Genomic DNA, 461,373 nt, shown 5'->3' on the forward strand with positions numbered 1-461,373 from the left:
TCATAAAATGTAATAATTAGCTAACATCACGGTATAAACTTCTCAACCACACTATTGTCTTAATGAACCTCACGAAATCAACTCCCAAACCTGAGTCATCGGCTTGCCTGGCACTGCAGATGAACAACAGAGCAGTCATCGCACTGCGCACGCACTCCAAAAGGGAAGACCCCAAAGGAAATCCCGGCAGCACTAGCAAGACGGCACGGTTGCGGCCGCCATGCCACCATGCCGCCACGCAACGAGCTGCAGACCCTTTCACCAGTCGGGAACAATCTCAAGGACGCTGCAAGCAGAACACTTCCCCGATTATGCTCTGCGATGTCTGCATGGTTTTCATGTCACACCTTTGTCACACCTCTGTCACATAAAAGACACGGCTTGACGTGAGACGCACGCACACCACGCAGAGTATGCGTCAATGCACTGCGGAAAACATAGGCACACGACTGTCCCATCTATACATGCAACGCCAGGATTCTCTATCTTCTGAGTGGCCAAAAGTCAGAAGTCGCTCAGTTCTAAAATTATACATACCGTCCATCAGTATGCTATGCTACAAACCGTTGGACGGTTTGTATAGATTTAAAAGGAGCGTGCGATGCCACGTAAGAATGATGCGGCTGGAACCGCTGCGAGAATACTCGATGTTGCCTTTGCGCTGTTCATCAAGCAGGGCTTCGAACAGACCACGGTGGCTGACATCGTCCGCGAACTGGGTATGTCCAAGGGAGCTATCTTCTATCATTTCGAATCCAAGGAAGCCATTCTCAGTGCCGTGGTTTCTCGTCTGATTGATGAGATTGCCGACCGAGCGACCCTCATCGCTGATGATGAAGCCCTCACGGTGGACGAGAAGATGCGCGAGGCACTGCTGACACTGAACATTTCACAAGGCGCAGGAGACAAGGTCATCGATGAGCTGCGCGAACCATCGAATGCGAGGCTGTACCAGACGGCGTTGATTCAGATCATTCAGTCAATCGCGCCCCTATTGGCAAAAATCGTGCAACAGGGTGTATCCGAAGGAATCTACACGACAGCATACCCGCTCGAAACGATCGAGCTGCTGCTGGCAGCAGATCAGAACCTGTTCAACAGCGGTGCGTTCACCTGGACCCTTGACGAGCTGACCGCACGAGTCAGGGCATTCATCCGCATGATCGAGCTCACGCTCGGTGCCCAAGAAGGCAGCTTCGACATGATTCTGAACAACCTCGACGAGCAGTCCGAACGCATGTGCCGAGAGCACAAGGGCACAAACGAAAACACCGCAGAAACAAGGACCGAAGAACAAGCCGAAGGCGTGCAAGCCAAGAGAGACAGAACGTAATGAACGATACGCTCCGTGCGTCGCCCTCCCGTGTTTCCCCGCCACCACCACACAACTTCATCCTTCTGCTGATAGGGCAGACCGTCACCGTCTTTGGCTCATCGCTACTCCGTTTCGCACTTTCCCTCTACATTCTCGATCTCACCGGTCGCGCCGACCTGTTCGCCACGCTGTTTGCACTTTCGAGCATTCCTGTGCTGCTCTCGCCTATCGGCGGCGCAATATCCGACAGGGCAAGCAGAAAGATGCTGATGGTGGCCTACGACTTCACCTGCGCCGTCATCACCATCGCCTTCCTACTCGCACTGCTATCCCATCAAGCCTCGGTGCTCGTCATCGGAATCGTCATGATTGGACTCGGCTTCGTGGGCGCGATGGAAACCCCGAACGGAACGGCGTGCATACCTCTGCTGGTTTCAGAGGAAAGGCTGGCATCCGCAAACGGCTCCATCCAGGTCATTCAATCCCTGTCCGGCATCGTTGCACCGGTTATTGGTGGCATTGCCTATGGCACTCTGGGAGTGAACGCACTCGTTCTTGCTAGCGGCGTGGCATTCGCATTGGCCGCAATAATGGAGACATTCATTGCCATCCCCCACGAGCAGCGTGCCCGCACGCACAGCATGGTGCGAACCATAGCGGGGGGCATCTGCGAAGGATTCAGACATGTCAGTCAAGACACCACGATTGTGAAACTGCTCATAGTCGCGGCATTTCTGAACTTCGTTCTCGCTCCGTGTCTGATTGTCGCAGCACCACTCGTATTGCGCATGACACTGCATACCAGCGACACCGTCTACGGCATGAGCATGGGACTGATGGAGACCGCGATGATCATCGGAGCACTCACAGCTGGGTTCTTCACCAAGTCCATGCGCAACGACACAGCTTGGCGATACGTTCTCAGCATCGCAATCCTGTTTCTGCCCATGACACTTGCCACAACACCGATCCTAGTGAGCATCACTGTCACCATCACTGCCTGGGTACCCCTGACGATGTTCCTTATCAGCATCATGCTCGTCGCTGCGCTCACCTCGATTCTCAACATTTTCGCAATCGTGCAGATACAGACACGCACGCCAGAGAAGCATCTCGGAAAAGTCATGGCAATCGTGCTCATGGTCGCGCAGTGCGTCGCACCAATTGGCCAGATGCTTTACGGCGCGGCGTTCAAGCACCTGAGTGCGGGAGCATATCTTCCCCTGCTCATCGCGGGAGGGGCATTGCTCCTCGTCACATGTCTCACGAAATCGCTGTTCCCCCAGCACATCACTGTCCACAAACAAGGAGACCAGTAATGGGACCACTCATATCCACCCATGACCTGACGAAGACCTTCGACGGTCATGAAGTCGTCAACAAGTGCAGCATTCAGGTGAACCAAGGCGAAATATATGGTTTTCTCGGCGTCAACGGCGCAGGCAAGACGACCGTTTTGAAGCTCATGCTGGGACTGCTCAGACCAACCGCCGGCAGTGTCGAGATTCTCGGCCACGATGTCACCGCCGACAGATTGGCCATTGCCGCCAGCATCGGCAGCATCATCGAGGTCCCCATCTTCTACGAGCACCTCTCGGCATACGAAAACCTGAGCATACATCTTGCGTATCTAGGCATCACCGACACATCCACCATCGAGGGCACACTGAGTCGCGTCGGTCTGCCCAACACAGGAACTCAGAAGGTTTCCCAATTCTCCCTTGGCATGAGGCAACGTCTGGGCATCGCGCGAGCGATGATTCACAAGCCACGCATCATGCTGCTCGATGAGCCTATCAACGGACTCGACCCTGTCGCGATCCGAGACATGCGCGAACTGCTGCTCTCCCTTGCCAAAGACGATGGCATCACCATCATCATTTCCAGCCATATTCTGACGGAAATCGAACGGATAGCCGACCGCGTCGGTGTCATCGCCAACGGAACGATAATCGAGGAATTCTCCATGTCAAGCATGGAACGAAACCACCCTGAAGGAATGGAAGACTACGTCATCAATCTTATGAGCGGAAAGGCACGCTGAAATGACAACCTTGATACGACTCGAACTGAAGAAAAACAACATCCGCCCCTACATCATCAGTGCCGTCTGCATTACCCTTGCCATGTTTGGATTCGTCTACCTGTTCGCAGGAGTTAGCGACGAAGAGCTTGAAGACTATGCGCTGATCGTTGCGCTGGTCTCATGTCTTATCATGGCTAGCTACGCCATACTCGGCGGTGTCATGTTTGCCCGATTCGCAGTCGATGAGTACAAGGGCAAGCGTGCAATGCTCCTGTTTTCCTACCCCGTAAGCCGTTCACGGGTTCTGCTCGCCAAGACGCTGCTCGTCTGCGGATTCGTGTTCGCCAGTACGCTCGCAACCTCGTGCACCGTGTTCGCCAGCTTCCAGTTCAGCGAAACATTCGCACCGCTCGTACACGACAATGCAACGAACACGATTCTCTCCATCGCCATGACCATCGCAGTCATCAATGGCATTCAGGCTGTCACCATCAGCATGATCAGTCTGATGCTGGGACTATGGAAGGAATCAGAACCGACGACCATCGTCTCGACCGTCATCATCACCAGCCTGATGGCGAACTTCGTCAGCGAACTCATCCTCACTGGCACTATGAACAGCATCGCACAACAGGTTGCGCTGACTGTCGCATTCCTGCTCGTTGCAGCCGGTGCATTCGCGTTGTCTTCGAAGCGCGTCAACGCCATCGAAATCTGAATCATCGGGGATCACCATGCAAACCTCACAACGGCATCGGATGAGACCACGCGCCATCTGGATGAGCATCGTGGTGACGCTTGCCCTCATCGCCCTGTTCTTGCTGAATACCATGCGAGCCAGCGACAATTCAATGGAAGCAGGATACGAAATGATAGACAAGCAAGAGCCATTCATCGTGCAATTTCCCTTACGCGGCGAGTGGCACGCACCGAACACTCCAGGCAGCAAGATACCCTCTCATGGTTCGAATCTGCTCGGGACGCGATATGCCTTCGACTTCATTCAAGTTGATTGGGACAAGCCCGGATGGCCAGCCTATCGCGGCGGACTACTGAAATATCTGATATCTGGCATTCCCCTAGAGGACTATTACTGCTGGGGCAAGAAGGTTCATGCGCCTCATGATGGCACTGTCGTCAGGGTCGAGGATGGCCTTCCAGAACGACAGAGAACGAAGCTGTTCACGGACTTTTCCGGAGCCAGAAAAGCAGCCGTCGAATTCGATCCCGTGACCGACGATGCCCGTTCCGTGGCGGGAAACTTCGTCATCATCGAGCTGGCGAACGATGTATATGCTGCACTATGTCATCTGCAGACTGATTCCATCACCGTCAAGGTCGGACAGCACGTCACAGCCGGAGACGTCATTGGTAATGTCGGGCATTCAGGAAACTCCTTCGCACCACACCTGCACTTCCAGCTCATGAACAGCATGGGCATAGCGACAGCACAAGGAATCCCCTGCTCATTCGAGCGATACGAAACATTCAGAAACGACACATGGGTTGAAATCACCAACGGCATCCCGACCAGCACCGAACGAATCAGACATGCCGGATAGATCGGTGATGACCAACCAATGATATTGCAAGAACCCAGGCTCGCCCGTCCATTCACGATGTCGCATCGATGGAACTTCATTGCCCAGTCAAGAGAATGTATGGTTACAACCGTGCAATCGCTGAAGAAAGCGGCTGGGGCGAACAGCTTCAAAATAGAAGTCAGAATAACAGTATCGAGCGGCAGAACATATGTCAGAGTCAATTTCTGTATTTGAATGATGATGAGGGTAAATATTCTATTCTTGATCTAAACCATCCAAATTGCAATGCAAACCATACAGCAGCCAGGATCTTCCGATTTCCTATTGTTCTCGCATAGAATCATGTCACAAAATCATGGTAGATTACTCCTACAACCAGATAGGGAGTGATAGCAATGGCAGACCGAAAGAAAGATTCGCAATCGCGCAATCTCAATCCGGCGAAGCACCAACTCTCCCAAGAGAAACAATGGGAATCGTTGGAGCGGTCCTTCAACAAGGACTTCATCAAGAAAGTCAAGAAACAATACGATGGAGCCGGCAGACTGCAAATGGCGTGATGTTTCGCCTGACTATTATGGACGTTTACAGCAATTCGAATGCGCCAGAGGTGAACGATCATTTTCCCTCGGCGCAGTTCGTAAGCACGGTTTGTACTTCAAGGAATGGGAAATAGAAGTACAAAACACGATCAGAAGCTTTCACAAACCCAATCCCGAGAATCAATGGGCACACATTTGTGTGAAACCAAGCGATGGTCATGCCTTGGACGAAATATACGCATTCGTATGGTTTGGCATAGTCAACGGCAAGAAGAAGGATGCCGAAGGCACCTATATCATTGGATACATAGCCCGGTCACTCAAAGCGCATGAATGCCATTTCGGAGATTTCACACTCAAACACGCAATACACGTTATCAAGGAAGACAGCGAGAAAAGCGGCAGAGAACCCATCATTGGCACAAGAATAGACCCACGCAACCAAGCAAGTCAGAAACTATTCGCCCGGAACGGTTTCCAAGATACCGGCATTGACGATGAAGCGCCCGAATATCACCGTTGGGTGAGAATCGGTTTTTAAGTATCCGAAGAGTCTCGGAACCATTCGTCCAGAATCCAATCATTGCGTCACACGCTCACATCAAAATGTTCCCGTATGAATTTTTAACAGCATCAAGGGTCGAGCGCGTGGATTCTTTCATTGTCACAATTTTCAATAGGGAAGAAAGTAACTTGTATGACGTACCACTACTTGGTTGCATGTTGATTTCACTTTTGATTCAGTTATTGATTCAACTGATTCAACTATCTCTTTCATGATTTCTGTAACTGAAATCACAGATTCTTCTCATTGGCGATTTTCTTGATTGCCGCCTTAAAGCTCATCGCATTGTTGAAGATCATAATAATCCTCCGATGTATTTTTGCATTTCGATTTCGACCCCAAAATGTCGTGCGCAGCGAAACAGTTTGTTGACATCTTTGTCTCTGGATGCTGCGTACCGTTTGATTGCTGGAATGAACTGCTCAAAGTCTGCATTATATCTTGGCTTCAGCAAATCAACCAAGCTTCTTTCAATATCGTAAACGATTATCTTTGAACCACTGCGTTCAATTTCAATTTTCCCACGATCAAGGTCCTTGGATACGATGACCGGTTGCAATTCCCCTTTCATCCGAGTCGTTGATGTGCCGTATCTAAACGTCATGATGGGAAGGATCGGCGCTCTGTCTGAGAAACCGTGCAAATACAAAGCTGTCTCGTGTGAATAAATACCTTTGGGGAAACGAGCTTGCAGCAGATAGAAATCGTCCACGTAACCTTCATCCGTGACATAGATGCCCCGTTGAACGGGGCGGATAACCCCATCATCCACCAGTGGAATCAATGCAGCTCGGGGAATATGAGCTGCAGAGACGTGACTAGTCAGCAGAACCCCATTATTGCGGTGTGCTATCGCTAAAATCTTCTCTTTATTCGTCATCATTCCGCCAACTTTTATGCTAAATAATTGTTCATATTTTAGCACGAAAGTTAACACATGCAGGAGGATGCTAGTATCCCCGGGAAAACTAAAACTCTACAATCCCAACACGATTCTGCGCGAACAAGAGACTCACGAATAACTCATGCAAATAAGCTAACTCAAGAACCACTCTCCACGGTAAGCATGGCTGTGGTGATGCATTGTGCAGTGCTTCACCACAGAGATCATCACTACAATGCATCACCACAGATCATCTTCACTCGCATCACCACAGCAGAACATCAATGAAAGAGGTTACCGTATCAGCGAGCGCTCACCTCGATGATGATGGCCTTGAGCACGTCCAATGCCTCGTTCAGCTCTTCATCGCTGATGACCAGCGGGGGCAGCAGTCTGATGACGTTGCCGTAGATGCCGCATGTCAGCATAATCAGTCCTGCCTTCATGGCTTCGGCAACGATTGCGCTGACGAGTGGCTTGTTGGGTTCCATGCTGCCAGGCTTGACAAACTCAATTGCCTGCATGGCGCCCAGGCCACGTATCTGCGCAACCGTGTCGAGGCTGGTAAGCGTTTTCAGCGAAGCGTTGACCACTGATCCGATATGCTCGGCGCGAGCGCTGAGATCCTTGTCCTCCATCAATGAGACGGCTGCGAGCGCTGCGGCGCATGAGACTGGGTTGCCACCGTAGGTGCCTCCGATGCCTCCAGGCTGAACGCTGTCCATGATTTCAGCGCGTCCTGTCACTGCCGAGATGGGCATGCCGCCACCCAATGCCTTTGCAGTGGTGATGAGATCGGGAATCACACCGAAATGATCGGATGCGAACCATTCGCCGGTGCGGCAGAAGCCTGACTGGATTTCGTCAGAGATGTAAAGCACATCATGCTCGTGAGCCCATTCGGACAGCGTTTTGAGGAATCCTTCTGCTGGAACGATGAATCCACCTTCGCCTTGGAGTGGTTCAGCGATGATTGCCGCAACATTGTCGTGTCCGACCAGCAATTCGATTTTTTCAATGCTGGCCTTTGCGGCTGCCACGCCATCCTCACCGAAGGTGTCGCGCAATGGGTATGAGTAGGGAACGGGATAGATGTCTGGTGCGAAGGCACCGAATCCCTGCTTGTATGGCGATGCCTTCGTGGTCATGGCCATCGTCAGATTGGTTCTGCCGTGGAAGGCGTTTTCCATCACGATCACCGCTGAACGGCCCGTATATTTGCGAGCTATCTTCACGGCGTTCTCAACGGCTTCCGCACCGGAATTCAGCAGGACGCTTTTCTTCGGGAAGTCACCGGGCGTGTGCTCGGCAAGCTTTTCGCATACCTTGATGTAGCTTTCGTATGGTGTGGTTGCGAAATTGGTGTGCGTAAGCTTGGCGACCGCATGCTGCACGGCTTTCACGACTTCAGGAGCCGCATTGCCAACCCCGGTCACGGCGATGCCTGCGGCAAGGTCGATGAAACGGTTGCCGTCAACGTCGGTGATGGTCGACCCGGAGGCGCTTTCTGCGAAGATTGGCATGTATGCGCCTACGCCTGCGCTTACATACTGATGATGTCGTTCAGACAGTGCCTGTGATTTGGGTCCTGGAATGGCTGTAACGAGCTTCCGGGCTTTCTGTGGGACATCTGTAACTGTTGGCATTGTTGCTAACATTGTTGCCTTCTTTCAATTGCTGACTTGTTCGTTGCGAAAAGTTGATATGTATACAGAGGAGTGCCTGGCGGGAACCATCATGCTGGTGCATATGCCGCCCAAACTGTGACCATGACCATAACCGTGACCGTGACTGTAACCGTGTGAACGTAGCAGCATCTCACACATGCCATCCCTCATGTGGCATCATTCAAATGATGTTGCCACCGCGCTGATATCATCATGGGCGTGACCCTTGCCATCTGACTGGGCATACAGGTCCAGCACCAATGAGAGCAGGTCATCGCGGAATCCGACCGATTCCATAACCGATTTCATCAGGCCAAGATCCTTTTCCAATGCGGCGACCTCGAACTGGGGAGCGTAATCGTTGGCGATTGCCTTGCCGCCCTTGATATGCGCATAGGGTGAATCCGAGGTTCCGCCTGCTATGACATCAAGGAAAAGTTGCGGATTGACATGCTGCCGCTCCAGAACCTTCACCGACTGGCATGCGGCTGCGGTGATGCAGCCCAGCCAAAGATTGCAGGCTAGCTTGACCGCGGTTCCATCGCCAACCTTGGGGCCGCAGTGCACGAGTTTCTGTGAAATGGCTTCCACGAATGGTGCCGCTGCATCAAACAGGGCCTGCTCGCCACCGCCAATCAGGATAAGCTGTGACGAGTTGGCCTGATCCTTGCTGCCCATCATCATGGTTTCGACAAGACGCAGCTGGTGGGCGGACGCGAATTCGCTCACCCGTTTGGATCCTTCCGCACCGATGGTGGACATCTGTACCCATATGGCGTTGGCTGGCGCATGCTCGTATGACTTGCTCAGCACATCAAGCACGCTGTCAGCATCGAAAACCACAATGGCTATGATTTCGGCATTCGCCACTGCCTTGGTGAGATCAGCTTCGACATGCACGCCGTCAGCTTCCAACGGTTGTGCCCGTTCTATGGTGCGATTCCATGCGGTTACCGCGAAACCCTTGGAAGCCAGCACCCTTGCGATGCCACTTCCCATGATGCCCGTGCCTACAACCGTGATATTCATTATTGTCCTTCCATAACCTTCGTTAATGTGTGTCTGATGCAACCGGTGCCGAATGATTGCTGCCTTCTCAGTCAGCCTTGTATTCAGGCGGGTTTCGTTTGAATCCTTTGGTGAGGGCTGCAAGGATGACGATGCCAATCGCCAACCACGACAGTCCAAGAATCAGTGCCTGCTTGTCGAGATTGATCAGCAGGTAGGCGCAGAACAATGCTCCCAGAATCGGGCATATGACGTTGCGCAAAATTCCACCGCGCATCAGGGTGCTTCTGGTTTCGGGACTGGCTTTGAAATACGATGCGATGACGCTGACGTTGACCAGCGTGAATGCGGTGAACGCGCCAAAGTTGACAAAGGATGTCGATGTGGCGACATCAAGGAACATGGCGATCAGGCCGACAATGCCCACCAGCAGAATACTGAGTAGTGGAGTGTTGAATTTGGCACTGAGACGCCCGAAAACTCTCTTCGGCAGTACTCCATCACGGCCCATAACATAGAGCAGTCGCGAGGCGCTGGCCTGTGCGGCAATGCCCGATGTGAACTGTCCGAAGCACAGACCGGCGATGAAGATTGCGGTGAAAAGATTGCCGCCAATCTTCCCAGCGATTTCAAAAGCGGCAGATGACGAGTTGTCGAAGACACCTCCAGGATGCACCAGTTGTGTGGTGTATGCAACGATGATGAAGATCAGTCCGCCAACGGCTGCGACCAGCATGATGGCTTTCGGCATCGTTCTGCGAGGATCCTTGGTTTCCTCAGACAGCGTTGTGACAGCGTCGAATCCAAGGAATGAGTAGGCTGCTATTGCAGCGCCGGCAACGATTCCCGAAACTCCCGCACCGGAACCGATGAAAGGCTGCGCGCTGAATGTCGAAGCCACGCCACCGCCGGAAATAACGGTATGCAGGGATAGCACGACGAAGATGCCGATCACCAAGGCTTGGAAGCTCATCAGTGCGAAATTGACCTTATCGGCAACGTTGAGACCGAAAACGTTCAATGCAGTGGTGATGATGACGAATCCAAGAATCCAGATCCAGATGGGCACTCCTGGGAATTCCGCATTGAGATATGAGGCGCCGATAAGCCAGACGACCATCGGAAGGAACAGATAGTCGAGCAAAACCGCCCATCCGACCAGGAAGCCCAGTTTCGGATTGATGGATTTTCCAATGTATGTGTAGGCGGAGCCGGATTGGGGGTACATCACGGACATGCGGCCATAGCTGCCTGCGGTGAAGAGCATGGCGACCAGCGCAACCGTGTAGGACATCGCCGTGGCACCGTGGGACAGTTCAGCGATGACACCGAAGGTACCAAGCACGATGATTGGTGTCATATATGCCAATCCGAATATCATGACGGAGCGCAGGCCCATGGTGCGTTTCAGCTTGGGCTCTGCAACGCGCTCTGATGTGACAGCATGTGCATCGGTGACTGCAAGTTTTGTGGTCATGTCGATGCTCCTTTCTCAAATGCTTTCTCTACCGCTTTCTCTATTGCTTTCTTTGCGGTGGAATGAGTTGTGTAGTTAGCGTTGGTTCATGATTACTGTTGGTTACAGGGTGCTGCTATTCATAGGTGCCGTTTGTGGGTGCCAGCGTGAAGCTGTGATGTGTCCCTCATACAGCGGCAGAGGTATCTTGGGATCGCCAGGTTTGAACTGTTCCCAAAGCCTGTTGCTTCCCGCGGTTCCGATGCGTCTGACACTGTTGACGGCATCAAGATCGATGGTGTCAATGAGGAGTTGCTCACTGCTGTTGTCGCTGCCGTCGAGAATCTCCCCTTCGGGGTCAACGATCAACGATTGCCCCACACCTTCAGGTGCGGCCGCATTCACGCTGGCTACGAACACTTGGTTCATGATTGCCGTGGCGCGTGCAAGCACAAGTTCCTGTCGACGATCGGGTGTTGTGGTGCGCACCAGATTGACGATGATGTCGGCTCCCAGCCAGGCAAGCTGCCGTGCAATCTCAGGGAACCATGCGTCATAGCAGATTGTCAGGCCGAGGCGTCCTTTGCCTGGAATGTCAACCACGGTGAAGGAATTCCCAGGCGTGTAGCTTTCAAAGGGTCGCCACGGGCAGATTTTGCGATAGCTTGCGCACAGCCGACCCAAGGGAGAGAACACGGCTGCGGTGTTATACAGTCCCCCATCGGGATTGCGTTCACAGAACGTTCCGGGAATGAGCCAGATGCCAAGCTCCTTGGCAAGCTGAGCGCATTGCGCAAGCAAGGACCCAGACGGAAGGTCTGTCACTTCTTCAACGCCATGAGGAAAATCAACAGCGGCATCAAGCCGTGCCTGATTCGCCTGATCTTCGTCCGATGTTCCGGTACCGAAAAGATGCATTTCAGGAAAAGCTACAAGATCGGGATGCTTCCCGTCTGGCGAGGATTGTTTGCATATGGTTCTCACGGTGTGAGCGAAACGGTCGAACGCGCTTGCCTCGGCAAGCTGTAACTGCGCATATTGGGCCAGGACAATGGTCAGCGTGTGTTCGTCTGTCATCTCATGTCCTTTGATTCGAAGGTATGGGAATGTTTCATATGCTTCAATGCGAAGCGTTGATATAAAGCTAGAAGTACACGGACGCAAGATATATGGCCATATTGGATAAAATATGCCTAATATATATCCATATTGGCTGTGCTAGCGGTGATGACCGTTGCAAATGCTGCCCTTGGAGGGAATATGACGATCTCGTTACGAGGTTTGCTGAATCAGTCCGATCTTCATCTGAAGGTCGTTGTCTCAGGTCACCCCGACTCCGTGGATGCGCCAATTTCCTGGGTTCATTCCACCGAACTCGCTGATCCGACACCCTATCTTGAAGGGGGTGAGCTGATACTGCTCACCGGTTTGGCAATGAACGATCGTGAAGCTGACGAAGACCAGCGGCAGTATGCCAGAAGACTCGTGCAGACCGGTGTCAGGGGCATCGGTTTCGGCGTGGGAGTCAAGCACCAGCAGGTTCCCGAATGGCTTGTCGAACAGTGCGAGCGCTATGGTCTGCCATTGTTTTCCGTTCCTAGGCCCACACCGTTCATAGCCATTACCAAAGTGGTGTCGAGAAAGCTCACGGATGAACGGCAGCGTGGCTTTACCCGCTCATATCATGACCAGCGACAGCTCATGCGCGCTGTGCACAGCCTGTATCCGGTAAGTTCCATCGTCTCCAAGCTCGCGGAAATCGTCGGAGGGTGGGTTGCCTTGATTAATCCTGCGGGAACGGTGATTGAATCCTCTCACCGATTCCTGCCCGTGCAGATCAGCACGCTGGGCGACGCACTGACCTTCAGCGTTCTTGGTGAGGCGAAGTTCATGAACGTCAAGGGATACGACGTCGCCGTATTCCATATTGCATCCCCCATAGGCGACACATTGGGGTATTTGGTCGCGGGTCGCAAAGGACCCACCGGTTCGCTGAACCACACTCCCGTCGCGGCTGCGGTTTCGTTGCTGTCATTGGCAATCAGCCGCTCAACGGATGCGAATAGAGTACTTTCGAGGCTGAGGGCGGCAATGGTGCGGCGTTGTCTGGAAGGGCGAGCGAATCAGGTACGCCCATATGCCCATGATCTGTGGGATGGCATGCCTGCAGAACCCTTGCGCGTCATACGGCTGGTCGGCGATATGAGTGCTTTGGAAGCGGCGCAGCGCCTTGTGGAACCTTTTCGAAAATCATTGGTCAAGAATCTCAATCCTGTGGTGTTCGGCATGGTCGAAGATGATGCATGGGTTATCGTCTCACAGTCGAACGCGGCCGAGTGGGTGAACCAGCTGAGCAAGGACAGCGGTGTCGTTCTTGGCATCTCGTCGGGATCGACCTGGTCCGACATGGCCAGAGCCAGACATGAGGCGTATCAGGCCGCGGCCGAAGCAAAAACAACCGGTGTGGCGGCCTTGCAATATGGTCAGGGCGGCGCGGCAGGCGCTTTGGAAAATCTGGTCGAACCCTCTCTGCTCCGTGCATTCGCCGATCTCAGGCTTGCCCCACTGCGAAACGTGACCTTTAACCTGTCGACGGGGCCGCATGCCGACCGCATTGAGAGCAGCGATAGTGAAGGCAGCGGCGCAGACACAATGACCTTGAAAGCCATCGATGTGCTGCGCGCGTGGATCGATGCACGGGGAAAGATGGAGGAGGCCGCCCGCGCATTGGACATTCACCGCCATACGATGAGCAAATATGTGACGCATATTTCCCGTCTGCTCTCCGCAGATTTGAAGGATCCTGGAACGATTGCCGAATTATGGTTCGCATGCAGATATGCCCGGCCGGACCGGAACTAGCCGCAGTCTGCACCACCGATCTAAGAACTCAACGCGAATCCAACGCTGTATTTTCCTACGAAAGTAAAACGCGGTGAAGCGGCCATCCATGGCATGCCAGTTCCAGGCCAGGCTATCGGCAAGCCTCCTTGACAAACATGGTGATCCAACGGACAATTGCTGCAGACTGCACACCAATCAGCGCCAAAAAGAGCGTTATCCGTTCAACACCATGACTCGATCGTGATGCTAGGTATTACACGAAAGGTCAGCAATGACGGAGCCAGAACAGACACCGACGAATGCCCATGAGGTCATCGAAGCGTTCAAGAAGATAGTCGGATCGAAATACGTGCTGACATCGCTGCGCGCGACAACCCCCTATTCTCGGGGATACCGCTTCGGTGGAGGTCCGGTATTCGCCGTGGTTCGTCCAGATACCTTGGTTGACATGTGGAAAACCCTTCAGGTCTGCGCAGCAAACAATCTGATCGTCATTCCCCAGGCATCGAACACAGGACTGACCGGAGGCTCAGGACCATCGCCGGATCAGCAGTATGACCGTCCTGTCGTCATCGTCTCAACTCATCGCATCAATCAGGTGTTCCTCATCAACGATGCACGCGAAGCCATCTCACTCGCTGGAACCCCGTTGACGCATCTGACTGACGTGCTTGCACAGGCACACCGCGAACCGCACTCCGTCATCGGATCAACCTCAATCGGAGCTTCGGTCATCGGCGGCATTTCGAACAATTCAGGCGGGAGCCAGATTCGCAAAGGCCCGGCATTCACCCGAGAGGCCATATACGCTCGCGTCAATGAACAGGGCAAGGTTGAACTCGTCAACCATCTCGGCATCTCATTGGGAGACAATGCGGAAGACAATCCCGAGGACGCACTCGACCGCCTGCAGCATGGCGATTGGGAAGCAGCCGATGTCACGCCTCCCCCGGAAGATTCAAACGAAACCGAGTATGCCAAGCATCTTCGCGAGATTGTGCCTTCACCGGCTCGATATAACGCCAATCCGGAATACCTGTACGAGGCATCCGGCTCAGCGGGCAATCTGATGGTTTTCGCAGTTCGTACGCGCACATTCCCACTCGAAGTGAATCCAGCCATGTTCTACATTGGCACGAACAGTCCTCACGAACTTGAGGCGATTCGTCGCATGATGCTCAAATCCGACATGCCACTACCGATTTCCGGTGAGTACATGGGACGTTCTGCATTCGACATGGCAGAGCGATATGGCAAGGACACCTTTATATTCCTCAAATTCCTCAGCCCTAAAGTTCAGACAGTCATGTTCGCCTTCAAAACATGGGCGAATGGCTTGTTCGCCAAGATTCCTGGCATAGGTCCAACTTTTGCCGATACCGTCTCACAGGCGATTTTCAGCATTTTCCCGAAGCAACTGCCGCAGCGGATGATGCAATACCGCAACCGTTTCGAACATCACCTGCTGCTCACGGTGAGTGCCGGGCAGAAAGACCAATGCGAGCATATGCTCAGGGACTTTTTCGCCAAACCAGAGTATGGTGGCGACTTCTTCGTATGCACCCCAGACGAAGCGAAAAGTGCCAACTTGAATCGTTTCGGTGCCGCGAGCGCAGCGACCAGATACGCAGAGTTGAAGCGGCGTCATATCGCCGGTCTCATTCCTATCGACGTGGCGTTGAGACGCGACGATGAGGACTGGCTCGAAGTTCTGCCCAAGGAAATCGAGGATCAGCTCGAAGTCAAGGCATATTATGGTCATTTCTTCTGCCATGTCATGCATCAGGATTACGTGGCCAAGCAGGGCGTAGACACCAAGAAGCTACACGATCAGATTCAGCAGCTGCTCGAAGCGCGCGGTGCCAGACTGCCAGCGGAGCATAACTACGGTCGTCTCTATCATCTTCCACCGGAAATGGAGCAGCATTTCAAGGAACTTGACCCGACCAACACCTTCAACCCCGGATTAGGCGGCACCTCAACCCTGAAAAACTGGGCGTAACTCAACATTGCGTGAAGGATTGAGACCGTCTCGCTGGTCTTGAACGATTGTCGGCGGTGCAGGCATTGCACAAGTTCCCCTCTTTGGCAATATACGCGCTAGACGATGCTGCGGTCTGCTGCCCAGCGAGCCAGCTCGTTGCGATTGGAGAGCTGGAGCTTTCGTAGCACCTTGGAGACGTGCGTTTCTACGGTTTTGACGGATATGAACAGTTCGGCGGCGGTTTCCTTATAGGTATAACCACGCGCAATCAGACGCATGACCTCCTGCTCCCTGGCCGAAAGCGAGTTGAGCTCGTCATCGTCATCAATCCCCTTCGGGCTGCCCTGCTCAGTCTGGAATGTTGATAGGACGAAACCTGCCAGCTTCGGAGAAAAGACCGCATAACCCTCATGGACCTGACGGATGGCCGAAACCAGATCCTTCCCTGACACGGTTTTGGTCACATAGCCTTGAGCACCTGCGCGAATCACCGAGCCAACGTCCTGAGGCGAATCTGAAACCGAGAGTGCAAGGAACACGGAATGGGGAGAAAGACGTTGGGAGTTCATCAGAATTTCCGCTCCACCACCTCCTGCACCACCTGGCACATGAACATCAAGCAACACCACATCGGGCTTGCTTGCTTCGATCATTGCCACGGCACCTTCCACATCCGCAGCTTGAGCAACGATGTCGAAGAATGGGCGCAGAGTTGAGATAACGCCGATTCTGAACATCTCGTGATCGTCCACAACCGCTACTCGAATTCTTGCAGCATTCGCCGTCTGCACAGCATTTTCGCTCTGCACAGCATCATCAATCCTCCCGATGCCATTCACACCTTTGCCATTCACACCTTGATCAGATTCATCCATGCGGCGCTCATGCCGAGTGAGGTCAGGTCCATGTCCGTTCAATTGCTGTTCCCTCCTTCTCGGTTGGCTTCATGGGTGCCAGTGCCCTTCGAATTTCCATCATTGCCGCCAGTTGAACCGTTCTGTGCTTCGTTGACTGCTTCGTTGGTTGCTTCAAGTGGCATCCTCATGCGAACCTCCGTGCCCCAGCCCGGTCTGGAAACGATATCCACACTACCGCCTTTACGTTCCATTCTGCCCACTATGGACTCGCGAATGCCGAGTCTGTCGTGAGGAATCTCGTGCATGTCGAAACCGTCGCCATGATCACGAACAAAAACTTCCATGACATTGTCATGAGCTTCGCTGTACACCGAGATCGGTTCAGCGCCATGCATCGCAGCATTCAGCAGCGCCTGCCGAGTCGCATCAAGCAATGCTTCGCTGCATTCAGACGGCTGAGCGTCCGACACTGCCACGACATCGATTGTCTTGCCCTGTTCAAGCTCGATTTCGGCGGCAATATTGCGTATTCCAGTACTGACCGAGCGTTCTGCCGGCGTTCTATGGTGATAGAGCCATTCCCGCAACGACTCTTCCTGCGAGTGAGCAAGCGTTGAGACAACGCTCGGTTCGGTTGCATGGAGCTGAATCAGAGCAAGCGTCTGCAACACACCGTCATGTAGATGTGCCGTCATATCTGCTCGTTCTTCCTCACGTTCCTTCAGAGCATGTTCGGCACTGAGTTTCTCGACCATGGAATTCGCCCATGGAACGATGGCTACGCCTACTCCGGTGAGCAGCAGCACGGCAACGAACACAAGCTGTGCAGACTGCATGAAGGAATAGGTGCTGAAGGCATAGATCACCAGAGCTGCAACGATGAGCCCTATGCTGATGATCAGTCTGGTCAGCAATGAGGAGTCGTTGGTGACGCTGCCGTCACGATCATCGGCGCTGCTGCCCGCATCATCAATGTGCAGCCAGGAAATTCCCATACCGCATGCGGTCAGAAGTACTGGAACGATGACGTTTACCGGCAAACCCCCTACGCCAAGCAGCAGTCCGAAGCTCAGCAGCAAGACTCCTGAGCCAAGAATGATACGTGGGAGTGATGTGCGTTCCAGAATGCGCAGCAGACCTTCATTCGACTCTATGCTGCGCTTGGAGCTTGGCTGCTGAGGTGCATTCCCTTTGGCAAGTGGCTGATTTTGCACAGCATCGTCGATTGAATTCTGCCGCAGAGGGTCCCCAGCACGCACGCTGATGGTCAGCAGCACATAGGCGACGAAACCTGCACCGAAAAAGGGAATCAGTGCGAGCGCAATCAGCCGAACAACCCAGGTACGCATACCAAGATGCAGGGCGACCCCACGGCACACCCCGCTGATGAGTCTGCCCTGCTTCGGTCTCAGCAGTGGATATCGAGCAGGCAGGAGAGCTGTGTTGCCGTCTCTTGGCTCAGCAACGTGAGGTGAAGATGATGAAGCGTCCAGTGGTGATTCCGGTGTGACATGCATGATGCCATTATTGCCCGGAATGCAGTACCAGGCTGACTTTCAGAGCATGTTAGGCGAAGAATCAGGGATAAATCAGGGTGTTCCCCCATCTCTCTCACGCACCGCTACTGCTGTAATGGAATCATGAACAATGCACAGATGAATGAGCCTACACCGCCGAGTGCGGAGTCGAGGTTTTTTGCTTGGATACGAGACGCAGGCATCGAGCGTTCTGATGAACGATGGATTTCCGGCGTTGCTGGAGGCGTGGCGGCACGACTCGGATGGGATGTTGTGCTGATCCGTGTCCTCTTCGTTGCCTCTGTGCTCTGCTTCGGTTTGGGAGCGGCACTGTATGGTCTGCTGTGGTTTGTACTCCCCGATCATCGCAGCAATGTGATTCTGCTGGAAGCCCTGATTGAAGGGCGATGGGATTGGAGCTGCCTTGGCGTGTTTCTCTGCATCATCGTGGCTATAGCATTTCCGGGAGCGGGGCTGTTCGTCATAACGCTCGCCACTCTCGCAGTGTTCTTGCTGATGCTGTGGAGCAAGAACACACGCGAGCACACACGCGAGCATAACGGATATGCGTCTCATGCTTCTGCACAAGGCGGTTATACGCAGACCTCCCAAAGCCCTCAGCCATCTCAGAACGCGCAGGCATTTCAGAATGTGCAGCCACCCCAGACTTCTCAAGCATTCCAATCTTCCCAGACCTTTGCCAACCAAACGGGAGAGGAACAGCGTTCACCAAGCGCTGCAGAAACCGCAACTGCTAGTGACCAGGCCAGCGCTCCGTATTATCAGAATCCTTATCAGCATCAATATCAGTACAATCCACATCTGAGATACCTTCGCCGCAAACCAGCTGGACCTATCGTCGTGAGTGCGGCCGTCGGGCTGCTCTTTCTCTCGGCTGCAGGCATGTTGATATTCTCTGCTTTGGCAAGCGTGAATGCCCTAGAAACGTTGAGAGTCGCAACGCTGTGGTCAACCGTGAGCACGGTGGTATTGGGCATCATTCTGGTGATACTGGGTGGCTTAGGACGACGCTCCGGTGGGCTTACCCCATTTGCCCTCTTGAGCCTCATACTCACCATCATCTTGGTCTTTGCCTATACGAGTGCAACGTCAAGCGAACAGACACAGAACTTTGTGCGTATCTCGACATCTGAGAATACCGTGCTGGGCTCTTCCCCATCGCAGATGCGACGCTATGCACAGGGCGTGAAGCTCGATGGCAGTCAACAGCTATCGTCAGGTCTTGACTCTTCACACGCGCGCCGAGCACCTTTTGGATTCATAACCTCAGGCAAAGCAACGATAGATCTCAGCCAGTATGAACGCGATAACGGCAAACACTCGATTGCGAGGGCCGACGGAAGCACGGTCGAATCCTCATGCCCGACTGGGACAATCAAGTTCAGTCTCATCGCAACCAAGGCAACCATCATCATGCCGAAAGGCTGCGCGTACAGTCTCAATGAATCCGTAAGCACTTCGAGCTCATCGGCAAAGCTGGGTGGAACATTTTGGTATGTGAACAATTCTGAAGGTGTTGTGTCATTCGACCACTGGACCACCATGGACGATGATGGGCAAAATGCGACGCAACCCAAGGACTTCGCCAACGAGTCACTTCATATTGCTGTTCCTGCGATGATGGGCAGCGAGCTTTCCGTTGTCTATGCCTCATAGATTTTCCAAATAGACGACATCTGTGGAATCTCCACAAAAGGATGATATTCACACGATTTCGCACAAGAATACAACACTTACATGTGAGGATGCACGATGATGGACAAGCACGATACTCAAACCAATGGCAGCCAAGAGAATGACCGGTCTGACTCTCCTACCAAGGAATTTCCAACCGAGGAATATAAGAAAGACGAGCACCCGACCGATGAGCACCCGACCGACGACGCAGATCTCGGCCAGAATGCCCAAACACGCATCATGAACGACATACCGTTATATACCAAAACCGCATCAGATACACAAGAGCATGATGCATATGGCAACACGATCATTCGCAAGTCAGGATCGAGCACGCCAACCATCGTGTTAGGGTCAATTCTCATCGTATGCGGAGTCATCGCAACGCTTGCCGCCCTGTTTTGGACTCCCCTGAATCTGATAAGCGTTATGGACGTTGACTGGCGGGTGATGTTTGCCATCGCACTGGCTGCCATCGGCAGCATTCTGCTGCTCTCATCGCTCTTCTGGACAATCAGCACCCTCCTCCACCGCATGAAACAATGATGCTGAGGGCCTTTCCATGTCAAGATTGCGAGTTTTGCGGCAATTCTGAAGTATAAAGATTAAAAACAGACATTTTTCAACGTCTTTTCGACGTGTTTTCAACGATTCTGCACTCGTATACTTCAGAATTGCCGCAAAACTCGCAATCTCCCTCCTCGAAGCTGTTCTTTCGAGTTTTCAGCGAGCGCAGCGGGTCACCTATGGGCAGCAGCCTTGATGAACATGCGGCGATGCGGAGTATGTTCGATGGAGAATACTTCTCCATAGGCTGTGAAACCCTTCTTTTCATAAAAACCAATGACCGGAACCTGGGCATTGATGACGATGTCCGTGCCAGGCCAGCTGGCGGCGCAGACGGCGAGCACCGTATCAATCAGCTGAGCGCCATAGCCCTGCCCTCGAACGGACTGCGCCGTGGCCACCCTCCCAAAGGTAATGTGATCGTCTTCAGGAAATACCCGCGCATACGCCAACGCTTCATGACGGGCGTTGTCCATGAGAAACACGTGGTGAGCGTGGAGATCATGCTCGTCAAGGTCATGATATTCATGGCCTTGCTCCACGACAAAGGTATCGATGCGCAATCGTTCACATGAGAACAGCTCCATCGTCGTAAGCTCGCTAAACGTCTTATCGCTCCAATTCATATGCCCCCATCCGAAAACCGTCAAAACTGCTCATTTCACGCATGCTGTCTGCACTGGTTGTCTGCACTGTACCATCATCAAGCGAACGGGCATCATGAGTCTGTGCCTCAGTATTTTCCTTGCTCGCTCTTTCAAATCCCGAGCGCAGTCCATCTTCGCGAGTAGGGCCTACGTCAAGACATCGCCATGATTTACACGACAAGCATGTACAAACCTGCATCACTACACGCGTATAAATGACACTCTTTTTTGCCTTGTGTGTCTTTCTTCGTTACACTTCATTTCTGGTGCAAAACAACGTTGGGACTATTCTTGCGCTGATGGTATTCTGCGTGCGCGGAAATTCAAGTGTGGTGCCGGTAATTTCGCGCGCTCACTCATTACCAGTAATCTCTCAGCAAAATCGGCATCATGGTTGGCCACCAATCTGGCTCACCTATACAATCGCGAACAGCGAGAACAGCAATAGCGCCCTGGAACTGTGGTGTGCTGTGCAAGCAGCAGACGCCCAATTATGGTCGTTGCAGCAAGAGTGTAAGGAACATGATGAGGGACCCTGATGACTGGTACTGATAATCAAAACGGCGCTTGCCGTCATATAATCCTGATACCCACATTGCAGCCCCAATCTGGACTGCTAGACTATGTGGCGCAATTGCGCGAAGATGATGCCATCGCACAGGTTGTTATTGTCGATGATGGTTCAGGGCTGAGATACCGCCACATATTCAACGAACTTGAACGCGCAGGAAACCCCGTTCTCACCCATGAGCACAATCAGGGCAAGGGTGCGGCTCTGAAAACAGGTATGGCGTGGATCAAGGAGCATTATCCCCAACCATTCACCGTTATAACGGTTGATTCTGACGGTCAGCATCGCATCGAAGATGTGATTGCGATGGTCCGAGAGTCTGCAGGCTCTCTTAATTCGCTGATTCTGGGGTGCCGTGACTTTTCAACTCCCGGCACCCCTTGGAAGTCAGTGCTGGGCAACAAGTTCTCAACCTTACTGTTCACATGTCTGTATCAGGTGAAGCTCGCCGATACCCAAACCGGCATGAGATCGTTCGGTTCGGATCTGGTCCCAACCTTCCTGTCGCTTCCCGGCAACGGGTTTGAGTATGAGACACAGATGCTTGTCATCGCGGCGCAACGACATGTGCCCATCGTTTCAATGCCCATTGCCACAATCTACAATGACGGCAATCAAGGAACCCACTTCCACGCGATACGTGACAGCTTTATCATCATGAAAGCGCTGATGGGAGCATTCGTCTCTTTCTCACTGTCGTCACTGCTCTGCGCAATTGTCGACATCGCCTTGGCAGGATTATTCTTCAGCATTCCACTGGGAGGTTTGGGCGTTACCACCTATATGCATACCTTCGTAGCGACATGTCTCGCACGGGTCATGTCAATAGCGTTGAATTTCGCAATCAACCGCACACTCATTTTCAAGGATCTTAGCTCCCTACCATCGAGTCTGCTTCGCTACGTAAGTTTGAGCCTCATGCTGATCGTCCTCTCTGCCAGCGGAGTCTACGCATTGCATCAACTGTTCAACATCAGTCAGGTCACCGGAAAAATCATCTGTGATTGTATGCTCTATTTCCTCAGCTATTATGTTCAAAGCCGTTGGGTTTTCAACAATGATTCGAGAGCGCAATGAAATCAACGAAATTACAGCAATCATCGATAACCAAGCAAAATCTCATATTCGCCCTCGCGATTGTGCTTATGAGCATCTATCTGGTTTGGCGTCTGTTCTTCACACTTCCCATTCATGACGGCACGTTGAACATGGTTGTTGCGGTGATGCTCTACATTGCTGAGGCCATAACGATTTTTACAACATTCGACCTATTCTTCCAGCGCATGAGAGCGGATAGCTTCGTGATTGACCGTCCAAGCATCGAAGACCAGGATTTTCCAGATGTGGACGTGTTCGTTGCCACGCATAACGAAGCGGTGTCGTTGCTTTCCAAAACGGTGTATGCCTGCACCTGCATGGATTATCCAGACAAAGCAAAGCTTCATGTGTTCATCTGCGATGACGGCAACCGTGCCGAAGTCGCGCAGCTGGCGGATGAGCTGCATGTCGGCTATCTGGGACTTGCCGACAACACCCACGCAAAATCAGGAAACTACAACAATGCCCTTGCCCACACCCACTCCCCGCTCGTCGCCACCTTCGATGCGGACATGATTCCACGACATGACTTTCTGGTGAAAACCATCCCCTATTTTCTCGTCAGGGACTACATTCAGGAGCAGGGAGCTTGGCGAAAAAGAGACGCCGACGAACACACTTCGGACGAGAAACCCATTGGCCTCGTGCAGACGCCACAAAGCTTCTATAACCCAGATCTGTTCCAGTTCAACCTGTACGCCGAAAAGATCATTCCAAATGAGCAGGATTTCTTCTCACGTGAAATCAATATTTTACGGAACACCTCGAATTCCGTCGCGTACACGGGAAGCAACGCGATTCTTTCCCGCAAGGCACTTGAAGATATCGGAGGATTCCCCCTCAACACCATAACCGAAGATTTTGAGGTCAGTCTTCGAATGCAGCAGAACGGCTATATTACCTATGCGACGAACGAAGTCTTATCATCAGGTTTGGCAACCACAACCGTCAGCGCGATGATTCACCAGCGCACTCGCTGGGCGCGCGGAATCATTCAAAGCTTGCAGAACACCCACCCGTTCCGAACTCCTGGTCTGTCATTCCAAGGAAAGCTTGCCTATCTGTGGAATTTCCTCTACTGGTGGTCGTTCGTTAACCGCTTGATATTCATAACCTCACCGATTCTGTTTGCATTGTTCAATTTCAGAATCGTTGTGACTGGCTTGGGATCGTTGATACTCATCTGGCTGCCCGCATATATCTGCTATGCGTCGGCAATGCGCTTCCTCTCCGGATCCGTCAGAAACCAAAGGTGGAGTCAGGTCATTGACACCATATTGATGCCATACATGATTTTCCCCGTGTTGCTCGAAACCCTGCACATTCACCAACGCAGCTTCAAGGTCACTGATAAGCGCAACGTGGCCCTAGGAGCACGTGCCAAAAGTAACCTACTACTGGCTGTCCCAAATATCATACTGCTGCTCTTCACCCTCGCTGCACTCGTTCATTTTGTCTGGGGCAAATATGGCTGGTCGCTGTTCTTCGGCTCGGTCATCATATTCTGGCTGACATACAATCTGGTTTCTCTCACATACTCGTTGTTCTTCATGCTTGGGCGCCCCGCATACCGGCGCAGCGAACGTTTCACCGCGCACGAACAGCTAGACATCAACCTGGGAGGCCAGATTTACAAGGCTTACACCATTGACATTTCTGAGGAGGGCATGGGCATCCACTCCGACGTGTCCTTGTATTTTGACGAGTCTCAGGACGTTGCGCTGAGAATTCATACCGACCGTTATGAATCCGAGCTGCTTGGCCGCATGATCTATGCGCAGCAGGTGGACGATGGCTGGCGATACTCCCTTGTGGTCAGGGCCAAAACAATTGCGGATCAGCGCAAATTCTTCCAAATCATTTATGACCGACAGCATGCACTACCTCAGCAGATGGATTTCTGGGACACCGCCTACGACGATTTTGTCAGAAACGTAATGAAGCGATTGCAAAAGCCAAGCACCGCGTTCAATCGATTTTCAACAATGGTCGTTCGCGATTCGGTACGTTTCGATGATGGAACAATCTGCACTCGCGCATCCATAGGATATCGCAGCTGGACTGTGGCCCATCTGCAAGCAGCGACAGGAATGGACACGATACCATCACGGCTTTCATTCACCACGGAATCCGGAATGAGGATTGAGCTTATGCGGACAGGACAGATGCATGGCGATGAAGAGACATTGCAGGTTGCGAACCTGCATGAGCTGGCCTCGTCAGGAATGGTGAGCGGCGTGATTGAAAATATCGCAGCAACCGTCACTCACCCTGTGGACCACTGATTCTCATGATTTCACGATTCTCTGCTGCACAATCGACGCAAACCGTAAGCACACACTCTCAAGAAGCCTCAGCATGATTATTGTCACCACCATTGCAATGATTCTTTCGTACTTCGGATATGGAGCGGCTGCACGTATGCTCCATGTTCACAAGGAATTCATACCTATACTCGTTCTGTCGAGCATCGGCTGCGCCACATATATCTGTGGCATATTCAATCAGCTGGAAACTGGCTCATTCACCATTCTTGCCGTAGGACTGGCGCTGCTGCTCATCATCGTCGCATGGCGCTATGCTCGCCCGCTGACGCGTGGAAAGACCGACGGTCATGTTCGCAGAACCTCCAAGCCGTGGCTTCCATCATTATTTGATACCCTGTTCGTCATCGGAATCATCTGTTTTGTATTTCTGCTGCACTCCAGCAGGCTTGTACATTACGATAATTTCTCACACTGGGCCATCGCCCTCAAGGAAATGCTACTCACCAACGCATTCCCGACAGTGCATTCTGAACTCATCAGCTTTCTCAACTATCCGCTTGGCACGACCTCATTCCTGTATTATGTGTGCAGCTTTGCTGGCCATTCACAAGCCGTCATGATTCTCGGTCAAAGCATGCTGATCTTTGCGGCCTTCTACGCAGTGTTTGGCATCATCGAGCAGCAGAAACGATTCCTTCTCTACGCTTTCCTGGCGTGTGGGTGCTCAATACTTTCCATATTCAACATCACGATCAGAATCAACACCCTTCTTGTCGATTTCATTCTTCCTGTCTTAACGCTTGCCATTCTTGCAATCGCCTACCGGTATGGCGATCATCTCGTCACCGCTTCTGCAATCATCGCACCCATTGCCGCATTTCTGATGATTGTCAAGGTCACTGGCATAGTGTTTGCATCCATAGCGCTCCTGTATCTCCTGCAACGGCTGCTCACCAACAAACGCTGGAAAAGCTGGGCCAACTGTGTCGCAGTACTTGGGTTCTCTGCAGCATCGTTCTGTACCTACGCCCTATGGCAATGGCATCTCAAGATTACCGGCATTGCTGCGCTCTCTCAGAAATTCAGCAGTAATGCAACCGACGTTGCATCGGGAGGGTCCGCGAAAACCGGTGCGCAAATACACCACATCATCACCGCCTTCACCCAGGCTTCCCTAGATCTGAACACGCGAGCGGCTCAGGGAATATTGGCTGCCAATATCATAGCGATTGTGGTTTGTCTCATTGTTGCATTCACTCGCGCGTGGCGTTGGAATCTTTGGAAATGCCTCATTGCCACGGATATTGTTCTTGCACTGTATTATGTAGGAATTCTTGCCTTATACATATATTCCATGCCTCAGTCGGAGGCTCAGAACCTGGCAGGTTTTGACCGATATTCCAATAGCATCGTGGTGCTGTTCGTCGGAGCGTTGTTCATGTGTGCGACCATTGACATAGAGCGGAGCTTCCGTTTCCGTGTCGGTGAGGTTCCCGCATATCGCTCCTTCAAAACCTTTGCAACAAAGAATCTCTATCAGCAGGCAGTGGTGGCATGCACTGCCATCGCCCTATCAATTCTCTTATCTGAATACAATGGTCTCAGTTCAATCATCAAGGCTTATCCCACCACCTTGCCTGCCACGGTTTCACAGGTTACCGCAGACGCCTGGCCCAAGCATGGAGCTGTGGATACCACCAAATACCTCATCTATGGTCATGACACCGACGGTCAGGCCACCGATTATTACATGCAGTATGTGGTCAAATACTATCTCTATGCACCCCATGTGGATGCCATAGTCAAGTTCTATGAGCCCAATATGGACAATCTGCTCAGGAAATACCAATATCTCGTCGTTCTGCAAACGGACAGCACCGAAATGAGGCTGCTTCAGCGCCATTATGGAGTCAGCGGATCCACAGGCTTCTATCGGATAGTGAAATCACATAACGCCATCACGCTTGTTGCAGAGGGAATCAGATGATGGCAACTGCATGGCGACTTGTTGAGACACGTCAGCATGCATAGGCATAACGAGCACGATAGCTGTTATGACCACAATAACGGCCCCTCCAAGCTATTGTGGATACTAGAACCGATATGCTTACATGCTTGGCCATACTTGGTTTGGGAGCATTTCCAACCCTGAAATGTGCAATCGTATCCCTGTTTCCACGGCATCGATAGGATGCCCGTAGAGAAAGCCCTGAACCAGATGACCGCCAAGGCTGCTGATGAGCTGCTCCTGATGTTTGGTTTCCACGCCCTCGAAAACGATTTCCACATTCAATTGTTCGCACACGTTCAACAGTCCTCGCACCAAGGTCTGCGTTACGCTCTGCTCCAACTTGTCAACGATGCTTTTATCAATCTTGATGGCGGCAACAGGCAGCGATGAGAGAATTGAAAGCTCCGAATACACGGTTCCCGAGTCATCAAGTGAAATATCGATCCCGTTTGATCGAACAAAGGCACCTACCTCGTCCAAGGTCTTCCCATCAGCGTGCGACATCGATTCCTCGGTGATCTCAACGATGATTCTCAAATTCTGATATCGCTTCATCGCAGCGATGAGATGAGCCTCGAACAAGGGGTCAAGCATGTCGTTCAGCGTTGCATTGATGGCAATAATCTGCAAATCCGATTCGATCTTGTTGAAAACAGCCATATCAGCCGTAGAATGCAGCAGCATGGAATCAGACAATGCCGAGGTCAGCGATCTTCTGTCGGCAGTTTTGACAATATCTGCAACTGGTATATCGCCAAGCTTTGGATCGTGATATCGCACCAATGATTCAAGAGCATACACCGTTCTCGTTCGAAGATTGACGATGGGCTGGTAATATACCTGAATCACATCTTTTTCAATGGCGCGGGCAACAATCTCCTCGATTTCAGCTTGACTTGGCAATGAGCGCTCGCAGCGTCCTTGCTGAGTGTTCGCAGGATAACGCTCAGGCACGGTTGCAACGGTACCGTTTCCGCCGCGAAGGTCAGGCTGGATCGTACGACTCGTCACACCTCTTCGAGACTCATACATGCGCCGGTCAGCCTCTTCCATCAGCCTGCGATAATCCTTGCCGCTGTCGCCGATGGAAATGCCGAAGGATATCTTTATCGGCACCAGTCCCCCTGATGTGGGGACGACTTTGTTCACGTACCGTGCAACATGTTTAGCTAAAGTCTGCACTTCCTGAAAGTTGCCGATGCCACTAAGAATGATGACGAATTCATCGCCGCCAAGTCTGGCGACCATATGCTGCGCATCAACCGCCGAGCGCAACCGCCGAGCAATGATCTGAAGAACCTCGTTACCCACTTGATGTCCATACGAGTCGTTGATTCTCTTGAACTTGTCGACATCAATGAAAATCATTGAGCACACAGGATTGCCCGCACTCTCCTGCTGCTCGGAAAATGTGGCTTCAAAGGCGCGATAGTTTGCCAGACCTGTCAATGGATCGGTGTTTGCAGCCTTTTGCAGGCTGCTGGTCTCCATCCGAATTCTGTAGATGACACGCAGCATGGAGGCAATGAGGTTAACGACCAGATTATCAACTTCATCGAAGGACCGGTTCCAGACCGATCGCGTTATCGCAATATGTAATGGCCCATGGGTTGACGATATTGCACCGGAAACCACGGAACTCTCATAACCGTTGTCGCGCGGCGTCGCAGAGCTCACGCTCACCTTCATGTACGGATACATCTTCGACATCAGCTGCTTGGTGCTATACATGACATCTTTGGTTGAAAGCGACAGCGAACTGGAGGCGGCATCCAAATATTCCAGACGATGACGTTTGGAAAGACTGTTGATTCCCAAATTGCCCAATCGGAACAACGCTGAAAGCAGCACAAGCGACAGCAGAATGTTCGCGGCGGTGTCCCATTGCGGATCCGGCATTATTCTCGGAAACAGCCGCACCGAGAATATCAATGTCGTTATTCCACACAGCACAAAGGGCTTTACAATAACCAGTTTCCAATCAAGATGTTTCAGATTTCCCGGAAAGGTGCCTTCCCTCAATGCGGTGATCACACACGCGATGCCAATTCTGGACGTGGTGTAGCTGAGACAGAAAACAAGCAGGACATAGATCACGATATTGGGCAGGACGACGGTGGTGCGATACATGTCATCCACATATCGTCCAATTACTGCCGACGGCAGTACCGATACCATCGTTGACAGGATGGCGGCAAGCGCCCACGCTATTGATTCGGCCCAGATCATGTAGAGAACCGACAGCACGCACACGACGATTATCCCTATCGTCCAAGGCTGCGGCACAAGCATGGCGACGTTCAGCAGAACCAGATCGGGACCGAAACCAAGCAGCAGGTTGTCACCGGTGATGTGCGGACACAGCATGGCCGACACGAACAGCAGCGCAAACCAGAACATCCATAGAAGCGGGGTTGCCTGAAGAACTGAGATACCACTGAAAATTGCCAAAATAATGCTGGCAGCAGTGAAGAAAAGGATGCATAGAACGAAACGAACTTTTCGCTGGGCCAGATGACTCATAATCATACTTGTTGCACGCATGTAATCCATCCTCAAGTCTGACGCGTCGGCATAACATTTGGCATTCCTCATACTTTGCGTTCCACCAGCGAAAAGCACTGTGGGTTTCAGACATCATTGTACAAGTGTTGCAAATCATTCAGAAGCCCGTCAGCTGCCCAGCAGACAATAGCGCGCTTGCAATGGCGACATGAGGATGTCGAAAGACTACGACAAGCATATTCAAGATGCTATGCGTGCCCACGATATGGCATTTATGAGCATGAAACTGCGAAGAAGTCACCTCTCATACAACCGATGGAGCTATTTCGTGGAGACGGTATCGTGACCGGGGTCAGCGACCCTTGCCGAATGCCCGAAGGCGAACGCCGTTCCAATCGTGCGAAATTGTCAGAGGCATCGCCGCGTTCATGCCAGCTGTTTTGGCAGCGTTCTCTACTGTGCTGGCGCTTGGAGCACCGGTTCGGCCGGGTTTAGGGCAAAGAATCCACAAGGGACCATCATCACCCAGTACGGTATATGCATCGACGATGGTGTCTGCCAGATCATCCTCGGCATCACCATCCCGCCACCAAATCACAACGCCATCTACGGCCGAATCATAGTCCTCATCAACAAGGTCTTCGCCTGTAACGTTTTCGATCTGAGAGCGGATGCCGTCATCGACATCATCGTCCCATAACCACTCCTGGACTATGTTTCCAGGGTGGAATCCGAATTCTTCTGCTTTCTTGGTTGTCGCTTGAGCCACGCCCTAAGCATAACAAGATAGGCGAACAGAATGTAAACAATGAGCGTCAGATGTGGAAAAGAATTCAAAATATGAACACGGCTTAACTTTTCATGCAGCCCTGTAATTTCTGGAAGAACGGCAATTTTTCAAGGGCTGCACCGCTCTTTGCGGACTAGCCAGCATCCATGGATTGCGCCCTACTGCCGAGAAACCGTGCACTGTGGCAGCGTGTCACCCTTGCCTTGACCGATGGCGACAAGGGAAGAATACGCATCCGAAATCGTCGATACCTTCACCACATGCAACCCCGTTGGAATATGGCCGACGACTTCATCGCAGTTTGATGCCGGAGCAAGGAACCATGTTGCGCCATCGCGCAGAGCACCCAGCATCTTGAGCCGAATGCCGCCTATGGCGCCAACCTTGCCGGCAGCGTCCATGGTTCCGGTGCCCGCTATGGTTTTCCCACCGGATTCATTCTGTGGAGTGAGTAGATCAATCGCACCCAAGGTATACATCATTCCCGCTGAAGGCCCCCCGATATTGTCTACATGCATCGATATCGAATACTTTGACGTATCGATGCCCTTCGTCTTGAGGAAGGCGCGTGCCTGCGATTCCGCCGCTTTCTGGGAACCGCTCATCTCGGCCTTGTTTTCCTTCTGGTACTGGTCGAGCGTCTGGCCTGTCGGAACGATAACTTCGCGCGGAAGCACGTCGGCATGTCTGCTGAACCATGAAGCAAGCGCCTGTAGGTTAGTCACTGGGTATCCAGGAATCCCCTGAGCATTCACCGTCACGAGCAGCAGCGAACCCTTGTCCCTGTATGTCTTGCCACCAGTAATGCTCATCACTGACTGCTTGCCCGATTCGGCAAGCACATTTCGTGTGGGTCCTGGAGTCTCGATCACGTATGGCGAGGGCATCACCAGCATGATGACGGCAAGCACAAATCCAATGGTTCCCAAGAGATACGAGGGCGAACGGCGTGCAAAGAAGTCCCGGCCACGCCCACGCACCACCTTCAATGCGCCTTTGGCTGACATTGAAGCTTTCCACTGCTTAACGCTCATGACTCTAATACTATTGAAAACACAGACATGGATACTGACATGGATACTGACATGAACCAGATATGAACGCTTCGATGTTCCCAGATGACATTTCCCTAGGAGGAAGAGACACCGAGGGCTTTACAGCAATGTCGGATTCTCTGAAAGTTTTCTGGGAACACCATCCACCACAGACGTGTAATCTAGTCAGCACAGGGAATCACCAATCACTTCGATACGGACGGACGTTATGGACGAGAATGCAATTCACCAATGGCTTATACAATGCTTTGGGCCGGTGCAGGGAGAGGCCGCATGGGCTCAATTCTCTCAGCTGCCCGATGAGGTGCGTGACCAGATTCTCTCTCAAGGTGCACAAGGGCTGCCCAAGCCCGAAGAGGTGCAGTCCCTGATTAAGGCTTTCTCAGCAGGAGGTCTGAACACCACGGACGATGTGGAACGCACGATTGAAAAGGGGCCGGTCAACACTGACCTTGCCAAGTCAATTGCTTCAAGCACCATTGCCTCCGATGGAGCTGAAAGCACGGTCACGGCAGAGGAGGCGCAGACGGCTCGCGAGGCAATCAGCGCTTCAGGACTGTGGCTTGATGCCATCAGCGATTTCAATCCAGCACCTGGCGACATGCAGGTTCTGACTCGTGATGGCTGGCTTGAGAGCACGATTGCCGCATGGGCACAGTTCTCAGCGCCGGTCGTTCAATCAATGAACGATGCCCTCTCCGCAGTCTTCACCGAACGTTTTGGAGATTCCTTCGAAAGCCAGGTTTCAGGAATGTTTGCAGGGCCCGTCCCGATTCCGATTCCCGACAATCTCAAGGATCCAGGCACCCTGATGAAGCTTCTGGGCAACACGTCCTTCTCCATGCAGCTGGGACAGGGTGCTGGCAAGCTGGCCAAGGAAATACGCGGCAGCTTCGATCAGGGCATCGCATTGCAGTCAAATCCTGCGGGCGCTCTGATACCGCAGAACATCTACGAATATGCGCAGTCCCTTGAGCTTGACGTGCATGAGGTCATGAGCTTCCTTGCATTGCGCGAGCAGTCATATGCTCGTCTCTATGCTTCGGTGCCGTGGCTGATGCCACGTTTCGAAGCGCTGATCGGCAAGTATGCGCGCGGCATCACCATCGACCTCGATGCCATGGAAGATCAGCTCCGCGATGCCACCGACATGAATCCCGAATCGATCGCCGGTGCCGTGAACCTGACCAACGTCGGAGCCTCTGACACTCCCGAACAGCAAGAGGCTTTGCACAGTCTGGGCGATCTCCTCGCACTGGTCGAAGGATGGGTTGACTGCGTCGTGTGGCGGGCAGGCATGGCACACATTCCACATATTGAACAGCTTCGTGAGATGACTCGTCGTGAGCGTGCTGTCGGCGGACCTGCCGAACAGACCTTTGAATCGCTGATTGGCTTGGAACTGCGTCCCAAACGGCTGCGTGAGGCTTCACAGATCTGGGAGCAGCTCACTGCAGAAGGCGGTCAGGAACTTCGCGATTCGAAATGGAACCATCCAGATTTGCTCCCCACCTTGCCATCCGATCATGACTCCATCGAAGGAACTGAAGGCACGAAAGGTATCGCTGGCACAGCGGGCACTACTGGCTCGGATCAATCGGCATCGGGATCCACAGCTGCATCCGAAGCATCTTCGACCGGCCCCAGCAAGATTGACTGGGATGCGGAACTCAGCAAGCTACTGAATGACAATGACGCTGCTAGCGACGATGCTACTGACGGTAACGATAATGATAACGGCGATGCGGGTAATGATGCCGGTAATGGAACAGGCAAGGCCGCCGGCACAGGCAAAACGGGCACTGACAATTCTGACGGCACCGATACCCCTGACAACTCAGACAGCCCCGATAAGAACTGACTAATGACTGCTTCGTGGCCGTTATGCCGACGATTATGCCCGGCTGCGAAGCAGAAACCGACTTGGCTTGCGTTCGGTGTATCCGTTGCCGCGAGCGCTTCTGGCGAAAGAAAGCGTGAGCACATCCTCGGCTCTTGTGATGCCGACGTACATGAGCCGTCTCTCTTCTTCGAGATTGCCATCCTGCCCCGATCCGAACGGAATGAGTCCTTCTGAGCATCCAATGATGAACACGTGGGAGAACTCTAGGCCCTTGGCTGCATGAATGGTCGAAACCGTAACGGTTCGTAGCGCATTTCTCGCCGCCTGAGCCTCTTCCCCGTCAGCGGATGCGCCTTTCAAAGCGCGACTCAAGTCCTGAGCCTTGCCAGAGTCGACGGTCGAGCTCTGCCATCCTGAATCGGTGCGAACCTGATATCGGATGTTCCTCTCGCCCAACGCGGCGCACACCGCTCGCTGCTGGGCGTTCACACGAGTCAGAATGGCAATGGATCCAATGTCTTTGTCGGCTTTCATCATGCGTGAAATGCGCTGTGCGATGGCTCCGACTTCACTCGAATCATCGGGGAATACCACTGTGTTGACGCGTTTGCCTTGCTTGCGCGGTGATTTTAGTGAGAGATATGTCGCGCTTTCTGGACTCTTCGAAAGCACCATGTTCGCATAGTTCACGATCTGTGGCGTTGAGCGATAATCCGTATTGAGTTCGACATCGGCTGCAAGTGGTCCAAACTCCTCAGCGAAGTGACGCAGATAGTAGCTGCTTGCCCCGGCGAATGAGTATATCGTCTGCGCCGCGTCACCAACGACACAGACTGACTTGCCTTTGCCCATCCATAGCTGCAAGAGTCTGTGCTGGAGCGGGGAGACATCCTGATATTCGTCAACGGTCACATGTTTGGTGCGTTTTCGAATGCTCTCGGCCGCTTCGGGATGACGTTCAATGATGTTGCAGTCGATCAGCAGCATATCGTTGAAATCGATCTGATTGCGACTGGACTTCTCCTGTTCGAAGGCCGACATCACCGCTGCCATCGCCTGCGGGTCAAGATCTGCAGGCGGTACCCGATGCAAGGCAGAGCATACGCGCTCATAATCCTGAGGAGCGATCAGCGAGACCTTCATCCAAGCGATCTCAGCAAGAAGGTCTCGCATCTGCATGGCATCGATGTCGTCAGTGCCCGACACACGTTTCAGCGCGACGGCAAGCAAGGCTCTGGGATCTTGAATAATCTGCGGGAATGGCGCATCGCTGAGCTCATACCAGACGTTTCTGATCTGAGCCAATGCCGCAGCGTGGAAGGTTGCTGTCTGTATTGCCTCGCTTGCTCCCAGACTCATCAGCCGAGTTTTCATCTCTTCGGCTGCCTTGACGGAGAAGGTTACGGCCAATGTTTCACTGGGATTCCAGGCCCCTATCGAGCACGCATAGGCGATGCGGTGGGTTATGGTGCGGGTTTTTCCGGCACCTGCACCGGCGATGATGCGCACTGGACCCTCGACCGTCGATGCGGCTGCAAACTGGTCGTCGTCAAGCGACTTCAGGATCTCGCTATCATGGGGGTTTTCTGCGTGCAAAATTGTCACTCTTTCATTGTCTGAGGCATGGCAGACTTCAACTGGTGGTGTGCGTGTATTACTGTGGAAACGTGACCATTGAAAGCAACCTTACATTGGCGGCATTGGCATCAGCCACCATGCCGAACATCGCCGTGTCCGGAATCAGCGATGGTGAACAGCTCTCTGCCCAGGACATTGCCGCAGGGATACGCACTGCCGTTATTCGAGACACCTCGGGACGGCTCTATGATGTCATCGCTGCAGCCAAACCACAGGGCAAGAAATTGCTCAAATCGCAGGTTCAGGCAGCTCAAGCCTTGTCTCGAGCGCGGGAGACTGCAGGTCTAGGTTTTTCAATAGAACGCATCGTGTCCTACCAGGCTGGAGACAATCCTAACGCTTCGACGGGTTCTACCGCCGTCGTGATGGCAGCCCATTGCGAAGGTCATCCCCGCAAACTCGGCGCACTTACCATCGACGAGTGCATGGCAGTCGGCACCGCAATCGGGGCCATACATCGCATGCGACCCAACTTTCTGAAGGATGAATCCTATCCATGCTACGCCACCGAGCACATACACAAACAGCTCACTGGCTGGATTCGTACGTTGGCCAAGGCGGGTCACATCCCTCAAGAGATAACGTCCAGTTGGGCTCAGATCGTTGAGACAGAGGGTCTGTGGTCTTTCAACACATGTATGGTCCATGGTGGTTTCCACGATGGCGACATCATATTCAATGGCTCCAATCTCACCGGTATCCATCGCTGGCAGAACATGCAGATGAACGATCCGGCAAGGGACTTGGCGTGGATTTTCGCAAAGCTTGATGAAGAGCACCGCAATGCGCTGCTGTCGTCGTACGGACGCATGATGGGTTCCAGACTTGACTCCCTCATCATGCTGCGAGCCAATCTCTGGCTTCAGATGGAAAAGGTCAGCGACCTGATTCAGGCACTCGACAGTGCCAACAACGACGCCATCGTTACCTTCCGCGCCGAGGTGGAGCGCCTCGCCCATCAGATTGCGATGAAGAATGTCGACATGCCGAAGGCACCTGTCCATCGCAATCCAAATCCGGACGCACCATCAACCATCACCGTTGGCTCCCTACTTGCTTCTGAAAGCGGTTCCGACGCTTCGCATAACGATGCTGCAGCCGCATCGCAGTCCGTGCCGCAGTCCGTGTCACAGCCTGCCCCACATGCTTTGAACGCCGCCGAGCAGTTAGACAAGCGCAGCGATCTTAACTCGGACAATCATCCAGACGACCACCCAACAGAAGTGGTTCAGGCGGCGGAAGTTACCGATCGGCATCAGCAAGATCTCGAGACAATCGTCATTCCCGTTCAGGAACTTCACGATGCTGTCGGCGAACACAATCAGACGAAAGACAACAGTTAACCATAGAATGCCTGAGAGATGACTTGAACAATGACTTGAGAGTTCCACCTTGTAATGCAAAGGGTTGTAATGCAAAGGGTTGTAATGCAAAGGGTTGTGATTCAAACGGTTGGAATTCGAACGGTCAGCAGAGACATCGAGCAGCATCAATGATTCGGAGGAATACATGGAAATCGAAATTGGCATCAGAAACGTTGCACGAGCGCTCAACTTCAACGTTGATGCCACAGCGGACGACATTTCAAAGACTATCGATGATGCCGTTGCCGGCAACAAGCCCATCGATCTGACCGACAGCCGCGGTCGCCGCATCGTTATCCCGACCGATGCCCTCGGATATGTGGTGATCGGCTCGGATATTGCCCATCCAGTCGGTTTCGGAGCCCTCTAGCCTCGTTTCCACAGTGTGCTTAGCTTCATTGTGAACTCTTTAAAGTATAAAACCCTGTTTTTGGCCTGAATCACCTGTTTTTTTGCCGAAAACAGGGTTTTATACTTCTTGAAGTTCACAATGAACGCATTGTTCTCAGAGCAGGGGCAGAATTCCGCGTTCTGCGATTGCTGCAGCCACGATTCCGGGCGCAGTGTTTTCGCCGAGCAGGTTCGGTTTGCCCTTGCCATGCCAGTCCGAGCCGCCGGTCATGATCAGATGATGATCTCGTGCGATGCGCGACAAGCGCTGTCGCTGGGCCTGATCGTTATCGCGATGCCAGATTTCAAGACCGTCAAGCCCTTCAGCAATCAAGGTCTCTATCTGCGCATCCGACAGCAGTTCAGCATTGCGGGCGATAGCTCCGGCATGAGCGACCACCACGACTCCCCCGGCAGCATGCACGCATCGGATGACTTCATGAGTCGATGGTGAAGGCGTAGGAAGATAGTACTGACTCGAAGACGAGCAAATTCCATCGAAAGCCTGCGATCTGTTGCCGTAGACTCCGGCCTGAACGAGTGCATCAGCGATATGAGGACGGCCTACCGTCGTTTTCTCGCCCTCGCCGACCTGAGCGAGCACCGAATCCCAGGTTATCGGATAATCCTTGGCTATTGCCTCAACCATCTGCTGCGTTCTCTTCAACCGTGCCTGGCGAGTGGACGCAAACAGATCGATCATCACCTCGTTCTCAGGGTCGTAGAGATACGCAAGCATATGCACTGAGGTATGCATGTCATACGCGGTAATTTCACTGCCCCGAATCACGGGAAAGTCGTATTGCTTCGCAGCGTGTGCCACTTCATCCCAACCCGCATAGGTGTCATGGTCGGTGATGGCAACCCCCTGAAGGCCCAGTTCCTTCGCCTGCTTCACCAGTTCCGTAGGGGTATATGTGCCATCGGAAAACCGGGTATGGCAATGGAGATCCCACCGTGCGGCTGCAGACAATGCCTCGTTACTTTCAGTCATACGTACTATCGTAGGCTTAGAATCGAAAATACTGTTGTAGGGACAATCCTCGTTGTCTCACAGTGTCTTATACAAATGTCATATACAAGTGTCATATACAAAGGATTGTGAATGACCACACGTGCACATGGTTACGGCCCTGAAGATGGCAGTAACAGCTCCTCGCTTACACACAATGATTCCATCGAAAGCATCGACTCCCCTGATTCCAACGGCCCAGTCGGCAACAACCCATTCGACCGTCTGACCGGATGGCGTCACAGCGCAACATGGACCTATCTGGTGATGCTGGTAGCCTCGCTCGGCGCGCTGCTGGTCTCGTTCATTCTTTCGGGTGAGACACTGGAACTGGCCAGACATCCCAACGCCAAACTCGAATGTGATGTCAATGCGCTGGTCTCCTGCTCCACCGTCGCCCAATCTTGGCAGGCAGAAATAGTGCATGTTGGCAGTTTGAGCTTCCCGAATGCCTTCTTCGGCATTGCCGCTGAATCGATTTTCACCACTCTCGCCGTTCTTGGTCTGGCTCGTGCGCGCACGCCCCGCTGGTTTACCATCGCCACCTGGTGGGGTGGATTGGCTGCTTTCCTCTATGCTTACTGGCTGTTCTCCCAGTCCATGTTCGTCATCAATGCCCTATGCCCTTGGTGCCTCTGCCTGATGTTCGCCACGACGATTCAGTTCATGGCATTGAGCCATGCGACCGTCAGCGTGCATCGAATTCCCAGCTCGGAACGATTCGGCGCACTGGCCAGCGGTCTTGCAAGCTATTATCGGCTGCACTTCGATCTGATGGTCGATGTGCTGTGGATCGTGGCAGTCGCAGCCCTGATTCTGATTGACAAGGGTGCCGCTATTTTCTGAGTTCTATTCTGGCGACGATGCGTGCCGCTCCGGTGAGTAGAACCCTATCGGCTTCGACATCAACACGCAGCGTTCCGCCAGGTACGCCAATGGTCCAATGGCTGATCCCCGTGAAGCTGCGAAGCACTGCCGCACTTGCACACAGGCCCGTGCCGCAGGACAGCGTCTCGCCAACCCCGCGTTCGTTCACCCGCATGTTGGCCCTTCCCGCATCGGCATGCGCATCAGCGGAAAGGACTTCCAGGAATTCAACGTTTTGACCTGATTCCAGCACAGGCTCGATGATTGGCGCTTTCGTGAGATCCAACTGCGAGACCTTACCCAGATCGGATTGTGCGGCCTGCTGTCTCAGCGTCGTGTTCTCGCTCTGATTCTGTGCCACGACAACGATATGGGGATTGCCCAAGTCAGCATACGTTCCCACGGCCTGTCCTCTGGCGGCGGGCAAAGTCACCACATAGTCGTCCGGCGAGCCCACTGACCACGGGCCCATGTCTACCTGGAAGAGTTGGGTGCCCAACACCGGATCATCGGGAACTGCGTGGATTGTTTTTACTCCGGCACGCGTGCCAAGAATGAAGGCATGACTGGAATGGTCGGCAGACGCATCAGACACCGTAGTATCAGACACCATTGAGGCACCATTCTGCGCTTGGATACCGGCGTTATGGGCTTCTGCCTGTATCTGCGCTACAGTCTGAGCAAACAGCGCCGAGACTCTCGTTCCATTCCCACACATTTGCGCCAAGGAGCCGTCAGCGTTGCGGTAGTCCATGAACCATTGCACACCATCACCTTCGAGGGATGCGACGGTCGCCTCATCCAAATCCGAAACATTACGAGGATGGGTAAGTCTGATCAGACCATCGCCGCCGATGCCGAAATGTCTGTCGGTGATGCGGCGAACCTCTGCTGCAGTGGGTTCATACTGCCCTTCAGGGTCGGCATATATGACAAAATCATTGCCAGTGCCGTGGCCTTTGTACACTATGTCGGGAATGCTCATGTAAGTAGCCTATGGCGATGCGGCGACCGTTTTGGCCGTTGGCATGTGTAGGCTAAGGGACAAAGGAGGGGATCAGATGACTGGTACTGCAATCATTGACGTTGGCGGAGGATTCAGATCCATTTTTGGAGCGGGAATTCTTGATTATTGCGATGAGCGAGGCATCTCCTTTGACCATTGCTATGGAGTCTCCGCAGGAAGCGCCAACCTTGCATCCTTCCTGGCGCGGCAACCGGGTCGCACGCACCGCTTCTATACGCAATATGCCTTCCGGCGAGAGTATGCGAGCGCCACCAATTTCCTCAAGGATCACAACTTCGTCAACCTTGATTACGTATACAGCACATTGTCGAACCATGACGGTGAAGATCCGATGGACTTCGAGGCGCTGAAAAACAATCCAAGCAAGCTGACCGTGGTGGCGTGCAATGCCGAAACCGGCCAGGCCGTGTATTTTGACAAGTCAGAGATCACGCAGGATCACTACGATATCTTCAAGACATCGTCCGCTGTTCCTGTGGCCTGCGAACCCTATGTGTACAAAGATGTTCCCTATTTTGATGGCGGCATCGCGGATCCTGTGCCGGTGCAGCGTGCGATTGATGACGGCTATGACCGCATCGTGCTGGTACTCACACGGCTCAAGGATGTGCTGCGCGAACAGCATAAGGACATCATGCCCGCGAGAATTCTTCGACGAACGTATCCCAATTCGGCTGAACGGCTACTAAACCGTTACAAGACCTATAACGACGAGGTGGCATTGGCCAAGAACTACGAAGAGGAAGGCTCCGTGCTGATTCTCGCTCCTGACGATCTCTGCGGCCTCGATACGCTAAGCAAAAGCTATGAAGGACTCGAACGCATGTATCGCAAGGGTTATGCTGCTGCCGCTCACATCCAGTCATTCCTCACTCGCTGACTGACCAGCAGACTCAAAGCACACACTGACTAAGCGAATAGCTGCCTGAAGCCATTGTTGCTGAACATGAAACAGACATCCCCATGCACGCCATATCCGGTGCATGGGGATGTCTGTGTTTGTTCGAAACTGTTTGTTCGAAACTGTTTGTTCGAAGCTGTTTGTTCACAACTTGCTTGTGAAAGCAGTCCAGTGGAAGCTGCCTATTCTGGGCTCGCCTGTTGAGCCTTACTTCTCTGCGGTCAGCGTTGCCTGCGTAACCTGGTTGAAGAGCTCGTTGTATCCGCCTGGAGTCGATGCTGGAAGCACGACGGTCTTCGAGTTTGGCGATTCGGACAGCGAACGAACGACATCGAGATACTGGTTGAACAGCACCACATTGTTCACATCGTTGATTTCCATGCCAACACCCTGAAGGCTCTTAATCTGGTCGACAATGCCGTTTGCAATCTCTCGACGATAGTTGGCCTGACCTTCACCCTGCAACCTGGTACGCTCGGCCTCTGCAGCGGCCTGGGTTTCAATCTGAATCTGCTGAGCCTGTGCGCGTTCACGTGTCGCTTCCTTTTCACGCTGTGCGGCGTTGATGGAATCCATCGCGTTCTTGACCTGCTGGGAAGGATCGATTGCCGTAACCAAGGTCTTGATGACGGAGAAACCGAACTTGGACATTTCCTGACCAACGGTCTTCTGCACGTCGGATGCGACATCATCCTTGCGAGCAAAGGCATCATCGAGCTTCAGTCCAGGGATTGCGCTTCGCAGTGCATCCTCGATGTATGATCTGAGCTGGCCTGCGGGGTCGCGCAGCTCATAGTATGCGGTGGCAACGTTCTCTGGATTGACGCGGAACTGCGTGGACACCACCACGGTGACGAAGACGTTGTCAAGCGTCTTGGTTTCAAGCTTGACGCTGAGCTGGTTGACGCGCATGTTGGTCTTCATGGAAATGCGGTCGACAATCGGAATCTTGGCGTGCAGGCCCGCATACGTGACCTTCTTGAACTTGCCTAAACGCTCGACGATGTAAGCCTGCTGCTGCGGCACCACATACAGGGCACCAAACAGAAGCAGGGCAATAAGCACCAGCACGATAATTACGGTTATGAGGCTACCAGTCATCTTTTCTCCAGATTTGTATGAGTTTCAATGATGTCAATATCGTTATGAATATTGACTTTCTCCCTTGTCCAAGCATATCAGCATTCGCTGCGCGAGCCTAGAAAAGTTCCATGACAGCGTCCAACCGCTGCCGCTAATGGCTGAATTCACCGAGTGAGATTGCGCCGCTGGAATCACATCACTACAAATGGTTGATAGCGGTTTTCTATGTGAAAGGAGTCGCGCATGGCGACATTAGGCAACACTGGAACAGAAATCTATCCACTCGTTCTAGGAACCAACACCTTCGGATGGACCAGTTCGGAGCAGGATACACGCACGGTTCTGGACGATTTCGTCAGTGCAGGCGGCAATCTTATCGATACGGCAGATGTCTATTCAGCTTGGGCTCCAGGCCATTCCGGTGGTGAATCCGAAATCATTCTCGGACGCTGGCTGGCAACGAGCGGCAAGCGCAGCAAGGTGCTCATCGCAACCAAGGTTTCTCAGCATCCGCAATATTCCGGTCTTTCTGCAAACAATATCGAGGCAGCTGCCGATGAGTCGCTGCTTCGTCTGGGCACCGACGTGATCGATCTCTATTATGCGCATTTCGATGATGAGAAGACACCGCTGGAAGAGACCGTTGCCGCCTTCGACAAGCTCGTCAAGGAAGGCAAGATTCGTAACATCGGCATCTCGAACTATTCGGCGGAACGCGTCGAGGAATGGTTCCGCATTGCACGCGACAACAATCTCACTCTGCCGGTCGCCCTGGAACCTCATTACAATCTGGTGACGAGACGCAACTACGAGGAGCATCTGCTGCCCGTAGCCAAGAAGGAGAATCTGGCCGTGTTCCCCTATTTCGCGCTCGCTGCTGGCTTCCTTACCGGTAAGTATCGCAGTGAAGACGATCTGAAAGGCAAACAGCGCGGAGGCATGGTCAAGGGATACTTCTCCAAGGAAGGACTTGACGTGGTTTCGGCAATGGACGAGATTGCCAAGGCGCACGATGTTGCCATAGCGAGCATCGCACTGGCATGGCTGCGTCATCAGCCTCAGATTGCCGGGCCCATCGCTTCAGCACGCATTCCCGAGCAGCTTACGGCATTGCTGGCATCGACACAGATCGATCTGTCCGCCGACGAGCTTTCGACGCTGGACAAGGTCTCTGCCACCGTTCCTGAGCAGTAGTTTCGACTCGTTGCAGTCCAAACTGTTCGAACGCTGAGCGCTCAAAACTCAGCGCTCAGCACGTTGTTCCCACTGCTCTCTGGTGATTCGTCGGAGTTCTTCATTCCGATAGATGTCACCGGGGAGCATGTCCATATGTATATGTTCCATGATGCACACGTGCTCGAATCCAATCTTGTCTTGAGCACGACCGGATTTGATGTTGTTCACGTCGTGTCTGCACCAGATCGTATGGAGTTTCAGATCCTTGAATCCATGCTCCAATATGGCCCCCGATGCCTGCGGGATCAGCCCTCTCCCCCAGAATGGCTTGCCAATCCAGAACCCCAGCTCCATCGTGTTGCCCACGCTGTCCTGTCCAGCTAGGTCGAGCGCCTCAATGTAGTGCATGACTTGTGGCGGAACTGCTTGCAGGCTTATCGAACCGATGGGCTTGTCGATAAGATCTTCATCCTCTGGATGTTTCAGCACGACGGCATAGCTCTGCGCGTTGCAGAGCACCGTTCGAATAACTGCGGCACTTTCCTCGGCATCTGCATGCGCGCTCCAACCGGCAGAGGGTCCGACATCAGGATCCTGCGCATATCGGTATAACGATGCAGTTTCCGCATCATCATTCGCTCTCCATGCTCTCAGAATCAGGTCTTCGGTCGTCAACTCTCGCATTGAACACTGTGTCTCTCTCATACAGCACAGTGTAGTGCCCTCGCAAACAGTGAACCCCACAAGTAATCGACATGAACGCCTATGCGCCGATTCCTTGCGGGGTTGATTGCTTTCAGAGCGAGATTCTGACAGGCATATTCGTTTGCACGGCCCAGTGCTCAGTCATGTGCTGCCAGATTCGGCTACTTGAAGAGCTGACTGTGTCGCCTGATAAGCACCAGGCTTCCACCAATGAGCAGAACCAGTGCTCCGATTGCCGCTATCAGAGAGACGTTGGCACCGGTCGAGGCCAAGGGCTTCGAAGCGGTCTCACCGCCTGCGTTATTGATTTGCGTTGGAGTCTTCGAAGCGTTCGGCGTTCCACCGTTGCCGGAATTGGTCGGAGCCGGAGTTGGAGCCGAGCCGCCATTCGAACCACTGTTGGAACCGCCATTCGAGCCGCCGTTATCGGACACGTTCTGCACGCTCGGCACCGCAGCGCCAGGAATAACCTTGACGACGTTTCCCTTGCTGTCGAGTTGCACAGTTGAGCTCATCGCAGCGGCGAGATCAAGGTTGTAATACCCCTGCGATTCCGCCTGCAGCGGTTCGTCGGATACCGGCAGAGCGGTCATCGCCAGCACCTCTCGACGCTGAGCACTGCTCAATGTCGGGTAGGTCGTGATCAGCAGGTTTTCCGCACCGGTCGGAACGTTTGCCACACTGGTGGAAGCTGCCTTTTGCAAAGCGCTAACCCCAGTTCCAACCTGGCTGAAACCGTATGTCATTCGGTTTTCATAGACCTTGATTGCAGAAGCGCGGTCTGTCACGGCTTCTTTGGATACCACATCGACGAAATCATTGCTGTATCCGTTCGTGCCGTTTGCTTTGGTAGCGGTGATGCATGCGGCCAGCGTCGAACCTTCGCCGTTTGCTTTGCACTGGGCGGTGAGATAGTTGACCAGCTCAGCGCGTGCAGGCATCAGCTGATCCTTCACGAACTCCGGATCGGACCAACGTGCTGCATTGGCAGCGTCACCATCCATGCGACCTCCAATGATGTCAAGCGGGTAATGCACGCCGAGCACGATGCGGTTGTTGCCCGCTTCGGAGCCTCGTGCAAGGATTTCAGGAGCAAGCTCTGGCAGCAAGGTGGCAAGACCGACCGCACCCGATGTCGCGTATGTGGTATGTCCCGAAGGGAACGAACCAGAGGTCAGCATGCCATTGTAAGATGGATCATGCTCGTTTCCATCGGCGCTTGTCCATACTGGTGCTTTGACGATGGGCACCGATGTTTCAAGCCCGGCGGCAGGATATCCGCCCTTCGTCCGGTCAACGTATGGACGTGGATGGTTGTATGCCTTCTTAGGCTTTGATGTCGATACGTAATCCCCCAAGGTCGATACGCCATAGCCACTTGCATCCGTCTGCATAAACAGCTTGGTAAACAGCGGCAACTGATTCTTCGCAATGCCTTGGTTCAGATAGGTTCCCAGCACTGGTCCGAGAGAGTCAGGCAGTGTCTCGCCCAGCTCGTAATCGGAATCGACCAACGCACGCTGAACCTGCTTCGAAGGAGTCGAAGAGGTTGAACCCTCGGCTGCCTTGTTGTTGATCGCCTGGGTGAGATCGTCATTTTCTTTGAGGATTTGAGCATTCTTTACCACGCCGACACCGAATGTGGATGGATTCTTGGAATCGAAGGGATTCGAAGCCTGCCACAGTGAGCTGAATCCGCTCAGGATGCTCATGAGGTCCGGTTGATTGGTATCCGATTCATAAACGGCGGTATCCACGTTGAGATTCAATACGCGGGTGGTCTGGGTGGGATTGAAATTGTTGTCGCTGATAAGACTGACGTTGGCGATGTTGCCAGACTGCTTGGTGATGGCAAGGCCTTCGTAGTTGTCCATCAGCGGGTTCTTCTGCACTGCGCCCGGCTTGAGGGGTGCGTTAAGCGTGGAGCAGTTGACGAGATCGCCCAGGGTCGTGGCTGGCACGAAGTCTGAGGCTGGAGCAGAAGAGAGATTGGCGACATTGCTGACATCAGAGGCAGTCGTGATTGCGCTGATCTTCGAAAGAATGATGTCGTTGCCTGTCGTTTTGTTGTATGAACGTTGCAGCACGAGCGCGCTGTCGTCGGAAAGCAGCGCAATGTCGGACACACCCTTGGCACCGTCGGCAACATTGAATGCCACCTGCTTGGTGAGCTTCCATTGACCGGCCGCTCCAGCCTGATCGTCGCGATATACCAGGAAGCGTCGAATCAGCGACGTGCCCTGAACGCCGTCACCGGAAAGGCTTCCTTCCATGGATGCTATGACTTCGTGTCCGGCTGGCGAAACGCTCACGCCTTCGAGAGTCAGGTTGTCGGTCGCTTCGCCTGCCGGTGCAACGTCGAATCTGCTAGGAACGGCGAGCTCCTGCTGCTGAATTCCCTGACGGTTGTATATGCGGATTGACGGTTCCGTCTCCGAGCTGACCATGAAGTTTCCATCAGGCAGAACGGCGAGACCTTCATTGTCTGAATTCGTGCCATCATAAGGCGTTCCATCGGCATGCTTCAAGATGATCGGACTGCCGGTGATCTTGGGGCTGGCTAGATTGCCACCTATGAACCAGATTCTGGCTGACGTCTTGCCATTGTTGTCGAGTGAAGACACATACGAACCGCTGGTCTGATCCCATGCCAGCGATGAGAGTCCACCGACCTCTACGCCATCGGCCTGAACGCCATCGAGCGCATCCGAATAGCCTGAAAGACCGATATGTGCAGAGCAGGCATCCTGTGCTGTTGCCTGAACGTTTGTAGCTTCTGCTGCGGAAGCAGTAGGAGCCATGACAGCTGCCAGATTGGTGGCGGTCACGCACGTTGCGACAGCGACTGCCGCAAGCAGCCATCGCGACGCACGCATGTGTCGTTGCTTGTATACCATGTTTTCCCCTTATACCGTGCCCAAGTCCCTCTTCTTGCGTACTTCCAAATCATCATGCGCATTCGCGCCTATGGCTTGGGCTCCGCAGTACACCCTAGGGGTCGAATCTTGAGCGGTAGGCAACCGAGAGACAATGGCATGCTAACTTCAGGTGAATTTCAGGTATCACGCCTATTGCACAGACTGCAGATCGGATTGTGGTGTCGCTGAAAACACTGTGGGGGTTGAGCGGGAACAAGTCCCGTTCAACCCCCACAGTGTTCGTTATGGCGATGAGGCGTTATGCGCCTATATGCCTAACTGCCTATATGCCTCATGCAGTATGGCCTATGCGCGCTCGACTGAAACGCTCAGCTCCTGCGCCTGTTCATCGGAGTGAATCTCTACGCTAGTTGCAAGCGTCTCCTGAGCAATCAAATCGCGGAATTGCTCAACCTTCGCCGTGTCATCAGCCGGAACGTTCATCGTGAGCTTGATGCGATCGGAAATGTCAAAATCGGCTTCCTTTCGCGCATCCTGAACCACGCGAATGGCGTCGCGCGCATATCCCTCGGCAAGCAGATCAGCGTTTAGCTGCGTGTCGAGAATATCGAAGCCACCGGTCTGCAATGCAGTCGAAACGGAGTTTGCCTCTTCCTTGGCATCCTTCTCTTCGACCTGGTTCAGCACTTCGTATTCGCCCTCAACCAAAGGCAGCTCGCCGGAAGGCGTTTCCACGACAACCGAACCGTCTGGCTGCTGATGCCAGGCACCTGACTTTGATGCGCGAATCGCAAACTGTACCTGCTTGCCAAGTCGCGGACCTGCGGCACGAGCATTCACACGCAGTTCATGAAGAATCTTCAAACCCTTCGAAGACGCCTCTTCGAGAGTCGAGAACACAACCTTCTTCACGTTCAGTTCGCTTTTCAGCAGCTCTTCATACGGCTTCATGGCACGCACGTTCTCGACCACCACGGTCAGCTTGCTCAATGGTTGACGAACTCGAATCTGCTGCGCCTTGCGCAAGCTCAAGGTGCTGGAAACGACTTCGCGCACCTTCTCCATCGCTGAAACAAGCTTGTCGTTGGCAACGAGAACCCTGCCCAGCTCCGTGTCCTCGCCGCTCTGCTCGTCTACCACAAACGGCCAGTCCGCCAGATGCACCGACTCGCCACCGGTAAGACCACGCCATACTTCCTCGGCCTCCATAGGCGCAAGCGGAGCCAGAACACGAGAGAAGACTTCCAACGCCGTATACAGCGTGTTGAAAGCGTTCGGATCCTCCTCCCAGAAACGGTTACGCGTGTTGCGGATGTACCAGTTCGTCAGCACATCGATGAACTCGCCAACCGAAGCGCACGCGTCGGCGATGGCAAAGTCGTTCAACGAATGCTCAGTGTCAAGCACCATCTTGCGGGCGCGAGCCAGCAGATAGCGGTCCATGCGCGGCAGATCCTTGACCTCGTCGGCGGTAAGACGACGTGCGTTGAATCCCTTGCCGTTGTTGGCGGCGTTGGCATAGAGCGTGAAGAAGTAGTATGAACTCCACACCGGCAGCATGACCTGGCGCACGGTGTCACGGATGCCGTCTGAGGTCACCACGAGATTGCCGCCACGAAGCACGGTCGAGCTCATCAGGAACCAGCGCATGGCATCCGAGCCGAACTTGTTGAACACGCCGTTCACATCAGGGTAATTGCGCAGATGCTTGCTCATTTTCTGACCGTCTGAGCCGAGCACGATGCCGTGGCAGATGACGTTCTTGAATGCGGGCTTGTCAAAGAGTGCGGTTGCCATGACGTGCAGCAGATAGAACCAACCGCGCGTCTGACCGATGTATTCCACGATGTAATCGCAAGGGAAGTGCTGTTCGAAGTATTCCTTGTTTTCAAACGGGTAATGGAACTGTGCGAAGGGCATCGAACCCGAATCGAACCAGCAGTCAAGCACATCGGAAATGCGGTGCATCTGCGACTTGCCAGTCGGATCGTCAGGGTTCGGGCGCGTAAGGTCGTCGATCCAGGGGCGATGAAGGTTCACATTGCCTTTGTCGTCGGTCGGATAGCGGCCGAAGTCGTCCTTCAACTGTTCGAGTGAACCGTACACATCGACACGCGGATACTTTGGATCGTCCGAAACCCATACGGGAATTGGCGAACCCCAGAAACGATTGCGGCTGATGGACCAGTCACGCGCATTCTGCAACCACTTGCCGAACTGTCCATCCTGAACGTTCTCAGGAATCCAGTTGATCTGCTGATTGTTCTTCAACAGGCGATCCTTGAACTTCGTGACCGACACGAACCAGCTTGAGACAGGCTTGTAGATAAGCGGCTTGCCGCAGCGCCAGCAATGCGGGTAGCTGTGCACGTAGCTCTTCTCCTGGAAGAGGATTGCGCGACGCTCCTCAGGGATGCTTGCCAACGGACCGTCACCGGCACGCAGGTTGCGGATGATGGGCATGTTCGAGTCAAACACCTGCATGCCTTCATAATCGGGGCAAAGCGAGGTGAACACAGCTCCGGCGTCCAACACGTCAACCGACTTGATGCCTTTGGCGTTCAAGGTGTTCATATCGTCTTCACCATAGGGAGCCTGATGAACGAGTCCGGTTCCTTCAACGGTATCGACATAGTCGGCGGTGAAAATCTGGTAGGCGTTCGGGCCAGGAGCGCCGCCCTCACCCAGTGCCTTGTCATCGGAGAAATATGGGAATACCGGCCAATAGCGCCAGCCTTCCATGTCGGAGCCCTTCAGCGTGCGGACGAGCTGATAGTCCTCGCCAAGCTCCTTCTGATAATCCTCGACGCGTGCGGACGCGATATAGAACTTCTTGCCAGCATTCGTGCCGTTCACCGCAAGCAGCTCGCTGTATTCGATGTCCGGACCAACGACGATGGCAAAGTTGGTTGGCATGGTCCACGGCGTGGTCGTCCAGACGACCGCATAGGCGTCGTCTTCGTTCTTAAGCTTCACGGCCACCGAAATGGTGACATCCTGACGATCCTGATACACGTCTGCATCCATGCGCAGCTCGTGGTTCGAAAGCGGTGTCTGATCGTTCCAGCAGTATGGCAGCACACGATACCCCTGGTATGCAAGACCCTTGTCATAAAGCTGCTTGAACGCCCAGATAACCGATTCCATGTAGGTGGTGTTGAGCGTCTTGTAGCCATGGTCAAAATCAACCCAGCGGGCCTGACGGTGAACGTAGCCCTTCCATTCTTCTGTGTATTTCAGTACGGAAGAGCGGCAGGCATCGTTGAACTTGGCGATGCCCATCTTCTCGATCTGGTCAACGCTTTCGATGCCCAGCTCGCGCTGCGCTTCCAATTCAGCGGGCAAGCCGTGCGTGTCCCATCCGAAGACGCGATTGACCTTATGACCCTTCATGGTCTGATAACGCGGAATGACATCCTTGGCGTAGCCGGTCAGCAAATGGCCGTAATGTGGCAGACCATTGGCGAATGGAGGGCCATCGAAGAACACGAATTCGTTGTTGAAATGCTCGCCAGAGCTTCTGTGATCGATGGATTTCTTGAAAGTGTCGTCTGTATCCCAGTAGTTCAGAACCTGTTGTTCCAAATCGGGGAAGCTTGGATTTGGCGCCACTCGCGCGCTCTTTCCCGACGCACTTGCCTTGGGATATTGATTGGCTGAATCATGTGTGGCTGATTCTGTGGTATCGCTCACCGCAATCTCCTCGTGTCTAGGTTTTTCACCTTACGAGGACGATGTGCAACGACTGCTCGCTGCCACCGCGGTACCACCTCGCTTGCTGCGCATTCACGGCACATACATGCGCAACCGCTTGAATCAGGCTGTTCGGGCCATTCCGCCGGTTCTAATAATGCGAGTTGCCTGATTTCCATGAAGCTGCGGCTCTTTGCTGCAACCGCTCCTTGGAATCCACGCCTTGCATGTTCTTCCGGTGACTCCCCGCTGATAACGGATCAATGCCATACAGCCGCCATGATAACACCTGTTGCGGAGTCGCGTTGCACTTTGCTCGCAGCTTCGAGGCAGCGACGCTACGAGCCCTGCATCGCCTATGCCTGGAAAACGTCAGGATGATTGGGATCGCCGGGAATATCTGCAAGCAACCCTTCAAGGCCTAGGAATTCCTGCCAGAAATCCAGTGGCTGCCCATACGGTGTCGCTTCGGCACCGTTGGCCTGAATGTCTGATTTCGTCGCCTCAACGTCGAGCTGCGTGAGTCCATCAAAGTAGCTGGTGAGTCTGCCAAGGTTTTCAGTGTTGTAATAGAGCGAGAACATAATGTCGACAAGTCTGCGTGCACGGTCTTCAGGCAGTGAATCCCAATGACGGAATTCTAGGAAGTTCTTCATGCGAACATCGTTGAAATGCATGGAAAGAACATGGTTGATCTCGTATTGATTGAGCTCTCGGTCCGGATAGATTTCTGCTGCGTTCTCGTGCCACGCAATCACGTGACCATCTTGAACTGAATCCTTCTTTTCCGGGGTGTGGGTCAGATCGGCGAAGAGGAGTGGGGTGCTCAGTACATCGGTGGCGTACGTTTCCCACGAAAAGTCTGGGCTGAACAGACCTGGCATGATGCCGGTGCGCTGCGGATCCATGAGGTCCCACATTCGCTGGCGAAGCAGCGGATAGGGGTTGTCTTCGCCCTCGAAATACGGCGTATTGCGCAGGAACCATGCGATGATCGGTCCGATTGCCGTTCCCACTCGCATCTTCTGAATCGAATCACGTTCATCGGTGTAATCGATGCTCACCTGCGTTGAAGCGGAACAGCGCATCATCATCGGCCCGTAGGAACCGATCCGACCGAGATACTTGTTCATGGATTCATAGCGATATTTGGGGTTGAGAGGAATGTCATTGAACCTGCTCACCGGCTGGTATCCGTAATTGACGAGTCTGAACCCGAGTTCATTCGCAATGCGATCCACCTGGCCGCGGAAGGACTCGTAGGTGGCATTGAAATCGTCAGGCTTATGGAAAATGCCGATAGAGCATTCGATCTGTCCACCCGGTTCGAGCGAGACGTTCACCTTGTCTCTGTTCAAGCCTACGAGATGGCCGTTCTCCCAGTATTCTTCATCGGAGTTATAGAACCGGGCCAAACGCTTCAGTAGGGTTTCGACGCCGTTGGGTTCCCAGTAGGTGACGGCCGAATCGTCACTGTTATGAACCGGAAGATGCTCAATTTCAACGCCATAACCGTATTCGCTGGGCTGTACCTTACCGCTCTCAAAGAACCGCATCAGACTCGCCAGATGCTTGGGATTCGGCTTGGTGAGCAAGTGCGCATAGTTGACTCGAGTTGTGTTCATGACTCAAGCCTAAGCGAAGAAGTGAGAAAAGCGCGAACATACGCGCCAAAGAAGCTATACGAGTAATGAATAACCTGCATTCATGGAGCTTCACCGCACCAAAATTCCGACTGCAACATTCATTGTGAACTTGTCAAAGTATAAGCTCGTCAAAACCGTACTTTTCTGCCCGATTTTCGCCTAAATAGGCGTCAAAAATGCGCTTTATACTTTGGCGAGTTCACAATGAATCCATAACTCTTCAAAACTACTCAAGATTGGACTGCGTTCCGGCATTTTCGCCGGCACTTGCCTGCTGAGCCTGGGCTTCATCGAGCTTGCCGCGGACCTGATTGAGCAGATACTGAGCACGCTGGGCAAGAGCCTCACCGATTTCCCACTGACGCATCGATGCATCGAGATCCAGACCGCCTGTTTCGAGCGCTTGAACGGCCTGAATGAGCTGATCGCGCGCCTGCTCGTATGGCATCTTTGCGATGGCTTCGCGTTCCTTATCGCTCACATGAGTTTCGACATCGTTGGTCTTCGCTGCCTCTGCTGTGTCGCCCTGATTTTCCTCTATATCCTTCTTGGCCATTGTTCCTCCGTACCTTCCATACCTTGGCTGATTGATTCTCACGATTGGCTTTACTGGCTGATTTTACTAACTGGTTTACTTGACTGACTGCTATGAATCGAGGCTTATAGCGCCTGTGCCTGCAAGCTTCCTCGACGCAAGGTCAAGGTAAGCTTCTCCCCTGCCGACACTGCCTCTGGATCATCGATGACATGACCGTTGCTGGCTTGAACCACGGCGTAGCCACGGTTCAGAGTTGACTGCGGACTCATGGCCGTCAATGACGCATGAAGCTTTTCAACCGTGAGACTCGCGTCGTCAACGATTCGTCGCAATGCAATGTCAAGTCGCTGCTGAGAGTCATCAATGAAGCGCTGTGGTTTTTCAAGCATCGTCTGGGGGTTGGTAAGACTCGGCCGATTGGCATAACCGTCAACCAGTCTGGACTCGTTTTCCACCATGGAGCGAATGCGCTCACGGATTCTGCGCTGCCCTTCTTCAACAATCTGCATCTGCTCGACAACATCTGGAACGGCGCGTTTCGCTGCATCGGTAGGAGTCGATGCACGCAGGTCAGCGGCCAGATCAATCAGCGTCCAATCGTCCTCGTGCCCAATTGCCGAAACAATCGGCGTTTGGCAGGCAGCGGTCGCACGGACGACACCCTCGTCAGAAAATCCAAGCAAATCCTCGAAGCTGCCGCCTCCTCGAGCAACGATGATCACATCAACGGCTGGGTCCTTATCGAGTTTCTGAATAGCCTGAATTACATCGGGCGGGCATTGCGGCCCTTGGACATGAGCATGAACGATAGTGAACGCAATCGTAGGCCACCGCAAACGGGCGTTCGTGACAACATCGCCTTCTGCTCGTGCCTGAGGAGCGCAGATAAGGCCCAGTCTGGTCGGGAATTCAGGCAGGGTGACCTTGTTTTCAACGTCGAAAAGCCCTTCTCCCTTGAGTTTCTTGCGCAACTCTTCGATCTGAGCCTTCAGATCCCCCGTTCCCACGCGACGGATGTCGTCAGCCATGAAGCTCAATCGGGTCTGCTTTACCCACAGATCAGGTCTTCCATGGATTACCACGCGGTCCCCCTGACGAAAATCGCGAGCCATCACTGCAAAATTACGGAAGCCCATAACAGAAATCGAAATGTCCTCGACGCTGTCGCGAACCGTAAGATATGCCGAACCGCTTCGTCGCGTATTGATCTCTACTATCTGCCCTTCAATCCATGCGCTGGGCCAGCGGCTCACCGCATCATGGAACTTCTGACTCAGCACACTCACTGGCCAAGGATTCTCAGCAGTGGTTTCACGAGCCAGACGGGGCAGTTCCTGAGCATTCGGAAGAGCGACGGCATCGGTATGAATCGGCAAATACGGGCTTTGAATCATGGTATACACTCTCTGACGACTGCGGGACATAGCGCCGTAGGCATAGCATCGGCAAACGTAACCAAGCAGTCGAAAACTGGCGGTTCAACAAACCAGTCGCGCACAACAACGGTTGAGAACAACACCGTCTGAGAGAACCAGCCCGATGAAAAACCAGCTAGCTGTCAGAAACCGAGGGTGGTGCGCCCGAACTGGTCGAGCCAGCGCAGGATGGCACCTTCGCGCAATGCCCAAGGGCAGATTTCGACTTCTTCAACGTTTAGGGCCTTCATGATTTCATCGGCAATCACTCCGCCACCGGTGATCTGGAAGGATCGTTCCTTGGTGATGCCGGGAAGTGCAACTCGTTGATCGGGCGTGATCGCGGCAAGTCGAGGAATCCAGTCCTCAAGCTCTTCGCGAGTCATCACCATCGAGTCTTCTCGGCCTTTTTCCTTGCGCACAGTCCCTACAAGGCGAGCCAAGGATCTGAGAGTTTTGGAGGTGCCGACCGCGTGGTTCGGCTCCTTGGACGTGGGGAAAGCCTCCACCATCGGTTCGATGATCTTCTTGACCTCGCGATGGACAACTTCCAGCTGCTTGTCATCAGCCATGCCATCAGGAAGGAATTCATGGGTGACTCGCCCTGCTCCAGCCGGAACGCTGAGTGCGAGGCTCGGCTCTTCGTCTCGACCCATTGCCACTTCGAGCGATCCTCCGCCAATATCGATCATGAGCAGGCGTCCTGCATCCCAGCCATACCATCGCCGCGCTGCCAGAAAAGTCAGGCGAGCCTCGTCAGCTCCGGAAAGCACGGTGATTGGCTGACCGATATGATGCTCGAGCTTATGCAGGATCTTCGCGCCATTCGGCGCTTCCCGTATCGCGGAAGTAGCCATGGGAAGCAGTTGGGTGATGTCGTATTGCTTCGCGATTTCCATAGCCTTGTCTATTGCCTTGAGAATGACCTCGACCGCTGACTTCTTGATCGAACCGTCTTCCTTGATGTATTGCATCAGGCGAATCGTCGATTTGCAACTGGCTTCTGCAATGGGACGGGCACCGTGAGCGGCATCGACAATCAACATGTGTATGGTGTTGGATCCGATGTCGAGCACGCCAAGGCGTGTGGTTGTTGCGCGCAACGTTGTCATAATGGTTAACCTTAGCAATGGAGTCGAACGAACCCGCCGCGAATGCATCATCGCAACGGGTTTTGGACGCGCTCAACGAGTACTCACAGAACACTCACCGAGCAAAAAACTGCAAAGAAGCTACAAAAAACATGCGATTACCATGCACTGAGCGGCCACCGCACTATTCTACGGAAGGATTGATCTCGGCCTTGTCGATTGCTCCGCCCTGAACACCCCAATGCTTCAGGATCTTCCCGTAGGTGCCATCGTCGATGAACTTCTGAATCGTTTTCCGCACTGCCTCATCGAGCTTGCTGTCACCCTTCTTCGTCACGATACCCTGAGGAACCACGCCTTCACCCTCGCCGACGGTCTGGAGCTGACCTCCAGTCTGGGCAATGGCATATCCCGCAACAGGAGAATCGGCATAAAACACGTCGATTTTGCCAGTGAGCACAGCGGTCGTGGCATCGGTCTGCATCTTGAACGATTGCACGTTCATGGCTTTCTTTCCGTCAGCCTTGCACTTCTTGCTGTCGGTATCGGCCTGCTGCTCTTCGATGGTTCCGGTCTGGACGCCCAGGCTTACACCGCACATGTTGGAGGTATCAATCTTCTGTGGATTGCCCTTCTTCACTACATACGACATGCCGGCCTTGTAATACGAGATCATGTCGACCGTCTGCTCGCGTTCCTTCGTGATCGTGAAGCTGGAAATCCCCATATCATATTTGCTGCCTACTGCAGGAATGATTGAATCAAATGAGGCACTGGTCGGATTCGACTTCAATCCCCAGACACGCGCGATGGCGTTGGTCAGGTCGACATCATATCCGGTCGGTGTCTTGCCATCTGACTTCAAGAACTCCGCAGGAGCATACGAGGTTTCCATACCAACCGTCAGTTGATTGTCCTCGGTGACGCTCGACGGCACCAATGAGGCAATCTCAGCATCCTTCTTGATGTCATTGACGTTATAGGGCTGAATCGTTGCATTGGCCGAACCGCTCTTAGCTGCTGCAGAGCCCGCAGAACCCGCATCGGTCGTACCGCAAGCCACCGCTGTCAGCATCATGCCGGCACACATCAGCACGGCGGAAAGCTGCTTCACATTGTTCATCTTCACCTTGAAGTCCTCCAACTCAAAAATAACGGAACCAAGAATACAGCATCGCGTATATAAAACGTATATAAAAAGGTGGGCATGAGGAGCGCATGAGACGTGCCTGCGACACGGAGTGACACGCATTGAGATGCATCAGCCTAGAATTTTCAGCAACATTAATGTAAATGACCCTGTTAATTCACAGCGAATACTATGATTGAGAATTGTGATCAAATTTACGCAAACGGTATCACAATAGAAGGCATAGAGAGAGAAGAGGACATGGAAGAATCTTCGCTGTTGAGCGCCGATGGGGACCGGACTCATGCATCGCAACAATACGATGATTCGACACCACCGCCAAGCTTCGCTGCCCAGCAGCATGCAAAACCGTTCAATTTGGATGTTCCGTTTTCCAGTATTCGGCGCGGCGCACACAAGGTACAAATTCCCAGATGGCGTTATCTCTTCCTGACTGCGCTGGTTCTTGAAGACCTCGCCGTGTTTCTTTTTTCCCTGGTCATCTGCTTCACACTCAAGCCCGAATCGTATGTCTCACTCTCCGCAACCATGCCGACGTGGATATTCATGATATTGCAGTGCTTCGTCTGGCTGGCAGCTTTGACCGGCTGTGGCGCCTATCAACGGCATATCATGACCGACGGCTACCGAATCTATACCATAATACTGAATTCAGCCTTCATCACCATCGTTGGCAGCGGATATCTGGTTTACATGTTTGATCTCTCGCTACCACGAACCGCAGTAATCAAGGCTCCTGCTCTTGCAGCCTGCCTTGAGATTCTGATGCGCTGGTGCTTCAAACAATACATGCTTCGCACCCGCAACAACGGCCAATGCCTGTACAACACCGTCATCATCGGTTCACCCCAAGGAATCATTGATAACCTCAAGATGCTCGAATCCAGCAGCGTCTTGGGTTACCGTCCGATTGCTGTCTGCCCTGTTGTCAATGAAGGTGACGGATCGCACAACTTTATTGCCGCCATGCAAGATGAGCAATACTTCTCTGAATTCCCAGTGCATCAAATACCCTTCTCAAGCAACATCGCCAATGACTTGCATGCCATGCATACTCAGATTCTATTGGTCACCGACACCGTCTCACGCGACTCCGAACAGATGCGGGCGCTCTCTCTTCTTATGGAGTCACGAGGCATCGAGCTGGCATTCACCGTTTCGGTAGCCGACGTGGGCGGGCATAGACTGCATCTTCGCGACTCATCGCAGTTGCAAGTTCTCACAGCGTCGCTCCCCCAGTATTCATACCCTGCTGCGTTGCTGAAGCGCCTCTATGACATCATTGTCTCTGCAGCTGCGCTTGTAATTGCCGGTCCTCTGGTGATGCTGCCGATTGCGCTTGCCATCAAAGACGAAGACAAAGGACCAGTGTTTTACACTCAGGAACGAATCGGCAAGAATGGTAAGCCGTTCAAGTTCTACAAGTTCCGATCGATGGTCACCGATGCGGATCAGAAAGATAAGGAACTTGCTGAGAAATACGGTCAGGAATACGGTGCGCTTTTCAAGTTGCAGGATGATCCTCGCGTAACGACGGTTGGCAAAATAATCCGCAAGTTTTCGCTTGACGAAATTCCACAGTTCTATAACGTGCTCAAGGGTGACATGTCGATTGTTGGCCCGCGTCCTCAACGACAATACGAGGTCAACAACTACAGTTCCATCTACACGACCCGTCTGCTTGTGAAGCCGGGCATCACCGGACCCTGGCAGATATCCGGCCGATCGGACCTCAGCCAAGAACAGTCTGAGCAGTTGGATGTTTCCTACATCGAAAACTGGTCAATCACCAGCGACATCGTGATTACGCTTAAAACAGCTGTCGCCGTATTTAGAGCCGTCGGCGCTTACTGAAGTACACATCAAGACTGTGTTTCATTTGTGTTAGCAATCAATTATTGTTATGGTCTAATTTTTGACTGGTTGACTAATATACTGTACCTTGTTCATTGTATGTTGAATCCACTCATAGTGTTTGCAAAAGGGTTCAAAAATATGCATAAGGAGAAACCAATGAAGAAACAGTCAATCAGTTTACGCCATGCACTCACCGTTGTTGCAGTAGCAATCACCGCACTATTCGCACTAGCAATGCCACAAGCCGCCTTCGCAGCCGATTACGGCAGCGTCAACACCGACAAGATCACACAGGATCCAACCACCCATACCGTCACCATTCCAGTCACCGTTTCAGACGACCTATATGACGAGGGATATACTTCAGTCACTGTCACCGTAGATACCGACCAAGTATCAAACGTCGAGCAAGTTGCCAACAAGGCATATGGACCCTTCGCTCTTTCCACAACTTCACCACACGTAGCTAACCTCAAGTACACGCCAGTCGTAGGAGCAAAGGCTATCAGCTACACGATCACCTCATATGATCCTGTCACCAAGACATCCGGTCCCGTGGTAGCCAACGGCACATACCAGCTTCCGTATGTCGTCCCTACCAAGAGCACAACTGGCGCATCTACGCAAGAGCTTGGTAAAACCGGTATCGATATCGCTCCCTATGCTGTAGCCGTCGTGCTGCTAGCCGGCGCTGGTGCACTCTCACTCGTTGCCATAAGGCAAACAAAGAACAAGCAATAGTCCGTCATAAGAATCAAAATCTTACACAAGAACGGGACTCCGAGAATTCGGAGTCCCGTTTGCATATCCAATTCAATAGATCTCTCCAGCACTAACTCTCAGCTACACTCAACTCCTCAACTTCAGCGTTCAACTCCAGCTCACCAGCTTCAATTCCAGTGCAACTCCCCCAGTGCCCTCTACCGATTCAACGCTCCTCGGAGTTCCCCAGTGCTTTGCAGTGCTTCCACTACCAGCCCCATCACTCCTCAGCGGTGAGAGTAAGGGGCGTCTGCACCAATTCAGCTTCCGCCGCCACGGTGGACGAGGACTGAATGTAAGCAATCATCTCAAAGCTGTCCCCCGGATTGAGGATGACTTTCTTCAAGCCGACATGCAGACCGTTAAGCGCACTGGTTGAATCTATTTCCGAACCATCTGACATCAAGGTGCGCATAACGCTTCCAAACACCGGTGCACATACGAAAATGGCAGTATCAATCTGCCCGGGTTGCAAACCATTCTGCAGATCGCCCAACACATACGGTGGAGTTGACGCAATATCTTCTGATTTCATCAGATTCTTGAGACGAATACGCACCTTATACTCTTGAGAACCGTCCTCAGCCTGTGTCACATGCACTATGGAAACATCCCGCTTCAAATACCAGTCCATCTTCGACTGCGTCTGGTCCGAGAAGAATACACCTATCTGCGGTCGTTCCGCATCAGTCTCAAGGCTACCTGCGATGGTGGTGCCCTGTAGCAGTTGTTCCTCTGAATCATGTGCACTCCACAGCAGGATATGCCCTCCTGAAATGGCTTCAGAGAATGCTTGGGTCAGATCGAATACACTTCCCGAATACTGCATGATCTTTTCAAAGCTACGCACTGCAGCCTCGGAAAAGAACTCGTCCTGCTCGCTTACGGCCTTGTTCACATATGCATCGTGCAGAAGGGTTTGTTGCGTGTTCGCATCTGTCAGCTTGGTTCCGTCGCTCAACGCAACCTCGCCGACAATGCCGATAATTGATTGCAACGCAACTGGATCGATGGCCATGACGCCGTCAATCTGCTGTTGGAATCGTTGCTCCCACATTGCCTTCGCTATGGTTCCGGCTCTCGGAAAATCAGGCGTGAAATTCACATCCTGCCCCATCCGCCCCATTTTGTTGGTGAACAGAAACTCTTCGTTCAATGTGATCGGCACCACGGGTTCATCCAGCCATGGCAGCTCACTCACCGAGACAAAAGGCTGGATCTTCAACGCACCTTGTTCGACCTGAATCACACCCCATGAGCCGGGCATGCCTCCCCTCGCACGGAGCTCGGCATTCGTTTGCGACAGCACCAGATAATTCCGGGTACTTTGGCCATCGAGATCGAGCATTGGTGGTGCCAGCTGCGAAATCTGAGACAGCATAGCCAGTCCCTGCTCCACCGTTGAGAGCAAACTTGTGAACTGAGACAGAGCCGATTGCAACTCAGCGATTCTCACTGACGGCAGTGTCGCCACTGTGGAATTCGCCTGCACCAATCCATCATGAGCCTGGACGAGGTATGGCGATGCTTCCTGCAGCCCGGGCAGACTCACTTTGCCTTCCGAGAATGAGATGTCATCCAATGAGAAATGTTCGCACGCCTGTTCCAAAGGTGTGAACGAAGTCGTGGAGACTATCGAAAGCGCCTGGACCGTCAGTTGCACAGAGGTGATGTCATCCCTGAAATACGGCGTGTGCGCAGCAACATTCCACACGATCCCAGACGTCTCACGATGTGCGTTGTCAATATGGTCGGCAAGTGCACGCAAGCTTTCGTGCAACTCTTCGCTTTCACCACTGATCACATGGCCATAGAGCGTTCCAGACAACGCAACGGCATCCTTCAACTCACTCCTGACATGCATGGCACTCATCGCGAACACCACACCAAAAGCCAGAAGTGCCACGACACAACCAAGCCCAGAAAGACCGAGCACCCATGTGAATGTTGAATGGTTCAATCTGGAACGACCGGGCGTTTTCCGCCTACGCTTCCTACCATGGTGGCTCTCAGAATACGGTTCCATGGCATCGTTGCCATTACAGGACAATGGATCCTTGCTTGAGGAATGCTCAGAGCTGTGCACCTTCATCAGTGTTCGCCTTATCTGTACGCGGTAAGCAACCTGTCATATACTTGCCGAGGGAAAGAATGAGGTATTCATACTCTACGAAATAGTAACAGCATGTATACTTTTATTCGGGAAATACGTCCATTGGGGGGACAATGTCATTCGATGGCAATGCTGTTTCAGATGAGTATGAGCATTATGAGCAGAGGAGCGTTCATCACAGCGGTGGATATTCCAACCCTCACCATCATAGGAACCTTGGGCATCATTCTCACACTGCACGCAATGTCAGCCTGATTCTCGCCGCAATTGTGATCATCGTCATCGCGGTTGGTGCATGGCTGGGATTGAAGCTCTACAAGCAGGCTCAAGAGGTAAGTTCGGAGGAGTCACAGGCTCTGTCGCTTCTTTCAAACGTTCAAGATGTGAGCCAGCTCAATAATGCGAATGCGGTAAGTACAATCTTGCCCCAGCTTCAGGCTCATACGGCAAAGGCTGCGACCATTGCCAACGGCAGTCTTTGGAAGCTCGCCACCCACGTTCCGGTATATGGTGACGACATCACGACCGTTCAAGGGATGACCCAAAGTGTGAATTCCCTGTCAACCAAGGCACTCCCCCAACTGTCGAAAAGCTTGCAGACTTTGCTCGGCTCGCAGTTGAGCTCCGGTGACAGGAATATCAGCGTGCAACCGATCATCGATGCCCAAAGTGGTTTCAGCGAAGCCGATAAAGACCTACAGTCAGAGCTTGACCAGCTGAAATGGCTGCCGGAACCCCACCTGAAGCAGGTCAAGGAACCATATAATCTGGCCGTGCAAAAATTCACTTCCGTATCCGGTCAGATTGACCAGATCAACAATCTGATTCAAGTGATGCCTAAATTCCTTGGATCGGACGGGATGCGCACCTATGTGATTATGGCTCAGACGACGTCTGAAGCGCGCTCAGGCGGCGGACTGGTGGGATCATTGGGAAGCTTCACCGCCAACAGAGGGGCAATCAGCGTAGGTGAGTTCCATCCGAATGCTGAGTTCATCAAGCTGGGTGGTTCACATGCGAATGCCGATGAGCAAGCCGTGTTTCAATCACCATTGGGCTTTGCTTTCGATATTCGAGATCTTGCTACCTTCCCTGACTTCTCACGCACTGCAGAAACAGTGAAAGATGTGTGGCAGCTTTCGCCATACAAGAGCACGGTCGATGGCGTTATGGGAATCGACCCGGTCTTCGTTCAGGAAATGATCAAAATCAGCGGCAATGTCACGCTGCCCAATGGCATGGTGCTTACCGGAGATAATACGGCTCAATTCATGCTCAACGGCATATACAAGGACGTACCTGTCTCCGAACAGGACACATATTTCAGCTATGTAGCATCTGCGGCGATGAACAATGTGTTCAAGAACATGACTGCAACGAAGATGATTAAGATTGCGCAATCGTTCAGTTCGTTGACTGGCCAGCGACATCTGTATCTGTATTCGTTCCATGCCGATGATGCCAAGAATTTCCAAGATGCGGGTCTTGCAAAGAATGCCCCCAGCAGCGAGACCAATCCTGAAACGGGCATCTATCTCAACGAGAACAATCCTTCGAAACTGGATTGGTATCTGCATAGAAACACCGTAATAACACGTACCTCGTGTAATCAGGACGGCTCACAGACCTACCATGTTGCATTCACTGCCACGAACACGATTCCTGCCGCCGATTTGGCTAGCGGTAATGCTTACATTCTTGGAGGATTCAGCAGGATAGGAGCTCCCGGCACCCCTGTCGAACGTATCCTCTTCTACGCCCCGCAGGGAGGATCGATACGCAACTTCTCTGTGTCTGGCAATGGGGGAAATCCCACTCAGGTGAGCATGGATGGCAAGAAACCGTGGACCAGCGTGGCATCCATAGCTCCAGGAAAGTCAGTCACCTATAACTATGATGTGACGACATCCATCAATTCCCAGGCTGACTTGAGCTTGGACCAGACACCTATGGGATGGCTTGACCCTGGTGTGACCTATAACATGGGCGCGTGCAAGATCGGTTAGACTATAGTTTCTTAAGGCCTTCACCGTTTCCACAGGTTACCGCCGCTGAAAAATGCAATTGTGCTCGTCGAAGCAGATAAATGACGGTACACTTGCATAATCTGAAATCACAGGAGTTGGAGTCTCTATGCATGTCATGTTCGTATGCACTGGAAACATATGCCGTTCACCTATCGGTGAGCTGCTGATGAGGCATTATCTTGCCGGAACAAGCATCGTGGTTGACAGTGCGGGCACACATGGTCTTACGAATCATGCCATTGACCCGTTCAGCCGAGAACTCATGGATGAGGTTGGCATTGAGTCGCGTGACTTCCGCTCCCGTCGGCTCTCCGCTGACATGGCTCGTTCAGCCGACCTGATCCTCTGCTTTGAAAAGGAGCAGCTTGCCGACATCAAGGCACTCGCACCAACGATGGGTCGACGGGTGTTTCTGCTTCCAGACTTTGCCAATCTGGCATTGACGTGTGCAGAACGAGGTCTGGTGAAGGGCTTGACGGTGAGCAAACGTCTAGAATCCATCATCGCTCAGGCACCCAGGCTTATGGGTATTATCCCCTCGTCAGAGGATATTGAAGACCCTCACAGAAAGACATTCGACGTTTTCGAACGTGCATGCGAGCAGACGAACGCGGCCATCGTGACGATTCTTGATTCACTGCGCAAGCACTATGATGACGCACGCGACCACTATTACGGCTACCGCTCCTAGCACAATGCTTAATGTCTTGTTGCTGCTCTTTTTCGTAGCTTTGTGCGAGTGATGATACCGGGAATCCGGTTGCCGGTCGCTAAGGTTTTCTTCAGTTCCGGCAAGAATGCTTATGAATGAAGCATCGTTGAGATAACTTCGATGGTCTTGCACGGATTCTTGAGAAGCGCCTCCAGATTGAGGCGTCTCCTCCGTCTTATCGTTATCGGTGGTTCTGGTTGAATGTTGGCGTGCTGGCGGAAATGATGGTGGGGTGTCTGGAAAGAGCGGCGTGATGTCTTCCATCTGATGCGGATGATTCTCAGACCGTAAAATCTGTTGGGGCTCGGCATCTGGGATTGCCGTCTCCCGGGTGGGTCGTGCAGTTTCAGTCGCGAAGTTCAAAGGTTGAATCGACCAGCCTGTGTCGACAAGATCGTCACCTGTCAGACCGGCATTGTCAATATCTGCAAGATAAGTCTCAGGCTCAGAGCCGGATGCGGCATGTTGAGATTGCGACTCGCTTCCATTCCTCATACGTAATTCGGAGGAGTTTTGCTTTGACGTCTGACTATTCTGAAAGATAGCGTCGTCCGATGGAGACACGACGGGAAATATCAGACTAGGCGCATCGTCACTCTGCTTCACGATTCCCATTTTCCCCCTTGCTCCCCTATTTCCGGCGTCAGATGTCACGCATTGCGTGCATGACGCTCCTGCTTCTTTCCTTCGGAATCATAATAGTAGTAGTTGCCTTTTCTGCCCTTATGCTGCTCCGCAAAGTTAAAGACAGTTCCGATAATCGGCACATCGATGGTCTTGAGCTGGGCGACAGAGTCGGCAAGTTCCTTCTTATCGCACACGCCTCGGCCACCGACAAGGACGATTCCCTTGCTGATGCGACCGAACATACCGGCATCGGCAGCCACATCCAAAGGCGTTGTATCCACGATAACGTAGTCATATTGCTTGAGTGCCTGCTGAATCATCGCTTCCATAAGCGGCGAGTTCAGCAGCAGCGAAGCGTTCGGCGGCTTGGGACCTGCGGGCATGATGTGCAGGTCGTTCTTCCAATAGCGTTGAACAGCATCTGCTACATTGGCCTGGTTCGAAAGGACATGGGAAAGGCCGATAGAACCATCTATCTGAAGCTTTTTGCTGATGCTTGGATGACGCAGGTCGGCATCAATAAGAAGCACACGACTGCCATTCTCTGCAAAGGCTGCAGCAAGATTCGTCGATGTGGTGGTCTTGCCCTCGCTCGGCAGCGTTGAAGTGACAATGAGCAGTCGGGAATGAGTGCCTTCAATCGGCGCAATGAAGGAAAGGTTACCTCGAATTCGACGGTATTCCTCAGCCACCATCGAATTCGGTTCGCCAATCACGACAGGTCTTGACTTGTTCACAGCGTCGTTTGTAGGGATGGATCCAAGCAACGGGGCATCCGTGAGACGGCGGAGATCATGGATATTATTGAGCCTCGTGTCCATCATGTCGCGTAAAAGAGCCGCGAGTATACCCACAATGATGCCAAGAAGCACACCAATCAGCAGATTGAGTTTGATCTTCGGGGAACTCGGATGGCTCGGCAATGTCGCCTTTTGCACCACGGAAAGCTTCACTGGAGAATTAGTGGAGGAATAGAGCGATGACCTCACCGTCTTACTCAACGATTCAGCAACCGCGTTAGCGATCTGCTGGGACTGAGCCGGATTGTCTGTCTCCACGGAGATGTCGATAAGCATCGTATCAGTCGGGTTGCTGACAGCGATCAGCTTGCCAAGTTCAGAAACGCTCATATTGAGGTTGAGATCGCTGATAACCGGGTCAAGCACCGCCTGGGTCGTTGCCAAGGTTGGGTATGACTTGATCTGGGTGGAAATATATGATCCAGCGGTATTGATGTCCGAAATGCTTTGAGAGTTAGCAGCCGCATTGTCATATGTTGCATATAACTCTGATGAAGCCGTATATTGTGGTGTCGCCATCAGTGTGTAGACACCAACCAACACCAGAACGACAACGAAAGCGGGAATCGCTACAGCCCAACCCTTGCGAATCGCAACGAGTAAATCCATTATTGTCAGGCCAGAGTCTTGGCTGGATTCCAGATTTGGACGATCCGTCATAGCCGATTCTGATTCATTTTTTTCAGACACGACGCGTTTCTCCTTCGCGTATATTTAACATGGGAAGTCTATCGGAAGGGGTGGTCGTTTAACAGATTGCTAATTCCATACTCCGTTTACATTAACGAAATTTGGCACAGAAAATACCTAGTAATACGCTATTGTCTACTGCTAGATAAACCATTTGCAACTCTGAAGAGAGATCATCTTGACTTCGAAGCAAACCCCACCATCGTCCATTTCCATCGCGGTTGCTACTCATAAACCGTACAGAATGCCGACCGATCCAATATATCTACCAATTCATGTTGGTGCTGCGCTCCATCCTGATGTTTTACCAACCATGCTTGGTGACAACACTGGAGATAACATATCGGATCTGAATAACTATTATTCTGAATTGACTGCACTCTACTGGCTTTGGAAAAACAAGGACGCGGACTATAAAGGACTGGTCCATTACCGGCGCCATCTGGGCACTCAAAGATTTTCAAGATTTTTCATCAGAGACCGTTTTCAAAGAATAATTACTGAAAATGAACTCAAAGAACTTTTGACAATTCACGATGTCATTGTCGCAAAAAAACGCAATTACTACATTGAAACCGTATATTCACATTACTCTCATACCTTTGATTCCAATCAATTTGACTTATGTAGAGAAGTATTAGCGGAGTTGAAGCCAGACTTTGTACCTGCCTGGGATCATTTGATGAAGTCACGAAGCGCTCATATCTTCAATATGTTCATCATGAGTAGCTCTAAATTCGATGAGTATTGTGACTATATGTTCCCAGTACTGTTTGAGCTTGAACGCAGACTTGACCCCCGTAAGTATGACTCATTTAACGCGAGATATATTGGCCGTGTCAGTGAACGGTTATTGGACCCTTGGTTGGAGACGAATGGCTATGCCTATGCCGAACTGCCGGTATTAAACACGGAGGCGGTGAATTGGATCAATAAAGGAAGCTCATTCTTATTGGCTAAAGCCGGGATACGTAAGTACAGGAAGAGTTTTTAGCACTTCCCGTCACAGATAACGGCCGTTGATAAGCATGCTGAGGATTCTTGAAGTCACTGAAGCGGTACGATCGCGCTGTGTAAAGGTGATGAACAAATCTGACGCACGTATCATTACGTCAGTATTCGCTTAACATGCGTACCATATGAATATAAGTGAGACCAGTAACGTTACGCAATCTAATTGCCGAATGTATTTATTTTGGATGCGTTCAGGTTTGTTGCTGATTTTATCTAAAGTTGTTTCGGAGTGCGTCTTGTTACTCACTCCTCTGATAAGGAGCATTTATGGCTGGTACTGGACAGTTCCACTACTTGAGTCAAATCAGTAAAGTTCTTGGCACACGAGTGGCGTTCTATAAAATGTTGAACCATGTGAATCAGGACAGATTTGGTAAAGCTTATTACAGAACGCTGTGCCAAGCATTGGGGAGCAAAGTATACGACAATGTTGCATTTGATGAGCAAGCACTTCACAATGCACAATTGATTGAACCCACTTCACCGATTTGGATAATGTGGTGGGATGGCGAGAAGGAGTTCCCTCCACTGGTGAAATGTTGTGTTGATAGTGTCCGACGGAATGCCGGCACGCATCCCGTCATCATTATCTCGAAGAGTAACCTCTCTGAATACGTGCAAATCCCGTCTGTCATTCTTGGCAAAGTTCAAGATGGGACAATCTCAGTAACAGCATTCTCAGATATTGTTCGCTTTGCACTGCTACGCCGCTATGGTGGACTTTGGTTGGACGCAACTATTGTTCTCAGAGTCCCTGTCGGTAAATTGATTGACGGAAAGCAATTTTTCTCACTTAGACGCGGGAATTCCTATAAGCCAAAGATTGCTGTCTGGTCAGGCGAGTGGACTGTTTTTTGCATAGGAGGAGGGAAAGGTAATCCCGTCTTTGATTACATGTACAAGGCCTTAACCACATATTGGAACCGCACTAACGTTCTTGTGGATTATTTTTTAATCGATTGCACAATTAGCATAATGTATGATGCTTTCTTTGGTGTAAGGGAACAATTCGGACAGATTCCCAAAATTTCCTATAATCTGTACGAGTTGGAGGCTGACCTCAATAAAGATAACGATAGTAATGTCGTCAGTAATTTACACGGTGATATTTACAAACTCAACCGGAAAACCACGCATGTATTAAAGACAATTGACGGTCACGAGACTGTATACTCCCGCTTCTTACAGGTTGATTTGTAGGGAAGGGTGTTCCATCGGTTTTCCCATGGATTACGTAGCTACCATATAAAACGTTCCCGCTGCTCAGTTGTTAAGATCCGAACATACTGAATTGGTTCAAACAGCTAATTTTCGGTAGGAAAGAGCAATCATTAATCTACAGCTTGACCCATATACAACGGAGAACAATATCTGTCCGGATATATATCGAGAGTGTGTTGTCACAGACCTATACCAACATAAAGATAATTCTTGCCGGTGATGGTTCATCAGACTCATGTCCGAGTATATGCGACAGATTTGCGAGTCTTCCGATAAGCTACGGAAGCTTAATTGTTCTTATCAACATCTCTTTTGTAAAACCAATAACCTAACTGTCACCATTCAACAGTCGAGTGCCGCTGCGTCTAGAGGTTATGAGAATAATTGATGATATAAAGTGACTATATGTGTGATTTAGAGCAAAAACTCTGCAAATGGCAGTGCCGAAAGAGGTGTCAAAGTTGGGTAACGATCAACAGGAATCAGTTGTTGTCTCGGTAATTATTCCAGTCTTTAATGTTCTACAATTCCTCCCTCGTTTAGTGGCTGATTGCGAGAAGCAGCAAGTATCTGGAACTGAATTCATTTTTATCGATGACGGTTCAACCGACGGCTCATCAAATTTCTTAGATGGTTTGCAAACCAGAAGCAACTACATCATTATTCATCAAAACAATGCAGGAGTGGCAGTCGCAAGAAATGTTGGATTAAAGGCTGCTCATGGCGACTACGTCTGTTTTATCGACCCTGACGATTCTATCAGTGATGATTACATTGCAACGTTAGTTAATGCTGCCAAAACAAACGCTACGGACGTAGTGCTTTCAGACTGGGCTACAATCCAGGGATCATCAATTAGCTATCACCATATTTCGAAGACCTCAGTACCAGCAGAGATATCACAAGATGAAGTTTTTCGGACGGCTTTGGAAAGTGAGCGAATATTGTGTTCATTATGGGCAAAGCTTTTTTCAAAACACCTGTTTAATGATAATTCATTCCCAATACAACGAACCTGCTCAGATTTTGTGCCCTGTTTTACTGCACTTTCTAAGGCAGAATCTATCTGCTACGCGCCCGGTGCATATTATTATTACACTTCAGACAGGAACTCAAGCCTTCAAAATACACAAACTACAAACGATATTCAAGACTCTGTGATGGTGCATCAGCAGTTGGCCAGATTCATTCATGATCAAATACCCACTTTGAACGAATCAGCTATTCTTGACCTCGCTTACGCAAGGGTACAGGCATGTGTCCATATATGTAAATCTACAAAAGTTAGCAATAAACATCGTGAATTCAGACGTTATGCGAAACATCTGTATCAGCATCTCATACCAGTAATGCGTACACAGGGCTCACTTTCAGGAAAATGTCTTTACGTCATTACAACCTTGGGATACTTTACCACGCAGGCCTCTTTAACAATTCGCATGCTGTTACACAGAATTTAAGAGCTTCCTCGATAATGTTTGCGATGACTTTAGATACCGAATCCCGATTTATGAGTTAGCTACGTTACAGGGTATCCGGTGCTTGTCTTGTAGAGATATGTCATGTTCTTTCACTCAACATAACTCCATGTGACTGACTTGATTGGATGAAAATAAACTCGGAACTAGGTCATTTACCAATGAATATGCATTAATACCTTTCCGCCACAGCATTCACCGATAAATTTTCAATTATAGGCATGTATTTGTATTATCAAACAGGGGATTTTTCAAAAATTCGTGCATAACAAATTCCGGTGGGAGGAATGTAGATTTGGAAGAAAAACATGCGTATCTGATTATGGCTCATGCAAATCCGCGTCAGCTCTCCTTACTATTGAAGCTGATTGATGATCCAAGAAATGACATTTATCTCCATATAGATAAAGGAAGTTCTTCGGATTTCAAACTCCATTTTTCTCCGTCCTTGGCATATTCTCAGCTACACATAATTCCTTCAATTTCAATACATTGGGGCGGGTGGTCTCAAATTGAGTGTGAGATCAAGTTACTAGAGGCAGCAGCATCTTCGGCAACCACTTATAGCTATTATCATTTACTCTCCGGAATGGATTTGCCTATCAAAAATCAAGACACAATCCATGATTTTTTCCACAAGCATTCTGGAAAGGAATTCTTGGCGTGCTGGTTCACAGAGGAAAACAACACTTTTACAAATGACCTATATGAAAGACTCAGATTTTATTATCCGCTCCAAGATCTGACGCCACGCTTAGATACTATAAGCCCTCGCATCTCAAAGCTGCTTCAACGAATGCTCCATATAAATCGAATACGGGATAAGACTTTCAAACTTGCCAAAGGAGCCAACTGGTTTAGCATCACCAGTTCGTTCGCCGAGTATGTACTTGGGCATCAACAGTTCATTCGCAAATATTTCCGTTCAAGCCTTTGCGGTGATGAAATTTTTATGCAGACCCTTCTTGTTAATTCACCATATAGAGAATCATTGTGGCAAGATGTTCACAATCAGAATCTCAGATGTATTGATTGGGAAAGAGGCAAGCCATACACCTTCCGGGCAGACGATTTCATGATGCTCACTCAATCAAAAGCAATGTTTGCAAGGAAATTCGATGAACGCCTTGATAATACAATTATTGAAATGGTACAAGAGCATGTAGGTGAGTGAAAATCTCACGTTCAGAACGTTGGATAGCGTTCTGAACGGTTCAAACAAATGAGAAAAGATACTCATGGAATAGCGTTGTTTTGAAGATAACGTCCAGTTTCTCTGGTCTTTTCGTTCGGATCGATATAACAGACACGCCTTGATTTACATGGAAGAACACTTTTCTTCAATTTCTGAATCGAACTTATCAAGCAATATTTCGGAATCATCCGTCAATCCACCATCCGCAAAGAGTAGCTCAACAGTTCTCATTTCTTACCTATGAATCTTTTGAAAGATTCATTCTACACATTCGCATAAAAGAAATATCTAATCATCGCCGCAACTAGTGGATCAGTATACGTTCGTTAGACGTACTCATATGCCGGTTACATGATGTACGATCCCATATTCTGACGCCAAACATTGTACATAAAAACAATCAACACAATAATTATGATTACTAATGCAGTCATCTGCAAAACACCAAACTTTTTGGCCATCCAAAGTTTGTTATTTGTGTCAGATGACGTTAGCGTTTTATCAATATATGAGTAACTACTACTAACCGGCTTATAAAAAATTTGACTTATAACGATTGTAACTAGCGGAATCACATTGAAAACAAGCAGAGCAGCGTAACGCCTAAACGGAGTTCCACTAGTGATAGAACCAAGGCAGAAGCATACATAAGTGATGATGTAATTTATATACGGCTTTGGCAACACAAAATAGTCCGCATACGTGTTAATCTTCGTGTAAATTGAAATAGTCTTCTTTTCATTCTTAATATATATGAGAAGTGCAACTACGATTAAGAGGAATACGGAATACATCAAAACCATTCTGTTCACAGAAGAATACATATCGAATGATGATCCACTTATGAAATACCCATTCACTTTGCTATAAATGCCGGACCAAAAACTTTTACCTGGTAAGAATTTCATTGCCAGAGTAGCGCCAGTAATTGCAAACAATCCATAAAGAGCCAAAATGATGTTTATGCAAATTCGTATTTTTGTCTTTTTGATGCTAGAAAGTATAAACAAAATCAACTGCACCCACGCACCAACATGGAATAAGCCTGCTGCGACACAGCATAATAATGCTGGGACAATACCCTTCTTCTTGTTACGAAGTGTTATTGATAATATTGCAGCTGAGCTCAGTCCCATCGCGGGAAAATTACGGACTCCGCCAACCATCCCTGACAGACTAAAGGATGAAATCGCGAGCCAACATGTGACAAGAAATGGTAAAACTGGGAAACTCTGAGTTTTATAGGTTATAAAAATTATATAAGCAAGTGCAGCAAAAAAAAGAAATGCCGCAAATGACTGTAATATCGCTGAAGAGGCTGATGGGGACACAAAATACAGCAGGACCGCCGAACCGGGACTAGTCAGGTATTCCTTCAAAAGATATGAAAATCCATAAGTCTGAGCAGAAAGCATCTCATTATGCATTCTGACTATATCGGCATAACCCGAGAATTGAATTAGAGAAGCAACATATGTAAGGACGAGTACAAAAAGAATTAAACCTACTTGAATATATAGTCCCTGACTTCTTCCTTGGGCACGCATTGCGTACCCAACGCTGAGGATAAGCGCAAGCGCTGCTAACGAATAAATGAAAGCTACCATTAATAATTCTCCAAGATAATATGCATTAGCAATGCTAATTCAATTTCCACTGTAAAATCAATCTCCCTAATCTACGTTTTAAGATTCTACTAGAAGATTACAAGCAGAATTGTTAGACGGCGGTGATGTTCTGAAATTTACAGATATTGATTTCGCGTATTTAGCCCTTGAGAGTTATAAATTTGAAGCAAATAAATTGCTGTTTTCTATTTGCTCTTTTCAAGAAGTTGCTGCAAGAGTGGGGTCTGGTTCTTCAACGTCCATTTTGATCTTGCAAACAGCTCAGAGTCGGATTCTCTTTCTGTATTTTCGATTTTTTGGACGTGGTTTGCCCAACAAGAATCATTGGAGTCTAATGATAGATATTGTGTATGCTCGGTAACGATTGATTCTTGTGACACTGTGTTAGAGGCAATATAAGGAAGTCCGCAAGCTTGAGCCTCCAAAAGTACGATTGGAAGGCCTTCAAAAAGTGATGGTAGGAGCAACATGTCCATTGCATTGAGAATACTTTCAACAGCTCTTACGTTTCCAGTAAATATTACCGATGATTCGAGTCCAAGCTTTTGAACTTCTTTCTTCAACTCAGATTCAAGCTCACCAGAGCCCGTCAGTACCAATTTAGAATTTGAGTTCAAACTATGGAATGATCTAAATATGTCCAAGACCCTTCTTGGATTTTTTTGTTTTGTAAATCTACCGACGAATCCTACTAATAATTCATCGCTAATCCCCAAGCGATTTCTCATTGTTTGTCGAGCATTGGCGTTGAATGTGAAACGTTTCGTATCAATTGCGTTGGGAACGAGCGTAAAAGATTGTTGCGTTCCAAAAATAAATTCTGCCGCTTCCGTTGAACATGCCCACTTATCAGTTGAAAATCTATTCACCAGCTTGCGATTGACAAGGTTAAGTGGCATCTTTATAAATTTGCTTGGAGTACCAGCATTATGCGAATGAGCAATAATTCTTGATATCCCATTACGTCGGGCAGCGACTATTGGCAAAATATTGGCTGCTGAAAGCATGTTGTAATAAATCGCGTCATACGAAGTCTTTTCGAGAATCGCACAGATTTTTTTATAGTATGCCAACGGTTTCCTATGGAAATCGGGAACCTTGTAAACCGTAGAACCATTTTTACGGAATTCATCCTCATAACACATTGTCGGTGAAGAGGAAACAAAATCAAAATGAATATTATAGATGGTATTGAATACGTTGTAGAAATATGTTTCAACACCGCCTATTTTATCATGTACACCGAAAACCAATATATTTTCTGGCATCTATTTTAATCCTTCCGTTTCGGTTTCTCGGGATACTCACCCGGGGTTCTTGCCCAAATTGTTAGGGTTTGACGATTCCGGTGAACATGACCCGTGCCCCCGTGTGACATTTTCAGTCGCGGAACAAGAAAACCGCAATTGGAAAGCTGGAGATACGAAACCATGCACGGTAAAATCATACAAGTTACTCAGGCCATGCTCGAGACTCAACTGGATCGTATGGTTTCCGAGAAAGTCAACGAACTCTTCAATGAGACGCTGAGACCGATGATCTACTGGGTAAGGCTCGGCACGAGCGTTCCGAATCTGGGAAAGCGCATCATGCGCGTCAATGAGGGCGTAATGGGATCGCCAAGACCGGGAATATGACAACGTTGATATCCAAGCTTAATGGAACGGTCTTTGAGTAGGCTGTGATCTACCGTTACGCTAATACGTGGAGTCGGTCGAGGAGGAGTTCTAGCATGCTCGGTGGGTCACTGACGTGCTGAAGCTCGTGTTTCCTAAGAGCGTTTCCCAACGGCGGAAACTCATTGATGCTCAATTATTTGGTAAATAATACTTTCAACGTTTTCAACTGTCCAGTAAGCAGAAGAGCACAAACAGTCATGAGTATGTATACGGATGTGTAAAAGCTGAAGGAAATGAAATAATTATCCGTCAAGAATTCGAAATAATACTTGATGACCGCCAATGGCAGAAAACAAATTGTTGATGTAATGGCCGAAGGCAGGATAGGCTTGAAAAAATCGAACAGTTTATGAGAGAAAGTCTTTACCGTTGTGAAATAGGCAACAGTGATGGTCTGTAGAACAAAAGCTGCAGTAACCATTGCTGTTACCGTATACAAATTCTTAGATATTGCTCCTATAAGGACAAAAACAACCATTATTACAGTTGCAAAAATGCCTTGCGCAAATAAATAATCAGTTCGCCCGGCGCTCTGTAGAATACTACCGGTTATGTTGTTTACCATCTGAAAGGTGATACTTATGCTCAAGATCGTAAACAGTGGGACACATTGCATCCATTGACTTCCATACGCAAAATAGATGAGCTCTTTGTTACACAAAAGAAACAGAAAAGTTGCCATCGAGCCAATCATTGCCAGCACTGAAATCATTTTCGACTGGGCTTCATATAGTTTTTCTTTTTTATCTTGGTACATAGATAAAAAGGGTTGAATTATTGACCCTAATACCCCAGGTACAAATTGAATTGGATAGGTTGTTAGCTTATAAGCCTTGTCATAAAGTCCGAGAGGGGCTGATCCAGAAATCCGTCCAATAATCAAATGGTCGAGATTTCTTGAAAAATAATTAACCAAGCCAAAACCCGCTTGGTATGAAGAGTATCGTGCAACAATACGCATTGAATGTACTATGTGGATGTCAGAGAAACTTATTTGGCCCCTAACACTGATGAAATTCCAGAAGAAAACCAGAATTGAGATAATATTAATATTCCAAATCAATGACATTGCTCCGAAACCATTCAATGCCATAGTGACAGCAACTACGCCACCAATAATTGTGGTAACGATGAGTCTGAAACCAACGAGATCAAATCTTTTTTCCTTCAATAGGATCCCATTTGCAACCATGTCGATAGTGCTAAAGAATATCGATATGGCTGACCAGGCACAAAGATGCGTATAGGCAGCTACGCGGAAGAACCATGCTATGGGAAAGCCCAAACCGATAAATGCAAGAGTAAGAACAGATCCAAGGCCCAAGGAAAAAAGAAATATACTGCCATAATCGTTTTTTGTTAAATTCTTATACTGGATTATAGCGGGACCTAGACCCATGTCGGCGAGAATTCCAAAAAGGTTTGTAAAAATTGAAATACCAGCAATAATTCCATAGTCGTTGGGAGACAGTAAGCGAGCCAGTATAGCAGTCAGTATGAGTTGCAAAAACACATTTAAATATCTGGATCCAAATTGAATTGCTGCTGCACGGCGGAAGCTCATATTTCTGTTTGATTTCGATTCTTGCACGCGTTCATCATACCGTGTTTATCGAAAAGCACGTGAATTAATGTCAGCCAGCATCTGTTGCCATGTAGATACAACTGAATTGATTGAGAAGTCTTTGCTGCGCCGTAATGACAACGACGAGTATCTCTGTCTCTTCTCAAAACTCTGGATTAATGAATTGAGTTCCGAGGCAAACGAAGCAACGTTCCCATAGTCTGCAAGCAGACTGAAATGTCCATTATCCGTGGCTTCTCTCATTGCCGGAATGTCAAAAGCCACAATAGGTAATCCGCAACTCATTGCTTCAACTGCAACGAGGCTGAAGCCCTCCCAGCGACTGGGCATTACAAGAATGCTTGAAGATAGGTAATGATTCAAAAGATCGGTGCCATACAGCGGTCCTTTGAATTGGAGTTTGGCTAAAAGGTTCCGTTCCTTTGCCATAGCATTAATTTGTTCTTCATCCTGCCCTGATCCAGCCACAGAAATATACCAATCGTCCGGTATAAGCTCTGCGATTTGCAAGAGATAATCCAACCCCTTTTGCTGAATAACTAAGCGACCTGCAAATGCAATCTTTTTGCTGTTCAAATCAGCAACTTTGCCATCACTCTCGATTGTTGTTGGGTTGTGAATTAAATAACAATTCTTGTTAAAGGCTTTCCACTTTGAGAGTGTGTATCTTTCGAGGCAGATTATTCCATCCGCCTCCCGAGCTGCTGCACCGAGTTCCTTTTGTGAATCTGCAAAATATTTGTCCATATAAATGTCGAAATTATTGTGCATCCAAAGAAGTGTTCGAGTTCTGGGGTAAAGCTGTTTGATTCTAGCTGCCGCGGAGAAAAACCCTGGGTTAAGAATTATTACATCGAAAGAATGCTTTCTGAGAAATTGATATAACCTGTTTATACTCACATTGTTTATTGAAAGAAATGGGATTTTTCTTAATACATGACGTGAACCATCAAAAATAAAATTCTTAACATCACGGCGCGTTGTGTACGTATGACATGTCGAAGAATAAACTGCATCATTAGGTCTTGTTAGTAATAAACTAACGTCATACTCTGTTGAATTGAGTGCGCTGGCAATGGTTGAATTGACTCTCTGAATACCACCAAGATGCAAATCTTGTAGAACGAAAAGCACCCGCATCGGTTTATGGGCGTCTTCCACGTTCCGCTGTTGCTTTCCTGTATTGCTGCTCATATCCTGAACTTTCTTCGGCTCGGTAAACAAAATAACAATACCTCTGGATCATAGAGGCATTGTGCGATGTGGCTGGGATTCCTTCTCTGCGCTAGGGGTCAACCCTCTGTTTGGCGTTGCGTTGCTCTGCCCGCAGAGGCATGAGATGTGCGTTCGTTGTGGGCTTATCTCCCAACCTAGCATTATGCATTATGGTCATATTGTACGTTTTTAGGAATCGGCTGTTATCTCAGGGAAGGGAACAATATGGGATACCGGTATCTTTCCATTGAGGTTGACAGCAGACTTCCCGTAGATATGAGGATTTCATGTGACTCCGATTCATGGCTGAAAAAGTCCAGAGAACAGTACGCCAGAGAACAGCACTATGACCCAGGCGAATCAGTCAGGTACAGGGAACCTGACCTGCCAAAGATACGAGATATCCGCGGTGTGCTCAGTGATGAAACATACCATATCGACCTTAAGAACGAGTCCCCGTTCCCCAATGGAGGAACCATAACCTGCGTCTGCACGATTCCCATTCTGAAACCCGATGCACTGAACTTCACCTATGACGAAACCTCCGACGAGACATTCAATGCACGCTACTACGGCACACTGTACTTTCAGGAATTCAGACAAGTGACCTCGTGATGGTTCCGCTTTCTTTCCCCAGAACCTTGTCAATGCACTCAACCCGTCGCAATCACTAGCCATCACGCAAGATTGGAGCACTCTCATGGGATATCGATATTTCACCATTGTTGTTCACAGCGAATTTCCCGCTTCCGTCACGCTTGACTGGGAAGGCTCTCCCTTCACAAGACCGGCACGTGACTACGCAAGTCACATCAAGGTCGAGGACAACCCATTCATGAATAGAATGGTTGACTCCAGACGTCTCACCATCGATCTCAAGAAAGAAGGTCAACTCACTGGTACGGCGAGAGTCACCTGCACATGCCGTTTGATTCGCCCAGGAAATGCCACGGCATCCATCGAATTCGATTACGATGCATCATCGAACGACACGTTCAAATGCATTCTCAAGGATCACTGTAGCGGCATCAGCATTGAACAATTCTAGACGACTTGAGCTCCAGAGCGATTGAGAGCGAGTGCTCACAGCTTTCGACAGCAACGTTGGTGTTCATCAAATCCGATGGGTTTTCAAAGCGTCACGCGAACCGCCACTCAAGGTATCCCCCACGAAAATGCCACGCAGCAATCTGGCGTCAATCATTATCGATTATCTCGCTTCGCAGCAATTTCATTCCACTCGGTATGATTCTGATATTGCCCACCTTTGCCATGCCTCATGATTGGGATAGACTAATCACAGAATCAGGGGCTTCAATCATGAGCAGCCCGTGCTTGCATTGACTGGACTCCGCCAGCCGAGGAACATAGCGTCAAGAGTGTTGGAATATGAGTGTTGGAATATGAGTGTTGGAATATGAGTGTTGGAATATGAGTGTTGGAATAAAGGAACGATGAGCTGCATTTACAAGATTACTGAGGACATGTCGAGCTACACTGCCACGGAGAAAAAACTGGCAGACTACATTCTCCAACATCGCGAAGAGACCACGCTCAGCGCCACCAAGGAACTTGCAGCTCACGCAGGGGTGTCTCCCTCAGCCGTGGTCCGCTTCACCCAGCGCCTTGGATACAGCGGCTTCGTAGCGTTCAAGGTTGATCTTGCCAGTGACAGTGTCGATGAAATCGCCGATTTCGATGACATTCTCCTTGAAGAGGATTCCATCAGTGATGTCGTCAGAAAGTCAAAGGCGCTCAACACCAGACTTCAGGAAGAATCATATCGACTGCTGAACACCAACAGCCTGGCCAAAGCAGTTGAGGCCATGCAGCAGTGCCAGAATATATACCTCTACGGCATCAGCGCCTCTGGAATAGTCTGCATGGATTTGTGGGAAAAGCTTTCAAGAATCAATCGTCAAACCATCTATCATCAAGACTTTCATGATCAGCTTGCTGCCACCTCCCATATCGGTCCCAAAGATGTCGCATTGGCAGTCAGCTACAGTGGCAAGACGCACGAAGTGAACGCTGCCATGCGCTATGCGAAGGAGCAAGGCGCTGTAACCGTGGCAATCACGCAGTTCGAAAAGAGTCCATTGACGAGATTCTCTGACATTCTCTTACGCATACCGGCCACCGAACGAGAGATTCGATTGGGAGCCATCGCTTCCAGGAATGCATCGCTTATCGTCACTGACCTTATATATATGTGTCTGGCAAAGAATGACCTTGAAAAGACGAAGGAATATCTGGTCAAGACAAAGGAAGCGATTCAGCGTTTATATTGAGCCATGGAATTGAGCCAGAATCTAATCAGCTCCTAGACGATGGGATGACCACAATGAACATACGCATGATTGCCATGGATCTGGATGGCACGTTGCTCAGGAATGACCACAGCAGCGTATCGGAAGCATCGCTGCAGGCTATATCTGCCGCACACAGCAGCAACATCGTATGCGCCGTGGCGACTGGAAGAATCTTTTCAATCATTCCCGATCAGGTCCGTGCAATACCCGACATAGGCTGGTCGGTCACGTCCAATGGCGCGGTTCTGTACGACAACGCAATGCTCACAGATGGTACTTATGTCGACCCTCATGGGGCAGCTCGACTGTTGCACGGCATTCCCCAGAACACGTGGATAGAGATGTGGAGCTGTGGAAGGATCTATGTCGGGCGAAGGCAGTGGGAACAGATGGACGCTTACTCGCTGCGCCCGCTGCATGTTGAGGCATTGCAACGAATTGGAAAGGTCATCGACGATTTGCAGCAGCTCATCGATAACCAGATGCCCATCGAAAAGATCAACTTCCCTTCCATCGACAAGGCAACCCAGAACATGGTGATGAGCACCCTGCTCGACAACGAGTTCTATTCCTTCATACCCATGCACGAAGGTCTGGAAGTGATGGGCGCCACAGTGTCCAAGGAGCATGGCATTCAGCGACTCTGCTCGGTCCTGGGCATAGGGCTTGAAAATGTGCTGGCCATCGGAGACAGCGAGAATGATATCGAAATGCTGCAGGCTTGTGGCTTGGGCATCGCCATGGGAAACGCTTTGGATGAAGTCAAGGATGCAGCCGATGCCGTTACGCTGAGCAATGAAGAGAATGGTCTGGCACTGGCAATCGACCGATATGCGCTCACATAATAACAATGCAGGAATCCCAGTCATATAGTGACCGAGATTCCTGCATTGGGTTGCAGTCAGCACCAGGCAGTCAGCACATCATGCCTACTAGAGATTGTCCTTGAAGAAAGTCTCAAGTTCTTCAGCGGCCTTGTCTTCGTCCGCCCCGGAAATACTGACCTTCAACGGGTCACCCTTGGCAATGCCGAGAGACATGACTCCAAGAATGTGTTTTGCATTGGCGGTGTTTCCGTCATGATCCAAGGTGATGTCAGATTCAAACTGCTGCGCCATTTTCACGAGCTTTCCCGCTGGTCTGGCATGGATTCCCACAGGATCCGTGATAGTGTACGTAAATTCCTTGCTCATAGATGCTTCCCCCTTACTGTGCTTTGCCCGTTACAGAGAGAACCTTGGTCCCCACTTCAACATGCTGATTCGTGTAGGAGCCGAAGGAAGAAACAGCATCCATATTGGTGACGACAGTTATCACGGTGTCTTTCTTCCCAGCCTCGCGAATTTTTCCGAGATCCATCAAACCGAGCTGCTGGCCTGCCAGCACATGCTGTCCTACCTTGACATTGAAACTGAACGGTCCTCCCTCAAGTTCGACGGTATCGATGCCCAGATGAACCAGAATTTCAAGTCCAGAATCGCTGACCATCGTGAATGCGTGCTTGGTGTCGGAAATAGTGAAGATTTTCCCATCAACCGGAGCCACAACCGTCTGCATTTCAGGATTGATGGCGAAACCATCGCCAAGCAGCTTCTGCGAGAAGGTCTCATCATCGACTTCGCTGAGCTGAATCAGATGTCCTTCAACCGGCGCAACCATGTCGGTAGTAACTGCGATATGAGTGTCGGTCTGAGAGTTTAAACCAGCCATGGTGTGCTCCTGCTCGTATTCGAGCTCCTCCGGAGCGGCAGTATCCTGCGCGTTCGTACCTGCAGCAGCACCTTCGAGAATGGTACCGTCCTCTGCGGTTGCCACTGTCGCACTCTTCGGTGTGCCGAAGAAATAGGTGGCTAGGAATCCACCAAGATAGGCCGCAAGCAGACCGAAGACATATCCGAGCGCCTTGCCGAATCCTCCTGCAATCAGAGGAATGAGGGCGACACCGGAAGGACCGATGGAAGTTGCGCCGATTCCACCAATCGCGCCAACAACGGCACCGCCAATACCACCGCCGATGCATGCGGTGATGAACGGACGTCCAAGTGGCAGGGAAACACCATAGATCAGAGGTTCGCCAACGCCAAGAATACCGACTGGCAACGCGCCCTTGATCATGCGGGTCAGCTGCTTGTTCTTACGGCAGCGAATCCACAGGGCAATTGCCGCGCCCACCTGACCGGCACCTGCCATTGCGAGAATGGGAAGCAGCGGTGTCATGCCAAGGTCCTTGATCATCTCAAGATGGATTGGTGTAAGAATCTGATGCAGTCCAAGCATGACCATCGGTAGGAAGACCAGTCCGAGAACGAAGCCGGAGAATGCCCCGCCAACGTTCAAGACCCAGTTGATCGCGCCGACCAGAGAGTTTGAAACCCAGCCTGCGGCAGGCATCACCAGGAAGATCGTGAACAGTCCCATGACCAGAAGCGTCAGGAATGGAACGATGATGATATCGAGCGAATCCGGAATATGCTTATGGAACCACCGTTCGACATAGCTCATGATCCACACCGCAAACAGCACTCCGAGTACACCGCCGGAGCCTGCAACGAGATCCTTGCCGGTGAACACGTTCGGAAGGCTGAGTGGAGCGACGACGCCGGGCAGATAGATCAAGCCGGCGATGATGCCGCCCAATCCCTGCGTTGCGCCGAATTCCTTTGCTGCGTTGATGCCGATGTATACATTAAGGAAGGCAAACAGCCCCTGGTTGATGACTTTCATTGTCAGAATGAAGGTGCCCCAACCAGCTCCGATGGCCCCAACGGTCTGGAGGTTGCCAAGCACACCGGCGATACCTGAAATAAGACCTGCACCAACGAATGCCGGGATCAGTGGGATGAAAATCGAGCTGATGTGTTTCAGGGCTGCACGCCACCACGTTTGCTTCAACGCTGCCTTGTGCGCGGAGTGCACCTGCTCAGCCTTGGCCTCAACTTCCTCCTTTGCAGACTTATAGCCATTGCCCGAACTTGCCGTATGAGCCTTGACTCCCTGAGGGAATGGTGCACCCAGATCGACTCCTACCTCATCGACCATGCTCTGTGCAACCTTGCTGACGACTCCAGGCCCAAGAACAACCTGCAGCGTATCTTCCTGCACAACCCCCAATACGCCTGGAATTTTCTTAAGTCCGGCAACGTCAACCTTGTCTTCGTCACGAATCGTCATGCGAACGCGTGTCATGCAATTGATGAGCTTCTCGACATTCTGGGCTCCACCCACATTGTCATAGATGCTGTCACCTATTGTCTTGTATTTATCTTCCCCAGCCATTGCAATCCCTTTCACCCTTACTTCGTTGTGTTGTTATGAATCGTATGAACATGAAAAACACCTTCAACCCTGCCGTAGGCCGAGACCATGGCAGATTTGTTCTGTATCAGTCGTTGTTCTTGACCAATCTGGATATGAACCCACCTGCCTTCCTCAATTGAATCGAAGCGTCTTGCTTGGAAAGCCCCGTCAGAATCATGACGATGGCGAGTTTCACGTCATGCCCGGACGCAGCAAAATTGGTATCTGCAACCTCATCGTTGCAATGTGTCGCCTCTCGAATGATGCGTTTGGCTCGTTCGACGAGTTTTTCATTGGTCGGTTTTACATCAACCATCAGATTCTCATACACTTTGCCGATGCCGATCATCGCCCCTGTGGAAAGCATATTGAGCACAAGCTTCTGCGCAGTTCCTGCCTTGAGACGCGTTGAACCGGAAAGCACCTCGGGCCCGACAGGAACTTCGATGGCTATGCCCGCATGCTCGGATATCGCTGCATGCTCGTTGCATGCCAGGCTGACCGTCGCTGCTCCAAGCTGAGTTGCATAATCGAGTCCTCCGATAACATATGGCGTGCGCCCCGAAGCTGCTATGCCCACGACGGTGTCTGTGCTGTTCAACCCTCGTGCCTTCAAGTCATCGGCTCCAAGCTCCATGCTGTCTTCGGCACCTTCCACTGCAATGGTCATGGCCTTGATGCCGCCTGCAATCAGCCCTTGCACCATTTCTGCTTCGATGCCGAAGGTTGGCACGCATTCGGCGGCATCGAGCACACCGAGCCTGCCACTGGTTCCTGCTCCCATGTAGAACAGTCGACCACCTTGGTTGAAATGTTCGATGATGGTTGAAATCGCGGATTCTATTGCTGGCAAGGCGAGAGAGACACTGGTCGCGACGCTCTGATCCTCCTGGTTCATGACCGTAGCGAATTCATGAATGGACATTGAATCCAGTTTCATCGTCTTCGTGTTTCGTGCTTCCGTGGTCAAACTGGCAATATCCATAATTCATTCCCCCTGATTGAGTGTGATGCCTGTCCCGGCACCGATACATGGCAGCAATGATCGATCTGCGTCGATGACCCGACCCAAGACCTGCACCCTTGGATCAGGTGGCAAATCTCGTCGAGTAATCTGCAGTTCTCCTGCATAGCGGCCATAGTCTGTTGTGTCGAGCGTGAGGGTGCCTGTTGGACGAGCTTCGGCCTCGCCATCGTTGGGTTTGGTCGGCAGCACTTGCAGACGCCTGCTCTCCAAGAGACGGATGACATCGCGTGCCACGTCAGGTCGATTGTGCCAGACCCTTGCGGTAAGTGCGCTCGGCACTGAGTCCAATCGCAGCCCAATCGTGCCCGTTTCGGCATAGTGTGTGAAGGCGTTCAACGAGGAGTCGGTAATCGTGTTGTCGGCGATGTAGATGCGATCGGTCTGCAACCGCTCAAGGTCGAGAGCTGCTGCCAAGGGATTCCATTCACGGTGAATTTCCAGAGTGGGAAGATGCTGAAAGAGTGGACCGCGCAGTTCGCCATCACCGGACACGAATCCCATGGTCTTCAGCCCCAAACTGTGGAACCATTCGTTTTTTGCTCGATACCATTCACGGTCGAGACCGGTTTCAGGCCGGGGATAATAGTTATGCCATGCCTCAAGATGGTCAAAGTTGGCATCGTTCCTTCTGAGGATATCGATATCGTGCTGCGACATCGTACTTGCATTCAAAGCTACGGGCATCGCATGACTCAAGGTTGCTACCTCGGCAAGATCAATGCCATCATCGATGCGAAGCCCTGTGACCCCCGTGTCAAGTATCCGGGCAGGGTCTCTGAGTGTCCAGCCCATTCTGCGAAGGCCAGTATCGGAAACATCGGCAACCAGTTCAAGATCGCTCTGTGCACACCACCCCGCGAGCTGAGCCAGCCGCGACTGAAGAAGCTTCGGATTGTCTTCGGGTATGTGCAGCGAGGTGAATACGCCGGTGAAACCGGCATTCGCCATGCGAACGATATATTCGCGCGTTGCATCGCCTATCGGATTGCTTACATATATCGAAAATCCCCGCATATCAACTCCTTCATTGGAGCGAAATAGTAACATAAGAAAATTTTGTTTCAGTATATCGTTAATATACATGAAATATTGTTTCATGGCGATACGACACCTTCAGATGAGACTTCATATCTGTGTATCCTCTTTGTAGATTCAGGATCTTCGCCTACTTCTTTCATTCGGCTGCTTTATTCTCGTGTGCAAGGCTAAACATGTTTCCACCATGCAAGGCACCATGCATGGCACCGGCATGGCACCGGCGGTGGCTAACCAAAGATGTGAAGACCGGATTGAACAGAACGAATTGAAAGATTGAGGAGTGATAATAGATGACGAGGGCTTCGCATTCCTACCATGACGGCGATACCCAGGCCTTGCCGCTGGCAACAGGTGCGGCAGAACAAGCATCTGGCCGAATGAGCTACGCATCATCTGGCAATGGCAGCAATCAAGGCATGTGGGGCAGCAAGCAAGACCATCAGAAAAGCCCTCGGAAATCTCGCGAACGCAGGCGTGCAAGTCGCAGGCATACAAGTCATAGTTTCCTCAGTTTCCTGCTGTGGATCGCATCGGCATTCATCATCGCGGTTATGGTGATTCGCATCTTGCCTGCGAACATTGCCGACAGTGGGTTCATGCCGCTGATCGTATCCTTCGTGCCATGGCTTGGAATCGCTTCCGCTCTTATTCTGATTCTGGCACTTGTCTGGCGGCGCAAAGTCCTGGCTCTGGTGAGCGTAGCGTGCATTCTCGTACAGATTTTTTGGCATATCGGCTACATCAAGCCGACCACGACGATCTCCCAAGCCGCAAAAACCGCAGTTACGAGCGCCACCGTCAACACAAGCGACAAGTATGCGCGAATCATGACTTTCAACACGCACACTGGAACGGCTGATGTCAATGAAATCGTGCAGACCGTGAAAGACCAGCATGTCGAGGTGCTTGCTCTGCAAGAGATGACGCAGGGATTCATTCAGCGGCTCGAAGCAGCCGGAATCTCCAAGGTTCTCCCTTATTCGGTGATTGCAAGCACCAAGCATGGTGACAATGGCGGCGTCAACGGCTTGTGGACGGCAGCTGCGCAGAGCAATGTGAACTCGAATCTGATCCCGACCGACGCATCGAGCATTCCTGCCGCATCGATAACGCTGGGGACGACAACCGTCCGCTTTGGATCCGTTCACCCCAACTCTCCCACTCGCGGGCAGCAGAGCGTGTGGAGTGCGGGCCTCGACACCATCAGTTCTCTGAAGAACTATGACCATACATACGTGCTTATGGGTGATTTCAACTCGACCTGGGATCATCCGAGTTTCCGTTCGTTGCTGGGCTCGAAGTTCGTGGACTCGTCAGAGCAGGCAGGCGAAGGATTCCATATGACATATCCCGCGAACTCGAAGATTCCGCCGCTGATTGAGATCGACCATATCGTTCATACCAGCGGAGTTTCTGTCGGCGATTTGGAAACCGTCCAGATCGCTGACAGCGACCACCGCGCGCTGCTCGCCACAATCGAAGCCTAGAACACATTGTTTAGGACACAGCCTATAGAATCCAGTGTCTAGAGCACCAGGCGGTATCCCATCCCCGTCTCCGTGAGAAGATGGGTGGGTTCAGACGGATTCTCCTCGATTTTTTTCCTGAGCTGCGACATGTACAGACGCAGATACCCGCTGTCGCTGATATGTTCGCTCCCCCAAATGTGGGTCAGCATGTCCTGTCTGGTGACCAGTTTGCCACGGTTGCGCACCAGAATGTCAAGCATCTTCCATTCGGTTGGGGTGAGTTTGATGTCGATTTCCCTGCCCTGATGTGCCTTGTAGATGCTATGCGCGCCAAGATCCACCGTCACGTCTCCAATGCGGACAAGGGGTTCTTCGTTCTCACCGACACTGCTGTCTATGCGACGCCCCAAGGCACGGATGCGGGCGAGCAACTCCTCTATGGAAACCGGTTTGATGACATAGTCATCGGCGCCCGCATCAAGGGCTTCGACCTTCTCCCGCTCGCTTGCACGACCGGAAACCACCAAAATGGGAGCTGTAGTCCATCCACGAACCGCTTGGATAACTCTCATGCCGTCCATTCTGGGCATGCCCAAATCAAGAATCAGCATGTCCGGTGAGCTTTGCGCTGCGACGCGGATGCATTCTATGCCGTCGCGCGCGGACACGATGTCGTATCCCTGCGAGCGCAGAGTGATATGCAATGCCTTGAGGAATTGCGGATCATCGTCCGCTATCAATATTCTCATTATCCTTGGCACCTCCACTCATTTCTGCTAGGCTGCCCAGACCTTCTTCGCTTTCATGACTCTCATAGTCATCGTGATCGTGTTCACCATCATGTGATTCGAAGTATCTCCAGTCCGTCAAGGGAAATCCTATGCCAGGTTGCGATCCCTTGGCGCTTTTCGCCTTGGAAGAATGCGGCAGTGGTTGCCCGGCGCGCGCATCTTTGGGAGCATCATGCAGGGAGATCACCATGGTCAGCCCTCCCCCTGGCGTATCTTCGGCGCTTAAGACGCCGTCCATGCTCTCCACAAAGCCCTTGGCCAGAGCCAATCCCAAGCCGAGGCCGGTCGTATTATCCTTGTCTCCCAACCGTTGGAAGGGCACGAACATCGTGTTCTTCTTGTCTTCGGAGACACCGGGTCCATAATCTACAATCCGGATTTCCACTCTGTCTCTGAAGTGGCTGACGGAGATCACGATTCGCTTGTCTGGAGGGTTGAACCGTTTGGCATTCAGCAGCAGATTCGACAAGGCTCGACGCAGCAATGGCGGGTCGGCGCACACCAATGGCACACGATCCATATCCAACGAAATTTCACGCGGACCCATGTTGAGCTCGTCAAGCGAGGTCACGATGATGGATTCCGTGTCGGTTGCCTCAAGCGAAATGGGCAGGGCATCCTCGCGCAGTCGGCTGACATCCAGCAGGTCGGTGATGAGTTTCGCCAACTCCTGTAAGCCTGCCGAAGCGAGATGCAGCAATTCGTCACTTTCCTTCCGGTCGAGATTTCCATGAGTTTCGATCAGGCCGCTTACGGCGGCGGTTGCCGATGCCAACGGTCTGCGCAGATCGTGGCTCAAAGCGGTAAGCAGAGCGCTTCGAATCTTATCCGCCTCCGTCAGCGGCTCCACCTCGCTGGCCTTGCGTTCAAGGTCCTCCTGCTGCAGAACGGTGTCAATCTGCGTGAGCACGGTATTGAACAGCCGCTGATCCTTGGCATCAAGATCGCGGCCATACAGCATCAACTGTGCATCGCCATGATTGAGTTCGTACACCTTCGGATCCGTCTGCCAGTCATCCTCTACATCGGCAGGCTCATCGTCTACAGACTTGTCCTGCGGATCGTTCTGTGACATCTGGCTGGAAATGTCAGGCTCCTGCTTGCGTGAGAGTATGACGAGTCTCAGGCCGAAAGCCTCGCGCAAACGGTCAAGGAGTGCTTGCAGGGGATCGCGGCTTCTGAGCACACTCCCGGAGATTACCGACAGCAGTTCGGATTCCGCCCGTGATCTGGCCGCAGCATGGCTTCGGCGTTCGGCCTGATCGACCACTAGGCTCACCGTCAGAGCGATTATCACGTAGAGCAGCAGCGAGGTAAAGCCGAAGCGTTGATAGATGTTGAAAGTCTGCATCGGGTTGAGGAAGAAATAGTCGATTATCAGCCCTGAGGTGAGCGCAGCCACAATGGCTGGCACCATGCCTCCTATCGTGGCGGCGAGCACCACCAGAAGCTGGTAGGCAAGAATGTCACGCGGCAGACTTTCGGTGTTCCGTCCGGGCAGCAGGAGCAGGGTGAGCAACGGCAGGGTAACCGCGCAGAACACCAGTCCCATGATTTTCCGCTTCGGCGGCAGCGAGGACCTGACCTTGGGCAGAGCAAAGGTGAAGCTTTTGGCGATGTTGCCATGAGGAACAAGATGCACGTCAATGCTTCCTGAACGACTCAGAATGTTCTTCGAGACAGAGGGCCTGCCCAGCGATCTGCGAAGGGATCCTCTGCTGGACACGCCTATCACGATCTGAGTGGCATTCACCGCTTCGGCGAACTCGATCAGCGATTCGACGATATCCTCACCAACCACCTGATGGAACGAACCTCCCAGCTTTTCCACGAGAGAACGCTGCTCCGCCAAGGATTTGACCTTGCCTGAACGAAGACCGTCTGGGCTGGTCACATGAACCGCAATCAGTTGCCCTCCACCAGACCTGGCTGCCACACGCGCCCCGCGTCTGAGCAAGGTTTCGCCTTCATCGCCGCCAGAAAGCGCCACGACCACACGCTCCCTGGTTTCCCATTGGGAATGGATGCCCTGTTCTTCACGGTACTTCTTCAACGCTTCATCGACGTTGCCCGCCAACCACAGCAGGGTGAGCTCTCGCAACGCGGTGAGGTTTCCGACTCTGAAATAATTCGACAGCGCGGCATCCACCCGGTCTGGAGCATAGATCAGACCTTCGGAAAGTCGTTCACGCAGCATCTGTGGAGGCAGATCGACGACCTCGACCTGATCTGCCGAGCGTAGAAAAATGTCTGGAACTGTCTCTTGCTGAACGCTTCCGGTTATCGCACGAACCACGTCATTCAAAGATTCGATATGCTGCACGTTGATGGTGGTGATGACATCGATGCCGGCCTCAAGGATGTTCTGCACATCCTGCCACCGTTTCTCGAACAGTGACGATGGCGGATTCGAATGGGCCAGCTCGTCCACCAGCGCCACCTTGGGGTGACGCTGAAGGATGGCGAACACATCCATTTCCGTCAATGTCATGTTCCGATAGGTGCAGGTTCGTCTGGCAATGACTTCCAGCCCTTGAGCCTGCCTGGCAGTGGCTTCGCGTCCGTGGGTTTCTAGAAAGGCTACGACGACGTCAACGCCGCTTTCTTTCAGGCGCTGGCCTTCACGCAGCATGTCGTAAGTCTTACCAACGCCAGGTGCCGCACCTATCAGCACCTTCAGCTTCCCTCGTACCGACGCCATCGCCAAGCCTCCTCCACAACGTGGCTTCCGTTACATCAGCCCTTCACCATGTGATCCAACGCAAGATTGAGTTCGACCACATTCACGGCTCTTTCACCGATGAAGCCCAACGCCCTGTTTGTGGTGTACTGCTTCACCAGTATAGTGACCGCGGCCTTGCTCATGCCACGTTCCTTTGCGACTCTGTTCACCTGTATGCTCGCGTATTCAGGACTGATCTGATAGTCCAGACCCGATGCCGAGGCGGTGACCGCGTCGGCAGGAACATCCTGCAGCGATACATGCTCGCGCTGGGCAACCGCCTGCTTGCGTTCACGAATCAGCTTCAGAAGTTCGGGGCTCGTAGGACCGAGATTGGACCCAGAAGAGGAAGCAGCGTTATATGGCATGGGGTCACCATTGGAATTCGTTGTCGCAGAGGGCCGAGACTGGAAATACTGCGGCAGGGCATGGCCTTTCGCATCGGTGAAGGATTGCCCGATATATTTCGAAGCGATGACCTTGCCGCTGCCGTTCTCGATCAGGGAACCGTTCGACTGGCTGGGGAATGCGAGTTGTCCGATCAGGGTGAGAGCGCCGGTGTAGACCAGCGCTATCACAGCCGTGAGCACCAGCATGGCCCGGAATCCTGCGAAAAGACTCCTCAACTGCAATGAGATTGTCGACTTCATGTTGTTTCCTTTCCGCTCAGAAGCCCGGAATCATGCGCACGAACACATCGATAAGCCAAATGCCGATGAAGGGTGCGATGATGCCACCAAGACCATAGATCTTCAGATTGCGCGACAGAATCTTCTCACTGTCTTCCGCCCGATACTTCACTCCCCTCAGAGCCAGTGGTATCAGTGCCACGATGATGATGGCGTTGAAGATGATCGCGGACAGCACAGCCGAAAGCGACGAATGCAGACCCATGATGTTCAGCACACCCAATCCTGGGAAATTGCTCATGAACATGGCCGGTATGATGGCAAAATATTTGGCAAGATCATTCGCAATCGAGAATGTCGTCAACGCTCCTCGCGTAATCAGCAATTGCTTGCCGATGCGCACGATATCAATGAGCTTGGTTGGGTCGGAATCCAGATCAACCATGTTTCCCGCCTCTTTGGCGGCGGAAGTTCCAGAATTCATGGCCACGCCCACATCCGATTGGGCAAGCGCCGGGGCATCATTGGTGCCGTCTCCGGTCATTGCCACAAGCTTTCCCTTGGCCTGTTCCGCCGCAATGTAAGCGAGCTTGTCCTCCGGCTTGGCTTCGGCAATGAAATCATCGACGCCAGCTTCCTTGGCTATGGCCTTGGCAGTCAGCGGATTGTCACCCGTGACCATAACGGTGCGAATGCCCATCTTGCGCAGATCTGCAAAGCGTTCCTTCAAGCCGTTTTTGACGATGTCCTTCAGTTGAATGACGCCAAGGGCGACGATTGCTCCATCGGTGGTTCTTTCGGCAACTACGAGTGGCGTGCCACCTTCGGAGGAAATGGCTCGCACCCTGTCCTGAAGGGCATCGTGCGCCTCCTGTGCGATTCCTCCGCCTTCCTGTGCAATCCATGCCTCCACAGCTGAGGCGGCACCCTTGCGTATCTTCCTGCCGTCAGGAAGATCAAGACCTGACATTCTCGTTTCTGCAGTAAATGGCACCGGCGTCGCATCCGGCAGGGTACTGAGCGAAATGTCCTCTTTCGCCGCGAGTGCGACTATGGACTTCCCTTCGGCGGTGGAATCGCTCAGGGAGCTCAAGGCTGCGGCCTTCACCATCTCAGTATGGTCAACACCAGGCAAAGCGTGGAAATCAGAGGCCTGACGGTTGCCATAGGTGATGGTTCCCGTCTTGTCGAGCAGCAGGGTCGTCACGTCACCTGCCGCCTCGATGGCACGTCCGGAGGTGACGAGCACATTATGCTGCACCATCCGGTCCATTCCTGCTATGCCTATTGCCGAGAGGAGTGCTCCGATGGTCGTTGGTATCAGGCACACCAGCAAGGCGATCAGCACGGTGAGCGTCACCTGGGCATGCTGCAGCGAAGCCATAGGATTGAGGCAGAGCACGACCACCAGGAAGATGATGGTCAGCGAGCTCAGCAACACATTGAGTGCTATCTCATTGGGCGTTTTCTGACGGTTTGCACCTTCGACCAAGGCGATCATCTTTTCAATGAAACTTTCGCCAGGTTTCTGCGTGATGCGTACGATAATGCGGTCGGAAAGTACGGTAGTACCACCTGTTACAGCGCTGCGGTCACCTCCTGATTCGCGTATCACGGGTGCCGATTCGCCCGTTATGGCCGACTCATCGACCGATGCGATGCCTGAAACGATCTCGCCATCACCCGGTATCGTCTCACCTTCTTCCACAACCACCACGTCACCCTGCTGCAGTTCGGATGATTCCATGTCGATGGCAGGGGTGATCTTCACGTCCGGGTCACTCTCGGGCTTGTATCCATGAACACGATGGGCGGGAGTTGCCGTCCGAGTGTTGCGCAGGGCGGCTGCCTGAGCCTTGCCACGGCCTTCCGCGACGGCTTCCGCCAGATTCGCGAACAACACCGTTGCCCACAGCCATGCGGCTATGATCCATGTGAACGAGATGGGGATGCTGCTGCCGCCACGCAGCGAGGCATCATTCGGGAATAGACTTTGGAACACTCCGAGCACCGTAAGCAGCAGAGCGCCAACCCAGACAACGAACATAACCGGGTTATGCCACTCATAGCGCGGATCGAACTTGCGGAGTGCATCAGGTACAGATTTCAGCAGAAGTTTCGACAAGCCTTTGCCTTGCGCGTGATTGCCTTGCAACACGACTTTTTGTGAATCAGACATGTTACGCTACCAGTCCCTCTGCCAACGGTCCCAACGCAAGAGTCGGGAAGAACGTCAGCGCAGAAATAATGATGATGACAAAAACAAGAAGAAACACGAACAGGCTCCTATGCGTCTTCAAGGTGCCGGATGTCGTCGGAACCTTGTCCTGCTGGGCAAGCGATCCTGCGAGCGCCAGCACCAGCACGATGGGAACGAATCGTCCCAGCAGCATCGCCACGGCGAGTGCCGTGTTCATCCACGGAGTGTTTGCCGTGAGACCGGCGAATGCCGAACCGTTGTTGTTGGCTGCCGAAGTGAAGGCGTAGACCAGTTCGGAAAAACCATGCGAGCCGGAGTTGAGCAACGAGGTGTGCTCCACAGAGTTGCGTGCGGCAGGAATGGCCAAGGATATGGCCGTGCCAGCCAGCACGATGATCGGTGTGACCAGAAAATACAGCGAGGCCAGCTTCATCTGTCGCGGACCGATTTTCTTGCCAAGATATTCGGGTGTACGCCCGACCAGCAGACCTGCGATGAATACCGTGACAATCGCCATGACCAGAATGCTGTAAAGGCCTCCCCCGACGCCACCTGGCGAAACCTCGCCGAACATCATGTTCAGCATGAGCATCATGCCGCCCAAGGCGGTGTACGAGTCATACATCGAGCTGGCAGCGCCGGTCGACGTGCCGGTGGCAGTGCCGCCGAACAGAGAGGACCACACGATGCCAAAGCGTGTTTCCTTGCCTTCCATCGCCGCACCCGCAAGCTGGGTTGTGGCATGAGGCGAGAAGGATTCGAAGCTCACCAGAAGTATGAAGGACACCACCCAGAGCACGAACATCGCAGCCACAAGCGCATAGCCCTGTCTGAGATCCCCGACCATGCGGCCAAAGGTTCTGGTCATGCACACCGGAATGGCGAGCATGGCGATGATCTCCAGAAGATTCGTCCATAGATTCGGGTTTTCGAAGGGGTGTGCGGAGTTCGCGTTGAAGAATCCGCCACCATTCGTGCCCAGCATCTTGATGATCTCCTGCGATGCTACGGGTCCGCCGGGGATGCTTTGGCTTCCTCCTGCGATGGTGGAAATGTTCACGAATCCGTTGAAGTTCTGGATCACGCCCAAAGCCATCAGCAGCACTGCGCCAACGAATGAGATGGGCAGCAGAATGCGCCAGAGGCACCGAGTCAAATCGACCCAGAAGTTGCCGATCTCTTTGCGCTTTCGCCACATGAAACCTCGGACAAGCGCAATCGCGACAACCATGCCCACGGCTGCGGATACGAAATTCTGAACGCATAGACCGGCAAGTTGCACCGTATAACCCATCGTTGCTTCAGGCGAATACGACTGCCAGTCAGTGTTGCTAACAAAGGATACGGCCGTGTTGAACGCGAGGAACGGCGATACCGAGCCCAGCCCCAACGACCAGGGCAGATACTGCTGCAGCCTCTGCATGGCGTACAGCAGTAGAAGCCCCGCCAGAGAGAAGGCGAGCACCCCGCGCAGATACGATCTCCAAGGTTGCTCCTTGTCGGGATCTATTCCGACAAGCCTGTAGAAGAACCGTTCCGGCGCAAGATTCTTCGGGGACGTAAACACCCAAGCCATATAGTCGCCAAAAGGCCTGTAGATTGCCGCAAGAATAACAACGACAAGAAGGACCGCGGCGAATGCATAGAGATATGTCATCGAAACCTTTCACATGCTCTTGATCTGATACTCAGAACTTCTCAGGTCTCAAAAGCGAGACGGTCATATACAGGACTCCAACGATGCCGATTGCGGCGGCAACCATATTGAACACGTCAATCACAGCGCATCCACCGCCTTGGCAAGCCCATCGAAGAGTGCGAACACAATCAACGCACCCACCACAAAGCACACATCCAACATTTCAGCCTCATTTCCTAGAAGCATTGCAAGGCCCGTAAGGTATGTGTCCATGCATTCCAATTCCGCCACATGAACGCTACGAGGCCCTGCTGCCACGCCGGCTTCATTCCCGCCGAACGTACGATTCATCATAGAAAGCGGCCGATGCGCCAGAATGCTTCTTAACGGAATACATGCGGATTCAAAGCGTTTACTAACGCTTTCCTAACGGTCTCTGGGCGAGATGACAACGATGTTGTCTCGCTTTCTCCCGAATCGTTACAGTAGGATGTTGATAGCTCTCAGGGCGGCAACCATGACATTCTGCGCGTTGACGGTTTGATAATCCCCATACCGAGACATAACGAAGTACGCGAGAACACGACGCGTAAATATATAAGGAACTCGAAGTGAAATTTGGAGAGGGCTGGTGGAAATGAATTACCAAGTGAACGTTACTCGCGACGAGGATGCATGGATGGTCGATATTCCACAGATTCAGCGAGTAACCCTGGCGCTCAATCTCAAAGAGGTTGATGTCATGGCACGCGATCTGATTCACATCATGACCGACGAAAATCTGGAAACCATCAGCCTTGATGTGCGCGTAGAATTGCCCGACGACGTTCGCAGAATCGTCACGGAAGCGAAACGCCAGCGCGAAATCGCAGAGCAATCAGCACGCCTGGCAACTGCCGAAAGCCGTGCAGCGGCGAAACGACTGCGAGACATGGGAATAACTCTGCGAGACATCGGCACAATGCTAGGAATTTCATACCAGCGAGCCGGGCAACTCATCAATAATCATTGATGCCAAACAACGCCCGGCATAACGCCTGATACAAGGCCAAACGCAACGAAGTCACCGAGCTTCCGTCGCATCGACGGTCATTCCATGCTCACTGAATGCTGATGTGATTAATCATTGAGGAGCGAGTACCAGAATAGCTGACCGACGCTTCTTTCACGACAGACTTTGGTGCTGCGAGAAGCCGAACCACCATGACTACGAATGAACTTCGACGGTATCTGGTGCTGCCATCTGACAATGAATTGTGCCCCGGATGCGAATCGAACGCACGACACCTTCTTTAGGAGAGAAGTGCTCTATCCCCTGAGCTACCGGGGCAACGATGTTCTATCCTACACGCATCCCACGGCCATGCGATGCCGCTTTGAGAAATGCATGATTGAAACGAACACACCGTAATGAATTCTGGCCTAAAAAAGGGAAAACCCGGTGACGGGAATCACCGGGTGAAGAAGAAAGAGAGAAGAAATTCAGTTATAGGATTTGGGGGAAATCCATCGCCTTGCGACGACAACTCTTATATAACCAGCCCTTGCTTTGAAGAAGGATATGTTTCTCTGAAAGTTTTCTGTGAATTATTCTTCGTCCCCACCCTTAGCCTTCTGGAACGGCACAGCGCTCAACGGCAATCCCCACCTCACTCCAGATGCAGGCGAATCGGGTTGGAAAGGTCACGGCTGTTGCCTGCGACCCAGACCAGAAAATCACCGGGATCGCTACGCATCGAATCATCGAGATGAACATAGCGCACATCCTTCTCATCAAGTTCAAACTCAATCTCTCGCGTTTCACCGGCTGCGAGCGCAACCCGTTGGAATCCCTTGAGCTGCTTGACCGGACGAACGACCTCACCAACGAGGTCACGGACATAGAGCTGCGCGATCTCGACACCATCGACCTCGGAATCGTTCGTAATGCTCACCCTTATGATGGCGGGATGTTCGGCGCTGAAGCCGTTGCCCGACACTGACACTACTGGCGACCCATAGGAGAAGTGGCTGTAGCTCAGACCGAATCCAAACGGGTATGCCGCATAATTGGAAACATCCAGATATTTCGACACGTACTTCTCGTTCGGTGCCTGTTCGTATGGTCTGCCAGTATTGTCCTCGTCGTAAAAGACCGGAATCTGGCCCACCGATTCAGGGAACGACATCGTGACTTTCCCTGACGGGTTCACCGCACCAAAAAGCACATCGGCAATTGCCGCTCCGCCTTCGGTCCCCGGATACCACGCTTCGAGAATCGCATCGGCGGCTTCGATACCGCTGAGATCAAGTGGTCTGCCGTTGAAAAGCACCACGACGATATGCGGATTCACCTTGTGCACGGCATCGAATAATGCAATCTGTCCTTTCGGAAGGTGAATGTTCGAGCGGCTCGCAGCCTCGCCACTCATGGTCGAAAGCTCTCCAAGGGCAAGAATCACCACATCGGCATGCTTGGCCAACTCAACCGATGCTGCAATCACCGATTCGGTGGGAACGAAATAGTCACACCGTTCCTCGGTTGTTTTCACATGCGATCTCATCGATTCGCCGTCTGCAGATGCAAACTTACGAAGCCCCTGCATCAGCGTCACCGCACGATCGGTTCTTCCTCGCCACGACCATGCTCCGAGAATGTCAGGAGATTGAGCTGCTGGCCCGAGCAATGCGATGCTTTGCGATGCCTTCAATGGCAGCGTTGCATCATTGTTGCGAAGCAGAACCAGCGATTCAGCAGTTATGCGCCTCGCTGTCGCACGATGGCTCGTGCTGAACACAATCTCTTTCTCGCGCGCCTCGTCAGCGCCACGGAACGGATGCTCGAAAAGTCCGAGCTCATTCTTCAAGCGAAGAATTCTCAACACAGACTCATCGATCAATCGCTCGTCAACAGCTCCCGATGTAACCAAGGCTTCAAGGGTGTGCATGTAGCACAGCGTCATCATCTCAATGTCCACGCCCGCATGAATCGACAGGCTCGCCGCCTGACTCTCATCCGCTGCAACACCATGGGATATCAGCTCCTTGACGGCTCCGAAATCCGAAATCAGCACACCATCGAACCCGAATTCGTCACGCAGAATGTCTTGCATCAGATGCCTGTTGCCTGTCGCCGGAATGCCTCCGACCGTGTTGAACGAGGTCATCACCAGTCGCGCGCCGGCTTCGATCGCCGCATGATACCCACGCAAGTACACATCGCGCAGACGCTGCTCTGACATATCCACCGTGTTGTAGTCACGTCCGCCCGTGACGGCACCATACGCGGCGAAATGCTTGACGCAGGCCGCAACCTTGTTGAAATGATCCTGCAATTCGCCGGGTTCGCCCTGATATCCTGTGACCATTGCCGATGCGAACTTGCCGTTAAGGAAGGGATCCTCTCCGGTTGATTCCATCACACGACCCCATCGAGGATCCCGGACCAGATCGACCATCGGCGAAAACACTGCCGAAAGACCGGACACCGAAGCTTCTTCGGCCGACACGCGAGCCATTTCCTCGAAAGCATCAGTATCCCACGAGCTTGCAAGACCAAGCGGAATCGGGAAGATGGTCTCATACCCGTGAATCACATCCCCCATGAACATGGTAGGAATGTGCAGACGGTTGCGTTCCATATACTGCCGCTGTATGCGCCGGCACTCCGAAGCTCCGACCACACCCAAAACGGTGCCGACATTCGTAATCTGCTCGTCATCCAAGCCCAGCTGACTCATCGGGCCCGTACGATCCTCGGCTTTATCTGAGTAGAAATCGCCGGTAATCTGCGTCAGTTGGCCGATCTTCTCCTCCAAGGTCATCTGCCGAAGCAGATCCTCGATATTCGACTGTTCCATGATTGCTCCCTGTAAGTCTGTTGCTATCAGCTTCCCTGCCGGGCTTCCTTCCCGCAGGGGATGTATGCGTTGCCTTGCTAGGCGATGGTGCACCGCTTCGAGCCAACACTGACCTCTATCTCATTCACAGCGGCACCATTCACCCCAATGCCATCTACCCCTGTGCCATTCACCCCAGTGTCATCTACCGCTGTGTCATCTACCGCTGTGCCATCTACCCCTTGAAGCTGTTCCGCGGTGACGACCAGACCTCCCTGGCGATATGGCAACTGCTGGTAGCTTCCTTCAATCTTGCTGCCATTGACACGGACCGTCACGGCAGAATCATCGTCAAGAACGTGATATCGAACCGTGCGCTCAGTGCCGAAAAGCTTCACCATAATCGAGGTGCCATCGTCTTCAAGCGCCAGCACAGGGTCGATGACCAGCTGATTCGCTTCGATCTGCAAGCCAAACACATGCTGCACGAGCTGACGCAGATAAATGCCCGGGCCGGATGAATAGACGCGCCAGCCACCACGAACCCCTACCGGATCCTGGGCATCTGCGCGCAGACGATCCCAATGATTCGCGGCTTCATACCTATCGGAAAAGTCAGCATCCGACGAGGCGAAGTAGCAGTTGCGCTGACGAAGCTCGCTTGAAGCCAACCTTGAGAATTGTCCGACAGGGCTGATGCGCAGCAGCTCGCTTACGAATGAATCCTTGCCCAAGGTTGCGAGCGCCTCTGCATAGCGAATATGGGCGTGCGTATACATCAGACCAATTTCGCGGCCCACGTTCGCCGCCTGCTCCGCTCTCTTGAAGTAGAGGGGAATGCCATCGGCAAAGCGGGCGGGCTTGTTCATCAGCCTCACGCCATCGGGATAGTGCAGATTCTCGTCGATCAGCTTCATATGACCGTGAGCCTGTTCCGGGGTGAGCAGCCCCGAAATGATAGAACGTGTCATCGGAATCAGCCGGTATTTCAAGCCAGTCCGAGTATCCGTTGGATGGATGATCGGCTGCGGACCCTGCTCGGTGAAGTTCACATATCCGGCAATCACATCATCGAGTATGAAGTCCTTGGGGAATGCCGCCTCGATTGTGGCAGCCTCGGCCACGAACTGCTGAGCCAGTTCCCGAAGCCCAGCCTTCTCCAACTGCGCTGCGAGCACCACGGATGCCTGATGCAGCAGTGCAATGGTCCAGCTTGAAGCCATGTTCTTCTTCATCGAAGCCTGGGCGGGCTGAAGCGTATCATCCCAATCGCCGTTGCCATACGAGAACAGCTTCGTGCCCGGCACGCGATGCTGCTCGATATACGAGAGAATTCGTTCCAGATGCCGGACTACACTCACCTTGCCCGCATCATCGAGGAATGGCTGGGTCTGGTTGAGAATGTCATAGTCAGCGCTGGCAACCAGGTATTCACCCAAAGCCATCAAAGGCCATACGGGAATGTCACCATGCGAATCCTTCTGATACATAGACGAGTAGGCATCGAACATGAACCACTGAGGCAAGGAGCCATCACTGTTCTGATGGGCGAAGACCTTCAGCAGGATTTCTCGCGCCGCAGCATAATGCCCAAACCCCAGCTCCATCTCCAAAGGACCCTGCAACACGTCTCTGGTACCCCATGCAGCTCCCGAATACTGCTCAAGTCCATGCGGTGACAGGAAGTGCACGAGCGCGTTCTGCACGAACCACGGGATAAGCATGTTGAATTCGGCAAGACGACCTTCGCCGTTCACATGAAGGTCATCGGCGAACGATGCAATGTTGGCGTTATGCTCCTGCAGCACTTTCGCAATGTCGAATGGCTTCACAATCAGAGCTTCGGCACAGTCGATGGCCTCCTGTGCGCCGCGCACGCTCGCCGCGACGGAGAGATGCAATTCTCGCTGATCCTCAATGGAGAAGGTGACGATGCCGCCATGTTGAGATGCCTGAGATAGCTGGGATGCCTGGGCCGCTGTGGATGACTGAGATGCCTCAGCGGTCATGAGCTTCGTATCGAGCTTCGCACCAACTTTCACACCATCCTTCGGATCGGTGAACAGCAGCGCATCCGACCCGCACTGCGCATTCTCGGAGAGAAACGCATAGCTCAATCCTGGATAATGCTTGAAAGCCTCGGAATCCCATGCCGGAGCAAATACCACACCGTGCTCTTCACGCCGCGCGTACCACTGCGCTGGTTCTTCGACATCGACGGTGAGAATGGCATCGATGGGAATGCTGGAAGTGAATCGAATGTCCAGAGCATTGCTGTCTGCCGAAGCGGTGGTCGTCACGTTGAAGATCACGTCACCGATGCGATACACCCAGCGCGAACCGCCCAGATGCATGATGAATGCGGAAGGCAGCTGCAGCACACGCCACTCCCCCTCAAATCTGACCAGTACACGGACACCTGCCGATCTGAGCAGATTCAGCGCATTGCGCTGCACCGACACCAGACGGTTCATGTTGGTGTTGCCCAGCACGATATGCGATGCGAAAACGCCTGGCGCATAGCTTGTGGAAGCGAGCACAGGATGTTCAGGATCGAAATCGCCGCCAGACAGCACAACCTGACCATGCGAGCGTGCCACCGCAAGTTCCTTGCTTTGGGACACGACATGCGTGCCATCGCCGGAGAAGAACGACAGCAGCCTTGCATTGCGCCCATATTCAGGCGAAACGATGCTGCCGGGAACCAGCGACCTGAGCTGATCATCGCTTAATGCATCAGCATTCAACCCTCTGGCCGTCGCCAGCAACGATGGAAGCTCGTCATTTGCCAGTTCATTCTGCTGCATTGGCTTGCTGGCAACGGAATTGTCGGCCGTACCAGTGCCCTGCACATAATCGGGGATTGACGAATTGACGAATTGCTTGCTCGCATCGGCCATCTCACCACGATAATCAGGGTTGAAAGCCACCAGCTGATTCCATTCGATGCCCTCCGCGCCGAGCTTACGGCCTGTCGACAGCAGACATATCATCGCGAACTCGTATTGATTAATATGACCGCCATGCCAGCTCTCGTCGCTTAAGGCGATGGGAGCCGATCCGAGACGTGCCTGATGCCCGAAGAAGTCAAAGCCGTCGGTAAGATATGCGGCCGTCCCCTCGCAGATGGTCGATATCAGAAGCGGCAGCTGCGGTGCGCTGCTCATCGTCTGCCTTGCCGACACGACGCATCCTGAACCCTGAAGCGTCTCCTCGTGGAAGGCCACGTATTGCGAGATATAGGGTTCGCTCGTCAAGGCCTGCTGCACGGGAGCCAACGCAATATCCTGAGCGGTGACCAGCTCCCATGTATCATCAGATTCCACGGTTTGGGAATCCACAGGCATGACCTTCACCTTCCATGCCCAGGAGCATCCACTGCCCGTAAAATCTTTCAAGGATTGCGGCTCATCTGCAACCGGACTGAGCGTCACTGCCCATCTGACTCCAAGACCCTCGCCACTCCATTGAGCGCACTGTTCGGAGCATTCGAAGTGCGGAGCGCTTGAGACATTCTCTCCGACATCCTCTCCGATATTCTCTCCACAGTGCGTCCCCGTGAGCGCAATCGAGCTGATGTCGCTGCCACGCTTTCGCCGCAGCCATATTCCCGACACTGCCGCATCATGGATGCCGGGCTGATATTGCGAAATCTGGATGTCATTCACACGAATCGAACGCAGATCACCGAAAGGATTGAATTCCATGTCCAGCTTCCCCTCATGGATGGCACGGTCATGGTCGACCGACTTTCCCCAGGAATTCCACTGTTGCGGATTATCCCACTGCTGCTGAGTATTGTGCTTTGGCTGAGCATTGTCTTGCTGCCAAACATTCTCATGCGTCTGCTTATTCGAATATGCCTGATCGCCTGGTACGTCGGGTGTGTGAGTCGTCATTGCCTCGTCCTTTCAAGTAATGTCTGTGACCAAAAATCATCGAGCAGCGTTGCCGTCAATCCCGGGTTCTCGCTCTGCGGGCCGTGCGCCGCATCGGGGACGATCTCGTAGCGAGCACCTATGATTCTCGCCATTCTGTGCTGCCACTCCTGCGGCCATGCCCAGTTGTCGTTTTCACCGTGAAAGATCAGAACCGGCAATCCCGTATCCTTTACTGCGAAGCTCGTGTCATGGATCTTCGCGAGTTCATCGATGGTCTGCAACAGCTCGTCTCGGCTCGTGCGTTTCGAACGCGTTCTCAAGAAGCGTTGCAACACGTCAAGCTCGGCATCAGGAACCGTCGCCTTCGAAGGATTGTTGAGCGTCCACAGATCGCTTTCGGGATTGTCAAGAAGAATCCGTCTATCCAGTTCGTGTCTGCCTGGCCACCCATGAGGCCCAGAAGACATCAGCGTCAGGCTTTCGAAGCGTTCTGGATGTGCTATGGCCGCTGCCTGCGCCACGAGTCCGCCGAAGCTGTGCCCCAGAAGATGCACCCGCACCACGCCAACAGCCGAGGAGATAATCTTCGCCATCGCGCACGCATCGGCCGCATCCTGTTCTCGCGTATAGCTTTGCTGTCCCTCTGGAGCGAAGGAATCAGCCTGACCACGCTGCGAATACGCCCAGACATCCCAGCCCAGCCGGGCAAGCAGCGGCAGAATGGGATAATAGTCCTCCTTCGAACCTGTGAACCCCGGAATAGCGAGGATACTGCCCTTGACGTTCTCGCCGACAAGCGGCGATGCATGCGCGACTGTCAGTTCTCCGGCAGGCGTGGTGACGCCGAGTATCTCGACCGATGGCGGAACGGGCAATCCCCCGAACGCCGGAACCGGACGTATGCGTGAATCTTGGATCGTATGTGCGGTTAACATCTCTTCCCTCCCGGGTTATGCATGCTTGGACGAACGAAAACTTCTCCCGCTTGCCGTTTGAATGGATTCGCAGCGGTTGATTCAGGCCTGCTCGTCAACCTGCAATTTTGGAATCGCGTTCAGCAGCGACACCGTATAGTCATCATGCGGATGCTGCAAAACCTGGGAGGTTTCGCCGCGTTCGACGACACGCCCCTGGTTGAGCACCATGATGTTATCGGTTATCAGGCGTGCGCTCAGCAGATCGTGCGTGATGTACAGCATGCTGACGTTCAGGCGCACGCGAAGATCGTCAAGCAGAGCGAGGATTCCAGCTCGCAGCGTCATGTCAAGCATGGAAACCGGCTCGTCCGCAATCAGAACCTTCGGATCGCTCGCCAATGCGCGCGCTATGACCACGCGCTGCCGCTGGCCGCCAGACAGCTGATGCGGAAGCTTCGCGGCGAATTGCTCAACCGGGGTAAGTCCGACGAATTCGAGCAGCTCAAGCATCCGCTGCCTTGCCGCACTGCCCCGAAGCTTCGTATAGTTCGCAATGGGACGGCTGAGAATGTATTCGACATTGTGCAGCGGGTTCAACGCCGCATACGGATCCTGGAACACCATCTGAATGTCGGAGCGCAACGCTCGCAGATCGCGACCGCGACGCATCTTCTCGATATGCTTGCTGCCAAGCGTGATAACCCCCGATGTCGGGTTTTCCACAGCCGTGATCATCTTGGCAATCGTTGACTTTCCCGAACCGGAAGCGCCAACAAGCGCCAATGACTGACCCGGGTCGAGCGTGAACGACACATCGTCAACCGCTCTGACTGCGCTCTCCCCCCGCTTGCGCGCAGGATATATCTTGGTGATATGAGAGACGGTCAAGGCCGTACGCTCATCCTCTGCATGCGCATTCTGTTTATAAGCCTCATTGGCATTTTCCCTCGTTCGCAAGCCCGGGACTGAAACATGCGCCGCACGGGGATCCCCATAATGGCTGAGCAGCATCTTCGTGTAGTCGTCCTTCGGATGCTCGAGAATGTCGCGGCTCGAAGCATCCTCGACGATGCGGCCATTATGCATGACCAGCACGCGTTGCGTGGATTCAAGCACGATGCCCAAATCATGGCTGATGAGGATGGCAGTGAAACCTTCTGACTTCTGCAGTTCACGTATCGTGTTCATGACCTCATGCTGGACAAGCACATCAAGTGCCGTCGTCGGCTCATCGAAGACCATGAGCTTGGGATCAAGACTCAGCGCGAGCGCGATGGATACACGCTGACGCATGCCGCCGGAAAGCTCGCCCGGATATCGGCTTAGGGTGCTTGCTGGCAGCCCGACCTTCTCAATCAGCTCCTTCGCACGCGCCTCGCGCCTATCCTTGCGAATATGCTCGTGCGCCTTGAAGATATCCATGAAATGGTTGCGGATCGTGCGCACCGGGTTCAGTGCGTTCATGCCGGACTGCAGCACCATCGCGAATCCGCCGCGACGCTGCTTGCGCAGCTCCTCCTGATTCAGCGTTGCAATGTCAACGCCGTCAAAGATGACCTTGCCCTCGCTCACGCGTGCGGGTGGACGGGACAGTGCCGTGATGGCAAATCCCAGCGTCGACTTGCCCGAACCGGATTCGCCGACCAGACCGACGAATTCACCTTGTTCCAAATCCACGTTCACATCGTGGACAGCCTTGACGGGCTCAGTCCCAGGTGTGTCGTATTCGATGGACAGATGATCAATATGAAGCAGACTCATCGTGAACTCCCTTCACGCAGTCGAGGATTGCTGAGTCGGTCAACGCCGAAGTTGATGAATGTCATGGAGACGGCGAGCAATGCGATCATCAGACCGGGAGCGAGCAGAAGCGCCCACTGTCCGGTGAGGATGACGCCGTTGTTCTGCGCCCAATAGATCATCGTGCCCCAGCTGATCGTTGTGGAATCGCCCAGACCAAGGAACTCAAGTCCGGCTTCCGCCAAGGCCGCAGAGGTTGCGGCACCGAAGAAGTTGTTGATGATGAGTGACAGCATGTTCGGGAATATCTCATGGAAGATGATTCGTGCGGCGCTGTCGCCGCTGAACGCCGCCGCGGTGACGAAATCACGCGAGCGCAGGGATTGGGTCTGGCTGCGAAGCACGCGCGAACCCCATGCCCAACCGGTGAATACGATGACCAGGACGATCACCTTCATGCCGCCGTTCTGCAAGTATGAAGCGATGACGATCATCAGTGGCAGTTGCGGAATCACCAAGAACAGGTTGACGATGAAGCCGACGAATTCGCCGCCGAATGACTTGATGTACCCCCAGCTCAGGCCGATGACGACAGCGAGAGCTGTGGAAAGAATGCCTGCGACCATGGCGACCATAACCGAGATTCGTCCACCCCAGATAAGCTGCGAGAACACGTCCTGACCGCTTGCCGTGGTTCCGAGAAGATGACTCAGCGATGGCTGCGCATTGGTTTCGAAGCCGGTCTGCTTGGGATTGTACGGACTCACGATGGGTGCGAATATTGCCAGCACGATAATCAGGCTGAAGAGGATGATGCCGAAGCGTGCCTTCGGAACGGACCATACCGTGGCGAAGCTGCGTCCTGCAACCCGGAGTCCTCTGATCAGCACGTTGTCGTCAGCCGAATCGTGAGGTGCGCGTGGTTGTGAGTGTTCGCCCTTGTTTGACGGTGGCGTGGCAACGTCGAGATTCCTGCTGTCGTCGCCTGCCGACCCGTTCGCAGGATTGCCCGACATGTTTCCTGTGACCTGCGCTTGCTGTGCTTGTGTCATTCCACTCACCTCCTGGTCCGTGGATCGAGAACGCCGTAGAGAATGTCAACGACGAAATTGGCTACCAGAACGCTGACCGTGATCATCAGGAACAGAGCCTGCATCAGTGGATAGTCCTGATTCGTGACTGCTTGGAACAGCAGCATGCCGATGCCTGGATAGCTGAAAACCTGTTCGACCAGCAGCGAACCGCCGACGACGCCGCCAAGCACCAGACCGAATGAGGTGAGGTTTGGCAGCAGCGCGTTTCGAGCCGCATACCTGAGCATGACCGTGCCTTGGTGGAGGCCGTTCGCCTCCGCGAAGGTCACATAATCATCACCAAGCGTATTGATCATGTTGTTGCGCATGCCCATGACCCAGCTCCCCAATGAGGTTATGAGGATGGTCAGTCCGGGAAGGATCGAATGATACAGTGCGTCGATCAGGAACGACCAGGACGGGTTGGGAACTGCGGTTGCGGCATATGCGCCTGATGTCGGGAATGCCTTGGCAACATAGCCAAGGAAGAACAGCAGGAGCAGCGCAAGCCAGAACGGTGGGAAGGCCGAGAAGAACGAGCTTGAGACGCTGCCGGTGGCATCGACGAGCGAGCCGCGCTTCCAGGCCATCGCCGCACCGAGCATGGTGCCGATGATGAACGAAAGAATGGTGACCGTACCGACCAGCACAAGAGTCCACGGCAAGGCTGTTGAAACCAGCGAAGAGACCGATTGTGGGAAGTTGCTGTACGAGATTCCGAAGTTCAGATGAATGACGTCATTGAGATATTGAACATACTGCTGGAATGGATTGCCTGTGGGCACCCCTAGCTGCGCTTCTATCGAGGCACGCATTTCCGGCGTCACAGGACCATTTTGCGAGAGTTTGGCTATGGCTGCGTCGGCAGGAGAACCGGGCATCATACGGGGTAGCAGGAAGTTTACGGTGATTGCTGCCCAGAGTGTGAGCAGGAAAAGACCGATTTTCCCGAGATAGTAGCGCACGAGATGACCTTTCACTGATTACTGCAATAATTACTGCGATAATTACTGCACTGAATTACTGCAATAATTGATTGATTGCTGTTGATCGGATTGCTGCCGATCAATTGCTGCTGTGCTTGATTACTGCAAGTGTTGCTGCTGCCATTCTTAACCTTCGAATCAGGCAGCGCTGGCTTGGTTGCAGCCATCATGATGCCCAGCCCAGGGGAATCCGTTGACCTTCATTGTCTGGATTCCCCTAAGCGGTGCATATGCGTCTGCATGTGGACCTGAATCAGGCCTTCTTCAGATTGGTTACGACCATCAGCACCTGGGATGTCCATGTGGTTGGTGAGGCGTAGGGATTCTGCTCCGTTGGCCAGCCGGTGAACTTCTTCGTGCTGTACAGGCTCCACAGACCGCCGTAGAACATGCCGACAACGGGAACCTGGTTGTAGACAACCTCTTGCAGCTGATCGACTATTGCCTTCTGCTCAGTCTCGGAAGAAGTCGACTTGAGCTGGGAAAGCAGCGAATCGGTCGCACTATCCTTGTACCGCTCGAAGTTGGCAGAAGCCGCCGTACCAACCGGCTGATAGAAGTCGCCATTGAGCAGGTTACTGTAATCGGTGTAGACATCGCCCGTACCACCGAAGGACGAGACGATCAGGTCATAGTCGCCGTTGTTGAGCGCCTGAGTGTAGGCGGCTGGCTGCGGCTGATTGAGCTTGACCGAGATGCCGATGGCACTAAGTTGATTCTGCAGCGTCTCGATGCCACGAAGCCAATCGCTGTATCCGCTGGGGACCGTGACGGTCAGGGTCAGCTGCTTGCCGGTACTGTCAACAAGCTTGCCTCCACTCTCGGTGTATCCTGCACTGGCGAAGTACTTGAGCGCATCGGTCTTGCTCTGCTTGACGACTCCACTGTTGGGGATGCTCGAGTTGACCCACGACTTCTGGTTGGGAAGCAACAGGCCGGTCTGTGTCGAAGCATCGACATAGCCCTCTTCGGCATCCTTGGCTATGGCCGTACGGTCGATGGCATTGCTCAGGCCAAGACGGAAGTTGACATTGTTATATGGAGCCTTCGTGAGGTTCGGGAAGAGCGAGACCGTGCCGCCCGGAGGGAACCAGTAGTGATTGTGCTGCTTGTCGGCACCCACCCAGGTCTTCTGCACGTCGTTCATGTACATGTAGCCCCAGTCATAGCCCTTGTTAATCATGTCAAGCGCCTTGTTCGACGCAGGAAGGACGATTGAGGTGGCGGCAACCTTGCTGGCCTGCCAATAGTCGTTGTTCTTCGTCAGCGTGTATTGGTTCGGCGTGTAGGTGCCGAGCTTGTAAGGGCCGGTTCCGACAGGCGTGGCATTCGTGTCCTTGACCGGATCCTTGATGTCCTTCCAAATATGCTGAGGAACGATGAGCTGCTGGTCGATGATCTTGATTGCAGGAACGTCATTGTCCTTCAGATTGAAGGTAACCGTGTCGCCGCTTGTCGAAACGGAAGCGATGTGCTGCCACACGCCAAGCGTGTCGAGAGCGCCGTTGCTCTTCAGCAGATTGAAGGTGTAGACGACATCCTTGGCAGAGAATGCCTGACCGTCAGACCACTTCACGCCGGAACGAATCGTGTATTCGACGGTCTTGGGGTCGATGATCTTGTGAGAGGTTGCGAGGAATGGCGTTTCCGTGCCCTTGATGCTGTTGACCACCATCAATGGCTCATAGATGAAGTTGATGCCGGTTCTCTTGCTGCTTGAGAACGGGTTGAAATTCTTGGTGAATGTAGGGCTGCCATTATCTCCCCCAAAGAGAATCTCAGTAGCCGAGCTGCCCCCTGATCCTGACTGTGCATCGGTGCTGCCGCATGCGGCGAGCCCGATGGCCATGGTGGCTGCAGCTAGGGCAGCGACTGCGCGTACCGCTAGATGTTTAGTATTCATTTGACGCTTCTTCCTGTCCACATTGACATATGGCGTACTCGAAATCTCGACGTGCACGTCACCATTGTCATCAAAGCAATGCATTCTGGCCTGTTCATCATGAGGAACCCCAATGTTCAGAGCACAGTGAAAACCGCTTTGATTTAACTGGCAGAAACAATTGTATGCGCTTACATCTGCTTTTGCAAATACGGTCGATATTATTTCTTTTCTTGCTTACATTGGCTTTATTCCAGCGTATTTGAGACTTATAATTTCGACACGCCGAAATGTTAGCGCTACCAAGGACATGATTTTTATGTGTACACTAATGCCCAGATGTAAGAAATGTATGAAACTGAATTGACTGCATTCATCGCGTTTCACCCACTGCGTTTATTACATTACGATTACAGTACGCCAGTCAATGTCAATTCCCGTGGAGGCAACGATGTCATCCAAGAAACCGACCGTATACGATGTCGCCAAAGAAGCCGGCGTATCGATCGCGAGTGTCTCAAGATCATTGAGAACGCCGGAGAGCGTGCGTCCCGCAACGCGCAAACTCATCAACAGAGCGATAGACCGGCTTGGCTATGTTCCCAGTGGAAGCGCGCAGAGTCTGGCCGCACGCAGAACCGGAGTCATCGGACTGTTCATGTCGAATCTTGACGAGCTCGACGATCTTCAAGACTTTACGCTCAGCAGCGTCGACGATGCACGAGTGGAAATCGATCCCGCGCACCATGCCGACTCTCACCGCAATGATTCCCTGTATTATGACCAAGTGCTTCGAGGCTGCGAGCTGGAAACATGGAGGCGTGGACTCTCGCTGATGGTCAACCTTGGCCTGGATCGCAACGAGAAGGGCCTCACCCAACTCGCCGGTGAGATGGTTGGAAAGGTCGATGGGCTGATCGTGATGGCGCGCAGCGTGCCGGACTCCACCTTGGAATTTCTCAGGCGACGCGTTCCGGTCGTCATGGTGGCGGATGCACCATCGGACAACGAGGCCGGATATGACCTGGTTCGTGTCAGCAACCGCAAGGGTATGCGCAAGCTGGTGCAGCATCTTGTCGACACACATCACGTCGATGACTTTGCCTATATCGCAGGCCCCGACGACTCCCCTGACAATCACAAGCGATATGTGGGATTCTGCGAGGGATTGCGCAGTCGAAACATCAATCCCGAAACCGTACCGATTTATCGAGCTGGATTCTCGTTCGCGGTAGCACACACCATCACGCAGGACATGGTGGCACGGCATAAGATACCCCGCGTCATGGTGTGCGCCAACGATCAGATGGCACTCGGCGTATGCAAGGCCCTGACCGATGGCGGCATTCGCATTCCGCAAGATGTGATCGTGACAGGATTCGACGGCATCAGCGAATCTGAAACGAATACGCCGCGCATCACCACGGTCAGTCAGCCAATGCGCAATCTGGGAAGGGCCGCAGTAAGCACGATGGTCCAACGGCTTGAAAATCCCGACGCCGAACCGTATGCGATTGAGCTTCCGGTGACTTTGCTGCTGCGAGAGAGCTCCGAAGGCGAGCTCACGAAGGAACAAGAGTCAACTTCTGACTAAAAAATGAGATTTAAGCATACGAATGCGAGTTTTGCGGCAATTTCTGAGTATCAGAGCAGAATTTGGCTGTTTTTAGGCACCCAAAAAACCAAAAATCAGACTATATACTCAGAAATTGCCGCAAAACTCGCAATCTCTCATGCTTAGAGACCGATTTCCTCCGTTGCGGCGATGTCGTTCTCGTAATCCATATCTTTCGTTTCCCTAGTGAACAGTAGGGAAACGAAAGTCAAGACGGCCGAACCGGCAAGATAGACACCGACGAGCCATGTGCTGCCATGCGCCAAACTCCACAACGCGGTTGCCACCATAGGCGCAAGTGCCGCGCCGAGAATGGAACTCACGTTGTAGGCAATCGCCGATCCGGTGTAGCGCACATTGGTGGGGAACAATTCAGGCAGAAGCGCTCCCATGGGCCCAAAGGTGAAGCCCATAAGCGTGAAGCCGATGACGAGGAAGGATTCAGCGAACCAGACGGTTGAACTCTGCCCACCGCGACCATCGAGGAAAAATGGGAACAGCAGCCCGAACGCGATAATCGCCACAGTGACGATGAGCAGCAGCTTGCGCCGTCCCATAACATCCGCCAAAGGCCCTGAAATGAGCGTGAAGATGCCGAAGAAGATAACGCCGAAAATCTGCATGAGCACGAAATCGGTATAGCTGATACCAAGTCCGGAAGGAGAACCGCTGGTCGCTGCAGTGCCATAGGTGAGGCTGAATGTCGTCATGAAGTAGAACAACACGTAGGTTGCAAGCATGGCGAATGTTCCCAACACCACAGCCTTGAAATGATGACGAAGCGTATCCGCAAGTGGCATCTTGACAATGGCACCCTGCTTCTGAGCCTTCTTGAAGGCTTCCGATTCAACGAGCTTCAAACGAACCCACAGACCGATCGCAACCATCACGGCAGAAAAGACGAATGGAATCCTCCAACCCCAGCTGAGGAATGCTTCAGACTGCAGCAGTGAACTCTCGGGATGTGGAAGCGCAAAGTTGATGATAAGGAAGAGACCGTTTGCGACAATGAATCCCAGCGGCGCACCCAATTGCGGGAAGGTACCATACCATGCGCGCTTGTTTGCCGGAGCGTTCTCCGTAGCGACAAGAGCGGCACCAGACCATTCACCGCCAAGGGCAAAGCCTTGAGTCAGTCGAAGCAGAAGCAGGAATATTGGAGCTATGACGCCAATATGGCTGTAGGTCGGAAGGAATCCGATGATGAAGGTGGCGATGCCCATCGTGAGCAGCGAAGTCACCAACGTGGTCTTGCGACCATACTTATCCCCCATGTGACCGAAGAAAACCGCACCTATGGGGCGAGCGACCATGGCTGCACCGAATATGGCAAATGAGGCCATCAGCGCTGCAGTTTTGTTCGTGGCCGGGAAGAACAGCTTCGGAAAGACCAGAACCGCGGCAGTTGCATAGACATAGAAGTCATAGAATTCAATGGTCGTTCCAACCAGGCTTGCCGCAATGACTCGAGCTGGAGAGTTCAGAGGCTTGGCCGCCTCATGACCTTCCTTGTTTGACGGTGATGATATTGATGTCGATTCTTGGATCGACGAGGACAAAGATGACACGATTACCCTTCTCGTTTTCGTGCAAAAAAGTCTTCTCGATGGCGAATTCGCTACTTGTAGTGGTCGAAGCCGTAACAAAGTGTAGATGACTGGATGGTTATGGTCCTTGTGGGAGCCGTGGAACAGAATCCTAACATGCCATATGAGTTTAACAAGAGGAATATCACCTAATGAACGCAACAATCATGCTGAAAGCTGAGTTTTCTGCGCCCGGCAACGATCCACACCAAACAGCACCTGCCAGCAACGTGCCCCAATGATGCACACCAGTGGTGCACACCAGCAATCAATGAACATCACAGCCCTGGATGGCCATGCATGAAACGTGGGCAACAAACGCGTTGGGAATGTAAGAACGATTCCAACGCGTTGGACTGCATGGAGACTTATTGGGCGTCGGCCTTGCGATACACCTTGGTGTATGAGCCTTCGGCGCGAGGGCGAATAACCAACGAATCGATATCGACCGTATCGGGAAGATCAACGGCCCATCGAATCGATTCCGCAATATCGCTGGCCTGCAACGGATCTGGAACGCCCTTGTACACGTTGTCCGCCTTGGCCTGATCGCCACCGAAGCGCTTGAGCGAGAACTCCTCGGTATGCACAAGACCCGGCGAGACATCGATAACACGAATCGGTTCGCCAATCTGCTCGAGTCGAAGCACGCGAGCCATCACGCGCTCGGCAAACTTCGCGGCGCAATACCCTGAACCGCCTTCATACGGCTCGATTCCCGAGGTCGAAGAAATAATCAACACCGTGCCTTCAGACTGCTTCAAGGTGGGCAGCAGCTTCTGCGTGATGCGCAAGGTACCCAGCACATTGAGTTCGTACATGCTGCGCCAGTCGTCAATGCTTGCCGTTGCCACAGGATCCTTGCCCAGTGCACCGCCAGCGCAATTGATCAAAGCCTTGACAGGGCCTTCGGCAATGATGGTCTTCACCGCAGCGCTTGTCGACTCTTCATCCGTGATATCGCAGACCAGGTATTCGCATGATCCGCCCTTCGCCTGAATGGAGTCCGTAAGCGCCTTGAGCTTGTCCTCACGCCGAGCCAGTGCGACGATGCTCCACCCATCGGCAGCCAGGGTTCTTGCCGTTTCAGCACCAATGCCACTCGAAGCGCCGGTTACGACGGCGCGCTTTGCCGACTCAGATGGCTTGCCCGTTGTTGATACGGTTCCTTGGGTCTCTTGATTCACTGCATCAGCCATGTATGCTCCTTCACTGGGTTTATGACCAATATGTTCGTTCACTACTGCATTCGTTCACTACTGTGTTTATTCACTGCTGCGTTTGTTCACCACCGTGTTGGTTCATCGCCGTACTTGTAACAGCGCCGAGCTATAACAGCGAAAATCTGGCAGAGATTGCTCTCACACCTGATGCCGCCGTATACAACCATTGTGGCTCACCCATGAACTTTTTTGATTACGGGCTTTGCTTTAGGCGAATCCAAGCGATATGTCAGGAGGGTGAACAGCAGTCCGAAGAAGGCCAGAACGGTGAGCATCAAGAAGTCAAGCTGAGTGCCGGATGCCACGGCAGAGCTTGCGTTCGCAGCGCTCGACTTGCGCTCGAACACCGTTATCGCGGCAGCCAGGACAGATGTTCCGAGCGATCCCGCATATTGCTGGAATGTGTTGAACATCGTGTTCACATCGCCCTGTTCTGCAGGAGCGACACGTTTGGTCGCATCGGACATGGTGCTGCCGAAACCGGTGTTGAAGCCAATGCGGATGAACATGTAGAGCAGGGTCAGCGTGAGTACCGTCGAGGACTTGGTGAACCAGCACAGCAGCGCGCAGCCGATCATCACGGAAACATTGCCCAAGGTAATGGTGATGCGAGGGCCATGCTTGTCATAGACTCTGCCTGCAAACGGCGATACGACCGATCCCGCAATCGAACCGGGCAGCATGATCAGACCGGCGACAAGCGCGCTTGTGCCCAGGTATTGCTGCGAGAAGAGCGGAAGAATCACGGAAATGCCAATGTTCGCAAACTGGAAGATGAAGAAGGTTGCCGCACGCAGTCGGACAATGCTGCGAGCAAGAAGACCGAAGTTGATGATCTGACGCTTGCCCTTGATGGCATGGACCACCAGCAATACCAGCGCAGCTAAGGTGATGACCACTCGAATGACGAAGCCCGGATTGGTCACTCCCATTCTGCCCCACTGATTGACGACTTCAATAAGCCCAAGCATGCTGACGGCCAGCAGCGCAAGCCCTATGGCATCGAAACGCCTTGGATGCTCTGCTGCAGGCAAGATAACGTAGCGGAAGCCGACGAATGCCAGGACCGCGATCAGGGGGACGAGTATCCAGAAAATCATGCGCCATGACAGGAAATTGGTCAGGACACCGCCATATACCGGGCCTAGTGCTGGGGCCAGCGAAACCACCATTGCCGCAAGACCGACATAGAAGCCGAGACGTCGCAGCGGAACCAGGTCAAAGATGAGATGGTACATCAGCGGGGTTGCCACGCCGGTCGCCATCGCCTGCAACAGTCGTCCGGTCATCAGCAGCGCAAGGTTGGGAGCCATGGCGCACAGCAGCGATCCGCAGAAGCATGTCACCACGGCGAAACGGAACATCGATTGCGCGGCAAAACGTTCGTTGAGGTAGGCTGTCGAGCACATCACGACCGTGACCATAAGCAGATAGCCTGAGGTCAGCCATTGAACGCTGCCAAGGCTGGCATTGAACTGGTGCATCAGAATGGGGAATGCGACCGTCAATGATGTTTCTGTCAGAATACCCAGAAATGTAAGCAATCCCACTGAGAAGATTGCAAGTTTCGATTGTAAACTCACCTCACGCATGGATGCTCCCCCCTGACCTGTGTGGAATCACACCGAGCTTCGCCTTCAGAATCGTGCCTCAACCCATTGCTGCTTGCCAATGCTTCTCAAAATCAATGACCCTTAAGACCAATGATTCTCAAGGCGTGTATCTCTTAAGATCAATGACCCTTAAGGTCAATGCTGGCAATCTCGAAGCAATCGAGTCCCACGGTACTCGATTCAGCTGGACAAGATCAGAGTTCAAAACCCAGTTCTTCAGCAGCGGTCTGGGGAATTGCTTCGAAGGCCCAGTATTCGTCAAGATTTTCGCCGGTGCTCAGACTGCGGATTTCAGCCTTGTCGATATAGAGTTCACCGTGCAGATGATCGGTCTCATGCTGGAAGATTCTCGCCGGCCATCCGTGCAGATGATCCTCTTGCTTCTTGCCGGATTCATCCATCCAGAAGGCATTGATGTCGAGCCAACGCTTTCGGACTGCCTGAAAACCATCCACGGAAAGACAGCCTTCGTAGAAGCTGCGAGTTTCGGTGCCGATTGGCTCATATCGTGGATTGATGATGGTATGGAAGGGGAATTCTGCGATTTCTCGAGGATCGTCGTCATCATCTCGAACATGGTCCTCAACCACGGCCAAGGTGAGCGGAATGCCAACCTGTGGAGCGGCAAGCCCAACGCCTGGGGCATCGAGCATCGTCACGCGCATAGCTTCGATCAGCCTGTGGAAGGTTCGTTTGCCCAGCTGCCCGGTATATGCTTCGCTCTGCTGACGCAACACTGGGTCGCCAGCCTCCACGATGCCGAGCAGCTGGTCCTCCCCCGCTTCCTTCAGCATCGCGTCAATCGCTGTGTTCAGACGTGCGTCCAGCTTGCTGTGACCGGGGAACATTGAGCCTCCAAATGTTGATTGGTGTGATGGATTGGTGTGATGGATTCGTTCGTCGCTGCAGCACACGCTACAGTGAAAGCTCATCCTTGACGATCTGCGCAAGACGTTCGCATGTTGCGTCCGCCTGCTCCTGCGTCTCGGCCTCGGCCATGACGCGCACCAATGGTTCGGTGCCGCTGGGACGGAGCAAGACCCGGCCGGTCTCTCCGAGCAGCTGCTCCTCATGCGCTACGGCATCCTTGATCTTGGCATTGGTTGCCGCTGCGAGTTTGTCGACATTGGGCACATTGATCAACTGCTGTGGCAACTGCGGGAAGTCGGCGGCAAGCTGCTTCAAGGACTTGCCTGAGCGCACGACCTCGTTGGCAAGGGTGAGTGCCGTGAGCGTTCCGTCACCAGTCGTGGCGAATTCGCGGTTGATGACGTGTCCGGACTGCTCGCCACCGAGGGTGAACCCTCCGCGAAGCATCTCTTCCAGCACGTATCGGTCACCCACGGCGGTCTGCACTGTGGCGATGCCCATGTCCTTGAGCGCAAGCCGCAATCCCAGATTGCTCATGACGGTTACGACGAGCGTGTCGTTGGCGAGCTTGCCATCGCGTTGCTTGGCGCGGGCGAGAATGCCCATGATCTGATCGCCATTGACCATCGTGCCATCTTCGTCCACCGCAAGGCACCGGTCGGCATCGCCATCGAAGGCCACTCCCATGACGGCCTGCGACGCCTTGACCATGGCCTGAAGCTGCTCAGGGTGAGTCGATCCGGCGTGCTTGTTGATGTTGTAACCATCTGGAGAAGCATTGATGACCACGACATCGGCTCCGGCCTGACGCAAGGCTTCCGGTGCGACAACCGATGTGGCACCGTTGGCGCAGTCGGCCACGATGCGCAGTCCTGCGAGGGGCTTTGTACGGGTCTTGTCTGCTCCCATCGGTGCCACGGCATCGACAAGATGATCTATGTAGCTGTTGGTTGCGGTGACGGTGTCATGCGAGACTCTGCCGACACCCTTGCCGGTCGGACGCTCCCAATCCTGACCGAGCACCTTTTCAATGTCGTCTTCCTTGGAGTCGGGAAGCTTGAAGCCTCCGCGCGCGAAGAACTTGATGCCATTGTCTGGCATGGGATTGTGGGATGCGGATATCACCGCACCCATCTCAACGTTGAGCACAGAGGTAAGGTATGCGATGCCTGGAGTTGGTATGATGCCCACATCGATGACGTCGAATCCGCCGGCACTCATACCAGCCGCCAGAGCCGAAGCGAGAAAGTCACCAGATACGCGGGTGTCGCGCCCAATCAGCGCTCGTCGCCTGCCACCGGTCTGGTCGCGACTGCCCAAGACACGAACTGCTGCATCCCCCAAATCGAGTGCAAGCTTTGCAGTCAAATCCCGATTGGCCAGTCCTCGCACACCGTCAGTTCCGAAAAGTCTTGGCATCTTGCCCTTCTTCATGCTCATAATTCCTGTGAATCCGCAGTTATAACCATATCAATTGTTGTCCCACATCGGACAAAAAATGCGGATGGCGCGCTTTTTCGCACACCACCCGCACAGCGCCGACTCTGCATGAGGCCACAATGCAGCTTCTCAGGGTTCAGATGCAACGGCTTGTTGAGTTTTGCGACAATGTTGAAGTATCACCGTCCAGAATCGCTGAAAATCCGACCAAGAACATCCGAAAATCAGGGCTGATTCAGGGTCGATACTGTGCAATTGTCGCAAAACTCGATAAGTCGGAAACTTTCGTGCTCTACAGCTGCGAATTGTAGGTCTGCACCTTCAAAACACGGCGTGAAACGTCAAGATTCTTCATGATCATGCCCCGAAGCGCTCGATCAGCGTCCGCATGCTCTTCAAGCCAGCGTTCACCACCGGCAACGAGCTTGTGCGCATCGGCGAATCGAGGATACAGGCCCTGCCCACCCAAGGGGCAAATCAGAGTTTCGGCAATATGGAATGACTTGTCTTTCCATATGGAATCGATGCTGCTGAAGAAACGATCAACATAACCCTCGTACAGCTGTGGATCGGTGTTCTGCGAGAATCCTGCGGCAACTGCTTCGATCTGGGAATTCGTCAGAGCATCGTCATCCAGTGCTTCGGTCCATGCCCACTTCTTGGTCTGAGCAGTGGGACGAGCAGCCTTGGCACCATATGCCTTTTCTCGGTTCTCCGTGGTTTCACGCTTGCTGAGTTCAGCATCGATTGCCTCATCACTGATCAGGTCGTTGGCTGCGAGCGCGTGAATGATAAGCCAGCGCAGGCTGTTGTCGATGCTCAGACCCTCAAGCTTGAGTTCGCCGCTGAGCAAGCCTTGGGCATTGTCTTCGAAATCGTCGTCAACGCCATAGCCTAGGTACACCTGCAGCAGTTGGAACTGTTCGTCTGAACCGGCTTCGGCTGCAAGTACGAGCTTCCACAAGGTCTGAGCGACGAGTTTCATGATGGATGCCCTGCGGCTCGGTGCCACGTAGTTATGCACGGCACCCGAAATCTGCGACAGAGCGTATCGGAAGGTGGTCGACTGCTTTTCCGTGGACACAGCTTTCAAGGAGAGCGTTACAAATCGTTCTGCCGGGAATTCGGCATCCCTGGTCATGTCCCAGAGCGAGAGCCATATCACCGCGCGAGCCAGCGGATCCTTGAACGCATAGAGATGCGCCTCGGCGAAGTTCAGCGATTCCTTGTCAAAGCGCAGTTTCGTATAGGTGAGATCATCGTCATTGACCAGAATGAAACGAGGACGCTTCAAACCGATGATGTCGCTGATTTCGGTACGCTCGCCGTCAACATCGAGTTCGAATCGATCGGTGCGCACGATTTTGCCGTTATCGTCAGGGTTGTAGAATCCCACGGCAATGCGATGCGGGCGCGTTACCGGGAACTCTGCAGGCGCTGTCTGCACCAGATCTGCCTTGGTTATCGTGCCTTCGCTGTTAGTGTCGATGTCTGCGGTGATGGTGTTGATGCCAGACTGCTCGAGCCAAAGCTTCGACCAGGAGTCAAGATCGCGGCCGGAAGCCTTGGACAGTTCTACAAGCAGGTCATGAAGCGTGGCATTGCCATAGGCGTGCTTGGTCAGATAGCTGTGGATGCCTTCGAAGAATTTCGCACGGCCGACATAGGCGACAAGCTGCTTCAGCACTGAGGCACCCTTGGCATAGGTGATGCCGTCGAAGTTGACGTAGGTGTCGTTCAGATCATGGATGGGTGCCACGATGGGATGCGTGGTTGGCATCTGGTCCTCGGCCAGAGCCCAGCTTTTCTCGCCGGAGCAGAAGGTTGCCCAGTCATCGGTGTGCTCGGTGGCTTCGGATGTCGCGAGCGTGGACATGAATTCTGCGAAGGATTCGTTCAGCCACAGGTCATTCCACCATTTCATCGTCACATAGTCACCGAACCACATGTGTGCAAGTTCATGCAGCACGGTTTCGACGCGCCTGTTGATGACGGCGCCACTCACCTTCGATTCGAAGATGTAGGAATCGCGCAAGGTCACCAAGGCTATGTTCTCCATGGCTCCCGCGTTATATTCAGGAACGAAAACCTGGTCATACTTGGCATAAGGGTAGGGCACGCCCCAAGTCTTGGCATAGAAGGCAAAGCCCTTCTTGGTCACGTCGAACAGCGACTCGGTGTCCTTGTCAAAGGCATCCTTCAAGGACTGACGGCAATAGAGGCCCATGGGAATCGTGCGGCCATCCTCGTTCGCATATTCGGATGTCCACCCTGCGTAGGGACCGGCTACGAAGGCAGTCAGATACGAGCTCATTGTTGGCGTCTGCTCAAAGATCCAACGCTTGATGCCCTCTGCCGGCGCATCGCCGAGCGTGCCTTCTGCGGTCTTGCCAGCCAGATTCTCGACTGATGCGACAGGGGAATTCGAAAGAACGGTCCATGATTCTGGAGCGACCACGGTGAAGTCGAAGGTCGCCTTCAGATCAGGCTGGTCGAAGACGGCATACACGCGACGAGCATCAGGAACCTCGAACTGGCTGTAGAGATAGATCCTGCCGTCTGCTGGATCGACGCTGCGATGCAGACCCTCTCCTGTGCGCGAATAGGCGCATGTGGCTGTCACATCGACCTGATTGTGCTCTTGAAGATGCTCAAGCGCGATTCTGTCATCCTTGAACACGACTGCGGGGTCCAGCGTTGCTCCGTTGAGCACGATGCTGTCGACCGTTGGCGCAATCAGATCAAGAAAGGTGCTGTCTCCCGGCTTCGCATCAAAGGTGAGCGTCGTGGATGACGTGAAGGTTTTGGCCCCCTGCGTGACATCGAGCGACACCACATATGCTGGATGTGACACTATCTCCCGTCGTTCTTCGGCCTCGATCTGTGTCAGATTCGATCCTGGCATTCCCCACTCCTTAGCTATCATCACATGATGATGGATATATATTGTGCTGCAACTCATATGAGCAACTGTGCGTGCTGTTCTTCGGCATGCCCGAGCTGCTTCCAACCTTACTCTCGGGCATGATTGTGGCCCCGAAACATGAGGCACTACTCGTGTCTTATGTTTCGAGGCCACGGAATCGGGTTCACGGCTGAATCAGCCGCATGACCGAGTCAGCCATGCAGCTGAAACAACCGGATTCCAATGTGCTGGTCGAAGCCGTTATATGCTGTTCGCTTACTTCTCAACGTCCTGCGCTATGTCGGCAACCACCGGCACGATCATCGGGCTGCGGTGCAGCTTGCGAGCGATCCAACCACCCAAAGTCCTGCGCATGATCTGCTGCAACTGGTGCGTGTTATGCGTACCCTGCATCATCGCATCCTGGAGTTGCTCGACGATCTGTTCGCGCACACGTTCGAACTCGCTCTCGTCCTCGGCAACCGCATTGAGGAAGATCTTCGGTCCGCTGATCACATCGTTCGTTTCCGTATCGACGACGACGAAGGCTGAAACGAAGCCCTCGGAGCCAAGGATTCTGCGCTTCTCGAGTTCCTCGTCGGTGAGCTCTCCCACCGAGTCGCCATCGACATACACATAGCCGCATGGCACGCTGCCAACCACAGCCGCCTGACCATGATAGAGGTCGACGACATCGCCATCCTCGGCGAGCACGACGTTCTTCGGATCAACGCCCGTCTTGACCGCGATCAGACCGTTGGCCACCAAATGACGGTTTTCACCGTGGATTGGCATGGCACAGCGAGGCTGAACGATGTTGTAGAAGTACAGCAGTTCGCCTTCGTCGGCATGACCGGACACGTGGATTGCCGCATTGTCCTTATTGATGACTCGCGCACCCAAGCGTGTGAGCTTGTTGATGACCTTGTATACGCCATGCTCGTTGCCTGGAATGAGCGAGCTGGCAAGAATCACGGTGTCGAATTCGTTGATCGTGATGTCTCTATGCGTGCCATCGGCGATGCGTCCAAGCGCAGCCATGGGCTCGCCCTGCGAACCGGTGACCATGTAGACGATCTTGTTGTCCTGAATGTCATGCGCCTGCTTCAGATCGACAATCGTGTCCTCTGGCAGATGCAGATAGCCCAGATCAGATGCGATGGCCATGTTGCGCACCATCGAACGACCGGCGAACACCACCTTGCGGCCGTGCTTGTGGGCAGCATCGACAACCTGCTGCACGCGGTGCACATGGCTGGAGAAGCTGGCGACGATGATCTTTCGTGTGGCGTCGCCGAATGCCTTGTCGAGGGCCGGACCGATGGAGGTCTCAGGCTTCACGAAGCCGGGAACCTCGGCATTGGTGGAATCCACCATGAGCAGGTCAACGCCCTGCTCCCCCAGACGGCCGAACTCGCGCAGATCGGTGATCTTATGGTCCAAAGGCAGCTGGTCGAGCTTCATGTCACCGGTGTCGATGATGTGGCCTGCAGGAGTCTTGACCGAAACGCCCAGCGCATCGGGAATGGAGTGCGTGACCGTGATGAATTCAAGATTGAAAGGACCGACCTTGAGCTTGTCGCGACCTTCGACCTCGACCTTGGTGGGTTCAAGACGATGCTCCTTGCACTTCGCGTCCACGAAGGCAAGCGTCAGTTTCGAACCGATCAAAGGAATGTCAGGACGCAGCTTCAAGAGATACGGAACCGCCCCGATATGGTCTTCATGACCGTGCGTGAGGACAAGGGCTTCGACATCGTCCAGTCGATTGCGGATGTAATTGAAGTCAGGGAGGATCAGGTCGACACCTGGCTGCTCCTCCTCGGGGAAGAGCACACCGCAGTCGATGAGCAGCAGATGACCGTTATATTCGATAACGTTCATGTTGCGTCCGATTTCACCGAGACCGCCGAGGGCTACGATTCGCATGGAACCCTTGTGATATTTCGGAGGTGCGACGAGAACGGTTTCCTGCTTGGTGGCCGAATTCGTCATCTTGCGTGAATTGTTTCCCCTGGAACCGGAATAGTTGCCACGGCGCCTGCCGTTTCTGTTTTGCGACCGGTTACCTGTACTTCTTTTTCGTGTCGTGCTTTTTTGTTGTTCTTGTGTCATTTCCACTTGATTTTCTTTATTCAGTGCCTTCGCCTGATACGAAGGCAACGCTCATCGTATGATGTGCGAATTCAGAGCAAGCCCGCTCGACGCATGCCCTCTTCCGCCTTGTCGAGTTCGCGTGCACTCGGACCTACGTTAGGTTCGCGCATCGTTGTTCCTGGAATATATCCCTTGATTTTCAGAGCTGCCTTTGCCATGACCGCCTGGAATCCATCACCGTTGAGAGCGGTGACGACAGGCTCGATCTGGGCCGCCAATTCCTGAGCCTTACGAATGTCTCCCGAATCGAATGCCTCGGCCAATTGCTTCATCGGCCTTGCGGCAACGTGGGCTGCGACTGATATCACACCTACGGCACCCATGGCCAGGAAAGGCAGATAGAGTGAATCGTCGCCTGAATACCAGACCAGATTGGTAAGTCTGCGCTTGACCAAAGCTTCGGCGACATTCCCCGTTGCATCTTTTACTGCTGCGACATGTTCGAATTCAGCGAGGCGCTGATAGGTGCTCGTCTTGACATGCAAACCGGTACGTCCGGGTACGTCGTAGACGATGATGGGTTTTTCGGCCACTTCGTTCACTGCCTTGTAGTGTGCCACGATTCCATTCTGCGAAGGACGGGAATAGTAGGGCATCACAATAAGCAGACCATCGGCTCCTGCATTCTGCGTCATTTCAGCCATGCGCACGGTGTGAGCCGTATCGTTCGAGCCTGCGCCCGAGATCACGGGGACATCAACGGCTTGCTTGACAACCTGAACGAGCTTGACCTTCTCTTCGAGATGGGTCACCGGCGACTCTCCGGTGGTTCCGTTTACCAGCAATCCATCCGCTCCATCGGCGACGAGGTGCTGGGCAAGGGCGGCTGCAGCGTCGTAATCCATCGCGCCATCAGACTTCATAGGGGTGACCATCGCAGGTATGACGCGGCCAAATGGGGCTGGATCAAGAAGATTGGCGTTCGAATTGCTCATAAAACCCAAGGTACTGCGCGGCTGAGACTGGAATTGAGCGACAGAACGCCTTCATTGTGAACTTGTCAAAGTATCAAAGCTCAAAAACTGGGGAAAACTGAGCTAAACAAGCCAAAAATCGACGTTTATACTTTGACAAGTTCACAATGAACGGAACAGACGCGGAATTTAGAGGTTGAGGAAGGAGTTGAGGCCGATGGTGAGGCCTGAATGGCCTTGCTGCGCCATGGTGCGGACGGCGAGCAGCACACCAGGCATGAAAGAACCGCGATCGAAGCTATCGGCGCGTATCGTGAGCTGCTCTCCAGCGTTGCCAAGCAGTACCTCTTCGTGCGCATTGAGTCCACGCAGCCTGACTGCATGCACATGAATGCCATCGATGACTTCGCCACGAGCCGAAGTGCCGTTCTGCGTCCCGTCAGGAATGCTGCCCAGCTTCGCTGCACGGCGTGCATCCGCAATCGTATGCGCAGTATGTATTGCCGTGCCTGATGGGGCATCCACCTTGTCGGGATGATGCAGTTCGATCACTTCTGCCGATTCGAAGTATCGGGCTGCCACGCCAGCGAAGTAATCGGCAAGAACCGCGGAAATCGCAAAGTTCGGAGCGATGAACACACCGACATTCGGATGATCTGCCAGTGCCGTGCGAATCTTCTCGTATTTCTCTTCCGTCCAGCCGGTTGTGCCGACGACGACGCTGACATCACGACTGATCAGTTCAAGAACATTGCTCAGCGTTACCGAAGGCACGGTGAAATCAACGGCAATGTCGGTATTGTCGGGCTTGATCAGATCGAATGAGTCGCCTGCATCAAGCCGCTGGGACACTTCCATGTCTTCTGCCGATTCAACTGCTCCGACAACGGTGCGACCCATGCGCCCATGGGCTCCTATTACTGAAACCTTGATCATTCGTGCAAACCTTTCCTTGATGTGGTCATGATAACCGCAATTGTGTACCGTGTGATTCAGTCCTCATCTGATATGCGGGGCAAACCTGCTTCCAGATCATGAAGGATCTCTTCACTCGAACGTGGACGCGCCCTGATCTCACGAAGCTCTGGCTTCGATTCGCTCACATAGTAGAGGCAAGCGTCAATCAGACTGATGTCCGTTGATTCCATCATCGAAAGCAGAACCCTATACATATCCAATTGCAGCAACTTGATGCGGATGTCTTCTGAAGTCGCTGGACGTCGCCCTGTCTTCCAATCGACGATGGTATATTTCGCAGTCTGCCCCTGATGATGAGGCTGGTCGCCGCTGCCAGATGCTGAAGTATCGAGACCGCCGTGGAACACGGCATCCAGCTTGCCCTTCAACACACGATTGCCAATCGAAGCAACTATCGGACGCTCCACCCACGCAACGCTTCTCTTCACCCAGGCTGAGTCACTCAGCCGCCGCTCCCAGTTGGCAAGCTGCTGTTCTTCGGCAGTTTGAGCTTGACCTTGTCGCTGTTCCAGCTCCAGCAACATCGCTTGCCGAGTCGACTCGATGGCGATGCCGTCAAGGCCTCCGTCCTGTTGCAAGGTGGAATCATCCTGCGCCGCAAGGAAGCTGCTCGCCCATTCATGGAAGCGAGTGCCTATTTTCGCGGCAGCAGAAGGCATGCGTGGAATCGGCCGAACGATGCCACGCCAGTAACGACGCTCTCTGGCTTCATCGTGGTCACCGGCGAGCGCCTGCAATGCCGTGACGTTCTGGCCTCCGGCTGAAAGAATCTGCATGCCGCTCCTACGCAAGGCTTGCAGGTCCTGGGGATTGCCATGCAATGCCCCTAGTCGTCCTGAGCGTTGAGCAACCACCTGCGTCGCCTGGGTGAGCAACGGCGTGCTCCGAGGGGAAGTCTCCTTGTCGGTCTTATGCGCTCCAACGGTATCCTTTACAGCTGCATCCTCTACAGCCGGGTGCCCTACAGCAGCATGTTCTACAGCAGCATCCGCTCCCCCGACATCACTGGCTTCAAGAATCTGCCAAGCCGATGCATCGAGTGCGGCTTGTATTCGTGGATGCAGCGTCATCGGCCAGAGCATCGCATCGGAGTCGTCAGCGCGCGACATTCCCGAATCCTGAGCCTTCGACGCATCATCGGTGGCACACTCGGACAATGCGGCAAGTATCGCAGCGCGGTACTCCTGAGCGTTATCCCCCAAGAAGTACCCTGTGAATTCAGGGAATTCCGAATCTGACACCTTGCCCTGTGCCGCTGCATCAGAAGATTCAACACCAGAGGATTCCATATCAGAGGAATCATTGCCCTTCGAAGCGCGCAGCCCAGACATCGAAGTCTCACAGACACCGTCTGACTGCTTGGGAAGATCGCCGTCGCTGAAGTGAACGGCATCCGGGTTCCCAACAAAGCCCAGATAGCTTTCAGTCCAAAAGTTCGATGCCTCGGAGCCATCAATCAGATCGGATTTCGAACCATTGGCCTTGCCATGAAGTGATGCGCTGTAGCTTAGCAACGCATCATGGCGTGCGCGAGTCAGTGCAACGTAGGCCAATCGACGCTCATCGTCGTGATATCGCGAACCGTACTCTCGCTGCTGCGGAAGCCACTCCCCGCTTGCCGCATTGTTTCCCACACTGTTTCCTGCATTGTTTGCCCCGTCATTCACCGCGTCGTTCGCCCCATCATTCGCCATATCGCGGCATTCCCCGTACACCTCATCTTCAAGGCTTGCCAGGTTCATGGCATCAAGATTGCTCAATGGGCTGGATTCCTCAGCAGCATCATGCGGGAAGCGTGGCAGAATTCCAGAATCTGCACGAATGGGCACGGGAACGGCTGTCGCATCGTCCATCCAGCTCTTCGCTGTGGAAACATAGCGTGCCGGATGCGCCAATCTCCCCGAACTATCAATCACCGGCGTATGGGTCTGTCTGATTTTCAGCCCATCCCCCTGATTGCTGGGGAATGTGCCCGACTTCATGCCAACAACCGCAACGGCATCCCATTCGAGACCCTTGGACTGGTGGATGGTCATCAGCACCACATCGGGATGGCCTGCAATGTCGCTGGCAGGCTCCTCGGGACTTTTGCCCATCGAATCGACCCAGGCTACGAATCCGCGCAGCGTCGATGGCGTACCGTCCTGCAGTTCAGCTTCGAAGGTATCAACCAGAGATTCAAAGGTATCCAGACTGGACTGGGCGGTACTGCGGTCGAGAGCGAGGCCGGAGCCGAGGCCGTCCCTTTCGGCATGCAGACTCTGCGAGAGCACGACATCGATGTCGAGCTGCAAGGCGTGCACTGCAGCTCGCAGAACGGTTTTCAGTCCAGAACCTGCCTGCGCCTGAACCTGGCTGAGCACCGATGCGAACTGCAGCAGCAGGAAGCGCCCACGCTCGCTTATCCGAGAACCCTTACGATTCAGAATCGATGCGAGATCGTCATCCATCAGCACATCGATGGCAAAAACACTGTTGGGCACGCTGTCACGATGCTGCTTCACATATTCATGCATCTGGCTGCGTTTCACTCCCGCTGGGGCGAGACCCGCCTCGACAAGCCCCCGATACTGGCTTTCGGCATTAAGACTTTTGACCATCTGGGCGAAGGCATCAAGATCGGCAGGATTCACATTGAATCGTGGCGTAGCCAGCAGCCGCATCAACGCCGTTACATCCGTATGATTGCAGATTACGTTCAGCAGGGCGCGCAGGTCCCGGATTTCCGGCCTGTCGAGCAAGGCTGAATACCCCACAACTTCATAGCTCAGGCCAGCCTCGTACAAAGCATCGCAGTATTGAGGAAGATTGGTCTTCGATCTGAAGAGAATCGCCACATGAGGCGCATGCATGTCAATCGCTTCGGCAGCTACCCCATCGCTGGCTGAAGCGGCCGATGCAGCACCATAGCGACGTTTGGCCGTCTGCACGAAACGAATCACTCCCTGAATCTCTTCGTCCAAGGTCTGCGTTGCCAGCAGTCCCAAGGTGCCACGATCCGCATCGTCCCGCGCTCGCAGATGCTTCACATCGACTTCGCGCATGGTGGCACTCGTAATCGTCCCCCGCTCCTGACGCAGCGGAAGGGTCAGGTTGTTGGCGGCATCCAGAATCAGCGACCCGTTTCTGAAGGTCTGAGACAGCGAATATTGCCGGGTTGGAGTGAAGGGGGCACGAGTCGAAAGCCTGTCGAATTCTTGCAGAAAGGTTCTGAACGCTCCCGGGCTTGCCCCTCGCCATGCATAGATGGACTGAAATGGGTCACCGACCGCGCTTACTGCAGAACTGTCAGCATGCTTCTTCGATCCGTGGGCACGCCGCGAATCTGCCGCATTCGCCTCCTCTGCCTTGTCATCAGGATGGAACAATGCTGCAATCAGTAGGGCTTGCGTGGTGGACGTGTCCTGATATTCGTCCAGGAATACGTGTGAGAAGCGTCTGCGATATTGCGCGCCTATCGAGGGGAATCTGGTAACCAGCTGGTATGCAGCCAGGGTGAAATCGCTGAATTCAGCCATATTCGCCTGCCGCTTTGCTTCCTGATACTGCTCGGCCAGGGTGAGGAGCATCTCTCGATTCTGAGCGATGGTTCTGAGATGATTGGCCTTGTATGCGCGTCGCAAATCCCGATTATGCGCAATTGCCGCCAACTTCTTGGCTCGCGCCTTGTCGCTCAGTTTCGCGTCAGGGTCGATTGGTGCGATCTTTTTGGCTCCGGGTTCGGTGTGAGGGATTTCAACACCTTCAAGGATGGTGTCCAGACGGCTGATGAAGGCCGAATCCCAGTCGTGAATGCGTCGGGCTGCCTGTGCAAAGGTGGTGCATGACCCGTCAATCATCGAATTGGCACAGGCATGTGCCACGGCAAGCACGTTATTGACGGTAGCCGAGAACCCTTTTGAGGCGACATCGGCATCCGAAGGGGTTGCCGCCGCCAGTTTTCGAAGCAGACGATCCTCAGAAGCATCATCGTCCAGCCTTGCTGCATCCTCGCCTTCCGCTGTCTTGTCAGATGAGGGTTCCTCAGTGGCAAAAAGGCTCTGAATATGCTGCCCTACGACTTCTGCAGCGAGCTGGTATGCGCCAGCATCGCTTAATGGTTGGGTGGACTGGTTGAACCCCACCAGCAATCCGTATTGACGCACGATGCTCTGGAAGAAGGCGTCATAGGTCTGCACCTCAGGTTTGAGAAAGATGCTTGCACCATTGTCACAATGTGCGATAACCGCTGCGGACACTCGTGTCAGCAACTCAGAGGCCGCCTTGCGCGTGAAGGTCAGGCCCAGGATGCGTTCAGGTGGAACCCCCGATTCTATGAGCCGCACGATGCGCATCGTCATCGTCATCGTCTTGCCGGAACCTGCACCGGCGACGATGAGCTGATTGGCGCTGATGTTGGCTTCGATGATGGACCGCTGTTCATCGGTACTCGTGAAGGCTGGCCTTGCACGATGCTGGCCTTGCGGTGAATCCTTGTGCTGCGCGGCGGCTGTGCCCTGTGTCATCTGCGTTCCTCCATCACGTTCGCATGAAGCAGTTCCCAAGCCTTACACGTATTCGAACCATTGCCGGAAGCATTCGCATTATGGCATCGGCTGGCATCAAGCTGCATGCGTGCATCCGTGCTCGACAGCCGCACACTGGCAGCGAAGAACACACGCGAAATCATGCTGAGCGCCCAGATTCCCTGCGTATGCTGACTGCGCACGATAAACGCCCACAATTCCCTATCGACCGTTTCAGGGCAACTCTGCTCGGAGAATTCAACGTCGATGAAACTGTCAATGCTTCGATGATGCGTTCGAGCTTCGAATATGGTATTGAATTGTCCGTCTGCAATCAAGCCTGGCTGATGATTGGTTTCAGGAAGCGCGTAGGCAAAGGCCGGAGCCTCATTCTGCGCCACGTCGAAAAGATCTGCCTGAGAAACCGACCGGGTTTGACGTGCAACGCCTGCGCCCTCAGAATCGAACAGGGTTGCAAGCTGATAGCAGACGAGCTGCAAATCATTGAACATGTCCTTGGCGGTATGCCCCGCTCCCGTCTTATAGTCCACGATGCGAATCGTCTCACGATCTTCGAAGCGGCGATGCTCGATTCTATCGATGCGCCCTGTAAGACCAACCTTGACCGATTCCTGCATGCCCGGCATGAAACCGCCGCTTAACGCGCTCATCACTCCAAACAGTTCATGTTCATCGAGCGCGTGCTCCGGGTATGTTCTATTCCAAATGGGCAGCAGATCGCTGACTGATATGCACGCATTGAAGGGGTGTTCAGCCTCGGAGGATACGAAACTACCGACCTTGACAGGAGATTTGCCTTCCGAGCCATATTCAGGCTGCACGCCATCGACAAAATATGACGCAATGTTATGGAGAATCTTGGGAACGAGCCGACGCTTTGAAGCACTGAGAAACATGTCCTCTGGATTTGGATGCTCGACGCTCACGCCGGCAAGCTCCTGATAGATCGATTCCAGACGTGCTGTGACTTGTGATTTCAGGGCTTCACGGCCCTGCCCATGTGTCGAGCCGACACTTGATGAGGATTCAGACAATGCCAGTCTATCGAGCCCCTCGTTCGTTGCAATCTCAGCCACCTTGTGCACGATGGTTCCGAATTGCATATGCACATTGCTGGGCATAGGACCGGTGAATTGAGAATCCAACACCCATTCCAGCGGACACTGCCAGATCTTGTCCACCGCCGAAGGCGTCAGAACCACCGTCGGGCGGTCTGAGCGTTCTGACAAATCTGACTGGTTCGGCATATCCGAACGTTCCGGCCCCTTCGATGAATCGGATTGCGTGGACTGTTCCGACTCGTTCACCTTGAGGTCGTCTGACGAGCGCAGATACACAAACGGCCATGTTTCGGGATTGGCCTCCGCAACCCCACGACTGGCCAGCATCCGCAGGGTTGCCACAGAATCCTTGCCATCAGGACTCAGCGTTTCTGTACTTGCAGGGCCGCTCGTACCTGCGAGAGCATTGGAATTGCCGTCATGATGCAGCATTTCGTTTGCAAGTTGAGCCCTTGCTATGGTGACAATCCCTCGAACGCTGGTCTCAAGACCTGACCACTGCCCTTGCAGCGTCTTGTCATCAATGTCGTTCTGTGACGAAAGACCGACGCCAACCCGAGAGTATGGCACCTGTGCCAAATCGCTGAGACGCTCGAAGCGCTCTGGAAACATGCCGAACAACAGGTCAGAGGGAATCGTATCGGTATTCCACACGGCACTGATTCTCAACTGTTCATCGGTTCTTGTCAGAGAGACGAGAAAACTCTTCTTCTCGGAGTTCAGAGTCGCAATCAGTCGTGCCGTCGAATACATTGCCCGGTCGTTATCGAAATCATCGTCTGAACTGGACCTGGTCGAGCTGCCAGGGGCACTGTCATCGACACTGCCATCGATATTGCCATGCAAGACGATGTTCGCCAGTTCCTGAGTACCGAACAGCGTATCTCGCTCGACCAGATTCGGCCATACGCCCTGCTGCAGCGAAGGCATCCATACTATCGGCCAACGCTGTGCCTGTGCCAATGCTCCTGCAGGCGTGGTAAGCGTCACGGCATGCTCGATAGGACCGACATGGGCGAGGGAATCTGCCTCAATCTGCATGCCACGAAGCTGATTGATGAAATCATCGGTGCTGGCATAGCTTTGCGTTGCATCTGACAGCGTGAAGAGACGCATCAGGGCATCAAGTCTATCGTTTGCCAGCTCCCCTCGATTACCGGGTTCGAGTGACTCTTCCTGCCAGATGTCAGCAAGCGCGCATGCATGCCACGCCTTCCATAGCATCACGTCCGGCGGCACATCATCAGGAGTCGCGATGGAATGCTGCTTCATGAATGCTGCCACGTCCGCCTCGCAGGCGCGAATGACATGAATCGCATGCTCAAGCGCGCAGATATCCGCATCTTTGTCTGCTCCGGCTGCAATTGCATTGAGCACGGCCATGATGGTGTGAAGCTCTTCATCAGTAGCTGTAACCATCAGGGCAAGCAGCAATTGCCGGGTGATGACCGGCTCTTGGGTTGTGGCATGGAAAGGATCGTCTATCGTGATGCCACTGAGCTGCTGGGCATGTGCCGCTTGCTGATTGACATTGTCTGCCCAGCCGAGCATATGCTCTCGAATGTCGGCAATCAGGGATGCGTTGATTTCAGAATCGACGGTATTGGTCGCTACTGCACCATCCACCATGCAGAGAGCGCAGCAGGTGTCCAGCACCGATTCCAGACGCTGCAAGCGCATCGGACGAGGTTCCTTCGTTGAAGTGTTGGTTGCGAAAATCAGCGGACTGGACAGCAAGCTTCTCAAACGATTGGCCCACCAGCGGGATTGCGTCCGCGCATTGGTTGCCACGTCGTTTGTCACATTATTAAACGCATTGTTTGCCGCATCACCGCTCGCATTGGTTGTCATTCGCCGTTCAACCAGTTCAATCAGTGAAAAGAGCCCGCCGACCACCGGCTCATCCTTCAACGGACGCGTGATCGCGGAGTATCTGACGGGAATCCCCGCCTCTTTCAGACGCTCTCCAAAGGCTCGCACTGTTGCATTGTCATGGGCGATGATCGCCATATCATTCCAGTCGCGTTCATTCGCAAGGCTTTCATGCTTGATCTGCCACAGAATGTCGTCCATCTCCGCCTGCGGCGACGGGAAGATTCGACTGCGTACCGTGCCGTCACTGCCATTGTCACCGTCACCGTCACCGTCAAGAGCTCGCACTGGCATAATCGGCAATGCGCCCTCCCATTGAGGCAGTTTGCCCGGTCTTTTGGCTAAGGCGAGGTCGCTTGACATTTCTCCGGTTATGCTTAGTGACACCCTTGAAGCAACGAGGTCAAGATATGTATGCGGCCTCTCACGCTGATCCGTTGATTCCACGGATGCGTTGGACTGCTGTGGAATGATGGGTAGCCAGTCAAGATTGCATCGCGCAGCACCCAGACGGCCGAGACTGTTCGAAACCAAAGCCTCTGAAGTCTGCTCAGAATTCGAGGACGAGGCCTGCGTTTCGATTCTTGAGTCGAGGAACTCTGGATACGCTCCTCGGAAGGTCTGCACTGATTCGTCATGGTTGCCCACCAGCACCAGCCGACTCTTTCTGGTTTCAAGCGCCTGAATGAAGGACATCCCTGCAAGGGTCAGATCCTGCCAGTCATCGATAACGATGAATTCAGGTATGCTGGCCGCATCGCAGTCATGTATCAGCTGTGTTGCGACGACGAGCATGCGCGAGGCATCGAGTCGGAATTCATGCGGATACTGGCCTTCGATTTCTGCCGCGTATTCATGCCACAGGTGGAAAGACAGCTTCCATTGGGTGGTGAGTCTATCTCGTTGCGACACGTTCAAAGGTTGCGAATCAAGGGTGCGCACCATGCGCGTTTCATCGCTTATCGACAGTTCAAGCTCGTTCATTCTGGCGAGCATGTCTCGTAGTTCGGCTACGAAATCGTCATTGATTGCAGCCATGATGTCGGTGTCAGCGGCAGCAGTAACGGCACCGGCAGCGGCTATTCCCTTCATGCTCTTCACCCCAGGGGCGAGTACTTCCCACCAAGGCGCGTCATTCGCCTGGTCATTGCCGAAATACTGTGCCAGCAGCCTACAGCTCTCACAGTCATCACCCCGCAATGCCTCCTGAACATGCCGGGCCAAAACCTTTCGCAATAGGGCATCCTGCTCTGCACCGTTGAGCAGCTTCGGCATCGACAATCCACGTGCGGCACGAGTCTGCGTCAACACTCGGAAAGCGAGGGCAGCAAGCGTTCCCACTGGTCTCGTCTGATCGCTCACGCCGGTTCTGCGGATGATCGCAGTGCTCAGATTTGCGGCTGCTTTACGTTGGGAAACGACCATAACTGTGGCATCATTGCCGAACGCGCGCAATCCTGCAAGCATGGAATCCAGTGCGAATGAGGTTTTCCCGCTGCATGGAGGTCCTGTTACCACAAGCGTTCGCGTTGCATTGCCCAGCTGATTCTTCAACCTTCCGTCGATAAGTCGTTCGACAGCCTGGGCTGCTTCAACACTCGCATGTGCATGCTCACCACCAAATTCCTGCATACATACAACCTATTGCCAGCCCTCCACAAATGGAAGTACCCGCCATCCGAAAGGGATGACGGGTACCTGTTGCATCTGTAGGGTTCAGATCAAAGGCTCAGGCATTATCGGCTGAGGATGCACCGGATGGTGCTGTTCCCGCCGCATTGCCCTGTTCTGGCTTGATTGCGCCGTTGTCGGTGTCGTGTGAATCAGCTCCACCCTGACCGCCTTGATCGTTCAGGAAGTCGTCGGGGTTGAAATCGTCGCCAAGCTTCAGATCGCCGAAGTCGATATTCGAGAAGTCGACATCGTTGAGATCGGCATCGCTCAGATCCATGTTGCTGCCATCGCCACCGAGACCGAAGTTCGGGTAGATGGTGTCACGGATTGCCTTGTCAGGCTCGACAACCGCATTGTGGTAGCGCAAGAGACCGGTTCCTGCAGGAATGAGCTTACCGATCATGACGTTCTCCTTCAGACCCTTCAGGTCATCGACCTTCTGGCTCAACGAAGCTTCGGTAAGGACTCGTGTGGTCTCCTGGAACGATGCTGCCGACAGCCAGGAATCGGTGGCCAACGAAGCCTTCGTGATACCCATGAGCTCTGGTCGGCCAGCTGCAGGCTTGCCGCCCTTCTTCACGGCTGCAATGTTCGCGGCCTTGAACTTTGTCTGATCGGCAAGTTCGCCTGGCAGCAAATCAGTGTCGCCGGAATCGATCACGGTCACGCGACGGAGCATCTGGTGCACGATGACCTCGATGTGCTTGTCGTGGATATCCACACCCTGTGAGCGGTACACATCGTGGACTTCGTTCACAATGTTGACCTGTGCTGCACGAGGTCCGAGAATGCGAAGAATCTTCTTCGGATCGACGGAACCTTCGATAAGCTGCGTACCCACGTCGACATGCTCGCCATCCTTGACCAGCAGCGGAGCTCTACGGGTCACGGGGTACGAGATCGGCTCGATGGTCGAATCGTCAGGAGTCAACGTGACCTGACGACCACGATCGGTGTCCTCGACCTTGATATTGCCTGGGAACTCGACGATAGGAGCTTCACCCTTTGGTGTGCGGGCTTCGAAAAGCTCGGTGACACGAGGAAGACCCTGTGTGATATCGGATGCCGAGGCCACACCACCGGAGTGGAAGGAACGCAGCGTCAGCTGGGTACCAGGCTCACCGATGGACTGTGCCGCGACGATGCCGACGGCCTCGCCAACGTCAACCAAGGTGTTGGTTGCCAGTGACCAGCCGTAGCACTTGGAGCACACACCACGCTTGGACTCGCAGGTCAGCACGGACCGTGCCTTGACCTCTTCGACTCCGTGGGCGACCATGTTGCGAAGCACATCCATCGACATGGCTTCATCGCGCTTGTACAGCACGGTTTTGCCATCCTTCGGGTCGATGACGTCGGCTGCGAGCAGACGAGAATATGGACCACCGTCAGCGTTCTTGACGAGCACCAGATTGCCGTTTTCATCACGTTCGGCAACCTTCATGGTCAGACCGCGCTTGGTGCCGCAATCCTGTTCGCGAACGATGACGTCCTGAGACACATCGACCAGACGACGGGTGAGGTATCCGGATTCTGCGGTACGCAGTGCCGTATCGGCCAGACCCTTGCGGGCACCGTGCTGCGAGATGAAGTACTCCAGCACTGACAGGCCGTCGCGGTAGTTGGACTTGACAGGACGAGGAATGATCTCACCCTTCGGGTTAGCCACCAGACCACGCATACCTGCGATCTGACGAATCTGCATCCAGTTTCCACGGGCACCGGACTGAACCATGATGTTTACGTTGTTGTCCGCGGTGAAATGCTCGCGCATGGCCTCAGCAACCTTGTCGGTGCATTCGGTCCACAGGTTGATAAGCTCCTGACGGCGCTCCTCGTCAGTCAACAGACCCATATCGTACTGGGAATTGACCTTGTCGGCCTGCTGCTCATACGTATGAACCATGTCATTGCGCTCGGGCGGGGCAACGATGTCGGAGAAGGCCATCGTCACGCCTGACCACGGTGCGCGGGTGAATCCAAGATCCTTCAGCGCGTCCAGTGTGGCAGCAACCTGAGCAGTGGAATAGCGTGTGGCAATGTCATCGACGATGCCAGCAAGCTTGCCCTTCGGCACCTGCTCGTTGATGAACGGATAGTCAACCGGCAGCGTCTCGTTGACCAGCACGCGGCCATACGAGGTGGCGAACAGAATGGAACCATCCTTGAAACGCTCCTCCTTGGCAACGTCGGGCTCGCCTGGTTCTGGGTCAACGACCTTGATTTCCTGCGGTTCCCAGTTCTTGGGAAGCACGAAGTCAGCAGGTACGCGAAGCAGAATCTTCGACTGCATGTCGATTTCGCCACGATCCAAGGCCATACGAGCCTCAGCGAGCGAAGACAGAATGTGTCCCTGACCCTTGGCGCCCTCACGAACGGTTGACAGGTAGTACAGACCCAGAATCATGTCCTGAGAAGGCATGGTCACGGTGTGTCCGTCAGCGGGCTTGAGGATGTTATCCGAAGCCAGCATCAGCGAACGTGCCTCTGCCTGTGCCTCTGCGCTGAGAGGAAGGTGGACGGCCATCTGGTCACCATCGAAGTCGGCGTTGAATGCAGCGCAGGCCAACGGTGGAAGATGGATAGCCTTGCCCTCGACCAGAATCGGCTCGAAGGCCTGAATGCCCAGACGGTGCAGGGTTGGTGCGCGGTTGAGCAGCACTGGGTGCTCCGAAATGACCTCTTCGAGCACGCCCCAGACCTCGGCATCGCCACGGTCAACAAGACGCTTTGCGGACTTCATGTTCTGCGCATAGTTCAGATCGACCAGACGCTTGATGACAAATGGCTTGAAGAGTTCCAAGGCCATCGGCTTTGGCAGACCGCACTGGTGCATGCGCAGACTTGGTCCGACAACGATTACGGAACGACCTGAGTAGTCCACACGCTTACCGAGAAGGTTCTGACGGAAGCGGCCCTGCTTGCCCTTGAGCATGTCGGAGAGGGACTTGAGCGGACGGTTCGAAGCGCCGGTGACTGGACGACCACGGCGACCGTTGTCGAAGAGCGAATCCACGGCTTCCTGCAGCATGCGCTTCTCGTTGTTGAGCATGATCTCAGGAGCTCCCAGCTCGATGAGTCGCTTCAGACGGTTGTTGCGGTTGATGACACGACGGTACAGATCGTTCAGATCGGAGGTGGCGAAACGGCCACCATCGAGCTGAACCATCGGTCGAAGGTCAGGAGGGATGACGGGAACCACGTCCAGAACCATGGCCTCGGGCTTGTTGCCGGTGGTGAGGAATGCGTTCACGACCTTCAAACGCTTCAAGGCGCGTGCCTTGCGCTGGCCTGAGCCGGTCTCGATCTCCTCGCGGAGTTCCTTCTCGCATCCTGCCAGATCGAAGTCCTGCAGACGCTTCTTGATGGCTTCGGCACCCATGCAGCCTTCGAAGTAATCGCCGTAGCGATCCTCCATCTCGCGCCACAGATCGACGTCGCCTTCCATATCGCCTGGCTGCAGGCTCTTGAAACGGTCGAATACGGCGCTCAGACGCTGAATCTGATCGTCGTAGCGTTGACGGATGTTCGTCATGTCGCGCTCTGCGCCATTGCGAATCTTGGACTTCATCGAGCCCTTGGCCTCTGCCGAAGCCTCAAGTTCGGCAAGGTCCTCTTCTACCTTCTTCGCACGCTTTTCGATCTCGTTGTCACGAGCCTTTTCGAGATGTGCGATTTCGGTATCGAATTCATCCTGCAGATCTGGAAGATCCTGATGACGCTGATCCTCGTCCACCTTGGTGACCATGTAGGCGGCAAAGTAGATGACCTTTTCCAAATCCTTGGGAGCGATGTCCAGCAGGTAGCCCAAGCGTGATGGCACACCCTTGAAGAACCAGATATGCGTTACAGGGGCTGCAAGCTCGATATGTCCCATGCGTTCACGGCGAACGCGTGACTTGGTGACTTCCACGCCGCAGCGTTCGCAGACGATGCCCTTGAAACGTACGCGCTTGTATTTTCCGCAGGCGCATTCCCAGTCGCGAGTAGGTCCGAAGATTTGTTCTCCGAACAGACCGTCCTTCTCTGGCTTCAAGGTTCTGTAGTTAATGGTTTCAGGCTTCTTGACTTCGCCATAGCTCCATCCGCGAATATCTTCCGCGGTGGCCAAGCCGATTCTCAGTTTGTCAAATGCGTTGACGTCCAGCACTATGTGTCCTGTCTTTTCTTATTGGCAATGTTGCTTGTCTTATTGGCATTGTTGCCTGTATGGGCAATGTTGCTTGTGAAAGTTTGTTGTTCCAGGGACTGCGAGAGTGTGCCTTTCAACTCTCTCGCAGTCATGCTGCCGATTCTTGTGGCTTCGATGAAGCAGTTGCAAGAATCGGCTCAACGCTCAGCGATATTGCGGTTCTGCGTCGTCGTGTGAAACTGCCGAGGATGCATCTGGTCGCGCACCGATATTGAATCCGAGATCATCCGAAGCCGATGATGGGTCATCGTCCTCGTCCTTCATGTCAATGGCAACGCCCTCTGCATTCAGGACCTCAACGTTCAGCGACAGTGACTGCATTTCCTTGAGCAGCACCTTGAATGATTCAGGGATGCCTGCAGGAGGAAGGTTGTCGCCCTTCACGATAGCGCCGTATACGCGGACACGACCGTCGACATCGTCGGACTTGGTGGTCATCATTTCGTGCAGCGTGTAAGCGGCACCGTAGGCTTCGAGGGCCCAGACTTCCATTTCTCCGAAACGCTGTCCACCGAACTGAGCCTTACCACCCAACGGCTGCTGGGTAATCATGGAGTAAGGACCCGTTGAACGTGCGTGAATCTTGTCGTCAACCAAGTGGTGGAGCTTCAGCATGTACATGTAGCCGACGGAGATGGGCTTGGTGAAAGGCTCACCGGTGCGGCCATCATAGAGAACGGCCTTGCCGTGGTCTCCGACCAGCTTGTTTCCATCACGGTCAGGCAGCGTGGTCTTGAGCAAGCCATTCAAAGCATCCTGCTGAACACCGTCGAACACTGGTGTCGCAACTGGGGTGTCTGGATCGGCCTTCTCTGCGCCTGCTGGGATGTGCTTCTTCCATTCGGCCTCAAGGTCTGGATCGATGTTGATGTCCCAGCCGGAGTGAGCAATCCATCCGAGGTGGAGCTCAAGGACCTGACCGAGGTTCATTCGGCTTGGTACGCCGAGCGGGTTCAGCATGATGTCGATTGGGGTTCCATCAGGAAGGAATGGCATGTCTTCTTCAGGAAGAATGCGGGAGATAACACCCTTGTTGCCGTGGCGGCCAGAAAGCTTGTCACCTTGGGTGATCTTGCGATGCTGGGCGATGTAGACACGAATCATCTGATTCACGCCGTTCGGCAGCTCGTCGCCGTCCTCTTCGGCATCTTCGCGAGTGATTTCCTTGACGGAGATAACCGTTCCGGTCTCACCGTGAGGCACTCTGAGTGACGTGTCGCGGACTTCGCGGCTTTTCTCACCGAAGATTGCACGAAGCAGACGCTCTTCTGGTGTCAGCTCCGTCTCGCCCTTTGGCGTGACCTTGCCGACCAGGATGTCTCCGGCTTCGACTTCGGCACCGATGCGGATGATGCCACGCTCGTCAAGGTTCGCGATTGCGTCTTCCCCAACGTTGGGAAGGTCGCGTGTGATCTCTTCGGAACCGAGCTTGGTTTCGCGAGCGTCGATTTCGTATTCCTCGATATGGATTGAGCTCAAGGTGTCGTCCTGTACAAGGCGCTGGGAAATGATCACAGCATCCTCGTAATTGTAACCGTTCCAAGGCATGAAGGCGACCAGCACGTTCTTGCCGAGCGCCATCTCGCCGCCCTGCGTTGCAGGACCGTCGGCCAGGACGGAACCCTCTTCAACGCGTTCGCCATCCTTGATGACAGGAACCTGGTTGTAGCAGGTGGTCTGGTTGGAGCGTTGGAACTTGGAAAGCCTGTAGCTTGACTGGGAGCCATCGTCGTTCAGCACGCGAATGATGTCTGCGGACACGTAGGTGACCACGCCATCCTTCTCTGCGAGAATGACATCGCCGGAATCAACGGCTGAACGCCATTCCGAACCGGTTCCGACCAGCGGACGCTCGGACTTGATCAACGGCACGGCCTGACGCTGCATGTTGGTGCCCATGAGTGCTCGGTGGCCTTCGTCGTGTTCCAGGAATGGAATCAGAGAAGCGCCGACCGACACCATCTGGCGTGGGGAAACATCCATGTAGTCGACCTGCTCGACGGGAACATCTTCCGCCTCACCTTCGGCATCACGCACAAGAGCTGTCTTCTCGACCAGATGACCATCCTGGCCGATGACCTGATTGGCCTGAGCGATAACGTGCTCGGCTTCCTGATCAGCAGTCATGTAGACAACGTCATCGGTGACGAGACCGTCCTCAACCTTGCGGTATGGGGTTTCGATGAATCCGAATGGGTTGATGCGACCGAAGGTTGCCAGCGAACCGATAAGACCGATGTTAGGACCTTCAGGGGATTCGATGGGGCACATACGACCAAAGTGGCTGGGGTGCACGTCTCGAACTTCCATGGATGCACGGTCGCGGGAAAGGCCGCCAGGACCCAAAGCGGAGAGACGACGCTTGTTCGTGACTCCTGCGAGAGGGTTGTTCTGATCCATGAACTGCGAAAGCTGCGACGTTCCGAAGAACTCCTTGATGGTCGCGTTCACGGGGCGAATGTTGATCAGGGACTGAGGCGTGATCGCTTCAGCATCCTGAGTGGTCATACGCTCGCGAACAACGCGCTCCATGCGGCTCAGGCCGGTGCGCAGCTGGTTTTGAATCAGCTCGCCAACCTGACGGATACGACGATTGCCGAAGTGATCGATATCGTCAACGTCAACGCGGAGGTCGACATCCTCACCGTCGCGCTTGCCCTTGAAGGTCTGCTCCCCCGCATGCAGGGTTACCAGATACTTGATGGTTTCAATGATGTCTTCGCGCTGCAGGCTGCGGTCGTTGAAGTCAGCTTCGAGACCAAGCTTGCGGTTGATCTTGTAGCGTCCAACGCGGGCGAGGTCATAACGCTTGTTGTTGAAGTAGAAGGATTCGAGCAGGTTGCGTCCTGCTTCAGGGGTTGCGGTGTCGGAAGGACGAATCTTGCGGTACAGATCGGTCAGAGCCGTGTTCTGATCGTTGATCGGTTCCTTCTCAAGCGCGTCAAGCACCAGTGGGTAGCCTTCGAAAGCCTTGCGAATCTCTTCCTTGGTCATGCCGATGGCTTCGAGGAACACGATGGCTGACTGCTTGCGCTTGCGGTCTACGCGCACGCCGAGCACGTCACGCTTGTCGATCTCGAACTCAAGCCATGCACCACGGCTAGGGATGATCTTGGCTCCGTACACTTCCTTGTCGGAAGTGCGGTCGCGATTGCGGTCGAAGTACACTCCTGGGGAACGCACCAGCTGGGAGACGATAACGCGCTCCGTGCCGCCGATGATGAAGGTTCCGTGAGGTGTCTGCAGCGGGAAGTCTCCCATGAAGACGGTCTGGGACTTGATTTCGCCGGTGTCGCCATTTTCGAACTCTGCGTTGACGTAGAGCGGTGCGGAATAGGTGTAGTCCTTTTCCTTGCATTCCTGCACGGTGTGGCGTGGCTCTTCGAAGTAGGGGTCCGAGAATGTCAGGCTCATGGTCTGCGCAAAGTTCTCGATAGGAGAAATCTCCTGGAATACTTCGTCAAGACCGGACACATGAGCTACATTGTGTGTTCCTTGTGCTTCGTCTTCTTCAGCCTTGGCCTTCCAACGATCGTTGCCGACCAGCCAATCGAAGCTGTCGGTCTGAACGCCCAGAAGGTAGGGAACGTCGATGGGTTCACGGATTGATCCGAAATTCACACGGTTTGGAGCCTTATGTAATGTAATATCGGCTTCATCATTGCGTGCGTATGTTGTAGTGGTACTCGTTGCAGCTTTATTGGCAGCCAAAATGGACTTTCCTTATCGCTCGCTGTATTCCGATGGTTCATTGTTCATGAGGGCGCGAGACGCAAAAAGATGCAGTAACCAAGGAAAAATGGTAACTCTGTTCGCGGGCGCTTCCCCAATGAGGCATGCCCGCTATATGACACACTCCATACTGATTAAAAACTTTACCACACCGACACAGTTATGACAAGGGAAAATGCAGCACATTATTCCCTGAGCATGTTGCTCTGGTAGCTTGTGGACATCATCCTACGACGATTTTCTCCGCACAATGCTCCAATGCGGCATGATTGCGCGAGAAGACGAATACGTCAGGAGTCTAAGTTCGCACACATCATCGTTGACACGATACCGGTATGATTGCCACCATGCCAACGACCCCACCTGTTGTTCAGACACCTCGCGGCCTACTTGCAATCACCATTTCCAGCGTCGCCTGGGGTTTGTTCCCCGTCTACTGGGATGCGCTGCACAGCGTGGCTCCCGCCACTGTGCTCGCATTCCGCATCATCACCACGATGGTCACGATGATGATTCTGCTGGTTCTTCTACGTCAGCAGCGGCACTTCTTCGCCAGCTTCATGAATTTGTGCAGACATGGCATGCTCTTAGTGCTTGCGATTGTCGCGGCCTTGCTTATCAGCGCGAACTGGCTACTCTATATCATTCTCGTGAATACCGGCAAGACTTTGGAGGCATCCGCCTCGTACTTTCTGATGCCTGTGATGAACATGCTGATAGCCATCATCGTGCTGCGCGAGCGGACCAATCTGTTTGGCTGGATTTCCATCGCTCTGGCTGCAGTCGGGGTGTCTGTCTTCATCGTGGGCAATGGTGGAGTTCCTTGGCTGGGGTTGATTATGGCTCTGACCTTCTGCGGATACGGCCTGTTGAAACGCTTCGTTCCCCTTGACTCCTTGCAATCCCTCACCTTCGAGACGGCTGCCGTGACGCCGCTGGCAATCCTCTGGCTCGCTTGGCAGCCTAGTTTCGGATTCGTTCATCGGCAGACCAGCATCACCATACTGCTGATGGGAGCGGGCATTGTCACAGCCATACCCTTGATCACCTTTGCCTATGGCGTGCAGCATTCGCAATATCTGACGGTGGGCTTTGTCCAATACATCAATCCAACGCTGCAATTCCTGTCAGCGATTGTGTTCCTGCATGAAGCCATCAATCATATGATGCTGATTGCTTTCAGCGTCATTTGGCTTTCTCTGGCAGTATATTCCTGTGCTTTGGTCATCCAGCATAGAGCTGCCACGACTGACAGAACTGCGCTGACGACGACGGTACGCGAGTGACCTTGCCTGAGATTGGGACGCACGAGGCAGTTATCCTGTTATCGAGGAGTTCAACATCGCCTATGGGCAGCAGCCCATGCGGAGTAACGCTATTGAACGACGATGGGGACTTGGTTGGAGCTTATCTTGGAATCGTGTCTCATGGACAGCTGAGCTTGGTACGTTCCGGCGTTAACCCTGAGAAGGCTCGAATCAGGCTGGCATGACGATCCCGTTGCGTCGGTGTTCCACGCTATGTTCTGAATGTCCGAGTCCGAATGTGAAAGCAACAGCATCCGCGTCGACACAGGGCAAAGGTCGGATTTCCAGATGGTCTGATCTCCCGAGCTGATCGTGAGCACCCGGGACGCATCCGATGCGTCGACGAGGCAGTTCTCCGAGCCCTTATGGTGAATCGTTGCGGTGAACTGCACCGTTCCACCAACACCAACCGTTGCTGGTGAGGCCTTCAATTCCAAAGAAATGTCGTCTGACGAGCAGTCCGATACTCCGGCGGCCTGACGTGGTGTGGGGGCCGCCTGTCGGCTGATGGCGTTGATGTCTCCCCTATGAATCCAACGATCAATGCCTTGGATACCCTGGACGATGCCCCATATGATGCCGAAAACTGCGCTCAGGAATGCAATAAGCGCGATTGCTGCGACAATGCGGCGCACAAGGAATACACGTCGCTGCCGTTTGCTTATTGCACGTCTTCTCTTCAATCCTTGTCACCACCCTTGAATCCCAATTGTCTCCAAGCCTCATACACCGCAATTGAAGCGCAGTTCGTTAAGTTGAGACTACGCAATGATGGACGCATAGGCAATCTCACCTGCTCGGCAACATCCGGTCCGGTCATGATATCCATCGGATCAGGAATGTTGCCTGGCTCGGGTCCGAACATCAGAATGTCCGTTGGACGGTATTGCACTTCGGTATAGAGTTTGGTCGCGTTGGCTGTGAACGCAATGATTCGCGAGTTGGGCATAGCCTTGACAAGGCTTTCAAAATTCGGATGCAGCACCACATGTGCCATGTCATGGTAATCCAAGCCTGCTCTACGAAGCTTGGTGTCCTGCAGGTTGAAGCCGAGAGGCTCGACCAGATGCAGAATTGTGCCGGTTACCGCGCAAAGTCGAATTGCCGAACCGGTGTTGCCTGGGATTCTTGGAGAATAGAAGCAGAGATGCGGAGTCACCGTTTCCTGTTTACTGGCATCTTCGGCCTTCATCATGGCATCAACCACGCTGATCGGATTGCCGTGGGCATCGGTCACCAACTCGTCGGGCCCATAGTTGGACTTTCGATAGCCATATTCATACATGGTTTCCACGGCTGAGTCCGGTTGTTGTGCCTGTGCGTTGAAAGAATGCCCTTGCGATGTCATAAACGCCACCATAACACCGCCGTTTGGCATCAGTCTGACGCCATCTCGCCAGGGATTGCGAGTTTTGCGGCAATTCTCAGGTATAACAGCCAATTTTCCTGAGATTGGACACCCTTTCAAGCCAAAAAATCCGGTATATACTCGACAATTGCCGCAAAACTCGACATCGCGCTGTTTTTTGTCTCCTGAAGCCCGTCTCTCATGAATCCGTTGCATACAATTGTTCGTTTTTGTTTGGTTGTATTCGATTTTTCGATAGGAATACAGCCGGTAAGCGCAATATCCGATGGTATGCCCTTGATGACTCGCAATATGGCATGATGGCATATGGTGATGCGTGAAAAAGGGGAAGAGTGTATGACTGATTTGCCGCTGGATTCGGCGCAAGTAGATGAACTGAAAAGCAGACTCTTCCCTTGGTGGGATCACCATGCACGGGATTTGCCCTGGCGCTTCGGCAGAACAACGCCATGGGGCATTCTCGTGTCTGAAGTGATGAGCCAGCAGACTCAGATGAGCAGAGTCGCCCCATACTGGACAGCATGGATGCGTCTGTGGCCTGATGCACGCGCACTTGCGAATGCTTCGACGGCGGAAGTCATCACCGCCTGGGGTCGGCTTGGATATCCGAGACGTGCCTTGCGACTGCAAGCATGCGCTCGTGCGGTGAATGAGCAATATGGCAATCATCTTCCCCACAGCTATGAGGAGCTGATTGCACTCCCAGGTATCGGGGACTATACGGCAAGTGCCGTGCTCTCCTTTGCATTCGGCACACGGATCGCCGTTATTGATACGAACATTCGCCGTGTACTCTCCCGCGCAGCCCTTGGAATCGAATCATTGGGAGGCGCTGCAAGCGCTGCGGAGCGAAAGCTCGCCAACGAGCTGCTCCCCCATGATTCCAAGGAGAGCGAGGTGTGGAATCAGGCCACGATGGAACTCGGCGCAACGATATGCACGGCCAAGAATCCGCAATGTGAGATCTGCCCGCTATCCGAGGTATGCAACTTCGTTGCCGCGGGAAAGCCTGGGCTTGCAGAAGGTCGAACCCGCCCACAGCAGCATTTCAAGGGAACGAACCGTCAGGTCAGAGGCCTTATACTGTCGGCGTTGCGCAGCAAAACGGACGCAAGCCCTCTCAGCTATCAGACGCTGGTCAAGATATGGCCAAACAGCTCGCAACTCGATGAATGCCTTGCGTCGCTTGACGATGACGGCCTTATCGAACTCATGCCCGACAAGGCCATTCAGTTTCCGAAGTGAGCCGTCGATCTGAGCGGATATGAGTAGACTTGAGCGGACCTGAGCAGCTCTGGGCTCGCCTCGATCCGCAGATACAATCAATTCTTGAAACTATGAATCGGCGCTGGAATTCTGCCTCCGCGCCCGATGAACTCCTCGCAGCTGTGCTGATTGACGGGCATGATTGGTGCTCGACCGAGCAACCCGCCAAATTCCGCCATCTCACCCACAGTCTTGCCAATAACTGGGATTACTCGAACTGCCGTGGTCTTCTGGTTGATCATCCCGATTGCCGCTTCGTCTGCAATGATTCCAGCGATGGTAGCTGGAGTGGTTTCGCCAGGGATGGCAATCATATCAAGGCCGACGCTGCACACGCATGTCATGGCTTCCAGCTTCTCGATGGTGAGACAACCCGATTGCGCGGCATCGATCATGTTCTTGTCTTCAGAAACGGGAATGAACGCACCGGACAGGCCGCCAACATAGCTTGATGCCATGATGCCGCCCTTCTTGACCTGATCGTTAAGCATGGCGAGCGCCGCGGTTGTTCCCGGTCCGCCAACCTGTTCAAGTCCTATTTTCTCGAGTATCTCGCCAACGGAATCACCAACCGCTGGGGTCGGTGCGAGGGAGAGATCGATGATGCCAAAGGGTACGTTGAGTCTGCGGCTGGCCTCTTGCGCGACCAACTGTCCTACGCGGGTGATCTTGAATGCCGTGCGCTTGATGGTCTCGCAGAGAAACTCGAAGTCCTTGCCACGAGCCTTGTCGAGTGCCTTGCTGACAACACCAGGGCCTGACACGCCAACGTTGATGACCGCATCGCCTTCTGTCACACCGTGGAAGGCTCCTGCCATGAATGGGTTATCGTCAGGTGCGTTGCAAAAGATGACGAGCTTGCTGTTGCCTGAGCTGTCAGTATCGGCAGTGGCTTCTGAAACCTGCTTGACGATGCGACCCATCAGAGCCACGGCATTCATGTCGATTCCGGTCTTGGTGGAGCCCACGTTGACGCTTGCACACACGCGCTCGGTCTCGGCCAATGCCTGCGGCAGCGACTGGATAAGCATGCGTTCCGCCGGTGTCATGGACTTGCTGACCAGAGCGGAGAATCCTCCGAGGAAGTTCACGCCAACCTTATGCGCCACATCGTCGAGGGTGTGAGCAATCTGCACGAAATCCTCGGGCTTCTTGCATGCGCTTGCGGCAACCAGCGAAATGGGTGTTATCGAAATGCGCTTATTGACGATGGGAATGCCGAATTCACGTTCGATCTGCTTGCCTGTGGAAACAAGATCGTGGGCATAATCGTAGATTTTGTTATAGATTCGCTCGCACAGCGCATCCAGATCATCGGTCGCGCAATCGAGCAGACTGATTCCCATGGTTATCGTGCGGACGTCGAGCTTCTCCTGCTCGATCATCTGGTTCGTTTCGTGAACTTCCATGATGTTCAACATGTGCTGCTCCTCATTACTGCAACGTGTGTACTGTGTGGGGGTTGGTTCCTGATGCCTTGATGACGATGACCGATCTCAGTGCCGCGCAGTCGAGCGACCGTTGGACTGCTCTTGAGCTCACCGTCCGTCGAGGAAACTTCAGATTCTATGCATCCTCGTGAAGATTTCCTCGCGCTGGCAGCGAATGCGTACGCCTATGCTCTGACCAAGAGTATCCAGATCGTCGGTGATTTCATCGAATTCCTGGGTTGAGCCTTCGATGTCAACGATCATCATCATGTTGAAGAAACCTTCGATGATTGTCTGAGAGATGTCGAGCACATTGACCTGATGCTCTGAAAGATAGGTGCAGACTCGAGCGATGATGCCAACCGTGTCTTTCCCAACAACAGTAATTACCGCTTTATGACTGGGGACTGCCTGATCCATGGAAAAGCTCCTCTTATAACGAATCCAAACGTGCCCCAAGTATAAATCATGGCGCATACCCAGCGTGTGCTGGAATGCGCCATGTGTCAGGTGAACGAAAGCTTTGCGTCTCTTCGATCAGGATTCGCGATGTGCACTGGCTGAGGCCACTGCTGCGAGCGCGCGTGGCTCGTGGAATCCTTCTGCTTCGAATCGGTCGGCAATCTTATGGGCAATCGTTCGGCTTGCACCTTGCTTGACGAGCGCGATAATCGAGCCGCCGAAGCCGCCACCGGTCATGCGTGCGCCATATGCGCCGTTCTGACGGGCAACATCGACTGCAACGTCAAGTTCTGGAACGGTCACTTCGTAATCGGACTTCAAGGAATCGTGCGATGCGTTGAACAGACGTCCTGCCTCGACAATGTCCTTCTCGTTGAAAGCCCTGACGAACGTGCGCACACGCGAGATTTCGGTGACGACGTGGCGGACGCGCTTCTTCATGGTTTCGTCGGAAATCGCGTCGAGCGTCTCCTTCAGCGCCTGGAAAGGATCGATGGATTGCTGAATCTGATCGGCGCACACGCGCAGGTTCGGCACGCCGAGAATGTTGGCGGCCTTCTCGCAGGTGGTGCGACGCTCGGCATACTGTCCATCGTTGAGCTGGTGTGGTGCCTGGGTGTCGACGACGAGCAGTTCGAGTCCCTGTTCCGAAAGGTTGAATGGCTCCTGCTCGACGCTTTCCAGGGCGGTAAGCTCCGGTCGGCAATCCAACAGCAGTGCGTGACCGGGCTTGCAGCGCATCGAGGCGTTCTGGTCGAGACCTCCGGTGCTGGCACCTGCCATGTCGTTCTCCGACTTCATGGCGGCCTGAATCAGCGTGACTCTACCTTCATCGGAACTTCCGAAACCGAGCCTGAAAACATCGTCGAGTGCAAGCGCGGTTGAGCAGGTCATGGCAGCCGAGGAGCTCAAGCCCGAACCGAGCGGCACGCATGATGCGAATGCGGCATCGAAGCCTGTTACACGGCTAAAGCCCATCGTGCGCAATGCCCAGGCGACCCCGACAGGATATGCTGCCCAGCCCTTGACTCCTCCGGATTTGAGCCCTTCAAGACGCGCTTCGGAGATTTCGTCCGGCTTCAATTCGGAAACCACGCGAACGATGTTGTCATGGCGGGGCTTCAGAGCGATGAAGGTGCGCTGCGGCAGTGCGATGGGAAGGCAGAGCCCAGCATTGTAATCCGTATGCTCACCGATGAGGTTCACACGGCCCGGAGCACTCCATACGCCAGTTTCATGACCGCCAAAGGCCCTTCGGAAAAGAGCCCGAGAACGATGGACGCCCTGTTCGGCAGTCAACGGTTCGACAAATTCAATGTACGACATTTCACTTAGTTCCTCTCAGCTTCGAGATCGATGGGACCAAGCTCGTGGAATCGTGCGGCAATCTTCTCTGGCGTCGTGTCAGAGATCCATGCCGCCATGCCCGATTCGGAGCCGGCAAGATATTTGATTTTATTTGCTGCTCTTCTGAAGGAGAAGAACTGCAAGTTCAGACGGTAGTGATCGCGGCGCTCATCGTGGATCGGGGCCTGATGCCATGCAGAAATGTATGGCAGATCCATGCCCTTGCCATCGCCCTTATCGAAGAATGCATTGCCACGCTTGAGCAGCGTCGAATACATCTGAGCCAATCCCCAGCGCTCGTCGTCGTTGAGCTGGTCGATGGTCATGATGCCATCGCGAACTGGAGAGACCTGAACCTCCAATGGCCAGCGTGCGGCCGCTGGCACGTAGGCCACCCATGTGCGGTTGCGGAAGATGACGCGTTCCTTGGCTTCGAGTTCGGCCTTGAGCATGTCGGCGAGCAGATTGGAGCCGTTCTTGTCGAAGTAGGCTTCGGTGTGCTTGAGTTCCTGCTCGAGCTTGGGTGCGATGAAGGGGTAGCAGTAGATCTGGCCATGAGGGTGAGCCAGTGAAACGCCGATCTCCTGACCATGATTCTCGAATGGGAAGATCTGCTGGATGCCATCGATGGCTGAAATCTCAGCCGTTCTGAATGCCCACGCCTCGACGATGGTACGAATGCGCTCGACTGGCAGATCCGCTGGCAGCGCATGCTCGTTGGGATCGAAGCACACCACTTCGCAGCGGCCATTAGCCGTGCGCTTTTCCCACAGCGGGTTGCCATCGACATAGGAGGGCTTGTCAGCTTCGCCAGGAACCTGCATCATCGACGGGAAACGGTTTTCGAAGACTACAACGTCGTAATCGGTGTCTGGAATCTCGCCATCCTGATAAGGATCGCCTGGCTTGCGAGCTGCCAAGGGGTTGCCTGAAGCCACTGCTCCTGGCCCTGCGGTAATGGGCCGATTCATGCGTGCGGTCGCCATGGGAATCCAATCCCCCGTAAGAGGGTCACGCCGCATCTGCGGAGCCTGGACCGGCACGGTGTTACCGTTCGCGTCCTGATGAGATTCAAAGCGGTTCGACAATGGGCGCGGGTCGTGAAGCTCGCGAGTTTTCTTGCCGGAAACGAATTCTGGATCGTCATCCATATAGAAGAACTCTCGACCGTCTGCAAGCGTCGTCGGCGTGATGCGAATATGCTCCGACGCATATTCGCCTGGTGTGTAGTGGTCGAATGCTGGCTGAGTGTCACTCATCGACATTATCCCTTTCTTCCTTGTTATCTTCAGTGGAATTCTGATGGGCAAGCACGAGTGTCTTGACCAATTCCTTTGTCTTTCTTGAGTCTTCCGGATCAAGTTCATCGTCGGTGATTACAGCTTCTACGTCGTTGAATCCGGCAAACAACGATAGGGACGTGCTGCTCCATTTGGTGTGATCGGTCAAGATAATCGTCTTGTCCGCGATCTGCATCATGGCCATGTCGGTGGCCGCTTCCAAGGAGTTCGGCATCAGGAAGCCCCGAGGAATCGAAACGGAATGCGTTCCGAGAAAGACGGTGTTGACGCGCAGGGATGCGACGACCTTGTCTGCGATGGGGCCTACCAGCGAATTCGAGCGGCTGATGACGCCGCCGGTGACGATGACTTCAACGTCCTTGCTTTCAAGGGCCTGTACCAATTCTGCAACCGGCAGGGAATTGGTGAGAATGGTGATGCCCGATGAACGCCTACTCTCGAGTAGATGCTGGGCGAAAACATAGGCAGTGGTTCCACCACCGATGGCGATTACATCCCCTGGGGAGACATGGCTGATCGCTTCGCGGGCGATGGCATCCTTGAGACCGATGTCCATCTGCGATTTTACAGAAAACAGGGGCTCAGCGAGCAGTGAGCTTGTCGTGACCGCTCCGCCATGGACGCGCTTGAGCAAACCTTTATCTGCAAGATCGGCGATATCTCTGCGTATTGTCATTGCAGATACGCCCAGTTCCTCGGATAGTGCCGTGATGCGCACGGCACCGCGAGTCCGCAGTCTGCTCAGTATGAGATGTTGACGTTGTGAGGATATCATTCGAACATTATCGCACACATTCGCCCAAAATGACAACTCAAGTTGAGCGTTTCATGACAGCTTTCACCTCTTACGTTCCAACCAGCCGCCACCTGACCCACACGCACGGGTTGGCTGCGTTCATTGTGAACTTCATGAAGTATAAAGGACTGAAATCGGTTGAAACTGACTAAAAATTCAACGAAAATTGACCTTTATACTTCATGAAGTTCACAATGAACATTTTCGGTGGCCGCGAAAGGGTTACAGAGCCGCTATTTACGGAAAAAGCGTCTCATGCCCCAGAGCGTGACCTTGAGCATCGCCTCAATAACAATCGATTGGGTCATCTTGGATTCGCCACGGGTGCGCTCGACAAAGGCAATAGGCACCTCTCGGATTCTGCCACCGGCAGCGGCAACCCGTCGTGTCATGTCAATCTGAAAGACGTATCCGTTCGCATTGATGCCATCAAGATCGATGGCTCTGAGAATGTCTGCCTTGTAGGCTCGAAAACCGGCTGTCATGTCGTGCACGGGAAGGGCAAGCATATGCCTTGCATACCACGATCCCAAGCGCGAGATTGCATTCCTCGTCGGTGACCAGTTGATGGTCTGACCACCTTCGACTCGACGGGATCCGATGACCAGATCGATGGCAGGATTGCGATTCAGCACGGCCAACATCCGCGTCAGGTCCTCTGCGCGATGAGAGCCGTCCATGTCCATTTCGCAGATGACGTCATAGCCACGATCCAGACCCCAATGGAATCCTTCAATGTATGCGGGTCCAAGGCCCTCCTTGGCACGTCGATGAATCACATGAACACGGCTATTCCCCTGCGCGAGAAAATCAGCCACACGGCCTGTGCCATCGGGAGAATCGTCGTCCACTATGACAACGTTGACCTGTGGGTTTCTCGAAAAGACATGAGCCAGCGTGGGACCAAGATTTTCACCCTCGTTATAGGTGGGCATGACAACGAGAACAGAGACGGCATCGCGCTGTGCGGATGCGCCATGATGCTGTGTCGATGCAGCGTCATGGCTCATCTGCTGATGAAGATTATTCTGCTGCACAGTATGCTCGTTATCTCGATCTATGCCTTGCGCTGGAGAGTCCCCACTCTTGAAATCCCACACAGTCACTCCTTTCATGACTTCTGACAACTCTAACGCCTTTGCAGCATGGAAACGGTAGAACCCACCGAATTCAAGAACGATTCCTACGCAACTCACAGAACGGTTGAATATTTAAGGAAATATTCAGCTCAATCGTGCAACAATGGTAGGCATGGCTTATGTATCCCAATCTTTTGCACATGACATGATCAATCAGTGCAGCACCGACATGTTCACCTTCGCGTACAAGCATGTCGCCAAACCTTTTATTTTCAACGAAACTCCAGATGTCGCGCACGACCAGATGATCTCCTTCTGCCGCGTGGCGGGCAAGATTTCTCCGTTGATGCTACTGCTCAACGGCATGCTCAACTACACCAATCCGATGCTTGAATCGAATGTGATGGGCATCCATTTCGACAATCCCTTCGGACTTTCGGCCGGTTTGGACAAGAACTGCGACTTGTCGACCGTGCTCGATGCCGCAGGCTTTGGATTCGAGACCGTGGGTTCCACCACTTCCCGCCCATGCCCGGGAAACGCACGACCGTGGTTCCATCGCCTTCCGGAATACGATTCGATGCTGGTGCACGTAGGACTGGCAAACGATGGTTCACAGCGTGTGATTCCCCGAGTCGAGAAGGCGCACACGCAGGCGAAGAGCATGAAGATGTCCATCTCAATCGCTCGCACCAACGACGACAAGACGGGTGACATTGACGAAGGCATCGAAGACTACCGCATTTCACTCGAACGCGCAGCCAACCGCTCTTCCATTGTTGAAATCAACATCTCATGCCCGAACACTCGTGCAGGAGAGCCCTTCAACGAAGATCCCAAGAATCTCGACCGCTTGTTCACCGAGCTTGACAAGGTTCAGCATGACCAACCGCTGCTGGTGAAGATGCCGTTGAACAAGACTTGGGAGGAATTCCAGGGCCTGCTGGACGTTTTGGTCAGCCACAACGTTCAGGGCGTGACCATGGCAAACCTGCAGAAGGATCGCACCGGACTTGACGTTCCACAGAGCTGGCTCGGCGGACTTTCCGGAAGCCCCTGCTATGTGCCCAGCAACAGCACCCTAGCGCGCACCTATCAGCAGTATGGCGACAGACTGACCCTTGCCGGTGTCGGTGGCGTGTTCACGCCGGAACAGGCATATGAGAAAATCCGCAATGGGGCAAGTCTCGTGATGTTCGTTTCCTCATTGATGTACCGAGGGCCTCAGCAGATCACCACCTTGAAGCGTGGACTGGTCAAGCTGCTCCAGAGAGATGGATTCGCCAACGTTGCTGAAGCGGTCGGAGCTAATTTCCGCTGAATCCCAACGAATTCCGATGAATTCCAATGCATGCAGCACATATCGTGCATACATGAAGGAGTCTGGCCTCTACGTGGGGGCCAGACTCCTTCGATTATGTAAGCCAAACGAACGATCAGGTGAAAGTCAGCGCTCGGTGCCGAACGCTCCTCGAATGTACTGATCGGGATATGGGGCCTCATGCTTGTCAAGCCCAAGCTTATGAGCTGCGCGCAAAGGCCAGTAGGGGTCTCGTAGCGCGGCTCTGCCGATTTCGACGGCATCGGCCTGTCCCTTGTGAACGATTCGTTCCGCCTGCTTTGGCTTGGTAATCAATCCAACAGCCGTCGTCGGGATCTGCACCTGTGCACGAATCGCTGCCGAGAACGGCACCTGATAGTTCGGCTTTGCAGGGATGCTCACACCAGAAACTATGCCGCCCGTTGATACGTCAACAAGGTCTACTCCATGCGCCTTGGCGACCTTGGCAAATTCTATGGTCTGCTCCAAATTCCAGCCCCCGGCTGCCCAGTCGGTTGCAGAAACTCGAACAAGCAATGGCATGGACTCTGGAATCACGCCTCGGATGGCATCGATGACCTGCGTTCCAAACAGCATGCGATTCTCCAGAGAACCACCGTATTCATCACGACGGTTATTGACCAGAGGATCCAGGAACTGCGTGATGAGGTAGCCGTGTGCGGCATGGATTTCAATGGCTTCGAATCCTGCAGCGACCGCTCGGCCTGCCGCATCTCGAAAATCGTTCACAATCCCGTGAATGTCGTCAACGCTGAGGACACTCGGCGCAACGCACTTGCCAAAGGGCTGGTCGCTCGGTCCCACCGGCTGCCATCCACCTTCATCTTCAGGCACATTGCCCTGAATGTGGCCAAGCGAGAAAGAACCGGTCGAAGCCTTGCGTCCAGCATGATTGAGCTGAACGGCAACCTTTGCCCCGGTTTTCTTGATGTCTTCGACAATCCACTGCCAGGCTGCAATCTGATCGTCGTTCCACAAACCCACATCGCAGGGCGATATTCGTCCTTCGGGGCTGACTGCCGTCGATTCGGTGATGACGAGTCCAAAGCCTCCGAGGGCTCGCGAAACATAGTGTTGATAGTGGAAAGGCGTGGGCTTGCCGTCTTGCGCATACACGGAATAGGTGTCCATCGGAGGCAGCCAGATTCGGTTTCGCACAGTCAAGCCACGCAAGGTCATTGGAGAAAACAAATGTGAAATCTCAGACATCATGCCCCTTCTTCTCGGGTTGTATCAGCGCTGGTGAATGCCCACAGCCACCATGACTGCCGGGCAGTTGAGGAAGCTGCCGATGGTGGCTGGCAGACTCTCCGCAACTGCTTCCATTGTATGTTCACCTGGCAACGCACGATGCCACTAATCCACACAGCGCACATGCTATCCGCGACTCGCTTCGGATATCGCCGACTAGATTCGGTTCAGCTTCGGATCGGTTAACAACATAGTCCTCGAGTCAGTTGCCCGTCGAGGTGGCTGAACTTGTCGTTGCCGCATCGGTCGTACCTGTGTACGCGGCATCTGGGGTTCCGTAATTGTTATCAATGGGAATCTGTGCCGCGCTCAGATAGGAGTTCATGAATGACTTCCACGCAGGCGTCGCGATATACATGCCGTACCAAGTGTTGTGATAGACCCCATTGATGGTCTTGTTGTTGAAGGACTGGATGCTTTCCGCATTGCCGACTGCAACAAACGATGCAACCTGAGGAACGAATCCACCGGTCAGCATATACGTGGACTCGTTGGTTCCAGTCTTTGCGAAGGTCTTACGGCCATTGTCAAGCTGCGTTGTCGCTGCCTCACCACCCGGCTGCACGACACCTTGATTCAGCGCGTAGGCAACGGTTTGAGCAATGCCCGAAGAGATTGCCTGATGGCAGTTGGCACTCGGCACCTGAAGGCTTTTCCCATCCTTGTTGAGGACCTTCTTCAACGCGATGGGCGTGCACTCTACCCCGTTGGCGGCAATCGTGGCATACACGTTGGCCATCGTCAACGGCGATGCCTGAACGCTTCCAATCACCATAGGAGGGTTATACGAGTTGGATGAGTAAATATCGGTCTGATCTGATGGAGAATTGTGATACCCCATGAGCTTTGCCGTGTCGGCAATCGAATTGATGCCGATGATCTGTGCCATGGAAGCCTGTGTCGTGTTGTGAGACTTCACCAGACCTTGGAGCGGCGTTTCAGGGGATGTGGTGCCACCGCCTGAATTCTGCACCGGCCATGTGCCCGTACCCTTGTATCCGTACCCGGGGAATGAGCTCAACGGGTAGCTTGTATAGGTTCTGAGCGGCAGATTGATGGACTTGTTTGCCCGCATCCAGGCCGCAAGGTTAATGGGCTTCCATGTCGAACCAACCTGGAATCCCCAGCCACCGCCATCGACCTGATCGACGGCATAGTTCAAGGCGGTTCTGGTTCCGCCGCCTGAACTTTGCGAAGCGTCATAGATACGGTTGATGCCGAATCCAAGCACTTCACCGGTTCCAGGACGTATTGCCGCCATGGCAACTTCGAAACCTGTCGGGTCGTCAACAGGAATGGTCGCGCGCGCGGTATTCATTGCAGCGCTGTTTGCATTCACGTCCATCGTGGTGTAGATCTTCAGGCCACCCTGTTCCAGCAGCTTTTCGCGAGCTGCCTCGGTCTTGCCGAACTCCTTGGAGTTCAAAATCTGCTTGGTCGCGTAATCGCAGAAGAAGGCAGCATCCCCGGCAGCCTGGCATCCTGCATTCACATTCTGCACATGAAGCGTATTCTCGACCGGGATTGCCTTGGCATCGTCGCATTGCTTCTGAGTGATATAGCCCTGCTGATGCATCAGATCGAGCACGATGTTGCGCTGGGTCTGCGATTCCTTCAGATTTTCGGTCGGATCATATTGCGCAGGATTCTTGGTGATGGCCGCAATGGTCGCCGCCTCCACGATGGTGAGATCCTTGGCCGATTTGTTGAAGAATCGCTGTGCTGCGGTTTCGACACCATAGATGCCGTTGCCGAACTGTGCAATGTTCAGATAGCCTTGCAGAATCTCAGCCTTCGTATATTTCTTTTCCATCTGCACCGAGACCAGCATCTCTCGAAGCTTTCGGGCAACGGTCTCCTCGGAAGCGTGGTAAACGGCAATGGGATCGTTGTCTTCCTCTGCCTGACTCATCAGCACGTTCTTGACATACTGCTGCGTCAACGACGATCCGCCCTGCGTGTCACCCTTCTTGATGTAGGTCTGCACGAATGCACGCATCACGCCCTGCACATCGATGCCGGCATGTTCGAAGAAGCGGCGATCCTCACGGGCAACCACGGCCTTTTGCATGTAATCGGATACCTGATTCAGCGGCACCACGATTCTGTTCTGCGTATAGTACTGCGCGATCACGGTCTTGCCATCGGAAGCGTAAATGGTCGACTTCTGAGGCAGATCGGTGACATCGAAATTGATGCCCTGCGTCTGTAAGCTAGGAATCAGCGCCTTAACGGCTGTGTTTGCACCAAACACTGCTGGTAGCAAGAATCCAGAGGCTACCACTCCCCCAGTTACGCAAAACAAGGCGTAAGCCAGTAATAGCGTAAAAAATCGACGTACGGTTATTGACTTCTTCTTCGGCATGCTGTTCATTCTAAAGCTAGACCCTGAATAACGAACTCAGGATGTGTGGATTATTGGTAACTTCCACATTACCTGCGCGAGCGACGAATCAGCATTCCTGGTTCGAAGATGATGATGGAACGGCCCTTGCGAGAAATCCATCCACGATTGGCAAAGTCCATCAGTGCCTTGTTCACCGTTTCGCGTGAAGCTCCCACCAGCTGTGCCATCTCTTCCTGCGTCAGATCATGAGGCACCATGAGACCCGCCTCCATCGGCTCGCCAAAACGCTGCCCAAGCGAAATCAGGGTTTTGGCCAACCGAGCCGGAACATCCATGAATACCAGATCAGAGATGTGCTCGTTATTGCGACGCATGCGGTTGGCAAGCACTTGCAGCATGTCAACGGCGACGCGTGGATGCTCGTCCAGCCAGTCGAACAAGGCCTTGTGCTCCAAGGATACGACGTGCGTATGGTTGGTCATCACGACGGCGGATGCGGTCCGTGGACCACCTTTGGGGTCGAATACCGGAATCTCTCCAAGCACTTCTCCCCTGCCGTGGATGCTCAGCAGTTGCACACGGCTGTCGGAGGATCTGCGAGTCAGCTTCACGCGGCCATAATCCAACAGATACATGCGTTGATCCTCGTCACCCTCGCGGAACACGAAGTCACCCTTGTTGAGTATGCGTGAATCAAGATAAGGAATCAACTGGTCTGCCTCTTCTGGCGAAACCTGTTTGAAGAGAGCAGTCTGCAGGAGAGTATTGCCATGCTTGGGCAGTTCATTGGGCTTGCGAACGCTCATGCCTTCCTTTCTTGAAGCACTGATCGACCTTGCACCAATCGACATTGACCGTGCAACTTGCTCAGTTGATTGTATCCCTGTATTCAGACGATGCATTGAAGCCACGCATCCTTGGAAAAGCGCTGCTCTGCAAGCTCATTCGCCTGCTTGACCGCCGCCTGCGGAAGCTGCGTCACCTGAGCCTGATTCAGATGCTCCACGAGGAATGCAAGCAGATGATCGATGATCGCGCTTCTCGATATTCCTGTCTGGGAACGCATCGGATCCACTCGTCGCACAACGGATTTCACCGCTTTATCCGAGAGCTTTTCTTTGGAGACGCGAAGTATTGTCGACATTTTCTCGGCATCGATGTCATAGGCAAGCGTGACGTGGTGGAGCACTGCACCCGGCCCGCCACCTTTGCTGGCAAATCGACGCTGTGCCGCTCCACCTATCTTTCCCTGCTCTGAGGCGAGATCGTTCATGGACGAGAAGCCGACATTCATGCCCAACGCTTTGAGTGCGGCGACAAGCCACGCATCACACAGTCGATACGACTGCGCAACATCCATGCCCTCAACGAAGCTGAGCGGTGCATAGAGCGAGTATGTGATGGTGTTATTGGGCTCAACGAACATTGCGCCGCCGCCAGTGACCCTGCGAACGACGGTGATACCCTCGCGTCTGGCCTCTTCAAGATTGACTTCGTTATGCAAGGACTGAAAGCGGCCGATGATGACTGCTGAAGATTGCCATTCCCAGACCCGGAGCATTGCGGGGAATGTTCCGTCTGCAACCTTTTCCGCCAGAACTTCATCGAGAGCCATCTGCACTGCAGGACTTCTTGGAAGATCATGGATGACGAGCGGACTCAACGAATCCCATCGCGATGAAAGCGCTGGCGCAGGCCTGTCATGCTCGAAAGGCTGCGCTGCTGCCGAGGGCTTGGCATCTGCGCCAATGCCAGAACTGCGTAGGTTGGTGTCAGGGCTTTGCAGGTCAATGTCAGTACCGTGCAGGTCACTACCGTGCAGGTCACTGCCATCCGCGTGGCCTCCCTCTCCCGTTGCCCTGAGCACGGCACAGGCAATGGTCTGGGCGTTTGCGCCAACTAATTGAGCTTCAGGGTGGGCATCGATCACATGCGCGATCACATGCGCGAGGGCTTCAGCATCTATGGGAAGCGTAAACCCGACAATGCTTTGTTCGATGGCCTTGACAAGCACCATGTCGTCTTCACGGGTTGAAATGAAGAAATCACCATCGAGACGGCTACTCTCGATGTGCATGTCGGCAATCGTCACAGTAACTCCGACAAGCTTGCCGCCAACCAGTTTGCATTCACCACGAGTCGTTGACATGTTCTGCGCCCTTCACTCTCCGCAACAACTATACCGTCTCCTTGAATTTCATAGGGAAACGCGCCGTCGTCGCATACTACACTGAGTCGCGAGTTCTCGTTCTGGCACATTGCATCTGAAACATTCCATCTGAAACGTCGAACAGGCCGAATCGTTCACATAACAACGCGGTCGTGAGCAAGCACTGCCGCTCACGACCGCGAATGGTGGGTCAGGCTTTTCTGGCCTGGCGCTTTTCGTGTGCTTCTTGTTGGCTGATGCCGTAGTAGGCGGCGATGGCGATGTCCTTCATGTCTTCGATCTGGGGGATGCGGGGGTTGGCTGGCGCGCACTGGTCTTCGTAGGCGCGCATGCCGATCTGGTCGAGGATGTTCCAGAAGTGGTCCTCGTCCACGCCCGCGGCCTGGAAGGACGCGTCCATGCCGAGCCTGTCGTCGCGGTAGTCCTCGAGGGCGCTCGCGAGGCTTTCCACGCCCTGTTCGGGGGTGTCGGCCTTCAGTCCCAGGTTCCTGGCGATGTCCTGGTAGCGCTGCGGGGCGATGTACTTGCCGTACTTGGGCCAGCTGGTGGGTTCCTGGGGGACCTGCCCGTTGTATCGCACGATGTAGGGCAGCAGGATCGAGTTGGTGCGTCCGTGCGCTATGTGGCACAGCGCGCCGATGGTGTGGGCCATCGCGTGGCACATGCCCAGGAACGCGGAGCCGAACGCCATGCCGGCCATCGTGGCGGCGTTGTGCATCCTCTCCTGCGCGGCCTTCCTGGCTTCGGGGTCCTTCTCGTTGACCGAGGGGTCGAGGTTGTCCCAGATCAGCTTCGCCGCGTGCAGGGCCATGCCGTCGGTGAAGTCGTTCGCATACACCGACACGTACGCCTCGATCGCGTGGGTCAGCGCGTCGAAGCCCGCGTCCGAGGCGAGCCGGCGTGGCTGGGTGCGTGCCAGCACCGGGTCCACGATCGCCACGGAAGGGGTGAGCGCGTAGTCGGTGATGGGATACTTGTACCCGGTCCTGTGGTCGGTGATGACCGCGAACGGGGTCACCTCGGAACCCGTGCCCGACGAGGTCGGGATGCACACGAGCTTCGCCTTGTCGCCCAGCGGGGGGATCTTGAAGGCGCGCTTGCGGATGTCGAAGAACTTCTCGCGCACGTCAGCGAACGTGATCTCGGGATGCTCGTAGAGCAGCCACATGATCTTCGCCGCGTCCATGGGACTGCCGCCGCCGACCGCGATGATCGTGTCGGGCTCGAACTCGTCGCGCATCATCCTCGCGCCACGCTCGACGGTCTCCACGCTCGGCTCGGGCTCGACGTAGTCGATGATGCGGAACGTCACCCGCTCGGCTCGGGCGCGCAGCTGGTCGACGACCTTGTCCACGATGCCCAGCCGCTCCATGACCCTGTCGCACACGATCACGGCCTTCCTGATGCCGTGCATGTCGCGCAGATAGCGTATCGCGTTCGCCTCGAAGTAGGTCTTCGCCGGGATCTTGAACCATTGCATGTTGTTGTTCCTCCGCGCGATGCGCTTGACGTTGATCAGGTTCACGGCCTGCACGTTGCCCGACACCGAGTTGCCGCCATACGAGCCGCAGCCCAAAGTCAATGACGGGGCGATGGCGTTGTAGATGTCGCCGATGCCGCCCAGCGAGCTCGGCTGGTTCCAGATGATACGGCACGCGTGCATGCGCATGCCGTACTCGCGCACCAGCTGCTCGTCGTTGGTATGGATCGCGGCCGTGTGGCCCGCCCCGTGCTCGAGCATCCGCTCGCACATGACGAACGCCTGCTCCCTGTCCTTGGCCTTCAACACGGCCTGCACCGGGGCGAGCTTCTCCATCGTCAAGGGCTCCATCTCGCCGACCTCCCGGCACTCGGCCGCCAGGATCGTCGCGTCCCCGGGAATCGTGAACCCTGCGGCCTCGGCGATGAACTGGGGAGACTTGCCCGGCACCACGCTGTTCAGCTTCGGCCTGCCGCCCGAATACGAGGTGACGCCGAACATGTACCGTTCGAGCTTCGCCTTCTCGTCCGCGTTCACGAAGTACGCCCTGCGACGCCTCAGCTCCGCGACCAGACGGCCGTACACGTCCGCGTGCGCGATGATCGCCTGCTCCGTCGCGCAGATCATCCCATAGTCGAAATGCTTCGACAGGACCAGATCGTTCGCCGCACGCTCGACGTCCACGTCCTTGTCCACATACGCCGGAGCGTTGCCCGGACCCACGCCCAAGGCCGGCTTGCCCGACGAATACGCGGCCTTGACCATGCCCGGACCACCCGTCGCGAGAATCGTCGCGATGCCCGGATGCCTCATCAACGCTCCCGTCGCCTCGATCGAGGGATGCTCGATCCACTGGATGCAATCCGCGGGCGCACCGGCCGCGACCGCCGCGTCACGCACCACGCGCGCCGCCTCCACCGAACACCGCTGCGCGAAGGGATGGAAGCCGAACACTATCGGACAGCGCGTCTTCAACGCGATCAGCGACTTGAAGATCGCCGTCGACGTCGGATTCGTCACCGGCGTCACCCCAGCCACCACACCAACCGGCTCCGCGATCTCCACGATCCCGTTGACGTCATCCTCGCCAATCACGCCCACCGTGCGCTGCCTGGCCAGATAGTTCGTCACATGCTCGCACGCGAAAATGTTCTTCGTGGCCTTGTCCTCGACCAGACCACGCCCAGTCTCCTCCACAGCCATCTTCGCCAACACCAAATGCTTGTTCAACGCCGCAATCGAAGCCTTCGCCACAATACGATTGACGGTGGTCTGGTCAAAGTCTTCGAATTCCTTCAGCGCAACCAGGCCTCGCTGCACCAGCGAGTCTACTTCTGCAGCCGCAATGTTTTGCTGTGGTTCAGGCGGGATTACCTTCACTCCCTCCACACCACTATTCGACGGATTCTCAATAGAGACCTTCTCGGTTTCTGCATTCTTTTTCACAGCTCCCACAGTTCCTCCCATGGACGTGTTGCGAATCTATACTATTCGTCAAGCTTGTTGTATTATGCGGATTATTTCGTACATCGAACTGCTCTGATTCGAGACCAGAGACATCTTCGAGTGCCACCCAATTGTGACCTAAATCACAATGTAGCGTAGCTATGCGTCGGTGGCAATTTTGTACGCGAATATAAGAAGCTGAGCGTGTTGTGTACGCAAGCAGCAATGGTTGTGATATTTTTCAGTGAACTTTTGGGAGATTTTGCGTTCATTTCAGAATTTCATTGCAGAATTCCAATTCAGCTTCCACATTCAGGCTTCACTGTCAGACTTCACAGCTGCAAGTGCTTTCCCTCGTTTCACGTTCGAACTTGAGGCGACAATGCCTGAGCCCAGCCCAGCGCGCATATAAAAAACCCCCAAGCCCCGAAAGGCTTGAGGAGTTTGTAGACAACCGAAAGCTTAACGCTTGGAGAACTGAGGTGCACGACGAGCCTTGTGCAGACCAGCCTTCTTGCGCTCGACTGCACGAGCATCGCGAGTCAGGAATCCAGCCTTCTTCAGGGCTGCACGATTCGCGTCGGTATCAATCGAGTTCAGCGCGCGAGCAACACCGAGGCGGATTGCTCCGGCCTGGCCGGTGGTGCCGCCACCATCAACGAGCACCTGCACATCGAATTTACCCTCAAGCTTGAGCAAGACGATGGGTGAATTCACCTCGCGCTGCTGCAAACGGCTTGGGAAGTATTCATCGAGCTTACGGCCGTTAACGGTCCAGTTACCGGTTCCTGGAACCAGACGAACGCGTGCGACAGCTTCCTTACGACGACCGGTGCCATATCCTGGAGCGATTGTCGAAGCACCGGTGCCAGCACCGGCGTTGGTTTCGGACGTATATGAAGTAAGTTCTTCCTCAGTTTCGAGAACCGCGGAATCATTGGTATTTTCAGCCATGTTGATAATCTCCTTTGGTCCTACTTGGCCTGCTGTGAGACCTGCGAGATCTCAAAGGTTTGTGGTTTCTGAGGGGTATGAGGATGCTCCGCACCGGCGAAGATACGCAGACGATCCATCTGGGTCTTCGAGAGCTTGTTCTTGGGAAGCATGCCCTTGACTGCCTCGCGAATAATGCGATCTGGGTTCTTCTCAAGCAGTTCCGCGTATGTATCAGCGCGAAGTCCGCCCGGACGACCGGAGTGTGTGTAGAGCTCCTTGGAGAGCTTGTTTCCCGTGATTGCAACCTTGGCAGCGTTAATCACGATAACGTGATTGCCTGAATCCGCGTGTGGTGCAAATGTGGGCTTATTCTTGCCGCGCAGCAAAGTCGCGACCTGGGTGGCCAGACGGCCAAGCACCACGTCGGTAGCATCGACGACATACCAGTCATGAGTTAAATCAGCTGGTTTAGGCGTGAAAGTCTTCACAGTTCAACCTTTTCCTTGCATTGTGTTCCGGGTTCACCTGACCGCCGCAAAGGCAAGCGGGCAAACCTCTTTATCCGTGGGCTCCCTGAAAGTCCTATACGGCGAGTGGGAAAAGCGCTTCGAGGACCCCGTAGGGAAACACAACAATCCTCTAGTATACCGCTGGGCTCGACAACGTCAAACCGCACCATACCGAAGCGACGAAATTGACGCATTCGACAAGCGCCACCGTACGACATCGTCAGCCATCATACGACACCATCCGTCACCATCAATGCCTTCAGCAATACCGGTGCATGATATGGGTCAAGGACTGCAGGCGCTGATGAATGAAGAGCTCCTCGGCTGGAACTCCTTCGCCATTGGCATCCGCCAAGGGAATGCGCCAATTAGGATATTCATTGTTGGTTCCAGGCTGATTCTGCGTCCTGCTTTCACCCACGCCATCGGCGATGGAAACAGCCAGAAGCTTGCACGGTGACGCGCACAATGCCTTATATTGACCTTCAACGATATCCTGCTCATGCTGAGGGATGTCTGCAAGCCACTCGCGATCTATCCAGCCGCCATCGACCAGCACATTCATCAGGGCACGCTGCTCGATTCTTGCCGCTGCCATGACCTGATCGAGGGGCTGGGTGAGGAGATTCAGCGAATTTCGCAGCGATACCTGTTCGAACTGCAGATATCCCGATGCCGGTGGCATGTCATGGGTATTGACCGAAGCGAGTGCATCTGGTGTCCATTCGCCCGGCTCGACGAACGCTCCATCGTTCTGCTCGAACCACTCAACCACACAGCCCAGAATGCCATGAGCTTTCAAGGACTCTCGTACATATTCGGGAACGATGCCGAGATCCTCGCCAACGACGACGCCATGGGCCCGTAGGGCTTCGATTGCCAGAATGCCCAGCATGATGCCAGCGTCATAGTGGACATAGGCGCCATCTTGCGCCCCTTTTCCTGAGGGAATCCACCACAGTCTGAACAGTCCAAGAATGTGGTCGATGCGAAGGGCACCTGCGTGGGCGAACATGTGGTGAAGCATGTCTCTATACACCGCGTAGCCCGTTTGCGCGAGCTTATGAGGGTCAAATGGTGGCTGACTCCAGTTCTGACCTTGCTGGTTGAAGTAATCGGGGGGTGCGCCGACAGTTGTTCCACGTGCATATCGTTCAGGGTTGCCCCAAACGTCCGAACCTAAGGCATGGACTCCAACGGCCAGGTCGGCCATGATTCCGATGCGCATGCCAGCGCTGCGAGCGCTGCTCTGCGCACGGCCATATTGTTCGTCTGCTATCCATTCGAGCCACTCGTAGAAGTTCAGCGTGTCTGGATATTTCGAACAGAGGCTACGCACTTCGGGAGATTCGATGCTGAATGCCTGAATCCATGAAGCGCTGTCTTGTGTCGGCTCACCCCATTTATCGTAGGCAAGGCACCATGTTGCGTAAGTCTTCAGTGCGGGATTCCGCTCAGTTCTGAAGGCATCGAACTGCTGCTGCCGTTCAAGGCTGCGTCCTGCCTTGAAAATGATCCACAGAGCGGGCATCTTGGCCCGCCACATGGCATCGCGATCCAGTCGCTCGGTATTGGTGTTGAGCGAGCGAACGGAATCATGCAGCTGCCTGATCTTGTCGCGTGACCCCTGATCCAGCAGATTGTATTCCTCAATGGATTCAGGGCGTATGTATGTGCAGTTGAGAAAGTTGCGCGATGACGGCAGATATGGTGAAGGCGTGAGCGGTGCCACGGGTTCCGAGGCGTGGAGGGGATTGATCATCATGAAATCCGCACCGGTCTTGCGCTTTGCATCTTGCAGGAGCTGCGCCAGATCTTCGAAATCGCCGATGCCCCATGATTCGCTCGAACGGATGGAATAGAGCTGCGCCATCCACCCCCACGGTCTGGTGAGCTCGAGATCTCTGTCAAACGGGATTCGTTGCGGCGCACAGATCAGCGTTGCCTTCATGCTGCGTCTTCCTGCGCTCACCGTAAGCGTGTGGTAGCCAACCGGTATGTCAACAGGAAGAGTGATGGAGGTCTTGGTGATGTACGAACCCTGAAATGGAATGGCGGCAGATCCCTTGCCTGCGCCGACACGCAGCGAGCCTGTGAATGGGCGACCATCCTCCAGAGTGATGGTGGCCGTTGGTGATTCCAGCAAGGTGGTATTGACCTCCACGATGCTTTCCGCGCCTTGGATATGCAGAATCGTGGGCGGAATCAGAAGTGAATACTTTTCTGCACGTTTGCGTATCAGCGATTCTCGAATCTTCTCATCGGTGGAGGCATCGTAGCCCATCGATTGAATGACCGACTTGAGAACATCATCGGAAATTTCATGATAATCATGAGTCTGGCCGATGTATGAAGTAGCAATGCCAAGACTATTTGCCAACCGAATCAAGGGGCGAGCCAGTCGTGAGTCGCTCTCTGTTGTGTGCACCATGACAACCAATTTAATACGATATTCTTACAGTCATCAACACAGCTTGTAAATTTTGTGGATTTCTCTAAATTTCACTCGATTTTACTTGATTTCAACGTGGCTCACTGGTTGTTCGAGACTGCGAAGTCAGTGCTGAGCCTTATCGACAGTCTGTGATCTCTGCTGCAATGCATGCTGAGCCGCGTGCATCACATCAGCTTGAGGATCCTTCGCGAGAGCCTGCAATGTTTCGTAATCCGTTCCCGAATTGAGCGCTACGGCCTGACGCACCATCGTCGCTAGAATCACCGGAGCGTCCTGCTCGTTCACCGTTCCCAGACTTGCAAGATAGGCAAGGGTCGGTGCGTCGACGCCTTCGGTCTGGGCCCCTTCGAGTCGAATGCGCCATGAGGCCTGTGGATTTTGCAGGGCAGCGGAACGCACCCTTGCATCGTCATCCTTGGCAAGTCTGCCGACGAGCCAGTTCTTGTCCGAGACATTTCCGGCGACTCCTGCACGCACGCTGGGTTCGCTGTCGCTGGAGAGTTTGACCAGAACATTCGGAAAAGGCATCTTTTCGGCAAGGAACACCCGATCTTCGACAGGTGTGTGGGAGTTGCCGGCAACGGCTTCCAGCAATGCCGTAGAACGCGAGAATGCCGCCTGATCGCTACTGTCAGGAAGCGTCGCACGGGCCACTTCGCTCAGTTCGGCTGCATCGGTCGAGTGACGCAGACGCTCATAGGAAACGTTGAGTGTCTCTCCAATATTGTCGTGCTGCTGTGATTCTTCGTCCGTCATGCTAGACAGCTTAATGAGAGTGCCTGATTTGTATGCCGACAGTCACATTGCTGCTTACGAGGCTGCTCTCTATGTTATTTCCGTGTGTTCGATGCGACTTCAGCGTGAAAGCGCAACGATGCTGCGCTGAAAGCCTTCATCGTTTATCTCCAGGTCGCCACTGAGCTCGTTGACGATGCGAGTCTTGAAAGCTGCTGCGTTCACGGCGGGAATGTCAGCGACAAGAGCGACCTTATCGCTATATTGCGTATCGACTATCGAACCGTGGCTCAAGACGATTGCCCGTTTGCACAGGTCGAGTTGCGGATAGCCGATGTTCAACGTGAAGCGAGCGCACACGAGAGTTCTGCCATACTGCGCGTCGTCAAGAGCTGCAGCTGCAGCATGCGCATAGGCACGCGTCAGGCCAGGAGCACCAAGGAGAATGCCGCCAAAGTAGCGTGTCACGGCTACCACGCAATTCGCTATCGAGCGATGACGCAACAGCTCAAGAATCGGCTTGCCGGCCGTGCCGGATGGTTCACCGTCATCGCTCAAGCGTTCTGCTGCAACGTCGTTGGCATCAAGGCACAAGGCGGCAAAGGCAACATGCCGCGCCTTCGGATGTTGCTCTCTGATATGGGCGACGAACTCCACCGCATCGTTCAGATCATCGACGTGGCAAGCCTGCGCGATGAATCGCGAGCGCTTCTCTTCGAAGATCGCATGTGCGGTGGATTCTGGGGTATTGACAATGGTGAGTGAATCATGCATCACACAACAACATTAGTGGCTGTTCCGGTGTAGAAGCCACGGATGGAGTCCACGCACTGACGGACTGCATTGTGCACGGCCTGATCGGTGCACCATGCGGCATGCGGCGTGAGAATGGTATTCGGGGCAACGCGAAGCGGATCCATCTCAGGCATCGGTTCGGTGTCGAACACGTCAAGTCCGGCATAGATGTCACCCTTTTCGAGACGCTGCGCGAGAGCGCCCATTTCGATCAACTCCGCACGGGCCGTGTTGATGAGAATGCTCCCTTCGCGCAAGGCAGCCAAGTCATCGGCTGTGATGATTCCCTCAGTGTGCTTGTTATATGCCAGATGAAGGCTTACCACGTCTGAAGATTCGAAGAGCTCATGAATGCTGTCTACTGATGTGGCTTCGATCTGCTGCATCGCTTCGTCGTGAGCATGGTGCGACCAGACCTTGACATGCATGCCGAATCCGTGGGCTATTCGAGCCACCCATTGTCCTATGCCACCGAAGCCGACGATTCCCATCGTCTTTCCGCACAGCTCCATGCCATCGAGGGGCTGCCATTCGCCTTCGTGCATATCGGCATTCATTTCTCCGACTCGGCGAGTGATTTCCATGAGCAAGGCAATGGCATGCTCTGCGACTGCAGCGTCACCGTAATGAACGATGTTGCAGATGCGTATCCCATATTCCTGGGCTTTGTCAAGATTGACGTAATTGTCAACGCCCGTGCCACCGAATGCTATGCAGCGCACGGTCTGGCTCAAGGTCTTGAGCAAGTCATCGCTGACATGGAAGCCGACGACGATCACCGCGTCGGCACCTTTCATTCTGCGAGCTAGAATCTCTTCATCCAGCATGGTATCGGTGAAAAGACGAACGCGGCAGAGACCGTCGAATTCAGGAAGCAACGCTCTGAAGGCCTTTACCATAACAGGAACGCAATTGGGAATAACGAGCAGGGGCAGTCCTTCGCGTGAAGGCGTAGTTTCGATAACACTCATACATGTCAGGATAGAACCGGAGCATTACAGGCCAGAAAACGGCTCCGCAGCTCTCGCTTTGAGAGAAAAGTCCCCCAGACTGAACAAGTTTTCGAGTGCCCGGTGATGAAGAACGGCCGAGATTGCGAGTTTTGTGACAATTCGAAAGTATGAGGTAGCATTTTCCGCCGATTGTGGACCATATTCCAACGATTCTGAGCTTTGATACTGAATAATTGTCGCAAAACTCGCATTCGGTCCAACAATTTTCCCCGCAAGGTCACATATCTCGTCATCAGCCTTGTGGCTGCGTCGATTCTGCGGACAAATCCCAGGCCTTCACAACGCCATCATCTGCTCCCATCGCATAGATGACATTCGAAATGCGTTGTCGTATCAGCTGATCTTGAGCCGGATTCGTGCATGTATTGAGTGGTGACAGCGGGCACCATTGATACTGGTTTCCCTTTATATTGGAGGTTGCGATCCAGTCGATGCGATTGACCTTCCACGACCCGGCTGCACCACGCTTGCCTGCGAACTGAATGCGTGCCGTCACTCCCTGATTGTTCACGATGCGTTCCGAAGGAGCGCTGACCGTGACCGCATTGCCCAAGCCGTAGATGATCCAGGTTCCGTTGTATTGCTCGATAGGCTGAGCACAGTGGCATCCTGCTCCGTAGATAACGTCAAATTGCCCGGTATCCGCCAAGGCGTGCGCCTCCGCTCTCTGCCAGGAATCTGCATCATCGAGATATTCCTGAACGGAATGCATCGCCATGGCCACCACATCGGCACCTTCGCTGCGTGCCTTCTTCGCTTTGGCAACCGCACGATCAATGTCTGTCTGATGCTGAGAATCTCCAAAGTCACGGAGACGATCAACCCGCCAATCAAAGTCAGGAACCATGGCATTGAGTGATACCGTTCCCGTAACCAGGCCAATCCTGCCACCCCCGGACGGGGAGTCGATGACGAGCGGCTTCTCGGAATCCGTCTCGGACGCATATGATCCTGTGTGAGCGATGCCGTGGCTGCTCAGCTCGTCATTAAGACGGACTATGCCCTCTGCCCCCTGGTCCCATGAATGGTTCGTGGCGTGGGTGCAGGCTTTGTACCCTACCTTGGCAACCGCGTCGACAACCTCGGGCGGAATGGCAAAAATCGGATATCCGGCATAGGGGCCGCCGCGAGGGGCTATCGGTGTCTCGAATTCGCATATAGCCAGATCGGACGCGTTAATGTAATCGGCCATTGGTGAAAGCAGCGGCGTGAAGTCGAATGCGGAGCCGTCCTGCGCAGCGGTGCTCGGACCTTCGAAATGCTGCCACAGCGTTGGATGAAACAGCAGGTCTCCATTGACGAGTATCGAGATGCAGTCTTGATCGGGGCAATCAGGCGCGTTCCCATGATGACTGGTCACGGGTTCGGGCGCTCCCGATTGCCTGGTTATCGCATCATGGGCAATCACTTCTGAAGCTCTCGGAGCCGAAGTCATGCTGTCCATTATTCGAGAAGAAATCATCCAGATTGCAAGCACTGCAAGCAGCGCGGCAAGCACCCACAGCATCGGCTTACCGACTTGAAGATATCCACGATTGCGACGCCTGCTATCCGTGTGCTGCGGTCTTGACCGACGGTTCATCATGAGGAGCTGCCCATCTTCGCTGGTTGTAATGGGTGTTACGGATGGTGAAGGGGCTCAGGCAACATGCCCCGTCACCAATATTGTCGCATGTCTTGAGGATCATCCTGCACCATTCAAGGGCGCTGCCGAGTGGAGCGAGAACCTCATGAAACTCCACAGCAGGAGTTATGCACAACAGGTTATCCACAACAGAAAGAAAATTTGAAGAAAATGTAAAATATTGACATTCGATGTAGTAGATTTTATCTCAGGGAACGGAAGGACAATGGCGTACCTTTCGCCCCCCCTCCTACAGACTTTCTCGCTTACCAGTCTTATCATCCCTCTTACCTCTATCAGCACTCTTGCAACCTTCTCTCTTCAGGTCTTCCTTCCTGTATGGCATCCTTCGCACGACGTGGATTCCATGGCTGCAACTCATAGACCCTCATTGAATGACTCAAGTTGTGCCCGCACCTTATGCAGCTTGGCATATATCTCATTGCGTTGCGTGGGATTCTTTGCTCGGGCATGATCCTTGGCAAGCTTGGCCTCAAGATTGCGCAATTGCGAGAGCGACTGAGACCGCGCAATGCGCTCATCGAGATTCTCAGGGTCAGGGGTATTCAGAATTGTCTGGGAATTGAAGCTTTCCCACACCTCATCGATACTCTTCCCACGAATTTTCAAGCTGAGATCCTGTGCCTTGTACCATTGCCCGACGAACATGGTATTCTGCTGCATATGACCTGCTCTCACCGGCACTGCCCTTCGCACCGCCAGAGCGCACTCATCCCCCTGATTGCCGCTTCTGATGCAGACGAAGAGTATGCCCGATGGGCGCAGTTTCGCCATATGTTCGAGAGCGTCGACGGGAACTTCCGATGTATTGAGCACCACACCGATGACCAGAATCTCCTTCAGCTGTCCTTCAGCAGGAAGCCCCATATTGGACGAGTTCACGATGCCAAGGACCCCTATCTCGCTGATGTCATTGACAAATCGTCGTTTGAGTCCGGAAGATACAGGGACTTTCGCATAGAACAACTGTTGGGGAAGCTTTCCTTTGCCCTCAGGCATCGCTGTCTGTTCAGGCAAGCCAAGAGTCAACGCAGAAACTGAAGCACACTTTGCAACTGCCATAGTCCACCTATCTCGTTCGTGACTTGCGAAGGATGCGCAAGCTGTTATTCCATACTACTTGCTGAATACTTATGCATGCGTCCCCAATCGCATCCGCAGACAATATGTTATTCACCCATGCTCAGCACTATTTTCTTGCCCGGCGCAACATGCTCGGCCCCTTGCAAAGCCTTGTCATAGCTGTTGAAGCTGAATATTTCTGGCGTAAGTGGCATGAGCTTCCCCATCGCCACACGATTGAGAAGCAGCGCGAGATCATGGCGATATGAATTTCTTTGCATTGCAACATACAAGGGCGCAGAACAGACGATCTCGCGGGGATGACAATGACGTCTTGCAAGCGTTCGGGCAAGACCCGCAGCCGTCGCAGCCTTCTGATGGCCGACCTTCCCACCAAATGCGGTTCGTACTATGCGGCCGTGTTCGAGCACAATCCCGTTGACTTGTCGAGACCCCGTATGATCTATGACTCCATCAAGCCGCCCAAGCTCCTTCACCAGCAGCTCAGGCCATTGCTCGTCTCGATAGTCGAAGGTTCTGACACCATATCGCTCGGCTATGGCGGCGGATTGGGCAGATGCGGTGCCATAGACGCTCACTCCCTCGTGCGCAGCCAACTGAGCCGCAAGCAGCCCGACTGCACCGCTGACACCGCTGATGAATATGCGCCGAGGTTGCTTCCCCAAGAGATCGAGTGCATAGCGCGCTGTCACTGCGTCGAGCGGCAGTGTCGCCGCCAGCTCCGATGGCATGCTCTCTGGCACCTTCACGAGAAGCGATGAGGGAATCCTCAAGCGCTCTGCATGCGCACCCATATTCGGCAGCACTGCAGCAACGCGATCTCCAACCGCAAGCCCGTAGCCTGCTGCATGCCTATCTGACCGCTCGATCACGCCAACACAGTCATACCCAGATACGAATCCTGGGAAAGGATGCAGCAAGTAGTCACCACGGCGGGCCATGATGTCGGTTGCACCAATCGATGCATGGGTAACGCGTATGTCGCATCCACTGCCGTGCACGGCTGTGTTGGTGAATGTGGGATTTTTCTGTGAAAACGTTGAGACTTTTGCAGCAGAAGGGCTTTCACGAACTTTATTTAAGTAACATGTCATGTAGATGAAGCGTAGCAGAAAGTAGGTAACATGTCACATAAACAACTCGCCGTGTCGCTGGCATACACATCGCGCACGATGGTTCTTGAATTGAACAACGCCCTTGCAGACTGCTTTCGACCGCTCAATCTCACCTGCGTTCAGGCAGAGGCGCTGCTCGCTCTTAAACCCATAGAACCCGCCACGCTTACTGAGCTGTCCGAACATCTGGTTGCCGAATCAGGGCATCCAAGCCGCCTGGTTTCTCGCCTCGTGCAGCGCGGACTCATCGAGCGCTCCCCCTCGCCAAGCGATGGGAGAGCAAACTTGCTTCACCTCACCGAACATGGCAGAGAGCTCGCACAGCAGGCAGAAGCAGCGCGAAAGCCACTCATCGATATTGTCAAACGCAACAATCCCGAGGAGATTGAACGCCTCCTTGCCGTCATGCGTTCTCTCAGCTCCGACCTGAAGCTTTACAGCAGCCAGAACTAGCGTGCCTGCGTGCGGCACGACATCTGGCAGATGCATGCGAACAACACTCAAGCATCATCGACGGTTCGTCACAAGCGTGACCAGAACCCAGATCGTCGAGGAAATCGTGACGATGACGAAGCTGGGAGGTGTTGGGAACATGGTGGACAGCAGCAGACCACCCCAGATTGAAATCAGGCAGATACCGCCTGCAAGCACGATTGCCGTCATCGGCTGAGCAACGATCATGTTCGCCGTGGCCGCAGGAGTGATGACCAGCGCAAATATCAGCAGCGTTCCGACGGCGGGCGCTGCAATCGTCACCACGCCTGCCATCATTGCCATGAAGATGACGTTCATGACACCCACGCGGATGCCCTTCGCCTGAGCGACCTGCTCGTCCAGCGAACAGAACAGCAAGGGATGGTACACGATGGCGATAATGAGCAGCAAGACGGCATCAGCTATCAGAAAGCTGACGATTTGTGTGGTGGTTATGGTCAGAATCGACCCGAACAGAATGGCCTGCATCTGCTGTGATGCCGAGGTGGAAAGTCGTGCGAAGAACAGTCCGAGACCGGTGGCGAAGGCCAGCACGGTTCCCGTGGCAACGGATCGCTGCTGAGCGCGCTTGCCCATGACACCGATAACCAGTGCGCCGCCCAGTGCGAACAGACCCATGCCAAGGGATACGGGCAGTCCGAGCAACGCCGCTCCTGTCGCTCCCGGCAATCCGATATGCGAGAGCGCGTGTGCCGCGAAATTGGATTTGCGCGCAATCGTAAAATATCCCATGATTCCGGCCGCAATCGATATGCACACACCCGCAATCACGGCATTGAGCATAAAGGGTGTCTGCATGACCACAACCCAATCGGGGTCGTATGAGAGATGAATGGTGTTCATGCAGAGGACTCCTTTGCCACTTCATCCGTCTTCATCTTGGCGTGAGGCGTGACGAACATATCTCCCTGCGGAGTCGTTACCACCTGCACGTTGGTCCCATAGAGATGAGTGAGCAGCTCGGCGTCCAGCACATCGCCCATTGCTGCATAGTGTGGATGACCATCGAGCAGATAGACCGCTCCCGTAAGCATCGGAAGCAGCATGTTCAAATCGTGGGCCACGATCTGAATCGTCATCCCAAGCTCACTATTCAGCCGCGACAGCACCTGCACCGTGGCCTTCTGACTGGCCAGATCAAGATTCGCGAGCGGCTCGTCAAGCATCAGCAAGGAGGGGTCACCCACCAAAGCCTGCGCAATGGCCACACGTTGACGCTGCCCACCCGACAGTTCAGACAGTCGCATCTGAGACCGGTCAAGGATTCCAGTGAATTCCATCGCCTCACAGCATGCATGCATCTGGCTTCTCGACGTCATATGGATGCCGAAACTGGTTCCAGTGAGTCCCAGCAGCACCGATTGCGCCACGGTGATGCTCGAATCCATTTCGGATGAATAGCTTTGCGGCACATAGCCTATGCGCCCATTCGCCTGCCCTGCCCGGCAGCCGAGCACATGAACCTTTCCGTGGCTGAGTGGCACCAATCCCAGCTCAGTCTTCAGCATCGTCGTCTTGCCAGTTCCATTCGTTCCGACAATGGCAGTCACCGAGCGAGAAGGGATGCTGAAACTGCCTTGAGACCACACGGTGCGGCCATTTCTCTGCACGGCTGCATCCACGAATTCGATGCAGGGTTCATCGCTCTGCCCTATGGCAGACGTGGCGGCGAGGGAAGCCGCCGCACTGGACGCGCGTTCTGCGTGGTTATGGTGCATGCGTGACTTTCTATACGGCCTGATACGCAACTAATCAAGGAGTGGCAGCGCAATTGCTGCCACTCCTAGCCTACTATGATTCGACAACGACGACTTAACAAACGACTCAGCAGCAACGAATCAACGATGACTTAACAAACGACTCCACAACATCGAGCCATAAGGGTTTCCCGGGTTCAGTTGTAGGATTGCCGGTCTGCCTTGCCAAAAGTCGTCAGTGTGCAAGCATTTCCTTGGCGATTTCCTTGTCGGTCAAGGCACTGGGATAGTAGGTTGGCCAGTTGTCCATTTCCTTCAAGGTCTGTTCCTGGGATTCGTCGCTCATGAAGATATGGAAGTGTTCAGCCTTGACCGGCCCGATGCCATGATCCGAGAACTGGACGGACTTGGGCGCACCCTGAGGCACGTCTCCGGTCGCCGTGAACAGGTATCGGACTCCACGATTGCCCTTGGCATAGTCAAGAATCTTGAAGCCGTCATACTGGTAGGTTGCAGTGGCTTCGCCCTTGTCAGTGGTGAAGGTCATGGAATTGCCTGAAATGTCAATCTTGCTCACATCGGTCTTATAGCCCGTGTCATAATACTTCTTGTATTCTTCGGCGGTCATCGTACCCGCCTTCGCCTTGGCATCCATGACGGAATCGAGTTTGCCATCAAGCAGCAGCGGGTACACCGAACGCCAATCTCCAGCGTAATCTTCAAGTGACCTGTCCTTGACATCCTGCGTCAGGAAGAAACCGTTATAGGTGTCGTTTGCCAAGGTCTGCTTGGTCACGACAGTCAGCCAGCTCAGCAGACTTGTCTGATTCTCCGGCAACTGCTCGGTCACGGAAACAATGGTCTTGTGGGATGTGATCGCTGCTTCCTGCATCTGCTTGGCAAAGCCCGTGAGCTCCTGAGGGTTGACTATCAGCACATCCACATCCGATGCCGCCACAGCCGAAAGCGCGTTCTTCAAATCCGATGCAGAGGGTTCGGCATCGTTGGTGACGGCATTGGTGTAGGTCTGCGGCGTCTTGTTCGTGGCTCCGATATAGTTCATCAAATAGTCCGCTATGGATTCTGTCGCAGCAAAGTTACGCTTCACACCTGCCGCGCGAGCATCATTGACCAAGGCTACAAAATCTGCGTAGCGTGCATTCCACTCATTCGAATGAAGCTGTGCAGTCGCAGCGGTCTTGCTGTGTTCGCCGGCTGAAGAGACATAGGCCTTGGTAATTGCTTGCGATGCCTTGAGAATCGCGGAGGGGTCGAACCATAGATGCGGATTCACCGAACCATGATGATGGTGGTGCTCCTCTTCAGCATCTTCTGCATGCCCGTCATGCTCTTCATCCTCATGTTCCTCTTCATGCTCCTCTTCCTCGTCTTCTTCGTCCGCCACGATTCCCGCTTCGTCAGCGATATTGATGACCGTCTGCTTCTCGCCAAAATCGGCCTTCTCAGCCCAGGAGTCATATCCAGCACCATTGAGGACAACGATGTCTGCTGAAATGAGCGTTGCAAGATCCGCTGCGGTGGCCTCATAATCGTGAGGTTCTGCGGATGTGGAGCTGATGACTGAGGTTACCTTGACGCAGTCGCCGCCAAGTTCCTTGGCAAGGCTGCCCCACTGATTCACGGATGCGACCAGATTCAGCGTCGTGTCGCAGCTGTCGGGAATGCCCTGTGCCACGGTCTGGTTGCTGGAAGTTGTGCCGAGCTTGCCGTTCCTGTTAAGAATGAAGAAGGTACCACCCAGGATTAACGCGATGACTGCAACTGCTGCAATGGCGATGATGGCGATGGTCTTGTTGCGCTTGGTGGCGAAGGCTTGTGCCACTGCGCCGTCGAATGGGTGATGGTTTTCCGGTTGATTCTGATTGTCGTTAGATGGAGCGCTGCCTGTTGCGGACATGGCGTATTCCTTTTCTATCTCAATGATGTGACCTGCATGTCTTGGCTGCTTTCGAATGCAGTCCATGCACATGGTTTGAGGCGAAGTTCTGAGGTATAAAGAGGGACTCAGCCTCGAATCGCAGATTGACGAGCAGACCAGAGCGAACTCACACTCACGGTGTGAGCACTTCCATTCCACGTATCAGACCTACGAATAGAACCATAACTAATGATAATCGTTATCGCAAGTGTGAGTGTTGAAGCGCTTCGTCCTACAGACCGATGTGAATCGACTGCTTCCCATAGCGCTGACGAATCGAATCGACGGCCCGTTCCGTATCGCCATGCTTTTCACGCTGCAATTGGGCCGGCTCATTGAGCATGTCGTCAATCGTTGCCTGAATCGCCGTGCTCTTGGCCTGCGTCAAGCCGGAGGTACTCACCCCAGCCAAACGAATGCTCCTTGGCAACGGTCTGGACTGCAAGGCATGCGATGATTGTTCGTCCTTCATGTCATCCATGCCCATCATGGCTTGAAACAGCGAGCGCGCTATTGGATAGATGACCTGGGCCGTGTCACATGGCCGCTCGATGGTCTGGGCCTTGGTTCGATAGCTCAGATCATCGAAGCGTAATTTCACCGTTATCGTGCGCGCCAGCAGATGATGCGAGCGCAGGCTGGAAGCTACCTCGTCGGAGCAACGACGCAGGAGCGCCAACACCGGAAGGGCGCTGTTCGTGTCTTGGGAAAAGGTTCGCTCCGCACCTATGGATTTTTCGGGTGCGTGAAGCACGATCTGTCGTTCATCCTGACCGCGAGCCGCCAGAAAGAGGGTGTGTGCCAAACCCGGCGATGTCACCATGTTCAAGAGTTCGGTTTCGCTGTGCCGAGACAGCGCTTCAACGCTGTTGATTCCCCATGAGTTGAGTTTTTTCTCGAGTGACGGGCCGATGCCGGGGACTGCGCGCAAGGGCATCATCTGTACAAACTCGGCCTGTCTGTTCACCGGAATCAGCAGCATTCCATTCGGTTTCGCGTTGGTCGATGCCATCTTGGCAATCAGTTTGTTCGACGCGATGCCAACGGAGCAGGTCAGCGAAAATCGTTCCTGCACGGTGGTGCGAATCCAACGGGCAATGGCTGATGGGCTTTTCCATCGTCGCAAAGCAGGACCCACGTCCATGTATTCCTCATCGACCGACACGCGTTCGATGCGGTCGGTTATCTGACTGCACACCTCATCGAAGATACGACGTGACATGTGCCGATAATAGTGCATGTCAACCGGTAGGAAGATTCCTTGAGGGCACAGTCTGCGGGCTCGCGATACGGGCATTGCCGAGTTCACGCCGAATGGACGCGCCTCGTAACTGGCAGCGCTCACCACAGATCGTGAGCCGGTACCGATGATGACCGGCTTGCCGCGCAATTCTGGATGTCTTGCCACCTCGCATGATGCATAGAACGCGTCCATGTCGATATGAAGTATGGTGCACCCAGATTCATCGTGGCCCCAATCACGCTTGGCGGCGGCGAGTCTCGGTGATGTGCTCATGATTCAATCCTATCGTGACGAAGCGCTTATGGTCTGCCGCTTTTGCGAAGGCGGAACCGGTGGAAAGTCAAAGCCAAATCGCAGTTTCGGAGTGTTTGGTATGAGCTATCCGAGGAGCATGGTAATATGTGATGCTGTTGCGCTTTATGGCTGTCGTACATGCCAGCAGCGTGATGGAGACGTGCCTGAGTGGCCGAAAGGGGCACCCTGCTAAGGTGTTGATTGCGCAAGCGATCCAAGAGTTCGAATCTCTTCGTCTCCGCAAGCAAGGGTTTTGGGCATTCGCCCAAAGCCCTTTTGTTGTTTCGTGGCGTGCTGTGGCGCTCAGTGACGGTTCGAAGATGCGGTCAGACGGGCGACGGCTGTGCGAATTGCATCGTCTGAAGCGGTTATGGAGAAGCGCAGATATTTCGGCGCACCATAGAATTCACCAGGGCTTGCAACGATGCCCAGCTTCGCCAGCGTGCCCATGTCATCCCAGCAATCGTCGCCAAGCGCATGCACCCAAACGTAAAGAGCGCCCTGCGGCATCCGAGCGTCATAGCCATATTGTCCAAGCGCATTGACGAGCGCGGTGAGGCGCGCATGGTATCGAGCCTTCTGCTCCTGAACCGCCTCGATGTCTCGCAGGGCGGCAGACATGGCGTGCTGCACCGGACCGGGAATGATGAGTCCGATCTGCTTGCGATAGCGAATCATGTCTTCGATCAGCGCATCGTCGCCTGCAACGAACGCTGTGCGATATCCAGCCATGTTCGACTGCTTGCTCAAGGAGTACAGGCTGAGGATTCCGCGTGCCGAACCGGCGCATACCTGTGGATTGAGCACGCAAGGTGCCGAATTGAACGCCGAAGACATGTCGACGGCCTCCGGCACGTCGGCGTATGGGCGCTCCCCCATGTTGGTACGGTGTTCGGAAAGTGAGAAGTCGTTGGCCTCTCGCCAATCGAGAAACGCATAGCATTCATCGGAGAGCACGACCGCACCAATCGCTCGTGCCGCCGCCACAATCGCAGCAAGCCTTTGAGAGTCAATGATGTCGCCCGTTGGGTTGCATGGGGAATTGACCCAGATGGCCTTGACACGATCAATGTTCTGCCAGGACGAGACATCGGTGACATCATCGACCTTGACGACCTTGGCCCCTGCAATCTGAGTGCCTATTTCGTACGTGGGGTACGAAATCCTGGGCTGCACCACCACATCGCCGGGATTAAGGTGCAGGAGGCTTGCCATCAGCGCGACTGCTTCCTTCGATCCGACCGAAGGAACGACGGAAGCGTGAAGCATCGTCAGATCAACGCCACGCTGATGAAGGAACCAGTCATGTATGGCATTGCGCAGCTCGGATGAACCTATGGTCTGAGGATAGCCGTGCGCATCTGCATCATCGGATGCCTGCGATAATGCCACACGAATTGACTGAGGCACAGGATCCACCGGCGACCCCACGGACAGATCGATGGCTCCACCGTCGTGCGATTGCGCGATGCGGCGAAATCTGGCAACGCGCGACCAGTCATAAGGCGAATCGAAATTATGAAATCCCACGTGCTCTCAGCTCCAAGTTCCAGACGATATGCATAGCTGATCTTCAGTCTATCTCAAGGCGATTAACCTGCGAGAGAATGCCTGTGAAAGCCTTCGATCATCCTATCGTGCAATGGTTGTTGCAGATGGCTTGTCCTTCAGCTTTTCGTTGCCCAAGCGTGAATGGCGATATGAGTAGCCAAAGTAAATGATGAATCCGATAACAAGCCAGACCACGAATCGAATCCATGTGAGCACCGTCAGATTGAGCATGAGCCAGAAGCACGCAAGGGCGACCAGAATCGGGACCCAGGGATTGCCTGGAATCGAGAATGAACGCTGTACATCCGGACGCTTGCGACGCATGATCGGCACGGAAATAGCCACAAGAGTGAATGCTGAAAGCGTGCCGATGTTCACCATGTCAGACAGGATGCCGATATTGAAGCACGATGCGATGATTGCCACCACAATGCCACCGATGATCTGAATCGCTGCCGGCGTGCCATGGCGACCTGTTTTCGACAGTCCGCGAGGCAGCAGCCCATCGCGGCTCATTGCGAATACGACACGGGTCAAGCCGAGCAGCAACACCATCACGACTGTGGTGAGGCCAACAATGATGCCGAAGGATATGATCTTGGCCGCCCATGTGGCTCCCACAAGCTCGAATCCTGTGGCAAGGGACGGTTCGGTTGCCTTGGCGAGATCCTTGTATGAAACCATTCCGGTGGTGACTATGGAGACGAGAATATAGAGAACCGTAACGATGGAAAGTCCAAGAATGATGCCCTTGGGAATGGTTTTATGCGGATTCTTGGCCTCTTCCGACGTGGTGGCAACAACGTCGAAACCAATGAAGGCAAAGAAGACGAGGGCAGCACCGGAGATTACGCCTGGAACACCATAGATCGATGGTGCCATGCCCGTTGCCCATTGCCATAGCGGTTCGGTCATCGTGCCGGTAACCGTGGCGCCTTTGACAGAACCAGCAGGCTGAGACGTGGGGATAAAGGGCGAGTAGTTCGAAGCCTTGACGTAGAAGAATCCGACAACGATGACGAATATGACGATGGCAATCTTGAGGATGGTCAATGCACCGTCGACTCGTGCGGAAAGCTTGGTTCCCAACACCAGCAGCGTGGTGAAGAAGGCAACGATGATGATTGGGGCAACATCGATGTGGAACGAGCCGATGACAACGTTCGTGTTGAACCTGATGCCCATCAGCTGCATGAAATCATTGAGATATACGCCCCAGTACTTGGAAATGACCGATGAGGCCATCAGCATTTCGAGAATGAGATCCCATCCGATGATCCATGCGATGATTTCACCTACTGTGGTGTACGTAAAGGTGTAGGCAGAGCCAGCGACCGGAATCATCGAGGAAAACTCCGCATAGCACATCGCTGCAGCGCCACAGACGACTGCTGCGAGAATGAAGCTCAAGATCACGGCAGGTCCTGCATGGTATGCGGCAGCCTGAGCTCCTACCGAGAAGATGCCAGCACCGACTGCCACCGCCACACCCATGACAGCCAAGTCCCAGGCGTTGAGCGTCCGTTTGAGACTGCGATGCTCCTCCCCTGTTTCAGCAACCGTCTGCTCAACCGATTTCGTTCTAAAAATGTGCATACTCTCTGATTCCCCATGCCCTCGTTGCGAAGACTGCGATACGCCGCCTTGTGGGGTCATAAGTATAAGCCGTTTCGCTATGCCCGCAAGCCGATTCTCACTCATTGCAACGATTATCTGTATTGCGGGCACAGTGAACTTAAGCCTCGGCTAGATTGGCGAACGGTCAGGAAGTGATGTTCGCGCTATCTGACGATGACGATGACGATGCTGCACCTGCACCACTTTGGCTGGAATCGGAGCTGCTGCCCGATTCCGACGAGCCAGAACCTGAGTCGGAATCTGATCCGCTTCCTGAACCCGCTCCTGACCCTGTGCCCGATCCCGACATGCCATTCATGTTGCCTCTCATACGGCCATAGCCATTGCCGATCCGGGAATATCCATGATCGTTCGAAGCAGCCGAACCGGAGGTCGAAGCATAGACAATCAGCCCTCCACCAAGTCCGCCGAGCAGTCCGCAAAGCAGCGACATTCCGGCCACAAGACCCACTATGCTGCCCTTGATGCCGAAACGCTGCGCAAAGGGCTTCTTTCGACCTGGCATCGGTACCTGACCGAAACCATCTGAACGGCGTTGATCCCAACCGTGTGGATTGGCATTTGGCTGATAATGGGCATTGTTCCCCATAGGCATGCCGTTTGCATATGGCATTTGAGGCGCTCCCGGCTGAGACGGCGATCCCTGCTGAGACGGTGCTGTCTGCTGCGGCGCTGCCGGACGAGGTGAGCCAGGCTGAGAGCCATTCATAGAGTTGTTCGCAGACTCATATGGACGGTAGCCGTTGCCGTGCATCTGCTCAGCATCGACCGGATACTTGCCGATGGGGTGAGTAGGGCGTTGCTGCGGCTTGGGAACCGATTCGCGTGATTGTTGATTCGAGCCTTGCTCTTCTGGATTGGTATGGTTCATGTCACTCATGATGGTGGCCTTTCTGTGCGACTGATACCATTCAAGGACTCAAATCGTGTGAAAGGCTGGAGTGCTGCTGCGTATGACGATAAACCTTGCGCAATGTCTTCAGGAAGCAAGCTGGACGAATGCTGAGACCTGATTCGCTCAGTGAACCGTATGCAATGTGCAGCTATCTGAGTCCTGCTACAGTCCGACAATAACTGGTTCAGGAACCAGATCGACGCCGAAGGCATGCCGGACTCCATCCTGGATGGCATGTGCAAGAGCCCATATCTCACTGGCCTTCGCACCTCCAAGGTTGGTCAGTGCAAGGGTATGAAGCGATGACAGTGCCGCACCGCTGCGCTCACTGAGTCTGAATCCTCTATGAAATCCTGCATGGTCGATAAGCCATGCGGCAGAGGTTTTCACACCAGTTTGACCATCAGGCAGCGTCACGCCGAACTTCGGCGCATCGTCTGGAAGCCCTGCCGCATCGTGAGCACTGATCTGAGGATTGACGAAGAAACTTCCACAGCTATGACGGTCGGTAATCCTGAACACACGCGACGGCTCTGTACCGTGCACTTGCAAGGTCTCAACAGACTGGCTGGCCTTGGCAATGTTCTCTTCTCGTTTCATTCCCGACATCCAGCGACTTTCATATCGGGCGGGATCTTCAAGCATGCCCTTGGCGGCTCGTACCTTCAGAACCGCGTCTCGGATGGTCTCGGTGTTCATGCGATCCCCCAGGCTTGCATGCAGAGCCTTGGCGAGTTGCGGATAGGCCAGTATGCCAGTCGGACTGTGTCTGAGCACGAAAGTCACGGAAAGCACGACATAACGCGGGCTCGGGAAGAACCTCGCCCCATCGTCCGTGAACATCGACCGCTTCAACGCGGACGTGCGATACCCGAACTGCATGTCAGCGTCATCGAATGTCAGAACCGTCTTGGCCTGACGATCCCACACCTCGACGCTTGCGACGCTTGTTGCGACTTCCTGGCCATACGCACCAATGTTTTGCACTACAGAGGCACCGACAGTTCCCGGAATTCCAGAAAGCCCCTCTACGCCTTCGAGCCCCAGAGACACTGCAAATTCAACGAAATCATCCCAGTTGGCTCCTGCACTTGCGGTGAGATGAACGCTTCTGTCAGATCCTTCCACCGGTTCAGCCTCATCAGGGACGACGATGTCTCTGCGTCCATCTCGGATCACCAAGCCATTGAACGGTGAATCGCTGACCAGCATGTTCGATCCACCACCGAGCATGCACAGCGGCATTCCAACGCGGTCGGCATCTTCGATTGCCTCGATAAGACCCACGCGCGTCGTAGGTTCTGAAAAGTGTGCAATCTTACCCCCCACCCCAATGGTGGTCAGGTCTGCAAATGATGGCAAGGAACTCATATACATCAGACTATCTCACTTATCGCTTGCAACCGCTGATGATATGCATTCACCTGAACCCAAGCGCTCACTGCCTTGCTTGCGCATGCGCCGAACAGCGGATGGCATCTCTCGAACTTGACCAGCACTGTTGCGTTCTGGTCACAGCATCAGGATTGTGGTCTCGGAAAAACAGAAAACCCGACTGGAATGGTCGGGTTTCGATACAAGAATCTACAGATTCAGCGAGTCTCGCGGTGAATTGTCTGCTTGCCGCAACGTGGGCAGTATTTTTTCAGCTCGAGACGATCCGGAGTGTTACGACGATTCTTCGTCGTGATGTAATTACGCTCTTTGCACTCGGTGCACGCCAGCGTAATGCCTGGACGAATATCTGCGGCCTTTGCCATAGTTCACCTCTATTAGTCTTTCCCACCGGATGTTACCAGTGATTGTAGCGAGGGAGAGACTCGAACTCTCGACCTTACGATTATGAGTCGTACGCTCTAGCCAGCTGAGCTACCCCGCCATAGAGCCTCGAGTGAGAATCGGACTCACGACCTCTTCCTTACCAAGGAAGTGCTCTACCACTGAGCTATCGAGGCGTGGCGGATAGTGGATTCGAACCACTGAAGCATTACGCGGCTGATTTACAGTCAGCTCCCTTTGACCGCTTGGGAAATCCGCCATGTCACCGAAAACGGCAACTTTGCTATCTTGCCACGGATATTCAAATCATGCAAGTTGCGAGGTTGCCGTGTCGTGGTCACACAAGAAGCATGAAAGAGACTCTCATCCACCATCAAGTCAGCCAAAATTGCAAGAGTTCCCAGTTATGCTATTCACGCAACGCTGTGATGGGCACGACGCATACCCCATCTGGCCTCGTGTACGCATACGCGGTCATGCCACAGACGACGCATAAAAGCGAAGGGGGAATTGCTTTCGGGTCGCGTTTCATGTCAGCTTGCAACGCCAAAAGTTTCGACGCAGCTTCGTCAATTTGGTGAGCGCCGAGTTTGATTTCCATGGCGGCCCATCGTCCATCAGGCAAAGTAATGACGGCATCTATTTCGCGACCCCGACCATCGCGGTAATGGTAGAGTTCGCCATCAGCACATTGCGCATAAATTCTCAAGTCACGCTCACACATTGCCTCAAACAGGAAACCGAAAGTGTTCAAATCGCCTTTTAGCGTTTCTTGCGTCGCACCCAACGCCGCTGCCGCCAACGAGGGATCGGCCAAATGCCTTTTCGGCATTTTCCCGACACGCACCGAAGAACGCATATTCGGATTGAACGCCGGCTGATCATCAATCAGGAACAAACGTTGCAAGACTTCAAGATAGTCCGTGATGGTTTTTTCATCGAGAATATCGTCGTCATACTCCTGCATATCTTTTTTCAATCTTCTGAGGCTGGCAATAGTCGATTCATTCCTAGCAAGTGAGCGAAGCAGCATCATCACCCTATGGGGGTTGCGACTCACTGAATCAATCCGACTGATGTCGTTGTGCGTGACCGCATAGAGATACCCCTCAGTCACTTCCCTTGCGTCCCTGGGGGACATATCTCTCGTCCCAGGCCAACCGCCCATGATGACATGCTTAATCAGCGCATCAACAGTAACTTCGCCAGTAAAACGTGACTCAAGACGAAGTTCAAACATGGCAGAAAGCGACACAACGCCAGTGGAATAGCCGGATTCAAACAGAGACATCGGTCGCATTCTGGTAACGCCTATGCGACCTGCTCCACTGTGCAACACACCTTTGAAATTGGGTGTAGATGATCCAGTGAGGATGTACCTGCCTCGCTCGGCTGATTGATCTACAGAAAAGCGAACCGCATCCCACAATGCAGGCACTTCCTGCCATTCGTCAATGACTTTCGGCGCTTCTCCATCCAGCACCAGAGAAGGGTCAAGCTGTGCCGCCTGTCGATTCTGAAAATTTCCCGTAGGGTCGCCGATATATGTCACGCTATTGCCATGGTTAAGCGCAGTCCACGTCTTACCGCACCATTTTGGCCCGTCAATTGCCACAGCACCAAAAGCGTTGAGCATCGTGTCGATTTTGGCATCTACAAGCCGATTGAGATATCCCTGCTGTGTGAGACTCATCGTGGGACTCCGTTCATTCCGTAGTTTTCCTCGATTCTACTCCGTAGTTTTCCTCGATTCTATTCCATAGTTTTCCATTTGTTCCTTTCCGATAGTCGGCAAGGGCATGAAAAAGGCTCTGAATGTTGGAAATATACGATTCAGAGCCTTACAACGACTTGGTTGATGGCAAGGTGACTGTGGCCACATGAAGCAGTCAGAACTCCATTACCTGCTCAGAAGTCCCAGTCATCATCGTCGGTTTCGACGGCCTTGCCCATGACATAGCTTGAGCCGGAACCAGAGAAGAAGTCATGGTTTTCGTCGGCATTGGGGCTCAAGGATGCGATGATTGCAGGGTTCACATCCGTCGAATCCGAGGAGAAGAGCGCCGGATATCCGAGGTTCATCAGAGCCTTGTTGCCGTTGTATCGCAGGAACTTCTCCACATCCTCGACCAGGCCAACGCCTTCATAGAGGCTGCGCGTGTAATCGACCTCGTTGTCATAGAGATCGTTGAGCAGCTCATAGGTGTAGTCGCTCAAGTCCTGGCGTTCAGCCTCCGAAACCTTTTCCAGACCCTTCTGATACTTGTACCCGATGTAGTATCCGTGAACTGCCTCGTCACGAATAATCAGTCGTATCACGTCTGCAGTGTTGGTGAGCTTCGCATGGCTTGAGAAATACATGGGCAGGTAGAAGCCCGAATAGAACAGGAAGGATTCGAGCAGCGTTGAGGCAACCTTGCGCTTCAGCGGACTGTCGCCCTCATAATAGTCGAGAACAATCTGCGCCTTCTTCTGCAAGTACTCGTTCTCCTCGCTCCAGCTGAATGCGTCGTCAATCTCAGGGGTCGAGGCAAGCGTCGAGAAAATCGAGGAATACGACTTTGCATGCACCGATTCCATGAATGAAATATTGGTGTAGACCGCCTCTTCATGTGGCGTGAGTGCATCGGGAATCAGCGAAACCGCACCAACCGTGCCCTGAATAGTATCGAGCAAAGTCAGACCGGTGAACACATGCATCGTGAGTGTGCGCTCATCATCGGTCAGCTTCTGCCAGCTAGGAATGTCGTTGCTGATCGGCACCTTCTCAGGCAGCCAGAAATTACCGGTCAGGCGATCCCATACCTCCAAATCCTTGTCGTCCTCAAGACGATTCCAATTGATTGCAGACACGCGATCAATCAGTTTCAGTGGCTGTCTCGGTATGGAAATAGGTACCATAATCTTCCTTTCACATAACTTCCTGCTGCATGCGGTCCCCATCACCGCAATGGATAGGCATACTATCGCAGCGAATTGCGAGCCCCGGCATCCTTCTATGAGTACTGATATGAGTACTGATGGATGTTCTCCAGAAACACCAACCGTTAATGCACACTCATTGTACTCAAATACACGCGCGTCATCGCTCAACAAGAAATTTTCTGCACGTGTGAAAAATCACATTTTTGGAGTACTGGCCTCGTAACATGGCGAAAACAGAAGACGTTCTAGTATTGCTTCCAAGATGTAAACATCGAGTTCCCAATCATGCGGATACGCAAGACAACCGAGCCGCTTGCACAGTCTTGACCACGCAGCATGCACTTCTTGACTCGGAGGTGATTCATGACACCATATATATTCAACGTCCAACATTTTTCGACGCATGATGGGCCGGGCGTGCGTACAACCGTCTTTTTCAAGGGTTGTCCAATCCGATGCGCATGGTGTCATAATCCTGAAAGCCAATCGTTCAGACCAGAAACCATGACCAATGAAGACGGTTCCACCGAATACATCGGTGCTCAATATCGTGTTGATGAACTCATTCACGACTTGGCCAAGGATGAGATCATATATGACCAATCAGGCGGTGGGGTAACGCTTTCCGGCGGCGAGGTGCTGGCGCAGGATAGAACCTATGTATTCGAACTGCTGGAAGGACTCCGTGAGCGCGAAATCAGCATAGGCATTGACACATGCGGGGTTGCGTCACCACGAATTGTCGAAGAAAGCGCAGCATATGCAGATTTCTATCTCTATGATGTGAAGTTCATCGATGACTCGATGCACAGAAAATACACCAGAGGGTCAAACCGTTTGGTGCTGCAAAACTTGGAAACCCTTACCCGTCTGAATGCACGGATTATGCTCAGACTCATCATTCTCCCCGGTTTGAACTCAGATGAATCGGTTATTGAAAGCACCATGCTATGGCTGAAGACTCATCACATTGCAATTGAACAGGTTGACATACTGCCTTATCACACCTATGGCATGAATAAATATGCAAGGCTTGGGCGAAAGGCAGTGCCCTTCACTGTTCCATCCGATGAGCTTATTGAAAGAATCAAGCGGCAGATAGAAGACTTCTACCAGAATGTGACAATAGGAGGCTGACCATGACGCTTGTGTTTCCAGTACTGCGCAAACGCAGCCATAGCCATCCAGGATCCAGATCTGGCGCGGAAACGATAGGACGATAGGAACAGGCATCGCACGCCGCACCATATTGTGGTACGCGCATTCCACTGGCACCATCGCAGTCAATGGGGCTGTGCAATGTATCGCAGACCATCACCGCAGTGCGGCAATATCGGCACCACAACGAACAGCAACACACAGCAGCAACCAGCAATGACAAGCCTTAGGCGACACGTCTTGCATGCCAAGCTTGAATATCCTTATAGCAATCTGGAGAGCAACAATGAGTGATCTGCACTTTATTTCGACCATACCAAGTTCCACAAGTCAACGACCGGAACAGCTTCACGAAGAAACACAGGAACGACGACAGACGCTGAAACAGCGCGGCTCAACGCCACGAACCCAGCGACTTCGCATCGTCAGCGAATCGACGCACCCTTCGATTTCCCTTGAGAGGGCACTCATCGAAACCGATGTATACCGCCAATATGAAGGAAAACTTCCCACACCGGTGTTGCGTGGTCTTTTCTTCAAGACATTGATGGAACGCCGGACACTCTATCTTGGCGATGACGAGCTCATCGTTGGAGAGAAGGGAACGTCACCGCAGAGTGCACCGACATTCCCTGAACTGTGCTGCCACACAATCCAGGATTTCAACAACATGAACGACCGCGAACATGTTTCGTTCAAGGTGACACCAGAGGATAAACGCATTCAGCAAGACACCATCATCCCTTTTTGGGAACAACGGGCGACCATGACAACAATGTATGCCGCGCTTCCACAGAGCTGGCATCTCCTGTTCGAAGGTGGCATGTTCACGGAATTCATGACACAGCGAGGACCCGGGCACACTGTCGCCGACGGAAAAATATATGGCAAGGGTTATCTTGACTGGATTGCCGACATTGATGCGCGGCTTGCAGCAATCAACTACAACGATGACATGGATGCCGCTGCAAAAAGTGCCGAACTTCAAGGCATGCGACTGGTATGTGAAGGCATGATTATCCTCGGAAAAAGATATGCCCAGAAGGCTCAAGGCATGGCTTCACACGCCGCCGATGCGCAACGTCGGCAGGAGTTGCTGGACATTGTGCATATCTGCGAACGCGTTCCTGCTCATGCGCCAGCAACCTTCCGTGAAGCCATACAGATGTATTGGTTCACACACATCGGTGTGACGAGTGAGATGAACAATTGGGATTCGTATTCGCCCGGCAAGCTTGATCAGCATCTTCAGCCCTTCTATGAGCGCGGCCTTCGGGAGGGGACGCTCACACGGGAGCAGGCGCGTGAGCTTTTGGAATGTCTGTGGATCAAATTCAACAATCAGCCCGCCCCGCCAAAGGTTGGCATTACTCTCAAGGAATCAGCGACATATACAGATTTTTGCAATATCAATACCGGAGCGCTCAATGCAGACGGTACTTGCGGTGTCAGTGACCTAAGCTATCTGATTCTCGATGTTATGGACGAGATGAAGCTTTTGCAGCCAAGCTCCAACGTGCAGATATCTCGCAAGACTCCTGAACATTTTGTGCATAGGGCTTGCGAGATTTCCAGAAAGGGCTGGGGACAACCGGCCTTCTATAATTCCGACGCCCTGATCCAGGAACTTCTGGGCATGGGGAAAACGCTGGAAGATGCGCGCGAGTCCGGAATCGCCTCGGGTTGCGTTGAAGTTGGCACTGCCGGCAAGGAGGCGTATGTGCTCACCGGATACCTCAACATTCCCAAGGTGCTGGAACTGGTGTTGAATCGTGGCTTTGACCATTACAGCAACAGGCAGATTGGTCTCGATGTTGGTGACCCACGTTTGTTCACCAGCTTTGAGGAGCTGTATGCCGCCTTCGAACGGGAGTTGCGCTTTGTCGTGGATGTCAAGGTTGCCGGTAACAATCTCATCGAACGGCTCTTCATGGATACCATGCCCGTTCCATTACTGTCAGTCATCACCGATGACTGCATAGCCTGTGCAAAGGATTATAACTGCGGCGGCGCTCGGTACAACACGAGCTACATTCAGTGCGTTGGCATTGCCACGATCACCGATTCTTTGGCCGTGTTGCGCAAACACGTTTTCATCGACCACAGCTTCAGCATGAACGAGTTGATAGATGCCTGCAACGATGATTTTCACGGCAGCGAGACAATGCTGGACCTTGTAAAAAATCACACGCCAAAATATGGCAATGATGATGAATTCGCCGACTCCATCCTTCACGATGTGGACGATTCACTGCAAGCCATCATTGCAGGCAGACCAACTCCGAAAGGCGCTCGGACCATCGTTGAATTCCTGCCAACTACCTGCCATGTATATTTTGGTCAGACAATGACGGCATCACCGAATGGCCGACGCGCCCATATTCCACTTCCCGATGGCATATCACCGGAAAAAGGAGCTGACCTTCATGGTCCGACGGCTGTTATTCGATCCGCTGCCAAAATCAATCAGCTACGCACAGGCGGGGCATTGCTCAATCAAAAATTCACACCTTCCGTCGTTGCCGGCAAGAAGGGGCTTCTCGCAATGTCGGCGTTGATACGCGCCTATTTCACTTTGGATGGCCATCACATTCAATTCAATGTCGTTGACCGCGCAACATTGATCGATGCCCAGAAACATCCTCAGGAATACACTGATCTCATCGTTCGAGTCGCCGGGTATAGCGATTATTTCAATAATCTTGACAAGGCCTTGCAGGACGAAATCATTGCAAGAACGGAACAATCACTGTGACATACCATGCTGCCCATACCGTGCAACATGGTATGGGCAGCATCATCGCTTCGCCATCAGACAAGAAAGCCGTTCGGATAGATATCGTCCGGATCGAGAACGAATGTCGAGAAACCTGTGGTGAACGCCTGCCCCGTTATTTGTGGAATGACACCATCATAGGGGCCGATCTGCGTCGTCCGTTGCACCTTCCCTATAAATTGTGAACCCGTTATGGACGAAAACGCGGCCTGCTCCCCCACGGCGATTTTGCCCCTGCTCAGCAGCGTGGCGAGTTTGGCGCTGGTTCCCGTGCCACAAGGCGAACGATCGATCTGGCGATCTCCGAAGACGACGCCGTTGCGGTATTGTCGATTGGCACCGCGCGCGCTGCCGAACTCGACAAAGTTCACGCCCGAAATATCGACCAAGGGGTGGGTCACATCACACTGCTGCTGTGCGGCGTGAAGAATCTCCATGCCCAGGTCCATCACTTTCGGCGAGTTCCTTGCTTCCAGATCAAGCCCGATCTTATCGGCATCCACCAGTGCGAAGAAGTTTCCGCCGAATGCAATGGTCGCATCGACTTCAGGCAGATCAGCGTCCGGCAGTTTCAGCACGACATGCTGTTGTGCAACGAATGCGGGCACGTTGGTCAACGTTACGTTGGCCACTCGTCCGTCTCTGACATGAACCTGCGCGACGACCAGGCCCGCAGGCGTGTCCAGCCTCACATCGATATCATCGTGGTGAATCTCCTCAAAGGATCCATACTCTCCCGTCACGAGTCCCGACTCCACGGCAAAGGTGGCAACTCCAATCGAACCATGACCGCACATTGTGGCGAAGCCTCGACTGTGCGAGAACACCACGCCGAGATCCGCATCAGCACGGGTGGGAGGGAATACAAACGCACCGAACATGTTGCGGTGACCTCGTGGCTCAAGCATGAGCAACCGTCGAAGGCCGTCATAGTGGTGTTCCAGCTGCTGCATCACTGCTATGGCGTTAGTTCCATGCAGTCCTTGCAATCCCGAGACGACAATTCGCGTGGGCTCGCCCTGGGTGTGTGATTCCACGGTTCGGATGATCGCTCGTTCTCTGTATACGTCGCACGATTGCAATCGTCTGACAGCGGCATCGCTGCGCTCCCAAAAATCGTTATCGACTGATGCGTTGCTACCTGTCTGAGCAGTGGTGTTCATCGTTTTCCTTTGGAGAACCATTGTATTGTGGAGGAACGTTGCGTCATGGAAGAACATTTCATGAGCCGAAGAACTTCCGTCACGCCCTCCTGGTGTGTCCAAAGGGTTGCCGGTTATTGCCTGATGACGTACCGTTCCAAGGTTTCAGCTACTATCCGTGTCGGCTCGCCCACCAAGGGCTGAGAACCTTGGTAGAGGCACCAGTCATAGAGCATCGATCGTTCCGTAATCGCGTACAATCTGACTATGTCATGCGCCGACGTATCCGTTGTTATTTCACCGTTTTCCTGTCCCTTTGAGACCAGCTTGCGATGAATGGCAAAGTAATATCGCTTCTGATTCACCAGTGAACGGTCACCACGCGGATTGAGCTGGGAAGCCAGCAGGGCGCTGAGCATTTCGACGGGGACTGAACGCTCAATATAATCGAAAAATTGGACGTTCAACCACTTGATCTGCGCGACCACTGATGATTCCGGATCAAGCTGATGCTCAAGCTCATGGTATTTGTCGTCGAACAGATCGCTCAAGGTGCCCAGCAACGCTGATTTTCCTTGGAAGTGGTGATAGAACGTACCCTTCGCAGTGCCAGCCTTTTCGATAATTTCATCAATGGTTGTCTTGTCAAAGCCCTTGTCTCTGAACAAGCTCCATGCCGCGTGGATGATGCTTGCCCTTGCATCCCTCACCATGAACAACTCCCTTGCGCGTCTGCAATAGTGCTGTTAGCACTCTACAACAGACCGCGGTCTGGAAGTCAGTTCAGCTGACAGATGCTTATTGCAGACATCATGGCCGCAACGCTGTAGCGCTCAGACGTTGTGCCGGTATTCATAGGGAAGCATTTTGAGCTGTCCGTAGTGATCGAATTCCTCGACTGCTTCGAGCGTATCCTTAAGAATCCCCGTTTGCATGTCCTTGTTATTGGGTTCTCCGGCATTCGAGCCGATAGGAACATGGGGAGCCGTAATCCTTGGCGCCCCTTGCTGGCGAGCAATCGGCGGTAAGGCTGCAATAAGGCATGTGCTCATGCCGGCGGCTTCGCAGGCACGCAGCACGATGGTTGCCGAACGATGGCATGTGCCACAGCCGCCGGTTGCCAACACGATGTCGGCACCTTCAGCCTTGAGCTTGTCGGCAATCTCCGGGCCGGTGACGTTCCTGAACTTGTCTACGTTGCCGCCGCCTCCCATGAATCCATAGAATGTGCCGACCAAGGAGCCGATGAAACCCTGATCACGCAGTTCGCGCAGACGATCTATGGGCAGCATGGCGTTCACATCCTTGTTGATGTCGGAATTGTCGAAACCGCCGTGCGTCACCATCAGTTCATCAGATGGCGTGTCACTGGGAATCTCCCGATAGGTGTAGTCGCCAGCCGTATTGAAGGGCGTTTGCTTCTTGTTGTGGATGCCTCCTGAAGTGATAAACGCAACCGAGCATTGTGACAAGGGTTTCTGCAACGGTGTCCAGACGGGTTTTGGAGTGTTGGGAACATATATTTCAGACCGTAACCCCGGCGAGGTGGTGAGTTTCATCATTGTATGCTGAACCATTATCTGATCCTGACTTTCTTGAGTTGAGATATTTTGCGTTGAGATACGCGGGAATACGTGTGCGATGATTACAGTACGTTCACATAGCTGAGATAGAACTCGCATTCCTGTCCCAGTTCCAAGGGCCTGTCAGTCAGGATGCATCGCAGCGGGAGGGAGAGAACCCCCATGCGACCGTCAACGCCGATACGAACGCCGACTTCCGTTATTTCCTTGATGCTTCCGTGCAAGAGCAGAGGCTGCAATTCAACCTGCATGGCTTCCTCGTTTCCATCATGACTGTTAAGTTCACTGACCTTGGTCGTGCGACCATCATGCGGTTGTGCATGACGCCCGCAATGAAGGGACGATCATTGAACAAGCTTTTGGTTGCTCGCGATGACTTCCTCATCCCAGCGTCGCTCCGGTGGCTCGATTGCAATTCCAGACATCTTGTTTTTCAACATCAGAATTGCGCGTTTCGCATCGTCAGACGTGAGGGTATTGTCGGCAAGAATCTCATTTTCAAAGCCTTTCTTGTCCTTATTGAGCTCGATCATGGCATCCATATAAGGATTGCCGACAACCAGCTGTCCTTGATATGCGGCGAAGGTCACACCCACCACCGGCACGCCACGAGAACCGATCTGCTCAATATTCTCTGAAAAATCAATATGATTGTTGCCGAAACCTTCGGTGGTGATTATCGCGCCATCCACTTCCATCGCTTCGATCAGAGAACCGAGACGACCGGACACGAAGCTTTTCTCATCGTTCACCTGTGGGGAACCGATAAAGACCACGCCAGTGAGGTCAAGCTCCTCGTCATGTTGCAATGCCTCGACGAGTGGCTCGCGGAAGAAATGTCTGGTTATCTCCTTGGTCGCAGGCCCAATGCATGCAAGCGCATGAATGCCGCCGTCAAGCACCTCATTGGGGCTGAGCACAACGGGAACATTACCCATGTCAACGTTTTTTTCGCCACCCTGAACACCGCAGGGCTGAGACGGCACCAGCAGATTGTCATGCATGGCACCCTGCCCCATGATTTCCTTGACGAGAACAACACGAGGACGTCCGGACCGTCGAACGTCCTTGAACACTTCCGTTCCGGCGATGTCTTCATCAGATAGGGTTGCGATTTTCTCGCGGATAGCCCGAATGATGACGTCGCAGGCGCTGTGGGCTGCAAACGGTCCACGGCGTTCCATGCCGGTGCCCTCCTCGATGCGAACATCGACGCGAATCATGATGTCCCCGTCATCGGGGCAGCCCGGACGACCGAAACGGATTTTTTCATCCATATATCCTTCGCATGACCCGAATTCGTGTATCTGCACCCCGGCCTCGTCCATGCCAGTAAGGACGAACACCACCCCGGAAAGCACATTGGTCAATCCTTCGCCGAGTTTTCCTTCTGCCTTGGCTGCAATGGGAATAACGTCCATGATCGTGTTCGAATATACATGGCGTTCATCGGGCTCAATCACATCCATCGTGATGTCCTTGACCAAGGGATCGGCCTGCTTGGCCTGATCTATGAGTGACGTGTCAATGGAGAGCACACCGTCACCATATGAGGTCGTATCTGCGAGAACTACCTGCTTGACAGGATAATTTCGCTTCACGAGCGTGCGTAGAACCTTATCGGGAGCATCTTCCCCGACAGCAGTTCCCTCAGCTGCAGCTTCACCAGCATCGGTTTCCCCAGAAACCGCGCCACCGAGCGCCACATCGTGGGCGTCGACACCTGCCGACTGGCCTTCCTCGTTCGATGCCGCGATACGTGGCAGCCCATTAAGGGGAAGGTCCAGATCGATTCCCTCTCCTTTAGCGATATGCAGATGCAAGATGCCATCTGCGGTGAGTGTTGAAGCAGCTCCCGCAGGATGCACCACCGATGGCATGACCGGCTCCGGTGCTGCTGCCGTAGGCTGATGTGAAGCCTTATCCGCAGGCTGCTTCACAGACGCAGTGTCACTGATACCAGCCACTGCGTCAAGCATGTCGGGTGTCAGCTGGGTCAGCGCCTCTGCGTCGGAGGCAAGCGTGCCACCCAAGGCCTGTCTGATGCTGAGACCATCATCTGTAAGCGTCATCAAATGAGATTCGACCATATCGTCAAAAATCGTGGGATCCTCAAAATCCTCGCCGCTCAGTACCGTTCCTGCCGGTCGCCTGCAACACAGCACCGCAGGGTCGTCAAGATGTTCCTGCACAAGCTCCTGAGACAATGACATATCCGTTCCTTTCTCTATGTGGTATCACGCCTGTAACGTCGTCGATGTTTTTCTGAAAGACCTCACCAGATGCTCCCTGCCGGCAATCATGTATGCATCGCTTGCATGATGCACGCGCATTCCAAGTTTGGGAGCAATCTGCATGACCGTATTCGTGCAATCCGTGCAATGACTGATAAGAACACTCTGGGCACCGTGCTTTTTCAATGCGAGAACCGCCTGGGCCTGACCGGGACAAACACCGGGATTGAGGCATTTGAGTCGACCGTTGGGCAGCCGGGAGGCGTTCTTGCACAGTTCGACAGCGCATACCGAGGCACCTTTGCTGGCAGCAATCGCCCTGAGTCGGTCCTCGCTTGCACCGCATGCGCACACGATAATTCCCATCGGTCCCTTGTCGCGGATTTCCGGTCCGGCGATGATGATGCCACCTGATGTTTGTGAAATATCATCGTGCAATGTCGTCGGATTGCCCATGTATGGGCCACCCATCAGCAGCTGAGCATCCTTGTTGACGTGTATCTTCAATGCGTTGAGCACATCGCCGACACTCGCTCCGACAGGAACGTCGTATAGTACCAGGCTTACGCCATTGTCGAAGCCGCTGCCTGCGATCTCTCCGGCAACCGTGATGTCCTTTGTCGTAACTATCTCCCGATCAACGACCGCACGATGCAGACGCATCAAAGTTTCAACGTTGCTGACCACAACGCCTGCCTTGCTTGGTATGTCTTGAGGGTCGAGAAGCTCGCCGACGATGTCGCGGACAATGGCACGCTCGTCACCTGCCGGATATCGATCCTTCAGGACTCCTATCTCTATCCCCGCGTGAATGTCATATCGTGAATCACGCTCATAGTCCGAATGGTCGCGTGCCGCCTGCGACAACGCTGCCCGCAGCGCAGCGATCTCACGCTCATGCTTGGCCTTTATGGCTACGATGCCACGCTCGGCGCCGACTTCGTGCATGGCGATCGTCAATCCGCTGAGGATTTCTTCCGGATTCGTTCCCACCCGCGCGACATTGTGTTCCAGCAAAGGTTCGCATTCCGCGGCATTGGCAATGACGGTATGGCAACCTTTTCCAAAGGAAAGTTTCTTCCAAGTCGGAAAGCCAGCCCCGCCCATGCCGACGAGTCCCGACTGGCGGATTCGTTCGGTCTGCGAAAGAGTCGCAGGCATCGTGCTTGCGACATGCTCCCCCAGCAACGACGCTGCTGATATGACGTGGTACTCGCGATTCGTCATGTTCCCTCCTCCAGCTAGAAAAGGTATGAGATATGTCTGTCAGAAAGGCATTCACCACGAATGGCGACGCCGGCCAGCAGACTTCAGGGTTATATACGGAGGTGTGTGAACATGCATCGCGCCTCTGTCACAAGGAATGAACGGCATATGCTGATTATTCTTTGTTCTAGAATGCATTCTAGTCAGAGCAATTGAACATACATGTTACGAATACGTATATTTCAGGTAAGGTAGTTGCCAGCCCACGGACTTGTATCTCCCATGCACCTAGTGGTTCACGGCACTGAGGAATTGTTGGGTTCGTTCCTGTGTGGGATGATCCATGATCTCCTCTGGAATGCCCTCCTCTATCTTGTGGCCGTCAGCCATAACCACCAAGTGATCACCTACCGTTCGCGCGAACCCCATCTCGTGCGTCACCACGACCATCGTCATGCCGCTATCAGCAAGTTCACGCATGACTTCAAGCACCTCATGCCCCAGTTCGGGATCGAGCGCTGATGTCGGCTCATCGAACAGCATCAGTTTAGGTTCGAGTGCAAGCGCCCTTGCGATTGCCACACGCTGCTGCTGCCCGCCTGAAAGCTGGGTGGGATGGGAGGATGCCTTGTTCTTCAGCCCCACCCTATCCAAGAGTTTCAGCGCTATCTCGCGCGCTTCATCCTCTTTTCGCTGCAGCACATGGCGTTGAGGGAACACAACATTCTGCAGAACGGTCATGTGGGGAAACAGATTGAACGACTGAAAGACCATGCCACACGTTCGCCGTAACGACAGCAGCTCATCCTGTCCAAGAGGTGACGATACGTCATAGAATTGTCCGTCCACCATCATATTGCCTGAGTCAGGCCGCTCCAGAAGGTTGATGCAGCGCAGCAGGGTGGATTTTCCGGCGCCTGAAGGTCCGATGATAGAGCAGACCTCTCCTTTGCGCACACGCAATGAAACCTCGTGCAGGATAGTGTTCTTGCCAAAAGATTTTGTGATTGCCCCCAACTCCAACATGAAGTCTTCTGATTCATTCGGTTGAGTATTCATACGTGCTCCTTGTGCGGAATGTCACCGCACCTTAAGGTGTATTACCTGAAAACATGTGATATCTGGAAAGGTGAGCTGTTGTCCATGCACCCGATGTTCGCACGATGGCATGCCGTAGCCGCTTGCACATGAAACGGATAGACATGCCATCGATTGCTGCCAACGATTGCTGTTCAGCACAACTCAGTGTGTGCCATTTGATGTGTCAGCTCGTTGTTACAACCAACTCAACGAACTAGCTCAATGGAACCACATATTGCTTCGTTCCGACCTTTGCCAGGCCGGCACTCAAATCCTGTTCCTTGAGCAGCTTGACGATGGTGCCATCACTATGAGCCTTCTTGATGCCTGCGCTCAAGGCCTTGCCGAGTGAAGCATTTCCCTTGGTATAAGGGAAGGCGGCTTCCGGTGCCTGAACCGTCGCCTGTACTCTCTTATCTGGGTGATCGTTGGCGAGCGCGACCGAGATGGAATCGTCCTTGGCGAATTGAGGAACTTGCACGCCATATGCGTCAATTGCCACGTCGATACGGCCAGCATCGAAATCGGCCTTCAGCTCGACACTGCTTGGATAGGTCTTCAGCTTACTGCCAAGAATGTTCTTCAAGTCGTTGACCCACAGATAACCGTCAACGGTACCGACCGAATTGACCTTTTCAAGATCGGATATGGTCTCCACATGAAGGCTCTTCTTTGCAGCCATGCCCAGTCCGTCAAGATACGTCGATGACGAGAAGTCAACCGCTTGCATACGCTTCGCCGTGGCATCGATGCAGCCGATGGCCATGTCAATGCTTCCACCAGTGATGGATTGAACGGCATCGGCATAGGTGGCCTGCTGCCACACAGGCTGGAGATTGTTTTCCTTGGCTATGTCCTTGACCAACGTCACATCGATGCCTTTGGGATTGCCGTTGTTATAGCTTGAGAACGGCGGAATATCGATGACTCCCACCGTAAGCTTTCCGGGAGTCACCGTGGTGATTGACGAGGATGATCCGCTTGAGCTGCTTGATCCGCATGCTGCAAACGTTGCGACCGACAACGCTGCCAAAGACACCGCTGCCACTACTTTCCGTAACGAGAAACGTGTCATAATCCTATCTCTTTCTACTCCTGGGTTGGGTAACCCAACTTCATGGTTCTTGCGTGCCAACCCCGGATTGGAGTCGGACACCGCTGAAAACCGTCATGCAATGAGAACAACCTGATAATGCTGACGGTTTGGCTAATATGCCTTGTTGATGCGCCGCTCCACCCATGTGGTAATCCATGTGGATGGAAGTGTCACCGCGGCGTAGACCAACCCGGCAAGAACGAATACTCTGAGATACTGGAAACTCTCTCCTCCCAACGAATATGCCTGTTTCATAAGTTCGGGAACGGCTATGGTATATGCCAAGGACGTGTCTTGGAATGCCAGAATGGTCTGACCCATCAAACCGGGAATCGTTGACCGCAGACCTTGGGGTGCGATCACTCGCAAGAAGGTGATTCTCGGCTTCAGCCCCAGCGCCTGACCTGCTTCCAGCTGACCCTTGGGAACCGAGAGAATGCCTGCCCGGATAATCTCCGAGCAGTAGCACGAATAGTTCCAAGCCAAAGCACCGATTACGGAAGCTATGTTGGTCAGATTCAGTCCAAATCGCGGCAGACCGTAATAGACGAGATAGAGGATGACCAGAGCTGGCATTCCTCGCCCTACCTCGACGATGACGAGTCCCACGGCATTGATCAGCCGACGCTTTGACATCACCATCAAAGCAAGGCAGAAAGCGAGCGGGAGACCGATCACAATCACGGCGGCAATGATCCACAGGCTTTGACGTAGACCAACGAGCAAGGTGGGAAGAAACTGCAACCAGCTGGCGAGCAGTGAAGTATTATCGGACAATCAAATCACCGACTTTCGTAGACGCTCGTCCAAGGAACGCGAAGCCATCGCAATGGGAACGCTTAAAGCGATGTAGAGCAACCCTGCAAACACGTACGGCAGAACCCCTGAGATGCTCAGATTCTGACGAGCATAAGCCTGAGCCTGAAATACCATTTCTGCGACGATAATGGTTGATGCGATTGAGGAATTTTTTAATAGGCCAATGAAGTATGTTGCTATGGTCGGGCTTACGATGCGCACCGCCTGGGGCGCGATAATCCTGAAAAAGGCAATCGGACGCGAAATTCCGAGGGCTTGCGATGCCTCATACTGCCCACGAGGGACGGTCTGCAAGCCTGCGCGATAGATTTCTGCGAGATAGCCCGCAGAGATTGTACCCAAACCTAGCAGCGCCGCCTCCAGCGATGTGAGGCGAAACTCAGGTGAGGAAATGCCGAACTTGAGAACGAACAGCCAGACAATCATCGGAACGCCGCGAAGCAGGTCAACGACCAGACGACATATCAGACGCAAGGGCAGAATCGATGTTCTCAGACCGAGAGACAAGGGAACCGCGAGTATCGCACCTAAAATAAACGATCCAATGGTAACTATCAAGGTTAACGGAAGTCCTTGCAGAACAACCAGAAGCGGTTCCATGCGCAACCCCCTTCGTGGGATGAATCCCGAGAAAATTCCATAGTGGAGAAGAAATCATGTGCTAGATCAGCTGGTAGCGCCTAACCTCTTGCAGCCTAGTAAAAGTCTTCCTGTTATCGATTGTTTTTCGGTAAGGTAAACTGTAAGTGAACTACGTTCTAGTATGAAGTATTAGTTGGCACGTAGCAGTGGTAAATTTCAAAGGATTTCAACACACTCCAAATCCCACTCTCACCATGCCTCGCATATATGCGCTGCTGAGGCAGCGTGGTTTGCATGTATGAAAGTATGCATTATGTAAATACTTGCAATGGGCAGTGCCAACGATGCTTACGTATCACCATGCGTATCAGATCACGCGCATCGGTGGTAGGAGCACATCAGAAAGAGCATGCGCGCCCTGGCAATCCATTGCAAGGAGTGAATGCCGTACTACGCGCTACGCATGCACGCTGGAAAGCTCACCACAGGTTGCCAGAATGGCATCGCGCAAGATGGACAACGCCTCATCGATGTGGAATCGGGTAACAATCAGCGGAGGAACTACTCTGATGATCGAGGTGCCGATAGCCGTGGTCAGCAGGCCTCGGCGCAATGCCTCATGCTTGACATCCACCGCATTGACGGATGAATCGAATTCAAAGCCGACCAGCAATCCCATGCCACGTACCTCACGAATGTGCGGCAGTGCACGCGCACCTTCCATCAAATATGCGCCCATGCGGCGCGCATTGCCCGGCAGGTCACGATCCATGATTTCACCAACCTCAGCCAGCGCCGCGGCAGTGCACAGGGGGCTTCCGCCAAAAGTCGAGCCGTGAGTTCCCGGGGTGAATGATGCAGCGATGCTCTTCGTCGTGCACATTGCCCCGATGGGTACTCCACCGCCCAAGCCTTTGGCCATCGTCACTATATCGGGTCGTATCGCAAACTGCTCATATGCCATCAGCGAGCCGGTTCGTCCCCAACCGGTCTGGACTTCGTCAAGAATGAGAAGCAATCCCTTGGAATCGCATAATGCGCGGATACCTTGCAGGAATTCCTGCGTTGCCGGATGCACACCACCCTCACCCTGCACCGGTTCAAGCAGAATCGCGATGGTTGTATCGTCTACCTTCGATGCGAAATCATCCAAGTCATTGAACCGAGCGTAGACAAAGCCTGGGGTCATGCCGCCATATCCGTTTTGATTGGCCGTTCCAGGCTGCCCCGTCGCCGCCATGGAACCGAAAGTTCGCCCGTGAAAGGAGTTAGATGCAGAAATGATCGTATATTTTTCCGAATCGTAATGATCGGTTCCATACTTTCTTGCAAGCTTGATTGCAGCCTCGTTCGCCTCCGTGCCCGAGTTCTGATAGAAAATTTTCTCCATGCCGATGGCATCACAGACCTTCTTTGCAAGCAGTGCCTGCGGAATCGTATACGGATAGTTGAAGGTATGCATGATGTCGCCGACCTGATCGCGTATGGCTGCAGCCACCTTGGGGTTTACATTACCTGCATTGTTGACCGCGATACCACCGTAGAAATCCAGGTACGCATTCCCATCCGGATCGTAGAGGTACATGCCCTCGGCGCGTTCTGCAACGAAGTCATATCGCTCATATGTTTCAATCATGTAGGTATCAACCAGGTTCTTGATATCTTGCTGCGTTAATCCTGTATCGGCCAATTTCATGCCAGACACCCCCTCGTCGGAACAAGTACCGACGCCTTGTAGTGATGACGCTTGATAGTGAAGCTACCGCATGACAAGCTCAAAATGATATGCGATATAGAACGCAGTCTAGAAATCAATTGTTTCGGATACTTATCATGTAAATATCATCACTTGCATGTCTTGCACGAATCGCCCGGCAACGCCGCCGAACGAAATGCTTGCTTCGAGAGGGTATGAACTGTTGCGGACGGTGAAGCTCCACCTCGTCCGCCTCACCAGGCGGGAAGCCTTTCGGACTCCCCGCCTGGTGGTTCGATGCTAGAGCTGGCAGCTGACGCAGCCCTGGACCTCGGTTCCTTCGAGCGCCTGCTGACGGATGCGGATGTAATACAGGGTCTTGATGCCCTTGCGCCACGCATAGATCTGTGCTTTGTTGAAGTCACGGGTGGTTGCCGTGTCCGGGAAGAACAGCGTGAGCGACAGCCCTTGGTCCACGTGCTGCGTGGCGACTGCATAGGTGTCAACAATGGCCTTCCAGCCGATTTCGTACGCGTCGTCATAGTATTGTAGGTTGTCGTTGGTCATGTATGGCGCCGGGTAATAGACGCGGCCAATCTTGCCTTCCTTACGAATCTCGATCTTCGAAGCGATGGGATGAATCGAACTCGTGGAATGGTTGATGTAGCTGATTGAACCGGTTGGCGGCACCGCCTGGAGATTCTGGTTATAGATGCCGTCCTTGAGAATCGCAGCCTGCAACTGCTTCCAGTCATCGACGGTGGGAATCTCAATCTTGAACTTGGCGAAGAGCTCACGCACGAACGAGGTCTGCGGTTCCAACGAGCGACGGCCATCGGTGTACTTATCGAAGTAGTTGCCCTCGCCAGCCGGCTTTGCATACGCAGACTTTTCAAAGCGGGCGAACGCTCTGCCGCGTTCGACCGCGATGCGATGCGACGCACGGTAGGCGTGGTATGCGACGGTCATGAAATACATGTCGGTGAAGTCAAGCGCCTCTGGTGAACCGTAATGCATGCCTTCGCGTGCCAGGAAGCCGTGAAGGTTCATCTCGCCGAGACCGATGGCATGCCCTTCTTCATTCGCACGACGAATCGAAGGTACGGCATCGATATGGGTGTGCTCTGCAACCGAAGTGAGCGCGCGTATCGAAGTCTCCACGGTATCGGCGAGGCCGCCATCAATGGCCTTCGCAATGTTGAGCGAGCCCAGGTTGCATGAAATGTCGCGGCCCACATGCTTGAAGGTCAGATCCTCGTTGAACTCGTTGGGTTCTTGAACCTGCAGAATCTCGGAGCACAGGTTGCTCATCGTGATGCGGCCGTCAATCGGGTTGGCTCGGTTCACGGTGTCTTCGAAGACGATGTACGGGTAGCCTGATTCAAACTGGATCTCAGCGATGGTCATGAAGAATTCGCGGGCATCGATGTACTGCTTCGTGATGCGGTCGTCGGCAACCATCTTGTCGTAGTTTTCGGTGATCGAAATATCTGACAGCGGCTTGCCATAGATGCGCTGAACGTCGTAAGGGCTGAAAAGCGCCATGGGCTTGCGTTGCTTGGCAAGTTCAAAGGTGATGTCAGGGATTACGACACCAAGCGAAAGCGACTTGATGCGAATCTTCTCATCGGCGTTCTCGCGCTTGGTGTCGAGGAATCGCAGAATATCGGGATGATGTGCCGAAAGATACACGGCACCTGCCCCCTGGCGTGCGCCAAGCTGATTGGCATACGAGAAGGAGTCCTCAAGCAGCTTCATGACTGGGATGACACCGCTGGACTGGTTTTCGATATGCTTGATTGGCGCGCCGAGCTCGCGCAGATTGCTGAGCAGGAGCGCCACGCCGCCGCCACGCTTCGAAAGCTGGAGCGCGGCATTGATGCCACGCGAAATTGATTCCATATTGTCTTCGATGCGAACCAGGAAGCAGCTGACCGGCTCTCCGCGCTGAGCCTTGCCCAGATTCAGGAATGTCGGCGTTGCCGGCTGAAAACGCCCTTGAATGATCTCATCCGCATACTTGATGGCCATATCTTCGTCGCCCGATGCCAGTTCGAGAGCCACGGCTACGCATCGCTGAGGGAAATCTTCAAGGTATTGCTTGCCATCGAAGGATTTCAACGCATACGAGGAATAGAACTTGAATGCCCCGAGGAAGGTTTCGAACTCGAAGCCGAGCGATTCGGCGTGGGCATAGATCTTGTCGAGGAATTCCGCAGAGTATTCGGCAAATACATCCTTGGCATAATACTGGTTCTCAAGCAGATAGCTCAGCCGTTCCCGCGTTGACTCGAATGGGCGAGTATTGGCGGCAACATGCGAATTCACGAATTCCCTTGCTGCCTGCTTGTCTTTGTCGAACTGAATCTTCCCGTTGCTGTCATAGAGATTCAGCATCGCGTTCAGCGAATGATAGTCGTGCGCCGAATCATAGGTCTCCTCGCTCGTCTGATCCATTTCGAGCGTGGTGTCTTCCTGAACTGCCATTGCTTCCCCTTCACCGATTGTGTTGTCGTATTGTTGCGTATTCGTGTTTTCGTATGTGTGAGCCGCTCAAAGCTGGGCTGGTTGCTGCTGTTCCTTGAGATTGGCGAAGAATTCAGGAACTCCCTTGCGAACCTTGTCCTCGTCTTCCTTGGTACCCATGAGCTCGAAATAATAGAGGAATGGTACCTTGCACTTCTTGGATACCAGGTCACCCGCCATGCAGAAGGCTTCGCCGAAGTTGGTGTTGCCGGACGCTATGACTCCACGGATTCCATCGCGATTCTCACGGTCGTTCAGGAACAGCTTGACCTGCGTCGGAACTGCCTTGTCAGGAGTGCCGCCACCATAGGTGGGAACGACAAGGATGTACGGCTCACGGATGTTCAGCGAGCCACCTCGACGGTGGAGGGGAATTCGATATACGTTGATTCCCTCACGCTCAAGATGGCAGTTCCTGATGAATCGTGCGGTGTTCTCCGAGGCTGATGAGAAGAACACCACCGCTCCCCTGACGTCACCTTCCGCAGGAATATCCGGTGTGCTGACTGCTGGATTGCCGTCAGTGCCTTCATGCCGTTGATCGATGTCACTGGCTGCATTGGTCGCTTGCTCAAGTGTTCCGTTCATGAATCCCCCTCATCAACGGGTGCGACTCCCACAGCAGCATCCGCAGACTCAATTATCTCAAACCATTGCGGAAACTACTATATCTAGGTACTGCCCCCAATAGCAACACTAGATATAGTGTTTCATGTGGTCAATATCACATTGATGTAATTTGACAGTCTATGCGCTCTACGAACTACTCTGTTCGCGAGATGTCGAGTTTTGTTGCCTTTTTCAGGTATCACGACTGATTTTCGTTGAAACATTCACGAGAATCAGCGAAAAATGAACGGATATATCTGAGAATTGCCGCAAAACTCGAAGTCGTAGGTTTTTTTGTCCCTTTTCAGACCAAAAGACCAGCGGTTTTTAGCTTGGAGCATGTCTGGATGACCAGATCATTGGCGGCAGCCTCGCCGATGGTGAAGCGGATACCCTCTCCAGCAAAGACTCGAGTGGAAAGACCTGCCTGGATGAAGTATTGCTCCGCCTCTTCGGTTTTGTCACCAAACTGAATCCAGAAGAAGTTGGCCTCGGCATCAGGAATCGTCCATCCTTGTTCCCGCAATGCGGTGAGCACACGCTGACGCTCCGAGATGATGACCTGAACGCGGTCGTTGAGTTCATCGTACGCATCCAGACTTGCCAGCGCAGCAGTCTGAGCAACGCGAGAAACACCGAAGGGCAATGCCACCTTGCGCATGCCATCGATGACCTCTTCAGGAGCAACCGCATATCCAATGCGCAATCCGGCCAAGCCATAGGCCTTCGAGAAGGTCTGGGCTACGACAACATTGGGGTATTCATGAAACAGTTCCATGGCGACGGCCGTGTTGGGGTCGGTATTGAACTGGAAGTATGCCTCGTCAAAGAGCACGAGAACATCGCTGGGAACGGCATCCAGCAACTTTCGCGCCTCGGTCTCGCTCACAGGAGTCGCGGTGGGGTTGTTTGGATTGTTGACAATGATCAGACGCGTCTTGTCATTCACGGCAGCAATCATCGCATCGATGTCATGATGTCCGTCAGCGGTCAATGGCACCTGATGGCTGTTCGCGCCTGCAGTGGCAACGATGATCGGATATGCCTCGAAGCTTCTCCAAGGATAGACGACTTCATCGCCTGGCCCTGCAACCAACTGAATCAGCTGGGTAATCACCTCGGTCGATCCACAGCCTAGGCATATGTTTTCCGGTTTTACGCCCGTTTCCTGAGCGAGGCGTTCCACGACTCCCCACCCGCGCATGTCGGGATATCGGTTGATGGAATCCAACGCATCCTTGCGTATCGCTGCCTTGACGCTTGCAAGCGGCTCAAAGGGATTCTCATTGCTTGAAATCTTATAAGTACGACGATCGGACTCCGGGGCTGGCTTCCCTTGCTTGTATGAAGGAAGAAGGTCTATGTCCGCACGATGTTTGAAAGCCATAGCCCTATCCTATGCCCTGGCCTGACATAGAAATCCGAGCCGTCACACGCTCCACCTGCAAAACCGGGCTTTGCCATCGCACCATCCAGATGTTAGCTATCACATTCGCCACCTCGATTGCAGATTCGTCTTAGCTTTTTCTTATAGGCGGTAATAGATTCCCGATATCGCAGAGGAAATCGGGAAAACCAGAAGCATGCGGAAAAGGCGATTGCATGATATTGATAAACCATGGCAACAGATTCAATACACCAGGGCATCTCTTTCGACGATCAGCCGCTGGGATTTTCAACGCGAAGCATCCACCTAGGCAATGGCACGGACGCAGAGACAGGCGCGATTCGTAGGCCAATCACGCTTGCCAACGCATATGCTCTCCCCTACGACGCATCCGAACTGAACTGGTCAAGCTCGGATCTCAACCTCTATGCAAGGAATGGCCATCCCAACCAGCGCTATCTTGAAACTAAGATAGCCAATCTGGAAGGCAGCGAGGATGCCGTCGTGCTGGCATCGGGCGTTGCAGCTCTGGCCGCAACATTCACGACCTTCCTTTCGAGCGGAGATCACGCCATCTTCTCGGACACCACCTACATCGCGGCATACCGGCTGCTGAACGAAATACTTCCCAAAAAATACGGTATCGAAACCAGCATCATCGATACGTCGGATGCGAAGAACGTGGAACGCGCAATCCGGCCCAATACCAAGCTCATCCATATCGAAACCCCTGCGAACCCCACATTGAAGGTGAGCGACATTGCAACGGTTGCACGATATGCGCATGATGCGAACCCAGAGATTCTGGTGAGCGTCGACAACACATTCAACTCACCGTTCAACGTTCAGCCCATCCAGCTTGGGGCTGACATCGTGATCGAAAGCCTGACGAAGTACATCAACGGACACGGCGATGCGCTCGGCGGTTCCATCGCGGCGAGCAAAGCGCTTACCGACCAGATTCGCTTCACGTCACAGGTGAACTATGGCGGTGTCATCAGCCCGTTCAACGCCTGGCTTATCAACAGAGGCTCGGTCACCTTGCCGCTGAGAATGAGACAGCACAACGCTTCAGCGCAGCGCATTGCCGAATACCTTGAAAGTCATCCGAAGGTGAGCTTCGTCGCCTACCCTGGTCTGAAGAGTCATCCTGGCCATGACATCGCGGCCAGCCAGCTGATTGGCCCGGATGCCGGGTATTCAGGAGTGCTGAGCTTTGGATTGCATACCGACCATGACGGTTACAATCGTTTCATCGCAGCGCTGCAGATCGTGACTTCGGCCGTGTCGCTCGGCCATGACGAAAGCCTCATCGTGTTCCTTGGAGAAGACGACGAACGACAGTATCTCTATCCAGAGGCCTTCCATCAAGGCTTTCTGAGATTCTCGGTGGGATTGGAAGATGCCGACGACCTGATTCGTGACCTCGATCAGGCATTGCGCGCGTGCTAGCGAAGCGCACAGCATCGTTTTACAAGCAGCACCGTTTCAACAACAGCACTGTTTCACAAACAGCACCGTTTCAACAACATAAGCGTATGAAAAACCCCGCAGAGCATCGTACAATGCCTGCGGGGTTAGCCATCAGCTTTGGTATTACTTCAAGATAGCCAAAACGTCACGAGCCGAAACGATGAGCAGATCTTCACCGTCATAGTGAACTTCCGTGCCGCCGTACTTCGAGTAGAGAACCTTGTCTCCAGTCTTCACGTCAACAGGAACACGCTCGCCCTTGTCGTCACGACGACCAGGTCCGACCGCAAGAACTTCGCCCTGCTGTGGCTTTTCTTTTGCTGTATCTGGAATTACAAGACCAGAGGCTGTTGTGGTTTCAGCCGCTGCCTGCTTGATGACAATTTTGTCTTCCAACGGTGTGAGTGAGATCGACACTGTGGACCTCCTCTTTCTTATAAGAGAATCAATATGTTTCGCGCCGTAACCCACGTCGAGAGGCTGACGGGACACTCCACACGGGTCATTCGCGCTACACGACATGGTAGCGCGAAATTAGCACTCTGCCAACTCGAGTGCTAACGGCCGTCGAAAAGCAGCTCAGAGCGAAACCAAAGAATCAGTGATTGCCTCGTCTTGAAAGGATCGTTTCAAGCCCGATGCTCAGCGATTCAGAACTCTGTGTCGGAGGCTCGACCTCTGCATGAATCTCGTCGGCATGGAACTGCTCAGCATTGGCATTATTGTTGTCGAGAGCAAACGCTGACCCATTGTCAGCAGCAGCGTTTGGACTGTCTGCCTGCGTGTGCCCCGACTTGACTTTGTCAACGACACCTGCGACAACGATTTCACGGGTTTCATCCTCTGGCTGCTGCGGTTGAGTGGAGGTGTCCACCTTGTGAGCCGATGGTGCTGATCGCTTGATACTCGGGGATGCTGCGGTTGCAGATGAATCCTCAAGGTGAGGAGTTGCCACCGCTGGCTTCTTCTGAGCATTCGATGCGGAATTCGTTGAGGACTTCATTGCGGAGTTCACTGCGGACTTCATTGTGGAGTTCGCTGCGGTCTGCTGCTTCCCTTGGGGCTTGCCCTGAGCCGTGCTCTGAGTCTTGCCTTGAGTTTTACCTTGAGTTTTGTCCGCCGATTGATGTCTGCTCTTGGGCTTCGGCTTTGCTACGGCAACCTGCTTGCTGGATTTGATCTCTCGACTTTCGGGCCCGTCATTCTGCAGATTACGAGTCTCGCTGACCGATCCGAGCGAGAAGGAAATCAGATCCTGTGAAGCGGCTTTCTGCTGCGAATCCTGTTCAAGCTTTGGCATATCGACGTTGGGCAACGATGCCTTGCGCGCGGCAGCCGACTCTTGTGGCTTCTTCTGTGGCTTCGACGCGCCACCTGATGCGCGGGACGACTTGGGCTTCGAGACGGCCACATCGGTACGCGCCTGAACGCTTACGCTGGCTGGAGACGGCACCGACGCAGGCCGTGAAGCTTCAGACGCCCGCTTCGAGCGCTGCTGCTCCTGCTTGGCGAGCTGAAGAATCCGTTGAATTTCAGCCTTATTCAGCACGTCGGTCGCTGTTGCAGGAGCAGACTGTGCCTGTTGGCCGGAAGAAGGAGTGCGTACATGCCGTTGAGCCTGACGATTGCTCGGCTGCACGGATGATTGCCTCGTCTCAATGTCTGCCGACTGCGAGGCTTTCCTGTATTCGCGAGTATCAGTCTGCGGCTTGGCAGTGGCATTTGATGTGGCGGATGGCGTTGTGGAAGCACCTTTTGAACTTTGTGCAACGCGCAATTCCCACGCTCGGGCCGACTTCGCAGCATGCGCGCCAAGCAGCAAAACAGCGAGAAGCAGCAGCGCTGGAATTACCGCATACAGCATGGAGATGGTCTTGGTGGCCCCGAGTATCACCAATGCGACAGTCACTATGGCAAGCGTTGCGACGATGCGCTGTCGCCTTCGAATGGCTGCACGTCTCGTCTGCCGAATTCGCTCAATATGCTCCTGTTTGTGCGCAGCAATGCTTTGCGTCTTTTCAGAGTCCATGAACGAACCTTTCACCCTTTGCATGCCGGCAACATGCGACTTCGTATCACCAACGCGTGCAGCATCTTCTTGAGTTACCACATGCAGCGATGAGGAGTATCTGTCTTCGCGATGCTCCGATGCACGTCTCATCCCCATTATGGTCTTTCCCGGTAACCAACCGCAAATGAGAAGCACAGCAATCACTAAGAGTACGATGCTGCTTAGTGATTCATAGTCCATATGGCCTACGATAGAGTAAGAATGTTGATTATGTAATAAAAGTCGTGGCGTGTCGAATAAATTCAGTCGCTCGCATGCATCTCTGGTCAGCCTTCACCAACCGTAGTCGTTCAAGGCCACCTAAGGCCACTTATAGCCGCTCGTCATCGAGTTTCCCAGCTGTTCAACGGTCAAAACGGCCAAGCCGGTCAACGACGGTGCCGTCCACATCGCTTAGCAGCAATACGTAAGCTTCGTGATCTCTCCACTCACCATTGATATACATGTACTCTCTGTGCAGGCCTTCCCTCGGAATGCCCAATTTCTCGACCACACGCTTGGATCGACCGTTTGAGGGCAGAATATCGATTTCCAGACGATGCAGTCTCGGCCCGTCGACTGCGCCAAACGCCCAATCAGCAAGCATGGCGAGGGCAAGAGGAGTGAATCCACGCCCGGCATGATTCTGGTCAATCCAATATCCGACCGTCCCGGTTCTCATTGAGCCATAGCAAATTGCCCCCAGTGATATCTGCCCTACGATCCGGCCCTCGAATTCGACCATGAACACTATCTCTGAACCCGCCTCGGCCAGCTCTCGCTCGCGGCGCACCCACTGATAGAACGAAATGCCCTGACCATGCATCGGATCGCTTGACTCCCAAGGTTCAAGCCAGTCACGATTGTTGCACCTCAGCGTGTTCCACTCAACGTCATCCTCTTCGCGCAGGGGGCGAAGACTGATCGCAGGCCTACCCTCGGGAGCGACAATTTCAGTCGGCGTACGGAAATGACCATTGTCGATGCGTGACCGAAACGCGTCCATAAATGTTTGGAAAACGGACATGCCGCCATTATCGCACCGTTCACGCCGAGAACTGGTAGATTGCCTCGCCGCGCGCCATACTGGTGGACATGGAAAGCATCGCATCTCAGAAATCGGCTTTGCGCCACACCATATTGCGCCGCCGTTCGCTAGTTCCTCAGACCAGCCGTCTCGCCTCGGCGAAGCAGCTTGCGCATGTCACACAGCGGGTTGACCTCGTCAAGGCGCACGCCACGATTGCCTGCTTCGTGTCGATGGGCAGCGAGGTTCGAACATCAGGGTTGTTGCAGTATTGCATGGAGCAGTCTGTGCGGGTTCTTGTGCCTCGTCTCGGCAAGGGCCTGGATATGGGATGGAGCTATTATTCCGGCGCTGAAACCTTGGAGGACAAGGGAGAGCGCCGTCCTGCAGAGCCGACCGACGAGATTCTTCCGCCCGAGGCGCTTGAGCAGGCCACGACCATCATCATTGCCGCTCTCGCGGTAGACAGCCAGGGCAATCGCCTCGGACGCGGTGCAGGCTGGTACGATCAGGCGCTGCAATACCGCAATCCAGACGCTCGTATCATTGCCGTCTGCTGGCCTTGGGAAGTGTCCCAGGTCCCCATCCCCCATGATTCGAACGATGTGGCGGTTGATGGTGTGCTCACCCCCTTGGATTTCACGCCCATAGACAAGCCTTGAGGCACAAGACCGTAGAGAGTGCAATAATACGGTCTGGAGCATTGAGCGCAGTCTATACTGTCTTAATGCAGCACTGTCTGAGTGCAGCGCAGTGCTATGTTGTTGGTGAATCAAGAATCAGTGGAGGATGACCTTGCCTACCTATCATTACCGTTGCAAGAACTGTCAATATGATTTCACGGAACAGCAGTCGTTCAACGATGATCCGATCACCGTCTGCCCACGATGTGGTCAGGCTCAGATTCGTAAGATTTTTTCCGCCGTTCCCATTGAATTCAAAGGACACGGCTTCTATCGCACCGATTCGGGTTCGCATTCGAGCTCGTCATCGAAGTAATTCCACCCATATCAGCGACAATTTTCCAGAGCCATGCAATCACATTCGACCACATGCTCGTGAGCGAGATGCATTCTTGAAGCGATCCGTTCAAGAATTGCTCAATGCTTGACTTTCTTTCTTCCCGCTCCTGCGCAAAGGATTCGCTGCAGCGCCGACGTTTCAACGCTCATGTCCGGCAGATTCTGTGCGCACTATGCGCTGGATTAATCCTGTTTGCAGTGTGCCAGTCCATCGCTGAAGGATCGCGCAATCATATCCAGATAGTCGTCGCATCTCACGATATTGCCCGCGGTCAGAAACTCAGTTCGAAGGATCTGAGCCTCGTGAGCATTCCCAAGTCATCGATATCGCGTCATTTTGTTCATTCCATTGAGGCGGCAGACGGCAAGCAGTCGCAAACCATCCTTTCGGCCGGACAGCCCTTGACCAGCAATGCCATTTCGGAAGGCTTAAGCATCGCTGCCGGACGCACCTCCATTCAGATTCAGCTTGCCAGCGTGCCTGCGCAGCTTTCGGTTGGAGACACGGTGCGACTCGTATCGTCTGGAAGCTGCTCAACAAGCGAGTCCGGCAGTGCATCGGGGGGTGAGCCAGGCTCCGAGCCAGGCGCTCAGGCAGGAAGCGACCCCGCACAAGGCATATCCGAAGACCCGGATTCACACAGTGCAAATACTGAGTCTAACTCGGCATTGAATTCTGTCTGTACTCTTGCACAACAGGCCCAAGTACTCAGTATCACCGAGCCATCAGATGATTCATTGCTCAACTCGATAACCGCGAATACCGAGGACAAATCGTTGATCACCTTCTGCGTGTCCCCTGAAGAGGCGGTCGCAGTGCTGAGTCAACAGGAGCAGGCTCCTATTCTTGCGGTGAGTGACTGATGTACACTCGGGACAAGGAGCGCAAGGTCATAGGGCCAAACCTTCGTATCAATAAGCGATAAGGAGCAGGAATGTCATCTCTGTCAGAAAATGGAAAACGAATGAGCGCAACAACCATGCAGGCCACGCACCAGTTGGCTGCATTGACCGATAAGGGGCCGATAGGCGGATTCAAGAAATTCGTTTCGCGCGGTTCCATGATTGATATGGCAGTCGGTGTCGTTATGGGCGCTGCAGTCACCGCAGTGGTGAATGCCATCGTGAAATCATTCATCACACCTCTGATCGGCATGATCTTCGGAAAACCTGATCTGTCGAATCTTCTGACCATCACCTATAACGGCGCAACCATTTCCTTCGGGGCCATCATTGGCGCAATCATCAACTTCCTGATTGTGGCGATGGCAGTGTACTTCTGCATCATTCTGCCCATCAACAAGCTTCGTGATATGACCAGAGCCGTGGCAGGAGTCGAGGAGCCGAAACCTGCTGAACCATCACCTGAAGAGCAGTCCGTTGCAATCCTTCAGGAGATTCGCGACCAGCTTAAAGAGCAGAATTCAGCAATCAAGTAACGTCAGCAGTCATTCTTTCTCTGCAGTGAACACACCCCAATGGGGTGGCAATTCGCCAAGGATGCGCGCATCATCGTCCGCGTCCTTGGCTTTTTTTGTCTGCCTATCGCCAGCCTCAAGCTTGACGCCGTCTGCATCAAAATGCTCGGTTCCCTTCATCACGACGCGGCGATGCTCTCGCTTTGACCGTCTGGTGGGTTCATAGCTCGCAGCAGAAGCATCTCGATGCGATGTCGAGCTCTCGGCCTGTGAGGAATCGTCTTCTCTGGAAACCGCACTCATTGCGTATCTCCCACTCATTCCGTATCCCCATAAACCTCTGCGAGCTGGCTGACGATACGGTCCACTTCCTTGTCAGGATTGACGAATGCGGCCACGCTCCATACGGTGATAACCGACCAGCCGAGCATCTGCAGACTTTCATGGATAAAACGATGGCGCTGCCTGGTCGAACGAATGCGCATGTAATCGGCATTATCCGTCAATACGGCAAGCGCGAAAGGCTTCCCCTTCACGCCGACGACCAGCGGAATGCGGGCTCCTTGAGCGTATCCATAGTAGAGGGCCACATCAAGCCCTCGCTTGCGGATGCGGTCAGCAAGGTCATCGAGCAGCATGTCAGGCGATGGCGTGTCGTGTGCCACCGGCTTGATGCGTTCCTTGTCGAGATTCTCAGCCCATTGGAGCACGACTTTCAGGAACCGCGGTCCTGGCTGATGAATTCTGTCGTCCTCCATGTCATCGGAGCCAAATGCCGAGATGATATCAAGATTTCTTGAGGAAAGCGCCAAAGCATCAAGAAGCATGCCCTTGCCCGCCTCGCCTTCCAGCTCACCAAACTGCTGGAGCAGTCTTCCGTGCGAGGTCTTGGCGAAACCGAAGGAGATGATCACATCGCCAGACTGGGCACCTGCTATTTCATCGATGCCGATGATGCGAACATGACGCAGGAACTTGGCAAAGTTTGGATCCTTGATGGCGCAGGATTTCAGTTCTGCACCCAGTCTGTTCCGATGCGTCGGTGAAAGCGTGACGATGGTAAGCACATAGGATGCTGGAACGATGGTGAACGAACGAGCGCGCTGACGCAGCTCTCCGACCACTGCATCAATCTCCTGCTGGCTGGATTCAACCAGGCCGGTCGCCATGACGGGGACTCCGGTAGCTTCGATACGCTTGTATTTCACCGTGCCCTGTGCCGTTGGGCAGATTCCATCGGGTATCGAAGAACCATACCCTTGCACCTTGAGGAATGCGGAGACATCTTGTGGTCGCCGATCAGGAGTGCCGGGAATATCGATACTCGGGAGCAGCGATATCAGACGCTTAACCGAGTTGGAGGTGACGGTCTCTCGATGCCCCAGGATCACGATCTGCTTGACTCGCTTGGCGATGGTCAGCAACTCGATGGATGGCATATGCGCAGCAGCATCGACGATTGCCATGTCTGCGAGCTGATCAGTGCCGGTCAATGCTGCCAGAGTGGCAGGTGTCGCCACAAAAATCGGCTTTGCCGCCGAGATGAGCCGCGGAAAATCACGGTGGAGCACATCGACTCCGACTCTCTGACTGCCGGAGAGCCTGGTATGGAGCTGGTTTGCCTCCTGCGTGTGAGAAAAGAGCATTTCAGAAAGACGCTTGGTCAGTTCCTGGTTCAACATTGCCCCAACGCTACGCACATGTTCAGTATCGATCTGCACGAATCGATCGGCAGCACTGGAAAGCGCCGAACCATCCTGATTGGAAATCATTTCAGAGGAACGCACGATATCCTCGAAAACGGTCGTCCACCAAGCCAATTGCAGTTCGGCGCGAACGGCCTTGGATTCGACACGCCTCGAATGTAGATCGCGAACGAGGTCTCCCAGACCGACCTTGTCGAAGTCTTCCTCAAGGCGGCAACGCTCTGGCAAGGTCTCCAATGCAAGATGATCGCTGAACAGAGCCTTCAGCCGTTCTTCGAGACTGTTCAAGGTCACGGATTCAAGCTCGGCACCCTGTGGAGTGGTCGCCAACACCGTGTTCAAAGCTGTCAGATCAGTCGACAGTGAATCCTGCGTTTCCATAATCTGGTCAAGCCGTGGAGGCAACACTGGCCATCCACCATGAGGAACGAAGATGCGCCACTGCTCTGCCTGTTTGGAGACGACGATCAAAGCATCGTGAAGGTTATCGACCTGTGCTCCGACTCGGAGCAGCCCCTTCGCTTCCTTCGTGTGCCTTCTGCGTTCCCAGAAGCCCATGGTCGTACCGTTGGCCTTACGCTCGGCCTTGGGCTTGGTCGCCTCTATCATCGAGGCAATGTCACGTTCGAAGATCTCAGGCTGGAAGATGTCGAGAACCCTGCGCAGATTCTTGAGCACGGTAACCTGATTCTCCCAATCATGCGCAGTCGCCGGAACCGGGAACCCGCATGTCTGAACCGTGTTCGCCACTTGCTGACGAATCGAAGGCAAGGTTCGCTCAAGCAGTCTCACCACACGCTGGTAAGCATCGACAGCATCGTTTTCCGAACTGATTGATGCCTTGTACCACACGGTGTCCTTGGGACCTATGGTAAATTCTCCGATATCCGCCGCGCGTTCGAGCAGTGATGCCCATTTGCCGATGTTCGGGCCGATGGTGCGTGCCGCATTGATGTCGAGACGCACTCGCGTGGTGGGATGCGTTGGCAAAGCAGCGATGTGCGCAAGATTCTGAATGGTCTGATAGGCAGAGACGTTCCAGCGTTCATTGACTCCGTGCAAATCGCCAAGATAGCGGGTGAGACGCGAACGCACGCCCACAAGCTCGTCAGCAAGCTGATCGAAATGCGAGCCGGCTGTGCCCTGCTGATATCCTACGGCATCAATCAGCTGCCGGTCGATGATTGCATTGGTGGAGCCATCGGCAACATCAAGCACCATGTCTTCCATATCGTTGGCAATCATCACCTGCGTGAACCTGCGTTTCTGGTCGGCAACGCTCGGCACGTACAGCACTGTGCGACCGTTCATGATGCAGCGTGATGCCACTGCCGCCGCATGCGTAGCCGTGTGCTTGAGAGAGCTCTCATTCATGAAGATGGAACGACCCGAAGCGGCAAGGTGGGCTGCGAAACGGACATGATTGTCGACGTCTGCAATCTCCAACTCATCATGAGGATCAGCATCGAAGGGACTGAAATCGGCCATGGGCTGGTTCTTCAGCAGTTCGACGGCATCGGACTGACCCGCAATTGCATCGAGCACCGTGTTGCCTGAAGATCCGTCAGCGAGTTCATCGATGATGTTCTGACTCTCGTTGAGCAGCAGCGTCGATGGTTCAACAAGGCATCCGAGAATGATGTCGTGAGCGATGGTGAAGTCGGCAATCTCATCATTCGTTTCGTTCTCGATATGATTGAACAGTGCACTCGTTTCTGCGGTTCCCCCTTGGAAATGCAGTTCGTTGAACAGTCGCTTGGCATTGATGTCAACGCCGTGCTCGCGCAACGCCGAGATCAGCGCACCGTTGATTTCCACAGGTCCCGAAATGCGTATCGTCATCTTCGCACGGGCACCTTGCGGAGCCTCGACCTCGATGGGATACAGCAGAACAGGCATTGAACTGCCAAGCCAAGTCGCCACACCCACCACCAACGACAGTTCTGCACAGCCACTGAGGCGATTCTTTGCAGTCTGATCTTCCAAGACCCGACCCATTCGCTGAATCGCTGCACGAAGCACGCCATTGTCTCTGAACAGCGAGTCCAGATGCGTCTGGCCTCCTGCAAAAAGTTGAGCTATTCCAGACGGATGTGCGTGCGTAAGGTCCAGACGAGCCGCCAGTTGGGATATGTCTTCCAATGGAGTCTGCCCGACCTCATTTTGGTATTCACGTCTCCATGCGCGTATCGAATCCAGAATATTCCCTTCTTTCCCTCGTGCTTGACGTAAGGATGCATTGGCTGGTTCTTCACTCATTCTTGCTCATTTCCGCGTTGCCTCGATATACTCCTGATACCCTGTGTTGGATTGGAGCGCGACATCTATGTCATGGTTGCCCTGAGCTGCCAGCCAAGCATAAAGATCATCGTATAGCGATGTATTCATGGCAAGGAACGGCAGAAGTTCAGCATGCCTTGCCATGTCGAACTGCTTGGAGAAGTCATGGCTTGTCCGAGCATCATCCGAGGTGAAGCCGCCGACTTCAACGATATGCTGCTTCTTGGAGAATTCGCCTTTTGAAACCTTCTCGAAAACCGATCCCGGCTCGAAGACCGGCTTGAATGCAAGTTGATTGGTGTCAGTCTGTTGCGTCTGTGTGGACGCTTCGGCCGTATGCGTAGCCAGGTCATCATTGTCATTGTCTACCGTTGCTGCCGCGAGCGGTGTGAAGGTAGTGCGTGGCGAATGTGCGGACCTTGCATCGGAAGGATTCAGTGCTCGATTCGTGCTCTCCCCTGTCTGGGAAGCATCCTGTGCGGCCCTGTCCTTCGTGGCCTCATCAGTCTTGTCGATATGAAGAGCGTCGGAGAGGGCATCTTCGAACAGATCACGCTGTTCTGGTGCATCGTGCTGAGACTCATTCGGATCTTCAACTGCATCCGAGCCTGTTTGCCGTGTCGTTCCTGACAGGTTCTGATTGGTTTGAGAAGTCTCGGTACTTGTACTTGCTCTATCTACCTTATCCACCTTATGTACATCTACCTGACCGGTGTGCTGCGCTGCTGGCTGCGTCGCTGCGGTGCCAGGTTGCTGAGCAGAGGCCTCACCCAGAACGGCATCATGCAGCCGCGTGATCCGGCTGCGGACAGAGCTTGCATCGAATGCGCTCGTTGGCTCGCCGGCGCGCAGATCAAGAATGTCATCGACCGACATATCGGCTGCATCGGGCTCAACCGGAGCGTTATCCGTGGCGTATGAGAACAGGTCGGAAACATTGTTGGAGTGCTGTTGCACGGGCTTGTGCTCAGGCTGAATGTCATGGCGCTTGCATATCGCTGGAACATCGCCGAATTGCAGAGTCATCTCGTTTCGAGGTAGCAGAAAGTCCTGATCGAGCGGCACGCGAACAAGATCGCCATTCGTGCGCACAATATATGTGCCATTGGTCGAGTGCAGATCACGAATCGTTGCAGCGCCAGAATCGGTCACGGTGAAGACAGCGTGTCGTTTTGACATGGAACGCGTCTCATCAGGAACATCAAGTCGTGATGTACCTTCATCGGGAAGAGGTCGTAGCGGTTTGCGCCCAATTTCGATGCTTTCACCTGAGTTCACCATCACGTCGTCCATATTCCTGACACTGACGATCCATTGATGAGTCGGTCGCTTATCAACACTCACGACTGTCGTCCTCCTTACGATAAAGCCCGTATCACCCGCATAGTAGCCATAGCTTCATGCGCCCCATGGCCTCATGTCCATTGTGCCATGTCCATTGTGTCATGGATGGGCAATAAAAACTGAAAAACACCGCGATTCTCGCACAATCAGTGAATTCTTGTGGCTGAACTACCCCAGACCCTTCACCATCACCACCTTGAGACGCCTATAAGACATGTGATGCAGCATGCATGCACAATAACAACAATGACCTGCCGAGCTAACCCGGCAGGTCATTGAAAGCAACGAATATTGATTCGTTAGAGCTCGTGTGAGCGACGCGAAAAGAACTACTTGAGTTCTACAGTGGCGCCGGCCTCTTCGAGAGCAGCCTTGGCCTTCTCGGCATCTTCCTTCTTGGCCTTCTCGAGAACAGCCTTAGGAGCTGAATCGACAACACCCTTGGCGTCGGCGAGACCGAGGTTGGTCAGTGCGCGGACAGCCTTGATGACCTGAATCTTCTTGTCGCCAACAGCGGAGAGGATGACGTCAAACTCGTCCTTCTCTTCCTCAGCTGGTGCAGCAGCGCCTGGAGCGGCGGCTGCAACGGCTGCGACAGGAGCGGCAGCTTCAACATCGAATTCGTCTTCGAACTTCTTGACGAAGTCGGAGAGCTCAACGAGGGTCATTTCCTTGAAAGCTTCAAGGAGCTCATCGGATGAGAGCTTAGCCATAATGGCTTCCTTTCATTTGCGGTGGTTCACGATTCGTGAGCCTGCACATGCAGGCATTCCACCAAACATCGTTTTGTATTCTTGCATTGATTCAGCGGCATAAGCCACAGAATCAGGCAGCCTTTTCCTGCTTTTCGCGCAGTGCGTCGATGGTGCGAACAGCCTTGGTAGGTATCGCAACGAACGCAAATGCAGCCTTGGCCATCGTGCCCTTCAGCGCGCCAGCCATCTTGGAAAGCAGAACCTCGCGGGATTCGAGATCCGCAAGTTTCTGGACGCCCTCTTCGTCATAGACAGTTCCATCTGCGAAACCACCCTTGACGACGAGCTGCTTGTTTGCCTTGGTGAAGTCACGAAGTGTCTTCGCAGCCTGGACGTAATCGCCCTTGACGAAAGTGATGGCGGTTGGGCCCGAGATGTAATCATCCAGTCCCTCGACGCCTGCTTCCTTAGCTGCAATGCGAGCCAACGTGTTCTTCGCCACGGTATAGGAAGTATCGCGGCCTAGTTTGTCACGCAGGTCTGCGATCTGCGGGACACTGAGCCCGCGGTACTCGGTGAGAAGAATCGCGTCGGAATTACGGAATTTACCCGTAAGCTCCGCGACCACCTCTTCCTTTTCGGGCCTTTTCATGGCGTTCCTTCCTAAGTGGCCACTGGAAGGAGAAATATGAACATCAAGTCAAGGAGAGCAATAAAAAAGCTCTGCGCGCAGGCAGAGCATCAACATCCACAAGCATCTTGAACAAAGGAGTTCGAGACGAAGCTTCTGGGCTTTCTTCTCAACCTACGCTGGCTTGGCAACCATATTTCGCGCAATCTCACGATCACGACCAGCGGTCTGTGGTTTTACAACTTTTCCAGACTACACCCGTATTGCAAGACAATGCAAATTAGTGACGGCAAACATGTTCAGTTGGCGTGTCTCAGACATCTCACCGTGCTGCACGGAAGCGCGAATGCTTACAGCTTTTCGATGATTCGAACGACCTGCTTGGCCGCCGTGTCGGCAAATTCAGAAATGTCAAAGTCCTTGAACGACTCGTATTCAGTATCGGCATTATCGCTCAGCGCGCGAATCACGAGAGCAGGAACATGGTTACGGGCTGCAACATGACACACCGCCGCACCTTCCATCTCTACCGCATCGGCACCCGTGTCACGGCGGACCTGCTGAATCTTGTCCGCCGAATCTACGAAATAGTTGCCAGAGGCGATGACGCCTGTTATATGCTTCGTGCCCATGTCGCGCAGAACGTCGTCGGCAATGGCCAGCAGGTCTGGATCGGAGTGGAATTCGTTCTGCTGTGGTGCAAATTGGGCAATAAGGCGCATGTCAGAGTCGAGATAACGCATGGTGCCGCCAAGGACCACATCATTGATGTGGAGCGAAGGATTGAGATTGCCCGCAATTCCAGAAAAGATAACAGCATCAGGTCGATAGACATCAATGAGATATTGTGTCGTCGATGCTGCGTTCACCGTTCCCATACCGCCAACCGTGGCGACGACACGAATCTCTTCACCGCTTGTCGAGCTGATATTGCCTTGGACCACATCGAGGCTGGCCTGCTGCGAATCGGGGCTATGCGATGAATTCGACAGTGATCGTGCGATAAAGCTGACTTCTTCCTGCAATGCTCCGATAACCGCTATCGTTTTCATACCCGCTCCTCGCTCATGTGTTTCCGAGTGGGAGTCTAGCACCTCATAACCCTATGCCCACCTCATAACCCTATGCCGCAGTGCATAGTTATCTGTTTCAGTACAATGACGGCCGATAGTCATAGATGCCCATCAGTAGATTCACCACGATGGCGATGATTGACACGATGACGCCAACGACTGCAAAGATGTATGTGGCACGCGAGCGCTCCTCGCCCTTTTCAGGAATGAGTATACCGACGACCGAAAGGACCAGGCCGACCGTGCCGAATGGACTCACGAAGCGGTTATATTGCCATACGACAATGAAAAGCCCAATAAGGGCAAGAATGAAGCCGGCGATGGCAAAACCCTTGGCGGCGCTCTTGCTTTGTTCGCGATTCGGATACTGCCGGTAAGGATATCCAGCCGGGTTCGGTGGCACCATGTTCGGCTGCCGACCGTAGGGCTGTGGGCCAGTCTGGAAACCGGGCTGTCCTTGGCCTTGCGCCTGATTCGGCATCTGAGGGGCACCGGTCTGATTGCCTTGTGGACGTTGAGCATTGAATTGCGGATTGTTTGGCTGTGTCATGTTCTCCCTCATTACTGAATCCCTTGTCGGATTCATTGTTGAATCCCCTGTATTGTGTCTGGCGCGAATACCTGGCATTCATTCCAACGCATCAATTCTATCGAATGCTTCGCCGTTTTTCTTCACTTTCTCTCTCCACTGCGGAGCCTTCTTCTGTCGATGAATGTCGCGTCTGCAGATTGTGAGATGCAGTGAGTGTTGAAGCAACATCTTCTGCAATGGACAAACGAGACTATTCTTGGCAAGGTAGCCAGCCACGCCCCCTTGGAAAGTGAGTACGAATTTTCTATACGTGAAATGCATCGACATGGTCATAGCATGGTTGGATAACGAAAAGAGGAAGCAATGCCCACGAACAGCAGCCTTCAACCCGTGATTGTGCATGCGTCTGATGATGGTGATGATGTGCGGCGAGGCTTGCGTGTGTGCAAGTCCATCGTAGATGATCGGCAATGCTCAGATACTGTATATGTGGTGGTCAACCATGATGCCATCACTGCTGCACCAAGCATTCACCGCGAAGACATTCCAGACGGTGTCGAGGTATATGCCTGCGCCACGGCACTCAGGACTCATGGCATTGCAGAGGAATCGCTTGATCCTGTCATTCACATAGTTCCTTCGGGAATCGTGTTCATTGCCGAGCAACAACAGAAGCAGGCTTTCTACATCAGGCTCTAGTAAGGGCACAAGTTCGTCACAACCGTTGTCGATGCCGCAATCGGCATGGCATTGACGCCGTCATTGGCAAGGGAATCGGCGGTTCCATTGGTAAAGTCAGCGCAATATCATCGGTAAGGCCACTGACGCTGGCAACGTCACCTACTGACTCGATCTACTGACTCGCGCAGCTTGCTTCACCATCCGGTCACACGCGCATCAGCCAAAATATCCCTCGTCGACGAGTGTGGAGCAGGCCTTCATGAAACGGTCCACGTCCGAGGAAGAAAATACCAGCGGGGGGCGGAGCTTCAAGGTGCTGCCATCGGGTCCAGAGGATGATATGAGAATGAACATGTCGCGTAGCTTGCTGATAATGGCCCGCGCGGCCATCGGGTCCGAACTGGTTGAATCGCTGCTGCCTATGTCGATGCCAAGAAACAGTCCAGCATGACGTATGCCTCGAAAACGCGGTGTTCCCCCAAGCAGCTGTAGAAGCTGCGCGCTGAGCTCTTCACCGATCTTCTGCGCATGGGAGAGCAGATGCCGCTCTTCAATCTCGTCAAGCACTGCCCCAGCCGCTCTCATCGATACTGGATTGCCACCGAAGGTATTGAAATAGCGAGTGCATGAAGCAAATGCCTCACCTATCTTGTGCTTATAGATGACGGCACCGGTCGGGATTCCATTGGCCATTGGTTTGCCAGTCGTGACCATGTCCGCATCGGCATGATGGCGCTGAAAACCCCAGAAGGCTTCTCCAGTGCGCGCAAATCCTGACTGGACTTCATCGGCGATGAGTATGCCGCCAGCGCGGTGCACGGCCTGAGCGATATCTCCCACCCAGCCTGTCGCTCCTGGAAGAATGCCGTCAGAGGAGAAAATCTGATCCAGCAACACTGCCGATACGCCAAAACCGCCATCATGCAATTTCTGGAACGCATCTTCGAAGCGCTGCTTCAATGTGGCTCTGACTTGACTCTCAGGCTGCTTGCTTGTCAGCACGTCAGCAACCTCAACGGTTGCGAGGAATGGTGCCAATGGTACGCCTGTGCCAAAGCTTGGAGAAATCGAAGAGACCAGCGAGGTGATGCCATGATATGCGTGAGCGGTCACCACAACCCCCTGATGACCTGTATATACGCGAGCCATGCGCAGGGCGAGGTCGTTGGATTCCGAACCGGAATTGGTAAAGTTCACCCGGTCCAAAGCGTCAGGGAAGGAATGCAGAAGGCGCTCTCCATAGTCAAGAATCTCATCCTGCAGATACCTGGAATGCGTGTCTTGCCGACCAAGTTGATCGTTGACCGCTTCGCGCACTCGTGGGTTTGCATGGCCGACGCATGCAACATTGTTATAGCAATCCAGATAATCATTGCCGGACGCATCAAAGAGATGTGCCGCCTGCCCTCGCACTATATGAACCGGCCGGTCATAGAACAGCGGCCCCATGGTTCCCAAGATTCGTTTGCGCCGTTCCACGAGTGCCCGCTCGTCATCGTCCAAGGCTGTCATGCCCTTGTCGAAGTCGAAAGCATTGGAAAGCTGCTGCTTGCCTGCCTTGTTCGTTGTCATAGTGTTCCTTTTCGTATTGCTATCAGCACCGTCACCGGTGGAATCTGGATGGCTGAAACGCTTCTCCAATGGCTTTGAGACCAATGTTCTGCACGGTTGCCAGACGCTTCAGACGCGTTTCTGGATTTGAGATGTAATGCGAGGCATCCACGCCTGCAAGAGTTTGCGCCAGATAAGGAAGCAGCACGGCAAGTGCACTCCTCGCCTCAATCAACACAGGCAACAGCGAGTAATCCTCATCGCTGAGACGAATGCGAGTGTCTTGGCGTGAAAGCTGCCATGAATAGCCTTGCAGTATTCGCTGGCACGGCGCTAAGGCCGTATCCGCACTGGCATCTGCGACGATGGCATAGCTGAGGCATGTCGCCACATCACATATCAGTGGCATTCTGTGCATGTCGCCAAAATCGATGATTCCTGCGATAACATTCGGCATGTTCGCATCAACCATCACGTTTCCGGGATGAAAATCGCCATGACACATATATTCCGGAAGTTCACAGACGCGTTTGTGAATGGTCAGATAATCGTCAAGAGCATGTTCTATTGGCTTTCTCATGCGAATGTCGGCAATTGCAGGAAGCGTGGCCTCGCATATTTCCGGGAACAGCCTCATGTCCCACAGCACTCGTCCACGATGATCCTCAAAGCTTTCTTCCTTGGACAACACAAGCTCCACTCGGGCCAAGGCCTCTCCCATGTTGAAGAGCAGAAGATCCGAGGCAGCCTCTCTCATATGCGACAGCACGTCACCGGCAACGAATGAGGTCAATGTCGCATATCGAGTGCCGTGCTGCCCTTCCATCGCAGAAACCAAATCGCCTGATCTGTTGGCAATGACCCGAGTGACGGGCAGCGATGAGTCCAACTCTTCGAAACTTCGAATGGCTTGCGAGCGCATCAGCACCGCTTCACGGCTTTCGGAAGGATGTTCAATCTTCAATATCCATTGTGGTCTTGCCGACTGAGCAACGCTTATGCTGAAGGTGTCGTCCCGCTCGGTCATGATGCGCTGCAGCGTAATGTCGTTTAGCCCGTAATGGTCTTTAAGAAAAACAAGTGCATCATGCGCGCTGATTCGCTCATGTGGCTCGCAGAGCGCTGCATATCCTTCATAGTCTTCGAGACTCATGTCATCAGCTGACCTTGATCAAGGGCTTGATCGTGCGCCGGTTATCCATGTCATCGTATGCCGTTGCGATGTCATCCAATCGGTATTCCTTGGTATAGACCAGCCCTGGGTTGATCGACCCGTCGAGAATCTTTGGCAGTAGCTTGGCGATGTAGTGATGCGCTGGAGACATGCCGCCTGTTACCGTGATGTTCTTGTAGAACAGGCTTTTCACATCGATGTCAACGCCATGCGGCAAGCCGACATAGCTGACCGATCCTCCAGGAGCGCACATCGAAATCGCTGTGGAGAACGATTGCGCCGAACCGACACATTCAAGCACGACATCAGGCATGGTGCCTGACGTCAGTGTCTCAACCGCTTTTACGGCGTCGTCACCGCGAACGGAGATCACGTCATCGGCTCCACATGCCTTGGCAAGGAGCTGTCGATCCTCATGTCTGCTCCCGGCATTGATGATGCGTGAAGCGCCGAGCAATCGCGCTGCCATGATCGCGCAGAGCCCCACTGCTCCGTCTCCCACCACGACGACGGTATCGCCACTGCGGATACCGGAGCATGTGGCTGCATGGTATCCGGTGGTAAACACGTCGGTGAGGGTCAACAGGCTTGCCATAAGGCTCTCGTCGGGACGACTCCCATCAGGCAGCGCCTTGATCAGGGTGCCATCGGCGTAGGGGACGCATGCTGCTTCGCCCTGACCGGCATCGACACTCTCCCTGCCCCAGAAACCTCCGTGAATGCAGCTCGTTTCGAGGCCTTTCTGACAGTAGCGGCATGTGCCATCGCTATAGCGAAAGGGAACGATAACCCAATCACCAGGCTTCACCGTAGATACCTCGGATCCGACTTCACGAACGGTTCCGACGAATTCATGACCGATTCTGCTGGGTGCAGCCGCTCCCTGACCTCGATATGTCCACAGGTCTGAACCACACACCCCCGCATACTCGATGTCGACTACGGCATCAGAGCATTCGGCTATTGCAGCGTTGGGAACTTCCTCCAGTTCGACGCTACGTTCTCCTGTATATACGGTTGCTTTCATTCAATCTCACCTTTCAATTTCAGTTTGTGCAGCACTATGGATATCTCAATACGGGCACATCAATGCAGTCGCATCAATGCGGTCGCTCAGCAACGCTGAGTTGAAGACTGCGCTCTCGCAGGCGGGCGAACACCTTGGGCAGCATGACGCTGAATCCGATAAGACCAATGATCCACATCGGATACTGCACCAGTACCGCAACTCGCATCGATTGACTCGTGTACAGTCTCGGGCTGCTTGCCCCCTGCCAGTCCAACAGCTGCCCGACTCCCAGAAGCACTAGCCCAGATGAGAGGAAACCTCCAATATTGGCTAGGGCGGTTGCAGTTCCGAGATCCTTCGGCAGACAACCCTCTCGAGCGAAGTCGAACGCGACGCTTGAAGCCGCCATGCCGCTCGATATGGAGAGCAGCAGTGCAATCATCACCGCTTGAGGATGAGGACCAGCCGTGGCAAGCAGTATCGTCCAGCACAGCATCTGAGCGCCTACCGTGACATACACCAGCATGATTCTGCCGTGAATCGGATGTGCACTGGCAAAACGTCCGAACAAGAGTGCCCAGACAACGCACGTCGCAGTCCCCCATGCCAGGTAGGCACTCGCCTGAGCACGCGAATAGCGTTCGACGGTAAGCAGAAAGGGGAAACCCCAGAGCTGATTCATCAGAGTATTCGAAAACCAGGTGATGCTATGCACCCAGAATCCGCATATGGTTCCAGGAAGTCGCGCGACCGAGCACAGATCGTGCAATACGCCTGACCAGTTCAATCCCACTGCGCTCTGAACCCTTGCATGAGTGTCTTGTACCGAGGGACTTTCGCGCAACAACGAGAGCACACAGAATGCCATGAGGAAGCCAATCGCAGCAAGCGAAAGAAATGCGGTCTTCCAATGCGCCATATTCATAACCCACACGAAGGGGTACACCGATATGATCTGGCCAAGATTGCCAATTTGTGCGGTCAACTGATTCATCACAGGCAGCCTGCGCATCGGGAACCATGCTGCGAGAAGCCTGATAACAGAGATGAAAATGCACGCATCGCCGATACCGACCGCAGCTCGGGCGAACACAGCCATCCATGTCGCCGTTGCAAGAGCCATAATCACCTGTCCGACTGACATCAGCATGCATCCAGCCGTGATCATTCGTTTTGGTCCAAATCTGTCCAGCAGTATACCCGCAGGAATCTGTGCAATCGCATAGATGAACAGCTGCAGATACACGAATGACGACAAGGCGGCACTGCTGATGTTGAAATACAGCGCAGCCTGAATTCCCGTGGCAGAAAGCGACGAACGGCATGTGGCTGCAAACACATAGCCCGACATGGCAAGAATCCACATGGCATACGCCACGATTTCGCCGCTACGCCTTGCCGCACCCATACGAACACCTCCTTTCCTGACGAGTTCCATCTCAGTCACATCTGTCTGTCAGACATTTCTTGTGTCACTCGTTCCGATGACAGAACTGATCGGAGACCAAAGTTGAGTGGCACGGCGTGTTTGCCTCACATCCGCGAGAATCGAGTCACACCGCCGATAATCGTTTGGAGTACCTCGATTGTGTGAAGCTCATCGGCTGGTACATCATGCGGATCATGATTGAGGACCACGAAATCAGCGAGCTTGCCGACACTGATACTGCCAAGAACATGCTCCTTATGCGAGGCGTATGCACTTCCATAGGTGTAAGCGCTTAACGCCTGATCGACCGACAGCTTCTCACTTTCACCAAGAACGAAGCCCTGAGCGGTGGTTCTCGTCACCATGCCTTCAATCGAAACCATAGGGTCGACGGGAGCGCACGGGGCATCGGTACTGCCCGGAATAATCGCTCCACGACTCACAAAAGCTCCCATCCGGTAGGCTCTTCGCGCTCGCTCCTCCCCCAGCAGCTCGACGTACGCATCGCCATTGTTCTTGATGAAGCTACCCTGCGGATTGGCAATGATGCCGTCAGCGATGATTCGATTCACGGTCGTATCATCCGCGATGCCGCAATGTTCAAGCCGGTGACGGACATCCTTTCTTGGATAGAGCCTCTGCGCATGCTCGAAGGCATCCAAGGCAAGATTGATCGCCCTGTCCCCGATTGCATGAACGGCCACGCGCCAACCCTGACGATGCAGCTGTGCCACATGATGCGTGAACTCCTCTGGATCCCAGCTCAGCACGCCATAATTGTCGGGATGCCCCAGATATGGTTCGCTCAGATATGCCGAAAGACTGTTGAAGGCACCATCAAGAATGACCTTCGCCGGGCCGATGTCAAGCAATCCGCCTTCGAAGCCGGTGCGCATACCGAGGTCAAGGCCGAAACCTTGCTCTATATCCCCTGTGAGTTGTCCCAGATCGTGCAGTGCGCTGTAGTACGGCATGAGCGTGCCACGCTGCTGGATAAGACCGCGATCATAGGCCGTCTGGAACAGACCTATGTCGCTTGGAGTCATGCCTATGCCCTCCCAGTGGGGATTGGTTCCGGTTCCCGCATCGGAAAAACTGGTTATTCCCAACGCCAGCGTGCAGTCTGCAGCGAGTTTAAGCTGATGCAGTAAAGTCTCTTCTGAAACTCGGTTCGCTACACCGGTGACCATGAAGCAGAAACTGTCCTTGACCAGACCGGTGATCCTACCGTGTTCCCGAATGACGAGATCCGTGTCTTCGATATCTTCGGGATGCTCATATCCGGCGCGTTTGAACGCCTCACTGTTGATAACCGCTGCATGGTTCGAAAGATGCAGAATGAGCACGGGATGACCGTGTGATATCTGATCCAAGCGTGCAATATCGGGGAACGCGCCCAGTGAGAACTGGTCGAAGCCCCAGCCAAGCACCCACTGCCCTTCGGGAGCTTGAACGCATGCCGTCTCGACCTTGGCATAGAGCTGCTCCAAGGTCGTAGTCGTCTGCTTTCGTAAGTCCACCTGATTGAGATTCGCTCCCAGCAAGGAGAAGTGCAGATGCACATCGTTGAAGCCGGGGCACACATATTTCCCTTGAAGGTCAATGTGCTCCCTGGCACTCACCCCTTCAAGCTCGTCGTCAATCGCGACGATGTTCCCATGATGCACCCCTATCGTCGTGGCATAGGGATGCTTGGGATCCATCGTCTGAACATGTGCATTCTCAAATACGGTGTCTATCGCAAACATGAGCGATTCCCCTCTGCACAGTAGCCATATGCGAACTCCTTGTTAACACTCATAGCAACGACCCCTCACCATGGGTTGGCACAGGATTGTCGCATACACGAATATCCGCTCCCAGACTTCGGTCCAGGCTCGAAAACAGTGCGATTACGGCAACCTTCCTGGCATCGAAAACGGACGCGAGCGACAGTGTCCCATGCCAGGAATCATCACGAGACCACTCCTGCACCAGTACGCCATTGATGAAGATTCGGCATGAATAACGCTGATCGGGATTGCTCATGCGCACATCATAGTCAATCGAACCATGCTCAATCGTCACGTCAAGAGTTGCATCAAGCGGCCCTCCGTCACTCTGCCCGGGTTGGGACTGTGCAAAGCTGCCGTTCAGCGGTATTCTGCCATGATCGGGAAGTGGCGGCGTACGTTTCGGCGGCACTCGCAAGGATGTGGACTGTTCGAATTCGTAGGCGCATGCCAGCAGCAGCTGATCGCTTCCCGAGGGTCCGATGAAGGTCAGGCCTGCAGGCATGCCCGTATCCGACATCACACCCATGGTCGTCGTCACCGTGGGTATGCCCAGATGACGGATGAATCTGTTGCCGTTGGAAAACCACGTTCCATCCTGCCATGCTTCGGTGTTGTCAACCTCGTCCACATCAGTGTCAGCCTTGGCAACGTTGCTATTCGTGGGGAATATGAGAACGTCCAGATTCTCAGCGCGCATCCATGCTTCAAGATGGCGCTTTCGTATCGCTTCAAGGCCTCGAAGCCCCTGTTCCAGTTCGGGAGTCTCTTCGGAGGGGAGCATCGCTCCCGAACGCATGTATTCGTCTGCCTGCTGGTAGAAGCCGTAACGGTAGTGTTTCGCATGGGCCACGGAGTTAAAGGGATTGGGGAATATGTCATCCGGGTCAACGTCTTGCAGACTGGTGATGCCGCTCATATCGAAGGATTCGATGAACTCTTCAAGAATGGACGCATTGAGCTGAAGCCATTCGTGTTCCATCCAATCATGAGGAATGAGCCCTTCATCGGCAAAGGTCTTGAGAGTTCTTGGAGCACTCTCATATGCGTCGCGCAACGGCAACGAAGTCCATCGGACATGAGCGCCAAGTTGCCGCAACGATTGCATCGACTGCATCAGCAGCGCATTGATGCTTGGCCGTGTATAGACTGAAGGAATCACGCCACCCAAACGACCTGCATATTCGTTGACAACCCCAATGTTGAGTCCAGAAAGAACGTCCGCTCCCATAACCCCTTCGAAGCCGAGGTCTTGCACGCGTGCGGCATCATCGAGAGGAACGAAGGGTTGCCTTCTCCACAGATCTCCTCGAGTGTCTTCATCTGCTTGCGTCAGCGTTGGCAGCAGTTGCAGAAGATCCTCAACGGTGCGAGCGTGCGGCACTACTTCATCCTTCGTGGCGTGCAGCACCCAATTGCCACGTAGCGAAATAACACCTCGCGTAGGAGTGTATGCGACAACGCCGTTGTTGGCTGCTGGCGAGCGCCCGGAAGAGACGGTTTCCTCCCCCATGCCGAAGGCGGCGAAGCTTGCCGCAGTCGATACTGCCGAACCATGCGAGGAGCCCGAATACCATGCTGCCGGCAAATACTCGCCGTTATATGGACTTTCAGACCTTCCATACACGCCGCGCTGCACTCCTCCGGCTGCCATCGGCGGCATGTTGGTCCGTCCAAGCAAAATCGCGCCAGCCTTGCGCAATGCCGCAACGGAAAAACTGTCTTCATTGGCCACCACATGCGCGAATGCCGGTGATCCGGCTGCCATCGTCATGCCTTTGGCCATATAGCTGTCTTTGACTGTAAAGGGGATGCCTTGCAAGCTTCCCTGAACATTGCCGTGAGCACGTTGCGAATCCTTCTGCATGGCTTCATGCAAGGCATTGGATGCAATAATCGGGGTTGAGTTGAGACGAATGCCATTGACATCGTAGAAAAACAACCTGTTCAGATAATTCACGACAAGCTCGGTGGAAGTGATGCGACCAGATGCCAACATCGATTTCATCTCGCCTATGCTCAACTCAACCACGTCTCGTTGAGTTTCGCCGCTTACGAAATTTGCTAACGACTGCATACACCCACACTTTCGGATTGCACAACCATGTGAAGTTAAGGAATTGAAATGATGACGATACACTCTGTAGATGCGTAGCAGCCACGCCACAGTGTTGAATATCACGACGTGGCTGCTTCTCATCTCTTTGTTGCGAAACTATTTGTTGCGAAACTATTCGCTCAGTTGCAGGTTGTAATACACCGGACCCTGCATTCCTGAGGAATATCCGTTCAGTTTCGTAGACACGGCACTGATCTGCTGATACTTGCTGACGATGATGTTTGGCACATAGTCATAGAACCAATCCTGCAGCTTGTCGTATCCGGCTTTCTGCGCACTTTGAGTGGTTGCAGCATTGATGCTGTCTGCAATCTCCTTGAATTCTGGATCCGTATTCCATCCCGCTCCCGAAGCTTGGAAGAATGAGTAGCAGATTGGGTTTGCAGAATAGCTGTAGCTCGAAATCAGCATGTCCCATGATCCAGGTTGGAACATTTTCTGCAGCACGCTCGCCCAATCCAAGACCTGAATATTGGTTTTGATGCCTACGGCATTCAACTCATTCTGAATTTCCATGCTTTCGTCATACATGTATGGGTAATCCTTGGTTGTCAGGAAGGTGATGGTCTGACCGTTATACCCGGATTCCTTGATGAGCTTCTTGGCTGCAGTCACATCTGGATGATTGTATTTCTTCAGGCTTGAATTCGAACGAAGAGGGCTGTTCTTGGGCATCAGAGCACCATCATTCGTGTACAGATCCGAGTTTTGATGACCAGCCTTTGCAATTTTCGACATGTTCAACGTAGCCAGGATTGCCTGACGCAATGCGGTGTTGTCTTTGAACAGTCCCTCCTGCTTGTTGAAGATAAGGGTCTCCAGCATCTCGTCCTTCTCAACTTTTAAGCTTGAGTTGGACTTGGCCTGTGCATACTGGGAATCAGCCAGAGAATAGCCAATCTGGTACTGTCCGCTCAAGGTTCCTGAGAGTCGGGTCGTTCCATCGGTCACGAAGTCGAATTCGAGTTTGTCGGCGTGCGCATCACGTTTGCCCGTATACCCGTTCGTGGCACCGGTTGGCGAAGAGTAGTCGGCAAACTTCTTGAGTACAATCTTGTTGTCTTTGTTCCATGAACTGAACTCGTATGGGCCTGTGCCGATATATTCGGTCACGCCTGTCGAGGTGGCCTTGTCAATCACGGATTTTGGCATGATTGCCGCGATGCGTCCTGTATCGGCCATCAGATAGAGGCCGGTCGACACTGGTTTTGGAGAAGTGATGACAACCGTATCGGCATCGGGTGAGGTGACCGTTGAACCGGTGAAGAAGGTGCTGCCAATCTGCGAGAGCTTAATCCAGCGCTGCATGGATGCGACGACATCCTCAGCCTTCATCGTCTCACCATTATGGAATTTCACTCCCGATCGAAGCGTGAAGGTGAAAGTCTTGAAATCTGAACTGACTTTGTAGCTCTTTGCAAGCAGTGGTCCAACCGACCCGTCTTGCTTGAGAGTGACAAGCGATTCATACATGCTGCGCATGGTGTCTCGAGCAACGTATGCTCCTGTTATCATCGGGTCCAGGCTGGTAACCGTCGCGTTGAGGGCAATGTGGACCGTTCCTCCCTCAACACCTTTGCCGGATGTCGAAGCGCTGCTGGAGCCACAAGCTGCAAGGCTGATCAGCACGGCCACAGAAGCTCCTATGGCCATTAGTTTCTTTCCTAAGGCGTTCATAATTTCCTCTCTTATTACTATGTAGCTGGTTTTACGTGATACGACTATGGTCAGAACGTCAGTTGGCGACGTTCGGGATTGGGAATCGGAATGCTTGACAGCAGATTCTGCGTGTAATCGGTTTGTGGGTGGTCGAATATGTCATCCACGGTGCCTTCCTCCACGAGTTCCCCTTTGCGAAGCACTCCGACGCGGTCTGCAATAAAGCGGACCACGCTCAGATCATGAGTGATGAACAGATAGCTCAGGGAGAATTCCTGTTTCAAATCCTGCAAGAGATTCAGAACCTGGGCCTGAACGGAAACATCAAGAGCTGAGACGGATTCGTCAAGAATCAGAATCTTCGGACGAACCACCAAAGCTCGGGCAATGTTGACGCGTTGCAGCTGTCCACCTGAGAATTGATGCGGATAGCGGTTGATCATGTCGCTGGAAAGACCGACTCGCTCAATCATGTCCACCACGGCATCGAGTCGTTCAGAACGGCTGTCCCCGATGTGTTGAATCTCAAGAGCCTCAAGAACCGCATGTGCTATGGTCTTACGCGGATTCAGCGATGAGAATGGATCCTGCAACACCATCTGTATGTTGCCTCTGATCTTGTGCCGCAGAAGGCGGTCGGAAAAATCCGTATAATTCTCGTCGTTGAAGACGACCGTACCGGATGTGGGTTTCTCCAACGCACAGATAATTCTTCCCGTCGTGCTCTTTCCGCTGCCTGATTCGCCAACCAACGCGTAGGTTTGATTGGCGAATAACTGCAAGGACACATTGTTCACCGCGCGCATCACGGTCTGTGCGCGGCTAGTGAAACCTCGTCTTACGAAATCCTTGGTAATGCTGTTGACTTGGAGCATTGCCTTTCCTTGCCCTATCACCATCTCACCTTCCCGTCACGTCCGTCACAGCTCGTGAAACATTTGTCTTTCGACATTCCTTGTTGCTGCATCATGCCTTCTTCACGTTGTCGGTCAATTCGGCATGGTCAATGGCATTGTCATCAAGCGATAGATCGCTGCCAGACTGCTTGAGAAAATCAGAAACCGTTTTCAGACGCTTTGGTCGGGACCCTTCCATAGGCGGTATCGCGGCGAGCAGACCTTGCGTATAAGGATTCCGAGGATGCGCAAAGATGTCAGACACTGGTGCGGATTCCATAATGCGACCCTTATACATGACTTCAACCCTGTCGCACATCTGAGCCACAACCCCCATATCATGAGTGATGAGAATAATGCTCATATCCCTGGTTTTGCGCAGGTCACGAAGCACCTTGAGCAGCTGCATCTGGATGGTCACATCCAGAGCGGTTGTGGGCTCATCAGCGATCAGAAGCTTGGGATGATTGATCAAGGCCATTCCAATCATGACGCGTTGCAGCATCCCGCCCGAGAATTGATATGGATACTGCTTCATCCAAGATTCAGGATTATCCGAGCCAGCATCTTTCAAGGCTTCGATGCAATTGCTCTCCACTTCATCTTTGCTGAGTGAAGGGTGATGCGTGCGTACGGTCTCTCGTAACTGCTGACCTATGGTGAGCAGAGGGTTGAGGCTGGACATGGGGTTTTGGAAGATGAATCCAATATCGCCGCCACGCAAGGTTCGTAATTGCTTCTTCCCCAACGAAAATATGTCATGACCTTCAAAGGAAATGCTGCCTTCGTACTTCGCCGTTCTGCGTTCATGCAGGCGCAGAATCGAAAAAGCGGTAACGCTTTTCCCACACCCCGACTCACCGACGATGCCGAGAATCTCACCTTTGCCGACCGTGAAGCTTATCCCGTGCACGATTCTGGTCCACTGATGGTGGGAGTTGCTGAAGTCCACCTTGAGATTGTCCACTCGCAACAGTTCATGAGCATCGTGCTCGCTGCTCTTAACGCTCTGTGCAGTATCAATTGAAGCAGTGGTTTGTTCTGATTCAATATCATGTGCTGAAGTGGGGAGCGACTGCTTGCTATGACTATCGTTCATCATGACTTCACCTCCTGCTTTTCGGATCGAATACTTCGCGCAGACCGTCGCCCAGCATGTTGATGACGAAAACCGTAAAGGCCAGGGCAAGTCCGGGGAATACCGTCATCCACCATGCCGAATAGATGTAGGTGCGGCTGTCATAGAGCATGTTGCCCCAGCTTGCCTGCGGCTGTGGAATGCCTGCTCCGATGAAGCTCATGGCCGCCTCAACAAGAATCGCGTCGGCACACACGAAGGTGACCTCAACGATCCAAGCTCCTATGACGTTCAACGCGATGTTTCTCCATAGGATTCGAAAACTGCTGGCACCAAGATTCGTCAACACCTGCACATAGTTCTCGTTCATGTTGGTCAGCGTCGCTGAACGAACTATTCGCGCGACCATCGGAATGAAAACGATGGACAGCGAAAGAATGACGCTTCTCATGCTCTGTCCAAATGCACCGATGAACACGATGGCAAACAGGATTGCGGGGAATGCCATCAAGCCATCGCAGAAGCGCATCAGCAGATACCCGAGTTTGGGATAATAGGCCGAATAGAGACCAACGATAAAGCCGATGATTCCCGCTATGGCAGCGGCAGAGATGCCGACCGTCAACGATGCCTTGCCCCCAAGAAGCACTCTGGTGAAGGTGTCTCTTCCAACATTGTCGGTTCCCATCGGGTGTTGTGCGCTGGGTGCGAGCAACATGTTGGCTGTGTTCGTTGTAGTTCCATCCATATGCCCTAGCCATGGCAGAAGAATGCAAGCAAGAGCAATCGCCACCAGAAGCACTCCACCCACGAGAGCGCTTGGCGAGGTCATGAGCACCCTCCATGTGGAAGAAGCCTTGAGCAGCCTTGATGACCTCGTATTGGCAACAACATTGACTTCGGCCATAATCAGAACGACCTTTCTCGTATTCTTGGGTCAACGACTGCATACAGGACATCCGTTATGAGATTGACGATGATGAAGACCAAGGCGACAAAAATCATGATTCCCTGAATCATCTGGTAATCGCGTCGGAGAATCGAGTTGACCACCAACTGGCCGATGCCTGGAACGTCAAACACTGTTTCGACGACAATGGCACCGGCTATCAGCTCGCCGAACGATTGACCGATGATCGTGAGAATCGGAATCGAGGAATTCTTGAATGCGTGCACCCAAAGCTGGCGTGAACGCGTCAGACCTTTCGCGGATGCAGTTCTCATATAGTCACTGCCCAGGGCATCAATCATGGAGGATCGGGTCATGCGTGAGATAATCGCGATTTGCAACGTCGCCACAGAGACTCCAGGAAGAATCAAATGACTGAAGTATCCTGCCAAATCCTCGTTTGGATTGACGAAACCACTTGCAGGAAGCAGCTTGAGCTGCAGCACGAACAGGATCATCAGCAGCAGCCCCGCCAGAAAGCTTGGCAGTGAGGTGGTCAGCGTGGCAAAGGCCAAGACGATTTTATCGGCTATTCTTCCATGCTTGTCGGCTGCCAACACTCCCAAAGGAATTGCTATGACGAGTGAAATGGCTTCACCAAACAAAGCGACCGACAACGTTGGAAAAATATGGGACAGAATCGTTGTCGTCACTTGCTCGCCAAGAATGTAGGAATATCCCAGATTGCCATGAACAATGTTGATCATCCACTGCCACAGTTGAACGGGCAGACTCTGATTGAGTCCCATCTGCTGCCTGATTGCTTCAACCTGCGCCTGCGTGGCATCATTCCCAGCAACGACTCGTGCAGGATCGCCGCCGCTGAGGTGGGACAGTACAAACGCAATTATGCCAACGATGAATAACACAGGTATTGCGGAAAGCAATCGTTTCCCAACATATCTCCCCATACATCACTCCCTCGCTACTGCACTATGATGAACCTGCTCACAGCTTCAGATTGAAGCGAGCACGTCATCAAGCACCATGAGTCCTTTATCTACGTCATCGACAGTGGAATTCAATGGCGCGGCAAATCTCACCGCATCATGATCAGCACCGCAGCCCAGCAGAAGCAGCCCCTTGTCCAAGGCACGGTGAGACACTTCGTGGAAGACTTCAGCACCGCTCATGCCATCTTTCGAACCGAATTCAATGGCCAGCATCATGCCGACACCGCGAACATCGGCGATCCACGGGTATTTCTTCTGCAATTCAAGCAGCTTCGATTTGAAGTATTCCCCTAATTGCGCGGCATGTTCGACGATGTTGTGCTCTTCAAATTCGTCAAGCACTGCCAGACCTGCGGCACCTGCAACAGGATTGCCTCCAAACGTCCCTCCATGCATGCCTGGACGCCAGGTCTGCATGATGTTCTCTGTGGAGATCACTGCACTCATGGGAAAACCACCAGCGATGGCCTTGCCAACGGTCATGATGTCTGGAACAACCCCCGAATGCATGCTCGCAAACATCTTGCCCGTGCGGCCATAGCCGGACTGGATCTCGTCAAAGACGAGCATGATGCCATGCTTGGTGCAGATGTCGCGCAACCCTTTCAGGAAGCTTGGATCAGGAACCACATAGCCACCCTCGCCCTGAACCGGTTCCACATAGATGCATGCGACTTCATCGGGCGAAACGCAGTATTTGAAGAGCCGTTCAATTTCGCCAAGGCACCAGTCGGCACGCTGCTTCGCGTCGTAACCAGATGGGCATAAGTCCTTGGAAGGATAGGGCGTGAAATATACGCCACCCATCAGAGGCTCAATCCCCTTGCGATAGAAGGAATTTGAGGCGGTGATGCTGATTGCTCCAACGGTGCGGCCATGGAATGAACCTTTGAACGCTATCACCGCAGGACGTTTGGTGACGACACGAGCCAATTTGATGGCAGCGTCCGTTGCCTCTGCGCCACCATTGGCGAACAGAATCGAATTGAGGTCGCCAGGCGTGAATTGAGCAATCCGCTTGGCAAGCTTCAACGTCGTTGGATAGTTCACGACATTGAACGAAGCGGTTATCAGCTTATCGATCTGAGCCTTTGCCGCAGCGACAACCCTGGGGTGAGCATGACCGAGCGCATTCACCGCTATGCCCTGAACCCAATCGATATATCGCTTGCCCTTCACATCGGTCAGATACATCCCCTTGCCGGATTCAGCGACCAGGGTTGTCGCCTTCGAAAGTGCGGGGCTGAGAAATTGTTCATAGTCTTCAAATGTGATTGTTGAATCATCGAGTTCGTTGGACATATGAATGCGCTTCTTCCTGAATATGTTGTGGATTGATGCCTGTAAGACGCATTGTTCATGAGGGCGGAAGAATCAACAATGGATAATTCAGCACATACTGGTCAGTTGTTGGACATTGTGTCCTATCGGGACTTATGTAACACAATGACGAAATGTCATGAAGTGCCCACATTTTAGCTGCGATTACGGCTATTGCAGGCCTAGCAACCACGTAGGCATCGCTGTGACGCAACATTGTGAGCACCTCTGAACCAATATGAAGTTAACGTGATGTTGACATTTCTTCGTCACGCATGAACGAGCATGCTATCCACACTTTCACGCGTGCCGACTCATTCGCGAAATCCAGGCCAAGCAGTGATTCGAGCTTGCTCATTCGATTTTCGACGGTATGGCGGTGGACGGCGAGCCTTTTGGCAGCGGCTCCAACGTTGAATGCGGTGTAGAGCAGCTCCCTGAGCGTACGCATGAGCTGATTTTTCTCGTTCGTTGGCAGACTCCTCACCAGAGCGAACAGTTCAGAGGAATACGCTGCAGCGATCTCAGGACTCACCAGCTCATGTGGAGACAGGTCAATAATCGAATCATGGCTACCGATTCTTTTCATGCACAGGTCTTTCAGAGCGAGCTGAAAAGCATCTGGAGCTTCTGAAAAGGCCTTGATTGCGGCCGTGCCATAGAGGATTCGCTTTGAATTCGCAAGCAGGGCGCGAATGCGTTCGCTCTGGTCGACGGGAACAAGAATCCAGTAATAGTCGTGGAACTTCCCGAACAGCGCTCCATCGTCGGCTATGTCATCTGAAACGCTTGACGTGAAGTCGCTCTGCGTTGATTGTGGGTCTATGCAGAGTAGGGTCATCGGGAATGATACGGCATTCTTATGGAGCTCGTGGAAAAGCAATGACGCGAGATCCACGTTGCCACCGGCCAACTGTTCAACAGCGAGATTGCCGATGCGCATTCTTCTCTTGCGCTCTTCGATCCGAGACGGCAGACTCCAGGCCAGTGCATCGGCAGCGGAGATACCCACTGCTCGAGCTATGCTGCTATCGCTATTGCCTTGAGACGATACGATAACCGTTCCCAATCGTTGTCTGCCGTCCTCAACGATACAGAGATAATATCGGTTTCTTCCTTTTGATATGCAGAAACACGTCTTTGCACTGTTGCTATGCTGTTCCTCCTGCTGAATCATCAGCAGGGAAAGGTGCATGGCCTGCTGGGACTTGCTTGCATCGGAAATCGAAACGATGCCTCCCTTGGGATTGACGAAAGCCGACCATCCATGTGCCCTTCTTGCGCTTTCCCTGACGACTGACTCGATGACATTCTCGCTATCTGTCGCACGGAACAGTTCGCGCTGCACGCTATACATGACGCGCTGGATGCCTTCGCTTTCCTCAGCCTGCCGATGCAGCACGGTCTTTACAATTTCGGAAAAGTTCACCTCTTCAGGTACTTCGAACAGCATGATATGGTATTCCATCGCCGCCTGAAGCATGGCTTTGGGAATCGTTGGATGCTTCATCTTGAGGCCAAAGCCGATGGCAATGACTCCGGCGTGAGCGAGCGTGGACATATACTCTAACCACAAGGTCTCGTACGCATGCTGAACATCGTCCACATCGGCGGGCAGGCCGAGCTTGCGCAAGTCACGTTTCAGCAAGGAAATGTCGTTGGCATTCTGCATGCTCTCCAAAGGAAAGTTCGTAGAACAGGTAAGCAGAATCTCACCTTGTTCGGCAAAGCTGGCCGCGTTGATCACATCAGTCGGATGTACCCAAATAATCCCCTGCTCCATGGCATTGTTCCCACCGTCATATGCCACTGTTAAGTGTAATTCTGGTACATCAAGTAGTTGTCTGCAAGTAAATACCATAATTCAATGATTGCCAGAATCGATATCCGTTTCATTGCTTGAAGGTTAAAGGCAGATTATATTTTTTCCGCTCATAGCTCGTCTTGATGAATCACCTGTTCGTTGGATAAAGCCGAGCGACGGAGTTTCCATGACAGTCCCGAGTAAGGTGACCATGTAGTGTGGCCATCTGCTGATGGCTTGTGATCAGGCTGTGCAGTGTAGTCATGCTGAGAAGTTATGCCGTGAATTCACGACGTAGGGCAATTGAAAAGAGAAACAATGGTTTGGCATACCGGCAAGAACTTTGACGGGACTATGGAGAGCACTTCACAACGATTCGCACAGGCCTCGGAAACATCCGGGGCGGACAACACTCGCGTCATCACACCCACAGAACCCGTGGCCTCCGAGCCCGGGCCCGAGATAACGGCAGTCCTGCCGCCGAGCGACAACGTTCCACTGAATCGCAACGATGCACTCGACAGTCATTCGTTCGATCAGCGGCCGTGGTCGAAGCTGGCCATAGCATCCTTGATCTTAGGCTTGGTTTCGTTGCCTTTCGGCTTCTCCGCTTCGACGGCTTCATTCTCGGCGTTCATGGCGCTCGTTGGGTTCGTTCTTGGCATCGTGGGGCTTGTGCTCATGCTCCGTAGGAAAAACAGGTACAGCACTCTTCTGGCAAAGCTTGCAATCATTCTGTGTCTGGTAATGGTGATCATTGCTTCTATGAACACTGCACCATCCACATCCACCACAGCTCAGACATCGACTTCAGCGAGCGCAGACGCCTCCAGATCAGCCCAGATTGCAGCGTCGGAAAAAGCAGCTCAGAAGGCAGAAAAGCTAGAAGCAGAGAAGGAACAAGCGGAGAAGCTTGACGAAGCAAAAAGCACTCTGACATCGAAGATTAACGAAGCCCGTGCTCTGCTTGATTCCTCGAACAACAATGTTGCGGATCCACAGACCCGCACTAACCTGACCGATGCCATCGATAAGGCGACTGCGACGAACTCAGACGATCCAGCACAGTACAATGATGCGCTTCAGCCTTTGCAGTCGGCGATGAATGCCGTCAATGGCAGCGTCGAACAGAAGAAACAGAATGATGCGGCAGCGCAGGCGGCACAGGCGGCGGCAGCAGCTCAGGCGAAGGCAGATGCTGATGCGGCAGCGCAAGCATCTGCACAAGCACAAGAGCAAGCGCCCGCACAGGCACAGGCTCCGGCTCCAGCAGATCCAGCTCCGCAGCAGCAATCCTCCAGAATAGTTAATGGCGGAGCGTTTTGTTCCCCAGAAGGTGCTACCGGACTCTCCACCGCAGGCAACACGCTCACATGCAAAATCGCTTCTGATGGAAGACTCCGTTGGAAGAAGTAATCCAATCTCCCTGGATTCAGAGGATTGAACTGAACTCTCCTCAAGCAAGAAATTACTTCACTAGGAAAGTACACGAATCAAGACCTTCTTATCGATAAAGAATTCTTTGCTATCACAGTTCAAATCATTGGGATTGCAAGATCTTTGCTCAAGCTCACTTGAGCTGAAGAATTCATTGTGATCTGCGTTGATGCTTCGCTTTCTGGCACTTGTTTCATTCCTACGGATGTTGAAACGAACCGGCACACCTCGTATATTGTGGTGCATGGATATTTTCATGATTCTCTTTTGGGTTGGACTCGTAGTCACGATCATCGGCGTGCTGATACTCGTGATGGGCGGAGTTTCCTTCCAAATGCGTGCGCTGTCAAACAAGAAGCCTTGGAACGGGCACACGCGCCCATTGCTGGGCTACGGCCTACTCACCTTCATCGTTGGCATCGGTATCTTCCTGCCTGGAATAATCCACTTGTACAATATGGCGTGATACAACACAGCCCCGCTTCGGCGGGGCTTCTTCTTGAATATGGATTGGGAGTACCCAGTCGGCATTTGGCTCGCATCTCGTTGGTGTGAGCCAAATATTTTATGATTCTTACCATGGCATTCCCAAAAGCTCGAGAAACTCTAATTCTTGGGATATATCTTTAATCCATATCCTTTCACTTTCCCCTGCTTATCCGCATGCATCTTGGTCTTAAGCAGATTCCATGCCCTGTTATCGTGGCCAGATTTGAGGTAGTGGTTACCTATCGGTCTGGCAAGCATATCGGCACTTCATAGGGAGAACGTTCCTAACCACTTGATCCGAAAGCCCTTGAATGATACTTTGTCCAATTTGAACAGTTATTTTGTCAGGGTAGGACTGGGTATTGAAAGAATTCTTTAGTTCGTTCTCTTTATTTCTTGTAGTTTCCACTCTCAACGCTGTCTTCCAGATAATCTCAGGGAGCGTCTCCATACCACAGTGGGCGCGCTTGAGTTTGAAGTTGAAGCCTAGGTGCCCCGCGATGGTTAGAGGTCACTAGATCATCTACTGAGGTTGTGCAGCACGGCACAGAAAAGTTTCTGGATGTATTCTTGGCGTTGAGAAGAGCGAAAGGCTGAATCATGGTAAATCAGGTACTGGGAGCATATTTAATAGGAGCAGTAATCGGGATATTACTGTTCATTCTTTGGTTGGTATTTCTGTATTTCTTCCTGAGCGCTGTAATTCGGCGTGGCATCGACACGTCAGTTCTCAGGGATCAGACCGACGAGCTTGAAGAATATCACCGTAACATGCTTTCGCTTGAATCGCAGAAGCTCGAGCTACTGAAGTATCGGGAGAATCCTTCTGTGCCGCAAGGAACCATTTCATATGCACCAAGTCAGCAGGCTCAGTAAGAGTCTTGCGTGGCAGTGAAAGGTGAGCGCTTGGAATCATTGGAGTCGCTGGCTTTTCTCGTTCGGATCTAGCAGCTTGACGGCTTCTGGTGTGAAACGCACGACGGGAGTTGAACCCGCGTAATTAGGTTAGAAAGCTATCGGCATCCAACGATGTTTCGGAAACTTGCTGATTTTGCTTCATCTTGAACCCAGTCATTCTTATTTCTGAGCTTATTTAGTGAGCAATACTATATATATGAACTTCGGCGCACTGTCAATACTTGGCTAGTTCATATATGTGATAGCTAGATTTATGCGATAACTAGATGTATTCGAGCGCTTTTTCGACCGAAAGTGTCAACAATGTTGCAGTCTATATACGAGTTCACCCGAAGGAACATGGAGTATCGCAAAAAGACCTCTTTGAGGTCATCGAATCTGCAACAGGCCACGGATCTAAGGGCTTTGTATCCGAACGTAAAAACGGACACTTTGCTTGATCAATCACGGAACTCGACATTATTGCCGATTTGATAGGCTGCACGAATTCGTTTGGGCTCATTCACGAGGTCGCAACTCACCAGTGAGCACAAAGAGTATTGCAGAATAATCATTAATTGTACTTTTTTATACATTTCGTATATCTTTTCAATCAGTATCGTTGCTGAGAGGAAAGAGAATTGATGCAAGCCAAGTTGATTGCTGTCATGGTTTCGCTTGTGGCCGTTCTCGCTCTGAGCGCCTGCGGGTCTACCCCGGATACGAGCACGGCTCAGGGAACGCCGGACACGACATCTCCCAGTTCAAGCATCGAGCCAGCGGCTCCTCTTGATCTGACCGGCACATGGGCATCCAAGAGCGATGATGCGTCGGACACGACCATGCAGGCGACCGTCAAGGACTCGACCATCGAAATCAACTGGGTGACACCAGACTCCACCTCGCTCTACTGGACGGGAAGCTACGAAGCGCCGACCGAGGCCACCGACACTTATTCCTGGACATCGCAGGGCGATACCGAGACCATGTCGTCCGCCTTGCTCGCCTCGCAGGACTCCACCAAGGACTTCACATACGAGAACGGAGAGCTCACCTTCGAGACCAGCGCCCTGGGAGCCACGAAGACGATACGTCTGCATCGTAATTAGATTAGAGAGAGAAAAACATGACAGACGCGCCAACACCCCAGCCCGCCCCGCTTCCCCCTTCGTTGGATTATCCGCCGCCCCAGCAGCCAGTACCCAACTCTGCGAAAAGTGGTTTTACCGTCACAGGGGCGCTCGCTGTCATCAGCATTGTCATATCGGTCATTGCTATCGTCGTAGCACTGAGCGTTTATGTCATCTTGAACAGATCCATAGCCGATACGCATACAAATCTAGCCGCCGCTTCATCCCATGCTGAATCATGTGACGAAGAACCATCAGGCGACGATGTGCCGTCTCCCGAACCAGAAATCAGCGACGCTGGGAAAATCGGTGACACCCAAGAAAACAATGGGATCACGATGAAGCTGTTAGAAGTTGGAGACTCTTCAACTATCAGCTATGACACCTGCGGTGATGGATGCAGCAGCAGAAAATATGCCCCAAAAGAGCCGGAAGCGGGTACGAAGTACTGGGTGGCGCGAGTAGAGATAACCAATTCCGGAAAGAAGTCCATAGATCTCACATGTGGTTATCCATTATCAATCAACGCGATAAGCGCAGAACAGCAGGAATACGACCGTGTAGACTCTCTTTACCAGGTCGAGGGAAACCCTGGATGCAGCTCGTCCCTCCAGCCTGAAATGACAGCCCAAGTCGCATACCCATTCATGATCCCAGCCGATACGCACATAGTTGGCATAGTTTGGCGCGGCGTTGACCCAGAGTCGTCAACGCAGTCTGAGGAAAGCTACTTCATTACAGATGACGACTACAAACTGTCCCGGTAGGCCATAGTCGTCTGCGCTCTCCAGCTCTGAGTTCGCCCATACATCCGCGAACGCCCTCGACATTACCGAAAGTATGCGTTTGCATCGTGATTAGAAAGAAGAGAACATGACAGACTCACCCACACCCCAGCCCGTCCAGCCGCCCTCCCCCGAGGGTTTTCAGCCGGTTCAGACATTCCACCCGCCGGAAAGGGCGTGACCGTTTCAGGGATCATTGCTCTCGTGCTCGGTATACTGAGTCTGCTTATCTGCTACATTCCCATTCTTAACAACGGGTCGGTGATACTTGGTGCCATAGGCGCGGTGCTTGGCATCGTGGCCGTTATCGCTACGCGCGCCAAGGGCAAGCGATCTGGCAGGATCATCGCCATCCTCGGTCTGGCACTTTCCGCAATCTCCATCATCGTCGCGCTAACCGTCCAGGCAGCGCTCAGCAAAGCAATCGACGACGCGTTCACCGGACCCACCGCGAGCGAGACCGCGTCAGGCAAGGCCAGCGAAGCGGGCAACAAGGAAACCGGGAAAGAGTCTGAAACGGCATTCGACGAGGCATACCTCACACACGGCCACATCAAGATCGCTGGCCTCACCAAGGCAGGCAACGACTACGACGGCAAACCCACCGTCATCGCCACCTACGAATGGACCAACACCGGCGACGACACCATGTTCATGACAGCCTTCAACACCAAGGCCTTCCAGAACGGGGCAAGCCTCAATCTTGCTATCTACCTCGATCATCCTGAAGGATACGACGCAAACGCAAGCATGACGACCCTCAAAAAAGGCACCACGCAGACCGTGACCGTCGCCTACGTCCTCACCGACGAGACCAGCCCCGTCACCATAGAAGCATCAGACTTCATCGGAGGAGACACCAAGATAGCCAAAGAATTCACCCTATAGCCGCGAGAGCTCCAAGCATTCCCATCAACCGTGCGTCTGCAGCGTGGTTAAATGAATTTTTGAGTGCGCAGCGTTCTTTGACGCCTGCATTGGAGGCCCCAGATTACCATTTCCTACCTCAGGTGCTGAGAATTTAGTACAAATTCGTGCCCTATGGATTTACAACATTACGAGAATATCTACCAACGTTCTCAAACATAATGAAGCGATATACTTGCTTCATATTCCGATAAAGAGTTAGGGAATGCATTAATTTCGATTCAAAAAATGTTGATGCCGTTCTGTGACAGTCATTGTGTTTGTCGGAGCAGGAAACTTTACAGTTTCAAAGAAGGGGACTGGATATATGAGTGAAGATGATTTCCCTTATGAAGGGAAAGAAGAGACAGAAAACGAAGAAACTCCATATTTGACTTTTGACGTAACAACATATCCTTCAGATTTGACGTTCCAAGTACTAGTTGACATGTGGAAATCGAAAGACATTATTATTCCCGAGTATCAAAGAAATTTTGTCTGGAACCAGAAACAAGCGTCACTCCTGATCGATTCCTTCTTGACGGGGCTACCGGTTCCTCAGCTCTTTTTTTACCGTGATGGGAATGATCAGTACCAGGTCATTGACGGGCAACAAAGACTGACAAGTATCATTTATTATATGGAAGGGTATTTTGGTCCAGAAAAGCCAAATGGCACCCGTAAGACCTTCAGACTAAGCGGCCTCGATGAGAAAGCACCCTGGTCAGGAAAATCATACCTTGAGTTAGCCCCCAAGTACCAGAGAAGACTCAGATCGAGCGTCATCAGGGTAATGAATGTTCAACAACTCAAACCTGGCAACGATGGTTCGAGTGCCTACTACATTTTCCAAAGACTGAACACAGGCGGCACACGCTTGAGCAGTCAGGAAATTCGAAACGTCGTATATCGCGGTCCATTCAATGATGGGCTCAAGGCACTCAACCGAGACAAAAACTGGAGAAAGCTTATAGGAAAATCTGACGAAGACAGGCGGCAAAAAGATACAGAACTTATATTACGAATCTTTGCACTTTCGTTTTATCGATCGGACTATAAAAAGCCACTGACAGAATTTTTGAACAAGAGCATTTCATCCAATAAAAATTCTTCAAGTTCTTCCACATTTGATTTCGATTTTCTGTTCCAGCGAGCTACAAAGATGGCCTATGAAACCTTCGGTGAAAAAGCCTTCTTCCCTCGCGGAAGACTGAATGTCGCGACCCTTGATTCGGTTATGTCTGTCCTAATTCGGAACTATGACGAATTGGATTTGCCTAACCTTTCACACAACTGGAAGCAACTGCAATTAGACGAAAAATTTATCGAAAGAACCACGACCAACACCACGGATGAAAAAACCGTACAGCTTCGTATACGCAGTGTTTTGAAATATCTGAGCAGCAAGCCTTATGAAGATGACGATTATGTATCAGCACGCTGAAACCGCCATTAAAGGCCTAAGAGTTGCATACCCATCAATAAAAGATCCCGCTCAACGAATCGCTTTTACCGGCATGGTAGTTGTTGCCGCAACCACGTCTTATGAAATCGAAATTCATGAAGCACTACTAAATTTTATCGATTCAAAACACAACGCCGTTCTTAGCACCTTCGCTCGAGAACAGTGGAATCAAATGAATGGACACATCTCTTATCCCGAACTAACGACCGGGTATTTAAAATACCTCGGAAATCAGTACTGTGACTATTTTAAGAATCTCAGCAGTTCCCAGGACAAAGCACAAACTGCAAACGGGCATCACATCATTAACAGTTATGCACAGGTAATACGAAATCGAAATAGTTTCGTTCATGGTGGGATGGAACATACATCAAATCTTACTTTCGAGGAGGCAATCAAATATTACAAAGAGGGGAAGTATGTGATTCAGTGGTTCAGCAATACACTGAAACACACCTTCGCCGAAAACAGTGAAGAGTAATCATTTCAACTCGAATTTCCTCTGCACGTCGCGCTCCACGAAGCACCTTGTAGAAACCTTTATCCCCCGTCGATGTAAGGGATTCATTCACGCTCGATAGCACAGTGAAGGTCACCATGGAATTCAGTCTGAACAGCCTAAAATTCTTGTCAGATGCTCAGCGCCGATGGAGCTTTTCGTTGTCTGCAAGCGCTGAAAAGATCTTGACTTTGTTAGGCACTTTCTACCTGTTATCAGTTTATTTATATAGCTCTTTGAGCTTTTGAACGTGGTCTGAATGCAAAGTGCGGGCTTGAGATAACTTTTCTTCGTATTCGTTCAGCGGTGCATCATCTGTAGTTATTCCGTTATCAACGTATTGTTGCCAGTATTGCAGGACATCAGGATCCCAATAGTTTTCTTCGGTCTTCCCACTCTGTCGAAGTTCGAGTTCCGTTGGAATTTGTGTTGTTTGAATTTCAGGCAACAGATCATTCTTTTTGATTGTTCTGCCCTTGTTAAGATGTTTGATCAGTTCGTTGAGCAACTGAACGATGCTTGAATAGTGGTCTTTTGCGAGCGTGATGTTCGCGCCATTATCGAGAGTTACAGCATAGCGATTATCGTCAATGCACTGGGGTATTTCGCTGTGCTGAACGGACATGATTTGATATTCTTCTGCTGTTTTGGTTGCCCATCCTGCCCCTGCCTCAAACATTGCGAAATCTGAATCTAAGAAGTTTGTGGACGTTACATACAGAACCAGAGCATTATGCTGGGTGAGGTTTAACCGTATTTGTTCATTTAGCGCTGTCGTATTCTTAGACAGGCTTGATTTATCTCTTGAAGAGGTGTAAAAGAATTCTTCCTCGGAAGCCCCGATGTGTCGCATATACTCATATATGAAATCAGACAGGCGCCTATCCCTACTCGCGTGCGATATGAAGATGATGTAGTCCTCTTTCGCGTGCAGTTTAGTTTCTCCTTGTAGACGCTGTGTCACGTCCGCTAAAACTTGATTCCCTGCTTCAGGGGGAATGCCTTTATTGTTCCTGATGTTTGAGCGTATGGATCTGACCGCTTCGGTTTTCGCATTCGTCTCGACTTCTGATCGATATTCGTTCGCGGTGTTCCTTTGTTCTTCAGCAAGTTGTTGTCTCTCACGTATCAGCGCCTGAACTTGCGGTTTTACGATACTGATGAGCAAGGTCCATCGTTTGTCCAACTCATCAAAACCTTGACGGCTTGAGGTCGCAATATCTGGAAGTAAATCATCGTCCAAGATGTCGAAACTAATTTCTCCTTCAACGTAGTTCAGGAACGCTTGGGTAATTCCTAACTTATCGAGAAGGTTTTCATCAGCCAATTTGTCCCTCACATAAAGACGGAGCGAATTGGGGTTGTACCATCTGCCTTTGGTATAGTTCTCATCGTTGTCTCTTGCCGCACTCTGTTCGATTGTGGCGTGTATGCCTATCCATCCCGTTACTTGATATGGTATGGTAACCGTGTTATTTTCAGCATCAATCCGGGCAGTTGAGTCACCCAGCTTAGAGATTTCGTGAATCTGTCCAGTAATCCTGAATTCTTCGCTCCCATGGACAGGGTTCTGTTCGATTTGTGGCGTTTTGGGTTCAGTCATCCAGCGAACCCTTGGTAAATGCTGATATGGGGTCAAATCGCGACCTCGATAAGGAATAAGAACCTTCTCGTCGCGCGGCACGTCTTTCATCGCTTTCTGTCCAGACTGGCCACTTTCTTTGAAATCGGGGCGACTTTGCTCCGCTGAAGCAATGTTGCGAATGTCGTTAGGCATATCCAGTTGGTCCGGGAAATTTGTTGCGATAAAGGCAAGATTATGGAATGCTATTGCCTTCTTAACCGGTTGAAATTCTGGGTTTGCTGCTTCGTTATTATTCTGAATCACAGCAAGTTTCACTGTTGCATGATGCATTGAAGTCGTAAGGAATTGGTTAGCCAGCCTGATCGAAAGCTGGTTAAACGCGACTTCTCCGATGTGCCGTAAATCTACGTTCCGCAGTTTGAGTACAGTACCCGTATCCGTTTGTTCCCATCGGGCTGTGAGAAGCTCAGGTTTTTCCGTCGCCTCCAGACTGGGGTTTTCATCCCCATCCACATCACTCATGTACCGCAGATTCCAACAGGTTTCGTCCACCGCACTCGTTTTTGTCAGCAAATCATAATCATCCGAAAGATACAGCGCAGCGAGTTTACCAATGCCTTTCCGCCCCATGACACCATCAGTTGGCTCACCATGGTCAAGAGCAAATTGGCGTCTATCAAAACCGATGCGCGCATACATGTTCAATGCCGCATCATCCATACCGGAACCATTATCCATAATCTCGATTGTTGCGGATTGTTTATTTCTCGCATCAACCAAAACAGTGACTTCGCTAGCTCCGGCATCTATTCCATTTGCAACCAATTCAGATATTGCGGACCACGCGTTCGAGTACAAACTCTTCCCCAAAAGTTTGAGCGCGTCCCATGTAAAATTGAACTCAATCTGCTCATTGTCCGGCATCGGGTCTCCCTCTCGTCATCGAATATCCCGAAATCAGAGACAGTCAGAATGGCAGATTAGCCAACGAGCACCTCTGATTGATTATCAATATACTCCTGCCAGAGTTTCAGCGCCCTCAGCACTTGAGACAGCACAGCAGGTTTCATCTGTTCCTTCTCAGCCGCGCACATTATCTCTTCTTCGTCAAGTTCTGCTTGATCTACCTTTGAAGTCAGTGTCGCTGCTCTTCTCAGACGTGACACCACGTCACGAGCAGAAGCATCAGTATCTGCCTGATTGGTTCTCAGCCATTCCCCGAATGACTGATATTCCTGGCTTTCTCCAGAGAGAATCAATTTTAAGGCCTTGCCAATTCTTCTAGCCATTTCCATCGGAACAGCATTGCCGATCATCTGCTCAATATCGGTTTTGCTATGTGAATTCCATTTGAAGTTTTTGGGAAACGTCTGCAGCAAAGCACGTTCTTGATATGTGAGTGCCCGCAAATCTGCGCTCGTCGTCGCGTCTTTGATATGAGGTGTGTAGTTGGCGGGCTTCGGTCTATTTGACCCTCTGATTGTTGGAGCGGGCTCGTCAATGGAAAAAACGGCCCTACGCGCATAACTGCGGGGATGCCGATAATAATATTCCACCGGAAAATCGGGATACTCCTGCCGGACTGTCAATGGCAGAAAACTTTCCTGGAGTTCTATAGCATTTCTTGCAATCCCATCGGAACCGTTGAGAACCCCAATAACTACCAAGCGCTTCCGTCGCTGTGGAACTCCAAGGTACGAGGCATCCAATACCATCTCTGTAAGTCCATAACCGGCTGCTCTAAAAATTTCTCGTGCTTCTCCGTATGCATTGCTTCTGCGTGCGTTTGGAACATTTTCCATCACGAAGCATTTTGAACGAACCTGCGCCACAATCTTCGCGTAGGAAACCGTCAATGAGGCGCGCGTACCCTCGATCTGTGTTCCAGCACTGGAAAAATCTTGACACGGGGGGCCTCCCACAATGATGTCAGGGGAAAACTTTGAAATAATCCTGATGGAGTCTTCCTCTTCTGCGAGGTTCTGCTTATGTGCCTGGTGTGTAGTGAAGTTTGCGTTATATGCATCTACTGCCGCATCCCACCACTCATAGGCGGCGACAACATCGATGCCGCTTTCAGTTAGGCCTAAGCTCATGCCCCCGGCACCGGCAAACAGATCGACTGCCTTGTAATTCATAATCAGACTCGTTTCATCGGTGACGTCAGTGTAACACGAGAGCTCACCTGCATATATTCGATTGACTGTTTCCTCTCAAGAAAAGCAAGGGTCGCTATCGCTCGAAATTACCGACAACTGTATTTGTGCACACACTTACCCGCCTCTCCAACTCGTCGCGTTTCCTCTCCAATGCCTAGATGCCTTGTTCAATCATCTCTACCTGCGTCTGAAGCGTCTCCGAGGCTCATCGGGCAGGAGCCGTTCGCCGAGTTTTTCCGCGAGGACAGTGTGGCGCTCATCGATGGAAAGCTGGTATCACGTGGCCGTTTCGCCACAATGGCATCTGACTCTGGGCATGTTCATACGGGAAATTTTTATAACTGAATGTTACTGTCTCCAGCCACCGTAGTCTCCTCGCTTGTCTGGCCGATCGCGGCGCGGGCGTTGTCGGCGAGCGCAGCGAGTGATTCGGCTGTCCAATAGGTGTATCCAGCTGTGGTGGGGATCTTGGCGTAGCCCATGATGGCTTTTCGGACGTCTTCGCTGACTCTTGTCTGGACGAAGTGGGTACTGAAGAAGTGTCTGACGTCTCTGATGGTGATGGTGTCGGGTAGATATGCGTCTTTGAGGGCTTATTTCCATTGGCGCTGTTCTGTCTAGCTGAAGTTGCTGGTTTCTGTTCCCGGTATGTTACTGTTCGATGGGGCCACCTTGGTTTGATGAATCCAGGGTTTCGACTTCGTTTGGTATCTAGTAGTCGAGGTGCTGGTGCAGACGCCTACCGTGCAAAGTGATGTATTGGGTGCCGTAATCCGAATGATGAATCAGATATGTGCTTTCACCGTGCGCTAATCGACTGGTCCAGAGCGACCAGAGACAGTGTTCTGTGGTACGGCGGCTCGACGACACGGCCACCCATGGCCCTTCTTCTGGCACTCGCGTCTGCAACGAACAATTCTCCTGCGATTCAGCCCACAGCCTGACCAACCGATCTTTGAGCCTCTCGGCATATTCCGTTCTCATAATTCCAACAATTCTTATCTAGGGAAAATCAGGGAAAAACTCAGTTCAAAACCTTGCTGTCAATCCAGAACTTTTCACAAGGTCAATGAAGACCTGCAAAGCTAAGGAATGTTGTTCCGTTCACGTCTGACACTGGGTGTCGTACTGGGTGCGACGTGACAGAGCACGAGTGGTGTCCGATGGAATACTGCGATGTTCGGTCAAAAAGCTACAGTCATATATCAATATTTACAGTTACCAGTTAGGAGGGATCAAGTGCATCCAAGGAATCCATGGAAGGATGTGAATCTTTCCGATTACGAAAGTCACATGAGTCTTGATTCCGTCCATCAGCTCCAAGCGTTGGATGAGGTCATGAAGGCGCAGTTCTCATCGGTAGATGCCGACACCATCATGATTTTGGGGGTAGCTGGCGGCAACGGGCTTGAACATATCGACTCTAACCGTGTTGCACATGTATACGGCGTGGATATCAATGAGAAATATCTGAGTGTCTGTCAGGAACGTTATCCTCAACTTCAGGGCGTTTTTACACCTGTTTTGGCGGACGTTACCGACCAGGATTTATCCCTGTCACATGCAGAGTTCGTGGTGGCCAATCTCGTGATTGAGTACATAGGCTATGAAGCCTTTCTGAATGTTCTTTCCTTAGTTCAACCGCGCTATGTGTCGTGCGTGTTGCAGGTCAACGAGGCAGACGGATTCGTGTCTCAGTCGCCGTACGAACAGACCTTCAAGGATATTGTCAATGTATATCACCACGTTGATGAGCACAGCTTGACGCAAAGAATGCATGAAGCTGGCTATATCAGGACTTTCCTTGATGACAAGGAATTGCCGAACAGCAAGAAGCTGCGCCGTTGCGATTATATGTTCGAGGCGTAACATCGACAGACCCGATGATTTTGGCTCAGGCTCGAACACTCACAAGGAATGCTGTGGATTATCGCGGTTTGCCCACCCTAGGCATCAACACCTATGAACGCGGATTCGGTATCAGAAAAAACGAGGCAGGGCGCATCCAACACTTCAGAGTATGACACACAATTGGGGGTCCGGACTGTTTTTAGCTTTGAAGTGTTGTGGCTGTAGGGCTGAATCGTGATTGTGTTTGGTGGGGTTGATTACGCACCCTGATATGGGCTGCGTTTTGTTCACATCAATTGCGCGACGTGATGCGCCAGCACCCCATACCCCCTAGCGCTCATTGTGAACTCGTCAAAGTATTGAAGCCCCAAAAGGGGCAAAATCCGGGTTAAAATGGCCTGATTTCCATCGATTGAGGGGTTTTATACTTTGGGAAGTTCACAATGAACGCTTAAAAAGCGAAACATGGAGCGGGCGACGGGAATCGAACCCGCGTAATCAGTTTGGAAGACTGAGGCTCTACCATTGAGCTACGCCCGCATTGGTGCGAAAGCGGCATTTGCCACTCTCACAGCAACCTGAGTAATTATACATGCACCCTAAACAAAGCGCGACACGATGGCTTCAGTTCCGCCACCACATACCTTATCAATCGCTCTCAGCCGCAAAAGCAGCATAAGCAACAACAACATAAGCACCAGCAAAAGCAGTACAAGCACGAGCAAATGCAGAAGCACGAGCAACATCCAGAGCATGTGAGACCGCTGCAGACCCGACTCAGTCAGCGCAGTGCCAGATGTGCCGCGATGAAGATCATCATGATGCCGATGATGATATCGAGCACCAGCCATGCGTATTCATTCTTGAACAGCTTTGACATCTTGGACGACAGGAATCCGAGCGCAACGAACCATACCACGCTGCAGAGCATCGCACCTGCGGCGAATGACCATTTGAGTCCAGCGCCGTAGGATGCCGCAATGCCGCCGAGCAGCACCAGCGAGTCGAGATACACTCCAGGGTTGAGGAAGGTGAAACCGAGGCATGCGACGAGACTTTTCTTCAACGTGGTCTGAGCCCCTTGCTGGAACTCATTACCGGAAGATTCGACCTCTCCTGCGATGGATGCAGATGCCGAGCCTCGTAGCGACGATGCCGACTGGGTAGCCATCGAATTGACCACATCTGAATCCGCATCCGCATCATCGCCACGACTATGCGAATCATCCAGGTCGCGTCCATCAACGCCTGCGCCACCGGCAAGGGCAAGGGCACGTGCCCTGCGCAGCCGAAAGCGAGACTTCAATCTCATGCATGTTTCGAACACACGCTTGAATGCAGAGAATCCATAGATAAGCAGTACGAATGCCCCGACCAAAGTGAGGGCTTTGAGCACGCCGGGATGTGCGGAGACCATGCTTCCCATCCCTGCGGTGCCAAGACTGATCAGCACAATATCAGCACCGATGCAGATGGTAAGTATCTGCGGAACGTATGCTCGCGCGATTCCCTGACGGATGATGAACGCGTTCTGCGCACCCACGGCAACGATAATTCCAGCCTGGCTGGTGAAACCGGCAATAAGAATAGACAAGACTAATGAACTCACAATCAAGAAGACTATGTGTTCTCAAACAATAAGTCCAAGTGTTTTTATTTATATATTATTAGTATTGCTTATGTTAAAATTCTTTGCAATACCGTCGTGCCAACCATTCGAAACCTTCATCGCAAACCGTGGTGCGATATCCAACAACCAGAAGAGCAGGAAAGGAAGTGCATACAGTGCCAAAGTCACCAACACAAGCCAGCACAGGAGCAGCACGACAGTCCAGCATGAAGCTCACAGCTCAAGAGTTCAACGCAATCAAGAAGATTCAGGATTCCAGTCAGACCCTTGATGACATGTCTGCAACGAGAATTGCCGAACAGATTCGCACACTCCCGCTGGAACAGCTCAACGCCTTGCAGACCATCCTCGAAACCGGCAGCTTCGATGCCGCGGCTGACGAGCTTCATATCTCGCAGTCGGCTATCAGTCAGCGCATCAAGAATCTCGAGTCTCAATTAGGCCATATCGTGCTGCAACGCAGCAAGCCGGTCAAGCCCACACAGGTCGGGCAGCTGCTCGTGCGGCTGGCTCGGCAGATAGAGCTCGCGCAGGACGAGGCAATCTCGATGCTGAAATCCGAACGAACCGCAAGTGCCGTCAACATCCGCATCGTGGTCAACGCCGATGCGCTCGAAAGTTGGGTGCTGCCAGCGCTTGCACCGGTGGTGCATCAGTCAATTTCCATCGACATTCGTCGTCAGGACGAGCATGTTTCGGCTGGACTGCTGCGTTCGGGCGAAGTCATGGCGGCCATCACCGCCGAAGGGCGTGCCGTGCAGGGCTGCTCGATCACCAGACTGGGGTCAATGCCCTATTATGCCGTTTCGACTGCTGAATTTGCTCGGCGATGGTTCCCGAATGGCATGAATCTGGACGCGGTCGAGCATGCACCCCTGATTCAATATGACCGTGAGGATCGCATGCAATATCTGTTCATACGACGCATCACACGCACCAAGGTTCATCCCCCCACGCATTACATTCCCACCTCTGTCGGATACAACAACGCGATTTCGCTCGGATATGGTTGGGGGCTTATCCCCAAGGCTTTCCTCGACAACTACCCCAAGGATGGTCTGGCATTGCTTTCGCCCGATCCTCTACTCCTGCCCCTGTTTTGGCAGCAGTGGAAACTCTCCTCCCCTGCCCTGGACGAAGTAGCCAATGCCATCATCTCTGCAGGGAGAAGAGTTCTGGTGTGACGAGCACGCGTCATGAATTCCGAATGCACGCGAACGTCCCGCGTATCAGGGTGCGGGTGTTAGATGCCTATTCGAGGAGGTTGGCGGTGGCTTCGGCGTTGTGGGCCAGATAGTAGGGCCGGATGGCGAGGATGCCGACCGCCATGCCCAACAGGAGCAGGATGGCGATGCCGACGCTGCCCGTGTACGGCAGACTCGCCAGACCCACCCTGGGATCCATGAGCATGATGGTCGACCCGTCCTGCGACACACTTGCCAGGACCGAGCCGTCCGTCTGGTACGAGACGGCCTGCACCGCGGACAGGTCGTTCGACCACACCGCCACCGCCCGCACCATGACGCTCGGCAGCCTGAAATAGCCGTCGGGAGCCTTCGTCTCCCGCAACGTCAGCATGCGAGCCTCCACACCCCGCACGACCAGCCTGCCACCCAAGCCCGTCACCAAGGTCTGGGTGGTGCCCGCCTCATCGTCCACGGCCAGCCGATACACGCCGTCACCGGCCTGCTTGAACTGGAGGGTCTGCACGCCCGAACCGTCAGACGCCAGCCGGTCAGCCTCGAACTCGGCTCCCGGAAGGAACTCGGTCGTATGGCTCCTGTCCGCCTTCACCAGATCCAGCTCGAACGAATACGCGTGCGCCGTAGCCGACAGCGAACTATCGACACTGCCATCCTGCATGGTCCTGGACAGGGTCACGGTATTGTCGTTCGACTCGACCACGCCACCCGCATCCGTCCACGAAGCATTCGCGTTCACCTTCGCCACGTAGCGCACCCGGATCAGGGCACCCACCGGCACCAGACTGTTCGACACCGGACTCGCGCCATTGTCCTGCGCGAACAGGGCCTTCAGCCCGTCCACCGTGAGCGTCTGCCCATTCACGCCCACACCCACCAGAGGGGTCACGTCCAGACCCGGAGACGGCAGACCATTACCAGGGTCCACGTCCATGGACACGCGCACCCCCGACACGTCCGGCAGCGTCAACCCAGGAGCGGCCACGTCAGACAGGGAGAACGCATACGACCCATACGCCGTCGCATGCCCGGCCAGGTCGGGGACCCTGGCCACGACCTCGAACTCCACGCCCGCGCCCACGTCGAACCCATCCACCCCGGCATCGTTCACCACACGCTTCGACAGGTCCATGCGCGACGTCTTCAACTCCGCCACCCCCAGACGATGCCTGCCATCCACCCCAGCACCCGCGAAATCAACCATCACACCCTCCACACCCTCCACACCCTCCACACCCAGAGCATCGTTGAACGCCTTCGTACCCACGATAATCGGCAGCGACTCACCAGACGAGTCCACGATCAGGTACAGGCCCGGACCCGCCACCGACAGACGCACAGTCCCACCATTCGAGAATGTCGTCGCAGGAAGACTCCCCTGCACGCCCCCCAAAGCCGAATCGCTCTTCCCAGCCAGCGCCTGCGCGAACGACTGCAGCTGCCCCGCATACGGGTCAAACGCCGAAGTAGTGTCATCCGACAGAGGGTCAGACGGATAGCCCAGCCACCGGGCCACCACCCAACCCATCGGATTCACCCCATCCACATTCGAACCACCAGCAGAACCAGCCGCAGACACGACTGCCGACCGCACAGACACCGGAGTCGACACCTTCACGCTCTCCAACGCACCAGTATGATCAAACGCCACATCCCCATAGTCACCAATCCGATACGCCGCCAACCCACCATCCGTCACACCCGACACATCGATGCCATACGAGGGAGGAAGCTTCACCTTCCACCCCTTGATAGTGGTCTTCACCGGCTCCGTCGCACGATTCGTCAAACCCTCAGTCGCAGTCCCATCCTGCTGACCCCACACATACAAGTCATAATCCTTCGACTCGTCCGTCATCAACGACTCCGGCAGCAGCATGTTCCCACCCGCACTCGTACGACCAGAACCCAGCACCTTCAACGGCTGCGCAGGATCAACCACCTTCCAACCCAAAACAGCACCATACTCAGAACTACCCGACAGACTCAACGCGCGCGAACCCGCACCACCAACCACTGCAGCAGACCAAGCATTTAACTTCTTGCCCGACTCCACGAACGTCAGACGCAACGAATCAGGCACAGACGAACCCGGAGCATTCAACACCTGACTCTGGTTCTCACTATGAGCAGACAGCAGCAGATTGCCAAGCTTCAAACGCAAAGCAGGACGCAACCTGGGACCGAGGACACCCACAGAGTTATTGGTCGGTGTACCGCTGGCGTTTACTAGGAACCTAAAGAGCTTGCTCCTCCACATAGCAGAACGTGTATGAGTGCCACCGTTAGAAGCAAGGTTAGTATCCGCTGAACCACCACTCGTGTGATTGAAATACTTTCTCACATCACCAATAGACAACGGAAACACCGTATATGAATACACCGAAGACTTCTGCTCCGTATAACTGTAAGAACCGCACCCTGTACCCCGAGCAGCAGTGCACACACCTTCAACCTGGGCGGCACGCAACAAAGACTTCTCGAAACTCGAATAATTAGCCGCACCCACCGCATCAGACACCTTAGCCAGATTCGACTTATACGAACCTGTCGCACTATCAAACGAATTACCATTACCGGCATCGTCGAACTTAAAATCACCTGTCACTACATTCTCAAAGAACAGCAACGCCTCACCAGCAGCAACCGACGTCGTAGCCGACTTCGACCACGTCTCATTCAAACCATAATCAGCGTCAGGCACACTCGCCACAGCACCCTTAGCCAAGGTCTTATACCCACCAGACACCTGCTTCGAATCATAGGTACCAACATTACCCTGTTTACCAAACACAATCTTGCGCGTATTCGCCCAACCATTCGACACCACCGGAAGCGCACCAACATTCAACGTACTGAAATAGCCATCAGGACCCAGCTCAACCGTATCCGCAGACGCACGCTCAACCGGCGAAAACACCAGCACACCAGACAACACGACCATGAAAGACAAGACCAGGGCTGCAACAGCGCAGATCCCTCGACTCACTACGCTCGCTCTGGTTGACGGCGAACAGGAACGACCGGCATGACCGTAGCGAACATGACCTAAATGACGCTCAAAGAGAGAAGCAGCTGCACGCGAAAGCGCTGAGCCGACACGAGACCATAGCACACGAAACATACCCATGAGAGCACCAACCATCGAAGCCTAAAACGGCACCCCCCCCCCCGCGACCGCAATCAAAGCGTTAGGTTCAACGGAGAGAACATGCAACGAACATGACGAACAACATTATACATGACGTATTGTTTATATCTCACAGCAGATAAGCAATCACACAACAGAATGCCACACATACGGTCCGCAACAACGAAAAAACAGCCAACGCCAGCAGCGAGCTTCGCGCCATCACCAAAGCATGCAGTTCATGACCTGGGCAATGACATCCGACACGACATCAAAGACCCCAGAAGCCACGGAACCAGACGCCCAACGCATCGCAGCATAGATGTCAGACTGCCATTATACTGACAAATGACTCCAAAATGATATTATTGTTGCAGATAACTACCGAAAGGACACAATCCATGAGCACCGACACCACGCGAGTACAGATACGCACCAGCAAGCAACTCAAGCAACAGGCGACCGAAACATTGGGCCGCATGGGACTGGACATGACGGGAGCCATCAACATGTATCTCCAGCAAATCGTCAACCTGCAGGAACTCCCCTTCACCCCCACCGCCATGGACATCAACACCCAGGCACGATGGGAGGCCGAACACCACGTCGGCGCAACATTCTCCACGGTCGGCGAACTCATGAAAGACCTCAACGGGGATGATTAACGCCATCAGACGTACACCCAGCTTCAAACGCGACTGGAAGAAACTCAACGCCAAACATGCCAATGCGCGAAAACTCGAACAGGCCATCGAATCCATTGTCCGTAACGATGCAAAACTGCTGAGACAACTGCACGACCACGCACTCACCGGGCAGTGGAAAGGGTACCGTGAGCTGCACATCGAAGGAGATTGGCTGCTCATATACCGCATCGAGCACGACACCCTCACACTTGTACTCACACGGACAGGGAGCCACAACCAACCATTCTGACCTCCAGTGTTGTGACCGGAATCAGCATCAGTGTTACCGTCATTACCAAAGCCTTCAGCTGGAGCGCTCTAGGGCCACGGTCCGCACGGGCACCGCACCACTCACGCCCCGAACTTGGTGAAGAGATCATCGCCATTCACCCTGAGACAAAGTCGTTTTCAGACCAAGCCCCACTGACATCGGTGAAGTGCCTGGCGCAACCCGAAACCAGCGTTGTTCGTATTGTTATTGTTCGAATTACCGTCTTTCCTCACATTGAACGCATTGTTCGCGTTGTTCCAGTTAGCAGAACGCATCCAAGAGCCAGAAGCACTATTAGCCAAGATATCTAAATATGACAATAACTTATTTCACCCACATATTCAGCATGACGTTGAGATAGCGTGCTGTCATCACAATCGACCGCCTTCAACCTCAATCATTCAAGGCACAGCAGAACCACGGCGGAAGCGATGCCACCATCATGGCTCAGCGAAACATGCCAGACATACTCAGCTGACTTACGCTCCTTGGCCTCATACTCCGCAGACCTACGCTCCACTGGCTCACACTCAACCGGCTGCTGCGAAGCAATCAACCGCTCGGCAACAGGAGCCGCAAGCATCACGCGCGGTCGGCCGCGGGAATCATCGAGAATCTCTATCTGATGCCAAGGCACACTCTCGATTGAATATGGGTATGCATGATCGGCCAAGGCTTCCGACCAGGCCTTGATGACTGACTCCTTGCCAGCCCAACGAGCCGCGGCGTGCAAAGCCTCGTCATCGTGCTTGAGCGCCGCACGCATGGTGCACTGGCGCAACTCTCGCACCGAGAAAAGCTTGCGCATGGTCGATGACGGTTCACGCCACTGCTGCGCGAATGCATCAACATCCACAACATCATGGCCCAAACCAAGAATTTCGCTCATACAATCACACTCTATCAATGCAAACTGCCCAGCCGAACCTCGATCAGGTCTGACTGGGCAGTATGAATATTCATCTCAGCAACAGCATTAACAGCGTTACCAGCAGCAACATCAGCGCTCGTAGTAGCCGGAAGCGCCGAGTCGAGCATCGGGATCGAGCAGCATGGCCTTCTCAATCTCGTGGCCGTCATAACCGTGTCCATCTTCATGGAAACGACGGTTATCCATCGGCTCATAGAGCGCCGCGCGACCCATCATGCCTTCGATACGATGACGCTGACCGGCAGCAAGACGAGCATTCGCCTTCTCACGCCATTCCTGAAGCGCCTTCTTACCGGCAGTCTTGGCAACGGCAGCCTCGAACGCACCCGGGTTGACAATGGCTCCAATGCCTGAAACGTGGCCGAAACCAAGGGATGTAACCAAACCAGCCTTAACCGTTCCAATGTGCAGGTGTTTGGTCAGCCACACCATATAATCGTCCCGGCGCAGCTTAGGATCGACGCAGTCCAGCGAAGCGTTCGCGGGAACGACTCCCGATTCGAAGAGCTGGGTCAGACCATTGATCTGGAAGATGCAGGCACCGCCCTTGGCATGGCCGGTGAGCGACTTCTGCGAAATCACGAACAGTGGGTTTCCATCAGTGCGGCCGATGGCGTGAGCGAGTGTGTTGTGCAGCTCGGACTCGTTCGGATCGTTGGCATTCGTGGATGTATCGTGCTTTGAAACAACGGTGATGTCGTCAGGTGCAACCCCCAGCTTCGCCAGAGCATGCACGAATTTGGAATCCTTGCCACCGAGACCTGCAGCCAAAGCACCAAGACCCGGAGCAGGAATCGAAGTGTTGCCACCATCAGCAAATGAGTGGATGTAACCGACCACTGCTGCAACAGGCAAGCCCATCTTCAAGGCGATGTCACCACGCGTCACCAGTATGGTTCCGCCACCCTGGGATTCGAGGAAGCCTCCACGACGACGATCGTTCGCGCGAGAGAAGAAGCGAGGAGCAATGCCCTTGTCAAGCATCTCCTGAGCATTCGCCGTCGCGTTCATGTTGCCGAATCCAATGACGGATTCAACGCCAATGTCGTCGATTGCGCCGGTGACCACGAAGTCTGCCTTGCCCAGAGCGATCTTATCGACACCCTCTTCAAGCGAAACCGCAGCCGTCGCACATGCGGACACAGGCTGAACCATGTTGCCATAGCCGCCGATGTATGCCTGCATGACGTGAGCCGCAACAACGTTCGGCAAAGCCTCCTGCAAGATGTCGGTGGGGACTTCCTTGTTGAGGAAGCGATCCAGGTAAAGCTTTCTCATGGAAGACATGCCACCGAATCCGGTGCCCTGCGTGCTTGCGACCATTGATGGATGGATGGACTGCAGAATCTCGACTGGTGAGAAACCAGCGGAAATGTATGCATCCACGGCTGTCACGATGTTCCACAGCGCAATCTGGTCAACCGAGCCGACCATCGAGGCGGGAATGCCCCACTTCAACGGATCGAAGCCCTTCGGGAACTGACCGCCGACCGTGCGGCTCATCGTTGCGCGACGTGGCACGCGAACGACCGAACCCTTGTGGCGCGTGACAATCCATTCGCCCGTCTCGTTATCCTTGCGAATGGAGGTGCGCGTGGCATCGAGCTTCATGTATTCGTCGGCAATCGCCTTGGTTGGCACCGAGAACTCAACGTCATGGTCGATGAAGACATCCTGCTCTTCTTCGTCGCTGCCATCTGAATAGTCGTTACCCATGCCCTCATCGAATGGACGGATGCCGGAGCGGGCCACGACTTCATCGTGATAGCGCTCAGCAATGTCTTCCTCAGGAACAAGATTGCCGTCAGCGTCGTACCAACCTGGCTTCGGGCTGTCCTGCCATGTGAGCAGGCCCATGTTCCAAGCGAGTTCCAGCACACCGGCAGCGGTCAGATCAACCTGACCGTCAGAGTGAATGCCAAGCTCCGCTTCGAAACGAGTACGCCCTGAACCCCAGGGGCCAAGCTCGCCGACGGAAACGATAACGATCTCGTCCTCCGGCTTGGCGCTGACCTGCTTCCAATCTGCCAGATCAACCTGTGGCTGATGAGGCACATGCGGCGTTGGCAGAGCCTTGTTCAGCTTCGCGGCGTGAGCAGATTCGGTATCCTTTGCAGTAGTTTCAGCATTCGCATGCTCAGCAGAATCGTCCTTTGCCTTTGCTTCCGCCCAGAGTGCATTGATATCGAGCGGCTCATTGCCGAGACCACCGGTCAAATCAACGTTCAGAGGAGCTTCAACAGCCTTTGCACGGGACTCCGGCGAGCATAGCTCAACGAGCTTGGCGGCGATTTCAGCGGTCGAATAGGTCTTCAAGCCGTGGCTTTCAACGACATCGACCAGAGGATCGTTGCCACCCATCAGTCCGGTTCCACGAACCCAGCCGATGCGAGGGTGAGCGAAGCTTACGCGAGCTGACCAGTCGGTTTCCGCATGCGAACGATTCACGATCGCATCGAATGCCGACTTGACCTCGCCGTATGCTCCGTCACCGCCGAACATACCTCGGTTTGGAGATCCTGGAAGCACCACATGCAGTCGGTGCTGTACATCGGTATCTGCACCGATGGCCGAGAAGCCTGCGATGGCACGCTCGACACCCCAGAGCATGAGTCGTGCCTGAGATTCGAAGAGCTGGCCGGAATCCGCCATGCTGCCATGAACAGGAGGAGCCGCGAAGGGGAAGAACAGCGTTGGCTCGTATTCGGGCTTCAAGATCGTGGTGGTTGCACCATTCGTCTTCTTCTGCTCGTTGCCGACCCACTTCACGAGTTCATCGACATCGCGGTAGCTCGAAAGATTTGCCGGTACGAGCCATAGTCGGGCATTGCCCACCGCGTGCATGCGGTACGTGTGCTTTGCCCACTCAATCGTCGAATGCTTGAAGCTGTGCGAAGTGGCAACGACCGTTGCGCCGCCTGCAAGCAAATCGGCGACAACCTGAGCCGCAATCGAATGTGGTGCCACACCGGTGACGATGGCGATGTCCTTGGCAAATTCACCCGAACCGTTCTTGGTCGGGGTTTGCAAGGCTTCGTCGGCGATCTTCGTAAAGCGCGCCACCAGAGCGTCATTGCCAGATCGCTTTGACTTGTCAGCGAACCAGACAGCCTGATTATGAACGTCCTTGCCCGCTCCTACGAAGTTCAGCTCAGCGGATGGATCCTCTTCGAAGGCACCGTCATAGTAGATATGAGCAAGATCCTCACGAGCGGATGCCCAACGATCATCGAGCAGCAAAGCCTTATTGGCATCGAAGCGAGGCTCGACCTGCTGCGGCCAGTCGGCACCCAGCTCTGCCTCGACCGTGGCGACCACGGCAGCGTTATCGTCCTCAGTCTCCTGGGGAAGCGGCTGCGATGCACCAATCTGGTTGAGCACGAAGCGAGCGGTCTGCGCGAGCACGCCATCGGAACCGGTGACCTTCTGCGCAAAGGCATCAAGCGCTGCGGAATCGACAACCGAACCACCAGCGGCACCACCTGCACTCGGCAGGCTCACAGCAATGCCATGCTGCTGAGCAACCTTCTGCACCGCCTGATCGACGATTGCATTCGCAGCTGCAAGGTTTGCCACAGCTTCGGTTGGCAGTGAAGCCAAATCACCGCCACGAGCGGAAGCACCCTCACGGGTTTCCAGCACCAGAGCCACAACCGTGGCATACGCCCAGCCAGCTCCCAGTTGCCAGACATCGGTTACGCGCTTCTCGATCTGAGGAACCTTGACACCTGCGGCACCGAACATGGCACGCAGACGGTCTCGAACGATTTCTCCCAGAACCGGTCCGAATGCCTTGTAATTCGGAGCAACCTTGTTCACCAAGGCGTTCAGCGCAGCGATATTGGCATCGGCAGCGCCATCGACGCTTGCCACGCCAAGTTCGGAGCTGATATCCATCAACAGCTGGTTACGCCTGGAAGACACACCGTTCGTCAAGGTATCGGTGGTGTCACTGTCGCCAATCTGATCTGGGCGAAGCTTGCCTGAGTAAGCGAGCAATGCGGCAATGGCATCGGATGCCTTGAATGCGATGTCGGCAGGGCGTTCGCCTGAAGCAGCGGCAGGAGCCGGCGCTGCAGGGGTTGCGGACTGGGCAGCGGCGGCAGGAGCTTGTGCAGCCTGTGCAGCAGGTGCTACGGCGGCAGGAGCTGCCGGTGCTGCACCCTTGGACTCTGCAGAAATTTCCTGAGCAGCATCCATCGATTCATCGTCGGCAACGAGCGAATCGGAATCGGTCATGTACACGCGGCCTTCATCACGACCAACGTTGTACACGGTGACGTGGCGACCGGAGAATTCCGGCAGACGCAGGGTTTTCGCACCAAGGTTGGCGAGCGTTGGAGCATTGCCCAAACCGACCTCAACGTATTCCTCAACACCGAGACCGCCCTGAGCGCGCGAAGCGAAGAGCACGGCCTGCGTTTCAATCCAGCGCACAGGCGAAGCGAACTGCCACGACAGCAACTCGGTCAGCAGCAGACGACCGAGCTTCTGCTCGTCCTCGGCATAGGAATTCCATACGGCATCATCGTCAAGAGCAGCCTTGATGCGTGTCGAAGGAACGACCTCAAGAATCTTCGCAGCAAACTCCTTCGTCATTTCAAACGGAGCAGCAACGAGATTAGGAATGTAACGATCCACGAGACGCTCATAGTCGATATGCTGTGGCAGCAGAGCGTCAAGCTTGTCCCTGAATTCAGGCACGCCCTTGCGAAGCAGCGTGGAATGGAATGGCACATCGATTCCCGGAACGAGCATGAACGGCGGCTTACCACCGTATTCCTTGGCTCTATGCGAAGCATCCGCCTGCAAATATTTCAAGCCTGCGATGGTTCCAGCGATGGCATACTGCTGGCCCGCAAGATTGTAATTCACGATTTCCAGGAATTCGCCGCACTGCTTGCTGACTTCCTCGATGTATGACTTGACATGAGCGTCATCGACGCCAAACTGGTTCGGACGCAACGCTCCCATGCGGTAGTTGGAACGTCCGAAAGCATCGCGGTCAATCAGATGATGCATCGTGGAACCACGGTGGAAGACCAATTCCAGCACCGTTTCCAATGGGATAATGCCAGCAAAGGAACTCAAGGCATTGTATTCACCGAGTGAATGACCGGCGAAGTATGCGGGCCAAATGTCAGAGCCAGCCTCTCGCAGACGGGCAGTCTGTGCAAAGGCGACGGTGGCGAGCGCAACCTGCGTGAACTGCGTCAGGTTCAGCAGACCGTCTGGATGACGATAGGTGACGCCGTTGGCCGTAAGCTGCTTGGGATTATCACGCACGACAGCAAGAATCGAGAATCCAAGCTTCTTGCGAGTCAGCGCATCTGCACGCTCCCATGTTTCGCGGGCTGCAACGGATTTGGCACGTTCATCGAGCACCATGCCCTGCTTCTGAATGCCCTGACCTGGGTAGACGAATGCAGAACGGACTGCTCTGGTGATTGCCGTGCCGCGTGAAACAAGCTGACCGTCGATGCGGCTCGTGACCTCAAGGACCATGCCACCGTGCGAAACCTTGCCGACGCGTTCGACAGAGATTTCGACCGTATCGTTCAACTGCACCATGCCGTACATGTTGTAGGTCCAGCCGACGATTTCACAGTGGAGACCGTTGTCGTCGAATGCCTGAGCGACATGCTGGGCTGTTGCGGAAAGCCACATGCCGTGCACCAGCGGAGCTTTCAAACCGGATACCGCAGCACCGCGTGCCGAGGTGTGAATCGGGTTGAAATCGCCGGAAGTACGCGCGAATGCCGTCATGTTCGAAGGAGCGACGACCTTGACTCTGCGCAGCAGACGGCGTGGAGTGTCAAGCACTTCGTCGGTTATGCCACCGAAGTCAGGTGCCTCCTGCGGAAGTTCAGAGCTGTAGGCACGTCCGCGAATGGCGAAGCGTTCGGTTTCATGAGCGAGAACCGTACCATCCTGAGCGGTGTGAATGACATGAATCGTGACCACACGGCCTGAGACCGACTCTGTGTATTGTTCTGCCCAGCTGGTGAGCGCAATCGTCTCACCGGAGTGACTGAGTAGCTCCTGCTCGTTGACGTCCATGCGAATCAAATGATCCAGATGCACGGCGTTCAGCAGGCCTTCGATGATGGGGAATCCGTCGATGTATACCGAACCCAATGCCGCATAGATTGCGGGCCATGCTGGTCCGACAAGCGCATCTGGGGTGATCTTCGAAGCGACCAGACCGTTGGGCAGGGTTCCTGCGGTTGCGGACTCATGGTCGAAGCCAAGATTTTCAGCGAAGGTGTAGCTGGTGTGGGCGATGCCGAATGGATAGGCTTCCTTGTCGGCGTTCGGCTCGATTTCAGGCATGGCGGTGAGCTTGTCACCGGTGATGCTGGTGTTGCCGATGCCTGCGGTCGCTGCAAGCATCTGATAGACATGCTTCGGCAGGCGATCACGGTCAACGACGGGGAAGAGACCGGACTGTGCACCGTCAACGACCAGAGGGATGACGATGTGGCGCACGGCATGCTTGCTTACGCCACGGTCAGGATCGTTGTCCCAGAAGGTATCGAGATGAATGTCAAGGTCAAAGAGCTGGCGGGTTGAGTCGGCATCCGCCTTCGTGTCTGCAACGGGAACGATTTCGTAGTAGGGATCTCCGATTTCGGTGCCGAATGCAGGATTGTCCATCAGATGGCCGACCCAGGAAATATGCGGGCTGCGGCGGATGAACTCTTCAGGCGTTGCGGAACTGGCAAGCTCAGAGAAGGCCTTGGTGGTTTTTCCACCGGCGTTGTGCTTGACGCGCTGGATCGATGCATCCTCAAAACGCCCCAAAATGTGTGCAACCGGCTCATCCTTGGTGGTGATGCCTCCCACGGAGATTGGTCCGGGAATGATTCGGACAGAATCGGCGCTATAGCGTGAATCTTCGGACTGCCAGAGCTGATCCTGACCCCACCAACGCAGCAGATCGTTGTCGATGACCGGCACGAATGGCATGGGCTTGGGATATTCGCGGACCAGAACGGGGAACCAGGCAACGTCGGTTGGCGTGACGCGAATGTCGCTGACCTGCGGATATTCCTTCTTCAATTGCTCGATTGCCGCATGCGGGTCGGCTATGCTGGCGCGATCTGGGAAGAGCGAGACGAATTCGCCACTCTCCTGCTTGCAGACACGAGCCTCGATGCGCTTGAGCAGATGCAGGAAGCGGTCGGCATAGGTGCCGTCAGCCCATGGGTAGGCAAGTTCGACAAAGCGTTCTGCCCACTGCTCATAGGTCATCGAGTCAAGGTCGCCGAAGTATGGCTTGGCTGTTTCGTCCAAGGCCTTGATGATCTCTTCGCGGCGTGATTCGAGTTCTTCTGGATGCTTCATCAGGCGAACGAGCAGACGGCCGCAGCGAGCGGAAGAGTTTTCAAGCTCGTAAATATCGGCATGCAGGTGGCTTAAGCCTGATGTGACGCCTCCCACGGCCTTGCCGCTTGGCACCCACTTCTCACCGATTGGCGCGAATGGGTCAGCATCCGGCGTGTTGTCGGTGATTCCTGGCGTATCCACCAGCATCTGCTTGACCTGAGGGCTGGTATGGGCTTCCTTCGCCGTCATTGCTGCGGTGCCCACCAACACGCCGTCCACCGGCATGTCGCGCAGTCCGTAGGCGTGTGCCCACTCGCCTGAAATGTAATCGGCAGCGCGTTCAGGCGTGCCGATGCCGCCACCGGTGACGAGCACCAGATTGTCGCATGAGCGAACCTCGGCGTAGGTGTTGATCAGCAGATCGTCAAGCGATTCCCATGAATGGTGTCCGCCTGCGGCTCCGCCTTCTATCTGAATCAGTACCTTGGTGGGCGCGACAGCCTGTGCGATGCGAACGACCTGATGAATCTGATCGACCGTTCCCGGCTTGAAGCATACGAAGGGGAAGCCGTCGGCCTGAAGCGATGCAATGAGCTCCTTGGCTTCATCCAATTCAGGAATGCCCGCAGAGATGACGACACCATCGCAGGGCATGCCGGATGCACGCTTCTTGGGAACGATCTTCTGCGTGCCGAAATGCAGATTCCACAGATAGCGATCCATGAACATGGCGTTGAACTGTATGGTACGACCCTCTTGCAGCTCTTTCTCTAGCTTGGCAACATGGCCGTCGAAGACTTCAGAGGTGACCTGACCGCCACCGGCAAGCTCGGTCCAATACCCTGCATTCGCTGCTGCCGCAACGATTTCAGGCTCAACGGTGGTTGGAGTCATGCCTGCGAGCAGCACCGGTGGCTTGCCGGTGAGCTCGCTGAACTTGGTGCGAATCTTATCGCCTGCAGGAGTGCTGATGATGCTTGGCGCAAAGCGCTTCCAGTCCTGGGTGCGTTCTGGCGAAGTCTCCAGCGTCGCGAGCTTGGCGCGGCTGGCGGCTGTTGCCGCTTCGACGATGCCTGCGCCACTGCCCTGAAGCAGTGGTGTGGTGATCTTGCCAAGGGTTGTTCCTGGTCCAAAGTCCACGATCCACAGCTTGGTTGGATCCGTGTCTTTGAGCAGGGCATCGACCTCGCCCACCCAGTCAACCGGGGTGACCAGCACTTCCTGAGCCAGGGTGCGCGTGCGCGCAGCATCAAGGCCGCACTGCTGCGCCCAGTCAACCGTCATTTCGACGGCTTCCTTCATCAGCGGTGAATGGAATGGAAGCGTAACCTCAAGATATTCAAGAACAGGGTTGAAAACGGCTCCTCCGCGAATCTTCTCTTCGCGAAGCTTTGCCTGATGGCGATGCTCCTTGCCAACCTCTACGGCGAAAGCTTCGAGGTCGCTGGGATAGCCCGAAAGAACCTGGTGCGTCGGCGCATTCGACACGGCAATGACGATGGGTCCGCGTGGTTCAGCGACACGGGCAATCAAGGTTTCGACTTGCTTGCGCGTGGCTCCCTTGACTGAAAGCATCGGCGTCGATTCACCATGGGAAATCAAGGAAATCTGACGGGTCTTGCGCGTTCCCGCTGCACCGATCAGCATGGCGATGGCAAGAATCTCATCGATTCCTGCTGTTGCAGCGTTGATCGAGCCTGCGGCGACAATCTGCTGCACCATGTGAGCGGCGATAACACCTTGTGAATGTCCGAGCACTGCCGTTGCCTTCGCGGTTGCAATGTCGTAGCCAAGATTTGCCGCATCAAGCATGGCACCAAGCTGGGTCAGGGCAATTCCTGGAACGCTTGCCGATGCGTCGGCTGCGGCTCCTAGCTTTGCCGTGTTCGTCTTGAAGCCAAAGATGTCAAGCGGACGACCATTGGTGGCCATGAGTGACGAATAGACAGGGAACAGAAGCCGTTCCGCCGCCTTCACATGATCCTTGAGACCGGTCTCAAGCGTGGGGTCGGTGGTCAATTCTGCCAAAGCAGTCGTCCATGGCGTGGACTGCCCGCCGAAAATAACGGCATGCGGTTCGCTGCTCAGACGATTGAGGAAGAATGTACTGCTTGTCATAGTGTTCCTTTGCCTTCTTGTGTGCTGCACATGTTGAAACGTTCTGTTTCTTACTGTTGCGTGTATTGCTGTCTTAGATTGTGGTGTCATAGGTACTGCTGGTTGCGATGTCAGCGGTTTTGCTGCTTGCGATGTCGCTGCGCGTTCGCGTTAACACGGTTACAATGGTTGGTTCCCGTGATGCTTGTCGCTATGCGAGACGCGGCGCTTGGATGCGAGCATGGCAAGCGATTCCTCGATGACCTCCCGCGTCTGCTCTGGATCGATCATCGCGTCAATCTCTCCCATTTCAAGCGAAAGATTGGCATTCACCGTGCTTGCCTCATATTCATCAGCCAGCTTGCTGCGCAGAGCTTCGACATCCTGCCCCGCCTCCTTGGCTTTCTGCAGATCCTTGCGATGAATGATGTTGACCGCTCCCGTAGGCCCGAGTACGGCTATCTGCGATGTCGGCCATGCAAAATTCATGTCGGCACCGATGGATTTCGATCCCATGACGATGTAGGCGCCGCCGAATGCCTTGCGCAGGATGACGGTGACCATCGGAACCTGTGCGTTCGCATAGGCGTAGATGACCTTGGCACCGCGACGAATGATGCCCGCATGCTCCTGATCGCTGCCCGGCTTATATCCCGGAACGTCAACAAGGGTAACGACTGGCAGATTGAACGCGTCACACAGGCGCACAAAGCGGGCAACCTTCTCGGACGCATCCACATCAAGAATGCCAGCGCGCACATTCGGCTGATTGGCGACGATTCCGACCGGCTTGCCTGATATGCAGGCAAAGCCCACTACTGCTGACTGGGCAAACAGCTCCTGAACCTGCACGAATTCGCCGTAATCCACGATGGCGCGAATCACTTCGAGCACATCGTAAGGCTGACGGTCGTTCGCAGGGACGATGGTTTTCAAGCGCTTCGCGGCTTCATGCTCGGCATGACCGGATGCGTAGGCATAGGTGGGAGCCTTTTCGTCGCTGTTCGACGGCAGGTAAGCCAGCACCGTGCGCGTGTAATCGATGGCATCGGCCTCGTCCTCGCCAAGATAGTGGGCGACTCCCGATTGCGCATTGTGAACGTAGCCGCCACCGAGCTCATCCATGCTGATCGTTTCACCAGTCGCAGCCTTGACCACGTCCGGCCCTGTGACGAACATGTTGGAATTCTCTTTCGTCATGATGATCAGATCGGTCAGTGCCGGGCAATACACGGCACCACCAGCACAGGGTCCAAGAATGACGGAAATCTGCGGAATGAAGCCACTTGCCTGGCAGGTTTTGCGGAAGATATGACCGTATTGAGTCAATGCCGCAACGCCCTCCTGAATGCGGGCGCCACCGGAATCGATAAGGGCCACAACCGGGACCTTCATCTGCATTGCCATATCCAGCAGATGGCAGATCTTCAGCCCTTCGGCCTGGCCTATCGTGCCGCCACGCACGGAAAAGTCCTGCGCGTACACGCCCACCATGCGTCCATAGATTTTGCCGAAACCGGTCACGACGGCAGAACCGGCCTTGCCTTTGTTGATGTTGCCGCCTGAAAAGCGTCCCATCTCTTCGAAGGTGTCGGCGTCAAACAGCAGGTCGAGACGTTCGCGGGCCGTGTGCTTGCCCTTGCCGTGCTGCCGCTTGCGTGCCGTCGTTTCGGCTTCCCGTGCGAGCTGAGCCGCCTTGATGATGGCATCGCGAACGGGTTGCTTGATCTGAGCCTTGCTGTCGCCGTTCGAAATCTGCTCTACGGCAGCCTGCGCGGTTTCTCGTTTGATAGCTTCCACCGCTGCGGCCGCATCGGCCTTATTGGGCTTGCTTTGAGACTTGCCGTCTCGGGCATCACCTGAAACATCGGCCAAAGCATCGGCCTTGCTCTTCGAAGTTCTGCGAAGGATTCGTTCTTCGATTGCGCTCACAATGTCGGTCATGCTTCACCTCCTTGCTTGCCTGAATTCTGCGAATCCTCTGACTTGGCGATATCAAGCTTGACCAAGGTTTCACCCGGATCCACGCCATCGGCAACGCTGACCATGATCTTTGAAACTACACCCTTGGCTGGCGCGTACACGTAGTTCTCCATCTTCATGGATTCAAGGACCACCATCAGATCACCCTTCTCGACCTGCTGACCTTCCGCGACATTGATACGGGTGACTACCGCCTGCATTGTGGCGACGATAACGCCGGCTCCCTGCTGATTCTGGCTGGCCGACTGCTTGGTCACATCGTGCAGCCCTTGACCTCGAAGCGGCTGCGTTGCTCTGCGAGCGCCTCGGGAACTTGCCCCACCTACTTCCATGCCTGCGAACATGCCTTCGGGGAGTGCAAGCTTGACGCGCTTGTCATCCACCTCGATGGTGAAGGTTTCGACGCTTGTACGATCCTCGCCGGCCGCGTCGCTACCTGCTTCTCCACCATTGCTTTCAGGGGCAGACATTGAAGCTGGCTGACCGGTTGTGGTCGTCTTGGGTTCGACGTTCAGATAGTTGCGTTCGAGCCATTTGGTGGTGACGTCGAAGCTGTGGTCTTCTGCCGTAAACTCTGGATTCGTAAAAATCTTCTGGAATAGCGTTGCCGGTGTCGGCACGCCTTCGATGCTCATTTCTCGTAATGCTCGACGTGCTCGTGCGACTGCTCTGAGTCGATCCTGGGCTGTGATAATGACCTTGCCCATCATGGAATCGTCCTTGGGTGAAACGGTATCGCCAACCTCAACACCAGAATCGATGCGGATGCCCGGACCGGTTGGCCAGGTGATCGCCTCAAGCGTGCCCGAGCTTGGTGTCAGATTGGTCGCTGGATCCTCGCTGGTGATGCGCAGCTCGAAGCTGTGGCCGCGTGGTTCGGGAGCTTTGGTCAGTGAAGCGCCGTCAGCGATATCAAGCTGTTCACGAACCAGATCGAGTCCGCAGACCTGTTCGCTCACGGTGTGTTCGACCTGTAGACGAGGGTTCACTTCCATGAAGTAGACCTTGCCTCGGCTGACCAGAAACTCGCAGGTGCCCAAGCCCACGTATCCGGCCGTTTCGAACAGACGATGCGAGAAACCTTCAAGCTGGGATTTGACGTCGTCGCTCAGGAATGGGGCCGGTGCCTCTTCGACAAGCTTCTGGTTTCTGCGCTGCACCGAGCAGTCACGGGTGGAGTACACCGTGAAGTTGCCGTGGGAGTCGCGTCCTGACTGCGTTTCGACATGGCGAGCCTTGTCAACGAACTTCTCGATGAAGTAGTCTCCCAGATCGCCGCCCTGAAGAGCATCGTGATTCATGTAGAAGGCGCGCAGCTCGTCATCGTTGTGGATGGGGGTGATGCCTCTGCCGCCACCGCCATCGGCTTTCTTCATCATGACCGGATAGCCGTTCTGGTTCGCGAAGTCGAGCAGCACCCGCATATCGCTTACGGGTTCTGCGATACCAGGCACGACTGGAACCTTGGCTCGTTCGGCAACCTTGCATGCCGTGATCTTGTCGCCGAGTTCTTCCAACACATGCGGCGAAGGGCCTACCCAGGTGATGCCCGCGTCGATGACCTTGCGTGCGAAGGTTGGGAATTCCGAAAGGAAGCCATATCCCGGGTGCAAGGCGTCAGCTCCTGCACGCTTGGCGACGTCGACAATCAGATCTTCATTCAGATAGGTCTGCAGATTGGTGTCGCCCGGCAGCAGATATGCTTCGTCCGCCATCTGCGTGTAGGGCGCATTGCGATCCTGCTCGGCATAGACTGCAACCGTTTCGATTCCCATCTCCTGTGCTGTTCGCACCACTCGAAGGGCAATCTCACCGCGATTCGCGATCAACAGCTTCTTCATGACATCCTTTCTTCACTGCCTGTGCAGCTTGACAAACTTTGCATATGATGATTTCCCGCAGTGCTGCGGCACACGGACCGGCATGAACGTGATGCTGACGCATGATCGTTGGTTGCGTCATGCACGTTGCCGCTTCCCACCTTCACACATTCCCACCTTCACACTGTTAGGCGCTTGCATTGGAGAGCACCCCGACATCGGCTGTCGTGACCTCGTGGCGACGGCCATCATGTCCCAGAATGGTAAGCGAGGCATCATCGTTGATGGAAAGCGCCCGACCGATCAGCAGCTTGTCTGCGGCCAGATGTGCCTGAACCTGCTTGCCAAGCGTCCAGCTGCGCTGCCTGACTCGTTCCAACAGCCGGGGTACGGCCTCAGCAGGATCGCTCATGAAGCTACTGAATTCCTTGCGAAGATGACGCGTGGTGGTGCAGACGATTTCATCACGAAGCTCGGCGTATGGGGGCAATGGTGAGTACTGCAATTGCAGTGATGTGGACATGTCTATCGGAAGGTCTTCTTGGGCGACGAACAGGTTCATGCCTATGCCGATGACCAGCACCGCAGAATTCGTATCGCACGGAATCATTTCGCTCAGGATTCCCGCCAGCTTGCGTCCTTGGCAGAACACGTCGTTAGGCCATTTCAGCATGAATTGATTGTCTGGGTTCAATGCCTGCAAATCGTGCCTGTGGGCAACCTCGTCAAGCGCATCGATCAGCGCAAGCCCGCAGAGCGTCGTGAGCCAGCCTGAGAAGCGTGCATCAAGCAGTTCTCGGTTCACCGGCACTGCCCATGAGCTGAGCAATGATTCGCCGGGCTTATTGAACCAGGTGCGACCCTGCCTGCCTCGGCATTTGGTCTGCATGTCCGAAATGGCTATGCTGATGGGCAATCTGCGGTCGTCTTCAGCGTCGAAGTTCTGCGTTTCTGATTCAGATCGTTCAAACAGGTGTTCCACGCAATCGGATGCATTCGTGAATTCGCTTGCTGCAACTGCACGGGCAATCAATGAGTTGGTTGAATCAACGCTGTCAAGCAGCTTTACGGTTGATGCCACTTTCTCTGTTTCAGGGGCTGAAATTGGCCAGTTACAGTCTTGATAGGGCATGTTTTCCAAAGTATCAACAGACTATGGGGTTGCAACAGCCCCTAGGCTACAAATCGAGAGGCGTGATTTTGTATGATTCCACAAAAATCTGGAAAGTGCCGAAATCTAGGATGATGACCATTCGGTTGCCGCAGCGTTGGCTGTGCGCAGCTGGCTGGCTTAATGAAGCCAATAATCCGCCCTGTGGATAGCCCCGTGGATGTAGGGCTCCGCGAGGCGACCATGAACAGGAGGGCAAGGGATTGAATACATCGACAAAGGAAGCATCTTCTGAGGAACGTTCCAGAATTTTTGATAACAAAAGCCTGGCAAAGGTTGCAGTGTTCGCCGCTGTGATTTCTGCGATGAGCTTCGTGCGGATTGCCGTTGGTCCCGTTCCGATCACTCTGGAAAATCTGGGAATCATGCTGACAGGAGTCGTTCTTGGACCATGGCTTGGTGCGTTGTCGGTCATTTTGCTGCTTGCACTGACGGCTCTCGGACTGCCTTTGCTCGGTGGCACTGGCGGTTTGGCTGATTTCGTTGGTCCTGCCTCCGGCTATCTGCTCGGATTCGTCATTGGAGCGTTCGTCATCGGCCTTATCGCACATAGCGGGAAAAAGCTCAGCGCATGGAAAACCGCTCTGGCCTGCCTTGCAGGTGGCATGCTGATTCCATACATTTTTGGCATTCCAGTCACGGCGCTCGTCATCAATCAGCCGCTTCAGACCGCAGCATACAGCGCGCTCATCTTCATTCCGGGCGATATCGTGAAAATCATTGTCGCAACGCTTATCTCTTCTGCGCTGTGGAAGGCTTATCCAGCGGCATTTCCAGAAAAGCTCCTTGCACAATGATCGAATTCCGATAAAAAATAACGAGATTGCGAGTTTTGTTGCCTTTTCCAAGTATAAGGGTCCATTTTCATTGAATTTGGTGACGATATTTCAACGTTTTCAGCGTTGGTACTTCAACATTGTCGCAAAACTCGCAATCTCATTCCTAAACCACCGACTTTAACCAGCAAAGTGAGCATCGTGAAGATGGTAACGCCAGATTTCGAACACAACAGCACATCCGTGCACACGAATGCGCTCACCTATCGCGTTGGCGAGCGCTTGATACTCGATAATGTCTCATGCGAGCTGAGCGGGGCGAGCATTGCGATTTTAGGAACGAACGGATCGGGAAAATCGACCTTCCTTCGCCTTATTGACGGCTTGGAGCGCAGGACATCGGGAGACTTGCAGGTGCTGGGACTTGACCCATCACGCAAGGCCAAGGAACTCCACACAAAGATCGGCTTCGTCTTCACTAATCCCGATACACAGATCATCATGCCCACCGTTGCCGAAGACGTGGCTTTTTCATTGCATGGAGCAGCCATGAGCCACGAGGAAAAAGAGGAAAGAGTGAAAGAGCAGCTCGCAGAACTGCATCTCTCACAATTCGCCAATCAGCCGGCGCATTCGCTGTCTGGCGGTCAGAAGCAGATGCTCGCACTGGCGGGAATCCTGATACGAGAACCTCATATGCTGCTCGCCGACGAACCTACGACCATGCTCGATCTACCGAATGCAGAACGCATCTCACACATGCTGCTCAACAACCGCAACCGGCCAACGCTGATTGCCACGCACGATCTTGAACTGGCATCCCATTGCGAGCTTGCCATGCATTTCCACAACGGTCAGATAGTTGAAATCGATGAAAGCGGCAAGGTTATCGAAGACTATCGAAGATACTGCTCACGCATCAGTGCCGACATGCCGGGCACGCGGCTGGGAGGTAACGCATGATCGCCATGTACGTTCCCGGCCACAGCCTCTTGCATCGCTGCCCCGCCGGTTGGAAGATGCTCTTGATTTTCGTCATCTGCGCCATTCTGGCCTACCCTGAACTCCCCTTGTGGATCCTGGGAGTGCTGGCAGCCGCATGCGCACTGCTCTATTGCCTCAGCGAACTGGGTTGGCGCGTGTTCGCCAAGCAGCTGTGGATTTGTCGCTGGATTATCGCATTCACCTTTATAGCTCAGGTCTGGTTCACCCCGATTCAGGCGACCGCCTTCACCACCGCGCGTATCACGGTCATGGTGCTGTTCGCCGCATTGATGACGCTGACCACCCCGCTCTCTGAAATCTTTGGAAGCGTGGTGCGGATACTGCAACCATGTCGACGTTTCGGTGTGAACACCGACCGCATCGGCGTTGCCGTTTCTTTGGGAATCAGCGTGATTCCGATTATCTCCGCATCGATGAAAACCGTTCGCGAAGCAAGCCAGGCTCGTGGCGTGCGTACTGGCATCATCCTCGGCATTCAGGCCTGGGCCGTCCCGCTGATGGTTTTGGTGCTCAAGCAGGCCGACGAGCTTGCCGATTCTCTCGATGCCCGAGGAATATGATGCCGGATGCCTGACGCCGCAGTCAGGCCAGGTACTACAATCATGGACGATGAGTAACTCACGACATGATTCGAAATCACATCCTCGTTCCATTCTGAGCATTCTGCGTTGGGTTTGCATAACGCTGGTCTGCATGTGGATCGCACTGTGCACCTCAGTGGGGCCAATCTATAGGGCGAATGCCTCAATAACATCATATTCGTGGGTGAATGCGCTGATCTTCATCGCCACTCTTGCCATCACCTTGGGAATTGTCATCGCCGTCATGCGCTGGGCTTGCGCATATCAAGGCACGGTGAATTATTCCGCTTCGACGGCCGAAGCCCAAGGTCAGACTTCTTCGCACCCGAAGCTGATATCACCACTGGCATCACGACTGCGAGCATCGTTGCTCTGTCGTCGTCCAACTCGTCTCGCGCTGCGTGCCGTCTCGCGAGGATGGTCGAAGCTCACACCGTGGATCATGCGCTTCACATCGAACCGTCGACGTCTTTTCCTCGTTTTCGTAATCGGCTGGCTGTGGGCTGACGTGACGCTGCTCGCGGCATACGGCGCTGACATCCACTCGCAAATCAATGAATTCAACCTGTGGTGGGCGAACCTGCGCGGCGTGAAACTGCCGTATCTCCAAGGCTTCACGCAAATGGACATCTATCCGACAGCACACTATCTGTGGCCAAAGAATCCTACCTATCTCACCGATCAGCATAACTATCTGCTCACCCTGTTCTATGGGGCAGTAGTTGCAGTATTGCGAAAGCTGAGTGGATCAGACGATGCGGGCATCGTCGCGCTGGCTGCCATGCAGATGCTTTTCGCCGCATTCTGCTGCGCATCAACGGCGAATCGATTCTTTAATCATGGAATGCGAACGGGCAGCACGCACGCAGCATCCCCGCGATTCTCGGCATCGGCAGGCCCCAGACTCGCCATCATCGCGCTGTTCCTGCTGACCCCAATCAGTGTTTTCAGCACGATTTCAATCACCAAGTCGCCCGCATTCGCCTATTCCTTCGTATGGTGGATTGGCACTCTCTACGCTTTCTACCGCGCGACCCCGTTACGACGTTCCTTGCATGGCAGCGATGCCAACGCAAAGCCTGCGAATGGCAACATATCGTCAACGGCAACGGCACGCATACCACGCTCTCTGAAGATCGAACTGGCAGTCAGTTCACTGCTGATGCTGAGCACGGTGAAATATGGCGTGTATGTCGTTGTCGTTCAGCTTGTTCTCTCGCTGCTTGCTGACCGCCGTCATTGGAAGAGCTATGTGCTCTGCATGCTGGTTCCCGTTATCGCATTCGAAGCCTTGCTGATGAGTCTGGTCTCTGCAGGAGCCGTGATCCAGGGCGACCCCATCGAGGCGAAAGGCATTCAGCTACAGCAAATAGCCCGCGTTGCACAGCGAGATCCTGCGAACATTCCCGCTCAGGCGCGCCAGCAGCTCGAACCAATCCTTGATCTCGACACCATGGCCTTGCGATATAACCCGAACGATGCCGATCCGGTGAAATCGTCGGGCGGCACACACAAGCTCACCGTATACAAATGGCGAACGGTCACCGCAGCGGACATGACTCAGTTCAACAGCGCATGGCTTGCCATCGGCATGAAGAATCCGGTGCTGTACATCGATGCCTTCATGGCGGAATGCTATGGATATTTCGACGTGACTGACGTGCCCTACGTGTCGATGAACTACTACGTCAACAATGGATACGTCCAGGACTCAAGCACCTGGATCAAGAATTGGTCGCATACGTGGCGTGATAAGGTCGCGGGCTTCGCCTTTGTCTGGGGCAGGACTCCGGTGCTTGGATGGCTGACCAATGGAAACTTCTGGCTGGTGCTCTCATTGCTGCTTATCTGCATTGAATTCGCGCTCAAACGCTTCCGCGCGCTTTCGTACCAGACCACACTGCTGGTGCTGATAGGTGTGATGGTTTTCGCACCGGCCAATAACTATGACCGTCATATTCTGCCTCTGGTCTTTGTCTTCGGCTTCCTGACACTCGCTTTCGTCAAAGACACACAGGCACTGGCAGCTAGGGATGACGCTGCAAGCTCTGACGCTCTGCGGACCGCAAGGGATGGCAGACTCAGTGTGGAAACCACCGCAGCAGCGTTGCGCATCAGTCACACTCACTAAGCTGGTCACTATGAGTAGGCCAAAATCATCACGTTCCAGCGGCAATACCCTGGCAAAGGTCGCCCGTGACGCCGCTGCACTATTCAATCCTGAATTGCGCAGATCAGGGCAACGCGGTGATGAGGAGAATGCACGCGATTCGAAGAAATCCTCGAACTCTGCGCATAGTGCTGCCAAGGAAACCAAAGAATCCAAGAATCCCAAGGCTACTGGCAAACGCGCGGGCGAGCGGACGGGTAAGCGCGCCGAAAAGCGCGCCGACATCGACATTCAGGCAATGGAACAAACCGAGGACGCACAGTTTTCTGGCATGAATGCCGTCACCGTTGCAGACGATGCGCAGAAGGTTGAAAAGGCTGCCAATGACCTTCGACTCAAAACGAAGCATGATGCGCAGCCAAGACTTCCCCAAGAGGTTGAACAGGCACTGAGCAAAGCCCTGAGCCACCTCGATCATGATCTGGACTGGTACAAGAATCTGAGCGCTACCGACAAGAACCTTCTGACGCTCATCATTCGAACGGCCGTCGCGGATTTCATCGCATGGATGGCGCAATACCGCAAGTCCCCCGATTCGGCGACAGGACCGCGTCCTTCGACCGATCACATCTTCTTCGTCGCTCCCCTAGAATTCACCAAGGCTATCAGCCTGCATCAGGCGCTTGAGGTCACGCGCTTCATCGTCGATATTCTTGAACGCAATGTAGAGGGTTTCGCCGAAGAGGGCAACGAGCAGGAAATCCGCAACGGCATGCTCTACTATGCCCGTGAGGTCGCATTTTCTGCGGCATCGGTCTATGCCACATCCGCCGAAGCGCGAGGCGATTGGGATGCCCGCATAGAAACGCTTACCATCGAGGATCTGATCGATGGCGTCATCGACCATCAGGTTGTGGCCCGCATGAGCATGCTGGGATGGCCTGTGGACTACCATTGCTTCGCCGTTATCGGGCGACTTGCCGATACCAGCGAAATGGGTTCCGGCGTGACGCAGCGCCGCATGCGCAGCCTGATTCGAGGGCACGGCGCAGAATGCATGATGTCAAGCCATGACGAAATGCTCATAACGCTTATCGACCCTCGCGGCCACGGCTCACCCGAAGAGCTCTGCGAGCCGCTGCTTCGATATTTTGATGACAGTCCAGTATGTCTGGGACCGCTTCGCTCACATATCGAAGGCGCTTCTGAGACCATCCGTGCTTCGCTGAATACCGTCGCAGCCACGCCCGCACTGGTCGGCATGGATATGGCACACGGCATCCCCCGGCCACTGCGTGCCGACGATGCACTCCCCGAACGTGCACTGTTTGGCGATGACGAAGCCCGCAATGAGCTCTATACCAGCATTTATAAGACCTTGCGCAGCGACGACAGCGAGAACCCTCTGCTCAATACCTTGCAGACCTTCCTGCTTTCCGGCAGTTCCTTGGAAATAACGGCCCGTGAACTCAACGTGCATCCCAACACCGTACGCTATCGATTGAAACGTTCCATCGAAATCACAGGATGGGATCCTATGAATCCTCGCGAAGCTTATGTACTGCTCACCGCCGTGAAGATTGGCCTTATCATTGACGCGCGCAACGCTAACACCTCACACACCTCTCAAGAGTAAATACACTGCCTCTTTCGAAGAAGATTGGTGTGAGAGCGTTAATTGTGAACTTGGAAAAGTAGACAAGCCTTCAGCGGACCGATATCACATCATTGTGGGCGAAAAATGGCCCTGTTGAGAGCCTCTATACTTTGAAGAGTTCACAATGAGCGCAGTGTCTAGCTTGGTCGGGCTGCAGCTTCAAGGTTTTGCATATTTCATGGAGGCATGTTGATATACCGCTTGCACTGTATGTGTCCGTTGATGGGCAGGCACAGCACAATCAGACGACGACCAATCAGCTCAGCACACTTCTCACGAAAGTGCGACTCATAACAAGTATCAAGGGCTCTCCCAAGGGATGTCCGCGCGCTGTATCAGACCCATAAAACAGTGATGCCCAGCGGGTTGGCGCTGGGCATCAGAGTTACGAATACTGCGTTATCACGACAGGGTTATCACGACAGGATTGCTGGATCCAGAGGAATTCCTGGGCCCATCGTTGAGGTGATCGTGGCCTTGGTGATGTAACGGCCTTTGACGGTGCTTGGCTTCAAACGCTTGACTTCGTCGGCAACTGCCTTGAAGTTCTCGTCCAAATCGCCTTCCGCGAAGGAAAGCTTGCCGACCAGGAAGCTCAAGTTGCCGTGCTTGTCAACACGGAACTCAATCTTGCCGCCCTTGATGTCGGTAACAGCCTTGGCGACATCCATGGTGACGGTGCCGGTCTTTGGGTTTGGCATCAGACCACGAGGTCCGAGCACACGGCCGAGACGGCCGACCTTGCCCATCATGTCTGGGGTTGCAACGACTGCATCGAAATCAAGGTATCCGTCGGAAACCTTGGCGATCAGCTCGTCATCTCCAACTTCATCGGCTCCAGCTTCGGTCGCTGCAGTGGCCTGTGGGCCACGAGCAAAGACGATGACCTTGGCGGTCTTGCCGGTTCCGTGAGGAAGATTTACAGTTCCACGAACCAACTGGTCGGCCTTGCGAGGGTCGACGCTGAGACGGTACACAGCCTCGACGGTCTCGTCAAAACCGCGCTTTGGCAGGCTCTTCAGCAGAGCAATTGCCTCGTTCGCAGTGTAGAGATTGTCGCGATCGACCTTTTCGGCCGCCTCGCGGTATTTTTTAGAACGCTTTGCCATCTGCTTCTCCTATTCAGCAGTCGCGGTGCGGGCTAGCGCGGCCCTACCGCTTGAACGAATGTTTCAGTCGGTAACCGTGATGCCCATTGAGCGTGCGGAACCTTCGATGATCTTCATTCCGGCTTCAACATCGCGAGCCGAGAGATCAGCCATCTTGGTTTCTGCAATTTCACGAACCTGTGCCTTGGTCACTGAGCCAACCTTGGTCGTCAGAGGGTTTGCTGCACCCTTGTCAACGCCTGCGGCCTTGCGAAGCAGGTCAGCAGCCGGTGGGGTCTTGAGCACGAAGGTGAAGGTGCGATCTTCAAAGACCGTGATTTCGACAGGAACAACCTGGCCCATCTTGTCTTTGGTGGCATCGTTATATGCCTTGCAGAAGTCCATGATGTTCACGCCATGTGAACCCAGTGCTGGGCCCAGCGGTGGAGCAGGATTGGCTTTGCCGGCCTGAATCTCGAGCTTGATAAGCGCAGAGACTTTCTTCTTAGGAGCCATATTCCGGTTCTTCTTTCTGTAAAGCGGTTCTAACGGAACGGTCAGGTTCCTCCCGCAACTTACCTGTATTTCTTGTTGAGCCAAAAGAGGCTCAGAGCAACTTATCAAGTATGCATGCAGTACCCGACAAACGCAAGCTATGAAAAACGGACGCAAGGTGCATGCCTTGCGTCCGTCTGAAAAGCTTCAGAGCAATCGAATCAGGAAATCTTCTCGACCTGGTCGAAACCAAGCTCGACCGGCGTATCTCTGCCGAAGATGGAGACCAACACCGTAAGCTTCTGGGTGGCTGGCTCAACTTCGGAGACAACGGCAGGCATCGTCGAGAATGGACCCTCGGTGACGGTAACCTGATCGCCAGCCGCGAAGGAAACCTCAACTTTGCGCTTCTTGGCTGCCGCAGGCTTGTCGCCCGATTCCTTAAGAGCCTCGGACGCAATCATCGGAGCCATCATGTTGACGACCTCTTTACGTGACAACGGCGCAGGCTCACGCGATGGGCCAACAAAGCCGGTCACGGCTTCGGTTTCGCGAACGATGCGGCGCGCATCCTCGTCAGGCCACATGCGAATAAGCACATATCCGGGAATGCGGACGCGGGTGACGATCTTCTTGCCTTTGTCGGTATGCTTCTCGACCTCTTCCATAGGAATCTCGACCTGGAAAATCTTGTCTTCCAAACCGAAGGAAGTCACTCGGGATTCAATGTTGGCTTTGACGCGCTTCTCATAGCCTGAATAGGTATGCAGCACATACCATTTACCTTCGAGCGTGCGCAGTTGCTTGGAGAAAGCCTTGACGGCCCGCTCCCCTGCGTCTCCCTCTTCATCGGCCTCTTCAGCAGAGTCATCGGCTGGTTCAGCATCCGCCGCATTCTCGGAAGGCGTGGTAGCAGGTTCCGCTTCGGCAGTAGTATCGATCATTGGATCATCTGCTGACTCAGCAACGGCCTCCGTGTGCGGATTGACTGACAGATCGGCGGTTGTGCCGGAAGTCACATCGCTGGCGGGATTATCGTCGTCCGTTGTCTTGGGAAGTTCATCGACCTGCTCCTGAGGCTGATCGGTAGAAACTGCTGGATCCCCTTCCAACGGTTCCTTATCGGTAGCTAGACCGTTCTCGAATTGCCGAGCATCATTCAATGCCTCGTCGGCAACCGGAGCCTCGTTATCGATGTTTTCTTGTTCATCAGTCATTCAAATATCACCTTTATGAGATTGATCTCAGCCGAATACCAAAAGCACGAGCTTACCAAGCCCTATATCCATAACAGTTACGAACACCATGAGAATCAGCACGAAGACGAATACGGCAACAGACCACAGCAACAAATCCTTGCGTGTCGGTGTCACAACCTTGCGCAACTCGTCAATGATCTGCTTGATGAACTGGCCAATGCGCATGAAGAAGTTGGGCTTTGGGTCCTGATCTCCAGACCGTTGTGACTTCGCCATATCTGTCCTTCGTTCGCAATTATCGACTTACTTTGCAGGGAAGGCGGGACTCGAACCCACAACCTACGGTTTTGGAGACCGTTGCGCTACCAATTGCGCCACTTCCCTAAGTGAACTTTGCCCATACTACTCACCTCGCTGGAGATTTTCGTCTCGTTGGGCAAAACCGCCAAATCGACAGTTTAGCGTTCAAAATGCATTTCGTCCACTTGACATCGCGTCCGCTGCGAAGTTTCCTGATTTTGCATTGCGAATCGGCACCTGACCCGGCAAGGAGGGCGGTTGATGTTTCAGGCCTCAGCCCAAGCCTTGAACCGTCTGATGCCTTCGATCAGATCCTTGTCGTCAAGCGCGTACGAGAATCTCAGATAACCTTGCGCGCCGAAGGCCTCGCCGGGCACGGCGGCAATATGCGCCTCTTCGAGAAGCAAGCCTGCAAGATCGGCTGAGGAGCGTGCGACGGCTGCATGCGGGCCGTGAGGCTTGTTCAGCAGACCTGTCACATTGCAGAAAGCGTAGAATGCTCCCGTTGGGTTCGGGCAAAACACACCTGGAATCTCATTGAGCATCGATTCGATATGCTGCCGCCGAATGTCAAAAGCCGAACGCATGCTTGCGACGGCGCTTAGATCGCCCGAGACTGCAGCCAATGCAGCGCGCTGGCTCACATCCGACACATTGGAACTCAGATGCCCCTGGAGTTTGGAGACTGCCTGTGCGAAGTACTGCGGTGCAATGAGCCAGCCGACTCGCCAACCGGTCATGGCGAAGGTTTTGGCGACACCGTTGAGAACGATGAGCTGTTCGCGACATTCGGGGACTTCCGCACCAATATGGCATGTCACGGTATTGCCATAGGTCAGGTGCTCATATATTTCGTCTGAAAGAATCCATATATGATGCTCGATGGCCCAATGAGCTATGTCACGGGTCGTTTTCGCATCCCAGACCGAACCGCAGGGGTTGGATGGCGAATTGACGATAATCGCCTTGGTCTTCTCAGTGCGAGCGGCCTCAAGCTGTGCGACCGTTGGCACGAAACCATCATCGACTGATGCAAGAACGCTGACCGGCTTGCCGCCCGCCAGCTTGATCATCTCGGGGTAGCTTGTCCAATACGGGGCAGGAACGATAACCTCATCGCCTGGATTGATCAGCACCTGCAGTGTCTCATACACCGCCTGCTTACCGCCATTGGTCACCACAACCTGCACAGGGTCAACGGCATATCCCGAATCGCGTTCGGTTTTCTTGGCGATAGCCGCTCGCAGTTCAGGAAGACCTGCGGTTGGCGTGTACCGGTGATTCCTTGGATCCTGACATGCCTGAGCAGCGGCATCGACTATATATTGTGGGGTCGGGAAATTAGGTTCCCCCGCGCCAAAGCCTATGATGTCAATCCCGTCGGCTTTCATTGCCTTTGCCTTGGTATCAACTGCCAATGTTGCGCTCGGCGCAACGTTTTGAATGCGATTGCTCAGAGTTTGCCATGCTTGTGCGGTCATGCCTCACACTGTAGCCCGCCGACTAGAAATTCACCCTCAAATCCGACTCCAAACTTCGACACTTCGAGTTTTGCGACAATTGTGGAGTATAACCACCTAAAATCATTGGTTTTGAGGCCCACATTTCACCGTTTGTAGTGGTTGATACTTCGCAATTGTCGCAAAACTCGCAATCGTGGCTTGATTGACTCATACCAGCACGAGATTATCGCGATGAACGAGCGGATGCGCGTATTCGGCACCGAATTCATGCTTGAGTTCTGATGTATTCTTGCCGAGCATCTGGGCGATCTCTTCGGAATCGAATGAAGACAGTCCCTTGGCTAGATGATTGCCCTCTTCGTCGCATATCCACACAGGGTCTCCAGCCGAAAACTCTCGATCCACGGCGACGACGCCCGCTGCAAGAAGACTTGCCCTGCCGCCACGCACCGCCTGTGCCGCACCATCATCGACGATGAGTTCACCACGAGGTGCGGCAGCATAGCCAATCCACAGTCTGCGCGAGCTGCCACGGTGACGAATCGGCGCGAATGCGGTGCCGACCGGATCGCCCAACATGGCAGGTCCGGCGTTCTCAGCCTTGGTAAGCACGGTGGGAATGCCCGATGCTGCAGCGACGTGAGCCGCTTCAAGCTTGGTGACCATGCCACCCGTGCCTAAGTCTGAACCCGAACCTGAAACTCGTATCTTGTCCAGAATCTTTTCCACGTTAGGGACATAATCCAAACGTTTGGCACCCTCTTCGCAAGGGGGCGCGGTATAGAGACCATCAACATCGGTGAGCAACACCAGAGCATCGGCGCGAACCAGGTTGGCGATCAGAGCAGAAAGACGATCATTGTCGCCAAAACGAATTTCATTGCTTGCCAGAGCGTCGTTTTCGTTCACGATTGGCACCACGCCAAGCTGAAGCAGACGCTTCAAGGTGCGCTGGGCATTGCGATATTGCACGGACCTGATGGTGTCAGCTGCCGTAATCAGAATCTGACCTACACGGATTCCATATCTTCCAAACGCCGCCTCGTAATGGGCCATCAGCAGTCCCTGTCCCACGGAGGCCGTGGCTTGCTGCGTGGTGACATCGGCCGGTCGGGCATCAAAGCCAAGCGGCCCGAAACCGGCTGCGATGGCACCGGAAGAAACCAGCACCACATTCGCACCCATCCGACGAACCTCGGCAAGCGCTGCAACCAGTGCATTCAGCCTTGCCACATCGAGATGACCCGTTGACGACGTAAGCGAACTCGAACCAACCTTGACCACGACGGTTTTTGCCTGAGCCACGCTCGAACGCACTTGCGCCTGGGACGGTGTGGTCATGCTCAAAAGCCTCCTCGAATTACTGTCTGACGCCGACAATCGCAGATACGACGAACGTCAATCCCACAATAGCGTGATTACTCGTTATCGCCACTTTGCTCGTCACTTTGCTCGTCATTACTTTGAGCGTCACTGCCGCTGAGCATGCTGCCCTCGTCATGAGGATCATCCTGAACGGCTGGATCAGCCCAATGGCCTGCCTTGCGCTCCGCCATCATGGCATCTCTGACGGCCTGCTTGGCATCCATCATCTCGTGATATTGCTCGCGTCGTTCCGAGTTGGTCCTTCTGCGAGTTCGGCCAGACTGGTCTTCGAGACGCAAATCCTTGCCGCGCGAGGCCATCGGCTCGCCATCAAGCATTTCAGCCCCTGCAGCGATGGTCGGATCCCAATCGAATGCAACGGCATTCCTGCCCGTGCCGATATGAACCTCATCGCCCGGACGCGCGCCAAGTCTGCGCAGGGAATCCTCGACTCCGAGCTTGGCCAGACGATCAGCGAGATATCCCACAGCTTCGTCATTGTCGAAGTTCGTCTGCATGACCCAACGTTCAGGCTTGACACCGGTTACGGTGAACCAGTGATTGCCGTCACGATCCTGCTCGCGCTTGATATCGAAGTCAGTGCTGAATCCACCTTCATCGGATCTTCTGCTGCGACGACCCGTCTCCAGCGGCTTGATAAGCACTCGCTCTTCCTGAGCGTCCTCTTCCTTCGCCTGAATCGTCTTGCGCAATTCATCGACAAGCGAGGCAAGCGCGAACTTGAGCTCCTTCAAGCCCTCATGTGATGCCGTTGAGATGATGAAGGTGCGCAATCCCATCTTCTCGAACTCGCCGCTCACGAACTGGGCCAGTTCCTTGGCCTCAGGCACATCGGCCTTGTTGAGCAGAATAAGACGTGGACGTTCGGCAATCGGAATCACGCCGAGCGGCAGATCAAGGCTTTCCGCATACTGAGCAAGCTCATGCTCAATCGTCGTATAGTCCGCCACGGGGTCGCGGTCAGGCTCCATGGTCGCGCAATCGATGACATGAGCGATGATTTCCGTGCGTTCAATATGGCGCAGGAATTCAAGCCCCAGCCCCTTGCCTTCCGAGGCACCGGGTATGAGCCCTGGGACGTCGGCAATCGTGAAACGCTGGTTGCCCGCCTCGACCACACCGAGATTGGGCACCAAGGTGGTGAACGGGTAGTCCGCAATCTTCGGCTTCGCAGAGCTCAGCGCGGCAATCAGGCTGGACTTGCCCGAGCTTGGATATCCGACCAAGGCGACGTCTGCGATGGACTTCAGTTCGAGAACGACATCGCGTTCCTCTCCAGGCTCACCGAGCAATGCGAAACCCGGTGCGCGACGTGTTTTGTTGGCCAGCGCACGGTTGCCAAGCCCCCCATTGCCACCTCTTGCAGCCACGAAGGTATCGCCGATATGTCGCAGATCGGCAAGCAGCGCACCTGGACGCTTCTGCTCTCCAGAGCCTCCCTTGGCAGTGAAGACAACGGTTCCGACCGGCACCGGCAAAATCACGTCGCCGCCATCGCTGCCATCCTTGTCGTCGCCAAGACCCATGGTTCCTGAGTCGGCCGTGCGATGAGGCATGAAGCGATAGTCCAGAAGGCTCGTGGAATTCGACTCAGCGCGAAAAATTACGGAACCGCCCTGACCGCCGTTACCACCATTCGGGCCAGCGAGCGGCTTGTACTTCTCGCGTCGGATGGACGAGGCTCCATTGCCACCATCGCCACCTTTGACATGAACCGTCACACGGTCTACGAATGAGCTCATAACGTTTAACCTTAATCAAGAGAACACATACAAAGAATATTCAACCAGCACATGTAATCAAGCAACATATGCAAAAGGCCGCGCCTTCACCGGGCGCGGCCTAAAAAATCAACTGTGGTCAGTCTGAAACCACATCAACGGTCTTGCGATCGCGACGAACTCCAAACTGAACGCTGCCATCAGCCAGTGCGAACAAGGTGTGATCCTTGCCGATACCGACGTTCTGACCCGGGTGGAAGTTGGTGCCGCGCTGACGAACAATGATGTTTCCAGCAACAACGGCTTCTCCGCCGAATTTCTTTACGCCGAGGTACTGCGCGTTTGAATCGCGCCCGTTGCGAGAAGCGGAAGCGCCCTTCTTATGTGCCATCTTGTTTCCTTTCCCGAAAAGTCCGAATGCCCCGTATCAGGCGATTGCGGTGATTTTGACGGAAGTAAGCTTCTGACGGTGACCCTGCTTGCGTGCCACGCCAGTCTTGTTCTTGAACTTCTGAATGTGAATCTTAGGTCCCTTGGCCTCATCATCCACAACCTCACCGGTTGCAGATACCTTAGCGAGATCCTTGGCGGCTACCGTTACCTTGGTTCCGTCGACAAGCAAGGCCACTGGGAACTCAACGGTCTCACCGTTTGCCTTGTTAAGACGGTTGACGGTGATGATATCTCCGACCTCAACCTTTTCCTGATGGCCACCGGCCTTCACAATCGCGTACATTACCCTACCTTGCCTGTTCTGAAAGCTATATCTCTGTCTAGCAATCTACCATCATGGACGAACAGTCTATGACAGGCATGGCTAGACACCGACTATCAAACATACACGCCCCTCTGTACTTACGTCAAGTTCTGTTCGTATTGTTCAGCCGAGTGAGCGTGTAGTGCTCGAATCGTTCCCTTGCAGCTATTCCTCGTCGCTCTCAGGCTCGGTGGATGCGGCTTGAGCGGCAGCGGCGATTTTCGCCAGCTTCGCCTTCACATCAGGAGATGACACTCCCGAACCACCCTGCTCCTGGGTCTCATGGTGAGCATGCTTGGTCTTGACGAAGGGATCGCCACCCTTAAGAGCATAGGGATCGCCATATGATGCAGAAATGGTGGGCTCGTCATGAAGGATGAAACCTCGACCCTTGCAAGTCGGGCATTCCTCCGAGAACGCCTCGACCAGCCCCTGTCCGACACGCTTTCGCGTCATCTGAACAAGACCGAGGGAGGTAACCTCGGCAACCTGATGCTTCGTTCTGTCTCGAGCAAGGCATTCAAGCAGACGCTTGAGCACAAGATCACGGTTCGCCGGCATCACCATGTCCACATAGTCGATCATGACCATGCCACCGATGTCACGCAGCCTCAGTTGGCGGGCTATCTCTTCGGATGCCTCAAGATTGCAGCGCGTAACCGTCTCTTCAAGTGACTTGCCCTTGCCGATGTATCGGCCGGTGTTCACATCGATCGTCGTCATGGCCTCAGTACGGTCGATCACGAGCGAACCGCCTGAAGGGAGATAGACCTGACGTTCCATGCCCTTGCGCAGCTGCCCGTCGATATGCCATGTGTCGAAGACATCGGCACCCTGATGGTCGGCAGGTTCCCATTTGGTCAGTCGACTCTTCAAGTCAGGAGCCATCGAATCAATGTATTCCTCGATGCGCTCATAGACCTTGTCGCCTTGAACGATAAGTGATTGGAACTCGTCGTTGAAGATATCGCGGACCACGCGAATCGCAACGTCCGGCTCACCCTGCAGCAGCTTCGGCTTCTTGAGGATAACCGTGGTCTTGCGCTTGCGATCAATGATTTCCCACTGCTTCATAAGGCTTTCAAGATCCTTGGTGATGGCCTCTTCCGTCGCATTCTCTGCAGCGGTACGAATGATCACACCCATATCCTTCGGCGCGATTCTGGCAACGATAGACTTCAGCCGAGTGCGTTCGCGCTCGGTCAGCTTGCGACTTACGCCAGTCATGCCGCCCGATGGCACAAGCACGAGGAATCTACCCGCAAGCGTCACCTGAGAAGTCAGGCGTGCACCCTTGTGTCCAATCGGATCCTTGGTGACCTGCACGAGCACGGGATCGCCCGATTTGAAGGCAAGCTCGATTCTGCGCGGCTGCCCTTCCAACCTGGTGGTGTCCCAATTCACTTCGCCCGCATAGAGCACGCCGTTTCGTGCCTGCCCAATATCGACGAATGCGGCTTCCATGCTGGGCAGGACGTTCTGCACGCGTCCGATATAGACGTTGCCGACTGTGGCAACCTCCTGAATGTCTGAAACGTAGTGTTCAACGAGAATATCGTCTTCAATCACCGAGATCTGCGTATGCTGTTCCTTTTCGCGGACCACCATCTCACGCTTCACGTTTTCACGACGCGCCAGGAAGTCCTGCTCAACGAGCTGCATCTGGCGGCTTCGGTCACGACGATTGTCACGACGGCGCTGGCGCTTTGCCTCAAGTCGCGTGGAACCTTGAATGTCGGTTATCTCGTCAATGTATTGCTGCTTGCGAGAGCGCCTTGGCGTCGAAGCGCTCTCTTCGGAACGTGACGATTCAGCGGATTTGGTGGAACGTCTTCTTCTACGACGACGGGTGCCTGTGGTTTCATAGCTGCCATCATCATCGGATTCGCCTTCGCTATGGTGGCGGTGGCGGCGACGGATGCCACTGAGCTGCTCGTCATCACGATCTTCCTCGTCATAATCGTCATCACGCCCATGACGCTTGTCTCTGAAAGAATCCTCCGACTCATGATCGCGTAGGTTGTCGTCCTCGTCACGTCCGTTACCATGACGATCGTTCTCTGTGCGACTGTTCTCGGTGCGGCTGTCTTCGTCCTTGCGAGCGCCACGGTTGCGGCGACGCTTCGAAGCTCTGGATAGTCTGAATTCGTCCTCGTCGATTGGCGCATAGTGAATCTCGTCGTATTCAAGATCCTCTTCGATGTGCTCGACCTCTGCAGCGGCGCGACGCTCCTGGGCATTGAGCCGCTGCGTGCGCTTGCTGCGCGACTCATGCTGGCTGTCTTCCTGCACATGGCGCGAGCGGCGGCTTCTATGCCGAGACTCGCCTTGCTCCTGCTCGTCCTCGTCTGCGCTGGATGACGCCGTTTGTGAATCCTGCTCGTCAGCATGGGTATCGTCATTGCCACGATTGGATCCGTTGTGTTCACGCGAGCGTCTGCTCCGTCTTTCGCGCCTGTCGGAATTCTGCCTGTCAGAATTCGTCGTATCTTCGGGCTCTTCAGCTTGCCCGTCGGCTTCCCCATCGACATCAGAGCTATTGTGCCTTGATGTTTCTGCGGGGATCACTGGTTCCTGGAAGAGCAGTGATGTCATGGGTCGAGCTGCTGCGGGCGCATGGTGAGATGCAGTGGTTGACAGCGATTCAACGGCCTCTTGCGCCCTCGACTTTCTTTCGACGGCGTTATCCTTCTTGGATACGGCCTTGTTCGAATCGATATCGTTGTCATCAACGGCGGCCTTGCGGCTCTGTGTGGCAGGTGACTCAAATTCGAGCGCATCCAGACGCTTGGTACGCCGACGCGTTCTCGTCGGGGTATGCGAAGCTTCGCGTTGTGCAGACTCGTGCTTCTCGGCTCTGCCCTTCACGGCAGTGCTTGTTGCAGGAGCGCTCTTTGCCGATGCATTCTTTACGGATGTGCTCGTGTCTGGAGCCTGTTGTTCAGACTCCTGATTCTCGACACGGACCGGCACATGCGCATTTGCGGCTCCGGCAACGCGGACGACGCGTCTGCTGACTCTGCGGCGACGTGGCTGCTCGGGTTGTTCCGAACGCTGCGTTGGTGCTGACTGTTCAGTTGTATTAGTGATATTGGTCAGGGTCTTGTTCTCGCCAAGACCCTCTTCTTGCGAATTGGGCACGATGCTCCTTGCGGCATGCTGCATCATGCCACTCTCCGTGTCTTCAGGATGCTCACTCTACGCTCTCACCGTAGCTGCGTAATCTACGCTCCTTGAAGACTCCATTAAAAAGTCGTCCTAAACAAAGGCGGACACCGTCGCCTGCTTCACGTTCCACAATCTGCGTTTCACAGAGATTGCAGGGGGATCAACGCCTTGCTAGTTGGTGATATGCAGAATCACCAACTTCAAGTATTGCACACACCTGCATTCTGCGAGTCACATTGGTGTAAGTTCTCTACAAACGTGGCGTAAATCACTGCGGTCTCACACGCTTCGAAGCTGAAGGAAGGATTCCATGAAATTCGGTTACAGATTCGACACGATTCGATGAAATTTCGGCTATGACAGCCATTTCGTCAGAATATCGGTCATGGTGTATAAATCATCGACGGGAACCTGCTCGTCATGCTTGTGCGCCAGCAGAGGATCCCCTGCGCCGAAGTTCACGGCCGGTGTGCCAATCTGAGAGAATCGGGCGACATCCGTCCACCCCATCTTTGCACGAGCTTCCTGCTGGGTCTCTTCCATAACCAACTGCGCCAGGGATTTGCTGAGAGGTGCATCCATTCCCGGTCTCGCCGATGGCGATTCGTCATGCATCACGATGCCATACCCTGCAAAGATGCCACCAGGAGCCTTCACTTCCTCAGAGCCGAGCTGAATGCCGCTTTGTTCGCCAAACATCAGACTTTTGGCTTCCTCTATGGATTTGTCCGGTGCGAAGCGGTAGTTGACATGCACTCTGCATTCCTCGGGAATCACGTTGGTGCCACTTCCACCGGAAATCATCGTTGCGTTCAGCCCCTCCTGATATTCGAGTCCGTCTACGGTGAATGCACGCGGTTCGAAGGCATTGAGACGGTTCAGGATGTCGGCAGCCTCATGGATGGCGTTTCTTCCCATCCATGCTCGGGCAGAATGCGCGGCGATGCCATGGGTTATCACATCGAAGCGCATCGTTCCATTGCATCCACCCTCGATGGCGCACGATGTCGGCTCGCCGATGATGGCGAAGTCGGCCTGAATCCAATCAGGGTGCGCCTGCGCTACCTTACGCAGACCATTATGTTCGGCAGCGACCTCTTCGTGGTCATAGAACACGAAGGTCAGGTCATATGTGGTATCCGTCAGCGTCGCCGCGAGATAGAGCATCACGGCATCGGATGCCTTCATGTCGGCCGATCCCCTGCCCCACATCACTGGCGACGATGGATGCGCCTGCGCGATCTCTGGGCGAATCAGCGAATCTCCCGGTTCAAGCCAGCGCGGCGGAAAGTTGTGAATCACTGGAACGGTGTCAAGATGCCCAGCAAGGACCACGCGCGCATCACGATTGCGGTGCGTCAAGGCAACAACCGTGTCACCGAGGCGACGCACCTCAAGATGCTGCTGCGTTCGAAGAAAAGTATCGACGGCATCAGCCAATGCATGCTCGTCGTCACTCACCGAATATATGTTCATGATCTGTTCGAATATGGCATCGAGCTGACGGCGTTCTGATGATCGAGTATCGAGGGTGATGGCCGTTGCGGAACTATCTGAGGAAGCATGCATGTACACATCGTAGCGCGTCGCCAATCATTTGTGCTCAACCACCTGCGCTCAATCAACTGTGCTCAACCACCTGTGCGAATTGCAGTAATTCCGCCATTCTGTGAGACAGGCAGACGGCAAGGCTTCGGTTGCACCTATAGTTGTGCTAGTTCACAATACGGGAGATTCATCAATGCTTGGTCTGTTAAGCGCAATGCAGGGCTTTTGCATCATCGGAATCGTCATCTTTGTCGGTTATATCGCTTCCCGGTACCGTATAGGCGGTCCAACGGCGCAGATGGTGCTCAACCGTTTCAGTTTCTTCGTTTCGAGCCCCTGTCTGATGTTTGCCGTGATGGCAAAGCAGCCGCTGAAGGTCATCGTTCATCCGAGCATCATCATCGCGTTCTTCTCAGCCGTGATAGTCGGCGGCTTGTTCATTGTGCTCAACAAGCTGTTCTTCCATATGAATGCCGCGGACACGACCATAGGTGCACTGAATTCCCTCTATCTGAATTCAAATAACATCGGGCTTCCCGTAGCCACATACATTCTTGGCAATCCAGCATTGGTCGCACCCATTCTCGTGATGCAGCAAGCTCTGTTCACGCCTATCGGACTGACAACCCTCGATGTGAGCACGAAGGGCAAGTTCTCGCTGAAAGCCGTGCTTCGTCAGCCACTGCACCAACCGCTGCTGATCGGTTCGCTCAGCGGCATTCTGATTTCAGCAATCAACGCCTACAGCGGGCACTTCGTCATCCCTGATTTTCTTTTCAAACCGATTGATATGATCGGCGATTCCGCAGTGCCCATGATTCTGATGGCTTTCGGCATGTCGCTGCGAGGCAGCCAGCCCATGCGCAAGGGCACGAACCGCAGAGCAACCGTGACAGTCGTGATGCTGAAGAACGTCATCATGCCCATCGTCGCCTTCATCATTGCTTACTTCTTCATGGGCTTCCGTGGCGTAGAACTCTATGGATGCGTGGTGCTCGCAGCGCTGCCGACCGGCCAGAACGTCTATAACTATGCAGCCCGATACAACGTCGGGCTAACATTCGCGCGTGACGGCATACTCGTCAGCACCATCACATCGCCGTTAATCATTGCGATCATTGCCGGAGTGCTGAGCTGAACCGAGCTGACTGTTCAACATGCGGCGTGAAATCTCCTGCAAGCGTTCGGCGAATTCGTTCCAGTCTTTCTGCAGCGGGGAAATCAGCTTGTACTGCGCGACATCCTTGAAAGGAACCCATTGCACTTCAAGGCTCTCGTCATCATTGGCCTTGGGAACCACGGTGTGACCTGGCTTTTCGAATGCGAACACGGTCGTGTACCCCCAAGGACCGTGATCCTCAAGATACGAGCCTTCGACCTCGATATCGTCTGGGCGAATGTTGGCTTCTTCGAAGCTTTCGCGCAAGGCACCTTCCAAAGGGCTCTCGCCGTCGGATGTGGCACCTCCAGGTGCTCCCCAGGTACCGCCCTCTGCACTCCACAGCGCACGATGCTGCAACAGTATGTCCGTCACCTCGCCGGTCTGCTCGTTGCGACGGGCGAGCAGCACTCCTGAAGCGCCGTTCAAGCCCCAGTGACGATGGCCGCACAGGCATTCAATCCAGCCATCTCCAGGCTGATGCACGTTGTCCTTGGGAGCAACCGGATTATCGGGATTCGATGGGCTCTTGTCTTCACGGGTCAGATTCCACAGATCCGTCCATGCGATTCCCAGACTCTCGATCATGCCTCGCAAGGTGGGAACGCTCAGACCGATGACACCGCTTGGATCGCCTTGGATGCTGGCGATGAACGCGCTGCCGAAACCTTCAAGCGTGAACGATCCGGCAACTTCCAATGGCTCGCCGGTGGCGATATATGATTCGATGTCATCGTCGCTCAACTCGCTAAACGTCACTTGCGCAGAGCTCACGGCGTGGAGTTCCTTCCCGCTTGCCAGATCGATCAGGCAGTGGCCCGTCCACAACGTTCCGGTCTTGCCGCTCATCAGGCGCAGACGTGCGCGAGCGCGTTCCTTGTCATGAGGCTTGCCGTAGGTAATCCCATCGAGGGTGAACATAGAATCGCAGCCGACCACCAGTGGGCCAATCTCCATCGTCGACATACCCTGCTGAGACTCGATTGCCGCCTGCATCGATTCGACGGCGCTGATTGTGCCGTGCCCATCCTTGAGTGGCGTGCTGATCTGGCGGTATCCGCGAGCATTCCTGGCCGCTTCCTTGACTGCCTTGAAGGATTCTGCGACGGTTTGCGCCTTGACACGCGACAGTGCGGCAACACGTTCCTGAGCCGGAATCTGATCCGGATTCACGTTCTGTCGCTTCGCCATGTCGAGAATCACCGAACGCTCGTCAACATGCGAATCGCGGATCATCGGGCATATACCCGCGCTATACAGCAAGTCACGTCTTGGACGTGAATGGGATGCCAAAATCAGCGGTACTGCCATTGTTCTCCTCTTATACACACATGTCGTGCATTTCAATCGTCGTCGGGCAACATCAATCCGTTACCAATATCTCTGTCCAACACGCTGCCCATGCTGCCCAACACGCTGCTTCAATCTCTGCTTACGCGCACGCCCTGCGAATCAATCGGAAGGTTGAGCAGATTCCAATGCCCGGATTCCAACTGTTCCCCCGCGAGCTGCTTCAATTCCTGACTGATTTCGCCATAATGCAGCACGATTACGCAAGGGCCTGCACCAGAAATCATAGCCGCAAAGCCATGAGCTCGCAGCGAATGCATCAATGCAGCCGACTGGGGCATCAACGATGACCTGTAAGACTGATGCAAACGGTCCTGCGTGGCGTAGAACAGCAGCTCGTTGGAGCTGTCCCCATCTGCAGACTTCATCGCGGCAGGCAGTAGCCCTGCGCGAGAGACGTTGAACACAGCATCTGCATAGGGAACCTTGTCAGGAAGGCTCTTTCGTGCCTTGCTGGTCGAAAGGGAAAAGTCGGGTACGAACACATAGGCGGCCACTTCAGGCGAGACTAGATAGTTGACCGTGTGGAAGCCTTCGACGAAGGAAGAACCATGAATCGCCGTTTCACTGACATGCTGAGGTCTCTCGTCATCACTGGGGCAACAGTGCCATGAGAACGTCAATCCTCCATAGACCGCAGGTGCCACATTATCGGGATGCCCCTCGGCCTCTGCCGCGCGCGTGAATACATACTCGCGGTCAAGGCTGCTTGCTGGATCCTGGGCGAGCGCTCTCGCCGCTGCGGTTGCAGCCACAATCGCCTCTGCACTCGAACCCATGCCGCGAGCCTGGGGAATTCTGTTCTCGGCGACCATGTGCAGAGAACGTCGCGGCAACCCTAGCGATTCACAGGTATCAAGGAAGGTGCGAACGATGAGATTGCCTTCGTCACGAGGCAGTGTGTCCTGGCCTTCGCCGTGAATCTCGACCTCGATGCTGGAGTCCCCCACAGTTCCAAGCGTGAAGGTCACATGGTCACGCCTATCGAGAGCCAGACCAACCGAGTCGAATCCTGAGCCGAGATTTGCGCTCGTCGCCGGCACCGATACGTGGATGGTGTCGCGTTGATTGACATCGGTGGTCATGGTGTTCGATTCACTCATCATCAAGCCCCCAGGCTGTGGATTGCTGCTGTGGATTATTGCTGCCGTGTTCTGTCGTTGACCTTGAAACTGACGCACGGCATCGATGCTGCCGTGCCAATTTCCTGGAGATGGCTCTCAATTCAGAACGCGAATGATTGAAGCGTCGCCTGTTACCGCGTCGAGCTGCGAGACTGCCTTCACTGCTTCTCTCAGGGTGATTTCGTCACACAGATGAGTCACGATACGCAGCTGCTGAACCTCGCCGCTGTAACCCGGGTCATGCTGGGTGGGTTTGATGTCCTGGTTCACGCCATTAATCGAAATCTCACGGTCTGAGAACTCCTTGGCAATGGCAGTGAGCACGCCCGGTCGATCATGAATCAGGAATCGAACGGCAAACGCAGCTTTCGACGCATTCAAAGGAGCCTTCGGTAGGTTCGCATAGATCGGTATCACAGGGCCCAGCGAATGCTGCGCAATATGACGAGCCTCGGTCACCACATCGCCCACCACTGCGGAAGCGGTGGGAGCGCCACCTGCGCCACGACCATAGAACATCAGATCGTCAGCGGCCTCAGCTTTGACGAACACGGCATTGAAGCTGCCGTGCACGGTTGCCAGCGGATGATTCTCGTCCAGCAGCGCCGGATATACGCGGGCCGAAATGCCTGCTTCGGTCTGTTCAACGACTGCCAGAAGCTTGATTACCTTGTGCTCTGCACGGGCTGCGGCAATATCTCCTGCGGCAATGTGAGTGATGCCCTCGACCGGAACGTCATCGATGCGAACATCCGTATGGAACGCAAGCAACGCCATGATGGCTGCCTTGGCAGCGGCATCGTGGCCTTCGATGTCTGCTGTGGGATCAGCTTCGGCAAAGCCCTTCGCCTGCGCCTTCTTCAAAGCCTCGGCAAAATCGATGCCCTTCGTGGTCATCTCGTCGAGAATGTAATTCGTGGTCCCGTTGACGATGCCCATGACGCTCAAAACCTTGTCGCCAAGCAGGGATTCGCGCAATGGGCGGACGATTGGAATAGCGCCGCCTACGGCTGCCTCGAAGTATATGTCAACGCCCTGTCTGGAAGCCGCCTCATAGAGTTCAGGACCATGCTTCGCGAGCAATGCCTTGTTCGCGGTCACGACGCTCGCGCCCGATTCGATGGCCTTGAGCAGGAAGGTGCGGGCAGGTTCGATGCCGCCAATCAGCTCAATCACTATGTCAGCGCGCGAAGCCAGCTCTGCGGCATCCGTGGTGAGCAGCGACTTGTCAATCCAAGGGTCTGTGACCGAGCTGGGATCGAGAACGGCGATGCCCACCAACTCGATGGGTCTGCCGATGCGGCTTGCCAGCTCATCGCTTTGCTCGACCAGCAGTCTTGCAGTCTGCGAGCCGACGGTTCCTGCTCCCAAAAGAGCCACGCGAATCGGCCTGTTATTGTTTTCTGACACCGGTGAGTCCTCCCAATAGAGAAAAGCGTTACGAATCTAGCATTATCCTACGAAATCAGTCTGACGAGCATATGAAAGCCCTTAGCCTTGATCCAAAGCCAGCAGATTGTCAATGGTCAACGCCTTCACCAGGACTCTCGCCTTGCCTTCACAGATGCCGACAACCACAGGAGTTGGCAACTGGTTGTAGTTGCTTGCCATCGTACGGCAATATGCCCCGGTGACGGGGACGGCAAGAATGTCGCCGCGCTTGAGATCAGCCGGAAGTTGGGCATCATGAACGACGATATCCCCTGATTCGCAATGCTTGCCGACAACGCGGACGAGCATCGAACGCTCGCTCCCAGAACGATTTGCCAGACGCACTGCGTAGTCGGCGCCATAGAGTGCCGGCCGGATGTTGTCACTCATGCCACCATCGACGCTGACGTAGGTTCTGACGGTACCGTCCGAAAGCTGGACAGGCTTGATCGTTCCGACGCGGTAGAGCGTAACCCCCGAAGGGCCTGCAATCCAGCGACCGGGTTCAAATGACAGTATCGGAGCTGGAAGGCCCAGACGATGCGTTGTCTGCGTGATCGCATCTGACAGCTCAGCCATCGTTGACTCGATGTCCATGGAAGTGTCGTTGTCTGTGTAGGCGATTGAGAACCCGCCACCCACATCGACTTCCGGAAGCATGAATCCATCGGTTGCCCAGAAGGTGCGGCGCAACAGCATGAGTCGCCTCGCGGACTCCACATAAGCGGTCGCATCGTGGATCTGCGAGCCGATATGCGCATGAATGCCAACAAGTTCAAGGTCTTCGCTGCGACTATGGATGTCTTTGAGCACCGCGAGCGCTGGGCCGTCGGCAATCGCATCCATCGCTTTCACCAGATCAGCGTCGACGTTGTCCCGCGCCTCTGCCGACGTGTGGGAATACAGCGAGGAAATCTCCACCGCGCCATGCGCCTGGGCATTGCCTGCGTCAGGCACCTTCTGCGTTGTCTGAACATTCGATGAGGATTCATGGGAAAAATCAACGTCAAGCGCCGTTGCATCACTGCCGCTCTTCAGCAGCGGAACTCCGAATTTCTGATCCTCATGGGCAGTCGAGATGTACTCGTGACCCCCAGCATGGATTCCTACCGTGACGCGGAGCATCACGCGGGCAACCTTGCCAAGCCGATGCGCAATCGCTGCAATTCGAGCTGGTTCCTCAGGTTCATCAACGACAATCTTGGCGAAACCCTGCTCGATGGCAAGCTCGATCTCTTCGTCTGACTTATTGTTGCCGTGCAGCACCATGCGACGGCCGGGAGCACCGGCTGCCAGAGCAATGCGCATCTCACCCATACTGCAGGTGTCGATGTAGAGGCCCTGCTTGAGCAGCATGCGTACGACATCCTTGCTGATGAAAGCCTTGGTCGAATAGCTGACGTGTGTCGTCACATTCGGGAATGCCGTTACGGTCACGTCGCGGAACCATTGGGCGCGACCAATCATGGTATCCAGATCCATCAGATATAGCGGCGTGCCGTAGCGATCAACGAGCTCTTCCACACCGATTCCGCGAAAACGCATCTGACCGTTGCAGATCTGTGTGCCCGCTGGCCATATCGGTGTGATGCCTGGTGCTCTGTTCATCGTTCACATCTTTTCCGGCGCTTCGACGCCCAATAATTCGAGTCCATTTTCGAGAACGCGCTGCACTGCATCGTTGAGTTTGAGCCGAGCTGCAGCGCGCGCGGGCTCAGGATTCTTTGCGGTGCTGAGCTGATTTCGTGATTCTGCGTCAAGCCGCTCTTCAGGCTCAGTCAGCGACATGGGAACCACCCGTTCGCTGTTGTACCAGCGATGGTATGAGCCGGCCAACTGTTCGAGATAGTGCGCCACGCGATGGGGTGCACGATGCTCTCCTGCGGTTTGAACGACGGAAGGATACATGGCCAGCACCGCCAGCAGGTCTTCGTCGGCTGGCGTGTCGAGCAGGCTCAGATCTGCAGCATCTCGATCAATTCCAGCATCGCGGGCATTGCGATCCACGTTCCAAGACCGTGCGTGCGCGTACTGCACGTAGTAGACGGGGTTATCATTCGTGTGCGAGGCGAGAAGATTCAAATCAATGTCGACGCTCTGGTTGTAGTCGGTGCGCGCCAGCGAGTAGCGGGATGCGTCGACGCCGATTGCAGAGACAAGGTCATCGATGGTGACGACGTTGCCGGCACGTTTGCTCATGCGCACTGCCTTGCCATCCTTGATGACGTTGACCATCTGTCCGATAAGAATCTGCATGTTGGTGCCCGGCTTGTCGCCAAATGCGGCGCAGACCGCCATCATGCGGCCAATGTAGCCATGATGGTCGGCGCCGAGCATGTAGATGGCAACGTCACACGGGTTTTCAGGGCGCCTGCGCTTGTTGAGATAGTAGGCAATGTCACCGGCGATGTATGCTGCATGACCGTCAGATTTGATGATGACGCGATCCTTGTCGTCTCCATACTTGGTAGAGGCGAACCAGGTCGCACCTTCCTTCTCGTAGATGTCACCCTGCTCGCGCAGCTCGTCGATTGCCTGCTGAACGGCACCTGACTCATAGAGACTGTTTTCGTGGAACCAGACATCGAAGTTCACGCGGAAATTCTTCATGGATTCCTGAATCTCGGCAAACATCATGGGCACGGCACGCTTGCGGAATTCCTCTCGCTGCGCGCTGTCCCCCTCGTCACCCTGCTCGTCCCTGATGCGTGGCAGAGCGAGCACGTCGATGCCGGATTCCTGTGATTCGGCGACGACTCGTGCAGCGATTTCGTTGATGTAGGTGCCTTTGTACCCATCGGCTGGCGTGGCTTCGCCATGTGCGGCGGCAACGAGCGACTTGGCAAAGCGGTCAATCTGCTCGCCGTGGTCATTGAAATAGTATTCGCTGACAACCTTGGCGCCATTGGCAGCAAGGATTCTTGCCATGGAATCGCCGATTGCAGCCCAGCGCGTGCCCCCGATGTGGATTGGCCCGGTTGGATTGGCAGACACGAACTCCAGGTTGAGCGTTTCACCTTTGAACGCCGTGCTGGTACCGAATTGATGCTGCTGGTCGAGGATGGTTTGCACCACCTGCGCAGCAGATGACGTGTCAAGAACGATGTTGATGAATCCAGGGCCAGCTACCTCTACGGATGCAATGCCATCTGCTGCCTGAAGCAACTCAGCCAGCGGCTGGGCCAGTTCGCGAGGCTTCAGCCCAGCCTTCTTGGCCAACTGGAGGGCGATGTTGGTGGCCCAATCCCCATGCGCGCGGTCTTTCGGCCTCATGACGGAGATTTTTTCCGCTGCGGGAATGTCCGATTCGGTCAGACTTCCAGTTTTACGCGCTGTTACTAGTTGTGTTATGACGGAGGCGATCAATGCGCCAAGTGCTTCAGGACTCATTTAACCCAGTCTAGCCAAGACTGCGACACACTTACTCCCCGCGTTCACAACCGGCTTTATTCGGCAGCGATGGCATCGATTTCGACGAGTGCGCCCTTGGGAATGAAATTGTTGCCGAATGCCACACGCGCCGGTTTCACCGAGCCGATGAACGCTGCCGCGTACTGCTCGTCAACCTCTTTGAAATCTTCGACGTTCTTCAGATAGATGGTCGCCTTGACGATACCCTCGATGCCCGTTCCAGCCGTGTCAAGAATGTTCTTGATGTTCTTCAATGCCTGAAGCGCCTGCTCGCCTGCTGAATCGCTGACGAGTTCGCCGGTGGCCGGATCGATGCCCAATTGTCCGGAAACGAATACGAATCCATTCGCTTTCAATGCCTGGCTGTATGCTCCCAGTGCAGCCGGAGCGTATGCGGTTGAAACTTCCTGAATGCTATCTGACATGTCGTCTCCTCGATTGTTTTGGATTCCTTGAACAATCCGTGGGCCAAACGGCCACGATTTGATAGAAATAGACGTGGGCTCGAAGGGATTCGAACCCTCGACCTTCTGTTCCGGAGACAGACGCTCTATCCACTGAGCTACGAACCCGTGTGCGGCAACGCGCAACTCACCATACTATTACATCTGCCCAAGATGTTGCATCACGATGTTCACGTTATCGGTGGGACAGCGATATGACTCTGAAATCCTTGGTAGTCCTTGACAATTCATGACGATCCATGACGATTCAGAGCAACAATCGCTGAATCTATGGCATTTGCGTCTCAGTCCCCTACAATTGTCATATGCGTGAAGATATGAGCGACTTTGAATATGAGCGGAGATTCTTCTGCCGGGAGTTTCCCGATAATCTCAATGACGGAGACGCACCCATCCTCATTATCCAAAGCTATTATGTACACAGCGATAATTTTGCCCTGCGAGTCCGCATTCAAGCCCACGGCCTGACTCTCGACATGAACGAGGACACCGATCCACGGGCGGTCCTCTCCCGCTACCGAGATGCCTTCACCGAGGCATTCGTGACGGTGAAAGGGCCTTCAGTCGGAGGCACGCGATACGAGGCCGAGCGCGACATCGATGTCGGCATTGCAGCGGAACTGATTGCGCGAGGTGGGATTCCCATCATCAAGAATCGCTATAGCGTATGGATTGCCGAGGATGGCTGGGATGTCGATATCTTCGGCGCACAGAACACTCCCCTGGTCGTCGCGGAGGCTGAACGCAGCGGACCCGTGACCAATCTCGTCATTCCTCGCTTCTGCATCTCAGAAATCACCGACGACGCACGATTCTCGAACGATGGACTCGCGGAACGCCCCTATTCAGCGTGGAAGGACGAGTTCGAAGCGGAATTGGCGACACATGGCCCGCGATTCATGCAAGATTTTGGCGAAAACACGACTTTTGAGCATTAAAAATCGATCTGCGAGCGATTCCAGATGCTCATTGTGAACTTATCCAAGTATCAAAGCTCAAAACTGGCGATTTGGCGTTGAGAATCCGCGAAAAATCCGCACTTATACTTGGACAAGTTCACAATGAACGCATTACTAGTAGATCAGGGTGGCTAAACGGCGGCGCGCATGCGCCAATCGCGGGTCGGTCGGCTCGGGAATGGCGAAATATTCGAGCAAACGCTCACGGATTGCCTGAGAATCCTGGCGGTGAGACTGCAAGAAGTCCAGAAGACGTTCAAAGGCATCCTGAATCTGGCCACCGATCATGTCGATGTCGGCAACGGCGAGCTGGGCATTCACATCGTCAGGACTGTCAGCAGCGGCTTTGCGAACATCGTTGACATCCGCATCCGCTGAACGGGCAAGCAGGAGCGCCTTTGAACGTTCACGCTGTGCAATCTTGTCGGTTGGATCAGATTGAAGGACCTTCGCGTATTCCTCAGCAGCACCTGAATAGTCTCCTTGCTGCGCAAGCGCATAGGCTTGCTGATGCTCAGGAGGAATCGCATCTTTCGAGTCGCCGTTCTCAGCTGTTCCGTCACCAGCAGTGCCATCAGCGTGTGAAGAGTCGTCGCCCTGATATGGTGCGGTGCCGGTGATCCCTGACTTCTGTGCGAGCTGGATCACCTGTGGAATCAGTTCGTCCGTAAGCTGTGCAAGCTCTTCATCCGATGGCATGCCTTGCAGGACGGGCATTGGCCGCCCTCCCACCAGAGCATAGAGGGCAGGCGCACTCTGCACGCGGAAAGCCTGGGCAATCTGGGTTTCCGTGGCGATGTCGACGCGCGCGAGCTGAACCTTGCCCTGTTGAGCGTTCACGGCATCCGAAAGTGTCTTGACCATCGGAAACATCCGATCATCGGTGGGCGTCCAAAGCAGGAGAAGAATCGGGAACGTGCCCGATGTCTGCATCACTGCCTGGAAGCTTGAGGTGGTGACATCTATGACATATCCACCTGCGGAAGGCGCACCCCCCTGCTCTCCCGGCTGTGCCTTGACCTGATGGGCCAAGGCTTCCAAATCGACTGCCCCTGCCAGAGACACTCCTGGTTGAAACTGCTTGTTGCTATCGACCATATTGACATCCCTTTCACATCGTGTTGTGAATATAACGCTTGTAAGTCCTCGTGCCTTCGCCCTTGCACTGGGTCATTGATGGCCCACGCATGAGCGAACCAGCATGAGGCGAACCGGCACAAATCCCAGGAAGAGCTAGAGCGCCTCAACCTTGATAGCCTGGCGTTCAGCTCCAACCGCGCTCACCTTTGCGCCGGAGCCTGCAGGCGGCACATACATGGCGACTACGTTCGCATAGGTGACCCTGATGGTGCTCGTGGCCTTGGTGGTACCAAAGAGAGCCTTCTCATCATCCGAAGCTGGCAACGACTCGCGTCCTTCGCCGGCTGTACGCGTCCATACCGAATCAATCTGAGCGACAACCAGATCACCTCCCTCGGACGATCTCATGATCTTGATTGCCCCGGGAACAGCAGTGAAGGTCTGTTGCTGTGTGCCGTTATTGGCTTCCATCCCCTGCTGCACCGTTTGTTCCAGTTTGCTCAAGTCCTGCTGGAAGTAGTCGGAGGTGAAATTCGAGGAATATTTGCTCGACTCGCCATTCTGGAGAATATCGGCATAATGGCTGACGGCATTCTGAGGCGTGAAGACCAGACCGCTATCGCTTGGATCACCCATCTTTGAGCCGATTGTTGGCACCGCAAACTTGGGCAGCTGTGCTCCTTGGAAGAGTCTTGCCACACCCCACAGCTTGTAATTGGTGGTTGCACTGTCCTGAGTCATCACCAGCAGACGCTTGGACTGCTGATCCGCAGTCGTGGTCGTAATGGTGAATATTGAACGTGGCCAGCCCGAATCGGTGGGAATCACGGTCTGCGTGATTTCCTTGGGAATGGTGGTCTTGTTATCCAGATCTCCAGAGGCCTTGGCTATGTTCAGCTCGCTGGTGCGAATCTGGAGCTGAGGCCCGTCAACATATGTGTCAATGCCTTGAGGGTCCTTGGCGGCGTTGGCCTTCTCCAAAGCGTCAAGAATTCTTAATCTGATGCGCTTCTCCTGCGCCTGAGTCAAATCCGGGGAAGCCGAAGCGGATGATGTGGGCGCGCTCACCTGTGGTACCTGGCCTTCACATGCAGCCATCGATATGGAAAGGCCGATGGCCAGAATGCAGGCGGCCATTTTCCCAAAATGCCTTCTCATGCGAATCTCACTCACCCCCATTCTCTGTTGTGGATTGTTCCTTGGATGCGTTTTCACTGTTTTCGTGGTGCTCTTCAACGTGCTCGTGCTCTTTGATGTGCTCACCTTGCTGCTGTGATGTCTCATTCGTTGTGTCGGAAGCGTCGGAAGCGTCGGAATCGTCGGAAGTACCGGAAGTCTCGGATTGTTGTGAGCTGTCTGGTTCATCCTTCACTGTCTCAGTCACCTTCTCAGTCACTTTCTCAATCGAGCCCGTAGTCTCGGCAGTGAATCGTGCAAAATATGACTGCAACTCCTCCGGACTGATTACTGCGGTTTCGTCTGCACTGCCCGAAGCAGGGTGCGTATTGCTTGATGCCGACGAAATACCCGAGGCATCCGAAGCATGATTCATCCGCGTGTGCCCTTCCGCTGAAGCATGCACCGTTTCGCCGCTCCCCTGCTGCACGGCAACCAGGTTCTTGGAACCCACATCAATCACGCGAGGGGTTGATGGGACCTGAGAGTTTTCACCCTGCCGAGCAGCTTGCTCAGTGAGGTTGCTCTTGCGGGAACGCTTCGACGCAGCAACATGGGCATGACGCCGACTGCTATCGGGTCTTCTCTTGAACGATGAACGAATCTCGCCTGCAAGCGGTCGCATGGCTCCTGCAAAGGCCTCGACAACGCTCATTTCCGTCTCTTCGATTTTCTTGAGCTTGGATTCATCCAACGTCTTGCGACGCCGCATCGGATCTATGGCAAAGACGCTGGCGGCAAGAATAGCCGCAACGACAAGCAGCCCACCCACGAAGTAGAAGGGCATGGCATAATTTGGAAGATTCTTGCGTGTCCAATCCATTGATATCCTGGCTGGATATGTCTTGACATCGGTTGTGTCGTTGGAAGAGGCCGCGGCATCTGATGACGCACCGTTTGCATCACTGCTGTGGGCATCAATGAGCAGGACTTCCCCTGACTCACCCTGCGCGGTGGTGATGGTTGCCTCACCATCGCCGCACACCACCCGAGACCACAGGTCAGAATCGCTGAAGCCGGTCGTGTCAGAGGCCCCACTACCTTCCGATGCACTGTTGCGTTGATTCAGCGTTGTCCAATTGGACAGACCGGTGATGCGAGTATACGCGATGCCTCCAAGCCAACCTGTGGCATCTTGCGGAGCTCCAAGAGCCAGGCACACGCGCGCGTCATCGTTGCTTGCCTTCGCTGTGACTTTCACTGTTGAATCAACGAGCTGCAGAACGCCCGGGTCGGTGACAACATACTGCGAATTCGTTGTTGTGGTTGCGACTATACGACGTGTCGGCTGCAATATCGTGGCATTCAAGACCCCCAGGACAATGAATGCAATAGCAATTATTCCAAGGGCAGGAGTCACTACGCCACGCATGATCGTGCCGTGGCGCGATGGTTTATCTTCTGCCGAATCTCGGCGCTTTGTTTGTTCATCTACACTCATAACACCGCTATTCTACAGTCTCCCCCTATCAATGCTTAGGACGAGGGCATAAATCAGCATCATATGGCGGCAATCAATCAATAATCAATGAAGATCGTCGCTATCAACACGCTCCACCATCAACGGGCTTCACTATCCGGGCTTCGCGAGGAAAAATCAATGTCGACCGTTAGAGTGGCCTGTATGCATCAACATATTAAGATTACTCCTCTGATCAAACTCTTTGCAACGGTTTGCTCGCTCACTCTCGCCGTATCGCTGGCTGCCTGCGGCAACGGCTCCAGCTCCGCTTCAAGCTCCAGTTCATCTCCAACGACATCAAGCTCGGCAACTGGTCGCGATTCCACGGCAAAGCTTACTGGCGTGACCGCGAAGGGCGCACTGGGCAAGAAGCCTACTATTTCGTTCAAGACGCCACTCAAGGCAAGCGATGGCGCTTCTGCAATTCTTCAGGAGGGCGACGGTGCCACGATAAAGGACGGCGATCGCGTCTGCTATCAAGGCATCGCACTCAGCGCTGAAACCGGCAAGGAAGTTCAGTCCACATGGGAAGCGAATACACCGCAATGCGATGTGGTCGTGAACTCCAAGTCGCTGGGAGCTGCCAGATACAAGCTGTTCGAAGGCCAAAAGCTCAACACGACGATCGCGATTGCATCGACCGACACGTCGCAAACGACTTCATCGTCGGGTTCATATGTCATGGCACTCACCTTCGTGTCGCTTTCCAAGGCGTTGACACGTGCAGAGGGTGACAAGGTTACGGACATCCCCTCGAATCTTCCCAAGGTCACACTCGCTTCCAATGGCAAGCCTTCCATTGATTTGAACGGCTACACACCAGGCAAGACACTTGTGGTGCAGACTTTGATCAAGGGCAAGGGTGCAACCGTCAAGGATACCAATACAGTCAGCGCAAACTACACCGGTTGGCTGGCGAGCGATGCCAAGCAGTTCGACTCTTCATGGGATCGCGGGTCGGCAAGCGACTTCAGCCTCAGCCAGGTCATCTCAGGCTGGAAGAAGGGTCTTGCCGGGCAGACAGTCGGCTCACAGGTGCTGCTGATTGTTCCACCGGACGAAGGCTATGGCTCAACGGCTCAAAACAGCATCCCTGCAAATTCAACGCTTATCTTCGTGGTGGATATTCTCGCTGCATACTGATGCGTTGTTTTGGCATAATCCATATCCCATGGAAGCTGCAAATCATGAGATAACAGATGATCCCGCACGTGATATCACGTGCGGGATCAATTCTTATGTAGATCAATTCTTATGTCAATCAACCACCACGTCAATCACATGGTTAAAAGATGATTGACATACTCAACGTTGTTACTCATGCGTTGACGAGCTGCGAAACCTTGCTGAGCAGGTCTGGACGGTATCCGCTCCAGGTGTCCTCGCCCGCGACGACGATCGGTGCCTGCTGGAAACCTTGAGATACGAAGCGAGCAAGGTCCTCTGGGCTCTGGGTAAGGTCAATCACGGAATAATCCGCTCCCATTTTGTCCAGCTGACGCTTGGTGGCGTTGCATTGTGGGCAATGAGGCTTTGCATAGACTGTGATTGACATGTTCTCCCCTAAATTCACCATTCATGTTCATCGTTATTCCACGAACGAACAACATGGCAACTCAAGAACCTCAACATGAAGTGGAGCAAAGTCAGCCACAAATTTCATCCGTGTAATTTATTCGGTGATACTGAAGACTACACGCATGTCGTGTGAAAGCAAAGCACTATCCATAGTGGCGTGTCGTAGGTTTTGTCACTACATATAGGGGTTTTGCACTTTCTTGCATAGTTGAAATTTCGGTGAATGCCTTGAGAATTGGCTCTCGGAAGCGGTTCAGAACAGGGTGAGCGTATCGCTTTCTGTGTGCTTCATCGATTCGTAGTCGAGGATAAGGCAATGAAAGCCGCGATCTTCTGCCAGAACCTTAGCTTGTGGCGTAATGGTTTGTGCCGCGAAGATTCCGCGCACCGGAGCCAGCAATGGATCTCGGTTCAGCAAGGTGCAGTATCTCGTCAGCTGCTCGACTCCATCGATTCCACCATGCCTTTTGATTTCTATGGCCACATGGTTGCCCTCGGCATCGATTGCCATGATGTCAACCGGACCAATAGCCGTAGGGTACTCCCGCCTCACCAAGCGAGCGCCCTTGCCAATCCGGTCAATCTGCTCCGCAAGATAATGCTGGAGATGATCCTCCACACCGTCTTTGACCAGGCCGGGATCGATGCCTAGCTCATGCGTCTGGTCGCTATAGATATGCCATAGATCGATGGTGAGCACATCGTCAGACTTGTCGGCGCAGACCCTGATAACTTTTTCTGGAATGCAAGCGTCGCTCAATGCTTCGTCGTCTTCAGCAACGCTCGCTATGTCTGCCTTGTTCGCCTTACCTGTTTTGCCAGCTATGCCCGCCTTGCCAGCTATGTCAGCATCGACTTTCTGAGTGATATCGCAGTCTTGGGGCACCGACTCATGCAGCGTGCATGGAGCTGTCATCCAATTCAAGGGCTTGTAGGAACCAAGCTCGGAGAATATCAGACAGCTGGAATCTGCCTTGATGAGCAGGACTCGCTTGGCCCGATCGAGTGAAGCATTCAAGCGTCCGGCATAGCGAGCGGAACAGTCAGCAACGATAATGCGCATAACCATTCACCATAGTGCATAGGTGCAACACCCGGTCACTATGCTCAGTGATCACACTGTCCTCGCACTGCGTATCCACCGCACCGCTGCCCACGCTCTGCCATATAAATGCGCCCATGCCATATATATGGCATGGGCGTCAACCAATCACTCGAGACACGTCTGTTATCCGGCTTCAGTCAGCACACTCAGCAGTTGCCGATCAACACCGGAATATGACTGCTACTTCTCAGCCTTCATGGCAGCGACAGCCTTCTGAGCTGCAACATTCATGATGTTCCAAGGACGGTCAAATCCGGGCTGGAAGAAGAAGTCGGCATACGCAAGGTCTTCAACCGTGGCATGCAGCTGCACGGCGAGAGCAATCGCATTGATGTTGGCGGTGGCGTTCTCGGTGCTCATGATCTGAGCTCCCATAACCCTTCCATTGGCAGGATCATAGGTGAGCTTGAAACGCACGGGGGCATTTCCGGCATCGTCAGGGACGAACGGTGGACGGAATGTATCTTCGACGAACACCGATGCGGTCTTGACACCATACTTCTCTGAAGTGCCTTCCTTCATGCCTGTGGATGCGAACTTGTATTCGAACACAGACAACGCAGAAGAGCCAGAGACTGGCGTAATGGCAACGTTTTCTCCAAGAGCGTTCCGTGCTGCGATACGGCCCTGACGACGTGCGTTGGTTGCCAGCGCGATGCGAGCCTCGCCTCCGGTTGGCGCAAACTTGATCTGGGTCGCATCACCAACGGCGAAGATGTCTGGAGCGCTGGTTGCCTGATGCTCGTCAATCTCGATAAGACCGTGGTCATCGACATCGACCGTATCCTTCAGCCAAGCGGTGTTCGCTCTGATGCCAGCGGTTTCGATGACGAGATCGGCGTCATAGCTGCCCTTGTCGGTCTTCACCTGAGCGACCTTGCCGTCCTTGCCAACAAAGCTTTGGACAGTCTGGCCCATGGCAGGCGTAATGCCGTGCTTGCTGACCACATCTTCCAGGGTTTCGGTGAATTCGGAATCGAGATACAGCTGCAGCATGCGCGGCAGAATGTCGATAAGCGTCACTTTCTTGCCAGCCTTGGCAAAGACTTCGGCAGCTTCGACACCGATGTAGCCGGCACCGATGACCACGACGTTCCTGATGTCAGGATCTACGGTTGCAGCCTTGAGCTTTATTGCCCAGTCGCGTCCACGCATTGCATAGACGTTCTGCAGATCCTTGCCTTCAACGGGCAGAGCGGCTGGAACCGCACCTGGACTCAGAATGAGCTTGTCATAAGACTCGTCTCGCTCTTCTCCCGACTTGAGATCCTTGACATGGACCTTATGTCCTGCAGCGTCAACCGATGTCACTTCCTGCTGAGTGAAGACATGCGCGCCCTTTGCGGTTTCTCCCTCTGGAGTCGCGTAGCGAACGGAATTGACATCCTTGACGACACCCTCCAAATACAGCTGCATGCCGCAAGAGAGGAAGGATAGGAAGTCGCCCTTCTCATACCACTGGATATTGGTATCTGGGGCATCCATCAGCAACTGCTGCACTGCCTCATACCCGCCGTGAGATGATCCTACCACTATGACTTTCTTAGCTGCACTCATTTGCAACCCAACCTTTCCAACCCTTTCGGGCTCAATCTTGTTCAACCTTTTGTGTGGACAAGTCTTTACGTTTCTTGTGCCGATGCGTTATCGTTCCCAGACCTGCAAGACATCACGAGAAATGCTGATATCTTGTGGTCCTAAGCGTTTCATTGAGCTACGAGATAGGGCAGATCCTCCTTGCGGATGGCTCCACTCTCAATTTTTGCCTTGCATTCCTTGCACAGTCCGCGGAATACAATCTGGGCTTCGAAAATCTCCATATCATGGGTATCGGCAGGCGTGAGGCAAGGAGCATGGCCAACCACGCAGTCGACATCCTCGACGCGTCCGCATACCACGCATTGCACATGATGGTGATTATCCGCGACCCGGGTTTCCCAACGAACGCTTGCCGAGTCGGGCAAGCTCACGCGTCTGACGAGACCATGCTGCTCCAACTGTTGCAGTATGACGTATGTGCCCTGCGTGGTGAGGTTTTCACGCTCTCCAGCATTGACATAGCCGATAATCTCACCGGCTGAGCTATGCGGATACGCTTCCAAAGTCGACAGCACTGCAAGACGCTGTGAAGTAACCCGGATATGCGCATTGCGCAAGGTGCTGCGCCAATCCGTCGCAATCTTGTGAAGCTTATGCTTCTGTGCGGTGCGATTTTCCTCAATGTTGCTCACAAGAACAGACTATATCATTGTTTTGAATTACTCAAATTAATGAATATGTCGTGATTTCTTGCTTGCTATGGCATTGCATCGCTCACATGGGAGCGTTTGAGCATAGAAAAAATATGAAGTTCCGAGTTTTGTTGCCTTTTTGAAGTATCAGAGCGCAATATCGGCACTATTGGGTCCGAATATGAGCGAAAAGTGCTTGTGTACTGTGAAATTGCCGCAAAACTCGAAATTCGAGTCCAAAAAGTTAGCTGTTTAAGCATCGCGCGTGGGCAGACCATGCTCGACCCATGGCTTCGACAAGAAAAACGTGGGTGGCCATGAACTTTCGTTCATGGCCACCCACGTTTTGAAACACTGATTGACTTATCGGTGTTGACTTATCAGTGTTGATTTATCAGTGTTGACTTAGCGGTGCATTTGCTGGTGCGTTAACCGGCAAGCACGTCCGAATCCTCGGCACCTTGCGTAACGACAGATCCCCGATCTACCGCGACGGTGAGCTTGTTGGAGTCAAAAGCGATGAAACCATCGTCAACCTTGAAGGCTTGACGAGTCCCTTCCGGATCCACAACAGTGACCGTGCCGCTTTTGATGACGGTGAGCACAGGTTCGTGGTTTGGCAGGATGCCCATGCCTCCCTCGGAGGCCGGTATGGTGACGGAACGTGCCTTCCCAGACCATACCGGGCGGTCGGCAGCAACAATGTTGACTGCCATCGTTGGTTTTTCAACGCCAGCCATAATCAGTTATTGCCCTTTTCCATGTCATGCCACTTCTTCTCCAGGTCATCGATGCCACCGACACCGGTGAACGCCTGAACTGGCACATCATCGTAGACGCCATCGCAGATTCTGGTGAATGCTTCGATGGTTTCATCCGCTGGCACGTATGAGCCTGGACGTCCGGTGAATTTTTCTGCAACATAGAAGTTCTGACCAAGGTACTGCTCAATGCGACGAGCGCGGTTGACTGTGGTCTTGTCTTCCTCAGAGAGTTCATCGATACCGATCAGGGCGATGATGTCCTGAAGTTCCTTGTTTCTCTGCAAGATGGCCTTCACACGGTTGGCGCAATCATAATGCGACTGACCAACATAGCGAGGATCCAGAATACGAGAGCTGGAACCGAGTGGATCGACTGCTGGATAAATACCCTTGGAAGCAATGTCACGAGAAAGCTCGGTCGTTGCATCCAAATGGGCGAATGTCGTTGCAGGGGCTGGATCAGTGTAATCATCCGCTGGCACATAAATGGCCTGAAGCGAAGTGATTGAGTGACCACGAGTCGAGGTGATGCGCTCCTGAAGAGCACCCATCTCATCAGCCAGGTTTGGCTGATAGCCGACTGCGGAAGGCATACGACCAAGCAAGGTGGAAACCTCCATGCCTGCCTGGGTGAATCGGAAGATGTTGTCGATGAAGAGCAGCACATCCTGATTCTGAACGTCACGGAAGTATTCTGCCATCGTCAAAGCGGTGAGCGGAACACGAAGTCGAGTCCCCGGGGGCTCATCCATCTGTCCGAAGACCAACGCAGTCTTTTCAAGCACGCCTGCCTCAGCCATTTCACCGATCAGATCGTTACCCTCACGGGTACGCTCTCCGACACCGGCAAATACCGAAACACCGCCGTGGTTCTGAGCCACACGCTGAATCATTTCCTGAATCAGCACGGTCTTGCCGACACCTGCACCGCCGAACAGACCGATCTTTCCACCCTGCACATACGGCGTAAGCAGATCGATGACCTTGATGCCCGTCTCGAACATCTCGGTTTTTGGCTCGAGCTGATCGAATGGCGGTGGATCGCGGTGGATTGGCCAGCGTTCCTTGACTGAAATCGTCTCGTCGTCGGATTTGTTCAAGATATGACCGACCACGTCGAAGACATGGCCCTTGGTCACGTCACCGACTGGCACCTCAATCGGGCCGCCTGTATCGGTGACTTTCGCGCCGCGCACGATGCCGTCAGTCGGCTTAAGAGCCACTGCGCGAACGATGGAGTCCCCGAGATGCTGCTCGACTTCCAGCGTGATCCCATGAACGCTTTCGCCCTCGGTGTCTCCCGTCGAGGCAATCTCTACGGTTAAGGCGTTGTAGATATCCGGCAGATGATTTACCGGAAATTCGATGTCGATAACCGAGCCTTGGACGCGAGTCACGCGACCCTGCGACACGGAATCCGTATCGTCGGGAGCCGTTCTGGTTTGAGTATTTTGCTCCGTAACCATTGGCGTTCCTACTCTTCCTCTTTGTTCAGCGCATCAGCGCTGCCAATTATTTCACTAAGTTCCTGCGTAATCGCAGCCTGTCGAGACTGGTTAAGCTGCCGTGTCAGATCGTCGATGAGATTGCGCGCATTATCCGTTGCCGTATGCATGGCATTCTGACGACTTGCCGTCTCAGAAGCTGCAGACGTGAGCAAGCATTCGTGGATTCGAGACTGAATGTACTTGGGAAGAATTGCATCCAGAACTTCATCCACACTTGGCTCGAACGAGTAGAGAGGCGAGGCACTGGATGCTTCGGACTTACTTTCGTTCTTCTGCAGGTCACCATGCTCGTCAGAGAGCACATCCTCGTCATTGGCACTGTCCGAAGCTGCTATGAGCTCGACCGGAAGCATCCTTAAGACGCGAACCCTCTGGACCACCATGTTGACGAATTCGGTGAATACGACGTACAGCTCACTCACACCACCCTTATCGGCAGGTGCCATGTAAGCCTTCATCAATTCAGCCGAAATCTTCTCAGCAATCTCCACACCAGGCTGGTCGCTGTCACCTTCCCAGGTATCGGCAATCTCACGATTGCGATACTTGTAATAGGTCACACCGCGTCGACCGTATACGAACAACTCAGGCTTCTTGCCTTGGCTATCAAGGTTCGATAGCAGAGTTTCGGTCTCACGAATGATTGATGACGTGAACGCGCCGGCCATACCACGATCCGACGTGAGGGCGAGCACGGCGACTCGCTCCGTGTCATCTCGCTTCTCAACTATCGGATGCTTGATATGGGTATGGGCAGCAAGTGCCTGAACGGCATCGAAAATCGCATCAGTGTACGGCTTCGCTTCCAAAGCGACCTTGCGGGCCTTGGCAATATGCGAAGATGCAATCATCTCCTGGGCGTTGAAAATCTTCTCCAACGAACCAGTCGAAGCAATCCTTGACTTGAATGCGAGTTGCGATCCCATAGATTACTTCGCCCCCGCAACGAGCTTTTCCTGCTCAATATTGGCTGGCTTGGCACCATCCTGCTTCTTGCCGTCAAGCGTCTTGCCTGCCTTGGTGACAAAGTTACGACGGAATTCGTCAACGGCCTTATCCAACGCAGCCTCCGTGTCGGAAGTGAAGTCCTCAGTATCACGAATCGTCGTGAGGATATCAGTGTTGTGAGCCAGATAGTCCAGCAGACCGTGCTCGAATGGCAGTACGTCGGCCAAATCGAGGTCATCGAGCTTGCCGTGCGTTCCAGCCCACACCGAAACGACTTCCTGTTCCATCGAATAGGGCGAGAACTGGGGTTGCTTGAGCAATTCTGTCAGACGCGAGCCGCGAGTCAGCTGAGCCTTGGATGCCGCATCCAAATCGGAAGCGAACATGGCGAAGGATTCGAGCGAACGGTACTGAGCCAACGAAATCTTCAGCGTTCCTGAGACTTTCTTCAAAGCCTTGGTCTGTGCAGCACCACCCACGCGGGACACGGAAATACCGACGTCCACAGCTGGTCGCTGGTTGGCGTTGAACAGATCGGACTGCAAGAAGATCTGACCATCGGTGATGGAGATGACGTTCGTTGGAATGTATGCAGATACATCGTTCGCCTTGGTCTCGATGATTGGCAGACCAGTCATCGAACCGCCACCGAGACCATCGGAAAGCTTCGCGCAGCGTTCCAGCAGACGAGAATGCAAGTAGAACACGTCGCCTGGGTAAGCTTCGCGCCCCGGCGGACGACGCAGCAGCAGGGAAATCGAACGATATGCCTCAGCCTGCTTGCTCAAATCATCGAAGACGATGAGTACATGCTTGCCGTTGTACATCCAATGCTGACCGATTGCGGAACCGGTATACGGTGCAATGTACTTGAAACCTGCGGAATCAGAAGCTGGGGACGCCACGATGGTCGTGTATGCCATGGCTCCGGCATCTTCAAGAGAAGAACGCACGGATGCGATGGTCGAACCCTTCTGACCAATGGCTACGTAGATGCAGCGGACCTGCTTCTTCGGATCGTTGCTCTCCCAGTTGGCTTTCTGGTTGATGATGGTGTCGATTGCCAGAGCGGTCTTGCCGGTCTGACGATCACCGATGATGAGCTGACGCTGACCACGGCCGATTGGGGTCATGGCGTCGATGGCCTTGATACCGGTTGACAGTGGTTCATCAACAGGGTGGCGGTGCATCACATCAGGGGCCTGAGCCTCAAGAATACGACGACCTTCACTCTTGATTTCTCCAAGACCGTCAATCGGCTTGCCCAAGGGATCCACCGTACGGCCGAGATATCCATCTCCAACTGGTACGGAGAGCACGTCTCCGGTACGCCGAACTTCCTGCCCTTCTTCGATACCTGCGAAATCACCGAGGATCACCACGCCGATTTCACGAGCATCAAGGTTGAATGCCAAGCCGAGCGTGCCGTTTTCAAAGGTCAGCAGCTCGTTGGCCATACAACCAGGCAGACCCTCCACGTGCGCAATGCCATCGCCAGCCGTCTTGACATATCCGACTTCCTGAGCGGGATTGTCCGACGGCTTGTACGACTCGACAAAATCATCGAGCGCCTTGCGTATCGTGGCGGGATCAATGGTAAGTTCTGCCATGATCACTCCTTACATTATTTTCTGGTTGATAAGTATGTTCCAAGTCTGAGTCTGATGACAATCAGGCGGGGACCGAGACCATCTGTTTCAGACGCTGCAGTTGCGCTACAACCGTGCTGTCATGCACCTCTGCGCCATATTGAATCCGCATGCCACCAAGCACCTTGGGGTCGACCACGGAATTGATGTGGACCTGTCGACCCAATTTCGCAGAGTAGGCCGCGATGATCTTGCTGAACTGTTCCTTGCGGAGCGGAACGGCCGAGGTAACCGTAACCACCGATTCGCCCATGTGGTGGGAAATCTCATCGATCAGCCACTGCAAGGTCGAAAGGAAACGACGATTGCGCAAATCCCGTGTGGCATGTTCGGCCAACTGCAAAGTCAAAGGATTCAAACGCTGCTTGCTCAACAACTCCTTGAGAAATGCAACGCGGGCATCCGCTGACATTGCGGTATCCGAAAGCTTTGAGCGCACAGCTGCGATGTTGATGAACGCCGAATGAATCTTGGCGAGCTCAATCGCGACCGTGGACGTTACACCCTTCACATCCGCATAGTACAGAGTTGCGTCCACTGCCAAATCCTCGACAGCATTGGCAATGTGATCGACACGGCTCCACTTTCGTGAAACAAGATCTTCGAGAATCTCCTTGGTCAGAGGGTCAACGGTATTGCCGATCAGGGTATCGGTCAGCACGATCTTGTCCGCCGCTGGTCGTGAAGGATCAGTCAGAGCACGTTCCACCGCAGCATTGTCGTCAAGCATGTTCGAAAAATCGAAGAGCTCAGTCGCGACCACGCCTGATTGAACGCCGGATTCACGCAACCGTGAAGCGAATTTCTGCCGAGCTACCTTGTCGGAAGCCAGCGAAGTCTCACCGCGCATGTCACATCCCCTTCCCGATACTGGTGATATTCACAGCTCAAGCTGCTTTGTCCTTATCCTGTCCGAGTTCGTCGATCATGGAATCAAGCATCGAAGACTGAACTGAATCGTCCTGAAGTTTGGTCCCAAGAATCTTGCCAGCAAGTGAAGTCGCCAAAGCGCCGACTTCGCTTTTGAGGCTTACCAAAGCCTGCTGCTGCTGAGATTCTATGGAACGCTGAGCATTGGCGGTGATCTGTGCAGCCTCAGTTTCAGCACGGCTGCGAGCGTCGGCAATAATATGCGATGCTTCAGCACGTGCGTCATCGCGAATCTTCGAAGCGTCGACTCGTGCGGTGCTCAGCTGATCCTCGAATTTCTTCTTCGCTGCGTCAGCCTGTTCCTGAGCGGCTTTCGCCTTGCTGATGCCGCCCTCAATCTTACTTGCGCGTTCATCGAAAATCTTCTGGAATCGTGGAAGCATGAGCTTGTAGAAGAACAAAGCTATGACTACGAGAATGATAAACGACCAAATGATGTCATAGGTTTTTGGCAAAAACAGTTCAAGTCCACCTGTTTGCGCTAGCGTCATCACATCATCCTCCTTTCCTTAATGCATACGACCTGTTGTCTGGAAATCAGCGAATGCGTTGTTCAGCGGAACAGGAAGCCGCAGACGATGCCCAAAAGTGCAAGGAACTCAACAAGTCCGAAACCGATCCACATCAAGGTCTGAATACGGCCACCGAGTTCTGGTTGACGAGCAGTAGCCTCAATTGCCTTGCCGAATATGATACCCACGCCAATGCCAGGCCCGATAGCTGCAAGGCCGTAGCCAATAGCGCTCAGGTTGCCAGACACTTCTGCAAGTGTGATGAGATCCATTGTTATTCCTTTCTATAGGCTCTTTGAGTCAAGCCATGGTTTATTGGAGAAAAAGTGTTGTTATGCTTCCTCGGGGTAACTCAGGTTGATGTATACCGTGCTGAGGGTTGCAAAGATGAAAGCCTGAAGCGCTGCGACGAAAGATTCGAACAGCGTCATGACAAGCGCGGCGATGAGCATGAAGCCTCCGAGAGGCATCATCAACTTGTTGGTCACTTCCACCAGGAAATACTGGGCGGCGGCCAGACATAGCTCAAGAATGAAGTAGCCGGCAAGCATGTTGGCAAAGAGTCGAACCATGAGTGACACGGGGCGAACGACCAAAACATCAAGCAGCTGCATGGGCAGCACGATAATCAGCACTGGCAGCGGGACACCCTTGGGAATCAGTTCATGACGCAGATACTTGCCAAGACCCTGCTCGCGAGCTGCTGCGATCCAATATTGGAAGAAGGTCCAGAATGCAAACACCAGAGGCATGGCAATCGTTGCCGTGGCTGCAATGTTTGCTCCTGGAATCACTTCGCAGAGATCGAACAGGAAGATGGTCATGAATATCGTGGTGATCATGGGAACGTAACGCTTGCCGCGTCGCTCACCCATCACCTCATAGACGATGTTGTTGCGCACGAAGCCCAGTATCCATTCCACGGCACTCTGCCATCTGCCCGGAATGAGCTTGGCTCGCATGGCTGTAATCCCAAGCACCAGCAGGATGACGACCGTCATGATCAGACGAATCAGGATGATGCGGTTCAGTGCGAACGGTGTGCCTTGGAAGAGTATCTCAGGAGGAAGGAAATCATTAATTGTTGGAAAGTCTGGACCTGATGCCAATACCATCTGTGCACTTACCAATCCCGCCATCAAGCGCCTCCTCATTAACTCAAACAGCATTCAATATAACACTAGTTATTGAAACCGATGTGACGTTTTTGTTTCTGCAATCAATATCGGAATGCTTCACATCCATCCGCACTCACGATACTCCTGACTGTGACGAATCTAACAATGCATCAGGGGAATATCTGACGAACTTTTATGGATTTGCGTCCTTTTCTGACCAGTGCCTTGGCTCGTCGCGGGCGGTTCTTTTCGACACGCCTCTGGAAATCTCAGGAAACGCCGAACAACGGTGTGGAAGTCTTGGTGTGAGGAACGGCTTGGGAGGCGCTGGGTTGAGCACTCTCGATAAATTCGCTCTAGTCTAGTTCGCTCTTACCGAGTTCAGAGAAAGATGCGACGACGAAATTAATTTGCCTTACAGCGTCATGAACGGCCGATATCCGTCAGTTCTTGGACTTTCGGGGCTATGTCGTATCGAGCGATCTGTTCCAAGTCGCTTCTCTGCACGCAATTGCGGTATTTCACTCACATCGTATGGTGTGGTCTGATAGACCCAGTTCAACCAGTTGCGCCACAGCAGATTGGCATGGGCTCGCCACGCGAACAAAGGTTCTAGGGTCGGGTCATCGTGCGGGAAGTAATTATGCGGGAACGGCACGTTGCTCATGCCGCGTTGCATGTCGCGCTCGTACTCTTCTTTAAGCGTGTATTTGCCGTATTCCCAATGCCCGAGCGCAAAGACTTCAGAAAAATCCTTGGTTGCAAGCAGGCCGGGCCCTGATTGAGGTCCCCAGGTGAGCACTTGCAAGTCTGGGTTCTTGGCAATGTCATCCTCGTCCATCGAAGCGAGCCGTGAATGGGGCTGGAGAGCCATTTCATCGAAGCCATTCGTGATGAAGCAGTACTCGTCCTGCAGAAATTGTGGAAAGATTCCAAAAACTTTCTGATCGAGAACGTGCTTGCGAATACCATATCGATAGTTCAGAGCGCCCATCGCTCCCCAGCACAGGTACATCGTTGAAAATACATGCGAACTCGCCCAGTCGAGAATCGTCTTGAACTCGTCCCAGTAATCGACCTCTTCGAAAGGAAGATGTTCCACAGGCGCGCCGGTCACGACAAGCCCGTCATAGCAGTTGTCCTCAAGCACGTCGAGAGTCTCGTAAAACTTCACCAGATGATCGTGGCTGGTGTGGGTCGCCTCATGGGTGGAGGTTTTCATAAAGTCAACATCGACCTGAAGCGGGGACTTGGAAATGAGCCGTAAAAGTTGCGTTTCCGTTTCAATCTTCTTGGGCATGAGATTCAAGATGACAAGACGCAGCGGACGCACGTTCTGTGCTTCGGCCTCTGGTTTTTCAAGCGCGAATATGCGCTCTGAATCTAGAATCGCCCTTGCGGGAAGACCACTCGGAATATTTATTGGCATGTCCCCTATTATTACAAGCTTTACTCGATGTGGAAAGTGGCGAAAGAAACAGTGGCGCGTTGCCCTTCAGCAGCAGTTCCGACGCGATCTCACACTCGTTGCCCCTGACACCGAAGAACCCACCCATTTGACAAAAACCAATTAATGAATAAACTTGGTGAACGCTGCTGTCAAGCAGCCGTCGCGGGGTGGAGCAGTTCGGTAGCTCGCTGGGCTCATAACCCAGAGGTCTCAGGTTCAAATCCTGACCCCGCTACCAATTAAGGCTAGGGATGGTGATGATTCCTAGCCTTTTTAATTTTCCGTCTTTGACCTCTCCGCTGCAAAACAGGACAAAATCAGGGGTTAATAGGCAAAGCGTGGGTCTTATACGGCGTGTCAGGTGTGTCCTGCCCAGCCTTTTCTGATGCCGAATCCGTGTTCGTAGGCGTTGATGCCGGGAGCGGGCAGTTGCACCGCGGTCTGGGTGCCTGGCGTTGGTTCGCTGGCTTGCCTGTGCGGGGACTGTCTTGAAAAGGAAGGTGCGATTCTTCGCCTAATTGGTGGGGATGACGGAGTAATGATATCTGATAGAAGATTTGAACGTTCGCTAAATACGGTTGAATCACTTCTCGAAATAGCATGTCTACAAGGGCATGTAATTAGGTCCAAGGTACTTCACTTTTAATAACGGGTTTGCTGGAGCGTAGACAGCTTGCTCTCCCTGTGGGGCACACATTTATCGAGTGAGAAGATTGCGCTTTCTTGATGTGTCGCCGTTTATGTTAGAAAATAGCAGATTTCCTCAGGATTTATTTCCAAAGCTCGAGCATCAAGATCTCACTAAATCGATATACAAGGTCATGTATAAAGTGAAGAGATGTTCGTCTACGTAAACGTTAACCATCTCCAATGCTGATGTTGGAAAAGCACATTTGCTGCCGGTAAATATTGGTGAACCTTTATTGAATATATCCCGACTTACGTGAGGCTGCGATGGTAGGTTTCTTGAGAAGGCAGATGATCGCTACTTGGGCGCGAAAATGCGAGTTATTCTTGATTCCCACGGTTATGTGCGTCTATCTGCAGCTAGGGAGAAAGAGACAACCGCTCAGGGTTGACACAACACATGATTAGTCTCGAGGTTGCGTAGAGAAATTCAATATATGCCATTGAGATGGAAACAACGGATATTTTCCATCTCAATGTAGCACTCAATGTAGCGCAGCTACCTTTTTGCCTTCTTTATTGCTTTGTTTCTTCAACAATGATCGCCGTAAGGACATTAAGAGCTTCTTCCAATTCTTCATCACTGATTATCAGTGGAGGCAAGAGTCTTATGACATTGGCATGAATCCCGCAGGTGAGAATAATGAGTCCAGATTGGACCGCCTTGATACTGATGCGCTTGACCAATTCGGCATTGGGTTCCAATCCACCTGGTTTCACAAACTCCACTGCCTGCATAGCACCTAAACCACGGACTTCAGCCACATAAGGATTATCATGTTCGAGCGGCTTGAGATGTTGTTGGATGATGTGACCGATATGTTCTGCACGCATCGCTAGGTTACCGCGCTCCATGATGCTAACCGCTGCCAGTGATGCTGCGCACGAAACTGGATTACCTCCATATGTGCCGCCAATGCCGCCAGGCTGGACACTATCCATGATCTCGGCTTTTCCGGTAACCGCGCTTATAGGCAGACCGCCTCCCAATGCTTTGGCAGTAGTGATCAGATCCGGTTCTAATTCTGAATATTCTGAAGCAAACCAGCGGCCTGTACGGCAGAATCCGGACTGGATTTCATCGGAGACATAGAGTATCTGATGCTCGTGAGCCCATTCATTGAGTGTCTTCAAAAAACCATTCGCAGGCACGATAAAACCGCCCTCTCCCTGCACAGGTTCCGCAACTATCGCTGCCACTTGATCATGGCCTACAAGCAATTCGATTTGCTCGATTGTGGCACTTGCAGCAGCAGCACCATCTGCACCATAAGCATCACGCAAAGGGTATGAATAGGGAACTGAATAGACATCGGATGCGAACGGTCCGAAGCCTTGCTTATATGGAGAAGCCTTTGTGGTCATTGCCATGGTTAGATTTGTACGGCCATGAAATGAATTTTCCATCACCACAATGGCAGGACGTCCCGTATAACGCCTTGCTATTTTCACCGCATTTTCCACAGCTTCTGCACCGGAATTCAACAAAACACTCTTTTTGGCGAATGAACCTGGCGTATGCTCACTGAGTTTTTTACATACTGCAACATAGCCTTGGTAAGGAGTGGTGGCAAAATTTGTATGTGTAAACTTACCAACCTGGTCACGTACCGCCTCTACAACTTCCGGCGCAGCATTACCCACCCCGGTTACAGCTATGCCTGCGGCCAAATCGATGAACCGATTGCCATCAACATCCGTGATTGTTGCGCCAGATGCGGATGCGGCAAAAAACGGCATTAACTCGCCGACTCCGATGCTAACGAATTCATCATATTCCTGTTGTAACGATATTGATTGAGGTCCAGGAATTGCTGTGACTAAATGACGCGCCACCTGTGGAATTGTGGACTTTAATTTAATGGGGTCAGACATCGTGTATTTTTCTCCTTATCGCGCGTCTCGAAATCTTGTGTTTGATGAAATGACTCGATCAATGAACATCAATCGGGTACCGAGCTTGTTTGGCTCTAACGAAGTCTGTATCGATATCAACAACCAAATATGAATCTTCAGGATTCGTTACAGCAATGTCGATGCCGCGTGGGCTGATCACCCTGCCATTACCTTCATAGCTAAAGCCCAATGAATCTGTGTAGCCGCGGTTCGATGATGCCACATAGCTCCCCGAAACAGTTGCAGCCATTGTCAAAGCAGCATGAAACATTGCTTGATCTAGTGGAGGCGTTGCTCTAGGACAGACGATAAGGTCGACATTTTCACGACCATATTGGCGCGCATGTTCGGGAAACATAATATCGGTACAAATCATGAACCCAACCTTCAACCCACTCACTTCGAATGACTCGAACCCTGCCGAGCCAGGAGATGTCCACGTTGTTTCCCAATACCCTGGGCCATGCGGAAGATGTTGTTTATAATGGTGTATCGATAGACCATCTTTTCTTGACCACAGAAACCCAGCGTTAACACGTGTTCCGTCAGCGGTTTCCATTGGCATACTTCCTACGATATTTTCTGCATTGAATTCATCCAGATGTTTCAACGCGTCTTGTGAGATCGATATGCTCTCTTCCCAACGACTCTTGTCGAATGTGTGTGAAGAAGCGAGCCATGTACCAAACGGTAGCTCGTTCAAAACGAGGAAATCTACAGGTTGCCGTTCAATTTGCTGCTGTAACTTTGTCCAACCGTCTGTTCCATAGATCAATTCCGGAATATTTTCCAGTACTCCTACTGTTTTTTTCATTGTGCTCTTTCTGATAGTGCGATTTTAACGATTAACGATGTATTTCTTGATCAAATGAGCGTTGAACCCGAGACTAATATTTGATTCCTGTTTCTCTGATACTCAACCGCGGAGTAAGAATCGATCCAAAAATGGTGAAGGCTGAAATGACTATAAGCAGCACAGCCGCAGGCCACCAGGCACCCCCTGCTGAACCAACAAGTGCAGTCGCGATGAGTGGCATAAAGCCGCTGAAAATTGCACCGATGTTTGTTGCGGATGAAACTCCGCTCAGGCGAAGATTCGCTGGGAACAGCGCTGTGAGCATCGCGCCTTGGGCTGCATACGAAAATGAGCAGGTCATATACCCCAATGTCATGGCAATTACGATCAATACCGTATTCTTCGTACTCAACATTAGGAATATCGGGAAAGCGCAAATAGCAGCTGAAAGTGCACCATATACAGCTACTTTGCTTGGTCCATATTTTGTGCCTAGTTTTCCACCAATCCAGAGTACGAGAGCTTCACCAAGTGCCCCTATCATCGAGGCAAAGAGAAGGACATCCGTGTTGATGCCGAGAGTTGTTTTTCCATAGCTTTGGAAGAATGTCGTTACAATATAGAATCCTCCAATTCCCACCAATGAAATGAAGAATCCAATGAGTATTTGCGGGAACCTCAGTTTGAAGACTTGGATAAGAGGGGTTTTTTCAATTTCCTTGTTGTCCTCAATTTTCTGGAAAACTGGTGACTCTTCCATATGTTTTCTAATATAGAAGGCGATGATAAGCAGAGGGATGGCGAAGAGGAACGGTATGCGCCAACCCCATTGTTCAAAGAACTCGTTGCTTGACAAAGCAGCAGTCATATAGAATGCTCCTGATGAGAGAATGGTTCCGAACGGACTCCCAAATTGCGGTAAAACCGCATACCATGCGCGTTGGTTTTTTGGAGCGTGTTCGGTGGCATAGGTTACAGCGCCGGACCACTCACCTCCCACGGCCAGTCCCTGCAGGAATCGTAGTGTTGCCAATAATGTAGGAGCCCAGATTCCGATTTGTGCCTCCGTCGGCAACAGCCCTATCAAGGCGGTTACTCCACCGATTCCAATTACTGTGATAAGCAAAACGGATTTGCGTCCAACTCTGTCGCCTAATATTCCAAAGAAAACACCGCCGATTGGGCGTGCAATAAAACCAATAGCAAAAGTTGCAAAAGAACTCATCAGGGCAACCCAAGCGTTTTCACCAGTGAAGAATTGCGAGCCGAAAACCAGTGCTGACGCAGTAGAAAATAGATAAAAGTCATACCATTCCATGGCAGTTCCTACGAATGAAGCCAATGAGGCTTTCTTTGCCACGGTGTCATCTACCTTGACACCGCTTTCGCCGATTTCAACTTCAGCTGGCTGCGTTGTGATACTCGTCGCATTTGCCATTGTTCCTCCTTCTATTTTGTATATATAAAAAATGCAGTTCGATCGAAACATCTGTTTTATGCTTTATGCCGCGAAAGTGGTATTGCCACCAACCACGGTAAAAGTGACAGGGATTTTCGAAATTTGGTTTGGTTCCACGGCTAAGAGATTGTCTGCGAGACACGCAAAATCTGCATAAAATCCTCGCGCGATTTTTCCTTTAGTCTTTCCGCAGCCCGTAGCTTTTGCTGAGCCTGTTGTGTAGCATTGCAATGCTTCTAAACTCGTCAAACACTCTGATCTGGGACCAAACGGTTTACCGCTGCCGGTAGTTCGAGTGACGAATTTTTCTATTCCGAGCAACGCAGAGTCACTGGAGCAGGGGGCGTCAGAGCTGCCAGGCAGGAGGATTGAGTTCTCCAATAGTGATTTTGCTCGATATGTGTAAGGTATAACTTCTGGAGATAATGAGCCAATTATCCCGTCTCCCATGTTGTCATAAAAAACCGATTGGGTTGTAGGGACTACCCTTAACCGTGCAATTTTCGCGAGTTGATCTGGCCGCATTACACCGGCATGCTCTATTCGCAGAGGAAGTGCGGGTTGTATCCCTAAATTGGCAGACTCTTCATAGGCATTTAGCGCTATGTCAACTCCTCGATCTCCGATCGCGTGTGTAGCGACACCCCAGCCTGATTTCAAAGCCCCCAGAATCCATTGACGTAAACTATCGGCATCGTTTTCGAGAGATCCCCGATTATTGGGCTGCCCTTTGTAAGGAACACTCATAGCCGCGGTTTCACCGCTTAAGGAGCCATCGGCAAAAAGTTTGACTGGCCCTAGGGATAGCCATGAGTTCCCTAGGCCTGTTCTCATACCCAAGTCCAAGCCAATTCCAAATCCGTCTGAAACATGGGATTGAACTTTATGCAAGTTGTAAACAGTCGGCATAACCTGAGATCGAACCAACAGTTCATTGGCATCATACAGTTCCTGATATGCAAGAAATTGGATAGGAGAATCACCGATCCACCCACTACCGATGCCTGCATCGCAAATGCTCGTGATGCCATTGGCAGCGAGTCGTTTCCCAGCACGGGTTATAGCAGCTTTCATCGTTGTTAGTGAGTACGGTTTGAATAAATCCTGTAAGAGACTCTGTGCATTTTCTTGTACAAGACCTGTCGGATTGCCCGCATCGTCACGCACAACATGCCCTCCCTCAGGGTCTTCGAAATCTGGTTCCAAAGCACCAATTCGGCGTAAAGCTTCAGTATTTGCTATTGACGAGTGACCGGAAGTGTGACGCATAAACAGAGGTTTGCCCCCTGAGACGTTGTCAAGCGCTGAAATGGATGGATACTGTCCGTGAAAACGGTGATGATCGAAACCGGAGCAGAGGATCCATTCTGCATCTGATTTTTCTTGCGAAGCGCTTTTCTCGCGTATTCGTTGATATACATTTTCAATGTCATCAGAAATGTCCGTCAAATCGATTTCTGATAACGTTCTTCCCAGCCAAGAAACATGAACATGCACATCATTGAAGCCCGGGAACACATATGATCCTCTAAGATCGACGTGTTCATGTGCATCAACACCATCCAATTCATCATCTAACCCAACAATCTTTCCATTCAGCACACCTACCTTCGTGGCGACAGGATGTTCGGAATCAAGAGTCATGAAAGTGGAGTTTTCGAAAATTTTATCTATCCTCATTACCTGTACCTTTCCGATCTAACTTGATTGTTTGATGAAAAGGATAGAGAAGAATGAGCTGCTGAGAAGATGTTTACTGCAACCACATTCGCACGTTTTAAGATGCGGATGCACAAAGTCACACAACAAAAGTTCAGCTGAAACAAGCAGTTTACTTTTGCAAAATACTTAATGATTGGCGTTGAATAATATGAAATAATGGCAAACAGTGATGATGATCGTTGGTTTGAATTGATGCTCAATCTCTATGAGCATCGAAATGAGTTGGTGTCTGACTTCATGAACCATGTGGTAGAAATACCAGGGTATGCAAATTCGGAAGTTTCCATGAGTGATATGCGAGAAACAGCAGTTAACGCATACAACGCAATCTTGCGAAAGATCATAGATAATCCATCCGGAATAGATCAAAGAATCTTTTTGGCCAAGAAGCTAGGGTCTCTTCGTGCTCAGCAAGGTATTCCTCTTCCCGATTTAACAACGGCTATATCTTTGGATTTCAAGATTATATGGCGCCTGCTCATGCGACTTGTTAAACCTTCCGATGCTGCCCTCCTAGCTAATCATGTGGAATCTGTTTGGAATGCTGTCGATGGATTTTCGCAGGCAACGCAGATCGAGTATCATAACGAGTCGGTTAGGATGGAGGGATCCCAATTCACGGAGCGTGCCCTGAAGTTGGAAAACTTCATTAATTCAACTGACGTATCCGAAAATGAAGCGCTTATTGTCTCTCAGTCGTTTTCCATCCCAATTTATTCGACATATGTCGTTTGCTATGGGAATAGCGTTCCAACTTTTTCAACGGCTCTACGCGAGATACGTTCATACTCGAAACGCGTAATGCTCTATCAGCATGAAGCTGAAACTTGGAATTTATTTTGGCCCTCTACCGTTCCTGATGGACAAGGTCACCCGTTAAGAGCACTCGCAAATATACCGTGTGGTTATATGCCTGACGTTAGGAATCTCATTCAAGTTCCACGTGCATTAAGGACCCTTAAACATTACATGCTCACCATCAATCAGAGCAATCTTGCAAGTCCAGTAAACGTTAACTCAAATTGGGCACCTTATGCTGGAACGGTACTATTTACCACTTTCCCTGAGCTTCTCGATTTATATACAACTTATCTCGAATATATGAATGAGATGAGCCCAAAAGAGCAGGAAGAGTTGAAAAAAACCATTGCCACATTTCTACAAACTGGTAGCGTCCAATTGACTAGTAGAGCATGTTTCTGTCATAGAAATACAGTTATGAAGAGAATAAATGCCTTCGAAAAAGCGACGTATCTTGACTTGAGAAATCCCACTGATTTGGCCTTTGCTGTGCTACTCATAAAATATTTGCACAATGTCAGGAAATGGTGAATTCACTTGATGGATGTTTGCGATCTCATTGATCTCGTTGAATGCAACTTCGGTCGCTGATATTGATCCTGATATCGGTCAGACATCCTCCTTTGGGGAGAATATCAATAGTGAACTGAAACGAATATGACCACAAACTTATGCTGAAATCGGAGATGTGGTGTTTTCTCACGATACCTTCGTTCATTCTGCTTGGAAGCCCACGAGGGGTGTAATCCACATAGTGACACGAGGTGGGTTTTGTTCCCGATTTCCCCCTGATAAGGAATAAAACCCAGTCCGTATCACAGCATCATAAAAACCACCAACACACCATCAACCGTTACAGCCACCATTAGAAACCTCCTATTGCTTAGTATCTCCAATATGGACAGAAACATCACGAATTATCTTGCGCAAATTTTATTGCGCAAGATAATTCGTGCTATTGTCGAGCACTATGACAGAAACGGACGCTAAGCACGAATATGGTTTACCGCCAAGCCGTGTAGTTGACAGTAATGATGCGAAGATCGATGACGCTTCGACATTGCGAGCGCTGGCGAGCCCGGTACGCATGAGAATCTTGGGATTGCTCAGGGTACAGGGCAAGGCCACAGTCGGTGAGATTTGTGAGAAGGTCGGCATCGCCACCGGCTCGGTAAGTTATCATCTGGCCCAGCTGGAAAAAGCTGGTCTTGTCGAGAGAATGGAAGATCCGGACGGCGACGGACGTAAGCGATGGTGGCGGGCATGCCATCGGGCAATGGCTCCCACCTCGATTTCAAAGCAGAAAGACGGCTCGTCCCTTGCAGATTATCTGCATGCCGTCTCCTTAACGTATCGGCAGATATATGACAGATTCGTGGATCAAAAATCTGATTTGCCTGCCGAATGGGTTGACGCTGCAATGAACCAAGACCGTACGGTGACATTGACTTTAGAACAGATGGTAGAGATGAACGCCGAGTTTGATGCGCTTGCCCAGCATTGGGAGCAAGTGTCACGTGGCGCTGATGCCTCCGAAACCCATGGTGAAAGCGCTCCGACGGTAAGCGGTATGCGCAAAGTGGCACTGATCATCCAGTCTTTTCCTTGGTTACCATGAACGGACGGGGGGCTTCACGCGGCCTGTTCTTTGCTGACGTGGCTTATCGTCGTTGGTTTGCGGCCGATACAGCCTCGGCTGCTGGGCTTGCGCTTCGAGGTATTGCGGTGTCCATGGTCGCCTATCAGATTTCAGGATCCACAGCACTGGCTGGTCTGCTGGGAACCCTCTCACAAGTTGTTCAACAGGCTGCTGCAGTATTTGGTGGCACGCTCATCGACCGTCATGACCGCCGTACGCTTGTCGTGTTGAACGCTGCTGTGAGTGGCTGTGGATGGCTTGTGGTCTGTGTTCTACTAATAAGTGGACGGCTTTCTTACCTTGCGTTCCTTATCGTGTGCTGCTTGCTGTCAATGATCAACGGATTATTGGGAAAAGCTACGGAAGCAATGCTGCGCTCCATCGTATCTGTTGAACGTTACCCTCAAGCCCGCAGTATCAACGAAGGACGTGACGCAACTGTCAGTATGGCAGGAGGCCCTGTGGGTGGGTTGCTTTACGCGATGGTTCCGTTCCTGCCGTTTCTCACAATGACCGCCCTGTACGCCATTGCGGGTGCATCGGCCCTTTGTATACCAAGCGGCAAAGCACTAAGAGGGAGGCAACAAGGCGCGGAAGAATCTGATAGCTCTGATACAGCTTTTCTCCATGATCTTATCGAGGGGTGGAAATGGACAGTCCATCAACGTCTGCTCGTATCACTCGTGGCTGTGGCATGTCTGATGAATTTTGGTATCAATGGAATGCTATATGCCATTCAGCTGCATCTCGTCTCTAACGGTACGAACCCTGCACGAATTGGACTGATAGATACCGGCACGGGAATTGTCATACTCTGCGGGTCACTGATTTCGACAAGGATCGCTACACGGATGCCGGTCGGGATCGCCCTGATATGTACGCTGGCATGCTACACGGTATGTATGGCTCCCATGCTGTTCACGGACAACTACACTATCGTTCTACTATGCTCATCGGCGGCTTTCCTGCCATTCCCACTGTTCAATGCGACGGCCATGGGCTTCATTTTCGCCAAAACCCCTGTCGCATTACAGGGACGAGTCTCCACTGCTGTATCGATTCCTGCGCAGGCGCTGTCGATGTTCACCCAACTTCTTGCTGGTCTGCTCTTGCCTGTCGGTGGATTCGGCATGACTATGTTTGTGTTCGTCATCGCCGTCGTTGCTGCTCTGATGATTGTGCTTATCGCACCGCGGTTAAGGAGCATTCCCAGTGCACAGCATTGGGGCAGCTCGACCCTGTAAGAGAGGCCATGGTCTCCGAACACAGTGTAGTCTGATATGAACGCTGAGACGTTGGAGGTGGATCCATGACAGATAGAGGGCTGTTGTCGCTGGGCGACTGGTTGTCCAATGAGCGTCAGGCGAATATCAGCAATGGGGCATACTACTGGTCCGCAATAGTGCTGACCTATAACTCGAATCATATGGAGGGTTCAACCCTTTCCCAGCGCCAGACGCAACAGTTGTACGACACCGGTTCGCTCACGCCCGATGACATGAACACGCCGATTCGAGCGGACGATGTAATCGAAACGCAAAACCATTTCAGCGCCTTCGCCTCAATCATTGATCATCGCAACGAGCCATTAACCCATGAGTCGGTCAAACGACTTCATGCTATGCTCAAGTCTCATACCAGTCAATCTCGCAACCAAGCGTTGTGGGGCGTGGGAGAGTACAAGCGGCATCCAAATCAGATTGGATTGTTTGACCCTGTTCGCACCACGCCTCCCGATCATGTCGAGTTCGAAATGACTCATCTATTCGATCTGATGAGTGGCTTCACTGGCACTGATGCGCAGCTTGCCGAATTTCACGCTATCTTCGAGCGCATCCATCCCTTCTCTGACGGCAATGGACGCATCGGCCGTCTGCTGATGTTTAAAGAAGCGTTGAGAGTGGGAGCGCTGCCTCCCGTCATCTTTGACGATGAGAAGCCCGAGTACATCAATGCGCTGTCCACATGGAGCCGCCAATCGCCGCAACAAATGGGCACTTTCATCCATCACAGCCGGCAACGATACCGCAGCTACGTTTTGGACAGCTTTGATGCAGGGAACGAATTCACCTATCGTTCCACGCGAACACCAGACATGCAACCGTTTGACGCGCAGACCGCTTAAACATTCACCATCATGCCAATGCATGAGCCAATGCATGACTCGAAAGCTGAGAACGCCCAATCTGCATTCACAATCAGCGCGCTGAGCGCCTCTTCCCCCGCCCTCAGTACAGAACAACGCATAACAAGGCAAGCTTGGTGGGCTGGTCGCAATACCAAGCCGATTGCAGCCGTTATGATTGGCGATAGTGATGATAGTGCTGCGAGCATAGAATTTGTCAAATCTCGTCTTGTAGCGCTGACGGATTCAGACGATATGTGAGACAGAAGGTGAGGGCTGCATGGTCACCATCGTTGATTTTGAAGGGGCTGAGCTCTCGGATCGTTTCTACGCGGGCGATGCCGGGCGCAAGGTTGGCGTGGTCTGGCATGGAGTTGATTGGATGCTGAAGTATCCGGGACCAACCCGTCATCTTGAGGGCAGCGTGCCTTCCTACACGAGCGCCCCTCTTTCGGAATTTCTGGGTTCACACGTCTATGCGCTGCTGGGCATTCCCGTGCATGAAACCCTTCTTGGCATACGCGGAGGGCTAGTGTGTGCGTGCCGTGATTTCGAAACGGACGATAGGCATCTGGTCGAGTTCCGCAGCCTGAAGAATTCACTGTCTGACGACGAACCCGGCTTCACGGAGGCTCCGTCGAGCGGACGCAGCGTGGTGCTGGCAGACGTACGTTCAGCACTGCATCGCATTCCTCTCCTGGACCGGATTGCGGGCGTGACGAAACGATTCTGGGACATGTTCGTCACCGACGCGTTCATTCGCAACGTGGACCGGAACAATACGAACTGGGGCATCCTCACTGGTGGTGGGAAACCAGAGCTGGCTCCCGTGTATGACAATGGCAGTTCGTTCTTCAACAAGCGCACCGAGAAAGCCATCGCCGCCCGTCTCAAGGATCCCGATCTGTTGCGACAGGATGCCTTGGACGTGCGTTCCTGCTACGTGGACGACCGGGGCAAACCCATCAGCCCGCTCAAGTACATGACCAGCGGGCAGGATAAGGAGTGTTCGAAGGCCCTGGAACGATTCATGCAACGCTGGGAGCCAGCAAAGTTCGATGCTCTGCTTGATGCTGTGCCGACTCAGTCAATGGGAGTCAGCATCATGAGCGACGAATACCACGAATATCACCGCCTCGTGCTGAGTGTTCGATACCAGCACGCTTTCATACCCGCATGGAACGCCGTGAAGACGACGCTGGAAAACCGTACGAATGATTGAATGTCACTCAGTCTGAATGCGAACTTCCTTCCGTGGCCCAGCCCGCCACTGAACTAGTTACTGTCGCCAATTTCAGAGCTGTCAGGTCGCGGTTGGCTGGTGGTGAGAGCGGAAACACGAGAGACGACTTGCAACTGTTGCTGGTTGAGCGTCTGCTGAGCGAGAGAGTCAAGCAAAGGCTTAGGGACGCTCATCACCAATCAGGGCATCGCAATCGTCGGCATCATCGCATTCACCCAGCTGATAGAACCCGTCATGCGTTTGGCATTCCAGCAATGGGAATTCGGAAAGATAGCTGCGAAATTCCTCCCCGAAGCCGCTGGAGACGCAGTGCTGGGCACGAGTTTTCTTAGCATCTCAGACCCAAGTCAGCTGCTCACACCGTGGCAAGGGATGCTTGTACTGGGATGCTACGGTTTCATCATGCTGTTGGCCGGAACGATACGCCTGATCAACACCGACGTTGATTAGGTACCGATAGCCACATCCAAGCAACATACGAAGCGACAAACTTGATGGAGTGAGCATGGAGGCATCACCGGTGTGTATCGGGCAACACGCCGAATGGACTTTATTGTATTAAAAAGTTAATATATTAACTGCGAGTATAACGATTCATCACGGACGACGAAGGAGTCATCGTGCACTCTGATACAGCGCAGATGCCCAGTGAGGGCAGCTATCAATCCCTGTCCGAGCTTCATCGTTCCAGAGTAGTTGAGTACCTTCACCGCAATGGGGTAAGCTCCAGAGCTGATATATCGCAAGCCCTCGGCCTCACACCTGCGGCAATCACCAAAATCTCGGCGAAACTCATCGAACTTGGCATCATCAGCGAAACAGGCACCGTAGAAGGAAAACGAAACCGACGCGCCCTCGGGCTGACTCTCAATAACAGCAAATACCGAGTCATCGGCGTCAAATTCGCTCGCAGCCTGGTACAGATCGGCGTATTCGACATCAGCGGACTACAACACTCATTGCTTGACCTACCGCCAGTAAAAGATGCTCACATATCTGACACCATCAGCGAAATCAAACGCATCATCAGAGATTTACTACGCAACGACCCGAACATCATAGCTGTCGGGATGTCCGTCCCAGGACCATACCTTCGGCATGATGGCAGAATCGCCGTGGTCACATCCATGCCGGGCTGGACTGATATCAGCTATGCCGATGAGTTCGAGAACGCCTTCCCTGTCCCAACATTCATCGAACATGATGCCCGATCAGGAGCTTTGGCAGAAAGCCTTTTCGATCCACGCATCACTTCGGACACTATCGCCTACTACCTTGTGGGCGAGGGCGTTGGCCTTGGGGTCATGGATCACGAACAACTCGTCAACGGAGACCGCGGTGCGGCTACGGAAATCGGCCATATCAGCATCGACATCAACGGCAGACCATGCAAATGCGGCAATGTAGGTTGCCTTGAATGCTACTGCTCAGCCGTGGCAGTGCATCAAGAACTCATAGACTCAGACATACTGGCTCAAGACCACCCCGACATCGCTTCGATGACACATAGGGATGCCTGCAATGCATTGTTCGCAGCCTCGAATGCCGGGAATGCCCGAGCCACCGAACTTCTTCGAAACATCTCACGGTACGTCGGCTACGGATGCGTCAATATCATCAATGCCTACAATCCTCGGCAAATCATCATCGGCGACATCATGGCCCAAGCAGGCGATATATTGCTCACCACGGTGCAGAAAGTGCTGCGCGAACGTATCGTTCCCGAGATACTGAACTCCACAGAAATCCTGCTTTCGACGCTGACAAGCGACCCAGCCATCACCGGAGCAGCCGCCACTGCAGCAAATCAATTCCTGCGTTATCCGTCCCTATTCGCCAGAAATACATAGCTACATAGCCACATAGCCACATAGCTTCTAGCTCCAGACGAATGCGGCGTACAGCGCAACACAACTCTTCACAGAACAACAGTGAAATCAACAAACAAGTATCACCACAAGGGAAGGAAAGGTCATGAAACAACCAATCGTACTCAGTCTCGGCGAGTTACTTTGGGATATGCTGCCAGGAGGAAAGCGTGCCGGCGGCGCACCAGCAAACTTCATCTATCATGCCATGAACAATGGTGCGGATGGGTATTCAATCAGCGCTGTCGGCGAGGATGCCCTGGGCGACGAACTCTCCGATGCCGTCACCAATGCGGGAATAAAGTCAATTCTGCAACGCAACGCATGGCCTACCAGCACAGTCGAGGTCGCACTGAAAAACGGCATTCCTGAATACACCATCGTGCGCAATGTGGCGTGGGATCATATCGTACTCACCCGTGAACTCATCGAACAAGTAGGCAAAGCCGATGCCGTCTGCTTTGGCACACTCGCCCTGCGCAGCCCGGAGACCCACGACACCATCATCGAACTGCTGAAGCACACGAAGCCAGGTGCGATGAAATTCTTCGACATCAACCTGCGTGGCGACCATTATTCAAAGGAACTCATCACCGAGCTGTTATGGCAGGCGACCGTGCTCAAACTCAACGACGCCGAACTGCTGCTGCTGCAGGATATGTTCGACATCCGTGGAACCTCCGATGCCGACGCATGCCAGTGGTTCATTAACCATTTCGACCTGGAGTATACGATACTCACCGCAGGAAGCGAATACAGCAGCATCTTCGGACGTACAGGCGAATCCTCAACCTTGTCTACTCCTCACGTCAAGGTCGCCGACACCGTCGGCGCTGGAGATTCCTTCTCAGGAACTTTCACCAGCAACGTTCTTCAAGGCGTGTCGCTTCGCGCGGCACATCGCGCAGCGGTCAATACCGCAGCATATGTCTGCACGCAAAGTGGCGCATGGCCAGACTATCCGCAAACCATTCCTGACTACCTTGCGCAGGCGGAAGCGGAAAACTAAGCATTACAACAATCCCTGCCGCTCCTCAAGGGGAAAAAGGAACGGCAGGCAAGAGGGGGAAAAAATTATGTCAACCACAAGCTCCGGCCAAACGCGGCCCGGAATAAATATTCGAGCGCTCGCACCGGTTATGGTGTCGTTCTTCATCATGGGTTTCGTTGACCTCGTTGGTATCGCGGCGAACTATGTGAAAAACGACTTCTCACTGACCGACTCACAGGCAAATCTCTTCACCAGCATGGTATTCTTCTGGTTCCTGATTTTTTCAGTGCCCACCGGCCTGATGATGAATCGTCTCGGTAGACGCCGCACCGTACTCATCAGCATTATCATCACCGCAGCAGCACTCATCTTCCCAGTTATCGGCTATCTCCAGCCTTCCAAGGATGCCCGTTTTGTGCTGATGATCATCTCCTTCTGCCTGCTGGGAATCGGCAATACGGTGATGCAGGTCTCCCTGAATCCTCTGCTGAGCAATCTGGTAAGCAATAACAGGCTTGCCAGCACGTTGACACTCGGTCAGTTCGTCAAAGCAATCGCCTCATTCATCGCACCGATTCTGGCTGGATGGATGGCTGCGGCCTTCGGCATGTGGTGGCTGCTGTATGTGATTTTCCTGGTCATCGCGATTGCAGGGTATGCACTGCTTGGCGCAGACAAGATCGAGGAAGCTGCTCCCGATGCAGGCAAGACGAGTATCGCACGCTGCTTCGCATTGCTGAAGGACCCGGTAGTGCTGCTGTGCTTCCTCGGTATCGTCAGCCATGTTGGAATTGACGTCGGCATCAACACCACCGCTCCGAAGATTCTTATGGAGCAGACAGGTCAGTCACTGGCGACCGCAGGTATCGCCACCAGCGTGTACTTCGTATTCCGCACCATTGGCTGCCTGACCGGAAGCGTGACGTTGCAAAGGCTCAGCAACAAAGCTGCTCTTCGTATATGCGCGGTACTGATGGCACTTTCCGTGGTGTGCTTCACCGTGTTCATCATCGTCTCACAGTCGCCCGTTTTCCTGTGCTACCTGGGATTGGCTCTTGTGGGCTTCGGCAACTCGAATGTCTTCTCGCTTTTCCTCACGCGCGCACTGCTGCATCAGCCTTCACGTCAGAACGAAATCTCTGGCCTGATGATGATGGGCCTTATCGGAGGAGCAATCTTCCCACCACTGATGGGTCTTGCATCTGACGCGGTCGGCATGCAGACAGGTGCCATCGCTGTGATGTCCGTAGGCGTGATCTATGTGCTGGTGATTTCCATATTCCACAGCCTTATCGTTTCCAAGAATGAACAGGTTGTCTTAACAAAGTAATCCAGCCCTCTGCTGGGAGCACTCAATGTCGCATGCCTTGGCTTGCGACATCACCATCGAGCGGGATTTGTGCAGGCGCGCTCTTGCTGCGCAACAGGCTGCGTATTCTGGCCCACAAGCCCACTGATGCTGGCTTGCTCAATGATGCGGTGATGTCTTTCCAACCATCCAAATCGGGCAGCTCGCCATGCTCCCAGTATTTGAGGAACATCGAGAGGACTTCATCTTGGTCTGCACTGGTATAGGAGTATTGTGTGAAGCTTCCATCCTCAGCAACCAGCCGGGTCTCAACAACAAAGGAACCGATGGTCTCCACAACAACGGAACCAAGCATCTGCAGATAGATGCTCTTGTCTACCGGCTCGCTCGGTTCCAACACCATGAAGTCAAGCTCCTTGCGTGATAGTCTCTCCACCACATCACGAAGCAGCTCACCCGATATCTCGCTGTTCGTATAGGATTTCTCACTCGTCTGCAACACAAACTCGCTCACCTGCTGACCTCCTCTTCCCCGCTGCACATGCCCACCATGAATTAATGAAGCTTGTCGATACCATGCTTTCGGTTTATTTCGTCAAGCTTAGCCTGCTGGCTCTCATGCACATGAGAGATTTCGTCGGCAAAAACCTCCTGAGTCATCTGTCTGGTCTGTTCCATCTTCTGCTGGACCTCTTCTCTGCTCAATGGTTCCTTCGAATTCAGCAGCACATTGATGAGCAGATTGACAATCCCCATGACCAGACCGATCATCAAGGCCGCTAACCCGGCACGAGCAGCCAGCATCGTCGTCAGGCACGCGATGCAGATCAGGCACACCACCTGAAGTCCAAGGTAGCGAAGACTGGGATAATCGGTGCGCTCGCGGACCGAGAAGATATGCAGTATCCACGCATTGGGCACGGCACTGACCAATGCAGAAATCACCACCACGATGAACAGGGTCTCGAAAGGAATGGAAGCGGCTGCAATGACCAGTCCAACAAGCCAGCAGGCAAGCAGATACGCCGGAATCATCAACGCCTCGGTTATCAGATGACCTTGTATGACATGCTTAAGCGGGATTGGCGACCAATCCTTGCTGTTGCTGCTTTCCACCACGGCACTCACATTCCTTCGATTGATGTGCATTCATATGACGTGCATTCCATAATCTTCGAAGGCTAGGCTTCCAGTACCAAAGCAGGCACTGACGAGCCCTGCATCTAGGACACCTTTCGCACTTCCCCTTCGCATGATTGCCTCATGCGAGAACCTTCTCTCCACAGGAATACCATGTCGCACGGCCAACAATGAAAACAGCCTCACTCACACTCAACATGTACTAAGCTCTCATTCAACCAGCACTCAATTCACGCTCAACAACGACGCGAATTCGCTCAACACGAATGTCGATTGTACGATACGCTGTTATTGACCACCGCTTCGTATCCCCAATGAAGGAGGACAGCTTGGCCTACATCGAATTCACCCATGTCACGAAGGAATACACCTCTGGCGGTGGCAGCGTTCATGCGCTTGAGGATGTGAATTTCTCCATCGACAAGGGCAGTCTCACCATCATCTTGGGCGCTTCTGGCGCAGGAAAAACGACCGCGCTCAACATTCTGGGCGGTATGGATACCCTGACATCGGGTACGGTCAGTGTGGACGGTCGTGACATTTCGGCTCTCTCCCGCAAGGAGCAGACCTTGTACCGTAGAACGGACATAGGTTTCGTATTCCAGTTCTATAATCTGGTTTCCAGCCTTACCGCGCTTGAAAACGTGGAGCTAGCATCGCAGATCCGCCGCGAACATTTCGATCCCCAGCACACCTTGGAGCAGGTTGGTTTGGGACATCGGCTCAACAATTTCCCCAGTCAGCTCTCCGGAGGCGAACAGCAAAGGGTGGCGATTGCTCGTGCGATTGCCAAACGGCCAAAACTCCTGCTGTGCGACGAACCAACAGGAGCTTTGGACTTCGAGACGGGCAAGCAAATTCTGCAACTCCTGCAAGATATATGTCGGACGCAAGGAATGACGGTCGTCATCATCACCCATAACACTGCAATTTCCCCTATGGCTGACAAGGTCATTCATTTCCGAAGTGGGCAAGTATTTGACAGCTCCACGAACGAGCATCCCATGTCCATAGCTGACATTGAGTGGTAGGTGCAGTATGACAGCAGCAGACGCACACCACGGCTCCACCAGCGCCATGCGTTCAAATCCAGTGGTCAAAGACATCTGGCGCACTTCAGTGAGCAATTGGAAACGGTTCATCTCCATTGCCATTATCACCATGCTTGGCGTGGCAGTACTCACCGGCATCTATGCGGGTTGCAGAGACACGCTGCTTTCTGCAGACAGATTCTATGAATCCTCTCACCTCTTTGACATCCAGGTGGTCTCGTCTGCGGGTCTGACGGACAAGGATCTCACTGCATTGTCATCGGTGGCCGGAGTGAAATCGCTTCAGCCAGAAATTTCCACAACTGTGACCGTACCCATGCATGGCACGCCGCATGCGGCGACGATACGGCAGCTAGGCGGGCGGGGTCTTAACACCGTGTCCGTCCAGCAGGGTACGTTGCCAACGCATTCCCATGAGATTGCAGTTACGCAGCGTTTCTTGATCGACAGTGGTCTGTCGCTGGGAAACAGCATAGTCGCCAGTTCAACCGATGCTATGACGAATCAGCCGACCACAACCAGGTACAAGATTGTCGCCGTCGTGCTTGACCCGATGAACATAGCAAATCCCGAAGGATACAGTTCAGGAACGTTCCGCTCTCAAGACAACGAGAGCTATGACATGTTCATTCCGTCGAATGTCACGACGAACGACGTGTATTCTGCCCTTTCCATAACCGTATCGGGCGCAAACAGCCTTGATACCTTCTCCGACGCATACTCCTCACGAGTGCAGCAAGTCATCGACCGCATCAATGACACGGTAGCCAAAGACCGGGAGCAGGCTCGAGAGCAGGAGCTTGCACAAGAGCTTGCCCAGGGGCTTGCACAGAGCGGCACCATGGATTCGTCTCAACAGTCAAGTCTTGCGCAAGCATCCCAGACCACTTCTGCCACAGCGAAAACTTCTAGCACTGCGCAAATTTCTACCACAGTGCAATGGCATCTTCTGACCCGTTCATCGCTCGAATCCTATTCCAATCTGAAAGGTGACATCACCTCCATCGAATCGATTGGGCGCGCATTCCCCGTACTCTTCCTCGTCGTGGCAATACTCATGAGCCTTACTGCCATGACACGGATGGTTGAGGAGGATCGTGGACTTATCGGAACATATCTGGGTCTTGGCTACGGCAGACTCACCATTGCGGCAAAATATGTGTCCTTCGCACTCGTAGCATGCGTGCTTGGCGGAGCGCTTGGCAACGTTCTTGGTTTCGTCGGCATCCCAGCTTTCCTCATTTCCGTGCTGGAAGGGCTGTACACCATACCCAACACCTACGTTGCCTTCGACGCGCTGTATGGGATTGGCGGATTTCTGCTGTTTGCGCTTGGTGTGACTGGCTCGACCATGATTGCATGCCGAGGCGAAATGAGACACATGCCAGCATTGCTGATGCGTCCGAAATCTCCGAAAACTGGCTCCCGGGTTCTGCTGGAACGCTGGAGCTGGCTTTGGAAGCGAATGAGCTTTCTTAACAAGGTAACCGTTCGCAACCTGTTCAGGTTCAAAAGCAGACTGGTGATGACGGTTGGCGGCGTTGCCGGATGCACGGCGCTTATCCTCTGCGGTTTTGCCATTAACGATACGATTCAGACGCTCGGTGCCAAGCAGTATGGCGGCGTGGACAAGTATGACCTTATGAGCATCGCAGTATCGGACGCCGATGCGGCAGGAATGCGTAAACAGCTTATCGATGACGGCCAGATGGTCCATTCAATTCAGCTGCGCGTCGAGGGGGCCGATCTGCTCAATGCCGACGGTCAGAGCGAATCCGTGAGACTCGTAGTCGTTCCCGATGGACAAAATATCAGCGACATGGTCGATTTTCGACCTGCTGCCCAAGGATTTGGCCGTATCTTCGGATTCTCCACGTCTCCAAGTGCAAGACAACGACTCACGCTCGGAAACCACGGGCTTCTGGTCTCGCAGAGCGCCGCGAACGCTTTGGGCATATCTGCCGGCGATTCGGTGTCATTGCGCAGCGACGTTCACGGTCAACGTTCTGTCCACGTTCGCGATGTGTATAGAAATCTCATAGGCAGCGACGTGTACATGTCGGCAAGCCTCTATGAATCGACCTTCGACATGCAGCAGAAGGATTTCGTGACGAATGCGATCATGGCGACCCTGCGAGGAAATGACAATCAGCAAGTCGCCTATGCAAAGAACATCGGTAAGTCCTCCCAGGTTGCGTACGCTTCGAGCACCGTATCGTTGAGGCGCGGCTTCGCCTTCGATTTGATGAGCGCCGTGGTGACGCTGATCGTCGCCCTTGCGGGCTCACTCGCATTGGTCGTACTGTTCACCCTCTCAAGCACCAATGTTTCCGAACGCATTCGTGAAATGGCCACCTTGAAGGTGTTGGGCTTTACCGACCGCGAAGTGCACACCTACATCAACAAGGAGATGCTTCTCCTCGCCTCCTTCGGCACGCTGCTGGGTCTGCCTCTGGGACGTGTGCTGGGCGGCATGCTCACCGGCGTTCTCACCATGTCGGGAATGTTCTTTGAAGTTGAAATCCGATGGACAAGCTACCTGATTGCAAGCGGCATCACCATGCTCTTCGCCGTGCTCGTGCTGCTGTTCACGAACACGGTCCTGAATCGCATCGATCCGGTAAGCTCGTTGAAAAGCGTGGAATAGCCTTGGGGTAGCCTTACGCAATCTCGCGCATGTACTGCACCTGCGCGCGTTGCCAAGCTACTGGATGTAGTTCCAGAAATGCTCCGTAGCCTGTGCAATCGCCTGTAGGGGAACGCTCTCATTAACACTATGCACGCATGTCGGATCGCCCGGCCCGCAAACGATGATGGGTATCTTCTGGCTGAGCTGAGCGGCGAATATCGAGGCTTCAGTGAAATAGGTCACCGGCTCAACGTCACGCTCGCCAGGAAGCGAGGCGACCCAAGGATCATCGGGATCGGTCCAGACCGGGGAAAGGGAAAATTCAGTCTCGACCTCATCGATTCCATCGATTGACTGCAGATATTCAACAAGCGAATCGGCATGATCGCGTACGGTTCGAATATCCAATTCCCCAGCGCAGTAGTCGGGCACGATGTTGGGAACCGCACCACCATGCATGGTTCCCAGATTGCATGTTTCATTGCCCAGACAGTCATCACTTTCAAGCGGAATGCGCTGAATGCCGGCTGATGCCCCCATCATTCGCACAATCGCGTTGACTCCCAGACTTGGATTGCTTCCGTGGGCGGCCTTTCCTCGAGAGATCAGACGAAGCCACAGCGCTCCTCGATGGCCGAAACGAATGATATTGTTCGTGGACTCCATGATTACCATGCCAGACATGGGTATCCTGTCGAGGATTTCAACGGCGGAGGGAGCTCCCAGACACCCAATCTCCTCGTCCTTCGTCATCGCAACAACACAAGGCAACCCCTCGCGGCACGCGCGCTCGAACACGGCAAGCGCCGCAGCAAGGCCACTTTTCATATCCGACGAGCCCCTGCCATACAATCTTCCGTCACGCTCATCGGCCTCGAATGGCGAAGACTGCCAAGAATCACGATCCATCGGCGGCACCGTATCGATGTGCCCAACGAAGACGACGGATTTCTTAGGCCTATCAGGACTTTCTCTGTCATCCAATCCGGTCGTGAACACTGCGCTCATGCCGTTATCCGAAACGCTGACACGAGCCCCTGGAATCTTCGACACCTGATTGACAATGGTGAGGAACGTCGAATCCTGCTCGCTGGAACCCGACACCGAGCGCATCGAAATCAATGTCTTGGTAAGCTCAATCGAGCGCCGTGTCATCCTGGCGTCTTCGTTGTTCATGCTGCCTCGATTCGCAATCTACTTATAATACCGGTCGTTCCACATGAGTGTTGAGAGGAATCCTATCCAGAATTGCAGCAACCATGCTGACGGCCCAGACTATGTTGCGTGCAGAGAGCATTTCGGGCAGATCGTTCGGCTGATGCAGTCTCTGCTTGTCATTGATAGTCATGTATACCGTTGGCACTCCTGCCATGTGGAAGCTCGCATCATCCGTTCCCTTGGTCGGCGGAAAACGCGACACAACAGTCATATCCCGCTGAGCCTCTTCATTATATGCCTCGACCAAGGAGTGGAATCTGTACGCAAGGCTTTCCGGGGCAGAAAACAGTTCGACGAAATCCGCTCTGCCAAGACCGTCGATGTTATACACGAAGTGAATGCGGTCAAGATCATCGGCAGTATCGACATAGTATCGAGAACCTGCCAGATGCCACTCCTCAGCGGTAAAGAAGATGATGCGCACACGGTATGAGCGTGGAGCTGCGGCAAGAACCTGCGCAAGATTGAGCAATGCAATGGTTCCACTGCCGTTGTCATAGGCTCCGCAAGTGTTGTAATAGGTATCGTAGTGAGCGCACAGAATCACGCACGAATCATCGCTGGTATCACTTCCAGGAATGTCAAGAATGATGTTGTCTGAAACTGCCCGCCCTCCCCTGTCTGCATCGCAGGTGAGCGAAACCTCTGGCACAATCCCTTGCCGTATCCAATCAAGAAAGCGTTCTCCATCCTCATGCGAGATGGAGAAATGCGGCACAGACCTATCAAAGCCAGCTGGCAAAGGCTGTGGAGCAGCCGGACCGACGTCACGGCTCAACAGGTAGGCAAGAGGATTGTTATCTCGATCCAGTGCCACGAAACGTTGCCACACCATGGAATCTCCCCAGAGTCCACATGGACCTAGATACGTGATATGCGCGTGGATAAGACCTTCACTTGCGCTGCTCCAAAGCAATGGCCATGCCTCAATATGCTCTTCGACGGGATTCGTGATATCAAGGCCATGCTGCAGACCAGGATTCCAGGCAGCCAAGTCGACAGATTGTCTTTTGGGCGTTAGACCGGTGCGCGTCAACAGCTCTGAGCAGAGCCAGTCAGCGGCATCATGGTTTCCCGATGTTCCATGAAATCGACATCCGAAAGAAACCAGATGCGTGAGTTCTCTATACGCAAGTTCTTCGGTGAAAGCTTTCGTTGAGTCAAGCATGTCATTCCCCTTCGTGATGCGCATTACCATCGTTATGCCTCAACTTTCTTTTCATCAACGTCCTTTTCTTCAATGTTCTTATCATCAATGAATCCAGACGCATGCGTTCGGTAGGAACTCTCATGAAATTGGCGTTCGGTCTCAAGCATGCTGCTTGACCAGTTCACCAGTGTCTTGTTCTGTATCCGTTCATCGATCTCATCGAGCGATTCGTTCCAGAACAGAACCGACTGATGAAATTCATCGTTAACGTGCATGCCCACCCATTGACGCAGAGCTGGCGGCATGACGGTTCTGCTTCCTTGCCACGCCTGGTAGCACCATTGCTGGTATAGATTTTCTGCAGCGAACATCGACGCGGCAAAGGCAGGATAACCGCCTGTCTGCACCGTTCTCGTCAGATATTGGCTCAGAACATCATGAGTCTCAGCATGCATGGCTTGCCTCACTGGAACATCCAGCAATCCTGCCAGATACGGCACCTGATCGTCGTGGAGGTTCGCGATGATGCCATCCCATGCTGCATGTCTCTGTTTCGGAGCGCCAGCAATAAGCTGCTTCATCAGATGATGCACCGTGCATACGAAGCTGAGTTCGTTCTCCATATATGCACGCCACACCTGGTCGTCAAGATGCCCATCTGTTGCTTCGATGATGAACCGGCAATCTTTACTGCTTGCAAACGCGTCCGCACAATCTTTCAAAAGCTGCTGACTACGTGACATGGACGATTCCCGCATCATTGCCGTGTCAACCAATCTGCCAGCCCCGCAAACAATCGATCATAGCCATCCCAGTGCTGCGAAAACTCGGGAGGTGCCCAATGAGGTGCGCAATCACTCGTGAAGACTGCCGAACGGCCTTTTCCTTGCTGCGATACGGCAACAAGGGGATCCTGGTCATCGCCAGCTACGGCAAGGAGTTCTGCGCCTTCACGAATCTTGACTTTGTTATAACCGAGAATTCTAGGCCATGAATCACCAGCCCCTCCGAGGGCAGGGTGTTCCGGGTGGAGCACATGTGGTGTCACGCCTTCCGGGCGTTCGATTCTATCGTCCTCGGTGAGCATCGTAACTGGCAATACGTCCGCGAGCGCCGTGTGCGCATAGTTCGCCTTAGCCTCGAAGCCAGTGAATGAGAGATAGCCACCGATCATCAGCAGCGCCCCACCGGCTTGGACCCAGGAGCTGAGAGTCTGTATTCTGTTCTTTCCCACTATGGAATGTTGGAAAACGTCGGGGGCTAGCTGCAGAGAATTTGCACCAATATCCGAAAGGATGACCAGATCGTAGGCCTGAAGTTCTTCGATGGTCTCGGGAAACTGGGTGGGAACCATGTGTGCAGGCATATGTTCAACTTCGTAGCCCGCCTTGCGCAGTGCAGCTTTCAGTTCAATGCCAGCTTCTTCATATGAGCAGACGGTGAACTCATCAACGCCTTTGGTCTCTGTCGTCCGAATCATCCAGCTTTCGCCGGCCAACAGTATTCTTTTCATATCAGTCCTTTGTCACCTGTGCCGATTGTTCGAACAATCGGCGAACATTGCTTGTATTCACGCTCTGGATGACCGCTGGATCGATTCCTGCAATGCTCAGTCGTTCCAAGAATTCAAATACGTATGCCAGTCCGTTGCCGCCATTTTTGCGCAGCATGGATTTAAGAAACATGTCATGGCTGAAGAGCAGGCTCTGTGCAAATCCTTCATCCACCAGCCGTGACACGGCAACCGTCGTTTGGGCTGCAGAAGGCGATTGCCCTTCACCTGGATATCGGTAGTTGTAGGGCATACCCAGCATGTCGAATTCCAGATGTGCGCCAGACTGTGCCAGTTCCAGCTGATACTGGGGGTCATTGCCTGATGGATCCATATGGCAGAGGCACAACGCTTCGGCAGGCACCCCTTCTTCATCCAGGGCGATGCGTATCACATCCCGTGCGAGCTTGGTCCACCCGGGAAGATGAACGTACATTGGCAGATGAATCCGTTTTTGGAGTCTGCAGGCTGCTCGCAAGGATTTGATTTCGCGTTCGGTCATTCTTGGAGAGATTCCTATCTCGCCGATTACTCCCGAATTGATGCCATCACTCGGATTGGTGTAATCCTCGTAGAGCATATCGACGAGTTCGTCGACGTCATCAACACGCGTTGCTTCAGGATGAAACTGCTCAAGATACCAGCCGCCGCCTGAAATAATCGTGACACCCGATGCCTTGGCTATGCCCTGCAGCTTGACTCGGTCCCGACCCTGTCCCTGCGGCGTGACCTCGATCACTGTGTCTCCACCAAGATGACGGAAGTATTCACATTCTTCTGTGGCATCTTCAACGCTGTCGAGTCCACAGTTGTCTCTGCAACCATAGGGGTGTTCTCTGAGAATCCAGGCGAGCTCGGGCGTGACCTTCTTTTCCAGAAGATCTGGGTGAAGTGGGTCAGGCTGAAGGTTTCCACTGGCCATGTCGTTGAGTAAGTGCTCATGTGGGAGCACGAATCCTAGTTTGTCAGATGCTATGGTTCCGCAGACTGTATGGACGCGAATTGTTTCAGCGCTCATGACTGCATCCTTCTTTTCACAAACTGGGCAACGCTTACGCCATGCAGGTTGGCCCAGATCACGGTCAGCAGGAGTACGCCGGTAACCACAGGAATGATGTAGGGGCTCAGATTGAGCAAGGTCAATCCATCGGTGATCATTCCCAAGAGAATCGCACCAATCAGCGAACCAAGAACCGATCCTTTGCCTCCGAGCAAGTCCGTTCCTCCGATGACAACTGCCGTGATGACCGTCATGCTGAAGTCCGTGGCTGAATTTGCGTCTCCCGTTCCTAGACGGGCAGCGGTGATAACGCCTGCAAGTCCAGCAGCGGCTCCCGAAAGTGTCAGGGCAAGCATCTTCATGCCATTGGTGTTGACACCTGCGCGTCGCACTGATTCCTCGTTAGATCCGATGCCTGTGATGTACTCGCCAAATCGCATGTTGTGCAAGCCAACCATGCCAATCACCGCAACAACGAGCGCCGACCAAGCCGGTATACCCATTCCTAGGAACCGTCCCTGTCCAATGTGAGTGAACCATCGTCCAGCAGCAATGGGAATGGAATACCCCAATGTGATGAGGAGTGCAACGCCACGCAATGCCGACATGGTTGCCAGGGTCACGATGAAGGATGGCATTTTCTGATAGCTCGAAAACCATCCATTAATCACACCGCACAGCGCACCGACGGCGATTCCGGCGATGATGCCCACGCTTGAATCGACCGAAGTCTTGAGTATCAGAGCGCTTACCACAGTGGTCAGGGCGAGAATCGAACCCACCGAAAGATCAATCATCCCGGCAGTGATAACAAATGTCATGGCGACGGCAACTATCGCTTCGGGAGCGACCTGCACGGCGATGTTTCTCATGTTCGTCAAGGTGAGAAAGTCTGGGGAAGCCACAGAAAACGCTACAAGCACTATCAAGGTGAGCACGATGAGCAGCAACAAGGACTTGTCCATTTTCCCCATCAGGGTCGCCAGCGAATTTCTTTTTCCACTTTCCTTTTCGGAATTCATGCCACTCCTCCAGTCGGAGTCTCCTGAGTAATCATGGAGACCAATCGATCCATGGTCAGCCCTTCAATCGAAGATTGCTCCACCACTTGTCCTTCATACATGACAGCGACCCGGTTGCAGACTCTGAAGATGTCCTGAAGCCTGTGGGTAATCAGGATGACTCCAACCCCTTGCGCAGCAACGTCATGAATGAGCTTGAGAACCGATTCAACCTCAGCGACTGCAAGCGCTGCTGTCGGTTCATCGAGAATAAGTATCTGTGGATTCATCGATGCCGCTCTTGCAATGGCTACGGACTGACGCTGCCCTCCCGAGAGTTCCTGGATCTTCTGATGCGTGGACTTTACGCGAACACCAAAATCATTCAGAATCGTACGGGCATCGTGATGCATTTTCGTGGTGTTGAGCAGCGGTCCGATAGTGGGTTCCCTGCCCAGAAATAGGTTGGATGCAACATCCAGAGTCTCGCACAGGGCAAGATCCTGGTACACGATGCTGATTCCTTCTTTTCGCGCTTCCTTGGGATTGGAAAAATGCTGAGACTTTCCCCTAACAAGAATGGTTCCTGAATCGGGTGTCACCGTTCCAGACAGCACTTTCATCAGCGTCGACTTTCCGGCACCGTTATCTCCTATAAGCCCAAGGACCTCTCCCTTGAGCAGGCTGAGCTCCACTCCACGCAAGACCTTCAACACTCCGTAGGTCTTTCTGATCTCGTGAAGCTCAACCAATGTCTCTTGCTGAGACGTATCTTCCACGCTCATACCGAACCTCATGATTCCTTAAGGAAGTAGGAATATTTCTTCAGATTTTCGGCAGTGACAATGTTGATGGGAACTGAAATATCCTTCTTCACCGTCTTGCCACAAGCCAGATTGATAGCTGCCTTCGCTGATTCCTGGCCGAAGCCGAAGGAATTCTGCTGCACGACCGCTTTGACGAATCCTGCGGTCAATCCTGATGCGGAGGTCTGAGATAGATCCCATCCCACAATCTGCACGTCATTCTGTCGTCCCTGGCTTTTCACAGCGGCAATTGCACCATTGAGGGCAGGCTCGCCCGTCGCATAGATATATTTGGGATTGGGGTTTGCAGTAAGCAGATTCTCGGCGGCCGTCTGCGCTTTGTCAGCCTGATTCTGTCCATCGACAACTGTGGAGATCGTCATGCCGCCGGCTTTCACGGCATCTTCGAATCCTTGCTGCCGTTGAATCTGAATCGTGCTGTTGAGCGCTCCGACGATGCCTACGGCACCCTTGCCGCCTGAAAGCTTCAGCATGTGACTTGCCAGTTCGGCACCGCCTTCCTTATTGGCCGTACCTACCTGCGCGTCGTAGGAACTGGCATCCGCAACCTGTCCATCTACGGATACCACTGGAATTCCAGCGCTCTTTGCGCTCTTGAAGGCAGGAACCAAAGCATTCATGTCATACGGGTCTACGATTAGTGCACTGACTTTCGAAGACATCAGGTTTTCGATTCCTGTGACCTGTGTCGCTGCATCGTCCTTGCCCGACACAAAGTTAATCTTTGCCCCAGCAATCGTCGCGACATCCTTGATCCCGGTATTCAACTGATTGAAGAACGCCGTTTGTTCATCGATGCTGACGACGCCCAAGGTCAGCGTTTTCCCATTGACTGTGCAAGCCTTGGGAACGTTGGTTGGTTGTGGACGCTTCATTGATGAAGCGGAACCGCTGCCGGTTGCCGAATCTGCGGATGACGAACCGCCATCGCCGCATGCGCTAAAACTCAGAAGCATTGCAGCAGACACTGCAATGGCAAATACAGCTTTGCCCTTTATCATGATTCTTTCCCCCTGGATGAAAACTTCGTGGATGGTCGAAGACTTCTTGAAAACAGGTAATGGGCAAACAACTGAGTGAAGGCTGTACCAATATCCTGTAATCGATTACATAAAATCAGTAGAATATTTCTTACGAGTTTCGGCTAAATTTCTGAGATATTATTTGATAGTCGTGTAATTGGTGAAAATAAGTGTAAGATGTTTTGTAATCGATTACCATGCTCAAGCGTCATTGTTTATAAACCGCCATGGTTTATATAATGGGCGCAGTGCAGTTCAAACATGACGACGAGGAATGATGACTGATTGTTCAGGCGAGAATGCTCCATCACTGATTGATGTGGCCAAACGCTCACATGTGTCCACGGCAACGGTGTCGAGAATACTGTCAGGAAAGCGCACTAAGAACGATGCCACGCAGCAGGCCGTGCGTAAGGCAGTGAACGAACTGCATTACCGAGGCAATTTCGCCGCTCGCGCACTTCGACGGGACAGATCGGACACCATCGGTGTGATAGTGCCACAGATCAGCAATCCGTTTTTTGCCTCTCTCGCCGAAGAGCTAGAGCATGCAATCAACGCTTCGAACCAAGAAATGCTGCTCTGTGCCTCTCATATGGATCCCAAGCTTGAGCGTGAACGCATCGTCAGTCTGCTTGCAAGAAACGTAAGCGGCATCATCATCGTCCCGTGTGACGAGAAACAGAGTCTGGAAGCCTGCCAGATGGTGTCACAGATCCCACTGGTACAGGTCGATCAGCGTGTCGACATGGAAGATTCTGACTGGATTGGCATCGATGATACCAAAGCCATGAAGCTGATAGTCAATCATCTGGCTGAGCAAGGTGTGAACACGCTTGCCTTCATAGGCTCGTCAATCAACAATTCCTCGGCTCACAACCGATTGAACAACTTCAACGAGCAGGCGCTCAGTCACGGTCTTTCTGTCAGACCCGAATGGCAGCTGCTCAATGACTACAGCGTCGACTGGGGGCGTGAGGCGACAAAGCAGATCTTCGAATCTTCGCGAGCGCGAAACGAATCGATGCCTGATGCAATTGTCTGCGCAAATGATCTCATCGCGCTTGGTGTCTTGGACTTTCTTCGTGCGAAGAGGCTCTCCGTTCCCAATGACATCATGGTTACGGGCTTTGATGACACCCTCTATGGCCGACTCAGCGAACCATCTCTCACGACCATTGCACATCCGGTTGCCAGAATTGCCGAGGAAGCCGTGAGACTGATTGCTCTCTCCCACAATCCTTCGGCGCGTACGTATTCCCAGATAGCGCTGATGCCCAAGCTCATTGTCAGGGAATCAGCCTAAGACGAACACCTTGATTGTGAAAGCTCCGATCTTGAATGATCTGCTGTGTTGCGAAACAGCCCGAGTGGAGTGGAATACTTCTCAGATGCTGAGAGTGATGTGATGATGCCTGCCATCATGAGCGACACGGATCGTACCCAAGCTGCGAGCCACCTGTGCCACGTCGATGCTGGCTTTGGCATTTCCAATTTCTGCTGAATCGCTTGCTACATCTGACTGCTCGGATTGCTGCGCATCGAGCAGTGCTCGTGTCAGTAGCCCTCGGTAATGCTTCGCCGCATGAGTGATGACCTTGCCTCGCGAATCCACAACACGCAGATCCCACGACTGACCCTGTGGAGCCGTGACCTGATACGCTCCGGAACGCATGTCAACCGTGGTTTCTGTGATTTTCGTGGTTTTCGTGGCTTCTGTGGTTTCCAAGCTTTCGCTTGTGCCCTTCATGGCAGATAGTTGACGCTCTCTGTGGAAAGCCGAGCGGCTCAAGTCCGTCTTCGCCAATTCACGTCGCCAGAATGACGTGAGACTGCCGATTCCAGGCAGGGCAATGTTCATCGACAGTCGATACCCAGGAATGAGGTCATGAGCCGAGGTCAGACCGAACAAGCCTGAGAAGATCATCACGTCATCATTGCTGCGCAACTGTGCAGCCTGATAGAGCACACCGTTGTAAACCTTCCAGGCGGGAGCACAGGGCATGCGAAGGATGTCACGCTGTGCCTCGACCTCGGATATGATACGCTTGCCCACCTTGAGAATCTTCGCAGCATCATCCCGCTTCGATACGTCAATCAAGACCTCGAGCACGCGACGCCGAGCCTCGGTAAGCTCCGGGAACGACAAGTTCTGCAATTCCAGCACAGGCCCAGCTTCAGGAAAGCACTTGCCCTCAGAAGGTGGAAGTAAAATATGCACCCCGCCATTCTACCGACAGCTCGGATCGTCATGAGCCCGTGCAGAGCACTATGAGGGACAGGCCACCGCTGCAGCTCTCTCCGTTGATGCCCTTATAACCTGTCATATCCTGTCGGCTGTGGAAAACGATATTACCAATGCCAAGCCAACGCATGCTGAGCTCATGACCATCAACAACCTTGTCACTCTTGGCAACCTCAGTGCCGCAGTAATTGCCGAGACAACCGCAGCGAAGGCACTTAACAACAGTCCAGCCAGCGCCATCCATATAATCACGCTCATCAGCCTCTGATCGATGCAACTGTCAATCAGGCCTCCATTAGAATTTGAAGAAAAAGCCGGGCACAACTTCATACCTCTCATTCGAAACGTCGAATATTGTGAGCAAGACAGGTACCCCATCAGAACGACGAAGAACTGTGCAATCATGCCTTTCGGAATGCGCTCTTTCCAACGGCTCACAGGCAACGCAGCCGAGGAGTCATCGGCAATCCTCGTTTCGGTAAATCCTGTGTGCATGCGCTGCAGCGCAAAGGTCGCAACCGAACATATGATTGCCCCAACGAATCCCCCAGAGATGGAAATCGAGCCGATCAGACTGAGTTGTGTAAACGATACGGATGCGAAACCGATCAGCAGGCCATATGCCCAGGCTTGAGTGAAAGCCCCCATCAGCCTTATGACTCGTACCGTCACGAAGGCCAACAACCACCAGACCACAACAACGACCATCAAGACAAACTCGCCAGAGACTACCACTAGTGCGGCTACTGCGATGCATGAGAGAACGACGCAGAAAGTGTTGACCTTATCGACATAAGCGAACCGGCCGTCATGCTCCTTGGCAGAATTCCCAATCTGATTCAACCGTCGCAAGCTTTCAGCCGTATGCGTGAATGCGATGGCGATCAGAACCACACAGCATATGCAGGCCACGCTCACCGCAAGAAACCATGACGGTGCTGTGACACAGAGACCGTTCTCCCCTGTTTGCAAAGGTCGACTCCCAATCGCAGGACAATTCGGGTGCAGCATCTGCCCGCCCCAAATGGAAACATATAACGGAGAAAACGATGTTCCTGCCCCGACCAATGCCGAAATGACGGCCATCGCAACCATGGAAAACAGTAAACCAGATGGTCGGACTCCTCTTGCTTCTGAATTCATTCTGATGTCTGATACCTTGTTTGTTGGAGCAACTTCTCTAGGCGTTGTCTTTCCCCTTCTCACATGCCGTCAGTGTACGTCTCTTACGATTGCGCACATTTGCGTCTGCTTTCACAATTTCTGCATCACTTAACAGCGTTTTACACCTCAACGCCAAGGATTCTCAATTGCTCGTTGATTTTGGCTTCCAAATCAGCAATTTCGGCATTGTCTTGTTTGAGTTGTCTGTTCACTCCATCGATATCGATGGGTGGCTCTGCTTCAAAGGTATCGACGTAGCGGGGAATGTTGAGATTGAAATCGTTGTCTTCGATTTCTTTGAGCGTGGCAACGTGAGCGTATTTGTCAACGTCAACGCGATTACGATAGGTTTCGATGATTTTGTCGATGTCAGATTGCTCATAATACTGGTATTCAGGCGCAGGACAACAAGACACACCTTTGTTATCAGCGTATGTGTTTGAACTGCTGCCATTCATTTTCTAAGCTTGAACGCACGATGTTATGCAGACGTTCATCCTGAACACTGGTCGGCTGTTGCTATCGAACAATGATCAACGTTGCCGACACCGCTGTAATCAACGCCGCTGTAACGAACACGGGGCCAATGAGACATCTGCACAATGAACATCTGCATGATGGGCACCGAAACAACAATCATTAATGCGCATGATTAATGCACACAGGCATCGGCGCAACAATCACTGATACAGCGGACAGCACTGAAGCAACGGACATCATTGATGCAACGGACAGCACCGGCGCAGACATCGACATATCAAGAGGGGAAAGCAATGACAGGAACGAACACAAACGACAATACTCAGTCGACGAATATGACAGGCGAAGAACTCAGCAAGCAGAGGTTTCCTCAACAGGCACAGAATGCGCCCGGCACGACAGCTGCAATGACACCGGAACCCGATCATGGAGAGTCCAGCTGGAAGGGTTTGAACCGTCTGGAAGGCAAGCGCGCGTTGATTACCGGCGGCGATTCGGGCATTGGCAGGGCGACGGCCGTAGCGTTTGCACGCGAAGGCGCGCATGTCGCGATTTCCTACCTTCCATCAGAAATCGAGGATGCACAGAGAACCCGAGAAATCATCGACATCGGCGGCAAGGGCGAATGCAAGATCTTCGAGACCGACATACGCGACGAAGCCAAGGCCCGCAAGCTTGTGGACGATGCAGCCGAGGCATTGGGCGGCTTGGACATCCTTGTCAACGATGCCGGCACGCAGCAAGGGCGACGACCTCAAGGCTTTGCAGATCTCAAGGGCGAGGAAATGCGAAACATCTTCGCCACCAATCTCCTGGGAACTTTCTATGTGACCCAGCAGGCACTCAACCACCTCAACGCAGGCTCGAGCATCATCAACGTCACTTCGATCCAGGCGTACGATCCTTCCGCAAACCTGGTTGACTATGCTGCAACCAAGGCGGCGCTCACCAACTTTACGGCCAATCTCGCCCAGCAGCTCGGCCCTCGAGGAATCCGCGTGAATGCCGTGGCACCTGGTCCAATCTGGACACCGCTTATCACGTCGACAATGCCTGCGGACAAGGTCGAGGATTTCGGAAAGAATACGCCTCTTGGCAGAGCAGGACAACCGTCCGAGCTGGCAGGTGCCATGGTCTTTCTTGCGAACAATGTCGAAGCATCGTTTGTGAGCGGAACCGTGTTGGCAGTGACCGGAGGAGAGCCCATTTTTTAACACACCACCTCATGCACTGTCTCAACACTGTTGAGGACGCCACGCCTCGGGCACTCAATCACGTTGATGGTGAACAACATCCAGTTTCCGTTGCGTTCCCGTTGAAAGCGGCAACGCAACGGCTATACTGCGATGCAGCGGGAAATGTCGATTGTGCGCAATGCGTCAGCTGGGAGACACTGCACGGCGCGTGCCAAGCATTTTCTGCAGCGTCCAGATTACCGATCACATTAACGATCACATTGGAGGTTAATGAGAAGCATGGCACAGGCAACCAGCGAGAAGACACATGCAGAACAGACGGATTTTCTTCACCATCTTTTCGTACCGGTTTACATGCCTGCCATCGTATTTGCAACCGGAGAGGGATCTCTTATCCCCATCGTTCCCCTTACTGCCAAGGCGTTGGGAGCCAATCTTGCAACCGCAGGCATCATATCTGGACTCCTGATGATTGGAGTGGTGCTTGGCGATGTGTCCAGCGGCTTCATCGTCAACAAATGGGGTGAGACCGTTGCCATGCGCATCGCTGCAATACTTGCCATCGTCTCTGCAATTTTCTGCTGGCATGCCCCGAATCTGGTCGTTCTGGCGGCAGGCGTGCTGGTTATCGGCATTGCATCCGCCACATTCAATCTTGCACGACATGCATTTCTCACGGCCTGGACTCCGCCTTGGTACCGGGCGCGGGCCATGTCGATGTTGGGCGGTACGACGCGAATCGGCTATTTCGTAGGGCCGTTCCTTGCTTCACCGGTCATCGCCTTGGCGGGATCACGTAGCGTGTATTGGATTCACGTCGTGGCTTGCCTGACCGTTCTGGTCATCCTTCAGGTCACTCCCGACCCCGAAAAGCTGCTGTCCGCCAACAAGGCTCGTGCTGAACGGAACAGGAGCGGTGCACGTGTCGAGAAGACGAATGCTCATGACGCAGGCCACATCGCTCTTTCACACGTCACACCACAAGGCATCATCGAAAGCGGAAACTCCGAGCCCGATACGGACACCACAAGGGTATCTGCCATGATGCGCAGGCTGATGCGCTTCCCCGTGATCAGATATGGCTCCATCCTATGCCGCATGGGCACTGCGGCTGGCATATTGCAGATGATGCGCGCATCTCGCCAGGTCATTCTGCCACTCTGGGGTGTCCAACTCAACATCTCTGCACCACATATAGCCCTCATCATGGGCGTCGCCGGTGCCGTGGATCTCTCGCTCTTCTATACATCCGGCCAGATCATGGACCGCTTCGGCCGTCGCTGGGCTGCAGTTCCAGTGCTGGTAGGAATAAGTCTGGGGCACCTTCTCATGCCGTTGGCCAGGGTGGAATGGGCCTATGTCTGCGTTGCGATTCTGATATCGGTTGCCAATGGACTCGGCAGTGGCATCGTCATGACGCTGGGAGCAGATTTGGCGGCGCGCTATGCGCCTAACAACATGCCAAGTTTTCTCAGCGGCTGGAGGATGTCTACGGATTCAGGCTCGGCTGCCGGTCCACTCGCCATCTCGGGCATGACAGCGCTATCCGGTCTCTGGTCCGCAGCAGTCCTGATGGGCTGTATCGGTCTGATCGGCGCCTTCATGATGCAACGCTTCATTCCCCGTTTCATCGGCAAGTGACAATACAGCAATAGGATTGTTTCAACATCGACGACCTAGCTGGGCACATGAAGGAGACAGAACATGAACGCATCGTTGAATCCTCAGTCATTGGTCACGCTATGGCATATCGAGCAATACAACTCATTCTCTGCAACGGCAAAGGCGCTTGGATGGTCACAGCCTGCCATCAGCCAGCAGATCAAGAAGCTTGAGGCGCAGACCAATGCAAAGCTTGTCATGCGAACATCGCATGGCGTTGAACTCACGGCAACGGGAACGATGCTGGCTCGATACGGCGAGGCGATATCCGAGCGTCTGGAATCGGCATCGCGTGAAGTCAAGGATTATCGGCAGCAGCATTTCACGCATCTCCATCTTGTTGCTCCCCCTTCGATCTGCTCGACCATTGCTGCACGTTCGATAGCCAATCTGAGCCTGTTCACGAATATCGAGCTCAGTCTGATTCAGCTCGAACCCCCGGAAGCTCTCGACCAGATATCGCACGGAAAAGTCGATGCAGCAGTGGTATTCCGTTATCGTGCAATCCCCAATTTTCTTGACATCAACGATGATCTTAGCTTCGATTCATTGGGATTCGATCCGATGCGACTGCTCGTTCGCAGCGAAAACCCGATAGCGAAGAACTATCGCAACAATCGGCAGGCGATCAACCTATCCGTCGCGCAAGACGAGCGTTGGATAGCAGGATGCGAAACCTGCCGGGCCAATCTCGTGAAACTGGCATCTCGCTCAGGCTTCAAACCAGACATTCGCCATGAAACAGACGATTATTGGGCAACGCAGAACCTCGTTGAGGTGGGCATGGGGGTATCACTGGTCCCCGAACTTGACATACATATCAATCTTCAACCGGATTTGCAAGCATGCCCGCTTCAGGATGAATTCGCATACCGCGAAATCGGCATCGTGACGCGAAAGGACGATCACCGCCCTGCTCTAGAGCCGATGATCAAGGAACTGAAGCGCACGGCATCGAAATATCTCAGTCCGACCGTTTCACCGAAATAGGCAGATTCACCAAACTAGGCAGTTTCACCTAGCCAGGCAGATAGCATCATTGTGAGCCATTCGATAAGCAAGCTTATGAACACGATTACCATATCGATGAGCCAGAGCGTTGAGCGATGCGCAACGCTTGACGACAATGGGACTCATGAGAACAGAAACCATCGATCATTCCCAACTCACCCAACAGTCCTTGACAGATTTCGACTCTGCGAAGATCGACGCCACAACCATGGAAGAACTGCAAAACGTAGGTTCCGATAAGTGGACCAGATATGCAGGCTGCATTGGTGCATTCATCGCCGAGATGGACTATGGCCTGGCTCCATGCGTTACCAATGCAATCAAGGAGGCATCAGACCATAACCGTCTGGGCTACATTCCCGATCCGTGGAAGAAAAGGGTTGCAAGCTCGTGTGCCGCATGGCAGCAGCGTTACGGCTGGGATGTGAACCCCGCCTGCATCCGACCGGTGCCCGACGTGCTGGAAGCTTTCGAAATCTTCCTCCGTGAGATAGTCGGATCCGGCAATTCCGTAGTCGTCCCCACGCCTGCTTACATGCCGTTTCTCAGCGTCCCTCAGCTCTATGGTGTGAAGCTGCTTGAGATTCCGATGATTCGCGAGGCGACTGAAACCGTGACCGAAGGCGCATGGTCATTCGATTTCGACGCCATCGAACAAGCCTTTGCAGATGGCTGCCACGCTTTCGTTCTATGCAATCCGCATAACCCGATCGGCAAGGTGCTCACGCGCGACGAAATGCTGAAGCTCTCGGATTTGGCAGCAAAATATGACGTCCGCATCTTCTCCGATGAAATTCACGCACCCTTCGCATACGGCCAGAACAGGCACGTGCCCTTCGCCTCCATCAACGGGCAGACAGCGATGCAGGCTTTCACCTCGACATCCGCCTCGAAGTCCTTCAACATTCCGGGCACCAAGTGTGCACAGGTCATTCTCACCAATCCGAACGATTATGAGATGTGGATGCAGCGCGCGCAATGGTCAGAACACCAGACCGCAACCATCGGCGCCATAGCGACAACCGCCGCCTACGAAGGTGGTGCCGCATGGTTCGAAGGCGTTCTGCACTACATTCAGCGCAACATCGCTCTGGTCAACACGGAAATGAGCACCAGATTCTCGCATGTGGGATACATCAAGCCCGAAGGCACCTACATCGCTTGGCTTGACTTCTCACCCTTGCATCTGGATGACCCAGCCAGCTACTTCCTCAAGAAGGCCAATGTAGCTCTTACCGACGGCCGTGAATGTGGCACGGTTGGTGCAGGCTGCGTTCGCATGAACTTTGCGATGCCCTATCCACTGCTCGAAGAGTGCTTCAACCGCATGTTCAACGCGCTCCATGCAGACGGAATCATCTAAGCAAGCCAGTTCTGCTCACTCCTGCCTCTTCCCGTGCCCGGGAAGAGGCATTTTCATTGCTCGCATGCCGTTCACAGCATCGATCATTACTGCCAAAGCATTTATACAAACATATATTTGCATATTTTTCTTTGCAGAGGTATCTTTGCATATATGAAATCATCAGAAGATTTGGGAAACACCGCAACGAAGACTTCGACTCCCACTCCAGAGCAGTTGAGGGCGCTCACCCATCCGATTCGTTTGCGTCTCTTGGGCTTATTGAGAATCAACGGGTCAGCCACCGCAACCGATCTTGCCCGCATGACCAAGCTCAACACCGGTTCGACAAGCTATCATTTACGCATCCTTGCCAAATATGGCTTCATTGAAAGAGACACGGAGCTTTCTTCTGGCCGCAAGTTATTTTGGAAAGCCAAGCAGCTTTACACCACCATCGAGGATCCCTCGCCAGATTCGGCTGATGTCGAGAACAAGCTCGATGCTGCAGGTGCCTTCATGCAGGTTGCGGCAGCTGAAACAACCCGCCAGATATTGCAAGCAGCAAGTGATTGGCGCACGATGGATTCGACATGGCAGGAAGCCACGACCATGAGCGACTACGCAATGATGCTCACGGCGCACGAGGCGAATGACATCGCCAAACAGGTGCAGGGCATTCTCCTTGCCGCCATGCAGAAGCACCCGCTGATTCAGCCGGGCATGAAGCAGACTGCACAGCAAGCATCCGATCCACAGAGGAAAGCAGTAGCGATGCAATTCCACCTCTTCCCCATAGCTCAGGACTTGCTGAAATGAAAGAATCAATCAGCAACAAGACCCATCGACTGACCAATGGCATCTCGTGGTCGTGGCAGCATCCGCACATCGATCACCGCTACATGGTGCTGGGTGCCTGGCTGTGCTCGGATATCGTCTCACTGTTTGGCAGTACGCTCAGCAGCCTTGCCGTGCCATGGATGGTGTTGAATCTGACACATAATACCGTTGCAACTGGCATTGTCAGCGCAGTTCAGCTTGGGATGCTCGTCGTTGCCAATCTGCTGTGCGGTCCATTGATCGACAAGCTCGGTCCAACGCGCATATCAGTGACATGCGATTGCATCAGCGCCGCATTCATCGCACTGGTGCCGGTGATGTGGTTTGCGCACTTGTTCTCGATTCCACTGCTGATTGGCGTGGTTGCCGTAGTCGGCACCATGCGAGGCCCTTCCAATAATGCAAAAGACATTCTCTCGCCAAGCATCGCTGCCTTCAGCAAGCAGGCCATGGAAAGAATCACCGGTCTTGCAAGCACCACAAGCCATCTGGCTGGCACGATTGGTTCGGCGCTCGGCGGTGTGATCGTTGGTCTCATCGGCGGGCCATACGCTTTGGCCTTCACCTCTCTGGCGCTGTTATGCGGAGCAGGCATGATTGGCTTCATTGTTCGTCCTGCGTTGCTTGCTGACAGTTCAATCGTCGCATCCTTGAAAAAGACAGCGCAAGCAGACGAAACCGATGACGCATCTTCTGCCATGCAAAGCCGACACATGAAGTCTCCAGACCAGCCAGCCAACAGTCGGGCAGAACAGACGCATTCCATGACTCTGCCTCATCAGCTTGGTCTGCATATTCGTGCGTATATACGCAATATTGGCGATGGGTGGAAGGTATTGATCGCCGTTCCCGTGCTTCTTGGCTATGCCCTCATTCCAGCGGTCACCAATATGCTTGATGTCGCCTGGACCGATGTGCTCGCTCCGGCCTGGGTGCTCAACCAGCATCATGGCTCAGCTTCACTGGGTTTGCTCTTCGCGTCTCTTTCGCTTCCGGCGCTCGTCGGCAGCACCATTGCGACCATCATCGCAGAGCGTCTGCCTCGCTTCCCCGTTATGGTCATCGGATATCTGCTCGTCGGCTTCCCTCGATATCTGGTGATGGCCCTGAACGCACCGATGCCGGTGATTCTGACCGTCATTGCCATAGGCGGCTTTGGTTCAGGGTTTCTCAACCCGATCTTCGGAGCAGTCATGTATGAAAGAATCCCAGTCAAGGCGCGAGGCAAGGTTATTTCTCTCACCAGTGCGATGATCTGGGGTCTGATGCCGCTAGGGTCGCTTATCGGTGGCTTCTCTTCTCATCTTCTTGGTCTGAATCTGACGCTCGCAATTCTTGGTTCCACATATCTTGTCATGACGCTGCTGCCCGTCTTCATTCCTGCGCTGCACCATATCGAGCGGCCGGAGCGGGGTGCGCTGGTCGCGGATATCGCGGAGGACGCTCAAACCGCCACAGCCGAAGTTGCAGACAGCAGAGTCACAAACAACAGTGTTACAAACAATATAGGCACAGACGAATCGTGACATTCAGCATCGTGGCATGCATTGAAAAGGACAGCCACCGTAACCAGTGACTGCCCTTATCATGTTTCCCATCAAGGCCTGACGTAAACCATCATGACGTCAATATCTTGACGTCAATGGTTCAATACGAAATCGGTTATCTGCTGGGTGTTGCCATACGAAGACTGTGCACCCTTGCCCAGGGTTGAGAAGGCCGAAACCGCTGAAGCGACTTCACATGCAGAGTCCAGCGAATTGCCGCTCGCCAGGCTTGCCAGCATGGCACCCATGAAGGAATCGCCTGCGCCCGTGGTATCCACCGGTTTCACTGTGAACGCAGGAATATGCGATGTCTGCACACCATCGAGCACGACCGAACCAGCAGCGCCCAAGGTGACGACAACACGATCCAGTCCAGTTGCGCGTAACTGGTCATGAAGCGCATCCCAATCGGATTGAAGGTTTGGCTCATGAGCCAAACCCAGCCATTGCGCAGTCTCGTGCTCATTCATGATGGCGATGTCGGCAACGTCTGCCAGACAGTGCTTCAAGGCAGGGTTCAGACCTTCGGGCATCGGTGAAATGTTCAATGCGACCGTAGTATGCGCGGCATGGGCGATGCGCGAGGATTCAACGACAGCCTGCAGCGGTGCCTCCAGACACAGTCCTAGGATGTCAGAGCGTTCGATGACGTCACTGTGTCTGCGCACGAAGTCGGCATTGACCTTGCCGTTGGCTCCGGACGATACGACGATGAAGTTTTCACCGTGGGGGTCAACCACGATAATCGTCGAACCTGAGGGAAGGTCGACATGTTCAATATTGTCAGTGCCAACCCCAGCATCGTTGAGTTCATGCAGCAGGAAGTCCGCATTGGCGTCCGAGCCAACAGCTCCGATCAGATCGGCACGTAACTGCAATCTGGCACAGCTGGCTGCCTGATTCGCGGACTTTCCACCGGCATGAATGCTCATCGGACCACCGATGATGGTTTCCCCAGGCTTCGGCATGGTCTCAACCTCAACCACATGGTCGGCATTCATCGAACCCACGATGGATACGCGAGACTCGGAGGACGATGATGCAATTCGATCCAACTCGTCGGTGATCTCGTCCTTATTCAATTTCAGTTCCTTCACGCATCCATCCCTTCTCAGCTGCTGCGCTTCTCTGCAATCCTATGCCTGCATCAGTGTGTGAGCTGACCGGATTCCTGTGCCGTCTTCTCCACCGAAGGAATGAGGAAGGAGCAAGCGAAGGCGAGAACGACCAGAATCAGGCCAGTTCCCACGCTGAACACGTACGACATGCTGCCTGAACCACCACCAACTTGTGTCATGACTGCATAGAGAATGGCAAAGCTCAAGCCGGCACCGAGGTTGAAGGCACCCGCGTTGAGTCCCGGCAGATACCCGGTGTTATCGGCAGGAGAGAGCACTATGCCCAAGCCGTTCAGCATGATGTTTACGGTTCCGGCATAGGTGATGCCGACGAATACCGAGACGCAGACCAACGCCCAGACGCTGACGGATGCTGCGGTGAGCATGATGGCGATGACACCGATTGCGGTTGCAACCAAGCCATAGCGCAAGACCTTGTGATATCCATAGCGGCTGGTGAGCCATCCTGCGACCGGTCCGAACACCAGACCTGCCAACGCATATGGAGTAAGGGTAGCAAGGGATGCGAGGTCGGCGCTTAATCCTGCACCGAATTTTGCATCCTGAGCGATTGCTGGCACGATGCCGTTCATGATTGCGAACACACCCGTCATGGTGAGCAGCGTGGTAAGCAGCAGACCCCAGGTTCTACGCTGCTTGAGATAGTGCGTCGTGACCATGGGCTCCTTCTTGCGCTGTTCGACATTCCAGAAGACGATGAACGCTATCACTGCGACCACCAGCATGATGATCACATAGACCCAGTTGGCAGCGGCAAGCTTCTCGATTTCATCGACGGCAAGCAACAGAGCGCCGATGGCGATGACGAGCAGCACGGCACCGATCCAATCCATCTTGGCCTTGGTATCAGCCCAGCTTTCATGGGTGTAGACGGCTGTGAGAATCGCCGCAACCAATGCAATGCCTGCCATGGTCCAGAAAATCGAGCGGAACCCATAATGCGCTGCAAGCCAGCCACCGAGCAAGGCATCAACGCCTGCAATACCGCCATTGACGGAGGTGATGATGGCCATAAGACGTGCATAACGCTTGTCTTCCGGCACGCGAACATGCAGCATGATAAGGCACAGCGGCACCATAGGGCCAGAAACACCCTGAAGAATGCGGCCGACCATCAGCATCGGAATGTTGACGGCCAGAGCGGAAACGGCGCAACCGGCTATCGTTGCCACCAGCATGCCGATAAGCACCTTCTTTCTGCCTGCGGAATCTGCAAGACGAGGAAGGAAAAGCGAGAACAGTGCTGCCGCGGTGAAGAAGACGGTCTGCGTCAGGCCGACTTCAGAGGCGGTTGTATTCAGTTCGCGCTGCATCGTCACCAGAGCCGGTGACAGCATGGAAGCGTTGAGCTGAAATGCGAACACAGCTACCAAGAGTGCAATCATCAGTCCGATGATCGACGATTGTGATTCAGGCTTGCCCGTAGGGGTCGTGGTATTTGCGGTCATTTATCCAGTCCTTCACCAATGTTTGCAATCGCCTCGTGAATGAGCTGCCAGAAGCGGTCAACGTCCAAATGTTCACCAAACTGCGTATGGCAGTCATCAGGAGCCGGGGCGCGCAGATCGGCCACGGTCATTCCAAGAGTCAGATCACCCTTGGTTTCGATATCGATAGGTGCCTTATGCGTGGTGATGACCTTGGGGTCGAGCAGATATGCCACAGCGCAGGGGTCATGTACCGGAGGATCAACGAATCCCTGATTTGCCGCGTATGCCTTGCGGAAGAAGTCCATCAGATGACTCACGAATTGAGCGGTCGGCGTGCCGATGGATTCAATGTCTTTCTGACGCTCCGGCGTGCACAACGCCTGGTGGGTCAGATTCAACCCGATCATCGTAACAGGCCATGCCGCGTTGAATACCACATGTGCGGCCTCGGGGTCGACCTTGATGTTGAACTCAGCGACAGCGCTCCAGTTGCCAACATGAATGCCGCCACCCATGAGCACCACCTCTTTGACGCGCTCAACGATGCGAGGCTCCTTGCGCACTGCCATGGCGATGTTGGTCAATGGTCCCGTAGGAACCAACGTGATCGTGTTGGGTTCATTGCTCATGATGGTGTCGATGATGAAATCAACCGCATGCTTGTCGATGACGTCATGCGAGGGCTTCGGCAAATCCACACCGTCAAGCCCCGTATCGCCATGCACGCCTGGAGCGGTTTCCAGTTCACGTATGAGCGGCGATGCGCAGCCTGCAGCAACAGGCACGTCGTAGGCGTGAGCCTGCTCCAGAACCGCGAGCGCATTATAGGTTACCTTGTGCAATGTCTGATTGCCACCAATGGTTGTTATCCCCAGCACATCAATGTTGTCGTTGCCAAGCGCCAACAGGATGGCGACCGCGTCATCATGCCCTGGATCACAATCAAGAATGATTTTTCGTCCCACTTCAACCCCTTCATTCCTTGTATCTGTACGAATCAAGGTTTCATGTCGTCGAAGCTTAAGCTGCCCAGGACTTGGCTTTTTCGCTTGTGACCTCGTGCAATCGCGCACAAGAATCCTCCCCCGCCCTGCAACATCGTACATTCCTTGAGCTTCGACGCTCTGCCATGGTTATGTATCTCCCGGATTCATGCCCGTGGCTGTTTTCCCTCAACATGCAATCTTACAACCACGCGTGCTATGAAACGCTCCCCCACACACTGGCGATCTGCGTATTCTCGCCGTCATACAAGCTTGTTCTGCTGCAGCCAACGTTTCGCTATGGCTGAGGCTGATTCCTTGTCGTTGATGCTTTCGCCGTTCATGGTCATCAGATCCTGCGTCGTCAGCTTGCTTTGCACGTCGTTGAGCACGCTGGCAACCTTGTCAGATTCAGCGGTTTTTGAGATCAGGGGAATCACGCGCTGCGGGAGAATCATCTGCTGTGGGTCCTTGAGCGTCACGAGATCGTTCGCCTTGATGCTTGGCGATGTCGTGTTGATATTCGCCATCTGCACCGTTCCATCGAGGAGTGCCTTGATGGTTGTCGCGCCACCACCATCGTTGATGGGAACCAGGGTCGCATCGACGCCATACTGCTGCTTGAGACCCTTGATCCCGTATGGTCGCGTGGCGAATTCTGGGGCGGCTGCAACCTTGAGTCCACTTATGCTGGAGAGATCGCCGATGCTGGTGACATGATGCTGCTCGCTGTAGGATTTCGTCACGTTGATCGAGTCGGAATCCTCGGCCTGTGACTGATTCAGCACGGCGAATGTGCTGGGAAGTGCCTTTTTCAGCCCCGAATATACGTCTTCGGCACTGTGCGCGGTGGAATCCTTGTCAACATACTGCAGCAGGTTGCCGGTGTATTCGGGCACCAGATCGATTGAACCATCCTTGAGTGCGGCAATGTATACGTCACGCGCTCCTATATCGGGTTTCAATGCGGTATGGATGCCATGCGCGCTAAGGGCTTGCGCATATATGTTGGCCAGTATCTCGCTTTCTGCGAAGTTCGCCGAGCCGATGGTGATCGTTGAGGCGTCATGCTGCTGCGACGATGACGAATCGAGCGGATTGGATGACCCGCAGCCAACCGTTCCCATCATCACCACTCCTGTCAGCACTCCCCCAATGAGTTTTCTTCCAAACGAATTCATGTTGCTCCCCTTCTTGTTGCATCGATGCGTGTACATGCTTACGGCATGGACGTATGGCACAGTTTTCGTGCCTCTGTGCCTACTATTTCTTGTGCCTCTGTTCCTCGGATCCCCTTTACTATTGAGTCGTCAGCTGTGAATATCGCGAATGCCTTGCAATCGTGTGCTGCATGCTCAACATGAGCACATCGACCGTGATGGAAAGAGCAATGACAAGGCATGACGCTCCGAGCATCTGTGGGTAGTCGCGAACGGCCAGCCCATCGATAAGGAACCGTCCAAGTCCGCCAATCGGCAAGAATGCCGCAACCGTCCATGTGGCAATGATCTGCGTGAATGCCGAGCGAATGCCCCCCAGCATTGCTGGGAATGCTGCTGGCAGTTCGACATGCCACAGAATCTGCCATTCGCTGAAGCCTATCGCTCTCATTGCGTGGGTTGTGGTCCTGTTTACATCGGCTATGCCCGAATATGCGGCAGCCAGCACCGGTGGAATTGCAAACATCACCATCACGATCATCGGAGCCGATATTCCCAGCCCGAATATCAGGGCGAGCGCGCTGAGCATTCCCAACGTTGGCAGCGCCCGCAGCGCGTTAGCCACCGGAATCACCAAGAGCGCTTTGCCATAATGCCCGATGTAGCAGGCCAAAGGAATGGCAATCACACAGCTTATGGCAAGTGTTGCCAAGGAATACTGCAGGTGTTGAGCGAGACGCACCGCGATGCCTTCCGCTCCCTCCCAATGTGACGCATCGACAAGCCAGAGCATCGTCTGTGAAAAAACGTTCATGCAGCCACCCCATCCCGTGCAGTTTCACGATGATGATTCCATGGCATGAGCGCTCGGCCGCAGAAGGCCAGAATCTGATCGAAAAGCAAGGCAATCAACGCTGTCGCCGCAATGCCGACCCAGATTTCCAAGGGAAAATCTCGTTGATATCCCTCGATGAAGAAGAAGCCGAGGGAGTTCACGCCGATAAGGGAGCCCACGGTGATCAGGCTGATCGTGCTCACCGAAACCACTCGTATGCCTGCAAGAAGTTGAGAGCCTGACAAAGGCAGCTCAACCTGGAAGAATTTCCCCCACGCTCCGAATCCCATCGCATCGGCGGCATGCATCACGCTCGGGTCGATGGAAAGCAGTGCGTGCGAAGCCGAGGTCAGCATGATTGCAATCGCATAGATGGTCAGCGCGACTTCGATGTTCACCGGATTCAAAATCTTCGTTCCCAGCAGTGCAGGGAGAAATATCAGCAACGGCAACGAAGGAATGGCGTAGAGCACGCTGGATACCACATACATGCTGCTGCGGGTCAGTCTGCGCTGATTCGCCACTCTTGCCAGAGGCACGGCAATCAGCGTTCCAAGGATGATCGGAAACACGCTCAGCAGCATGTGCTGCAGTGCATAATCCAGTATCTGCGTCCAATTCTGCATCAGCCAATTCATCGCAGCTCGCTTCTCAGACATCCTGCGTTGACGAACGAGGCAACGAATGAGTCTGCGGGATGGTCAATCAATTCCCTAGCCGTGCCCACCTGAGCCAACGTTCCGCCCGGACGCAGCAGTGCAACCTTGTCTCCCAGGTAGAAAGCCTCGTCGATGTCATGGGTGACGAACACGATGGTCTTGCCTATTTCCGATTGAAGTCTGAGCAATTCATCCTGAAGATTTCTTCTGACGATGGGATCCACAGCCGCAAAGGGTTCGTCCATCAAAAGGATTTCCGGATTTGCGGCAAGCGCTCTTGCAACCCCTACGCGCTGCTGCTGGCCACCAGAAAGTTCGGATGGGTAGCGGTTCTGCAGACTTGACTCAAGTCCAACCTCGTCAAGTACTTCCAGGGCGTGGGTTCTGGCATCCTTGCGTCGCATTCCTTGAAGCACCGGCACGGTGGCAATATTGTCGAGAACCGTTCTATTCGGCAGCAGCCCACCATTCTGCAGAACATACCCTATCGAACGGCGAAGCTTGACAGGATTCATCTCCTGATTGTCTCGTCCGTGAATCAGAACCGCACCGGAATTGGGGGTGACCATGCGATTGACCATCTGCAACAATGTGGTCTTGCCAGAACCTGACGATCCCACCAATGCAAGCGTCTTATGTTCGTCAGCAGTGACAGAGACGGCGTTGACTGCGATGCTTCCATCGCCGTATGTCTTTGAAACCGATTTCCACGCAATCCCCAAACCATTCTCCATTCAGCACAAACGCAATCATCATTGCCCATATCGCCCTGCACATGCCGCTGCAAGTCCCCCAGCTTCCCCATGCAGCCCGTCAAGCAAACCGGATTCCAACGTACCATCTTCATGAAGCAATTCAGCTTAAGAACACATCGATTGCAGCAGTTGAAGCTGTAGGGTATTGGCATTATTGCATTGATCTGAGCCTGACCCGCTTGCCAATCAGCTGTGGTCCGAACCGTTGCATGCGAGTTCGTGACAGCACAAAAAAGCAGCAATCGCCTATTGTTTGGGCCATTGCTGCTCTGAATAATCTGAATTATCTAAGTACTCTGTGTATTGGTACGCCATCAGGAGGATTCGTCTGCGATTTACAGAGTGTAATATCCTTTGCGCACCGCCGCTGCAAGATGCTGAGGCACCTGAACATCGCGACCATCGGGCGTGCGCACTGTCACCAGCTGCGCGTTCTGCGCCTTCCATTGAGCGCGACGAGCGTGCGTGTTCGCTCGCGAGGTCTTGTATTTTGGTAATGCCATCAGCCTTGCCTTGCCTTGAACTTTGGATTCTTCTTGTTGATCACGTACACATGTCCGCGTCGACGCACAACCGTTGAACCGGGTCTGCGCGCAAGCGAACGGATGGAAGATTTCACCTTCATGATGATCTTCCGCCTTTCCAGTTAATTCATGCCCTTGCTTGCTCTCTGCAATGTCAGCACAGCATAAAGGCTGCAGAGCATGTCGTCAGCAGTTGTGCCGACCCTTACCTCGAATTACTTCGAAGTGCGCTGATAGCGCCTGTTGAACTTCTGCACCTGGCCAGCGGTGTCCAGCACCACATTCTTGCCCGTGTAGAAGGGATGGCTGCTTGACGAGACATCTACGTTGACAACCGGATATTCCTTGCCATCTTCCCACTTCATGCTTGGCAACGAATCGGCTTTCGCAGCCAGAGTCGAACGTGTCAACATCATCGTGTTGGAAGAACGGTCATGGAAGATCACATAACCATATGTTGGATGAATGCCTTGCTTCATGCTTCCTCTTTTCACAGTATTATGGTGATGCTGTGCAATCACACAATCGTAATCACACTATTGCTATTGCACATTTGTAATCACACAGTCGTAATCACACATCTGTAATCACACAGTCGAGACTCAGCCTTCACGGCACGAGCCATCTGTTATGGTTTCGGTGTCTATCACCAGCTTGATTTCGTAACTCCCGGCAACTCTCCGCGATGTGCAAGCTCTCGCATGGTGACGCGGGAGAGGCCGAATTTGCGCAGATAGCCGCGCGGACGACCATCGGTCGAATCGCGGTTGCGCAGCCGGGTCGGGCTAGCGTCACGCGGAAGCGCATGCAGCTTGCTCATTGCCACGTCCCTCTCCTCTTGACTCAGATGAGGATTGACGCTGTCCTTCTTGTATTGCAACCGACGCTGCGCAAAGCGTTCAACCATGCTTTCGCGCTGGCGTTGCTTCATTATTTTGCTGGTTTTTGCCATGCTTGCTTTCTTTCCAGATCAGCGAGTTTCGCGGAAGATAACTCTGCGGCGGAGCACTGGGTCGAACTTCAGGAGTTCAAGCCTGTCAGGAGTGTTCCGACGACTTTTTCGTGTTGTATATGTCGAACCGGTGCCCTCCGTGGACTTCAACGTGATGATGGGGCGATTCACATTCGTTTTCGATGCCATGGGTGTCCTTTCCTTTCCTTCTGCTGCTGCTCACTCATATGCTGAGTTCGCCGCGAGCGCGCAACTGGGCAACGATGCTTTCAATGCCTCGCTTGTCGATGGTTTTGATTCCCTTGGCGCTCACCTGCAATGCGATGAATCTGTTCAGCGAAGGTACCCAATAGCGCTTGCGCTGCAGGTTCGGTTGGAAGCGGCGACGCGTCTTCCGGTGCGAGTGAGACACGGAGTTGCCGAAACTGACGTGTGTTCCTAATACTTGACATGTTTTAGCCATGCCTGACACTATAACTAATGATAATCATTCTCGCAAGTACTTCATTCGGCGGTTCGCATAATCGACAGGGCTACTCTTCTATGATGGGTACCGACGGATCAACGGTCTGTCGCGCGGAATGGGAGAATTCAATGGAAGATAATGCCGACTCGCGGTCACACAGCAGCCCGGCTGCAGATCAGAATTCTCGCACGCGCATTCCATCGAAGGCGCAGGGCGGGTGGCTTGGCATCGAGCCAACTCCTGCATCTCGCCATGAAGTAACACCCCATGCGGGCGGCATCCATAATAAGGACAACGAATCCTCGAAAGCACTCAACAGTCTTCGCGCCGCTGTTCTGGGAGCCAATGACGGCATCGTGTCGGTCGCGGGCACCATTCTGGGTGTTGCCGGAGCCGACAACAATCCTCACGCCTTGCTAATCGCAGGTATTGCCGCCATCTCTGCGGGTGCATTTTCCATGGCTGGAGGCGAATATGTCTCCGTCAGCGCACAGCGCGATACGGAACAGAGCATCCTTGACAAGGAACGCTGGGAACTCATCAATCTTCCGGCCGAGGAACTCGACGAGCTGACACAGATCTATGAGACCAAAGGCATGACGCATGCCACGGCGTACAAGGCAGCATACGAGGCGATGCATCATGATGCGCTTCGCTCCCATGCGCTTGAGGAACTCAACATCGACCCTGACGCACTTACCAATCCTTGGCATGCGGCGATCGCTTCGTTCCTTGCATTCCTGAGTGGCGGGCTGATACCTTTGCTGATTTCTCAAATCCCGGCATCATTCCTGGCTCGCGTGATCTTCATCGTGCTTGCCGTGGCATTCGCCCTGTTGCTGACCGGCTTCATCTCGGCACAGATAGTGGGAACAGACAAGCATAAAGCCATTATTCGCAATGTCATCATGGGGCTGTCTACCATGCTTTTTGCCTGGGTTATTGGCAAGATCTTCGGAATCACCCTGTAACTTTCACGCCGATCAGTCCATCGAAGCCCAGCGTGTAAAGGTATCGGTCTGTTCCATCCAACTCATCAAAGGACGTTGCATCTCTTCGCGCGTGACCAGCAGACTCTGGAAAGAGTTGATCCATGAACGTGCCTCGCTGCTCTGATTGCCTTGCGCGATGCGAGCGACGACAAGGATCTCCGTTTCGAACTGCGCTTCGTCAATCATTCCACGATCAACCGTTTCGATGATTGACCCATCGGGGTCGCCCTCCCATATGAATGCGGAAAATGGCTTGTTGGGTACGGCAAAGTGGCCATGAATATGCATCGGCACGCTCTTGTCTGCCAGCAAGTCCGACAAACGGCTCGGATGCAGCGGCGCGTGGGAACGAATGCTCAGGCCGATCACATCCTGACCGATCGATGCCCACGCGATATCGCCAACCAGAGATTCATGCGCCAGCAGCTCCTCACCATCAACGCTTTCGACGCTTCCATCACCGAGGAGCCCGGAGGCCATGTCAGCGCTTTCGGACGTGGCGTTGGGCAGACCACAGCGAATGTGACAGCCTTCCGGAGCCAGCGCTTCCACAAGTCTGCACAGCTCGTTGTCTCTTTGCTCGTCACCCAAGCTGGGAAGCAGCAGCACATCGTTGGCATCGGCGATCACTTCCGCAAGAGCTCCCCCGACGCAACGCTCGTCCATGTCGTCGTCATTGCCGTCGTCATTGCTGATGCCCGTCTGGTTCTGACCGCTTCCATCGCTATCATCGTGCTGCTGGAATGGCGCATCATCGAACAGGCGTTCCTTCAGTGTCGTCGCATCAAGCACTGCAACGATGGACTCAACCTGGAAACGCTGTCCCTCAGGCCGGAAAGCTTCCTGCACGAGTTCCATTTCCTTCAGATATTCTTCCGTGGGAGCGGCCTGCAAGCCTTTGGGCAGCAGCACGATGATGCGGGGCGCAATGTCTTCTTCGCATTCATGGGAAAGCCAGGAGTAGAGGTCGTGCTTGATCGTGCAGCTCAGGCAGCAGTTATCCAAGGCAACGGTGTCGTTATGCAGGTAGGTGCCGAAGAGCATGTCCGAAGGCGTGCCGATCCGTCTGCGCACAGTCAGCTCGTGCTGGTCGTCGAAGCGTGCCGTATAGGAGACGATCAGCATCTCGTCTGTTGACGAAACTTCGGTTGCATGGGTGCCATTGTCGTGTGGCTGTGGGCATTCGAGCGCGCACATCCCCATGAGCTGAGTTGAATATTCCATACCAGTGCAAAGCAACACCTTGGGCATAGCGAACTTTCTACTATTGATAACCGTTATCAGTAGTTATTTTTACATGGGGCTTTCGCTTTGTCAAACTGCCGCCGTTCGCATCGTCGTGGACTTCAACTCCTCCTGACGCTCGAATCCGACGCTGCTCATACCCTTACGGCGTGCAAAGACCAGGATCATCAGAACGTTGGCAACCGCGAGGATCGCCAGCAGCATGAGTGTTGGAGCCGCAATGGAACCCCCGATGGAAATGGATTCCCGGAGAGCATCGATCGCATAGGTCATCGGAATCCATGGATGTATCGCCTGATAGAACCCTCCGGACAGTTGAATCGGATAGGTTCCAGCCGATGCACCAAGCTGAACCATCAGGAATATCATCATCAGGAACGCTCCGACCTTGCCCAGCAGCACGTTGAAGAAGGTCACCAACGACATGTTCATCAGCGAGATGAGCGTTACGATTCCCAGGAACTGAATCTGATTCAGGGGCTGCAATCCGAGCATCTTCACCACCACCAGATCGACCAGCACGGCCTGGACGATGGCCACGATTCCCAGAACCGACATTTTGCTTGCCCACCAGGCAACTCCGCTGCTTGGCTTCTTCCTGGCAATGGTCGCGTCGTACATCATGTTGATTGCCAAGGTTCCCACAAACAGCGCGACCGAAATCATATACGGAGCCATGCCTGTCCCGTTATTCGCAACCTTGTCATGGTCGGTGTGCTTGGATGTGACCGGAGCCGAGACTGCCTGCGCCGCATGGGATGTGGTATTGACCTTCGCAATGGATGTGGAGCCGTCCGACAGCTTGCCGGACAGCGTTCCCAGACCGTTGCTCACCGCGTCTGCCCCACTGCTCACCTGAGCTTGCGCCTGCGACAGTTCCTTTGAACCCGTGGCGATGGTGCCGGACGCTGAATTGAGTTTGCCCGCCGCCTCTGTCAGCGTCGAGCCTTTGGCATGAAGCGTCTGCAACCCATTCGCCAGAGTGGACGTTCCCTGCTGCAGCGATGCCAGGCCACCGGTCAGTTGGGGAAGATTTGAGTTCACCGTCTGCAATCCGCCCGCAAGACCCTGTGCCCCGAGAACAAGCGTCCCCGAATTCGCGGACAGCTTCTGCGCGCCCGCATTCAGTTGGTTCACGCCAGCGGTGTAGCTATTCAATCCGGTGGAAAGCTGTGCGACTCCCTCATTCGCGCCACTCGTATAGCTTTTCACACCGCTTTGCAAGGCTGTGGCACCCGGAGCAAGCTGCGTATCCACGGCTTGTTTCGCTGACTGCAATCCACTTTCGGTTCCCTGCAAGGCCGAAGCTGCTCCAAACAGTACTGGACGCGAACCGTCGCTGAGTGACTGAGCTTGCTTCTTCAGTTGTGCGACAGCATTGGCATTGGCATCGGCATCGGTATTGTCATTAGCAGCGGCAGTGCCCTGCTCCAGTCGAGAAATCTCATTCTGGTTTTCTGACAGCTTCTTCGAGATGGTTTGCAGCCGTTGAGTCAGCGATTGCAAGGTGCTTGATTGGGAGACATTCGGTTGGGAGGTGTTCGGTTGAGCATTCCCGCTCGATGCGTTGGATTGGCTTGCGCTCTGCACTTGAGCCAGCTGCATCGACACGTCCCGCAACTCCTGCAAGTCCTGAGTTCTCTCCTGCTGCAAGGCCGTCAACTTCGAAGTATCAGGAAGCTGCTGTATTCGTTCATTCAACTCTGTGATTGCAGCGTATGTATTAGGCAATCCGTTCACTAGCGTTTCAATGTTCTTCTGCTGCTCTGGCGTTTGCGTGAGTGCAGCATCAAGCTTGCGCACTCCTCCAGTCAGATTCTCGGCACCGGCATTCAAGGTCTGTCCACCCTGCGCGAGCGAACTGCTCAAACGCTGTGCGCCGGCATTCAACTGTGTTCCGTTCTCTGACAAGGTTTGCGCACCTTGTGCGAGTGAGGTGACCCCGGAGGTATATGACGATGTGCCCGCGCTGAGACTGTTTGCCCCTGAGGAGAGCTTGGCCGCTCCTTGTGCGAGCGATCCGCCGGCGGCGTTGAGTTTGCCTGCACCAGCATTCAGCTGTTGGGCTCCGGCATCGGCAGTGCCCACTGCGTCAACATACTGCTGCGCGCCCACGGAAAATTGTTGCGTGCCATCAGAGAATTGCAATGCGCCTTGGGAAAGCTTCAGCAAGTTCTGTGCGATAAGTGAGCTGCCGGAGGAGATTTTCTTTTCGCCGGTCTGCAGTGTGCCCGCACCTTCCGCTGCATTGTCCAAAGCCTTGCCCGTTGCTCCGAATTCCTTCAGCACCTGTGTCACATACAGTTGGGTTATCTGCCGTGAAACCTTGTTCTTCAAGGCTTCCACCGCACTGGCGGATAGTTTTGAGGCAGTAAAGCTATGGCCTTGCGATGTCTGATAGTCCACCTGAAGTGTCTTGGGATGGTCGGTAAGCAGCGATGTGGCATTTGCCGAGAAGTCAGCGGGGAAGGTGATAGCCAGATAATAGCTGCCATCCTTCATGCCCTGCGAGGCCTGCCGTGCGTCAACGCGATGAACGTCCATGCTGTGCTCTGATATGAGACTGTCGCTTATCTGGGCGCCCAAGTTCATGGATTTCCCTGAGAAATCGACAGCTTTGTCATTATTGACAACCGCTACCGGCAGGTCGCTCACCCGCCCGTACACATCCCACATGGAATTGAGGAATATCAGCTGGTAGAGTCCCGGTACCAGGGCGAGCGCCACCAGAACAATGATCATGAAACGGTTTGATAGTAACGATTTCCATTCGGCTTTCAGCATGTCATTTCCTCTTGATTTCATGTTGCGCTTTGGTTTCCCATAGCACGACGCCATCCTTGTACTGGATGCCTTCCAAGGCCTTCGATAACGGATACTGCCCGAGATGCGCACGAAAATCGTCTTCCGCATCCGAGATGACCTGCAAAACCTCATTCTCGCTGCGAAGCACCATCTGATCTTTGACGAAGATTCGCCGTGCCAGATGTGAAAGCCGGCAGAATGGCTGTCTCCCCTCGACCGCGTTGAATACGTCAAGCATGGTGATGTGGTCGATTGGTCTCACCAGCGTGTATCCACCATCTTTACTTGCGTCGGAGCGAACAAGGCCAGCCTTGACCAGCCGTCGCATCACCTTGCGCAGATAGGTGTCCGACACCCCGAGAATCGAACTCAGCACCTGATTTTTAACCGGCTGATGCTTAAGTTCCATCGCCAGCATGAGCAGGACGCAAACGCTCTGCTCAAGGCTTTTCTTCATTTTCATACCGACCTCGACTCACTCCGCGGCGTGCATATGACGGGTATTGCTTGTCATCACAGTGTTTATCCACGCCTGCTTATATCCGCGTCTGTTATTTATCCACGGATGTTATAAATCCACAGATGTTATGAATCCACAGATACTTTATATCCACAGATATACTATATCCACAGATACGACATGTCCAGAGATTTTGTATTGCAGACTGGAAACCGTTCCGCCACATGACTGGACACGGCGAGTCACGCGAGTTTATGCCCGTGAATATTGCCGGATGGCGCCCTGAACCCCTGAAAAGTAGAATCCGCTCTCTGGATACTTCGTCTCAGCATCCTCTGCTGCATGGTAGTGGGTAAACATTCTCTCGTATTCGTCCATGTCAATCCGCTCGCGGTCCATGAGCATATGCTCGTGAGCGAGCGCATGCAGATGTTGCCGATAATTGGGCTGCACGCATCCGGTGAAGAACTTTCCCATCGCGCCCGAACCGTAGCTGAACAGGCCGATTCGTTGTCCGGCGGCATCGTCGGCGTGTTCCAGCCAGCTCATCAGACTCAGATAGAGCGAGGCCGTGTAGAGATTCCCAACGTTGCGTGCATAGCTGGCGCTGAGTTCAAAGTTTTCGCGCAGACGCTTGCCTGTTTCGACATCCGCGTTTTCAAGAGCGACATTCAGCGCCTTCATTCCCATTTTGGTGAAGGGCAAATGGAAGAGCAGCGCCGCAAAGTCGCGAGGGGCCAGCGCATGCTTCCCACAGTAGGCGTCAAAGACATGTCGGAAGAAATCAAGATACACCTGCGTGGAATACTTGCCGTCAACCACGGCTTCCGTCATGCCATTCGGTCGCCAGAAATCGTTGATGTCGTCGCTGTAATCCTCAGCGTCATCATTGATGACCAGAATGGACGGGTTGACGCTTATCAACATGGCGACGGCTCCCGCACCCTGCGTGATCTCACCGGCCGTGCCCAGCCCATACCGTGCGACATCGCTGGCAACGACCAGAACCGTTTTATCCGGGTGAGCCGCAACATAATGGTATGCGGCAAACAGCCCTGCAGTGCCACCGAAGCAGGCTTCCTTGATTTCAAAGCTCTCTATGCGATTGGGCAATCCGACCAGATGCTTGATGAACAGGGAGCTTGATTTGGATTGGTCAATGCCACTTTCCGTCCCCACTATCAGCAGACCCAGGCGATTTACATCGATGTCAGGCAGGATGTCAGCGATGGCATTCGCCCCCATGCTGACAATGTCATCGTAGTGTTGTGGCACGCTCATGCGCGACTGACCGATGCCTTTGGTAAATTTCGCCGGTTCAACGCCGCGTGCACGAGCAAGATCCTCTACATCGAGATACTGCCCAGGCACAAACATGCCCATGCGATCAATGCCGATACGTACCCCTGTGTTGCTGCTCATTCACATGCCTCTCTTACCTCAATGATGCCCTGCCATATGGTGCACTTTCGTAGTTTCAATGTCGTATGCTGCACCCTTGTATGTTGCCCTGCCGTATGGTGTTTGCCTGTCGCTTTCACCATCCCCATCAAGCTTCGGCAGGACTCACATGCGCGGCTCGCTCATTCCTGAGTCTTTTCAACTCGTCTGCCGCCCAGCTTTGCGAATAGTCAGATTGGGCTACCATGCGTGCAGCCAACAGCGCGATCTCTTCATCCTTCGCGCCAACGGCAACGGCCGTCTGCATCGCCTGCAGTCGCATATGGCCATGCTGTATTCCCTCACCTGCCAAGGCGTGCAAGGCTGCCAGATTGTTGGCAAGGCCCACGGATGCGATGAGTTCACTGAGACGCCTCGCATCGGGCTGACCCATCAGCTCCATGTTTCGCCGTATTGCAGGTCTGGAGGCAATCGCCCCGCCGACGGCACCTATTGGCAGAGCGAGCTGCATCGTGCCGACGAGTTCCTGCGCGTCTTCGTTGGCATGCCAATGTGAAAGTGGCAGATATCGTCCAGACAGCGATGCGAGCTGATGGCAAGCGGCCTCGACTGCCCGAGTGTCGTTGCCACAGGCTGCAGTGACGGCGTCAACGCCATTCATGATGCCCTTGTTGTTCGTGACTGCCCTGTACGCATTGCGCTCGGCAAAATGTGCCATTCGGTCGATATTTCCAGCGATGGATCTAGCCGCCGACTCCTGCTTTGCCAACTGAGCGAAAGGCACTCGAACTTCCACGTCAACCAGCTGACTCGGATAATTGCTGACGATAGCCATGACGGCATTGAGTTCGGGCAGTGCCTGCTCAATCTTCTGCACCAGGCATTCGAGAATCGAATTGACAATGTTGGCTCCCATGGCCTGCGCGGTGTTGACCTTGACGAGCATATCGCAGCTCGGCCCGTCCTCATGCGTCTCGATGCTCACCAATCCGCCGCCACGTTGGGAAAGACTGTCGAAGCGTCGGGCAATCAGGCGAATGAGGTCGGGAATGAGGGCGTTGAGTTGCTTCCAGTCGAAATCCGAAGCTTGCGTTCCCTCGTGCTGAACGTCCAGAAGAATCTGTCCATATATGCCGTCGCGATGACTCGTCGCCGTGAAACCGGCAACGGCCATCTTCGCTCCGTGATTAGCGGCGGCAACGACAGAGGGCTCCTCAGTCGTCATAGGAACTGTGCATCGCTCACCATTGACCACGATGCTTTCGACAATGCCAATGGGTGAGACCAGCTCTCCTATCACATTCTCAGACATTCTGCTCGTGGACTCGTCAACGATGCTGGCACGATATGCGTCTGCAGCGGCCTGTGAAAGCACGTCATGCGAGACCAAATATCGCAAGCGTTCGTCGATGCTCATCTGATAGAGCTTTTTTGGCTTATGTGTAGCTGTCTGAGATGTCATGCCGTCTGATCCTCTTGAAAGATCTCCATCGCAATGCCCTGTCCTCCACCGATGCACAGAGCCGCAATGCCGCTATGCAGCTTGCGAGATGCGAGATTGTTGAGCAATGCCATGACAAGGCGTGCCCCGCTTGCCCCCAAGGGATGCCCCAAGGCAAGCGATCCACCGTTGATGTTGAGCCGATCATCGGGTATATGCAGTGAATCGCGAACCGCTATCACCTGTGCTGCGAAGGCTTCGGTGATTTCATAGAGATCGTAATCCGATACCTTCGTTCCTGACCGCTTCAACAGATTCTCAATGGCTATCGAGGGCGCATATCCCATGTATGCCGGATCATAGCCAACCTCCGCATAGCTGCCGAGATATCCCAAAGGCTTCAACCCTAAAGACTTGGCCTTGCGCTCAGTGGCGATGATAAGCATGGCGGCACCGTCGCTCAATGGCGCTGCATTGCCTGCGGTAACGCTACCGTGCTCTCGATACACCGGCTTCAACGAGGCAAGTTTCAGCAAGGATGTATCCGGGCGAATCGTTTCATCGTGGCTCAAGCCTGCCAAAGGAACGATTTCATCATCAAAGTGATGCTGTGACACCGCTCTCAGCGCCTTGCGATGCGAATCATAGGCGAAGGCATCCTGCATGTGGCGCGAAACCGAGTAGGCATCGGCAATATGTTCAGCGGTAATGCCCATCGGCAATGCTGAAAAACTATCGATCAGCCCATCCTTGAAAATTGCCTTCACCGGTTGCTCAGGCTCGCCAGCACTGCCCTGTTCAGTGTCCTCAGCACTGCTCTGTTCAGCATCTTCTGCATCCTGATCTATGTCGTCGGGAATAATCATCGGAGCTCGCGTCATGCTTTCGACGCCTCCCACGGCAAGCATCTGCGCATCGCCGGCCATGATGCTGAGCTGTGCCATGCGCAAAGCCTTCAGACTCGATCCGCAGACTTCATTGACGGTCACTGCGTGAGACTCGATAGGCATACCTGCTGAAACGGCAACGGTTCGAGCGACGTTTGGCCCCAGTCCAGCCCCAACGGCAACGCCAAGATACAATCCTTCGACGCTGGCTTTGGGCACTGCAGACCGTTCCATGGCAGCGACCAAGGCATGGCGTGCCAAATCGGTAGCAGAGTATTCTTTCAGCGCGCCCCGATATTTTCCGAAGGGGGTGCGCACGGCGGCGACAACCACAACTTTGTCCACTTGTGTTCCCAATCCATGTCGTTTCCAAACGTGTCAAAAAAACTCTAGCCATTTGGCAGCGCACATGCATGACTTTCGTGAAACTTCGATGATTTGAACACAAATACAACGAAAGCTGATGGAGACGCCACGGCAAGGCCCCTTGCAGCACAGAACAGTCATATGCATGGAGAATGTCTGATTTCTCACACACAATCAGCCCACGCATGCCGTCACATAAGCCCTTAGAATGGGACACGGTCAGCAAAGAGGGGGAATAACGTGGGCAGCCAGAAGAACATTGACGATTCCGAACCTGTGCGTGGGCGTGCATCAGACGACGTATCCGAACGGATGCACGATTCAGGCGCCCCCAGAAACCGCCACACCCGCCTTATCGCAGTCGTGTCATTGCTATGTGTTCTGGCAGTGTTCATATCGTGTGGTGCGTGGTATTGGTGGAACAGCTACAGGAGATTCTCCGTCTACATCAACAACGAAAGCGTGATGGTCACCGGCAAACAAAGCCTGGCTTCACTGCTGGAAAGCCACGATTTTTTTGGCGCCCAGGCTGGAGCATTGAAATCACTGACCGGCAAGACACTCGAGGCCCATGGCGGTGAAGCCATTGTCGTGAAGCACAATTCCACTCGCATCGCTTCATCCCTATTCAACGCAACCTATCTCCATGCCGACGACATCATCACGGTCAGCAACGGTCATGACGAAACCGAAGGGCATACCGTTGAGGACAAGGCCATCCCCTATGCCGCAACGATGAAGTCTGGCGGCGCGGTGCAGTTCATCGCCCAGCAGGGAGAGGATGGCAAGCAGGAGTATTGGGTTGGCAAGGTCTCCGGTGAAAGGGTGCCGAAAAAGATCATCGCTCAACCCAAGACGCTCGAAATCGACTCGATCAATCCACGGCCACCGGCAGGCAAGAAAGTCATCGCACTGACCTTCGATGATGGTCCCAGCCAATACAGCACGCCCATTCTGCAGATTCTCAGTAGCAAAGGCGTGAAGGCGACCTTCATGGATATCGGGAATCAATCGGCTCGGATGCCTCAGATAGAGCAGCAGATGCTCGCCAACGGCAACCAGGTCGTCAGCCATAGCTACTCCCACCCCGATCTGACCAAGCTCAGCCGAGATGCCCTGCGTAAGGAGCTCAACTCGGGATTCGATGCCATCAAGACGGCTTCGAATAGCACGACGCGTATGCTGCGCGCACCCTATGGCTCCTTCACCAAGGAAACATGGATGAACTGCTCGGATATCATCAGTTCGAACATCCTGTGGACCATAGACACGCAGGATTGGAAGCAGCCAGGAGAGAATGCAATCAAGCACGAAGTCCTGAGCAAGGCATATTCAGGCGCCATCGTGTTGATGCATGACGGCGGTGGCAATCGAACGCAGGATGTCCATGTGCTGCCCGATATTATCGACAGTCTGAAATCGCAAGGCTACCAATTCGTCACGATGAATGAACTCATCGCCATGGACGGCAGTTTCCCAGACTGGGTGCAGAACAATGTTGCCGCTCCCGAACCAGACGCCCAATGAGGCATCACATTATCTGACGAAGCATCTCGCTCAGCACAGCAAATGCCCCGACAACCACTTCAGTGAATCACACTTCAGCGGGTATCGAGGCATCAGGTAACGGAAGCAACCCGCAGCTATCGATATCGATGCCTGCGGGCGCATGAATCATCTTCTTCCGCTCAACGCACCATAGATGAAGAGCACAAGGACGGAACCAAGAATTGCGATGATCCACGTCTGCAGACTCCAGAAGTTCTGAAGTCCAATGTGGAACACTGCGCTTCCAATCCAGCCACCGACTGCAGCACCGATGATGCCTACAATCAAGGATCCGACCCAACCACCTGCGGCCCTATCACCGAGAATTGCCTTTGCAATCGCTCCAGCAATCAAACCCAGAACAATCCAACCAAGAAATCCCATGATTTTCCCCTTTCCTGTATGGTCACCGCCGTGGTGAACGGCACTCTCGGGCCTGCCTTCGCAGCCCGCCCGTGGACTGCCACCGCGAAATCCACAGCAGTCATTCACGGTGAACAATCCCGGCGAGGACCACGACAATGCGGTGAGCCGTCTGAGTGCCGAACATGTGCAGACATTGGGTCTGCACAAGCGGTTTACCGAATTCAAGGATACGCGAAATCGTTCAGATTCCTTGGATTTAAATGTGTAACCCGTCACTTTTCTCTTCGAACACGTGCGATTGACACCATCACCATCCCACTGATAAGAGCGATGCTTGCAGGAACGCCGAATACGACCAAGATGGACACGCCGGTATGGGCAAGTTCCTTCGCCGCTGCGGGTCTGCGTTCAGACTTGCCGGGTTCAGCTTCTGCATCCTTGGGCGCATGAGAGACGACCGTGGTGGTCTCCTCTTTCAGTCCGAGTTCATGGGAGTCGAGAATCGTGCCATCGGCTGTCCACAACGTAGCCTTCCATTGCAGGCTTCCTGCATGGCTTGCAGTGACTCGGCTGCTTGTGACCGTCTGCGAAGCAACGTTGGCGGCAAGATCCACGCGCAGCTCGTCAAGAACCGGCTTATCCACATCAATCGTCTCGGTCTGCCGGTCGCTAGCAAAGGCGCTGAATGTCATATACGACCCTTCGGGTACCGTTCCCGTGATGGTTGCCATATCATATGAGCTTTCACCAAGCTTGACTTTCGACGGTTCTGCATGGGTCTCTATTGTCGCCTGAGCTGGCAAAGGCTCTGCGAAGGCCTGCACTCTGACCCGTTCCCATGCGTCGCTGTATGAACTGTGGATCGGGGCTGTTCTTGCATCCCCTGAGAAGGCATAGACAAAGACATAGTAGCCGGGCTTATTCGCGATGATGTGCACGGGTTCGCCAAGCATGTCAGGCGCGCCTGCACCCACCTTTATCGTTCTGTTCGTGGCTGGATACTTCCAGGAGCCCACCAGCTCATGATGATCGTCGAGCTGAGGCAGGTCACTTGCAGTCGGCTTATACGGCTCATCATCGCCGCCATCCCCGCTGCCCGACCAGAAGACCTGCACTTCGGCGTGAGGCAGATCCGCCTGCAAGCCATAGTCCGTATTACCTTTGAATGCACCATTGTCTGCATGGAATCCACTGATGGAGATCACATCGCTCAGTTCCGAGCCCACCGTGGCGGCATGTTCGGTCACGCTCGAATCAACGGAAAGCTTCCGGCGAATGGACATGGTTTCGGGGATTTCGAGAAAGTCGCTCAGTACATCCTTGACGACAAATTCCTTGGTGATCGTCTCCTGCTGGCTATGGTCAATCACCCACACCCATGTTCCGATGCCCGAATCGGCCGATGCCAGATAGGGCTCGTTGCCATCGGGTTGTGTCGTGGCTCGAACCTGGACGCTGCGATTCGGAGCATCGAACTGCGCATTGCCATACGCTGAAGGTCTGTGCCCCAAGGCGCTCAAACGTTCCAGGTACGCCTTGACACTCTCATTGCCCTGTGGATGTATGACGTTGCCCAGATCGTCATGCTTCAGAGTGTCAAAGTAGTATCCAAGCGCCTTGACTCGCACACCCTGCTCCCACACGTCTCCGGCTGAGATTCCCGACGTGACGGTGTCGAGAATCTGATCGCCTTCGTCGATTATTCCGTGTGGCACTGTGGTGCTTACCGTCGGAGCGAATTCCTTGCGTGCAGCAAAGTTCAGGCTCGCGCCGGCAGCCGATTTGACCGTGGCGAATCTGACATAGTCCTGATTGCTGACGAGCTGTTCTATCGTGCCATATTCATACGAAACCGTGGCTTTGACGTTCCCCGTGCCGGTCGCAGTCCAATAGATGCGCTGCGCAGTGGATGAGCTCTTGCCCGAGAAGGTCGATGTGCCTCCAGCGACGAAGACCGCCGGTCCATCGAGCTTCAGCGTGAACGGCACATCGGGCACCTTCACGCCCTCAGGTCCCTTCACCATGACATCGATGTATCCACGACGCTTGCCAACTTCGTAGGACATGTTCAGACTCGCCCCGGTTGCGGTATTGTTGGTTGCCTCTGCCAAGAGCTGCTGCGCTTTGACTATGGTCTCTGGATGCGTGTCCTGCAGCGTCTGTTTGCGCAGTTTCCAGGTTTCGGGATTCAGGTCGTAGGCATCGTGAATGATGATGCCGATGCCGGCGTGAGTCAGCGCTTGAGCGGTATTGCGGTAATGCTGGGTCAGCCACGCTATGGAACGCGCCAGCTGAGAGTCAGGAATGCTCTGCGTATGCGAGACATCATAGGAAACGAGCTGACCGGTTTCCATGCAATAGACCTTTCTTCCATCACCGCTTTCCGCCATGGCTCCTATGGAAACCTCATAGCCGTCAAAGGTATACGGAACGTACCATTCCTCTCCCACAGATCTGAGTCCATCCTGAGCCAGTGCAGGAACGGTCAAGGCCAAGGCGAGCAACGACGCGCATGCGAATACGAGCGTATAGAGACGTCCAAGCCTGCGTTTGTGTTGACGATGCATATCGAATCCTCCTTGATAGCGCTCACGAAACTCCCGGAACTATCCACGATTGGTGAATGCCACGGCTTTTTCTGGAGAAGATTCGACATGCCCTGTGAGTCTGTGTCTGTGGCCAATTACCGAGAAGGAGCGGTTGAATAATGCAATAGTGTTGCATCAGTCCATAGTTATACACAAGGAATATTTTTCAATGTGGTCGAATATGATGCCATGTTTTGAACAATCGATATCTACAATGGTTCTATGGCTTCACATACTGCATCACATGCGAGCGCAGGCACAAAGAAACGTGCCAAGTCCAACGCTCATTCCTCCACCGCGCACAAGAATTCCACACCACCGGCCTCTACACGACTGACTTCAACGGTCACCGCTGGATCAGCCGTGGCAGCGCACAAATCAGCCAAGCGATCCAAACAGACCAAACTTCCCAAGCTCAGCTTGCAATCCTCACATGAAACGACACATGCCGCACACAGCAAGGAAGCCGTGCGATCCGAAGCGGCTCGGTCGAAGGCGCGCCATTCTGCTTCCGGCCCATTGTTCGGGCGAGTCGTCATCATGAATACCACGCCCACCGTTGAGGATGACGTCTTTCCTGCGCGCGTCGAACTTGGCGAAATGTTTCATGTTTCGGCGCAGGTGTTCATCGAGGGGCGTGCCAAGGTCGGAGCGACTGCCGTGCTTCGCAATCCGCGTGGCAAAGTGATGCTGCGGACACCCATGGTCTGCACCAATGCTGGCCTCGACGAGTGGGAAGCCGGTCTCAAGGCCGACCAGCACAGTGATGCGAAACCTTGGGATCCATCATTTGCTGACATTCGCAGACATCTGGGCTTGTGGACTCTGGTGATAGAAGGTTGGGAAGACTCCTACGCTTCCTGGCTGCACGATGCCACCATCAAGATCAGCGTCAATGACGATATTGAAAACACTCTGCAAGAGGGTGGGGCGCTGCTTGAACGATGGTCCGTGCAAGACGATCAAGATCTTCTATCAAAAGACAGACGCATATTGGCGCATGCCGCGCAGTCCATACTTGACGTGAACGCCGATATCTCCCAGCGCTTCGACGCGGCGCGCAGCGAAGCAATCACCCGGTTGCATGCAGAGCATCCTTTGCGCGAGCATCTCTCCACCTCACGAGGGCAAGAGATTCTGGTACAGCGCCCTGCATCCAGCTTTGCTGCATGGTATCAGTTCTTTACCCGCTCAGAAGGCGCGCGCGTCGATCCGCGCACGCAGCACATCATCCCGGGCACCTTTGCCACGTCCGTTTCGGGATTGGAACGAGCCAAGGCCGAGGGCTTCGACATCGTGTATCTTCCCCCCATCTTCCCCATCGGAACAACCAACAGGAAAGGTCGGAACAATGCGCTCATTGCAAGACCGGATGATCCTGGATCCCCCTTTGGCATTGGTTCGAAGCAAGGAGGGCATGACACGGTCAACCCGCAGTTGGGCACCATGGACGATTTCAGAGCCTTCGTAGACAAGGCGCATGATCTTGGACTCGAAATCGCTCTCGACTTTGCACTGCAATGTTCGCCCGATCATCCTTGGGTGCACAGTCACCCAGAATGGTTCAGGCACAAGCCTGATGGTTCCATTGCATTCGCCGAGAACCCGCCGAAGCAGTATCAGGACATCTATCCGATTGACTTCGACGAGGATATGCCCGGCATAGCACGCGAAGTCGAACGCATCATGGAACTGTGGATTGATGCGGGCGTCACCATATTCCGCGTGGACAATCCCCATACGAAGCCGGTCAGTTTCTGGCAGGAGATCATTGCGAAGGTCACCAGACATCATCCCGAGATTCTTTTCCTTGCCGAAGCGTTCACCCGTCCGGCAATGATGCGGGCACTGAGCTACGCAGGCTTTACTCAATCGCACTGCTACTTCCCTTGGCGCAATGGCAAGGAGGAGTTGCAGGATTATCTGCAGGAGACCAACGGCGATGCCGCCTTCTATCAGCACAACACCTTCTGGCCAACCACACCGGACATTCTCACCGCCTACATTCGCGATAACGGGATAGCCGGGCATGCCGTGCGAGCCGTGCTCGCAGCAACCGGAAGCCCAAGCTGGGGCATATACAACGGCTATGAGCTGATTGAAAACCGGCAGCGGCCAGGCTTCGAAGAACAGCTTGACAACGAAAAGTACGAGATCAAGATCCGTGACTGGAGCCGGGCTGAGAAATACGGCATCGCCGAACTGCTCACCCGATTGAATCAGATACGCCGCTCGCACCCTGCGCTCATGAGCTATCACGACCTGCACATTCTCGAATCATCGGATCCCAACGTTCTGGCATTCATGCGTCATATCGATGGGGCGCTGACCGAGGATGGCACGCCGGACACGGTTATCGTCGTGGTCAATCTTGATGGTCACAATGCACATTCCTCGCGGATCAATAGCGATCCGACAGCATTCGGCATCGAAGCGGGTCACACCTTCGAGGTTCACGATGAACTGACCGGACATCAGTTCACTTGGAATGGCTCTGACTATGTCTCGCTCGCCCCCTGGGCTGACGTTGCCCATATCCTCACCGTCCGCCATGCTCACTGAGATTGGCTGGGACACCATGCCCGCGGTTCAGCTTTCTTGGGCTGCGGGTAATGTGGTGGCGTCAGAGCATTATGCTCACGGGTTGAAACGTCACAAAGCACGTCAGACAAGGAGACGACATGGCATCAACATTTGAAGTGGTTGTCGAAATCCCACGTGGATCACGCAACAAGTACGAAGTAGATCATGAGACTGGCCGCATCAAGCTGGATCGCACCCTCTTCACTTCTATGGGATATCCGGACGATTACGGATACATTGACGGCACCTTGGGTGAAGACGGCGATCCCTTGGATGCCTTGGTCATGATTCCTGATTCAGTCTTCCCGGGATGTGTGGTGGAATGCCGCGCAGTGGGTCTGTATCACATGGTTGACGAGGCCGGTGGCGACGACAAGGTGCTGTGCGTTCCTGCCGATGTCCGCTTCGACGACATCAAGGACGTTGACGACGTCTCCGAATTCCACAAGGCGGAGATCAAGCATTTCTTCGAGCAGTACAAGGCTCTTGAGCCAGGCAAAGAGGTCCAGCCTGGAGATTACTGGACCAATGCAGAAGAGGCAGAGCAGCAGATTGCGGCTTCCGTAAAGCGTCTCGCCGATTCAGAGAAGTAATCCCACTCTGTTCTCGTAACAGTCTCACCTGTGGCTGTCGAAATCGATGATTTCGACAGCCACAGGCTTTTTTGTTGCCTTTTTTGAATTGAAGCCGTGAAAACTGGACTTTTTCAACCCATCTCAAGCCAAATATTCGAAGTTATACTGCAAAAAGGCAACAAAACACGATGACGTGTCGCAATATGAAGCTTGACGGGTAGAACATCCAAGCGTCGAGGGGTAGTCGTTTTTGGCCTTGCAGTAGGGCTCAGAGGCTATTACTGTTCCGGTCATATGTGGTGGACCACTAAAGCCCGTCACCGTATTAAATCCACACAGCTTACAAACCAATGCAGCTAGCGACGTTTTAATACCAATTTCACTATGTGAATGGAGTTATCGTGCTATTTGAAATGCTTGCTATTTCATTAGGTGTCTCAATGGATGCCTTCGCTGTATCAATAAGCAAGGGTCTGAGCATCCGACGCACCACCGCGCGCCAATGCCTCACCGTCGCTCTGTGGCTGGGCGGATTCCAGGCGCTTTTCCCCCTCTTCGGATACTTTGCCGCAGCGGGCTTCCGCTCCTATATCACTTCCATAGATCACTGGATCATCTTTGGCTTGCTTTCAGCCTTGGGTGTGAACATGATCCGCGAGGCGCTTGCTGTCCAGAGCGACGAGAAGCACAGGGTTGCATCCTCATTCGGCTGGCGCTCGATGCTGCCACTCGCGATAGCCACCAGTATCGATGCCTTCGCTGTGGGCATTGGCATCTCAGTGGTTTCCGAGGGCATATGGCCCATTATCATCAGCATCGGCATCATGACGGCCGCCATGTCCGTTGCAGGTCTGCAGATCGGCAATGTCTTTGGTGCACGCTGGCGCAAACCTGCACAGATTTGCGGTGGAAGCGTGCTGATTCTCCTCGGTCTTGAAATACTACTGGATCATCTAGGCTTCTTTGAAGCGTTGCGATCAATCCTCTTCTAGAAGCACTCTTAGAAGCACTCTTAGAAGCCTTCACGTACTTGTCCAGAGTCCCCATGCCCCGTGCACGGCTCAGAACAGCAGATAGAACACGGACACGCTGAGGAGATAGAACGCTATCCCAGCGAACATGACGGGCAGCATCGCAACGCCAAACCACGACCCCGGCTCGTCAGCCCTGATATCGCGCCACCATAGAGTCGCGGCAACGCCGATTGCAACCAGGATGACCAATGCAAGCACTATCACCATGACCAACGCCGTCGCACGCCGACTCTGATAACCGTCAGCAAGCATTCGCATCAGGAAGGCGAAAAATGGCCAGCCGCCTGCAGCAACGCATGCGACTGAACCAAAAATGCTTTCTGACAGTGAACGGATGAGATGAGTTCTCTCACGTCTTGTCATCTGAAGAACAAAGCCAATGATGACCAGTACGGTCACCAGAACGACAACAACCGCCGCCCATGAAAGCAGACGCCTCTCTCGTTCACCAAAGGCGGATGGAGTGAGCAGGGAATGCAGCTGCATGGCAGCAAACACCAGCGAAATCAGCCCTGCAATGCCAGCGACTATTCGACCAATCCACTCGACCACAAGATCGCCACCTGCAGCGTTTGAAGTCTTGAATGGCCACCATGCGATGAACAGCGCGAGCAGCACCACTCCGGCAGCCAGGCTCCAGACAACCGCTCCCAGCCCAGGCAGCAGCAAGGTGCAGGCAAAGCTTCCCAGCAGCATAACAAGATAGAAAGCGAACTGAACGCCTGCAACCTTGCCCGTCAATGCCTTCTGCATCGTCTTCATCACCCTGTACCAGAGAGAGGTGGAGGAAGTCTTGTCACGCCTGTTTACCCGCACTTTGCCTTCAACCATGGTGTCAGCCTCAACATTCCTTGCAATCACAGGCTACAGCTCTAGGCTCATACTCCTGGAGCTCAGACCCTTTCCTGTGTAACAATGTAGCGTGAACTGTCCACAAGGGCTTGTACAAATGCAAGAAACCCTATGAGAACTCCAGGCCACGAGAAAATGAACGCATCGTGAACGGGGCATCTTCCACAGGTTTCTCAAGACTGTACAATTGAACTGCTTCATCAAGAATGGCAGTTCTTACATACTAAGGGGAACCAACGTGACCGACTTGACGCTGATGACGTTTGCAGCAGATCCTGCGTCCGTACTCCCTTCGCTTGCCTTGCTTTCTCACCGCGTCCGTGTGCTGCCGATGGATGCCGCATCGTTGGTGAAGATGCCAGAAAATACCATTCTGTTTCTCGACGCTCGAGATGATCTGGCAACCGCAAAGACCTTATGCAATCTCATCAGGGCCTCAGGCCTGTCCACACCGGTGTTGCTCATTCTCACCGAAGGTGGTTTCACGGTGGTCAACTCCTCGTGGGGCATTGCCGATGTGATCGTGAATTCCGCATCTCCGGCTGAAGTCGAGGCAAGGCTGCGCATCATATCGGAGCACAGCACAGGCAACGATACCGTCAGAACCAAATCGCAGCAGGTCAGCTCCCACAACGACGATGGGCAGATTCGTTCCGGCGAGCTCATCGTGGATACCAACGGCTATACAGCAAGCCTCTTTGGCCGTCCAATCGACCTGGCATACAAGGAATTCGAACTGCTGAAATACTTGGTACAGCATCCGGGAAGGGTGTTCACCCGCGCTCAGCTTCTTCAGGAAGTGTGGGGATACGACTACTATGGCGGCACTCGCACCGTTGATGTGCATATCAGAAGGCTGCGCGCCAAGCTCGGTGGCGAATACGAACACCTTATCGGGACCGTCCGCAACGTAGGATATCGCTTTGATCCTCCAGAAGGCAGCGAGCGCGAGGCACAGGCTCAGGAACAGGCAAAGCAATCAAGTCATTCGGAGCAGTAACCTGATTGTTCAACATTTTTTTAGGCAAGGACGGCACAGAGTTTGGCAAGGGAGACTCGGCAGCAGCGCAGTGACCGCATCCATGCGGATTATGACATTCTCACGAAGCTGTATCCTGACGCGCATTGCAGCCTCAACTTCGATTCCCCGTTCCAACTCGTCGTGGCAACGGTGTTAAGCGCCCAGACCACTGATATCGGCGTGAACAAGGTGACGCCAACGCTGTTTAAGCGCTATCCGACACCTGAAGCGCTTGCGGCAGCGAATCCAGAGGAATTGGAAGACATCATTCATTCGCTGGGTTTTTTCCGTTCCAAGGCGAAGCATCTGATAGGGCTTGGCAGTGCTCTGACCACAGAATTCGACGGCATCGTTCCACCGGTGATGGATCAGCTGATCACACTGCCCGGTGTCGGAAGAAAAACCGCCAACGTCGTTCTGGGCAATGCCTTTGGCATTCCTGGATTTCCTGTCGACACTCACGTCATGCGCGTCACCGGACGCCTGCGCTGGAGAACCGACTGGCGCTCGAAGCATCCCGATCCCGTGCATGTGGAACGAGAGATCACGTCGTATTTCCCTCCTGAAGAATGGACCGTGCTCTCCCATCGACTGATCTATTTCGGACGTGAATATTGCACCGCGCGCAGCAAGGATTGCCGCGAATGCCTGATGCAGGCAGCCCTTGACGCCGCCTCTGGTATACACTCGGCAGTATGACCAGCCACCGGGAAGACAACGAACCAGATCATGGCGGCATTCGCGCCTACGATGCCCCGCAAGGCGATTCCCATCGCAGGAACGGCTTCGTCTCATTCATCATTTTTCTTGTTATCGTGGCAGGGCTCGGCAGTGTCTGCTGGGGCGGCTGGCTGCTGTACAAACGTAAGGGTGTAAGTTTCGAACACGCAATTTCCATGCCTTCCAAGTCCGTCACCATCGCCAGCACTTCGGTTCCTCAATCCTTGGATGTGCGCAAAGATTCAGGAACCGGGGTTGAGCAGGCGCTCCTGAACAATGTCTATGAGACACTGGTTTCGCAAGATGCGTCAGGTGCTCCGGCACCTGGCATCGCACGATCCTGGACGATATCGTCGGATGGTCGCAGCTACACCTTCCATCTCCATGCGAGCATGCACTTCTCCAATGGCGATGCTCTCGATGCCTCTGACGTTGTCTGGTCCCTGCAGCAGATCATCACCAGCAAGTTCGTCGGTGCAGACGCTCTTGCCGATGTGACCGAAGTGTCACATTCGGACGCGTCAACGGTCACGATACGGCTGAAAAGCCCAGACCCTCTGCTGCTGCGGCAGCTCAGTGGGCGTGCCGGCATCGTCTATGACAGAACCGGCAAGATCGACTATGCGACGCAGGCTCTCGGCTCAGGACCCTACACGGTGAGCGGCTGGAAACCCGGCACGAAGCTTCAGCTCACGCTTGACACGAAGTATTGGGGCACTCAGCCTGCGGCTGTCACTCAAGCGACCTTCACATACTTCTCGGATGCTACTGCCATGGTGCATGCCCTGCAGAGCAGCAAGGTAGACATTGCCACACCCCTAGAACCGGATGCGATGGCGCAGGCGAGCAACGAGGCGAAAGACTCGAGATTCTCGCTGGTCACCGGAAAGAGCAACGACACACTGGCGCTGGTGTTCAACGCCCGAACGGATTCCGTGCTCTCGGACCAGCGCTTCCGCGAGGCAATTCGCTATATGCTCGACCATGCAAGCATCGTGGCAGCGCAGCATGGCACGGTAGCAGCCATTGGGGGGCCTCTCTCGCCGCTTGACGAGGGATATCAGGATGAAACCGGGCTCTTCCCACATGACACGGCCAAGGGCGCTCAGATGGCCTCGTATTTCTCACCGAGCTATTATCACGGCAGTCTACGATTCATTTACCCGCAATCCTATGGCCCTGCCATCGGTGCATTGGTGAAGGCGCAACTGGCTGCGGGAGGAGTTCCGGTCACGGTGACGATGGTCAGCGATGCAGATTGGCAGAACACGGTTGAAACGCAGCACGCTTTTGACATGACCCTCGCACCCATGGCAGGGGCCGAGGATGCAGCCACCTTCGCTGATCCCGCCTCGCTGAGCGGATATGACAGTCCCGACGCACAGCAGGCATGGAAAAGCGTCAAGGCATCGAAGAATGATGCAGATTGCTTGAAGAACATGGCCTCATATGCCACAACCGTGGCAACGCAATCGCCCGTCGACTGGCTCTACGTCTCGACGCCAGTTACGGCATACAACCACACGGTTACGAACGTGCCGTCGAATTCAACTGCCGAATACTTTCCAGTGCGAGGCATAGGCTCTGCTCAATAACACTGTTCAATAACACTGTTCAATAACACTGTTCAATAACACTGTTCAATAACCAGGCTCCCCCTGAAGCTTCATGGATGCAGGTTCACGATGCCGCATTCGATTGGGATTGCGCGAATATACGCCTGCCACCTCACTCCTGATGGCGATGATCTCTTTGTCACGCTAAATTCATACACTTGCGTGTATGACTGAGAAGCAAGGATCAATATCCGCTCAACTGACACCACTCCCCGACCGCGTTGCGGTCGATGGGCTGGAAGCCAAGTGGCAGAAGCAATGGGAAACATCTGGCATCTATCAATTCAAGCATAATCGCGAGCGCTCGAAGGTGTATTCGATTGATACGCCGCCGCCCACGGTTTCAGGTCATCTCCACGTCGGCCACGTATTCTCGTACACGCACACCGATGTCATAGCACGATACAAGCGCATGCAAGGCTATGACGTGTTCTATCCGATGGGATGGGACGACAACGGTCTGCCTACCGAAAGGCGCGTGCAGAATTACTACGGCGTGCGCGTCGACACCTCACTGCCCTACGATCCCGACTTCAAGCCACCGTTCGAAGGCACCGAAGGCAAGAAGCTCGAAGCGCGCGATCAGGTTCGCGTCTCACGCCAGAACTTCATTGAACTGTGCGAGAAGCTGACGGCGCAGGATGAACGGCAGTTCGAAGATCTGTGGCGCTCGCTCGGACTTTCCATCGACTGGACCCAGACCTATCACACCATCGGCGAGCACCCACGCAGAGTCGCTCAGAAGGCCTTCCTGCGGAACCTCGCTCGCGGAGAGGCCTATCAGCAGGATGCGCCGGGTCTGTGGGATGTCACCTTCCAGACGGCTGTGGCTCAGGCAGAGTTGGAATCTCGCGAATACCCCGGTTTCTATCACAAGATAGCCTTCCGCTTTGCAGATGGCACGCCGATCTACATTGAAACGACACGTCCCGAATTGCTTGCCGCCTGCGGAGCCCTGATTGCGCACCCAGACGATGATCGGTACAAGCAATACTTTGGTCAGAAGGTGTATTCACCCTTGTTCAAGGTACCTGTGCCCATTCTCGCGCATCCTGCCGCCGAGATGGATAAGGGCGCCGGCATCGCCATGTGCTGCACCTTCGGCGACGTCACGGATGTCGAGTGGTGGCGTGACCTGAAGCTGCCGACACGTTCGATTCTTCAGCGCAATGGCCGCATCGTCGGCGACACTCCTGATTGGATCACCGACAGCCACGGCCGTGAAATCTTTGCCGAAACCTCCGGCAAAACCGTATTCACTGCCCGTAAGATCATCGTCGACGAACTTCGCGAATCTGGCGATCTTGAAGGCGAGCCAACCCCGACCAAGCGTATGACGAACTTCTATGAGAAGGGCGACAAGCCACTCGAAATCGTCACCTCACGCCAGTGGTATCTGCGCAATGGCGGTACTGACGAAGCGCTCAATGCCGAACTCATCAACCGTGGCAAGGAGTTGAACTTCCACCCCGACTTCATGCGCGTGCGCTATGACAACTGGGTACACGGATTGAATGGCGACTGGCTGATTTCACGTCAGCGCTTCTTCGGTGTCCCGTTCCCACTGTGGTATCCGGTCAAGGCGGATGGCGAAACCGATTATGCGCATCCCATCACGCCTGACGAGGCAGAACTGCCAATCGATCCGACGAGCGACGTCCCTGACGGATTCGATGCCTCACAGCGCAACCTTCCTGGTGGATTCATCGCCGAAAACGACATCATGGACACGTGGGCAACAAGTTCTTTGACACCTCAGATCGTGACGCATTGGGCTGAGCCGGGCGAAGAGAATGAGGCGCTGTTCAAAGCCACGTTCCCGATGGATTTGCGTCCGCAAGGTCAGGACATCATTCGCACCTGGCTGTTCAGCTCAATTGACCGCGCCCATCTTGAGAATCACTGTCTGCCGTGGTCCAACGCCACGCTGTCCGGCTGGATTCTCGATCCCGATCACAAGAAGATGAGCAAGTCCAAGGGCAATGTCGTGGTGCCCAATGAGCCTATCAAGAAATTCGGTGCCGACGCAGTACGATACTGGGCTTCATCGGCACGTCTGGGACTCGATGCCACCTATGACGAGGGGCAGATGAAGATTGGTCGCAGACTGGCCATCAAGCTGCTCAACGCCACCAAGTTCGCTCTGGCCATCGGACGTGAAGACGAGCAGCATCATGTTGCATCTGCCGCGAAGGTGACATGGAATCCACAGGATGTCACTGAAACCATTGACCGTTCGGTGCTCACCCGCTTGGGCGAGGTGATTGCCGCAGCCAGCGACTCACTTGAGTCCTATGAGCATTCGAAGGCCTTGGAAACAATCGAGAGCTTCTTCTGGGACTTCTGCGATGACTACATCGAGCTGGCCAAGAACCGAGCCTACGGCACTGCCGATGCCACAGGCAAGATTCCCGATGCCGCTGCCGTGCAGTCCGCTCGCACGACGCTGGGTCTTGGATTGGATGCCTTCACACGTCTGCTGGCACCGTATCTTCCCTTCTCCACCGAGCAGGTCTGGAGTTGGATGCATGATGGCGCTGGTTCGGTTCATGTCGCTCAGTGGCCCAAAGCCGCTGTCTATGCCGAAGCAGGCGATGGCGTGAATGCTGCAGTGCTCACCTGGTCAGGCAATGCTCTCGCCGAGCTGCGCAAGATCAAGTCAGAGGCCAAGGTTTCCATGCGCACACCCATTACCTCCGTAACGTTGAAGCTTCCTGCCGAAGCGGAAGATGCCGTGCGCTCCTCACTGATTGACATAGCAGAGGCCGGTCGAGTCACAGGCGAAATCACGATAGAAATCGCCTCAACCGCTGATGCAGGTACGGGCGCCAGTGCTGATTCAGATGCGAGTGCTGATTCCGATGCTCAGGATGGGGACACGCCTTCGATCAAGGTCATTTCCAGCACCCTTGGCGAACCACCGGCGAAGAAGCCTCGCAAGTAACTCAGCAATCGGCATGCCAGTGCGATTCAGACAGCAGTGTGATTCAGTCGCGATGCTGTCTGAATCACACTGACATGCCGAATTTCTTGAGACCGTGCCGCTTCAGCCGGTCTCGATGTCAGGTCTCACGCAAAGACGTCAAGGACACCGGGGTCACCTCCAGCATCGGCTATGCGCTTATGACGTTTTTTCGCTTCGGTGACCACGAATTCGCGATACATCTCGGCAATTTCCGGATCGAGTCCTGCTGCCTCTGCGATGCTGTGCAAGCGAGCGATCTGGCGCTCCTCGCGTTTATAGTCCGCTGGAGCGAATCCAGCCTGAGCTTTCACCACGCCAACCCTGGAAGTATATTTGAACCGTTCTGCAAGCAAGGACACGATTGCAGTGTCAACGTTGTCGATTGACTGTCTCAACTCTTTTATCTGCGCCACCGAGCGTGCCGTCTCCGGATTCTCTGCAGCCATGTGACGGTCAATCGTGGTGGAATGCTCTTCTTCGTGTTCGTCTTCGTGTTCAGATTCGCTCATGAACTCAAGAATAGCTTCCGGCTTCAACCATTCTCAATGCCCCTTACGCACAATGTCCCCAACACCTTGATTACGGCATTGAGGACATGGTGGAGGCAATCCTTACGGAATCAGAGGCTCATGCCTGCGGAATGTTCTGCGTCAGCGCGGCAAGGAAGTCCTTGTTGGTTGCCGTCTTCTTCAGACGAGGCACCAACGTCTGGTATGCCTGTTCAGGTTCCATGCCACCGAATGCGCGGCGAAGGCGATAGACGATTGACAGCTCCTGTGGTGGGGTAATGAGCTCTTCACGGCGCGTGCCGGAAGCGTTGATGTCGATGGCTGGGAACATGCGCTTTTCTGACAGTTCGCGGGACAGTCGCAACTCCATGTTGCCCGTTCCCTTGAACTCTTCGAAGATGACCTCGTCCATCTTCGAACCGGTTTCCACCAAGGCAGACGAAATGATGGTCAGAGAACCACCATTTTCAATGTTGCGCGCCGCTCCGAAGAACTTCTTAGGCGGGTACAGTGCCTGAGCGTCGACACCGCCGGAAAGAATGCGGCCGGATGCAGGTGCTGCAATGTTGTATGCACGAGCCAGACGAGTCATCGAATCAAGCAAAACGACAACATCCTGTCCAAGTTCGACCAGACGCTTGGCGCGTTCGATGGCGAGTTCTGCGACGGTCGTATGATCGGATGCCGGACGGTCGAAGGTTGAGGAAATGACCTCACCCTGCACCGTTCGCTCCATATCGGTAACCTCTTCAGGTCGTTCATCGACGAGCACCACCATCAGATGCACCTCAGGATTGTTCGTGCTGATGGAATTGGCAATGTTCTGCAAGGTGATTGTCTTGCCGGCCTTTGGCGGAGAAACGATCAGGCCACGCTGCCCCTTGCCAATCGGCGATACGATGTCAATCAGTCGGCCGGTAATCTTGTTCGGCTGAGTCTCCATGCGCAGGCGTTCCTGCGGATACAGAGGCGTGAGCTTACTGAAATGAGGACGCGAGGATGCCTCTTCCACGCTCATGCCATTGATGGTGTCAATGGACTGCAACGGCACGAACTTCTGCCGCTGATTGCGTCGCTCGCCCTCATGCGGTGGACGAATCGAGCCGTGAACGGCATCGCCTTTGCGCAGGCTGTACTTCTTGACCTGTCCCATCGACACATACACATCGTTGGGACCTGGCAGATAGCCGGAAGTGCGAATGAAGGCGTAGGAATCAAGCACGTCTACGATGCCTGCAACGGGTACGAGCTCCTCCTGCCTTGCATCATCGCGCTTGTCTTCATCGCGGGATTCGAAGTCACGATTGCGTTCACGACGGTTGCGACCCCTGCGATCATTGCTGCGCTCGTTACGGTCGTTACGCTCGTTACGATCAGCATTGTCATTGCGATTGTTGCGCTCACGACGGTCATGGCTGCGACGATTGCCGTCCTGGCTGTCGCCGTGTTCATCGTTCTGACGACGCGAGGAACGTTCGCTGCGATTGGGCAGCGCTGCCAGAATGTCATCGAGATCGCGAACGTTTTCATGGTCTTGCTCAGCGTTATCGTCGACGGCGTCGTGCTTGCGGCTTCTCTTGCGCAGTGGGAGTGCGACACCTGTGGAACTCTCCGAGTCACGGTGCCCTCCACGACGGCTATCCTGCCGGTCTGCGCCACGCTTGTCATGGTCACGCTGGTCACGCTGATCATGGCGCTCTTCACTGTGGCCTGACTCTGCATTGTCTATGCCCAGCACATCGAACAGATCATTCGAACGGTTCTGCTGCTGAACTCCCTGCTGAGCCGCAGCGTCAGAGGATTGAGCACCCTCGCGTGATGCGGTTTCCTTCGTAGCTGAGCTCTTCCGAGTACGTCTACGAATCAAAGAACGTTCTTCTGGAAGGTTTTGCGTAACCGGTGTCTGCTGACTTGCATCGGTCGATGCAACTGAAGTGTTCAACGATGGTGCTTGCTTTGGAGCCCGAACAGTTACACCTGCGGGGGCAGCGCCACCGGAGCGTGCGGCCTGTATGGTCTCAACAAGTTTTGACTTGCGCATGGTGGATGTGCCGCGCAGACCCATCTGCTTGGCGAGCTCCTTGAGCTCAGGCAGTTTCATATCATCAAGATTTTGGCTTGTTGCCACTGTATAATGCCTTTCCTACCGCTCGCTGACAAAGTGTCAGGCGTGGCTTGAAAATGATTGCAGATTCATCTGCATATGAATATCCGAGGCTGTCCCAGCAATCGGACTCCACACACTCTACAACGCCCCATGGATTCTTGCAAAATAAAACGCCAGCTAGCCCGAATATGGAAATCCGGCTGGGCGGACTATCCCGCTCAGCCGGATTCTCGACATGCTCGCTTCAGTCAAGCATCATGAACATTGACGAACGATGCGCAACGATGACCTGATCAGTTCGATTTCTCTTCGTGATAGCTTTTCTCGGTGTTGACATTCCACACATTGCGCTTGGATGTTCGTCCAGTCTCAATGTTCTTGACAGCTTCCATCGCCGTCGCCATCGAATGATCCTGGTTGTTGTAATGGTGCTGGCCATTGCGCCCGACACAATACAGGTTGCCGAAGGAATCCAGCCATTCAACCAGTTCCGGCATCTGTGGGTAGGTGTCGAAGTATGCAGGATATGCCTTCGGGACCTCTTCGCGATGCGAGTCGAGAACGTCCTGCGGGCCACTGATGATGCCCATGCGCGTTAACTCGTTGATGGCGAACTTCTTGGCCTCGTCCTCGGACAGATTCCAGAAGTCATCACCCTCGTCGCAGAAGTATTCCAAACCTATCCATACGGTATTCTCAACGTCCTTGACGAGATACGGGCTCCAGTTGTTGAAAATCTGCAGACGTCCAACCTTGTATCCCGGATCCTGCACGTAAATCCAGCAGTCAGGAACGATTGGCGGATGTCCAAGCGTCGGGATGCTCGTGGTATTGCGAATCCTCAGTTTCTTCACCAGCAGACCGACCGTGACGAAGTCACGATAGGGCAGACCATTGGCGATATGCTGCATATCCTTGGGAGCGGACTGCGGCGAAGCGGCGATGGCATGGACGAGATCCTTCACCGGCATCGAAGAAATGACCTGATCCGCTTTCAATTCGACGCGCTTACCGTCGGCATGGGTGTATACCACGCCCGAAATCTTGCCTTCGTTCTGATCGATTTCGACCACGCGTGCATCGGTAAGCACCTTGACGCCTGCTTTGGTGCAACGCTCCTCAACGGTTTCCCAAAGCTGGCCAGGTCCAAGCTTCGGATACCAGAATTCCTCGATAAGGCTGGTTTCAACCTCGTGGGCATCGCGCTTCTTCGGCAAGATCTTCATCACGGCATTCTTGAGCACGCCAATGATGCTCAGGCCCTTCACGCGCTGCGCGCCCCAGTCTGCACTGATCTGACTCGGTGAACGTCCCCACAGCTTCTCGGTGTACCCTGCGAAGAACATTGAATAGAGCTTGCGCCCGAAACGGTTGATGTAGAAGTTTTCAAGATTATCTTCGGGCAGTTTATGAACGCACGACTTCAGGTAGCTGAAGCCAGCCTCCATCGTCAGCTTGAATCCCAATGCCTTCAAGGTATTTGGCGACAGCGAGATTGGATAATCGAAGAAGTGATGATTCCAGAAGATTCTTGACACTCGGTGGCGCTTCAGCATCACCTTGTCGGTCTTCTCAGGATCTGGACCACCTGGTTCCAGATCGTGGTGACGCCCCAGCTTCTTGTCATCGAATGAAGGAGCACCCTGCAGCGGAAGCATAGTCTTCCACCACTCCATGATTCTGTCATCCTTGGAGAAGAAACGGTGTCCGCCGATATCCATGCGGTTGCCATTATGCTTTACAGTCCTCGAAATGCCACCAAATTGCTTGGTTGCCTCCAGAACGGTGACATCATAGTCACTGTTTCCGTCCTTGACGAACTCCCAAGCGGCAGTCAGACCTGCCGGTCCACCGCCGACAATCACGATTGATTGTCTGTCTTGCGAATCCTTATCCGTGGATTGCTGTTCAGCCACAGCAACCTCCTTACAGTCTTTGTCGTGGCACGTGTATGCCATTACCACAATATCTGAAACCTGAACAACACTACATTTTCGAAGAAATTATGGCATCTCTTCTGGAATGTCAATGTCAGACTTCTGCACTTCTTCCACATTCACATCCTTGAATGTGACAATGCGGACATTTTTAACGAATCTGCTTGAGCGATATACATCCCATACCCAGGCATCGGTTAATTGCACATCGAAATATACGTCATTGCCAGCTGAACGCACGTTGAAGTCAACCTTGTTGGCCAAATAGAAGCGTCGTTCAGTCTCGACAACATAGGTGAAGAGCTTGATGACATCCCTGTATTCACGATACAGGGCAAGTTCTGCCTTGGTTTCGTAATTATCGAGATCCTCAGCACTCATATGTCAGTCTTTCCGTTCTTCCGGGGTCTGCTTGTGTTTATTCCCTAGACTACGCCACCATGCGCGCTTTGATGGTTTTCTGTCAGTCTGGTTATATGGCCATTCAACCTGATCTGGAACCTCCTCGCCATCCGTTCTGCCACTGCCGAAATGCCAGTTCGACGACGGGTTGGCATCATAGTGCTCCTGGTGCTGCCGCTGCGACGTCGAATGACCATTGCCACTGCCGCTCGATTGCGAGGCAAGAGACGCGTGCTCACTCTCGCCGCTGTGGAGTGCATCGTCGCCGGAAACGAAATCTTTCTGGACGTCAGATTGCGATGCCACTGGCGACGAGGCATGAGCATCTGAGTTCACATTCGAGGCTTGCCCAGACTCTGAGGTGTTTGCATACGAACTCTGCTCGCTGGCACTGATATGCCCTTTGCCGATTCTGTCGGCCACGATACCGCTCTTATTCTCAAGATGATGCAGTTCAGGCGTTATGTGCTGCATCGTCATCGCCTCTTTGACACCAGGGTTTTCCTCAAAGACATGCATGCCAAAGGCGTCAAGCGAACGTATCGGATCATATTCATCCACCAGCGAATCCATGACGATCAGATCCTGATACTTGCCCGCGCTGGCATCCCACAATGCGTCACGCGATACCCCTAGCGGCAGGAATCCAAGCGACTGATACACCGAGATGGAGCGCGTGTTCTTCTCAGGAACGCTCACCCAAATGCGGTGCAAGCCCAAGCCAACCGGCTCGGGGGCAAAACCATAGGTCATGACGCGCGGCATCGCATCCCTTGAATACCCGCGACCTCGATAATCCTTGCCCAATACCACCTGGATGCGAGCGGAACGAGCCCAACCGTCAATGTCAATGAGGAAGATCATGCCGATGATGCGGTCGGCATCAGATTCGTCAGCAGATTTGTTGTCAGCATCGCGATCCGTGGGTTCGGCAACCAATGCCCACGCGATGGTACGCCGGAATTCAGGATCTCCTACACCGGAATCCACGGTTTTCTGACCCCACGCCCATGCCACTGAGCGACGAACCCAGGTACGCACCACGGCACGTTCGGCCTGCCTGTCCTTGCCGGTGATTCCCGAGGCGTTGTAGAAGGCTTCCAGCTCTTCCATGCGCGCGAGATCATCGAGCGTGGCGGGGCGTAAATGCACCATCTCACCCTTGATTTCAGGAATGATGATGCGCTCCGGAAGCTCTCTCGACTGACCGGATAAGGACGTGTCCTCAGTGCTGCGTGTCATAATGCCACTCTCGAATTCGACGGTTTTTTATCCGATACGATAGTACTGCGGTATCTCCACCGTTGGTATAACCAACGTAGAATCGTTGAAAAAGTACCTTTGCATTCCGCCGATCATCGAGAAACTTCCGAGCACAACCTGACGTTCAGGTCGTGCCCAGCCGTTTCCGATCATAACCGGCGGAAAGCGTAGGCCACGAATCAACCCTGATGAATCTTCTGCATCACGATCTTGCTGACGGCCTTGGCATCTGCCTGGCCATGCGTTGCGCGCATCACGGCACCGATGATCGCTCCCATCGGCTTCATGTTGCCCGAACGCAGCTTGTCAGCAATGTCTGGATTCTTGTCCAAAGCCTCCGTGACGGCACTTTCCAACGCGCCATCGTCAGAAACAACCTGATAGTTATGCTTGGCAACGACCTCGGCAGGCGTTCCCTCACCGGCGAGCACGCCAGCTACGGTCTGCTTGGCGAGCTTATCGTTGAGCTTGCCAGCGGTCACCAGATTCTGAACATCGGCAACGTCTTGTGGCGTGATCGAAAGCTCTTCGAGCGACACACCCTGTTCGTTGGCGATTCTGGACAGTTCGCCCATCCACCACTTGCGAGCGCCAGCCGCATCGCTTCCAGCCTTCACGGTCTCTTCGATCAGATCAAGCGCTCCTGCGTTCACCGCGTCGCGCATCTCCAGATCAGAGAATTTCCATTCGGCTTTCAAGCGTGCTCTGCGTTCACGCGGCATTTCTGGCATATGCGCCGCCAATTCATCGATATGGCTTTTGGTGACGTGGACCATGACCAGATCAGGATCGGGGAAGTAGCGATAATCGTTGGCGTCGGACTTCACACGGCCACCGGCTGTGGTCTGCGAGGCTTCATCCCAGTGACGGGTCTCCTGAAGGATTTCCCCACCCTTGTCGAGAATGGCGGCCTGACGGCGAATCTCGTATACGAGTGTCTTCTCGATGCCTTTGAATGAGTTCACATTCTTGGTTTCGGAACGCGTGCCCAATGGATCCTGTGGCGTCTTGCGCAGCGAGATGTTCACATCGGCGCGCATGTTGCCCTGCTCCATCCGAGCGTGGGAAATGTTCAGTGCACGAACGATGTCACGAATCGTGCGAACATAGGCTCCTGCGATTTCTGCGGCCCGTGCGCCCGCACCCTCGACAGGCTTGGTCACGATCTCAATCAGCGGCACGCCTGCACGGTTGTAGTCGCAGAGGGAATGGTCCGCACCCTCGATGCGGCCATCGGCACCGCCGACATGCGTGTTCTTGCCAGCGTCGTCCTCAACGTGTGCACGCTCGATCGGTACGCGGAACATCTCGCCGTCATCCAGTTCGACGTCAAGGTATCCGTTGCCGTTCAAGGGCTTGTCATACTGGGATATCTGGTAGTCGCGCGGCATGTCAGGGTAGAAGTAGTTCTTGCGTGCGAACTGGCTCCATTCGGCAATGTCGCAGTGCAATGCGAGACCAAGCTTGATTGCGTAGTCGATTGCGGTTTTGTTGACGACGGGCAAGCTACCAGGCAGGCCGAGCGATACCGGCGTCAACTGCGAGTTTGGTTCGCCACCGAATTCAATGTGCGCCGGGCAGAACAGCTTCGTGTTCGTACTGAGCTCGACGTGGACTTCGAGACCGAATACCGGATCGTATTTCTTGACGGCATCGGCAAATTTCATCAATGTATCAGCCATGATTCTTTCCTTTACGATGCTTACTTGGCGAGGCTCTCAAGCCATGGGGTCTTCATGGATTGCAGCATCGGGCCTCCGCGTGACTGATCGAGCGCCGCTTCGAGTGCTGCGGCGGGCTTGTACATAAGATCGTCGCGCATCTGCGGTGCGAAGAACTGGAATCCAACGGGAAGCCCATCGTCGCTCAAGCCCGCAGGGATGGACATGGCTGGCACGCCTGCAAGGTTTGCAGGAATCGTGGCAACATCCTCCAGGTACATGGTCAGAGGATCGTTCATTTTTTCACCGAACTTGAATGCGGTGCTGGGACTGGTCGGAGAGACCAGCACATCGCACTGCTTGAACGCGTTCTCGTAGTCACGAATGATCAGCGTTCTGACCTTCTGCGCCGAACCGTACCATGCGTCGTAGTAACCGGCGGACAGTGCGTAGGTGCCAAGAATGATGCGGCGCTTGACCTCGTCGCCAAAGCCAGCCTCACGCGTGGCTGCCATCATATTGGCCGCAGTCTGGTCGGTGCCCTCAGGAGGCATCACGCGCAGACCATAGCGCATGCCATCGTAGCGGGCAAGATTGCTTGATACCTCGGAAGGCATGATGATGTAGTACGCGCCAAGAGCATAGGACAGGTGCGGGCATGAGACTTCAACGACCTCGGCACCCATGTTCTCGAGAGCCTTCAACGCCTCGTCAAAGCGAGCCTGCACGCCGGGCTGGAATCCCTCGCCCGAAATCTCCTTGATAAGGCCAACCTTCATGCCCTTCAAGTCCATCTTCTGACCTTCGCGGGCCGCCTTCACTATTGATGGCAGAGACTTGGGGATGGATGTGGAATCATGTTCGTCGTAGCCGCCGATGAGTTCGTGAAGCAGTGCGGAATCGAGAACCGTTCGTGACACTGGACCGATTTGGTCAAGCGAGGAAGCCATGGCAATGGCACCAAAGCGTGACACCCCGCCATAGGTGGGTTTAACGCCGACCGTGCCGGTGAGTGCGCCAGGCTGTCGAATTGAGCCGCCAGTATCGGTACCCAAAGCGAGCGGAGCTTCGAAGGATGCCACAGCTGAAGCCGAACCACCGCCGGAACCTCCGGGAACCCGTTCGGTGTCCCAAGGGTTATGGGTTGTGGTGTAGGCACTGTGCTCGGTTGATGAGCCCTGTGCGAATTCATCAAGGTTCGTCTTGCCCAGGATCGGCATTCCTGCTGCCTTGATCTTCGTGATGACGGTTGCATCGTATGGTGGAACCCAACCCTGAAGAATCTTCGAGGCAGCTGTTGTCTCAATGCCCTTGGTGACGATCATGTCCTTGATTGCGATAGGCACGCCGGCCAGTTCCGGCAGACCTTCGGTCTCTCCGGCCGCATGCTTCTTGTCGAAGGCATCGGCCTGTTTCAAGGCCTCATCTTTGGAAACATGCAGGAAGGCTTGGATACTTGGCTCGGCTGACTCGATGACCTTCAGCTCCGACTCAACCAGTTCACGGCTTGAAACTTCATTATGCTGTATTTTTTCAGCCATTTCGGCTGCCGACAGTGTGACCAGATCGTTCAGTCTGGAATTATCCTGTGATGACATACTCGAGTTCACTCCTCACCCATGATGCGCGGTGCAACGAACATGCCATCCTCGGTAGCAGGCGCATCCGCCAAAGCCTGCTCCTGGGTCAACGGCGTTGCGGCAACGTCTGGGCGCAGATACGCCTCAAGAGGTACCGGATTTGCGGTTGGTGGGATATCGTCTGAAGCGACTTCCTGGACTTTTGCAATGGCATCGGCGATCACATTCAATTGGCCTTGCATTCGCGTGACTTCTTCATCAGTCAACGCGATACGGGCGAGATCACCAAGATGCTCGATTTCTTCACGTGTGAATGTTGGCATAGTCCACATCATATGTGTTCAGTGTGACACAGAGCTGACCCAGGGTTTACGAGTTATACGCCGGTTTTGCACGCTGCGCTATCCATGCGTGCATGGCGACCGCGGCGGCTGCGCCCGCATTTATTGAGCGAACGGAACCGTACTGCGATATGTACACGACATCATCGGCCAGTTCAAGAGCCTTGCGTGACAGGCCTGGACCCTCGGCACCGAAAATCATGAGGCAATGCTCCGCAAAGCTGTAGGATTCGATGGGAACCGACCCTGGAACGTTGTCGATGGCGATGATTCGGGTGCGGACATGGTCGTGTTCGTCTCTGTCACGGATTTCTTCTATCAAAGCTTCGATGCTGGGGCTATGTTCGACATGCTGGTAGAGTTCCGTCATCAGCGCACCCTTGCGATTCCACTTGTGAGGACCGACAATATGCACGGTTCGGGCAGCGAATGCGTTTGCGGTTCTGACCATCGAACCTATGTTGAAATCGTGGGTCCAGTTCTCAATCGCCACTTCAAAACCATGCCGTCCCTTATGGTCCAGATCGACTCGGATCGCCTCGACCGTCCAGTAGCGGTATTGGTCAAGAACGTTGCGATGATCGCCCTCATCGAGCAGTTCTGTATCGAAGCGTGGGTCGAACTGTGAGGAATCGGGATCGTCCGGTCGGGGTTCATCTGGATGTGTTTCTTGCCATGGACCTACGCCTATGGGGCGAAAGTCTGGTTCTCCTGAGGCCAGGGCTGCCTTCGTCACTTCGTTAGGTTCCCTCACGCTTGAACATCCTTCGTGCCGTGTTCGGATTCAGCAGGCTCAGATTCAGCGGTCGTTGCCGCATCGGCAGGAGACATCAATCGCAATGCGTCTTCGTCAAATACCATGACAAACGGAATTTGTGCACGTTCCTGCGTCGTTGGATTCACGGCTTCAATTGTGAATGTCTGTGAACTCGACTCCGACTTGGGCGAATGTTCGAATTGCCGTCGTGATCCAATCAGGCTGGCAATGGCGACAACCGTGGCACCTTCCTTGGCGATGATGCCAAAGTCAAGTCCCAGTTCATTGCCATCGCGCAAGGTAACCAGCGAAGAGGTTTGAATATATGATTTCTCGCTCAGCCATGAATCGACCAGCAGCACCCTTTCCCCCGCTATGGAAGGTCCCTTGATGCTGGGATACACGAAATCCATGACGAATGCGTTCAATGCGGCACCCTGTGCATTGGCTGCATGAATAATCGCGTCGACAATCGGCACAGCGGCCGAGGTGAGCGCCCCCACCGCATCAAAATCTGAAAGACCGTACCCGCGTTGCTGCAATGACTCGATCAACACCTTGCCGACAAGCATCGCACCACGATGTTCGAAGGTGACATCAGCCAGTTCGCTGAATGCCTTGCCCTCTATGGATTGCGCAAGCTTTGTGGCAAGAATCGTGCGAGAATCGTCACTCAATGCTTCTGAACCATGTTTCGACTTCATGGCTACAGCCTAGCTCATGAGTTCGAGACGGTGCCATCGCTGGTTTCACCGTCGTTTTGAGTATCAACGTCGTCATGAGTGTCAACGTCGTCAGGATCGACCAGTTCAGCTGCCGTGAGCTCTCTGATATCGGCATTATTGGGTTCTATCGGGCTCACCTCTGCGATGACTTTTGAACTGTCGAGTTTCTCGAGCTTGCGGGCGGTGACCAGCACCCGAGATTCGAGCGTCGCTGCGAACTTGTTATATGCCTTGACTGAATTGCTGATTGACTTGCCCAGTGCGCTGGCGTGCGATCCCAAGGTGTAGAGGCGGTCATACAAACGGCGGGTCAACTCGAACAAGGTATTGGCATCATCGCTCAAGCTCTGCTGCTGCCATGCGTATGCGACGGATTTCAGGACAGCCCAGAGCGTTACCGGCGAGGTAAGTGCAACCTTGCGATTAAACGCGTCATCCATCAATGCTGGATCGGATTCCAACGCCGCCTGCAGCAGTGATTCATTGGGGATGAAGGCGATAACAAAGTCAGGAGCCGTTTTGAACGCATTCCAGTACGCCTTGTCGCCCAATGCCCTGACATGCTCGCGCAGATCCTTCGCATGCGCCTTCAAGAGTTCCGAACGACGATTGATTTCATCCTCCGAAGCCGTATCCGGAATCTCGCACGCCCGCTGATAGTTGGAATATGGAGCCTTGGCATCGATGGGAATGCTTTTACCGCCAGGAAGATGCACCACCATATCCGGACGATATACCTTACCGTCGCCGTCTTCGACCACGACCTGCGTATCAAAATCGACATGTTCAAGCAGTCCCGCAGATTCGACGATATTCTTGAGCTGAGCCTCGCCCCATGCCCCTCGAACCTTATTGTTGCGCAACGCAGATGCCAACGAGCTCGTCTCTCGACCGAGTCGCAGCTGCTGCTCGCCAAGTCCCCTCAATTGCTGGTCGAGAGCGCCCATCTCGTGCTTTCTACCCTCTTCAATCTGCGTTACCTTATGTTGCAGGGCATCAAGATTCTTCTGCACAGGTGCCAGCGCACTGAGCACCTTGCTTTGCTCCTGCAAGGTTTTTGCCTGCTCTTCGCGCTTCTTCTCGGCTTCAGCCTCTGCCCGTTCCCGCTCATGCTGCAGTCTCATGCGTTCATCGTCCTGCGCCCGATTCAGCTGATTCTTCACATAGACCAGCTGCTCCTGCAATGCAGTGGCCTGAGTCTTGAACTGAATGACCCCGGCATTGGCCTGCTCAAGGCGATCCTTAAGCATTGCTGATTCCGTCTGCAGTTGACTCAGGCTTTCAGCGCTGCCATTCTCGGCATGTGCGGACCCTTGATTCTTTCCCAGCAGCCAGCCAATGGCAAGGCCAAGCAGGGCAGTGATCACGGCTACGCCAAGGAGCACGATGATAGATGAAGCATTTTCGAACATATGTTCTATCAAATCAGCAAGTGTGGACGCTTCGTGATATCCGCACATTTGAGCCTGAACTTCACGCCATCGGCCAGCAAACAGTGAGAAGATGATGGGAGTATGGCTGTGATGCCCATGCATTGCAGCCATCGTTCAACGAAAACGAGTTGCCGAACACTCGCAGGGAGGATGAATGGGATTCGACATATTCATGCTTGGAATCACCATAGTCGTTGCAGGAGCCTTGACCTGGCTCATCCTGTGGTTCTTCTTCCCGAAAGGACGGATCAGCAGCAACCTGACCAGTGAACCATCCGACGAGAACTCTCGTGACGACATTGCCGTGACACAGCGTCTGTTCATCATCGCGGCAATTCTGACGCTACCGGTCTTCCTGATCATCATGCTTCCCCTGATCAGCGATATCTTGGTGCCTCAATGGCTTCGCAGCCCTTGGATTCAGGCAATACTCATTACACCGGTGATGTTTTATTGCGGCAGAACCATTCATCAGAATGGCTGGCGTGGCATAGTCAGTCGCGCACCCAACATTAATTCCATCGTTTCCCTCGGAGCCTGGGCAGCATATCTTTACAGCCTTGCAGTGTGCTTTGCACCCGATGTGTTGCCCGTCGGATCGCAGGATCCCTACTTTGAATCGGTGGGCATCATCATCACCCTGGTCTTGCTTGGCAAACTTCTGGGAGACAAAGTTCGCGCCGGTTCCGGCGAAGCCGTTTCCGCGCTGCAGCGACTGTATCCGCAACATTGCCATAAGGTCAGCGCAGATGTTGCTGCTGCTCTGACAGCGGGCAACCATACGAAGGGCAACAGCGCGAATGGCAGTTCCAGTCTCGATGACATCCATGTCGAGGACGCCGAAAGCGCGACATTGAAATCCGGCGATATGGTACTCGTCAGCACTGGCGAACGCATCCCAGCCGACGGTCTGGTAATTGAGGGCACTGCACGGATTGATGACTCCTCGATAACAGGAAACAGTCAGTCCGTTCGTGTTGAGCATGGCGGCAAGGTCTGTGCCACGTCACTCATCGTGCAAGGTTCGGTGCTTGTGCAAGTCACAGCCGTCGCTTCGGACAGCGTTCTCGGACACATCATTACCTTGGTTTCCAAGGCTCGCAGCACTGCGGCACCCTTGCAGACGCTCGCTCGTAAACTTAGCAGGATCATCGTCACCGCAGTCATCATTCTGGCCATCTGGACCTTCGCGATCTGGATTGTCGTCGGACCGCAGCCGCGTCTTTCGCATGCTTTGGTCACAGGAATCAGCGTACTGATCGTTGCCTGCCCCTGTGCCCTCGCCCTGGCGACACCACTCTCAGCATTTGTAGCGATGAATCTGGGCGCAACCCAAGGCATTCTCATGTCTTCCGGCCTGTCACTGTCAAAGGCTCGCAACATTACCAGAATCTTCTTCGAATCCGACATGCTCGCCGCACACGACACGAGAAACCCCAAGGAAAGCTCGGCAGCGCTGCACAAGGCGGGCATATCGATTGGCATGTTCACGCACGACACGAGCGCCGAGACCATGCGTCAGGCATCCGAATTTGGCGTAGACGAAATCATTCCCCTGGATCAGCCAAACTCTGCAAGCATGCAGTCTGACACGCAGGCTGACACGCAGGCTGATGGTGAGCATGAGTCTCCCTCGTCACTTCACGGGCGCAATGCTGACATGGCTCAATGGATACGTCACTTCGTCAACCAGAGCTCGGGGGATGGACTCGTTGCCATGGTTGGCGATAGCGAGAACGATACCTTGGCCTTCGAGGAGGCCGACATCGCGTTCGCCCTTGGCACAGCGTCCCGGCAAGCCATGCAGTCAGCCGACATCACGATTCTCAGTGGCGACATGCAGGGCGTGCTGCATGCCATATCGCTTTCTCGACAGACCATGGGCAATATGCGCGAGAATCTCGTGTGGGCATTGATCTATAACGTGGTGGGCATACCCTTTGCGATGGGCATTCTCTATCCCTTCACCGGCTGGCTGCTCACGCCTGCCATAGCCGGGTTGGCAATGACATGTTCGCTCGTGTGCGTCATCATCAACGCCCATCGTCTTTCAAAGACCGATATCAGGCACACATGGGAATATGTGGAGTCCGACATTGTTCATCGAACTCCACATATCGTGACCAGAGCCTAGCGAAGCATCGTGCGGAGGTGCTCGCACTCGGATGTTTTAGCGCACAAGCGTTCTAGCACCCAAGTGTTCTAGCACCTCAGTCAGCAAGTGCCAAGATGGCAGATCATCTGCTCCCCGATGGCGGATCCTCGCGGATTCCATCAATGTGCACATCGTTGCCGCTGCCTGTGGATGCAGCATCATCGCTGACCAGCGTGTCGGTCGGCCATGCGGTGAGTTCAAGATGTTCACCGCCCGTCTGATCGACCAGCACGGTATCGCCGTCGTGAATCTTGCCAGCAAGCAGCATTCTTGCCAACTGGTCGCCAACCTCGGTCTGTACCAGACGACGCAGTGGACGCGCACCATAGGCAGGGTCATATCCTGCGTCTGCAAGCCATTCGCGAGCAGAATTCGTCACGTCAAGCGTGATTCTGCGATCGGTCAGACGCGCAGCAACCTGGCTGACCTGAATGTTGACGATTCCAGCCAATTCCTCACGCGTGAGTGGATCAAACACCACCATCTCATCGAGTCGGTTCAGAAACTCTGGCTTGAAGTGGGCGTGCACCGCATCCATAACGGCACGATGCTTGGCTTCCGCATCGAGTGAATCGTCAATCAGGAACTGCGAACCCAGATTCGAGGTCATGATCAGAATCGTGTTCTTGAAGTCCACGGTTCTGCCCTGTCCATCGGTGAGCCTGCCATCGTCAAGAACCTGCAGCAGGATATCGAACACCTCGGGATTGGCCTTCTCCACCTCGTCGAACAGCACAACCGAATATGGACGGCGACGAATGGCCTCGGTGAGCTGGCCACCCTCTTCGTAGCCGACATAGCCTGGAGCCGCACCAATGAGCCGAGACACCGATGCCTTCTCCATGTATTCGCTCATATCGATACGCACCATAGCCTTCTCATCATCGAAAATGAAGTCCGCGAGCGCCTTCGCAAGTTCGGTTTTTCCTACGCCAGTAGGGCCGAGGAACATGAATGAACCTGTTGGCCTGTCAGGGTCGGAGATTCCTGCACGGGAGCGACGAACCGCATCGGATACAGCGCTGATCGCAGTCTTCTGACCGATGACGCGCTTGCCCAAGGCTTCTTCCATATGCAGCAGCTTCTCATTCTCACCCTGCAGCAGACGACCTACCGGAATGCCGGTCCAATCGGCCACGATTTCTGCGACGGAATCCGCATCGACATGATCGGGAACCATGGGCTCCTCTGCTGGCCCGCCTGCGATGTCGGCACCTTCCTCAGTGTTCCCATCATGCTGCTCATTGGATTCGTCCGCAGCGTTCTCGGCAGCGGCCAGCTCCTTCTGAATCGCTGGAATTTCACCGTAGAGAATGCGCGAAGCCTCTTCAAGGTTGCCTTCACGCGTCGCCTTGTCCGCATCGACGCGCTTGGCATCCAGTTGAGCGCGCAAATCACCGATCTTGTTGTGTCCAGCCTTCTCGGCATTCCACCGAGCAGTCATGCCACCAAGCTTTTCCTTCGTGTCAGCCAGATCGGACTGCAATTTCTCATAACGGTCCTTGGATGCAGGATCTTCAGCCTTTTTCAGCTGCATCTCCTCCATTTCAAGGCGCGTCACCTTGCGCTGCAGCTCATCGATTTCCTCAGGCTGCGAATCGAGTTCCATACGAAGATGGGCTGCCGCCTCATCGACCAGGTCAATCGCCTTGTCAGGCAATTGGCGGCCGGTGATGTATCGGTTCGAGAGCGTTGCCGCCGCAACCAAGGCATCGTCTCCGATCGTCACCTTGTGGTGTGCCTCGTACCGCTGCTTCAATCCTCGAAGAATGGCAACCGTGTCCTCAACCGATGGCTCACCGACGAACACCTGCTGGAATCTGCGCTCTAGTGCAGAATCCTTCTCGATGTTCTCACGGTATTCATCGAGAGTGGTGGCACCGATAAGACGGAGCTCTCCACGAGCCAGCATGGGCTTGAGCATGTTGCCCGCATCCATGGAGCCTTCAGCAGCTCCCGCGCCTACGATGGTGTGAATCTCATCGATGAAGGTGATGACTTCCCCATTGGCGCTCTCTATCTCCTTGAGCACTGACTTCAGTCGTTCCTCGAATTCGCCACGGTACTTGCTGCCCGCAACCATCGACCCCAGATCGAGGGAAACCAGCCTCTTGCCCTGCAGACCGGTCGGCACGTCACCAGCAACGATGCGCTCGGCAAGCCCTTCCACAACTGCCGTCTTGCCGACACCAGGCTCACCGATAAGCACAGGATTGTTCTTGGTTCTGCGACTCAAAATCTGAATAACGCGGCGAATCTCCCGATCACGGCCGATAACAGGATCCAGCTTGCCTTCCTTCGCCTGAGCCGTCAGATCAGAGGAATATTTCTCCAAAGCCTTGTAATTGCCTTCGGCATCGGGGCTGGTGACTTTCGCTCCCCCGCGCACGCTTGGAATCACTGTGCGCAGACTTTCCGGCGTAATACCGGACTCGCACAAGATATCCGCAGCCTGCGAGGGTCCTACTGCTATGGCTATGAGCAGGTGCTCGGTAGAGACGTAATCATCCCCCATCTGCTGCATCTCATGCTCAGCCTGGGTCAGGGCTACGGTGAGCTGACGGCTCGCCTGTGGCTGAGCTGTGCTTGAACCGCTTGCTGCCGGAAGCTCGACGAGCGCATGGCGCACCTGAGCACCAATGTTCTGCGAGTCACCGCCCGCTTCCTTGAGCAGCGCCCCGACGACTCCCCCTTGCTGGCGCAACAAGGAATCAAGCAGATGCAGGGTCTCGACCTGCGCGTTGCCTGCTGCGGAGGCGCTTTGAATTGCGTCACCGATTGCCTGTTGTGCCAAGGTGGTGAATTTCTGTTCCATATTTCCTCCAAAAGGCTGGCCAGCACCGGCAACATCCCGATTGCATGCCCATATCTGGGTTCGGCGCCAACCATATGTCTATGTCATTGTCAGTGTCATTATCCGCGTCATTGACTGCGCCAGGGTGGCCGTTGTAACCACTATGACCACCGTGCATGACCCTGATGTATGACCTCTGTGTATGACAACCGTGTTCTGTTATGAACAACCATGCACGCATAAAAATATTCCCAAAACTTGAGTCGTTATCACTCAAGTTTTGGGAATAGGTTGAATATGGCGGAATTTTCCCCCGTATTAGGCGTGAACCACGACGTTACGCAGACTGCCGACACCTTCAATGTGCACGACCGGCTCGTCGCCGGGACGCAATTCCATGGAAGCGTTCGGGGTTCCCGTCATGATGACATCACCGGGAAGCAGGGTGGAGAAACTGGAAATGAACGATATCTGAGCAGGAATCGAATGAATGAGCTGCGCTGTCGTGCCGCTGGCTTCAGGAACGTCCTTGCCATTGAGCGAGAACGAGATCTTGGTGTTGGCATAATCGACGTCGGTCTCAATCCATGGTCCTAGCGGGCAGGAGGTGTCGAAGCCCTTGGCCCTTGTCCACATTGGATCGCCGCCTTGAAGATCACGCAAGGTTACGTCGTTGACGCATGTATAGCCCAGCACATACGACATCGCGTCGGCTTCAGACACATGCTTGGCAATGCGGCCGATCACCACGGCAAGCTCAGGCTCAAAGTTCATGTTATGCGAAAAGTCCGGGTAAACGATCGGATCGTCAGGACCAATGACCGATGTCGATGGCTTCGAGAAGATCACCATCTGCTCCGGTGGCACAGGGGTTGGGGCTTGCCCGGCTTCCGCCATGAACTTGGCATGTGCAGCATAGTTCTTGGCCAATCCAAATACCTTCGACGGTATAACCGGAGCGAGCAGACGGATACCCTCTTCATCCAGGGCATGGCGCTCACCGGTCGGGCTCACCGGTTTTGCGCCCAATGGATAACCATCGAGGCATATCAGATAGTCTTTGTTGTCTGTATCATCGTGCTGAACGAAGGCATACTGTGGCTGGTCGTTCAATGAAAAACGTGCAATTCTCATGCCACCAGCATATCCCCACCGTGTTCCATGCCGGGAACGATGCCACAAGCCGCCACTGTAGACTCTGCCGGTACCGTTATGGGAGCATATCAACAATGCTTGGAGACGCTGGCAGCACGTTGCCGGTTTTGACCATAGTATTGAAAGTATTTACGGTATTGACAGTATTGCATTGAAAGCATTGGAGCATATTCTTGTACTGTGGCGAGCAGAGGGGATCTGCGCCACGCCAGCCTACCAACATCGGAAAGGATTATCTTATGTCAGAGAGGACACCCGATGATAAGGATTCAAGCTCCTCATTGCCACATGAAACCTCAACTGAGGTGTCGAATGAACCATTGAACGAATCATCGAAGGAGACATCGCGTGAGACGTTGCATGAGACGTCACATGAGCTATCGAACGAGACGTTGAATCAGGCACATCACGCACCCACGAACAGCGCTCAGCAGGATCCCAAAGGAACCATCGTTAAGCTTACTTCGTACATCATTGTCGTAGGAATCATTACCATAGTTTCCTTTGCCGCTGCGACAAGCTTGGCCACAGGCACAGACAAGGCATGGCTTTCACATCTGACCTCAGAAATCCAGAAGATCGCTACCACTGCAGACCATCAGTAGGCACAAGTCGGCACAACAGACGCAGCAGACGCAGCCCAGTCCCGCATCCGAATAGAGCAGTCTCAAACGCTCAGTACCGGACATGTTCGCTCTTAACACAGTTACGTCATGCCAGATGAAGTTTGCATCACAAGCTGGCAGTATTGAAGTGGGCAACACCAGACATCAAACTCTTAAAAGCAATAGGCACCAAGCGACGAGAAAGGATTGAACATGGGTTCACTGCAACAGGCAAAAGCTTTGATCGTTGTCAACAATTGGGGCATCGAAGAAACCGAACTCACACGTCCACTGCGAGATCTGCGCGAGGCAGGCGCACACGTCACACTGGCCGCGCCAAGCCTCGATGAAGTTGAAACCGTGAAACATGACCGTTACGAGGGCGAAAAGGTCAAGCCGGACGCACTGCTGGACGATGTCGATGCCGCGGATTTCGACATGCTGATCGTTCCTGGAGGCACATGCAACGTTGATCGTCTGCGCATCATGCCCAAGGCAATCTCTTTGGCTCAGCAATTCGCGAAGGCCAAGAAACCCATCGCCGCCATATGCCATGGACCATGGCTTCTGGTGAACGCTGGACTCACATCAGGCAAGACACTTACCAGCTGCCGCTACATCGCAGCCGATGTTGAAAACTCCGACGGCGTATATCGTGACCAGGAAGTCCTGATTGACGATTCTCAGGAATGGCGTTTGATCACATCGCGCAAACCAGACGATCTGGACGCTTTCGTCGATGCCATCGAAAGCACTTTGAGCGCCTGAAACCCGTTTGAACGAATCAGAGGCTCCTGTTTCATCCCAATTTCATCGCGATGGTGAGTTTTGCGGCAATGATGAAGTATAGACCGCGATATTCGTTGAATTGTGGACGTGGATCAGCCGATTTTAGGTTGTGATACTTGAGAATTGCCGCAAAACTCGCAATCGCTGTGCAACATGCCCCTTGATGGCGGGTTTGAGACAGCTTCTGGGGCGACATCGCCCCTCGTTATCCCCATTTTCCCACAGTGAAGTCTTGAGAAACTCGGATCGTCCGGGCGAAAGCCTATCGCACGATGAATCTGCGCTCAGAAACCGGGTGGATTCGTTCAATGCTCACGGTATCGACTCTCGCCCAGTCAGGCCCTTCGTGAAGCCACTGTGTCATGCGGTCGACCGCATCCTCATCGCCTTGGGCCTCGACGACAACCGAGCCATCATGCTCATTATGAACCCAGCCGGTCACCTGAATGCGTTCTGCGAATCTCAATGCAGAATAGCGGAAACCGACACCCTGAACCATGCCGACAACCTGAGCATGAATGCGAATGGGCTGAGGTTTGATATCCATGACGCCACCCTGCTTTCGATTATGGCTGCGCAACCCCGACAATAAACGCTCTTCAACCTTCATATCGAATCCCCTTCCCGCTGCTGCACGATGTATCGCTGCTGCATAATGGCTCGCTGCCGTTCAATGGCTTACGGGAGCAATCAATCCCGGCGACACAGCAGAACAGTGAGGCCCTGAATCAGATAAATGCCCTTGGTCCGAAGATAGCAGTGCCAACGCGAACGATGGTCGAAGCTTCACGTATCGCGTATTCCATGTCGTGCGTCATGCCCATCGAGAGTTCGCTGCAGCTCCCGGTGCCCTGTTCCCCGGATTGCAGAATGGCATCTCGTACCGTGCGCAAGTGTGCAAAGCCCTTTCTAATCGTGGCTTCATCGTCCACATGAGCGCCTATCGTCATCAATCCCTGCAGCTGCAATCCTGGCAGTGTTGCCATCGTGCAGGCAAGTTCGAATGCCTTGTCTGGTTCACATCCCGACTTGGCGAATTCGCCGGATTCATTGACTTCCAGAAGAATGCCGATGTTCAGATCTCGTGCAACTGCACGCTTGCTGATACGCTCTGCCAGTTGCAGATTGTCAACCGATTCGATGGTTCCCACATGGTCAATGACTTTGTTGATCTTGTTGGCCTGCAGCTGACCGATGAGATGGAATCCCACCCTTGCGCTCATATCGTCTGTAGCATCATGAGGTTTTGGATTGAGCGCGAGACCCCGCTGAGCACAAAGCGCCTGCAGACCTTCAACCTTGGCGGTGACCTCCTGAGGTCGGTTCTCACCAATCAGATGCACACCGGCATCGATTGCTGCCATGATCTCACCGACGGTGCGCGTTTTTGTGGCGGCAAGCAGCTTCACCTCTCCACTGGAACGCCCCGCCTGCTGTTCAGCGGCATGAATCCTATCCATGACTGTCGCAACGTTGTCACGAATTTGCGCTGCTCTCTGTGCCTCTACCTTCTGATTCGAAAGATCAATATGCTCCATATAGGAGACCATATGAACGCCCCTTATCAACCTTGTCCTGCTCTGATGGATATCCCTTGATATCCCTGAATCCCAAGGCTATCGCGCTCACTCGAAATCACCTATCCCAGCAAGCTCCGGCCTTGTTCCCATGACATTCCCATGGCTTGCAACGACTGTGAATGCAAGTGAATATCCTCGTGATGACGATTCAAGCGTGCTGTGGAAAACTTCGCGATCAGATCGGCTGCCTGACATGGATATGGGCAGTCGATCAAACCAAGCCAGTACGCGCACCATCCGATCACAAGCTCTGGCTCCACATGACGCTCTCTCAGCGCTCCGAGGTCCAGATCGGCATGGCGCTTGGCCAGTCGCCGGCCTCCTGCATCCACGATCAAGGGCAGGTGAAGATACTCGGTAGATACTGGTGTCGAAGAGGCCCCGTCCCCGGTACCCAAATGTTGCTTGATCCACTGCTGAATGGCTGTCGATGGAAGAAGATCCCTGCCTCTGACGATGTGATTCACCCCCATCGCCCTGTCATCGACGCTTACGGCAAACTGATAGGCATACTCACCATCGGAGCGACGAATAACCGTATCGCCAATATCTCGAGCAAGATTGAAGTGCTGAGGACCATACACGCTGTCCACAACATCAACCTTCGCACACGAATCATGGCAATCTTGCGGCACTGCGACTCGCAACGCGTATCTGTCCCCTGCAGCAACGCGCAGGCGGCGCCGAGCAGAAGGAATCCTTCGACAAGTTCCGGCATACACCCGAAAACCATCGCCAGCGTTGGGAGCGGAAGCAGCCTTGAGATCAGCCCGCGTACAGAAGCATGGATATACCAGTGGCTGTTTTCCAGCTGCGGATGGAGTTTCGTCATTCTCATCGCATAGCCATTGTGACTGTAATCGCTGCAAGGCTTCGTCATAGCAATCTATACGCTGCGACTGATAAACGACATCACCATCCCAGTCCAGACCAAGCCACGACAGGTCGTCCATAATCCATCGGTCAGCATCCGGTCGGTTTCTCTCCACATCGATATCTTCGATGCGCAAACGAATCCGACCGTGCGCTGCACGCGCAGCCAACCAGGCAGCCAAAGCGACATACGCATTGCCTACATGCATCCGGCCCGTCGGCGACGGTGCAAATCGGCCAATAACCGGTCTGATTTGAGATTCATCCGCTGCAGTATCCCCTGGGCTACGAGACGCGTGGGCAGAAGAACCGGAGGCGCGCTCGACAAACGTACGATCATTATGCCTTGACACGCTCTCAGACAATGCTCCAGACGACCTCCCAGAAACGCTCTCAGACAAGCTCTCAAACAATGCAGTTATGGAATATTTCTGCACCCACTATAGCCCCTGCAATGGGCGCAACGACAGGAATCCAGGCCTCATTCCACCGAGATGATCCTTTGTTGGGGAAAGGAAGCAACTGATGGAGCAAACGTGGCATCAGATCGCGTGCAGGATTCAGTCCGGGGCCAGTCGGTCCACCCATGGAAGTGACCAGACCCCACACGATGAAGCCGACGACAATCGAGGCAGCGGCAGGATCCTTCGCTCCCCAGGGGAGAATCAGGCAGCTCAACGCTCCGAGAACGAGAATCAACGTTCCAAAGAACTCATTCAGGAAGTAATTGCTGCGAGATTGCGCCGCATCAGTCGTTGAGAACGTTGCAAAGATGGAATCTGCAGACTCGGTGGCCTTGTAATACGGGTAATAGGTCGCCACGACGATGAGCTGACCCGCCAGCGCGCCCAGCAGCTGAGCCGCGATATATGGGAGCAAATTCGATACGGGGAACATGCCAACGACAACCTGGGCAATCGTCATTGCTGGGTTGATATGAGCTCCAGAGACACTTCCGAACATCAGCACGGGGAACATGACGCCGAAACCATAGCCCATGGCAATCGTCACCCATCCGGATTTGAAGCCTTTGGTGCCTTTCAACTCTACGTTGGCAACGGCTCCGTTGCCAAAAACCATCAGTAATGCAGTTCCGATAAATTCTGCAATCAATTCAGTTATGAGGGGATAATGCACAACAACTCCTGTAGTCAGGTGCAACGAGATGGAATGAATGGGGATGTGCAGCCTCGAAACACTACGAAGTGCGGCTCTCCAGAACGAGTGTACAACAAGATTTCACGACACAACGCCGTACAGAGTTGCAATCGTCACAAAACAGTGTATTGTTGTCACTCGGCTCAAGAAGTGTCAACGCCCCTATAGCTCAGTTGGCTAGAGCAGCTGACTCTTAATCAGCGTGTCCGGGGTTCGAGTCCCCGTGGGGGCACAAGCCGAAATCCCCGCAGTCGAAAGATTGCGGGGATTTGTCATACATTCGGCCAGAACCAACATACCTCCGGCGTGCCCAACAGACCATGCTCAGCAAACAGACCGGAACGTTCTGAAAATCCTTTACACCACTGATTGTTTCTATCGGTTGATATTTCTATCGGTCAGTCCAGTATGTCTTTACCGCAGGTTGTGGTGTTCCGTATCGACGGTCTTCAGTGTTGGCCGTAGACGTTGGTGTAGCGGTCATTGAGTTTATCGATGTCCGCTTGCGGAAGCTCAGTGAGATCCCCCAATTGACGCGCCGCCCATATCGTATGCGACACCCACTCGGTCACGGCCGCAGCCTTGACGGCAGCTTCCGCATCCTTGCCGATGGTGAATGGGCCGTGATTGCGCATCAGGACGGCCGGCGACTTCGGATACTTTTTCAAGGTCTCGACTACTGCCTCACCAATCGCCTCCGAAGCTACCTCCCGGAAGGGACCCACCGGAATCGGGCCACCAAACTCGTCACCCATCAACGTCAGCACTGGCGGAACGTCAAGCCCCGCTGCAGCCCAAGCGGTAGCGTATACGGAATGCGTGTGCACCACACCATACACATCCGGCAAATGACGGTAGATGTAGGCGTGCGAGAGCGTATCCGTCGAAGGAGACTCGGTACCGTCAACCACGTTGCCATGCAGATCCGTGACCACCATGGAACTCGGGGTCAGATACTCGTAGCGCACTCCTGACGGCTTGATCACCATCAGATCGGCGGTGTGCAAACGTTGTGACACATTGCCGGCTGTCCATACGACCAGATTCCAGGTGATCAGTTGCTTATGCAAATCTGACACCACCTCACGCACCTGTTTGACCTCGGCGCGAACCTCGGGACCAAAATCAGCTAAAGAAACCATTATTATCTTCTCCTTATGGTGTTGTTGGGATCACTGCAGAACTACTCAGTTTGCGTTGCATCTTCATGATTTTCTTCGAGAGGGATTGCGTCGATCGCCGCCTTTTCGATGGTCAAGCCCTTCATGAAGCGGGTGAAGAATCGCTCGAATCCAGCCACATCCCGCGGGTCTGGATTCTCGGTGGTCGACGCTGCGCCAGCGAACACACGCTCATCGAGGTAGTCAGCCAACGCGACGTCGCGATGCCATAGATAATCGGCCAGTACAGCCATGCCCCACGCACCACCTTCAGCAGCCGTAGACATCACCTTGATCGGAGTGTTGAAGGCTGCGGCCAATATTTTCTGCGCAACGCGGGGGGTGGCGAAGATTCCACCATGACCCACCAAGGAATCGACCTGTACATGCTCTTCGCGGATCATCACGTCCATGCCAATCTTGACGGGCGCGAATGCGCTGAACAGCTGGGCACGCATGAAGTTCGCCAAATTCATGTGCGCCTCTGGCCCACGCGCGAACACCGGCCGGCCTTCTTCGAGGTTAGCCAAAAACTCGCCTGAATAGAAGCAGTAGTTGAGCAATCCGCCAGCGTCGGCATCAGCCTGATCGCCAATCGCCGCGCGGAATAACGTTCCATACAAGGTGCCCATGTCTACCTTGAATCCGGCTGCGTGGGCAAACTGGCTGAATAGCCCGACCCACGCATTGAGATCCGACGTGAAGTTATTGCCATGGCTCTGCCCCACCAGATCACCCACCGGTGTAACGGTCAAATCGATCTCTGGCCGTGGGTGCTTCAGTTTGCGTCCCAATACGACCATGGCGAAAATCGAAGTTCCCGCAGAGACGTTGCCGGTACGCACGCGCACTGAATTCGTCGCTACCATTCCGGTGCCTCCGTCTCCCTCGGGCGGGACGAGTCGGATGCCCGCCTGCAAGGTACCGGTCGGATCGAGCAGTTGAGCGCCCTCGGCCGTCAATCGGCCGGCATCCCGGCCTGCCACCAGCGGCGTGGGCAACAGATTCTCGATATGCCAAGGCTGCGCTGCAACTTCTGGTATCGCTGAGAATTTGGCCAGCAGATCCTTCTCGTAGTATTTCGTGTCCTGATCAATCGGGAACATGCCTGACGCATCGCACACCCCAACCACCTTGTTGCCGGTCAGCTTCCAGTGCACATAGCCCGCCAGCGTCGTCAACGAGGCCACCTTCGGCACATGAGGCTCCCGGTTGAGAATCGCCTGGTACAGATGGGCGATGGACCAACGTTCGGGGATGTTGTATTGGAATAGCTTGGACAGCTTCTCATGCGCATCGTGCGTGTTCGTGTTGCGCCACGTACGGAACGGCACCAATAGCTGTCCATTGGCATCGAGGGCGAGATAACCGTGCTGCATTCCAGAAATTCCCATAGAGCCGACACGCGTAAGTTTCTCGCCGTAGGCGTTTTCGACGTCGTACGCCATGGACGCGTAGGCAGTCTGCAGACCGTGCCATACCTCCTCGAGCGAGTAGGTCCACAACCCGTTCTCAAGATGGTTTTCCCATTCGAAAACACCAGCTGCGATGGTGGCATAGGTGTCATCGATGAGCACCGCCTTGATCCGGGTCGAGCCGAGTTCCACACCCAGCGCCGTCTTGCCTGCCCGAATCTTCTCTGCAATGGCTTCTACTTGCCTCGAACTGCTATGTTCTAAATCTTCCTGTTGTGACGCCATCGTCACCTGCTCCTTCGCTATTGTGATCAACAACAATCAGAAAGCGAAATCATCGCATGCTGCAATGCATGAGTTGCAATGTTTTCACCTTTATAAGCGAATCGTAACACGGATATAAATAACGGGAAAAAGAATTCACACATGGAGAATGTTCGATAATTCATCGGCGTTTCCTCAATTCGTCAGTCCACCGACACGGTTCTTTGCACTGATTTCCCTGATATTGCAAGCATTTCTGGATAATGGCGTCACCCATCCACAGGTGATTGAGGATGCTGTAGACGACAGAACTGTTGAAATAATCACACTCCACGAACATCATATCAGTCCATATGAGCATCAATGCTGCCATATGTGCATATTTGGATAGGTCTTGATCGCGTCGTTGCATTCGAAACTACTATATGCAGGTGTTTGGTGGCCTTGGGACACCATTCACATACACCACCAGAGAGGGCGCGTGGCTCACCAGCAAACGCAATTGGGATGATTTGCGTACATTGCTATGTGGGAGGGGAAACAATAAAGCCCTCGAATCAATGACGATTGGAGACAAGTATGTCATCGGATGCTATAACTACCGATACCGCTGGATATCAGAGGAACCACAACCTATCAGATCGGGTGACGAAATGCGGCCATGGCATCAACACCACCATGTACGCAAGGCTGATTCTCACCCATCCTCGCGGGTGACATCACCAAAGGTGAAACAGCGGACATACGCAGGGCACGACGCACATTGTGCTCGTACGCAAACGGTCATCGAATATCCCAACATCCAAGGTCATAGACGATTCGGATGAGCATTCGGACACTGACCACATACCAGCTTCCATCAAAAACACTCATTCCGATACGTCAGCTCGTATCGCATGACTATGTTCATAACCGCAATGTTGCGAAAGGACACATTCTATTATGGCTACTAAGACAACCAGCATCGCAAAGAGATCGCGCGAATCCACCGGCACTGTCGTTCTCGTTTCAGTGATAACCTCCATCGGAGGATTTCTTTTTGGATTCGACAACGGCAGTATTTCAGGATCGATCGGATACATTACCACGAAGTTTTCACTGTCGGCCGCAGGCATGGGCTGGGTCACCTCCTGCTTGACCGTAGGCTGCATAGTGGGGGTCATCTTCGCAGGGCGACTGTCCGACCGGATCGGTCGAAAGAAAGTTCTGGTAATGGTGGCTACGCTATTCATGATTGGTGCCACGGGAGAGGCGGTTGCTCCAAACGTCAGCTTTCTTGTCGCGCTTCGCATCATTGTCGGCATCGGGATCGGATTGGAAACGACGGTCGCCCCTTTGTACATCGCCGAAATCGCACCGGCGCGCATTCGCGGTCGTTTGGTATCGTTCAACCAGCTGTTTAGCTGCATCGGCAATTTGGTCATCTTCGTCGTCAGCGCAATGATCATCAGCGCTCATGCCGAAGCATGGAATATCGATTACGGCTGGCGCTCCACCTTCATCGTGGGCATCATCCCGGCCATAGCCCTTGTCATCTGCCTGAAATTCATTCCCGAAAGCCCCCGTTGGCTTGTGCAGCAAGGTCGTCTTGATGACGCCAGAACATCGATCGGTCGTCTGGTTTCCGATTCAACAGATGTGGAGGGTGAACTTGATCGAATCAATGTGGTGATCGCGTCGGAAGAGAAGCCCAAGATTTCTGAGATATGGGCTCCGAAGATGAGGAAGCGTCTTCTCATCGTTACTGGCGTGCCATTCTTCATGCAGCTGACAGGCATCACCGCGGTATTTTATTACGCTCCCGAAATCTTCAAGACAGCCGGTTTTGGCGCCAATGCCGCCGTGCAAAGTACGATACTGGTCGGAGGCGCAATGGTATTGGGCGCACTCCTTTCCCTCTGGCTGATCGATCAGCTTGGCAGAAGAACCCTGTTGCTGCTCGGATCTGCGATGATGGCGGTTTTCTTGGGACTGATTTCATGGCTTTTTACGCTTGCTCAACCAAACGGAACATTCCTAGTGTCACTGCTGCTGCTCTTCGTCATCGCTTGGGGAGCAAGCTTCGGAACCATTTCATATGTGCTCCCTGGTGAACTGTTCCCAACTCGCATCCGCGGACTGGGATCGTCCGCTGACACATTGTCCCAGTGGATTTTCACCTTCATCATCGCGCAGTTCTTCCCAATCTTGGTCGCTGCATTCGGCATGGCCGTAGCATTCGCTGGACTTGCAACCTTCGGTGTGCTTGCATTCATCTTCTGCTACGTTCTGGTGCCCGAAACCAAGCAGAAGCCCCTTGAACAACTCGAGCTCGAACTGGCTGGAAAATAAGGGATCAATATCTGGCCTGCTTGGGTGCTTAGCTCACTCAGGCAGGCCAGATTCATTTCACCATTTCAACGATTTGAGGAATGCAGTGTGCGCACAGACCTCAACATCAACACCGCGTTCACGAACCTCATGCAATAACCTCATGCAATAACTTCAGACGATCTTGGGCATAGGTGTCGTCAGTGATGAGGTCAGGTTGACCTGAACAAGACCTGCGCCAGCATGCACTTCAACCTTTTTCAGCGTCACGGAACGAGATCCTTCGGGTGCGCTGTCATTGTCCGTCATCGTCGCAGGCGACTTCACGGCGACAACCGCATAGTCGTTCAGATCCTTACCCAGTGCCGCACACAGCTTACGGGCATGCTGAAGCGATTCGCTGAATCCATCGCGCATGACGACGCGCTCTGCGGGAACGCCATAGGCACTGTCCGCAATCCAACGGACATGCTCAAGAATATCCATGCCCTTGTGACTGCCCGGCGCTGAAGCAGTACCTTCATCGCGCATGGCTGCAACGAATCCGTCCAGCTGATTGACCAGTGCCTCGCCACCGTCGCGGAACAGGTTGCCAACGATAGGTTCGCGGAACTTCAATCGAGAGGCCTGTTGACGCAGCTCGGGAACCTGATCGTCCTCCCCTTCCCAGAGATTGATCATGGGGAAGGCAGGAATTCCAAGGCTCTCCAAACGATTGACATGGAACGGATATCTCCAGCGCAGCGCCGGATCATCGCGCCATGTCGTTGCACGCGTCACGACGATGGCAGCGGATGGCCACTGCGCGCCGTATTCACGAGCTGCAATATCCAGCCACTTCTGTGCACCGGCATCCGTGCCGTATCCTGCCTCCACGACAACCACGTCATGTCGTGCACACGCCATTTCGACGGAAACCAGACTTGGAATGCCAATGGAAACATTCGCAAACGGTCCGCAATGCACGTATACCGGCGAGCCTTGCATCGTTTCCGTATAGGCCGGCTTCACTGCCTCGGTCAGAATGTTGGTGATGCGCCACAGATCGATGAAGTCACCGAAGCGCACAGGATTGCCATCTTTCTCACCGGCAACCATATTCGAAACTCGCGTGCCGATCTCGTCCATGCTTCGCGAAAGCACCACAATCTGGGTCAACTCGCAAGTGGGAGTAAGCACAACGCGCTCAGCAACGTTATTTTTCCCATCATCCACGCGAATGCGACGCAGCGAACGCGATGGGGTTTCAGAGACCCTGGGCACCTCAATGGTATCCAACCGCCCATCGTCCACGGCCTTCTCTGCAAAGGCAACAAGCAGATTCTGAGCAGCTGCAATGGCTGCCATCTCACCGCACAGACCCCAATCCACAAGTTCTGGATGCGTCAGCGAAGCCTTGCCGCCGCCTGACGCTCCCCCCTTTGAACCCGCTGCGGTGATGCCCATGCTCGGCTGCCTGAGCACCGCTGCGGCATCGATTCCACGAGCGCGAAGTGCATCGATAAGTGCGATGGTCGTTGTGGTTTTCCCCTCACCACGCGATGCCTTCAACGGCGTATCTGCAGTGACCAGCACGACTTTCCCGTGCTTCCTCGGCTCATCAGGATGGCTCTCCAGATAATCCAGATAGCCAAAGGCGTCGATCTTTTTGAACGATCCGTACTGAGTCACATAATTCTCGTAAACTGACATGGAATCCTCTCTGTAGCGCGACTCACCCATCATATCGAAGGCCTGTTATATAACATGGCTCTTTCGAAGAGCGAAACACGCCGTGCCAGAGTCCCTGCCCACAGCGCTCACCCTGCCCAAAGATTCGGGCCGGGTTTCGAGCGTGCTTGAAAAAAACAAAAAGTGTGCGTTCCGAATGAAAACAGAGCTGAAAGAGCTATGAATTCAGACGAACCGCACACTTATGCTGTTCAGATTTACAAAGAAACGAGTGGCATTCAGGCCGCTACGCGCTGTATCTTCCCGGCCTTGAGGCACTTGGTGCATACGCGGACGCGCAAGTTCTTGCCGTCGACGCTGGTACGAACCGCCTGCAGGTTCGGACGGAAGCTGCGCTTATTGCGGATATGTGAATGCGAAACGCTGAAACCTGTCTGCGGTCCCTTGCCGCATACTGCGCAACGAGCTGCCATGATAACTCCCTTTATGTCTGTGTACATATGTTGCACGCCGCATGAAACCAATGTACGCGTGCGCACTGTACGTGTGTTGCTCTAGTTCTCTGACAATCAAGCCTGTGAGGTGACCGGCAAGCTACGCACCTGCCTTACACACAATTTCACGAGTGTACCGCAATTCATGAACAAGCGCAACTAAGGCAGAGTGTGCAACAACCCCACATAGGCATCGACTGCGATGGCTGTTGAAGTGTCACGCAGAAAGCTCCTAGTTCCAACGCCTGGAACGCACGGCATCGGCCAATTCGCGCAGAAGTGTCTCAGTATCAGGCCATGAGATGCATCTATCCGTTATCGATTTGCCATAGACCAATGTCGAAAGTGGCGCTGCAGGCTGGTTGCCCCCCTCGATGAAGCTTTCCATCATAAGACCCGTGACATTGCGCTCCCCAGCTGCGAGCCTTTGCGCAATGTCGCGAACAACGCGAATCTCCTGCTTCTCGTTCTTGCCTGAATTGCCATGCGCCGCATCGATGATAAGACCATGTCCTGCCGCAGAATCCTCAGACATCTCCTGACGAATGCTGTTCATCGCCTCTGCAACGGACGGCGCATCATAGTTCGGTCCGTGCGAAGAGCCTCGCAGCACCACATGGCAGTCAGGATTGCCAAGCGTCTCGACTGCAGCGGCACGTCCCTGATGGTCGATGCCGAAGAATGTATGACGCTGTGCTGCCGTATAGCACCCATCTATCGCAACTTTGACACTGCCATCGGTAGCATTCTTGAAACCGACTGGCATAGACAGTCCGCTGGCAAGCTGTCGATGTATCTGACTCTCTGTATTCCTCGCTCCAATGGCACCCCACGTCACGGCATCGGCAATGAACTGAGGCGATGTCGGCTCAAGGAACTCAGTCGCAGCCGCTAGACCTTGATCGAGCACGCCTATCAACGTTTTGCGCGCAAGCAGAAGACCCTTACGAATGTTATGGGTGCCATCAACATCTGGATCGTTGATCAGCCCCTTCCACCCAACAGTCGTGCGAGGCTTTTCGAAATATACGCGCATGATGATGAGTAGCTCGGAATCAAGCTCCTTCTTCACGGCAGCGAGTCGATGCGCGTAATCAAGCGCCGCATTCGGATCGTGAATCGAGCACGGCCCGACGATAACCACGAGACGATCATCCTGCCCATAGAGGCAGGCTCGCAGCTCGTCCCGTGAATACGCCACCAATTCACGTGACTTCGCGGTCAGTGGATACTCTGCAAGCACATCGGCAGGGGCTGGCAACGGATCGAGCTCCAAGACTCTGCGATTGATGATCGGATCAATGCCGACCTCATTTTCCCAACGGCTGATCCCCTGCATCGACAGAGGATTCCTGCCTTCGGCTATCGCCTCGTGGATGGCATGAATCTGACCACCTTCTGACTCATGTGAGTTGTCGGCCATATCCTCCACCTCCGTATGACATTCCTGAATATGCTGCCTCAAAGCCAATCGTTGCATGTACACGCTGTGCATCACAACGCGCATTACACTGCGGAAATTACACCATGTCCGATAGTGCGTGCAGCAGGTACACCTCGTGCACCCTGATTGTAGTCCGCACACGCAGATGTCAAGCTGCTCGCTCTCGACGAACGGCAACGCTCTGAGCCAATGTGTGCAGCAACTCGACGGTCCTCGACCACGGGATGCACCGATCGGTTACCGAACACCCATAGATCAATGAACGCAATGGGCCGGGCTGCTGATTGCCGCCCTGCAGGAAGCTCTCCATCATGATACCGGTGATGCCCCGCTCACCAGATGCAATCCTTCCGGCAATGTCCTCTACGACGCATGCCTCAACATTTTCATCCTTGCCGGAGTTACCATGTGCGGCATCAATGATCAGGCCATACTCGCTAGGACCACTGGCCTTGGAATCATGCAATTCACGCATTGCGGATGCAACCGATTCCGCATCGTAGTTTGGCCCATGCGATGATCCGCGAAGAATGAGATGGCAGTTGGGGTTTCCCCTTGTCTCAGCAGCAATGACATGACCATCCAGATTGATTGAAAGGAAGTGATGCTCTGCTGACGCGGAATAGCACGAGTCAGCAGCCGCCTTCACATTGCCGTCGGTAGAATTCTTGAATCCGATGGGCATCGAGAGTCCGCTGGCCAGTTCGCGGTGAACCTGGCTTTCGGTATTTCTCGCTCCTATGGCACCCCAGCTTATGGCATCAGAAAGATACTGCGGCGTGATCGGGTCAAGCCATTCGGTTGCCGCAGGAACTCCTTTGGATACCACGTCAAGCAAGACCTTGCGTGCAAGCCACATGCCCTTGCGAATGTCGAAGGTACCATCCAGATCAGGATCGTTGATCAGCCCCTTCCACCCCACGGTGGTTCGTGGCTTTTCGAAGTACACCCGCATCACGATCAGCAGACGATCCTTGAGTTCAGTGCAGACCTTGGCCAGCCTTGATGCGTATTCGGCAGCAGCTTTCGGATCATGAATCGAACAGGGACCGACGATAACCAACAGCCTGTCGTCAGCTCCGTTGAGTACGTCTCGAATCTCTTGCCTGGAATGGAGTACGAATCGCGCCTGAGCCTGGCCAAGTGGCAATTCCTTGATGAACGCTCGCGGGGCTGGTATCGGATCCAGCTGGCGAATGTTGATATCAACCGTTTCAGGGAACACCGCTTGGCGGCTCAATCGTGACTGCTCATCTTCAGAGCTATCGGGACCGCGCAATTCTGCCATGTTCTCCTCCACCATACCTTGCTGCCGCTATACCGCCCGTCAAGCCTAGCGGACAATACCCGTTTTCGGCGAATTTTCGTCTGAATTCTGGAATTCCCTACCAAAAACAGGCTCTGCTACCAGCATTGCCCACTGAAATACGAGTTTTGCGGCAATTCTGAAGTATACAAGCCTCAAATCGGCCTTTCTACGTCGAGAATAAGCCAAAAAGTCGCCTCTGTACTTCAGAATTGCCGCAAAACTCGCAATGTGGTTTCTTCACACCCGATTATCGAGCCAAAGCACCCATCGGATCCCATGCAGGAAGCTTGATTGCCGGCTTCTTGAGGGCTTCCTGATACTCGGCCGGAAGCATGGACTTCGGAACGGCAACCTCATACACGAATTCAGAGAACCAAGCATCCTCCATCGTGAAGTAACCCTTGTCGGCGATCTTGCAGCCCCATGAATTCTCCACTCGCCAACGGCGTGTGGTCTTTGCGTCATCGGCAACGTCGACACCCACGAACGCCATCGCATGATTCATAGCCGAATCGTTGTAGCGTACACACTCTTCCTTGTCGAGGTCGAAATCGAAATCGTAGACGCGACCATATTCGAAAAGATCGGTTGCCCACGCACCGTTTTTGCGGTCCATCATCGGATGGCAGTCAGCGCCGAACCATACTGGAATCGACTCTTCGGAGAGAATCCTCGATGCCAGGCTTTTCATGAAGTCAACTGGCACGTTCAGATACTCAGTGGCATCGCCACCAACGACATTGCCCAGATGCTCGATGGCAATCTTCTGACCCTTCGGGTGCTCCTTGCGCGGATCGTCTACCAAGCAGACATAGTCTTCCAAGCCAGCATTCACATACTTCTTCCAGAACTCCTGAGGTGTGATCTGTCCGTCACGGTGGAACTCGCCATCCTTGTCGGTCCACTCCCAGTCGAAGCTGGTTGGAGGAGTGCCAAGGTTGATGGTGAGAACGCGGTGTCCGGCCTCAAGCGTGGTCTTCACGATCTGATCGATGTCGCCTGCGTTCTCATACATACGGGCCACCGCCTGGTGCAGCAGGGAGCGGAGATGCACATTCATCTCAGAAGTGTTGCGGGATGATGCAGTCTCTGGGAACAGATCCTTGGGAACCGCACCATACTTCTTGTAGACATTCATCGCCATCGTCCACTGACCGCCGTCGCCCATTACATCGTTGAGCATATGCTGCATCAGCCTTGAGTCGCTCGTTTCACCCGAACGAACCAGTTCGGCAGCATCCTGCAGGAAGTAGTTGATGCGCTCAAGCTTGTCGTAATACATCGCATAGTTCTGCGAAAACTCGAACTCCTTGAGATTCATCGACTTCTTGGCGATAAACCGTGCCACGTTCAGCGAGCTGAACAGCCAGCAACGTCCTGAATGCTCCTGCGACGTCACATCGCCATTGTCGACCGAGACAGAAAAACGGCGCTGCAACAGACGTGACTTGTCGTAATTTCTGGCTACCTCGTTGATGCCCGCATTCGTGACGGCATTCATGGCCACACGGTTGGTGCCCTGCTTGTCGAAGCCCTCGCACATCTGCTCAAGCTGTTCTTTCCCCAATGGTTGTAGATTTTCACTCATTACGTATACCCTTCAGCAATCTACGCTTTGATATTCCTATCACTTACTTATGCACTTTCGCACTGTACTATTCCCCGCAGAACTCTGACCATTCACGGCATCGCAGTACTGTCTCAGAGCATTCATGCGGCTTTCTGATCATTCTGTGCATCGTTCTCATTGCTTGCGTCATCGTGCTCTGATGCAGGAGCTGGCGCGGCTGCACCCTGATTTGCACTCTGATCCGCATTCCGATCCGTACTCTTGTCTGCACTGTCGCCGGCAAAATCAAGGGCTCCGAAGGATTTCGCAAAGATGGAACGCAAATCGTCAACGCGAGCCGTGATGGTTGCCTCACGATGCTGCAACTTGGAAATGCTGGTCTTCAGCCCCTTCAGCTCCTGCTCGGCTGCATGGCGACGATTCTCAACCTCGACCTGCGCATCCGATGATGCCTTGGCAAGAATCTGGTCAGCCTTGCGCTCGGCATCCTCACGCTTATGTGCGGCATATTCGTCGGCATCCTCACGGGCCTTCTTTGCCTGGGCAAGCAACTCCTGAGATTCCTTCTCGGTCTGCGCACGACGCTCTTCAAGGTTCTTCAACAGCTCATTGACCTTGGCTGTAGCCTCATCCTGCTGCTGTGAGATGTCCTTGCGAATCTGCTGGACTTCGGCTGAAACCTTCGAAAGGGTTTCTGCTCTGCTGACCACGGCTTCATCGGTGATCTGCTGAGCCTTGACGTGCGCGGCATCGGTTATCTCGCCAGCTTTGCGCTTCGCCTCGGTGAGGTTGCGCGATACCTGTTCGCGAACGTCTGCCAGCTTCTTGTTGGCCTCCGCAAGCGCCTTCTGAATCTGATCGTTGGCTTCGCTTTTCAGTTGGGTGATCTCCTGATCGGCAACCTGACGCTGCTGTGCAGTCTCCTTCGTTGCCTCGGCCCGCATGGCTGCAATGTCGCGCTCCTGCGAGGCGCGTTCGGCCGCCATGCGCTTTTCATGCTCTTCACGCGAATTACGCAGCTCAAGTTCGACTGCCTGACGCTGCTCGGAAACCTTCTTATCGGCTGTGGACTGCAACTGATCGGCCTGCTGGCTCGCGGTGGCCGTAACGGTCTGCGCCTTGTCCCTTGCCGATTCAAGAAGCGATTTCGCCTTTGACTGAGCATCTTCGATCACGCGCTTCGCATCGATATGCGCGTTGTTGATTGCCGTGTCGGACTGCTCCTGAGCGGATGTTCTGATGGTGTTCGCATCCTGCTTCGCACGATTCAGCAGTTCGGTGCTCGTCTGCTCGGCCGAGGCAAGCAGCTGCTGGGCATTGGCACCCAATGAAGCGAAGGAATCCTTGGAAACGGTAGACTTGCGTGCCTTCTCGTCCTGAAGCTCTGACTCCAGCTTCAACACCCTCGCGTCATAAGCCTTGATCTGCTCACGCAGGCGGACAATATTCTGACGCATGTCAGAAAGCGCACCGTCGACTCTATCTTTGTCATATCCACGCAACACCACAGGGAAATTATCCACCATCGAAACTCCTATTCACCGATTCCGTTCTTGTGCGTCAACGCACCTGTTATGACTCTATATCCAATACTTGCGGAAAGGTCTGAGCTGCAATGATTTCACACACTCTCAGCGCAACATTCAGCACTTTTTCAGAGTGTTCTCAGACGATTGCCACATCTGTGTTGGCCGGCTCCCGAAAATATCGCAAGCTTTCCTTCACCACGTCACGTCCTGCAGCGATCTGCTGCTTCAGCGGCAGGCCATAGAGATTCCCTCCATGCTCGTTCACCAGGGGAAAGCTCACGAAGCCTGACAGCACTTTGCGCTGATGCGAAGTCCAGTTCAGCAGATGATAGAACAGGGAATTACACACGTAGGTTCCCGCATCGGAACTCAGGGTTGCTGGAATGCTGTGCGCGGAGAAATCCTCAAGTATCGAGCGTAACGGCAGCCTCGTCCAATACGCCGCCGGTCCTTCCTCCACGATCGCAATCTTGCGCGGCTTGACATTGTCGGCATCGGGACGGGCAGCATCCATAAGATTCGTGGCGCATCGTTCCAGCGCGATGCCTCTGGCTGCGTGTTTCAACCCGGTGGCGATGACGATATCGGGATGATACTTGTCAATCGCGCTTTTCAGGGTTGGCCACGCATTCGTAAAGCTGACAGGCAGCATCACGCTATGAATGCTTATCTCACAATCGAGACTGACGTCGTCATCAAGCGCTGAAGTCGAGTTTGTCTCACTTTTCGAGCCAAGTATCAACCCTTGAGATTCCAAGGCTTCAGGAACTTCGCGCGACGGATTCACATCGACACTTTCATACCGGTCAAAGCCGGACACAATAACAGAAAACCGTTCCATACGCACCAGTCTAAGCACAGAATCTACTGCAGCGATCACTTTCATGCAGCTGATGGCGTGTGAGTCATCAATGCTGTGAAATCCGCGCGAGCACGGCTATCCTCCAACGGCAGCGAGAGCGTTGGAATTTGCGCAACCTGACAGTGTCGGGGGTTCATCAGCGAGCTCGACGATTCCATGCAGAAAGCCATGCGATGATTGAATCATCGCCCTGGAGGTACCAGGCGGAGAGTCTGGCATTGAACTCCCGCCTATCTGGATCTTCAACGGGAACAGAAAGCATGCCCTGATATCCGCGGTGCAGCAGCAAGCCGTTCGACAGCAGCAGGGCTGAACGCTTGTTGCCGTCACCAAATGGCTGGCTACGTGCAATGGTGACAAACGCGGTCGAAGCTGCCGTGAGAGGGTCAGACTCTACAGAGGCGTGCGATATCGTCAGGCTCAGTTCACTTTCCTTGGGAATTGGCGGGACATAATCCCCCAGCGCGGTATGAACGACGATGTTGCTTGCCGTCCGAATCTTGCCTGGTTCGATGGAAGCGGTACGTGTCATCTGTGCATTGATTCCACACAGATATGCGAAGTCGATGGAACGCTGCGCATATTTCAACGCATAGTCTGCAGCATCCTTGAGATCGCTGAGCAGAGCGAGATCGTTACGGCTACCGAGCACCTTGGGATTATTGGTGCGTAGAAACTCTTCGGTTGCCAGCCGAGTCGACGAGAGATTGTCGAACGTTCTGCCCATTTCATACAGTAGCTTCGACAGACCATGAACTGTCATCAGCTCACTACGCTGACTCGTTTCTTCAGCCATGATTCACCCCCTCAGCAGTACTCGCATCGTTGAGCGCCATTCTACTGTCTACACCACGCTACGCCTCAGCAATCACTTTCATGCAGCTGATGGCGTGTGAGTCACCAATGCTGTGAAATCAGCGCAAGCATGCGACCTTCGTGAGAGTTGTGGGCGAGCGTCGAACGGCGATGTGAGAACCACAGCGGGTTTTCCAAGGTACACAGACTGTGGCGAATGCTTGCGATGCGCTGCGCCAGCGATGCCGGCCCTTCACCGTCCTGACTGCACAGATCATCGAGTTCCTGATCGTGTTCCAGATACTGTGTGGCCGCATTCACGCGCGGCATGGAAGATATGAGACGGACCACTCCAGCATCGTGCAGAGCCATGGTCGCCGCCTTTGCAATATCGATGCCCTTGCCTCCGAACCTCGTCTGGGTTGCCGTGCCAAGGAACTGCGTATCAAAGTCTGCGGCAATCTGGTCGCCAACCTCATAGCAGTCGCCACAGATGCATGGGCCGAGCGTTGCAACGATGTTGTCAAGCTGCGCGCCATGCTCCAGCATCTTCGCGACGGTCGCGGCAATGATGCCACGTTGCAGTCCTTTTCTTCCGCAATGGGCAGCGGCGATGATGTGCCTGTCTGGATCGGCAAGCAGCACAGGCAGGCAGTCGGCCGCAAACATTCCGAGCGCCACGTCTGAGTGCTCCGAAACCTGGCCGTCAGCATCAATCACGGAACCCTCTATTCCCTGAACCGAACTATCGTCCAAATCCGAATCATGAGCCGTCGTGTCGTGAACAGTCGTGTCATGAGCCGTCGTGCCACTCGCATCGAAGCCGAAGTCGGCATTGCTTTCCCATACGTCATCGATATCGATGGCATGCCCGGAATGCACTTGGCTGACCAATGACAGTGGTGCATGGAGCGACTGTGATAGTGCTCTGCGGTTCGCAAGCACATGATGCGGCTCGTCTCCACCTTTGCCACCCAAGTTGAGCTGGGCGAAGCTGCCGGTCGAAATCCCACCGAGTCTCGTCGTGTAAGTGACGCGCACGCTGGGAGCCAAGTCTATAGGTATGGTCACGGGAATCGGATTGCCCGCACTATCGTGGTCATCGATGCGCGTATCGTCCAAAATCTGTGCGGAAGCGATGCTTTCAGCGTGAGGGTTGAAGGATGATTCCTGCATTGTTCATCTCCTTGCGGGCCTTTTCTCCCAAGTCTTTGCTCACGGGAACCGTCAGATCGGTGAACACGCGCACACGCAATCCATATTTTTGAGCGTCCAGAGCCGTTTCCTTCACGCAATGCGATTCTGCGATGCCCACCACATCAACATTGCTCACATGATGCTCGTCAAGTTCGTGCTTCAGCGTGTGACCGGCCTTGCTCATCTGTGCGAATTCCTCACGCGAAGGAATCTCAGGGCCACCAAGGTCCTCAATGCCTTGAAAGCCAGAATATGCAGCTTCGTATTGACCCTTCTTGAAATGGTGTTCGACACCCAGCGCTGCAATCAGAGGATGAAGCTTCGCATTCGCGGAGCCTGCAACACCATGCCGAGGCCATGTATCGACAAAGTCGGGGTTATCGGAAAAATGATGTCCCGGTTCGATATGCCAATCCTGAGTCGTGGCAATATAGCCGTAATCCTGGCGATGTTCTTTCACAAAGTCGGCAATCGCCGACGCCACCGCATTGCCGCCCTCTACACCGAGTTCGCCAGCTTCGCAGAAGGTGGGCTGCACATCGACGATAATCAGTGCGCGGCTCCCTTTTGTTCCTTCAGTCTGTTCATGGTGCAGTGAAGCGCCTAATGGGTTTTCAACAGTCATATGTCTCTATCCTCCCGACCGATGACACACATTGAATGATGGACGATCCCCTGCCGGAACTCGATACCGTCACGCCCCATGGCAAGGTAGCGCGACGATACCGAGTCGGCTCTCAGCCCAGGGTTGCCAATTCGTCGGCGCTCAGTTCAAGCTGACCGGCATTGAGTGAATCCAGGATGGTCGCTGGACGGTGAGCGCCCGGAATCGCAAACATGTGATCGCCCTTGCTCAGTTCCCATGCGAGCACAACCTGCTGATAGCTGACACCGTGCGCCTTGGCTACGGCCTTGAATGGATCGAACTTGCTTTCGTCCTTTGCCCTGCGGAAGCCTCCCAGTGGACTCCAGCAGACAAATGCGAGACCTACTTGCTTGGTATATTCCAAGGTATCTTCGGTCTCGCGGTAGATTGGTGAATACTGGTTTTGAACAGCTACCAGCTTGTCGCCGAGTATGCCGCGAGCAATGTCGATCTGCTCGATGCTGGCGTTCGAAATTCCAGCTTCCTTGGCAACTCCTTCATCGACCAGCTGCTTGATGGCTTCGATGGATTCGTTATACGGCACCTTTGGATCGGGACGGTGGAAATACAGCAGATCGATGCTGCTCACGCCCAGTGCCTCTGCTGACTGCTTACCGTACCGGATCAGACTCTCGGGGCGGCCATCGACATCCCATGTTGGCTTGCCGTCAGTGAAATTCCTAAAATGTCCGGCTTTGGTCGCAACCAGAACCTCGTCACGAGGACCGCTCCATGACTGCAATGCCTGACGGACGAGCTTCTCGCCGGTTTCCTCCTCGCCACCTGATTCATAATAGGCCCAGGCGGTATCGATATGACGGCATCCGGCATCCAATGCGGCATGAATGGTCTCTACCGCCTGTTCATGACTGGGCTTGCCTTCGATTGTCAAGGGCATCTCTCCAAAGCCAATGGCGGTGGTGCTGCGCTGACCCAGCTTTCTACGGAGTAGTTCCATAAGGAACCCCTTTCAACTTGAAGATAATCACTCCAACCCTACACGTTGGCGATGTCGTTGCACGCTTGTTTACCTACCGCCGAAGGATCCACCGCCTGCTCCACCGCCGCCACCGGCAAAGCCACCTCCAGAGAAGCCGCCACCAGAGGATGATGAGGGGGCAGCAGCGTGAATCGTTGAACTGATTGACGAGAAGCTGGAAGTCAGCTGACCGCCTATATCTCCGATGCCAGTGTTGAAGCTTGCAGGTGCGGGCATTCCAGGAGCGGCTGCGCCGAATCCTCCGATTCCGTAGCCATAGGCCATGGCGGTGAACGACCATGGTCGGAAGGTCCAATAGAGCATGGAATCAGCGGCATTCGAATCGAGCCACTCGGGGTCGCTCAACTGTGCGTTGGCACGAGCAAGCTGTTGCAAGGCCTCGTTGCTGATGCCAAATGCAGCAGCATAGACCAGATAGCGATCCCATAATGCAAGATCATCCACGCCACGATCCTCGAAGGAGCTGAAGTCGAGCAGATAGCGCCGCAGACCCTGTATCTGGCCCGCATAGGTCTGTCCCTGTTCGTTCAGCACCGTGACCTTGCCGTATCCGATGGCGAACAACGAGCACACCATCAAGACGAAGCTGCATGCAATGCCAATGACGAAGCTTCCTCCGCCAAGCGTAAGTCCGGCACCGAAACAGCCGATAAGGGCAAGAACAACACCGGAAACGCCCAAGGTTATCGAACTGCCCCGCGTGTCAGTCGCACCCAGCAATGCGAATTCCGAGCTGACGGCATTGGCGAACTTTTCCTGTTCCTTATACCCTGACTCCCATTTCTTGAAACTCTTCTGCATCTGCTTCAGATCGAACACCTGCGAAGAGAGCCTCTGCGCCGCGCATTCGAGCAAATGCAGCGCCGCGTCTTCCGATTCGCTCAACTTGAGTGCCTCACGATTGTCTGAGCACACAGGATGGATGACCATTGTTGACGTTGATGCGAGAGCCTTCTGAAGACGCTTGTCATCGCCCGCAATAGCGCTTGATATCTGTACTGAACTGGCCTTGGTCAGATCGACGTTGTCATAGACGGACAGTGGTCCGGGGTATATCGAAATGGCATGCTTTGAGGCCAATGACAGTACGCTCGCTGCCATTTGGCGTGAGGCCGTATCCGACTTTTTCCCGATAACCAGATCAGACATCGCAGCCGCAGACGCGGGACTCATGTCAGGAGGATCACGCCAATATTCCAAATCGCCATGGTATCGCGATGCCCCATATGTCTTAAATGCCGCACGGACGGCGAAAATGCTCAGCAACAGCGCAATGATGCCGCCGACAATCCAAGCGATGATGGTTACGCGCGCTTTGACCCGTTCCTGGTTCCTGGCTTTGGTTTCCTGCCGGGTTTCGTCATCGATGATGCGCTGCTTCGCCTTCGAACTGCTTGTTCTCGCAACACCGCTGCTGGCCGAGGAATCGAACATGGCGACCAGATTAAGGTGTTCACCCGCGCTCACATTCTGGGCTGAGAACTTCAATGAGCCGTCTGCCGCACGCGAGGTCGTAGATTGACCGCCGTAATGGAGCCATGCCCAGGAATTCTTTGCGTTGATCCCGTCCGGGAAGCTGACAGTTGCATGGACGGTGTCGATGGGAACCTGATTGGTGTGGCCGAAAGGTTCCCACTGGAAGGTGGTCACGTCGGGATGGGCTGTCGAAAGACCGTGGAAGGTCATGGAAATATCGAACACCATGGCTTTGGCAGAATCCGTCTGAGGAATGTTCCAGCCGATTTCCACCGGGTACTTGCTGCCTTCGCTTGCAGTGGCTGCATCGTAGGGCATCGGTGAACTGGCGTTGGAGACATCCGCGATATACCAATGATTCGCTTCTGTCTGATCCCAATCGGCGGTTTGTGAGACCTCATTGGGAGGAATCGGTCTGGTTTGCTTATATGTCGTGTTATCTGTGACGTTTCGGACGGAAACGTTGGAGATCGAGGCAAGGCCGCCTTGATTCATCGTGTATTGCTGAAACATCTGACGCCAGGGCTTGGTGTCGCCATTGTCGTCCTCGCGCTTATTGAGCCTGATGGAAACGCGCTGCTCTATTTTCAGGTCACCGTTCTTCAGCACCTGCGTCTTGTAATCGAGTGAATTGTAGGAGAGATCGGCCTTGTCAAAGCTCGATACGCCAATGCCTACGAGAATGGCGGTTGCGACGGCGGCAACTATCACAGAAGCGAGCAGACATCCGATGAGGCGTTTCACATTCCACATATGACTGTGGTTTTCTGCGTCGTCACTGCGGAGTGGAACATCACTGTGTAGTGGGTCATCACTACGTATTGGGTTATCACTATGTTCTGGTGAATACTCTTGAGCAGTGTGCATTGCTTGCTTTTCCTTCATATGACTATGCGACTGGCTGCATCCTGCGTCAACAGCCTCGCGTACCTGTGATGGCAGCGTGTCTGAATGACCGACCGGCTTGGTTCGGCATCGTGGTTGCTCTTAATACGCGATGATTTTCATTACGCAATAGTGTTCAAGTGTTTCCGGCACTCCCCATTTCGGGTACCGCACGCGCGTTCGAACAGTCAGAACTTTACCTGGGGAACAACCCGATCCTGTTCTCCTGCTTCGAAGAAAGTAGCCTCGTGGAAGTGGAACATGCCGGCGATGATGTTGCTTGGTACCGACTGAATCTTGATGTTGAACTTCTGCACGACATCGTTATAGAACTGACGCGCATAGGCGATTTTCTGTTCCAGCTGGTTCAGCTGATTCTGCAGATCCATGAAGTTCTGGTTGGCCTGCAGCTGTGGATATGCCTCAGCGGTTGCACGCAGGTTCACCAGAGCGTTGCTCAACTGGTTTTCAGCCTGGGCTCGCTGCTGCGGATCACCCTGACGTGCTGCCTCGACAGCATTTGCACGAGCCTCGGTGACCTTCTGGAACACTTCAGATTCGTGGGTCGCATAGCCCTTGACCGTTTCGACAAGGTTGGGAACCAGGTCGGCACGTTGCTTGAGCTGGACATCTATCTGAGCCCAACCGTTGGCAACGCGGTTGCGCAAGCCAATCAGAGCGTTGTAGACCCCAATGCCCCACAACACGAGGATAACGACAATAACAACTATCACGAGTACAGCAATGAGTAATCCGTTCATGCACACCATTGTCTCATAGACAGTGAATCTACGAATCAGACGCCGTCTTTTGCCTGCCGTTGTTGACCTTTGTGGAGGTGCGTTCTGTTTCATGGCATGGTATTGGGCTACTCGGAATTCTCTGGGCTGCTTGGGATTCTCGGTCTCTCTCGTTTCGACCCGGCTGAGCATGCTTCTTGCGTGCTATTCGAGGATGTTGGCGGTGGCTTCCGCTCGATGGGACAGGTAGTAGGGACGGATGGCGAGGATGCCGACCGCCGTGCCCAACAGGAGCAGGATCGCGATGCCGACGCTGCCCGTGTACGGCAGGCTCGCCAGGGAGTGCGCCGGGTCGGCCACCACGATGGTGCGACCATCCTGGGACACGTACGCCAGACTCGTGCCCTCGGTGCGATACAAGGCCAGCGTCACCTCACTCGCATCCACGTTCCACACCGGCACGGTCTCCACCGTGAAGTCCTTCACCCGGAAATAGCCAGACGGGGCCGCAGTCTCCCGGAACGACAGGGCACGAGCCTCCACGCCCTGCAGGGTCAGTCCGCCATCCGCACGACTCGCCACCTCGGTACCACCCGCAGCATCCAGACGATACACCCCATCGGACAGCTTCGAGAACCTCAACGCCGACCCATCGCGAGACACCTCAAAGCGAGCGTCTCCAAGCGGCTTCGACATGTCATCCCTATCCACCTTCACCAGGTTCACTGCAAACGAATACACGTTTGCCGTAGCGGTCTTGGTTTCGGCATCACCACCACTCTTGGAGCGTGTCAGAGTCACCGTGTTCTTGTTCGAGTTGATTTCCCCGCCTCCGGGAGCACTCAACGTCGCATCCGTGTTCAGTACCGCTGCATAGCGGATACGAATCAACGACCTAGCAGGCACACTGGTCTTATTCGCTACATGACCACCCGAATCCTCAGCGAACAAGGTCTTCAACCCATCCACCGTCAACGACTGGTCACTAACCATAATCGACGAAGGCGGCAGACCACCCGTCACCTCCGTGTCCGCATCAGGCACGTCCATGAACACCCTCACCCCAGACGCGGCAGGCAAGGCCAACCCCGTGTCAGCCGCATCAGAGACACCAAACTGATACGAGCCATATGACACCGACGAGAACCCTGACAGGTCAGGCACCTGCAAAGCTATCTCAAACTCCACACTCGCACCCACATCAAAACCATCCAACCCATCATCATTCACCACACGCTTCGACACCTCCGCGATGCTCGTCTTCAACATGGCCACGCCCAGGCGAGGCTTGCCCCTGACCCCAGCATCCACAAAATCCACCATCCGACCATCAGCACCCAGATGCTCGTTGAACGCCTTCGTGCCCACAATGATCGGCAGGGACCCGCCGGAAGCCTGACTGTCATCCACGATCAGATACAGGCCCGGACCAGACACCGCGAGCGTCGCAGCGCCACCGGCAGATGCCAGATCTGAACCAGCCAGCGAGCCCTTGACACCGCCAAGCGCAGCATCGCCACTCGTCGCAAGCTTTCGCGCGAACAGCTGCAAGTTGCCAGCATACGGACTGTACCCGCTCGTCACGTCATCCGACGGCGGGTCGCTCGGATAGCCAAGCCAACGCGACGCCACCCAACCAGTGGGATTGTCCGCGTCAACATCCGAACCACCAGCATCCCGCGCCGCACCCAGCACCGACGCTCTCACCGGATTGGCAGGAGTATCCAACCTCACGCTCTTCAACGCGCCCGTCTGATCAAACATTGTTTGCGCATACTCACCGATCTTGTACGCTCTCAACGTGCCGGAGGTTGCACCCGTCAGCTCGATGCCATACTTCGGCGAGGTTTTCACCTTCCACCCCTTGATCGTCGTCTTCACCGGCTCCGTCGCACGATTCGTCAGACCATCCGCAGCGCTGCCGTCCTGCTGACCCCACACATACAAGTCATAATCCTTCGTCTCGTCCGCCATCAACGCCTCAGGCAACGCCATGTTTCCATCAACACTCGTTTTGCCCGAACCCAACACCTCGCCAGGCTGAGCAGGGTTGACAATCTTCCAACCCAGCTCCGAACCCAGGTCTGAACTACCTGACAGGTCCAACGAACGCGAACCCGCACCACCAGAAACCGAAGCAGACCACGAATGTAACTTCTTGCCCGACTCCACGAACGTCAGACGCAGATCATTCGCCCCGCTCTGGCTCTGATTGCTGCTGTCTGCCGACAGCAGCAGATTCTCAAGATTCAGACGAAGAGCCAGCCGCAACCCAAGACCGGTGATGCCCGTATTGATATCGTACGGGTAACCGTCGTTCCACACAAAGAACGCATTGACCGCGTTGCTCCAGCGAGCAGAACGCAACCAAAAGCCAGAAGCACCATTAGCACAAGCGCTCGAAGGACAAGCAAGATTAGCATCAGACGACAAGCCGCTCGTGTGGTTGAAATACTGCCTCACATCACCAATAGACAACGGAAACACTCTATACGAATTCACCGAATCAGTCTGCTGCGTGTAACTGCCAGAATCACACCCTGTAGGCTGGGCAGCGGTGCACACACCCTCAATAGGAGCAGAACGCAACAAGGACTGCTCAAAACTCGAATAATTCCCAGCAGCCACCGCATCAGACACCTGAGCCAGATTCGACCTGTACGACCCCGTCGCACTATCAAACGAATTACGATACGTACCGTTCGTATCAAACCTAAAACCGGCAGTCACCACATTATCGGCCCACAGCAACGCCTCACCAGCAGCAACCGACGTCGTAGCCGACTTCGAATACGCCTGATTCACACCAAAACCAGCATCAGCCACACTCGCCACAACACCCTTAGCCAAGGTCTTATAGCCGCCAGACACCTGAGCCCCGCCATACGTGCCCGTGCTGCCCTGCTTGCCGAACACAATCCTGCGCGTAGACGCCCAACCACCAGAAGCCACAGGGGTCGCGCCATCGTCCAACGTACTGAAATAGCCGTCAGGACCCAGCTCCACGGTATCGGCAGCATCGGCAGACGCACGCTCAACCGGCATCGCCACGACCACGCCCGCGACGGACAGCGCCATGCCCAGACACAGGCAGCACACCGCACGCACGACACCACTGAAACGAGAACGCGAAACAAGACCCTTCATGGGGGAACCTTCCATCCAGCCAAAAACAGCACCCCCCCCCCCGCGACCGGCGATCATCACTAGAAACCACCTCGCCAGAACCGTCCACTAGCGACCGTCCAAGCAAAGCGCCGCAACCGTTTCCTGCACAGCCACAACACATCGCAGCCACACTACAAACGCACATAAAGCTTGCGGCATCTACCACGGAGGGAAAATATCAATATGCATAATATTGTATATTATGGAGGTATTTACTCGTCTGATTTCATTCTCAGCTCATCTAGCTCGCTCACAACGTTTACATACCGGCCTTCTCGATACCATCCATGAGAATCGAAAAGCTTCAAGCGGCCTCGCTCTGTGCAGTGCGCGATGTTCTGATTCGACTCATGAGATTCAAGCGCAGCGCTCAGAAATGACACCCCGCAGGATAGCATGGAGCGCAGGTTAATCTACGAAGGGACTTCGGATATGGAAAAACAAGGAATGCGGGCAGCACAAGAACTCAACAAGCGCCAGATCAAGCAACTTCGCGCGCTTGGCAATCATCTGAATCCACTCATCATCATCGGCAAGAGCAACCTCACTGAGGCCAGCATCAAACAAGCGGACGAAACCTTGGAAAATCGCGAGCTTATCAAATGCTCGGTCTTGAACGGCTCAGATCTGACGGCGCGCGATGCAGCCGCTCAACTGGCAGAGCAGCTTGGCGCCTCTGTTGTGCAGGTCATCGGCAACCGTTTCGTCATCTACCGCGAAACAAGCCGCGACGACGTAGAAAAAATCAAGCTCGTTCGCTGATTTTCAGCAAGTAGTTCGTTCATTGTGAACTCATCGCAGTATCCGAACCCCAAAAAGGCGTAATAGCAACGTCAAACAGCCAAAAAATGCGCGTGATACATGACGAAGTTCACAATGAGCACTCATGGGGCATGGGGAAGAGAAAAAATAGCGTAGATGCCGTGGATGTGGGTTTCCCCACCTCCACGGCATCTACGCTATTTGGTCAGCGTTGCGCTGGCTCATTGGTTTTGGGGCTTTTAGTCCTCGAAGGGATCAAAGTCCTTGCGAACTCTGCGGCGAGGGCGTTCGCTGCGTTCTTCGCGGTCTGCGCGATACTCGTCATAGTGCTCGTCTGGAGCATAGTGAGGAGCTTCGCGACGACCACGGTAGCCGCCTCTACGATCATCACGACGGTCATTGCGGTCATGACGGTTATCACTGCGTTCGCCACGATCAGAACGACTATCGCGATCATGACGCTCGTAACGATCCGAACGATCATCATGACGATCCCTGCGGTCGTAGCCACGGTCGGAACGGTCAGAACGATCAGCATGCTCGCCCCGATCATCACGGTCGTCACGGCGACGACGTGGGCGATCATCATTGTTGTAATGCGAGCGATATCCACCGCGATCACCACGGTCACCACGGCGATCACCATGACGGTCTCCGCGGTCTCCGCGGTCTCCACGATCTCCACGATCGCCACGTGATTGGCTGGCGCTCTCCTGGCTTTCAAATCCCGGAATGGCAAGCGAAATCTTGCCGCGGTCGTCAACGCCTTGCACGATGACCTCGACGGTGTCGCCTTCCTTCAGCACATCTTCGACAGCGTCCACGCGCTCACCGTTGGTGAGATTACGGATCTGTGAAATGTGAAGCAGACCATCGGTTCCTGGCGTGAGATTGACGAAGGCTCCAAAGCTTGTGGTCTTCACAACCTTGCCATTGAAGGTCTCTCCGGCTTCTGGAACATGTGGGTTGGCGATCTGGTCAATCATTTCCTTCGCCTTGGCTGCAGCTTCGCCACCTTCGGAAGAAATGTAAACCGTACCGTCATCCTCGATGGTGACGTCAGCGCCGGTGTCCTCTTGAATCTGGTTGATCATCTTGCCCTTCGGGCCAATGACTTCGCCAATCTTCTCGACGGGGACGGTGGTGCTGATGATGCGCGGTGCGTATGGACTCATCTCGGCTGGGCTGTCGATGCACTCGTTGATGACTTCGAGAATCGTCGTGCGAGCTTCCTTGGCCTGCTGCAAGGCAGCAGCAAGAATATCGGCAGGAATGCCGTCAAGCTTGGTGTCAAGCTGCAGCGCGGTGATGAATTCCGAGGTACCTGCAACCTTGAAGTCCATGTCGCCGAAAGCATCCTCTGCACCGAGAATATCGGTCAGTGTCTTGAAGATGTGCTTGCCATCGACGTCGCCGGACACGAGTCCCATGGCGATGCCGGCAACTGGAGCCTTCAGAGGAACGCCTGCTGCGAGCAGCGACAAAGTCGAAGCGCACACCGAACCCATGGAAGTCGAACCGTTGGAACCAATGGCTTCGGAGACTTGGCGAATGGCGTATGGGAACTCTTCGCGGCTTGGAAGCACTGGAACCAGCGCGCGCTCTGCAAGAGCACCGTGGCCGATCTCACGACGCTTTGGCGAACCGACGCGGCCCGTCTCACCAGTTGAGTATGGAGGCATTTCGTAATTGTGCATGTAACGCTTTGAAGTCGGGCCGGAAAGGGCATCGACCTGCTGCTCCATCTTGAGCATGTTCAGTGTGCTGACACCAAGAATCTGGGTCTCACCACGCTGGAAGAGCGCCGAACCGTGAACGCGAGGAACGATGTCAACCTCGGCGGACAGGGTTCTGATGTCGCGAAGACCGCGGCCATCAATGCGGTAGTCCTGAGTCAGAATGCGCTGACGAACGATCTGGCGCTGCAACTCCTTGAAGGCGTTGCCCAGCTCCTTGTCTTTCTCGGCATCTCCCATGTCGGTGAATTCAGAGGCGAGAGCTTCACGAACCTTCTCCTTGATTTCGTGAATTCTGTCCTGACGCGGCAGCTTGTCAGCGATGGAAAGAGCCTCATCCAAATCGCCGTGGGCAATCTCATCGATGCGCTTGTATAGATCATCGGTGTATTCAGGGAAGAGTGGGAATTCCTTGGTTTCCTTGGCAACCTTGGACTTGAGCTCGTCCTGCGCCTCGCAGATTGCCTTGATGAACGGCTTGGCAGCCTCAAGACCCTGTGCCACAACATCTTCATCAGGCTTGATCTGATCCTCGTCGTAAATGAGCTTCCAGGCATTCTTGCCTGCACCAGCCTCAATCATGGCGATGGCAACATCACCATTCTCGATGACTCGGCCAGCAACGACAATCTCGAATACTGCGCGCTCACGCTCGCTCCAACGTGGGAATGCAACCCACTGACCATCAATCAAGGCCAGACGAACGCCGGAAACTGGACCTTCGAAAGGCAGTCCGGAAATCATCGTGGAAGCAGACGCACCGTTGAGTGCGATCATGTCGTATGCGTCTTCTGGGTTGACGGAGAGAACGGTCTCTACAACCTGGACTTCGTTGCGCAAGGTGTGCGGGAACAATGGGCGCAAAGGACGGTCGATGATTCGGCAGGCCAGAATGGCTTCCGAGGACGGGCGACCTTCACGACGGAAGAACGAGCCGGGAATCTTGCCGGCTGCGTACATCTTTTCTTCCACATCAACGGTGAGTGGGAAGAAATCGTAATTTTCCTTGGGGCTTGAACCAGCTGTTGTGGTTGAAAGCACCATTGAATCATCATCAAGATAGGCTGCGACCGCACCGTCTGCCTGCTGGGCAAGACGACCGGTTTCGAAACGCAATGTGCGCGTTCCGAATGAGCCATTGTCAATAACCGCTTCTGCGGCTTGTATTTCGGGACCCTCCACGGGTTCCTCCTTCACTATTTTTTTCATCACATTCGCTAGATTGACTAGCCAAAACCTAGCGCCATCTAGCGCTTCATCCATCTTGTGCATCCCGGACGCGGTATACCTGACCGCGTGCTCCTTGCTGGAGATACCTGCTGTGTCCGCATTATTCCGTCATACCTTGAACCGTCTTCGACTCACGTTGCGAATTCATGACGACTCATCTGTCTAACCATCTGCTGTGCCCAGCATCTACCGTATTCACTTGTTCCGAATGCCGGTATGCAAAAGCGCCCGAGCATATTGCCCGGGCGGAAGTATTCAATTATCGGCGCAATCCCAGATTGCTGATCAATGAACGGTAACGTTCGATGTCAACTCGCTGTAGATAATCGAGCAGACGACGACGGTCGCCAACCATCAGAAGCAAACCACGACGTGAATGGTGGTCGTGCTTGTGTTCTTTCAGGTGCTCGGTCAGGTCGCTGATGCGCTTGGTCAGCAACGCAACTTGAACTTCGGGAGAACCCGTATCACCCTCATGCGTCGCGTACTTGGTGACGATCTCTTGCTTTTCCTGTGCCGTAAGTGCCACGGCTCCTCCTTGATATTGCTGCGCGGTGCCACGACCCAGTGTCGAAGCGCTCTCATTCCGCGGGCGAAACACGCCAAGTCAATAGTGTACACTCACCTCGATATTTTCACCCCCAACAGCAAAGCAACTTCACACGATGGTCAGCAGCCCACCAAACAGCACAATGCTCAGCGCAATGAGCTCGATAATGAAGAAAAGCGACATGGCCGACCAGCTATGGGTGAGCACATTCAAAGGCGAATCTTTTCGCACGATTACCAGAATGGCCACAAACAGGAATGCGAACACTGCGGCCCCAAGCGCTGCCGCGATCACCCCCAAATTCGCAGCATTGGCGAGATAGGCATATTTGCCAAAAACAACATAGGTCCCGTACCAAAACGATATTTTCAGCAGACACAAACCAGATATGAACTGCTCAGATGCGAGCGCGAGAATCAGAACGGTCTTCCATAACCACGACTTGCTTTCGAGAACGCACATCGCGAGTGCGATCAATGTCACAACCGTGACGGTCCAGCCAATGACGGCTATCGCTGGAGTCTCGACCATGTCCAGTCGCACGATAAGCCCTTGAGTGTGGCGCAGGGCAAGGTAGCGGCCAAAGCCATAGGGGGCAATGATTGCAGCGAGTATCAGGACAATGAAAATGGTCATGCCGACAGGATTGGACTGCTTGCGTTCGATATCCGCCAAGGAAAGCTTGGAGTCAGGAATTTCACCGTTGCTGTTCTCACTCATATTCGTATAAGCCTGCTCGCTACCCTGTGTCTGAGTATTAAGTGTCTGTGTATTAGTCTGGGTATTTCCCAGTGCCTGTGAATTACCCAGTGCCTGTGTACTGCCAAATGTCTGTTCGCTACCCATGGTCACCAACCGTTCATGCATCACCCATAAGTATAAGGGTTCATCAACGAAGACAAACCCCCAATTCCCTGAACTTGGATGCTTCCTCCAGTCGATGCTGCCACTTTTCGAACATATCTGGTGAAAAACGGATGCGTATTATGCACGATTGCGAGTTTTGCGGCAATTTTCAAGTATCAACGCCTATTTTTGGCTTGCTGGGGTCCGTATATCACGGCTTTTGAGCAGTTCTACTTTGAAATGGCCGCAAAACTCGCACTCTCTTCGTGATTTGAGCACATTCGAGCTCAACGCCTGTGCAACACGGTCACCATCGGCTCGGTCAGCCCCGAAAGCACGCCGCCAATCACCCAAGGAATCCAGAATGGCAACGTCATGCTTCCAATCTGCAGCTCGCCATGCCAACCAAACAGTGCAAGCAGCGCAATCACGGTTGCGATGGCCATGATAATGCTGCATATCGAATTAACCACTGCCTTCTGTCGTTTTCTCTCGTGAAGAGTTTCTGCATCATGACCGCTCGTGTCAGTCAGATCGGGCTCATCTTCTTTCGCGTTATATTCGTTGATATTGAGCAGTCCATAAGAGATTCCGTAATAGACGAATCCAAAAACAGCTGCGGCTATGCAAAGCAGCATGATGGATTCCGCAAAGGCATTGTCGTCGAGAACCACGATTGCCACGCCCAGCAGAATCAATGCGATGCCACCTGCAACAGCGAAACCAAGTCTTCTGAGAGCATATGAACGATCAGCGTCAGCATAGAAATCCTCAACATAGGGATGTCTCCTTCTGAAGTCACTATGCGCCAGACCAGCGGGAATGAGCAATGCCAAGCCGAGAGCAATGCCTATGAACATGCTTACCGTCACAAGGAATTCAGAAAACGATGAGCTTGCAATCAGCCATCCGCCATCCTCAACGTCAAACAACCTGCAGGCTGCTACACCGCACAGAATCAGCGCTACTCCAGATGCAATCTTTAAGGCAAACGATCTGCGCTCCTGATCGTATCCGGTAACGTCGGCGGGAAGAGTCTGCGTGTCTCGATCGGGCAGTGCCACGCTGCCTGCGCCCGTCCCAGATTCATGATTGCTGCTCGACTCTTCATGATGGGTACGCTCAGACTGCTGCGAATCTGCAGCTGCCTGACCCGGCCTGTTCACATCGCCAAGAACCAGGTCGTCAAGCGTGCATCCAAAAAGATCGCATATGACCAGCAGCTTATCCATCTCAGGATATGCTTTCTCTGATTCCCATTTGGAAATGGCCTGACGTGAAACGCCCAGCAGCATGGCAAGCTGTTCCTGAGTCATATTGCGTTGTGCACGCAATGACTGCAGGTTGGTTTTAAAACTCATGTCTTCTCCTCACAACGAGAAAAGGGCTATGGTACCTTTTCGTGATGCCTTCTAGCCTCGCAGAGATTCCTCGCCACCGCCACCATCTTCGAGTTGCACCCCGTCATGCAACCAACATTCTCGCGCAACCTGTGGTTGCATACGGTGTAAGACCATATCTCGCAACGCTTTCCAAGCAATGCTCGTCGCTTCGTTCTCCGATGTTTCCCATTCTATGGTCTTTCCTGCGACTAAGATACTGACGATATATCAGGTTTTATGTCGGGCAATGGTTGGGGAATCATGAACAGCACTGAATTGAACATGCACACGGCACTGGAAACACTGCCTAAATCAGAATTGCATCTGCACATCGAAGGCAGTCTGGAGCCAGAGCTCGCGCTTGAATTGGCAGACCGCAACGGAGTCAGCCTGCCCTATGACAGTCTTGCCGACTTGCGTGAGCAGTATCAGTTCACGAATCTGCAGTCGTTTCTCGATCTGTATTACGAATTGATGGGCACATTGAAAACGGCCGACGATTTCCGCGATCTTGCCCTCGCCTATTTCAAGAAGGTCAGCGCGCAAGGCGTAAAGCATGCAGAAATCTTCTTTGACCCGCAAGTGCATGTGTCCAACGGTCTCGATGTCAATATGGTTATGGACGGTCTGCTCGAAGGCATGCACGAAGCCAAGGCACGCTATGGCATCACCAGCGGCTTGATTCTGAGCATCGTTCGTGACATGCCAGTCGACACAGCACAGTCCGTTCTGGACTCGGTCAAGAATCGAGCTGACGACATTCTCGGCATCGGTCTTGACTCCGCAGAGGTCGGCTATCCACCGCATCTGTTCACCAAGCAGTTCGAGGAAGCCACCGCACTTGGCTGGCATCGCGTCGCCCATGCCGGCGAGGAGGGGCCTGCGTCGTACGTGATTGACGCACTCGACAATCTTCATGCGGAACGCATCGACCACGGCATCCACTCGGTCACGGATGCAACGCTGCTGGAACGCCTCGCATCCGAGCGCATTCCCCTCACGACTTGCCCACTTTCAAACAGAAGGCTTCAGGTGGTCGGGAGCCTTGAGAATCTGCCCTTGCACAACATGATGGAGCAAGGTGTGCTGATCAACGTCAATTCCGATGATCCGGCATACTTCGGAGGATATATTGCCGACAATTACCAGGCACTCGAAGGCGTGGGCTTCACACTCTCCGAATTGTCGAATATGGCCGAGAATTCAATCACCGCATCATTCATTAGCGATGTGGAGCGCGATGCGCTGCTGCAGCAGCTCGTCTCTTGGAAATCACGCTTCGCGAGTCTGCTCACGGCATAGCGGTGTAACTGTTGAGCGGTGATGCCGCTTCGCAGCATAGGAGATTATTGGCTTAGCATAACAAATGACCGGAGGTCTCTGCTGCTTGGATTTTCCCGACTTTGCCATAGTTTTTCTGCTGACTTACAAGAAACGCTCAGACTGATGCCCTTACCTGAAATCAGCACATATCGGCATGCTGCACCGCTGCGTGTGATAATCGATTGCAAGTACGGTGCAGCAGCGAACCGTCGAAGTTAAGGAGCAACTATGACGCAATTGGTGCATGCGATGCAATCGTGGGTGACGGGCAACGCCAACCGCATCATCTTTCTGCTGATCGTTGTGGTCGCAACTGCAACAATTGCCTACGCAGCTTCCAAGGCGCTGTGGAGGTTGCTTGAGCATTCACAGATCCCCAGCGCCACATTCTTCGTCAACATCGTCATCGGCATCATCTGGATCATTGGAGCGATGATGGTGATGGAACCGGTATTCGGCATCAACCCCACCACCTTGACCACCGCTCTTGGCGTTGGCGGTCTGGCAGTATCGTTCGGCCTGAAAGATACGATTTCGAATATCGTCGGAGGATTCGGCCTGATGCTCGGAAAGGTCGTCCAGCCGGGAGACTTGATTTCCATTGCTGGAATAACCGGCACGGTGAAGGACGTGACCTGGCGTCACACCATTGTGATCGACCGCGCTGGCGAAGAGATGTGGATACCGAATTCATTGCTGAATACATCATCATTGGAGAAGATGACCCCGGCTGGAGAGGCGCTCACCCGCATTCCCTTCGTGACCAAGGGTACGGCAGACCCAGCGGTCGTCGAACAGAAAATTCTCGCCAAGGTATCGCGCGTAACGAACGGCCTGGTATTGCCTGACAAGCCAACGCTAGTCAAGTTCCAAGGCTTCGACGCGACCGGCATCCAAGGTGAAATCTGGGTATTCGCCAAGCAGGAGGTATTACCCTCGACCTTGCAGGATCTCGTCACACGAACGTTGGCCGGTGAGGATTTTCTCGCCGACTGACATGCCGTGCTGATGGCGGAAGATGGCACTCAATCAGCGCAATGAATCGTTCAACTCAATGGCACCGTATCAATCAGTCAACACACCGCCCGCCCATTGCATTATCACATATGATCACTGTTGCTCTGAGCATCATCACCTAGAACACCGTCGATCAGCATCGTGATGAGTTGTGAATAGGGGATGCCCGTAGCCTCCCACGCCTTGGGATACATCGAAATCGAGGTGAATCCGGGCATCGTGTTGATTTCGTTGACCATGATCGAACCGTCAGCCTTGACGAAGGTATCGACTCTGCTCAGACCCATGCCATCAACGGCATCGAAGGACTTGGCTGCAACCTTGCGCACATGGTCAAGAACCTCCTGTGGCAGGCTTGCAGGAACCTCGACATGGGATGCCGATTCATCCATGTATTTGCTGTCGAAATCATAAAAGGCATCATCATCCCCGTGGCTACGGGAGTCAAGCACTACCTCGCCCGGGAAGCTGGTTCGTGTCTGCTCTGAAGGAACGTCACGAAGAACCGCGCATTCGATCTCTCGACCGTCGATGCCCTCTTCGATCAGAACCTTCCAATCGTGCCTGGATGCCTCGAATACGGCAGCGGCCAACTTGTCTTCTACATCCTCACCGTCACTGCGTTCGACCTTGGTGACGCCGAAGCTTGAACCTGCACGAGATGGCTTGATGAAAAGCGGATACTGCAATCCTGACTGTTCAACCTGCGAGAGGATGTCAAGCGCATTGCGTTCAAAAGCGGAGTCCGAATCGAATTCTCGCGTATCCAAGGTCACCCAAGGGGCAACGTCGATCCCGGCCGCCTGCAGCAGGATCTTGGTGAAATGCTTATCCATGCACACCGATGATGCAAGCACACCACATCCGACATAGGGCACCTTCATCATTTCAAAAAGACCCTGAACCGTACCATCCTCACCAAACGGACCGTGCAATACCGGGAACACCGCATCGACATGTCCGAGCGAGCACACCACATTGTGCTTCTCTGGATCGATGCCACTCATGCTCACAAAACTCGTACCATACCCGTTGGCTGGATTCTTCAAATCCTCATGCTCGCCAGCGAAGAATCCGTCACCGCCGAGTGCTGGATCAAGGAGAACTGGCCGGGATTCCTTGGTTATCTCCACGCTTGGGAGTTCCGCAGCGCCCAGCTGCCAACCCTTGGGATCCTCACCATCAACGATCCACTGGCCTTCTCTGGTGATGCCAACCGGTATGACTTCATATCGTTGCGTATCGATTGCGCGTAAAACGCTTGCCGCCGAAATGCACGAAATGGGGTGCTCGTCTGCCATGCCTCCGTACAGCACAACAATGCGTTTCTTCGCCATGTTTCTCCTTCAAACCAAATAATCACAATCCAACAGCGCCACAACACCACAGCACATTCCGCAAGCCATAGCTCAGCTCATACCGCGGCTCACAACGCAACTCACAACGCAAGCAGCTCACAATGCAGCTCGGTTGCTTATATCACCGCTGCGTTGTATCAGATGACTGTGTTGTACCAAATGATTGTGTCGTACCAAGTAATTCTGCAAGCATATCTGCACACGATATGCCATCGTTGAGCACATGACTCACGGCGGTGGCAAGTGGCGTTTCAACGTTGAGCTTCTTGGCCAAGGCAAGCATGGCATCTGTCGTGGGAACGCCCTCGGCAACCCCGTTGCTCAGCTTCGTTGCCTCTTCAACGCTGCGACCTTTGCCAAGGTTATATCCGAAGGCATAGTTACGGCTTAAAGGCGAACCACAGGTGGCGACCATATCGCCCACTCCGGCCAGTCCCGAGAAAGTCGCCGCAACGGCTCCCTGCGCTCGTCCGAGGGCAGACATCTCTGCCAATCCACAGGTCTCAACCGTGGCCACGGTATTTTCTCCATACCCTGCGCCACGGCACATCCCCACCGCGAGCGCGACAACGTTCTTCAACGAACCGCAGAGTTCAAGACCGACGACATCCTGCGAGGTATATGCCTTGAAATAGTTGGTAGTGCAGGCTTGCGCGACCGTCCGCGCGGCATCAAGACTGGCAGAGGCGATAACCGTTGCCGTGGGCTTGCGGTCGGCAACCTCCTTGCTCAAGTTTGGTCCCGAAACAGCCGCAAAGCGCGCCTGTGGAAGTTGCAGGGCTTCGCGCACGACCATGTCCATGCGCTTGCCGGTGTTGCGTTCAATGCCCTTCATCAATGAGACGACGATTGCATCCTGAGGAATGAACGCCTGAAATTCCTGCAAAGCCACGCGAGCGAACTGTGCCGCAATGGCAATGACGATGATCTGCGCGTTCTCAACTGCCGACTTGCGATCGCCTGTGGCGGTCATGGTATCGGGCAAGGTGTCGACTGATGGCAGCCGAGAAGAATTACGGTGGTTGTCTTGGATGTCGGCCACGATGTCAGGCTCCTTTGCCCACATAGTGACTTCATTTCCGGCATCAGCCATAACCCTGCCGAAAGTGGTTCCCCAGGCTCCTGCTCCCAGAACGGTTACTCGCAACATCCTCTCCTCACCTTGAGTGTTCAACGAATCATATGTTCATTCGCTGTTTCTCAGTCCTAAGCCGTGCCCGCAACCGCATACGCGATGTGGGAGCTTAAGGCTTGTACTTCATTCGATGGTATACCTCGCATCGACTTTAGGACGGGGTTTGCGCGACATCGTCGGATAATCCCACAATCCCTCCTTAGGTGGCTCTTCGCCACGAATCTCTTGCATGACGACTTCCATGCGCTCGCGTAGGCGTTCGGATAGTTCGACAATCGCAGCCTTCGGCGGTTCGCTCCCCCAGGAATCCATATCGTTCAAGAGATCGGCATAGTCCAAAGGGCGATCAAATCGCATAACCACATTCTTCCGAGGCCAAGGCCACCAATGGTTGATCGATGCCGCTCCCCAGGTGACTGCCGGGAAAATCGGTATCTGACGGCCCAATCTTCGCGAAGCTTCGAGTGCGATGAACCCTATGCCAGGCTTCAATGTCATCGGCCATTTCAATGGGTCGCGAGTCACGGTACCTTCTGGCCAGATGGTCAGCGGACGGCCGGAGGTGAGAATATCAATGGATTCCTCTTCGATGGCTTTGGCGTTGCCCGTTCTTCGCGGCACTGGCTGCATGCCAACGAGTTGGAACCATTTCCCGATAATCGGCCAATGAGCCATTTCAGCCTTGGCCATATAGCGTGGCCTGCGACCCATGTGGAAAAGCGCCATCATCGGCACGAACACATCGAACTGGGTGGCGTGGGTGGCGGCGGTGATGAATACCCCCTGTTCAGGGATTCTCTCCAAACCCCATGCCTTCACCTTGCAGCTTGCGCGAACGACCAGCGACGCTCCTGCCAGCAGACGGTCTGTAGCCTTGGGATTCTGCGCTTCTATTTCAAGCATGTTCGGCTTGCGCTCGCCCGTGGGATAATACCGGGTCGGATCAACCAGACGATGCTTGTTGGATAAGATGGTGACTTGCGCATCTGAAAGCGCTTTGACAGCCGAACGCGGCGAAGGTTTTCCCTTTGAGACCATGCTTCTATTGTCCATCAGACCATGACAGACTCATGGCGTGGCGACGACGATGAAGCGAAGGTCGAAGCTTATGCCGCTATATTGTCACAGCATTATCACAGTATTGCCGCAGTATTGCCACAGAATCCGTCGCAGTGTTACGTCAGGAAATTCGGGCGCCGAGAGCTGTCAGCTTGTCGCGGAAGTCCTCATATCCACGGTCGATCAAGGAAATTCCGTGCACCGTCGATGGGCCACTCGCTGTGAGAGCCGCAATCAGGTGGCTGAAACCGCCACGAAGGTCAGGAACATCGATATCCTGCCCCTTCAACGGCGTTGGGCCAAAGATGACGGCGGAATGCTCGAAATTGCGCTGACGGAAACGGCATGGCAGCGATCCAAGGCATTCACGGTACAGCTGAATCGTCGCTCCCATGGAAACCAAAGGCTTTGTGAATCCGAAACGGTTCTCATAGACCGTTTCGTGAACGATGCTCAACCCCTTGGCCTGAGTCAGTGCGACCACCAACGGCTGCTGCCAATCGGTCATGAACCCAGGATGCACATCCGTCTCAATGGCGACAGGCTTCAAATCCCCGCCCGGATGCCAGAAACGAATGCCGTTGTCGCGAACGTCGAATTCACCGCCAATTTTGCGGAAGACATTCAGGAATGTCATCATTTCAGGCTGGCTTGCGCCCTCTACAAAGATGTCGCCGTGCGTTGCCAGCGCTGCCGAAGCCCAGCTCGCGGCTTCAATGCGGTCGGGCAGCGAATTATGCGCGAAGCCCTTGAGTTTCTCCACGCCTTCGATGCGAAGCGTGCGGTCAACATCGACCGAAATCTGTGCGCCCATCTTCTGCAGGACGGCGACAAGATCCATGATCTCGGGTTCTGTCGCAGCTCCTGAAAGCTCGGTTTTGCCTTCTGCGAGGACTGCGGCGAGCAAGGTCTGCTCAGTCGCGCCGACAGAGGGATATGGAAGATGAATCTTTGCACCATGCAAGCCGTCCGGCGCAGTGATGTGGATGCCGGCCTCATGTTCCTTATCGACGGTAGCGCCGAGACGACGCAGCGTTTCAAGATGGAAATCAATCGGGCGACTGCCGATGCGGCATCCTCCGAGGGCTGGTATGAAAGCCTCTCCCAGACGGTGAAGCAGCGGACCAGAAAACAGAATGGGAATGCGCGATGAACCTGAGAGCGTATCAACGTCGGCCACGTCTGCAAGCTCGACATGCGAAGCATCGATGGTAACGACACCTTCTCTGGCCTTCACGCTCACATTGACTCCATGAAGTCGCAACAGATCGGAAACGACCTGCACGTCGCGAATTTCAGGCACATTTTTCAGAATCGAAACTCCTGGCGCAAGAAGGGCGGCAACCATCGCCTTGCTGACGAAATTCTTGGCACCCCGAACCTTGATGGTTCCTTCAAGAGGGCTGCCCCCAACAACACGCAACACATCATCTTCCGGCTTGACACTGGTCAACGTCGACTCCTCTTCTATTACTCGTACCTCATAAGTCTGCCACATACGATGTGGTGACCGCGTGAAATGTGCCTGAAGCCAAACGGTATCCTCACCAAGTGCACGCTGCATGCACAACGATGCAGCGCAGAACGATTCAGGTCTAGCTGTTACTGGGATATACGGCGACCTACAGAGATTTAGGGTTTTACAGGGCTTTACAGGGATGCTGCCAAGCCAGGGTTCCACATGGACGCGGTGGCCGCTTGAACGGCATCGGCACCCTGGGAGCGATAGTTGCGGTAATCGTCTGCACTGGCGACGCCACCTACTCCGATGATCGAAAAGTCATATTCGCCGCGCTCGCGTATGGCATCAAGTCTGGAGACCATATCGAGCCCAGAACGAAGAATCGCATGACCACATACCCCGCTGCGCTCCCTCCCCTCGCCTGGAAGAGCCTGTTTGCCGTGGCTGTCCACCAGTCGCGCAGAAATCGTGTTGATTGCCACGATGGCCTGTACGCTGCCGTGCCCAACCGTGACATCAAGCATATGCTGCAAGGTGACATCGTCAGGAATGTAGGCGAGCTTGATCATGAGTGGAATATCGCCGATCTCATTCTTCACCGATTCGCAGATTTCGCCAACCAAATCAGGGTTGTCGCACAGCAAGCTTCCCGGACCTTCGTTGGGGCAGCTCGTGTTCATCTCAACCAGTTTCGCACCGGTTTCCATAACCAGCTTCGCTGCGGTCACATGGTCTCGCACATAATCAGCCGTGCTCATACCGGTAGCGCGCGAACCCTGGAAGCTTGGAATCAGAAGCTGTCTGGAACCGGCGTGCTGCATTGCGAGCTGCATGTCAGGCTGCCATACATCCGGGTCCTGCGACGGAACGCCGAAGGAATTGGATATTGAAAGTGGTTCCTGATAATCAGTGTCCGCGAGCAGTCCCTCTTCAGTCTCATGACTGTCGGCCGCGATGAAGCCTGTTGAAGTCTTGGGATGAATGGCAAGAATGTTGGGAAAGGGATTGCAATCCCATGCTCGAGTACGCACTGTCTTATAGGTGCACATATCAAAACCAAGCCGAAACGCAGCATCGGTGAAATGACTGTTCAGCAAGGGGCCTGCAGGAATGCCGAAGGGCTTGCTCACGGTAAAACCTAGGAATGACGCTTGCCCGCCTTGCTCGCCTGCGTGTCCTTGTTCTGCTTCGCCACGCTGCGCTGCTTCATCTGAAGGATTCTTGGCCTCGGACTGCTCCAACACTTCGGCAAATCGGCCGAAAGGTCCCCGCCTATAGTTCTCTTCATACGTCAGCTTGACGTCATAACAAGGATTTTCAAGCATCTAACCCACCACTCCTCAATCTCCCGCCAAAAACCGGGCATAAGCGTTCATTGTGAACTTATCAAAGTATAAACGTCTCAAAAGGGCGTAATGGCCATGCAAAAAGGCCATTCTTGACGCTTTATACTTCAACAAGTTCACAATGAACGCTTCCACTACCCACGAGCGCTTAGGGGACCTGCCCAATCCAGGCTTTTCTCACGCGCAGACTTGACTTCCTCCTCCGGAAGATGCCTTGCAGGCAGCGTCTGCGGCTTGAACGGGTACTTCACCGCACGCTTCTTCTCGTATGCGGTGATATCCGCCTCGTGCTGCAGCGTGAGGTCGATGTCGTCGAATCCATTCATCAAACGCCAGCATGTGTAGTCGTCAACCTGGAACGGCAGGGTCACGTCGGCGCATTCGACGGTCCGGGTCTGCAAATCGACAGTGATGCTTCGTCCGGGTTCCTCTTCCAGCAGCTTCCACAGCAGTTCGATGGATTCCATCGGCATGATTGCTGCCAGAACGCCGTTCTTGGCAGTATTCCCATAGAAGATGTCGGCGAAGCGAGGGGCTATGATCACGCGGAAACCATAGTCGTGCAAGGCCCAAACCGCGTGTTCGCGCGATGATCCGATACCGAAGTCGGGGCCGGTCACCAGAACCTTGCCGTCTGCATATTCCTTCTGGTTCAGCACGAATGAAGGGTCGCGCCTCCATGCGTAGAACAGGGCATCCTCAAAACCAGACTTGGTCACCCGCTTCAAGAATACGGCAGGAATGATCTGATCCGTATCCACGTTTGAGCGCCTCAATGGCACTCCAGTTCCCGTGATTACCGTGAGCTTTTCCATGAACAGCTTCCTTCACATGGTCTGTTGCTGCGATGTTGCGTGCAGTTATACGTTCTTACAGTTATTGTTGGTGCCTGCGTGAAGCCGGACTTGCATCGTGATCACGCATTTTCGATGCAACTAAAGATCCGCAGGGCTGCTGATCGTTCCTCGAATTGCCGTTGCGGCGGCAACGATAGGCGAAGCAAGATGAGTCCGGCTTCCCTTGCCTTGACGTCCTTCGAAATTACGATTCGAAGTCGAGATTGACCGCTCTCCAGGAACCATCTTGTCGGCGTTCATGCCCAGGCACATCGAGCATCCGGCGTTGCGCCATTCCGCCCCGAACTCAGTGAACACCTTATCGAGCCCTTCGTGTTCTGCCTGCAAACGTACACGAGATGATGCGGGTACCACAAGGACTCTATGAATATTCTTCGCCTTATGATTACCTTTCATGATATGAGCGGCGGCGCGCAAATCCTCGATGCGCCCGTTCGTGCATGACCCTATGAATACGGTGTCTACCGCAATCGACTTGATCGGCATGCCCGGCTTCAATCCCATATACGCGAGTGCACTGCTGGTGGCTCTGCGCTTGTCTGCGTCTGCGATGCTGTCGGGAACGGGAACGGTCTCGTTGATTGGCAGACCCTGACCCGGGTTCGTGCCCCAGGTTACGAATGGGGACAGTTCGCTGGCGTTCAAATCCACGACCTTGTCAAACACAGCATCGTCATCGGTTTTCAAGGTCTCCCAATATTCGACTGCCTTGTCCCACATCTCACCTTCAGGTGCGTGCGGACGTCCCTGCAAGTAGTCATACGTAGTCTGATCGGGAGCAATCATGCCGGCTCTGGCACCTGCTTCAATCGACATGTTGCAGATGGTCATGCGCGCTTCCATGGAAAGCGCACGAATCGCGCTGCCACGATATTCGATAACGTGCCCCTGACCACCGCCGGTACCGATTTTGGCGATGATGGCTAGAATGATGTCCTTCGATGAAACACCTTGCGGCAACTTTCCTTCAACATTGACCGCCATGGTCTTGAATGGCTTCAGACTCAAGGTCTGCGTCGCCATGACATGCTCGACCTCAGAGGTGCCGATTCCAAACGCGAGAGCGCCGAAGGCCCCATGCGTGGACGTGTGCGAATCACCGCATACGATGGTCATTCCGGGCTGTGTGAGGCCAAGCTGCGGCCCAACCTGATGCACTATGCCCTGGTCTGCATCACCCAAGGGATGCAGTCTCACGCCGAATTCCTTGCAATTGCGCTCAAGCGTTGAAATCTGCTTTGCCGAAGTCTTGTCGGCAATGGGCTGATCTATATCGACCGTCGGAGTGTTGTGGTCCTCGGTTGCGATGGTGAGATCGAGTCTGCGCAGCCCGCGGCCAGCCAGACGCAGACCTTCAAATGCCTGTGGGCTTGTCACTTCATGCATCAGTTGGAGATCAATGTATATAAGGTCTGGAGACCCTTGTTCACCTTTACGAACCAAGTGGTCGGCCCAGACTTTCTCAGCCAAAGTTGTTCCCATCTCAACCACCTATCCTGCACCATAGCCTGCAATCTGAATATGTGCATGGCAACCATGCTCCATATGTATGTCTCTTACCA

361 protein-coding genes, 10 tRNA genes and 3 pseudogenes are annotated in these 461,373 nt (G+C 53.7%); 109 read left to right on the forward strand and 265 right to left on the reverse strand.

From position 1 onward, the window contains the following. Positions 1-601 precede the first annotated feature (601 nt). The 7 genes from QN215_RS06900 (at position 602) to QN215_RS06930 (ending at position 5,968) form a co-directional block, all read left to right on the forward strand. Positions 602-1,333 (forward strand): TetR/AcrR family transcriptional regulator, encoded by a 732-nt coding sequence (locus QN215_RS06900; RefSeq protein WP_369343589.1) that lies wholly within the window; start codon positions 602-604, stop codon positions 1,331-1,333. Then, entirely contained in the window at positions 1,333-2,634 is a 1,302-nt protein-coding gene (locus tag QN215_RS06905; RefSeq protein WP_369343590.1) for an MFS transporter, read from the forward strand. The genes QN215_RS06900 and QN215_RS06905 overlap by 1 nt, the downstream gene beginning before the upstream one ends. Beyond that, complete coding sequence (locus QN215_RS06910) at positions 2,634-3,359, forward strand: ABC transporter ATP-binding protein (RefSeq protein WP_369343591.1); 726 nt, start codon at positions 2,634-2,636, stop codon at positions 3,357-3,359. The genes QN215_RS06905 and QN215_RS06910 overlap by 1 nt, the downstream gene beginning before the upstream one ends. A gap of 1 nt (position 3,360) precedes the next feature. Beyond that, entirely contained in the window at positions 3,361-4,059 is a 699-nt protein-coding gene (locus QN215_RS06915; RefSeq protein ID WP_369343592.1) for an ABC transporter permease, read from the forward strand. 16 nt (positions 4,060-4,075) lie between these two features. Further along, on the forward strand, positions 4,076-4,903 hold the full coding sequence (locus QN215_RS06920; RefSeq protein ID WP_369343593.1) for a M23 family metallopeptidase: 828 nt from the start codon (positions 4,076-4,078) through the stop codon (positions 4,901-4,903). A 377-nt stretch (positions 4,904-5,280) separates the two neighbouring features. Next, on the forward strand, positions 5,281-5,445 hold the full coding sequence (locus tag QN215_RS06925) for a hypothetical protein (protein WP_369343594.1): 165 nt from the start codon (positions 5,281-5,283) through the stop codon (positions 5,443-5,445). A 181-nt stretch (positions 5,446-5,626) separates the two neighbouring features. After that, on the forward strand, positions 5,627-5,968 hold the full coding sequence (locus tag QN215_RS06930) for a hypothetical protein (RefSeq protein ID WP_369343595.1): 342 nt from the start codon (positions 5,627-5,629) through the stop codon (positions 5,966-5,968). 319 nt (positions 5,969-6,287) lie between these two features. Here the strand turns inward: QN215_RS06930 and QN215_RS06935 are convergent, their stop codons facing one another. The 5 genes from QN215_RS06935 to QN215_RS06955 form a co-directional block, all read right to left on the reverse strand. Continuing rightward, the gene (locus QN215_RS06935) at positions 6,288-6,929 is read right to left on the reverse strand and encodes a hypothetical protein (RefSeq protein WP_369343596.1); all 642 of its coding nucleotides are present in this window, start codon (positions 6,927-6,929) and stop codon (positions 6,288-6,290) included. Positions 6,930-7,177: 248 nt separating this feature from the next. Then, positions 7,178-8,521, reverse strand: coding sequence for a 4-aminobutyrate--2-oxoglutarate transaminase (gene gabT / locus QN215_RS06940; protein ID WP_369343597.1), 1,344 nt, complete (start codon positions 8,519-8,521; stop codon positions 7,178-7,180). Between the two features lie 198 nt (positions 8,522-8,719). Continuing rightward, positions 8,720-9,571, reverse strand: coding sequence for an NAD(P)-dependent oxidoreductase (locus QN215_RS06945; RefSeq protein WP_369343598.1), 852 nt, complete (start codon positions 9,569-9,571; stop codon positions 8,720-8,722). Between the two features lie 67 nt (positions 9,572-9,638). Continuing rightward, positions 9,639-11,027: an APC family permease gene (locus QN215_RS06950; protein WP_369343599.1), complete on the reverse strand. Its 1,389-nt coding sequence runs from the start codon at positions 11,025-11,027 to the stop codon at positions 9,639-9,641. Between the two features lie 102 nt (positions 11,028-11,129). Next, a complete protein-coding gene (locus tag QN215_RS06955) occupies positions 11,130-12,083 on the reverse strand; it encodes a carbon-nitrogen hydrolase family protein (RefSeq protein WP_369343600.1) in 954 nt (317 codons plus the stop codon). Between the two features lie 183 nt (positions 12,084-12,266). Here QN215_RS06955 and QN215_RS06960 point away from each other — a divergent pair, with 183 nt between their 5' ends. Both QN215_RS06960 and dld read left to right on the forward strand, forming a co-directional pair. Next, complete coding sequence (locus QN215_RS06960) at positions 12,267-13,868, forward strand: PucR family transcriptional regulator ligand-binding domain-containing protein (RefSeq protein ID WP_369343601.1); 1,602 nt, start codon at positions 12,267-12,269, stop codon at positions 13,866-13,868. 253 nt (positions 13,869-14,121) lie between these two features. Then, entirely contained in the window at positions 14,122-15,852 is a 1,731-nt protein-coding gene (gene dld / locus QN215_RS06965; protein ID WP_369343602.1) for a D-lactate dehydrogenase, read from the forward strand. A 98-nt stretch (positions 15,853-15,950) separates the two neighbouring features. Here the strand turns inward: dld and QN215_RS06970 are convergent, their stop codons facing one another. Together QN215_RS06970 and QN215_RS06975 are read right to left on the reverse strand one after the other, a co-directional pair. Next, positions 15,951-16,625: a LuxR C-terminal-related transcriptional regulator gene (locus QN215_RS06970; RefSeq protein ID WP_404978529.1), complete on the reverse strand. Its 675-nt coding sequence runs from the start codon at positions 16,623-16,625 to the stop codon at positions 15,951-15,953. A 122-nt stretch (positions 16,626-16,747) separates the two neighbouring features. Beyond that, positions 16,748-18,208, reverse strand: coding sequence for a PspC domain-containing protein (locus tag QN215_RS06975; protein ID WP_369343604.1), 1,461 nt, complete (start codon positions 18,206-18,208; stop codon positions 16,748-16,750). Between the two features lie 123 nt (positions 18,209-18,331). On the opposite strand from QN215_RS06975, the gene QN215_RS06980 reads away from it, so the two are divergent. Both QN215_RS06980 and QN215_RS06985 read left to right on the forward strand, forming a co-directional pair. Further along, the gene (locus tag QN215_RS06980) at positions 18,332-19,885 is read left to right on the forward strand and encodes a PspC domain-containing protein (protein ID WP_369343605.1); all 1,554 of its coding nucleotides are present in this window, start codon (positions 18,332-18,334) and stop codon (positions 19,883-19,885) included. Positions 19,886-19,981: 96 nt separating this feature from the next. Continuing rightward, positions 19,982-20,452: a hypothetical protein gene (locus QN215_RS06985; protein WP_369343606.1), complete on the forward strand. Its 471-nt coding sequence runs from the start codon at positions 19,982-19,984 to the stop codon at positions 20,450-20,452. A 194-nt stretch (positions 20,453-20,646) separates the two neighbouring features. Here the strand turns inward: QN215_RS06985 and QN215_RS06990 are convergent, their stop codons facing one another. Next, positions 20,647-21,099 (reverse strand): GNAT family N-acetyltransferase, encoded by a 453-nt coding sequence (locus QN215_RS06990; RefSeq protein WP_369343607.1) that lies wholly within the window; start codon positions 21,097-21,099, stop codon positions 20,647-20,649. A 236-nt stretch (positions 21,100-21,335) separates the two neighbouring features. Between QN215_RS06990 and QN215_RS06995 the strand changes: the two genes are divergently transcribed. The 4 genes from QN215_RS06995 to QN215_RS07010 all read left to right on the forward strand — a co-directional run bounded on the left by QN215_RS06995 (position 21,336) and on the right by QN215_RS07010 (position 27,043). Next, positions 21,336-21,659, forward strand: coding sequence for a hypothetical protein (locus QN215_RS06995; RefSeq protein ID WP_369343608.1), 324 nt, complete (start codon positions 21,336-21,338; stop codon positions 21,657-21,659). Then, positions 21,659-22,768 (forward strand): GtrA family protein, encoded by a 1,110-nt coding sequence (locus QN215_RS07000; protein ID WP_369343609.1) that lies wholly within the window; start codon positions 21,659-21,661, stop codon positions 22,766-22,768. The genes QN215_RS06995 and QN215_RS07000 overlap by 1 nt, the downstream gene beginning before the upstream one ends. Continuing rightward, positions 22,765-25,074: a glycosyltransferase family 2 protein gene (locus QN215_RS07005; protein WP_369343610.1), complete on the forward strand. Its 2,310-nt coding sequence runs from the start codon at positions 22,765-22,767 to the stop codon at positions 25,072-25,074. Before QN215_RS07000 ends, QN215_RS07005 begins: the two co-directional genes overlap by 4 nt. Positions 25,075-25,147: 73 nt before the next feature. Beyond that, positions 25,148-27,043, forward strand: coding sequence for a hypothetical protein (locus QN215_RS07010; protein WP_369343611.1), 1,896 nt, complete (start codon positions 25,148-25,150; stop codon positions 27,041-27,043). A gap of 120 nt (positions 27,044-27,163) precedes the next feature. Here the strand turns inward: QN215_RS07010 and QN215_RS07015 are convergent, their stop codons facing one another. The 3 genes from QN215_RS07015 to QN215_RS07025 form a co-directional block, all read right to left on the reverse strand. Continuing rightward, complete coding sequence (locus tag QN215_RS07015) at positions 27,164-29,611, reverse strand: EAL domain-containing protein (RefSeq protein ID WP_369343612.1); 2,448 nt, start codon at positions 29,609-29,611, stop codon at positions 27,164-27,166. A 313-nt stretch (positions 29,612-29,924) separates the two neighbouring features. Then, positions 29,925-30,341, reverse strand: coding sequence for a DUF3052 domain-containing protein (locus QN215_RS07020; protein ID WP_369343613.1), 417 nt, complete (start codon positions 30,339-30,341; stop codon positions 29,925-29,927). 179 nt (positions 30,342-30,520) lie between these two features. Further along, positions 30,521-31,369: a PDZ domain-containing protein gene (locus QN215_RS07025; RefSeq protein ID WP_404978530.1), complete on the reverse strand. Its 849-nt coding sequence runs from the start codon at positions 31,367-31,369 to the stop codon at positions 30,521-30,523. 256 nt (positions 31,370-31,625) lie between these two features. Between QN215_RS07025 and QN215_RS07030 the strand changes: the two genes are divergently transcribed. Then, positions 31,626-33,278: a zinc-dependent metalloprotease gene (locus QN215_RS07030; RefSeq protein WP_369343614.1), complete on the forward strand. Its 1,653-nt coding sequence runs from the start codon at positions 31,626-31,628 to the stop codon at positions 33,276-33,278. A gap of 33 nt (positions 33,279-33,311) precedes the next feature. On the opposite strand, the gene QN215_RS07035 is transcribed toward QN215_RS07030, so the two are convergent. Beyond that, positions 33,312-34,859 carry an ATP-dependent helicase gene (locus QN215_RS07035; protein ID WP_369345111.1) on the reverse strand — a complete coding sequence of 516 codons (1,548 nt, stop codon included), beginning with the start codon at positions 34,857-34,859 and terminating at the stop codon, positions 33,312-33,314. Positions 34,860-34,927: 68 nt separating this feature from the next. Between QN215_RS07035 and QN215_RS07040 the strand changes: the two genes are divergently transcribed. Both QN215_RS07040 and QN215_RS07045 read left to right on the forward strand, forming a co-directional pair. Beyond that, positions 34,928-36,241, forward strand: coding sequence for a phosphotransferase (locus tag QN215_RS07040; protein ID WP_369343615.1), 1,314 nt, complete (start codon positions 34,928-34,930; stop codon positions 36,239-36,241). A gap of 166 nt (positions 36,242-36,407) precedes the next feature. After that, positions 36,408-36,632 (forward strand): DUF3107 domain-containing protein, encoded by a 225-nt coding sequence (locus QN215_RS07045; RefSeq protein ID WP_369343616.1) that lies wholly within the window; start codon positions 36,408-36,410, stop codon positions 36,630-36,632. Between the two features lie 135 nt (positions 36,633-36,767). Here QN215_RS07045 and QN215_RS07050 read toward each other — a convergent pair whose 3' ends face one another. Beyond that, complete coding sequence (locus tag QN215_RS07050) at positions 36,768-37,646, reverse strand: PHP domain-containing protein (protein WP_369343617.1); 879 nt, start codon at positions 37,644-37,646, stop codon at positions 36,768-36,770. A gap of 111 nt (positions 37,647-37,757) precedes the next feature. On the opposite strand from QN215_RS07050, the gene QN215_RS07055 reads away from it, so the two are divergent. Further along, the gene (locus tag QN215_RS07055; RefSeq protein ID WP_369343618.1) at positions 37,758-38,510 is read left to right on the forward strand and encodes a vitamin K epoxide reductase family protein; all 753 of its coding nucleotides are present in this window, start codon (positions 37,758-37,760) and stop codon (positions 38,508-38,510) included. Here QN215_RS07055 and QN215_RS07060 read toward each other — a convergent pair. Continuing rightward, positions 38,500-39,516, reverse strand: a complete 1,017-nt coding sequence (locus tag QN215_RS07060; RefSeq protein ID WP_369343619.1) for a diaminopimelate epimerase — start codon at positions 39,514-39,516, stop codon at positions 38,500-38,502. The genes QN215_RS07055 and QN215_RS07060 overlap by 11 nt on opposite strands. Positions 39,517-39,592: 76 nt before the next feature. On the opposite strand from QN215_RS07060, the gene QN215_RS07065 reads away from it, so the two are divergent. Next, positions 39,593-40,438, forward strand: coding sequence for a patatin family protein (locus tag QN215_RS07065; protein WP_369343620.1), 846 nt, complete (start codon positions 39,593-39,595; stop codon positions 40,436-40,438). A 228-nt stretch (positions 40,439-40,666) separates the two neighbouring features. Here the strand turns inward: QN215_RS07065 and QN215_RS07070 are convergent, their stop codons facing one another. Continuing rightward, the gene (locus tag QN215_RS07070; RefSeq protein ID WP_369343621.1) at positions 40,667-41,560 is read right to left on the reverse strand and encodes an SPFH domain-containing protein; all 894 of its coding nucleotides are present in this window, start codon (positions 41,558-41,560) and stop codon (positions 40,667-40,669) included. Positions 41,561-41,785: 225 nt separating this feature from the next. Between QN215_RS07070 and QN215_RS07075 the strand changes: the two genes are divergently transcribed. Beyond that, entirely contained in the window at positions 41,786-42,736 is a 951-nt protein-coding gene (locus QN215_RS07075) for an aldo/keto reductase (protein WP_369343622.1), read from the forward strand. Between the two features lie 48 nt (positions 42,737-42,784). On the opposite strand, the gene QN215_RS07080 is transcribed toward QN215_RS07075, so the two are convergent. The 8 genes from QN215_RS07080 to QN215_RS07115 form a co-directional block, all read right to left on the reverse strand. Further along, positions 42,785-43,393 carry a GNAT family N-acetyltransferase gene (locus QN215_RS07080; protein ID WP_369343623.1) on the reverse strand — a complete coding sequence of 203 codons (609 nt, stop codon included), beginning with the start codon at positions 43,391-43,393 and terminating at the stop codon, positions 42,785-42,787. 191 nt (positions 43,394-43,584) lie between these two features. Further along, positions 43,585-46,320: an esterase-like activity of phytase family protein gene (locus tag QN215_RS07085; RefSeq protein ID WP_369343624.1), complete on the reverse strand. Its 2,736-nt coding sequence runs from the start codon at positions 46,318-46,320 to the stop codon at positions 43,585-43,587. Between the two features lie 327 nt (positions 46,321-46,647). Further along, positions 46,648-49,995, reverse strand: coding sequence for an isoleucine--tRNA ligase (ileS, locus tag QN215_RS07090; RefSeq protein WP_369343625.1), 3,348 nt, complete (start codon positions 49,993-49,995; stop codon positions 46,648-46,650). A gap of 356 nt (positions 49,996-50,351) precedes the next feature. Continuing rightward, positions 50,352-51,620 carry a glutamate-cysteine ligase family protein gene (locus QN215_RS07095; RefSeq protein ID WP_369343626.1) on the reverse strand — a complete coding sequence of 423 codons (1,269 nt, stop codon included), beginning with the start codon at positions 51,618-51,620 and terminating at the stop codon, positions 50,352-50,354. Between the two features lie 247 nt (positions 51,621-51,867). After that, positions 51,868-52,197: an exodeoxyribonuclease VII small subunit gene (locus QN215_RS07100; protein ID WP_369343627.1), complete on the reverse strand. Its 330-nt coding sequence runs from the start codon at positions 52,195-52,197 to the stop codon at positions 51,868-51,870. A gap of 104 nt (positions 52,198-52,301) precedes the next feature. Continuing rightward, positions 52,302-53,573 carry an exodeoxyribonuclease VII large subunit gene (xseA, locus tag QN215_RS07105; protein ID WP_369343628.1) on the reverse strand — a complete coding sequence of 424 codons (1,272 nt, stop codon included), beginning with the start codon at positions 53,571-53,573 and terminating at the stop codon, positions 52,302-52,304. Positions 53,574-53,737: 164 nt separating this feature from the next. Continuing rightward, positions 53,738-54,706, reverse strand: a complete 969-nt coding sequence (locus QN215_RS07110) for a Ppx/GppA phosphatase family protein (protein WP_369343629.1) — start codon at positions 54,704-54,706, stop codon at positions 53,738-53,740. 163 nt (positions 54,707-54,869) lie between these two features. After that, on the reverse strand, positions 54,870-55,808 hold the full coding sequence (locus tag QN215_RS07115; protein ID WP_369343630.1) for an ABC transporter substrate-binding protein: 939 nt from the start codon (positions 55,806-55,808) through the stop codon (positions 54,870-54,872). A 267-nt stretch (positions 55,809-56,075) separates the two neighbouring features. Between QN215_RS07115 and QN215_RS07120 the strand changes: the two genes are divergently transcribed. Continuing rightward, on the forward strand, positions 56,076-57,689 hold the full coding sequence (locus QN215_RS07120) for a sugar transferase (RefSeq protein WP_369343631.1): 1,614 nt from the start codon (positions 56,076-56,078) through the stop codon (positions 57,687-57,689). Between the two features lie 159 nt (positions 57,690-57,848). After that, on the forward strand, positions 57,849-58,433 hold the full coding sequence (locus tag QN215_RS07125; protein WP_369343632.1) for a hypothetical protein: 585 nt from the start codon (positions 57,849-57,851) through the stop codon (positions 58,431-58,433). Between the two features lie 241 nt (positions 58,434-58,674). Here QN215_RS07125 and QN215_RS07130 read toward each other — a convergent pair whose 3' ends face one another. Then, positions 58,675-60,546 (reverse strand): DUF4012 domain-containing protein, encoded by a 1,872-nt coding sequence (locus tag QN215_RS07130; protein WP_369343633.1) that lies wholly within the window; start codon positions 60,544-60,546, stop codon positions 58,675-58,677. A 290-nt stretch (positions 60,547-60,836) separates the two neighbouring features. On the opposite strand from QN215_RS07130, the gene QN215_RS07135 reads away from it, so the two are divergent. Both QN215_RS07135 and QN215_RS07140 read left to right on the forward strand, forming a co-directional pair. Further along, a complete protein-coding gene (locus tag QN215_RS07135; RefSeq protein WP_369343634.1) occupies positions 60,837-62,573 on the forward strand; it encodes a DUF4012 domain-containing protein in 1,737 nt (578 codons plus the stop codon). 127 nt (positions 62,574-62,700) lie between these two features. Further along, the gene (locus QN215_RS07140) at positions 62,701-63,285 is read left to right on the forward strand and encodes a low molecular weight phosphatase family protein (protein ID WP_369343635.1); all 585 of its coding nucleotides are present in this window, start codon (positions 62,701-62,703) and stop codon (positions 63,283-63,285) included. Here QN215_RS07140 and QN215_RS07145 read toward each other — a convergent pair. Both QN215_RS07145 and QN215_RS07150 read right to left on the reverse strand, forming a co-directional pair. Beyond that, positions 63,229-63,801 (reverse strand): hypothetical protein, encoded by a 573-nt coding sequence (locus QN215_RS07145; RefSeq protein WP_369343636.1) that lies wholly within the window; start codon positions 63,799-63,801, stop codon positions 63,229-63,231. The genes QN215_RS07140 and QN215_RS07145 overlap by 57 nt on opposite strands. Before the next feature lie 155 nt (positions 63,802-63,956). After that, positions 63,957-65,423 carry a polysaccharide biosynthesis tyrosine autokinase gene (locus tag QN215_RS07150; protein WP_369343637.1) on the reverse strand — a complete coding sequence of 489 codons (1,467 nt, stop codon included), beginning with the start codon at positions 65,421-65,423 and terminating at the stop codon, positions 63,957-63,959. Positions 65,424-65,601: 178 nt separating this feature from the next. Between QN215_RS07150 and QN215_RS07155 the strand changes: the two genes are divergently transcribed. The 5 genes from QN215_RS07155 to QN215_RS07175 all read left to right on the forward strand — a co-directional run bounded on the left by QN215_RS07155 (position 65,602) and on the right by QN215_RS07175 (position 70,310). Continuing rightward, entirely contained in the window at positions 65,602-66,417 is an 816-nt protein-coding gene (locus QN215_RS07155; RefSeq protein ID WP_369343638.1) for a DUF4422 domain-containing protein, read from the forward strand. A 287-nt stretch (positions 66,418-66,704) separates the two neighbouring features. Beyond that, positions 66,705-67,637 (forward strand): capsular polysaccharide synthesis protein, encoded by a 933-nt coding sequence (locus QN215_RS07160; RefSeq protein WP_369343639.1) that lies wholly within the window; start codon positions 66,705-66,707, stop codon positions 67,635-67,637. A gap of 143 nt (positions 67,638-67,780) precedes the next feature. Beyond that, positions 67,781-67,990: a glycosyltransferase gene (locus QN215_RS07165; protein WP_369343640.1), complete on the forward strand. Its 210-nt coding sequence runs from the start codon at positions 67,781-67,783 to the stop codon at positions 67,988-67,990. A 129-nt stretch (positions 67,991-68,119) separates the two neighbouring features. Further along, a complete protein-coding gene (locus tag QN215_RS07170; protein WP_369343641.1) occupies positions 68,120-69,118 on the forward strand; it encodes a glycosyltransferase family 2 protein in 999 nt (332 codons plus the stop codon). A 313-nt stretch (positions 69,119-69,431) separates the two neighbouring features. Then, positions 69,432-70,310, forward strand: a complete 879-nt coding sequence (locus QN215_RS07175; protein WP_369343642.1) for a beta-1,6-N-acetylglucosaminyltransferase — start codon at positions 69,432-69,434, stop codon at positions 70,308-70,310. A 368-nt stretch (positions 70,311-70,678) separates the two neighbouring features. Here QN215_RS07175 and QN215_RS07180 read toward each other — a convergent pair whose 3' ends face one another. Continuing rightward, positions 70,679-71,938, reverse strand: coding sequence for a hypothetical protein (locus QN215_RS07180; protein ID WP_369343643.1), 1,260 nt, complete (start codon positions 71,936-71,938; stop codon positions 70,679-70,681). A 206-nt stretch (positions 71,939-72,144) separates the two neighbouring features. Beyond that, positions 72,145-73,227 (reverse strand): glycosyltransferase, encoded by a 1,083-nt coding sequence (locus QN215_RS07185; RefSeq protein ID WP_369343644.1) that lies wholly within the window; start codon positions 73,225-73,227, stop codon positions 72,145-72,147. 195 nt (positions 73,228-73,422) lie between these two features. Between QN215_RS07185 and QN215_RS07190 the strand changes: the two genes are divergently transcribed. Continuing rightward, a complete protein-coding gene (locus tag QN215_RS07190) occupies positions 73,423-73,596 on the forward strand; it encodes a hypothetical protein (protein WP_369343645.1) in 174 nt (57 codons plus the stop codon). Positions 73,597-73,771: 175 nt separating this feature from the next. On the opposite strand, the gene QN215_RS07195 is transcribed toward QN215_RS07190, so the two are convergent. Next, positions 73,772-75,202 carry a lipopolysaccharide biosynthesis protein gene (locus tag QN215_RS07195; RefSeq protein ID WP_369343646.1) on the reverse strand — a complete coding sequence of 477 codons (1,431 nt, stop codon included), beginning with the start codon at positions 75,200-75,202 and terminating at the stop codon, positions 73,772-73,774. Between the two features lie 45 nt (positions 75,203-75,247). Beyond that, on the reverse strand, positions 75,248-76,417 hold the full coding sequence (locus QN215_RS07200; protein ID WP_369343647.1) for a glycosyltransferase: 1,170 nt from the start codon (positions 76,415-76,417) through the stop codon (positions 75,248-75,250). Between the two features lie 246 nt (positions 76,418-76,663). Between QN215_RS07200 and QN215_RS07205 the strand changes: the two genes are divergently transcribed. The 4 genes from QN215_RS07205 (at position 76,664) to QN215_RS07220 (ending at position 79,595) form a co-directional block, all read left to right on the forward strand. Continuing rightward, a complete protein-coding gene (locus QN215_RS07205) occupies positions 76,664-77,053 on the forward strand; it encodes a hypothetical protein (protein WP_369343648.1) in 390 nt (129 codons plus the stop codon). Between the two features lie 85 nt (positions 77,054-77,138). Then, positions 77,139-77,486, forward strand: coding sequence for a hypothetical protein (locus QN215_RS07210; RefSeq protein WP_369343649.1), 348 nt, complete (start codon positions 77,139-77,141; stop codon positions 77,484-77,486). Positions 77,487-77,892: 406 nt separating this feature from the next. Continuing rightward, positions 77,893-78,729 (forward strand): MurR/RpiR family transcriptional regulator, encoded by an 837-nt coding sequence (locus tag QN215_RS07215; RefSeq protein WP_369343650.1) that lies wholly within the window; start codon positions 77,893-77,895, stop codon positions 78,727-78,729. 53 nt (positions 78,730-78,782) lie between these two features. Then, positions 78,783-79,595, forward strand: a complete 813-nt coding sequence (locus tag QN215_RS07220) for an HAD family hydrolase (protein ID WP_369343651.1) — start codon at positions 78,783-78,785, stop codon at positions 79,593-79,595. Between the two features lie 87 nt (positions 79,596-79,682). On the opposite strand, the gene QN215_RS07225 is transcribed toward QN215_RS07220, so the two are convergent. The 4 genes from QN215_RS07225 to QN215_RS07240 all read right to left on the reverse strand — a co-directional run bounded on the left by QN215_RS07225 (position 79,683) and on the right by QN215_RS07240 (position 84,088). After that, entirely contained in the window at positions 79,683-79,943 is a 261-nt protein-coding gene (locus QN215_RS07225; protein ID WP_369343652.1) for an HPr family phosphocarrier protein, read from the reverse strand. A gap of 13 nt (positions 79,944-79,956) precedes the next feature. Next, complete coding sequence (locus QN215_RS07230) at positions 79,957-82,026, reverse strand: glucose PTS transporter subunit IIA (protein ID WP_369343653.1); 2,070 nt, start codon at positions 82,024-82,026, stop codon at positions 79,957-79,959. Positions 82,027-82,132: 106 nt separating this feature from the next. Continuing rightward, positions 82,133-83,032, reverse strand: coding sequence for an N-acetylmuramic acid 6-phosphate etherase (murQ, locus tag QN215_RS07235; RefSeq protein WP_369343654.1), 900 nt, complete (start codon positions 83,030-83,032; stop codon positions 82,133-82,135). A gap of 3 nt (positions 83,033-83,035) precedes the next feature. Beyond that, entirely contained in the window at positions 83,036-84,088 is a 1,053-nt protein-coding gene (locus QN215_RS07240) for a MupG family TIM beta-alpha barrel fold protein (protein ID WP_369343655.1), read from the reverse strand. Between the two features lie 314 nt (positions 84,089-84,402). On the opposite strand from QN215_RS07240, the gene QN215_RS07245 reads away from it, so the two are divergent. After that, positions 84,403-85,599 (forward strand): endonuclease/exonuclease/phosphatase family protein, encoded by a 1,197-nt coding sequence (locus tag QN215_RS07245; RefSeq protein WP_369343656.1) that lies wholly within the window; start codon positions 84,403-84,405, stop codon positions 85,597-85,599. A 38-nt stretch (positions 85,600-85,637) separates the two neighbouring features. Here the strand turns inward: QN215_RS07245 and QN215_RS07250 are convergent, their stop codons facing one another. The 6 genes from QN215_RS07250 to QN215_RS07275 form a co-directional block, all read right to left on the reverse strand. Further along, entirely contained in the window at positions 85,638-86,330 is a 693-nt protein-coding gene (locus QN215_RS07250; RefSeq protein WP_369343657.1) for a response regulator, read from the reverse strand. After that, a complete protein-coding gene (locus tag QN215_RS07255) occupies positions 86,305-89,073 on the reverse strand; it encodes an ATP-binding protein (protein ID WP_369343658.1) in 2,769 nt (922 codons plus the stop codon). The genes QN215_RS07250 and QN215_RS07255 overlap by 26 nt, the downstream gene beginning before the upstream one ends. Before the next feature lie 35 nt (positions 89,074-89,108). After that, positions 89,109-89,744: a potassium-transporting ATPase subunit KdpC gene (gene kdpC / locus QN215_RS07260; RefSeq protein ID WP_369343659.1), complete on the reverse strand. Its 636-nt coding sequence runs from the start codon at positions 89,742-89,744 to the stop codon at positions 89,109-89,111. Positions 89,745-89,760: 16 nt separating this feature from the next. Continuing rightward, the gene (kdpB, locus tag QN215_RS07265) at positions 89,761-91,902 is read right to left on the reverse strand and encodes a potassium-transporting ATPase subunit KdpB (protein ID WP_369343660.1); all 2,142 of its coding nucleotides are present in this window, start codon (positions 91,900-91,902) and stop codon (positions 89,761-89,763) included. A gap of 1 nt (position 91,903) precedes the next feature. Next, the gene (gene kdpA / locus QN215_RS07270; RefSeq protein ID WP_369343661.1) at positions 91,904-93,580 is read right to left on the reverse strand and encodes a potassium-transporting ATPase subunit KdpA; all 1,677 of its coding nucleotides are present in this window, start codon (positions 93,578-93,580) and stop codon (positions 91,904-91,906) included. A 120-nt stretch (positions 93,581-93,700) separates the two neighbouring features. Next, a complete protein-coding gene (locus QN215_RS07275; RefSeq protein ID WP_369343662.1) occupies positions 93,701-93,835 on the reverse strand; it encodes a hypothetical protein in 135 nt (44 codons plus the stop codon). 364 nt (positions 93,836-94,199) lie between these two features. On the opposite strand from QN215_RS07275, the gene QN215_RS07280 reads away from it, so the two are divergent. Then, complete coding sequence (locus tag QN215_RS07280) at positions 94,200-94,574, forward strand: hypothetical protein (protein ID WP_369343663.1); 375 nt, start codon at positions 94,200-94,202, stop codon at positions 94,572-94,574. A 245-nt stretch (positions 94,575-94,819) separates the two neighbouring features. Here QN215_RS07280 and QN215_RS07285 read toward each other — a convergent pair. The 8 genes from QN215_RS07285 to QN215_RS07320 form a co-directional block, all read right to left on the reverse strand. Continuing rightward, positions 94,820-94,892, reverse strand: a tRNA-Arg gene (locus tag QN215_RS07285). A gap of 319 nt (positions 94,893-95,211) precedes the next feature. Then, positions 95,212-97,401 carry a beta-glucosidase BglX gene (bglX, locus tag QN215_RS07290; protein WP_369343664.1) on the reverse strand — a complete coding sequence of 730 codons (2,190 nt, stop codon included), beginning with the start codon at positions 97,399-97,401 and terminating at the stop codon, positions 95,212-95,214. Between the two features lie 77 nt (positions 97,402-97,478). After that, positions 97,479-101,279 carry a GH36-type glycosyl hydrolase domain-containing protein gene (locus QN215_RS07295; RefSeq protein WP_369343665.1) on the reverse strand — a complete coding sequence of 1,267 codons (3,801 nt, stop codon included), beginning with the start codon at positions 101,277-101,279 and terminating at the stop codon, positions 97,479-97,481. Continuing rightward, a complete protein-coding gene (locus tag QN215_RS07300; RefSeq protein ID WP_369343666.1) occupies positions 101,276-102,196 on the reverse strand; it encodes an alpha/beta fold hydrolase in 921 nt (306 codons plus the stop codon). The genes QN215_RS07295 and QN215_RS07300 overlap by 4 nt, the downstream gene beginning before the upstream one ends. Before the next feature lie 81 nt (positions 102,197-102,277). Continuing rightward, entirely contained in the window at positions 102,278-103,939 is a 1,662-nt protein-coding gene (locus tag QN215_RS07305) for an ABC transporter ATP-binding protein (protein WP_369343667.1), read from the reverse strand. After that, a complete protein-coding gene (locus QN215_RS07310; RefSeq protein WP_369343668.1) occupies positions 103,936-104,970 on the reverse strand; it encodes an ABC transporter permease in 1,035 nt (344 codons plus the stop codon). The genes QN215_RS07305 and QN215_RS07310 overlap by 4 nt, the downstream gene beginning before the upstream one ends. 5 nt (positions 104,971-104,975) lie before the next feature. After that, positions 104,976-105,971, reverse strand: coding sequence for an ABC transporter permease (locus QN215_RS07315; RefSeq protein WP_369343669.1), 996 nt, complete (start codon positions 105,969-105,971; stop codon positions 104,976-104,978). 259 nt (positions 105,972-106,230) lie between these two features. Beyond that, the gene (locus QN215_RS07320; protein ID WP_369343670.1) at positions 106,231-107,880 is read right to left on the reverse strand and encodes an ABC transporter substrate-binding protein; all 1,650 of its coding nucleotides are present in this window, start codon (positions 107,878-107,880) and stop codon (positions 106,231-106,233) included. 430 nt (positions 107,881-108,310) lie between these two features. Between QN215_RS07320 and QN215_RS07325 the strand changes: the two genes are divergently transcribed. Continuing rightward, a complete protein-coding gene (locus QN215_RS07325) occupies positions 108,311-109,453 on the forward strand; it encodes a LacI family DNA-binding transcriptional regulator (protein ID WP_369343671.1) in 1,143 nt (380 codons plus the stop codon). A 143-nt stretch (positions 109,454-109,596) separates the two neighbouring features. On the opposite strand, the gene QN215_RS07330 is transcribed toward QN215_RS07325, so the two are convergent. The 13 genes from QN215_RS07330 to QN215_RS07390 form a co-directional block, all read right to left on the reverse strand. Further along, a complete protein-coding gene (locus tag QN215_RS07330) occupies positions 109,597-111,042 on the reverse strand; it encodes an MFS transporter (protein WP_369343672.1) in 1,446 nt (481 codons plus the stop codon). 386 nt (positions 111,043-111,428) lie between these two features. Beyond that, entirely contained in the window at positions 111,429-112,259 is an 831-nt protein-coding gene (locus QN215_RS07335) for an SDR family oxidoreductase (RefSeq protein WP_369343673.1), read from the reverse strand. A 197-nt stretch (positions 112,260-112,456) separates the two neighbouring features. Next, positions 112,457-113,866: an MFS transporter gene (locus QN215_RS07340; RefSeq protein WP_369343674.1), complete on the reverse strand. Its 1,410-nt coding sequence runs from the start codon at positions 113,864-113,866 to the stop codon at positions 112,457-112,459. 224 nt (positions 113,867-114,090) lie between these two features. After that, positions 114,091-114,744: a peptide deformylase gene (locus QN215_RS07345; protein WP_369343675.1), complete on the reverse strand. Its 654-nt coding sequence runs from the start codon at positions 114,742-114,744 to the stop codon at positions 114,091-114,093. Between the two features lie 67 nt (positions 114,745-114,811). Further along, entirely contained in the window at positions 114,812-116,185 is a 1,374-nt protein-coding gene (gene glmM / locus QN215_RS07350) for a phosphoglucosamine mutase (protein ID WP_369345112.1), read from the reverse strand. A 313-nt stretch (positions 116,186-116,498) separates the two neighbouring features. Beyond that, positions 116,499-119,111, reverse strand: a complete 2,613-nt coding sequence (gene pepN, locus QN215_RS07355; RefSeq protein ID WP_369343676.1) for an aminopeptidase N — start codon at positions 119,109-119,111, stop codon at positions 116,499-116,501. A 276-nt stretch (positions 119,112-119,387) separates the two neighbouring features. Beyond that, positions 119,388-121,226, reverse strand: a complete 1,839-nt coding sequence (locus tag QN215_RS07360) for a ribonuclease J (protein WP_369343677.1) — start codon at positions 121,224-121,226, stop codon at positions 119,388-119,390. Between the two features lie 71 nt (positions 121,227-121,297). Then, a complete protein-coding gene (gene dapA / locus QN215_RS07365) occupies positions 121,298-122,203 on the reverse strand; it encodes a 4-hydroxy-tetrahydrodipicolinate synthase (RefSeq protein ID WP_369343678.1) in 906 nt (301 codons plus the stop codon). Between the two features lie 168 nt (positions 122,204-122,371). Next, a complete protein-coding gene (gene dapB, locus QN215_RS07370; protein WP_369343679.1) occupies positions 122,372-123,118 on the reverse strand; it encodes a 4-hydroxy-tetrahydrodipicolinate reductase in 747 nt (248 codons plus the stop codon). 56 nt (positions 123,119-123,174) lie between these two features. Then, on the reverse strand, positions 123,175-127,665 hold the full coding sequence (locus QN215_RS07375) for a UvrD-helicase domain-containing protein (RefSeq protein WP_369343680.1): 4,491 nt from the start codon (positions 127,663-127,665) through the stop codon (positions 123,175-123,177). Then, positions 127,662-132,251 carry a PD-(D/E)XK nuclease family protein gene (locus tag QN215_RS07380; RefSeq protein WP_369343681.1) on the reverse strand — a complete coding sequence of 1,530 codons (4,590 nt, stop codon included), beginning with the start codon at positions 132,249-132,251 and terminating at the stop codon, positions 127,662-127,664. The genes QN215_RS07375 and QN215_RS07380 overlap by 4 nt, the downstream gene beginning before the upstream one ends. A 97-nt stretch (positions 132,252-132,348) precedes the next feature. Continuing rightward, positions 132,349-136,443: a DNA-directed RNA polymerase subunit beta' gene (locus tag QN215_RS07385; RefSeq protein WP_369343682.1), complete on the reverse strand. Its 4,095-nt coding sequence runs from the start codon at positions 136,441-136,443 to the stop codon at positions 132,349-132,351. Positions 136,444-136,629: 186 nt separating this feature from the next. Next, the gene (locus tag QN215_RS07390; RefSeq protein WP_369343683.1) at positions 136,630-140,196 is read right to left on the reverse strand and encodes a DNA-directed RNA polymerase subunit beta; all 3,567 of its coding nucleotides are present in this window, start codon (positions 140,194-140,196) and stop codon (positions 136,630-136,632) included. 368 nt (positions 140,197-140,564) lie between these two features. Here QN215_RS07390 and rarD point away from each other — a divergent pair, with 368 nt between their 5' ends. After that, entirely contained in the window at positions 140,565-141,503 is a 939-nt protein-coding gene (gene rarD, locus QN215_RS07395; RefSeq protein WP_369343684.1) for an EamA family transporter RarD, read from the forward strand. 89 nt (positions 141,504-141,592) lie between these two features. Here rarD and QN215_RS07400 read toward each other — a convergent pair whose 3' ends face one another. Both QN215_RS07400 and QN215_RS07405 read right to left on the reverse strand, forming a co-directional pair. Beyond that, a complete protein-coding gene (locus QN215_RS07400) occupies positions 141,593-142,207 on the reverse strand; it encodes a hypothetical protein (RefSeq protein WP_369343685.1) in 615 nt (204 codons plus the stop codon). Next, a complete protein-coding gene (locus tag QN215_RS07405; RefSeq protein ID WP_369343686.1) occupies positions 142,204-142,872 on the reverse strand; it encodes a tRNA (cytidine(34)-2'-O)-methyltransferase in 669 nt (222 codons plus the stop codon). The genes QN215_RS07400 and QN215_RS07405 overlap by 4 nt, the downstream gene beginning before the upstream one ends. A 357-nt stretch (positions 142,873-143,229) precedes the next feature. On the opposite strand from QN215_RS07405, the gene QN215_RS07410 reads away from it, so the two are divergent. Beyond that, entirely contained in the window at positions 143,230-144,138 is a 909-nt protein-coding gene (locus tag QN215_RS07410; RefSeq protein WP_369343687.1) for an A/G-specific adenine glycosylase, read from the forward strand. Positions 144,139-144,215: 77 nt separating this feature from the next. On the opposite strand, the gene QN215_RS07415 is transcribed toward QN215_RS07410, so the two are convergent. The 6 genes from QN215_RS07415 to QN215_RS07440 form a co-directional block, all read right to left on the reverse strand. Beyond that, complete coding sequence (locus QN215_RS07415; RefSeq protein ID WP_369343688.1) at positions 144,216-145,580, reverse strand: PFL family protein; 1,365 nt, start codon at positions 145,578-145,580, stop codon at positions 144,216-144,218. Between the two features lie 138 nt (positions 145,581-145,718). Continuing rightward, a complete protein-coding gene (locus QN215_RS07420; RefSeq protein ID WP_369343689.1) occupies positions 145,719-146,009 on the reverse strand; it encodes an ACT domain-containing protein in 291 nt (96 codons plus the stop codon). Between the two features lie 117 nt (positions 146,010-146,126). Continuing rightward, positions 146,127-147,377, reverse strand: a complete 1,251-nt coding sequence (galK, locus tag QN215_RS07425; protein WP_369343690.1) for a galactokinase — start codon at positions 147,375-147,377, stop codon at positions 146,127-146,129. A 5-nt stretch (positions 147,378-147,382) separates the two neighbouring features. Then, the gene (gene galT / locus QN215_RS07430) at positions 147,383-148,657 is read right to left on the reverse strand and encodes a galactose-1-phosphate uridylyltransferase (RefSeq protein ID WP_369343691.1); all 1,275 of its coding nucleotides are present in this window, start codon (positions 148,655-148,657) and stop codon (positions 147,383-147,385) included. Beyond that, positions 148,650-149,474 carry a DeoR/GlpR family DNA-binding transcription regulator gene (locus QN215_RS07435; RefSeq protein ID WP_369343692.1) on the reverse strand — a complete coding sequence of 275 codons (825 nt, stop codon included), beginning with the start codon at positions 149,472-149,474 and terminating at the stop codon, positions 148,650-148,652. The genes galT and QN215_RS07435 overlap by 8 nt, the downstream gene beginning before the upstream one ends. A gap of 254 nt (positions 149,475-149,728) precedes the next feature. Further along, on the reverse strand, positions 149,729-150,430 hold the full coding sequence (locus QN215_RS07440; RefSeq protein ID WP_369345113.1) for a polyprenol monophosphomannose synthase: 702 nt from the start codon (positions 150,428-150,430) through the stop codon (positions 149,729-149,731). Positions 150,431-150,746: 316 nt separating this feature from the next. Between QN215_RS07440 and QN215_RS07445 the strand changes: the two genes are divergently transcribed. After that, on the forward strand, positions 150,747-151,895 hold the full coding sequence (locus QN215_RS07445) for a quinone-dependent dihydroorotate dehydrogenase (protein WP_369343693.1): 1,149 nt from the start codon (positions 150,747-150,749) through the stop codon (positions 151,893-151,895). A gap of 126 nt (positions 151,896-152,021) precedes the next feature. On the opposite strand, the gene QN215_RS07450 is transcribed toward QN215_RS07445, so the two are convergent. The 14 genes from QN215_RS07450 to QN215_RS07515 form a co-directional block, all read right to left on the reverse strand. Beyond that, positions 152,022-153,128, reverse strand: a complete 1,107-nt coding sequence (locus QN215_RS07450) for an NADH:flavin oxidoreductase/NADH oxidase (protein WP_369343694.1) — start codon at positions 153,126-153,128, stop codon at positions 152,022-152,024. A 241-nt stretch (positions 153,129-153,369) separates the two neighbouring features. Beyond that, positions 153,370-155,532 (reverse strand): transglycosylase domain-containing protein, encoded by a 2,163-nt coding sequence (locus QN215_RS07455; RefSeq protein ID WP_369343695.1) that lies wholly within the window; start codon positions 155,530-155,532, stop codon positions 153,370-153,372. Between the two features lie 68 nt (positions 155,533-155,600). Continuing rightward, a complete protein-coding gene (locus QN215_RS07460; protein ID WP_369343696.1) occupies positions 155,601-156,320 on the reverse strand; it encodes a Crp/Fnr family transcriptional regulator in 720 nt (239 codons plus the stop codon). Between the two features lie 83 nt (positions 156,321-156,403). Then, complete coding sequence (locus tag QN215_RS07465; RefSeq protein ID WP_369343697.1) at positions 156,404-157,663, reverse strand: biotin/lipoate A/B protein ligase family protein; 1,260 nt, start codon at positions 157,661-157,663, stop codon at positions 156,404-156,406. Between the two features lie 211 nt (positions 157,664-157,874). Continuing rightward, positions 157,875-160,553, reverse strand: coding sequence for a bifunctional acetaldehyde-CoA/alcohol dehydrogenase (gene adhE / locus QN215_RS07470; RefSeq protein WP_369345114.1), 2,679 nt, complete (start codon positions 160,551-160,553; stop codon positions 157,875-157,877). Positions 160,554-161,072: 519 nt separating this feature from the next. Continuing rightward, positions 161,073-161,564 carry a 30S ribosomal protein S9 gene (rpsI, locus tag QN215_RS07475; protein ID WP_369343698.1) on the reverse strand — a complete coding sequence of 164 codons (492 nt, stop codon included), beginning with the start codon at positions 161,562-161,564 and terminating at the stop codon, positions 161,073-161,075. 20 nt (positions 161,565-161,584) lie between these two features. After that, complete coding sequence (gene rplM / locus QN215_RS07480) at positions 161,585-162,034, reverse strand: 50S ribosomal protein L13 (protein ID WP_369343699.1); 450 nt, start codon at positions 162,032-162,034, stop codon at positions 161,585-161,587. Between the two features lie 280 nt (positions 162,035-162,314). After that, entirely contained in the window at positions 162,315-164,486 is a 2,172-nt protein-coding gene (malQ, locus tag QN215_RS07485; protein ID WP_369343700.1) for a 4-alpha-glucanotransferase, read from the reverse strand. A 126-nt stretch (positions 164,487-164,612) separates the two neighbouring features. Continuing rightward, on the reverse strand, positions 164,613-165,266 hold the full coding sequence (locus QN215_RS07490) for an AbrB family transcriptional regulator (RefSeq protein WP_369343701.1): 654 nt from the start codon (positions 165,264-165,266) through the stop codon (positions 164,613-164,615). Between the two features lie 99 nt (positions 165,267-165,365). Beyond that, positions 165,366-166,019 carry a YigZ family protein gene (locus QN215_RS07495; protein WP_369343702.1) on the reverse strand — a complete coding sequence of 218 codons (654 nt, stop codon included), beginning with the start codon at positions 166,017-166,019 and terminating at the stop codon, positions 165,366-165,368. Beyond that, positions 166,019-167,011 (reverse strand): NAD(P)-dependent oxidoreductase, encoded by a 993-nt coding sequence (locus QN215_RS07500; RefSeq protein ID WP_369343703.1) that lies wholly within the window; start codon positions 167,009-167,011, stop codon positions 166,019-166,021. The genes QN215_RS07495 and QN215_RS07500 overlap by 1 nt, the downstream gene beginning before the upstream one ends. A 274-nt stretch (positions 167,012-167,285) precedes the next feature. Continuing rightward, positions 167,286-168,638 carry a CapA family protein gene (locus QN215_RS07505; RefSeq protein ID WP_369343704.1) on the reverse strand — a complete coding sequence of 451 codons (1,353 nt, stop codon included), beginning with the start codon at positions 168,636-168,638 and terminating at the stop codon, positions 167,286-167,288. 417 nt (positions 168,639-169,055) lie between these two features. Next, complete coding sequence (locus QN215_RS07510; protein WP_369343705.1) at positions 169,056-169,760, reverse strand: DUF4391 domain-containing protein; 705 nt, start codon at positions 169,758-169,760, stop codon at positions 169,056-169,058. 107 nt (positions 169,761-169,867) lie between these two features. After that, positions 169,868-170,875: a zinc-binding alcohol dehydrogenase family protein gene (locus QN215_RS07515; RefSeq protein ID WP_369343706.1), complete on the reverse strand. Its 1,008-nt coding sequence runs from the start codon at positions 170,873-170,875 to the stop codon at positions 169,868-169,870. Positions 170,876-170,905: 30 nt separating this feature from the next. Here QN215_RS07515 and QN215_RS07520 point away from each other — a divergent pair, with 30 nt between their 5' ends. Beyond that, entirely contained in the window at positions 170,906-171,349 is a 444-nt protein-coding gene (locus QN215_RS07520; RefSeq protein ID WP_369343707.1) for a MarR family winged helix-turn-helix transcriptional regulator, read from the forward strand. Positions 171,350-171,403: 54 nt separating this feature from the next. Here QN215_RS07520 and QN215_RS07525 read toward each other — a convergent pair whose 3' ends face one another. The 4 genes from QN215_RS07525 to dinB form a co-directional block, all read right to left on the reverse strand. After that, positions 171,404-172,234, reverse strand: coding sequence for a metal ABC transporter permease (locus QN215_RS07525; protein ID WP_369343708.1), 831 nt, complete (start codon positions 172,232-172,234; stop codon positions 171,404-171,406). Next, entirely contained in the window at positions 172,231-173,109 is an 879-nt protein-coding gene (locus tag QN215_RS07530) for an ABC transporter ATP-binding protein (RefSeq protein ID WP_369343709.1), read from the reverse strand. Before QN215_RS07530 ends, QN215_RS07525 begins: the two co-directional genes overlap by 4 nt. Before the next feature lie 214 nt (positions 173,110-173,323). Continuing rightward, the gene (locus tag QN215_RS07535; protein ID WP_369343710.1) at positions 173,324-175,006 is read right to left on the reverse strand and encodes a metal ABC transporter solute-binding protein, Zn/Mn family; all 1,683 of its coding nucleotides are present in this window, start codon (positions 175,004-175,006) and stop codon (positions 173,324-173,326) included. Positions 175,007-175,259: 253 nt separating this feature from the next. Then, positions 175,260-176,543, reverse strand: a complete 1,284-nt coding sequence (gene dinB, locus QN215_RS07540; RefSeq protein WP_369343711.1) for a DNA polymerase IV — start codon at positions 176,541-176,543, stop codon at positions 175,260-175,262. 175 nt (positions 176,544-176,718) lie between these two features. On the opposite strand from dinB, the gene QN215_RS07545 reads away from it, so the two are divergent. Beyond that, positions 176,719-176,805, forward strand: a tRNA-Ser gene (locus QN215_RS07545). Between the two features lie 62 nt (positions 176,806-176,867). Here QN215_RS07545 and dapC read toward each other — a convergent pair. The 10 genes from dapC to nrdF all read right to left on the reverse strand — a co-directional run bounded on the left by dapC (position 176,868) and on the right by nrdF (position 185,328). Further along, positions 176,868-178,094: a succinyldiaminopimelate transaminase gene (dapC, locus tag QN215_RS07550; RefSeq protein ID WP_369343712.1), complete on the reverse strand. Its 1,227-nt coding sequence runs from the start codon at positions 178,092-178,094 to the stop codon at positions 176,868-176,870. A gap of 102 nt (positions 178,095-178,196) precedes the next feature. Further along, positions 178,197-179,711: an amino acid permease gene (locus QN215_RS07555; RefSeq protein WP_369343713.1), complete on the reverse strand. Its 1,515-nt coding sequence runs from the start codon at positions 179,709-179,711 to the stop codon at positions 178,197-178,199. Between the two features lie 166 nt (positions 179,712-179,877). After that, positions 179,878-180,633, reverse strand: a complete 756-nt coding sequence (locus tag QN215_RS07560) for a hypothetical protein (RefSeq protein WP_369343714.1) — start codon at positions 180,631-180,633, stop codon at positions 179,878-179,880. A 177-nt stretch (positions 180,634-180,810) separates the two neighbouring features. Beyond that, positions 180,811-182,010: an FAD-binding protein gene (locus tag QN215_RS07565; protein WP_369343715.1), complete on the reverse strand. Its 1,200-nt coding sequence runs from the start codon at positions 182,008-182,010 to the stop codon at positions 180,811-180,813. A 230-nt stretch (positions 182,011-182,240) separates the two neighbouring features. Beyond that, positions 182,241-182,408, reverse strand: a complete 168-nt coding sequence (rpmG, locus tag QN215_RS07570; protein ID WP_094692887.1) for a 50S ribosomal protein L33 — start codon at positions 182,406-182,408, stop codon at positions 182,241-182,243. Positions 182,409-182,453: 45 nt separating this feature from the next. Continuing rightward, positions 182,454-182,527, reverse strand: a tRNA-Met gene (locus QN215_RS07575). Positions 182,528-182,531: 4 nt separating this feature from the next. Then, positions 182,532-182,603 (reverse strand) — tRNA-Thr (locus QN215_RS07580). A gap of 1 nt (position 182,604) precedes the next feature. After that, positions 182,605-182,686 (reverse strand) — tRNA-Tyr (locus QN215_RS07585). Positions 182,687-182,836: 150 nt separating this feature from the next. After that, on the reverse strand, positions 182,837-184,120 hold the full coding sequence (locus QN215_RS07590) for an ATP-binding protein (protein WP_369343716.1): 1,284 nt from the start codon (positions 184,118-184,120) through the stop codon (positions 182,837-182,839). 215 nt (positions 184,121-184,335) lie between these two features. Then, positions 184,336-185,328: a class 1b ribonucleoside-diphosphate reductase subunit beta gene (nrdF, locus tag QN215_RS07595; protein ID WP_369343717.1), complete on the reverse strand. Its 993-nt coding sequence runs from the start codon at positions 185,326-185,328 to the stop codon at positions 184,336-184,338. Positions 185,329-185,715: 387 nt separating this feature from the next. On the opposite strand from nrdF, the gene QN215_RS07600 reads away from it, so the two are divergent. Together QN215_RS07600 and hypD are read left to right on the forward strand one after the other, a co-directional pair. Next, complete coding sequence (locus QN215_RS07600; RefSeq protein WP_369343718.1) at positions 185,716-186,489, forward strand: radical SAM protein; 774 nt, start codon at positions 185,716-185,718, stop codon at positions 186,487-186,489. Positions 186,490-186,796: 307 nt separating this feature from the next. Continuing rightward, the gene (gene hypD, locus QN215_RS07605; protein WP_369343719.1) at positions 186,797-189,265 is read left to right on the forward strand and encodes a trans-4-hydroxy-L-proline dehydratase; all 2,469 of its coding nucleotides are present in this window, start codon (positions 186,797-186,799) and stop codon (positions 189,263-189,265) included. Positions 189,266-189,321: 56 nt separating this feature from the next. On the opposite strand, the gene QN215_RS07610 is transcribed toward hypD, so the two are convergent. The 14 genes from QN215_RS07610 to hisC all read right to left on the reverse strand — a co-directional run bounded on the left by QN215_RS07610 (position 189,322) and on the right by hisC (position 205,246). Beyond that, positions 189,322-190,449, reverse strand: coding sequence for a proline racemase family protein (locus QN215_RS07610; protein ID WP_369343720.1), 1,128 nt, complete (start codon positions 190,447-190,449; stop codon positions 189,322-189,324). Positions 190,450-190,562: 113 nt separating this feature from the next. Further along, complete coding sequence (locus QN215_RS07615; protein WP_369343721.1) at positions 190,563-191,141, reverse strand: TetR/AcrR family transcriptional regulator; 579 nt, start codon at positions 191,139-191,141, stop codon at positions 190,563-190,565. Positions 191,142-191,261: 120 nt separating this feature from the next. Then, entirely contained in the window at positions 191,262-192,110 is an 849-nt protein-coding gene (prdB, locus tag QN215_RS07620) for a D-proline reductase (dithiol) protein PrdB (protein WP_369343722.1), read from the reverse strand. Further along, positions 192,074-192,262 (reverse strand): CBO2463/CBO2479 domain-containing protein, encoded by a 189-nt coding sequence (locus QN215_RS07625; protein ID WP_369343723.1) that lies wholly within the window; start codon positions 192,260-192,262, stop codon positions 192,074-192,076. Before QN215_RS07625 ends, prdB begins: the two co-directional genes overlap by 37 nt. A 93-nt stretch (positions 192,263-192,355) precedes the next feature. Further along, a complete protein-coding gene (prdA, locus tag QN215_RS07630; RefSeq protein WP_369343724.1) occupies positions 192,356-194,224 on the reverse strand; it encodes a D-proline reductase (dithiol) proprotein PrdA in 1,869 nt (622 codons plus the stop codon). A 24-nt stretch (positions 194,225-194,248) separates the two neighbouring features. After that, entirely contained in the window at positions 194,249-195,472 is a 1,224-nt protein-coding gene (locus tag QN215_RS07635; RefSeq protein ID WP_369343725.1) for a proline reductase-associated electron transfer protein PrdC, read from the reverse strand. 267 nt (positions 195,473-195,739) lie between these two features. Then, positions 195,740-196,510 carry an amino acid ABC transporter ATP-binding protein gene (locus QN215_RS07640; RefSeq protein ID WP_369343726.1) on the reverse strand — a complete coding sequence of 257 codons (771 nt, stop codon included), beginning with the start codon at positions 196,508-196,510 and terminating at the stop codon, positions 195,740-195,742. Positions 196,511-196,745: 235 nt separating this feature from the next. Continuing rightward, complete coding sequence (locus QN215_RS07645) at positions 196,746-197,606, reverse strand: substrate-binding periplasmic protein (protein ID WP_369343727.1); 861 nt, start codon at positions 197,604-197,606, stop codon at positions 196,746-196,748. A gap of 132 nt (positions 197,607-197,738) precedes the next feature. Further along, positions 197,739-198,404: an amino acid ABC transporter permease gene (locus tag QN215_RS07650; protein ID WP_369343728.1), complete on the reverse strand. Its 666-nt coding sequence runs from the start codon at positions 198,402-198,404 to the stop codon at positions 197,739-197,741. Then, positions 198,405-199,046, reverse strand: a complete 642-nt coding sequence (locus QN215_RS07655) for an amino acid ABC transporter permease (protein ID WP_369343729.1) — start codon at positions 199,044-199,046, stop codon at positions 198,405-198,407. 439 nt (positions 199,047-199,485) lie between these two features. Beyond that, entirely contained in the window at positions 199,486-200,724 is a 1,239-nt protein-coding gene (locus QN215_RS07660; protein ID WP_369343730.1) for an aspartate aminotransferase family protein, read from the reverse strand. A 300-nt stretch (positions 200,725-201,024) separates the two neighbouring features. Further along, positions 201,025-203,211, reverse strand: a complete 2,187-nt coding sequence (gene nrdE, locus QN215_RS07665) for a class 1b ribonucleoside-diphosphate reductase subunit alpha (RefSeq protein ID WP_404978490.1) — start codon at positions 203,209-203,211, stop codon at positions 201,025-201,027. Positions 203,212-203,277: 66 nt separating this feature from the next. Beyond that, complete coding sequence (nrdI, locus tag QN215_RS07670) at positions 203,278-203,838, reverse strand: class Ib ribonucleoside-diphosphate reductase assembly flavoprotein NrdI (protein WP_369343731.1); 561 nt, start codon at positions 203,836-203,838, stop codon at positions 203,278-203,280. 325 nt (positions 203,839-204,163) lie between these two features. After that, entirely contained in the window at positions 204,164-205,246 is a 1,083-nt protein-coding gene (hisC, locus tag QN215_RS07675; RefSeq protein WP_369343732.1) for a histidinol-phosphate transaminase, read from the reverse strand. A gap of 231 nt (positions 205,247-205,477) precedes the next feature. On the opposite strand from hisC, the gene QN215_RS07680 reads away from it, so the two are divergent. Next, the gene (locus tag QN215_RS07680) at positions 205,478-206,698 is read left to right on the forward strand and encodes a PLP-dependent aspartate aminotransferase family protein (RefSeq protein WP_369343733.1); all 1,221 of its coding nucleotides are present in this window, start codon (positions 205,478-205,480) and stop codon (positions 206,696-206,698) included. 144 nt (positions 206,699-206,842) lie between these two features. On the opposite strand, the gene groES is transcribed toward QN215_RS07680, so the two are convergent. The 3 genes from groES to QN215_RS07695 all read right to left on the reverse strand — a co-directional run bounded on the left by groES (position 206,843) and on the right by QN215_RS07695 (position 209,796). Beyond that, complete coding sequence (gene groES, locus QN215_RS07685; RefSeq protein ID WP_369343734.1) at positions 206,843-207,136, reverse strand: co-chaperone GroES; 294 nt, start codon at positions 207,134-207,136, stop codon at positions 206,843-206,845. A 181-nt stretch (positions 207,137-207,317) separates the two neighbouring features. Continuing rightward, positions 207,318-208,880, reverse strand: coding sequence for a hypothetical protein (locus QN215_RS07690; protein ID WP_369343735.1), 1,563 nt, complete (start codon positions 208,878-208,880; stop codon positions 207,318-207,320). Positions 208,881-209,133: 253 nt separating this feature from the next. Next, positions 209,134-209,796, reverse strand: coding sequence for a GNAT family N-acetyltransferase (locus QN215_RS07695; RefSeq protein ID WP_369343736.1), 663 nt, complete (start codon positions 209,794-209,796; stop codon positions 209,134-209,136). Between the two features lie 68 nt (positions 209,797-209,864). On the opposite strand from QN215_RS07695, the gene QN215_RS07700 reads away from it, so the two are divergent. The 4 genes from QN215_RS07700 (at position 209,865) to mscL (ending at position 212,257) form a co-directional block, all read left to right on the forward strand. Beyond that, positions 209,865-210,458: a 5-formyltetrahydrofolate cyclo-ligase gene (locus tag QN215_RS07700; RefSeq protein ID WP_369343737.1), complete on the forward strand. Its 594-nt coding sequence runs from the start codon at positions 209,865-209,867 to the stop codon at positions 210,456-210,458. 133 nt (positions 210,459-210,591) lie between these two features. Further along, positions 210,592-210,795: an FmdB family zinc ribbon protein gene (locus QN215_RS07705; RefSeq protein WP_369343738.1), complete on the forward strand. Its 204-nt coding sequence runs from the start codon at positions 210,592-210,594 to the stop codon at positions 210,793-210,795. Between the two features lie 104 nt (positions 210,796-210,899). Continuing rightward, positions 210,900-211,682: an SAF domain-containing protein gene (locus QN215_RS07710; RefSeq protein ID WP_369343739.1), complete on the forward strand. Its 783-nt coding sequence runs from the start codon at positions 210,900-210,902 to the stop codon at positions 211,680-211,682. Between the two features lie 101 nt (positions 211,683-211,783). Continuing rightward, complete coding sequence (mscL, locus tag QN215_RS07715) at positions 211,784-212,257, forward strand: large conductance mechanosensitive channel protein MscL (protein WP_369343740.1); 474 nt, start codon at positions 211,784-211,786, stop codon at positions 212,255-212,257. Positions 212,258-212,266: 9 nt separating this feature from the next. Here mscL and QN215_RS07720 read toward each other — a convergent pair whose 3' ends face one another. From QN215_RS07720 to QN215_RS07750, 7 genes are all read right to left on the reverse strand, one after another. Beyond that, a complete protein-coding gene (locus tag QN215_RS07720; protein ID WP_369345116.1) occupies positions 212,267-212,416 on the reverse strand; it encodes a BAG family molecular chaperone regulator 5 in 150 nt (49 codons plus the stop codon). Between the two features lie 137 nt (positions 212,417-212,553). After that, on the reverse strand, positions 212,554-216,201 hold the full coding sequence (locus QN215_RS07725; protein WP_369343741.1) for a helicase: 3,648 nt from the start codon (positions 216,199-216,201) through the stop codon (positions 212,554-212,556). A 6-nt stretch (positions 216,202-216,207) separates the two neighbouring features. Next, on the reverse strand, positions 216,208-217,566 hold the full coding sequence (locus QN215_RS07730) for an FHA domain-containing protein (protein ID WP_369343742.1): 1,359 nt from the start codon (positions 217,564-217,566) through the stop codon (positions 216,208-216,210). A 329-nt stretch (positions 217,567-217,895) separates the two neighbouring features. Then, on the reverse strand, positions 217,896-218,279 hold the full coding sequence (gene rplL, locus QN215_RS07735; protein WP_094692941.1) for a 50S ribosomal protein L7/L12: 384 nt from the start codon (positions 218,277-218,279) through the stop codon (positions 217,896-217,898). A gap of 112 nt (positions 218,280-218,391) precedes the next feature. After that, positions 218,392-218,913 carry a 50S ribosomal protein L10 gene (rplJ, locus tag QN215_RS07740; protein ID WP_369343743.1) on the reverse strand — a complete coding sequence of 174 codons (522 nt, stop codon included), beginning with the start codon at positions 218,911-218,913 and terminating at the stop codon, positions 218,392-218,394. A gap of 329 nt (positions 218,914-219,242) precedes the next feature. Further along, on the reverse strand, positions 219,243-219,944 hold the full coding sequence (mtnN, locus tag QN215_RS07745) for a 5'-methylthioadenosine/S-adenosylhomocysteine nucleosidase (RefSeq protein WP_369343744.1): 702 nt from the start codon (positions 219,942-219,944) through the stop codon (positions 219,243-219,245). 97 nt (positions 219,945-220,041) lie between these two features. Further along, complete coding sequence (locus QN215_RS07750) at positions 220,042-220,515, reverse strand: hypothetical protein (RefSeq protein ID WP_369343745.1); 474 nt, start codon at positions 220,513-220,515, stop codon at positions 220,042-220,044. A gap of 345 nt (positions 220,516-220,860) precedes the next feature. Between QN215_RS07750 and QN215_RS07755 the strand changes: the two genes are divergently transcribed. Next, complete coding sequence (locus QN215_RS07755) at positions 220,861-221,196, forward strand: hypothetical protein (protein ID WP_369343746.1); 336 nt, start codon at positions 220,861-220,863, stop codon at positions 221,194-221,196. 198 nt (positions 221,197-221,394) lie between these two features. Here QN215_RS07755 and QN215_RS07760 read toward each other — a convergent pair whose 3' ends face one another. The 13 genes from QN215_RS07760 to QN215_RS07820 all read right to left on the reverse strand — a co-directional run bounded on the left by QN215_RS07760 (position 221,395) and on the right by QN215_RS07820 (position 238,870). Then, complete coding sequence (locus QN215_RS07760; RefSeq protein WP_369343747.1) at positions 221,395-222,750, reverse strand: aspartate aminotransferase family protein; 1,356 nt, start codon at positions 222,748-222,750, stop codon at positions 221,395-221,397. A gap of 31 nt (positions 222,751-222,781) precedes the next feature. Continuing rightward, positions 222,782-223,882 (reverse strand): phosphotransferase, encoded by a 1,101-nt coding sequence (locus QN215_RS07765; RefSeq protein ID WP_369343748.1) that lies wholly within the window; start codon positions 223,880-223,882, stop codon positions 222,782-222,784. Between the two features lie 4 nt (positions 223,883-223,886). Beyond that, positions 223,887-224,930: a zinc-binding dehydrogenase gene (locus tag QN215_RS07770; RefSeq protein ID WP_369343749.1), complete on the reverse strand. Its 1,044-nt coding sequence runs from the start codon at positions 224,928-224,930 to the stop codon at positions 223,887-223,889. 73 nt (positions 224,931-225,003) lie between these two features. After that, a complete protein-coding gene (locus QN215_RS07775) occupies positions 225,004-226,320 on the reverse strand; it encodes a nitrate/nitrite transporter (RefSeq protein ID WP_369343750.1) in 1,317 nt (438 codons plus the stop codon). A gap of 125 nt (positions 226,321-226,445) precedes the next feature. After that, on the reverse strand, positions 226,446-228,089 hold the full coding sequence (locus QN215_RS07780) for an amidohydrolase (protein WP_369343751.1): 1,644 nt from the start codon (positions 228,087-228,089) through the stop codon (positions 226,446-226,448). A 49-nt stretch (positions 228,090-228,138) separates the two neighbouring features. Continuing rightward, complete coding sequence (locus QN215_RS07785) at positions 228,139-230,313, reverse strand: amidase (RefSeq protein ID WP_369343752.1); 2,175 nt, start codon at positions 230,311-230,313, stop codon at positions 228,139-228,141. 30 nt (positions 230,314-230,343) lie between these two features. Then, a complete protein-coding gene (locus QN215_RS07790) occupies positions 230,344-231,909 on the reverse strand; it encodes an ABC transporter substrate-binding protein (RefSeq protein WP_369343753.1) in 1,566 nt (521 codons plus the stop codon). Between the two features lie 50 nt (positions 231,910-231,959). Then, the gene (locus tag QN215_RS07795; protein ID WP_369343754.1) at positions 231,960-232,766 is read right to left on the reverse strand and encodes an ATP-binding cassette domain-containing protein; all 807 of its coding nucleotides are present in this window, start codon (positions 232,764-232,766) and stop codon (positions 231,960-231,962) included. Between the two features lie 91 nt (positions 232,767-232,857). Beyond that, positions 232,858-233,889, reverse strand: a complete 1,032-nt coding sequence (locus tag QN215_RS07800) for an ABC transporter ATP-binding protein (protein ID WP_369343755.1) — start codon at positions 233,887-233,889, stop codon at positions 232,858-232,860. A 4-nt stretch (positions 233,890-233,893) separates the two neighbouring features. Then, a complete protein-coding gene (locus QN215_RS07805) occupies positions 233,894-234,772 on the reverse strand; it encodes an ABC transporter permease (RefSeq protein ID WP_369343756.1) in 879 nt (292 codons plus the stop codon). Between the two features lie 2 nt (positions 234,773-234,774). Beyond that, a complete protein-coding gene (locus QN215_RS07810) occupies positions 234,775-235,725 on the reverse strand; it encodes an ABC transporter permease (protein ID WP_369343757.1) in 951 nt (316 codons plus the stop codon). A 45-nt stretch (positions 235,726-235,770) separates the two neighbouring features. Beyond that, complete coding sequence (locus tag QN215_RS07815; protein ID WP_369343758.1) at positions 235,771-237,069, reverse strand: aspartate aminotransferase family protein; 1,299 nt, start codon at positions 237,067-237,069, stop codon at positions 235,771-235,773. 262 nt (positions 237,070-237,331) lie between these two features. Beyond that, on the reverse strand, positions 237,332-238,870 hold the full coding sequence (locus QN215_RS07820; protein ID WP_369343759.1) for a helix-turn-helix domain-containing protein: 1,539 nt from the start codon (positions 238,868-238,870) through the stop codon (positions 237,332-237,334). Positions 238,871-239,209: 339 nt separating this feature from the next. Here QN215_RS07820 and QN215_RS07825 point away from each other — a divergent pair, with 339 nt between their 5' ends. The 8 genes from QN215_RS07825 (at position 239,210) to QN215_RS07860 (ending at position 246,481) form a co-directional block, all read left to right on the forward strand. After that, entirely contained in the window at positions 239,210-240,307 is a 1,098-nt protein-coding gene (locus tag QN215_RS07825) for a hypothetical protein (protein ID WP_369343760.1), read from the forward strand. 277 nt (positions 240,308-240,584) lie between these two features. Continuing rightward, positions 240,585-240,794, forward strand: a complete 210-nt coding sequence (locus QN215_RS07830) for a hypothetical protein (protein WP_369343761.1) — start codon at positions 240,585-240,587, stop codon at positions 240,792-240,794. A 623-nt stretch (positions 240,795-241,417) separates the two neighbouring features. Beyond that, a complete protein-coding gene (locus QN215_RS07835; RefSeq protein ID WP_369343762.1) occupies positions 241,418-241,693 on the forward strand; it encodes a hypothetical protein in 276 nt (91 codons plus the stop codon). Between the two features lie 665 nt (positions 241,694-242,358). Continuing rightward, a complete protein-coding gene (locus tag QN215_RS07840; RefSeq protein ID WP_369343763.1) occupies positions 242,359-242,823 on the forward strand; it encodes a hypothetical protein in 465 nt (154 codons plus the stop codon). A 17-nt stretch (positions 242,824-242,840) separates the two neighbouring features. Beyond that, positions 242,841-243,611, forward strand: a complete 771-nt coding sequence (locus QN215_RS07845) for a hypothetical protein (RefSeq protein WP_369343764.1) — start codon at positions 242,841-242,843, stop codon at positions 243,609-243,611. Between the two features lie 195 nt (positions 243,612-243,806). Continuing rightward, complete coding sequence (locus QN215_RS07850) at positions 243,807-244,517, forward strand: DUF5067 domain-containing protein (protein WP_369343765.1); 711 nt, start codon at positions 243,807-243,809, stop codon at positions 244,515-244,517. A gap of 346 nt (positions 244,518-244,863) precedes the next feature. Next, positions 244,864-245,979, forward strand: a complete 1,116-nt coding sequence (locus QN215_RS07855; RefSeq protein WP_369343766.1) for a DUF262 domain-containing protein — start codon at positions 244,864-244,866, stop codon at positions 245,977-245,979. Beyond that, the gene (locus QN215_RS07860; protein ID WP_369343767.1) at positions 245,954-246,481 is read left to right on the forward strand and encodes a HEPN domain-containing protein; all 528 of its coding nucleotides are present in this window, start codon (positions 245,954-245,956) and stop codon (positions 246,479-246,481) included. The genes QN215_RS07855 and QN215_RS07860 overlap by 26 nt, the downstream gene beginning before the upstream one ends. Positions 246,482-246,719: 238 nt before the next feature. Here QN215_RS07860 and QN215_RS07865 read toward each other — a convergent pair whose 3' ends face one another. From QN215_RS07865 to QN215_RS07875, 3 genes are all read right to left on the reverse strand, one after another. Next, on the reverse strand, positions 246,720-249,008 hold the full coding sequence (locus QN215_RS07865) for an ATP-binding protein (RefSeq protein ID WP_369343768.1): 2,289 nt from the start codon (positions 249,006-249,008) through the stop codon (positions 246,720-246,722). Between the two features lie 56 nt (positions 249,009-249,064). Continuing rightward, positions 249,065-250,222, reverse strand: coding sequence for a DNA cytosine methyltransferase (locus QN215_RS07870; protein WP_369343769.1), 1,158 nt, complete (start codon positions 250,220-250,222; stop codon positions 249,065-249,067). Between the two features lie 356 nt (positions 250,223-250,578). Further along, a complete protein-coding gene (locus QN215_RS07875; RefSeq protein ID WP_369343770.1) occupies positions 250,579-250,725 on the reverse strand; it encodes a hypothetical protein in 147 nt (48 codons plus the stop codon). Positions 250,726-251,509: 784 nt separating this feature from the next. Here QN215_RS07875 and QN215_RS07880 point away from each other — a divergent pair. After that, entirely contained in the window at positions 251,510-252,112 is a 603-nt protein-coding gene (locus tag QN215_RS07880; RefSeq protein ID WP_369343771.1) for a class I SAM-dependent methyltransferase, read from the forward strand. Positions 252,113-252,560: 448 nt separating this feature from the next. Here the strand turns inward: QN215_RS07880 and QN215_RS07885 are convergent. Then, positions 252,561-252,634, reverse strand: a tRNA-Gly gene (locus QN215_RS07885). 241 nt (positions 252,635-252,875) lie between these two features. Beyond that, the gene (locus tag QN215_RS07890; protein ID WP_369343772.1) at positions 252,876-253,703 is read right to left on the reverse strand and encodes a LysE/ArgO family amino acid transporter; all 828 of its coding nucleotides are present in this window, start codon (positions 253,701-253,703) and stop codon (positions 252,876-252,878) included. Between the two features lie 227 nt (positions 253,704-253,930). Here QN215_RS07890 and QN215_RS07895 point away from each other — a divergent pair, with 227 nt between their 5' ends. Next, entirely contained in the window at positions 253,931-254,908 is a 978-nt protein-coding gene (locus tag QN215_RS07895; RefSeq protein ID WP_369343773.1) for an ArgP/LysG family DNA-binding transcriptional regulator, read from the forward strand. A gap of 67 nt (positions 254,909-254,975) precedes the next feature. Here QN215_RS07895 and QN215_RS07900 read toward each other — a convergent pair whose 3' ends face one another. Next, a complete protein-coding gene (locus QN215_RS07900; protein ID WP_369343774.1) occupies positions 254,976-257,870 on the reverse strand; it encodes an isopeptide-forming domain-containing fimbrial protein in 2,895 nt (964 codons plus the stop codon). A 587-nt stretch (positions 257,871-258,457) separates the two neighbouring features. Here QN215_RS07900 and QN215_RS07905 point away from each other — a divergent pair. Beyond that, positions 258,458-258,721: a type II toxin-antitoxin system RelB/DinJ family antitoxin gene (locus QN215_RS07905; protein ID WP_369343775.1), complete on the forward strand. Its 264-nt coding sequence runs from the start codon at positions 258,458-258,460 to the stop codon at positions 258,719-258,721. Next, positions 258,714-258,992, forward strand: a complete 279-nt coding sequence (locus QN215_RS07910) for a type II toxin-antitoxin system YafQ family toxin (RefSeq protein WP_369343776.1) — start codon at positions 258,714-258,716, stop codon at positions 258,990-258,992. Before QN215_RS07905 ends, QN215_RS07910 begins: the two co-directional genes overlap by 8 nt. 418 nt (positions 258,993-259,410) lie before the next feature. Here QN215_RS07910 and QN215_RS07915 read toward each other — a convergent pair whose 3' ends face one another. From QN215_RS07915 to QN215_RS07935, 6 genes and pseudogenes are all read right to left on the reverse strand, one after another. Then, complete coding sequence (locus QN215_RS07915; protein ID WP_369343777.1) at positions 259,411-259,902, reverse strand: holo-ACP synthase; 492 nt, start codon at positions 259,900-259,902, stop codon at positions 259,411-259,413. 111 nt (positions 259,903-260,013) lie between these two features. After that, positions 260,014-262,941: pseudogene (locus QN215_RS10090) on the reverse strand (beta-ketoacyl synthase N-terminal-like domain-containing protein); the annotation flags it as partial. Between the two features lie 1,190 nt (positions 262,942-264,131). Next, positions 264,132-269,391: pseudogene (locus tag QN215_RS10095) on the reverse strand (fatty acid synthase subunit beta domain-containing protein); the annotation flags it as partial. A 159-nt stretch (positions 269,392-269,550) separates the two neighbouring features. Continuing rightward, positions 269,551-271,092 (reverse strand): annotated as a pseudogene (locus QN215_RS07925) (acyl-CoA carboxylase subunit beta); the annotation flags it as partial. 218 nt (positions 271,093-271,310) lie between these two features. Next, positions 271,311-273,194, reverse strand: coding sequence for a biotin carboxylase N-terminal domain-containing protein (locus QN215_RS07930; protein WP_369343779.1), 1,884 nt, complete (start codon positions 273,192-273,194; stop codon positions 271,311-271,313). Positions 273,195-273,360: 166 nt separating this feature from the next. Further along, positions 273,361-274,254, reverse strand: a complete 894-nt coding sequence (locus QN215_RS07935; protein WP_369343780.1) for a biotin--[acetyl-CoA-carboxylase] ligase — start codon at positions 274,252-274,254, stop codon at positions 273,361-273,363. 293 nt (positions 274,255-274,547) lie between these two features. Between QN215_RS07935 and QN215_RS07940 the strand changes: the two genes are divergently transcribed. The 5 genes from QN215_RS07940 (at position 274,548) to QN215_RS07960 (ending at position 280,452) form a co-directional block, all read left to right on the forward strand. Then, positions 274,548-275,141 carry a biotin transporter BioY gene (locus QN215_RS07940; RefSeq protein WP_369343781.1) on the forward strand — a complete coding sequence of 198 codons (594 nt, stop codon included), beginning with the start codon at positions 274,548-274,550 and terminating at the stop codon, positions 275,139-275,141. A 186-nt stretch (positions 275,142-275,327) separates the two neighbouring features. After that, positions 275,328-276,083 (forward strand): energy-coupling factor ABC transporter ATP-binding protein, encoded by a 756-nt coding sequence (locus tag QN215_RS07945; protein WP_369343782.1) that lies wholly within the window; start codon positions 275,328-275,330, stop codon positions 276,081-276,083. Further along, a complete protein-coding gene (locus tag QN215_RS07950; RefSeq protein WP_369343783.1) occupies positions 276,080-276,685 on the forward strand; it encodes an energy-coupling factor transporter transmembrane protein EcfT in 606 nt (201 codons plus the stop codon). Before QN215_RS07945 ends, QN215_RS07950 begins: the two co-directional genes overlap by 4 nt. Before the next feature lie 49 nt (positions 276,686-276,734). Further along, on the forward strand, positions 276,735-278,837 hold the full coding sequence (locus QN215_RS07955; protein WP_369343784.1) for a DUF6020 family protein: 2,103 nt from the start codon (positions 276,735-276,737) through the stop codon (positions 278,835-278,837). A 10-nt stretch (positions 278,838-278,847) separates the two neighbouring features. Then, positions 278,848-280,452: a PucR family transcriptional regulator gene (locus tag QN215_RS07960; protein WP_369343785.1), complete on the forward strand. Its 1,605-nt coding sequence runs from the start codon at positions 278,848-278,850 to the stop codon at positions 280,450-280,452. Between the two features lie 437 nt (positions 280,453-280,889). Here QN215_RS07960 and rplA read toward each other — a convergent pair whose 3' ends face one another. The 12 genes from rplA to dapE form a co-directional block, all read right to left on the reverse strand. Then, complete coding sequence (gene rplA, locus QN215_RS07965; protein ID WP_369343786.1) at positions 280,890-281,582, reverse strand: 50S ribosomal protein L1; 693 nt, start codon at positions 281,580-281,582, stop codon at positions 280,890-280,892. Between the two features lie 63 nt (positions 281,583-281,645). Then, positions 281,646-282,077 carry a 50S ribosomal protein L11 gene (gene rplK / locus QN215_RS07970; RefSeq protein ID WP_094692578.1) on the reverse strand — a complete coding sequence of 144 codons (432 nt, stop codon included), beginning with the start codon at positions 282,075-282,077 and terminating at the stop codon, positions 281,646-281,648. Between the two features lie 200 nt (positions 282,078-282,277). Next, entirely contained in the window at positions 282,278-283,273 is a 996-nt protein-coding gene (gene nusG / locus QN215_RS07975; RefSeq protein ID WP_369343787.1) for a transcription termination/antitermination protein NusG, read from the reverse strand. Positions 283,274-283,300: 27 nt separating this feature from the next. Further along, complete coding sequence (gene secE / locus QN215_RS07980) at positions 283,301-283,531, reverse strand: preprotein translocase subunit SecE (RefSeq protein WP_369343788.1); 231 nt, start codon at positions 283,529-283,531, stop codon at positions 283,301-283,303. 35 nt (positions 283,532-283,566) lie between these two features. After that, positions 283,567-283,639 (reverse strand) — tRNA-Trp (locus tag QN215_RS07985). A gap of 182 nt (positions 283,640-283,821) precedes the next feature. After that, positions 283,822-285,036, reverse strand: a complete 1,215-nt coding sequence (locus QN215_RS07990; protein ID WP_369343789.1) for a pyridoxal phosphate-dependent aminotransferase — start codon at positions 285,034-285,036, stop codon at positions 283,822-283,824. 189 nt (positions 285,037-285,225) lie between these two features. Continuing rightward, a complete protein-coding gene (gene proB, locus QN215_RS07995) occupies positions 285,226-286,359 on the reverse strand; it encodes a glutamate 5-kinase (RefSeq protein WP_369343790.1) in 1,134 nt (377 codons plus the stop codon). Positions 286,360-286,436: 77 nt separating this feature from the next. Beyond that, entirely contained in the window at positions 286,437-288,146 is a 1,710-nt protein-coding gene (gene obgE, locus QN215_RS08000; protein ID WP_369343791.1) for a GTPase ObgE, read from the reverse strand. Positions 288,147-288,264: 118 nt separating this feature from the next. After that, complete coding sequence (rpmA, locus tag QN215_RS08005; protein WP_094692571.1) at positions 288,265-288,516, reverse strand: 50S ribosomal protein L27; 252 nt, start codon at positions 288,514-288,516, stop codon at positions 288,265-288,267. A gap of 36 nt (positions 288,517-288,552) precedes the next feature. Then, positions 288,553-288,861, reverse strand: coding sequence for a 50S ribosomal protein L21 (gene rplU, locus QN215_RS08010; protein ID WP_369343792.1), 309 nt, complete (start codon positions 288,859-288,861; stop codon positions 288,553-288,555). Between the two features lie 186 nt (positions 288,862-289,047). Next, on the reverse strand, positions 289,048-292,023 hold the full coding sequence (locus tag QN215_RS08015; RefSeq protein ID WP_404978491.1) for an Rne/Rng family ribonuclease: 2,976 nt from the start codon (positions 292,021-292,023) through the stop codon (positions 289,048-289,050). A gap of 381 nt (positions 292,024-292,404) precedes the next feature. Then, on the reverse strand, positions 292,405-293,619 hold the full coding sequence (gene dapE, locus QN215_RS08020; RefSeq protein ID WP_369343793.1) for a succinyl-diaminopimelate desuccinylase: 1,215 nt from the start codon (positions 293,617-293,619) through the stop codon (positions 292,405-292,407). Positions 293,620-293,791: 172 nt separating this feature from the next. Here dapE and QN215_RS08025 point away from each other — a divergent pair, with 172 nt between their 5' ends. After that, a complete protein-coding gene (locus QN215_RS08025; protein WP_369345119.1) occupies positions 293,792-294,736 on the forward strand; it encodes an AEC family transporter in 945 nt (314 codons plus the stop codon). On the opposite strand, the gene QN215_RS08030 is transcribed toward QN215_RS08025, so the two are convergent. The 7 genes from QN215_RS08030 to QN215_RS08060 form a co-directional block, all read right to left on the reverse strand. After that, complete coding sequence (locus QN215_RS08030; protein ID WP_369343794.1) at positions 294,701-296,068, reverse strand: Maf family nucleotide pyrophosphatase; 1,368 nt, start codon at positions 296,066-296,068, stop codon at positions 294,701-294,703. The genes QN215_RS08025 and QN215_RS08030 overlap by 36 nt on opposite strands. Before the next feature lie 110 nt (positions 296,069-296,178). Beyond that, positions 296,179-297,213: a homoserine kinase gene (gene thrB / locus QN215_RS08035; protein ID WP_369343795.1), complete on the reverse strand. Its 1,035-nt coding sequence runs from the start codon at positions 297,211-297,213 to the stop codon at positions 296,179-296,181. A gap of 114 nt (positions 297,214-297,327) precedes the next feature. Then, on the reverse strand, positions 297,328-298,641 hold the full coding sequence (locus QN215_RS08040; RefSeq protein ID WP_369343796.1) for a homoserine dehydrogenase: 1,314 nt from the start codon (positions 298,639-298,641) through the stop codon (positions 297,328-297,330). A gap of 81 nt (positions 298,642-298,722) precedes the next feature. After that, the gene (locus QN215_RS08045) at positions 298,723-300,270 is read right to left on the reverse strand and encodes a diaminopimelate decarboxylase (protein WP_369343797.1); all 1,548 of its coding nucleotides are present in this window, start codon (positions 300,268-300,270) and stop codon (positions 298,723-298,725) included. A 3-nt stretch (positions 300,271-300,273) separates the two neighbouring features. After that, positions 300,274-302,052: an arginine--tRNA ligase gene (gene argS, locus QN215_RS08050; RefSeq protein ID WP_369343798.1), complete on the reverse strand. Its 1,779-nt coding sequence runs from the start codon at positions 302,050-302,052 to the stop codon at positions 300,274-300,276. Between the two features lie 56 nt (positions 302,053-302,108). Then, positions 302,109-302,498, reverse strand: coding sequence for a Rid family detoxifying hydrolase (locus QN215_RS08055; RefSeq protein ID WP_369343799.1), 390 nt, complete (start codon positions 302,496-302,498; stop codon positions 302,109-302,111). Positions 302,499-302,572: 74 nt separating this feature from the next. Further along, positions 302,573-302,645 (reverse strand) — tRNA-Arg (locus tag QN215_RS08060). Between the two features lie 197 nt (positions 302,646-302,842). Between QN215_RS08060 and QN215_RS08065 the strand changes: the two genes are divergently transcribed. Beyond that, positions 302,843-303,475: a hypothetical protein gene (locus QN215_RS08065; RefSeq protein ID WP_369343800.1), complete on the forward strand. Its 633-nt coding sequence runs from the start codon at positions 302,843-302,845 to the stop codon at positions 303,473-303,475. Between the two features lie 135 nt (positions 303,476-303,610). On the opposite strand, the gene QN215_RS08070 is transcribed toward QN215_RS08065, so the two are convergent. From QN215_RS08070 to QN215_RS08080, 3 genes are all read right to left on the reverse strand, one after another. After that, positions 303,611-304,594, reverse strand: coding sequence for a tetratricopeptide repeat protein (locus QN215_RS08070; RefSeq protein ID WP_369343801.1), 984 nt, complete (start codon positions 304,592-304,594; stop codon positions 303,611-303,613). Between the two features lie 135 nt (positions 304,595-304,729). Continuing rightward, on the reverse strand, positions 304,730-305,734 hold the full coding sequence (locus QN215_RS08075; RefSeq protein WP_369343802.1) for a hypothetical protein: 1,005 nt from the start codon (positions 305,732-305,734) through the stop codon (positions 304,730-304,732). A 7-nt stretch (positions 305,735-305,741) separates the two neighbouring features. After that, on the reverse strand, positions 305,742-307,061 hold the full coding sequence (locus QN215_RS08080) for a hypothetical protein (protein ID WP_369343803.1): 1,320 nt from the start codon (positions 307,059-307,061) through the stop codon (positions 305,742-305,744). 315 nt (positions 307,062-307,376) lie between these two features. Between QN215_RS08080 and QN215_RS08085 the strand changes: the two genes are divergently transcribed. Next, positions 307,377-308,357 carry an FKBP-type peptidyl-prolyl cis-trans isomerase gene (locus QN215_RS08085; protein ID WP_369343804.1) on the forward strand — a complete coding sequence of 327 codons (981 nt, stop codon included), beginning with the start codon at positions 307,377-307,379 and terminating at the stop codon, positions 308,355-308,357. 175 nt (positions 308,358-308,532) lie between these two features. On the opposite strand, the gene QN215_RS08090 is transcribed toward QN215_RS08085, so the two are convergent. The 13 genes from QN215_RS08090 to metA all read right to left on the reverse strand — a co-directional run bounded on the left by QN215_RS08090 (position 308,533) and on the right by metA (position 320,986). Further along, positions 308,533-308,769: a glutaredoxin domain-containing protein gene (locus QN215_RS08090; protein WP_369343805.1), complete on the reverse strand. Its 237-nt coding sequence runs from the start codon at positions 308,767-308,769 to the stop codon at positions 308,533-308,535. Positions 308,770-309,045: 276 nt separating this feature from the next. Beyond that, positions 309,046-309,855 carry an endonuclease NucS gene (nucS, locus tag QN215_RS08095; RefSeq protein WP_369343806.1) on the reverse strand — a complete coding sequence of 270 codons (810 nt, stop codon included), beginning with the start codon at positions 309,853-309,855 and terminating at the stop codon, positions 309,046-309,048. Between the two features lie 222 nt (positions 309,856-310,077). Continuing rightward, positions 310,078-311,454, reverse strand: a complete 1,377-nt coding sequence (locus QN215_RS08100) for an FAD-dependent oxidoreductase (protein ID WP_369343807.1) — start codon at positions 311,452-311,454, stop codon at positions 310,078-310,080. A 149-nt stretch (positions 311,455-311,603) separates the two neighbouring features. After that, complete coding sequence (locus QN215_RS08105; RefSeq protein ID WP_369343808.1) at positions 311,604-312,128, reverse strand: Fur family transcriptional regulator; 525 nt, start codon at positions 312,126-312,128, stop codon at positions 311,604-311,606. A 428-nt stretch (positions 312,129-312,556) separates the two neighbouring features. Next, the gene (locus QN215_RS08110; protein ID WP_369343809.1) at positions 312,557-312,868 is read right to left on the reverse strand and encodes a F0F1 ATP synthase subunit epsilon; all 312 of its coding nucleotides are present in this window, start codon (positions 312,866-312,868) and stop codon (positions 312,557-312,559) included. 2 nt (positions 312,869-312,870) lie between these two features. Beyond that, positions 312,871-314,358 carry a F0F1 ATP synthase subunit beta gene (gene atpD, locus QN215_RS08115; protein WP_369343810.1) on the reverse strand — a complete coding sequence of 496 codons (1,488 nt, stop codon included), beginning with the start codon at positions 314,356-314,358 and terminating at the stop codon, positions 312,871-312,873. An 8-nt stretch (positions 314,359-314,366) separates the two neighbouring features. Further along, positions 314,367-315,326, reverse strand: a complete 960-nt coding sequence (locus QN215_RS08120; RefSeq protein WP_369343811.1) for a F0F1 ATP synthase subunit gamma — start codon at positions 315,324-315,326, stop codon at positions 314,367-314,369. Positions 315,327-315,329: 3 nt separating this feature from the next. Further along, positions 315,330-316,958, reverse strand: a complete 1,629-nt coding sequence (gene atpA, locus QN215_RS08125) for a F0F1 ATP synthase subunit alpha (protein ID WP_369343812.1) — start codon at positions 316,956-316,958, stop codon at positions 315,330-315,332. Between the two features lie 61 nt (positions 316,959-317,019). Next, complete coding sequence (locus QN215_RS08130; protein WP_369343813.1) at positions 317,020-317,847, reverse strand: F0F1 ATP synthase subunit delta; 828 nt, start codon at positions 317,845-317,847, stop codon at positions 317,020-317,022. A 37-nt stretch (positions 317,848-317,884) separates the two neighbouring features. After that, positions 317,885-318,418, reverse strand: a complete 534-nt coding sequence (locus tag QN215_RS08135) for a F0F1 ATP synthase subunit B (protein WP_369343814.1) — start codon at positions 318,416-318,418, stop codon at positions 317,885-317,887. Positions 318,419-318,480: 62 nt separating this feature from the next. Next, on the reverse strand, positions 318,481-318,711 hold the full coding sequence (gene atpE / locus QN215_RS08140; protein WP_369343815.1) for an ATP synthase F0 subunit C: 231 nt from the start codon (positions 318,709-318,711) through the stop codon (positions 318,481-318,483). A gap of 60 nt (positions 318,712-318,771) precedes the next feature. Further along, positions 318,772-319,578 (reverse strand): F0F1 ATP synthase subunit A, encoded by an 807-nt coding sequence (gene atpB, locus QN215_RS08145; protein WP_369343816.1) that lies wholly within the window; start codon positions 319,576-319,578, stop codon positions 318,772-318,774. Between the two features lie 394 nt (positions 319,579-319,972). Beyond that, positions 319,973-320,986, reverse strand: coding sequence for a homoserine O-succinyltransferase (gene metA, locus QN215_RS08150; RefSeq protein ID WP_369343817.1), 1,014 nt, complete (start codon positions 320,984-320,986; stop codon positions 319,973-319,975). Between the two features lie 182 nt (positions 320,987-321,168). Here metA and QN215_RS08155 point away from each other — a divergent pair. Together QN215_RS08155 and QN215_RS08160 are read left to right on the forward strand one after the other, a co-directional pair. Then, positions 321,169-321,245, forward strand: a tRNA-Met gene (locus QN215_RS08155). Between the two features lie 457 nt (positions 321,246-321,702). Beyond that, the gene (locus QN215_RS08160) at positions 321,703-321,861 is read left to right on the forward strand and encodes a UTRA domain-containing protein (RefSeq protein WP_369345120.1); all 159 of its coding nucleotides are present in this window, start codon (positions 321,703-321,705) and stop codon (positions 321,859-321,861) included. 349 nt (positions 321,862-322,210) lie between these two features. On the opposite strand, the gene gabT (QN215_RS08165) is transcribed toward QN215_RS08160, so the two are convergent. The 4 genes from gabT (QN215_RS08165) to QN215_RS08180 form a co-directional block, all read right to left on the reverse strand. Beyond that, the gene (gene gabT, locus QN215_RS08165) at positions 322,211-323,569 is read right to left on the reverse strand and encodes a 4-aminobutyrate--2-oxoglutarate transaminase (protein ID WP_369343818.1); all 1,359 of its coding nucleotides are present in this window, start codon (positions 323,567-323,569) and stop codon (positions 322,211-322,213) included. A gap of 58 nt (positions 323,570-323,627) precedes the next feature. Continuing rightward, positions 323,628-324,404 carry a carbon-nitrogen hydrolase family protein gene (locus QN215_RS08170; RefSeq protein WP_369343819.1) on the reverse strand — a complete coding sequence of 259 codons (777 nt, stop codon included), beginning with the start codon at positions 324,402-324,404 and terminating at the stop codon, positions 323,628-323,630. 73 nt (positions 324,405-324,477) lie between these two features. After that, on the reverse strand, positions 324,478-325,824 hold the full coding sequence (locus QN215_RS08175; protein WP_369343820.1) for an MFS transporter: 1,347 nt from the start codon (positions 325,822-325,824) through the stop codon (positions 324,478-324,480). A 63-nt stretch (positions 325,825-325,887) separates the two neighbouring features. Next, positions 325,888-327,525 carry an amidohydrolase gene (locus QN215_RS08180; protein WP_369343821.1) on the reverse strand — a complete coding sequence of 546 codons (1,638 nt, stop codon included), beginning with the start codon at positions 327,523-327,525 and terminating at the stop codon, positions 325,888-325,890. Positions 327,526-327,723: 198 nt separating this feature from the next. Between QN215_RS08180 and QN215_RS08185 the strand changes: the two genes are divergently transcribed. The 5 genes from QN215_RS08185 (at position 327,724) to QN215_RS08205 (ending at position 333,354) form a co-directional block, all read left to right on the forward strand. Continuing rightward, the gene (locus QN215_RS08185; RefSeq protein WP_369343822.1) at positions 327,724-328,899 is read left to right on the forward strand and encodes a helix-turn-helix domain-containing protein; all 1,176 of its coding nucleotides are present in this window, start codon (positions 327,724-327,726) and stop codon (positions 328,897-328,899) included. Between the two features lie 439 nt (positions 328,900-329,338). After that, positions 329,339-329,986: an ArsR/SmtB family transcription factor gene (locus tag QN215_RS08190; protein ID WP_369343823.1), complete on the forward strand. Its 648-nt coding sequence runs from the start codon at positions 329,339-329,341 to the stop codon at positions 329,984-329,986. After that, positions 329,983-331,251: an MFS transporter gene (locus tag QN215_RS08195; RefSeq protein WP_369343824.1), complete on the forward strand. Its 1,269-nt coding sequence runs from the start codon at positions 329,983-329,985 to the stop codon at positions 331,249-331,251. Before QN215_RS08190 ends, QN215_RS08195 begins: the two co-directional genes overlap by 4 nt. A gap of 65 nt (positions 331,252-331,316) precedes the next feature. After that, positions 331,317-332,132 (forward strand): Fic family protein, encoded by an 816-nt coding sequence (locus QN215_RS08200; protein ID WP_369343825.1) that lies wholly within the window; start codon positions 331,317-331,319, stop codon positions 332,130-332,132. A gap of 280 nt (positions 332,133-332,412) precedes the next feature. Beyond that, positions 332,413-333,354, forward strand: coding sequence for a hypothetical protein (locus QN215_RS08205; protein WP_369343826.1), 942 nt, complete (start codon positions 332,413-332,415; stop codon positions 333,352-333,354). A gap of 53 nt (positions 333,355-333,407) precedes the next feature. Here QN215_RS08205 and QN215_RS08210 read toward each other — a convergent pair whose 3' ends face one another. Continuing rightward, complete coding sequence (locus QN215_RS08210; protein ID WP_369343827.1) at positions 333,408-333,548, reverse strand: hypothetical protein; 141 nt, start codon at positions 333,546-333,548, stop codon at positions 333,408-333,410. Between the two features lie 61 nt (positions 333,549-333,609). Between QN215_RS08210 and QN215_RS08215 the strand changes: the two genes are divergently transcribed. The 4 genes from QN215_RS08215 (at position 333,610) to QN215_RS08230 (ending at position 337,564) form a co-directional block, all read left to right on the forward strand. Then, positions 333,610-333,825, forward strand: coding sequence for a hypothetical protein (locus tag QN215_RS08215; RefSeq protein WP_369343828.1), 216 nt, complete (start codon positions 333,610-333,612; stop codon positions 333,823-333,825). A gap of 191 nt (positions 333,826-334,016) precedes the next feature. Then, positions 334,017-335,225 carry an ROK family protein gene (locus QN215_RS08220; protein WP_369345121.1) on the forward strand — a complete coding sequence of 403 codons (1,209 nt, stop codon included), beginning with the start codon at positions 334,017-334,019 and terminating at the stop codon, positions 335,223-335,225. Between the two features lie 124 nt (positions 335,226-335,349). Next, entirely contained in the window at positions 335,350-336,252 is a 903-nt protein-coding gene (locus QN215_RS08225) for a carbohydrate kinase (RefSeq protein ID WP_369343829.1), read from the forward strand. Positions 336,253-336,319: 67 nt separating this feature from the next. Continuing rightward, positions 336,320-337,564 (forward strand): MFS transporter, encoded by a 1,245-nt coding sequence (locus tag QN215_RS08230; RefSeq protein ID WP_369343830.1) that lies wholly within the window; start codon positions 336,320-336,322, stop codon positions 337,562-337,564. Between the two features lie 22 nt (positions 337,565-337,586). Here QN215_RS08230 and QN215_RS08235 read toward each other — a convergent pair whose 3' ends face one another. Beyond that, complete coding sequence (locus QN215_RS08235) at positions 337,587-338,057, reverse strand: hypothetical protein (RefSeq protein WP_369343831.1); 471 nt, start codon at positions 338,055-338,057, stop codon at positions 337,587-337,589. 41 nt (positions 338,058-338,098) lie between these two features. Continuing rightward, entirely contained in the window at positions 338,099-338,692 is a 594-nt protein-coding gene (locus QN215_RS08240; protein ID WP_369343832.1) for a hypothetical protein, read from the reverse strand. A gap of 320 nt (positions 338,693-339,012) precedes the next feature. Between QN215_RS08240 and QN215_RS08245 the strand changes: the two genes are divergently transcribed. Both QN215_RS08245 and QN215_RS08250 read left to right on the forward strand, forming a co-directional pair. Then, a complete protein-coding gene (locus QN215_RS08245) occupies positions 339,013-339,714 on the forward strand; it encodes an ABC transporter ATP-binding protein (protein WP_369343833.1) in 702 nt (233 codons plus the stop codon). 7 nt (positions 339,715-339,721) lie between these two features. Then, positions 339,722-342,382: an FtsX-like permease family protein gene (locus QN215_RS08250; protein ID WP_369343834.1), complete on the forward strand. Its 2,661-nt coding sequence runs from the start codon at positions 339,722-339,724 to the stop codon at positions 342,380-342,382. Positions 342,383-342,439: 57 nt separating this feature from the next. On the opposite strand, the gene QN215_RS08255 is transcribed toward QN215_RS08250, so the two are convergent. From QN215_RS08255 to QN215_RS08290, 8 genes are read right to left on the reverse strand one after another with little or no spacing between them, the layout of a single operon-like run. Then, positions 342,440-343,540 carry a M20 family metallopeptidase gene (locus QN215_RS08255; protein WP_369343835.1) on the reverse strand — a complete coding sequence of 367 codons (1,101 nt, stop codon included), beginning with the start codon at positions 343,538-343,540 and terminating at the stop codon, positions 342,440-342,442. Positions 343,541-343,562: 22 nt separating this feature from the next. After that, the gene (locus QN215_RS08260) at positions 343,563-344,750 is read right to left on the reverse strand and encodes a M28 family metallopeptidase (protein ID WP_369343836.1); all 1,188 of its coding nucleotides are present in this window, start codon (positions 344,748-344,750) and stop codon (positions 343,563-343,565) included. A gap of 32 nt (positions 344,751-344,782) precedes the next feature. Continuing rightward, entirely contained in the window at positions 344,783-345,475 is a 693-nt protein-coding gene (locus QN215_RS08265; protein ID WP_369343837.1) for a hypothetical protein, read from the reverse strand. A gap of 14 nt (positions 345,476-345,489) precedes the next feature. Next, positions 345,490-346,245 (reverse strand): glutamine amidotransferase, encoded by a 756-nt coding sequence (locus tag QN215_RS08270; protein ID WP_369343838.1) that lies wholly within the window; start codon positions 346,243-346,245, stop codon positions 345,490-345,492. 1 nt (position 346,246) lies between these two features. After that, entirely contained in the window at positions 346,247-347,302 is a 1,056-nt protein-coding gene (locus QN215_RS08275; protein WP_369343839.1) for a phosphotriesterase, read from the reverse strand. Beyond that, the gene (locus QN215_RS08280) at positions 347,299-348,306 is read right to left on the reverse strand and encodes an ABC transporter permease (protein ID WP_369343840.1); all 1,008 of its coding nucleotides are present in this window, start codon (positions 348,304-348,306) and stop codon (positions 347,299-347,301) included. Before QN215_RS08280 ends, QN215_RS08275 begins: the two co-directional genes overlap by 4 nt. Beyond that, positions 348,303-349,070: an ATP-binding cassette domain-containing protein gene (locus QN215_RS08285; RefSeq protein WP_369343841.1), complete on the reverse strand. Its 768-nt coding sequence runs from the start codon at positions 349,068-349,070 to the stop codon at positions 348,303-348,305. The genes QN215_RS08280 and QN215_RS08285 overlap by 4 nt, the downstream gene beginning before the upstream one ends. 8 nt (positions 349,071-349,078) lie before the next feature. Beyond that, the gene (locus QN215_RS08290) at positions 349,079-350,113 is read right to left on the reverse strand and encodes a substrate-binding domain-containing protein (RefSeq protein ID WP_369343842.1); all 1,035 of its coding nucleotides are present in this window, start codon (positions 350,111-350,113) and stop codon (positions 349,079-349,081) included. Positions 350,114-350,408: 295 nt separating this feature from the next. Here QN215_RS08290 and QN215_RS08295 point away from each other — a divergent pair, with 295 nt between their 5' ends. Further along, complete coding sequence (locus QN215_RS08295; protein WP_369343843.1) at positions 350,409-351,440, forward strand: LacI family DNA-binding transcriptional regulator; 1,032 nt, start codon at positions 350,409-350,411, stop codon at positions 351,438-351,440. An 81-nt stretch (positions 351,441-351,521) separates the two neighbouring features. Here the strand turns inward: QN215_RS08295 and QN215_RS08300 are convergent, their stop codons facing one another. From QN215_RS08300 to QN215_RS08310, 3 genes are all read right to left on the reverse strand, one after another. Next, positions 351,522-352,355 (reverse strand): YaaA family protein, encoded by an 834-nt coding sequence (locus QN215_RS08300; protein WP_369343844.1) that lies wholly within the window; start codon positions 352,353-352,355, stop codon positions 351,522-351,524. Between the two features lie 102 nt (positions 352,356-352,457). After that, positions 352,458-353,351 (reverse strand): hypothetical protein, encoded by an 894-nt coding sequence (locus QN215_RS08305; protein ID WP_369343845.1) that lies wholly within the window; start codon positions 353,349-353,351, stop codon positions 352,458-352,460. Positions 353,352-353,662: 311 nt separating this feature from the next. Continuing rightward, positions 353,663-353,959 (reverse strand): N-6 DNA methylase, encoded by a 297-nt coding sequence (locus QN215_RS08310; protein WP_369343846.1) that lies wholly within the window; start codon positions 353,957-353,959, stop codon positions 353,663-353,665. A gap of 357 nt (positions 353,960-354,316) precedes the next feature. Between QN215_RS08310 and QN215_RS08315 the strand changes: the two genes are divergently transcribed. From QN215_RS08315 to QN215_RS08340, 6 genes are all read left to right on the forward strand, one after another. Then, positions 354,317-355,237 (forward strand): SDR family oxidoreductase, encoded by a 921-nt coding sequence (locus QN215_RS08315; protein WP_369343847.1) that lies wholly within the window; start codon positions 354,317-354,319, stop codon positions 355,235-355,237. 261 nt (positions 355,238-355,498) lie between these two features. Beyond that, complete coding sequence (locus QN215_RS08320; protein ID WP_369343848.1) at positions 355,499-356,860, forward strand: MFS transporter; 1,362 nt, start codon at positions 355,499-355,501, stop codon at positions 356,858-356,860. 63 nt (positions 356,861-356,923) lie between these two features. Beyond that, complete coding sequence (locus QN215_RS08325) at positions 356,924-357,871, forward strand: LysR family transcriptional regulator (RefSeq protein ID WP_369343849.1); 948 nt, start codon at positions 356,924-356,926, stop codon at positions 357,869-357,871. A gap of 145 nt (positions 357,872-358,016) precedes the next feature. After that, complete coding sequence (locus QN215_RS08330; RefSeq protein ID WP_369343850.1) at positions 358,017-359,255, forward strand: MalY/PatB family protein; 1,239 nt, start codon at positions 358,017-358,019, stop codon at positions 359,253-359,255. 153 nt (positions 359,256-359,408) lie between these two features. Further along, entirely contained in the window at positions 359,409-360,053 is a 645-nt protein-coding gene (locus QN215_RS08335) for an ArsR family transcriptional regulator (protein WP_369343851.1), read from the forward strand. Continuing rightward, positions 360,050-361,600, forward strand: a complete 1,551-nt coding sequence (locus QN215_RS08340; RefSeq protein ID WP_369343852.1) for an MFS transporter — start codon at positions 360,050-360,052, stop codon at positions 361,598-361,600. The genes QN215_RS08335 and QN215_RS08340 overlap by 4 nt, the downstream gene beginning before the upstream one ends. 113 nt (positions 361,601-361,713) lie before the next feature. Here the strand turns inward: QN215_RS08340 and QN215_RS08345 are convergent, their stop codons facing one another. The 13 genes from QN215_RS08345 to rpmB (QN215_RS08405) all read right to left on the reverse strand — a co-directional run bounded on the left by QN215_RS08345 (position 361,714) and on the right by rpmB (QN215_RS08405) (position 370,521). Then, entirely contained in the window at positions 361,714-362,718 is a 1,005-nt protein-coding gene (locus QN215_RS08345; RefSeq protein WP_369343853.1) for a ribokinase, read from the reverse strand. A gap of 50 nt (positions 362,719-362,768) precedes the next feature. Further along, positions 362,769-364,208 carry an MFS transporter gene (locus tag QN215_RS08350; protein WP_369343854.1) on the reverse strand — a complete coding sequence of 480 codons (1,440 nt, stop codon included), beginning with the start codon at positions 364,206-364,208 and terminating at the stop codon, positions 362,769-362,771. Beyond that, complete coding sequence (locus QN215_RS08355) at positions 364,205-365,155, reverse strand: nucleoside hydrolase (RefSeq protein WP_369343855.1); 951 nt, start codon at positions 365,153-365,155, stop codon at positions 364,205-364,207. The genes QN215_RS08350 and QN215_RS08355 overlap by 4 nt, the downstream gene beginning before the upstream one ends. A 281-nt stretch (positions 365,156-365,436) precedes the next feature. Further along, the gene (locus QN215_RS08360) at positions 365,437-366,354 is read right to left on the reverse strand and encodes an ABC transporter substrate-binding protein (protein ID WP_369343856.1); all 918 of its coding nucleotides are present in this window, start codon (positions 366,352-366,354) and stop codon (positions 365,437-365,439) included. Positions 366,355-366,472: 118 nt separating this feature from the next. Beyond that, positions 366,473-367,147 (reverse strand): ABC transporter permease, encoded by a 675-nt coding sequence (locus QN215_RS08365; RefSeq protein WP_369343857.1) that lies wholly within the window; start codon positions 367,145-367,147, stop codon positions 366,473-366,475. Then, positions 367,144-367,794: an ABC transporter permease gene (locus QN215_RS08370; protein ID WP_369343858.1), complete on the reverse strand. Its 651-nt coding sequence runs from the start codon at positions 367,792-367,794 to the stop codon at positions 367,144-367,146. Before QN215_RS08370 ends, QN215_RS08365 begins: the two co-directional genes overlap by 4 nt. An 8-nt stretch (positions 367,795-367,802) precedes the next feature. Beyond that, positions 367,803-368,561, reverse strand: coding sequence for an ABC transporter ATP-binding protein (locus tag QN215_RS08375; protein WP_369343859.1), 759 nt, complete (start codon positions 368,559-368,561; stop codon positions 367,803-367,805). Between the two features lie 356 nt (positions 368,562-368,917). Then, a complete protein-coding gene (rpmF, locus tag QN215_RS08380; RefSeq protein ID WP_369343860.1) occupies positions 368,918-369,085 on the reverse strand; it encodes a 50S ribosomal protein L32 in 168 nt (55 codons plus the stop codon). Then, a complete protein-coding gene (gene ykgO / locus QN215_RS08385; RefSeq protein WP_094692493.1) occupies positions 369,085-369,207 on the reverse strand; it encodes a type B 50S ribosomal protein L36 in 123 nt (40 codons plus the stop codon). Before ykgO ends, rpmF begins: the two co-directional genes overlap by 1 nt. Positions 369,208-369,321: 114 nt before the next feature. Continuing rightward, positions 369,322-369,585 (reverse strand): type B 50S ribosomal protein L31, encoded by a 264-nt coding sequence (locus tag QN215_RS08390; RefSeq protein ID WP_369343861.1) that lies wholly within the window; start codon positions 369,583-369,585, stop codon positions 369,322-369,324. A 167-nt stretch (positions 369,586-369,752) separates the two neighbouring features. Beyond that, positions 369,753-370,058 carry a 30S ribosomal protein S14 gene (gene rpsN / locus QN215_RS08395; RefSeq protein WP_369343862.1) on the reverse strand — a complete coding sequence of 102 codons (306 nt, stop codon included), beginning with the start codon at positions 370,056-370,058 and terminating at the stop codon, positions 369,753-369,755. A gap of 18 nt (positions 370,059-370,076) precedes the next feature. After that, complete coding sequence (gene rpmG, locus QN215_RS08400; protein ID WP_369343863.1) at positions 370,077-370,247, reverse strand: 50S ribosomal protein L33; 171 nt, start codon at positions 370,245-370,247, stop codon at positions 370,077-370,079. Positions 370,248-370,281: 34 nt separating this feature from the next. After that, positions 370,282-370,521: a 50S ribosomal protein L28 gene (rpmB, locus tag QN215_RS08405; RefSeq protein WP_369343864.1), complete on the reverse strand. Its 240-nt coding sequence runs from the start codon at positions 370,519-370,521 to the stop codon at positions 370,282-370,284. A gap of 131 nt (positions 370,522-370,652) precedes the next feature. Here rpmB (QN215_RS08405) and QN215_RS08410 point away from each other — a divergent pair, with 131 nt between their 5' ends. Next, the gene (locus tag QN215_RS08410; RefSeq protein WP_369343865.1) at positions 370,653-371,495 is read left to right on the forward strand and encodes a VIT1/CCC1 transporter family protein; all 843 of its coding nucleotides are present in this window, start codon (positions 370,653-370,655) and stop codon (positions 371,493-371,495) included. Positions 371,496-371,507: 12 nt separating this feature from the next. Here QN215_RS08410 and QN215_RS08415 read toward each other — a convergent pair whose 3' ends face one another. From QN215_RS08415 to QN215_RS08440, 6 genes are all read right to left on the reverse strand, one after another. Continuing rightward, positions 371,508-372,740, reverse strand: a complete 1,233-nt coding sequence (locus QN215_RS08415) for a hypothetical protein (RefSeq protein ID WP_369343866.1) — start codon at positions 372,738-372,740, stop codon at positions 371,508-371,510. A 90-nt stretch (positions 372,741-372,830) separates the two neighbouring features. Beyond that, positions 372,831-375,566, reverse strand: coding sequence for a YhgE/Pip family protein (locus QN215_RS08420; RefSeq protein ID WP_369343867.1), 2,736 nt, complete (start codon positions 375,564-375,566; stop codon positions 372,831-372,833). Next, entirely contained in the window at positions 375,547-376,029 is a 483-nt protein-coding gene (locus QN215_RS08425) for an Rrf2 family transcriptional regulator (RefSeq protein ID WP_369343868.1), read from the reverse strand. The genes QN215_RS08420 and QN215_RS08425 overlap by 20 nt, the downstream gene beginning before the upstream one ends. A 249-nt stretch (positions 376,030-376,278) precedes the next feature. After that, positions 376,279-377,448, reverse strand: coding sequence for a hydroxymethylglutaryl-CoA synthase (locus QN215_RS08430; protein ID WP_369343869.1), 1,170 nt, complete (start codon positions 377,446-377,448; stop codon positions 376,279-376,281). 127 nt (positions 377,449-377,575) lie between these two features. Beyond that, a complete protein-coding gene (locus QN215_RS08435) occupies positions 377,576-378,889 on the reverse strand; it encodes a hypothetical protein (protein WP_369343870.1) in 1,314 nt (437 codons plus the stop codon). Next, positions 378,886-380,100 carry a thiolase family protein gene (locus tag QN215_RS08440; protein WP_369343871.1) on the reverse strand — a complete coding sequence of 405 codons (1,215 nt, stop codon included), beginning with the start codon at positions 380,098-380,100 and terminating at the stop codon, positions 378,886-378,888. Before QN215_RS08440 ends, QN215_RS08435 begins: the two co-directional genes overlap by 4 nt. Positions 380,101-380,361: 261 nt before the next feature. Between QN215_RS08440 and QN215_RS08445 the strand changes: the two genes are divergently transcribed. Beyond that, on the forward strand, positions 380,362-381,648 hold the full coding sequence (locus QN215_RS08445) for a polysaccharide deacetylase family protein (protein ID WP_369343872.1): 1,287 nt from the start codon (positions 380,362-380,364) through the stop codon (positions 381,646-381,648). Between the two features lie 147 nt (positions 381,649-381,795). Here the strand turns inward: QN215_RS08445 and QN215_RS08450 are convergent, their stop codons facing one another. Then, positions 381,796-382,053, reverse strand: a complete 258-nt coding sequence (locus QN215_RS08450; protein ID WP_369343873.1) for a GlsB/YeaQ/YmgE family stress response membrane protein — start codon at positions 382,051-382,053, stop codon at positions 381,796-381,798. 109 nt (positions 382,054-382,162) lie between these two features. On the opposite strand from QN215_RS08450, the gene QN215_RS08455 reads away from it, so the two are divergent. After that, a complete protein-coding gene (locus QN215_RS08455) occupies positions 382,163-382,303 on the forward strand; it encodes a hypothetical protein (RefSeq protein ID WP_369343874.1) in 141 nt (46 codons plus the stop codon). 4 nt (positions 382,304-382,307) lie between these two features. Here the strand turns inward: QN215_RS08455 and QN215_RS08460 are convergent, their stop codons facing one another. Then, entirely contained in the window at positions 382,308-384,602 is a 2,295-nt protein-coding gene (locus QN215_RS08460) for a peptidase (protein ID WP_369343875.1), read from the reverse strand. Positions 384,603-384,845: 243 nt separating this feature from the next. On the opposite strand from QN215_RS08460, the gene QN215_RS08465 reads away from it, so the two are divergent. From QN215_RS08465 to QN215_RS08475, 3 genes are all read left to right on the forward strand, one after another. Further along, positions 384,846-387,185: a maltotransferase domain-containing protein gene (locus QN215_RS08465; protein WP_369343876.1), complete on the forward strand. Its 2,340-nt coding sequence runs from the start codon at positions 384,846-384,848 to the stop codon at positions 387,183-387,185. A 119-nt stretch (positions 387,186-387,304) separates the two neighbouring features. Then, the gene (locus QN215_RS08470; protein WP_369343877.1) at positions 387,305-387,799 is read left to right on the forward strand and encodes an inorganic diphosphatase; all 495 of its coding nucleotides are present in this window, start codon (positions 387,305-387,307) and stop codon (positions 387,797-387,799) included. 383 nt (positions 387,800-388,182) lie between these two features. Then, positions 388,183-388,773, forward strand: a complete 591-nt coding sequence (locus QN215_RS08475) for a manganese efflux pump MntP family protein (protein WP_369343878.1) — start codon at positions 388,183-388,185, stop codon at positions 388,771-388,773. Positions 388,774-388,842: 69 nt separating this feature from the next. Here QN215_RS08475 and QN215_RS08480 read toward each other — a convergent pair whose 3' ends face one another. Beyond that, positions 388,843-389,646: a hypothetical protein gene (locus QN215_RS08480; RefSeq protein ID WP_369343879.1), complete on the reverse strand. Its 804-nt coding sequence runs from the start codon at positions 389,644-389,646 to the stop codon at positions 388,843-388,845. A gap of 277 nt (positions 389,647-389,923) precedes the next feature. Here QN215_RS08480 and QN215_RS08485 point away from each other — a divergent pair, with 277 nt between their 5' ends. The 4 genes from QN215_RS08485 to valS all read left to right on the forward strand — a co-directional run bounded on the left by QN215_RS08485 (position 389,924) and on the right by valS (position 395,968). Further along, positions 389,924-390,667, forward strand: coding sequence for a winged-helix domain-containing protein (locus QN215_RS08485; protein ID WP_369345122.1), 744 nt, complete (start codon positions 389,924-389,926; stop codon positions 390,665-390,667). A 42-nt stretch (positions 390,668-390,709) separates the two neighbouring features. Then, entirely contained in the window at positions 390,710-391,387 is a 678-nt protein-coding gene (gene nth, locus QN215_RS08490; protein ID WP_369343880.1) for an endonuclease III, read from the forward strand. Then, positions 391,384-393,003 carry an ABC transporter substrate-binding protein gene (locus tag QN215_RS08495; RefSeq protein ID WP_369343881.1) on the forward strand — a complete coding sequence of 540 codons (1,620 nt, stop codon included), beginning with the start codon at positions 391,384-391,386 and terminating at the stop codon, positions 393,001-393,003. Before nth ends, QN215_RS08495 begins: the two co-directional genes overlap by 4 nt. 187 nt (positions 393,004-393,190) lie before the next feature. Further along, positions 393,191-395,968, forward strand: a complete 2,778-nt coding sequence (valS, locus tag QN215_RS08500; protein WP_369343882.1) for a valine--tRNA ligase — start codon at positions 393,191-393,193, stop codon at positions 395,966-395,968. A 125-nt stretch (positions 395,969-396,093) separates the two neighbouring features. Here the strand turns inward: valS and QN215_RS08505 are convergent, their stop codons facing one another. From QN215_RS08505 to QN215_RS08555, 11 genes are all read right to left on the reverse strand, one after another. Next, entirely contained in the window at positions 396,094-396,498 is a 405-nt protein-coding gene (locus tag QN215_RS08505; RefSeq protein ID WP_369343883.1) for a chorismate mutase, read from the reverse strand. A gap of 118 nt (positions 396,499-396,616) precedes the next feature. After that, positions 396,617-398,626 (reverse strand): transcription termination factor Rho, encoded by a 2,010-nt coding sequence (rho, locus tag QN215_RS08510; protein ID WP_369343884.1) that lies wholly within the window; start codon positions 398,624-398,626, stop codon positions 396,617-396,619. 272 nt (positions 398,627-398,898) lie between these two features. Further along, positions 398,899-400,521: an NAD(P)/FAD-dependent oxidoreductase gene (locus tag QN215_RS08515; protein WP_369343885.1), complete on the reverse strand. Its 1,623-nt coding sequence runs from the start codon at positions 400,519-400,521 to the stop codon at positions 398,899-398,901. An 87-nt stretch (positions 400,522-400,608) separates the two neighbouring features. Beyond that, positions 400,609-400,923 (reverse strand): DUF2469 domain-containing protein, encoded by a 315-nt coding sequence (locus tag QN215_RS08520; RefSeq protein ID WP_094692472.1) that lies wholly within the window; start codon positions 400,921-400,923, stop codon positions 400,609-400,611. A 3-nt stretch (positions 400,924-400,926) separates the two neighbouring features. Continuing rightward, complete coding sequence (locus QN215_RS08525; protein WP_369343886.1) at positions 400,927-402,186, reverse strand: GNAT family N-acetyltransferase; 1,260 nt, start codon at positions 402,184-402,186, stop codon at positions 400,927-400,929. Positions 402,187-402,386: 200 nt separating this feature from the next. Next, positions 402,387-403,889, reverse strand: coding sequence for an Asp-tRNA(Asn)/Glu-tRNA(Gln) amidotransferase subunit GatB (gene gatB / locus QN215_RS08530; protein ID WP_369343887.1), 1,503 nt, complete (start codon positions 403,887-403,889; stop codon positions 402,387-402,389). 20 nt (positions 403,890-403,909) lie between these two features. After that, on the reverse strand, positions 403,910-405,466 hold the full coding sequence (gatA, locus tag QN215_RS08535; protein WP_369343888.1) for an Asp-tRNA(Asn)/Glu-tRNA(Gln) amidotransferase subunit GatA: 1,557 nt from the start codon (positions 405,464-405,466) through the stop codon (positions 403,910-403,912). A gap of 8 nt (positions 405,467-405,474) precedes the next feature. Next, a complete protein-coding gene (gatC, locus tag QN215_RS08540) occupies positions 405,475-405,771 on the reverse strand; it encodes an Asp-tRNA(Asn)/Glu-tRNA(Gln) amidotransferase subunit GatC (RefSeq protein ID WP_369343889.1) in 297 nt (98 codons plus the stop codon). A gap of 46 nt (positions 405,772-405,817) precedes the next feature. Continuing rightward, positions 405,818-406,543, reverse strand: a complete 726-nt coding sequence (locus QN215_RS08545; RefSeq protein WP_369343890.1) for a TrmH family RNA methyltransferase — start codon at positions 406,541-406,543, stop codon at positions 405,818-405,820. After that, positions 406,540-407,250 carry an orotate phosphoribosyltransferase gene (locus tag QN215_RS08550; RefSeq protein WP_369343891.1) on the reverse strand — a complete coding sequence of 237 codons (711 nt, stop codon included), beginning with the start codon at positions 407,248-407,250 and terminating at the stop codon, positions 406,540-406,542. The genes QN215_RS08545 and QN215_RS08550 overlap by 4 nt, the downstream gene beginning before the upstream one ends. 14 nt (positions 407,251-407,264) lie before the next feature. After that, the gene (locus QN215_RS08555) at positions 407,265-408,683 is read right to left on the reverse strand and encodes a DNA recombination protein RmuC (protein WP_369345123.1); all 1,419 of its coding nucleotides are present in this window, start codon (positions 408,681-408,683) and stop codon (positions 407,265-407,267) included. Positions 408,684-408,858: 175 nt separating this feature from the next. Between QN215_RS08555 and QN215_RS08560 the strand changes: the two genes are divergently transcribed. Next, positions 408,859-410,838, forward strand: a complete 1,980-nt coding sequence (locus QN215_RS08560) for an HAD-IC family P-type ATPase (RefSeq protein ID WP_369343892.1) — start codon at positions 408,859-408,861, stop codon at positions 410,836-410,838. Between the two features lie 103 nt (positions 410,839-410,941). Here QN215_RS08560 and clpB read toward each other — a convergent pair whose 3' ends face one another. Together clpB and QN215_RS08570 are read right to left on the reverse strand one after the other, a co-directional pair. Continuing rightward, on the reverse strand, positions 410,942-413,674 hold the full coding sequence (clpB, locus tag QN215_RS08565; protein WP_369343893.1) for an ATP-dependent chaperone ClpB: 2,733 nt from the start codon (positions 413,672-413,674) through the stop codon (positions 410,942-410,944). 297 nt (positions 413,675-413,971) lie between these two features. Next, positions 413,972-414,787 carry a fumarylacetoacetate hydrolase family protein gene (locus tag QN215_RS08570; RefSeq protein ID WP_369343894.1) on the reverse strand — a complete coding sequence of 272 codons (816 nt, stop codon included), beginning with the start codon at positions 414,785-414,787 and terminating at the stop codon, positions 413,972-413,974. 260 nt (positions 414,788-415,047) lie between these two features. On the opposite strand from QN215_RS08570, the gene QN215_RS08575 reads away from it, so the two are divergent. Together QN215_RS08575 and QN215_RS08580 are read left to right on the forward strand one after the other, a co-directional pair. Continuing rightward, positions 415,048-415,413 carry a hypothetical protein gene (locus QN215_RS08575; RefSeq protein ID WP_369343895.1) on the forward strand — a complete coding sequence of 122 codons (366 nt, stop codon included), beginning with the start codon at positions 415,048-415,050 and terminating at the stop codon, positions 415,411-415,413. A gap of 213 nt (positions 415,414-415,626) precedes the next feature. Continuing rightward, a complete protein-coding gene (locus tag QN215_RS08580) occupies positions 415,627-416,181 on the forward strand; it encodes a type 1 glutamine amidotransferase domain-containing protein (RefSeq protein ID WP_369343896.1) in 555 nt (184 codons plus the stop codon). A gap of 283 nt (positions 416,182-416,464) precedes the next feature. On the opposite strand, the gene QN215_RS08585 is transcribed toward QN215_RS08580, so the two are convergent. The 4 genes from QN215_RS08585 to QN215_RS08600 form a co-directional block, all read right to left on the reverse strand. Further along, positions 416,465-416,812, reverse strand: a complete 348-nt coding sequence (locus QN215_RS08585) for an acylphosphatase (RefSeq protein WP_369343897.1) — start codon at positions 416,810-416,812, stop codon at positions 416,465-416,467. Positions 416,813-416,930: 118 nt separating this feature from the next. Then, entirely contained in the window at positions 416,931-417,752 is an 822-nt protein-coding gene (locus QN215_RS08590; protein ID WP_369343898.1) for a YggS family pyridoxal phosphate-dependent enzyme, read from the reverse strand. Positions 417,753-417,841: 89 nt separating this feature from the next. Beyond that, positions 417,842-418,909, reverse strand: coding sequence for a glutamate--tRNA ligase family protein (locus tag QN215_RS08595; RefSeq protein ID WP_404978531.1), 1,068 nt, complete (start codon positions 418,907-418,909; stop codon positions 417,842-417,844). A gap of 151 nt (positions 418,910-419,060) precedes the next feature. Then, positions 419,061-419,792: an MIP/aquaporin family protein gene (locus QN215_RS08600; RefSeq protein ID WP_369343900.1), complete on the reverse strand. Its 732-nt coding sequence runs from the start codon at positions 419,790-419,792 to the stop codon at positions 419,061-419,063. 179 nt (positions 419,793-419,971) lie between these two features. On the opposite strand from QN215_RS08600, the gene QN215_RS08605 reads away from it, so the two are divergent. Beyond that, positions 419,972-420,045 (forward strand) — tRNA-Lys (locus tag QN215_RS08605). Positions 420,046-420,262: 217 nt separating this feature from the next. On the opposite strand, the gene QN215_RS08610 is transcribed toward QN215_RS08605, so the two are convergent. Both QN215_RS08610 and QN215_RS08615 read right to left on the reverse strand, forming a co-directional pair. Continuing rightward, complete coding sequence (locus QN215_RS08610; RefSeq protein WP_369343901.1) at positions 420,263-420,955, reverse strand: L-ribulose-5-phosphate 4-epimerase; 693 nt, start codon at positions 420,953-420,955, stop codon at positions 420,263-420,265. Positions 420,956-420,996: 41 nt separating this feature from the next. Further along, entirely contained in the window at positions 420,997-422,673 is a 1,677-nt protein-coding gene (locus QN215_RS08615) for a xylulokinase (protein ID WP_369343902.1), read from the reverse strand. 921 nt (positions 422,674-423,594) lie between these two features. Between QN215_RS08615 and QN215_RS08620 the strand changes: the two genes are divergently transcribed. Next, complete coding sequence (locus QN215_RS08620; RefSeq protein WP_369343903.1) at positions 423,595-424,983, forward strand: sugar porter family MFS transporter; 1,389 nt, start codon at positions 423,595-423,597, stop codon at positions 424,981-424,983. A 153-nt stretch (positions 424,984-425,136) separates the two neighbouring features. Here QN215_RS08620 and QN215_RS08625 read toward each other — a convergent pair whose 3' ends face one another. The 14 genes from QN215_RS08625 to QN215_RS08690 form a co-directional block, all read right to left on the reverse strand. Beyond that, on the reverse strand, positions 425,137-426,654 hold the full coding sequence (locus QN215_RS08625) for a formate--tetrahydrofolate ligase (protein ID WP_369343904.1): 1,518 nt from the start codon (positions 426,652-426,654) through the stop codon (positions 425,137-425,139). A gap of 257 nt (positions 426,655-426,911) precedes the next feature. After that, a complete protein-coding gene (rpmB, locus tag QN215_RS08630) occupies positions 426,912-427,106 on the reverse strand; it encodes a 50S ribosomal protein L28 (protein WP_094692672.1) in 195 nt (64 codons plus the stop codon). 253 nt (positions 427,107-427,359) lie between these two features. Then, the gene (locus QN215_RS08635; protein ID WP_369343905.1) at positions 427,360-428,550 is read right to left on the reverse strand and encodes a 3-deoxy-7-phosphoheptulonate synthase; all 1,191 of its coding nucleotides are present in this window, start codon (positions 428,548-428,550) and stop codon (positions 427,360-427,362) included. 169 nt (positions 428,551-428,719) lie between these two features. After that, the gene (locus tag QN215_RS08640) at positions 428,720-429,859 is read right to left on the reverse strand and encodes a 3-deoxy-7-phosphoheptulonate synthase (RefSeq protein WP_369343906.1); all 1,140 of its coding nucleotides are present in this window, start codon (positions 429,857-429,859) and stop codon (positions 428,720-428,722) included. A gap of 268 nt (positions 429,860-430,127) precedes the next feature. Further along, a complete protein-coding gene (locus tag QN215_RS08645; RefSeq protein WP_369343907.1) occupies positions 430,128-431,468 on the reverse strand; it encodes a C1 family peptidase in 1,341 nt (446 codons plus the stop codon). Positions 431,469-431,590: 122 nt separating this feature from the next. Beyond that, a complete protein-coding gene (locus QN215_RS08650) occupies positions 431,591-432,976 on the reverse strand; it encodes a DivIVA domain-containing protein (protein ID WP_369343908.1) in 1,386 nt (461 codons plus the stop codon). Between the two features lie 139 nt (positions 432,977-433,115). Next, complete coding sequence (locus QN215_RS08655) at positions 433,116-433,820, reverse strand: pyroglutamyl-peptidase I (RefSeq protein ID WP_369345124.1); 705 nt, start codon at positions 433,818-433,820, stop codon at positions 433,116-433,118. A gap of 157 nt (positions 433,821-433,977) precedes the next feature. Further along, positions 433,978-434,637 carry a Fic family protein gene (locus tag QN215_RS08660; RefSeq protein WP_369343909.1) on the reverse strand — a complete coding sequence of 220 codons (660 nt, stop codon included), beginning with the start codon at positions 434,635-434,637 and terminating at the stop codon, positions 433,978-433,980. Positions 434,638-434,738: 101 nt separating this feature from the next. Further along, a complete protein-coding gene (locus QN215_RS08665; RefSeq protein ID WP_369343910.1) occupies positions 434,739-435,812 on the reverse strand; it encodes a polyphenol oxidase family protein in 1,074 nt (357 codons plus the stop codon). Further along, a complete protein-coding gene (locus tag QN215_RS08670) occupies positions 435,781-436,458 on the reverse strand; it encodes an isochorismatase family protein (protein WP_369343911.1) in 678 nt (225 codons plus the stop codon). Before QN215_RS08670 ends, QN215_RS08665 begins: the two co-directional genes overlap by 32 nt. A 112-nt stretch (positions 436,459-436,570) precedes the next feature. Next, positions 436,571-437,437 carry an aldo/keto reductase gene (locus QN215_RS08675; RefSeq protein ID WP_369343912.1) on the reverse strand — a complete coding sequence of 289 codons (867 nt, stop codon included), beginning with the start codon at positions 437,435-437,437 and terminating at the stop codon, positions 436,571-436,573. A gap of 69 nt (positions 437,438-437,506) precedes the next feature. Beyond that, entirely contained in the window at positions 437,507-439,708 is a 2,202-nt protein-coding gene (locus tag QN215_RS08680; RefSeq protein ID WP_369343913.1) for a DUF2207 family protein, read from the reverse strand. A 320-nt stretch (positions 439,709-440,028) separates the two neighbouring features. Further along, positions 440,029-440,601 carry a LemA family protein gene (locus tag QN215_RS08685; protein ID WP_369343914.1) on the reverse strand — a complete coding sequence of 191 codons (573 nt, stop codon included), beginning with the start codon at positions 440,599-440,601 and terminating at the stop codon, positions 440,029-440,031. Between the two features lie 183 nt (positions 440,602-440,784). After that, positions 440,785-443,727 carry a SpaA isopeptide-forming pilin-related protein gene (locus QN215_RS08690; protein WP_369343915.1) on the reverse strand — a complete coding sequence of 981 codons (2,943 nt, stop codon included), beginning with the start codon at positions 443,725-443,727 and terminating at the stop codon, positions 440,785-440,787. A gap of 468 nt (positions 443,728-444,195) precedes the next feature. Here QN215_RS08690 and QN215_RS08695 point away from each other — a divergent pair, with 468 nt between their 5' ends. After that, complete coding sequence (locus QN215_RS08695) at positions 444,196-444,510, forward strand: YhbY family RNA-binding protein (RefSeq protein ID WP_369345125.1); 315 nt, start codon at positions 444,196-444,198, stop codon at positions 444,508-444,510. Positions 444,511-444,749: 239 nt separating this feature from the next. On the opposite strand, the gene QN215_RS08700 is transcribed toward QN215_RS08695, so the two are convergent. From QN215_RS08700 to QN215_RS08715, 4 genes are all read right to left on the reverse strand, one after another. Further along, positions 444,750-447,428 (reverse strand): polyribonucleotide nucleotidyltransferase, encoded by a 2,679-nt coding sequence (locus QN215_RS08700; RefSeq protein WP_369343916.1) that lies wholly within the window; start codon positions 447,426-447,428, stop codon positions 444,750-444,752. 307 nt (positions 447,429-447,735) lie between these two features. After that, a complete protein-coding gene (gene rpsO, locus QN215_RS08705) occupies positions 447,736-448,005 on the reverse strand; it encodes a 30S ribosomal protein S15 (RefSeq protein ID WP_369343917.1) in 270 nt (89 codons plus the stop codon). Positions 448,006-448,134: 129 nt separating this feature from the next. Then, complete coding sequence (locus tag QN215_RS08710) at positions 448,135-448,872, reverse strand: hypothetical protein (protein WP_369343918.1); 738 nt, start codon at positions 448,870-448,872, stop codon at positions 448,135-448,137. A 287-nt stretch (positions 448,873-449,159) separates the two neighbouring features. Next, positions 449,160-450,233 (reverse strand): helix-turn-helix transcriptional regulator, encoded by a 1,074-nt coding sequence (locus QN215_RS08715; protein WP_369343919.1) that lies wholly within the window; start codon positions 450,231-450,233, stop codon positions 449,160-449,162. A gap of 282 nt (positions 450,234-450,515) precedes the next feature. On the opposite strand from QN215_RS08715, the gene QN215_RS08720 reads away from it, so the two are divergent. Further along, positions 450,516-451,556 (forward strand): adenosine deaminase, encoded by a 1,041-nt coding sequence (locus QN215_RS08720; RefSeq protein ID WP_369343920.1) that lies wholly within the window; start codon positions 450,516-450,518, stop codon positions 451,554-451,556. A gap of 249 nt (positions 451,557-451,805) precedes the next feature. Further along, positions 451,806-452,573 carry a mechanosensitive ion channel family protein gene (locus tag QN215_RS08725; RefSeq protein ID WP_369343921.1) on the forward strand — a complete coding sequence of 256 codons (768 nt, stop codon included), beginning with the start codon at positions 451,806-451,808 and terminating at the stop codon, positions 452,571-452,573. Positions 452,574-452,677: 104 nt separating this feature from the next. On the opposite strand, the gene QN215_RS08730 is transcribed toward QN215_RS08725, so the two are convergent. From QN215_RS08730 to leuC, 7 genes are all read right to left on the reverse strand, one after another. Next, entirely contained in the window at positions 452,678-453,931 is a 1,254-nt protein-coding gene (locus QN215_RS08730) for a D-alanine--D-alanine ligase family protein (RefSeq protein ID WP_369343922.1), read from the reverse strand. Between the two features lie 142 nt (positions 453,932-454,073). Next, positions 454,074-455,102 (reverse strand): NAD(P)H-dependent glycerol-3-phosphate dehydrogenase, encoded by a 1,029-nt coding sequence (locus QN215_RS08735; RefSeq protein ID WP_369343923.1) that lies wholly within the window; start codon positions 455,100-455,102, stop codon positions 454,074-454,076. A gap of 108 nt (positions 455,103-455,210) precedes the next feature. After that, entirely contained in the window at positions 455,211-456,125 is a 915-nt protein-coding gene (locus QN215_RS08740) for a lysophospholipid acyltransferase family protein (RefSeq protein WP_369345126.1), read from the reverse strand. Positions 456,126-456,267: 142 nt separating this feature from the next. Further along, a complete protein-coding gene (murA, locus tag QN215_RS08745) occupies positions 456,268-457,644 on the reverse strand; it encodes a UDP-N-acetylglucosamine 1-carboxyvinyltransferase (protein WP_404978492.1) in 1,377 nt (458 codons plus the stop codon). A 152-nt stretch (positions 457,645-457,796) separates the two neighbouring features. Next, the gene (locus QN215_RS08750) at positions 457,797-458,933 is read right to left on the reverse strand and encodes a tRNA-dihydrouridine synthase (protein WP_369343925.1); all 1,137 of its coding nucleotides are present in this window, start codon (positions 458,931-458,933) and stop codon (positions 457,797-457,799) included. Positions 458,934-459,088: 155 nt separating this feature from the next. Next, a complete protein-coding gene (gene leuD / locus QN215_RS08755; protein WP_369343926.1) occupies positions 459,089-459,769 on the reverse strand; it encodes a 3-isopropylmalate dehydratase small subunit in 681 nt (226 codons plus the stop codon). Between the two features lie 120 nt (positions 459,770-459,889). Then, positions 459,890-461,293: a 3-isopropylmalate dehydratase large subunit gene (gene leuC, locus QN215_RS08760; RefSeq protein WP_369343927.1), complete on the reverse strand. Its 1,404-nt coding sequence runs from the start codon at positions 461,291-461,293 to the stop codon at positions 459,890-459,892. Positions 461,294-461,373: the final 80 nt, after the last annotated feature.

The sequence above is a fragment of the Bifidobacterium sp. WK041_4_12 genome (assembly GCF_041080795.1).
Taxonomy (GTDB): Bacteria; Actinomycetota; Actinomycetes; order Actinomycetales; family Bifidobacteriaceae; genus Bombiscardovia; species Bombiscardovia aquikefiricola.

What these genes read in the sequence shown, in the direction of transcription:
- QN215_RS06900 (WP_369343589.1), top strand. Translation starts at nt 602, where the DNA reads ATGCCACGTAAGAATGATGCGGCTGGAACCGCTGCGAGAATACTCGAT.
- QN215_RS06905 (WP_369343590.1), top strand. Translation starts at nt 1,333, where the DNA reads ATGAACGATACGCTCCGTGCGTCGCCCTCCCGTGTTTCCCCGCCACCA.
- QN215_RS06910 (WP_369343591.1), top strand. Translation starts at nt 2,634, where the DNA reads ATGGGACCACTCATATCCACCCATGACCTGACGAAGACCTTCGACGGT.
- QN215_RS06915 (WP_369343592.1), top strand. Translation starts at nt 3,361, where the DNA reads ATGACAACCTTGATACGACTCGAACTGAAGAAAAACAACATCCGCCCC.
- QN215_RS06920 (WP_369343593.1), top strand. Translation starts at nt 4,076, where the DNA reads ATGCAAACCTCACAACGGCATCGGATGAGACCACGCGCCATCTGGATG.
- QN215_RS06925 (WP_369343594.1), top strand. Translation starts at nt 5,281, where the DNA reads ATGGCAGACCGAAAGAAAGATTCGCAATCGCGCAATCTCAATCCGGCG.
- gabT (WP_369343597.1), bottom strand. Translation starts at nt 8,521, where the DNA reads ATGCCAACAGTTACAGATGTCCCACAGAAAGCCCGGAAGCTCGTTACA.
- QN215_RS06945 (WP_369343598.1), bottom strand. Translation starts at nt 9,571, where the DNA reads ATGAATATCACGGTTGTAGGCACGGGCATCATGGGAAGTGGCATCGCA.
- QN215_RS06950 (WP_369343599.1), bottom strand. Translation starts at nt 11,027, where the DNA reads ATGACCACAAAACTTGCAGTCACCGATGCACATGCTGTCACATCAGAG.
- QN215_RS06955 (WP_369343600.1), bottom strand. Translation starts at nt 12,083, where the DNA reads ATGACAGACGAACACACGCTGACCATTGTCCTGGCCCAATATGCGCAG.
- QN215_RS06960 (WP_369343601.1), top strand. Translation starts at nt 12,267, where the DNA reads ATGACGATCTCGTTACGAGGTTTGCTGAATCAGTCCGATCTTCATCTG.
- dld (WP_369343602.1), top strand. Translation starts at nt 14,122, where the DNA reads ATGACGGAGCCAGAACAGACACCGACGAATGCCCATGAGGTCATCGAA.
- QN215_RS06975 (WP_369343604.1), bottom strand. Translation starts at nt 18,208, where the DNA reads ATGCATGTCACACCGGAATCACCACTGGACGCTTCATCATCTTCACCT.
- QN215_RS06980 (WP_369343605.1), top strand. Translation starts at nt 18,332, where the DNA reads ATGAACAATGCACAGATGAATGAGCCTACACCGCCGAGTGCGGAGTCG.
- QN215_RS06985 (WP_369343606.1), top strand. Translation starts at nt 19,982, where the DNA reads ATGATGGACAAGCACGATACTCAAACCAATGGCAGCCAAGAGAATGAC.
- QN215_RS06990 (WP_369343607.1), bottom strand. Translation starts at nt 21,099, where the DNA reads ATGAATTGGAGCGATAAGACGTTTAGCGAGCTTACGACGATGGAGCTG.
- QN215_RS06995 (WP_369343608.1), top strand. Translation starts at nt 21,336, where the DNA reads ATGACACTCTTTTTTGCCTTGTGTGTCTTTCTTCGTTACACTTCATTT.
- QN215_RS07000 (WP_369343609.1), top strand. Translation starts at nt 21,659, where the DNA reads ATGACTGGTACTGATAATCAAAACGGCGCTTGCCGTCATATAATCCTG.
- QN215_RS07005 (WP_369343610.1), top strand. Translation starts at nt 22,765, where the DNA reads ATGAAATCAACGAAATTACAGCAATCATCGATAACCAAGCAAAATCTC.
- QN215_RS07010 (WP_369343611.1), top strand. Translation starts at nt 25,148, where the DNA reads ATGATTATTGTCACCACCATTGCAATGATTCTTTCGTACTTCGGATAT.
- QN215_RS07015 (WP_369343612.1), bottom strand. Translation starts at nt 29,611, where the DNA reads ATGCGTGCAACAAGTATGATTATGAGTCATCTGGCCCAGCGAAAAGTT.
- QN215_RS07025 (WP_404978530.1), bottom strand. Translation starts at nt 31,369, where the DNA reads ATGTCAGCCAAAGGCGCATTGAAGGTGGTGCGTGGGCGTGGCCGGGAC.
- QN215_RS07030 (WP_369343614.1), top strand. Translation starts at nt 31,626, where the DNA reads ATGGACGAGAATGCAATTCACCAATGGCTTATACAATGCTTTGGGCCG.
- QN215_RS07045 (WP_369343616.1), top strand. Translation starts at nt 36,408, where the DNA reads ATGGAAATCGAAATTGGCATCAGAAACGTTGCACGAGCGCTCAACTTC.
- QN215_RS07050 (WP_369343617.1), bottom strand. Translation starts at nt 37,646, where the DNA reads ATGACTGAAAGTAACGAGGCATTGTCTGCAGCCGCACGGTGGGATCTC.
- QN215_RS07055 (WP_369343618.1), top strand. Translation starts at nt 37,758, where the DNA reads ATGACCACACGTGCACATGGTTACGGCCCTGAAGATGGCAGTAACAGC.
- QN215_RS07060 (WP_369343619.1), bottom strand. Translation starts at nt 39,516, where the DNA reads ATGAGCATTCCCGACATAGTGTACAAAGGCCACGGCACTGGCAATGAT.
- QN215_RS07065 (WP_369343620.1), top strand. Translation starts at nt 39,593, where the DNA reads ATGACTGGTACTGCAATCATTGACGTTGGCGGAGGATTCAGATCCATT.
- QN215_RS07070 (WP_369343621.1), bottom strand. Translation starts at nt 41,560, where the DNA reads ATGACTGGTAGCCTCATAACCGTAATTATCGTGCTGGTGCTTATTGCC.
- QN215_RS07075 (WP_369343622.1), top strand. Translation starts at nt 41,786, where the DNA reads ATGGCGACATTAGGCAACACTGGAACAGAAATCTATCCACTCGTTCTA.
- QN215_RS07085 (WP_369343624.1), bottom strand. Translation starts at nt 46,320, where the DNA reads ATGGTATACAAGCAACGACACATGCGTGCGTCGCGATGGCTGCTTGCG.
- QN215_RS07095 (WP_369343626.1), bottom strand. Translation starts at nt 51,620, where the DNA reads ATGAACACAACTCGAGTCAACTATGCGCACTTGCTCACCAAGCCGAAT.
- QN215_RS07100 (WP_369343627.1), bottom strand. Translation starts at nt 52,197, where the DNA reads ATGGCCAAGAAGGATATAGAGGAAAATCAGGGCGACACAGCAGAGGCA.
- xseA (WP_369343628.1), bottom strand. Translation starts at nt 53,573, where the DNA reads ATGATTCAAAGCCCGTATTTGCCGATTCATACCGATGCCGTCGCTCTT.
- QN215_RS07110 (WP_369343629.1), bottom strand. Translation starts at nt 54,706, where the DNA reads ATGACAACGTTGCGCGCAACAACCACACGCCTTGGCGTGCTCGACATC.
- QN215_RS07115 (WP_369343630.1), bottom strand. Translation starts at nt 55,808, where the DNA reads ATGAACAATGTGAAGCAGCTTTCCGCCGTGCTGATGTGTGCCGGCATG.
- QN215_RS07120 (WP_369343631.1), top strand. Translation starts at nt 56,076, where the DNA reads ATGGAAGAATCTTCGCTGTTGAGCGCCGATGGGGACCGGACTCATGCA.
- QN215_RS07125 (WP_369343632.1), top strand. Translation starts at nt 57,849, where the DNA reads ATGAAGAAACAGTCAATCAGTTTACGCCATGCACTCACCGTTGTTGCA.
- QN215_RS07130 (WP_369343633.1), bottom strand. Translation starts at nt 60,546, where the DNA reads ATGAAGGTGCACAGCTCTGAGCATTCCTCAAGCAAGGATCCATTGTCC.
- QN215_RS07140 (WP_369343635.1), top strand. Translation starts at nt 62,701, where the DNA reads ATGCATGTCATGTTCGTATGCACTGGAAACATATGCCGTTCACCTATC.
- QN215_RS07145 (WP_369343636.1), bottom strand. Translation starts at nt 63,801, where the DNA reads ATGAGGAATGGAAGCGAGTCGCAATCTCAACATGCCGCATCCGGCTCT.
- QN215_RS07160 (WP_369343639.1), top strand. Translation starts at nt 66,705, where the DNA reads ATGGCTGGTACTGGACAGTTCCACTACTTGAGTCAAATCAGTAAAGTT.
- QN215_RS07180 (WP_369343643.1), bottom strand. Translation starts at nt 71,938, where the DNA reads ATGGTAGCTTTCATTTATTCGTTAGCAGCGCTTGCGCTTATCCTCAGC.
- QN215_RS07185 (WP_369343644.1), bottom strand. Translation starts at nt 73,227, where the DNA reads ATGCCAGAAAATATATTGGTTTTCGGTGTACATGATAAAATAGGCGGT.
- QN215_RS07190 (WP_369343645.1), top strand. Translation starts at nt 73,423, where the DNA reads ATGCTCGAGACTCAACTGGATCGTATGGTTTCCGAGAAAGTCAACGAA.
- QN215_RS07195 (WP_369343646.1), bottom strand. Translation starts at nt 75,202, where the DNA reads ATGAGCTTCCGCCGTGCAGCAGCAATTCAATTTGGATCCAGATATTTA.
- QN215_RS07200 (WP_369343647.1), bottom strand. Translation starts at nt 76,417, where the DNA reads ATGAGCAGCAATACAGGAAAGCAACAGCGGAACGTGGAAGACGCCCAT.
- QN215_RS07205 (WP_369343648.1), top strand. Translation starts at nt 76,664, where the DNA reads ATGGGATACCGGTATCTTTCCATTGAGGTTGACAGCAGACTTCCCGTA.
- QN215_RS07210 (WP_369343649.1), top strand. Translation starts at nt 77,139, where the DNA reads ATGGGATATCGATATTTCACCATTGTTGTTCACAGCGAATTTCCCGCT.
- QN215_RS07215 (WP_369343650.1), top strand. Translation starts at nt 77,893, where the DNA reads ATGAGCTGCATTTACAAGATTACTGAGGACATGTCGAGCTACACTGCC.
- QN215_RS07220 (WP_369343651.1), top strand. Translation starts at nt 78,783, where the DNA reads ATGAACATACGCATGATTGCCATGGATCTGGATGGCACGTTGCTCAGG.
- QN215_RS07225 (WP_369343652.1), bottom strand. Translation starts at nt 79,943, where the DNA reads ATGAGCAAGGAATTTACGTACACTATCACGGATCCTGTGGGAATCCAT.
- QN215_RS07230 (WP_369343653.1), bottom strand. Translation starts at nt 82,026, where the DNA reads ATGGCTGGGGAAGATAAATACAAGACAATAGGTGACAGCATCTATGAC.
- murQ (WP_369343654.1), bottom strand. Translation starts at nt 83,032, where the DNA reads ATGGATATTGCCAGTTTGACCACGGAAGCACGAAACACGAAGACGATG.
- QN215_RS07240 (WP_369343655.1), bottom strand. Translation starts at nt 84,088, where the DNA reads ATGCGGGGATTTTCGATATATGTAAGCAATCCGATAGGCGATGCAACG.
- QN215_RS07245 (WP_369343656.1), top strand. Translation starts at nt 84,403, where the DNA reads ATGACGAGGGCTTCGCATTCCTACCATGACGGCGATACCCAGGCCTTG.
- QN215_RS07250 (WP_369343657.1), bottom strand. Translation starts at nt 86,330, where the DNA reads ATGAGAATATTGATAGCGGACGATGATCCGCAATTCCTCAAGGCATTG.
- QN215_RS07255 (WP_369343658.1), bottom strand. Translation starts at nt 89,073, where the DNA reads ATGGCGTCGGTACGAGGGAAGCTGAAGGTGCTGATAGGTGCGGCACCT.
- kdpC (WP_369343659.1), bottom strand. Translation starts at nt 89,744, where the DNA reads ATGAAGTCGACAATCTCATTGCAGTTGAGGAGTCTTTTCGCAGGATTC.
- kdpB (WP_369343660.1), bottom strand. Translation starts at nt 91,902, where the DNA reads ATGTCTGATTCACAAAAAGTCGTGTTGCAAGGCAATCACGCGCAAGGC.
- kdpA (WP_369343661.1), bottom strand. Translation starts at nt 93,580, where the DNA reads ATGACATATCTCTATGCATTCGCCGCGGTCCTTCTTGTCGTTGTTATT.
- QN215_RS07275 (WP_369343662.1), bottom strand. Translation starts at nt 93,835, where the DNA reads ATGGACACATACCTTACGGGCCTTGCAATGCTTCTAGGAAATGAGGCT.
- QN215_RS07280 (WP_369343663.1), top strand. Translation starts at nt 94,200, where the DNA reads ATGAATTACCAAGTGAACGTTACTCGCGACGAGGATGCATGGATGGTC.
- bglX (WP_369343664.1), bottom strand. Translation starts at nt 97,401, where the DNA reads ATGGAACAGTCGAATATCGAGGATCTGCTTCGGCAGATGACCTTGGAG.
- QN215_RS07295 (WP_369343665.1), bottom strand. Translation starts at nt 101,279, where the DNA reads ATGACGACTCACACACCCGACGTACCAGGCGATCAGGCATATTCGAAT.
- QN215_RS07300 (WP_369343666.1), bottom strand. Translation starts at nt 102,196, where the DNA reads ATGTTAACCGCACATACGATCCAAGATTCACGCATACGTCCGGTTCCG.
- QN215_RS07305 (WP_369343667.1), bottom strand. Translation starts at nt 103,939, where the DNA reads ATGAGTCTGCTTCATATTGATCATCTGTCCATCGAATACGACACACCT.
- QN215_RS07310 (WP_369343668.1), bottom strand. Translation starts at nt 104,970, where the DNA reads ATGACACAAGCACAGCAAGCGCAGGTCACAGGAAACATGTCGGGCAAT.
- QN215_RS07320 (WP_369343670.1), bottom strand. Translation starts at nt 107,880, where the DNA reads ATGAATACTAAACATCTAGCGGTACGCGCAGTCGCTGCCCTAGCTGCA.
- QN215_RS07325 (WP_369343671.1), top strand. Translation starts at nt 108,311, where the DNA reads ATGTCATCCAAGAAACCGACCGTATACGATGTCGCCAAAGAAGCCGGC.
- QN215_RS07335 (WP_369343673.1), bottom strand. Translation starts at nt 112,259, where the DNA reads ATGGCTGATGCAGTGAATCAAGAGACCCAAGGAACCGTATCAACAACG.
- QN215_RS07345 (WP_369343675.1), bottom strand. Translation starts at nt 114,744, where the DNA reads ATGTTCCCCGGTCACAGCAAGCTGGACGCACGTCTGAACACAGCGATT.
- glmM (WP_369345112.1), bottom strand. Translation starts at nt 116,185, where the DNA reads ATGCCAAGACTTTTCGGAACTGACGGTGTGCGAGGACTGGCCAATCGG.
- pepN (WP_369343676.1), bottom strand. Translation starts at nt 119,111, where the DNA reads ATGCCAGGATCGAATCTGACACAGATCGAGGCCGAAGAACGACGGGAG.
- QN215_RS07360 (WP_369343677.1), bottom strand. Translation starts at nt 121,226, where the DNA reads ATGACACAAGAACAACAAAAAAGCACGACACGAAAAAGAAGTACAGGT.
- dapA (WP_369343678.1), bottom strand. Translation starts at nt 122,203, where the DNA reads ATGAGCAATTCGAACGCCAATCTTCTTGATCCAGCCCCATTTGGCCGC.
- dapB (WP_369343679.1), bottom strand. Translation starts at nt 123,118, where the DNA reads ATGATCAAGGTTTCAGTAATAGGAGCCCATGGGCGCATGGGTCGCACC.
- QN215_RS07375 (WP_369343680.1), bottom strand. Translation starts at nt 127,665, where the DNA reads ATGACACAGGGCACAGCCGCCGCGCAGCACAAGGATTCACCGCAAGGC.
- QN215_RS07380 (WP_369343681.1), bottom strand. Translation starts at nt 132,251, where the DNA reads ATGCAGGAATTTGGTGGTGAGCATGCACATGCGAGTGTTGAAGCAGCC.
- rarD (WP_369343684.1), top strand. Translation starts at nt 140,565, where the DNA reads ATGCCAACGACCCCACCTGTTGTTCAGACACCTCGCGGCCTACTTGCA.
- QN215_RS07405 (WP_369343686.1), bottom strand. Translation starts at nt 142,872, where the DNA reads ATGACATCGCAAGGGCATTCTTTCAACGCACAGGCACAACAACCGGAC.
- QN215_RS07410 (WP_369343687.1), top strand. Translation starts at nt 143,230, where the DNA reads ATGACTGATTTGCCGCTGGATTCGGCGCAAGTAGATGAACTGAAAAGC.
- QN215_RS07415 (WP_369343688.1), bottom strand. Translation starts at nt 145,580, where the DNA reads ATGTTGAACATCATGGAAGTTCACGAAACGAACCAGATGATCGAGCAG.
- QN215_RS07420 (WP_369343689.1), bottom strand. Translation starts at nt 146,009, where the DNA reads ATGGATCAGGCAGTCCCCAGTCATAAAGCGGTAATTACTGTTGTTGGG.
- galK (WP_369343690.1), bottom strand. Translation starts at nt 147,377, where the DNA reads ATGTCGTACATTGAATTTGTCGAACCGTTGACTGCCGAACAGGGCGTC.
- galT (WP_369343691.1), bottom strand. Translation starts at nt 148,657, where the DNA reads ATGAGTGACACTCAGCCAGCATTCGACCACTACACACCAGGCGAATAT.
- QN215_RS07435 (WP_369343692.1), bottom strand. Translation starts at nt 149,474, where the DNA reads ATGATATCCTCACAACGTCAACATCTCATACTGAGCAGACTGCGGACT.
- QN215_RS07440 (WP_369345113.1), bottom strand. Translation starts at nt 150,430, where the DNA reads ATGCCCACCTATAACGAGGGTGAAAATCTTGGTCCCACGCTGGCTCAT.
- QN215_RS07445 (WP_369343693.1), top strand. Translation starts at nt 150,747, where the DNA reads ATGGCTTATGTATCCCAATCTTTTGCACATGACATGATCAATCAGTGC.
- QN215_RS07450 (WP_369343694.1), bottom strand. Translation starts at nt 153,128, where the DNA reads ATGATGTCTGAGATTTCACATTTGTTTTCTCCAATGACCTTGCGTGGC.
- QN215_RS07455 (WP_369343695.1), bottom strand. Translation starts at nt 155,532, where the DNA reads ATGCCGAAGAAGAAGTCAATAACCGTACGTCGATTTTTTACGCTATTA.
- QN215_RS07460 (WP_369343696.1), bottom strand. Translation starts at nt 156,320, where the DNA reads ATGAGCGTTCGCAAGCCCAATGAACTGCCCAAGCATGGCAATACTCTC.
- QN215_RS07465 (WP_369343697.1), bottom strand. Translation starts at nt 157,663, where the DNA reads ATGTCAACGACTCGTGGTGAATGCAAACTGGTTGGCGGCAAGCTTGTC.
- rpsI (WP_369343698.1), bottom strand. Translation starts at nt 161,564, where the DNA reads ATGGCTGAAAATACCAATGATTCCGCGGTTCTCGAAACTGAGGAAGAA.
- malQ (WP_369343700.1), bottom strand. Translation starts at nt 164,486, where the DNA reads ATGGTGCACACAACAGAGAGCGACTCACGACTGGCTCGCCCCTTGATT.
- QN215_RS07490 (WP_369343701.1), bottom strand. Translation starts at nt 165,266, where the DNA reads ATGACGGACGAAGAATCACAGCAGCACGACAATATTGGAGAGACACTC.
- QN215_RS07495 (WP_369343702.1), bottom strand. Translation starts at nt 166,019, where the DNA reads ATGCATGATTCACTCACCATTGTCAATACCCCAGAATCCACCGCACAT.
- QN215_RS07500 (WP_369343703.1), bottom strand. Translation starts at nt 167,011, where the DNA reads ATGAGTGTTATCGAAACTACGCCTTCACGCGAAGGACTGCCCCTGCTC.
- QN215_RS07505 (WP_369343704.1), bottom strand. Translation starts at nt 168,638, where the DNA reads ATGATGAACCGTCGGTCAAGACCGCAGCACACGGATAGCAGGCGTCGC.
- QN215_RS07510 (WP_369343705.1), bottom strand. Translation starts at nt 169,760, where the DNA reads ATGGCAGTTGCAAAGTGTGCTTCAGTTTCTGCGTTGACTCTTGGCTTG.
- QN215_RS07515 (WP_369343706.1), bottom strand. Translation starts at nt 170,875, where the DNA reads ATGACATGTTACTTAAATAAAGTTCGTGAAAGCCCTTCTGCTGCAAAA.
- QN215_RS07520 (WP_369343707.1), top strand. Translation starts at nt 170,906, where the DNA reads ATGTCACATAAACAACTCGCCGTGTCGCTGGCATACACATCGCGCACG.
- QN215_RS07525 (WP_369343708.1), bottom strand. Translation starts at nt 172,234, where the DNA reads ATGAACACCATTCATCTCTCATACGACCCCGATTGGGTTGTGGTCATG.
- QN215_RS07530 (WP_369343709.1), bottom strand. Translation starts at nt 173,109, where the DNA reads ATGCACCATAACCACGCAGAACGCGCGTCCAGTGCGGCGGCTTCCCTC.
- QN215_RS07535 (WP_369343710.1), bottom strand. Translation starts at nt 175,006, where the DNA reads ATGTCCGCAACAGGCAGCGCTCCATCTAACGACAATCAGAATCAACCG.
- dinB (WP_369343711.1), bottom strand. Translation starts at nt 176,543, where the DNA reads ATGAGCACATCACCGAGACTCGCCGCCGCCAAGCGTGATTGGGGCCAC.
- QN215_RS07555 (WP_369343713.1), bottom strand. Translation starts at nt 179,711, where the DNA reads ATGCACATTTTTAGAACGAAATCGGTTGAGCAGACGGTTGCTGAAACA.
- QN215_RS07560 (WP_369343714.1), bottom strand. Translation starts at nt 180,633, where the DNA reads ATGAGTGACATGAACCATACCAATCCAGAAGAGCAAGGCTCGAATCAA.
- rpmG (WP_094692887.1), bottom strand. Translation starts at nt 182,408, where the DNA reads ATGGCAAAGGCCGCAGATATTCGTCCAGGCATTACGCTGGCGTGCACC.
- QN215_RS07590 (WP_369343716.1), bottom strand. Translation starts at nt 184,120, where the DNA reads ATGAGTCTCACACAGCAGGGATATCTCAATCGGCTTGTAGATGCCAAA.
- nrdF (WP_369343717.1), bottom strand. Translation starts at nt 185,328, where the DNA reads ATGGTACCTATTTCCATACCGAGACAGCCACTGAAACTGATTGATCGC.
- QN215_RS07600 (WP_369343718.1), top strand. Translation starts at nt 185,716, where the DNA reads ATGACACCATATATATTCAACGTCCAACATTTTTCGACGCATGATGGG.
- hypD (WP_369343719.1), top strand. Translation starts at nt 186,797, where the DNA reads ATGAGTGATCTGCACTTTATTTCGACCATACCAAGTTCCACAAGTCAA.
- QN215_RS07610 (WP_369343720.1), bottom strand. Translation starts at nt 190,449, where the DNA reads ATGAACACCACTGCTCAGACAGGTAGCAACGCATCAGTCGATAACGAT.
- QN215_RS07615 (WP_369343721.1), bottom strand. Translation starts at nt 191,141, where the DNA reads ATGGTGAGGGATGCAAGGGCAAGCATCATCCACGCGGCATGGAGCTTG.
- prdB (WP_369343722.1), bottom strand. Translation starts at nt 192,110, where the DNA reads ATGCGAGTTCTATCTCAGCTATGTGAACGTACTGTAATCATCGCACAC.
- QN215_RS07625 (WP_369343723.1), bottom strand. Translation starts at nt 192,262, where the DNA reads ATGCAGGTTGAATTGCAGCCTCTGCTCTTGCACGGAAGCATCAAGGAA.
- prdA (WP_369343724.1), bottom strand. Translation starts at nt 194,224, where the DNA reads ATGTCATTGTCTCAGGAGCTTGTGCAGGAACATCTTGACGACCCTGCG.
- QN215_RS07635 (WP_369343725.1), bottom strand. Translation starts at nt 195,472, where the DNA reads ATGACGAATCGCGAGTACCACGTCATATCAGCAGCGTCGTTGCTGGGG.
- QN215_RS07640 (WP_369343726.1), bottom strand. Translation starts at nt 196,510, where the DNA reads ATGAATACTCAACCGAATGAATCAGAAGACTTCATGTTGGAGTTGGGG.
- QN215_RS07645 (WP_369343727.1), bottom strand. Translation starts at nt 197,606, where the DNA reads ATGACACGTTTCTCGTTACGGAAAGTAGTGGCAGCGGTGTCTTTGGCA.
- QN215_RS07655 (WP_369343729.1), bottom strand. Translation starts at nt 199,046, where the DNA reads ATGGAACCGCTTCTGGTTGTTCTGCAAGGACTTCCGTTAACCTTGATA.
- QN215_RS07660 (WP_369343730.1), bottom strand. Translation starts at nt 200,724, where the DNA reads ATGAAATTGGCCGATACAGGATTAACGCAGCAAGATATCAAGAACCTG.
- nrdE (WP_404978490.1), bottom strand. Translation starts at nt 203,211, where the DNA reads ATGGCAGTTCAGGAAGACACCACGCTCGAAATGGATCAGACGAGCGAG.
- nrdI (WP_369343731.1), bottom strand. Translation starts at nt 203,838, where the DNA reads ATGAACGGAACACTTGAGCAAGCGACCAATGCAGCCAGTGACATCGAT.
- hisC (WP_369343732.1), bottom strand. Translation starts at nt 205,246, where the DNA reads ATGGCTTTCAAACATCGTGCGGACATAGACCTTCTTCCTTCATACAAG.
- QN215_RS07680 (WP_369343733.1), top strand. Translation starts at nt 205,478, where the DNA reads ATGGCAACAGATTCAATACACCAGGGCATCTCTTTCGACGATCAGCCG.
- QN215_RS07690 (WP_369343735.1), bottom strand. Translation starts at nt 208,880, where the DNA reads ATGAGACGTGCATCGGAGCATCGCGAAGACAGATACTCCTCATCGCTG.
- QN215_RS07695 (WP_369343736.1), bottom strand. Translation starts at nt 209,796, where the DNA reads ATGTCCGTTTTCCAAACATTTATGGACGCGTTTCGGTCACGCATCGAC.
- QN215_RS07700 (WP_369343737.1), top strand. Translation starts at nt 209,865, where the DNA reads ATGGAAAGCATCGCATCTCAGAAATCGGCTTTGCGCCACACCATATTG.
- QN215_RS07710 (WP_369343739.1), top strand. Translation starts at nt 210,900, where the DNA reads ATGCTTGACTTTCTTTCTTCCCGCTCCTGCGCAAAGGATTCGCTGCAG.
- mscL (WP_369343740.1), top strand. Translation starts at nt 211,784, where the DNA reads ATGAGCGCAACAACCATGCAGGCCACGCACCAGTTGGCTGCATTGACC.
- QN215_RS07720 (WP_369345116.1), bottom strand. Translation starts at nt 212,416, where the DNA reads ATGAAGGGAACCGAGCATTTTGATGCAGACGGCGTCAAGCTTGAGGCT.
- QN215_RS07725 (WP_369343741.1), bottom strand. Translation starts at nt 216,201, where the DNA reads ATGAGTGAAGAACCAGCCAATGCATCCTTACGTCAAGCACGAGGGAAA.
- rplL (WP_094692941.1), bottom strand. Translation starts at nt 218,279, where the DNA reads ATGGCTAAGCTCTCATCCGATGAGCTCCTTGAAGCTTTCAAGGAAATG.
- rplJ (WP_369343743.1), bottom strand. Translation starts at nt 218,913, where the DNA reads ATGAAAAGGCCCGAAAAGGAAGAGGTGGTCGCGGAGCTTACGGGTAAA.
- mtnN (WP_369343744.1), bottom strand. Translation starts at nt 219,944, where the DNA reads ATGAAAACGATAGCGGTTATCGGAGCATTGCAGGAAGAAGTCAGCTTT.
- QN215_RS07750 (WP_369343745.1), bottom strand. Translation starts at nt 220,515, where the DNA reads ATGACACAGCCAAACAATCCGCAATTCAATGCTCAACGTCCACAAGGC.
- QN215_RS07755 (WP_369343746.1), top strand. Translation starts at nt 220,861, where the DNA reads ATGCCCACGAACAGCAGCCTTCAACCCGTGATTGTGCATGCGTCTGAT.
- QN215_RS07760 (WP_369343747.1), bottom strand. Translation starts at nt 222,750, where the DNA reads ATGACAACGAACAAGGCAGGCAAGCAGCAGCTTTCCAATGCTTTCGAC.
- QN215_RS07765 (WP_369343748.1), bottom strand. Translation starts at nt 223,882, where the DNA reads ATGAGTCTCGAAGACTATGAAGGATATGCAGCGCTCTGCGAGCCACAT.
- QN215_RS07770 (WP_369343749.1), bottom strand. Translation starts at nt 224,930, where the DNA reads ATGAAAGCAACCGTATATACAGGAGAACGTAGCGTCGAACTGGAGGAA.
- QN215_RS07775 (WP_369343750.1), bottom strand. Translation starts at nt 226,320, where the DNA reads ATGGGTGCGGCAAGGCGTAGCGGCGAAATCGTGGCGTATGCCATGTGG.
- QN215_RS07780 (WP_369343751.1), bottom strand. Translation starts at nt 228,089, where the DNA reads ATGTTTGCGATAGACACCGTATTTGAGAATGCACATGTTCAGACGATG.
- QN215_RS07785 (WP_369343752.1), bottom strand. Translation starts at nt 230,313, where the DNA reads ATGAGAAGCAGCCACGTCGTGATATTCAACACTGTGGCGTGGCTGCTA.
- QN215_RS07790 (WP_369343753.1), bottom strand. Translation starts at nt 231,909, where the DNA reads ATGAACGCCTTAGGAAAGAAACTAATGGCCATAGGAGCTTCTGTGGCC.
- QN215_RS07795 (WP_369343754.1), bottom strand. Translation starts at nt 232,766, where the DNA reads ATGCTCCAAGTCAACAGCATTACCAAGGATTTCGTAAGACGAGGTTTC.
- QN215_RS07800 (WP_369343755.1), bottom strand. Translation starts at nt 233,889, where the DNA reads ATGATGAACGATAGTCATAGCAAGCAGTCGCTCCCCACTTCAGCACAT.
- QN215_RS07805 (WP_369343756.1), bottom strand. Translation starts at nt 234,772, where the DNA reads ATGGCCGAAGTCAATGTTGTTGCCAATACGAGGTCATCAAGGCTGCTC.
- QN215_RS07810 (WP_369343757.1), bottom strand. Translation starts at nt 235,725, where the DNA reads ATGGGGAGATATGTTGGGAAACGATTGCTTTCCGCAATACCTGTGTTA.
- QN215_RS07815 (WP_369343758.1), bottom strand. Translation starts at nt 237,069, where the DNA reads ATGTCCAACGAACTCGATGATTCAACAATCACATTTGAAGACTATGAA.
- QN215_RS07820 (WP_369343759.1), bottom strand. Translation starts at nt 238,870, where the DNA reads ATGGAGCAGGGGATTATTTGGGTACATCCGACTGATGTGATCAACGCG.
- QN215_RS07825 (WP_369343760.1), top strand. Translation starts at nt 239,210, where the DNA reads ATGGTTTGGCATACCGGCAAGAACTTTGACGGGACTATGGAGAGCACT.
- QN215_RS07830 (WP_369343761.1), top strand. Translation starts at nt 240,585, where the DNA reads ATGATTCTCTTTTGGGTTGGACTCGTAGTCACGATCATCGGCGTGCTG.
- QN215_RS07835 (WP_369343762.1), top strand. Translation starts at nt 241,418, where the DNA reads ATGGTAAATCAGGTACTGGGAGCATATTTAATAGGAGCAGTAATCGGG.
- QN215_RS07840 (WP_369343763.1), top strand. Translation starts at nt 242,359, where the DNA reads ATGCAAGCCAAGTTGATTGCTGTCATGGTTTCGCTTGTGGCCGTTCTC.
- QN215_RS07845 (WP_369343764.1), top strand. Translation starts at nt 242,841, where the DNA reads ATGACAGACGCGCCAACACCCCAGCCCGCCCCGCTTCCCCCTTCGTTG.
- QN215_RS07855 (WP_369343766.1), top strand. Translation starts at nt 244,864, where the DNA reads ATGAGTGAAGATGATTTCCCTTATGAAGGGAAAGAAGAGACAGAAAAC.
- QN215_RS07860 (WP_369343767.1), top strand. Translation starts at nt 245,954, where the DNA reads ATGACGATTATGTATCAGCACGCTGAAACCGCCATTAAAGGCCTAAGA.
- QN215_RS07865 (WP_369343768.1), bottom strand. Translation starts at nt 249,008, where the DNA reads ATGCCGGACAATGAGCAGATTGAGTTCAATTTTACATGGGACGCGCTC.
- QN215_RS07870 (WP_369343769.1), bottom strand. Translation starts at nt 250,222, where the DNA reads ATGAATTACAAGGCAGTCGATCTGTTTGCCGGTGCCGGGGGCATGAGC.
- QN215_RS07875 (WP_369343770.1), bottom strand. Translation starts at nt 250,725, where the DNA reads ATGGGCTACGCCAAGATCCCCACCACAGCTGGATACACCTATTGGACA.
- QN215_RS07895 (WP_369343773.1), top strand. Translation starts at nt 253,931, where the DNA reads ATGAAGCTCACAGCTCAAGAGTTCAACGCAATCAAGAAGATTCAGGAT.
- QN215_RS07900 (WP_369343774.1), bottom strand. Translation starts at nt 257,870, where the DNA reads ATGGTCGTGTTGTCTGGTGTGCTGGTGTTTTCGCCGGTTGAGCGTGCG.
- QN215_RS07905 (WP_369343775.1), top strand. Translation starts at nt 258,458, where the DNA reads ATGAGCACCGACACCACGCGAGTACAGATACGCACCAGCAAGCAACTC.
- QN215_RS07910 (WP_369343776.1), top strand. Translation starts at nt 258,714, where the DNA reads ATGATTAACGCCATCAGACGTACACCCAGCTTCAAACGCGACTGGAAG.
- QN215_RS07915 (WP_369343777.1), bottom strand. Translation starts at nt 259,902, where the DNA reads ATGAGCGAAATTCTTGGTTTGGGCCATGATGTTGTGGATGTTGATGCA.
- QN215_RS07930 (WP_369343779.1), bottom strand. Translation starts at nt 273,194, where the DNA reads ATGAAGAAGCTGTTGATCGCGAATCGCGGTGAGATTGCCCTTCGAGTG.
- QN215_RS07945 (WP_369343782.1), top strand. Translation starts at nt 275,328, where the DNA reads ATGGTAACGCCAGATTTCGAACACAACAGCACATCCGTGCACACGAAT.
- QN215_RS07950 (WP_369343783.1), top strand. Translation starts at nt 276,080, where the DNA reads ATGATCGCCATGTACGTTCCCGGCCACAGCCTCTTGCATCGCTGCCCC.
- QN215_RS07955 (WP_369343784.1), top strand. Translation starts at nt 276,735, where the DNA reads ATGAGTAACTCACGACATGATTCGAAATCACATCCTCGTTCCATTCTG.
- QN215_RS07960 (WP_369343785.1), top strand. Translation starts at nt 278,848, where the DNA reads ATGAGTAGGCCAAAATCATCACGTTCCAGCGGCAATACCCTGGCAAAG.
- rplA (WP_369343786.1), bottom strand. Translation starts at nt 281,582, where the DNA reads ATGGCAAAGCGTTCTAAAAAATACCGCGAGGCGGCCGAAAAGGTCGAT.
- rplK (WP_094692578.1), bottom strand. Translation starts at nt 282,077, where the DNA reads ATGGCTCCTAAGAAGAAAGTCTCTGCGCTTATCAAGCTCGAGATTCAG.
- nusG (WP_369343787.1), bottom strand. Translation starts at nt 283,273, where the DNA reads ATGACTGATGAACAAGAAAACATCGATAACGAGGCTCCGGTTGCCGAC.
- secE (WP_369343788.1), bottom strand. Translation starts at nt 283,531, where the DNA reads ATGGCGAAGTCACAACGGTCTGGAGATCAGGACCCAAAGCCCAACTTC.
- QN215_RS07990 (WP_369343789.1), bottom strand. Translation starts at nt 285,036, where the DNA reads ATGACCGCACAAGCATGGCAAACTCTGAGCAATCGCATTCAAAACGTT.
- proB (WP_369343790.1), bottom strand. Translation starts at nt 286,359, where the DNA reads ATGACCACACCGTCCCAGGCGCAAGTGCGTTCGAGCGTGGCTCAGGCA.
- obgE (WP_369343791.1), bottom strand. Translation starts at nt 288,146, where the DNA reads ATGAGCTCATTCGTAGACCGTGTGACGGTTCATGTCAAAGGTGGCGAT.
- rpmA (WP_094692571.1), bottom strand. Translation starts at nt 288,516, where the DNA reads ATGGCACATAAGAAGGGCGCTTCCGCTTCTCGCAACGGGCGCGATTCA.
- rplU (WP_369343792.1), bottom strand. Translation starts at nt 288,861, where the DNA reads ATGTACGCGATTGTGAAGGCCGGTGGCCATCAGGAAAAGGTTGAGGTC.
- dapE (WP_369343793.1), bottom strand. Translation starts at nt 293,619, where the DNA reads ATGCATGCTTCCTCAGATAGTTCCGCAACGGCCATCACCCTCGATACT.
- QN215_RS08025 (WP_369345119.1), top strand. Translation starts at nt 293,792, where the DNA reads ATGCTTGGTCTGTTAAGCGCAATGCAGGGCTTTTGCATCATCGGAATC.
- QN215_RS08030 (WP_369343794.1), bottom strand. Translation starts at nt 296,068, where the DNA reads ATGGCAGTACCGCTGATTTTGGCATCCCATTCACGTCCAAGACGTGAC.
- thrB (WP_369343795.1), bottom strand. Translation starts at nt 297,213, where the DNA reads ATGATGAGTGAATCGAACACCATGACCACCGATGTCAATCAACGCGAC.
- QN215_RS08045 (WP_369343797.1), bottom strand. Translation starts at nt 300,270, where the DNA reads ATGAACAGAGCACCAGGCATCACACCGATATGGCCAGCGGGCACACAG.
- argS (WP_369343798.1), bottom strand. Translation starts at nt 302,052, where the DNA reads ATGAGTCCTGAAGCACTTGGCGCATTGATCGCCTCCGTCATAACACAA.
- QN215_RS08055 (WP_369343799.1), bottom strand. Translation starts at nt 302,498, where the DNA reads ATGTCAGATAGCATTCAGGAAGTTTCAACCGCATACGCTCCGGCTGCA.
- QN215_RS08065 (WP_369343800.1), top strand. Translation starts at nt 302,843, where the DNA reads ATGCGTGAAGATATGAGCGACTTTGAATATGAGCGGAGATTCTTCTGC.
- QN215_RS08070 (WP_369343801.1), bottom strand. Translation starts at nt 304,594, where the DNA reads ATGGTCGATAGCAACAAGCAGTTTCAACCAGGAGTGTCTCTGGCAGGG.
- QN215_RS08075 (WP_369343802.1), bottom strand. Translation starts at nt 305,734, where the DNA reads ATGAGAAGGCATTTTGGGAAAATGGCCGCCTGCATTCTGGCCATCGGC.
- QN215_RS08085 (WP_369343804.1), top strand. Translation starts at nt 307,377, where the DNA reads ATGCATCAACATATTAAGATTACTCCTCTGATCAAACTCTTTGCAACG.
- QN215_RS08090 (WP_369343805.1), bottom strand. Translation starts at nt 308,769, where the DNA reads ATGTCAATCACAGTCTATGCAAAGCCTCATTGCCCACAATGCAACGCC.
- nucS (WP_369343806.1), bottom strand. Translation starts at nt 309,855, where the DNA reads ATGCGCATTATCGTTGCTGACTGTTCCGCTCGCTATGCCGGACGCTTG.
- QN215_RS08100 (WP_369343807.1), bottom strand. Translation starts at nt 311,454, where the DNA reads ATGAGTGCAGCTAAGAAAGTCATAGTGGTAGGATCATCTCACGGCGGG.
- QN215_RS08110 (WP_369343809.1), bottom strand. Translation starts at nt 312,868, where the DNA reads ATGGCTGGCGTTGAAAAACCAACGATGGCAGTCAACATTGTTGCTGCC.
- atpD (WP_369343810.1), bottom strand. Translation starts at nt 314,358, where the DNA reads ATGGTTACGGAGCAAAATACTCAAACCAGAACGGCTCCCGACGATACG.
- QN215_RS08120 (WP_369343811.1), bottom strand. Translation starts at nt 315,326, where the DNA reads ATGGGATCGCAACTCGCATTCAAGTCAAGGATTGCTTCGACTGGTTCG.
- atpA (WP_369343812.1), bottom strand. Translation starts at nt 316,958, where the DNA reads ATGGCAGAACTTACCATTGATCCCGCCACGATACGCAAGGCGCTCGAT.
- QN215_RS08130 (WP_369343813.1), bottom strand. Translation starts at nt 317,847, where the DNA reads ATGCGCGGTGAGACTTCGCTGGCTTCCGACAAGGTAGCTCGGCAGAAA.
- QN215_RS08135 (WP_369343814.1), bottom strand. Translation starts at nt 318,418, where the DNA reads ATGACGCTAGCGCAAACAGGTGGACTTGAACTGTTTTTGCCAAAAACC.
- atpE (WP_369343815.1), bottom strand. Translation starts at nt 318,711, where the DNA reads ATGGATCTCATCACACTTGCAGAAGTGTCTGGCAACCTGAGCGCTATT.
- atpB (WP_369343816.1), bottom strand. Translation starts at nt 319,578, where the DNA reads ATGGCGGGATTGGTAAGTGCACAGATGGTATTGGCATCAGGTCCAGAC.
- metA (WP_369343817.1), bottom strand. Translation starts at nt 320,986, where the DNA reads ATGCCAATAAATATTCCGAGTGGTCTTCCCGCAAGGGCGATTCTAGAT.
- gabT (WP_369343818.1), bottom strand. Translation starts at nt 323,569, where the DNA reads ATGTCTGACCCCATTAAATTAAAGTCCACAATTCCACAGGTGGCGCGT.
- QN215_RS08170 (WP_369343819.1), bottom strand. Translation starts at nt 324,404, where the DNA reads ATGAAAAAAACAGTAGGAGTACTGGAAAATATTCCGGAATTGATCTAT.
- QN215_RS08175 (WP_369343820.1), bottom strand. Translation starts at nt 325,824, where the DNA reads ATGGCAAATGCGACGAGTATCACAACGCAGCCAGCTGAAGTTGAAATC.
- QN215_RS08180 (WP_369343821.1), bottom strand. Translation starts at nt 327,525, where the DNA reads ATGAGGATAGATAAAATTTTCGAAAACTCCACTTTCATGACTCTTGAT.
- QN215_RS08185 (WP_369343822.1), top strand. Translation starts at nt 327,724, where the DNA reads ATGGCAAACAGTGATGATGATCGTTGGTTTGAATTGATGCTCAATCTC.
- QN215_RS08190 (WP_369343823.1), top strand. Translation starts at nt 329,339, where the DNA reads ATGACAGAAACGGACGCTAAGCACGAATATGGTTTACCGCCAAGCCGT.
- QN215_RS08195 (WP_369343824.1), top strand. Translation starts at nt 329,983, where the DNA reads ATGAACGGACGGGGGGCTTCACGCGGCCTGTTCTTTGCTGACGTGGCT.
- QN215_RS08200 (WP_369343825.1), top strand. Translation starts at nt 331,317, where the DNA reads ATGACAGATAGAGGGCTGTTGTCGCTGGGCGACTGGTTGTCCAATGAG.
- QN215_RS08205 (WP_369343826.1), top strand. Translation starts at nt 332,413, where the DNA reads ATGGTCACCATCGTTGATTTTGAAGGGGCTGAGCTCTCGGATCGTTTC.
- QN215_RS08210 (WP_369343827.1), bottom strand. Translation starts at nt 333,548, where the DNA reads ATGAGCGTCCCTAAGCCTTTGCTTGACTCTCTCGCTCAGCAGACGCTC.
- QN215_RS08215 (WP_369343828.1), top strand. Translation starts at nt 333,610, where the DNA reads ATGCGTTTGGCATTCCAGCAATGGGAATTCGGAAAGATAGCTGCGAAA.
- QN215_RS08220 (WP_369345121.1), top strand. Translation starts at nt 334,017, where the DNA reads ATGCCCAGTGAGGGCAGCTATCAATCCCTGTCCGAGCTTCATCGTTCC.
- QN215_RS08225 (WP_369343829.1), top strand. Translation starts at nt 335,350, where the DNA reads ATGAAACAACCAATCGTACTCAGTCTCGGCGAGTTACTTTGGGATATG.
- QN215_RS08230 (WP_369343830.1), top strand. Translation starts at nt 336,320, where the DNA reads ATGTCAACCACAAGCTCCGGCCAAACGCGGCCCGGAATAAATATTCGA.
- QN215_RS08240 (WP_369343832.1), bottom strand. Translation starts at nt 338,692, where the DNA reads ATGCACATCAATCGAAGGAATGTGAGTGCCGTGGTGGAAAGCAGCAAC.
- QN215_RS08250 (WP_369343834.1), top strand. Translation starts at nt 339,722, where the DNA reads ATGACAGCAGCAGACGCACACCACGGCTCCACCAGCGCCATGCGTTCA.
- QN215_RS08255 (WP_369343835.1), bottom strand. Translation starts at nt 343,540, where the DNA reads ATGAACAACGAAGACGCCAGGATGACACGGCGCTCGATTGAGCTTACC.
- QN215_RS08260 (WP_369343836.1), bottom strand. Translation starts at nt 344,750, where the DNA reads ATGCTTGACTCAACGAAAGCTTTCACCGAAGAACTTGCGTATAGAGAA.
- QN215_RS08265 (WP_369343837.1), bottom strand. Translation starts at nt 345,475, where the DNA reads ATGTCACGTAGTCAGCAGCTTTTGAAAGATTGTGCGGACGCGTTTGCA.
- QN215_RS08270 (WP_369343838.1), bottom strand. Translation starts at nt 346,245, where the DNA reads ATGAAAAGAATACTGTTGGCCGGCGAAAGCTGGATGATTCGGACGACA.
- QN215_RS08275 (WP_369343839.1), bottom strand. Translation starts at nt 347,302, where the DNA reads ATGAGCGCTGAAACAATTCGCGTCCATACAGTCTGCGGAACCATAGCA.
- QN215_RS08280 (WP_369343840.1), bottom strand. Translation starts at nt 348,306, where the DNA reads ATGAATTCCGAAAAGGAAAGTGGAAAAAGAAATTCGCTGGCGACCCTG.
- QN215_RS08285 (WP_369343841.1), bottom strand. Translation starts at nt 349,070, where the DNA reads ATGAGCGTGGAAGATACGTCTCAGCAAGAGACATTGGTTGAGCTTCAC.
- QN215_RS08290 (WP_369343842.1), bottom strand. Translation starts at nt 350,113, where the DNA reads ATGATAAAGGGCAAAGCTGTATTTGCCATTGCAGTGTCTGCTGCAATG.
- QN215_RS08295 (WP_369343843.1), top strand. Translation starts at nt 350,409, where the DNA reads ATGATGACTGATTGTTCAGGCGAGAATGCTCCATCACTGATTGATGTG.
- QN215_RS08315 (WP_369343847.1), top strand. Translation starts at nt 354,317, where the DNA reads ATGACAGGAACGAACACAAACGACAATACTCAGTCGACGAATATGACA.
- QN215_RS08320 (WP_369343848.1), top strand. Translation starts at nt 355,499, where the DNA reads ATGGCACAGGCAACCAGCGAGAAGACACATGCAGAACAGACGGATTTT.
- QN215_RS08325 (WP_369343849.1), top strand. Translation starts at nt 356,924, where the DNA reads ATGAACGCATCGTTGAATCCTCAGTCATTGGTCACGCTATGGCATATC.
- QN215_RS08330 (WP_369343850.1), top strand. Translation starts at nt 358,017, where the DNA reads ATGAGAACAGAAACCATCGATCATTCCCAACTCACCCAACAGTCCTTG.
- QN215_RS08335 (WP_369343851.1), top strand. Translation starts at nt 359,409, where the DNA reads ATGAAATCATCAGAAGATTTGGGAAACACCGCAACGAAGACTTCGACT.
- QN215_RS08340 (WP_369343852.1), top strand. Translation starts at nt 360,050, where the DNA reads ATGAAAGAATCAATCAGCAACAAGACCCATCGACTGACCAATGGCATC.
- QN215_RS08350 (WP_369343854.1), bottom strand. Translation starts at nt 364,208, where the DNA reads ATGACCGCAAATACCACGACCCCTACGGGCAAGCCTGAATCACAATCG.
- QN215_RS08360 (WP_369343856.1), bottom strand. Translation starts at nt 366,354, where the DNA reads ATGAATTCGTTTGGAAGAAAACTCATTGGGGGAGTGCTGACAGGAGTG.
- QN215_RS08365 (WP_369343857.1), bottom strand. Translation starts at nt 367,147, where the DNA reads ATGAACGTTTTTTCACAGACGATGCTCTGGCTTGTCGATGCGTCACAT.
- QN215_RS08370 (WP_369343858.1), bottom strand. Translation starts at nt 367,794, where the DNA reads ATGCAGAATTGGACGCAGATACTGGATTATGCACTGCAGCACATGCTG.
- QN215_RS08375 (WP_369343859.1), bottom strand. Translation starts at nt 368,561, where the DNA reads ATGGAGAATGGTTTGGGGATTGCGTGGAAATCGGTTTCAAAGACATAC.
- rpmF (WP_369343860.1), bottom strand. Translation starts at nt 369,085, where the DNA reads ATGGCATTACCAAAATACAAGACCTCGCGAGCGAACACGCACGCTCGT.
- ykgO (WP_094692493.1), bottom strand. Translation starts at nt 369,207, where the DNA reads ATGAAGGTGAAATCTTCCATCCGTTCGCTTGCGCGCAGACCCGGTTCA.
- QN215_RS08390 (WP_369343861.1), bottom strand. Translation starts at nt 369,585, where the DNA reads ATGAAGCAAGGCATTCATCCAACATATGGTTATGTGATCTTCCATGAC.
- rpsN (WP_369343862.1), bottom strand. Translation starts at nt 370,058, where the DNA reads ATGGCAAAAACCAGCAAAATAATGAAGCAACGCCAGCGCGAAAGCATG.
- rpmG (WP_369343863.1), bottom strand. Translation starts at nt 370,247, where the DNA reads ATGGCATCGAAAACGAATGTGAATCGCCCCATCATCACGTTGAAGTCC.
- rpmB (WP_369343864.1), bottom strand. Translation starts at nt 370,521, where the DNA reads ATGGCTAAAACATGTCAAGTATTAGGAACACACGTCAGTTTCGGCAAC.
- QN215_RS08410 (WP_369343865.1), top strand. Translation starts at nt 370,653, where the DNA reads ATGGAAGATAATGCCGACTCGCGGTCACACAGCAGCCCGGCTGCAGAT.
- QN215_RS08415 (WP_369343866.1), bottom strand. Translation starts at nt 372,740, where the DNA reads ATGGAATATTCAACTCAGCTCATGGGGATGTGCGCGCTCGAATGCCCA.
- QN215_RS08420 (WP_369343867.1), bottom strand. Translation starts at nt 375,566, where the DNA reads ATGAAATCAAGAGGAAATGACATGCTGAAAGCCGAATGGAAATCGTTA.
- QN215_RS08425 (WP_369343868.1), bottom strand. Translation starts at nt 376,029, where the DNA reads ATGAAAATGAAGAAAAGCCTTGAGCAGAGCGTTTGCGTCCTGCTCATG.
- QN215_RS08430 (WP_369343869.1), bottom strand. Translation starts at nt 377,448, where the DNA reads ATGAGCAGCAACACAGGGGTACGTATCGGCATTGATCGCATGGGCATG.
- QN215_RS08435 (WP_369343870.1), bottom strand. Translation starts at nt 378,889, where the DNA reads ATGACATCTCAGACAGCTACACATAAGCCAAAAAAGCTCTATCAGATG.
- QN215_RS08450 (WP_369343873.1), bottom strand. Translation starts at nt 382,053, where the DNA reads ATGGGATTTCTTGGTTGGATTGTTCTGGGTTTGATTGCTGGAGCGATT.
- QN215_RS08460 (WP_369343875.1), bottom strand. Translation starts at nt 384,602, where the DNA reads ATGCATCGTCAACACAAACGCAGGCTTGGACGTCTCTATACGCTCGTA.
- QN215_RS08465 (WP_369343876.1), top strand. Translation starts at nt 384,846, where the DNA reads ATGGCTTCACATACTGCATCACATGCGAGCGCAGGCACAAAGAAACGT.
- QN215_RS08470 (WP_369343877.1), top strand. Translation starts at nt 387,305, where the DNA reads ATGGCATCAACATTTGAAGTGGTTGTCGAAATCCCACGTGGATCACGC.
- QN215_RS08480 (WP_369343879.1), bottom strand. Translation starts at nt 389,646, where the DNA reads ATGGTTGAAGGCAAAGTGCGGGTAAACAGGCGTGACAAGACTTCCTCC.
- QN215_RS08485 (WP_369345122.1), top strand. Translation starts at nt 389,924, where the DNA reads ATGACGTTTGCAGCAGATCCTGCGTCCGTACTCCCTTCGCTTGCCTTG.
- QN215_RS08495 (WP_369343881.1), top strand. Translation starts at nt 391,384, where the DNA reads ATGACCAGCCACCGGGAAGACAACGAACCAGATCATGGCGGCATTCGC.
- valS (WP_369343882.1), top strand. Translation starts at nt 393,191, where the DNA reads ATGACTGAGAAGCAAGGATCAATATCCGCTCAACTGACACCACTCCCC.
- QN215_RS08505 (WP_369343883.1), bottom strand. Translation starts at nt 396,498, where the DNA reads ATGAGCGAATCTGAACACGAAGACGAACACGAAGAAGAGCATTCCACC.
- QN215_RS08520 (WP_094692472.1), bottom strand. Translation starts at nt 400,923, where the DNA reads ATGAGTGCTGAGGATCTCGATAATTACGAAACCAAGGCAGAACTTGCC.
- QN215_RS08525 (WP_369343886.1), bottom strand. Translation starts at nt 402,186, where the DNA reads ATGACACGCAGCACTGAGGACACGTCCTTATCCGGTCAGTCGAGAGAG.
- gatB (WP_369343887.1), bottom strand. Translation starts at nt 403,889, where the DNA reads ATGGCTGATACATTGATGAAATTTGCCGATGCCGTCAAGAAATACGAT.
- gatA (WP_369343888.1), bottom strand. Translation starts at nt 405,466, where the DNA reads ATGTCATCACAGGATAATTCCAGACTGAACGATCTGGTCACACTGTCG.
- gatC (WP_369343889.1), bottom strand. Translation starts at nt 405,771, where the DNA reads ATGCCAACATTCACACGTGAAGAAATCGAGCATCTTGGTGATCTCGCC.
- QN215_RS08550 (WP_369343891.1), bottom strand. Translation starts at nt 407,250, where the DNA reads ATGAAGTCGAAACATGGTTCAGAAGCATTGAGTGACGATTCTCGCACG.
- QN215_RS08555 (WP_369345123.1), bottom strand. Translation starts at nt 408,683, where the DNA reads ATGTTCGAAAATGCTTCATCTATCATCGTGCTCCTTGGCGTAGCCGTG.
- QN215_RS08560 (WP_369343892.1), top strand. Translation starts at nt 408,859, where the DNA reads ATGGGATTCGACATATTCATGCTTGGAATCACCATAGTCGTTGCAGGA.
- clpB (WP_369343893.1), bottom strand. Translation starts at nt 413,674, where the DNA reads ATGGAACAGAAATTCACCACCTTGGCACAACAGGCAATCGGTGACGCA.
- QN215_RS08570 (WP_369343894.1), bottom strand. Translation starts at nt 414,787, where the DNA reads ATGAGAATTGCACGTTTTTCATTGAACGACCAGCCACAGTATGCCTTC.
- QN215_RS08575 (WP_369343895.1), top strand. Translation starts at nt 415,048, where the DNA reads ATGTCAGAGAGGACACCCGATGATAAGGATTCAAGCTCCTCATTGCCA.
- QN215_RS08580 (WP_369343896.1), top strand. Translation starts at nt 415,627, where the DNA reads ATGGGTTCACTGCAACAGGCAAAAGCTTTGATCGTTGTCAACAATTGG.
- QN215_RS08585 (WP_369343897.1), bottom strand. Translation starts at nt 416,812, where the DNA reads ATGAAGGTTGAAGAGCGTTTATTGTCGGGGTTGCGCAGCCATAATCGA.
- QN215_RS08590 (WP_369343898.1), bottom strand. Translation starts at nt 417,752, where the DNA reads ATGGTCTCCTATATGGAGCATATTGATCTTTCGAATCAGAAGGTAGAG.
- QN215_RS08610 (WP_369343901.1), bottom strand. Translation starts at nt 420,955, where the DNA reads ATGGTTTCTTTAGCTGATTTTGGTCCCGAGGTTCGCGCCGAGGTCAAA.
- QN215_RS08615 (WP_369343902.1), bottom strand. Translation starts at nt 422,673, where the DNA reads ATGGCGTCACAACAGGAAGATTTAGAACATAGCAGTTCGAGGCAAGTA.
- QN215_RS08620 (WP_369343903.1), top strand. Translation starts at nt 423,595, where the DNA reads ATGGCTACTAAGACAACCAGCATCGCAAAGAGATCGCGCGAATCCACC.
- QN215_RS08625 (WP_369343904.1), bottom strand. Translation starts at nt 426,654, where the DNA reads ATGTCAGTTTACGAGAATTATGTGACTCAGTACGGATCGTTCAAAAAG.
- rpmB (WP_094692672.1), bottom strand. Translation starts at nt 427,106, where the DNA reads ATGGCAGCTCGTTGCGCAGTATGCGGCAAGGGACCGCAGACAGGTTTC.
- QN215_RS08635 (WP_369343905.1), bottom strand. Translation starts at nt 428,550, where the DNA reads ATGGCCGACAACTCACATGAGTCAGAAGGTGGTCAGATTCATGCCATC.
- QN215_RS08640 (WP_369343906.1), bottom strand. Translation starts at nt 429,859, where the DNA reads ATGGCAGAATTGCGCGGTCCCGATAGCTCTGAAGATGAGCAGTCACGA.
- QN215_RS08645 (WP_369343907.1), bottom strand. Translation starts at nt 431,468, where the DNA reads ATGAGTGAAAATCTACAACCATTGGGGAAAGAACAGCTTGAGCAGATG.
- QN215_RS08650 (WP_369343908.1), bottom strand. Translation starts at nt 432,976, where the DNA reads ATGGTGGATAATTTCCCTGTGGTGTTGCGTGGATATGACAAAGATAGA.
- QN215_RS08655 (WP_369345124.1), bottom strand. Translation starts at nt 433,820, where the DNA reads ATGGAACGGTTTTCTGTTATTGTGTCCGGCTTTGACCGGTATGAAAGT.
- QN215_RS08660 (WP_369343909.1), bottom strand. Translation starts at nt 434,637, where the DNA reads ATGGCTGAAGAAACGAGTCAGCGTAGTGAGCTGATGACAGTTCATGGT.
- QN215_RS08665 (WP_369343910.1), bottom strand. Translation starts at nt 435,812, where the DNA reads ATGCAGGAATCATCCTTCAACCCTCACGCTGAAAGCATCGCTTCCGCA.
- QN215_RS08670 (WP_369343911.1), bottom strand. Translation starts at nt 436,458, where the DNA reads ATGACTGTTGAAAACCCATTAGGCGCTTCACTGCACCATGAACAGACT.
- QN215_RS08675 (WP_369343912.1), bottom strand. Translation starts at nt 437,437, where the DNA reads ATGGAACTACTCCGTAGAAAGCTGGGTCAGCGCAGCACCACCGCCATT.
- QN215_RS08680 (WP_369343913.1), bottom strand. Translation starts at nt 439,708, where the DNA reads ATGTGGAATGTGAAACGCCTCATCGGATGTCTGCTCGCTTCTGTGATA.
- QN215_RS08685 (WP_369343914.1), bottom strand. Translation starts at nt 440,601, where the DNA reads ATGAACGGATTACTCATTGCTGTACTCGTGATAGTTGTTATTGTCGTT.
- QN215_RS08690 (WP_369343915.1), bottom strand. Translation starts at nt 443,727, where the DNA reads ATGAAGGGTCTTGTTTCGCGTTCTCGTTTCAGTGGTGTCGTGCGTGCG.
- QN215_RS08695 (WP_369345125.1), top strand. Translation starts at nt 444,196, where the DNA reads ATGCGGGCAGCACAAGAACTCAACAAGCGCCAGATCAAGCAACTTCGC.
- QN215_RS08710 (WP_369343918.1), bottom strand. Translation starts at nt 448,872, where the DNA reads ATGGGTAGCGAACAGACATTTGGCAGTACACAGGCACTGGGTAATTCA.
- QN215_RS08715 (WP_369343919.1), bottom strand. Translation starts at nt 450,233, where the DNA reads ATGAGTTTTAAAACCAACCTGCAGTCATTGCGTGCACAACGCAATATG.
- QN215_RS08720 (WP_369343920.1), top strand. Translation starts at nt 450,516, where the DNA reads ATGAACAGCACTGAATTGAACATGCACACGGCACTGGAAACACTGCCT.
- QN215_RS08725 (WP_369343921.1), top strand. Translation starts at nt 451,806, where the DNA reads ATGACGCAATTGGTGCATGCGATGCAATCGTGGGTGACGGGCAACGCC.
- QN215_RS08730 (WP_369343922.1), bottom strand. Translation starts at nt 453,931, where the DNA reads ATGGCGAAGAAACGCATTGTTGTGCTGTACGGAGGCATGGCAGACGAG.
- QN215_RS08735 (WP_369343923.1), bottom strand. Translation starts at nt 455,102, where the DNA reads ATGTTGCGAGTAACCGTTCTGGGAGCAGGAGCCTGGGGAACCACTTTC.
- QN215_RS08740 (WP_369345126.1), bottom strand. Translation starts at nt 456,125, where the DNA reads ATGGTCTCAAAGGGAAAACCTTCGCCGCGTTCGGCTGTCAAAGCGCTT.
- murA (WP_404978492.1), bottom strand. Translation starts at nt 457,644, where the DNA reads ATGTGGCAGACTTATGAGGTACGAGTAATAGAAGAGGAGTCGACGTTG.
- QN215_RS08750 (WP_369343925.1), bottom strand. Translation starts at nt 458,933, where the DNA reads ATGCTTGAAAATCCTTGTTATGACGTCAAGCTGACGTATGAAGAGAAC.
- leuD (WP_369343926.1), bottom strand. Translation starts at nt 459,769, where the DNA reads ATGGAAAAGCTCACGGTAATCACGGGAACTGGAGTGCCATTGAGGCGC.
- leuC (WP_369343927.1), bottom strand. Translation starts at nt 461,293, where the DNA reads ATGGGAACAACTTTGGCTGAGAAAGTCTGGGCCGACCACTTGGTTCGT.